The sequence below is a fragment of the Brevundimonas sp. FV1ye7S genome (assembly GCF_058680995.1).
In genome coordinates, this window is sequence record NZ_CM178726.1 from 1,402,615 (window position 1) to 1,844,261 (window position 441,647).

A 441,647-nucleotide genomic window follows, 5' to 3' on the forward strand; every position below is an offset into this window, starting at 1 on the left:
GTCAACGCGAATTTGAAGTGTCGAACCAGGTTATCGCCGTTCATATGTTGCGTCGCACAAAAATCTTGAATCGCCTTCGCACTTGCAGCATAACGGTCGCGGGCTCATCCGACGCCCCGATTTCGCCGTGCCTATTTCCCCCTCTTCCTTCCTCTGGAGACACGATCATGGCTGACAGCGCCGAAACCGTGAAGAAGACCGTCGAACAAACCGCCGCCAAGGCGAAGGCCCAGGCCGCCGAGTTCCAGGCCGCCGGCGCCAACGCCTTCCGTGAAGGCATCGAGAAGTCGGTGGCTTCGCTGGGCGAACTGAACGCTCACAGCAAGAAGAACCTCGACGCCATGGTCGAGTCGGCCACGGTGGCCCAGAAGGGCGCCGAAGCCCTGTCGCAACAGGCGCTCGGCTTCGCCAAGTCCGCCTGGGAAGACGGCGTCGCCGCCAGCAAGGAACTGTCGACCGCCCGTTCGGTGCAGGAGTTCTTCGAGCTTCAGACCAACTGGGCCAAGAAGTCCATGGAACGCTACATGTCTGAAATGACCCGGACGAACGAGATCGTCACCGCCACGGTCAAGGACAGCCTCAAGCCGATCAACGAGCGCGTCACCGCCTCGGTCGAGACCTTCCAGGCCGCCCGCTGATTTCGCGGCGATCCTGAACGGATTCGAAAGGCCCCGGGGTTCGCCCCGGGGTTTTTTCGTTCTGGGACCGTGGTTTGCGCTTCACGAAACCTGTGACTGGACGCCGCTTCAATTCAGGCCATCATTCCCTATCTGATAGAGAAGACGACTCCCCGATTACGGAACACGAATGCCCATACAAAGGCCCGGTGAAAACGGGGGAGGCGCAGGCGCCGCCACCGTCACCGAAACAAAGCCGAAGCTTCAGAAGCCCTCGCTCTATCGAGTGCTGATCCTGAACGACGATTATTCGCCGATGGAATTCGTCGTCTATGTGCTGGAGCGGTTCTTCCAGAAGAGCCGGGAAGAAGCCACCCGCATCATGCTGCATGTGCATCAGCATGGCGTGGGCGTTTGCGGCGTCTTCACCTACGAGGTCGCCGAGACCAAGGTCGCGCAGGTCATCGAGACCGCGCGCCGCCACCAGCACCCTCTGCAATGCACGATGGAAAAGGACTGAGAGGAGCCTCCCTATGCCTTCATTTTCCCGTCCTCTCGAAGAAACCCTGCATCGCGCAGTCGGCTACGCCAATGCGCGCAGGCACGAGTATGCGACGCTCGAGCACCTGCTGCTCGCGCTGATCGACGATCCCGACGCGACCGCGGTCATGAGCGCCTGCAATGTCGATCTGACCGCGCTCAAGGCCGCGCTGACGCTCTATGTCGATAATGATCTCGCCGCCCTCGCCACGTCCGACGGGGAGGAAGCCAAGCCCACCGCCGGTTTCCAGCGCGTGATCCAGCGCGCTGTGATTCACGTCCAGTCGTCCGGCCGCGAGGAAGTGTCCGGCGCAAACGTGCTGGTCGCCATCTTCTCCGAGCGCGAGAGCCACGCCGCCTATTTCCTGCAGGAGCAGGACATGACGCGGTACGACGCGGTCAACTTCATCGCCCACGGCATCGCCAAGAAGGCGGGCGCCAGCGAGACCCGTCCGGCCAAGGGCTCTTCACCCGAAGAGGCGGAGGACCAGTCGGCCGTCAAATCCGGCGGCGAGGCGCTGCAGGCCTATTGCGTCGACCTCAACGAGAAGTCGCGCCAGGGCAAGGTCGATCCGTTGATCGGTCGCCAGGCCGAGGTCGAACGCTCGATCCAGATCCTGTGCCGCCGCACCAAGAACAACCCGCTGCTGGTCGGCGACCCCGGCGTCGGCAAGACCGCCATCGCTGAAGGTCTTGCCCGCAAGATCGTCAATGGCGAGGTGCCCGACGTCCTGAAGGACGCCACCATCTACAGCCTCGACATGGGCGCCCTGCTGGCCGGCACCCGCTACCGCGGCGACTTCGAAGAGCGGCTGAAGCAGGTGGTCAAGGAGTTGGAAAGCCACGACAACGCCGTGCTCTTCATCGACGAAATCCATACGGTGATCGGCGCCGGCGCGACGTCGGGCGGGGCCATGGACGCCTCCAACCTGCTGAAGCCGGCCCTGGCCTCGGGTTCGCTGCGGTGCATGGGATCGACGACCTACAAGGAATATCGCCAGCACTTCGAGAAGGACCGCGCCCTGGTGCGTCGCTTCCAGAAGATCGACGTCAACGAGCCGACGGTCGAGGATACGGTGAAGATCCTGAAGGGTCTGAAAACCTATTACGAGCAGCACCACAAGGTCCGCTACACCGACAGCGCCATCCGCACCGCGGTGGATCTGTCGGCCCGCTACATGACCGACCGCAAACTGCCGGACAAGGCGATCGACGTGATCGATGAGGCCGGTGCGTCGCAGATGCTGGTGGTCGAATCCAAGCGCAAGAAGGTCATCGGTCAAAAGGAGATCGAGGCCGTCATCGCCAAGATGGCCCGGATCCCGGCCAAGTCGGTGTCCAAATCCGACACCGAAAGCCTGCGCGAACTGGAGGTCGATCTGAAACGGGCCGTCTTCGGTCAGGAACAGGCCATCGAACAGGTTTCGGCGGCGATGAAGCTGGCGCGGGCGGGTCTGCGCGATCCGAACAAGCCGATCGGCAGCTTCCTGTTCAGCGGTCCGACCGGCGTCGGCAAGACCGAGGTGGCCAAACAACTGGCTTCGACCCTGGGCATTGAGATGCAGCGCTTCGACATGTCGGAATACATGGAACGCCACACCGTCAGTCGCCTGATCGGGGCGCCTCCGGGCTATGTCGGCCATGACCAGGGCGGTCTGCTGACCGACGCCGTCGATCAGCATCCGCACTCCGTGGTGCTGCTGGACGAGATCGAGAAGGCGCACCCGGATGTCTACAACATCCTGCTGCAGGTGATGGACAACGGCATGCTGACCGATGCGGTCGGCAAGAAGGTCGATTTCAGGAACGTCATCCTGATCATGACCACCAACGCCGGGGCCGCCGACAACGCCCGCGCCTCCATCGGCTTCGGCCGGGGCAAGGTCGAGGGCGAGGACGACAAGGCCATCCAGCGCCTGTTCGCGCCGGAGTTCAGGAACCGCCTGGACGCCATCGTGGCCTTCAAGCCGCTGCAGGCAGACACGATCCGCTCGGTGGTGACCAAGTTCATCCTTCAGCTGGAAGCTCAGCTGGCGGACCGGAACATCACCATCGAACTGACCGACGAGGCGGCCGACTGGCTGGCCAAGAACGGCTTCGACGAACTGTATGGCGCGCGTCCGCTAGCGCGGGTCATCCAGGACTCGATCAAAAAGCCGCTGGCCGACGACATCCTGTTCGGGCGTCTGACGCGCGGCGGGCACGTCAAGGTCCAGCTGAAGGACGGCAAGATCGACTTCGACATCAAGAGCGCCGGCGGCGTGGCGGTGAAGTCGGAGGAAGAAGAGACGGCCTGATCGGGCCTGATCGACGACGAATGGGAGGCCCGGGCGGAGACGCCCGGGCCTTTTTTCATGCGCAGAGCGCACGGCGGCGGCATACTGGGCCGATGGGGCAGGTTGAACAGATTGAAGAGGCGGGGGCTTTGCTCGCCCAGGCGGAGGGGCGGCTGGCGGATGGGGATCTGCACGGCGCCTTTGCGGCCTACAAGGCGTGCCTGAAGGCGGCGCCCGATTTTGCGCCCGGGCTTGCGGGCATGGGTCTGTTCCTGGCCGAGCACGGCGATCCCGGAACAGCGGCCCAACTGTTGAGCCAGGCGATGGCGGAGGGGGATGCGGCGGTGCGGTTGCGGGTCGCTCCGGCGTTCGCGCGCCTGCTGGAAGGGCTAACGCCCAGCGCCTGGGATCCGGCGCTGGACCGCGATCTGCTCGTTTGTCTGAGCTCGCCCACCGTAGATCCGCAGACCCTGGCGCGCGTTACGGCGGAGACCCTGCTGTTGAAACAGGGGCGGTTCGACGGAACGTCGGCGATGCTGGCGGCCATGGGGCGCGACCCCTTGTGGCTGGCCTTCCTGTCGCGGTGCGTGAACGTCAGCGCCGCCATGGAGATGCGTCTCGACGCAGTGCGGACGGCGGTGGTCGAGGCGGCCGGCGCATTTGAATTTTCCATAGGAGATCTGGTCGCCGCCCTTGGGATCATCGGCTTCGCTTCCGAATATGTCGCACCGATACAGGCAACTGATGGCGCGGTCGCCCTGCTGTTCCGGTCGCCGACCCGGTCAGAGGCCACGGCCTTGGGCGAGGGTGAAATCCAGGCGCAATTGATCCGCCGCGCCATTGACGAACCCGCGCGGGAGCGCGCCCTGGCCCAGTCCGTGCGGGCTTTGACGCCCGACGGCGCCGACGCCGTGTCCGAAGCGGTCAAGGATCAGTACGAGGCGAACCCCTATCCGCGCTGGTCTGCGCCCCCCGCGCCCACGTCGCGAAGACTGTCCGACGCGATCGCAGCCCTGCCGAATCTTGATGGCAAGGCCTTCGCCGGTCGTGCGGAGACAGTGCTGGTCGCGGGGTGCGGCACAGGGTTCGAGCCCATCGACATGGCGCGGATGGACCCTTCGCTGGCGATCACCGCCATGGACCTGAGCCGCGCCAGCCTGGCCCACGGCATGCGGGTGGCGGAAGACCTCGGGCTGACGCGGGTTCAGTTCGTCCAGGGCGACATACTGGCCTTGGACCAGGTTCAGGCGCGGTTCGATGTCGTCACCAGCACGGGCGTAATCCACCATATTGCGCGGCCCGAGGACGGGCTGGCGCGGCTGGCGGGCGTCTTGCGGCCCGGTGGCGTGGTGCGGCTGGGGCTCTACAGCGAGCGGGCGCGGGCGGTGGTGCGGGCGGCGCATCAGCTGATCCGGGCGCGGGGCTGGACGCCGGTCGAGGCGGACATCCGGGCGTTTCGCACCCATGTTCTGGCTCTGCCGGATGGGGAGCCTTTGGCCGCGCTGAAGGAGAGTGCGGACTTCTACAGCCTCAGCGGCTGTCGCGACCTGGTCTTCCATGTGCAGGAGCATCGCTACACGCCGCCCCAGCTCGGCGAGTTGATCGAGGGAGCCGGGCTTCGACTGGTCGGGTTCGAGGCGTCGCCGGAGGCGAGGGCGGCGTTTGCAGCGGCGTTCGGCTCGGCCGATACGCTGGATCTCGGCCTATGGGACCGGCTGGAAGCGCGGCGGCCCGAGCTGTTCGCCGGCATGTACCACTTTTGGGCGCAGAAGCCGGCTTAGAGGCGGACGTCAGCCGTCCTTTTTGAAGGGCGACAGTTCCTCGGTCATCTCCAGCCTTTGCGCCTCAACGGCTGGACCTTCGCGCCGAAGATAGTCGGCCACCGGGCCGCGCAGCGCGGGGTCGGCGATGAAGTGGGCGGAATAGACCGGTGAGGGCAGATAGCCGCGCGCGATCTTGTGCTCGCCCTGTGCGCCGGCCTCGACGCGGGACAGGCCGCGCGCAATGGCGAACTCGATGGCCTGATAATAGCAGAGCTCGAAATGCAGGAAGGGCACGTCTTCCAGCGTGCCCCACTGGCGGCCGTACAGGGCGTCGCGGCCGATGAAGTTCAGGGCGCCGGCGATAGGCGTTCCATCGCGGAAGGCCATGACGAGGGCGATGCGGTCCGCCATCGTCTCACCGACCCGGGTGAAGAAGTCCCGCGTCAGATAGGGCCGGCCCCATTTGCGATCGCCCGTGTCCAGGTAGAAGGCGAAGAAGGCGTCCCAGTGGGCCTCGGTGATCTCGGCGCCGGTCAGGACGCGGATGTCCAGACCCGCCTGGGCGTCGCGGCGCTCGCGGCGGATGGTCTTGCGCCGGTTGGCCGACAGGGCGGCCAGGAAGTCGTCGAAGGTCCGATAGCCGTCGTTGCGCCAGATGAACTGGATGTCCTGGCGCGGTAGCAGGCCCGACTGAGCCATGTCCGTCCACTCGACCTCGGTCGGGAAGTTGACGTGCAGGGACGAGACCCCCATCCGCTCCACCAGGGTCAGGGCGCCCTGGAGCAGGGCCTGCCGCACCGTCGCGGCGTCTGTATCGGGGTGGTTGAGGAAACGCGGGCCGGTCGCCGGGGTGAAGGGCACGGCGCCCAGAAGCTTGGGATAGTAGCGCCCGCCGGCGCGCTCATAGGCGTCGGCCCAGCTGTGGTCGAAGACGTATTCGCCCTGGCTGTGGCCCTTCAGATAGAGGGGCATGACGCCGAGGACGGCGTTGTCCTCGTCACGCAGGGCCAGGTGGCGCGCCGCCCAGCCTTCCTGCGGGGCCGCGCTGCCGGAGGCCTCGCAGGCGTGCAGAAAGTCGTAGGAGACGAAGGGATCGCCGGTGTGACGCGCGCAGGCGTCCCAGGCCTCGCGGCCGATGTCGGCTATGGCGTCATGGACGGAGAGCTGGAAACTCACGCCCTGCCCCCAAAGTCCGTCATCCTCGGGCTTGTCCCGAGGATCCATAGACTCAGCCCATCGACGGTACGCACGCCGTAGACACCAGGAGTATGGATCCTAGGCACGAGGCCTAGGATGACGGGGAATGAGGTGGAGCTGACGGTCAACGGATCTCCACGATGGCGTCGACCTCGACCGCGAATCCGAGCGGCAACTTGTAGACGCCCACGGCCGAGCGGGCGTGGCGGCCGGCGTCGCCGAACACCTCGACCATCAGGTCCGAGCAGCCGTTGATGACGGCGGGAATGGCTTCGAAGTCCGGGCCAGCCTGAACGAAGCCGCCCAGTTTCACGATCCGCACCACCCGGTCCAGGTCGCCGTCGCAGGCGGCCTTGATCTGGGCCAGCAGGTTGATCCCGCACAGGCGGGCGGCGGCGTTGGCCTGGTCCGGCGTCACGTCCACGCCGACCGTGCCCTTGACCCCGCCCGAGGCGTCGTTCGACAGCTGGCCCGACACATGGACCACGGCGCCCGTCTGGACAAAGGGCACATAGTTGGCCACCGCCTTGGCGGGTTCCGGCAGGGTGATGCCGAGTTCGGCGATGCGGGCTTCGATGCTCATGGGGGCTCCTTGATCTGGTTGGCGGTTTAGCGCGGCGCAAGGGCGGCGTCACCGGTCGCGTGGCTTTAAAGCTTCGCCAACCGGGCCGTGTCATGGTGTGGCCCATGGATCTGCACCTGACTCCCGACGTCTCCGCCTTCCAGGCCGTTCTGGCGCGGCTGTCGCCCGAGGATCGGGCGCGCGTGGACGCGGCTCTGGAGCCGGCGGCGGTCAGAGCCGCCGAGGCTGCGCCCCACTGGGACTTCGAAATGCCGGCCAAGGCGGTGGACGGCCTGCTGGGGCCGAGCGTGTCGGACGACGTGCGACGCGGCCTGGTCGCGGCCTGGGCCCTGGGTCTGCCGGACCGGGTGAAGGCCATGGCCCTGCCGGCCGAGGTCCTGGCGCTCTACCCCTACTGGATCGACCAGCTCGCCGCCTTTCTGAGCAAGGCCGAGGGGGATTACGACTTCGATCACTGGTCCAAGGACGTGCGCTTTTCCCTGGCGCTCAGCGTGCCCGGCGCCAAGAGCCAGGTGATCGACCTCAGTTCGCCGGTCGGGCCGGGACAGATCATCAAACATGTGCGCGAGGGCTGGGGCTTCGGCCCGCTGTTCCGCTATCTGGCGGCGGGGGCGAAACGCGAGCCCTGGCTGGAGGTCCATACCGAGAGCCGCTGGCTGCGCGGCTTCAACGAGGACGGCTGGAACGAAGCCTGGGCCACGGCGGCGGAAATCTGCCGGACGCGGCCGGAGCTGGCGGGGATGATCGGCTCCAGTTGGTTCTATGATCCGCCCCTGACCGAGATCAGCCCGCGCCTGGCGCACCTGCGGCTCAACCCGCTGAAGGGCGGCGCCTTCATGGTTCACCAGGGGCCGGGCGAGATCCATACGGAGCGGGCGGGAACGGCCTCAGCGTCGCGCAAGGCCTTGATCGACAGCGGTGAATACACCGCGCGGTCGTGGCTGATGGTCTGGCCGAGGAAGGAGCTGATCGCCTGGGCGGACCACAGGAAGATGGAAGAGGCCGCTTCTCATCAAGCGTAGGCGCAAGTGACGGCGGTGGCTAATAGGCCGCCATCGCCCACGCCGCCGCGACCGGCTGTATGTCCAGACCGGCCGCCTTGGCCAGGCGGATCAGACGATCGATATCCTCAGGGCGGCAGCCGTAGGGGGTGGGGGCGTCGCTGACATCGTGGCCGTAGGCGATCAGCCAGCCCCTAGACGCCGCCGTGTCTGCGACCATCTGTTCCAGATCATAGCCGGGCAGGCGGCGGCTCTCCAGCCCGACGGCCTGCAACAGATTGCGGTCCACGCGGCCGGCGTTGATCCCGTCGCGCACGCCGCGCCCGCACAGGAAGCGGCGGTCGATCACCGGCTTGGCCCCGAGGGCGCAGTCGCCGAACGGATAGGCGAAGCTGAGCATCTGATAGTCGCCCAGCCGTTCCGACACCCAGGCGGCGTTGCGGGCCAGGCTGGCGTCCAGTTCGGCGGGCGACAGGGTCAGGGTCGAGACGTGTTCATAGGTATGGCAGCCGACCTCGTGCCCGGCCTCGTGCAGGGCCTGGAGGTGTTCGGTCTCGAACTGCGGCAGGTCCAGATTGCGACCGCCCGACAGGCCGCCGCAGACATAATAGGTGGCCTTGACGCCATGCTCGGCCAGGATCGGCCCGGCCTCGAGCCAGGCCGAGGCGGGGATGTCGTCGAACGACAGGCTGAGGACGCCGCGCGCGGGCTGGATCATCTCCGCGCGGACGTCGAGGTAACGGCCGGCGCGGCGGCGCATCTTGTCGATGAAGGCGTTCATCCCGCCCTTATGGCCGAAAGGGGCTTAAGGCCGGGTTTCAGACGACGACAGGCTGGGCCGTCAGGCCGCGCACGCCGAAGACGCGGCGATAGCGTTCGATCTCGGCCGGATCGCCGACGGCCTTTTCCGGGTTGTCCGACAGTTTGACCGCCGGCCGGCCGCCGGCCTCCGCCACCTTGCAGACCAGGGAGATGGGCTCCAGCTCGGGCGCGAAGGCCGGCGAACAGTCGCGGAAGTCATTGGTCAGATTGGTGCCCCAGCCGAAGCTGAGGCGGGCGCGGCCGTGGAAATGGGCGTGGGCGGCCTCGATGCCGTCGATGTCCATCCCGTCCGAGAAGATCAGCAGCTTCTCCTTCGGATCGCGGCCGTGGGCGCGCCACCAGTCGATCAGCCGTTCGCCCGCCGCGATGGGCGGCACCGAGTCGGGACGGAAGCCGGTCCAGTCGGCGACCCAGTCGGGCGCCTGGTCCAGAAAGGCCTCGGTGCCGAAGGCGTCGGGCAGGACGACCAGCAGATTGCCGCCGTAATGTCTGCGCCACTCGTCCAGCACCGCATAGGGGGTCCGGGCCAGGGCCGCGTCGTCGGGCGCCAGGGCGGCCAGGACCATCGGCAGTTCGTGGCCGTTCGTGCCGATGGCTTCCAGGTCGTTCTCCATGGCGTGAAGCACATTGGAGGTGCCGATGAAGGCCTGGCCCAGCCCCTCCTTGAGCGCCTGTATGCACCAGCGCTGCCACAGGAAACCGTGGCGACGGCGGGTGCCGAAGTCGGACAGGGCCAGATCGGGCAAGGCCCGCAACCGCTCGACCTTGGACCAGAGCCGGGTCTTGGCGCGGGAATAGAGGACATCCATCTCGAACCGGCCCAGCCGCCGCAGACCAACGCGGCAGCGCAGTTCGTTCAGGATCGCCAGGGCCGGAATCTCCCACAGCGTCACCTCGGCCCAGGCGCCCGCGAAGGTCAGGACATACTGGCCGTCCTGAACCGACAGGTCGTAGTCGGGCAGGCGATAGTCGGTCAGCCAGCCGATGAAGTCGGGCGAGAAGATCTGCTTCACGCCATAGAAGCTGTTGCCCGCCAGCCAGACCAGTTCCTTGTTGGTGAACCCCAGGGTGCGGGCGTGGTCCAGCTGTTCGCGCAGGGCGCCGATGTCGATCTCGTCGGCCAGGCGGACGGACCGGGTGCGGTTTATGACCTGGAAGACGACCGACGTGTCGCGATGCTCGCGCCAGATCATCTGCAGCATCAGCAGCTTGTAGAAGTCGGTGTCCAGCAGGCTGCGGACGATGGGGTCCAGGCGGAAGCCGTGGTCGTAGGCGCGTTTGGCGAGATCCATGCGGCTTCCTAGGGCTTCAACGCCCGCCCCGCCACCACGGCGTCCTTGCCGAATTTTTCGCGCAGGGCGTCGATGGCGCGTTCGGTTTTCAGGGCGCGGGTCTCGGGGGTCTGGAACAGGCCGGCGGGGGCGTCGTCGGCGTCCTGGATGTCGGCCATGCCGATGCCGATCAGCCGGTAGGGCGGACCCAGTTCCGGCTTCAGCAGGTCGCGGCCGGCGGCGAACAGGGCGCGGGCGGTCTGGATCGGGTCGGCCAGGCTGACGCGGCGGGTGATGATCTTGAAATCGCTGCGCCGCAGTTTCAGCACCAGAACGCGGCTGGCGACGCCGTCGCGCCGGGCCTTGGACGCCAGTTTCTCGCACAGGGGCCAGAGCTCGGCCTCCAGCGCCTCCTGAGAGCTCAGGTCTTCGTTGAAGGTCGTTTCGGCGCTCATGCCCTTGCGGTCGCGCTCGGGGTTCACGGCGCGGGCGTCGCGGGCGTGGGCCAGATCATGCAGGCGCAGGCCCGATTCGCCGTAGCGCTTGACCAGGTCGCGCAGGTCCGCCTTCGCCAGGTCGCCGATGGTGGCGAAGCCGTCGCTGCGCAGCGCCTTGCCGAACACCGGGCCGACGCCGGGCAGGGCGGTGACGGGGCGCGGCGCCAGAAGAGCCTGGGCGTTGGCGGCGCCGACGACGGAAAAGCCCCGCGGCTTGTCCATCTCCGACGCCATCTTCGCCAGGAAGCGGTTGGGGGCCAGGCCGATGGAGACCGTCAGGCCGGTTTCTTCCTCGATCTGTTTCTGGAAGCGAATCAGCTGGAAGGCGGGCGGACCGCCGTTCAGCCGCTCGGTCCCCGAAAGGTCCACCCAGGCCTCGTCCAGCGACAGGGGCTGGATCAGGGGCGTCAGCCGGCCCAGGGCGCCGAGGATGCGTTCCGATTCGAAGACATATTTGGCGAAGTTCGGCTTGATCACCACGGCCTCTGGACAGGCCTTCAGCGCCTTGAACATCGGCATGGCGCTGCCGACGCCGTACTGGCGCGCGACATAGCAGGCGGTGGACACCACGCCGCGCTTGCCCCCGCCGACGATGACCGGCTTGTCGCGCAGTTCTGGCCGATCGCGCTTCTCCACCGAGGCGTAGAAGGCGTCGCAGTCCATGTGGGCGATGGACAGCTGGTCCAGTTCCGGATCGGCGACGATGCGACGGGAGCCGCACGACGGGCAGCGTCGGTCCGGCGGTCCGGCGGGGTCGGCGCCGGTCCACAGGCAGTCGCGGCAGACGGCCTTCATGGCCACGCTTAAGGTCTCCGTAACCTTGGCTTCACCCCAACTTAAGACTGGGCGCCCACTATTCCACCGCACGAGGCGCCCCGTTGTGAGGGGCCCCGCAGGTCAGGTGATGATGTCCAAGAAAGTCCTCATCGTCGAGGATAACGAGCTGAACATGAAGCTTTTTCATGATCTGCTCGATTCCCAGGGCTACGAGACCCTGCAGACCCGTGAGGGACTGCAGGCTCTGGCTCTCGCGCGCGCGCATCATCCGGACCTGATCCTGATGGATATTCAGCTGCCTGAAATCTCCGGTCTCGAAGTCACCAAATGGCTGAAGGACGACGAGGAGCTGAACCATATCCCGGTGATCGCCGTTACGGCCTTCGCCATGAAGGGCGACGAGGAACGCATCCGCCAGGGCGGGTGCGAGGCCTATATCTCCAAGCCGATCTCCGTCATGCATTTCCTCGAAACCATCCGGCAGCATCTGGGATGAGCGCGCGGATTCTGGTGGTCGACGACGTGGACGTGAACGTCCGTCTGCTCGAGGCCAAGCTCACCATCGAATATTACGACGTCCTGACCTGCAACGACGGGGCGACCGCGCTGGATCTGGCGACGGAGCATCAGCCGGACATGATCCTGCTGGATGTGATGATGCCCGGCATGGACGGGTTCGAGACCTGTCGGCGGCTGAAGGCGCGGGCGGAGACGCGGCACATACCGGTGGTGCTGGTGACGGCGCTGGACGGACGCGAGGATCGAATCCGAGGGCTTGAGGCGGGGGCCGACGACTTCCTGACCAAGCCGATCGACGACGTGGTCCTGTTCGCGCGCGTCAAGTCGCTGACGCGGCTGAAGCAGGTGATGGACGAACTGCGCGAGCGCGAGGAAAGCAGCCGGCGCATGGGCGTGGACGGCGAGGGGGCCGCGCGGTTGCGCAGCGAGGGCGGCCGGGTCCTGATCATCGACGACGATGCGAGCCAGGCCCAGACGATCGCCGCCGAACTGGGACGCGAGCACCGCGTCTCCATAGAGTCCGATCCGGAGGCCGCCTTGGCGACCGCCAAGGGGCCGCTGGACCTGATCATCGTCAATGTCTCCGCCGAAAGCTTCGACGGGCTGCGGGTCGTGGCCCTGGCCAAGTCGGGCGATGCGCGTCGCGCTCCGATCCTGGCCATTGTCGAGCCGAAGGAACGGCCGCGCATGGTCAAGGCGCTGGAACTGGGCGCCACCGACATCCTGCCGCGCCCGATCGATCCCGAGGAGCTTTCGGCGCGTGCGCGAACCCAGATTCGCCGCAAACGCTACACCGATTTCCTGCGGCAGAAGCTGGACAGCAGCCTGGAGATGGCTGTCACCGACGCCCTGACCGGTCTGCATAACCGTCGCTACATGACCGGGCAGTTGCAGGCCCTGGTCGGGCGGGCCGCGCATGGGGGCGCGACGGTGGCGGTGCTGGTGCTGGACATCGACCACTTCAAATCCGTCAACGACGGCTTCGGTCATGACGCCGGCGACGAGGTTCTGGCCGAGTTCGCCGTGCGACTGGCCACCAATGTCCGCGCCGTGGACGTGCCGTGCCGGATGGGCGGCGAAGAATTCGTGGTGGTCATGCCGGGCGCCAGTCTGGAAGACGCGCGGATCGTTGCGGAACGGATTCGCCGGGACATCGCCTCCGCGCCCTTCCGGGTCATGGGCGGCAAGGAACTGCTGACCATCACCATCTCGATCGGGGTCGCCGCCACGACCGGCGCCGGCGATACGCCCGAAGCCCTGCTGAAACGCGCCGACGAAGGGGTGTACGAGGCCAAGGCGGGCGGTCGGAACAAGGTCATCGCCAAGGCGGCCTGACGTCGCTTGTCTCCGTTGTCAGACGATGTCGAGAAGAACGACAAGCAACTGAAAACGCCCGGCGGTTGACCCGCCGGGCGTTTCATTTTCAGTCTCAGATCAAGGCGCCCTCGGATCGTGCGAGGGTCGCCGGGCCTTAAGCCCTTACTTGATCTTGCCTTCCTTGAAGTCGACGTGCTTGCGCACGACCGGGTCGTACTTCTTGACGACCATTTTTTCGGTCATGGTGCGGGCGTTCTTCTTGGTGACGTAGAAGAAGCCGGTGTCGGCCGTGGAGTTCAGGCGGATCTTGATGGAAGCCGGTTTGGCCATCGGAATTACCTCTGCGACGGCGAAAGCCGCTTAAAATAAGAGGCGCGGAACATACTCAGCCGCGCCCCAAAGTCAACGGGCGCGATGCCACGTTGATGCGACGCGGCGCACATATAATGTCGTCGCATGAAAATCGCATCCTTCATCGCCGCCCTGGCTGTTGTTTCCGCGCCTTTCGCAGGCGCGGCGAACGCCTTTTCCACGCCGGAGCAGGACGCCTTCCTGGCGCGGCTCACCGCCCTGTGCGGCCAGAGATTCGAAGGACGGGTCGTCACGACCGACGCGGCCGACGCCGCCTTCGCCAGCCAACGGTTGATCATGCATGTCCGCGACTGTTCGGCGGACGAGGTCCGTATTCCCTTCGCCGTGGGCGAGGATCGGTCGCGGACCTGGGTGGTGACGAAGACGGCCGCCGGTCTGCGGTTGAAGCATGATCACCGGCACGAGGACGGCACGACCGACGTGCTGCACTGGTACGGCGGAGATACGGCGGAGGCGGGCACGGCCGAGCGGCAGGAATTCCCCGTCGACGCCGAGTCCATCGCCCTGTTCGACGCCAACGACGCGGCGGTCTCGACCACCAATGTCTGGGCGATGGAGGTCCATCCGGATCGGATGTTCGCCTATGAGCTGCGCCGGCCGAACCGGCATTTCCGCGTCGAGTTCGACCTGACGAAGCCGGTCGCCGAATAGGTCAGACGGCGCGCCAGGGCTGGAGCGGCCGCACGGTGGCGCAAGCCGGACCGCCGTCGCGGGCGCGGCCGGGCAGAACGGCTTCCAGCACGCGTCCGTCGCGCGCCAGGGCCAGAAGGTCGGCGGGGATGTCGTGGACGTCGATCTTGGCGCGACGGCTCCATTCGCCGTGCTGTCCGGCCGATGTGCCGATGGCGATATAGACGAAGCGTCGCGACGGTCCTTCGCGTCGCACGAAGGGGCCGGTCAGCCGCCCGTCGTCGGACAGGGTGACGGGGACGTCGAAACTGATCGGACCATCGTCGGCGACGCGGGGATCGACCGGCGCATTGGCCTTGTCCTGCAGGCCGTAGGCGACGCCTGGGACCGGGTCGGCTGTGGTCAGGCGCAGGGTGATGGCGTTGGGCATGGTCAGTCCCTGTGATCGACGACGTGGCGGCCACGCACCATGCGGACGAAGGGCAGGGAGCGGTCAGGATTGGCGCGGTCCTGGGCCAGGCGCTCGGCCAGTTCGCCCAGCACGAAGCGGGTGATGGCGGGCAGGTCCAGGGCGCGGGCGTCTTCCAGCGGCAGCCAGGCGATCTCGTCCAGTTCGCCCGATCCGGCGGTGGGTTCCGGCGTCATAAGCGCCTCGGACGGCGCCATGAAGAAACGGGCGTCGAACCGGCGTGTGCGGCCGGGCGGCGTGACGGCGCGGGCGATGTAGGACAGGACCGACAGGTCGGGCAGGGCGCCCGCCTGTCGATACTCGCGCCACGGCCCGGCTGTGTTGGCGGGCGGCGCGGGGCGGCCCAGGATCAAGCCGGTCTCCTCGAATGTCTCGCGCACCGCGGTCAGGGCCAGGGCGCGCGCGCGGCGGGCGGGAACCTCGGCCTCCAGCCTGCGGGCGACGTCGGACGTCAGATCGCCCGTTGCGGCGGCGGTGAAATCCGCCCGGTCGATCCGCCCGCCCGGAAACACCCACTTCGACGCCATGAAGACATGCCCTGGCGCCCGTCTTCCCATCAGCACCTCGGGCCGCGACCCGCCCCGCGTCAGGATCAGGGTCGCCGCGTCCTTGGGCCGCTGGGCGCCGCCGACACGCGGGGCGTCGGCGAGGTCTTGGGCGGCGTCGAAGGGGGTCACCTCCGCTTGCCCTTCCTGACGCCCTTCAGTCCGCCCGCCGGCTTGGAGCCGTTGCGAGGCTTGGGACCGCCCGGCCGTCCCTTTCCGCGCATGGGCGGGCCGTCGCCGCCGCGTCCGCGAATGCCGTAGCGGGGGGCGGGGGCGTTGGGGTCGCGGGGTTCCGGCTCGCTGAGCATTTCGAACACCAGGCCGCCGGTGACGGGGGTGGCCTCCATCAGCTTGACCTCGACCTTGCGACCCAGGGTAAACCGCTTGCCGGTGCGTTCGCCGACCAGGGCGTGGGCGCGGTCGTCATGGGCGAAATATTCGCTGCCCAGGGTCGAGACGGGCACCAGGCCGTCGGCGCCGGTCTCGTCCAGGCGGATGAACAGGCCGAACCGTGTCACGCCGGTGATCCGACCGGTGAAGGTCGCGCCGACCCGGTCTTCCAGGAAGGCGGCGATATAGCGGTCCATGGCGTCGCGTTCGGCGGCCATCGACCGGCGCTCGGTCATGGTCACGCCCTCGGCGATGGCGGGCAGTTCGGCGATCTCGCGATCCGTCAGCCCGTCCTTGCCGAAACCCAGCGCCCGGATCAGGCCGCGGTGGACGATCAGGTCGGAATAGCGCCGGATCGGCGAGGTGAAGTGGGCGTAGCGATCCAGGTTCAGGCCGAAGTGGCCGACGTTGTCGGGCGAATAGATGGCCTGCATCTGGGTGCGCAGAACCACCTCATTGACCACATCGGCGTATTCGCCGTCGCGCGTCTCGTCCAGCAGCTTGTTGAACCGCTTGGTCGTGCCCGGCTCGCCCTTGTTCCACGGCTTGCCGATGGTCGAGAGGAAGTCGGCCAGGTTGAAGATCTTCTCCTGGCTGGGGGCGTCGTGGACGCGGTAGATCAGGGGCGTCTTCTTCTGCTCCAGGGTCTCGGCGGCGCAGACGTTGGCCTGGATCATCATCTCTTCGATCAGCCGGTGCGCCTCCAGCGAGGCGCGTTTTTCGATCGAGGCGATGCCGCCATCAGGCGCCATGCGGATGCGGCGCTCGGCGGATTCGATCTGCAGCGGGCTGCGCTTCAGACGGCCCTTCAGCATGGCGTGGTAGGCGTTCCACAGCGGATAGAGGATGGCGTCCATGATCGGGCCGGTGGCGTCGTCGATCTGGCCGTCGATGGCGGCCTGGGCCTGTTCGTAGCTGAGCTTGGCGTGCGACCGCATCAGGCCGCGCACGAAGCGGTGGCCGGTCTTTCGGCCGTCCTTGTCGAACACCATCCGCACGGCCAGACAGGCGCGGTTCTCGCCCTCTTTCAGGCTGCACAGGCCGTTCGACAGCACCTCGGGCAGCATCGGTTCGACGCGGTCGGGGAAATAGGTCGAGTTGCCCTTGTCGCGGGCCTCGCGGTCTAGGTGGGTTCCAGGGCGGACATAGGCGGCGACGTCGGCGATGGCGACCCAGACGATCCAGCCGTTCGGGTTCTTCGGATCCTCATCGCGGGCGGCGTAGACGGCGTCGTCATGGTCACGCGCATCGGCGGGGTCGATGGTGATGAAGCGGACTTCGCGCAGGTCCTCGCGGCCCTTCAGCGTCGGCAGGGCCTGATCCTCGGCCTCACGCTCGACGGCCTCGGAGAAGCCGGTCGGGACGCCGTGGGCGTGGATGGCGATCAGGGAGGCGGCGCGGGGGTCGTCCTCCTTGCCGATGTGCTCGAGGATCTTGCCGCGCTTGGGCCCATAGCGCTGCTCGCCCTTTTCGATGGCGGCCAAGACCAGGTCGCCGTCGCGCAGATCACCCGACTGGGCCTGGGGCACCAGCAGCACGTCCTTGGAACGGCGGTCGACCGGCTCGACGCGGGTCTCGCGCGCCGACTTGCGGATGACGCCCAGGACGCGGTTGGTCCCCACGTCCAGCTTCTTGATCAGCCGGGCCTCCCAGCCGTCGCCGCCGCGCTGGAACTTGACCAGCAGGCGGTCGCCCAGTCCGGGCGCGGGGCCGGGCTTGCCCTTGTCGGGCATCAGTATGGCGCGCGGGGCGTCGGCGCCGGCCTCGACCAGACGGACGTACAGTTCGCCGTCGCCGTCGCGTTCGATCACATCGGCGACGCCGACAGGGGGCAGGGCGCCGGCTTCGGAGAAGCCCTTGCGGCCGCGCTTGCCCAGTTTTCCTTCTTCTTCGAGTTCGCGGATCATTTCGCGCAGGGCGCGGCGGTCGCCGCCCTTCAGGCCGAAGTGGCGCGCGATATCGGTTTTCTCGGCCGATCCGGCCTCGCGCAGGAAGGCGAGGAGGGTGTCTTTGTCGGGAAGGCCGGCGGGCGGCCTCTTGGTGGGTTTGGTCATTCAGTCTTTCAGTTCGACGGGGTGTCGGCTGGATTTATGCAGTCCAGGTTCAGCAGGCTCGCCGCCTGCGCCATGGGGTGATCGAGTGTGATAAGTTGTGCATTCAGCCGTCTCGCGACGGCGATGTGGATTGCGTCAGGCGTTCGGAGCTTCAGGTCAAAACGACGCACGAGGAGGCAGGCGTCTTCTATGTCGGCATCCAGTATCGCCGCGCGGGCGCCGAAGGTGTCGATCCAGTCGTCCAGACGCTGGAGCAGGACTGTCACCTCGGCCTCCGAACGGCGTCGCATCCGCACCAGTCCTGAAATCGCGGCCGAACATTCCGCAGCGCACAGGGTGCTGACGCTGATTGTCTGGTCATGGCGACGCATAAAGCGTTCGACGGACTCGGCCGATGGCTCGTTGAGCAGCAGGGCAAGCAGGGCGCTCGCGTCGAAATAGAAGCTCATACGCCTTCGTCGCGCATCTGACGGATCAGATCGACGGCGGAGATATCGAGCGGAGGCAGAGCTTGGCGGCGCGTTGCGAAGTCGTCGATCAGAGCCAGTCTCTGTGCGTGGGACATCGGCGTCCGTTCGGTCGGAAGAGAACGAATTTCAGCCACCGGTTTCCCGTGGCGGGTAATGATCACCTGCTCGCCCTCGATGGCCTTGTCGAGCAGCCGAGGCAGGGTATTCTTGGCTTCGGCGACGCTGTATGCGGCCATGATCGCTCTCCGACTGTGGCTATAAATATAGCCATTCTCCGTCTAGGCCGCCAGTCATGCCCCGGTGGCGCGGCTGGAACCGTAATGGCCGGTCAAATCTTGCGTGAGTTGACCGAGTGAATGTGGGGCTTCAGCTTCCACTGATCCTGAACCGGAGTCTTCGATGTCCCTTTCCGCCCCCGCCCTGAGCGCGACCGTGAAGTCGCCGCTGGATCTGATCGGCAAGACGCCGATGGTGGAGGTGACGAAGATCGACACTGGCCCGTGCCGTCTGCTGCTCAAGCTGGAGTCCCAGAACCCCGGCGGTTCGATCAAGGATCGGATCGCCGTCGAAATGCTGGACGCGGCCGAGAAGGAGGGCTGGCTTAAGGAAGGCGGCACCATCGTGGAAGCGACGGCAGGCAACACCGGTCTGGCCCTGACTCTGGTCGGTCGGGCGCGTGGATATAAGGTGCTGCTGGTCATCCCGGACAAGATGTCGAAGGAAAAGATCCAGCATCTGCGGGCCATGGGCGCCGATGTTCGCCTGACCCGTTCGGACGTGCCGCACGGGCATCCGGAATATTACACCGACATGGCCGAGCGCCTGTCGCAGGCCATTCCCGGCGCCTATTACGTCAACCAGTTCGCCAACCAGTCGAACGCCGACGCCCATGTGAAGACGACGGGGCCGGAGATCTGGGAGCAGACGGGCGGCGACATGGACGCCTTCGTCGCCGGCATCGGCTCGGGCGGCACCATCACCGGCGTGGCGCGCTATCTGAAGAGCGTCGGCTCCAAGGCTCAGATCGTCCTGGCCGATCCGGTCGGATCGACCCTGGCCGGCATCGTCAATGAGGGCGTGCCGGGGCCGGACGGCAGCTATACGGTCGAGGGCATCGGTCAGAACTTCGTGCCCGATACGGCGGACATGAGCCTGATCGATAAGGCCTATTCGATCCCGGACGCGGAGGCGATCGCCACGGCGCGCGAGCTTCTGCTGAAGGAAGGCATCCTGGCGGGGTCGTCCTCGGGGACGCTGATCGCCACGGCCCTGCGCTGGTGCCGCGAGCAGACCGAAGCCAAGACCTGCGTCACCTTCGTCTGCGACACTGGGGCCAAGTATCTGTCAAAGGTCTACAACGACGCCTGGCTGGCGGATCAGGGTCTGGGCGAGCGCGAGCTGCACGGCGACCTGTCGGACCTGATCAACCGCAAATACGAGAAGGGCGACGTGGTCGTGGCCGGTCCGGGCGACACCCTGGACACCGCCTTCAAGCGGATGAAGGGCGCCGACGTGTCCCAACTGCCGATCATCGAGGACGGCCGTCTGGTCGGCATTCTGGACGAGAGCGACCTGATCCACGTGATGAACACCGACGAGATCACCCGCAAGGAGCGGTTCGCCAAGCCGGTGGCCTCGGCCATGACGCGCGATCTGGACACGCTTCAGGTCAAGGAGCCGCTGGACGCCCTGATCCCTGTCTTCGACCGCGACCGGGTGGCCATCGTGCTGGACGGCGAAAAGTTCGTCGGCCTGATCACCCGCACCGACCTGATCAACCACCTCAGCCTGAACCGGTAAGAACCATGGCCGACACCAAGAACAGCCAGGGTTTCTCGACCCGCGCCATCCATGCCGGGCAGCATCCCGACCCGACGACGGGTGCAGTGATGACGCCGATCTACGCCACCTCGACCTATGCCCAGGAAAGCCCGGGCGTGAACAAGGGCTATGAGTATGCGCGGGGCAAGAACCCGACGCGGGAGGCGTTCGAGGCCTGTATCGCGGACCTGGAGGGCGGGACGCACGGGTTCGGCTTCGGCTCAGGCATGGCGGCGACCTCGACGGCGCTGGAGCTGCTGGACGCGGGCGATCATATCGTGACCGGCGACGACCTGTACGGCGGCTCGTGGCGGCTGTTCGAGCGGGTGCGTCGGCGGACCATGGGGCTGGACTTCGCCTATGTGGACCTGAGCGACATCGGCGCGGTCGAGGCGGCCATCACGCCCAAGACCAGGATGCTGTGGGTCGAGACCCCGACCAATCCGTTGATGAAGCTGGCCGACATCGCCGCCCTGTCGAAGGTGGCCAAGGCGCACGGCCTGCTGCTGATCGTGGACAACACCTTCGCCACGCCGTTTTGCCAGCAGCCGCTGAGCCTGGGAGCGGATGTGGTGATGCACTCGGCGACCAAATATCTGAACGGCCATTCGGACATCATCGGCGGGGTGCTGGTGACGGCGGATCCCGACCTGGCGACGCGGATCAAGTTCCTGCAGAACTCGGTCGGCGGGATCATGGGGCCGTTCGACGCCTTCCTGGCCAACCGGGGGCTGAAGACCCTGGCGCTGCGGATGAAGGCGCACTGCGAGAACGCCCTGACCGTGGCCCGTTGGCTGGAGACGCGCGCGGGCGTGGCCAAGGTCATCTATCCCGGCCTGATCGCCCATCCGCAGCACGAACTGGCCGCGCGCCAGATGCACGGGGGCTTCGGCGGCATGGTGACGGTGGTGCTGGAAGGCGACCTGGAGCGGACCAAGCGGGTGCTGGAACGGGTGCAGGTCTTTACGCTGGCGGAGTCGCTGGGCGGGGTCGAGAGCCTGGTGAACCACCCGGCGATCATGACCCACGCCAGCGTGCCCAAGGACATCCGCGAGAAGGGCGGCGTCACCGACAGCCTGATCCGGCTGTCGGTCGGGGTCGAGAACGTCGAGGACCTGATCGCGGATCTGGATCAGGCCCTGGGGTAATCCTAGGCGTCGCTCATGCTCAGGGCGACGAAGCTGCCTTCGAAGCGGCCTGCGGCCTGACCATCCTCGGTCAAGGTCGCCACGACTGTGACACGCGCCTTGCCGCGCCGATTGAACAGGGCGACGAAGCGCGTCCAGCCGGCCGGATCTGCCAACACGGCGGTGGACTGGAATGTCCCCGCGATGGCTCGGTCATAGTGGACGGTGTTGGACTGGATCATCAGTCGCGCCTTCAGCCCTTCGGCTGTCAGCCGGGTGTGCACGAGCGACCAGGCGGAGAGAATGGCCAAGGCTGAGGCGCTTCCACCAAACACCGTGTCGCGGTGATTGATATTGGGCGCGAGAGGCGCCTGAAGCGTCAGGGTGTCCGGTGTGATGGCCTCGACACTGACGTGCATCGCGCGGGAGAGCGGGATGTGGTCGTGGAGATAGGACTGGAGGGCGTCAGGCGTCATGGACGCCTTTTTAGCAACCTTGCAGCACGCCCAGCCAGCCTGGTGTCGTCGTCAGCCTCAGCTGGACGGCAGAGCCGTCTGGTGGCCGGTGACGGGGGGCAGCTTCTTCTTGGGGGCGGCGCGCTTGACCGGGGCCTTGGCGGCCTTGGGCAGGGCGGCGCGGCGCGCGACTTCGGCGTCGATGACCGGCAGGATGTCGCTGGCGGCCATGACCTGGGTCGAGGCGCCGTGTTCGACCAGACGGGCGGCGTTGGCGCGCAGGGTCACCAGATCGGCGTCGGTCATCGAGGGGATCATGTCGGCGAGCGGGGTCATGCGGGCGTCCTGTACGGAATAGGCGTCAGGGCCGGCGCGCGAGGCGCCAGCCCTTCAGCTGATTGAAGGCGATCTCGACCACGACCGGATCACCCAGCCCGGAGACGCCCTGAGGCGTACCGAGCGTGGGCAGGACCGTTACGACGTGGCCGTTGTCCAGGCGGACCTTGCGGCCGCCCAGCGGCAGGAGCTTGGTCATCTCGCCGTCGAAGGCGATGGTGTTCCGAAGCGTGTCCTACTCAGCCGCCGTAAGGCGACCGGCGGATTCCTTGCCGGAGCGCGAGTCGCGCTCGATCTCGTAGGAGATCTTCTGGCCTTCGTTCAGCGAGCCGACGCTCGAGGTTTCGACAGCCGAGGCGTGGACGAAGACGTCCTTGCCGCCGTCATCGGGAGCGATGAAGCCGTAGCCTTTGGTGGGGTTGTACCATTTAACAGTGCCGGTAGCCATTTGGAGACCTCCGTCTGGCGTTGACCGCAGGGAGGGATCCCTGGTCGGCCTGTCGGGTCTGAATGGGATCGGCGTTTGGACCTCGGTGCGTGATGCAAAGGGAGCAGCGGCGTTACGCAGAGAGATCGACCCTCCCCATATGGGCGGCCTTGGCCCGGGGCGCAAGGGCAGGGCGTCAGAAGGCGTAGGCGAGCCGGGCGACGAGGGCGTCCTCGTACTGCTCGTCCAACGCGGCGGCGTCGGTGTCGTAGTAGCGCAGGTCGAGGGCGAGGGCGTCGGTCAGGGCGTAGGTCACGCCCGCGTTCCAGCCCGTGTAGTCGGGGCCGCCGTCCTGTTCGCGTCGGCCGATGGCGGCCGAGCCGTCGAGGCGGGGCGAGAAGGTCCAGCCCAGTTCGGCCTCGACCCAGACGTAGGAACGGGTCGAGCCGGGGGCGTCGGGGGCGTACTGGACCAGCAGGGCCGCCTGGGCGGGACCGACGGCGCGGCTGACCTCGGCGCTCAGCTCCAGGCCGTCGGCGTCGTAGCCGGGATCGACATCGAGGCGACGCTTGTAGGCGAGGTTGAGGTCGAAGGCGTAGCCGAAGGCCTCGGGCCGGTAGCCGACGATCCAGTCAGTCTCGATGTTCGAGCCGCCCGCCTGGATGGTCTGGAAGCCGGGGGAGACATAGATCCGGCCGTCGTCGCTCTCCCAGGCGGCGTAGGCGGAGACATAGGCGTCGTTGCCCGACTTGGAGGCGGCCTTGGAGCGGTTGTCCGTCCCCGCCTCGACCTCGAAGCCCCAGACGCTGCGGCCGGGAGACGTCTGGGCCTGGGCGGAAACGACGGCGGTCAGGACCAGCAGGGAGCCCAGCAGGGCGGAGGGAACGAGCGAGGGGATTCGGATCATGCGGGCTCCAACGCGCGGGATGCGCGAAGGAGCCTTACAGGTTTGCGGTCCTGGCTGAAAACTGTTCCGTAGCCTGAGCGAACTCTTGTCGCAGGCGGCCGACCAGTTCGGCGGTCGGCAGGACGTCGTGGATGGCGCCCGCGCCCTGACCGGCGGACCAGACCGTCTTCCAGGCCTTGGCCTCGTCGCCCATGTCCAGCTTGTGCTCGGGCAGGTGTTTGGGGTCGATCCCGTTCTCGATCAGCGACTTGGACATGAAGTTGGCCGGGATGCCGGACACGGCCGGGGTGTGGACGATGTCGGTCGAGCCGCTGTCGATGATCATCTGCTTGTAGGCGTCGGCCGCCATGGCCTCGGTCGTGTTGATGAACCGGGTGCCCATATAGGCGAAGTCGGCGCCCAGCATCAGGGCCGCCGCCACGTCCTGACCGGTCGAAATCGCGCCGGACAGGATGATGGTCCCGTCGAAGAAGCTGCGCACCTCGTTGACCAGGGCGAAGGGGTTGATGATCCCGGCGTGGCCGCCCGCGCCGTTGGCGACCAGGATCAGGCCGTCGACGCCCGCCTCGGCCGCCTTGCGCGCATGGCGGATGTTGGCGATGTCGTGGAAGACCACGCCGCCGTAGCCGTGGACCGCATCCACCACGTCGCGCACGGCGCCCAGCGAGGTGATGATCAGCGGCACCTTCTCTTCGACCGACACCGTCATGTCGGCCATCAGCCGGGGATTGGTCGGGTGGACGATGTGGTTGACGCCAAAGGCGGCGGCCCCGGGCTTCAGCCGGCCCTTGATCTCGTGAATCCAGTCGCGATAGCCCTCGGCCGTGCGCTGGTTCAGCGACGGGAAGGTGCCGATGATCCCGGCGTTGCAGGCCTCGACCACCAGATCCGGGCCGGAGACCAGGAACATGGGCGCCGAGATGATCGGCAGGGTCAGGTCTTTTTGAAGCGAAGCGGGAATGGCCACGGGCGTCTCCTGGGTTTCGTTTCGCTACGCTTAGCGGGCTGTCGCGGGGGAAGGCAATCGGGGAGAATTCGGGCGACGGGATTTCAGACTCGCCGACGAAAAAACAGAGTCTGAATCGTATGAATCGTCTGAAATCGGCGGCGAAGCTGGACGGTGAAAACACAGTCCAATGAGTCCAATGAGTCCAATCTCGGCCCTTCCATCCGATGGGGGTGATTATAGCCGGGTTTCAAGGCGTGGTGGGTTGAGCAGGGTTTTTTGACGTCAGAGCGTTGAAAGGCTGAGAGAAAATCTGCGGAACTAGGGGCGCTGAACGTCACAAGCCTCGTGCGCGGCGCGCGCCCTCCACCACCGCGCGAAGCGGCGCGGCGGTCCCCCTCCCCCATGGGGGAGGATTTCGGCCGTCGGCTTCGTAGTCCTCCCCCGTCTGGGGGAGGGGGGCCGCGTCTTCGCGGTGGAGGGGGCCGGACGCGGATGGGGTCTGGAATGGGGCGGTTCGCCCGGGAGGATTTTCTTACGCGCCGCAAACGCCTAAATGCGCGGCATGACCCACTACACCGACAACCTCAGCCAGCTCGGCGCCCAGACCGCCGCCCCGACCAGCCCCGAGACGGCCGTGCTGGAGCGGGTGCCGAACCCGCATGCGGACACGCTGTATCTGGCCCGGTTCACGGCGCCCGAGTTCACCAGCCTGTGCCCGGTGACGGGCCAGCCGGACTTCGCCCATATCGTCATCGACTATGCGCCGGGCGACTGGTTGGTCGAGTCCAAGAGCCTGAAACTGTACCTGACCAGTTTCCGCAACCACGGCGCCTTCCACGAGGACTGCACCGTCGCCATCGGCCGGCGCCTGGCGGACCTGCTGGCGCCGAAATGGCTGCGGATCGGGGGGTACTGGTATCCGCGCGGCGGGATTCCGATCGACGTCTTCTGGCAGACGGGGGTGGCGCCCGAGGGGCTGTGGCTGCCGGATCAGGGCGTGCCAACGTATCGCGGGCGGGGGTGAATCAGAACTAGTTTCCTCTGTGAATGCGTATGGGCCCTATAATGTCGGCGTCTGTTATTGTTAGTATTTCGTGCTGAAGGCTCGCCGTCTCTCGCACCTGATTTCCTAACTCAACTAACTGGCCCAAGCACTTGTTGGCATATATTAGAGCGTCGCCGCTCTCTTTAACAAACTCATGGTAGTTTTGGATTCTTTCCTTTAGCTTGTCATGATCATCGAAATCCACCGGTTCCTGCCGTATGCGCAATCGACCATCGCTTGTAGTTAATGGGTAGTGGATTATTGGAACCGAGCCACCTTTGAGTTGGTGCATTCTAAGATGGAGGCTTTGAATTTCGTTAGTATTTGCTAAAGGTGCGACGTGGATTATTGAGTTCCGTATGTCGGTAAGATTTTTTATCCAGCCGCCATCAGAGCCATGATGATGAATGTAAGATAGTAGCGTGCCTTTGTGGCTGTAGTTTTTAGTTTTCTTTATTAAAGATCCGAGCGTTGTCACTTCGTTGTTATTATTATTGAGAATTAATTTCCATATAGATTCAGCGACTAGGTCTCTGAAGGCCGCCGCATCAGCCAGAAACGCGTGGATAGCTGCTTCGATGTGGGCTTGAAAGCCGTTGCTGAAGAGCGTGTCTTTTTCCGGCCGACGATATTGTCCGTCTATGTCGGTAAGTTTCGATGTCAATGCGCCTGTATACGCTTCGCTAATTTCTCTGATTCTAATGGCTAATAGTCGATGATAGGTCGCGAAACGACTTGAGATGTCGATGATGTCGGGCGTTCGTTGTGATTTGACGTTTTTGACATCGGACCATGCTCTTTCGCCCCAAAGCGTAGAAAATCCAGATGTCGGGGTGATCGGCTGGAAATCGGGGGGAAGGTTCAGGTCGTGCGAGGCGCCGGAGATAAAATCCGCGCCGATCACTTGAAGTCCGATTGACTCCAGCGCACCGAATACCTGTTCGTAAGGCTGATTTGGTATGGTCAGCATGGTGCGGTTAAAATCTACTCCCACGCGAATTTCCGGCTCTCCTACGTCAAAGGCGCGGTGACCACCTGAGAGATGGATTATCCGTAGCGAAGGTCGCCGGGCTGCGAGTGACTGTTGATCCATCTGAAATCACTTCACTAGTCTGCTGCTAAGCAAGGATTTGCCTACTGTGCTGCATTGCTATTCGTAGAGTTTGCGCGGTCATGCAACTATGAGTTTATCAAGCCGCCTACCGCTCGAGACCTGGGGTCGCCGTCTGATGACGCGGGCGGAGGCCTGGGCCGACCGGTCGCGCGCGCGCCGTTATGCCTACGAATTCCTCTGGTTCGGGCTGAAACAGGGGTGGGCCTGTCTGTTCGGGGGGCTGATGCTGGCGCTGATCGTCGGCACCTTCCTGTGGTGGCCGGATCAGGCCCCGATCTCGCGCTATGATTTTCTGGCGGTCGGGGCTGTGGTGATCCAGGCGGCCATGCTGGCGTTCAAGCTGGAGACTTGGGAAGAGGCGCGGGTGATCTTCCTGTTCCATGTGGCGGGGACGATCATGGAGCTGTTCAAGACCGCGCACGGGTCCTGGGTCTATCCGGAGGACAGTCTGCTGCGCATCGGCGCCGTGCCGCTGTTCTCGGGCTTCATGTATGCGGCGGTGGGCAGCTATATCGCGCGGGTGCAGCGGATCTTCCATATCCGGGTGCGGGCCTATCCGCCGCTGAGTCCTCCGATCTGCGCCGCCACGCGGCTTGTCGGAGGATGACGCCTATCACGGCAGGCGCGTGACCCTGGCGGCCATGTCCGGGCGGGGGCGTTCCAGGGCGGGTTCGGTCAGGGTTCCGATGTGGATGAAGCCGGCGACGGCTTCGCCCTCGGTCAGGCCGAACAGGGCCATAGCCTGGGGGTCGTAGCTGTACCAGTCGGTGATCCAGCTGGACGAATAGCCGAAGGCGCCGGTCGCGTGTTCCAGGTTCATGCAGACGGCGCCGGCCGACAGCTGTTGCTCCCAGACCGGCTTGGCGGCGGGGACGGGCGTCGAGACGACCAGGATGGTGAGGGGGGCGGCGGTCAGCTTGGCCAGGACCGCCTGGTCCTTGGCCGGCTTGTCGCGGGTCTCGGCCAGGACGGCCAGTTGTTCGGCGATCCGGGCGCGGCTGAGCGGGCCCAGGACCACGAACCGCCAGGGGAAGAGCTTGCCGTGATCGGGGGTGCGGGCGCCCAGGGTCAGGATCTGGTCCAGCTCGGCCTCGGTCGGGCCGGGGGCGGTCAGGGCCTGGGCCGGGGCGGAGCGGCGCGTGGCCAGCCGGTCGCGCAGGTCCTGCGAGGGGACCGGGGCGGGCAGGGGAGCGTTCAGGGGGATCAGGGGCAGCTCGGTCATGCGGTCTAGCTAGGCTTTCGTCCCCGCCTTCGCCATAGGTGAGCCATGAGCAATTCCGACGAACCGAAATGGGCCGAGGGACTGGTCAAGCCGCCGGCCTGGCGCAGCGACGGAACCGAGGTTCTGTTCGACAGCCCGTGGCTGAGCCTGACCCGGCATCCGGCGACGGCGCCGACGGGGCATGCGGCCGACTACGCCGTCGTGCGGTTCAAGAACGTCGGGACCGGCGTGTTGCCGGTGCATGACGACGGGACGGTGGTGCTGGTGGGGCAGCAGCGGTTCGCCCTGGCCAACTATTCCTGGGAAATGCCCGAGGGCGGGGCGCCCCTGGACGAGGATCCGTTCGACGGGGTCCGGCGCGAACTGGCCGAGGAGGCGGGGCTGGAGGCCGCGCACTGGGCGCCGGCCCTGACGGTCGAGATGTCCAACTCCATCACCGACGAGATCGGCAAGACCTGGATCGCCTGGGGCCTGAGCCCTGCGCCGGTCGCGCCGGACCCGACGGAGATCATCGCCGTGGTCCGCGTGCCCTTCCTGGATCTGCTCGACGAGATCGGGCGCGGGACGGTGCGCGACAGTCTGACGGTGGCGACGGCGTACAAGGCCTATCATATGGCGCAGAATGGAGCCCTGCCTCCGGCGCTGGCGCAGGCCATGCTGGGGCGGGTATGATGTCGCCGAAGGAGCCCGGCATGGCCAAGCTTGAAGTCGTTGCGGAAACCGACAGCGTGTGGCGCCAGCTGCGCGCCTCGGCCGAGGCCGCCGCGCGCGAGGAGCCCCAGCTGGGCTCGCAGATGAACGCGGTCATCCTGTCGCACGACGACCTGGCCGGCGCCCTCAGCTTCCAGATCGCGCGCAAACTGGCCGACGGAGAAATGAGCGCCATGTCGGTGCGCGAGGTCTGCCTGTCGGCCTTCGTCGCCGATCCGGCCATGGTCGCGGCGGCGGAAGCCGATCTGCAGGCGGTGGCGGAGCGCGACCCGGCGATCCGCAACCTGTTGCAGCCCTTCCTGTATTTCAAAGGCTTCCAGGCGCTGCAGGGCTGGCGCGTGGCCCATTGGCTGTGGGGACAGGGGCGCGAGACCCTGGCCTTCCACTTCCAGAGCCGGATCTCCGAACTGTTCCAGCTGGACATCCATCCGGCGGCGCGGCTGGGCAAGGGCCTGTTCCTGGACCACGGCACCGGCATCGTCATCGGCGAGACGGCGGTGGTCGGCGACGACGTGTCGATGCTGCACAATGTCACCCTGGGCGGCACGGGCGCCGAGCGCGGCGACCGCCATCCCAAGATCGGCAAGGGGGTGCTGCTGGGCGCCGGGGCCAAGGTGCTGGGCAATATCCTCGTCGGCGACTACGCCAAGGTGGCCTCGGGCTCGGTGGTGCTGAAGGATGTGCCGTCGGGCTGCACCGTGGCGGGGGTGCCGGCGCGGCTGGTCAACTGCCCCACCGGGGCCGAGCCGGCGCGGACCATGGACCATACGTTGGCGGACGTGGTGTACGACTTCGTGATCTGACGGGTTTCCCTCAACGCCCGACTTCTCTAGGGTCCGCCGCCAACCCAAGACCATGAGGCCCCCGTGAAAGACACCGACCTGAAGCGCATCGAGGCCCACCTCAAGCGCACCTTCAACACCGGCGGCATCATCGTGAAGGCCCGTCCCAAGCAGAACGACTCGGCCGAGGTCTATGTCGGCGACGAGTTCATCGGCATCGTCTTCGAGGACGAGGACGAGGAAGGCTCGTTCATGTTCGAAATGGCGATCCTGGCCGAAGACCTGCCTGAATAGTTTTCGTTCTACGTCGTGATCGTCCGGCCCAGACCGGGCGATCACGCACGACCGGCGGGCGGCGCCGCTAGAGCCAGCCCGCCGCTTTCAGCACGGGGCCATGGGTCCGGCTGACCGGGGCCGTCAGGTCGCCGACGAGGCGGATTTCGCCGACACCGCGCCGCCAGCGCACCTCTTGCACCGCATCGGCCGCCACCCACCATGAGCGGTGAACGCGCCATCCGTGCGCGCGTGACAATTCCTCCAGCGCATCGGCGAAACGCAGGGTGATCAACTCCGCCCCCGCATCGGTATGGACCCGTAGATAATGGTCGTGCGCCTCGATGGCGATCAGTCGGGCGCTGCGGCGTTTGGCCGACAGTCTGCGGCGGAAGACCGCCTCAGCCTCGGGCAGGGGCGGGACGACGAGGGTGCGGGTCTCGACCCGCGTGGGAAGCCGACGCCAGACGAGGGCGCGGACCGCCATGGCCGCCAGCATGATGGGCCAGACCTGCCAGAGCAGCGGCAGATAGATCGACCAGCGCTGCTCTGCGAACATCAGGTGCTGGGTCACGACGACGAACAGGGTCACCAGCGGGGTGGCGAGCGCCGAGGTGACGACAACCCGTCGCCATAGGACGGGCAGGCGCCGGCCCAGGCTCTCGTCCACGGCGACGGCGATCAGGCCGCCGCCCAGCATACAGGTCATCCAATAGGCATAGCGGGACGCGATGGGGGCATTGTCCGAGTCGAATGGGCCGAGGAAACCGAGCAACAGGCCCATAGCGGCGAGCAAGAGGGCATCGACGGCCCAGCGTCGCGCGGACTTCGCTCCGATGATGGTCTTCGCCCTGTGGCCCATGCCGTCCCGTTCGCGCACCCACGGCGCCGTTCGCGAAGTCGGGCCTAGCGAGCCGACGGCGGCGCGGCAATGGCGTTGGGCGAGAACCCAACCCTGATCGGAACACCCATGTCGCAATCCTGGCTCGCCGCCGCCCTGACCCTCGTCGTTTCCGCCGTCGCCGTTCCCGCTCTGGCCCAGGCGCCGGGGGCCGACGTCGATGAGCGCCCCGACCCGGCTGTGGTCTGTCATGTCGGCGTCTATCGGCTGGACGACGGCAGTTGGGTGGATGTCGCGCCGTTGGCGGAAAAGGGGCTGCGGTGGCGTCGGTTGGACGGATCGACGGCCAGGATGGTGGTGGGCGCCGACCGACGCTGGGTCAGCACCCTGGGATCAACCAGTCGCGTCGAAGGTCCGCAGCCGCAGCTCGGACTCTGCGACGAGGGGCGGATCGTCTTCGAGGGCCAGACCGGCCGACGCCTGGTCCAGGACGTGCGCGAGACAGCCTTCGTTGGCCAGGGCGGCACGCGGCTGAAAGGACGGTTGATCCTGCCGCCGGGCGACGGTGTGGTCCCCATCATGGTCGAGGTTCACGGATCGGAAGGCGCCAATGCGCTGGACTTCAACGCCTTCCAACGGTTCGCCCCGGCCTCGGGCGTCGGGGTCTTCGTCTACGCCAAGCGCGGCTCTGGCGGATCGGAGGGGCGCTATACTCAGGACTTCCATGTTCTGGCCGCGGACGCCGCCGCCGCCGTGGTCGAGGCCCGTCGGCTGGCCGGAGATCGGGCGGGCCGAGTCGGCCTGCATGGCGCAAGCCAGGGCGGCTGGATTGCGCCGCTGGCCGCCAGCCTGACGCCGGTGGACTTCGTCACCGTCGGCTTCGGCCTGGCCTATGGCGCGCTGGCGGAGGACAGCGACCAGGTGATGCTCGATCTGAAGGCCAAGGGGTGGGGCGCCGATGTGCTGGAACAGGCGCGCGAGATCACCGATGTGACCGGCGCCTTCATCGCCTCGCGCGGCGCGGTCGGATTCGACGGTCTGGAGGCCGTGCGCGCCAGGTATCGGGCCCAGCCCTGGTTCGCCGATATCAAGGGCGAGGTCACCGGCCTGTTGCTGAACACGCCGAACGACCAGATCGTCGCCATGGCCCCGGTGCTCGATGTCGGAACCTCCTGGGACTATGACCCGCTGCCGGTGCTGAGCCGCTTGGACGCGCCCATGCTGTGGATCCAGGCGGAAGACGACACCGGCGCCCCGCCTGAGGCTACGCGGCGGCGGCTGATCGACCTGGCGGCCCAGGGGCGGCCGGTCACCCTGCTGGAATACCCCGACACCGACCACGGCATCGTCAGGTTCGAGACGGCGGCGGACGGGCGGCGCGCCTCCATCGGCTATGCGCCCGGCTATTATCAGGCCGTGCTGGATTGGGCGCGGACGGGGCGGTTGGACGGCGCCTATGGCGACGGGCGTCTGCTGGCGACGCCCAGGCGGTGAAATCCGGTCCGCGGTCGCCCTGCGTCAACTTGCGCGGGGTGATCCTGAGAACGTTCTCAAAAATGGCTTGACGGTTCGTGGCGTCCCGTCCCTAATCCGCGTCGAAGGGCGGCGGATCGATCGCTCGGGAGCAGACGTACAGGATAAAGGGTCGGAATGTCGCCATTCCGCCGCGCCTGTCCGCCTGTCTTCCGATCTGTCAGACGCACGCCTCCTGGTTCATCCTGCGAGGAAATCCGATGCGCACGACTGTGTCCCTGATGGTTCTGGCCCTGGCCATGAGCGGCGGCGCCCCCGCCCTGGCCCAGACGGCCGCGGTTCCCGAGGCGGCGCGGGCCCATCCCGCCCTCTGGCCCCAGGCCGCGACCCCGGCCGCGATCAGCGATGCGCGCACCGAGGCCTTCGTCACCGAGCTGATGGCGAAGATGACGCTGGAGGAGAAGGTCGGGCAACTGATCCAGGCCGATATCGGCTCGATCACGCCGGATGACCTGAAGACCTATCCGCTGGGCTCGATCCTGGCCGGCGGCAGCTCCGGTCCGTGGGGCGACGACAAGGCGACGGCGCAGAAGTGGCTGGACTTGGCCCGCGCCTTCCGCGCCGCCAACGAGGCGCGCGGCGGCACGACCATCCCGCTGATCTACGGCATCGACGCGGTGCACGGGCATAACAACGTCCCCGGCGCGACCATCTTCCCGCACAATATCGGCCTGGGCGCCGCGCGTGACCCGGACCTGATCCGGCGGATCGGGGCGGCGACGGCGCTTGAGGTTGCGGTGACGGGGGCGGAGTGGACCTTCGGCCCGACCCTGGCCGTGCCGCGCGACGACCGCTGGGGCCGGTCCTATGAGGGATACGCCGAGGATCCGGAGGTCCAGCGGTCCTACGCCGGGCCGATGACCCTGGGGCTCCAGGGCGAGCTGCAGCCGGGGCGGCCGCTGGCGCCCGGCCATATCGCAGGATCGGCGAAACACTTCCTGGCCGACGGCGGCACCTTCGAGGGCGAGGACCAGGGCGACTTCCGGGGCACGGAGCAGGAGCTGATCGACGTCCACCTGGGCGGCTATGTCCAGGCGATCGACGCGGGCGTGCTGTCGATCATGGCCAGCTTCTCGGGCTGGAACGGCTACAAGCACTCGGGCAATCCGACCCTGCTGACCGACGTGCTGCGCGGGCCCCTGGGGTTCAAGGGCTTCGTGGTGTCCGACTGGAACGCCCACGGGCAACTGCCGGGCTGCACCAATGAGAGCTGCGCCCTGGCCGTCAACGCCGGCATCGACATGCTGATGGCGCCCGACAGCTGGAAGCCGCTGTACGCCTCGACCCTGGCCCAGGCCAGGTCGGGCGAGATCCCGGCGGCGCGGGTGGACGAAGCGGTGCGCCGCATCCTGGTCGCCAAGGTCAAGACCGGCCTGTTCGAACCGACGCGGCCGGTCGAGGGCCGGTTCGAGGAACTGGCCTCGCCGGCGCACCGCGCCCTGGCGCGCGAGGCGGTGCGCAAGTCGCTGGTGCTGCTGAAGAACGACGGCGTCCTGCCGGTCCGCGCCAATGCGCGGGTCCTGGTGGCGGGGACGGCGGCCGACGACATAGGCCAGGCCTCGGGCGGCTGGACCCTGAGCTGGCAGGGGACGGGCAATTCCAACGCCGACTTCCCCCAGGGGCAGTCGATCTGGGGCGGGATCGAAGAGGCCGTGAAGGCGGGGGGCGGGAGTGCGACCCTGAGCGCGGACGGGAGCTTCACCCAGAAGCCGGACGTGGCCATCGTCGTCTTCGGCGAGACCCCCTATGCCGAGTTCCAGGGCGACGTGGACAATCTGGATTACGTGCCCAGCGCGCCGCTGGAGACGCTGAAGCGTCTGAAGGCGGCGGGCATTCCAACCGTCTCGGTCTTCCTGTCCGGGCGGCCGATGTGGACCAATCCGGAGATCAATGCGTCGGACGCCTTCGTGGCCGCTTGGCTGCCGGGCACCGAGGGCGGCGGGGTCGCCGACCTGCTGGTGGGCGGCGCCGACGGCAAGCCGCGCAACGACTTCCACGGCAAGCTGTCCTTCAGCTGGCCCAAAGACGCCACGGGGACGCCGCTGAACCACGGCCAGCCCGGCTATGACCCGCAGTTCGCCTATGGCTACGGCCTCAGCTACGCCGCGCCGGCGACGGTGGGGATGCTGTCGGAGGAGAGCGGGGTCTCGGCCCAGGCGACCAATCTGGACCGCTATTTCGTCGACGGTCGGTTCGTCTCGCCCTGGAGCCTGCTGCTGAACGACGCGGGCGGCCAGACCCGCCCCGGCACGGCCAAGACGGCGTCCAGCCCGCGCAGCGGCGTGGCCTCGCGCCCAGTTGACGACCTGGCCCAGGAAAGCGGCCAGCAGTTCGTCTTCGCCGGAACCGGCGCCGCCAGCGTCGAAATCTGGGGCACGCCCGTCGATCTGACGCGTCAGGCCAATGGGGCCGTGGCCCTGGGCTTCCGCTACCGGGTGGACGCTGCGCCAAGCGCGCCTGTGGCCTTCAAGCTGGGCGGCGGAGCCATCGACCTGACCGGCCTGCTGCGCTCGGCCCCGGTGGGCCAGTGGCGCGAGGCCCGCATCCCCCTGACCTGTTTCCGCACCGACGGCGGGGATCTGTCGAAGGTCGAGGTTCCGTTCCACATGGCGACGTCGGGCAAGATGACGGTGTCAGTGTCGGAAATCCGGCTGGACGCCAGCCAGACGGAGACGCGCTGTCCGGGGTGAGCGGCTGTGAACTCCCTGAGCGGAAGCGTTAAGCTTCCGCTCAGGGTGGATATCGGTCTTTACAAAGCCCAGCGGTCGCATACGTCCAAAGCGAGGGCGGGAATATCGATCGGTTTGGTTGTGTCCACGGCTATGGTGGCCCCCACACCTATGGGCCGGTCATATTCGGCCAACATAGCCGGCGGCAGAGCGCGTAGGGGGTGAGCGCCAGCGTGATGGGTGGAAGTCGCAGCCCGTGCAGCAAACCTCCTGGCCGTTTCAGCCGGCCCGCAATCACAATGGATTTCCACAATGTCGGCTTTAAGGGACCGAAGTTTCCCCAATTCATAGTCGCTATGAGGACGGAAATTCGCCTCCAAAACTGCGAACGGCGTCCTCGTCGCCAGCGACCATAAAAGCTCCATGGCCGCGCTGCCCAATCGCCTGGAAGCGTCCAACGATCCGGCGTCGTCGCCCAGAACATCCACCAAGGTCTCCTTGATAAAATCCTTGGAGAACAGCGGATAGTGGAGATAAGCCGCGAGCGGGACCGCAAGGGTCGTTTTACCGGCGCCTGGCGCTCCAGACACGATCACCAACCTGCGCCTCATCGTTCCGTCTCGCGCTCTGCGCCGTCAACCTATCAAGCTACCGGCACGCAGCAAGCCGGAAGCGGCTCATGCTCACCTCCCGCTGCGCGTCAGGAGTCTAGCTGATCCGTCGCGTTTTCACCCAGCCTCGGTCGAACGGTGACCCGGGGTGTGGTCCGGAAAGCGGACAGGGTTCCACAGGCCTGTATTCGTCGAGGGGGCTGTCGGACCGCCTCCGCTCGCGACCGGAAGGTTTGCGTTCAGGCCGGCGTTTGCAGCGGGTCGAGCGGGAAGGCGACTTCGACGATGAGCCCGTCCGGCGCCCACTCTCGAGTCAGGGCGCCGCCCAGCTGACGGACCACTCTGGCCTTCAGGGAGGATCCGAAGCCTTCTCGGGTCGGCGGAACAACCGTCGGGCCGCCGGTTTCGCGCCACTGGAGCGTCACCTGACCCTCCTTCAGCGTCCAGGTCACAGAGACACGGCCGCCGCCATTGCTGCAGGCTCCGTATTTGTTGGCGTTGGTCGCCAGTTCGTGGAGCAGCATGCTGAGGGGCTGGACCTGGTGCGGCGAAAGACCGATCTCGGGGCCGTGGGTGTCCACGGTGTCCCTGGGGCAAAGGGCTTCCAGCTCTTCCCTCACCACATCCTCCAGCCGCCCGCCTTCCCAACGCCGACTGGCCAGGGAGGTCTGCGCGCGCGCGAGGGCGCCGATCCGCCCAGCGAGGACCTCCTTGTAGGTCGCGACATCGTCGGCGCGGGTCAGTCGCGTGAGCGACTGGACGATCGAGAGAACATTGCGCGCCCTGTGATCGACCTCGTTCATCAGCAGCTGGCGGGCCTCCTCGCTGCGCCTCTCCTCACTGATGTCGCGCGCTTCGATGACGGTGCCGATGACCTTCGCCTCGCTGTCGTAGATCGGGCTGGCCGTGAAGGCGACAGGGTAGAAGGAGCCGTCCTTATGAACAAAAACCTCCTCGCCCTGCGTCCCGGCCTGTTCCGGAAAGGCGCGGTCGATGGCGCACTCCGAGAGAGGGAAGGGCGAGCCGTCGGGATAGGTGTGATGAATCACGTCATGGAGGGGGCGTCCGGTCGTTTCCTCGAAAGCATAGCCCGTAAGTTTCTCCGCCGCCTTGTTCATGAATACACAGTGCTGTCGTTCATCCATGAGGAAGACGGCCATGGTCGTGTTGCTCAATATGACATCAAGTCGGGTGGCTGTTTCTCGCAGCGCGGCCTCAACACGTCGATAATCCGTCGTATCCTTGATGGCGGCATAGAAGACCGCGTCATCGCCGTCGTCAAAGAGTTGAAGCTTGACGGACACATTGTATGTGCTGCCGTCCTTGCGTTGGTGGAGGGTGTCGAAGTCAAGTCTGTCGACCTCGCCAGATTGGAGGGGTTTGATCAGTCTCAGGAAATCGGCACGACTGATATTCGGCTTCAGATCCCAAGGTGTCAGCCGTGAGAGTTCTTCGGAATTAAAGCCGAGATTGTCGCGGGCACCCCTGTTGACGAGTCGAAAGTAGAAGTCGGGCTCGCCGAATATATAGACTTCGCTCGCAGCTTCTTCGACGATGCGCCCAAGGCGCTCGCTGGTCACACCGATAGATTTATTCATGACCAAATCTGCTTCCGACAGGCGCATGACCGTAGATAGTCGCTCGACCCGTGGCAATGGGCTGATGCGACCAGCAATAGCCAAGCTTTCGTCTGAAGCCGGTGATCAGGAGGGAGTAGTAAACGCCTCGGCGAGAAACGACGCTTCCGAACAAAAACGACCCCGCCGCCTCACCCCGCGTCGGCGATGAAGGTCAGGGTGTGGGTGTAGCTGCGGTAGGGGGTGGGGCTGCCGGCGGGTGCGGCGGTGCGGTGGCGGACCTGGGTCATATAGGCGCCGGGGGTCGAGACGCGCAGGGTCAGGACCCCCGAGGCGTCGGTGGCGGTTTCGGCCTCGATCTTCCTGCTGTCGTACTGGCCGGCTTCGCGGAAGACGGTGACGGGGGCGTTGGCCAGGGGCTGGCCGTCGAACAGCAGGCGGAAGGTCGCGTCCTCGCCGGCGACGATCTCGTTCGGCTGGATCAGGGGCTGGAGTTCGAGGCCCTGGCCGGTCGGCTTCAGGGCCGCCTCGTCGGGGGCGCCGCGCACCACATAGACCTCGGCGACGGTGATGCTCTGGACATCGACCAGTTCGGCGCCGGGCGGGGGCGGCGTGTCTTCCTCGCCGACCATCTTCCAGCCGGAGGGGGTGTTGTACATCTTGGCCGCGCGGCCGGCGCGGGGACCGGACGACAGGCGATATAGGCCGTCCACCGGGGTCGGCGCCTCGAACACCGCCAGGTCGCGCAGATAGGTGACGGCGCTGATCGGCGTGTCGCCATTGGGGCCAACCACATGGAAGCTGTCGGAGCGCATGACCACCTCGGCGTTGAAGACATCCTCTGTGAAACTGGCTTCGACGGTCACATGGTCGCGTCGGCTTGCGTCGAACAGGTTCGGCCGCAGATAGGGGGAGTGGGCCTGGGCCGCCCCGGCGCTCCAGACCGCCAGAAGGGAGGCCAGAAGGCCGGCGTGGATGGTGGGTCGAGTCATGGGGCGTCCTCCGCTTTTGGGCGGGGACATTATTTATGTGCGAACGATTTGCAAGAGCAGTTAACGACGGGGAATGCCGTGTCGTAGTCAGGGTGTGAGGGGCGAGACGTTCAGGCTCAACCTGTAGTCCGAACCGCCGATCTCCACCCTGGCCTGTCCGGCGCGCCGGAAGATCATGGTCGGGGCCGACTTCAAATGATCGCCATGATCGATGTTGATGACGAGGCCGAGTTCGGATGCCGCGCCATCTTCTTTGACAACCGTCAGTTCGGCGTTCAGCAGGAAGGTCTCCTGGCCGTCGGATACCGATATCTCCGTCTGTCCGTCTTCCTGGATCAGGCTGCGGGCGGCGACCGTCTCGACGCCATCGCTGACCACGGAAACTTCCAAGGCGTATCGCGCCGTTGGCGGCGTCGCCGCATCGGCGGGCGCCGCGACGGTGCTGAGGATGGCGAGAAGCGTGGCGAGCATGACTGATTCCCCCGACTGATACCGGCGATATAGGATGGCGGCGTCACGTCGAAGTCAATGTTTACGCCACCTCGGCGAGCGCCTCTTCTGCGGCGACCCAGGCCACCTCGGCGGCGTCCAAGTCGGCTTGGGTCTTGGCGCGGGCGCGGGTCAGGCCTTCCAGGGCCTTGGGGTTGTTGACGGCGGCGTTGGCCATGTCGTCGTCGATGCGGGCGATCTCGGCGGTCAGGCGGGCCATGGTCTCTTCGGCCTTCTTGACTGCGTGACGCAGGGTCGAGGGCGAAGGGCCGGATTTGCGGTCGTTCTTCTTGCCCTTGTTGTTCTGGGCGGCGGGAGCGGCGGCGGCCTCTTCCTTCTTGATCTGGCTGGGCTTGGCGATGGCCTGTTTGGCGCGGTCCAGAACGAACCTGGCGTAGTCGTCCATGTCGCCGTCGAACGGCTTGACCGTGCCGTCGGCGGCCAGCCACAGCCGGTCGGCCACCATCTCCATCAGCGACCGGTCGTGGGTGATCAGGATGACGGCGCCGGAATAGTCGTTCAGGGCGTCCAGCAGGGCGCGGCGGCTGTCGATGTCCAGGTGGTTGGTCGGTTCGTCAAGGATCAGGACGTGGGGCGCATCCATGGCCACCATGTTCAGCAGCAGGCGGGCGCGCTCGCCGCCCGACAGGCTGTCGACCGTGGTCTCCTGCTTTTCATAGCCCAGGCCGAACTGGGCCAGTTTGGAGCGGCGGGCGCTTTCGGGGGCGTCCGGCATGGCGCGGCGGATGATCTCCAGCGGCGTGTCGGTGGGGTCCATCGCCTCGATCTGATGCTGGTGGAACCAGCCCACGCGCATCTTGCGGTCGCGGTGCAGTTCGCCCTCGGACACGTCCAGGGCGCCGGCGATCATCTTGGCGAAGGTGGACTTGCCGGCGCCGTTGACGCCCAGCAGACCGATACGGTCGTCCAGGTCCATCCGCAGGTTCAGATTGCGCAGGATCGGCTTGCCGACGTCATAGCCGACATTGGCCCGCTCCAGCCGGATCAGCGGCGGGGCCAGGGGGCGCGGCGGCGAGGGCAGGGTGAAGGGGGCGACGCGCTCCTCGATGGTGGTGGCCACGGGCTGCATCTTCTCCAGCCGCTTCATCCGCGACTGGGCCTGGGCGGCCTTGGAGGCCTTGGCCTTGAACCGGTCGACGAAGGCCTGGAGGTGGGCGCGTTCGGCGTCCTGCTTGGCCTTGGCCGACAGTTGCAGTCGGGCCTTCTCGGCGCGGGCCTTTTCGAAGGCGTCGTAGTTGCCGGTGTAGAGGGTCAGGGTGTGGTTCGCGAGGTGCAGGATATGGGTGCAGACCTCGTTCAGCATCTCGCGGTCGTGGGAGATGATCAGGGCCGTGTGCGGGTATTTCTTCAGCCGCGCCTCAAGCCACAGGGCGCCTTCCAGGTCGAGGTAGTTGGTCGGTTCGTCCAGCAGCAGCATGTCCGGCTCGGCGAACAGGGCGGCGGCCAGGGCGACGCGCATGCGCCAGCCGCCCGAGAACTCGGACATGGGCCGGGCCTGGTTCTCCTGGTCGAAACCCAGGCCGACCAGGATTTCGGCGGCGCGGGCAGGGGCTGCATCGGCGTCGATCTCGATCAGGCGGGCCCAGATCTCGCCCATCTCCTCGGGCGGCGCCGTTTCCAGTCGGCCCAGCAGGGTGTGGCGTTCGACGTCGGCCTCAAGGATGGTGTCGATGACGCTGACGGGGGTGGCCGGGTGTTCCTGATCGACCGAGCCGATGCGGGCGGTCTTCGGCAGGCTGATCTCGTCGCCGTTGGCGTTCAACTCGCCCAGGATCAGCTTGAACAGGGTGGACTTGCCGATGCCGTTGCGGCCCACCAGGCCGACCTTGGCGCCCGGCGGCAGGCTGACGGAGGCGTCCACGAGGAATTTGCGGCCCCAGGCGTTGAAGGTCAGGTCGGTGATCTGGAGCATGGGAGGCGCAATGGACTTTCTGACCGGTCATCTCTATATGACCAGTCATGACGTATGATCTTGTAAGCGGCGAGGTCGTCATAACGGCCACGGAGTTCAAGGCCAAGTGCCTGGACCTGCTGGATCGCGTGAACTCGGGCGAGATTCGCAGGGTTCGCATCACCAAACGCGGCAAGGAGGTGGCGGTGGTCGCCGGTTCCTCTGCGCCAGAGGATAGAGGCGACTTCATCGGCTGGCAGGCTGGAAGCGTCGATCTGCCGGACGATCTGGACATCGATGGTCCAATCTATGACCCCGAAGTGGATGGCGTCTGTGATCCGATGAGCGGTCTGCGTTGAGCTTGAAGCCGACAAGGGCCGTGGGGCGAGGGCTGGGGGCTCTGTCCAAGGCGGGGCAGTCCAAAGCGGCGATACTGTTGGACACCAACGCGATCATTCGGGCGCAACTGGATCGCGATTTGCGACCTGAGGCCCGTGCCGCGATACAGGCCGCGCAGGCCGAAGACGGAATCCTCGTGTCGGTGGTCTCCGCTTGGGAGATCGGTCTGCTGGCGCGAAATCGGCAAAGCCCGACGGGACGACTGTTTCAACCCGACGCCGCGACATGGTTCGACAATGTCCTGAGCGCGCCGGGCGTCTGGATGGCTCCGATGAACCACCAGATCGCGTTTGCCGCGTGGAACCTCCCGGAGCCGATCCACGGCGATCCAGCGGATCGACTGATGATCGCTATCGCTCGCGAACTTGACGTACCGTTGATCACCCGCGACCGCGCCATCCTCGACTACGCCGCCGCCGGTCACGTCCGCGCCATCGCCTGCTGATAAGACGGGCTTGGCGCGGGGGCGGGGCGTCGCTATAAGCCCGCGACCCTTAGTCTCCCTAACAAGAAGTCAACTCCCATGACCGAACGCACCTTCTCGATCATCAAGCCCGACGCGACCCGCCGCAATCTGACCGGCGCGATCAACGCCGTGATCGAAGGCGCCGGCCTGCGCATCGTGGCCCAGCGTCGCGTCAAGCTGTCGACCGACCAGGCCAAGAAGTTCTACGAAGTCCACGCCGAGCGTCCGTTCTACGGCGAGCTGGTCGAGCAGATGACCGCCGAGCCGGTGGTCGTCCAGGTGCTGGAAGGCGAGAACGCCGTCGCCGCCTATCGTGAAATCATGGGCGCCACCAACCCGGAACAGGCCGCCGAAGGCACGATCCGCAAGCTGTTCGCCCTGTCGATCGGCGAGAATTCGGTCCACGGTTCGGACAGCCAGGACAACGCCAAGATCGAGATCGCCCAGTTCTTCACCGACGACCAGATCGTCGGCTAAGGCGCTCAAGCCGCGAGGGACCGCGTCCCGAGCGTAGCGCGAAGAGACAAAGGCCCGCGTCCGGAACCGGACGCGGGCCTTTTCGTTGGGTCAGTCTCGTATCGTCCCCTCCCGGAGCAGACCCATGAAGACCATCCTGAAACTGACCCCCGTCATCGGCGCCGTGGCCCTGCTGGCCGCCTGTGGCCAGACCATGGAACAACGCGCCGCCACCGGCGCCCTGGGCGGCGCCGTCGCCGGGCAGGTGGTCGGCGGCAACACCGGCTCGACCGTCGCGGGCGCTGCGATCGGCGCCGTCGCCGGCGCGGCGACCACGCCGAAGTAAGAGCTTCGGCCCCGCGCTGAAAAGAGAAGGCCCGGAGCGATGCTCCGGGCCTTTTTCGTTCGGGCTGCGTGACCGCTTACCAGATGCGGGCGCGGGCCTCGGGGGCGATGTAGGCCTTCTGGTCCGGCGAGACGCCGAAGGCCGCGTACCAGGCGTCGATGTTGCGCGGCGAGGTGGCTGCGCGGACCGAGCCCGGCGAGTGCGGGTCCGTGGTCAGTTGCTCCTTCAGCGCCGCCTCGCGCGACTTCTCGCGCCAGACCTGGGCCCAACCCAGGAAGACGCGCTGGTCGCCGGACAGGCCGTCGATCACCGGAGCCGGCTGGCCGTTCAGCGACTTGTGGTAGGCGTCGAGCGCCAGCAGCAGGCCGCCCAGGTCGGCGATGTTCTCGCCCATGGTCAGATCGCCGTTGACGTGGACGCCGGGCAGGGGCTCCAGGCTATTGTAGATGTCGCCCAGAACCTTGGCGCGCGCCTCGAACCGGGCGGCGTCTTCCGGCGTCCACCAGTCGCGCAGCACGCCGTCGCCGTCGGACTTGCGGCCCTGGTCGTCGAAGCCGTGGGTGATCTCGTGGCCGATGACCGCGCCGATGCCGCCGTAGTTGACGGCCGGGTCCGCGTTCGGATCGAAGAAGGGCGCCTGCAGGATGGCCGCCGGGAAGACGATCTCGTTACGCGGCGGGTTGTAATAGGCGTTCACCGTCTGGGGCGTCATGCCCCATTCCAGCGGATCGACCGGCTTGCCGATCTTGCCGCGCTGATACGCCCACTCGAACGCCGAGGAGCGTTCGACATTGCCGTACAGGTCGCCGGCGGTCAGTTCGAGACCGTCATACGACCGCCACTTGTCGGGATAGCCGATCTTCACCCCGAACTTCGACATCTTGTAGAGGGCCTGTTCGCGGGTCGCCTCGCTCATCCAGTCCAGGGTCTTCAGCCGTTCGGTCATGGCGGCGCGGATGTTGTCGACCAGGGTCTCCATCTGGGCCTTGGACGAGGCGGGGAAGTGCAGGCGGACATATTCCTGGGCCAGGACCTCGCCCAACTGGCCGTCGACCAGGGCCACGCCGCGGTTCCAGCGCGGACGGTTCTCGGGCTGGCCGCGCAGGGTCTTGCCGCGGAACTCGAAGCGGGCGTCGACGAAGGCCTTGGACAGATAGGGGCTGGCCTGATCGACGATCTGGGTCGCCTCCCACGCCTTCAGGGTCTCGATCGGCGTCTCGGCGAAGACCTGGGCGATGCCCGGGAAGGCCGTGTTCTCCATCAGGATCAGGGTGTCGAGGTTCCCGACCTGGGCGCCGTCGAGGAAGGCGGTCCAGTCGAAGCCGGGGGCCAGGGTCGCCAGGTCGGCGACCTTGCTGGGGTTGTAGAGCTTGTCGATCTGGCGACGCTCGACCGTGGTCCAGTGTTTCTCGGCGACCTTGGTCTCGAAGGCCAGGATGTCGGCGGCGCTCTGGGCCGGATTGGTCCAGCCGATGGCGGTCAGGGTCTGGGTCAGATAGGCCAGATAGGCCTCGCGCTGGGCGGCGAAGTCCGGCTTCAGATAATAGTCGCGGTCGGGCAGGCCGAGGCCGCCCTGGGCCAGATAGGCCGAGTTGATGTTCGGGTTCTGCAGGTCCTCGAAGACCGCGACGCCGAACAGGGAGCCGCCGAAGCCGGAATGGCTGGCGCCCATCAGGCGGGCCATGGCGGCGTGGTCGGTAATCGCCTTCACGGCGGCGAGGTCGGCGGCCATGGGCGCGGCGCCCAGTTGTTCGACGCGCGCCTCGTCCATGAAGCTGGCGTAGAGGGCGCCGACCTTCTGGGCGTTGGCGTTGACCGGATTGGCGGCGCTGGTCTCGATGATCGACTTCAGCTGGGACTGGGCGTTCTCATAGAGGACGTCGAAGGGACCGAACCGGGCCTTGTCGGCGGGGATCTCGGTGGTGCGGAGATAGGTTCCGTTGGCGTATTCGTTGAAGTCGTCGCCCGGCTTGACGCTGGTGTCGCGGCCGGCGAGGTCAAAGCCCCAGGCGCCGAAGGGGGCGGGGGCGCCGTGCGCGCCGTGCGAGTGGTCCTGGGCCGAGGCGCCGCCGGTCAGGGCGACGACGATACAGGCCGAGCAGGCGGCCATAAGGCGAATACGATTCATGAAGGATAGGGTCCCGATTTTTGTCGGCCGCACCTTTGCGCCGGTGCGGCGGCCTGTCGCATGAAGTTTTCGTAATCCGGCGTGAGGCGGTTCCCGGTGGATGCGGTCAGCGGCTCACGCCTGAACCTCATCGCCTTCCCTGGAAGTCGTCCATCGAATGATAGACGCCCAGCCAGCGCCCGCCGATCAGGTCGAACCATCGTACCGGCAGAAGACCGCGGACCAAGGGCAAAAGGTTCACGATCCACGGCAGTCGCAGAACGATCCTGTCCGTCTTGATCGCCGCGACGATCCGATCGACGACCTTGTCGGGTCTGAGGATGGGGATGACGGGCGAACGCACGCCCTGGAACATGCCGGTGTCGATGTAATAGGGCATGACGGTCGTGACCTTCACGCCGGTCGCCTCTTGCTCCATTTCGATGCGCAGGGAATCGGACCAGCCGATCACGGCCCATTTGCTGGCGCAGTAGACCGACATTTTGGGGTTGGAAACCAGGCCGGCTGCGGAGGCGATGTTGACGATATGGCCGCCGCCGCGGGCGATCATGCCGGGCAGGACGGCGTGCGCCACATACATCGGCGCCAGCGCGTTCACATCCATGGTTCGCGCGATGTCGTCGGGGCTGTGGGCGACGAAGGGCCGACCGGTCACCACGCCGGCGTTGTTCACCAGCATGTCCACCTTGATCCCGGCCTCGTTCATCTCTTGAACCGTGGCGCGGATACGTTCGGGGTCGGCCAGATCGACCAGATAGGTCGACACGGCGACGCCGCCCCCGGCCAAGTCGTGGGCCAGTCGCTCCATGGCCTCCGCCTGGATATCCCAGAGAACCAGATGCGCGGCGCCCTCAGCGACGAACCTCCGCGCCATCAGCGCGCCGATCCCGGACGCCCCGCCGGTGATCAGAACCGTCTTGCCGCCAATCCTGCTCATGAGAGTCCATCCGTGTCCGCAGTATTCAAGAACTGGAGTATTTGCTCTCATTTGACAAGGCTGGTAGTTGACGAAGCCCTTCGCTCCGTCGTCGCCGAATGAGGCCGGGCGAAGTCCAAGTCACAGGGAGACTCATGGCCGCCAACCCGACGGATGCTCAGGACGGTCCCGGGCCCACCGGAAGCGGGCCAGTGCGGCGGCCGCCGGTCCAGGATCGCGGCCGTCGGCGGGTTGAGCAGATCCTCGACGCCGCCGCCGAAGTGATCGGCGAAATGGGCGTGGACAACGCCACGACCAATATGATCGCTGCGCGGGCCAGTACGTCGGTCGGGGTGCTGTATCGCTTCTTCCCCCACAAGCGCGCGATCATCGAGATGCTGGCGGTGCGCTATGTGCACGAGACGGAACAGATTCTGAGCCGTCAGGAGCAGGCGGGCATTGCGGTTTGGCCCCTGCGTCAGGCGGTCGAATGGGTCCTGCATGCGCTGACGGACTTTCATCAGGCCCATCCCGCCTATCAACACGTCTATCGGGCCGTGCGCGGCTCCAGCAGTCCCGAAAGCACCGCATTGCTCGATCACACCCGGGTCGTCGTCGATCGCTTGCTGGCGCTCCGCGCACGGCATGTCCTGCCTCAGGACCGCGAATGGCACGCCACCACAGTGGTCGAAGCGGCGCATGCCCTGGTGGTTCAGGCCTGCGCCCTGACGCCCGACAAACGCGTGCGGCTTATCGCGGAAACCGCCCTGATGCTGACCCGGTACCTGACGCCGGATTATGCGCCTTCGGACCGGGCCTGACGGCGCAGCATGGAGAGGTTCAGGCCCGCGCCAAACCCTTGCAGAAGCTCGCCAGCACCTGCGGATACAATCCATGTTCCGCCGTCTTCACCCGCTCGGCCAGGGCGGCGGGCGTGTCGTCGCCCAGGACCGGCACGCGGGCCTGGCCCAGGATCGGACCTTCGTCCACGCCTTCGGTGACCAGATGAACGGTGCAGCCGGCCTCGGCGTCACCGCCGGCAATGGCGCGGGCGTGGGTGTCGAGGCCGGGATAGAGGGGCAGGAGGCTGGGGTGGATGTTCAGCATCCGGCCGTTCCATGCGCGCACCAGCCACGGCGTCAGGATCCGCATATAGCCGGCCAGGGCGACCACCTCGACGCCGGCCGCGCGCAGGGCCTCGTCAACCGCCCGCTCATGGGCCTCGCGGTCCTTGCCGAACGGCTTGTGGGGGATGGAGACGGTCGCGACGCCCTTGGCCGAGGCGATGGCCAGACCGCCCGCGTCTTCGATGTTGGACAGGACCAGGGCGACCTCATAGCCGCTGTCAGCGGCCTGACCGGCGTCGATCAGGGCGGCCATGTTGGAGCCGGTCCCGGAGATCAGGACGGCGACGCGGACGGGAGAAACGGCTCGGGACGACATGGCCGCCCCCATGGCGGGGCGGGCGACGCTTGGCAAGGATCAAACGCGATCCGCTCTTGTTGTCCGCCGTGTTCGGACGTTACCGTGTAACGTCGCCGATCCGACGAGGGGTCCTGAGGGGCGGCGGGTACAGGGGATTATCGCATGAAGAGACTGATCTGCCTCGCGGCCATGGCTGCGATGCTGGGCGCGCCCGCAGCGTCCTTCGCTCAGGAGAGCGGTTCGAACAGCGGCGCCAGCGGCGGCGGCGCGATGCGCTCGGCGACCGACCGGTTCCGCAACGCCAACGCCGACGCCATCGAAAAGGACTGGGCGCGCGCGCCGGTCAAGGAGGCCGAGGTCACGACGGCCCATTCGGTCAACGCCCATGGCAAGACCCTGCGGTATCACGCGACGGCGGGGACGCTGACGATCCGCGACGACGCGGGCATGCCGACGGCCAGCCTGTTCTATACCGCCTATACGTTGGACGGTCAGCCGGTCGGGACGCGGCCGGTGACCTATCTGTACAACGGCGGGCCGGGCTCGCCGACGGTGTGGCTGCACATGGGCTCGTTCGGGCCGATGCGGGTCCAGACCGACGAGCCGACGGTGGTGCGGCCCGCGCCCTTCGCCTTTGGTCCCAACGATATGACCCTGCTGGACCAGACGGATCTGGTCTTCATCGACATGGTGGGGGCGGGCTTCTCGCGGCCGCTGGGCGAGACGGCGGGTTCGGCCTTCTGGGGCGTGGATCAGGACGCAGACGCCTTCGCCCGCGCCATCATGCGCTACACGACCAAGTTCAGCCGCTGGTCCAGCCCGAAATACATCATCGGCGAATCCTACGGCACCCTGCGCACCGGCGCCGTGGCCTTCCAGCTGGAAGACCGGGGCATGTCGCTGAACGGGGTGGTGCTGTTGTCGTCGATCATGAACTACGGCGTGCGTCAGCCGGGCTATCCGCAGAATTTCGTCACCCTGCTGCCGACCTATGCGGCGACGGCCTGGTATCACCGCAAGCTGGCCCATCCGGCGGCGACGGTGGAGGAACAGGTGCAGCGGGCGCGTGACTTCGCGCTTGGGCCCTACGCCTCGGCCCTGGCCAAGGGGCATATGATCTCGGACGCCGAGCGCGCCGACATCGTGCGTCAGATGAGCGAACTGACCGGCCTGTCGCCCAATTTCATCGACAACGCCAATCTGCGGGTCGAGCTGAGCAGCTTCCGCAAGGAGCTGTTGCGTGACCGGCGCCAGACCATCGGGCGACTGGACACCCGCTATCTGGGTCTGGACGACGACGCCTCAGGCGACTCGCCCGAGGACGATCCGTCCAGCTCGGCCGTGACGGGGGCCTATTTCGGCATTTTCCGCGACTATGTGGCCAATGAGCTGAAGTACGACACCGACGTCGAATACCGGATGTCGGCGCGGGGCCTGCCGGGCTTCAACTGGAACTGGAACCACCGTCCGCCGGTCGGCGGGCCGCAGACGACACCGAATACGGCGGTCGATCTGGCCACGGCGATGCGGCGCAATCCGTATCTGAAGGTGATGGCGCTGAACGGCTATTACGACGCCGCCACCCCCTTCTTCTCGACCGAGTTCGACCTGGCCCAGATGATGCTGGAGCCCAGCCTGAGGCCGAACCTGGAGTTCACCTATTATGAAGGCGGGCACATGATGTACCTGAGCCACGACGCCCTGGTGAAGCTGCACGCCGACCTGTCGCGTTTCTACAGCGAAACGGCGAACGGCGGGGCGCGCTGATACGCAAGAGGGCCGGAGGCGTCGCCGCCTCCGGCCCCTGTTTCATGCGAAACCGGCGCGTCGAAGGATCAGGCCGCTTCCAGCTGTCCGCAGACGAAGGCGACCTCGCCCGCGTTGAGCAGGGCGGCCAGCACCGGCTCGGCGTTTTCGGGCGAGACGATCAGGATGAAGCCGACGCCGCAGTTGAAGGTGCGGCGCATCTCGTGGTCGCTGATGCCGCCGATTTCGGCCAGCCACTGGAAGACGTGGGGCATGGGCCAGCTGTTCCAGTCGAATGAAGCCTTCAGCCCCTCGGCGATGCAGCGGGGCGGGTTCTCGATCAGGCCGCCGCCGGTGATGTGGGCCGCGCCCTTGATCAGGCCCGCCTTCATCAGGGGCAGGACCGGCTTCACATAGATGCGGGTCGGCTCCATCAGGGCCTGGGCCAGGGACCGGTCCTTGGCGAAGGGGGCGTCGTCGCCCCAGGCCAGGCCGGACTTCTCGACCACTTTGCGGACCAGCGAATAGCCGTTCGAGTGCGGACCGGTCGAGCCCAGGCCAATGATGATGTCGCCGGCCGCCTGGCGTTCCAGGTACGGCAGGGCGTGGCCGCGCTCGACCGCGCCCAGGCTGAAGCCGGCCAGGTCGTAGTCGCCGTCGGTGTACATGCCCGGCATTTCGGCGGTCTCGCCGCCGACCAGGGCGCAGCCGGCCTGGCGGCAGCCCTCGGCGATGCCGGCCACCACGCGGCGGGCGGCGTCGATTTCAAGCCGGCCGGTGGCGTAATAGTCGAGGAACAGCAGCGGCTCGGCGCCCTGGGCCAACAGGTCGTTGACGCACATGGCGACCAGGTCGATGCCGACCCCGTCATGCCGGCCGGTTTCGATGGCGATCTTCAGCTTGGTGCCGACGCCGTCGGTGGTGGTGACGATCAGCGGATCTTCAAATCCGGCGGCCTTCAGGTCGAACAGGGCGCCGAAACCCCCCAGCGACGGCTCCGAACCGGGGCGCGCCGTGGACTTGGCCAGGGGCTTGATGTGTTCGACCAGCATCTCGCCTGCGTCGATGTCCACGCCCGCATCGGCGTAGGTCAGGCCGTTTTCGAGAGGCTTTTGGGTGTCGCTCATGGTGTTCGGGCCTGGAATCGGGGCGGAAATGCAGCGCGGCTCTTGCCACAGGTGGGTTGCGGGGGGCTATAGCATCGGAATGACGCCGATCACCACCAATGAGGCGCTGGCCGATTTTTGCGCCCGCCTCGCCACCGCCCCGTTCATCACGGTCGACACCGAGTTCATGCGGGAAACGACCTACTGGCCCAGGCTGTGCCTGATCCAGGCCGCGTCCGCCGATCACGCCGGGATCATCGATCCTATGGCGGAAGGCCTGGACCTGGAGCCCTTCCTGGACCTGTTGCGCGATCCGAAGATCATCAAGGTCTTCCACGCCTGCCGCCAGGACGTCGAAATCTTCGTGCGTCTGGGCGCCATGCCCAGGCCGATGTTCGACACCCAGGTGGCGGCCATGGCGGCCGGGTTCGGCGAACAGGTCGCCTATGATTCGCTGGTGCGGCAGATGCTGCGCGTCGAACTGGACAAGGGCAGCCGCTTCACCGACTGGGCGCGACGCCCGCTGTCGGACAGCCAGCTGGTCTACGCCCTGGGCGACGTGACCCATCTGGCGGCCCTGTATCCCAAGCTGCGCGACCGGCTGAAGAAGGAAGGCCGGCTGGACTGGGTGATGTCGGAGATGGAGAGCCTGATCGATCCGGCCCTGTACGACACCAATCCCGAGAACGCCTGGAAGCGGCTGAAGCCCAAGAAATTCTCGGCCAAATACCTGGCGGCCTTCAAGGCCGTGGCCGTCTGGCGCGAGCGCGCCGCCCAGGAGCGCGACCAGCCGCGCGGCCGCATCCTGAAGGACGAGGGCATCGACGAGGTCGCGCAACAGACCCCCACCGATCCCGAGGCCTTCAACCGTCTGCGTTCGGTGCCCAAGGGCTTCGGCGGATCGCGCCTGGGCCTGGAGCTGGCAGAGGAGCTGAAGCGCGTCCTGGCCGATCCCGAATCCCATGCGCCCGAGATGGAGCGGCCGGCCCATCGCCAGCCTGCGCCGCCGTCGGTGGTGGAGCTGCTGAAGGTGCTGCTGAAGGCCAAGAGCGACAACGCCGGGGTGGCGTCCAAACTGATCGCCACCGTGTCCGATCTGGAAAAGATCGCCGTCACCGACGACGCCGATGTGGATGCGTTGAAGGGCTGGCGGCGCGAGATCTTCGGGGAGGACGCGCTGAAGCTGAAGCGGGGCGAGATCGCCCTGGTGCTGAGCGGATCGCGGGTCGAGGTCGTCGAGATCGAGGGCTAGGCGCCGGCCGGCGGCTCCCACAGTTCGATGGGATTGCCCTCGGGGTCGTGGATGCGGGCGAAGCGTCCGACCTCGGGGCTGGCGTCCCACTCGTCCTTGGTGACGACCTCTACGCCAGCGGCCTTCAGAGAGGCGAGCAGGGCGTCCAGGCCTTCGACGCGCAGGTTCAGCATCCAGCGTTTGTCCTGGGGAAAATAGTCGGTCGTTTCCTTGAACGGCGAAAAGACGGTCGGTCCCGCCTGCTGATCCCACAGGAACTGCCCCTCTGGCGCGCCGACGCCCAGGTGCTTCAGATACCAGGCCGAAAGCGCCTGCGGGTCCTGGGCGCGGAAGAAGAAGCCGCCGATTCCGGTTACGGGCATGAGTGTTCCTTTCGTTCGACGAAAGGCTGAACCCTGTTCGGTGATCTGTCTAGATTTTCAGACCCAGTCCCATCGCCTCGGCCAGGGCCTTGGCGCGCTTCTTCGTCTGTTCGCCCAGCAGCACGTCGGCGTAGCCTTCAGTGGCTGTCAGCTTCAGTTCGGCCTTGCCCACCGTGGCGGTGGCGTTGGCGAGCAGTTGCGACGACCGGCCCGACAGATCGCAGGCCAGGCGGATGGCCAGGCCCAGGGCGCGGGCGCGCTTGGCGGCGTCCTCGTTCAACAGGCGGCTGATGATGTCCGGCTGGGGCGTGGCCGGACCGCCGCCGTAGCGGGCGTTCATGGCGCAGGCGAGGAAGGCGCGCTCCGCATGGCTGACGCCCGCCACGGGCGCACGCAGAACCTGATCGAAGACCAGTTCCAGACGGTGGTCCGGATGCAGGCGTGCGCCCAGGTCCGACAGGCGGCAGGCGGCGGCGGACAGGACGCCGTCGCGCGCGGCGCCGAAGGCCGACGGCAGGGCCGAGACGACGTCTGAAATCCAGCCGTTCAGGGCGCCGGGCAGGGCGGGGTCGATCCCCTGCCGTCCGCCCAGGGCCGCGCACCCGGCCAGCAGCGGATCGGCCGCCTGGGTCGCCTCGTCCAGGGTTTCGAACAGCAGGCCTTCGCGCACCCCCCAGGCGGACATCTCGATCCGCTTCAGGTTCAGGTGCTTGATCAGACCTTCCAGCACCAGGCCGGCGTAGGGCAGGGTTTCGGCCCGCTTCTTGGACACGCTTGGCAGTTTCGCCAGGCTGGCGGCCGACTGTTGCGCGACCAGACGCGCGGTCTCCAGCGCCTCGTCCGCCGTGATCTCGTACTGGTGCACGACCTTCAGCGGATAGGATTTCAGCGCCATATGGACCTGGGCCAGGGTGCGCCAGGCGCCGCCGACGGCGTAGAGGCGGTCGGTCTGGAACTGGGCCGCGACGGGTTTCAGCCTCTGGTCGATGCGGGCCTTGATCCGGTCGACGTCGAATCCCTTGCCCTCGGCCAGGGCGAAGGGGCCCAGCGGCAGGGTCAGCCCCTGTTCGACGCTGCGCGCCGCGCCAGGGGCGCCGTCCAGACGAGTCAGCTCCAGACTGGCGCCGCCCATGTCGGCCGAGACGCCTTGCGCGTCGGGTGCGCCGGCCAGCACGCCCATGGCGGCGTACTTCGCCTCTTCCTCGCCGGACAGGACACGGATCTGCAAGCCCGTCTCGGCGGCGACGCGCTGGCAGAACTCAGGGCCGTCCCTGGCTTCGCGCACGGCCGCGGTGGCGGCGATCAGGGTGGCGTCGGGGCGAACCCCCTCCAGCACGGCGGCGAAACGGCGCAGGGCCGTCATGGCCATGACCACCCCCTCGGGCGACAGCTTGCCGGTGGTCGGCAGGTCGCGGCCCAGACCGGCCAGGACCTTTTCGTTGAACACGGTCCAGATCGCCCGACCTTCCAGCCGGTAGAGAACCAGACGGACCGAGTTGGACCCGATGTCGATGGCCGCGACGTCGCGGCGGGTAAGCGCCAGATCCGGCATCAGCGGCCGGGACGCTCGTAGCTGAGAACGGACGGCAGGGTCTTCACCTTGCGCCCACGGCCCGACAGGCTGGGATTGGTCATGAAATATTTGTGGGCCGAGAAGGGCCGCTCCGGATCGGCGGGGATGAGGCGGGTATAGCGCCCTTCGGCGTCCAGCACCCAGCTTTGTGCGTCGTCCTTCAGATTGGCGACCATGATCTGGTCCAGCACCTGGTCATGGACGGTGGCGTTGCGGATCGGGGTCATCAGCTCGACCCGGCGGTCCAGGTTGCGCGTCATCCAGTCGGCCGAGGAGATGAAGACCTTGGCCTTGTCGTGCGGCAGGTCCTTGCCGTTGGCGAAACAGACGATGCGGCTGTGCTCCAGGAAGCGGCCGACGATGGACTTGACGCGGATGTTCTCGGACAGGCCCGTGACGCCCGGCCGCAGGCAGCAGATGCCGCGCACGACCAGATCGATGCGCACGCCCCACTGGCTGGCCCGGTACAGGGCGTCGATGATCTCGGGATCGACGAGCGAGTTCAGCTTGACCCAGATGGCGGCTGGCTTGCCCATGGCGGCGGCCGACATTTCCTTGCCGATCAGTTCGATCAGGGTGGACTTCATGTTCAGCGGCGAGACCACCAGGGCCTCCAGCTCGTCCGGGGTGGCGTAGCCGGTGATGTAGTTGAACACCCGGCTGGCGTCGCGGCCCAGGACCGGGTCGCACGAGAACAGCGACAGGTCGGTGTAGATCTTGGCCGTGACCGGGTGATAGTTGCCGGTGCCGAAGTGGCAGTAGGTCCGCAGGGCCTCGCCCTCGCGGCGCACGACGACGCTGAGCTTGGCGTGGGTCTTGTATTCGACGAAGCCGAAGACGACGTGGACCCCGGCCCGCTCCATGGCCCGGGCCCAGCGCAGATTGGCCTCCTCGTCGAACCGGGCCTTCAGCTCGACCAGGGCGGTGACGTTCTTGCCGTTCTCGGCCGCCTCGATCAGGGCGGCGACGATGGGGCTGTCCTTGGAGGTGCGATACAGGGTCTGTTTGATGGCGATGACGTTCGGATCCCGCGCCGCCTGACGCAGGAACTGCACCACCACGTCGAAGCTTTCGAACGGGTGGTGGATCAGCATGTCCTTCTCGCGAATGGCGGCGAAGATGTCGCCGCCGTTGTCGCGGACCCGCTCGGGATAGCGCGGCTCATAGCCCTTGAACTTCAGGTCGGGGTGGCCGCCGGGGATCAGATCCGACAGCTGGGCCAGGCCCAGCATCCCGTCGACCAGCACCACGTCCTGGGGCGCCGCCTCCAGTTCGCCGACGATGAAGTCGCGCAGGTCGGTCGGCATCGAGGCCTCGATCTTGACGCGCACGACCGAGCCCAGGCGACGTTGCTTCAACGCCTCCTCGAACTCGAGCACCAGGTCCTCGGCCTCTTCCTCGATCTCGATATCGCTGTCGCGGATCAGGCGCAGAAGGCCCTTCTCCAGGATGTCACAGCCGGGGAACAGGTGGTCGATGAACAGCAGCAGCACGTTTTCAAGCGTGATGAACCGCTTGCGACCGGGCGCCGAGCGGCCGTCGGTCGGCAGTTCCCAGAAGCGCCGAACCTGGGTCGGCACGGGCACCAGGGCGTAGAAGGTCTTGGCCTCGCCCTTGCGTTTCAGCTTCAGCGCCAGGGAGAACCCGAGGTTGGGCAGGAAGGGGAAGGGATGGGCCGGGTCAATGGCCAGGGGCGTCAGGACGGCGAAGAGCTGGTTCAGGAACTCGGGCTCCAGCCGCTCCTTCTCGGTCTTGGTCAGACGGTTGCGGTCGACCACCTCGATGCCGACGGTCGCCAGTTCCTTCTTCAGCTGGCGCCAGCGCACCTGCTGTTCGGCCATCAGGTCGCCGGCCGAGATATTGATGCGCTCGAGCTGTTCGGCCGGGGTCAGGCCGTCGGCCGAAAGCACCCGCACCCGCTCGCGCAACTGGCCCTTCAGGCCGGCGACGCGGGTCATGAAGAACTCGTCGAGATTGTTGGCCGAGATCGACACGAACCGCAGGCGTTCCAGCAGCGGGTGGTTCGGATTGGCGGCCTCTTCCAGCACACGTTCGTTGAAGGCCAGCCAGGAGATTTCACGGTTGAAGAACCGCGTGGGCGAGGCGATCAGTTCCTCGTTCAGGGCAAGCTGGGGGGCGCGAGAAGCGGGGACTTCCTCGCCCAGGGTGGCGTCGTGGATCGCGGCGTCGGTCATGGCCCGGTTCTCGCGCGCGACTGTGACGGCCGCAAGCGGGCATCGACATTTTCATGGGCGGCCATTCGCCCCGGCCCTCAGTCGGTCTCGACCTCGACGGCGGCGCTCATTTTGTCCAGCACCTGCCGGGCCAGGGCTCGGGTGACGGGGCGGTGCAAGGCGTCCAGACGTTCGACCGCAGTCGCCGCAGTGTCGGCGGACCGGTCCAGCCGCCGCACCAGATAGGCGATCACCTCGTCGGTCGGTGCGATGCTGCGCTCGGCGAACCGGGCGCGCAGAATGGCGGACAGGACCCGGTCGTCCGGCGCCTCGACGGCGACGGTCCGGACCGCGTCCAGGCGTGAGCGCAGATCGGGCAGGGCGACGGACCAGTTCCGCGGGGCCGCGCGCGACACCAGCAGCAGGGCGCCGCCGCCCGTATGGGCCAGATTGATCAGGTGAAACAGGCTCTCGTCGTCCGCATCGCGCGCGCGATCCAGCAGGACCGGCCGCCCTTCCAGCTCCAGCGGATCGACCAGGGCCGCCTCGACGCCGTTCAGCGGCACGGCCCCGACCCGTTCGGCCCAGTCGGCGGCCAGCCGGCTCTTGCCCGAACCCGCCGGTCCGTAAAGGGCCAGGACCGAACCGGCGCCGTCCGGCCAGCGCGACAATACGCGGACGGCCTCGGCGTTGCTGTCCGACGACACAAAGGCCTCGCCCGCAAGCGGGCGTTCCAGCGGCAGACGCAGCTGTTCGGCGTTCGGTCGGATCATGGCGCTCTGCGCGGGCATGAGCCTGTCATAGCAGAGGCGGAGACGAACTGCGCAGGCGCATCCTGTTGGTACAGGGGAGCGAAGGCCCGCCCTGTGGACGGAATCAGGCGAATTCGGTAAGGGCGGGGTTGAACTTGCCTGCCTTGAACTCGGTGATCCTGTAGTCGGCCAGGCCGTGGACCTGGAAAGGATCGTCCTTCAGCAGGGTCTCGAGCTCCTCTTTCGTGCCCCCGCTGCGGACAACGAGTATGCCGCCGGTGCGCGGAACCATTGGACCGGCGGCGATGATCAGGCCGCTGGCGACATGGATGTCCAGCCATTCGCGATGCTCGACCGTCTTTGCCTCGATGGCTTCGATGGGCTGGGTATAGGTGATGGTGACGATGAACATGGGCAGCCTTGCGCGGTGACTGGAACCGCTATCGCGCGGCGCGGCGGGGTTTGCAACGGCTGAAACCTTGACTTTCGGGGGGGATAATGCGCCCTACGCCGCTTCGATTTCAGGCGCCTGAGGCGTCAGATTCCACCGCAGAATTCCAGACGGTCCATTCATGCACGCCTATCGCTCTCACACCTGCGGCGCCCTGCGCGCCTCCGACGCCGGTTCTGCCGTCCGCCTGTCCGGCTGGGTGCATCGGAAGCGCGACCACGGCGGCCTGCTGTTCATCGACCTGCGCGACCACTACGGCCTGACGCAGCTGGTGCTGCACCCGGAGACGCCGGGCTTCGCGGCGGTCGAACGTCTGCGCGCCGAAAGCGTGATCAAGATCGACGGTGAAGTCGTCGCGCGCGAGGCGGGGGTGGTGAACCCGAACCTGCCGACCGGCGAGGTCGAGGTCCGCGTCCTGGGCGTCGAGGTTCTGTCGGAAGCCGCCGAACTGCCGATGCCGGTCTTTGGCGATCAGGAGTATCCGGAAGACATCCGTCTGGCCAATCGCTTCCTCGACCTGCGTCGCGAGCGTCTGCACAGGAACATCGTGCTGCGCTCCAGGGTCATCTCTTCGATCCGCCAGCGCATGGTCGCCCAGGGCTTCCTGGAGTACCAGACGCCGATCCTGACCGCCTCGTCGCCGGAAGGCGCGCGCGACTTCCTGGTGCCGTCGCGTCTGCACCCCGGCAAGTTCTATGCGCTGCCGCAGGCGCCCCAGCAGTTCAAGCAGCTGCTGATGGTCTCGGGCTTCGACCGCTATTTCCAGATCGCCCCCTGCTTCCGTGACGAGGACCTGCGCGCCGACCGTTCGCTGGAATTCTACCAGCTCGACGTCGAGATGAGCTTCGTGACCCAGGAAGACGTCTTCGCCGCCATCGAGCCGCTGATGCACGGCGTGTTCGAGGAGTTCGGCGAGGGCAAGCCGGTGTCGCCCATCGACGGCGTCCATGTCTTCACCAACGATTTCGGCGAGACGTTCGAGCACAAGGGCTTCGAGCGCCTGACCTACGCCCAGTCGATGGCCTGGTATGGTTCGGACAAGCCGGACCTGCGCAACCCGATCAAGATGCAGGTCGTCTCCGACCACTTCCGCGACGGCGGCTTCGGCCTGTTCGCCAAGATCCTGGGCGCGGACGAGAAGAACGCTGTCTGGGCCATCCCGGCCCCGACCGGCGGATCGCGCGCCTTCTGCGACCGTATGAACTCGTGGGCGCAGGGCGAAGGCCAGCCGGGCCTGGGCTATATTTTCTGGTCGGAGGACCAGGGCGCCTGGGGCGGTCCCATCGCCAAGAACCTGGGTCAGGAGCCGACCGAGACCCTGATGAAGTCCCTGGGTCTGGGCCAGGGCGACGCCGCCTTCTTCGTCGCCGGCCTGCCGTCGGTCTTCGCCAAGTTCGCCGGGCTGGCCCGCACCCGCGTGGGAACAGAGCTGAAGCTGATCGACGAGAACCAGTTCAAATTCTGCTGGATCGTCGACTTCCCCATGTTCGAATGGTCGGAAGAAGAGAAGAAGGTCGATTTCAGCCACAACCCCTTCTCGATGCCGCAGGGCGGGCTGGAGGCCCTGGAGACCCAGGATCCGCTGACCATCCGCGCCTTCCAGTACGACATCGTCTGCAACGGCTATGAGCTGTGCTCGGGCGCGATCCGGAACCACAAGGCCGAGATCATGCTGAAGGCCTTCGAGATCGCCGGCTACGACGCCTCGGTGGTCGAGGAACAGTTCGGCGGCATGCTGAACGCCTTCCGCTACGGCGCCCCGCCGCACGGCGGCCTGGCGCCCGGCATAGACCGCATCGTCATGCTGCTGGCCGGCGAGACGGCCATCCGCGAGGTCATCGCCTTCCCGCTGAACCAGCAGGGCGAGGATCTGCTGATGAACGCGCCGACCGAGGCGGAGGAACGCCAGTTGAAGGACGTCCACATCCGCACGGCCGTGCCGATCAAGGTCTGATCGGCCACGCCTGATCGCCGAAACGAAGAAGGGGACGCTGCGGCGTCCCCTTTTTGCTGTTCAGTGTTCGGCGGACACGAAGTGGCGCACGGCCGGGGGAGCCGGCGGTGCAGGCGGGGTGCGGATCACCCGGATGGTTCCGCGACAGGCCTGGGGCGTCAGACGACCGGGCAGGCGGGTGGCGCCGTCGCCGCAGGCCTCGCTGACCTGATCCTGGGTCAGGTTGCGCGCGCCGGACAGGTCGGCGCCCCGGATGTCGGTGCGGCGCAGCGAGGCGTCGTTGAAGTCGGCGCGGGTGAAGGTCGCCCCTGTCAGACGGGCGCCGTCCAGGCTGGCGTCACGGAAGGAGGCGTTCGAGAAGTCGCCGCCGGACAGGTTGGAGGCGTTGATCTCGGCGTCGGAGAAGTTTGCGCCGATGGCGTGGACATTGGCCAGGGTGGCGCCGAACAGTTCGCTGTTCGAGAAATTCGCGCCCGCCAGGGTCGCGCCGTTGAAGTTCACGCCGTGCAGTTCGGCCCCCGACAGGTCGGCCCGCGACAGGTTGGCGCGCACGAAGGACGAGCCCTGGGCCTCGGCCCCCGTCAGGACGGCGCCGGTGAAATTGGTCGAGGTGAAGTTGGCCCCGACGATCTCGACCCCCGTCAGATTGGCGCGGCTGAAGTCGCTGCCGGTGAAGTTGGAGCCGACCATTTCCGCGCCGCGCAGATTGGCGCCGACCAGGGTGGCGTTCATGAAGCTGGCGCCGGTGAAGGTGGCGCCCGACAGGTTTCGGCCCGACAGTTCGCAGCGATTGCACGAACCGCCCAGGGACACCGACCGGGCCACGTCGCGATCCTGGACCGTCATCTCGATCCCGGCGAAGGCGGGGGTGGCGAGTATCAGGCCCGCCGCCGCGATCAGCGCGGATTTCAATCGGATGGGGGTTGGGCGGGCGATCTGTTTCACGCAGTCTGAATGCCCCGAAACACCGGCCATACCTACTTAAATCGAGGTAATTTCGTTAAATCCCGGCAAGACGGATGGCCGTCAGCAGGCGGGAATACGTAGGTTTCCGGACAGAATGGTCGAGCCGTCGCCGCAGGCGCGGTTCAGCTGACCCTGGGTCAATCCGGTGGCGCGCGACAGGTCGGCGCCGGACAGGTTGGTCCCGATCAGCTTTGCGCCCGAGAAGTTCGCGCCTTGCAGATAGGCGCCGACGAAACTGGCGTTGGTCAGGTCTGCTCCTGAGAAGTTGGAGCTGGAGAAGACCCCGCCGTAGGCCTCGACGTCGCGCATGTCGGCGTTGGAGAAACGGGTGCGGTTCATCACGCTGAGGCTGAGGTCCGCCTGGCGCAGGCGCGCGCCGGACAGGTTCAGGCCGCGCGCCTCAAGACCGGAGAAATCACCCTGGAACAGGTTGCAGCCGGCGCAGGATGCGCCGCGTTTCACGCTGGCGATCTGGCTGGCGTTCTGCGCCAGAACAGGGGTGGCGGCGGTCGCAAAGAAGGCGACGGCGATGGACAGGGCAGTCAGGCGGGACATGGGGTCGCTCCAGCGAAAACGTCGCGTGGCGGCACTCTAGAGCCCAGCCGTTAACTTAGCCCTGATCGCCGCCGTGAACCGCCCGGGCGTCTCCGCAGGTGTCGCAGACCCAGACGCCGCCGCGATTCTGCAGGCTGAAATCGCCGCAGGACGGGCAGGCGACGGCCTCGGTGTTGGCGACGACCTTCGGTTCAGGTTCGGCTTTCTTGCCGAAGGGCAGGACCACGAGATTGTCGGGCGCCGAACCGCGGGCGAAGCCCTTCGAGATGAAACGGGCGGCGGGGACGGCCTCTCCCCCCTCCGCCTTGCCGTGACCCAGACCGTCGGCGTTCAACTCATCGGGGCCGGCGTTGGCCAGTTCGTGGCGGTCCAGATAGGAGACGCCCAGCTCGCGGAAGATATAGTCCAGGATCGAGGTGGCCGAGCGGATCGAGTCATTGCCCGTGACCCGCCCCGCCGGCTCGAAACGGGTGAAGACGAAGGCGTCCACGAACTCGTCCAGCGGCACGCCGTACTGAAGCCCGATCGAGATGGCGATGGCGAAATTGTTCATCAGGCTTCGGAAGGCGGCGCCTTCCTTGTGCATGTCGATGAAGATCTCGCCCAGTTCGCCGTCGTCGTATTCGCCGGTGTGGATATAGACCTTGTGCCCGCCGACGGCCGCCTTCTGGATATAGCCCTTGCGGCGGTCGGGCAGTTTGCGGCGGGCGCGCTCGCGTTCGACCACCCGTTCGACGACGCGCTCCTGCGGGGCGGGCGTGGGAGCGGGGCGGGGCGTTTCGAGGCGTGGAGCCGCATCGGTTTTCGGCAGGGTCAGCAGGGGGCCTGGGGGCGGAGGCGCGCGACGCAGCCGCACCGCACGGCGACCCTCTGCGGCGGCCTGGGCCAGGCGGCGGGCGGCCTGGGCGGCGGTGGCGCGCCAGTCCAGAAGGTCCACGGCCGTGTCTGGCGCGTCGCTGAACGGTTCGACGGCGCGGCGCAGGTCGGCCTCGACGCCTGCCGGATCGGCCAGCAGGGCGGCGACGGCGGCGGGCGCCTCGGCCCAATCCGTCAGATCGCCATGGCCGAAGACCCAGCGCGCCGCCGCGAACTCGGCCTCTTCGGGCACGCCCAGCAGGTTCAGCAACGGGCCATCGCCGTCTTCCAGCCCCAGGACGTCGCGGATGAAGCCGGGGTCCAGCACCGGGGCGGTGAAGACGGCGTCGAAGCCGTCGGCCCCGGCCAGGGCCTGTTCGACGGCGGCCAGTTCGATGTCGGTGAAGCCGAAGGCGCGCAGGGCGGCGTGATCGACGCCCGGCGCCTCGACCAGGGTGCGACGGCCGAACAGCCGGCGCTCGGCCGCCTGGACGTCGCCGCCCGCGCGGGCCAGGGCGGCGGCCAGGGGCGCGGTCAGGCGACGGCCGATCTGGCCGTCGGCGGTCTGGAAGACGTCGATGACCGAAGGGGCGCCGAGGCCCAGTCGCAGCCGGGCCTCGGCGTCGTCCACGAACAGGCCGACGTTTGCATGACGCCGGGGCGCGCCGAGCTTGCCGATCCGCTTCAGGGCGACGGCGGCGAGAGGATCCGGATTGGACTTCAGGCGGGCGCGGCGGGCGCGGTCAGCGTCGGCGACCTGGCTCTTCAGGGCGTCCCATTCGGCGCAGGGGCCGCGCAACTGGGCCAGTTCCACCGAGGTCTGAGCCGCCACCACCGCTGTCAGGCCCGCCAGGGCCTCGGCCCGGGCGGCCAGGTCGCCGCCGGCCGGGATCAGGGCGGCCGAAAGGCCCTCCAGCCCCAGGGAAATGGCGACGCTCGCGGCCTGAAGATCCAAGGCCACGGTCCACAGACGCACCAGATCCGGCAGGCGGTCGAAGGTCCCGCCGTCCAGGGCGGCGACGGCGGACAGGTCCAGCAGGGCGCGACCGACCGCGCGCTCTGCCAGGGCCTCGGCGTCGCGGGGAGAGAAGATCGCGATCAGGCCGCCGTCCAGAGCCGATTCGGCGGCCAGCAGGGCCTCGGGCGCGCCGGCGGCGATCTGGGTGCGGTCGGCCAGGGCGATCAGGGGCGGGGTTTCGTGGAAGGGGCGCAGGGCCAGGGCCGGACGTTCGCCATCGACGGCGCGCAGGATGTCGGCGTCGGTGGCGCCGCGACGCCGCGCAGTGGCGGCGGCGCGACCCAGGGCGGGGTTGCGCGACGGGTCGGCGCAGTGGCCGTCCGGCCCCTCGCAGCGGTCCACGGCGTCGGCGACGGCGCAGAGCGCGTCGGCCAGGGCCTCGGCCGACTGCAGCGCCAGTCGGGCGGTCATGCGGTCGGCGCGGTGTTCGGCCAGATGCACCGGCGCGGCGGGATCGGACAGGTCGAGAATGTCGGCGGGGCCTGCGCCAGCCTCGGGCGCGCCCACAGGCGAGGCCAGGCCCAGTTGAATGGTGGCGGCCAGTTCGGCGGCGAAGACATAGGCCTCGGCCCGATCGGTGAAGACGCCCTCGGCCAGGCCCCGGCCGGCCAGGCGTTCGGCCCAGGCGTCGACGGCGCCGTTCAGCCAGCCGCCGGTCGGCGACAGGTCGGGGACCAGGGATTCGCTCCAGTCCAGCCAGGATTCGATCCGGGCGTCCGACCATGCGGCCGGCGCCGTGATCTCCTGGACTGTGGCGGCGCGCTCGACAGCGCGGGTCTCCATCGTGACCCGGCGGGCCAGATCCACGAAGCCGGATTGAAAGCGCATGGGCCGCATCTCCCGGTAAGCCTGCCACCAGATTACGGCGATCCATCAAGGCGCGCCACTATATGTAGTAGTTATCAACCGCTGAATCCACTTGATGGTCATTCAGCGCCTTTGGGGCGGACGCCGGCTCGATCCGGTGGTCATCAGGCGAGGCGCGGGCGCCGGCGGGCCAGAAATCGACACAAAGCGACATTGCGCCGCTTGCGGCCGACATTGCTCCTGTGTCATGTAACCGATTACATCAGGTTATCGACAGACCTTCGACAAGAAGGCTGGCGCGATGACGCTCAGAGGGAAACACTTGGATATCGCCGCCTCATCAGCCGTGAACGGACGTGCGCCCGCCGCCAAGGCCGCCACGATCCGCGACGTCGCCGAACGGGCCAAGGTGTCCGTGGCCTCGGTGTCGCGCGTGCTGAACGGGTCGGACGCCATCACCGAAACCACGCGCCAGCGGGTGCTGGATGCGGTCGCACATCTTCACTACGTCCCCCATGTCGGGGCGCGCAGCCTGTCCACCAGCCGGACGGACACCATCGGGGTCATCCTGCCGGACCTGTACGGCGAGTTCTTCTCCGAACTGATCCGCGGCATGGACCTAGCGGCGCGGGCGCACGGCAAGCACCTGATCGTCTCCAGCTCCCACGGCGACACCGAAGAGACCATGGCGGCGCTGCGGTCGATGCGGGGCCGGGTCGACGGCATGATCGTGCTGTCGCCCCATGTGCGGGCCGCCAATCTGGCCGCCGACGTGGCGGGCCGGACTCCGGTGCTGGTCATGAACGGCGGTCTGGACGAGGGCGGCCGGCCGGCGATCGCTGTGGACAACCACGGGGGCGCCGTGGCGGCGGTCGAACATCTGATCGCCACCGGTCGTCGCCGCATCGCCCATATCCGGGGCGCCGCCGGCAACCTGGAAGCCGATATCCGCGCCGAAGGCTACGCCAGCTCCCTGGTCGGCCAGGATCCGATCATCGTCGAGGGCGACTTTACCCAGGCCGCCGGGCATCGCGCCGCCACACAGTTGATGGCGCTGGACCAGCGCCCGGACGCGGTGTTCGCGGCCAATGACATGATGGCCCTGGGCGCCCTGCTGGCCTTCCAGGAGGCGGGCGTGCGCTGCCCCGAGGACGTGGCGGTGGTCGGCTTCGACGACGTGCCGCTGGCCGCCCTGGTCCGGCCGACCCTGACCACGCTCAGAGTGAATATTGCGGAAATGGGTCGCCGGGGCGTCGAACGCCTCATCGGCCTGGTCCAGGCCGGCGCGAACGCCGAGGCGGACACCGCTTGTGAAATCGTTCGGCCGGCCTTGGTCGTTCGTCAATCCACCGCGGCGGCCGCAACCGCCGGGTCAAACCCCGATCAGACAGCGGCGTCGCTGTCGTGAATCGAATATCAGGAGGGGACTTCAGGATGATCAAGTTCAATACGCGTAGCGCGGCCCTGGCCGCCGTATCCGCCTTCGCCATCACCGCAGGCTTCGCCGGCGCGGCGACGGCGCAGGTCGCGACCTCGACCATTCGAGGCAGCGTCACCGACGGCGCTCAGGCCGAGCCTGGCGTCACCGTCGTCGCGCGCGACGTCAACTCGGGCTTCACCAACCGTACCACGGCCAACGCCCAGGGCGGCTATACCCTTTCCGGCCTTCGTCCCGGCACCTATGAGGTGACGGTGACCACTGCGGACGGTGATACCGCCACCGACACCGTCTCCATCGGCGTCGGTCAGGTCGGCAACCTGGATCTGGTCGTCGCGGACGCGTCGGGTGCGACCAATGTGGGCGAGATCGTGGTGGTGGGCCGCCGTCTGGTGGAAGTCCGCACGCCGGAGAGCGCCACCAACGTCACGACGCAGCAACTTCAGACGCTGCCGCAGTTGAACCGCAACTTCCTGAACTTCACTGCCCTGGCCCCGGGCGTTCGGGTCGGGACAAACCAGAAGGAAAGCCAGATCACGGCTGGCGGTCAGCGGGCGGAAGCGGTCAACGCCTTCATCGACGGGGCCAGCCTGAAGTCCAACATCATCGCCGGCGGCATCGTCGGTCAGGATGACAGTCGCGGGAACCCCTTCCCGTTGGCGGCGGTCCAAGAATTCCGCGTCGTCAGCCAGAATTTCAAGGCTGAATACGAGCAGGCCTCCTCGGCGATCATCACAGCGGTGACCCGCTCGGGCACCAATGAATTCCATGGGGAAATCTTCGGCACCTACCGTGATCAAAGCATGGTCACCCAGGATGTGTTTGCCGAACGTCGAGGCGAAGAAAAGGCCGACCTGAACGTCAAACAATATGGCGCAGCCTTGGGCGGCCCGATCATTCAGGATCGCCTGCACTTCTTCGGCAGCTATGAGCACAAGGAAGAAAACGAGGCGGCCGTGGTGAACCTGGGTCGTCAGGATCCAAAGTATCAGGCACAGTTCGCTAACTACCTCGGCACCTTTGCGACGCCGTTCGAAGAAGATCTGTATTTCGGCAAGCTCAGCTTCCAGCCTGCGGAAGGTCATCTGATCGATCTGAGCGTCACCTATCGTGACGAAGGCGAAGTCGCCAGTGTCGGCGGGGCAAACTCCGTTGATCGCGCGACCGGTCTGCAGCAGACGACCAAGAGCGCCAACCTGCGTTATCAGTGGCAGGGGCAGGGCTTCCTGAACGAGGTCGCCATCGATTACAGGAATTACCACTACAACCCGACAGCGGCCAATTTCGACACGCCGGGGGCCAGCTATCGGGTATTCGATCGCGGCTATGATCCCTTCGGCGGGGATACCATCCTGAACATCGGTGGCGCCAACACCCGCCAGGACATCACGGACGAGTCGGTGACCTTCCGTAACGACCTGACCCTCAACGAGGTCGAGTTCAAGGGCTTCCACACCATCAAGATGGGCGTGAAGTTCTCGAGCCAAGACTATCACGTCGAGAAGGAGTTCGGCCGCAATCCCGAGTTCTTCTATGATGTGGACGGGATCGGCAGCGGCGACGCCTCGGTGCCCTATCGGGTTCAACTGGGTAATGCTTTCCCGACCGTCGACCTGACGAACAAGGTCTATGGCGTCTATATCCAGGACGACTGGCGGATCACCGACAAGCTGGAGCTGAACCTCGGCATCCGCTGGGACTATGAGGACAACGCCAGCAACCCGGACTATGTCACGCCTCAGTCCGCCGTGGACGGCCTGAACCAGTGGATCGCTTCCACCGACGGCGGCAAGCTGGCCGGCTATGCACCCAGCTGGTTCAACATTGGCGACTACATCTCGACCGGCGACAATCGCGATCCTTACGCCAAGGCCTTCCAGCCGCGGATCGGTTTCTCCTACGACGTCTTCGGCGATCGCGGCACCGTGATCTTCGGCGGCGCCGGGCGCTATTATGATCGGGTGAATTTCAACTTCGCCTTCGACGAGATCGCCAAGCCGTTCGACAACTCCAAGAACGCCTTCTTCACGACGACGCCCGGGGCGGTTCAGGACGGCAGTTCTGCCAATCCCTTCCTGTGGAACGCGTCCTACATGACGACGTCCGGTCTGGATGCGCTTCTGGCGACCATTCCCGCCAAGGGCGAAGCCTTCCTGTTGAAGAACGATTACGAGCCGCCGCGCACCGACCAGTTCAATCTGGGCGTCCGCCAGCGGGTCGGCGACTGGCAGACCGAGTTCACCCTGGCCTATGGCAAGACCGAAAACGAGTTCACCTGGCAGTATCTGAACCGCTGCCGCGAACCCAACTACGGCAACGACGGCGACGGCTTCGGCGACAACGGCGGTTGGTGCGGACCGGGCGGCAGCAATCCGTATCGCAGCTATCTGGTCTCGGACCACAACAAGGAACGCGAGTTCACGGCCCTCTACGTCAAGCTGGACAAGCCCTACACGCGTGATTCAGGCTGGGGTGTGAACATTGCCTATACCCTGTCTGACGCAAAGCAGAACGGCGGCAACGATAACTTCTGCTTCGACTGCTTCTCGGTAGAGGCTTCTCCGATGCGCAATTCGGCGAACAACGAGCGTCATCGGATCGTGGCCAACGGCATTCTGGACCTGCCGCTGGACTTCCAGCTCTCGGGCATCCTGACCCTGGGTTCGGGCACGCCGTTCGAAGTCTATGACGGCACGGGTTCGAACTTCTACTACCGACCCTACGGTGCTTATCCGGAGAAGGAGAACTTCTTCATCCCGAACGCCTTCGCCTATCGCAATCTGGATCTTCGTCTGACGAAGAAGATTGATATGGCAGGGGCCGGCGAGCTGCAGGTCTATGTTGATGCGATCAACGTGTTCAACTTCAAGAACTACAGCGGCTTCAACGGCGATGCTGGCACGCCCAACTTCGGCAACCCCAGCAGCGTGCAGTATCCGACGCGGTCGTTCCAGATCGGCGCCCGCTACGCCTTCTAACTCCCTCTGAGCCTGGGCCGCCTTCCGCTTGCGCGGGAGGCGGCCTTCTTCTTGATACAGACCCAGTGAGCGTGCCCATGAACCGCCGAAACTTCCTGATGCGAACCACGGCCGGGGCTGCGGCCCTGGCGGTCGGCGGCATGGTCGCAGGCCAGGCGGCGGCGCAGCAGGCGGTCACGGGCGCAGTCAACGGGATCGAACGCCGACCCCTGCGGCTGGACCGCGAGATCAACGAGCTTCAGGAACGCACCTTCCGCTGGTTCGAGAAGGTCACGGATCGGCGCACCGGCCTGACGCCCGATCGCTGGCCCACGCCGTCCTTCTGCTCCATCGCCGCGGTCGGTTTCGCCCTGACCTGCTGGCCCATCGGCGTCGAGCGCCGCTGGATGAGCCGGGACGAGGCGCGCGAACGCACCCTGACCACCGTCCGCTATTTCTACAGCCTGCCCCAGGGACCGGAGCCGACCGGCACGGCGGGGCACAAGGGCTTCTTCTATCATTTCCTCGATATGGAGACCGGGCTTCGCTACCGGACCAACGAGCTGTCGACCGTGGACACGGCCCTGCTGATCGCCGGCATGTTGTTCGCCGCCCGCTATTTCGACGGCGACCATCCGGACGAGGTCGAGATCCGCAGCCGGGTCCAGGCCCTGTACGAGCGGATCGAATGGGACTGGGCCGTCGTGCGCGACAACCGGATCACCATGGGCTGGCATCCGGAGAGCGGCTTCATCCCGTCCGACTGGCATGTCTATAACGAGGGGATGCTGCTGCTGCTGCTGGCCATCGGCAGCCCGACCCATCCGGTCTCGGTCAATGTCTGGCACGAATGGGCCGCCAGCTATGACCAGAGCTGGACCGACCGCTGGGGCAGCTGGCACCTGAATTTCGCGCCGATCTTCGGCCACCAGTACAGTCATATGTACGTCGACTTCCGCGGCATCCAGGACGCCTGGATGCGGGGCCAGTCGGCCCAGATGGGCGAGTATCTGGACTATTTCGAAAACAGCCGCCGCGCCGTCTACGCCCAGCAGAAATACGGCCACGACAATCCGGGCCAGTGGGCCGGCTATTCGTCCGAGACCTGGGGTCTGACGGCCTGCGACGGGCCGGGCGATTTCAAACAGACCATCAACGGGGTCGAGCGCGAGTTCTTCAGCTATTCGGCGCGCGGTCCAGGCGATCGGGACGACGGCACCATCGCCCCCACGGCGGCGGCCAGCTCCATCGCCTTCGCGCCCGAGATCGTCGTGCCCTGCATCAAGGCGATGAAGAGCCGGTTCGGCGCGGGGATCTATACCGAGTGGGGCTTCCTCGACAGCTTCAACCCGACCCTGACCCAGCGCGACGGGCCCTTGCAGCACGGCAAGATCATTGACGGGGTGGGCTGGGTCGCCGACGACTATCTGGGCATCGACCAGGGGCCCATCGTCGGCATGACCGAGAACCATCGCTCCGACTTCATCTGGCGCTACATGCGCGGCGAGCCGCACATCCGTAAGGCCCTGGAGACGGCGGGCTTCACCGGCGGCTGGCTGAACGCATGACCTCTGGCCCGCACAGGCGGGGCGCCCTGGCGCTGCTGGCGGGCGGGGCGGCGGCGGCCTGCACGCCGCGTCGCGAGGGCGAAACCGTGCTGCGCTTCTGGGCCATGGGCAATGAGGGCGGCACGGTGGGCCAGCTGATGCCCGAGTTCGAGCGCCGCAACCCCGGCGTCCGCGTCGCGGTCCAGCCCCTGCCTTGGACGGCGGCGCACGAGAAACTGCTGACCGCCTACGCCGGCGACTCCCTGCCGGACGTCAGCCAGATCGGCAACACCTGGGTGTCGGAACTGACCGCCATCGGCGCCCTGTCGCCGACTCCGCCGGCCGCCGCCGACCTGCTGACCGATCAGTTCGAGGCGGTGCTGGAGACCAACGAGGTGGCCGGCCGGGCCATGACCACGCCCTGGTACGTCGATACGCGTCTGTTGTTTTATCGCACCGACCTTCTGGCCCGCGCCGGCTTCGGCGCCCCGCCCCGGGACTGGGCCGAGTGGAAGCGGGCCATGCACGGGATCAAGCGCGCGGCGGGGGGCGCTGACTACGCCATCCTGCTGCCGTTGAACGAGTTCGAGCAGCTTCTGACCTTCGGCCTTCAGACCGAGGAGCCCTTGCTGCGGGACAGGAATACGCGCGGCAACTTCTCCAACCCCGGCTTCATCTCGGCCCTGGCCTTCTATCGCAGCCTGTTCGCCGAGGGCCTGGCGCCCCTGGCTTCGGCGGCGCAGATCTCCAACGTCTGGACCGAGTTCGCGCGCGGCTATTTCAGCTTCTACTTCTCCGGCCCGTGGAGCGTGGGCGATTTCCGCAGCCGCTTGCCGGCGTCGTTTCAGTCCAGCTGGGCCACGGCCGGCGTGCCGGGACCGAACGGCCTGGGCGCCTCGGCGCCGGGCGGGTCCAGCCTGGCGGTGTTCAAGTCCTCGCCGCATCAGGAGGCGGCCTGGGCCCTGGTCCGCTATCTGTCCGAGCCGGCCGTCCAGGCCCGGTTCAACACCATCGTCGGCGATCTGCCGGCGCGGAAAAGCGCCTGGGACATCGCCCAGGTGGAGCGCGACCCCATGCTGGCGCCCTTCCGGGCTCAGCTGGAACGCGCCAAGGCCGTGCCCAAGGTTCCGGAATGGGAACGGATCGTGACTGAGATGCAGATCGTCGCCGAACGGATGGTGCGCGGCGAATATACGCCCGAAACCGCTGCGGCCGAGATCGACCGCCGCGCCGACCGGCTGCTGGAGAAACGCCGCTGGATGATGGAGCAGGGCAGGGCCGTATGACCGTCGCCGATCCGACATTGGCCCGAGTGAAACCGTCGCGCGGACGCGGCGCGCGGGAACGGGCGGCCTGGGGCTTCGTCGCCCCGGCCATGATCGCCATCGGCCTGTTCTTCGCCCTTCCAGTGATCGCGGCCCTGCTGCTCAGCCTGACCGACTTCGACATCTACGCCCTGGCGAACCTCGACAATCTGCGCTTCGTCGGCCTGCAGAACTACGAGCGGCTGATGACCAATCCGCTGTTCTGGGGCGCGATGAAGAACACCCTGACCTTCGCGGTCCTGGGCGTGCCCCTGTCCATTGCGGCCTCGCTGGCGGCGGCGGTGATCCTGAACGCACGGGTGGTGAAGTGGCGGCCGATCTGGCGGGTCATGTTCTTCGCCCCCTATGTCACCACCCTGGTCGCCACCGCCGTGGTCTGGCGCTATCTGCTGCACACCCGCTACGGCGTCATCAACTGGGGGCTTGAGAGCATCGGTCTGCCGGCCGTCGACTGGCTGGGCCAGCCCTCGACCTCGATCCCCGCCATCCTGATGTTCGTGGTCTGGAAGATCTTCGGCTACAATATGCTGATCTTCCTGGCGGTGCTTCAGACCGTGCCGGACGATCTGTACGAGGCCGCCCGCATCGACGGCGCCGGGCCGTGGAAGCAGTTCCGCCATGTCACACTGCCGGCCATCGCGCCGACGATGTTGCTGGTCTCGATCATCTCGGTCGCCAGCTTCTTCCAGCTGTTCGCCGAACCCTATGTGATGACGCAAGGCGGCCCGGCCCAGAGCACGGTGACGGTGCTGTATTTCATGTACGAGGAAGGCTTCAAATGGTGGAACCTGGGCTCCGCCAGCGCGGTCGCCTTCGTCCTGTTCCTGTGCATCCTGGCCATCACCCTGGTGCAGCTGGCCGTGGCCAAACGGGTGGGGGCGTACCAGTGAAGATCCGATCCATCCTGCTCAACCTCGCCGTCGCCCTGATCGCCCTCATCGTCCTGTTTCCCTTGGTCTGGATGGCGTCGGTCAGCTTCATGCCGACCGGCGAGGCGGCCACCTTCCCGCCGCCCCTGGTCCCGTCGCGCTGGACGCTGGAGCACTATCAGGACCTGTTCCTGAACCAGGGCATGGGCCGCTATCTGTGGAATAGTTTCGCCCTGGCGACCCTGGCCACCATCCTGGCTCTCAGCTTCACCGTCCCGGCCGGCTACGCCTTCGCCAAGCTGAAGTTCACCGGGCGCGAGCGGCTGTTCCAGTTCCTGGTCGCCGCCCTGGTGGTGCCGGCCCAGATCGGCACCCTGCCGCTGTTCCTGATGCTGAAGGGGATGGGACTGGTGAACACCTATGCCGGGGCGCTGGTGCCCTGGCTGGCCTCGATCTTCGGCCTGTTCCTGGTGCGCCAGTATGCGCTGAGCATTCCCGACGAAATGCTGGAGGCGGCCCGCATCGACGGCGCGAACGAAGGCCAGATCTTCCGCCGCATCGTCCTGCCGACGCTGCAGCCGATCATCGTCACCCTGGGCCTGTTCGTCTTCCTGGGCAGCTGGAACGACTTCCTGTGGCCGCTGATCATCCTGACGGACCAGTCGAACTATACACTGCCGGTGGCGCTGGCCGCCCTGTCGCGCGAGCATGTGCAGGACATCGAACTGATGATGGCCGGCGCTGTCGTCACAGTCGCGCCCGTCCTGATCCTCTTCCTCGCCCTGCAACGCTACTACATCCGCGGCATGCTCGCGGGCAGCGTGAAGGGGTGATCCTTGTAGCCCTCTACTGCCGTCATCCTGGGCCTTGTGCCTAGGATCCATAGACTCCGTCGAGGACGGGACGCACGCCTTCGACACCGGGCGTATGGATCCTCGGGACAAGCCCGAGGATGACGGCAACAGAGGAAATTGGAGTAATCCGAATGCGTATCCTGACCTCTGCCCTCGCGCTCAGCGCCGCCCTCATGGCCGCCCCCGCCGTCGCGCAGGACACAGGCGTCCTCGACAGCATGGACGACGCGTCGCGGTGGCAGGCCAGCGCCTCCACCGACGTCCACGCCGCCGTCTCCGCCGTCGCCGGGCATGACGGCCGCGCCGTGCGGCTCGACTACGACTTCGACGGCAAGGCCGGCTATGCGGTGCTCAGCCGGCCCCTGCCGTTCGACCTGCCCGACAATTACGAGATCAGCTTCTGGGTGCGCGGCGCCGGGCCGGTCAACACCTTCGAGGTCAAGCTGACCGACGCCTCAGCCGAGAACGTCTGGTGGAAACAGACGGCCCGCTACGACTTCCCCGACGGCTGGACGAAGTTCGTGATCAAACGCCGCCAGGTGTCCAAGGCCTGGGGCCCCAGCCCGGAGACGGTGCTGCGCCGCGCCGAACGGGTCGAGTTCGTCGTGGTGGCGGCCGAGGGCGGCAAGGGCGCCGTCGAGATCGACCAACTGAGCCTGCGCGCCCTTCCGGTTGATCCCGCCGTGCCGCCCCAGCCGATCGCCGCCGACGGCCGGCCACAGACGACCGCCGCCAACGGTGTCGATCTGGACCCGAAGACGGCCTGGACCCCGCCGGTGGGCGAACTGTCGGCCCTGACCCTCGACCTGGGATACGAGCGCGAGTTCGGCGGCCTGACCCTGCGCTGGGGCGAGCGGGGGGCGGCGGCGGACTATCGGATTTCCGCCTCGACGGACGGACGGGACTGGCGCGAGCTGGCGACGGTCACGGGCGGGAACGGCGGCGTCGACTGGCTGCGCACGCCGGAGGCGACCGCCCGCTGGCTGCGGCTGGAGCCGCTGAAGCCGGTCCCCGCGTCGGACGTGGTCGGCTCGTCCGGCGCCGGTCAGCGGCTGGGCGCGGGGCAGGCGACCGCCTATGCGCTGAACGAGATCGAGGTCGAGCCCCTGGCCTTCGGCGAGGACGCCACGGCCTTCGTCGAGGCGGTGGCCAGGGAGAACCGGCGCGGCCTCTATCCACGCGGCTTTTTCGGGGAACAGCCCTACTGGACCCTGGTCGGCGTGGACGGCGGCGGCGAGAGCGGCCTGATCGGCGAGGACGGCGCCGTCGAACTGCGCCGCGCCGGCCCCAGCATCGAACCTTTCGTCGTCGACAACGGGCGGCTGATCACCTGGGCCGACGTCGATATCGACCAGGGCCTGAAGGACGGCGACCTGCCCATACCGTCCGTGACCTGGACCGCCCACGACTGGACGCTGAAGATCACCAGCTTCGCCGATGGTGCGCCCGACCAGGCGCGGCTGTGGGGCCGCTATGACCTGACCAACACCTCGAACCGGCCGCGTCGCCTGACCCTGGCCCTGACGGCGCGACCGTTCCAGGTGAATGGACCCGTGCAGTTCCTGGCCATTCCGGGCGGCGTGGCGCCCGTGGAGCGGATCGCCTGGGACGGCGCGAGCCTGACGCTGAACGACGACGTCCGGGTCCACGCCCTGACTGCGCCGGACGCCGTGGCGGCTTCGAGCTTCGATGCAGGGGCAGATCCTCAATCATTGATTCTACCGTCGGCGCGACGGCCCGCCGGCGAACCGGTCATGGTCTCCGACCCCACGGATCTGCCGGCCGGCGCCCTGCTGTATGAGGTGATGCTCCAGCCCGGCGAGACACGCACCTTCGGCTTCTTGTCGCCGCTGGCGGGCGAGACGCCGCAGGCCGGGCAGGGCGTCGCCGCGCTGGATCAGGCCGAGCAGGCGCTGGCTGCCGAATGGCGCGAGAAGCTGGACCGGGTTGACCTGACCCTGCCGCCCGCCGCCCAGCGGATCGAGGACGCGTTGAAGTCGTCGCTCGCCCATATGCTGATGTCGCGCCAGGGGCCGATCCTCCAGCCCGGCACCCGCAGCTACAACCGCTCCTGGATCCGCGACGGCGCCATGATGGCCGAGGGGCTGAACCGGCTGGGCATGGCCGAGCATTCGGCCGACTATCTGCGCTGGTACGCCCCCTATGTATTCGACAACGGCAAGGTCCCTTGCTGCGTCGATGCGCGGGGCGCCGATCCCGTGCCCGAGAACGACAGCCACGGCGAGTTCGTCTTCCTGGCCGCCGAGACATACCGCTACACCGGCGACGAGGCCCTGCTGCGCCAGGTCTGGCCCCAGGTTCAGAAGGCGATCGCCTACATGGACGAGCTGCGCGCCTCCACCCGCACGCCTGAGTTCCAGACCCCCGACCAGCGCCATCTGTACGGCCTGCTGCCGCCGACGATCAGCCACGAGGGCTATTCGGACAAGGCGGCCTATTCCTATTGGGACGATTTCTGGGGCCTCTTGGGCTACAAGGACGCGGTCTTCATCGCCCAGACCCTGGGCGACGCCGAGGCCGCCGCCCGCTACGCCGCCGCGCGGGATCAGTTCGCCGCCGACATTCGCGCCTCCATCGTCGCGACGGTCCAGTACCACGACATCGACTGGATCGCCGGCGCCGCCGACCGCGGCGATTTCGACGCCACCTCGACCACCATCGCCCTTTCGCCGGCGGGCGAGCAGGATAATCTTCCGCCGGAACTGCTGGCGCGAACCTTTGACCGTTATTGGCAAAACTTCCAGAACCGTCTGACCAATCGCACCGCGTGGAAGGACTACACCCCCTACGAATGGCGGCTGGTCGGCGCCTATGTTCGACTGGGCCAGAAGGACCGCGCCCTGGCGGTGCTGGACTTCCTGATGGCCGACCGCCGGCCCGAGGCCTGGAACGGCTGGGCCGAGGTGGTGGGACGCGACAAGCGCGAGCCCCGCTTCATCGGCGACATGCCGCACGCCTGGATCAGCTCCGACTATATCCGCTCGGCCCTCGACCTGTTCGCCTACGAACGGGACCGCGACCACGCCCTGGTGCTGGCGGCGGGCGTGCCGGAGGCCTGGCTGGATACGAAGGAGGGCGTGGGGGTGAAGGATCTGCGTACCGCCTATGGGGCGCTGACCTACGCCTATCGCAAACAGGGGGCGGCCTATGTGCTGACCCTTGGCCAGGGCGCGACGCCGCCGGGGGGCTATGTGCTGCAATGGCCGGCGGGCGCGGGGCGGCCCGAGTGGATCCGCATCGACGGGCGGGCCGCGCAATGGTCCGGCGACGAGCTGGCGATCCCCTTGGGCGCGCGGCGGGTGGAGATGCGCTGAGTATACACCTCCCTGCGCGCGAAGGCGCGCGGGGTGGACAGGCGGGAGCGTCAGCGGACGCCAGGAGGGGGCGACACGGTGTCAGAAGCTGGCGCGGTCATCACCGACTTCGGAGTCGCCCCCTCCTGATCGCTACGCGATCTGTCCTCCCCGTTCGCCTTCGCGAACGGGGAGGTGAGGTCAGTCTTCCGTCTTGGCCTTGGTTTTCTTCGCCGGCGCCTTCTTGGCGGCGGGCTTCTTCGCAGCCGCAGCCTTCTTGGGCGCAGTCGCCTTCTTGGCCGCCGGAGCCTTCTTCTTCGGCGCCGCGCCGGCCTTGGCGGCCAGCAGGGGCAGGGCGTCTTCAACCGTCAGGTCTTCGGGCGCCGTGCCCTTGGGCAGGGTGGCGTTGATCTTGCCCGACTTGACATAGGGGCCGAAGCGGCCGGCCATGACGTGGATCGGCTCGCCCGTCTCCGGGTGGGCGCCCAGGTCCTTCAGCGGGGCGGTGGCGGCGCCGCGACCGGGACGGCCGGCGCGCTTCTCGGCCAGCAGGGCGACGGCGCGGTTCAGGCCGACCTCGAACACCTCGTCGATGTCCGAGACGTTCGCATAGGTGCCGGCGTGCAGGACGAAGGGCCCGTAACGGCCCAGGCCCGCCGTGATCATCTTGCCGTCCTCGGGGTGAACCCCGACCTCGCGCGGCAGGGCCAAGAGGCGCAGCGCCTGGTCCAGCGTCAGCGATGCCGGCGACCAGCCCTTGGGCAGGGACGAGCGTTTGGGCTTGTCGCCCTCGGGCGGCGTGATTTCGACATAGGGGCCGAAACGCCCGATCTTCAGCTGCACCGGCTGGCCGGTCTCGGGATCCATGCCCAGTTCGCGATCGCCGCTTTCCGCCGATCCGTCTTCAGCCGAAGGGCTGGCGACAGGACGGGTGTATTTGCAGTCAGGGTACCGTTCGCAGCCGATGAAGGCGCCGAACCGGCTGGTCTTCAGGCTGAGCTGGCCCTGGTGGCACAGCGGGCATTCGCGCGGGTCGGACCCGTCTTCCTTGGCCGGGAAGATGTGGGCGCCCAGCGACTCGTTCAGCGCGTCCAGAATAGCCGTGGTGCGCAGTTCGCCGGCGGCCTGGGTCGCGGCGTGGAAGTCCGACCAGAACTCACGCAGCAGCACCTTCCAGTCCAGTTGACCAGCGGACACCTCGTCCAGACGCGTCTCCAGCGCGGCGGTGAAGTCGTATTCGACCCATTTCCGGAAGAATTGCTCCAGGAAGGCCGTGACCAGCCGCCCCTTGTCCTCGGGATAGAAGCGGTTCTTGTCGACGCGGACATATTCCCGGTCGCGCAGGGTCGACAGGGTTGAGGCGTAGGTCGACGGCCGGCCGATGCCCAGCTCTTCCAGCTTCTTGACCAGGGTGGCTTCCGAATAGCGCGGGGGCGGTTCGGTGAAATGCTGGTCGGTGCGAATGGCGTCGACCTTGGCCTTGGCGCCTTCCTTCAGCGCGGGCAGGCGGCTGGTGTCGTCGCCTTCATCATCCCCCTCTGCGCCCTTCTGCTTCTCGTCGCGGCCTTCCTCATAGACGGCCAGGAAGCCGTCGAAGGTCACCACCTGGCCGGTGGCGCGCAGGCCGGTCAGGCCGTCCGAGGTCTCGATATCGACCGTGGTGCGGTCCATCCGGGCCGCTTCCATCTGCGAGGCGACCATCCGCTTCCAGATCAGCTCGTACAGACGCTGAAGATCGGATTCGAGGCGCAGGCTGTCCGGATGACGGGCGATGTTGGTCGGCCGGATCGCTTCGTGCGCTTCCTGAGCATTCTTGGCCTTGGTCTTGTAATAGCGCGGCTCTTGCGGAACGAAGGCCGGGCCGAACTCCTTGCCGATGACCTCGCGCGCCTGGGCGATGCCCTCGGGCGTGGTCTGCACGCCGTCGGTCCGCATATAGGTGATCAGGCCGCCGGTCTCGTCGACGCCCTCATATAGTTTCTGCGCCGCCTGCATGGTGCGCTGGGCGCTGAAGCCCAGTTTGCGCGACGCCTCCTGTTGCAGGGTTGAGGTGGTGAAGGGCGGGGCCGGATTGCGGCGGACGGGCTTCTTCTCGACCGAGTTGATGGTGAAGTCGCCGGCGTCGATGGCCGCGCGCGCAGCGGCGGCGGTCGCCTCGTCCTTGATGTCCAGTCGCTGGACCCGCTTGCCGGCGTGCTTGACCAGACGGGCGGTGAAGGGCGGGCTGTCGGCGTTCAGGTCGGCCTCGATGGACCAGTATTCCTGCGCCTTGAACTTCTCGATCTCCATCTCGCGATCGACGACGATGCGCAGGGCGACGGATTGGACCCGCCCGGCCGAGCGCGCGCCCGGCAGCTTGCGCCACAGGACCGGCGACAGGGTGAAACCGACCAGATAGTCCAGCGCCCGGCGGGCCAGATAGGCGTTCACCAGCTCCATGTCGATCTGGCGCGGCGCGGCCATGGCGTCCAGGACGGCGGACTTGGTGATGGCGTTGAAGGTGACGCGTTCGACGTGCGTGTCCTTCAGCGCCTTCTTCTTGTTCAGCACCTCGAGCACGTGCCAGCTGATGGCTTCCCCTTCGCGGTCGGGGTCGGTCGCGAGGATGACGCGGTCGGCGCGCTTAGCGGCCTCGGCGATTTCGGACAGGCGTTTGGCTCCCTTGGCGTCGGCCTCCCAGTGCATGGAGAAGTCGTCGTCGGGCAGGACCGATCCATCCTTCGACGGCAGGTCGCGGACGTGGCCGTAGGACGCCAGAACCTCATAGCCGGAGCCGAGGTATTTATTGATGGTCTTGGCCTTTGCGGGGCTCTCGACGATAACGAGGTTCATGCGTGTTCGGTCTCGGGAAGGGGCGCGAACGTGGTTGGAGCGGAGCCATGTGTCAATGCACCGGCCGCCGGACGCCCGTAAACTTGCGGAATATCGGGTGACTATCACGGATCGAAGACGAATCCGGAAGAGACTTCACTATATGGACGCGAGACCGCCCGGCAGCAGCTCCGCACGGCCCGCCAGGCTCAGTTCCAGCAGGGCGGCGGCGACCTGGCCCATGGGGGCGTTCAGGGCGCGGGCGATCTCGTCGCGCGGCGTCGGGGTGGGGGACAGCAGGGCGGCGACCCGGTCCAGGAAGGCGTCGTCCACCTCGCCATAGTCCATGGGATCCGACGGCGGCGCGCGCAGGGTGCGCAGGGTGTTGAAGGCGCGCTCGATATCCTCGATCCCCTCGCAGAGGATGGCCCCCTGACGCAGCAGTTCGTTGGGGCCCTTGGCGCGCGGGTCCAGCGGCGAGCCCGGCACGGCGAAGACGTCGCGCCCCTGTTCCGCCGCCAGCCGGGCGGTGATCAGCGAGCCGGACCTGATCTCGGCCTCGACCACCACGACGCCGCGCGACAGGCCCGAGATGATGCGGTTGCGGCGGGGGAAGTCCCGCGCCTGGGCCCGCGCGCCGACGGGGCTTTCCGACACGACGCAGCCCTGGTCGATCAGCCGCGCGTAAAGATCGGCGTGTTCGGGCGGATAGACGTCGTCCACCCCGCCGCCCAGGACCGCGACGGTCCCTGTCGCCAGGGCGCCTTCATGGGCGGCGGCGTCGATGCCGCGCGCCATGCCCGAGACGACCACATGCCCCGCCTGGCCCAGTTGCAGCGCCAGGCCGCGCGCGATCCGCTGTCCGCCGGCCGAGGCGATGCGCGCGCCGACGATGGCGACGCAGGGCGCGTTCATCAGTTCGACCCGACCCCGGGTCCACAGGATCGGCGGGGGCGGATCCAGCGCCGCCAGCATCTCGGGATAGTCGGGATCGCCCAGCACCAGCAGGCGGGCGCCGACCCGCTCACCATCGGTCAGTTCGCGCTCGATCTTGGCGACGGGCGGGGGAATGGAGGCAGCACCGGAATTGCGGACCAGATCGGGCAGGACCTCTAGCACGCGAACGGCCGAGCCGTAGCGGCCCAGCAGCTGGGAAAAGGCGACGGGACCGATGCGGTCGGTGCGGGCGAGCCGCAGCCGGGCGAACCGTTCGTCCGCCGACAGGGTCACGCCTTCTTGGCCCCGATACGCGGTTCCTCGCCCTTCAGCAGCCGGGCGATGTTCTGGTGGTGGCGGACCCAGATCAGCACGGCGGCGAAGACGGTCAGGCACAGGATCGGCATGCCCACCGGCAGGCCGACGGCGGCCAGCGGCAGCAGGGCCAGCAGGGGCGCGGTCGCCGACGAGATCAGGGCCGCCAGCGACGAATAGCGGAAGACGAAGGCGCTGATCAGCCAGACCGCTCCGGCCATCAGCCCCAGCGGCCAGGCGGCGGCCAGCAGCAGGCCGTAGAAGGTCGCCACCCCCTTGCCGCCCTTGAACTTCAGCCAGACGGGAAACAGGTGGCCCAGGAAGGCCGCGCCGCCGGCGATGGCGCCCGCGACCTCGCTGTCGAACAGCGCCCGCGCGATCAACAGGGCGACGGCGCCCTTGCCGGCGTCCAGCAGCAGTGTGGCCAGGGCCAGGTCCTTGCGGCCCGTTCGCAGCACATTGGTCGCGCCGATATTGCCGGAGCCGATATTGCGCACGTCGCCGGCGCCGGCGGCGCGGGTGATCACGACGCCGAACGGAATCGAGCCGAGCAGATAGCCGCCCAGCGCGACCAGCGCCAAGGTCCCGATCGCGGGGCCTGCCAGATCCTGCACGTTGATTCTCTCCCCACGGAATGCTGTGGCAAAATGCGTCGGCGCGCCTTGCGGAGCAAGGGCGATCCGACCTCTTGACCCAATGATTGCCGCAGGGTCAGGTCCGCCCGCCCTGCCGGAGAGTCTGATGACCCGAATCCCCACCGCCGCCGCCCTGATTTTGTTGATTTCCACCTCGGCTTGCGTGGGCGCCGCGCCGGCGAGCCCGACCCCGACGGGGGCACCGGCCATGGCCGCCTATTTCGACTGTGTCCGCGACGGCGGCGTGGCCATCTCGGCGCACCGGGCGGTCTCGGCCATGGATCAGCCCGAGAATTCCAACGCCGCCATCCTGGCCACGGGCCGGGCCATTCCGGGCGCCATCCTCGAACTGGACGCGGTCCTGACCAAGGACGGCCATCTGGTCCTGATGCACGACGAGACCATGGATCGGACCACGACCGGCCAGGGCCGGGTCGCCGACCTGACCCTGGCCCAGGTCAAGGCCACGCGTCTGAAAGCCTCGAACGGAGCCCTGACCGAGGCCGCGCCCCCGACCCTGGCCGAGGCTCTGGACGCCGCCGGGCGCGTCGGCGCCATCGCCAGCCTGGACCTGAAGCCGGCGGACGGCGGAACCACGGTCGATCTGGCCCGCGCCGTGATCGATCAGGTGCGCCGCTCGGGCGCGCAGAACCGGGTCATTCTGATCACCTATAATGACGCCGACGCCCGCGCCGTGGCGGCCCTGGCGCCGGAGATGATGATCTCCGCCGGTCTGGACGGCGTCGAAAATCTGGACGGGTTGAACGCGTCGCAGATCCTGGCTTGGACCGGCACGCGCGAGGAGCGGCCCGCCCTGTGGTCGGCCCTGCGTCAGGCCGGCGTCGAGGTCCAGTTCGGCACCCTGGGCGCGGAGGGGCGCCGCCGCGACGACCGCTACGCAGCCGACGGCGACGTCTCGGAATATCGCGACCTGTATCGGCAGGGCGTGACCGTCATCGCCACCGACACGCCTCTGGCGGTCCAGTCGGTGCTGGGCGCCGAGGTCGCCAAGGCCGCGACCTGCCGCCGCCCGCGCTGACGCGACGATTTGCGCTCGATCAAGGAGCGGACGAACCGGCTAGGGCAGGAGGAGGATCAGGAGTTCAGCATGCGCGATGATCTGATGTTCGATGTGGCCGTGGTCGGGGCTGGACCCGCAGGCCTGGCCTTCACCCGGTCCCTGGCCGGGGCGGGGCTGACGATCGCCCTGATCGAGGGCCAGGATCAGGCCGCCCTGCGCGACCCGGCCTTCGACGGCCGCGAGATCGCCCTGACCCACAACTCGATCCGCCTGTTGAAGTCCCTCGACGCCTGGGACCGGATCCCGGCCGAGGATATATCGGACCTGCGCGAGGCGCGGGTGCTGGACGGCGGCTCGCCCTTCGCCCTGACCTTCGACGCCGGCGGCGCCGACCGGCTGGGCGTCCTGATCCCCAACCACCTGATCCGCCGCGCCCTGTTCGAGGTCGTGGAAGGCCAACCGGGCGTGACCCTGATGGCCGGACGGCGGGTGTCGAGCTGTACTGTCCAGGGCGCCGCCCCGCGCGGCCGGGTCGTGCTGGACGACGGGACGACGCTCCGGGCCAGGCTGATCGTGGCGGCGGATTCCCGCTTCTCCGGCGTGCGCGATCAACTGGGCGTCGGGGTCGAGATGAACCGGCTGGGCCGGTCGATGATGGTCTGCCGGATGCGCCACGATCAGGCGCACGGCCATGTCGCCACCGAATGGTTCGACCATCGCCAGACCGTCGCCCTGCTGCCGGTTGCGGATGTCGAGGAGCGGGTCTCCTCGGTCGTCCTGACCCTGGCCGCCCCCGCCATCGCCGACCTGATGCGCCTGTCGCCCGAGGCCTTTGCGGTCGAGATGGAGCGGCGACTGAAGGGCCGTCTGACCGGGCTGGAGCTGGTCGGAACCCGCCACGCCTATCCCCTGGCCACCACCTGGAGCCGCCGGTTCGCGGGCGAGGGTTTCGCCCTGATCGGCGACGCCGCCGTGGGCATGCACCCGGTCACCGCCCATGGCTTCAACCTGGGTCTGCGCGGACAGGATACGCTGGCCAAGGTGTTGAAGTCGGCGCGCGGCGGGGACATCGGGTCGGAACGCCTGCTGGCCCGCTATGAACGCGACCACCGCCTCGCCAGCTGGCCCCTGTACCAGGGCACCAACGCCCTGGTCCGCCTGTTCACCCAGGAGACGCCCCCGGCCCGTCTGGCGCGCGGCGCCGCCCTGCGCGCCGGCCAGGCGACGGCGCCGTTCAAACGGGTGGTGAAGCGGATGCTGACGGCGTGATCTGACTTTTCGTCATCCTCCGGCGCGACGCGACCGGGGGACCCAGCGGCGCGCGAGAGCGCGAACCTGTCGCGGACCAACTACTTCGACGCGGTGCGGCGGACGCATCGCCTTCGGCGCCGCTGGGTCCCCCGTTCTGCGCCGCGAAGAGGCGGCTTGCCGGAGGATGACGAAAGCAAGGTCAGAAGACTTTCCGGCCGCCCACCCAGGTCCCGATCACCTTGCCCTGCAGCCGTCGCCCGTCGAACGGCGAGTTCTTCGACTTGGACCGCAGCTTGTCCGCATCGACGATGATCGGCGCGCCGGGGTCGAACAGGACCAGGTCGGCCGGCGCGCCCTCGGCCAGCACCCCGGCGTCGAGGCCCAGCAGCGCCGCCGGTCCCTGGGTCAGGGGCCGCAGCACGTCCAGCAGGTCCAGCCCGTCCTCATGGTGCAGGGTCAGAGCGGCGGGCAGCAGGGTCTCCAGACCCACGGCGCCGGGCGCGGCCTCGGCGAAGGGACGGCGCTTGTCCTCTGCGGGGGCGGGGGCGTGGGCCGAGGTGATGACGTCGATCAGGCCCTCGCGCACCGCCTCGATCAGGGCCTGACGATCCGCCTCGGACCGCAGCGGCGGGTCCAGCCGGTAGAAGGTGCGATAGTCGCCGATATCCACCTCGTTGAAGCACAGGTGGTTGATCGAGACGCTGACGGCGACCTCCAGCCCCTTGGCGCGGGCCCGGGCCAGGGTCTCCAGCGCCCCTTCGGTCGAGATCTGATCGACCAGGAACCGGGCGCCGGTCTGTTCGACCAGGGCCAGGTCGCGCTCCAGCCCGATCCGCTCGGCGATGGCCGGGCTGCCGGACAGGCCCAGCCGCGTGGCCAGCTCGCCCGAGGCGGCCACGGCCCCCTCGGTCAGCCAGGGGTCGGACGGGCGGCAGGCGATCAGGGCGTTGAAGGCGGCGGCGTAGCTCATCACCCGCTGCAGGGTGCGGCTGTTGACGATGACCTTGTCGCCGTCGGTGAAATACAGGGCGCCGGCCTCGTCCATCAGACCGATCTCGGCCATCCGCTGGCCGTCCAGGGCCTTGGTCGCGGCGCCGGCCGCCCGCACATTGACCAGGTTCAGGGCCGCGCCGCGCCGCTGGATGAAGTCGACCATGGCCGGGTCATCGACGGCGGGATCGGTGTCGGGCTGAACCACGATCGTGGTCACGCCCCCGGCTGCGGCGGCAAGGCTGGCGGACTTCAGCGTCTCTTTCGGTTCAGCCCCCGGTTCGCCGGTCTTGACCCGGATGTCGATCAGGCCGGGGGCCAGGCAAAGGCCGTCGGCGTCGATCACCTGATCGGCATCGATCTGAGCCGCACCGTGAACGACGCGCACGATGCGGCCGTTCTCGATCAGGACGCCGCCAGGACCGTCATAGTCGCTGGCGGGGTCCAGCAGGCGGGCGTTGAGGATGGCGACGGTGGTCATCACTTATCCCCCCAGCGGGCCGACAGGGAGGCCAGTACGGCCATGCGGGCGGCGACGCCCATCTCGACCTGATCCTGGATCAGGGAGACGTCCAGGTCGTCGGCCACGTCGGAATCGATCTCGACGCCCCGGTTCATCGGCCCGGGGTGCATGACCCGGGCGCCCGGCTTGGCCCAGGCCAGCTTCTCGCGGTCCAGGCCCCAGAAGCGGAAATATTCGCGGGTCGAGGGCACCAGGGCGCCGGCCATCCGCTCCAGCTGCAGCCGCAGCATCATGACCACGTCGCAGCCTTGCAGCCCCTCGCGCATGTCGTGGAAGACCTCGCAGCCCCAACGGTCGGCGTCGCCGGGCACCAGGGTCGGCGGCCCGACCAGACGCACCCGCGCGCCCATCATCTGCAACATCGCCACGTTCGACCGCGCCACCCGGCTGTGGGTGATGTCGCCGCAGATGGCGACGGTCAGGCTGGTCACATCGCCGAAAGCCCGGCGCATCGACAGCAGGTCCAGCAGGGCCTGGGTCGGGTGTTCGTGGCGGCCGTCCCCGGCGTTGACGACGGCGCAGCCGACCTTCTGGCTCAGCAGCTCCGCCGCGCCCGAGGCCGAGTGGCGGATCACCAGAATGTCCGGCTTCATCGCATTCAGCGTCACCGCCGTATCGATCAGGGTCTCGCCCTTCTTCACCGACGAAGAGGCCACCGGCATGGTGACGACGTCTGCGCCCAGCCGCTTGGCGGCGATCTCGAACGAGGAGGAGGTGCGGGTCGAGTTCTCGAAGAACAGGTTCACCACCGTGCGGCCGTGCAGCAGGTCCAAGGCCTTGGACGACTGGCGATTGAAATCCACGAAGGCGTCGCCGAGGTCCAGCAGCTGCGGCGTGACGAAGGGGTTCAGATCCGAGGCGGCCAGAAAATGGGCCTTGGGGAACGGAACCAGCCGTTCGCGAATGGTCTGGTCGGTGACGTCGTGGGGCTGGGTCATCGAGACGCGCCTATAGGCGGGAGTCGGCGCAAACGCCAGTGTGGAGCGCCAGTCAGCGCCCAAATCAGGCGAAGTGGAACAGGGCCAGCAGCACCGGAATGACCACGGCGCTGCCGACGGTGGTCAGGGCGATGACCCCCGCGATCAGGGGCGCGTCCCCGCCCATCTGGCGCGCCAGTATGTAGGAGGCGGCCGATCCCGGCGCGGCCCCGCAGATCAGGGCGATCCCCTGGGCCAGATTGTCGCCGCCCAGCGCCCAGGCGATGAACCACATCAGCGGCGGCATGACCCCCAGCTTGACCAGGGTCACGGCGGCGATGGTTCCCTGGCGGCGCTTGACCTCGGCGAACGAAAGCCCCGCCCCGGCGACGATCAGGCCCAGAGGCAGGGCGGCCGCGCCCAGCAGGTCCATCGCGTCCGACAGGCCTGGGATCAGGGGGACGCGCAGCAGGTTCAGCGCCAGACCGATCAGACAGGCCAGCAGGATCGGATTGGCGATCATCGACCTGGCCAGGCCCAGGGCGGAGGGCTCGCGCCGCAACGACCCCCATTTGGCCAGCACCGCCACACAGGTGATGTTGGTCACCGGAATGATGAAGGCGATGGCGACCGCCGCCATGGCCGTGCCCTTCGAGCCATAGACCGACTGGATCACCGGCACGAAGACGAAACTGTTCCAGCGGATCACCCCCTGGAACACGCTGGTATAGGCCGGCCCGTCCAGCGGGATCAGCGGCCGCGCCGCGAACGTCGCCGCCGCCACGATCAGGGTCGCCCCCACCGCCGCCGCCCCCGCCACCGTCGCCCCGCCGCCCGACAGATCGGCATGCCAGATCGCCGGGATCAGGAAGCTCGGATAGAAGATGTTGATCGACAGTTTCTCGATCGGCCGCCACGCCTCATCGGGCAGGAAGCCGGATTTTCGCAGCCCATAGCCCAGGGCGATCATCAGAAAGACCGGCAGGACGCCGGCGATCAGCCCCGTCAAACCCAGGTCGCCTGATCCCGCACCCGATCCAGCGCGCCCTGCAAGATCCAGGCGGCGGCGGTGCGGTCCACGACCTGCGCCCGGCGCTTGCGGTTCAGGTCCAGGTCCTCGATCAGGAACCGCTCGACCGCGCTGGTGGACAGCCGCTCGTCCCAGAAGGCGATGTTGACCGGCCGCAGCCGCTCCAGATTGCGGGCGAAGGCGCGGCACGACTGGGCGCGCGGCCCCTCGGTTCCGTCCATATTGGCGGGCAGGCCGATCACCAGGGCCGAGACCTTGCGATGCGCCATCAGCTTGAACAGCTGCTCGGCCTCCAGCGTGAACTTGGACTTGCGGATCAGCTCCAGCGGCGAGGCGATCAGGCGCGTGGCGTCCGACACCGCCACCCCAATGGTCTTCTCGCCCAGATCCAGCCCCATCCACGGCGTGTCGGGCGGGCAGGCGGCGGGCAGGTCAAGGAGGTCGAGAACGGGCACGGCCTGCGGTTAGGACCGGCGCGCAGGGAAGTCAAAGGCGGAGGCTTATGGAAACAGCGTCAGGGCCGGCAGTCGCGGCTGTAGGCTTCGTCGTAAGGCTTGTCGAAACAGGCGATCAGGCCATCCAGGACGTCCAGATTCATGGGCCATTTCAACGTCAGACCGTACTTCTCTCCGAACGCGCGAGCCGATACTTCGAAGTCGGGCGGCGGCGGCGTGGCGGCCAAACGTGCTCGCGCGGCCTCCAGGCCGGCGCGATCACGGTTCAGAAAAGCGACGGTTCCCAGCGCATAGTCATGAAATCCGTCCGTCTGAAACGCCGGATTCACACCGGCCATCAGCAGGCGCACCGCAGGCCGAATCTGGCCAAGCGAGGCCCGCACCTGTCCCTCGTGCCAATAGTTGGTGTGAAGCTCGCTCTGGGTCAGGTCACCCCAGTGTGCTTCGCGATAAGCCGCCAACAGATCAGCCGCCGTCTCGCGACATTCCTTGAGCGCCGCCAGCGGTCGCCAGCCCCCATCCATGTCCTGATCGAACGCCTCCGGTGATAGGGCCAGCATGGCCTCCTTGTCGTAGGCGCAGGGATCGGGCGTCGGCGTGGACTGCAATATGACGGCGGCGATTGCGGCGAGCAGCATGACGTCATCCTTGGCGTGTGGGAGCTAAAGCAAAGATTGTGATTGCGGCGTCAATTGGACCGCAAGATTGGCGGTTGATGCACGTGAATGCGACATCCCGCTCGACTGGCCCCTCCGTATGGGAAGCGCGCCACAAGGCGGTCGAGATTTATTTGTGCACCACACCCTTCTGCGGCGACGCAAGGGTTTGCGGTCCGTTCCACCCCTTCGAACCATCGGCGTCTCGCCCAGGATTATAATGCCCTCCGAAATGCCGGAGGGGCGCGATGCAGTGGATTTTTGGCGGTTTGGCGGTTTGTCACCCTGTTTTTACGAACCCCCTTCCGGACATCGCCCGGCCTCCCGGTCGCCAGCGGGGCGATGTTCTTGTGAATCCCCGCCTGTGCCGCTAATCCGACCCCCTAGACCCCATTATCGACGTGCATTGGAGGGCCGCATGGCCATCGACGCTGCGACGGTGCGCAAGGTTGCGCATCTCGCCCGCATTAAGACCCCCGAGGATCGGCTGGAGCCGCTGGCCCAGGAGCTGAACGGCATCCTGCAGTGGATCGAACAGTTGAACGAGGTCGATGTCGACGGCGTCGAGCCCATGACCTCGAACGTCGCCCAGCCCCTGCGCCTGCGCGAAGACGTGGTCACCGACGGCGGCAAGATCGACGCCGTCCTGTCCAACGCCCCGAAGTCGGCCGACGGCTTCTTTGTCGTGCCCAAGGTGGTCGAATAGTCATGAGCGATCTGACCAAACTGACCCTGAAGGGCGCCGTCGACGGCCTGAAGGCCAAGGACTTTTCCTCGGCCGAGATCACCCGGGCCTTCCTGACCAAGATCGAGGCCGCCAACCCGACCCTGAACGCCTATGTCGAGGTGACGGCGGACAAGGCCATGGACATGGCCCGCACCTCCGACGCCCGCATCGCCTCGGGCGAGGGCGGGGCGCTGGAAGGCGCGCCGCTGGGCATCAAGGACCTGTTCTGCACCGAGGGGGTCCAGACCACGGCTGGCTCCAACATGCTGCGCGGCTTCGTCCCGCCGTATGAATCGACCGTCACCGCCAATCTGTGGCGCGACGGGGCGGTCATGCTGGGCAAGCTGAACATGGACGAGTTCGCCATGGGCTCGTCCAACGAGACCTCGGCCTTCGGTCCGGTCAAGAACCCGTGGAAGTCCACCGGCTCGAACGCCGATCTGACGCCGGGCGGGTCTTCGGGCGGTTCGGCCTCGGCCGTCGCCGCCGACCTGTGCCTGGCCGCGACCGCCTCCGACACCGGCGGCTCGATCCGCCAGCCCGCCGCCTTCACCGGCACGGTCGGGATCAAGCCCACCTATGGCCGCGCCAGCCGGTTCGGCATGGTGGCCTTCGCCTCATCGCTGGACCAGGCCGGCCCGATCACCAAGACGGTCGAGGATGCGGCCCTGCTGCTGCAATCCATGTGCTCGTTCGACGTCAAGGATTCGACCAGCCTTGACGTCCCGACCCCCGACTGGACCGCTTCGGTCGGCAAGTCGGTCAAGGGGCTGCGCATCGGCGTACCGCGCGAATATGTCGTGGACGGCATGCCCGCCGAGATCCAGGCCCTGTGGGACCAGGGCGTGGCCTGGCTGAAGGATGCGGGCTGTGAGATCGTCGAGATTAGCCTGCCGCACACGAAGTACGCCCTGCCGACCTATTATATCGTGGCGCCGGCCGAGGCCTCGTCCAACCTGGCCCGTTACGACGGGATGCGGTTCGGGCACCGGGCGGATCAGTTCAGCTCGCTGGACGACCTCTACGCCACCTCGCGCGCCGAGGGCTTCGGCAAGGAGGTCCAGCGTCGCCTGACCATCGGCGCCTATGTGCTGTCGGCCGGCTTCTACGACGCCTATTACGTCCGCGCCCTGAAGGTCCGTCGCCGCATCGCCGAGGACTTCGACAATGTCTGGGGCCAGGTCGACGCCATCCTGACCCCCTCGACGCCATCGGCCGCCTTCGCCATCGGCGACAAGCAGATCGACCCGCTGACCATGTATCTGAACGACGTCTTCACGGTCACGACCAACCTGGCCGGCCTGCCGGGCATCTCGGTCCCCGCCGGCGTCGATTCCGGCGGCCTCCCGCTGGGTCTCCAGGTCATCGGCAAGGCCCTGGATGAGGCGACGGTCTTCCAGGTCGGGGCCGCGCTGGAACGCGCCGCAGGCTTCACGGCCAAGCCGGGGCAGTGGTGGTGAACTGATCTTCCCCTCTCCCGGAGGGAGAGGGAGGGGCCCGCTCAACGCAGTTGAGTGGGAGGGTGAGGGACCGACCTCACCCGTCTCGCATGATCGCGGACCGCATCGGTGATCTGATGCGGCTCCCCCAGGGCCTGAGCATTGGTGAACCTGATGACGACCCACCCCAGCGCTTCGATGTCCAGTTGGCGATAATGGTCGTTCAGCACCACCTCGTCGCGCTCATGGACCCCGCCATCCAGTTCGATGACCAGCCTCAGCGCCTCGCAGGCGAAGTCCGCATAGTAGCGATCAATCGGATGCTGCCGACGGAACTTGAACCCGTCGCACCGCCCGCCGCGCAAGAGGGACCAGGTGCGTCGTTCCGCCAGACCGGAAGCCTGCCTGAGCGTCCGCGCCCGATTTGTTCGCTCTTGTCTCGTCATGGTTGCGGCCCAATCTCCTGAAAGGAGAAGGTGGCCGAAACGCTTGGGTGAGGGAAGATCATGCTATTGACGGCCGACGTCTGTCCCTCACCCTCCCACGCCTGCGGCGCGGGCCCCTCCCTCTCCCTCCGGGAGAGGTGAAAATCAGGCCGCCGGCAGCGCCTTCAGATCGGCGTCGATCGCCGCGATCTTCTCGTCGGTGATGTGGCCCTGGGAGTAGGGCGCGACCTGGCGCAGGCTCATGGCCTTGAACTGGCCATAGGCGGGATGCTTGTCCATGCCGGGCAGGTGTTTCTCCACCACGGCCTTGGTCGCGGGATCGGCCAGGAGGGCCTCGATCGGGCTTTCGATGGTCGGATGCTGGGCATGATGTTCGTCATGCGCGTGGTCAGAGGCGTGTTCGGGGGCCGGAGCCGGCGCGGTCTGGGCCGAGGCGGCGCCGACCAGAAGCAGGGACGCCGCAGCAGCGGCGAACAGGGTCTTGGACATGGGATTCTCCATTGAGGCGACCGATGTTGAGCGCGATTTCGCGACACCCTCAAGACAGTTGTCCCCGACCTTTACCTTATCGGCCTGTCCAACGATGATGAACGCATGGCTAAGCTGACCCGACCGTTCCGCCGTTTTGTCGTGATCATCTATTGGGTCGTGTTGCCCCTGTGCCTTGCGGCATTGGCGGTGTCTTTCGTGACAGTCAGTGAGGACGGACAGTATCAACCAGAATGGCGACTCGCTCTTGGAGCCGCCCTTATGGCTCTGCTTGTTGGCTGGCGCCTGAAGCTGAATAGCCGCGCTTTGGGCGCCGGGACCCGTTTCCCGTCGGCAGGACGAGTGATGACCGTTTTTGCCCCTCTGGGGGCGCTCGCGGCGCTCGGCTGGCTTCTTATTCTATTGGGCGTGGCGTGGGTGGGCCTCGGTATTTGGGTTCTATCTGACTTGAATAACGCCGATGCCCTGTTCCCGGTCGAGCCCGACACGTGGAGCGCCAAAGTGACGGCAGGAATGCTGATGATCTTTGGTCTTGTTGCAGTTTGCCTTGGCGCTGTACCCAACTGGTTTTTCTGGCGACTGTTTCGCCGGAGAGTGCCGGAATCGACTTCCCCGGAGGCCGTAGCCGACTTAGAAGTCCTGCATGACTGAGACCGCTACGAACTCGAAAACGATCAAGGGCCGCACCGGCGATTGGGAAATCGTCATGGGGCTGGAGATCCACGCCCAGGTGGCCTCCAAGGCCAAACTCTTCTCCGGCGCCGCCGTCGGCTTCGGCGCGGGGCCGAACGAACAGGTGTCCCTGGTGGACGCCGGCTTCCCCGGCATGCTGCCGACCCTGAACAAGCACTGCGTCGAACAGGCCGTTCGGACCGGCCTGGGCCTGCGCGCGCAGATCAACAAGCGCAGCCAGTTCGACCGCAAGAACTACTTCTACCCGGACCTGCCGACCGGCTATCAGATCAGCCAGCTCTATTATCCGATCGTCGGCGAAGGCGTGGTCGAGGTGGAGGCCGAGGACGGCAGCTTCTTCAACGTCGGCATCGAGCGGCTGCACCTGGAACAGGATGCGGGCAAGCTGATCCACGACCTGTCGCCGACCGAGAGCTATGTCGATCTGAACCGGGCCGGCACGGCCCTGATGGAGATCGTCTCGCGCCCCGACCTGCGCACGCCGGAAGAGGCGGTCGCCTATGTGAAGAAGATCCGGACCATCCTGATCTACCTGGGCACCTGCGACGGCGACATGGAGAAGGGCAATCTGCGCGCCGACGTGAACGTGTCCGTCTGCCGCGCCGGCAACTACGAGAAGTTCAAGGCCAGCGGCGATTTCAGCTTCCTCGGCACGCGCTGCGAGATCAAGAACGTCAACTCGTTCCGCTTCATCTCCCAGGCCATCCAGTACGAGGCGCGCCGCCAGATCGAGATCCTCGAGGACGGCGGTTCGATCACTCAGGAGACGCGCCTGTATGATCCGACGGCGGGCGAAACGCGCTCGATGCGGTCCAAGGAAGAGGCCCAGGACTATCGCTACTTCCCCGATCCGGACCTTCTGCCGCTGGACCTGGAAGAGGCCTGGATCGCCGAGATCAAGGCGTCCCTGCCTGAGCTGCCGGACGAGAAGCGCAAGCGGCTGATGAGCGAGTACGGCCTGTCCCAGTACGACGCCATCGTCCTGATCTCGGAACAGGCCAAGGCGGACTATTTCGAGGCCGCCGCGAAGGGGCGCGACGCCAAGCTGGTGTCCAACTGGGTCACCAACGAGGTCTCGGCGCGTCTGGCCGCCGACGGCAAGGACTTCAGCGAGAACCCGCTGCCGGCCGCCCATGTGGCCCAGCTGGTCGAGTTGATCGAGACGAACGTCATCTCGTCCAAGATCGCCAAGCAAGTTTTTGACCTAGTCTGGAACGGCGAGGGCTCGCCGGCCGAGGTGGTCGAGAAACACGGCCTGAAGCAGGTCACCGACACCGGCGCCATCGAGAAGGCTATCGACGACATCATCGCCGCCAATCCGGACAAGGCGGCCGCCGTCGCCGAGAAGCCCCAGGCCCTGGGCTGGTTCGTCGGTCAGGTCATGAAGGCGACGGGCGGCAAGGCCAATCCGGCCGCGGTCAACGACATCCTGAAGGCCAAGCTGGGTCTTTGATTTTTGGGGGCTGCGGCCCCCAAACCCCCGGCTGGTCGCTAACGCTCGCGGCGCGGCCGCTCTCTGCTTGAGCGACCCATTCTAGTCAGAAGGCCCGGAGAGCGATCTCCGGGCCTTCTTCGTCGAGACTACCAACGCCAGGCGTCGCGGATCACGTCGATGATGTAGCCGTCACGCTCGTCGATCAGATAGATCGTATTGTCGACCAGAACCCAGCGCGCGCCCTCAGGCGGATAGCCGAGACCATAGGTGCGCCAGTCGTCCAGTCGATAACGCCAGAAGGTGTCCGGCAGATAGTCGCCGGCCGACCAGTCGCGGCCCCAATAGGAGCGGGGCACGCTGTAGTAGCCCCAGCCCGGTGCGAAATAGAACCCCATGCGGACGCCGCTGTAGCCATGGAAGCGACGGTCGTTCCGCCACCAGTCGGACCGGTGGTTGCGATAGAAGTCGCGCCGCCACTGATCACTGCTGAAGCGACGGCGGAATTCGTCGTGCCGGTCGCGGTTCTGGTTCCAGCCCGAGCCGGGCCGGTTGGGCTGGCCGGGCCGCGTGTGACCATTGTCGGGCCGATCCGGCCGGTTCCAGCCGCCGTCCGGGCGATGGGGCCGCCCGCCACTGTCGCCCGGCCGATCCGGTCGGCCGCCGCTTGACGGGCGGTCAGGGCGAGATCCGCCGGTCTGGGGGCGGTCGGGGCGAGTCCAGCCGCCCTCGGGACGGTCGGGACGAGGCGGCCGACCGGGGTTGGCGCCTTCCGGGCGGCCGGGCCTGACGTCGGGACGATCCGGCCGTGCGCCGCCGTAATTCGGACGATCGGGCCTGTCGTCCCCTGTCTGCGGGCGGTCCGGACGCGCCGGCCGTGTCTCACCGAAACCGGGTCGCTCCGGACGGGGCCGCTCGGGACGCACAGGGGCTTCCGGCCGGGACTGCAAAGGACGGTTCGGCGCGGGACGCTCTCCCCGCGTGATCTGCGGCCTTTGGGGGCGGTCGGCGTCGCGTTGTTCGCGGCCAATCTGACGGTCCTGGGCCAGGGCCTGTATCGGTGCGGCCAGCGGGGCGCCCAGGGCGGCGACGGCGGTGAAAGCCATCAGGAGGCGTTTCATGGTCTTTTCATTCCTGCACGCTGGTTTTCCAGCGGCTTAAGGTGATGATCGCGCTTGGTCGATGAACCCCGGCTGAATGCCGTTCGGGGGACGCCCCAGACAAAAGCCCCGCGAGATTTCCTCGCGGGGCTTGTCGGCTCAACGGCTTGGCGTCCTCAATAGACGTTGGACAGGACGCTGGCGATGAGGCCCGTGGCGACCGCGACCATCAGAATGTCGCTGCCGGCGTGGACGTAGCGATAGCCGCGAGGCGGTTCGCGCAGACCATAGAAATACGGGTCGCGGACATAATAGGTCCGGTACTGCGACGGCAGATAGCCGCCCGTCCGCCAGCGATAGCCGTAATAACGGGGCTCGACCCGGTAATAGCCGTAGCTGGGCGCGTACCAGTATCCCGAGCGCGGGCCGTTGTAGCCCCGGAAGTCCGACCGGCCGCGCCACCAGTTGCGATTGTTGCGGTCCCAGCGGTCATCGCGGCGTTCGTGGCGGAAGTCGCGACGGTCGTCCCAACGGTCATGACGATAATCCTGCCGATTGTCGTAGCGGCCCTGACGCCAGTCACGACGGTCGTCGCGGCGTTCCGAGCGGTAGTCTCGCCGGTCGTCGCGGCGGTCCTGGCGATATTCCCGACGATCGTCGCGGCTCTGCGCCTCGGCCAGCAGGGGAACGGCCGTGGTGGACAGGGCGATAGCGACAACAGCGGCCTTGGTGAGGCGGTTCATCTGCGTGCTCCATTCTGGGCCGCCGACGGAAACGACGAACTGGCCCGTTAATGAGGTGAAGGTCGGGTTTCGCGCCTGAACGCGTCCTGAATGACCGTGTCAGGATCGAAATGCGGATTGTGGCTGCGTGTCGCGGCCCCCATGATGCGAGGCACGCCACAGGAAAGACCGCCGCAATGACCGCTCCGATCCTGCTCTGGTACTGGCCCACGCCGAATGGATGGAAGGTGTCCATCGCGCTGGAGGAGATGGGGCTGGCCTATGAGGTCAAGCCGGTGAACATCGGAACGGGTGAACAGTTCGAGCCTGGGTTCCAGGCCATCAGTCCGAACGGCCGCATGCCCGCCATCGTCGATCCGGAGGGGCCGGGCGGCCAACCGATCTCGATCTTCGAATCCGGCGCAATCCTGCAGTATCTCGGTGACAAATCCGACCGCTTCTATCCGACCGAGGCGCGAGCGCGCGTCGAGGTGAACCAGTGGCTGTTCTGGCAGGTCGGAGGCCTGGGGCCGATGGCGGGTCAGACCCACCATTTCCGCCAGTATGCGCCCGCGATGATCCGCGACCAGCGCCAGATCGCCTATGGGGTGCAGCGCTATACGAACGAGACGCACCGTCTGTATGGCGTCATGGATCGACGCCTGAAGGACCGCGACTATCTGGCGGGCGACTATTCCATCGCCGACATGGCCGCCTGGCCGTGGATATTGCCGACGCTGCAGGGGCAGACTCTGGCGGACTTTCCGCATCTGGCGGCCTGGATGGATCGGGTCGGGTCGAGGCCCGCGGTCAAGGCCGGGCGTGCTCTGCTGGAAGATCGGCGTGGAAACGCCGGCGCGGCGGGCAAGGACGCCGAGGCGGCGCGCAGGGTCCTGTTCGGTCAGCGGGCCGCCAAGACGTAAACAAGACCCTTCCAAATCGTATCGGAACGCTGAACGCTTTTGGCAGTATTCATTCCTGCTTTACTTAAAAGTTTGGCGGCGCTTTGCGCTGTTAACTTTAACTTCAAACCGGCGGTATTTGATGCGGTATCAGAGGCGGGCCCAGAACGGCGCCCGTTCAGGAGATACGGTAATGAACGCGCAAGAAATGGCGCACGACCTGCAGGCCGACGTGGAAGTCGTGTCCTTGCCGCTGCCGACCGTCGACATGTCGGGCGACGACCTGTTCAAGCTGGGCATGATGTATTCGGCCGGTTCGGGCGGTTGTCCGATGGACCGGGTCTCGGCCCACATGATCTTCAACCTGGCCGCCATGAAGGGTTCGATCGAGGCGCGCGTCTATCGCCGCGAGATGAGCCAGGAGATGGAGCGCGAAGAGATCGCCGAGGCCCAGAAGGCCGCCCGTCGCTATATCGACGCCGGCGTGGTGCGGCTGGCCGCCTGAGACTTCAGAAGGTGGCGTAGCCGTTGCCGTTCGATCCATTGATCGAATAGCTGAAGCCGATGGGCAGGGCGGCGCGCACCTGGGTGAAGAAGGCGGCGAGTTCGCCCAGGGTCGATCGCGGCACGAAAATGATGTCGCCCCGACGCAGGGCCACGACCTCGCCGCGACGCGGGCGCAGGTCGACCACCCGCATCATGCGCGATCCGCCGGGACCACGACGGATCAGGGCCGCGCGCTCGGGCTTGCCCGACGGCAGGAAGCCGCCCGCCTGGACCACGGCCTGATAGGCGTCCAGATCGCCGGTCATCTCGATCACGCCCGGGGTCCGCACCTCGCCGTCGATCCAGACGCGGATCGGCCCTGCCTGGCGCAACGTCACCTCCACGACCGGCCGCACCAGTTGCGAGGCGTAGGCCGAAGACACCTCCCGCTCCAACTCCGGCAAGGTCCGGTCCGCCGCCATGACCTGGCCGACCAGGGGCAGGGCGACCCGACCGTCGGGTCCGACCTTCAGGGTGCGGGTCAATTCAGATGCTGTGGGCAGGGCCACCTCGATCTCGTCCCCCGGATAGAGCAGATAGTCCGGCTCTTCGTCCGTCCAGTCGGCGAAAGGGATGTTGGGGAAGTCGCCGCGTCCCGCCGCTTCGACCCGCTGCACGTCGCCCCTCGGGCGCGGCATCCGGGCGGCGTTGCCGCCGCAGGCCGCCAGGGCGGCGCAGCCCGATCCGAGGGCCAGCAGGAATAGTCGGCGATCTGGCGTCATGGAATCGATCTGGTCCGACGAAAGGAGCGTTGGGTCGCAGACTCGCCGCTTATGGGTAACCGATGGTTAACGCCGGTGGGCGAAAGGTGGATTCGCAAGAGACTTTCCAGGATTCGGCCCGCCTATGCGCTCGACGGCATATGTCACGACCCGACCGCGCTACGGCGTGCTGGACGTCGTCGGCCTGCTGTTCCGCGAACTGCTGCTGATGATCATCGTCTTCCTGGTGATCTTCGCCCTGGGCGCCGCCGCCGCCTTCACCCTGAAGAAGAACTACACGGCCCAGGGCGCGGTCTTCGCCGGCGTGGGACAGGAATATGTCTATCAGCCCCGCGTCGGCACGGCCGAGCGGGGCCAGGCTCCGCAGGGCGACGAGGTCGCCAATTCCGAGGCCGCGATCCTGAGTTCGGGGCAGGTGCGCCAGCGCGTGGTCGAGGCGCTGGGGCCGGCGGCGATCCTGGGCAAGACGCCGACGGGGTCACGGGACCGGGCAGAGGCGGCGGCGCGCAAGCTGATCGGCGCGAGTCTGAGCGTCGGCACCGCGCCGGGCAGCGCGATCATCCGTCTGAGCTACGAGGCCGACGACCCGGAGCGTGCGGCGCGCGTGCTGAACACCGTGATCGAGCAATATCTGGCCTATCGCCGCGAGGTCTTCCAGGACAAGACCCCCGCCATCGCCACCCAGAGACTGGCGTTCGAAGGCGATTTGAGCGCGGCGGATCAGGCCTATGAGCAGTTCCTGACCAGCAACGACATCGGCGACTTCACCGCCGCCAAGACCACGCTGGCGGCCGTCTATCAGACGGTCTTCACCGACCGGTTATCGACCCAGAGCCAGCTGAACCAGACCAGCCAGAGGCTGAACACCCTGGTGGCGCAGCAGGCGGCGACCCCGGCGGAGGTGGCGCTTCAGCAGGACCTGAACATCTCGGCCCAGGATCAGGTGCTGCAACTGCGGACCGAGCGCGAGCAACTGCTGTCGCGCTATCAGCCGGACGCCCAGCCTGTGAGGGACATCGAGGCGCGGATCGCCCAGCTGCAGGCCTATGTGGGCACAGGTACGGCGGTGGGGGCCAAGGAGGTCCGCACCGGGCCGAACCCTGTCTGGACCGAGTTGGAGACCAACCGGATCAACACCCAGGCCGACCGCGACGCCCTTGCGGCGAGGCTCTCGGCGCTGGATCGTCAGTTAACGGACATTCGGTCGCGGCAGGCGCGGCTGACGGCGCTGGAGTCCGAAAACGCGACCCTGGCCGGCAATCGCGAAGTCCTGACCGCCAATATTCGCGAGTTCCAGCAGCGCGAGAGCCAGAGCCGGGCGGACAACGCCCTGGTCGCCGCCGGCGCCGACAATGTCACCGTGATCGAACGCGCCCAGCCCCCCTCGACCGGCAAGAGCCTGAAGGCGCCGGCCCTGGCGGCGGTCTTCCTGTTCGCCGCCTTCACCGCCCTGTGCATCGGCCTGCTGCGGATCTTCTCGCGGCGCGGCTTTGCAACGCCGGACTCGGTGCGGCGGACGCTGGATATGCCGGTCCTGGCCGTGGCTCCGGCGAAGGCGCACTAGCCTCATGCCCGTGTTAGGCTGAGCCGATGGAGCGCGTGGCGATTCGATGGTCGATCTGACGTCCGAAATGGCGGGCCTGTGGGCGGCGCTGGGTCCGGCGCCGGCGCACCGCGCCCGCGTGATCCAGTTCGCCGCCGCCACGACCGGAGAAGGCGTCTCGACCGTGGCGCGGGAGTTCGCGCGACTGGCCGCCGTCCGTGCGCGAAAGCCGGTCTGGCTGGTGGACGGGGACCTGGCCCAGCAGGGGCAGCTCGAAGCCATCGCCGCCGAACCGGACCGGTTCGGCCAACTGGGCAAGCCGGCCCAGGCCTCGCCCGACGGCTCCAGCTTCTTCGCCGTCACGCCGGCGCCGACGGGACGGGACGGCAAGCCGATCCCGCCCGCGCGCCTGCTGACTGCGCGACCCTGCCTGGGCGGCCGGTTGTGGATCACGCGCTTCCACATGGAGGCCCTGCGCTCTGGCCACCGGGTCGAGGCGATCGGCGAGGCCGGTTATTGGGACGCCCTGCGGCCGCATGCCGACACCATCGTCATCGACAGCCCGGCCGCCGACCGCAACGACATGGCGATCATCCTGGCGCCCTTCGTGGACATGACGGTTCTGGTGGTGGCGGCCGGCGGGGCGACCGCGAGCGGACCGGTGATCCTGCGCGACGAGATCGAGGCCGTCGGCGGCCGTATCGCCGGAGTGGTCATGAACCGCTCGACCTACAAGCCGCCCAGGTTCCTGAGCCGGCTGGCGGGCTGATGTCCCGGTGCCGACGTGAGACGCACCCAAGATCGTCGAGGCCTATCCGCGATTGAGATAGGCCTTGGCTTCGTCCGATAGATCGACGCGGACGGCAGGGGGGCGGCCAAACGTTTCGTTCACCGAGCGCGTCCAGGCGTTGACGGCGGCCTTGTCGGCCATGTTCATCTTGTGGAATGCGTCGCTTATCTCGATCAGCATGCTCAAAGCGGCGCTGGCCTTGCCTGTAGGATGGCCGTCCAGTCCCAATTCACCGCTCGCTTGTGCAGCTTCGATGCGGTCGGCCAGCTTGAGGCGCGCCTCCATGGTTGCTTGCCAATCTTCGGGCGATTGACCTTTGTAGGCGGCGAAGGCGATCTTATCGTCCTCGGACAGTGCTTTGTAAAAACCGAGCTGCAACTCGAATGTATCGGAGCTGCTGTGTGATTGAGATACGCGTGCAGACAGTTGCGAATGAAGCTGCATGCTTAGTTCGTTGCCGCGCTTTTGGAAGCTTGAAGCTGTAAAGCCTGCCGTGAAGTAATCTTGCGTGGCCTTGTTGCTCGACGGAATATCATAACGTCGCTGCTGGATGTCATCCATAATCGCAGCCTTTCGTCTCGAACTAACTGCGCCGGAGTCGTCGTTTAGTTCGTCGATGATCGCCTTGAGGCTCGGATCCACCGTGCCCTTGCCGGCCGATGCCTGGGGCCCAACCGTCACGCTAGAGATCAAAGTCATCGCTGTTTCCACCGTGGAAGGTTCACGAACAAGCAGGTTGGTCAGACTAAAACCCTAAGTTGATCCACTTTTGTTAAGACGACATGACCGAAGGCAATTGCGTGTCGCACCGAAAGAAAGCCGCCCACCGGTCGGCTTGCAGACGACGACTCGGTCGTCAGGCCCCCGTCCGCCGCACCATCGCCGCGCCGTAGAGTTTCGGTTCGAAGCAGCTGGTCCAGAAGACCTTTCCCAGGCCGCGCGACATCCGGTCCAGGGTTTCGGCGCGGGCGGGGCGGCGGAGCAGGGCGAGGGTCAGGGAGGCGAGACCCCAGACGGCGGCCTGGGCGGCGCCGATCAGCATCCAACGGGCGACGCCGGGCCAGTCGCCGCGGGCGGCGGCCATCTGGCTGGGGCTCTGGCCATAGGCGAAGGCGCGCATCAGGGCGTAGCTCAGGGTGGCGCGGTCGGGGGGCGCGAACTCGTCCACCCAGGCGTCGGCGGCCCAGCCGAACCGGCCGCCGCGCGCTTGCAGGGCGGTGAACAGGCGGTCGTCTTCGCCGCCGGTCTGGTCCATGGCGGAGTCGAAGGGGGCGGGGCCGGGCAGGGCCGTGGCGCGGACCATCAGACTGTTGCCGCAGCCGTGGATCTGGTCGGTCAGGCCGGTCTGGGTCGGGCCGTCGCGGCCGAAGAAGCGTTCCAGATAGGCGGTGGTCCATCCCGTGCCCTCGGGCACGCGGCCTCGGATCGGGCCGAACAGGACATCGGCGCCGGTCTGGGCCTGGGCCTGCAACAGGGCGGCCAGCCAGCCGGGGGAGGCGGCCTCGTCGTCGTCCAGAAAGGCGATCAGGGGGGCGTCGGTGGCGGCCAGGCCGACATTGCGGGCGGTGGCGACGCCGGGGACGGGGGCGTGGGCGTAGGTCAGGGGAACCGGCGCCTCGGCCCGCAGCCGCTCGACCACGGCCGAGGCCGAACCGTCGGGGTCATTGTCGGCGACGACCACGGCGGCGATCCGGTCCAGCGACCCGACCTGGGCGAAGACCGAACGCAGGGCCCGCTCCAGCATGGCGGGGCGACGCAGGGTGGGAATGACGACGGCGACATCCCGCATCAGATCGCGTCCGCATAGACGGCGGCGCGATACAGACGCAGGGCGAAGGCGCGGGTGCGGGTCGGCAACAGGGGCGACAGGGCGGCGCCCCGGGCCAGGCGACGGATCAGGGGCAGGGACGGCAGGCGTTTCAGGGCGCGGGCGGCCTTGTAGCTGGGGTAGGTCTGGACGATCTCGGGGTGCAGGGCGACCACGCGGGCGAAGTTGGCGGCGCCCTGGTCGAACTTGCGCGCCAGGTCCGGCACCGTGTCCAGGCCCATGTGGGTGGCCGGATTGTCGATGTGGACCACCGGGAACCGGCGGGCGACCCGCATGGCCCATTCGACATCCTCCCACCCCCAGCCGGTGAAGCCGGGGTCGAAGGATTCGACGGCGAAGACGTCGCGCCGGACCAGCAGGTTCGAGGTGTAGACGTATTTCTCGGGCGTCCTGGCGCGCTGGGCGGCGCGGACGCATTCGCTGGCGCCGGACAGGGCGCGGTGGACGGCGAAGCGGCGGTCGCGTGGCGCCTGTTTCAGCGAGAAACCGCCGAAGGCCACGGCCGGATCGTCGCGCGCGATCAGATCGACCCAGGTCTGGAGGAAGCGCGGGCTGTCCGGCTTCATGTCGCTGTCGAGGAACAGCCAGGCGCCGGCGCGGGCGGCGATGGTCAGCCGGTTGCGCCCCCGCGCCCGGCCTTCATTGGCGGACAGGGTGACGAGGCGGGCGGGCAGGGCCAGGACGTCCAGCGCCGCCTTTAGTCGGGCGGTCAGGGCGGCGTCGCCCGTGCCGTCGTCCAGCAGAATCAGCTCGACCCGGCCGGCCAGGGTGGGGCCTTCCGCATCCAGCCGGCGCAGCAGGGGCTCGGGGTCGTCGCGCAGGAAGGGGATCAGGACCGACAGTTCGGGCCGGGCGGCGGCCCAGCCGGGGTTGTCGTGGATATCGGCGCGGGAGCCGCTCATGCCGTCGCCCCTCGTTGGGCCTGGATCAGGCGGTTCAGTACGTCGCGCACCCCGGCGGCGTTGAGCGTCAGCGCCAGGGCCGCATAGACCAGTCCGCCCACGCTCGCGTCCAGCATCAGTTCGACAAAACCGCCCAGCGGCGGTAGCCGCCAGACCACCAGGGCCATGCCGGTCGAGGCCACGCCGCACCGGATCAGGGCTTCCCACGGAATGGGCAGGGCGATGGCGCGGCGGCTGATCAGCAGACAGGCGACCAGGCCTATGGCGAAGCTGAGGGCCGTGGCGACGGCGGCGCCCAGCACGCCCAACCGGGGGATCAGGATCAGGTTCAGCAGGATGTTGGCCAGGGCCGGAATGGCCATGGTTACCAGCAGCAGGCCGGTCTTCTTGCCCAAGGTGAAGCCGAAGCCGAAATAATAGGCGATCAGGCCCGACATGAAGGCCGAGGCCGCGATCCAGGGCGTGACCAGGGCGGCGGCGACGCGCAGGTCAGGGCCGATCATCAATTCGGCCAGGGGGCGGGCCACAAGGGCCAGGCCGACGGCGGCGGGCAGGCCGATCAGGATCAGGGTCGAACCCTGTTCCAGGGCCGTGTGACGCAGCGCCTCTCGGCCGCCGCGCTCCAGCGCCATGACCATGGCCGGGGCCCCGGCCGCGCCCAGCCAGATGAACATCACGTCCAGGGTGCGGTTCGCCAGGCTGTAGCTGGCGTGATAGGCGCCCACCGCCGCCGCATCCATGAAGCCGGCCAGCAGGAAACGGTCGGTCGAGGCCAGGACCAGGGCCAGGGTCAGCGACGCCGCGATCGGATAGCCGTAGGCGGCGTAGGCCTTCAGCCGCGCGCGATCCACGGTTCCGCCGGCCGACTGGCGCAGTTCGCCCGGCAGGATGAAGGGCAGGGCGAACAGCGGAGCGATCATCAGGCCCAGCATGGGCGAGGCCGCGCCGGCCCCGGCCAGGGCGAAACCGGCCCCGACCAGGAAGCCCAGGACGGCGACAAACATATCGACCGAGGCGGCCTTGGACACCTCGCCGGCGGCGCGGTAACGCTCCTGCGCCAGCTTGGCCAGGTTGCGGATCGGCGCCCCGGCCAGGCCGAAGCCGACCGCCAGCTTGAAGGCGGGGGTCAGGGGCAGAAGCCAGACCACGAGAGCCGCGACGGGCACGAAGACGGCGATGACGGCGAAGGAGGTGCGGTACAGGCTGGCGAAATGGGCCGCGAGGCCCTCCGGCGTGCGCTCGGCCGCCCAGAAGCGGGCCATGGACGCCTCCAGCCAGCTGAAGCTGACCGTATGCGCCAGGCTGGTGACGGAGAATGCCAGGGCGTAGTGGCCGAAATCCTCGGGGCTGAGCAGGCGGGTGAAGACGACGATGGTCAGGAAGCCGACCACGCCCTGAACGATCTGGGCCGGCAGATAGCCCCAGACGCCGCGCCAGAACATGCGCTTCTCGCTCACCGCACGGCCGCCCGGTCGCCCAGCAGGACGGGGATGGTGATCAGGATGATCCACAGGTCCAGCCAGAAGGACTGGCGCTGGATATAATCGATGTCCAGCTCGACGCGGCGGCGCACCTCGGCCTCGCTGTCCACCGGTCCGCGCGACCCGCAGACGGCGGCCCAGCCGGTCATGCCGGGCTTGATACGGTGACGGTGGGCGTATTCGGCGACCAGAAGCGCGGATTCGGTCTCGCCGGTCCTCATGCCGATGGCGTGAGGGCGCGGGCCGACCAGGGACATCTCGCCCCTCAGCACGTTGAACAGCTGGGGCAGTTCATCCAGGCTGGAGGCGCGGATGAAGCGGCCGACGCGGGTGACGCGGTCGTCGTCGGCGACGACTTGGCGGCTGGCGGTCGCATCGGCGTCGCAGTGACGCATAGAGCGGAATTTCCACACCACGATGGTCTCCTGGTTGAAGCCATGGCGACGCTGACGGAAGAAGACCGGGCCGGGGCTGTCCAGCCGTACGGCCAGGGCGATCACCGCCATGACCGGGGCGAAGGCGACCAGGGCCAGGGCGCCGATCACCACATCCTGCACTCGTTTGACGAAGGCGCGGCGGTCGGCGTCGGGAGCGGACCCGATCTCGGCCAGGGACGGACCGGCCAGACGATTCAGCGCCGCCTCACGACTGGCGTCGGAATCGAACAGGACGGTCAGGGGATTGGGCAGGGTCTCCAGACGGCGCGTCAGATCCCGCACCCGCGCGCCCGCATCGGCGTCGATCGCCAGAACGATCCGGTCGACATAGGGCAGCATCCGATGGGTCAGCAGGGCGTTGGCCCCGCCCAGCACCGGCACCCCGGCCAGACGGTCGGGCGAGCGGGCCAGGCGGTCGTCAAACACGCCCAGCACGTTCAGGTCGCGCCGTTCCAGCGCCCGCCGGATCAGGGCCTCGGCGTTCCGGGTCGCCCCGACGATGACGATATTGGGCGACAGCAGGCCCTGCCGTCGCCAACGCGCCGCCAGCACCCGCCATAAGCCGTGCAGGGCGACCAGACAGACCGTGGCCGCAAGACCCCAGGGTAAAACCGGCCCCAGGCCGTGCCCGTTCAGGCCCAGGCCGACCAGCAGCGCCGCCATGATCGCCAGGGCGACGATCCCGACGACCCCGACCAGATGGAGCAGGGGCGTCGGCTCCGGTCCGAATCGATACAGGCCCAGGCTGCGCAACAAGGCCAGGGCGACGACGACGCCGGTGGCCAGGGGCAGGACGGCGCCGACAGTCAGGGTCTTCACATCCAGAGACCCCAGCGACCACAGGGCCACAACGGCCAGACCGACCACAGCCAGAACGTCAGCGGCGCGGAAATAATAGGCGGCCAGCCGCACGGTCGAGCGCTGGCGCGCGTTGCGCCACACCTCCGGCCGGAACGGGCCCCGCTCGGCATGCGGCGCGAGGCTGGCGACGGCGCGGTCGTTCGCACTCGCTGCGGTCGGCGCGGCAAGGGGACGGGCGCAGTCGGGCATGTCGATCCGGAGTTTCCGCACGGCCGCCACCCTGCATGCGCCGCCTCTATGTCGCGTTAACAACAGGTCTTTGGTTCGAACCGGATTGCACGACGCATCATGCTCGGCTATCGAGCCCTTCGCTGGAGACGTGGCCGAGTGGCTGAAGGCAACGGTTTGCTAAATCGTCGTACCCTGTAAGGGGTACCGAGGGTTCGAATCCCTCCGTCTCCGCCATCTTCCTTTTCCAAGAAATCTGAAACTCGGCGGCGGTTGTGTCGGCGATGTCGTCGAACTTGCCGCTTCGAGAGCGGCGACCTAGGCTCATCAGGTGTCGCCGTAAGGCGGCGTCTCCGGAGCCTTCGCATGTCTGACGCCTCGCTGATCCTGTCCCGGCGCGATCTGGATTTCATTCTGTACGAATGGCTGGAGGTCGAGCGGCTGACGCAGCGGGCGCGGTTTGCGGATCATGACCGGGTGTCGTTCGACGGGGTGCTGGATACCTGCGCCCAGCTTGCGGCGGATATGTTCGCCCCGCACAATCGCAAGGCCGATCAGAACGAGCCGACGTTCGACGGCGAGCGGGTGACGATCATCCCGGAAGTCGCCCAGGCCCTGGCGGCGTTCCGCGAGGCCGGGCTGTTTTCGGCGTCCCAGGATTATGATCTGGGCGGGCTGCAACTGCCCAATGTGATCGAGCGCGCCGGCTTCGCCTGGTTCCAGGCCGCCAATGTGGGCACGGCCGCCTATCCGTTCCTGACGATTGGGGCGGCCAATCTGCTGAAGACCCACGGCACGGCCGAGCAGATCGACGCCTATGTGCGACCGATGCTGGAGGGGCGGTTCTTCGGCACCATGTGCCTGTCGGAGCCGCAGGCCGGCTCGTCGCTGGGCGACATCCGCACCCGCGCGGTTGCGCAGGCCGACGGCAGCTATCGGCTGTTCGGATCCAAGATGTGGATCTCGGGCGGGGATCACGACCTGTCGGAGACCATCGTCCATATGGTGCTGGCGCGGATGGAGGGGGCGCCGGCGGGGGTGAAGGGGATCTCGCTGTTCGTGGTTCCCAAACACCTGCTGGATGAGAGCGGCGCGCCGGGCGAGCGCAACGACGTCGTCCTGGCCGGGCTGAACCACAAGATGGGCTATCGCGGCACGACCAACACCCTGCTGAACTTCGGCGAAGGACGGCATGCGCCGGGCGGGCAGGGGGGCGCGGTCGGCTGGCTGGTCGGGGCGCCGAACCAGGGGCTGGCCGCCATGTTCCACATGATGAACGAGGCGCGGATCGGTGTTGGGGCGGGGGCGGCGGCGCTGGGATACACCGGCTATCTGCACGCCCTGGACTATGCGCGCGGCCGGCCGCAGGGACGGCCAGTTTCGGCCAAGGATCCCGCCAGTCCGCCCGTGTCGATTATCCAGCACGCGGACGTGCGCCGCATGCTGCTGGCGCAGAAGGCCTACGCCGAGGGCGCGCTGGGGCTGAACCTGTATTGCGCGCGGCTGACCGACGATCAGACGACGGCCGAGGACGCGGCCGAACGGGAGCGGGCCGGGCGGTTGCTGGACATGCTGACGCCCATCGCCAAGAGCTGGCCGTCGCAATGGTGCCTGGAGGGCAACAGCCTGGCGATCCAGGTGCTGGGCGGATACGGCTATACCCGCGACTATCCGGTCGAGCAGTTCTATCGCGACAATCGGCTGAACCCGATCCACGAGGGCACGCACGGCATCCAGGGGCTGGACCTGCTGGGCCGCAAGGCGATCATGGACGGCGGGGCCGGGCTGAAACTGCTGGGCGAGACGGTGATGGCCACCGTGGCGCGGGCGTCGGGCGATCCGGATCTGAACCCCTATGGCGAGGCCCTGGCCCAGGCCATGGGGCGGATCGGCGCGGCCACGGCCACGGTCTGGCAGGACGGCGACCCGGAGCGGGCCCTGGCCAACGCCTCGACCTATCTTGAGGCCGTGGGCCATGCGGTGCTGGCCTGGATCTGGCTGGAGCAGGCGCTGGCGGCGGCGGGCAAGACCGGCGACTTCTATGACGGCAAGCGTCAGGCCGCGCGCTATTTCTTCCGCTGGGAACTGCCCAAGATCGGGCCGATGCTGGACCTGCTGGTCAGCAAGGACGACACGACGCTGGCGATGCAGGACCGATGGTTCTGATCAGGCGGAGGGTTGAGCGTCAGTCGCGGATGAAGTGGGGCACGAAGCGCGAGGTGTTGCGGGTGATGCGCCCCTGATCCTCGCGCAGGCTGATGCCGGCCGGTTCTTCGCCGACGACCCAGGAGCCGACGATGACATAGTTGTCGTCGAAACGCGGCGGATTGTGCAGGGCCTGACGGATGTAGCGGCCCTCGCCGTAACCGCCGTCCACCACCTCGGCGGCGCTGAGGCCCTGATCGATCAGTTCGACATTGTCGCCTTCGCGCGAGAACAGGGGCTTGCGGACATAGGAGGTCCCCAGGGCCGTCGCCTTAGGGTCGCCCTCGAAATAGGATTCCAGCAGATTGGGGTGGCCGGGGTGGCGTTCCCACAGCAGGGGCAGGATGGCCTTGTTGGACAGGATGCTCTTCCACGCCGGCTCCAGCACCGTGACCTCTGCGGTCGGCAGGGGGGCGGCGTAGTCGTCGCGCAGCATCTGCTCCCACGGATAGAGTTTGAACATGGCCTGGATGATCCAGTTCTCGTGGTCCACGAACCGGCCCTCTTCGTTCAGGCCGATCTGATCGATAGCGACGAACTGGGGGTCAAGCCCGGCCTGGCGCGCGAGATCCTCGAGGAAGCGCACGGTCTGGCGATCCTCGACGAAGTCGGCGTCCGAGCTGAAGTGGAGAAAGCCGCCGTCCGGGAAGATGGCGCGAAACCGGTCGACCAGCTTCTCGTGCAGGCTGTTGAACTGGTCGGCGTCTGCGGGCAGGACGCCGGCGGCGATCTGGTCCTCCAGCCACAGCCATTGGAACACCGCCGTCTCATAGATGCTGGTCGGGGTGTCGGCGTTGTATTCGTAGAGCTTTGCCGGACCCGCGCCGTCATAGGCGAAGTCGAACCGGCCATAGAGGGACGGCTCCTGCCGTTTCCAGCTGTCGGCGACATAGTCCCGCATCGGCTCGGGAATATCGAGCTGTTCCATCAGGCGCTCCGACTGGACCGCCTCATTGACGAGGTCCAGGCAGAGGCCGTGCAGTTCGGCGGTCGGCGCCTCGATCCCGTCCTCGATCTCGGCCAGCGAGAAGGCGTAGGCCGCCGTCTCGTCCCAATAGGGTTTGCCGTCGGTATGGCGCCAGGTGAAGCCGAGTTCCTCGGCCTTGGCGTCCCAGTCGGTTCGGGGTTCGAGGCGCAGACGCTCCATGGTTCAGGCCGGGTCCTTGTCGGGGGTCGCCACGCCTGGAGTAGATTGGCCGATGCGCGGCGTGACCACGGTCACGTCCGGCTGGCTGAGGCGAGCCAGAACGTCGTCGGCCGAAGAATGACCGGGCAGGATGCCGGCCTCGCGCAGCTTGGCGTCCAGGTCGGCGCCGGTGCGGCGGTCTTCCAGGGCCTGGCTGGCGTTCAGTTTTTCTTCCTGGATCGCCTGGCGCTGCTTGATGCGTTGCAGGCTGTCGGCCGCCGAGCCGATGCGCGACTGGGCGCCGGCCGAGTTCAGGGCGACCGAGGTCTGGGCGCGCTGGACGGAGTCGTTGACCTTGACGATGTCGATCTCGCGACGAAGCGTCTCGATCTTCTGGTCGGTCGAGGCGATGGCCGTGCGCAGACGCGTCTCGGCCGTCTTCATGTCCTCGATCAGCGGGCCGCGGCTGGTGATCTCGACCTCCAGTTCGGCGATACGGCCGGCGACTTCGCGGGCCAGCTCGGTCTTGCCCTGTCCCAGGGCGGAGCGGGCCGAGCTTTCGTATTTGGCGATCTGGTCGCGGAAACTGGCCATTTCGTTTTCGGCCATGCGGCGGCGCGCCACCAGGCCGGCGAGGTCGTCTCTGGCCTTGCCTTGAGCATTGTCGGCGTCGCGGATTTCCTGGTCGAGGATCTTCAGGGCGTTGGCGTCGACGACGCCCTGGGCGGCGTCATGGGCCGAACCGCGGAACAGGGCGGAGAGTTTTCTGAGCATGGACATGGTCGGGGTCTCCGGATCAGGCGGCGTCGGCGCCGAAGGTTTCACGCAGTTCGGTGGCGTCGATCGCATTCTCGGCCAGGGTGCGCAGTTCGATGAGGATGGTCTGCAAGGTGGTCTTGCACGACAGTTCGCCCATCAGCTCATACACGTCTTCGCCGCCGACGTTGGTGATGGCGAAGTTGGACAGGGGCACCACGCGCTGGGCCTTCAGCAGGAATTCGTTGAAGGCGTGGCGGTCGGCCTGTTCGGCGACGGGCCACAGCAGGACCGAACAGACGATCTGGGCGCCGCCGACGCTGAGATAGACCGGCAGGTCGCCGTATTCGTGCATGGTCGCCAACAGGACGGGCTCGGCGCCCTCCAGCACGCGCAGGGTCATCTCGCCCTCGCGCAGCAAGGGGGATTCATCGAGCGCCGCCTTGATGGCGGGCACGGTCCAGGGGGTTTCGATCACGGCGTCCATGTGGTGGTCGTCTCCAGGGGGGATGGAATGAGAAGTGGGGCGGCGCGAGCGGCCGGCAAGGCTCTGAGCAGCAAGCCGGGGGCCGCGGGTGGAATCGGTGACGATGGCGCGGACGGCGGCCTTCACGTCGTCGCGAGCGGATTCAGGCACCCAGAGCTCCAGCTTGACCAGTCCCGCCTCGCGACGCGCCTGTCGCCACGCACGGATGCGGTCATTGGCGGCGGACGAGGGCGGGGCGGTTGCAGGCATGTTTCATGAAACGCGTAACATGAACGCTTGACTTCGCCTAGGGGTCTGCGATCAGTTGGCGCGGACCAAGGGGATGGCATGTTGCTGCCGAGGATGAAACTCGCGCTGATCTTCGACCGGGCGTTTCACGCCATGGCCGACATGCACTGGCGGGTGCTGACCGGTCTGATCCTGTTTCATGCGGTTTCGTCCTGGTTTCTGCTGGCCCTGGCGGGAGAGACCGAGCTTCATCCGCCTGCAACTTTCATCTACTGGTACGCGACGACTGCCTATACCGTAGGTTATGGGGACCTCAGCCCGCAAGGCGCAGCCGGACGGCTGATCACCGCGATCTGGATATTCCCCGGCGCCATCGCCGCCTTCACGACCGTGGTGGCCAAGGTTCTGGGCGCAATCGGCGATATCTGGCGCGTGCGCCGCGCCGGAAAGGGAGACTATTCCAAGATGACCGATACGATCATTCTCATCGGCTATCATCCGGCCCGAACGCCCAAGATGATCAGCGAACTGTGCGCTGAACTGAACACGACCCAGACCCTGGTCCTGATGACGCGCCAGGTCATCGCCGATCTGGATTCGCGGGTTCGGTACGTCCAGAGCGAGAGCCTGACCTCCGCCGAAGGATTGGCCCGCGCCGGCGCGGCCGGCGCAAGCCGGATCCTGGTGTACGCCGACAACGATTCCGATACCCTGACCGCGACTTTGGCTGCATCGGCCGCAGCGCCTGCGACGGCGCATATCGTCTGCTTCTTCGAGGACGCGGACAGCGCCCGCCTATTGGCCCAGCACTGTCCCCACGTCGAAATCGTGCTGTCGTCGGGGCCGGAGATGCTGGCCCGCTCGGCCCGCGACCCTGGCTCGAGCCAGGTGATCAGCGCCCTGACCAGCCAGTTGGACGAAAGCGCCACCCTGTTCAGCCTGAAATGGCAGGGCGGGGTTCGGTCAGTCGGCAATCTGACCCAGGGACTTCTGGACCACAACGCGACCCTTCTGGCGCTGCAGCCGCAGGGCGCCGATGCGCCGCGTTTCAACCCGCCGGCCGAAACGGACGTAGAGGCCGGCGACCGCTTGTTCTATGTTTCGTCCGTCCGGCTGGATCAGGCCAGCCTGGCGGGAAACGCGTAAAAGATGTTCAAGAAGCTCTTTGGATCATCGAACAAGGTCGAGCCGGCCTCCAAGCTGGCGACCGTGCGAAACATCACCGTGGGTCGGACGGTGTCGCTGGATCCGCTGGCCTGGCGCCGGTTGGGCGACGAGACCCATTTCGTGCTGGATCGGGACGTGCTGGACATCTCGGCCCAGGGCCTGGTCAGTCTGGACAGCGGCCAGTTCGTCCACCGCTTCTACACCGACGATCACGTCATGCTTCAGGCCATGAGCGACGACGAGGCGGGCGCCGAAAGCTATGATTTCAGCCTGTTCATCCCCTGGACCTCGGCCTATCCGCCCGGCGAGCGGGAACGCCGGATCTGGCGCGACCGTCTGTCGGCGCCGGTCTTTCACGGTGCGGCGGAGGAACTGCCGGACTATCCGCGCTTTTGGTTCGCCGAGAGCGACGCCGTTCAGCCGCCGGTCACTCTATGGGAGACCATCTGGGACGACCGGGCGGCGACCACGCCCTACGCGAGGATCTTTCAGACCTGCATGCTGTACGCGCGCGAGCTGGCGGACGGCCGCGAACTGATGATCGCCCTGGAGCAACAGCCCGAGGGCGGCGAGACCACCCACGAAATCATGATCGGCATTCCATTGGAAATGGCCGAGTTCCGCGCCTGACCGCGCGATCCGAAAGGGAAGACTGAATGTTCGACTGGTTCATTTTTCAGCAGGGCGCGATCGCCTTCCTGATCGCCTTCGCCGTCGCCGGCGCCTTCACCCTGGCCTTCAAGCTGGTTTACCAGTGGGTCACGCCCTATCACGAGCATACGCTGATCCGTGAGGGCAACACCGCCGCCGCCATTGCGCTGGGCGGGGCCCTGATCGGCTATGTCCTGCCCCTGGCCTCGGCCCTGTCGCACACCGTCAGCCTGATGGAGTTCGCGGCCTGGGCCCTGTTGGCCGGCGTGATCCAGATCGTGGTCTTCGTCGCCATCAGCCGCATGGCCTTCCGCAATCTGGTGGCCCGTATCGAGGCGGGCGAAATCGCCGCGGCCGTCTATCTGGCCTCCATCTCCATCTGCGTCGGGCTGCTGAACGCCGCCTGCATGACGTCGTGACCGCCATGACCGATCCCAAGGACCTGCCCAAGACGGAAACCATGCGCCGGCTGAAACGGTCGCGCATCCTGCATGTCAGCAGTCTGATGGCGACCGCCAGCTTCTCGCTGGCCGCCTGTAGTTCGCCTCAGGTCCGGGCGCCCGAGCCCGAGCCGGAACCCGCCCTGGCCTACGCCAGTCTGGACGAATGCCGCGCCGCCAACGACATCCCTGACGACCAGTGCGACGCCGCCCTGGCCAAGGCCCAGGAAGAAGCCGCCAAGACCGCGCCGCGCTATGCGACGCGCGAAGAATGCGAAGGCCAGTGGGGGCCGTCGCAATGCCAGCCCAACAATCAGGGCGGCAACGGCTCCTTCTTCACGCCTCTGCTGGCGGGGTTCGTGGTCGGCCAGTTGTTGAACGGCGGCGGTTATCGCGGCGGCGGCCCGCTGTATCGCGACCGCGAGAACCGCTACTCGAACGGCTACGGCGGCGGGTACACCTACCGCGACTATCGGACCGGTCGCACCGTCGCCAACGCCCGCGAACATGGCGATGTGGCGCGTCAGGCGCCGGCCCGGGTTCAGAGCCGCACGGCCGTCGTGTCGCGCGGCGGCTTCGGCGGCGGCGGCCGGAGTTACGGCGGCTAACCGTTTCAGGCGGAACAGTCAGGCTGACAGCGGCTCGTCAGGCGTCCTTCAGGGCGTCCGGCGGGCCGTTTTGCTGTCCGGAAGCGGCGAACGCGACAGCGCCGTGAAGTTTGAATGAAAAGGCCTGTCACACATTGAGGGGCTGCGAGGCCCGGTCGTTGAAGCGCCTAGAACTCACTGGGGGCTACCTGAAATGAAGAACCGAATCCTGGGCACCACGGCTTTCGCCCTGGTCGCCGCGTCGCCGTTCGCCGCCCTGGCGCAATCGGCCGATCAAGCCGTCGTCACCGCGCCGAGCGCGGCTGAAGCGACCGAGATCAACGAAATCATCGTCACCGGCTCGTATCGTCGCAGCCTCGAAGAGGCGGTGGACATCAAGCGCAAGACCGTCGGCTTCTCGGACTCGATCGTCGCCACCGACGTCGCCAACTTCCCCGAGCAGAACCTGGCCGAGGCGCTGCAGCGCATCCCCGGCGTGACCATCGAACGCAACAAGGGCCTGGGCCAGCGCGTCAACGTGCGCGGCCTGCCCAGCGAGTTCACCTTCGTCAGCATCAACGGCCTGGCGACCGCCTCGGGCAGCGGCGGCCGCGACGTCGAGTTCGACATCTTCGCTTCGGAAATCATCCAGCAGGTGACGGTCCAGAAGTCGCCGCGCGCCGCCGACGAAGAGGGCGGCATCGCCGGTTCGGTCAATATCTCGACCGCCCGCCCGTTCGACTACGCCGGCCGCCGGGTCGTCGGTTCTGTCGAGGGCGCCTATAATTCGATCTCGGAAAAGACCGATCCGAAACTGTCCTTCCTGGCCAGCGACACCTGGGGCGACCTCGGGGCCTTGGTGTCCTTCTCGACCGCGCGCCGGACCAACCGGACCGACTCTAACTCGGGCATCAACTTCCGCCCGATGACCCGTTTCCTCGCCAACTCGACGGGCGCCCGGGGCGCCCAGGCGATGGCTGTGCTGGCGCGCGACGCCGGCGTCGTCGTTCAGAACCGCGCCAATACGGCTGAGACGGACCGCATCATCTTCCAGGACAAGGTCGGCGACCGCGCCTATCTGAACACCCAGGACCAATGGGGCGGCGCCCTGTCGCTGCAATACCGTCCGTCATCGAACTTCAGCCTGGCTTTCGACGCCCTGATCGGCCGGTACGAAACCACCGAAGACGAATATGACGCGGCGGCCTATTCGGCCTCCAGCCGCTCGACGCTGGAAACCATCCACGAGTACGACAAGACCACCCTGGCTGACTCCGGCCTGATCGTGCTGCGCGACGTATCCTATACCCTTACCCAGCATGAGATGCTCAGCAAGGAGCGGATCAACGAGACGGACTATCGGCAGTTCGGGACGGAACTGAACTGGAGCGGCGACAGCTGGAAGCTGCATGCTCTGGCCGGCTATTCCGGCGCCGAGAAGACGCTGGACTACGCCAACCTGAAGCACACGGTCTATGCGCCGTCGCGGACGCGCTGGACGGCCCAGGGCGGTGAGACGATCAAGAGCGCCAACCCGGCGTCGATCGACATGTACAACTCGCCGTCCAGCTATCTGTTCGAAGGCTACGAGACGTCGCTGGAGCAGATCAGCGACGACAAATACGCCGCCCAGATCGACTTCACCAAAGACCTGAATCTGGACTTCTTCCCGGCCCTGACCAGCGTCCAGGTCGGCGCCCGCTATACCGACAAGTCGAAGGAGCGCCAGTACGGCTCCCTGAACATCCAGGGCACCGGCGCCGGCAAGGTCGACTACCTCGGACGCCCGATGTCGCAGAGCGAACTGACGGCGATCAGCGATCTGGTCCCCGGCGGCGCCTACAGCGTCCGTGACCTGTCCTGGAGCCAGGTGTCCAACGACTACGCCCGCCGCACCTTCCGCTACGACGGCTTCTACACGCCGTTCAACGTGGGCGACTATTACGAGGTGTCGGAAGAGGTCGTGTCGCTGTACGCCATGGCCGACCTGAACTTCGACCTGGGGCCCGTGCCGGTCGCCGTCAACGGCGGCGCTCGCTACGTCGACACCTCGATCACTTCGTCGGGGTACCACCAGATCCAGAACCCGAACGGTTCGACCGGCTATACGCCCGAGCCGGTGTCGAGCGACGGCAGCTATGACAAGGTTCTGCCCAGCCTCAACATCACGGCCGATCTGACGGACAGCCTGATCTTCCGCGCCGCAGCTTCGGAAACCCTGATCCGCCCGGCCCTGACCGATCTGGCCTACAAGCGCACGGCCAGCTGGAACTCGTTCCGCTTCACCGACGGCAACCCCAATCTGAAGCCGACCTACGCCAAGCAATGGGAAGTGGGCCTGGAACAGTATCTGGGTGACGGCGGTCTTCTGGCCGTGTCCTACTTCTGGAAAGAGATCGAGGGCGTCGTTCGCCAGGCCCTGACGGGCACGGTGCCGAACGTGACCAAGTACAACGCCAACGGCTCGATCGACGGCGTCTACACCTTCGACGTCTATCAGCCCATCAACGAGCCGGGTTCGTATGAAGTCAGCGGCGTCGAACTGGTGGCCGTCGTGCCGTTCGGCCAGTTCTATGCGCCGCTGGAAGGCTTCGGCATCAACGCCAACTACACGGTGCTGGACAGCTCGCTGACGTCCACGACAAAACTGGGCATCAGCATGCCGCCCGTCGGTCTGGCCGACAACACCTACAACTTCACCCTCTACTACGATAACTCGAAGTTCCAGGCGCGCGCGTCCTATAACTTCAAGGACAAGTACGTCGAAGGAATCGGCTACGAAATGTACCCGATCTGGCGCGAAGGCTATGGTCAGATCGACCTGTCGGCCAGCTACAATGTGACCGACAGCCTCCAGATCAACCTGGAGGGCATCAACGTCACCGACGAGGCGACCAAGGGCTATACGATGGATCCGTCCTTCCCCACCATGTACGAACTGTCGGGTCGCCGTATCAACCTTGGCCTGCGGATGGAGTTCTGATCCATTTCCGGAACGCCAAACCATGGTGAGGGCTGCGGACGGCCGACGTCGTCTGCAGAACTTCCAGCCGGCCGCTCATGCGGCCGGCTGAGGCGCCGGCTCGCTTCGGAGCCGTGACCATGGCAGCAGTTCAGACCATCACTTCTGATCCCCTAGAGGTTGGCCTGGCGCGACGTCCCCTCCGCAAGAGGGGACGTCTTTGCGCGTTTGGCCAGCGGGAAGACGGCGACCATGTCGGTTGACCGTCTTGTCGTCGAACTGCGCCGCGACCTGATCGGCTATCTCCAACGCAAGGGGCAGACGATCGAGGACGCCGAGGACGTGGTGCAGGAGGCCTTTGTTCGGTTTCATCGCGCCGGCCACGATCTTTCAGGCGCCGACGCCCGACCCCTGTTGTTCGTGATCGCCCGCAATCTGCAGACGGACCGCTGGAAATCGGCCGGCCGCAAGGGCGTGCGCGGAACCGACGACATCCACGCCCTGGACGCCGGCCCGCGGGCCGTGGCCAGCGACGCCCCCGCCGCGGACCAGCATCTGATCGGCCGGGAAAACCTGGCCGCCGCCGCCCGGATCATTCGCGCCCTGCCGCCGCGAACGCGCGACGCCTTCCTGCTCAACCGGTTCGAGGGGCAGACCTACAGCCAGATCGCCAAACGCCTGGGGGTTTCGGTCAGCATGGTCGAGAAACACATCGCCGAAGCCCTCCGTCAGCTGAAGATATCGCGAGAGGGTTGAGGTGTCGTACCCCTGTGTCGTTGTGAATATTGAAGGCGTCGGCGCCCTATCCCCCTGCCGCGTCCAGGAGCGTTTCGTTCGCGCATGATCCAGCGCCTGACATCCCTGTTTGATCGTCGGCCGCGAACCGCCGAAGACTGGCTGGCGCGCATGCGTCGGCCGACCGTCCCCGCGCGCGATCAGGCGGCCTTCCTCGATTGGTTGGAGAAAGACGACAACCTGCCAGCCTACGAGACCGCGAAGGCGCGTCTGGCGGGCCTCGCGCCTCTGGCCGGCGCCTTCGAGGGCGATCTGGCGCGGCTGCGGGCGCGCAAGCCCGCGAACACTGGCCGACGAATCCTGATCGGCGGTCTCGCGACCTCGGCCGTTGCGGCCATCGCCGTCCTGATGATCCTGCCCGGCCTGGGATCCCAGAGCGCCGACAAGGGGGCGGTGGTCTACGCCAGCGCGCCCGGCGAAATCACCGATCTCGCCTTGGAGGACGGCTCTCGCGTCACCCTGGACGCCGATTCGCAAATCCGGGTGCGGTTCGAGGATGACGTCCGGCGCGTCGTCCTGTTGCGGGGCGCGGCCTATTTCGATGTCGTCCACAATCCTGCCCGCCCGTTCCAGGTCGCTGTTGCGGATCGGAATGTCATCGTCACAGGCACGCGGTTCACCACCACCTTGCGGCGGAACCGGGCGGAGGTCTCCTTGCTGGAAGGGCGTGTCGCCATCGGCCGCCATGACGTCGGCAAGAGGCGTTCGCTTGATCACGCGGTGATGCTGGCGCCCGGCCAGAAGGCCGTCTTCACCCCCGGCCTGGACCGCGTCCATCTGAGCCGTCCGGACGTCGAGTCCGCCACGGCCTGGCGCGAACGGCGCTTGATCTTCCATGACGCCCCGCTGTCCGACGTGATCGCCGAGGCTGCCCGTTATGCCGACCGGCCGATGGTCATCGCCGATCCCGCCCTGGCGAAGACGAGGGTGACGGTGGTGTTGCCCTTGACCGGACAGGTCGGACTGATCGACCGCATGGACGATCTGTTGCCGATTTCCATTGAACGGACCTCGGACGGTCGCGCCCTGATACGAGCAGACTAGGTCAGTGCAGGCTGGGGCCATCGCAGAGCTGTCACGCGGTCGCGCTAAGGATCGACGCTGAACTTCGTCCCATTGTCCTAAGGCCTGCTCCGCTTGAAGCCGTTCGCACCATCGACGCCGCTCGGTGCGCGACGTGTCGTTGTCGCGGGGGCGGTTTTGTCTGTGCTGGTCAGCGGGGGATGGACCGGGCGCGCCCATGCGCAGGACGGGACACTGACGTTCGATATTCCGGCCCAGGACGCCCGCCGTGCGCTGGTGGATCTTTGCGTGGCGGCGGGATGTGAACTGGCTTTTGTCGCCTCGCCGGGCGAAGCGCGGCGCAGCCGTCCCGTTCGGGGGCGCATGACCTGGCGCGCGGCGGTGAGCCGGATGCTGGACGGCGCAGGCCTTCAATACCGCTTCATCGGCGCCCGTGGCGTTCGGGTCTGGGCGGCGCCCTCGGCGCCGGATCGGCCGCAGCCCGCAGCCCCGACCGAGCTGGAAGAGGTGACGGTGGTCGGCCGGCTGTCGGAACAGATCGAGGAATCCCTGCGCCGTAAGCGCCAGGCCGACGTCATCTCCGACAGCGCCTCTTCGACCCGGATCGGCGAATTGCCGGCCGCCAATCTGGCCGAGGCCCTTCAGCGCGTGCCTGGCGTCGCCATCGAGCGCGAGGTGGGGGAGGGACAGTTCGTCAGCGTCCGGGGCCTGGGCCCCCTGTTCCAGTCGGTGACCCTGAACGGCGCGCCGGTGGCCTTCAACGAGAACATCCGCAACTCGACCCAGAGCGGCCGCCAGTTCCGCTTTCGCGCCCTGTCGGCGGACCTGCTGGCCGGCGCGCAACTGACCAAGTCCGCGACGCCGGATCTGATCGAGGGCGGAATCGGCTCCAACATCAATATCGAGACGGTCGGGGGGCTGGATGGCGATCCGTTCCTGAGCCTGCGGGTCGGCGGCGCGGCCGAGGCGCGACTGCGGGACCCCCGTCTCGACCTGTCCGTGGCCGGGCGGCTGGTTTCGGACGACGGCGACTGGGGGCTGGTCGGCGGCCTGTCGCAAGAGGGACGTTCGGTTCTCTACGACCGTTTCCAGATTCAGCGCTATCTGCCGGTGGCCCTGGACGGTGAACAGGTCGTGGCGCCCAGCGACGTCCGCACGACCGTCGAACAGGAGGACCGCCTGCGCCGGAGCTTGTTCCTGGGGGGAGAATGGCGGGCGTCGCCGTCCGTCCATCTGCGGTTCGACAGCCTGGTCTCGACCTTTGACAACGCCATCCGCGAAGACCGGATCGTCTATGGCCTCGGCAAGCTGCTCGAGGCGGACGATGCACAGGCGACGATCACCGACGGGGTGGTTTCGGCCGGCGCCGTCCAGTCCGGCACGATCGACAACAACACCGAGTTCTCGGATCAGGCGCATCTGAACATCGTGGTCTCGGGAATGGCCCGGGTGATGCTGGGGGCGTGGAGGTTTCAGCCGCGGGTCAGCCTGTCGCGCGCACGATCGAAACTGGATACGCCGCTTGAACGCCTCTCTTTTCGCGCGCGCCTTTCGCCATCCTACAGCTTCGACGTGGGCGACGCCGTCTCCGTTCGAAAGGCGGCCCTGCTGCGGACCGACTTCGATCTTGACGACCCTTCCGCCCTGAAATGGAAAAAGCTGGGCGTGCGCGCCATCGAATCCGTCGATGACGACGCCACGGCCCTGATCGACATCGGCCGGGCTGCAGATGTCCGGATCGGCGGGCTGAGCCTGTTTGACTTTCGTTTCGGCGGCCAGGTCAGCGACCGGTCTCGCGACTATCAGCGCCGGGACCGCGAAGCCGTGCTTGGACCGGGAAAGACGCTGAGCCCGGACTTCTTCAGTTCGCGCATTCAGAACGGCGTCTTCGATCAGGTTATCGACGAACATCCAGGTTCTTGGGTCGTCGCGGACTTCGCACCCTTCCAGACCGCCTTCATCCTCCCGGGTGAAAGCGACAGCATCGCGGTCTCGCCGGGCGACCTGAAGCCCACCGGCGCCGACCTGCAGAACTCGTACAAGGTGGGCGAACGGGTCGGCGCCGTCTATGGGCGGATCGACTTTGAAGGCGAAGCGGGATCGGCGCCCTTCTTCGGCAATCTGGGCCTTCGCCTTGTGGCGACCCGGACGGCCGTGGACGGCGCGCTGCTGACGGCGGATGACAAGGGCGTGGCGGCGATCCGGGGCGTATCTCATACGGGGTCGGATATCCGTCTGCTTCCCAGCCTGAACATCGCCTTCGACCTTGATCAGGGGCGCCGGCTGCGGTTGGCGGCGTCGCGCACCATGACCCGGCCGTCCCTGGCCGATCTGCGGCTGGCGACGGCGCCGGCCAGTTCCCTGGTCTCGTCCATCTACGAGCGCGGACAGGCCGAGATCGACGATCCTTCGCCGGGTTCGCTGTTCGTCGGGGTGGGCGGCAACCCGGATCTCAGTCCCTACGTGTCGACCAATCTCGACGCCTCCTATGAATGGACCTTCCCTCAGGGCGCGCTCAGCGTCGCGGTCTTCCACAAGACCATCGACGACTTCATCGGACTGGTGGCCGCGCCGGAGATGCTGGTGTTCGAGACCCGGGCCGGTCCCCTGGTGCATGCTGAGGTGCTGATGTCGCGGCCGGCCAATCTGGGGCGGGCGGTCAGCCGGGGGCTGGAGGTCGGGCTCCATCGGCGGCTGCCTTCCGGATTCGGCCTTTGGGCCAGCGGGACCTGGACGGACGGCCAGGGGCCGGAGGGGTACAGCCTGGCGGGGGTGTCGCGCCTGGCCTATTCGATCAACCCCTTCTTCGAGCGGGGACCGGTCGCCATCGGCCTGTCCTGGTCCTGGCGGTCCGCCTTCCGATCCGAGGCGGACATGCAGGGGGGAGGGGTGTCGGACTTCACCGTGGCCGACGCCGGCTATCTGGACGCCCAGGCCTCTTTCGACATCGGATCGGGCGGGGAACTGGTGATCGCCGCCTCGAACCTGACCGACACGACCGACCTCGCCTATGAGCACGACACGCGACGCCTGCTGCAACTCGGCCGCGTCGGTCCCAGCGTCACCGCCAGCCTGCGCTGGTCGCTGTAACCCCACACCGCGCGGGGCCAGGCCCTTCCTGTTCCAAAACCAAGGAGTTCCCCATGTTCACCCTGATGGCCGCCCTGTTGGCCGGATCCGCCCTCAACGCCGTACAGCCGGCCTGTGATCTGAGTGCTTCGGACGTTCGGGCGGCGGGCGGCGACGCCTGTGCTGTGGCCTGGATGGATCGGCGTCTGGGGATGAACGATCTGACGGCCGTGGGGACCCATAACAGCTACAAGCTGCCGATCCCGGCCGCCGAACTGCAGGCCATGATCGCGGTCAACCCGGCCGCCGTGGCCCTGGACTATTCGCACCGGCCCCTGACCGAACAACTGGACGCCGGCGCGCGCCAGATCGAGATCGACGTGCTCAACGATCCGCAGGGCGGGCGCTACGCCCATCCCCTGTCCGCCCTGGGTCGGCCGGGGCAGGGCGCGCCGACCAGCGCCGCCTTCGCTGAAGCCATGGCCCGACCCGGCTTCAAGACCCTGCATATGCCGGACGTCGATTTCCGCAGCACCTGCCTGACTTTCGTGGCCTGTCTGACCGAAATCCGCGACTGGTCGCGCGCCCATCCCGATCACGCCCCGATCCTGATCATGCTGAACGCCAAGACGGGCGCGGCCTCCATGCCGGGCGGGGTGACGCCCCTGGATTTCGACGCCGCCGCCTGGGACGCCCTGGACGCCGAGGTCCGCTCGGTCTTCGACGCCGACCGGCTGATCACGCCGGACGGTGTCCAGGGCGATCATCCCACCCTGCGTGACGCGGTTCTGGCCGGCGGCTGGCCGACCTTGGGAGCCGCGCGAGGCAAGGTCTTCTTCGCCCTGGACGAAGGCCCGGAAAAGGTCGCCAGCTATCGTGGCGCGCGCCGCTCGCTGGAAGGCCGCGTCTTCTTCGTCAACACCGACGAGACCTCGCCGGCCGCCGCCTATCTGACGTTGAACGACCCCGTGGCCGAGCAGGCGCGGATCCAGGCCGCCGTTCGCGCCGGCTTCATCGTCCGCACCCGCGCCGATGCGGATACGGCCGAGGCCCGCTCCGGCGACGTCGCGCGCCGCAGCGCCGCCTTCGCCAGCGGGGCGCAATATGTGTCGACGGACTATCTGTGGGCTGATCCGCGCTTGCCGGGCTATGAGGTGCGGCTGACGGGGGCGGACGCCGCCGCCTGTAACCGGGTGCGGACCGAGACGCGCTGCGACGGTCTGGCGATTGAGCCGACCGGCGCCGCCGTCCCGCGCGGCTATCTGGCCAAGCCGGACCGGCCGGACCTGACCGCCGTCCTGGCGCCCCCGCCCGCGCCGGGTTCGCCACGCGACATCGCCAACCGGGGCGTCTTCCTGCAGACCCGCAGTCTGGAGGGCACGCCGCGCTGGGTGTTGGCGACCCACGACGTCACCGGGGACGCCTATGATCATTTCGCCGAGGCCTTGGGCGTGCGCCTGACGCGCGAAACCGCGCCGGTCCTGACGGCGTTGCTGGACCGGGCGGGCGACGACCGGTCTGTGGTCGGCGACGCCAAGACCCACTGGGCCACCAAACGCCCCTATATCGGCACGGACCAGCCGATCTGCGAAGCCAAGAGCGACCATCTGGCCGGCAATCCCGACTATCCGTCCGGTCACTCGGCCCATGGGGTGCATGTGGCGATGATCCTGGCCGAACTGGCGCCCCAGCGCGCCGACGCCCTCTATGCGCGCGGCCGCGAGTTCGCCGAGAGCCGCTACATCTGCGGATCCCACAGCTACAGCGCTGTCGAGGCCGGCATCCAGTCGGGCATGGTCATCTATGGCGCCGAACAACGCTCCGACGTCTTCCGCCGCGACCTGGAAGCCGCCCGGGCCGAGGTCCAGGCCGCGCTGGCGGCCCAATAAGGCAAAGGCGCTCCGTCGCGGCGTGATCGCGGCGGAGCCCTGCAGCCTTCAGGCTTAGGAACACGGGGGCGTGGCCCGATCCGAGCCCTGCTGATTCAATTCGAAAGGTTGATTTCGCCGGCCCCGTTTTGGGCGCCAAGGCGAATGGCGGAGGGTGTCCGCTTTGGTGCTAAAATAGTTGTACTATAACAATGAGATAATTATATTATCCAGCTCTACCCACGTATTTACCCACGCACGTTAGGTTATACTCGGCAGCTGGACCGGGCCTCAGCAGATTCGAATTGCGCCTGCAAATTCGCTGATTGGTCATGGCAACGAGACGGGTCTTAGAGTGGGCCAGTGACCCCTCCTGACTCAACGCGGCTGTTGGGCAGGTCTGCCTCCGGGCAATAACCTATGTCGTTGCAACACGACGACAACCAGCTTCCCAAGCTGAATGTCGAGGGTTCGATTCTCCCTTTCATCTGCTCAAATTCAATGACTTAGAGGGAGCTTTGCGCCGCGTTTTGTGGTTTTTGCAGTCGTTTTGAAGTTCAGACAGGTTCGTTCTCGAGAGTGAGGTGCTTTCTGTGACTGCAGTGACTTTAAGCTCAGGACTTAATGATCTTCTGGATCTATGAGGCCTGAGCCTAAATCGTTGCTTCCGTCGTCAGGGAAACTTGGTTGACCACGCCCTCTCTCTCGAACGTAACGGGGATGGTTTCACGGCATCCGCACGCCGCCACCTTGGCCATTGATTCTTGATCCGAAGGTATCGGCCTCGCTCCTCCGAGAGTGACGATCCGATCGCCGAGCCGCAGCCCGGCCTTCAGCGCTGGACCGTTCTCTGCGAGACCAACGACGAGACCCGGGTTTGTCTCGTCGGTTCGAAAATCGACGCCCAGCCCAATCCAGCTTTGACGGGCACCAGTATCGGCAGAAACGCGTACGCGTGAGTGTTGCCTTGCAAAGCTCCAGTCGCGTAGCCGCATTGCGTCGAGGCCGAGCAAGCCGCCCAATTGCAGCCGACGGATAGAGATCGGATTTCCACCCGTGCGCACCCGGAACAGCACATCCCTAAACTCCGCGTCGCCACAGCTGAGCGATGGCACGCGGATCGCGCGAACGCTCGGGCCGGCAGGAGTGAGATAGCGAAGAACGCACACGCCTCCTGCGGCGATTATGGCTTCCGCCACTGACGCATCAACCCAGGAAAGGTCAGCGCCGCTATCGATGAGGAGGGGGAAAGGGGCGCCGTCGGCGTGAAAGTTGCCGATGGGCACCGGCGCGCGGCGCATCTCGAGGGCCGTTCCATTGGTCAGCGATGCGCTGGGAAACACCTTGGCACGCGAAAACGCCAACGTGAACTGATCCAGTGTCGCCGCCCCAATAACGCAGTCGACACCGAGCTGTATCTCATCAGGGACGATGGCCCATCGTCCGGCAGGCGTCGGAAAGCTCGGTATAGTCAGGTTCACGGTCGAAGTCGTTTTGACCCGAACTTCCCCGCGAGAGGTGTTCAGACGAAGATCTCGGTCACCGACAACGCCTAGCCGGCGTGCAAGCGCTTCCGAAATGGAGGATATCCTGGCTCCGGTGTCGAAGGTCACCTTGACCGGTTGTCCCGCGACATTCGCGCCAGCCAAGAGCGCCCGCGCGCCATCCAGCTTCAGATCTGCGCCTTGTGTCTGAGCCGAGCTATTTGCGGCACATCCCCAAGCCAATCCCGCGACGAGAAACGATCGTCTGTCCATGAATATCCTTGAAGTCATACGGCCGGAGGGCGACCACCCTCCGGCCGCCGATCTTACTTGCTTTGGACGATGACGCTGCCGTCGTTGCCGTTGTACAGGCCGCCCCCATCTGCATACATCCCTGGCTCCTTTGCGCGCCCGACAAAAAGGGCGCTCAGTCTGGACATGCGCCGCACTTCTACCCTCGTCGCTACCCACGTTTCGGACTTGGATTGTGACGCGCGGTTGCGGACCTGTCCACACGACGGCGGATCTAGGTGTAAGAGTTTATTCGATTATTTGGACAGTCCTGCACCTGGGTGGACGTCCAGGAACAGGCGAATGGCGGAGAGGGTGGGATTCGAACCCACGGTACCCTTCCAGGCACGCCGCATTTCGAGTGCGGTACATTCGACCACTCTGCCACCTCTCCGCGGTGCATAGTCGCTTGGTCGAGCGAGCGGCTTCTCTAATGGCAGGCGCGCCGCATCGCAAGCGGTCTGTGAAAGAAATCGGACGCTATCTTTGCGCAGGCAGGGACAGGCCCGGCGCGGCGCCCGTCTGGGGGTCGACGCCCTTGAATCGAAACAGTTCGGCGGGGCGTCCCCCGGTGGCCGAGGACAGTTGTCCGGTGGGTTCGACCAGGCCTGTGCGTTCGACGCCGCGACGGAAATTCTGCTTGTGCAGCGTCAGGCCCGAGACGGCCTCGGCGGCGGCCTGGAGTTCCGACAGGGTGAAGAGGCCGGGCGTCAGGTCGAACAGGACCGGGCGGTATTTCAGCTTGCTGCGCAGCCGGCCGAGACCTGTCGCCAGGATGCGCCGGTGGTCCGATCCCATGGGCGCGCCGGGCAGCAGGGCCGAGGCCTCGGGCGGCGTCTGGCGCGCGTCGCGCCAGGCCTCGGCGACCAGTCGCGCCTCGTACAGGAGCTCATAGCGTTCCAGCACCCGTTCCTCGTTCCAACGGTGGTCGGGCGTCAGGGCGAACAGGGCGCGGGCGCGGGCCGTGCGGCGGTCGTCGGCGCCGGACCAACGGGCCAGTCCCTCGACCAGGGCGGCGTGCAGGGCGGGGTTGTCGGCGCGACGATCCTCCCACGGGAAGAAGTCGAATACGGCGTCCCAGTGCGCGTCGTGGGTCTGGCCCTGGGCGGCGTCCGGGGTCAGGGCCAGATAGCCGACCGAGACCTCGCGCCTCTGGTCTGGAGTGGGGGTGGCGCGGGGCGTGGCGCGACCGGCGTCGCCGAAGGTGTAGAGCTGTTCGACGAAGCCCAGGCGGAAGCCCGTCTGGTCGGTCACGAAGTCGCGCAGAGCCCGTTCGAACGTGCGGTCGCGCACGGGATCGAACGGGCCGAAGGGCAGGGCGCGGGCGCCGTCCTCGGCCTGGGTCGTCAGGACCACGGCCCGACGGTCCTTCAGCGCCATGACGACGACCGACAGGCCGATGCGCACGCCCTGGTCCGCCGGTCCCGCCATGCCTATTCCGTATGCCAGGCGTCGTCGGCGGGCAGGAGGCCGACCGCCTTGGCCAGGACCTGATAGCGTTCCAGATAACGGGCCTGGGCGATGGAGGCCGGCTGGGGTTCGATGACCAGGCTGTAGCCCGGCGGGGGCGAGCCGAAGATGCCCAGGGATTCCTTTTCGTTGAATCCGGCCAACTGCGTCGCCTCGAAAAAGGCGCAGGCCTTGTCGGCCTTCTTGATCAGGGTCTTGATGGTCTGCGGCGTCTTGGGCGGCAGGCCGTAGCGGACGTGAATGGCCGCCTCGAGCCGGGCCTCGAAATCCTTGTAGCCTTCGCCCAGGGCCGCCTTGAACGGCGAGATCATGTCGCCGATGACGTATTCCGAGGCGTCGTGCAGCAGGGCGGCCAGGCGCCATTTCGGGTCCAGGCCCGGCTTGATGTGGGCGGCGATCTCCTCGACCACGACACTGTGCTGGGCGACCGAGAAGGCGTGTTCGCCGATCGTCTGACCGTTCCAGCGCGCGACGCGAGCCAGGCCGTGGGCGATGTCCTCGATCTCGATGTCGAAGGGCGAGGGATCGAGCAGGTCCAGGCGTCGGCCCGACAGCATGCGCTGCCAGGCGCGGACTTCGGTCTTCTTCTTGGGGCGCTCGGCCAAATCGTCGATCCTGATGGCTTGTGGGCTGGTCAGGTGACGCAAAGCGGCGCGGGGATCAAGGCGGCAAGGGCGAATCGGATCGATCAGCGTCGCATCCAGCGTGGAAAACCGTCAGTTCCCGACGTTCAGAGCGACCAGATCCTTGGCGGATTCGAACACCCGGTCGTTGGTGGCCTTGGACCGCACAGTGGCGATGACCAGGGGGCCGCCGACCGGACCGCGCGCCACGAACCCCACCTGACGCCAGGCGCCGGCTTCGACATTGTCGTCGGCGAGCAGGAAGGTCATGCGGGTGGCGTCGCCGGGCGCCTGGGTGCGGACCTGGGTGGTTTCGCCGTTGGACTGGACGCTGACGTTGCTGGTCTCCGTCCGCACGCCCTGGCCGTCCTTGGACTGGATGTTGATGCCGGCGATACGGACGGAGGCGTTGTCGCCCTGGGTCTCTATGTGGATGCCGGGCAGGCTGACGGTGGCGTCTTCGCCTTTGGTCCTGATGTTGACGCCCGGCGCCTCGACCGAGGTCTTGTCTTCGCCCGTCTGACGCTCGCGGGCGTCGATCCGCACCGCCGCCTGCGGCATTTCATCGGACAGGCGGCGTTCGTAGTCCCGCAGCACCTGATCGGCCGAACGACCGTCCAGCTTGACCAGATAGAGAACCACCTCGGACCCGCGCGGCCCGCCATAGGTGCAGGATCCGCCGCCGGGGCTGGCCGATCCCTTGCGGGTCAGGACGTTCAGGGCGTCCGGGCATTGCAGGCCGTCCACCACCTTCAGCACGCCCAAGGGCGTGTCGTCCGGCGAGGTGGTCGTCGTGGTGGTGATGCGAACCGCGTTTTCGCCGTCGCACGCCGCCAGGCCGGCGCTCAGGCTTGCGGCCATTAGGCCGGCGGTCAGAAGACGATACGGGGCGGTAACGCTCATGTTTGCTATTGTGGGCGCTGGGCGGCGTCGATCCAGTGAAATCGCGGTAATGCCGATCAACCGCCCGATCAACCGCCTGGGCGGCCGCCGTCGCGCCGACCCAGGAAGGCCAGCCGTTCGAACAGGTGGATGTCCTGCTCGTTCTTCAACAGGGCGCCGTGCAGGGGCGGGATCAGCTTGTTCGGCGTCTTCTCCCTCAGGGTCTCGGCGTCGATATCCTCGACCAGCAGCAGCTTCAGCCAGTCCAGCAGTTCCGAGGTGGACGGCTTCTTCTTCAGACCCGGCGTGTCGCGGATCTCGTAGAAGGTCTTCAGGGCTTCAGCGACCAGGCGGGGCTTGATGCCGGGGAAGTGGACATCGACGATGGCCGACAGGGTCTCGGCGTCCGGGAAGCGGATGTAGTGGAAGAAGCAGCGGCGCAGGAAGGCGTCCGGCAGCTCCTTCTCGTTGTTTGAGGTGATGATCACGATGGGGCGGATTTCGGCCCGGATCGTCTCGTCGATCTCCTGGACATAGAATTCCATCCGGTCGAGCTCCTGCAGGAGGTCGTTGGGGAATTCGATGTCGGCCTTGTCGATCTCGTCGATCAGCAGCACGGGGCGGGCCGGGGCGGTGAAGGCCTCCCACAGCTTGCCCTTCTTCAGGTAGTTGCGGACGTCGTGAACCCGCTCATCGCCCAGCTGGCTGTCGCGCAGGCGGCTGACGGCGTCGTATTCATACAGGCCGTTGTGCGCCTTGGTCGTCGATTTGACGTGCCAGGTGATCAGGGGCGCGTCGAAGGCCTTGGCGATCTCGTAGGCCAGAACGGTCTTGCCCGTCCCGGGCTCGCCCTTGATCAGCAGAGGCCGTTCCAGCGCCACGGCGGCGTTGACCGCGACCTTGAGGTCAGCGGTGGCGATGTAGCGATCGGTGCCTTCGAACCGGCCCATGAAAAACCCGCTCCGTGAATGTCACGAAGCGGGTTAGCGGATCGGATCGGGTATGAACAGCGATCAGGTGATGTGTTTGGCTGACACCGGGTCGCTGGCGGGGAAGGTCTCTTCGACGCCTTCGTCAACCAGAGCCTCTTCGCGGCTTTCGGCCTCCTGCACCTTGTCCTTCAGCTGGTCCGTCTTGCCCTCCTCGGCGACGATGCGTTTCGCATAGGGAGTATCGGTGGATGCGTCGGCCTTGGCGTGGGGATTGTTCATGTCGTCTCCTTAAGGGATTGGCGGCTCAGGGGGCCGGATCAGGGGTTTGATCGGGCGCGTAGCCCAGTTGTTCGATGTCGTCGTCGTCGAGACGTTTGGATTCCCAGTGGGCGGCGCTGGCCTGGGCCCCGCGCTCGTTTTCCATCAGGCCGGAATAGACCAGCTCGACCTCATCGTCCGCGCGCAGATTGTTGCTGTCCGCGTCAGACTGGCTCAGGGTTTCGCCATCCACGCCCAGCAGGGCGTCGGCTTCGCGCGCGATCCCGTCGAGAGCGAGTTGATCGTCGATGTCGAGATCGTCCTCGTCGAACTCATCCTCGTCGGCGTCGCCGTCCGCCTGGGTGACGTCCAGCACCTGTTCGGCCTCGTCCAGCAGGATGTCGCCTTCGCCCTCGTCGTCGACATGGGTTTCGTCGAAGACCTCCGACTGCTCCTGGTCGTCCTGGTAATCGTTGTCCGGCATGTGCGCCTCCTCTGCGAAGAGGAAACGTCAGCCGTGGTTAGGTGTTCCAGCGTACGGGGGGACAAGAGATGGTTAACCCTCTCGCGTTAAGGTTCGACTCATCAGGTGCGGTCCAAGATTGACCGGTTCCGACCTATTGGGGAGTTCGGTCGTCCATGGCGTTGAAGCTGTCGTTGAAACCCGGCGAGCGGTTCGTGTTGAACGGCGCGGTGGTCCAGAACGGCGACCGTCGCGGGGTGCTGATTCTTCAGAACCGCGCCAGCGTGCTGCGCGAGAAGGACATCATGCAGGCGGAGGAGGTCACCACCCCCGCCCGCCGGATCTATTTCCCGATCATGATGATGTATCTGGAAGAGGCCTCTGCAGCGAAATTCTACGACGAATTGGCGCTGCGGATCTCCGAGTTCATGGGCGCGACCAAGAACCCCGCCATTCTCGCCGAATGCGTCTCCGCCTCGCGTCACGTTCTGGCGCGCGAATACTACAAGGCCCTGATGGCGGCCCGTAAGATTGTCGAATACGAAGAAAAGGTTCTGAATGTCGCTTCAAGCTTACAAAGCGGCGACGTCGCGGGCTGAGACGCCGCGCGACCTGGAGTACCGGCTCTTCGGCCAGGTCACGCGCGCGCTGGTGCATGCCTCGACGGTCGATGAACGGGATCTGGCCACGCGTATCGATGCGCTGGACTGGAACCGGCGTCTGTGGTCGACCCTGGCTTCGGACTGCGGCGATCCCGCCAATGTGCTGCCGGCGTCCCTGCGCGCGCAGATCATCTCCCTGAGCCTGTTCGTCAATCGCCACTCCTCCGCTGTCATGCGCGGCGAAGAGACGTTCCAGGACCTGATCGAGATCAACCGCATGATGATGCAGGGGCTGGCGCCGGGAGCGCAGCAGGCGGCCTGAACGCGCCCTTCTTCACGAAATCGCGAAGCCTGTTGCTGCAAGCTGTTGAACCGACCTACCTTTCAGATCCCTGTTGAACAGTCGAAAGGAGGTGATCCAGTGTCTCATTGTCATCAATCGCGTGCGGTGGCCGCGACCCTGGTCCTCGGAGAGGTCCGGGCCTGACCTTTTGGTTGGCGCTAAGGCCCGTCGGGCTGTTTTGGCGCTGTTCAGGCTGAGTGTTGCGGTCCGGCCGTTCGCGGTCAGACAATGAAGGGCCGTCGCGGCGACGCGGCGGCCCTTTTGTCTGGCTTCAGTGAAAGATCTGGGCGAGCCAGCCGGCCGCGTGGTGGGCGACTTCGAAGACCGTGCGCCAGATCAGGAACAGATACAGGGCGCAGCCGCCGGTCGCGAGTGCGCCCAGCAGGATGGCGATCCCGTCCCTCTGCATCATGCCCAGGGCGAAGAAGACCAGGGCGATGCCGGGCAGGGCGTCGCCGAACGGGATCGGCAGAGCCATGATCAGCGCCAGGATCACGCAGACCAGACCGGTGACCGTATCGGCCACCTCGCCGGTCAGGAACGGAAGACGGGGGCGCGTCAGGTTCTCGACGTAGCGGACGGTTTTCATGATCCGCGACACGCCGGCGCGATAGGCCGCACGACTGATCGATGTGCGAAGCGCCCAGCGTGGGAGCCAGATCGAATCGCGCTGAAAGGCCAGTTCCAACGACATCAGTATGATGGGCACCGCGAACACCGCCTTGCCGCCCGGCGGCCAAGGCAGCAGGGCCAGCATGGAGAGAATCAGGATCATGGCCCCGAAGCCGCGCTCGCCGAAAGCGGCGACCAGCTCCTCGAGCTTCAACTTGGGCTCGTCGCCTTCGCCAAGCTCCTCGATCACGTCCGAGAAGAGCCGCAGGTCGTCGTTCGAAGGCGGTTGGGCGGGCATCAGCGCGGCTCGGGAAAGGGGTTCGCGCCATGTAGGCGCACAGAGGTTTCACCGCCACTTACCGAACGGCAACAAAGCCGAATAATCGCGCCGCAGGCGATTATTTCTTCGCCGCGTGCTCGGGTTTGCCCTTGCGCTTGGTGTGGGCGAAGTCCTCGAGCTGTTTCTCGGTCATGGACTCCACCATCGATTTCGAAGCGCCCTTGAGTTCGGACTTGGGCGTGTCGCCGCGTTTGGCCGACAGGGCGGCACCGGCGGCTTTTTGCTGAGCTGCGGATTTTGCGGGCATGGGATTCTCCTTCCGCTCGGAAGAAGCCGTCAGCCGCCCAGCAGTTCCCGACCGATCAGGAAGCGCCGGATTTCGTTGGTGCCGGCGCCGATGTCATACAGCTTGGCGTCTCGGACCAGGCGTTCGACTGGCCATTCCTTGGTGTAGCCCGCGCCGCCCAGGGCCTGGACAGCTTCAAGCGTGACCTTCACCGCATTTTCGGAAGCCAGCAGAATGGCGCCCGCCGCATCGTAGCGGGTGGTCAGGCCGGCGTCGCAGGCGCGGGCGACCGAATAGACGTAGGCGCGAGCGCTGTTCAGGGCGACGTACATGTCCGCCACCTTGCCCTGCATCAGCTGGAATGATCCGATCGGTCGGCCGAACTGCTGGCGGTCGCGAACATAGGGCAGGACGATATCCAGGGCGGCCTGCATGATGCCCAGCGGGCCGGCGGCGAGGACCGCGCGCTCATAGTCCAGGCCGCTCATCAGAACGCCGGCGCCGCCCCCCACCGGTCCCATGATGTTCTCCTCGGGCACCTCGCAGTCCTCGAACACCAGTTCTGCGGTGTCCGAGCCGCGCATGCCCATCTTGTCCAGCTTCTTGGAGACGCTGAAGCCCTTCATGCCCTTCTCGATCAGGAAGGCGGTGCAGCCCTTTGATCCGGCGTCGGGATCGCTCTTGGCGTAAACGACCAGGGTGTCGGCGTGGGGGGCGTTGGTGATCCAGAACTTGGTTCCGTTCAGGACATAGCGGTCGCCCTTTCGGTCGGCCCGCGTCCGCATCGACATCACGTCCGAGCCGGATCCGGCCTCGGACATGGCGAGCGCGCCGACATGTTCACCGCTGATGAGTTTGGGCAGATATTTCCGCTTCTGCTCGGGCGTGCCCCAGCGCCGGATCTGGTTGACGCACAGGTTGGAGTGGGCGCCGTAGCTCAGGCCGATGGAGGCCGAGGCGCGGGACACCTCTTCCATCGCCACGACATGTTCCAGATAGCCCAGGCCCAGGCCGCCGTAGTCTTCTTCGACCGTGATCCCGTGCAGGCCCAGTTCGCCCATCTCGGGCCAGAGCTCGCGCCTGAAGGCGTTTGTCGCGTCGATCTCGGCCGCCAGGGGGGCCAAGCGATCTGCCGCCCAGCGGGCGGTCGTCTCGCGAATCGCGTCGGCGTTTTCGCCGAGGCTGAATTCCATGGATTGCGGCGCGAAGGGAATGCTCATGCGCAAAGGGGTAGCATCGCGCATCCTCTTTCGCAAAACAGTCTTAGGCGCGGTCGGCGCGGCCCCAGCGTTTGTAAAGATTGTAGCCCGACACCCCGACGCAGGCGAGGGCGATGACGGCCAGCACCCAGCCGATCAGGAGCGTTTCGTCGCTCGAACGGGAGGATTGCCGGAAGGCGGCCATGGCGGCGCCGAACGACAGCATGCCAATGCCGCCCATCACCAGAAAGGTCGCGGTTTCGCTCCAACCGGCCTGCTGAACGGTGGGTGCGACCGGAGCATAGTCGGCCTGGATCTCTTCATCGATCGCGGAATTCTCTTCCGCCCCGAACAGAGGCGTCTGGTCAGGATCGACCGCCTCGCGGCTCTCGGGCCATGCCTGGCGGGCGTTCGACGATTCCTGCGGCGAGACAGGATCAGCCGTCAGTTCAAGCGGGATCGGATCCTGCGGCGGCGCGGCGGCGGCGAACACCGGGACTTCGACCGCCTGCTCGGCGATCATTTCCGGCTGTTCAAACGTCTCAGGCGCGTCTTCTGAAGTCGCAGGTTCTATAGCCGGCTCAGGCGTTGAAACCTCCTCGCCGGCGACCGCTGTTTCGCCTGGCGAGGGGTCGGGCAGGGCCGCGGTCGGGGTGAACGAAGTCTCGACCGCACGGTCTTCCGTCGCCTCGACCTCGACGTCTTGCGCAGCGAGGTCATTGGCGGCGGCGGTCGCCTCCGGCTTCGCGTTCACGCGTCCCGCTCCAAAGCCGAGCAGCGGGCCGTGGGCGCGCACGGCGTAGGGGGCGTAGAAGGCGGCGACGCCGGCCGTCTTGTCGATCTGAGGTGCGGGCGGCGAAGGGCGCGGCTCCGGTTCTTTCGCCGGTTCGGCCTCTTCGGCGACGTCTGTCTCGATCAGGACGTCCGGGGTCGATTCCTCTTCGACCGGCGCGACTTCAAGCGCCGGAGGCGTCTCGTCGGCAGCGACGGGAGGCAGACCGTCCTGGTCTTCGCCCAGCAGAACCGCGACGGCCGCCGCTCTCGTTAGGGGCGCCGAGGGCAAGGCCGGGAAGGGCGCGACATCCGTGTTTTCGAACGTGCCCCCCTCAACCGGCGTCTCCGGTTCGACGGTGCGTTCCTCGAGGGTGGCGGCCACCGGCGGCAGGGGCGCGGCGAGAAGGTCGGCCAGCGAAACCGGCGCGTCAGGATTGGCGACGAACAGGGCGCGTTCGGCGGCGCGGCGGCGCGGCGGCGTGACGATCTCGGTGTCGTCCGACCAGCCGCCAAGGGCCTCGGCGGCTTCGTCAGGCGCGCCCGCGTTCAATCGGGCCAGGACGTCGGACGTCGTGAAACGATCCACCCCCACCGAGAAGGCGAAACTGGCGAGGGCGTCGAACTGATGCTGGTTCAGCGGCGCATGGACGGAGCCGATGGCGCGGACCACGGGGATCAGGTCGTACTGCAGCAGCAGTTCGGCGTCGCTCTCCGACACGCTCAGCCCTTCGCGGGCGGAACGGGTATGGCCATAGCCGATCATCCAGCGGCCGTCGGCGCGCTGAACGGCCCGGGGGCGGAAACCCTCGAAGCTCTTGATCAGAATGACCCCCTCGCGGGAAATCTTGGTCGGTTTCGGCGTGTCAGACACAGGTGTTGCCCCAAAGCGAGACGGCGGCGCGGCCCAGGGCCACGTCTCAGCAAACATGGGGCCAGGCTTCTACAGCAAAACCATGGTGGCCAGACCGAGGAAAATCAGGAAACCGAAGAAGTCGGTCGTGGCCGTCACGAACACCGCCGACGATACGGCGGGGTCGAACTTCAGCTTCGACAGGGTCAGCGGCGTCAGCACGCCGATACAGGCGGCCACCAGCAGGTTCAGGATCATGGCCGCCCCGATGACCAGACCGATCCGCCAGTCCTCGTCGCGGAACCAGAATCCCGCCGCGACCCCGATCAGGGGGGCCAGAACAAGCCCGTTGGCGACGCCGACCGCCAGCTCGCGCAGGAAGGTCCGCATGGCGTTGGCCGAGTTCAGTTCGCGGGTCGCCAGGGCGCGGACGGTGACGGTCAGGGCCTGGGTCCCGGCGTTGCCGCCGATGGCCGAGACGATGGGCATCAGCACGGCCAGGGCGACGATCTGCTGGATGGTGCCTTCGAACAGGCCGATGACGCTGGCCCCCAGGGCCGCCGTCGCCAGATTGATGGCCAGCCAGGGCACGCGGCCGCGCACGATCTCGGACACCGACGAGCCGCGATCCTCGTCGGCGACACCGGCCAGACGCAGGATGTCCTCGCGGTTCTCTTCCTGAATGATGTTGACGATGTCATCGACGGTGATCTGGCCCACCAGCCGCCCGGCCGCGTCCACGACCGGGGCAGAGATCAGGTGGTATTTCTCGAAGATATAGGCGACCTCTTCCTGGTCCTGATCGACGGCGATCTCGTTGATCGGCTCCATCAGGTCGGCCAGGGCCGCGCTGCGCGGGGCGCGCAACAGGCCGCTGATCGGCACGCCGCCGACGGGGCGGTTGAGCGGATCGACCACATAGATGTCGAAGAACAGCTCCGGCAGATCGTCGCCCTGTTTGCGGATGTGGTCGATGGTGTCGCCCACGCTCCAGAACTGGGGTGCGGCCATCACCTCGCGCTGCATCAGGCGGCCGGCGGACTCCTCATCATAGCCCAGGCTGCTCTCGATCGCGGCGCGGTCGACGTCCGGCATGGCCGCCAGAACGCGTTCGCGCTGGTCGTCCTCAAGGTCCTCGACCACGGCGGCGGCGTCGTCGGAATCCAGTTCCTGCAGGGCCTCGGCCAGGGTGCCGTGCGGCACCCGCTCCAGCACCTCTTCCCGAATCCCGTCATCCAGTTCGGGCAGGGTCTCGGCCAGCAGCTCCGGCGGCAGCCACAGCACCACGACGGCGCGGTGTTCCGAGGTCAGGAAGCCCATCAGGTCGGCGACGTCGGCGGGGTGCAGATCCTCCAGCAGGGACCGCAGCCGCATGCCGTCGCCGTCGTCGGCGGCGTCCACGACTTTTTCGACGAATTGAGGGGTGAGGACATAGTCCTCGTCCAGGGCGGCGTGGTCTTCGATATCAGGCGCTTCGGCTGGAGCGAAGGCGGAGTCCGTGGTGTTCACGTGGTCGCCTCCCTTGGTATGTCCAGCCGTAGTTAGCCGATGAATCGCCCTGTTTAGCCAGATGGTGCGGTCGAGAAGACTCGAACTTCCACGGGTTGCCCCACAGCGACCTCAACGCTGCGCGTCTACCAATTCCGCCACGACCGCTCGCATCGGAGCGGCGGCGAATAGACGAAGCCGCCGGAAAAGGAAAGGCTCTCTTTTCAGCCCTGTCGCGCTTTGTGCGTTTCAGCTTGTGGATACGTCAGGCGGAACCGGCCATGAAGTCGTAGAGGTCGGCTGATCGGGTCACGGTGATGGCGATCCGATCGTCGCGAATCTCGATCTCGCCGCGCGCGACCGGGTGATTGTTCGCCAGGATCCAGACCTCGTCGCCTTCGGAGGCGTCCAGCGGAATCACGGCGCCCCGACCCATGCGCAGCAATTGCGACATCGGCAGCACCATACGGCCCAGCACCACTGAGATTTCGACGTCGACGGCGTTGATCTGGGACACGGGCGCTCTCGTTCACTATGAGGTCGTCCCTTGCGGAAACGCCTCAAGCTGCACATTGAAGCCTTATGCTTGCCGAGCCGTTAAGTCCTGAACTTCAGAAGCTGCGTCGCGACGACGACCGCCCCGTCGAATGGGCGGTGGCGACCCGCCCTGTCGATTACGCCGCCGCCGAAGCCTTCATGGAGGCGCGTGTCGCCGCCATTGCGGCGGGGGAGGCGGGGGAGATGGTCTGGCTGCTGGAACATCCGCCCCTCTATACCGCCGGGGTGTCGGCGCGGGACGAGGACCTGCTCGACGCCGGCCGCTTCCCGGTTCACCGGACGGGGCGGGGCGGGCAGTTCACCTATCATGGGCCGGGCCAGCGGGTGGCCTATGTCATGCTGGACCTGAACCGGCGCGGGCGGGACGTGCGCGCCTTCGTCAGGGGGCTGGAGCAATGGCTCATCGGCGGCCTGGCCCAGTTCGGCGTGACGGCCGACGTGCGCGAAGGTCGGGTCGGGGTCTGGGTCGAGCGCAAGGGCGCGGGCTGGAGCCGTGAGGACAAGATCGCCGCCATCGGCGTCAAGGTGCGCAAATGGGTCAGCTTCCACGGCGTCAGCCTGAACGTGGAGCCGGATCTGGATCATTTCGGCGGCATCGTGCCCTGCGGCATTCAGGAGCACGGGGTCACCAGCCTGGTCGATCTGGGCGTTCTGGCCACCATGGACGAGGCGGACGCGGCGCTGAAGACCAGTTTTCACCGCCTGTTCGGCGCGACCGTCGAAACGGCTTCGCCGCTCTGACCCGCGCCGCTTCGCCGCAATCGGTATGACATTTGGGCGAAAGGACGGCGGCGGGGGTTGGCAAGCGTGGGAGGCATAAGGTTTAACGGCGGCGCCAAGCTTATCGTCCAAGCCCAGGAGCCTCCATGAACCGCCTGATCGCCGCCGCCTCGGCCGCCGTCGTGTCCCTGACACTGGCCGCCGGCGCCGCCTCCGCCCAGGATTTCCGCGCCCTTGCGCAGCAGGACCTGCAGACGGTCCATGACGTCCTGGCCGCCAACCACCCCGCCGCCGTCGTGCCCGGCGCGCCGGGCGAGGCCTTCCGGGCCTGGATCGACACCGGCCTGGCCGACGCCCAGAGCAAGGCGGGCCGCGTCAACAGCGGCGACAGCCACGCCTATCTGCTGCGCTATTACGCCAACGGTTTCCGAGATTCGAACATCGCGACCCGCCCCACCTACGAAGGTCTGGGTCCCTATTTCGCCATCGGTTGGCCGGGTCTGACGACGGCCTGGCGCAACGGCGAATATGTGGTCTCCTATGTGAAGCCCGGCGCACGCGGTCTTCCGCCGGTCGGCTCGGCTCTGGTGAAGTGCGGCGACAAGACTGCGGCGCAATTGGCTGACGAACGCCTGGACCGCTGGGAAGGCGATCTGACGACCGAGGCCGGCCGCGTTCGCACGGCCCCCTATCTGCTGTGGAACCGCAACAATCCGCTGACCAGCGGCGTGCCGTCGCTCTGCACCTTCAAGGTCGGCCGTCGGGAGCGTGAGTTCCAGATGCAGCCCCAACCCGTCGAGGCCGGAGCGCTGGAAACCGCCTATCGCGCGACCGTCTATATGCCCCCGGCCAATCCCCTGGCGATCGAGACCGTCAACGGCCGTCCCTGGGTCCACGTCCATAGTCTGGCCGACGAAGCGGGCTGGGACGCCTTCTATGCTGCGGTCGAAGGCCAGTTGGCCGCCCTCCGCGGGCCTCAGGGCTTTGTCATCGACCTGCGGGGCGCCAATGGCGCGTCGCTGAACGCCACGGGCCGGGGCTATGGCCTGGCCAACCGGATCTGGACGCCCGAGTTCACCGTCAGCCGCCAGCCCGAAGCCGGTTCCATCACCTATCGCGCCACCCCGGCCAACCGTCAGTGGTTCGTCGACACCCTGAACCGCATGCAGGCCGATCCGCGCTTCGTGCAGGAATCGGGCGCAGTCATCGAACAGACCCAGGCCATCGTCGCCGCCTTCGATTCGGCCCTGGCCGCCAATCAGGCGACCTTCACCCTGCCGGGCCGCCCGTCGGTTCCGGACGCCGGCACGGCCAATCCGGTCGCCGGTCCGGTGATCGTTCTGGTGGACGGCGGCTGCACCAGCGGCTGCCTGGACACGCTGGACCTGCTGACCCGTCTGCCGAACGTGCGCCTGGCCGGATCGGTGACGGCCGAGGACTCGATCTTCATCGAGCCCACCGTCCTGCGCCTGCCGTCCAACTATGCTGACCTCAGCTATGGCCACAAGGCCTGGATGACCCGCCAGCGCGGCAATGACATGCCCTTCACCCCGGCCCAGGGCCTGGCCTACACCGGCGATCCGACCGACGAGGCCGCTGTCCGCGCCTGGGTGGGAACTCTGTTCCAGTAAAATCGTCCGGATCGAACGGACTGCGGGGGCGGGCAGGGGTGGAACCTCGGCCCGCCCCTTCTTATTTGGAGGTCATGACCGATCTCGCCCCCCCGTCCGACCGCCTGCGCTCGCCCTCCGGCTATGACCTGACCCCGCCGGACGACGCCGAACGCGCCCGGCTGGAAGCCGACCTGAACCCCGAGGAGAAGCGCGTCCTGCTGTCGCACGGCACCGAGGCGCCCTTCTGCGGCACCCTGCTGGGCGAGAAGCGGGCGGGGGTCTTCTGCTGCCGTGAATGCGGCCTGCCCCTGTTCCGCAGCCGCACCAAGTTCGAGAGCGGCACCGGCTGGCCCAGCTTCACCGAGCCGGTCGATCCGGCCCATGTCCATGAAATCCGCGACACCAGCTACGGCATGGTCCGCATCGAGACCCAGTGCACCCGGTGCGGCAGCCACCAGGGCCACGTCTTCCCCGACGGCCCGCCGCCGACCGGCAACCGCTATTGCATCAACTCGGTGGCGCTGTCGTTCGTGGCCGAGGGCGAACCCCTGCCGGATCCGTTGCATCGCGGCGACGGCGACGCCTGACCTTGGCCGCATTCGCTGTGCTAGGATGATTTCGAACGGAGGCGGCGCATGCTGATCGCAGGACTCTTGGCGGGTATGGCTCTGACGATGCCGGGCGGCGATCCCGACGGCGTGGTCACCACCGCGCCATCCAACGCCCCGACCCTGGCCCAGGCCATGGCCGCCGCGCCCGAGGCCGCCGTCGCCGCCCCCACGGCCCAGGACGCCGCGCCCCACGGCCTGACCACCGAGCAGCAGATCCAGCACTGGATCGACAGCCGCACGCCCGGCGCCAGCTTCGACGAAGCCCCCGCGCCCGGCCCTCAGGACGACCGCCAGATGCACGGCATGGTCGAGGCCGGCATCGGCACGGGCGGCTATCGCAGCTATGGCGCGGCGGTGTCCATGCCGGTCGGCGAGAACGGCCGTCTGGACCTGGCCTATCGCGAGGGCCGCAACCAGCCCTGGGGCTATGGCTACGGCGGCGGATACGGCCAGCGCGGGCCGGGCTTCTATTCTCCCTACGGCGGCTGGTCCAGCCGTGGTTACGGAGCCGATTCCACCAGCAAGTCGCTGTCCCTGGGCTTCAGCTGGAGCAAGGACGAGGACGCTGAAGACCGCGATCCGTGGCGGCGGGGGCTGTAAGCATACGATTGAGACGTCTATCGCGTCGTCAAGTTTTAGGCTGAGCGCCGAGGTCGCAGTTCGACCCTTCCCAACTGTTCACCGGGACCGTTTTCGGTCGGAGTCGCCAAGGTCGGCTTTGCAGCCTGGAGCCGTAGTCCGTTCCCGATCCTCAGAACTTGCTCGGGTCGGGTTGGCTAACAGAGGTGACGGGAAGGCCCCGTGCTCGAATCGTCCGCGAGATCGTCTCTCGGCCCTGAGGGGACTCGGCTGAGGTCCCAGCCACCATCGGCGCGGAGAAAGAATCTACGATGATGGGCGACGGCGCATCGGTCGTAGCAGTGCTTTGCTGACCAGCCACCACCCGCATTGCAACCGGTCTGCCATCGTCGGAGCGCCGAGGATGGAAGAATAAACCGAACATTTCCATCTCCCGACTTCTGGCAAATGCTGAGATGGTGAGAGGAGTATTATCGTCAAGGTCGAAGGGAGGCAGCGTCCACTTTCTACCCTAAGGTGAAGTTCTCGACGTCCGTTCCTACACTTTTAGACCAACCCCTCCGTCGGATCGCCCGTCCTGCGAACGAACGCCCATCCCACTGTCGTCGCGGCGAAGAAGGCCAGGGCGATGCCCAGGAAGGTCCAGCCCGACATCACGACCGCCCAGCCGCAGAAGCCCAGTCCGCCCAGGGCGGCCAGGCGCGCGGGCCAGCGGTCGCTGAACCGGAACAGGGCGGCGCAACAGAGGCCGTAGACGATCAGGAACAGCACGGTGGTCGCGCCGATCAGCAGGCTGAACTGGCCGGCCAGGCGCGGCTGGGCGCTGATCAGGACCATCAGGGTCATTAGGCCGCCGTGGATCAGCGGATTGGCGGGCGGGGTCAGGGCCCCCCGGCCGAAGACGCGGGGCAGGAAGCCCTGGCGGGCCCCGGCGCGGGCGGTCTCGCCGGTCAGCATCATCCAGCCGCCCAGGGTGCCCAGGGTCTTGGCGATGGCGCAGACGGCGACGAAGCCCGCCGCGCCGCCGCCGATCACCCGTGCGGCGACATCGGCAAAGGGGCTGCTGGATTTCGCCAGCTCAGCCGCAGGAATCACCCCGAAGATCGCCGCGCTGACCGCGATATAGATGACCGCCGCCAGGCCGACCCCGGCGAAGGTGGCGCGGCCGACGTCGCGCTCGGGGTTCTTCAGGCGCTGGGCCACGACCCCGGCGCTCTCGAAGCCGAGGAAGGCCCAGAAGATCAGGGCCATCGAGGCGGGCACGCTGGCCGCCAGCCCCGCGCCGTCCGGCGACCAGGAGGCGGCGAAAATCTGGGGGTCGAAGGCCAGGGCGCCGGAGACGGCGGCTATGGCCAGGGGAATCAGGCCGATTCCCAGCGACAGACCGCCGAAACGCGCCACGGCGCGCGGTCCGGCCATATAGAGGAAGGTGGTCAGCCACAGCAGGGCGATATTGCAGATCGCGCTGGGCCAGCGTTCCGCCAGCACCGGGAAGAAATGCGCCAGATAACCCGTGGCGGCCACGGCGATGGCGACATTGCCCAGCCAGTTGCCGACCCAGTAGCCGATTGAGGCCTGATAGCCGAAGAACCGACCCAGTCCCTGTTCGGCATAGCCCGACAGGCCGTCGGCGGCGGGCAGCCTTCGCCCCAGGCCCGCAAAGACCCCGGCCAGCAGCAGGGCGCCGATTGCGGCCACGACCCAGCCGACCATGCTGGAACTGCCGACCGAGGCCAGGGAGGCGGGCAGCAGATAGACCCCCGAGCCGATCATGTTTCCGGTGACGAGCAGGGCGGCCAGCGCCCAGCCCAGCTTGCGCGGCTCCGTCTTCCGCGTGTCGGTCATGCCGGTCTTCTCCTGATCGCGCATAACAAAAAGGCCCGGCTTGCGCCGGGCCTTTTCAGTCTCAGATGGTGCCGCCGGGGGGAATCGAACCCACGACCTCAGCCTTACCAAGGATGCGCTCTACCACTGAGCTACGGCGGCCCCGACTGAGGAAGCGGCCGTATAGCCAAACCCTTCCGGGGAGGGAAGCGGCTTTTTGACGATCTGAAAGAAAGTTTGGACACGGCTCCTGATCACGGCATGATCCGGACATGACTCGTCCCCCGCCTGACGCCGACACGCCGCCCGCCGCCGCTGCGGCCTCGCCCCCCGAGATTTCGGCGCCGTCGGAGGTCGAACGGGCCAAGGCGGACCGGGCCATCCGCCTGGCTTCGGCCCTGCGCGCCAACCTGCGACGTCGCAAGGCGCCGGCCCGCACGCCCGCCCCGCCGAAAGACAGCAACTGAAAGTCATCGGCCCGCGCCCGTTCCGCCCTTTGGCAAGCGCGCGCCGGCTTGCTAGAGAACCCTCCCCCCGAGGCGTTTACTTCGGGCGCGCTTAAGGACGTCATGGACAGCATCGCCATTCAGGGCGGCGCCCAGCTTTTCGGGGATATTCCCGTCAGCGGCGCCAAGAATTCCGCCATCAAGCTGATGGCCGCCTCGATCCTGACGGATCAGCCCTTGCTGCTGACCAATATGCCGCGTCTGGCGGACACCCGCTTCCTAGGGCAACTGCTGCGCCAGTTCGGCATTGAAGTGACCGAGCGTGACGGCGCGGACGGGCAGGAGAGTCTGTTCCACGCCAAGGCCCTGACTTCGACCTTCGCCCCCTATGATCTGGTGCGGCAGATGCGGGCCTCGTTCAACGTGCTGGGGCCGCTGCTGGCCCGCACGGGCGAGGCCAAGGTGTCGCTGCCCGGCGGCTGCACCATCGGCGCGCGCCCGGTGGATCTGCACCTCCAGGCCCTGACCGCGCTCGGCGCCGAGATCGAGCTGGATGAAGGCTATGTCACCGCCAAGGCTCCGTCCGGTCTGAAGGGCGCGGAGATCGAGTTTCCCTTCGTCTCGGTCGGCGCCACCGAACACGCCCTGCTGGCCGCCGTGCTGGCCCAGGGCACGACCGTGCTGCGCCGCGCCGCGCGCGAGCCCGAGATCGGCGATCTGGCCCGCTGCCTGACCGCCATGGGGGCGAAGATCGAGGGGATCGACACCGACGTCCTGACCATTACCGGCGTCTCGTCGCTGAACGGCACGACCTGGTCGGTGATTCCCGACCGAATCGAAATGGGCTCCTACGCCGTCGCCGCCGCCATGGCGGGGGGCGAGGTGCGTCTGACCAAGGCGCGGGCCGAGTTGATCGGGGCCCTGACCGACAAGATGATCGAGGCGGGCGTCGACGTGTCGCCCACAGCCGACGGGGTGTTGATCAAGCGCGATCCGAAGGTGCGGTTGCAGGCGGTCGATATCGAGACCGCCATCTATCCCGGCTTCGCCACCGACCTGCAGGCCCAGTTCATGTCCCTCATGACCACGGCCGACGGCGTCAGCACCGTGCGCGAGACCATTTTCGAGAACCGGTTCATGCATGTGCCGGAACTGGCCCGGCTGGGAGCCGAGATCTCGGTTCACGCCGGCGAGGCCCAGGTCAAAGGGGTCGAGGGGCTGCACGGGGCCCAGGTGATGGCCACCGACCTGCGGGCCTCCATGTGCCTGGTCATCGCCGGCCTGGTCGCCGAGGGCGAGACGACGGTCGGCCGGGTTTATCATCTGGATCGCGGGTTCGAGCGTTTGGAGGAGAAGCTGGGCGCGTGCGGGGCGGATATCCGACGGATTAAAGGAACAGGTGATGAGCACTGAGATCGACGGCGTCGTCACGGAAGCCAAGGCGCCGGTCGAACCGCTGCGCCTGCTGGCCGAGGACGCCGACGATCTGCAGATCATCTCCGCCGCACTTCAGGACGCCATCCTGCGGCCGGTCGACATCGTCTGGGAAAAGGGCGCCCGCACCCTGACCATCGCCTTCAGCCGCTTCTGCTGGGAGTGCGGCGGGACGCGGGTGATGTGCGCCATGCAGTTCGGGGACGTGCTGGCGGTCAAGAGCCGGCGCCTGTCGCGCAGCCCCGACGCCTCGCTGGAACTGCTGGCCCTGGATTTCATGCCGACCGAGGCGCCGGGCGGGCGGGTGATCCTGATGTTCGCCGGCGGCGGCGATCTGAGGATCGACGTCGAATGCCTGGACGCCGTGGTGACCGACATCTCGGAGCGCTGGCCGGCGCGGATCGCCCCGACGCATCTGGATGCGGTCCCTCTGAACGCGCCTGAAAACGATGAAGGGAGCGCGGCATGAGCGGCGTCCACAAGCTGGTCTCGGTTGAGCTGGACACGGTCACGCTTCCCGCCGCCACCGCCGAGATCGAGCACGAACGCCGCGTCGCCATCTTCGACCTGGTCGAGAAGAACAGTTTCGAACCCGTCGGCGCGCCTGACGATGCAGAGGGGGGCGGGCGATATCGGCTGAAACTGTCGCTGCAGGACAACCGGTTGGTGTTCGACATCGACGGCGGAGGTTTCACCCGCACCTACGCCATCAGCCTGACGCCCCTGAAGGGGGTGCTGAGGGACTATCTCATGATCTGCGACAGCTATTACGAGGCCCTGCGCGGCTCGTCGGCCAGCCAGATCGAATCGGTCGACATGGGCCGGCGCGGTCTGCACAACGAGGGGGCCGAACAGCTGAAGACGCGGCTGGATGGCAAGATCATCGTCGATCACGAGACGGCGCGACGGCTGTTTACGCTCTTGTGCGCCCTCTACCGTCGCGGCTGACCTCGACTATCTCTGCATTTTCGGGCATTAGGCCCCTCCATTCCGCCCCTCGCGCCCGCCCGGCGTGGGGTCGAACGCATATTCAACGGGCGTGAGAGGCCGCATGGCTAAGGAAGAACTGCTCGAGTTTCCCGGCACCGTCAGCGAATTGCTGCCGAACGCCACCTTTCGCGTGACGCTCGAGAACGACCACGAGATCATCGCCCACACGGCGGGCAAGATGCGTAAGAACCGCATCCGCGTGCTGGCCGGCGACAAGGTTCTGGTGGAAATGACCCCCTACGACCTGACCAAGGGTCGCATCACCTATCGCTTCAAGTAAGGGACGGCTCGTATGAGCCGGCCTGAGCTGGTGCTGGCCTCGGCCAGCCCGCGCCGCATCGAACTGCTGGCGCAGGTCGGGATCACGCCCGACCATATCGATCCCGCCGACATCGACGAGACGCCGCTGAAGGGCGAGACGCCGCCGCGCCTCGCCGAACGTCTGGCCACGTCCAAGGCCCAGGTGGTCGCGGCGCGACGGCCCGACGCGGTGGTCATCGCCGCCGACACGGTGGTCGCCGTGGGACGACGTTTCCTGGAGAAGGCGGCGGACGAGGCTGAGGCGACGCGGTTCCTGAAGCTGCTGTCCGGCCGCAATCACCGGGTCTTCACCGGCGTGGCCGTCGTGCGCGACGGTAAGCTGTCGTCGCGGGTCAATGAGACCCGCGTCAGCTTCAAGCCCCTGTCGGACCACGAGATCGCCGCCTATGTCGCCACCGGCGACTGGCGCGGCAAGGCCGGGGGCTATGGCATCCAGGGCCCGGCCGGGGCCTTTGTTCAGCGAATCGTCGGCAGCCATCCCGCCGTCATGGGCCTGCCCCTCTATGAGGCGGTGCAGTTGCTGCATGGCGTCGGCTGGCGGGCATGAGCGGCGAGATCGAGGTCTTCCTCGACGAGGCGCCGGGCGAGACCCGCGGCGCCGTCCTGCGTGACGGCCGCTATACTCATCTGCTGATCCATCGTGACGGCGATCTGCCCCAGCATCGCCTGGGCGCACGGTCCGTCGGCCGGGTGACCGAGATCAATCCCGGCCTGCGCGGCGTCTTCGTCGATCTGGGCGCCGGCGCGCCGGCCTTTCTGCCCTTCCATCGCAATGAACGTCTGACCCAGGGCGAACGGCTGGAGGCGACGGTCGTCGCCGAGCCGCGCGCCGGCAAGGGCGCGGTCCTGCGCCGCCTTGGGCCGGGGGAGGGGGCGCCCCGCCTGCTGGAGGCCGCGCCCAGCATCGCCGCCCAGCTGCGGGACCTCGCCGGAGGCGGGGGCTTGACCACGGGCCTAGCCGCCATCGACGCGGTGACGGAGGCGGAGGAAGAGGCTCTGGCGTCCCGCCATGTCTTCAACTCCCACGGCGTCGACCTCGCCATCGAACGCACCCGCGCCCTGATCGCCGTCGACATTGATCATACGGCCGGGACGGGGCGTGATCCGAAACAGGCGCGGGCGGCGGCGAATCGCCTGGGGTTGAACCAGGCCGCGCGGCTGATCAGCCTGCGGAACTGGGGCGGGCTGATCGTCATAGACCTGGTCGGCGACGCGGAGGACGCGGCCGCCGGGGACAAGGCGGCCCGCGCGGCCTTCGCACACGAACCCCAGGCCGTGTTCGGCCCGATCAGCCGGTTCGGACTGTTGCAGATGTCGTTGCCCTGGCGGCGGACCCCTATAGAAGAGATCCTGTTCGAGGCCGGCCGCCGGCCATCGGTCCAGACCGAAGTCCTGGCCCTGGCCCGGGCGCTGCGCCGACGACTGTTGTCCGACACCCGGTCTGCGCGCGTCGTCGCGCGCTGTGCGCCGGACGAGGCCGCGCTTCTTGGCCCCCTGGCCGCCCGGATGGGGCCGCGCGCCTCGGTGCGGGCCGACGCCGATGTGCGGCGCGGGTGTGGACGTATCGAAGGACCTGATCGATGAGCACCTGCCCGATCTGCCGCAAGGCCGACGCCGATCCCAAGTACAAGCCGTTCTGCTCGCGCCGCTGCTCGGAAGTGGATCTGCAGCGCTGGTTCACGGGCGGCTACGCCATCCCGGCCGCCCTGGACGAGGGCGCCGAAGATGATGGCGAAAAGGACTGAAACGACGCTGGACAGGCGGAAACGGCTCGCCTATAGACCCGCCTCTCGCGACGCCGCGTCGGCGCCTGGATAGCTCAGCTGGTAGAGCAGCGGATTGAAAATCCGCGTGTCGGTGGTTCGAACCCGCCTCCAGGCACCATCTTTCGTCGGCGCGCCGACCTTCCCTGAAATGACCAAGCCTAAGCGTCTCGTTCCATGGAACGACGTCATCTGAAACGATGCTGATCGACTGCTTTGGGGGCGGATGATCTGAGAAACGCTCTCAGAGGAGTAAAAAACTCCTCCGGATTATGGCTTTCGAACAAGCTTGCGCTAATCGCGGCGAAATCATCACAAAAGTGTCGCTTTCCGGCCTGCTGGCGGTCGAAAGGAGCAAGACTTGCTCGAACTTCGCCCGGCGGGTGAAATCCGGCTGTTCTCCCTTGACGCTCCGGTAAGGGTTCGCCAAAGGGGGTAGGACGTCCTCCCACAAAGGCGTCAGACGGATTCTTAGGAGACGTGTTCTCCGGCGGTTCGAATACGGGGGCGGTGCGGGAAACCGGATGCGTCTCCATCAAAGAATTCAGCGCCTGGATGATCCCGATGGGACGCGGGGCGTTGAAGGAAACATTTTCAGGTTGGGGGGCGGCTCTTTGACACGGCCGCACCTTTGGTTCCACGAGTCAGACCAAGCAGGAACTGGCGAATTATGCTGAACAGCAAAAAGACGAACATCCTTCTCGCCATGGCCGGCGCCGCCGTGCTGATGGCGAGCTCGCCGGTCCTGGCCCAGGCCCCCGCCGAGCCGACCCCGGCCGCTGCACCCGCAGCAGCCCCGACGGCGATGGCTCCGGCCGCCGACGCGGCCAACCCGCAAACCATGAACGAGTCCGTCGGCGGCGGACACGGCGCCGGCATCACCCCGATCTCCATGTTCATGGAAGCGACCGTCATCGTTAAGGTCGTCATGATCGGCCTGCTGCTGGCCTCGATCCTGTCCTGGACCCTGCTGCTCATCAAACTGTTCGAGTTTGGCGCGCTGAACCGCAAGACCGACAACTTCCTCGAAAACTTCCGCGGCGCCCGCACCATCGCGGACATGCGCGCCGTCTCGACGCAAGAAGAGTTCGACGGCAACCCGCTGGCCGACATGGCCGCTGCGGCGACCGAAGAAGTCGAAATGTCGCGTCAGGCCGGTCTCTCGGTCACCGGCGATCACCTCGACTCGGCCCTGGGCCGCGCCCAGGCCGCCGTCGCCGCCGTTCAATCCGGTCTGGCCCTGCGCCTGTCGGGCGGCCAGCAGTTCCTGGCTTCGGTCGGCTCGATCGGTCCGTTCGTCGGTCTGTTCGGCACCGTTTACGGCATCATGAACTCCTTCATCGGCATCGCGGAATCCAACACGACCAACCTGGCCGTCGTTGCTCCGGGTATCGCCGAGGCCCTGCTGGCCACCGGTATCGGCCTGTTCGCCGCTATCCCGGCCGTTGTCTTCTATAACTACTTCAACACGCGCATCGCCGCCTACGGCACCCGCGCCGATGGCTTCGCCGCCGAGCTGCTGAACGGCATCTCGCGTCAGCTCGACAAGGGGGCGTAAGACGGATGGCCGCCAAGATTAAATCGGGCGGCGGCGGCAACAAGGTCGAGGCCAACAGCGATATCAACGTCACGCCTTTCGTTGACATCATGTTGGTCCTCCTCATCATCTTCATGGTCGCGGCTCCGCTCGCTTCCGTGTCGGTGCCGGTCGAGTTGCCAATCGCCGTCGCTAAGGCGGCTCCGAACCCGCCCAAGCCGGTCTATATTTCGATCCAGAACGACGGCGACGTCTTTGTGGGCGACTTCCCGACCAGCGTCGGCTCTCTGGGCGAAGATCTGCTGAAGCAGATCGGATCCCGGAACCCGGCCGATGAGCGGATCTTCATTCGGGGCGACCAAAACACCCGCTATGGTGATTTCATGCAGGTCATGAACGCTTTGCAGGATAACGGCTTCTACAGCGTTGCACTGGTCGGCGAAGACCAGGCGACGAGCTAGAGTGCGGAGATAGAATGACAGACGTCGCATATCATCGCAGTCGTTACGACGTACCCAAGAAGAAGGGCTTCATGGGGGTTTCCTACCCCGTCCTGATCGTCTGCCTTCTGATCGTCACCCTCCTGTTCGCCCTGCTGATCTTCTTCCTTCAGCAGTCGAAGTTCAAACTCAAGGAGTTCAACTACGTCGACGAGTCCGTCGAGGTCGAGTTGGTCGAGCCGGTTCCGCCGCCTCCGCCGCCTCCGCCCCCGCCGCCTCCGCCGACGGATACGCCGCCTCCGCCCAAGCTTCAGGTGCGGGTGCCGGCTCCGGTTCCGAACGTGACTCCTCCTCCGCCGGTGAACATCACGCCGACGAAGAAGGAAGACCGGGTCGAGTACACGGGTCCGCCCGTGAACATTCCTGGACCGCCGCCGCCTCCGGCTCCGCCGGCTCCGCCGCGTCCGTCCACGATCACGAACGTGCAGTGGTCGCGTCAGCCGCGTCCGACCGCCGACGACTTCCCGGCTCGCGCTTTGGAACGGGAAATCAGCGGATCGGCCACGGTCGAGTGCACCGCTCGGTCTAACGGCTCTCCGGCGAACTGCCGCGTGGTGTCGGAAGAGCCTGCGGGTATGGGCTTCGGTCGGGCTGCTGTCCGCGTGGTTCAGCGTGGACAACTGTCCCCGCGTACCGTCGATGGCGCGGCTCAGGACGCCACCTTCCGCGTCCGGGTGCCCTTCACCCTCGGGTAAGGCGCTGCGGCGAAGAAACAGACGCCTCGGAGAGCGATCTCCGGGGCGTTTTTCTTTTATGCCGCGCGGTGACGAAATCTGATGAAGCCGCTTGATCCCCTGCCGCAGTCCCGGTAGAGAACGCGCCTCGCGACGCGCGGGCCGCCTTAGCTCAGTTGGTTAGAGCGCCGGTTTGTGGAACCGGAGGTCCTCAGTTCAAGCCTGAGAGGCGGTACCATCGCGCAGCGCGGCCGGGCTTGCGGCCCGCCGCTGCAGTGACCATCTCCTGATTGTCGGCGTCTTTGAACGCTGATCCCCTACATCGACAGGAGAGCGCAGATGAAGACGCGCAAGTTGGGCCTGAACGGTCCCGAGGTTTCGGCCATAGGTCTGGGCTGCATGGGCATGAGCGCCTTCTACGGCGGCGCGGACGAGGGCCAGTCCATATCAGTCATCCACCGCGCCCTCGACCTGGGCGTCAGCCTGTTCGACACGGCCGAGATGTACGGCCCGCATACCAATGAGATGCTGGTCGGCAAGGCGCTGAAGGACCGGCGCGATCAGGCCTTTATCGCCACCAAGTTCGGCATCAACTACAACGCCGACCGCTCCAAGCTTCTGGTCGACGGCAGTCCGGCCAATGTCCGCCGCGCCATCGAGGGCAGTCTTCAGCGTCTCGGCGTCGATCACGTCGATCTGTACTACCTGCACCGGGTCGATCCCGACACGCCGATCGAGGAGACGGTCGGCGCCATGGCCGAACTCGTCAAGGAGGGCAAGGTCCGCTTCCTGGGCCTGTCCGAGGCCGCGCCGGACACCCTGCGCAAGGCCCATGCGACCCATCCGATCACCGCCCTGCAAACCGAATATTCGCTGTGGACGCGGGACCCGGAAGACGAACTGTTCGCGGTCGTGCGGGAACTGGGCATCGGCTTCGTGCCCTACAGCCCGTTAGGTCGGGGCTTCCTGTCCGGCGACATCAAGTCCATCGACGATCTGGAGGCGGACGACTTCCGCCGCACCAATCCGCGTTTCATGGGCGATAATTTCCAGAAGAACCTGGACCTGGTCGAGGCGGTGAAGGCCATCGCCGCCGACAAGGGCGTGACCGCCGCCCAACTGGCGCTGGCCTGGGTCCTGGCCCAGGGCGAGGATCTGGTTCCGATCCCCGGCACCCGCCGCATCGCCACTTTGGAACAGAACGCCGCCGCGACGGACATCGTCCTGACGCCGGAAGACCTGGCGCGCATTGATGCGGTCTTCCCCAAGGGCGCGGCCGTGGGCCACCGCTACGCTGAGGCGGCGCGGGCGGCCCTGAACCGCTAGGGGCGCAGGCCGCCCGAGGCCGATCCGTCAAGCCTGACGGCAGGCATGAAAAGGCCCGGCCGGAGCGATCCGGCCGGGCCTTCGTCTGTCTGGGTCGGGCCTACTGGATGCGCGTCCAGGTCTGGGTCTTGCACAGGGGGGCGACGACACAGCCGCGCAGGTTCAGGCTGTTGTCATTGGTCATGGTGATGGTGCCGCGATAGGTGCGGCCGTCGGCCGGGTTATAGACCGAGCCGTTGCGCCATTCGGTCGGGCCGCCGGTGAAGCCGGTCAGCATCGGCAGGTTCCGCAGGGTGCGGCTACGCAGGGCGGTGTCGCGATTATGCTCGTCCCGGACGTCGGCGTCCGCCCGGATATGGTTCGACGTCACCAGGGTTCCACACAGGGCCTGGCCGCAGCGGGCGATCCGCACCTGGCCGCCGTTGGTCGGGGTCTGCCACAGGCCGGTCGGATCCGCGGCCAGGGCGGGAGAGGCGAGCGCAGCCGCCAGGGCGGCGGCGGCCAACATAATCTTGGTCTTCATGGTCGTTCCCTTTTCTCGGGCCGGTTCGGCGGCCCGTTGATATGCAGGGTGATCCGGGTTTCGGTTCAAAACAAGGCTGAACTGATCCCCTATCGCCAATGAAAACCGGACCTTAGGGAAGCTTTCGCGGCGTTCAGCCGGGTCGCCTTGACCTTGTGGCGCGGCAAGCGTCTGATCTGGCGAAACAAGCCTTGGGAGACACCATGGGCGATCGGCCAGGAAACGATCACGGAAGCCTGATCAAACAGGCGCTCGACAACGGCGCCGAGCCGGCGCGTTCGGCCCTGGCCGCATCCTGGCGTCGGTCCATGTCGCTGTACGGCCTGGATCCCGAGGACGGCGGCCGTCCCCAGACCCTGACCGAGGCGCAACTGCATGAGGCGCGCCAGGCCATGGAGCCGATGACGCGGGCGGCGCAAGGGGTGCTGGATCGGCTGTTCCTGGCTGTCGGCGACACCGGCTGCTGCATCCTGCTGACCAATGCCGACGGGGTGCCGCTGGAGCGCCGGGGCGCGGCGGCGGATGACGACATCTTTCGCCGCTGGGGGCTGTGGCCCGGCGCCATATGGTCCGAGGCGGTCGAGGGCACCAACGGCATCGGCACGGCCCTGGCGGAACACCGGCCCCTGACCATCCATCGGGACCAGCATTTCCATACCCGCAACACGGCCCTGAGCTGCACCAGCCATCCGATCCACGATCATCTGGGACGCCTCGCCGGTCTGCTGGACGTCTCGTCCTGCCGGGCCGATGCGACCGCGGGCGTGCTGGGCCTGATCGCGGCGGCCGTGGCGGATGCGGCGCGGGCCATCGAGGCCCAGACCTTTCGTCAGGCCTTCTCCCAAGCGCGGATCGTCCTGGCCGGGGATCCGGTCGAGCGGAATACGGCGGCCCTGCTGGCGGTCGATCGGGACGACCTGGTGATCGGCGCCACCCGCGCGGCCCGCCTGGCCCTGTCCATCACCGACGAGCGGATCGCGGCCCAACTGGCGGCGTCCGAGGTCCTGGGGGCGGGCTGTGTCGAGACGGAGCTGCTGGAGGCCGAGCGCGGGGCGGTGCGTCGCGCCCTGGCGCGCAGCGGGGGCAATGTCTCGGCCGCCGCGCGGGCCCTGGGGATCAGCCGTGCGACCCTGCACCGCAAGCTGCACCGGCTGGGGCTTTCGCGCGAACCTCACTGAGCCGACTGTCGCAGGCGTGCGACAGGTTTGCGCTGCACCATGAACGGCCCGTCTGGCGGATCGGCCGGGGCAGGCAGAGCTTCCCGTCCCAACGACGTCGGCAATCGACGCCCGAGGGAACGTTAGGAGTGTTTCATGACCAAACCCGAATTCGCGCGCGCCGCGACCCCCAAGTTCAAGACGCGCTATGACAATTTCATCGGCGGCCAGTGGGTCCCGCCGGTCAACGGCCGCTATTTCGAGAACACCTCCCCGGTGAACGGCCGCGTCCTGTGCGAAGTCGCACGCTCGGACGCGGCCGACGTCGAACTGGCCCTGGACGCCGCCCATGCGGCCAAGGACGCCTGGGGCAAGACCAGCGTCGCTCAGCGCGCCGTCATCCTGAACAAGATCGCGGACCGGATCGAAGCCAATCTCCAGGCCGTGGCCGAGGCCGAGACCTGGGACAACGGCAAGCCGGTGCGCGAGACCCTGGCCGCCGACATTCCCCTTGCCATCGACCATTTCCGCTATTTCGCCGGCTGTATTCGCGCGCAGGAAGGCGGAATCTCGGAACTGGATCACGACACGGTCGCCTATCATTTCCATGAGCCGCTGGGCGTAGTCGGCCAGATCATCCCGTGGAACTTCCCCATTCTGATGGCGACCTGGAAGATCGCCCCGGCCCTGGCGGCGGGCAATTGCATCGTGATGAAGCCGGCGGAACAGACCCCGGCCTCGATCCTGCTGCTGATCGAACTGATCCAGGATCTGCTGCCGGCCGGCGTGCTGAACATCGTGTCGGGCACGGGCGCCGAGGTCGGCGAGCCCCTGGCCACCAACCCCCGCATCGCCAAGATCGCCTTCACCGGCTCGACCGCCGTGGGTCAGAAGATCATGGAGTATGCGACCAAGAACATCATTCCGGTGACGCTGGAGCTGGGCGGCAAGTCGCCGAACATCTTCTTCAAGGACGTGATGGACGCCGACGACGCCTTCCTGGACAAGGCGCTGGAAGGCTTCGCCATGTTCGCCCTGAACCAGGGCGAGGTCTGCACCTGCCCCAGCCGGGCCCTGATCCACGAAGACATCTATGAGGCCTTCATCGCCAAGGCCATCGCCCGGGTCGAGGCCATCGTCCAGGGCGACCCGCTGGACCCGGCCACCATGGTCGGCGCCCAGGCGTCGGAACAGCAGCTGAAGAAGATTCTCAGCTATCTGCAGATCGGCAAGGACGAGGGGGCCGAGGTGCTGACGGGCGGCGAGCAGTCGCTGCTGCCGGACGACCTGTCGGGCGGCTATTACGTCAAGCCGACCGTGTTCAAGGGCACCAACGACATGCGGGTCTTCCAGGAGGAGATCTTCGGTCCCGTCCTGGCCGTGACCACCTTCAAGACCTTCGAAGAGGCCATGGAGATCGCCAATGACACCGAATACGGCCTGGGCGCCGGGGTTTGGTCGCGCGACATGAACACCGCCTATCGCGCGGGTCGTACCATCCAGGCCGGTCGGGTCTGGACCAACTGCTATCATCAGTACCCGGCGCATGCGGCCTTTGGCGGCTACAAGAAGTCCGGCATCGGGCGAGAGAACCACCGGATGATGCTGGACCACTATCAGCAGACCAAGAACCTGCTGGTCAGCTACAGCCCCGACAAACTGGGCTTCTTCTGATCTGCATCAAGGATGGCCGGTTCCGGATCGGCCATTCTCCGATCGCTCTCTGATCCGTCTGTCCGGAGAGCTAACTCCCAGGCGGGCGGGCCGGTGTCCTGCTTCTGGTCCGCCCGTTCCCCCAAATCGATGAGGATGTTCCATGTCCAGAACCATGAAGGCCGCCGTCGTGCGCGCATTCGGCCAGCCGCTGACCATCGAAGAGGTGGCGGTCCCCGAGCCGGGTCCCGGCCAGATTCAGGTCAAGATCGAGGCCTCTGGCGTCTGTCACACCGATCTGCACGCCGCCGAGGGCGACTGGCCGGTCAAGCCGAACCCGCCCTTCATTCCGGGCCACGAGGGCGTCGGCTATGTCTCGGCTGTGGGGGCGGGGGTCACTCTGGTCAAGGAGGGCGACCGGGTCGGGGTGCCGTGGCTCTACTCGGCCTGCGGTCACTGCAAACACTGTCTGGGCGGCTGGGAGACCCTGTGCCACGACCAGCAGAACACCGGCTATTCGGTCAATGGCGGGTTTGCGGAATACGCCCTGGCCGACCCCAACTACGTCGGCCATCTGCCGGCCAATGTCAGCTTCACCGATATCGCCCCGATCCTGTGCGCCGGGGTCACGGTCTACAAGGGGCTGAAGATGACCGACACCAAGCCGGGCGACTGGGTGGTGATCTCGGGCATCGGCGGCCTGGGCCATGTGGCGGTCCAGTACGCCAAGGCCATGGGGCTGAACGTCGCCGCCGTGGATGTGGACGACGCCAAGCTGGACCTGGCGCGACGGCTGGGCGCGACCGTGACGGTCAACGCCAAGACGTCCAACGACCCCGCCGCCGACATCAAGGCCCAGACCGACGGCGGCGCCCAGGGCGTGCTGGTCACGGCCGTCTCGCCCAAGGCCTTCGAACAGGCGGTCAACATGACCTCGCGCGGCGCGACCGTGGCCCTGAACGGCCTGCCGCCCGGCGACTTCCCCCTGTCGATCTTCGACATGGTTCTGAACGGCACCACGGTGCGCGGCTCCATCGTCGGCACCCGTCTGGACCTTCAGGAGGCGCTTCAGTTCGCCGCCGACGAGAAGGTCAAGGCCACGGTCTCGGTCGAACCGCTGGAGAACATCAACAGCATCTTCCAGCGGATGCGCGACGGCCAGATCGAGGGCCGGATCGTCATGACGATCTGAGATAGGCGCGGTCCACTCCAAAAAATGGAGTCTATTTCGTCTATTTCGTCTAATTCCGACGTTCAGGGCCGGTGCGTCGGGGCTGTCCGATCGCGATGTCAAAGACCTGGGCGGGATCATAAGCCCGTCTGCGAACGTGATGGGTCGGCGGCGTGAATCAATTTCAAGCCGCTGATCCAGCGACGGTTTTCCTGCGGAATTAGGAGGGCTGGGCCGTCCCAGCCCTCGCATCAGGCGGGCGACCGCGCGGTTCGCCCCGCCTTCTTCGGCTTCACCCCCAGCAACAGGCCCAGCCATCCGATCCGGCGCGCGACCTCGTAGGCGAGGAGGCAGCCCAGGGCGGTGATGAGGATCAGCAGACCGGCCTCCACGCCCAGCGGAAGTTGGAGTGTGGCCAGATTATAGGCCGCCACGACCGTCACGGTCTGGTGGACGATATAGAAGGGGAAGACCCCTGCCGAGAGATAGCGCAGAGCCGGAGCGTCACGGTTCAGCCATCGTGCGCCGAAGCCCAGGATGGCGGCGATGAAGCCCGCCTGATCCAGCGCATAGGCGATCCGCATCGCCTGCCTGAGCGGCTCGGACGGATTGACGTCGCCGCGATAGACCCAGGCATAGGTCGCCCAGGCCGCCCAGCTGCACAGGGCGATGATCAGGGCGGGCCAGCGCAGCCGCATCAGGGTCTGACGCGCCTCCTCGGACCGGGCGATCAGATAGCCGAACAGGAAGGCGCCGAAGCTGAGCGCGTGGTTGTACCAGTCGTCGGTCAGGGCATGGGTGATCTCGAACCGGGGCGCCAGGAACCAGCGGATCAGGATCAGATACAGGACCGGCCAGACCACCAGCCCCCATCCCCGAAAGACCCGATCCCCCGCCGCCTGAAGGGCGCGCCGGACGGCCGGAAAGGCGATCATCGCCGCCAGCAACAGGCTGTAGGGCAGCAGATAGGCGATGAACCACAGGTGGTTCCACGTCGGCGTGGTCAGGCAGCCGTCGGCGTCGCACCAGTGGCCGGTCGAGGTGACGTACCGCACCCAGAAGTCCTTGAGCACCGGTCCATGCGCGGGGTCGGCTATGCCCAGGCCCTTGGCCGCTTCGAGGATTTCGTAATAGCTCTGGGGCGGCACAATGACGAACATGCCGAACAACAGCGGCGGCAAGAGGCGCAGGATGCGCGATCCGGCCAGCGCCCATCCGCTTTGGCCGCGCGCGGCGAACCCGTCCGCCAGAAACCGGGTCGCACAGCCCGAAACCAGGAACAGCAGGGTCAGCCGCCAGGGGTTCGTCAGCAGCATGATCGGCTCAAGCGCCTCGACCGGACGTGGGCTGTTCACATGGTAGTCCCAAGGCACGTAGAACATGCCGACGTGATAGAGGATCAGCAGCATGAAGGCGCCGACGCGAATCCAGTCCAGATCGTATCGTCGGCCCGTCATCGCGGACGGCGACACGAGCGGGGGCGTAACAGACATGCGAGAACTCCATGGCGAATGATGCAGGCCCCGTCCTCGCGGACCGACGGGCGGTTCAGCAATCGCCCGGGGCCGTGCGGGCGCCTGGCGGGGACGGCGCTGGGGTCGTCGGGACGAACGGCGCGCGTATCGTGACGAGCGGGTGGACGGCTATGGCGCGACGGCTGAACGGTCGTGACCTGTGGCGGTGCGCCCTGGCGGTCCTGGCCTTTTCGCTGATCAACACGCCGGTCAACATCCTGACGGCCCAGGCGGACAATCCGGATGTGGCCGCATGGATGCCCATGGTCTGGGAGGTGTCGAGCACCCTCGCCGTGATGGCGGTGATCTGGATCCCCTGGCTGGCCGCCAGTCTGGCGCCGCCGGACGAGGCGGCGGGCGAGGGATGGCGGCCCAAGGCGAGGTTCGCCGGGATTCATCTGGCGGCGCTTCTGACCTTTTCGGCCGTGCACGTCAGCGGTTTCGTGGCGCTGAGAAAGCTGGGCTACGCCGTCATGGGGGCGGGCGCCTATCAGTTCGGCGACCGGTTCGGCTATGAGCTGCGCAAGGACCTGGTGACCTATGTCCTGCTGGTCGGGGGCTTCGTGCTGATCGCCTATCTGCGGCGGCGGCGCGATGAACCGGTGCGGCCGGTCAGTTTCGACATCCGCGACGGCGCCCGCATCATCCGCGCGCCCCTGGGCGATATCCTGGCGGTCAGTTCGGCGGGGAACTATGTCGAGTTCCTGCTGGCGGACGGGCGGCGTCCGCTGATGCGCGCGACCCTGGCGGCGGTCGAGGCCGAACTGTCGCGGTTCGGCTTTGTGCGGGTCCATCGCTCGTGGCTGGTCAATGCAGAGCGCGTCACCGGCCTGCAACCCGACGGCTCCGGCGACTGGACCGTGGAACTGGGGGCGGTCAATGCGCCTCTGTCACGCCGCTATCCCGCCGCCCTGGCGACGCTGCGCGGCTAGCCGATCAGGGCCAGCAACCCGTCTTCGGTCAGGATATGGGCCGGTCGAGGTGACTTGCTCGCAGAAGGCGTAAGCATTGCGCAATCCAGACGCGCTATTATGGCGATATGAAAAGGGTGTTCTACGGTATTGTTCTGGTCGCATTGGGCTTGGCGGCAGGGTGCGCCACCCGAGCGCCTACGGGGGTAGGTGATCCCGTGAGCCTGCCTGAGCAGAGCGACTATCGTGTTGTTATGGAGGGGCGATCCTTTGTCATCGGTCCAATCCGTCGCACTATCGTAAGTCGTGGCGACTGGAAATTTGTCGAGGAAATCTCCAACGGCGAACGCCGCAGGACTCTCGAGAACGCAGATCGAAGCGTCGTCTGGTCAGCGCAATGGGACGCGCAGGGGGGGCACACGAGGATGTGGGCCAGCCACAATACGGCTTCAGCACCGACTGAGAAGCCAAGGATCGAACGAACGCCGGAAACGGTTCTCGGTCGGGACTGCCACTGGATCGACGGCAGGCCCGGCGTGCAGGATATTGGCCAGGCGCAATGCGTGACCGCCGATGGCCTGCTGTTGATTGAGGAAAATATTAGCCGGGGGCGGCTCTCGAGCGAATTACGGGCGGTCTTGATCACGGCAGGTCCCACACGCCTTGACGACTTGGCGCCGGGAGATGATCCGTTCGACCCTCGGACCTGGGGCTTCCCGATCCCCTGACGCCTATCCCCCGATCAGGGCCAGCCACTCGTCCTCGGTCAGGACCTGAACCCCGTGCTTCTCGGCGTCCTTCAGCTTGGAGCCGGCGCCGGGGCCGGCGACGAGGTAGTCGGTCTTTTTGGACACGGAGCCCGAGACCTTGGCGCCCAGGCTTTCGGCGCGGGCCTTGGCTTCGTCGCGGGTGAAGCGTTCCAGCGCGCCGGTGAAGACCACGGTCTTGCCCGCGACCGGGGTGTCGGACTTGGGCCGTTCGGCGTCGAGGATCTGGGTCAACTCGGCCTCCAGCGCGGCGACGACCTGAAGATTGTGCGGCTCGTGGAAGAAGTGGGCCAGGGCCAGGGCGGCGACGGGGCCGACGCCGGTCACGCCGGCGATCTGGTTCAGGATTTCGGACGGGCCTTCCTCGCGTGCGACGCGGGCCAGCTCGACCAGGCCGGACCAGTCGTCCGTCATCCCAGAGACTTGGATCGCCAGCGAACGGCGAGCGGGTGCGGCCATGCCGGGGAAGGCCTGGCTGATCTTCATGTCCATGGTCGCCTCGGGCCAGGGATCGGCGGCGGGGGGCGTCGCCTCGGCCATCAGGGTCAGGACTCGGGGCGATATGGCGTGGGCGGAGGCGAGGGCGGTCCAGGCGTCGGACGGCACGCCTGAGGCGGCCTGGAGGCAGGCGGCCTTCAGCGCGGGCCAGCTCTCGAAGGCGCGGGCCAGGACGATGGAGGTCTGTTCGCCGATGTCGCGTATGCCCAGGCCGAACAGGAACCGGTCCAGCGAGATGACGCGGCGGGCGTCAATGCCGACGACCAGGTTACGGATGCTGGTCTCGCCATAGCCGTCGTCGCGTTCCAGTTCCTTCAGCCGCGCTTCGTCGCGCGCCAGCCGGAAGATGTCGGCCGGCTCCTTGATCCAACCGCGCGCATTGAAGGCGACCAGCTGTTTCTCGCCCAGCCCCTCGATGTCGAAGGCGCGGCGGCCGACGAAATGCTTGAGCCGTTCGACGATCTGGGCGTCGCAGATCAGGCCGCCGGTGCAGCGGCGCTTGACCTCGTCGCCTTCGCGCACCGCCTCGGAGCCGCAGACCGGACATTTGTCGGGGAAGACATAGGGGACGGCGTCGGCGGGACGTTGGTCGGGGACCACGCCCAGGATCTGGGGGATGACGTCGCCGGCGCGTTGCAGGCGGACGGTGTCGCCGATGCGGACGTCCAGCCGTTCGATCTCGTCTTCATTGTGCAGGGTGGCGTTCCTGACCACGACGCCGCCGACCGTGACCGGATGCAGACGGGCGACCGGGGTCAGGGCGCCGGTGCGGCCGACCTGGATGTCGATGCCTTCCAGCACCGTCGTCGCCTGTTGCGCGGGGAATTTGTGGGCGATGGCCCAGCGGGGGCTGCGGGCGACGAAGCCCAGGCGGCGCTGCCAGTCGATACGGTCGACCTTGTAGACCACGCCGTCGATGTCATAGCCCAGGGTCGCGCGGTCGCGTTCCAGTTCGCGATAGACGGCGATCAGGCCCTCGGCGCCCTCGACGCGGCGCGAGCGGGCGTTGACGGGGAAACCCCAGGCCTTGAGCTTTTGCAGGGCCTCCCACTGGGTCTCGGCGAAGTCGCTGGAGTGTTCGCCCCAGGCGTAGGCGAAGAAGTTCAGCGGGCGTTTGCCCGTGATCCGGGCGTCCTTCTGGCGCAGGGAGCCGGCGGCGAAGTTTCGGGGGTTGGCGTAGGTGCGGCGGCCCTCGGCCTCGGCGGCGACGTTGAAGGCGGCGAAGGCAGCGTTGGGGGCGTAGACCTCGCCCCGGATCTCGATCCGGTCGGGCCAGTCGTCGCCGGCCAGGGTCTGTTTCACATCGGCGATGGTGTTCAGATTGGCGGTGACGTCCTCGCCGGTGCGCCCGTCGCCACGCGTGGCGCCGAGGGTCAGCCGGCCGTCCACATAGAGGAGGTTGGCGGACAGGCCGTCGATCTTGGGCTCGGCGACGAAGGCAATGGGTTCGTCGGAGGGCAGTTTCAGGAAACGGGCGATCCGGGCGACGAAGTCGCGCACCTCGCCCTGGTCGAAGGCGTTGTCCAGCGACAGCATGGGCACGCCGTGGCGGACCTCGGCGAACTGGCTGGAGACGGCGGCGCCGACCTTGTGCGACGGGGAGTCCGGGCGGATCAGGTCGGGGAAGGCGGTCTCAATCGCCAGGTTCCGGGCGCGCAGGGCGTCGTAGTCGGCGTCGGAAATCTCGGGCGTCGCCTCATTATAGAGGGCGTCGTGGCGGGCCATCTCGGCGGCCAGCCAGGCCAGTTCTTCCGCCGCTGTCTCGGCGGTCAGGTCTTCGATGGGCGGGAAGGGGGGAATCGCGCTGGACATGTCGTCGTCTCATTACCACGGGCTGACGCCGGGCGATCCGCACGCTAGGCTGAATCATCGTTTACGGAGTCGTCCATGCTGTCCGCCGCCGCCCGATCCCTTCTGCTCGGCGGATGCGCCGCCCTGGCCCTGAGCGGCTGTGTCGAGCCCATCAGCCCGCCGCCGCCCGCGCCGATGCCCGCCGCCGACTATGGCTCGCTGCTGGACGATGTGCGGATCCTGTCGGCCGACGACATGGAGGGACGGGGAACCGGCACGCCGGGCGGGGAGCGGGCGCGGGCCTATGTGGTGTCGCGACTAGAGGCGCTGGGCGTCGCGCCCGCGCCGTTCGGGCGGCTGCAGCCGTTCGAGGGGACGGGGCCGTCGCCGCAGGGGCCTGTCACCTATCGCGGGGTCAATGTGCTGGGCCTGATCCCCGGAACCCGGGTGGGCGACCGCTACATCGTAGTCAGCGCCCATTATGATCATGTCGGCATGCATGAGGGCCAGATTTACAACGGCGCCGACGACAACGCCTCGGGGGTCGCCACGATGCTGGAGCTGGCCAAACGGCTGAAGGCCCAGGCGCCGGAGCACAGTGTGCTGCTGGTCGCCTTCGACGGGGAGGAGCGGGGGCTGCTGGGCGCGCGCGAGTTCGTCAAGGCGCCCCCCGTGCCCCTGTCGTCCATCGCCCTGAATCTGAACTTCGACATGACGGCGCGGGCCGAGACCGACGGGCATCTGTGGGTCACGGGCACATACCAGCACCCGAACCTGCGCCCGATCCTGGAGCCCCTGCCGGCGGTCGGCCCGGTCAGTTTCGCCTTCGGCAAGGATACGCCGCAGGACGAGGGGGAGAACAATTGGGTCTCGGCGTCGGACCAGGGCGCCTTCCACGACAAGGGCGTGCCCTTCCTCTATATGGGCATCGACTATCACCCCGATTATCACCGCCCGACCGATGACTTCGAGCGGATCAGGCCCGAGGTCTTCACTGCGGCGACCGAACTGGCCATCGCCGGCTTCCGCGCCCTGGACCGGTCGCTGGATCGGTGATGCGGCGCCTTTTGGTTCCAGCCCTGGTCTGTCTGGCGGCGCTTGCGGCTTGTGAGCGGCGCGAGGCCGGCCCGGCGTCCACGGCGACGACGCCCGCCGTCACGGCGTCCTTCCGGCATCGGCTCGAAGGCGACATCTCGGGCGACTATCGGCCGGTGTCCGCACCGGCCCAGGGTTGGCGGGTCGAAAGCCTGTTCATTGGCCAGGCCTCGGCCCTGGAAGCGTGGGAAGCGGCGCAGAGGGGCGGCGCACCCTTGATCCTGACGCTGTCGGGGCCGGACGGCGCGGTGCAGATCACGCCGCGCGCCTATGACCTGACCGACGAGCGCCTGCATTTCGTCGGCGTCATGCCCGATGGGCGACAACTCGTTCTGGACGCCCGCATCGATCCCGGCGCACTGGCCACCGCACGCCGCAATCTGGGCGACCGCACCCCGGTGATCACCGGCGCCATGACGGTGAAGGGCCACAGGATTCCGTTCAACCTGGGCTGGTGGAACGGCGACTGATCGGGCGAAGCTCGGCGTCTGCGCCTCTGCAACCACCGACAGCAGACGTATTCGATGTGGCGTATTGATCGGAAGGCAGATCAATCGTCGCAAAACAGAGTCTATTTCTCCGCAAAACCTCCGCCGAACCTTCATGCCGAGGCGCATGCGCCGTCACACAGCATCCCTAATGACTGGAGCCGGGCAGGAGGGACGATCACGTCATCGCGGCCGGGCATGAGCTCGGTCGTCCCCTGTCATAGCTCTTTGACCAGACACGGTGGACTGACGATGACCGGCCTTCAGCTCAAGACCCTTCTCGTGACGGCGGCCAGCGCCCTCGCGCTCGCCGCCTGCGGCTCCGCCGAGGTGGCTTCGCCTGGTGAAGGCGATTTCGGCAACGGCGGCACGCCGACCACGCCGACGACCCCGACGACGCCGACGCCCGGCACCCCCGCCGCCGACTGCCCGACGGGTCTGTCGAACACCGGCACCATCGCCACGGTCCTCAACGGCACCCTGCGCGTCTGCCAGCTGCCGCAGTCTATCACTGGGAACCTGACCCTTTCGGTCCGCGCCGGCACCATCTACTCCATCAGCGGCGGCGTCCATGTCGGCGTTGATAGGGGCATCAATCTCGACCAAGGAACGCAAGGCATTCTGACCATTGAGCGGGGCGTGAAGATTTTCGCGGAAGGTGGCGGCGACTACCTCTTGGTAAACCGTGGTTCGCAGATCTTCGCTGAAGGCGAAGCAAAGGACCCAATCGTCTTCACCAGCCGGGCTGATTTGGAAGGCAAGACCAACAGTGAATCGCAAGGTCAGTGGGGCGGCATCGTCCTGGCTGGTCGTGCCCCTCAGGCTGGCTGCCAACTGACCGCCCCCGTCACCTGCGCCGGCCAGATCGAGGGCACCAACGCCTTCTTCGGCGGCAATACCGCAGCCGACAACTCTGGTCGCTTGCGCTATGTCCAGATTAAGTACTCTGGCTACGAAGTAGCGACGGGCAACGAGTTGCAATCGCTGACTTTGGCTGGCGTCGGCTCAGGCACGGTCCTGGAGTATATTCAGTCGTATAACAGCTCGGATGACGGCATCGAAATCTTCGGCGGCAACGCCAACCTGAAGCACATCGTCATCAACGGCGCCGACGATGACGGTCTGGACACAGACACCGGCTGGCGCGGTGGCGCCCAGTTCGGCATCGTCACCCAGCGCGCACAGAACACGACCAGTCGTTCGGCCGGATTTGAGTTTTCGTCCGCTCCCAAAACCACTGCCTATGCTTCGCGCTACCTGTCGGAACCCAAGATCGCCAACTGGACCCTGGTTGGTCGAACCACGACATCCGATGTTCACACCGTCATGCACTTCGACACGGGCACCAAGCCGACTCTGATGAATATCGTCGCTACAAACGTGGCGGGTTCGGCGTCGGGCTGCTTTGCAATCGACGATCAGGACACGGAAACGAGCTTCAACAGCGGCACGACGCCGTCGCTGCGCTCCATCTACATGTCCTGCGCGATCTCCTACCGCCCGGCCAGCGTGACGCGTTCGACGGCCGTGTTCACCAATGCCCGCAACACCAATGTGACGGCGGCGGGACCCTCGACCCTGACCGCGCCGGCCTCGGGCACCTCGATCACCAACCAGAACCTGGCCTTCATCAACGGCGCCAACGAAAACGCCGTGCCGGCGGTCGATCCGAAGACGACCTACGGCTTCTTCGACAGCGTGACCTACATCGGCGCCGTGCGGAACGCCCAGGACACCTGGTGGCAGGGCTGGACCTGCGGCCTGACGTCCGGCTCGACCTGCTGACGATGACAGCGCCGGCGGCGACCATGGGGTCGCCGCCGGTTCTTCGCGTTTCCTGACCCCTTCAAGGCGCAGACCATGAATAGACTTACTCTGACCCTGAGCGGGGTCCTTCTCGCCACCAGTGCGCTGATCGCGCCCGGCCTGGCGTTCGCCCAAACGGCCCCGACGACTTCCCCGACCGCGCAGACCCCGGCCGAACAGGTCGAGGAGCAGGCGACCGAAGTCGGCGAGATCGTCGTCCTGGGCCGTTATATTCCCGAACCCAACCGCGAGAGCTCCGAAGTCGCGGCCTTCCTGACGTCCGAGGACCTGGAGCGCACCGGCGACAGCAACGCCGCCGCCGCCCTGACCCGCGTGACCGGCCTGTCGATCGTCGAGGGCCGGTTCATCTACGTCCGCGGACTGGGTGAGCGTTATTCTTCGGCCTTGCTGAACGGTTCGCCCCTGCCCAGCCCCGAGCCGCTGCAGCGCGTCGTGCCCCTGGACCTGTTCCCCTCCAGCATCCTGGACGGCGTGACGGTTCAGAAGACCTATTCGCCCAACTTCCCCGGCGAGTTCGGCGGCGGCGTGATTGATCTGCACACCATCGACGCCCCGAACGAACCCTTCTTCAACATGAAGCTGTCGCTGGGCGGCAACACCGAATCCACCGGCAAGGAAAGCCTGATCTATTACGGGTCGCGCACCGACTTCACCGGCTTTGACGACGACACCCGCGAAGTGCCCGGCGCCATCGCCATCGCCTTCGACCAGGGCAAGCAGATCAACGGCGCCAACTTCACCGCCGACCAGCTCCAGACCATGGGCCAGTCGCTGGTGAACGCCCCGCTGCGCCTGCTGCAACGCGAAAAGACGCCGATCGACGGCGGTGTGGAACTGGCGGGCGGCTTCTCGCAGGACACGGGTCTCGGCACCCTGGGCCTGATCGCCGTCGCCGGTTACGACAACAGCTGGCGCGCCCGTCGCGGCGTCCAGGAAGAGGGCCAGTTTCAGGGCGACGCCCTGGAGGTCGCTTCTTCCTCTAACGTTGAATCCAACCAGAACGACATCCGTTTGAACTTCCTGGGGGGGCTGTCGCTCAAGACCGCAGATCATGAGGTGAAGTGGACCAACCTCTATGTTCGCAACACGACCAAGGAAGCGCGTTCAGCCGCTGGCCCGGACGCCGACGCAGGCGGCAGCATTATCCGTAACGACTATACCGAATGGTTCGTGCGCCAACTGTTCACCAGCCAGTTGGCCGGCGAGCATCAGTTCATGGACGGGGCTCTCGAAATCGACTGGCGCGCCGCATACGCCAAGACGTCGCGCGACGCACCCTATGAATCGCGCTTCCAGTACGGTGTGGACGAGAACGGTGATTATATCCACAACGTGCAAGGCAATCTGATCTCGTTCAGCGAATTGGACGACGACATCGTTTCGGGCGGCGTGGACGTGGCGTACACCCTGCCGCTGTCGTCGATCCGCGAAGCCGTCATCAGTGCTGGCGTAGCCTCGTTCGACAACAATCGCGAAGCGACACGCCACGACCTGCAGTTCGAAGCGGTCAACAGGTTGACCGACAGCCAGCGTCACTCCCGGATCGACTATCTGTTCTCGGACTACAACATCAATCCGAACACGCTGCAACTGCGCGAAGTTGGGCGCTCAGACGCCAGCGCCTATGACGCCGAATTGCAGGTCAATGCCGCTTACGCCATGGTCGATGCGGAGATCATCCCGCTGGTCCGCACCACGGTGGGCGTACGTTTCGAGGACGGTCAGCAGAGCGTTACGCCGCGTGACCTGTTCGGCGGAAGTTCGACTTATAAGGCCACCGAGATCGAGGAGCAGTATTGGCTGCCTTCGCTGACGGCGACCTGGAACTTCGCCGAGGATCAGCAACTGCGTTTCGGCGCGTCCAAGACGATCGGTCGTCCGCAGTTCCGCGAACTGGCGCCCCAGGCCTATACGGACCCGGAAAGCGACCGCATCTTCATCGGCAACCCCTATCTGGTGGACACCGAGCTGCTGAACCTGGACGCGCGGTACGAATGGTACTTCGCTCGCCAGCAGTTCATCACCGCCGGCGTCTTCTACAAGGACCTGGACAAGCCGGTTGAGTCCGTCATCGTCGACGTGGGCAACCAGCGGCAGCAGTCGTATCTGAACGCGCCCAAGGCGACCATCATGGGCGCCGAGGTCGAGGTGAAGAAGTATTTCGAGTACCCCGACCAGACCATGAGCTTCATCGCCAACAAGCGTTGGCTGGTGCAGGCCAACTACACCTACTCGGACTCCGAGGTTAAGGTGGGCGAGGGCGACACCGTCCTGACCCTGGGTGGTGCGGGCACGCCGGAACAGGCGTCCTTCTTCATTCAGGACGGCAGCCGTCTGCAAGGCCAGTCGGACCATGTCGCCAACCTGCAACTGGGTTGGGAAGACGATACGGCCCGCTCGCAGGCGACGATCATCGTCAACTATGTCAGCGACCGGATCACCGCCCGCGGCGCCGGCATCGGTTCGAGCCGCGAGCCTGACTTCATCCAGGAGCCGGGTGTCTTCCTGGACTTCGTCTATCGCAAGGACTTCACCGTCATGGCCCGCGACATGGGCTTCGCCCTGGAACTGCGGAACCTGCTGGGAACCGAGTTCGACGAATACCAGGAACTGGGCAACAAGATCCGGGTCAACAACTACGACCTGGGCCAGAGCGCCTCGGTCAGCCTGACCGCCCGCTTCTGATCTTTGGAACAAGTGACGCGTTGCGACCGGGGGGCCTTGGCCTTCCGGTCGTTTTCGTTACTGAATGATCCGTATAGATCGCATCTGTCACCAGATGTTCTTCGTGTCTTCACACTTCGGTGCGGCCCGCATACGGACGATTAGTCTAGATCGCGGGATGGCCGTCGGGGTCGGAACAGGCATGGCGTCGTGATCGCGGCTATCCGTAGTTTTAACGTCTCTTCGGTGGCCGACCGTATGCGTCGTCTGCCGCTGCGTCGCATCGTCGAGGTCGTGCTGATCCTGCTGCTGCTGGTTCAGACGGGGCGGCTTGTCTGGCTGTTCGCAGGGCCTCAACCGAAGCCCCAACCGGCCGGCGCCACGGCCCCGGCGGGGCCGGTGGACATGAGTATTCTGTCGCGTTTCGACGCCTTCTTCCGCACAGGCGGGCAGGGCGCCCTGGCCGGCGCCTCGGGCGCGGACGCCAGCCAGATGCGGCTGTTCGGCGTGCGCACGGGCGGCGCGGGCGGCGGATCGGCCATCATCGGTCTTGCGGACGGGCGTCAACTGTCTGTCGGCGTCGGCGAGGAGGTCGAGCCCGGCCTGGTCTTGCAGTCTGTCGGGTCGGATTTCGTCACCCTGGCGCGGGGCCAGTCCCTGAGCCGTCTGGAATTCGCCGACACGCCCGCCGGCGCCGCCGCGCCGCCCCCGCCGCCGTCGACGCCTCAGGTGGTGGCTCCGCCGGCCGCCGCGCCCGCCTCGTCTCAGGGCGCGGTTGTCGATCCCCAGCGGCTGATGGCCCAGGCCGCGCTGCAGCCCCGGATCCAAGGTCTGGGCGTCAACGGCTTCACCGTCTCGTCGGCCGGCAATGCGTCCGAGCTGCGCAGCGCGGGACTTCAGTCCGGCGACGTCATCCTGTCCGTCAATGGCGTGGCGCTGAACAGCCCTCAGGCCATCGGCGCCCTGCGCGGCCAACTGGCCAGCGCCCCGTCCGCCGACATCCAATATGAGCGCGCGGGCGAGACGCGCACCACCACCATAAGGACGCGTCCATGACCGCCTCTCTGCGCAATCGCCTGAAGCGTTCCGGCGTCGGCGCCCTCGCCGCCGTCCTGGCCCTGCAGGCCCCCCTGGCCGCCGCGCCCGTCCTGGCCCAGGAGGCGCGCCAGACCCTGAACGTCCAGGGCGCCGACATCCGCGCCTTCATTCAGGACGTGGCCCGCACCACCGGCCGCACCTTCATCGTCGATCCGGCCGTGACCGGGACGGTGACGGTGACCAGCGACCGGCCGCTGGGCCGCGCCCAGATGTTCGAGGTCTTCCTGTCCACCCTGCGGGCCAACGGCCTGGTCGTCACCCCGACCCAGTCGGGCGCCTATCGGATCAGCCCGGCCCAGGGCGCGGCCCAGGGGCCGTCGACGGTCGGGGCCGAGCGGTTCTCGACCGAGGTCTTCCAGCTGCGCAACATCGACGCGGCCTCGGCCGCCGAGACGATCCGGCCGCTGGTCGGGGCCCAGGGCCAGGTCCTGGCCAATCCCGGCGCCAACAGCGTGGTGGTGGCCGACTTTTCGGACAATCTGGCCCGTATCCGCTCCCTGATCGGCCGGATCGACGTGGACCGGTCCAGCTATGAGGTGGTGGCGCTGGAAAACGCCTCGGCGCGCGAGATCGCCGGGGTGTTGCAGCAGGTGATGGCGGCGCCGAGCGGCGGCGGGCAGGGGATGGTCACCGTCACGGCGGTGGAAAGCTCGAACTCCATCGTCCTGCGCGGCGACGGCCAGGCCCTGGCCCGCGTGCGCGGCCTGATCCACGATCTGGACGGCCGTTCGCGCGCCAGCCAGGACGTGAACGTCGTCTTCCTGGAACACGCCAACGCCGAGCAGCTTCTGCCGGTGCTGCAGCAGGTGGTGGGCCAGCCGGTCACAGCCTCGACGGGCGCGAGCCGGGGCTTGCGCACCGCCCCGACCGGATCGACGAACGGCGCGTCGAGCGGCCTGTCGCGCGCCGCCTCCAGCCTGGGCGGAGCGGACGCGGGCGGCGGCGCCATCGGGTCGTCCACTGTCACCGCCACTGGCCAGCGCGCCACCATCGCCCGCTTCCCCGGCGCCAACGCCCTGGTCATCGCCGGGCCGGCCGACATGCAGCGGACCCTGGCCGACGTCATCCGGCGGCTGGACGTGCGCCGCCAACAGGTGCTGATTGAGGCCATTGTGGTCGAGCTGAGCGACAACGCGGTGCGCGAGCTGGGCGTCCAGTGGCTGTACGGCGGCGAGAACGGCGTCGGTCTGACCAACTACACCGCCAACGCCACCCCGCTGGTGAACATGGCCGGCGGCGCCTATGCCGGGCAGCTGGACAAGGACGATCCGCTGCGGGAACAGCTGCAAACCCTGGCCCTGAACAGTCTGGTGGGCGCCAACGGCTTTATCGGCGGCGCCGGGGTCGAGGTCGGCGACGGCCTGTTCGGCTTCATCATCAATGCGGCCAAGACCGACAAGGGCTCCAACCTGCTCCAGACCCCGTCGATCATGACGCTGGACAACGAAGAAGCCACCTTCCTGGTCGGACAGGAGGTGCCGATCACGACCGGCCAGACCCTGCTGGACGGCAATTCCAACCCCTTCACCACGACCGACCGCAAGGACATCGGCGTGCGGCTGACGGTCAAGCCGCAGATCAACGCCGGCGGCTCCATCACCCTGACCCTACGCCAGGAGGTGTCGGCGATCAACGGCGGGCTGACCCGTGGCGCGACAGACCTGGTGCTGGACAAGCGCGAGCTGCAGACGACCCTGGTGGTCGATGACGGCGACATCGCGGTCGCTGGCGGCCTGCTGGACCAGAACGACATCATCTCGACCGACAAGATCCCCGGCCTGGGCGACCTGCCGGGCGTCGGCGCCCTGTTCCGGTCGAACAGCCGTCAGCGCGGGCGGACCAATCTGATGGTCTTCCTGCGTCCCACCATCGTCCGCACCCGCGAGGAGGCTCAAGGGGTGGCCGCCGATCGCTGGGGCTACATGCGCGACCAGCAGCAGGCGGTGCAGCCGGATCGCGAGCCCAGCCTGGACGCCCTGGTGCGGGACTATATGCGGACCCAGGCGCCGGCCGCCCCGGCGACGGGCCAGCCGATGGTGATCGCCCCGACTGGCGTGACCGCCCCCGTGGCCCCGGTCGAGGCCGCGCCCCTGCCGCCGACCGGGAACTGATCCCATGATCACCCTGGTCAGCCCCAGCCTGCCCTATGGATTCGCCAAACGACACGGCGTCCTGCTGCTGGACGCCGGCGAGGTGGCGCGGGTGGGCCTGCGCGAGGGCGCGGACCCGAAGGGGCTGATCGAGGCGCGAAGGGTGCTGGGCCGGCCCCTGGTCGTCGAGCCGCTGGCCCAGGCGGCCTTCGACCGCCAATTGTCCGAGGTCTATGCCGGCGATCATCTGGCGGCGACCGACGGCGACGATCTGGACATGCCGGCCGGACTGGACAGTCTGATCGACGACATCCCCGCGGCGGCCGATCTGCTGGACACAGCCGACGACGCGCCGGTGATCCGGCTGATCAACGGGATCATCGCCGAGGCGGTGCGGACGGGTGCGTCCGACATCCACCTGGAGACCTATGAGAGCGCGCTGCTGGTGCGGATGCGGATCGACGGGGTGCTGCGCGAGGCCCTGAGCCTGAACCCGCGCATCGCCCCGCTGCTGGTGTCGCGCATCAAGGTCATGGCGCGGCTCGACATCGCCGAGAAGCGCGTGCCGCAGGACGGGCGCATCCCCCTGGCCTTGGGCGGCAAGACGCTGGACGTGCGGGTCTCGACCCTGCCGTCGCGCGGCGGCGAGCGGGTGGTGATGCGGATTCTGGACAAGGATCAGGCGGGCCTGACCCTGGACCGTCTGGGCATGGCGCCCGACGCCCTGGCCGCCTTCCGCGCCGCCCTGGCCGAGCCGAACGGCATCATCCTGGTCACCGGGCCGACCGGCTCGGGAAAGACCACCAGCCTGTACGCCGGCCTGGCCCTGCTGAACGACCAGACGCGCAACATCCTGACGGTCGAGGATCCGGTCGAATACGCCATCGACGGCGTGGGCCAGACCCAGGTCAACACCAAGGTCGGCATGACCTTCGCGGCGGGTCTGCGCGCCATCCTGCGCCAGGACCCGGACGTGGTCATGGTGGGCGAAATCCGTGACGTGGAGACGGCGGGGGTCGCGGTCCAGGCCGCCCTGACCGGCCACCTTGTGCTGTCCACCGTCCACACCAATGACGCGGCGGGGGCGGTGACGCGGCTGCGCGACATGGGGGTGGAGCCCTTCCTGCTGGCCTCGACCCTGAGGCTGATCGTGGCCCAGCGGCTGGTGCGGCGCCTGTGCGACCATTGCCGCACGCCCGAGATCGCCGACAAGAAGACGGCGAAACTGGTCGGCGCCAAGGCGGGTGTGCAGGTCTGGCGCCCGCACGGCTGCGCCCATTGCGGCAATACCGGCTACGTCGGCCGGGTCGGCCTGTACGAGGTGCTGAAGATCGACGACCGCGTGCGGCGTCTGATTGCAGCCGAGGCGGACGAGGACGCCGTGGTCGCCGCCGCCTTCGCCGGGGGCGGAACCCTGACGGAACGCGCCCGCGCCCTGGTGCTGGACGGCGTGACCTCGGTCGAGGAGGCGGTCCGCGTCGCCCGGCAGGAGACCGCGACCGATCCGGCGGAGGCGGCCTGATGGCGGCCTTCGACTATGTGGCCGTCGATGCGGCGGGGCGGACGGTGTCCGGCGCCGTCACCGCTTCGGACGAGGCGGCGGCGCGCGGCTGGCTGACCAAGCGCCGGCTGATGCCGCTGGAGCTGACGCCGGCCCGGATCGCGCCGCGTGCCGAGCGGACGAGCGGCGCCGGCCGGGGCGACCGCCTGAACGCCAAGACCCTGGCCCTGACGACGCGCCAGCTGGCGACGCTGATTTCGGTCTCGCCGATCGAAGAGGCCCTGCGCACCCTGGCGCTTCAGGCCGATCGGCCGGTGGTGCGGCGGGTGCTGGAAGGCGTGCATGCAGGGGTCATGGAGGGGCGTCGCCTGTCCGACGCCATGGCCTTGCAGGGCCAGGCCTTTCCGCCCCTGTACCGGGCCATGGTCTCGGCCGGGGAACAGTCGGGCGCGCTTCAGCCGATCCTGGAACGTCTGGCCGACGGGCTGGAGCGGGACCAGCAGGTGCGCGGCAAGGTGATCACCGCCGTGGTCTATCCCAGCGTCCTGGCCGTGGTCGCCCTGGGCGTGATCGCCATTCTGATGACCTTCGTCGTGCCCAAGGTGGTCGATCAGTTCGAGAGCATGAACCAGACCCTGCCGCTGCTGACGCGGCTGGTGATCGGCGTGTCGGATCTGATGCGGAACTGGGGCTGGCTGTTCCTGCTGCTGCTGGCCGGGCTGATCGTCGCGGGCGTGGTCGCGCGACGCCGACCCGAAATCCGCCTGCGGATCGACCAGACGATGCTGAGGCTGCCGGTCATCGGCCGTCTGACGCGGGACCTGCATGGGGCCAGAATGGCGCGCACCCTGTCGACCATGATCGCCGCGGGCCTGCCGGTGCTGGAGGGCCTGACCATCACCGCCCGCACCGTGTCCAACATGGCCCTGCGTCAGGCGACGGAATCCATGGGCGAGGCGGTGCGCGAGGGCGGGGGCCTGTCGGCCGCCATGCGCCGCGCCGACGTCTTCCCTCCGCTGCTGGTCTATATGACCGCCTCGGGCGAGAGCAGCGGACGGCTGGAGCCGATGCTGGAACGGGCCGCCGACTATCTGGAACGTGAGTTCGCGACCTTCACCGCCGTGATGCTGAGCCTGCTGGAGCCGGCCATCATCGTGGTCATGGGCGGGGTCGTGGCGATGATCGTCCTGTCGATCCTGCTGCCCATACTTCAGATCAACACCCTGGCGATGGGGTGAGGAGAGTTTAGTGATGACGTCAGAAAATCAGAACAAGCGTAAGAAGCGTCAGGGTTTCACCCTGGTCGAACTGATGGTGGTCATCGTCATCATCGGCCTGCTGGCGACCGTGGTGGCGCTGAATGTCCTGCCCAGCCAGGACCGGGCCATGGTCGGCAAGGCCAAGGCGGACATCTCGGTTCTGGAGCAGGCGATCGAGACCTATCGCCTGGACAATCTGAACTTCCCCACCGACCAGCAGGGGCTCGAGGCCCTGGTGTCCGCGCCGGCCGGCCTGGCCCAGCCGGAACGCTATCGCCAGGGCGGCTATGTGCGTCGCCTGCCCGAAGATCCGTGGGGCAACCCCTACCGCTATCGTCGCCAGAGCGCGCACGGCCAGCAGTTCGACGTCTTCTCCCTGGGGGCGGACGGCAAGGAAGGGGGCGAGGGCAATGACGCGGACCTCGGCAACTGGCAGGGCTAGGCTTCAGCGTCGCCGTTCTGGATTCACCCTGGTCGAGCTGATGGTCACGGTGGCCGTCATCGGATTGGCGGCCGGGGCGGTCGCCCTGTCCTTGCCCGATCCCCGCCCCGCCGTGGGTCTGGAGGCGGAGCAGTTCGCCGCCCGGCTGTCGCGCGCCCGCGAGGAGGCGATCCTGACCAATCGGCCGGTGGCGGCGGATGCGGACACCGCCGGCTACGCCTTTTCCAGTTTCGACGGCGCCGTCTGGACGCCGCTGAACGGCGTCTTCATCGCCCGCACCTGGGGCGAGGGCGTCGCGGCGCCGGCGGATCCTGTACGCATCGTCTTCGATCCCACCGGCGTGGCCGACCCTGCCCGCGTCCGCCTGACCCGCGACAACCAGTCCCGCACCGTCACGGTCGACGGCGCGGGCGAGGTGTCGATCCATGATTGATTCCGCTCCAGCGGCGCGTGGTCGTCCGGCCGGCGGCAGGGCTCGACAGGTCCGCGCCGGGTTTACGCTGATCGAAATGCTGGTGGCCCTGGCGGTGTTCGCCCTGGCGGCCATGGCCCTGTTGAACCTGTCAGGCGAGAGCACCCGCTCCGCCGTGCGCGTCGAGGCGCGCACCCTGGGCGGTCTGGTGGCCGAGAATGTCGCGGCCGAGGCCATGATCGCGCCCAGCCTGCCGGTGGGCGAAGTCAGCGGCGAAACCCAGATGGCCGGCCGCGTCTGGCGCTGGCGTCGCGTCGTCACCGGGACCGAAGTCGCAGGCATGGGCCGGATTGACGTGCGGGTCTTCACCGACGAGGGCCAGGTGGCCGACCGCGTCCTGTTCCGGGCGGCCGGGGCATGAGGGCGCCGCGCACGAAGTCACGGGAGGGGCGGGCGGGGTTCACCCTGGTCGAGGTCCTGGTCTCGCTGGCCATCTTCGCCCTGCTGGCCGGGGCCGGCGCCCTGGTGCTGAGCCAGACCATCGACGCCAAATTCGCCATCCGCGCCGAGACCGACCGCATCGGCGATCTGCAACGGACGCGCGCCCTGCTGAAGGCCGATCTGGCCCAGGCGTCGCCGCGTCGCACGCGCGGCCCGACCGGCCGGCCCCTGCCGCGCGCCCTGATGGGGCAGGAGACGCCCGGCGATCCTATTCTGGTCCTGGTTCGCAACGGGTGGTCCAATCCGGGCGCGGCGCCGCGCCCGTCGCTGCAAAGGGTCGAATACCGGGTGGTCGAGGGGCGGCTGGAGCGGCGCGTCTCTCCCTATCTGGACGGCGCCCGCGCGGGGCCGCCCCAGGTGTTGTACCGCGGCGTCAAGGATGCGACCGTCACCTTCATCCAGAACGGGTCCGAGGCGCCGGCCTTCATCTCGACCAGCGACCGGCCGCTGCCGGACGCGGTGCGGATCGTCATGACCCTGGACGGTTTCGGCCGCCTGGATCAACTGTTCCTGGTCGCCGCCGCATGAGACGGCTGCGGGGATCGCGCGAGGGCATGGCCCTGTTGACCGTCCTGCTTCTGGTGGCGGTGATGGCGGTCGTGGCGGTCGCCATTCTGGACGATGTGCGCTTCTCGGTGCGCCGCACCACCAACGCCGAGACCCAGGCCCAGGCCCAGTGGTACGCCGCCGGCGCCGAAAGCCTGGCGCGGCGCCAGATCGCCGACCTGGTCAAGATCGATCCCGCCCGCACCCCGCTGGAGCCGCGCTGGAACGGCCGTGTGCTGGAGTTTCCGGTGGAGGAGGGCGCGATCCGCGCCGTCGTCACGGACGGCCAGGCCTGTTTCAACCTGAACAGCCTGGTCTTCGGCCAGAACGAGGACCTGTTTCCCCGCCCCGAAGCCACGACCCAGTTCGTCGCCCTGGGCGCCGCCCTCGGCTTGTCGCGCGCCCGGATGGCCGCTGCGGCCGCCGCCCTGACCGACTGGATGGACAATGACGCCGAGGCTTCACCCGGCGGGGCCGAGGATGCCCGTTACGCCGGCCTGTCCACGCCGTATCGCACCGGCGGCGTCATCCTGGCGGACGTCAGCGAGATGCGGGCGGTCGCCAATATGGACGACGCCCTGTATCGGCGGCTGCGCCCCTATGTCTGCGCCCTGCCGGCGACCACCCAGACGACGCTGAACATCAACACCCTGAGCCCGGCCGAGGCGCCCCTTCTGGTCATGCTGACGCGCGGCGCCCTGGGGCTTCAGGGCGCGCGCGCCGCCATCGCAGCCCGCCCGGCGCTGGGCTGGTCCAGCGTCGACGCCTTCTGGAGCCAGCCGGCGCTCAAGGGTTTCACGCCCGATGATGAGACGCGCGGGCAAGTCTCGCTGTCGACGCGCTATTTCGATCTTCGGGTCGATATCGACTATGGCGGCGCCCACGCCGTCCGCACCGCCCTGATTCACGCCGCGCCGGACGGCGGCGTGCGTACTGTCATTCGCCGCTGGACCCCTGAAGAATGAGCCAGACCCGTATCGTCATCATCCCCCCGGCGGCCTCGATGCCGGCGCCCTTCCTGACGTTCGACGCCGGGGGACGCGTGCTCCAACGCGGCTCCCTGTTGCTGGAAGACTCGGCCGCGACGCTCGATGTCCGCACGGTGGCGGTCGCTCCCGGCGCCGATGTCCTGGTGCGGTGGCTGGACCTGCCGGTCGGCGGGACGGCCCAGGTGCGGGCGGCGGCGCGCTGGGCGTTGAAGGACGATCTGGCCGGCGATCCCGAGCGTACGGTCGTGGCCCTGGGGCCGGCCGCGGGCGAGGGGCCGCGTCTGGTCGCCGCCGTGGGCGCGGGTCTGCTGGAGGCGTGGATCGACTATCTCGCCGCTCTGGGCGTGACCCCTGTCGCCATAGTGCCCGACTGTCTGATCCTGCCAGCGCCGGCCGACGACGCTCTGAGCGCCGCCGTCTTCGGGGCCGACATGGGGCTGCGCGGCGCGCATTTCGCGGCCACGGTCCAGTCCGATCTGGTCGAGGCGGTGGCGGGCGGGCGCCCCCTGATCCGCATGGACGATCCCGAGACGCTGGAGCGGCTGCTGGCGGCCGCAGCGGCGGCGCCGGCCGTCGATCTGTTGTCGGGCCTGGAGCGCAAACGCGAGGTTCGGGCGGGCGGCTGGCGGCTGGCGGCCGGTTTGGCGGCGGCTCTGGTGGTGTCGCCCCTGATCCTGACCCTCGCCGCCGGCGCGCGCGATCAGGTCGCCGCCGACCGGGCCGAGCGCCGGACCCTGGCCCTGATCACCGAAACCCTGCCCGACGCCGCCCGCGCCAGCGATCCGATGGAGGCGGCGCGTCGCCAGATCGCCGTGGCCCCGCCGCCGGGCGGCCTGGCCTCGGTCAGCGCCGCCCTGTTCGCCGCCGTGGAACAGGTCGAGGGCGCGGAACTGGACAGTCTGAGCGCCGATCCCGGCCAGGGGGTGCGCGCGACCGTCAGCTATCCGGCCTTTTCGGATATGGAGACCTTGAGGACCGCCCTGGCCGCCTCGGGCCTGTCCATGTCCGACGCCTCGACCGTCGAGGACGGCGGGCGGGTGGTCAGTGAAATCATCGTGGGAGGCGCCGCATGAACGGCCTGATGTCTCAAGCCGCCGCCTGGTGGGACGGCCGCACCCTGCGCGAGCAGCGGATGCTGACGGTGATGGGCCTGGCGATCGCCGCCGTTCTGGTCTGGCTGCTGATCGTTCGTCCTGCCTGGGCCTGGCGGGCCGATGCGGCCGAGGCGCGAGCCGTGGCCGAGGCCGATCTGGCCCTGGTTCAGACGGCGACGGGTCGTATGGTGCGGACCGACGCCGCCAGCAGCGACGTCGATGTCGCGGCGGTGGTCGCCGAGGTCGGTTCGATCACCGGGGTGACGCCGGTCATGGGCATGTCGCCGGACGGCGGCCTGGGCTTCAGCCTGACCAATGTCTCCAGCGCGGCGGCCTTCGGCTGGCTGGCGGCCCTGCATGACCGCAAGGTCGAGGCCACGACGCTGAACGTCGTCGAAAACGCCGATGCGACGATCAGCGTCGAGGGCGCGCTGGCGCCCTCGACCTGAAGCCGGATCAGGGCCGGGCGGCGCGCAGGGTCTGGAGTTCGCGCTGGGCCTGGATGAAATCCGCCTGGAAGTCAGGGTCGGCCTTCAGGCTGGCCACCAGGGCGGCGCCGACGATCCGGCCGGCCTCGACGTCGCTGGGGTAGTGGACGCCGCAGATCACCCGGCTGTCGCCATAGGCCAGGCCGCGCGCCAGGATCTCGTCAGCCTTGTCCGGCGCCATTTCCGACAGGACCAGGGCCCAGGCCCAGCCCAGGGCGGCGTGGCCTGACGGATAGGAGCCGCTGGCCGTCAGCCAGGGCTGGGGCGCGATACAGGTGGCCGCCGGTTCGGCGACGAAGGGCCGGGGGCGGCGGACGCCCTTCTTGACCGGGGTCTGGATCGTTTCCAGGTCGCCCAGCATCCGGCCCAGCAGACGGGTCAGGGTCGGCACGCGCTCGGGGTCGAAGGTCACGCCCAGGGCCGGGGCGAAGACACGCGGGGCCGAGGGGGTCTCGATCTCATTGTCCGCCTGGGCCATCGCCCAGCGCGCACTGCCCTCGAGAGCGCGGGTCGAGCGATAGGTCTCGATATCGGCCTGTTCACGCAGGGATCCGGCGGCGGGCGGCGGCGGCAGGAACCGGGCGGCGTTCGGCGCCGCGTCTGCGGACAGATAACCGTGGGGATGATCCTGGAACCCGGTCCAGAGCACTGGCGCCGTGTCAGGCGTCGCGGCGCAGCCGCTCAGGGCCAGACACAGGACCGCTAGGCCGCGACCGGCCGAGGAAAAAAGGGGCATTTAGACTACGCTTATCAGACTGTGGGGAAATCAGGCGGCGACGGCGCCGGGACGGCCGTCCTCGACCACCCAGCTGTTCAGGGTCGAGACCGCCGCATGGGGATCGCGCACGTCGGAGATGGCGCGATAACGGGTGTTCATCCGATCGCGGTCCATGTCGATGGACATATAGCCCCGCACCCGGCTGTCGAAGAATTTGATCTGCGGGTTGTTCGGCATGTTCGCCATCAGGGCGTCATAGGGCGGGCCGGACGACGAGATCGAGGTGCCGACGAATTCGGTCGCCACCGTCGCCGATGACGGATCGGCGCTGACCCGCTTGACGTCATTGGTCCAGAACGAGTGGTAGTCGCCGCTCAGCACCACCGGATTGCGGGGCTTCAGCGTCGCCAGGGCGTCGGTCATCCGGTCGCGGGCGACGGGATAGCCGTCCCAGGTGTCGGTCCAGTAGCGGGTCTCGGCGTCGCCGTTTCCGAACCTCAGCCCCGCCATCACCAGATCCTGGCCCAGGATGTTCCAGCGCGCCTGCGACCGGGCCAGGCCGTCGTACAGCCAGCGTTCCTGTTCGAAGCCCAGGAAGGTGCGGGCCGGGTCCAGCCGGTCGGGGCAGGCGGCGTCGGTGACCACCTGGCCCTTGCCGCCGTTGACGCCGTCGGCGCAGGCCTGTTTCGAGCGGTACTGCCGGCCGTCCAGCATGAAGAACTGGGCCAGCCGGCCATAGCGGACGCCGCGATAGATCGGCATCTGCAGCCGGGCGTCCAGCCGCGTGCGGCGAATGGGCATGGCCTCGTAGAAGGCCTTGTAGCCAGCGGCGCGGCGCAGCAGGAAATCATTGGGCATGACGCCGGGCGTCTTGGACCAGACGCCGGAATAGTCGTCCTGAATCTCGTGGTCGTCCCACACCGCCAGACAGGGGGCGACGGCGTGCAGCCGTTGCAGGTTCGCGTCCGTCCGGTGCAGGGCGTACCGGTTGCGATAACCCGCCAGGGTCGTCGCCTCTTCCAGTCCGTAGGGCCGCACCACATTGGCCGCCTGTGCGCCCGTGCGGGTGTATTCGTAGATATAGTCGCCCAGGAACAGGGTCAGGTCCGGCGCCTCGTCGGCCATATGGCCATAGGCGCTGAAATAGCCCGACTCCCAGTTCGAGCAGGAGGCGACGGCCAGACGTAGGCGGTCGACGTCGGCGTTCGGGGCGGGGGCGGTGCGGGTGCGGCCGACGGGGCTCTGCTGACCCTGGGCGGTGAACCTGTACCAATAGGGCCGGTCGGGGCGCAGACCATCGACCTCGATATGCAGGCTGTGGGCGTCGGTGCGATCCGCCACGGCCTCGCCCGAGGCGACGATGCGGTTGAAGGCCTCGTCCGCCGCCACGTCCCAACGCACGGCGACCGGGCCGCCCATGCCGCCCAGGCCGTCCGGCGCCACCGGATCGACCGCCAGCCGCGTCCACAGGACGAAACCATCGGGGGCCGGATCGCCGCTGGCGACGCCCAGCGGGAAGACATAGGCCCCGCCCGCCTGGGCCTGAGCCCGGCCGAACCGCAAGACCAGGGGCGCGGCGACGAAGCCGCCGAGCAGAAGGCGGCGGTTCATCGGGGGGGCGGACTTCAGCAGCATGGGGGGCTTTCCAACGGGAGCAACGGATCGGGCGGACCGGCCTGAAGCCGATCCGCCCTGTCCTGGTCTTAGAAGTCCATCGACAGACGGACGGCGACCGTGCGGCCCGGTTGCGGCGAAGTGGTCGGGCGTGCCGATCCGTTGAAGCCGTTGCGCGTCTCTTCGTAATAGGTGTTGAAGAGGTTGCGCACCGACAGGCCGACCCGCCAGTTGGCGTTCGCGGGGCCGCCGGTGAAGTTGGCGTTCCACAGCCAGTAGGCTGGAATGATCGACGACGAGCTCGTCGAATACAGATCATCGCGGTAGTTGTAGTTGGTCTCGGCGCGCAGATCCAAACCGGCCATCTGCCAGTCATAGGCGATGGAGCCGCCGTAGTTCATCTTCGGGAAAGGCAGTTTTTCGCCCGCGCGGTCCGTGTAGATGATCACGTCCCACGGGCCGTTGGTCGGGTTGGCCGCAGCCGTGGCCGTCGTGTCGACCGAGTTGTACTCGTCATACTCGCCGTGCTTGTAGCTGATGTTCTGGCTGATGCTGAGCCCGATGATCGGGGTCCACTCAAACTCCAGCTCGGCGCCGTAGATGTGCGACTTGGGCACGTTGTCGATCTTGCCGACCCGGCCGGAGACACGGTCGTACAGGACTGTCTGCACCTGCTGGTTCTTGTAATCGTAGTAGAAGGCCGCGCCGTTCAGCCTCATCGAATGACCGAAGAAGTCGGATTTGACGCCTGACTCATAGGCGATCAGTTCTTCGGGGGCGAAGGGGGTGGCGGAGGTGGCGTTGTAGGTGGTGAAACCGCCGGACTTCACGCCGCGCGCGACGTTCGCATAGAAGAGCGAATTGTCGCTGAGCGCGTACTCAAGCCCCAGCCGGCCGGTCACTTCGGACATGTCGGTGGAATAGGTGACGTCCGCGCCCGGCGTCGCGCTGAGGCGGTAGGTGCCGGGGCTGGTCAGGCTGCGCTCTTCGTATTCGTAACGCAGACCCAGGATCAGGTTCAGGCGATCCGTCGCCTGGAAGCTGTTGTTGGTGAAGACGCCGATCGATTCCACGTCCTGCTTGTAGGGCGTGTGGATGAGGGCGGTGATGCCACGAAACTCCGTATAGAAGCCGCCGTCGTTGCTTTCGTTCGAATAGTGAACGCCCGTCATCCACTTCAAACGGCCGTCATCGTTCGACGCGAGGCGCAGTTCCTGAGAGGCCGCCTTGATGTCGTTGTAGAAATAGACGTCGGACTCGCGCGCGCTGGTGCCGTCCCAGTCATTGTATTCCGAGCGGGTGAAGGACTGGTAGGCCGTGATCGAGGTCAGGTCCGCCCAGCCGAGGTCGGCGACGACCTTGGCGCTCAGGTCCAGGCCCTCATTGTCGCGGCCGGGCTTGTCGCCGACGCTGCGTCCGGAGATGGCGGCCAGTTGCGGCGACAGGGACCAGCCCGTGATCCGCCAGGCGGTGTCGGCCGGAATGGTGACCCCGCCCGCAGTCGTGTAGTCGCCCAAGAGGCGGAAGCCGAGGCCGTCGGACTTGTCGACCTGATAGGTGGCGCTGAGATCGACGGTGACGTCGTCGGTGGCGTCCCAGGTCAGGCGCCCACGCACTGCCGTCTTGTCGAGATCGCCCAGCTTCTGGCCGGTGTCGCGGTTGTACTGCCAGGCCCCGCCCTGTTCGGTGACGAAGGCCAGGCGGCCCAGCAGGCCCTCGGCGATCTGGCCCGAGGCGTAGCCGTCCAGCTTGTAGCGGTCGTAGGAGCCGTATTCAGCGGTGAAGCCGCCCGTGCGGTCAACGGTGGGAGCGTTGGTGATGATGTTGACGGCGCCGCCCGTGGTGTTGCTGCCGTAGAGCGTGCCTTGCGGGCCACGAAGGACTTCGAGGCGGGCGACGTCGAACAGCGCGCCTTGGGTGGTGATCGTATAAGGGTGCGCGACCTCATCCACATAGATGCCGACGGTAGAGGCGTTATTGCTGGAATATTCGCGTGCGCCGACGCCCCGGATACGGAACTGCGGCTGACCGCCGCCGAACTGGCTGTCCACTTCGAGGTTGGGGACTACGTTTTCGAGGTCGTTGACGACCGTGATGTTCTTTTCGTCCAGGTCCTGGCCGTTGACGACGCTTAGCGAGGCGCCGACGTCCTGGCTGGCCTGGGCCCGACGCTGGGCGGTGACGACGATGTCCTCGACCGTCGCCGACGGAGCCGAGGAAGACTGGGCGGCGGCGGGCAGGGCCGCGGCCAGGGCGAGTGCGGCGCTCGAGACGCCGAGGAGCAGACGATGCATTGCACGATCCATTGCGGGCGGCGCGCGCAGGCACCCCCTGCCGCACGGGCCGATCTGTTGATGATGCTGTCGAACAGCTGTTCGGTTCGGCGATTTGACGGGAGCGGCCCCTGGCGATGGGGAGGAAGGCTGGAGCCGCTGGCGTCCCGCAGAAAAACAACTGTTCGACAACGGTTCGGCATTAGGCGCGCCCTGCTAAGCTTTTATGACGCTTGTAGGAAGACTTTCTGTCAGGCAGCGCCCTGGCAACCAGAGGCTGGAAGTAACGCCCGTTCTATGGCTCTTGCTGCGCCACAAGCTGGGTCGCGGCGGTCTTGAGCGTTGCGCCCGACAGCGGAATCCCCGTCGCCGAGGCGACCAGGGCCTGGCCCTTGATCCAGAGCGCGAACCGGGTGGCGGCCAGTCGGGTCAGGTCGAAACGCGCCGGCCAGACCCCGGCGCTGTTGTAGAAGGTGCCGCCGCCCTCCGGTCCGCGCAGCACCATGGCGAGGTCCTGAAGCGGCGGATCGCGGCGGGCCTCCAGACAGATGCTGGCGATCAGGCGGGCGTATCGGGTGTAGAATCCCTCGGCCTGAGGATCGATCGAGACGGTTGGCGTCATGAGCCTTTCCCAGGTCTCGAGCGTGGCCGCGGAAGGGTCCATGTCGGGGCGCCGCCTCGCCAGATAATGGGGCAGGTCGCGGAACACGCTGTGCCACACCGCATCCACGACGAAGCGACGCATGTCCGGCCAATGATAGGCGATGGTGGATGTGGAGGTGCCGGCCACCAGGCTGACCGAGCGATTGGTCACACCGGCGACGCCGCCGGCCAGGATCTGGTCCGCCGCGATGTCGAGCAGTTTGAGCCGCATCGAATCGACCTCCAGTCCCGCAGCCGGCGCCTGGGGCAGAACCAGATGTTCGCGATACCAGAAGGTGGCCGGGGCGGGGCCGTCGTCTCGGCCCAGGGCTCGGTCGACCAGGGCGCCCAGGCCCTCGGCGCTGATGACCTCATAGTCGGTGCGGCCCAGAAGGGCGCCGGCGTAGAATTGTTCGGTGACGAGACAGGCGGTCAGGGGCGCCGCGAAATCGGCGGCGCCGGGGACGGTCGCCAGATAGGTCCGCCAGGCCGCCTCGCGCATCGCCTCCCAGCGTCGCATCAGGTCATGGCGCGCCTCGCCCAGGTCCGTGTCCAGCAGCAGGGCCTCCCAGACCCGAACAAAGCCGGCTTCGGCCGCGGCGCGGAGCCTCAGATAGCGCAGAACAAGGGCGAGCAGGGTGTCGCGGCTCGCCGGCAGACCAGCCACGGCGCCGAAGAAGCGCTGATGAAAAACGGCGTCCGCCTCCAGCGCATGTTCACCGACCGCCAGGACCAGGCCGGACTTGGCGCCGAACAGGTTGACGATGACGGTCGTGCTCTTGCCGACGGCCTGGGCCAGGTCGCGCAGGGTCAGTTTGCGGAAACCCTGAGCGATCACCAGGTCGATGGCCGCCTCGATGATCCGCTGCGCGTCGGTCGATCTGGGTGAGGCTTGTCGCTGAAGCATAGGCGTCAATGGTCTGGCGAAGCCGCGATGTCGAGACCCTATGGAGGTCGTCAGACCCTCAGCCCAGGGTCAAGGTCCGCAGGCGCAGAAGCCGGTCTCCGGCCGTGATGAACAGGCTCCGGCCGTCTTCGCCGAAGGTGCAGTTCGCCGCAGCCCCGCCGGTGTCGATACGGCCCAGGCTGCGCCCCTCGGGCGTCAGCACATGTACTCCGCCGGGACCTGTGGCGAACAGATGGCCCGCGCGATCGACGGCCATACCATCCGGCAGGCCAGGATTGGACGGCCCGACCTGATCTGAGAAGTCCATCAGCACGCGCGGCTTCATCGCCTGCCCGGTTCGGCTCAGATCATAGGCCAGCAATAACGGGCGTTCGGGATCGGAGACCGCCACATAGAGGGTCCGCTGATCCGGCGACAGGCCGATCCCGTTGGGGAAGCTGAGACTGTCGTCCAACAGGGTCACGACGCCGTCGGGGTCCAGCCGATAGACGCCGTTGTACGCCGTCTCCTTCAGCGGCGACCGGTCCATGTCCTTCAGTCCATAGGGCGGATCGGTGAAGAAGATCGCGCCGTTGGAGGCCTGGACCAGGTCGTTGGGCGAGCTGAAGCGGGCGTCGCCATAGCGGGTCGCCAGCAGGGTCTTGGCGCGGGTGGCCAGATCGACGCGCGCAATGGCGCGGGCGCCATGATCGGCCATCAGGATCGAACCGCGGGGGCCGGCGATCAGTCCGTTCGACCCTGGCTCTCGAAAGACAGACGCGTCCGGCCCGTCATAGCCCGACGGCTCCATGAAGACCGAGACGCCGTCCTTCTCGGACCAGCGATGAATCCGGTTCTCGGGCACGTCGCTGAACAGCAGATAGCCGCCGTCAGCGATCCATACCGGGCCTTCGGACCAGGTGAAGCCCGAGGCGAGTGTCTCCAGCCGGGCGTCCGGGGCGATCAGGTGGTCCAGCGCCGGATCGTGACGGATCACGCGGGCGGCGGAGGCGGGGGCGCGGGCCGTGGCGCAACCGGCGCCGACGAAGCTTCCCGCGAGGCTTCCAGCGAGAACGAGACGACGAGAGAGGGTCAGGGTGAAACTCCGGGACAAGGGGAAGGGTTGGTGTGGTTTCAGGGCGAGCCGGCGCGGCGCGCAGGCTTCATGATCATCGGGCTTGTTTCAATCTGAACGGCCGACGCGTTGCGGGCGGAGCGCAAGTACTGGAGCTTTTTCCTGTCACGACAAGCCATCATCCTGTCGCATCATCGAAGCGATGGCTGTCGGCGTCTTCCATATCGGCGGCAAACGTCGGCGAGGCCGTCAGGCGGCTTGACGACTCGGGTCGGACCAAGGCTAGCTTTCGCCATGGCAAAAGTCGCGATCAAGACGCCCCAAGGCGATAACCTCAATCCCGTAGACCTGCACGTGGGCCGGCGTGTCGCCGAACGCCGCCAGGCGTTGCGCTACAGTCAGGCTCAACTGGCCCAGGCGGCCGGGGTCACCTTCCAGCAGATCCAGAAGTACGAGCGCGGGAGCAATCGGATCGCCGCCTCGCGCCTGTGGGAGATTGCGGAATTCCTGAACGTGGATCTGAACTACTTCTTCGAGGGTCTGGGTCTGCCCGATGGACCCGAGGCGCGCATGGGCGGCGCACCCACGAAACAGACGGCCGAGATCGCCCGGCGGGCGCCCGAGCTGTCGGTGCGAAACCAGAAGCTCGTTCTGGACCTGATCCAGCAACTGGCCCGGGTTTCTGCAGAGACCGGCGCGGAAATCGATGTCTAGACTTCGGCTCGCTGTCCGTTGCGGACGGCGAGCCCTTTCGCGGATCGGACGCTAGGCGATGGGGCGACTGACGCGGCGCGAGATCGAATGCGTGCAACTGGCCGGCCTGAGACTGTCAAATCAGGAGATTGCAGACGTGCTGGGCATCACGCCCAGCACCGTGGCGAACTATCTGCAAAGCGCCAACGCCAAACTCGGCACCAGTCACCGGCGGGCGGCGGCCCAGGCGCTGGGCATTCAATACCCAGGCGCCGGAATGACCGATGCCGAACTGGCCGAGCGGCTGCCAGAACGACTGCGTCCGGCCGTCTCGCCGGGCGTGGGGAACCCGATCGATGACCGGCCCTGGGCGGCGCGCTTCTGGCGACCGCCTCCGGCGAACCGGTTCATCCGTCTGGGCGTCATCGTCGGCGCGACGGCGCTCTGGCTGCTCGTACTGGGCGGTCTGACGTCTTTGGTGATGACGATCTTCTCGACGCTCGACGCATGGCGGCCCTCTTAGCCGGGATCCTCGCCATGAATCACAAGACCGACTTCGCCAACTTAATCGCCAGACGACTTCAGACCGCTGAACAGGCGCTCGATCAGGCGCTTGCCGAAATCAGCCTTCTGACCCACGACATGACGCGCCACCGCGCCGGCGCCCGGTTCGCCGCCCAGGCGGGCCACCAGGCCCTGGTCGACGTCCAGGCGGCGGCCGGGGCGCTTGTCGAGGGGCGGTCCCGGCTCGTGGCCAGTCACGATCGACTGGCGCGCATCGCCCGCACGCTCGGCATAATCGTCACAGCCGGCGGACCGCTGGAGGGCAAGGATCAGCCCGCCGGCGGAGCGACGGCGCTGGCGCTGGACGCCTGATGCTCCAGGCGGGGCTGCTGATCATCAGTCTGGTCGCCCTGGCCGCCCCTGTCGTCTGGGGCGGTCGCGCCGACCGCTGGGCCGCCGTGCTTCTGATGGCGGACATGGTGCTCAGCCCATTGGCGCAGCATCTGATGCTCGGCGATGTCCGCTGGGGCGTCGCCCTGGTGGATCTCGCCTGCGCGATCGGCCTGATCGGCCTGGCGTTGCGGGCGGACCGCTGGTGGCTTCTGTTCGCCGCTGGTCTTCAGGTCGCCGTCGTCCTGACCCATTTCGCCGCCCTGGGCCCCGCCTTCATCTATAACTGGACGGCCGTCACGGTCAGGCTTGCGACCTGGATCGCCTTGCTGATCGTGCTTCTGGCCGGCGCCTATGAAGCTCATCTGGTGCGCCGGTATCGATTGCTGCCTGGCGCGCCGGCCTAACTCACTCTTGTTGATTTCGCCGTCGCCAGGGGCTGACGGCGAGGAGATTCCCCCATGGCCGAGAGCCACATGCCGACCTTCGCCGACCTGTTCGCCGAATGGGACATCCTTCGCCGGTTCGACGGCTTCCTGCCCGATGAATTTGCATCCTACGAAGCCTGCTGCGCGGCCGAGCGCGATTTTGAGATGCGGCTTGAGCGATGCGAGAGCCAGTTGCTCGCCTGCACGCCCACTTCCGAACGGGAAGCCGCCTGGCTGCTCGAGGTGATCAATACAGGCGAGGGGCTCACGCCCCAGACGTTCGCCACATTGAACCGCATCCAGGCTTGGATGGTGTCGCGCGGCATGACGGCGCACGCGGTTTGAAATCAGGCCAGGCGACGATCTCAAGGTTGACGCTCTGCAGACGTGGTCATCGCTCGCTGTCGGCTCGTCAAAGGCAGTAGGTCGTGACCACCGTCGGCAACAGCGTCCAGACCGCCGCGATCAGTCCCACCCAGGCTGTGGCGCGACTGACGAAGCGCACGAACGGCGAGGGCGAACTGAAGCGCGGGGCGTGAAGGGCCAGGATCAGACCCACCTGCAGCAGCACCGCCAGCCCATAGGCGCCCCCCATCAGCAGGCGCGGGACGGAGACCAGGCCGAAGACCGACCCGCCGATCCCGTGTCCGCAGATCAGCCCGTGCAGGCCGTACACCGCGCTGAAGCTGGCCAGCCAGACCAGGGGCGCGACCAGGATGCGCAGGATATCCCTCACGCCAGCAATCCCGGAAGATGGGCGACGACGAGGATCAGCGTCGAGGCGCCGGCCATGTAGTCGACCCAAAGGGCCACCACCGGGAATTCGGCCTGACGGCTGGGCGAGGTGAAGCCCCTGACGACGCGGGCGGTGAGGAAGGCGGCCATCAGGGCCGCCAGGACGGCGTGAAAAAGGGCGTAGGATCCGAGCACCAGGAGCGTCGCTCCATAGGCGTGGTCGCCGGGCGTCGGGGCCCGCAGGACCACCCCGCCCGCCGCCGCCGCAACCCCCAGGGCGGCGGCGAAGGTCAGGCCCAGCCAAGGCCGGGCGTCCTGGCCCTTTCGATTGGCCCGCGCGGCGCGTCGGATCGCCACCACGCCAAGCCCAGCCCCGATGAGGCCCAGCGCCAGCTCCGGCGCCGACGACGTCAACCAGGCGGGCGGCGGCCAGGACGGGGCGACCGTCCACAGGAAGGCGAAGCCGAACAGCAGCGAGCCGAAGAAGGTCGCATTGGCCGTCAGCAGGAGGACCGACCCCCACCAGCTGGGCGAACGGCTGACCTGGGTGGCGTTGGGCAGCATCAGGTCGCGACCGATCGACCGAGGGGGCAGATCGGTCGTGCGTCCCAGCGACCAGGCCCAGCGCCACGCCAGGATCGTCACCCCGACCACCGCCAGCGGAACCGTCCAGTAGAACTTCAGCAACAGGGAGACGAAGAACACCCCCGTCACGGCCGCCATCAGGATCGGCAGGCGGGTGTTGGTCGGGTAGATGATGTGAAAGTCCGGCTTGCCGGTCGCGACCTCGACCGTCAGGCTTTCGCGCCACCCCTGTTCGGGTTCCGAGAGATAGCCTTCACCGCGCGCAAGGCGGAGCGTCAGCCCGGGATCGTCGGCGAGCGGCTGACGGCTGTCGACATGGGGCAGGCTGGCGAAATTATACGCTGGCGGCGGCGTCATCATCGCCCACTCCAGGGTTCCGGCCTGCCAGGGGTCGCGACGGCTGCGTCGCGCGGTGAAGGCGTGGAGCACCAGATCGACGATCACCATGGCGATGCCGATGGCCAGCACGAAACTGCCGATCGACGAGATCAGGTTGACGGTCGTCCAGCCGTCCTCCGGCAGATAGGTCGAGATGCGCCGCCGCTGGCCCAGCAGACCGACCCAGTGCATGGCCAGGAAGGTGACATGGAAGCCGATGAAGACGAGGGCGAAGGCCAGCTCGCCCAGCCGGAAGAACCGCGCACGGCCGCTGACGTGGGGCATCCAGTAGTAGAGCCCGGCCAGGATCGGAAAGACGAAGCCGCCGAACAGGACGTAGTGAAGGTGGGCGGTGATGAAGGCGGTGTCGTGCGCCTGCCAGTCGAACGGAACCACAGCGACCATGACTCCGGTCAGCCCCCCGATCACGAAGGTGAAGAAGAAGCCAAGCAGGTGCAGCATCGGCATGCGCAGGCTGGGCCTGCCCTTCCACATGGTCCCGATCCAGGCGAACAGCTGAACGCCCGTCGGCACCGCGACCAGGGTCGAGGCCGCCGAGAAGAAGGCCAGCCCCATATGCGGGATGCCGGTCGTAAACATGTGGTGGACCCAGATGCCGAACGACAGGAAGGCCAGTCCCGTGGCCGAGGCCACGATCCAGCCATAGCCGAGCAGGGTCGTGCGACACATGACCGGCAGGATGGTCGAGATCACCCCCGCCGCCGGCAGGAAGATGATGTAGACCTCCGGGTGGCCGAACAGCCAGAACAGGTGCTGCCACAACAGGCTGTCGCCGCCGAACTCGGCCTGGAAGAAGGGCAGTCCGAACGCCCGTTCCAACTCCAGCAGGATCGAGCCCAGGATCAGCGGCGGAAAGCCGGTCAGGATCATCAGGGCGGTGACCAGGGCGTACCAGGCGAAGATCGGCATCTTGTCCAGCGACATGCCGGGCGCACGGTATTTCAGGATCGAGACGGTGATCTCGACCGCCGCCGCGATGGCCGAGATCTCGACGAAGGTGATGCCGATCAGCCAGAAATCGGTGTTGATCCCGGGCGAATAGATCGCCCCGGTCAGCGGCGGATACATGAACCACCCGCCGTCCGGCGCGATGCCCAGCACCATCGACACCAGCATCATCGTGCCGCCGAAGACATAGCACCAGAAGCCGTAGGCCGAGAGCCGGGGGAAGGCCAGGTCGCGCGTGCCCAGCATCTTGGGCAGCAGATACATGGCCAGTCCCTCGAAGGTCGGGATGGCGAACAGGAACATCATGATGGTCCCGTGCATGGTGAAGATCTGATTGTAGATCTCCGGCCCCGCGAAGGCCGAATGGGGCGTCGCCAGTTGAGCCCGGATCAGCATGGCGAGCACGCCGCCGACCAGGAAGAAGAAGAAGGACACGGCCAGGAACATCCGACCGACGTCGGTGTGGTTGACGGTCGAGAACAGGCCGCGCGCGCCCGGTTCGGACGACCAGATTTCGGTCAGGCGGCGGTGGCGCTGGAGCGTGTTCATGGCGTGCCGCTTCGGACGAAGCGCTCCCAGGAGGCGGGGTCGTGGGCGACCACGGTGAAGGCGAAATCGTCGTAGCCGACGCCGCTGAACTCGGCGCTTCGGCCCGCATAGACGCCGGGGACGTCGGCCTCGATGCGCAGGACATTCACATGGCCGGGAATGGCGTCGATCTTGCCGGCCAGGCGCGGCGCCCAGAAGCTGTGGATCACGTCCGTGGATGTGATCGCGACATCGACCGGCCGCCCGGCGGGAATGTGAAGCACATGGTCCGTTCTCCGCCCCGGCGCATCGGCGTAGCTGAACGCCCAGGCGGACCGGCGGGCCTCGGCGCCGACGCGGACGACATCCATCCCCTGCCTTGGAAGCAGTCGCTCGCCCGCCGCCAGCCCATAGGCGAGAAGGGCCAGCAGCACGATGACCGGGAAGGCGATGCCCAGCTTGATCACCCACAGCCGCTCGTGCCGCGTTTCGTCAACGGGGCCTCGCGTCCTGAACGCCAGCGCGACCAGGGTCATCACCAGGGCGAAGATGGCGACGGCCCCGCCCAGCATGACCCACCAGATCTGGGCGATGGTGCGAGCGGCGGGGCCGGCCGGATCGACGGTCGACAGGGCTCCCTCGCAACCCGCCAGCGCCAGCGCCGTTGTCAGAACCACCATGGGACGCGGCAGGGACGGGATATGACGGACAAGATCGAAGAGGAAGCCGAGGCCCTGATCGACCCGATTGCGGCCGCGCCTGGGTTTTCCGCGACCGAGTCGCGCGTCGCGGTGTTCGGTCACCCGATCCATGCGATGAGCGTCGCCTTCCCCGTGGCCCTGACCTTCTGCACACTGGGCGCGGACGCACTGTACTGGTGGACGGGCGACGGCTTCTGGGCGCGGGCCGCCCTGTGGTCCGCCGGCACGGGTTTTCTGTTCGGCATGTTGGCGGGCGTTTCCGGAACGGCCGAATTGCTGATGGTGTCGGGCATCCGGGCGCGGGCTCCGGCCTGGACCCATTTCATCATCGCGGTGACCTTGCTGGCGCTGCTCGGGGCGAACTGGGGGCATCGTCTCTATGGTTACGAGGCGGCCGTGTTGCCTTACGGCATCATGCTCTCGGCCCTGTGTGTCGGGGTGGTGGCGGTAACGGGCTGGCATGGCGGCAAACTCGTCTTCGACTATCGACTGGGCGTGTCGAACAAGAGCTGACCGCTCCGGGGTTGCGTCAGCCAGTCCGGCAGGACGACCCAGGCCAGCGTCGGCTTGGCCAACACCAGGGTGAGGATCATCAACATCGGCAAGAGAACCAGGGCGATCGGGATATAGGGCCGGGGCGGGGTGTGTTCGTCAGGGTCTTCGCCGATCCGCGCGAGGGTGTGGCCGATCCAGCCATGGGCCATCACCAGCATCGCGACGAACGCCAGTTTGGCGAACAGCCACGGCACATAGACCTCGCGCAGGAAGATCAGCCAGGTGCCGGCGATCACGGCGATGACGGCCGCCGGCGTGACGCACATCGTATAGGTCAGGTGCGAGGCGTTCCGGACGACGCGATAGTCTTCAATCGAGATGTTCGGGTCATGGCGCGTCAACATCAGCGGCAGGGCCAGCAGCCCTCCGCACCAGATCACCAGGGCCACGATATGGGCCGCCTTGAACAGCGGAACGGCGGGTATCAGCCAGTCGATCATGCGCGCGTCGCCTTCAGTCGCGACCAGCCCTGGCGCGCGATCCAGATGGTTGCGATCGCGTAGGGTATCCCCGCCGGCGCCCACATGATCAGCCCTCCCAGGGCCTGATCCTCCAGCGGGGTCATGCCCCAGGCCAGGGGCGCGAAGCTGTGCGCCGCGTAGAGGGACGTCGGGGCGAAGGTCAGCAGGGCGCCGAGCAGCCCCATCTGGGCGAAGGCGGCGATCACAAACCCGAGGCGATCCACGGGTGCGCCGTCCCCGGCCAGGACCGCCCGCCAGAACAGCACCGCGCTGCCGAGCAGCGAGATCTGCATCACCCAATAGACTGGGATATTGGTCAGGGCGGCGTCATAGGCTGCGGGAATGTGCCAGATCCAGAGGACGGTGGTCGAGACCACGAAAGGAATCACGATTCCCCCCGGCCGTCGCGCCGGGACCGCCAAGGCTAGAAGCGGCGCGGCGACGGCGATGAGCAGGACGTGATGCACGACCCGCGCCGAAAACAGGGCCGCCGACAGGGCGCAGAGCGGAGACACGAAGGCGATCGCCAACACCGCCACGCCGGCCAGTCCGGCCCGGTCGCGCCGCAGGCCCACGCCCAGCGCGAACAGCGCGGCGAGAAGAATCGGGTCCAGATTCCAGCTCGTGGCGAGTTCGCCGGGAAGCGGCGCAGGACCGCAGTAAGTGGCGTGCATTCAGGGCGTTTCCCTGCCGATTGATGAGTGTCGTGCGTCCGTGGCCCCGGCATGTCTTCGCGGCCGTCAGATACCTAAGCCGTATCGGACAAGGATGTTCCGACCTGAGTGTTTCGGCGCGATCGGTGTCTCGCCACCCTTCAGGGCTCGGCTATGGTCAAAGCCATACCGCGTGGTCGCCCGTGCCTTCCCGACTGAAACGCCGTGAAAGCGCACCCGTTCGATATCGGTCTGTGATCCGCTGCGCCCTCAAGGCGCCACCTGCAAAACTGCAGGGCCAAGTCGTGAAGAGATGGTGCCGGTTGCAGGAATCGAACCCGCGACATCCAGTTTACAAAACTGGCGCTCTACCAACTGAGCTAAACCGGCCCCGGTCTTGAGGACTGGCTGGCCTTATGCGGACGGATTCACGCCTGTGCAAGACGGATCCGCCACGCTCAGGCCAGTTCTGCGGCGATCCGGTCGGCCAGGGGCCTCAAGGCGGCGGCTTCGGCCATGGGCGCGTGGCCGTGTCCCTTCATCGGCCGGTCGGCCCAGCGGGGGATGATGTGGAAATGCAGGTGGAAGACGGTCTGGCCGCCGGCGTCGCCGTTGAACTGCATCACGGCGATCCCGTCGGGCTTCAGCGCCCTTTCGACCGCCACGGCCGTGCGTTGCAGGGCGGCCGTCAGCCGGGCCAGGATGTCCGGCTCGACCTCCAGCAGGTTCCGCGCCTGCGACTGTTTGGCGATGATCAGGACATGGCCTTCCGACTGGGGAAACACGTCCATGAAGGCCAGGACGTGGTCGTCCTCCCACACCTTCACCGAGGGGATCTCGCCGCGCAGGATCTTGGCGAAGATGTTGTCGGGGTCGTATTCGCCGTGAAGGCTCATGGCCGGTCTCCGTATCGTGTCGCAGTCTGGATCAGCGCCCTGATTAGCAGCCGGGGCGGGCGAGGGGGAGCCTTTGCCGGCATGCCGCGTTATGGTGACGCTTCCACATCATTGAGGACAACATGATCCGTTTCATCATCCAGGCCGTCGTCACCATGGCCGGCCTGTGGCTGTCGGCCCAGATCGTGCCGGGCGTCGACTTCACCAATAACGGCTCGCTGATCGCGGCGGCGATCATTCTGGGCCTGGTCAACGCGATCGTGCGGCCGATCATGGTGGTGCTGACCTTCCCGATCACGGTCGTCACCCTGGGTCTGTTCCTGCTGATCGTGAACGCGGCGATGATCGGCTTGACCGCCCTGTTCCTGAACGGCTTCGCCGTGGACGGCCTGTGGGCGGGAATCGGGGCGGCCATCGTCACCGGCGTGGTCAGCTGGATCGCTGGCGCCTTCATCGGCGGTGACGAAAAGCGCGGCTAAAGTCGGGAAAAGGCGCGACCTTCCGCGTCGAACAGATGGGCCTGGTCGGCGGGGACGTGCAGGGTCAGCGATTCGCCGACCCTGGCCGGAGCCCCGCCCGCCAGCTGGACCGTCAGGGTGTCCTGCGACGCCGGATGTTTCAGATGGGCCATGGTCGTCGCCCCCAGGGGCTCGACGAACAGGACCTCGGCGGTCAGCACGTCGCCCTCGGCCGACAGGCTCAGATGTTCGGGCCGGACGCCCAGGGTGATGCGGTCGCCGGCCTTGGCCGAGGCGGCGTCCACCGCCACGCGGATCGTCTCGCCTGCCGTCGTCCGCACCGTGGCCCCGGCGGCCGAGGCGGCGACCACCTCGCCCGCCAGCAGGTTCATGCGCGGACTACCGATGAAGCCGGCGACGAACAGATTGGCCGGGCGCTGGTACAGGTCCATCGGCGCCCCGACCTGTTCGATCCGGCCGCCGTTCAGCACCACGATCCGGTCGGCCAGGGTCATGGCCTCGACCTGGTCGTGGGTCACATAGATCATCGTCGTCTTCAGCTCGGCGTGCAGGCGCGCGAATTCGTAGCGCATACGAACCCGCAGGGCGGCGTCCAGGTTCGACAGCGGCTCGTCGAACAGGAAGACGTCGGGTTCGCGCACGATGGCGCGGCCGATGGCGACGCGCTGGCGCTGGCCGCCGGACATGGCCTTGGGTTTGCGGTCCAGATAGTCTGTGATGCTCAGGGCTTCGGCGGCGGCGCGCACGCGGCGATCGATCTCGGCCTTGTCCGTCTTGGCCAGTTTCAGCCCGAAGGCCATGTTTTCATAGGCCGTCATGTGCGGATACAGGGCGTAGGACTGAAACACCATGGCGATGCCCCGGTCGGACGGCGACAGGTCGTTGACCACGCGGTCGCCGATGGAGACTTCGCCCGTCGTCGCCTCTTCCAGCCCGGCGATGGTGCGCAACAGGGTGGACTTGCCGCAGCCGGACGGGCCGACGAAGACCACGAATTCGCCATCGGCGATCTCCAGATCGACGCCCTTCAGCACCTCGACGGCGCCGAACGCCTTCTTCACGTCGACCAGACGGACGTTCGCCATGTTTTTTCCCTGAACCGCTTCCATTTTTCTCTACCGTAACCGGTTACATCGCCGGATCAAAGGCTCGCGATATTCCAGAGCGTATGCAGAACCGCTAATTTTGCAAATTTGCAAAATTACTCTTTCGCAAAATACACGCCATCGCTAGAAGCCGCCGTCACGGTTTTGGGGAGCACAGACATGGCGCGGCGTAAAATCCTGATGGCGACGGCTTCGGTCGCCTGGCTGGCGGGCGTGTGTGCAGTTCAGGCGCAAGAGGGGCCGTCTCGCGTGGACGATATCGTCGTCACCGGATCGCGCATCGCCGGCGGCGACCGGATCGCGCCGGTCGAGACTTTGGAGCGGAACGTCATTGCGGCCGCCGGCGTCGCCGACGCTTCGCAACTGGTCCGCCTGATCACCGCCAACTCGGGCTCCGAGGCCCAGGTGGATCAGCTGAATCAGCCGCAGAGCTCGGGCACGGCCCAGTTCAATCTGCGCAATCTCGGCCTGGGTTCGACCCTGGTCCTGGTCGACGGCCAGCGCTGGACGACAAGCGCCGTGGTGGCGACCGACGGCTCGGCCTTCGTCGACATCAATTCGCTCGTTCCCATGATCGCCCTGCAGCGGGTCGAGGTGGCTAGGGACGGCGCCTCGGCCGTCTATGGCTCGGACGCCGTGGCCGGGGTGGTCAACTTCATCACCCGTCACAATGTGGCGGAGCCCGAGATCAGCGCCAAATACGCCGTGGCCGACGGATCGGAAGAGAGCGTGATCCAGGCCATCGGCGGTCTTGCGCTGCTGGGCGGCGACCTGACCCTGGCGGCCTCGCATTTCCACCGGTCGGCGCTCAGCACCGACGAGCGCGACTTCACCCAGGCGGACCGTTACGGCCGCGCGTCCTGGACCGCCGTGACCAGCTACGGTCAGCCGGGCTCCTATTACCGGCCCGGCACGGGGGCCTATGCGCCGGACCCGGCCTGCGACAATCCCGCCTTCGACGCCACCTATCGCAACAGCGCCGGCGACGCCTTCTGCCGCCTCGACTATTCCGACTTCTTCGACCTGACGCCGGAGGAGACGCGCACCCAGGCCTTCGCCGACTATCGCCGTCCGGTCGGGGACATGATCCTGTCGCTTCAGGCGGCCTGGTCGACCTCCGAAACCCGCGCCCGCCAGACGCCGTCGCTGCCCATCCTGGCCCAGTCCCTGACCGTGCCGGCCTCGCACCCCGACAATCCGTTCGGCGAGGACGTCCTGTTCCGGGGCCGGCTTCTGGGCGCAGAGGCCGGGGCTTCGACCGCCGTGTTCGAGTATGAGACCTGGCGCCTGGCCGCCGGTCTGGACGGTGACTTCGCCGGCGGCTGGACCTGGAGCCTGGCCGCGACCGCCAGCCGCCAGCATGTCGCCTATGACAAGCCGGACGTGATCGGCAGCGCGCTGCAGAACGCCCTGAACGGTCTGGGGGGCGCCGGCTGCGATGCGGCGACGGGGTGGCCGGGCGTCGGCGCCTGTCAGTATTTCAACCCCTTCGGCAGCGCCTATCTCGGGACCGGCACGGCCAACAGCGCCGAACTGATCGACAGCCTGACCGGCTCAACCGGTCTGCGCGGCGCGTCCAGCCTGACCACGGCCGACGCCTCGACCGGCGGCCAGGCCCTGGCCTGGGCCGGGGGGCGGGTCGATGTGGCCCTGGGCGCCCAGTATCGCCGCAGCGCCTTCCGTCATGACTGGAGCGATCTGGTCAACGCCGGCGAACTGCTGACCGCCGGGTTCTCGCCGGACTTCGAAGGCGACCAGCAAACCCTGGCCGGCTTCGCCGAGGCCCGAATCCACCTGGGCGACCGGATCGAGGCCCAACTGGCCGGGCGTTACGAATCCTATGACGGCGATCAGGGCCGGTTCAGCCCCAAGGCGGCGGTCCGCTGGGACGTGACCGACGCCCTGGCGCTGCGCGCCTCGTGGGGGCAGGGGTTCCGCGCCCCGTCCGTCTACGCCCAGTCCGGCGCCCAGGCCTCTCAGCCGTCGGTGTTCGATCGGGGGGCGTTCGTCTTCGTCAACACCCTGACCTCGGGCGACGCCGACCTGAAACCCGAAAAGTCCGAGAGCCTGACCTTCGGCGCCCTGTGGCGTCCGATCGAGGGGCTGGAACTGGGCCTGGACGCCTGGCGCTTCGACTATGCCGACCAGGTGGTCAAGGAATCGGCCCAGGCGATCATCGATCAGGCGGCGGCCGATACGGCGGCGGGCCGCACCGGCACGGACGCCCAGTCGCGCATCACCCGTTCGGCCGGCGGCGCCCTGACCTTCGTCCAGCTCTATTTCGTCAACGCCTCTTCCATCGAGACGCAGGGGATCGACCTGGCGGCGCGTTACGGTCGCGAGCTGTGGGGCGGGCGGGCCTCGGCCTCGGCGACCTGGACCTATGTGGACCGTTACGACATCCGGCTCAGCGACGGCGCGGCCCAGGTGTCGGGCGTGGGCTCGACCAATCTGAACAATATCGGCCGGTCCCTGCCGCGCAATCGCGGCGAATTCGCCCTGTCCTGGAGCGGCGGCGGTCACGCCCTGACCGGCCTGGTCCACTACACAGCCGGTTATCGTAACGACCGCAGCGGGATCAACGACACCACCATCGCCAGCCAGACCACCGTCGATCTGCTCTACACCCGCACGCTCGGCCTCGACCTCGACATGGCCCTGGGCGTGGTCAATCTGGCGGACAAGGCGCCGCCCCTGGCCCAGTACGCCTTCGGCTACGACCCGGTCGTCGCCGATCCGCGTGGACGGGTGTTCAGCCTGGGCCTGACGAAACGGTTCTGATCAGGGCGCGGGAGTCAGGCGGCCAGAGGATGCGCGGGGGGCAGGGCGGCGCTCATCGCCTCGATCAGCATATGGATGTCCAGCGGCTTGGCGACGAAGCCGTCCAGACCGGCCTCACGGCCTTGTTCCCGCACCGACGCGGAGACGTCGCCGGACAACAGGATCAGGGGCGTGCGCTGGCCGGGCGTCTCTTCGGCGCGAATCCGGCGGGCGGCCTCGAAGCCGTCGCAGAGCGGCATGCGCAGGTCCAGCAGCACCAGATCATAGGCGCCCTCCCGCCAGGCGGCCACGGCCTGGTCGCCGTTTTCGACCACCGTCAGCTCGACGCCCAGACTGGGCAGGATGGCGGACAGAACCTGGCGATTCACGGCGTTGTCGTCGGCCGCCAGGACGTGCAGGTCGGCCAGGCTTCTTGCGCTCTCGGGCTCGGTCGTGGCCGAACGCCCGCGTTGCAGCGGAAGCTCGAGGGTGAAGCAGGAGCCCTGACCGACCGTGCTGGTCACGGTGATGTCGCCCCCCATCATCCGCGCCAGCGAGCGTGAGATCGCCAGGCCCAGGCCGGTGCCGCCGTGCGTATGCGCGGTTTCGGCGCTGGCCTGCGCATAGGGTGAGAACAGGCGGCCCAGGGTGGCTTCATCCATGCCCATGCCGCTGTCACGCACGGCGATCCGAAGCAGGCCTGCGCTCGGGACGTCGACGGACAAGGCCACTTCGCCCTGATCGGTGAACTTCACGGCGTTCGAGATCAGATTGGCCAGGATCTGGCCGATCCGCACCTTGTCCCCGATCCAGTCGCCCGCCGCTTCGGGCGCGATGTCGATCCGCAGCGGCACGCCCTTCTTGCGCGCCGTCTCGCCGAAGGCGGTCTCCATGCGCGCGAGCAGACGCGTCAGGTCGAAATCGGCCTCCAGCAACTCCAGGCGTCCTGCCTCGATCTTCGACGCGTCCAGCAGATCATTGAGCAGGGCCGTCAGGGTTTCGCCCGATTCAAGCGCGACCTCGAGCCGTTCCTTCTGGGTCGCCGCCATCGGCTCGGCCGCCATGGCCTGCAACATGCCCAGCATGCCGTTCAGCGGCGTGCGGATCTCGTGGCTGACGACGGCCAGGGTTCGCGTCTTGGCCTTGGCGAAGGCCACGGCTTCGCGTTCACGTCGCGCCGAGGCGCGGACGGCCCAAAGACCCAGGCTCGCCCCGAACCCCAGCGCCGCCAGGCCGACACAGCCGACGACGATCCGTGCGGTTGTATAGGCGCGATCACGCGCCTTCTCGCGTTCCTGGGTCGCCAAGGCCTCCTCCGCACGAAGATCGTCCAGCAATCGGCGCACCTCGTCCATAGCGGCTCGACCTCGGTCCGCCAGGGCGGGATCGGCGATCTGGCTTTGGGGACGGGCCAGCTGAGGGCTTGCATAGACGGAACGCCAGCGGTCCAGCCCCTCACGCAGGGCGTCCAGTCTGGCGGTCTGCTGAGGATTGTCGCTCGACAGACGGTAGAGGGTCTGCAGTTCTTCGCTGAACTTCGCCTGGCCTGCAAAATAGGGTTCGAGCGCAGCCGGTTCGCCCCTGCTTTCGCCATATCCCCTGACGCCGGTTTCCTGGTCCAGGCTGGACGCCAGAAGATCGGCCGCCGCGGTTTCGACAACCCGGGTGTGGTTAACCGCACGGTCTGCGGCCTCTATGGTGGACAGGTTCCCGAACACCACGACGATCATGGCGGCCATCATCGCCGTCATCGTCGCCATCATGGAGACTGCGGACAGCGCCGCCCTGGTCCTCATCAAGGCCAGGACACGTTTTGAAGCGGCGCGGATCGACATGGGAAACCGTGTTCTGGCGGGGCGATGAGTATTGGGTCCCCGCTCATGAACAGCGGGTTTCCAGGCTTGTCAGGAGGACTATCTACAGGCACAGCGGCCGCCCCAAGGAAAAGGACCGCCCATGACCGTCGTCCTCTACGGCATTCCCAACTGCGACACCGTCAAGAAGGCCCGCGTCTGGCTGGACCAGCACGGCGTCGATTATGTCTTTCATGACTACAAGAAGGCGGGCGTCGACCCGGTCCAATTGGGCCAGTGGATCGACGAACACGGCTGGGAGACGGTATTGAACCGCGCCGGCACGACCTTCAGGAAACTGCCCGAGGCCGACCGGGCGGACATTGATCGGGACAAGGCCGTCGCCCTGATGACGGCCCAGCCCTCGATGATCAAGCGGCCGGTCCTGGATCTGGGGGACCGGCGCCTGGTCGGCTTCAAGCCCGAAGCCTACGCCGCCGTCTTCGAATAGGGGCGGGGGCCGTCAGTCTTCGACGTCGGTCGCCGGGCGGTCGTGTCCGTCGGCGCTTTCCGTCACCCAGCGGCCGTCGGCGGTTTCGTATTCGATGGCGGCGTTCTCGTCCGGCACCTTCTGTTCGCGCGCGGCCCGGACCGCAGCGGCCTTGGCGGCCTCGTGGGTGGCGAAGGTCTCGGAATAGGTGCCCCCGGACTGGTAGGCCCATCCGCCGTCGTGCTCGACGATGCGATAGGTGACGTGGGCCATGGGAATCTCCTTCAGGGGGTCAGGCCATGACGTTAGCCCGAACCCGTTGTCGCGTCATGGGCTTCGCGCCGCGACCTTACGAAGATTTCACGTCGGGCCGCGCATCCGTACGCGCATCCCACAGCCTCTTGTGATCAGAAGGCCGCCGCATCAGGCTGTCGCATCGGATCAAGAGAGAGTTCATCATGGGCGCTACACCCGTCTTCATCGTCTTCATCGTCTTCACCGCGATCGTCGCCGTGATTGTCGGGCCATCGTTCCTGAAAAATCGGGAGCGCCGCGAGATGCAACTGACGGTCAGGCACGCGGTCGATAAGGGCCAGACCCTTCCGCCCGAGTTGATCGACGCCATGACCAAGGACGTGCAGAAAGGGCTGCCGTCGCGCAGCAAGGACATCCGCAAGGGCGTGCTCAGCCTGGCGAGCGGCGTGGGCATCGCCGGATTTGCGTTCACGGTCGGCGGTTTCACCAGTCAATGGGGCGGAAATGGCGAGGGGCCTCTGCTGGGTCTGGCCTGCATCCCCGTCGCTATCGGCATCGCCTTCATCATCCTGGGCTTGTTCAACCCGAACAAAGACTGACGTCCGCCGGAAGGGGGAACGTCATGATCAAACCACTCAGAGATCTCCACGACGTCGAGCTGGCCGCCCAGGCGGCGGCCGGCGGACGGCGGGAGTATGGCGAACTGGTCCGTCGGCACGGGTCGGCGGTCCGGGGCCTGCTCCGCCGCATGGGCGCGGCGCCGTCCCTGGCCGACGACGTGGCCCAGGACGCCTTCCTGCTGGGCTTCCAGCGTTGCTCGGAGTTCCGGGGGCAGGGGACCTTCGCCGGCTGGATCAAGAAGATCGCCGCCCGCCTGTATCTGAAGCGCGTCGCGCGCGAGGCTCGCTATGTCGCGGAAGTCGAGGCGGACGAGGCCGACGTCGTGGTCGATCACGCCGGCTTTATGGACCTGGACGAGGCGATGAAGACGCTCAACGAAACCGAACGGGTCTGCGTCTCCCTGTGCCACGGCGCAGGAATGTCCCACCCCGAAATCGCGGCGGCCATGAATTTGCCGCTCGGCACGGTGAAGTCTCATGTCAAACGTGGTCTGGATAAACTCCGCGCCCGGCTTCAGCCGGCGCAGGCATCAGGCGGGAGGTCGACCCATGTCGGCTGATGAATTCGATCCGATGATCGAGCGGCTGTTCGCGCAGAGCCCGCGACTGGCCGACGAGGCCCTGTTTCTGGCGACCGTCCAGGCCAGTATGGAGAAACGGTCGCGCTGGCGCACCCTGGCCCTGACGGGGGCCGGCCTGGTCGGCGGCGTCCTGGCGGTGCGCGAGGGGGTGAATTTCAACTTCTCTGCGGACGGAGAGACGACTCTGACGCAGGGCGTGCGGACGGCGGCGGCGACGGCCCAGGGCGCGGCCCAATCTGGGCTGGAGGGCTTGGGCGTCGGATCGTTCGATCTGATGGACGGGTCGGGCATGATGGCCTTCTGGATCGTGGCTGGAGCCCTCGTCGCCGTGCTGGCGGCGGGCCTAGTGAAACTGTCTCAGGACGTGTGAGGGTGACTTGCGGGATCGCGGGGCTTATCTGACCCGACTTGAAGTCAGGAGCCTCTCGATGTCCGTTCACACCCAGGAGACGATCAAGCGCGTCTCCGTGCCTGATATCGCTGGCCGCAAGGGCGGCGAGCCCATCGTCTGCCTGACCGCCTATGACGCGCCGATGGCGGGCCTGCTGGATCCGCACTGCGATGTTTTGCTGGTCGGCGACAGCCTTGGCATGGCGGTGCATGGCCTGCTGAACACCGTCGGGGTGACGCTGGAGATGATGATCCTGCACGGCCAGGCGGTGGTGCGGGGCTCGCGCCGGGCCCTGGTCGTCGTCGACATGCCCTTCGGCTCGTATGAGGGCGGCAAGGAAGCCGCCTATGACAACTGCGTGCGCGTCATGAAGGAAACCGGCGCCCAGGCGGTCAAGCTGGAGACCAGCGTCGAACTGGCCGAGATCGTCGCCTTCCTGGTCAGGCGCGGCATCCCGGTCATGGGCCATGTCGGCCTGCGTCCCCAGGCGATTCTGGCCGAGGGCGGTTTCAAGGCCAAGGGCCGCACCGATTTCGAGCGGGACCGTGTCATGGCGGAAGCCCGGGCCACGGCCGAGGCCGGCGCCTTCTGCATCGTCATCGAGGGCGTGGCCGAATCGCTGGCGCGCGAGATCACCGAGAGCATCGACGTCCCCACCATCGGCATCGGCGCCTCGGCCGCCTGCGACGGCCAGGTTCTGGTGGTCAACGACATGCTGGGACTGTTCGACTGGACCCCGAAATTCGTGCGCAAATACGCGGATCTGCGCACCGAGATCGACCGTGCGGCGGCCGCTTTCGCCAATGATGTGAAAACCCGCCGTTTTCCTGCCGAAGTCGAGACCTACTTCTCGAAAAAGCTGGCTTCGCAGTAACGGGCTACGTTGCGGCGGCAAGGGCGAACCTCTAGGGTCCGCGCCGGTTTGCTTTTAGCGATTTTGGGGCGACGTTTCAGTGGTTGATGTCTTCGAGCAGGTCGAGGAGGAGCTTCGCTCCGACCGGTACAAGCGCCTGGCCCGCACCTGGCTGCCCGTCGTGGGCGTCATTCTTGTGGTCGCCCTGGTCGCCGCCCTGGGCTGGTGGGGCTGGGACAGCCTGAATTCGAGCAAGGCCGCCAAGGGCGCCGAGGCCTATGATCGCGGCATGGAGGCCCTGCGCGCCGAAAAGCCCGCCGAGGCCCGTCTCGCCTTCGAGGAGACGGTCAAGGAAGGCAACGACGCCTACAAGGTCCTGGCCCTGCAGCAGCAGGCCGGCCTGGCCGTGACCGCCGACAAGATCCCTGACGCCGTCCGCCTGTTCGACCAGGCCGCCAAGACCTCCAGCGATCCGATCCTGTCGGACCCGGCGGCGTTCAAGGCCGCCCTGCTGATCATGGACACCGCGCCCCTGGCCGACATCGAGGCTCGCCTGACGCCCCTGGCCGAAGACAAGCGCCCGCTGCACGCCTTCGCCCAGGAGGCCCTGGCCCTGGCCCGCCTGCAGCACGGCAAGACCAAGGAAGCCCGCGAGGCCTTCGTCCTGCTGCAACTGGGACAGGACGTGCCTGATGATGTTCGTCAGCGCGCCAACATTGCTGTCGCCACGATCGACGCCGGCACGGCGGGGGCGCTCAAGAGCATCGCCGATGCGGCCAAGAACGCGGCTCCGCCGGCCGCCGGCGCCGCCAATGCGCCCACTCCCATCGCCCCGGCCCAACAGTGACGACCCCCTACAGGACGCCCAAGATGAACCGAGTTCTGAAAGTCGCGCTGATCTGCGGCGTCGCCGCCACCATGGCCTCATGCGGCACGGTCAGCCGTAACCTGCCGTTCGGCCTGGGCAAGAAGGACGACGCCAAGGCGACCGCCTCGGCCGGCGAACGCATCTCGGTGCTCGAGTTCGAACAGCAGCTGGCGCCGTCGGCCGCCCTGTCCGGCCGCGACTACTTCCTGCCGGGACCCCAGGCCGCCACGGCCTGGACCCAGCCGGGCGGGACCTCGGAAAACCTGGTCGAACACGTCATCGCGGCCCCCAATTTCCAGATCGCCTGGAAGCGCAGCGTGGGCGAGGGCTCGGCCCGCGTCGGCAATGTCATGGCGCCCATCGTCGCCGCCGACGGCAAGATCTTCGTGCTGGACGGCGAATCGACCGTCTCGGCCGTCTCGGCCGACACCGGCGACATCCTGTGGAAGGTCAACGTCAAGGACGCCGAGCGTGACCGCAGCGGCGGCTTCGGCGGCGGCGTCGCCTTCGCCGGCGGCAAGGTCTTCGTCTCGTCCGGCTATCGCTCGGTGACGGCCTTGGACGCCGCGACCGGCGCCGTGGTCTGGACCCAGCAGGTCGATTCCCCGATCCACGGCGCCCCGACGGTCGTCGGCGCGCATGTCTTCGTCGTCGATGTGGACAGCCAGCTGTTCGCCTTCGACGTCAACAGCGGCGCCCAGGACTGGACCTATCGCGGCATCGCCGAGCCGGCGCGCGTCATGCGCGCCTCCAGCCCGGCCGTGACCGGAAACACCGTCATCGCGCCGTTCTCGTCGGGCCAGTTGGTCGCGCTCAGCGCCCTGAACGGCCAGCCGCTGTGGGAACAGACCCTGTCGCGCACCAGCCGCACCAGCGCCCTGTCGGAAGTCCGCGACGTCGCCGGCCGCCCCGTCATCAGCCGGGGCATGGTCTATGGCGTCAGCCATTCGGGCGTTCTTTCGGCCCTGGACCTGCGCTCGGGTCAGCCAAAGTGGCAGCTGCCGGTCACCGGCGTGAACGCCCCCCTTCCGGTCGGCGACGTGGTCTTCATCGTCTCCACCTCGGGCGAACTGATCACCGCCAATCGCGACACGGGCCAGATCTACTGGACCCGCGAACTGAACGAGGGGCGCAAGCGCAAGGTCGGCGGGTTCCTCAACTTCGGCCGTCGGACCATCTATCCCCAATGGTCGGGTCCGCTGCTGGCTTCCAACCGTCTGGTGATGGTCAACTCCTACGGCGAGGCCGTGGCCTTTGATCCCAAGACGGGCGTCGCCCAGACGACGCTGAAACTGGGCGCCCCCGCCTATATCGCCCCCGCCGCCTACAACGGCGCCCTGTACGTGCTGACCGACAACGGCCAGCTGATCTGCATTCGCTGACTCTTCAGCCCGAATTAAGCTAGAAAGCCGAAATGGCTCTGAAGGTCGCGATTGTCGGCCGCCCCAATGTGGGCAAATCGACACTGTTCAACCGCCTCGTCGGCAAGCGCCTCGCGCTTGTCGATGATCGCCCCGGCGTGACCCGCGACCGGCGCTACGCCGACGGCAATATCGGCGACATGGACCTGACGCTGATCGACACGGCGGGCTACGAGGACGTCACCGACGACAGCCTGGAAGCCCGGATGCGCGAGCAGACCGAGGCCGCGCTGGAAGACGCCGAACTGGTCATGTTCATGATGGACGCCCGCGAAGGCGTCACCTCGCTGGACCGGATCTTCGCCGAGCGCCTGCGCAAGGTGCACAAGCCGATCATCCTGCTGGCCAACAAGTCCGAGAGCCGCGAGAGCGGCGGCGGCGTCGGCGAGGCGCACGCCCTGGGCTTCGGCGAACCCGTCGCCATCTCGGCCGAGCACGGCGAGGGCATGGCCGACCTGTACAAGGCCATCCGCACGGCGTCCGAAGACATCTTCATCGAAGAGATCGACGAGCCGGACAAGCCGATCCGCATCGCCGTGATCGGTCGTCCCAACGCCGGCAAGTCCACCCTGATCAACCGTCTGATCGGCGACGACCGCCTGCTGACCGGACCGGAAGCGGGGATCACCCGCGACTCCATCTCGGTCGACTGGACGTTCGAGGGCAAGAACATCCGGCTGGTCGATACGGCCGGCATGCGTCGCAAGGCGCGCGTGCAGGAGAAGCTGGAGAAGCTGTCGGTCGCCGACACCATCCGCGCCATCACCTTCGCCGAAGTCGTCATCCTGATGATGGACAAGGACGACGCCTTCGACACCCAGGACCTGCAGCTGGCCGACCTGGTCGAGCGCGAAGGCCGCGCCCTGGTCTATGTCGCGTCCAAATGGGATCTGGAAGACGAGCCCCAGGCCCGCATGGCCAAGCTGAAGGGCATGGCCGAGGACAAGCTGCCGCAACTGAAGGGCTCGCCCTTCGTGGCCCTGTCCTCGCACTCGGGCCGGGGCGTCGAACGCCTGATGCCGGCCGTGCTCCAGGCCTATGACACCTGGTCGGTCAAGGTGAAGACCAAGGACCTGAACACCTGGCTGTCCATGGCCACCCAGCGGCACCCGCCCCCCGCCGTGGACGGCAAGCGGATCAAGCCGAAATACATCGCCCAGACCAAGGCCCGTCCGCCGACCTTCGTGCTGATGGCCAACCGCGCCGAGTCGATGCCCGAGCATTACAAGCGCTATCTGGTCAACTCGATCCGCGAGAGCTTCGACCTGCCGGGCACCCCGATCCGCCTGAACGTCAAGTCCAGCGGCGTGAACCCCTATGCCGAGGGCGGCGCCAAGTCCGGTCCCGAACGCTACAAGGGCGACGCCAAGACCGCGCCGCGCCGCATCAAGAAGGCCGAGAAGGAAGAGGCCCTGTCCAAGCTGCCCGGCAAGGCGCTGGAGCAGAAGAAGACCCGCAAGGCCCAGCCCAAGGTCCTGGGCGGCCTGAAGTCCAGCGCGTCCAAGAAGGCCGGCTCGTCGGTGGCGGTCCAGAAGGGCGCCCGCGGCGGCGCCCGCCAGGTCTCGCGCTCGGGCCGCATCCGCACCGGCCAAAAGGGCGGCGCCAAGAAGTGAGCCTGTGATGCAGGTCGCGCCCGTCCTCCCCGACCGGCCGACCTCGCGCTGGCTGATCCTGGACGGGCAGGGGCGGGTGCTGCTGTTCCGCTTCGTCTACGCCGACGGGCCGATCGCCGGCACGGCCTTCTGGGCTACGCCCGGCGGCGGCTGCGAACCGGGCGAGACCTATGCCGACGCCGCGCGTCGCGAACTGTTCGAGGAAACCGGCCTTATCGTCGCCGATCCCGGCCCCGAAGTCGCCCGCCGCGTCGTCGATTTCCGCCTGCCCGACGGCCGCCTGTCCCATGTGGACCAGCGCTTCTTCCTGCTGCGCACCGAACCCTTCGACCCCTCGCCGACCGGCTGGACCGAGGAGGAACGTCGCGTCCTGATCGAGCATCGCTGGTGGACGACGGCCCAGATCACGGCGTCGGAAGATACGATCTGGCCGGACGATCTGCCCGAAATCCTCTCTACGTTGTAATGCTCCGCCTACGCCGTTTCGCGAGCGATTTTCGCTTGCAATTAAACTTCTTGCCACGTCGTAAAAAGCAGCGCTTGGGTTTTTGCTCCACTGGAGCGCGTCATGACAACGACCCAAATTTTCGATCTTCAAGCGGTTCAAAAGGTGCGCAAGGGCGCCGTCCTGATCGCCCTGCTGGCGCTTGTCGGCCTGACCATGGTGTCACAGTCCGCTTCCGGTCTGGACAGCCCCATGCACGAAGGGATCGAGGCCGTGGGTCTGGCCGCCATCGTCTTCGCCATTGTCGGCCGCGCCTGGTGTTCGCTCTATATCGGCGGGCGCAAGAAGGCCGAGATCGTGTCGCGCGGCCCGTATTCGATCAGCCGCAATCCGCTCTACATCTTCAGCTTCTTCGGCGCCTTCGGCATCGGCGCCCAGAGCGGCAGCCTGACCCTGGCGGTGCTGTTCACCCTCGCGTCCCTGGCGGTCTTCTATCTGACCGTTCGCCGCGAAGAGGCCTGGCTGGGCGCGACCTTCGGCGCCGCCTACGCCGCCTACAAGGCCCGCACGCCGCGCTTCCTGCCCAACTTCGCCCTGTGGCGTGACGAGGCCGAACTGTCGATCCGCCCGTCCTTCTTCCTGACCACCATCCGCGACGGCCTGGTCTTCCTTCTGGCCATCCCCCTGTTCGAAGCCATCGACCTGGCCCAGGCTGAAGGTTGGCTGAAGGTGCTGGCGCACCTGCCCTAGGCGGCTCGGATCCCGGCCAAACCCTCGACCGCCAGGGTCTCGCGCATCCGCACCGCGTCCCGGCCGGGCGGCAGACCGAACTGGCGGGCGTATTCGCGGCTGAACTGGGACGGGCTGTCGTAGCCGACCGCGAAACCCGTCTCCGCCGCCCCGTCGCCGCCGCTCAGCAGGCGGGCGCGGGCCTGTTGCAGCCGCACCTGCTTTTGGAACTGCAACGGGCTCATGGTCGTCACCGTCCGGAAATGCCGGTGGAAGGTCGACAGGCTCATACCGGCCAGGTCCGACAGGGCCTCCAGCCGCATCGGCTCGGCGTAATGGACGCGGATCCAGTTGATGGCGCGGCTGACGCCTGACAGGCGGCTTTCGGCCGAGCCGATCTGGCGCACCGTGGCGGCGTGCCGGCTGTGCAGCAGCCGCCACACAAGTTCCCGCTCGATCATCGGCGTCATCACCGCGATCTCGTGCGGCCGCTCCAGCAGGCGCAACAGGCGCGCCATTGGTTCCAGCAGTTCGTCCTCCAACTGTGTCACATGGATGCCCGACGGCGGCGACGGGTCCGAGGCGGCGGGGGCGCCGATCTCCACCATCAGGCCGGCGATCGTCGTCGGGTTCAGGTCGAAGCTCAGGGCGCGGTACGGCGCTTCGATGATGCTGCCGCAGACCGGCAGTTCCGCCGACACCACCAGGCAGTCGCCGGCCCGATAGGAATAGACGGTCTCGCCGAGGATCGTCTGTTTGCCGCCGGACACCACCAGGTACAGCATGGGTTCATAGCCGACCGACACCATCCGCGTCGGCGCGTCGCTGCCATACAGGCGCAGGCCCGGCACGGCCGAGCGCGACAGGTCGGGCGGCGCATGGCGCGCGACGATGGCGCTCATTTCGGGCAAGAGGCTCATGTCCGCATCCAATGCCTGTCATCGCGCCCGCGCAAGCGGCGGAGCGCGCTTTGGCAGGATCGTGCAAGACTTCGCCTGGATCGCCCTAACGCCTGGAAGGCGAAGGCGCGTCTTCTCCGTCCCGTCAGACAGAGGAGACATCTCATGACCAACCCATCCCGGAAGACCTGGTTCGTCACCGGCGCCGCCCGCGGCCTGGGCGCCGCCATCGCCCGCGCTGCTCTGGACGCCGGCGACAGGGTCGTCGTCGCCGGCCGCAACCGCGACGCCCTGGTCGAGGCCTTCGGTCCCGACAGCGACACGGTCCTGTCCGTGACGCTCGACGTCACCGATCCCGCCGCCATCGCCGCCGCCGTCGAGGCGACGGTCGCCCGCTTCGGCCGCATCGACGTCCTGGTCAACAACGCCGGCTACGGCCACCTCGGCCTGTTCGAGGAGACCCGGCCCCAGGACGCCCGGACCCAGTTCGACACCAATGTCTTCGGCCTGTTCGACATGACCCGCGCCGTCCTGCCGGTCATGCGGGCCCAGCGGTCGGGCCATGTGTTCAACATCTCGTCGATCGGCGGCCTGCAGGGCGGCGAGAGCGGTTCGATCTATTGCGCGTCCAAGTTCGCCGTCGAAGGCTTCACCGAGTCGGTCGCCGCCGAGGTTAGGCCGTTCGGCGTCCGCATGACCATTGTCGAGCCGGGCTTCTTCCGCACCGACTTCCTCGATGCGACCTCGGTCCGTTTCGCCGACAGTCCCATCGCCGACTACGCCGAGGCCTCGGCCGCCCTTCGCGCCTTCTATGAAGGGCGCAACCAGAACCAGGCCGGCGATCCGGCCAAGCTGGGCCAGGCCCTGGTGACCCTGGCGAATGCGGAGAACCCGCCCCTCCGCTGGTCGGCGGGCATGGACGCCGTCGCCGTGGTGGAGGGCAAGGCCGCCGACCTTCTCAGCGAACTGAACGCCTGGCGCGACCTGTCGGCTTCGACGGACGGAAGCTTTGCCTTCCGCGCGGAACCGGGGCTGGACACCGCCTGGAGCTGATCAGACCAGCGCCTCCGTCGTCGGCGCGTCCCGCCAGTCGCGGAATCGCACCGTCAGCGGCGGCGTCAGGTCGCCGCGCGCCAGCTCGACTATCAGCGGGCCGATCTCGGACGGGTGGGGCAGGGTCTGCGGATCCTCGCCGGGGAAGGCCTGGGCGCGCAGGGCGGTGCGCATCCGGCCGGGATCGACGATGCTGACGCGGATCGGGGTGCTCTCCACCTCGTCCGCCCAGGCCTTGACCAGGGCCTCGGCCCCGGCCTTGGTCGCGGCGTACATGCCCCAGAAGGCGCGCGGCGAGGTGGCGACGCTGGAGGTGAGGTGGATGGCCCGCCCGGCGTCGGAGGCCCGCAGCAGCGGCTCCAGCGAGCGGATCATCCGATAGACGGCGGTGAAATTGACCTTCTCGACCTTGGCGAATTCACGCGGGTCGGCATGGGCCACCGGCGTCAAGCCCGACGGCCCCATGGTGGCGGCGGCGTTGACCCAGACGTCCAGCTTCTTGAACCGTTCGAATATGGCCCCGCCCAGTCGGTCGATTCCGCCGCCGTCGACCAGATCGAACGGAACCAGGGTCGCGTGCTGGCCGGTGGCGGAGAAGACGGCGTCGTCCAGTTCCTCAAGCCCGCCCTGCGTCCGCGCTGTAGCGACCACATGCGCGCCGGCCTTCGCCAGGGCCAGGGCGCTCTCATAGCCGATCCCGCGCGAGGCCCCGACGACGAGGGCGATACGGTCTTTGAGGGGCAGGTCTGACATAGCCCTGCTTAGCCCGCGTGGGCGGCGGTCGCCAAGCGGGATCAGGCAGAAGGCGACCACAGGCTGAAGCTGACGCCCTGATCGTCAACGACCACGACATTGCGTCCCGAGGGCATCCGGATGCGGCTTAGTTTCCGCCGGAGGCTGCCTGGGCGAGGCTGTATGACGCCGCAGCGGCGACCAAGATCATCAGCAACCCGACGCCCAGCCAAACCATAGACGGGACGCGAATGCGGCGCTTGCCGGGGAGTAGCTGCCCCGCGCCCAAGCCCGTCGTCAAACCAGCGAGGGTCCAAGGCGACAGGGCGGCTTGGTTTCCCGCCAGGATCAGGTTGAAGACGAAGAACACCCCGACAATCGCCAAAAGTCGGCCGCCAAATCTGATCAGGAAGAGCCTCCCCTCCTGCAACTGGCTATTTTGAACAGGGTTGTGCGCCATCAACCCAAGATATCAGGCGCTGACCAGCAGCGATAGTTGCCGCGCCGAAACCTCCCGGCCGCCTTCCTCGATCTCGCGATCCAGCAGGCGGGTGGGGTAGTCGCCGGTGAAATAGTGGTCGGTGTACTGGGGACGGGCGTTGTTGCGGCCCGTCTCGCCCATGGCGCGGTACAGGCCGTCGATGGACAGGAAGCCCAGCGAATCGACCTCCAGCAGTTCGCGCATCTCTTCCAGCGTCTTGTTGGCGGCCAGCAGCTGGGCGCGTTCCGGCATGTCGATGCCGTAAAAGTCGGGGAACAGGATCTGCGGGCTGGCCGAGCGCAGGTGGACTTCCTTGGCGCCGGCGGCGCGCACGGCGCGGACCAGCTTGACCGAGGTGGTGCCGCGCACGATGGAATCGTCGATCAGCACGACCCGCTTGCCTTCCAGCGCCGACTTGTTGGGGCTGTGCTTCATGCGCACGCCCTTCTGCCGGGCGCCCTGGCTGGGCTGGATGAAGGTGCGGCCCAGATAGTGGCTGCGGATGATGCCCATCTCGTAGGGAATGCCGCTCTCCTGGGCGTAGCCCAGGGCCGCCGGCACGCCGGAGTCGGGCACCGGCACCACGATGTCGGCCTCGACACCCCATTCGCGGGCCAGGCCCCGGCCCATCTCCTTGCGGACCTCATAGACCGAGCAGCCGTTCACGACCGAATCCGGGCGCGAGAAATAGACATATTCGAACAGGCAGGGACGGGCGGCGCGGGCCGGGAAGGGCTTGATCGATTCCAGGCCGTTCTCGTCGATGACCACGACCTCGCCGTGTTCGACGTCGCGCACGAAGGTGGCGCCCATCATGTCCAGGGCGCAGGTCTCGGACGCCAGCACCCAGGCCTCGCCGACCTGGCCCAGCACCAGCGGGCGGATGCCCAGCGGGTCGCGGGCGCCGATCATCTTGTGACGGGTCTGGGCGACCAGGGCGTAGCCGCCCTCGATCCGCGCCAGGGCGTCGATGAAGCGGTCAACGATCTTGGCCTTACGGCTGCGGGCGATCAGGTGAAGGATGACTTCCGAGTCCGACGTCGACTGGAAGATGGCGCCTTCGCTGACCAGCTGGCCGTGCAGGAATTTGAAGTTGGTCAGATTGCCGTTGTGGGCGATGGCGATGCCGCCCTGGTCCAGATCGGCGAACATCGGCTGGATGTTGCGCAGAAAGCTGCCGCCGGCGGTCGAATAGCGGGTGTGGCCCACGGCCGCGCGGCCGGGCATGCGGGTCATCAGGTCGGCGCCGCCGAAGGCCTCGCCCACCAGGCCCTGGTGGCGTTCGGTGTGGAAACGCTCATCCTTGACGCTGGCGATGCCGCAGGCTTCCTGGCCGCGATGCTGCAGGGCGTGAAGGCCCAGGGCGACGATGGCCGAGCCTTCGTCCTCGTCCGCCCCCCAGACGCCGCAGACGCCGCACTCCAGCCGCAGCTGGTCGTCCTCCGGCTCGCGCCAGTGCTCGCGGTGGACGACAGGATCGGCGATATGATGGCGCATCGTGGGGCTCCGATGACCGGGGGAAACTTAAGGGGCGGCTTCGCGCGGCGAGTTAGTCTCGGATTGCGTCCGAGGCAAGGCTTCGTCGTTCGAAAACCCTTTGCGCACGGATGAATCGACCACGGGCGTGATCGCATCGGCGCCCCGCCCGATGCCGGGCAGGATGATCTGGATGGCGCGGGCGCCTACGGCGCTGACCTTGTAGAGGGCCGCCTCGCTCAGCCAGCGCGGCGTCCGTTCGCCCGGCATGGCCGCGACGATGACCAGATGGACGGCCCCCAGCAGCACCAGGGCCCGGCCCGCGCCGACAAAGACGCCGATGAACCGGTCGATCCCGCCCAGCTGCGGATGCGCCTGCGCCCGCTTCGACAGGAAGGAGCCGAACAGCCGGACGCCGAAATAGACGATGAAGAAGGCGACCACCGCCGCCAGTACGGTCCCCGCCCAGTCAGGATTGACCAGGGCGCGCCCCAGGATCGCCGTCCACGGCAGGGTCACCAGCGCCACCAGCGCGGCCAGCAGGGCGCTGAGCAGGGTGATGATCTCGCGCACCCCGCCGCGCACCCAGCCGGCGGCGGCGGAGAACAGGATCACCACGATGGCGAAGACGTCGTAACCGGTCACTCAGGGGTCCAGCGGCTGTTGCGTGCGTCTAATAGCGGTTTTGCGAGATTCGTTCGACCACATCCGTCAATCGTGTCGCCGACGTCACCTTGACCCCCTTGGTCTTGCCGCCGTTCTGGGCCAGGGGCGGGCAGAGCACATGTTCAAAGCCCAGTTTCTGGGCCTCCCGAACCCGCGCCTCGGCCCGGCCAACGCTGCGGACCTCGCCCGACAGGCCGATCTCGCCGAACACGACGCAGCCCTGGGGCAGGGGCATGTCCAGGGCGGAGCTGATCAGGGCCGCCGCCGCCGCAAGGTCCGCCGCCGGTTCGTTGATCCTCAGGCCGCCGGCCACGTTCAGATAGACGTCCTTGTCCCCGAACCCCAGGCCGCACCGGGCCTCCAGCACCGCCAGCAGCATGGCCAGGCGACCGGAATCCCAGCCGACCACCGCCCGCCGCGGCGTGCCATAGGCGGACGGGGCCACCAGGGCCTGAATCTCGACCAGCACGGGCCGCGATCCCTCGATCCCCGCGAAGACCGCCGCGCCGGGCGCCCGGTCCTTGCTGTCGCCCAGGAACAGGGCCGACGGATTGGCGACTTCCCTCAGGCCGCTGTCGCCCATTTCGAACACCCCGATCTCGTCGGTGGCGCCGAACCGGTTCTTGCCGGCGCGCAGGATGCGGAACGGATAGCCGCGCTCGCCCTCGAAGGTCATGACGGCGTCGACCAGGTGTTCGACCACGCGCGGCCCCGCGACCTGGCCGTCCTTGGTGACATGCCCGACCAGAACCACCGCCACCCCTTGCGTCTTGGCCAGCCGCACCATCTCGCCGGCGCAGGCCCGGACCTGGGTGATCGAGCCCGGCCCGCTCTCATGGACGTCGGACCAAAGGGTCTGGATCGAATCGACGATGACGATGTCGAACTGTTCGCGCTTCAGCGTGCCCAGGATGTCGCGCAGCGCCGTCGCCGCCGCCAGACTGACCGGCGCCTGCTCCAGTCCCATCCGCTTGGCCCGCGCCCGGATCTGTTCGACCGCCTCCTCGCCCGAGATATAGGCGATGCGCGCGCCCCTCAGGGCGGCCTTGGCCGCCACCTCCAGCAACAGGGTCGACTTGCCCACCCCCGGATCGCCGCTCAGCAGGATGGCCGAACCGGGCACCACGCCGCCGCCGCAGACCCGGTCGAACTCGGCCACGCCCGTGGTGATGCGGGGCGGTTCGGGGGTGTCGGACTGAAGCGTCTCGAACTGCAGGCCGCGCCCGCGCGCCGAGGCCGCCGCCGACGGCTTGATCGCGCCCGGAGGCGCCGACCGGCTCTCTTCCGTCAGGGTGTTCCACTGGCCGCACGACGCGCACTGGCCCGACCATTTGCCGTGGACCGAGCCGCAGGACTGACAGACATAGAGGGCGGAATCGCGAGCCATGGGCATCCTTTAGCAGGCCGAAGGGCGGACGGACCGCCCAATCCGGCGGCCCTTTGCACCGTCGTCACGTCATTTCCGGTCGCAACCGCAACCTTTGCCGTAGTTCAGGGTTGAGATCGTGTCGCAAATGGCTTGCGTCGTCAGGTGACGTGACGTCAATATTCCGCTTCGCCCCCCCACTGTTTTACAGGCCCTTGTCCATGACCGAACCCTCCACCCCGTCGACGCAACCCGCCGTTGATCCGGCCCTGATCGCCCGGGTCAAGGGCATCATCCTGCAGCCGAAGACCGAATGGGCGCGCATCGACGGCGAGTTCGCCACGACCCGCAGTCTGTTCACCCGCTACGCCATGATCCTGGCCGCCATCGGCCCGATCTGCAGCCTGATCGGCGGCCAGCTTCTGCCCCTGTTCGGCACGCCCATGTCGATCCTCGGCGCGCTTCTGGTCGCGGTGGTCAGCTATGGGCTGTCCCTGGTCGCCGTCTATCTGCTGGGCCTGATCATCAACGCCCTGGCCCCCAGTTTCGGCGGGGCCAGCGATCCGGTCCAGGCGATGAAGGTGGCGGTCTATTCCTATACGGCCATGTGGCTGGTCGGGGTCTTCGGCCTGATCCCGATGCTGGGCGTCCTGGCCATCCTGGGCCTTTACAGCTTCTATCTGCTGTACCTGGGTCTGCCGATGCTGATGAAGGTCCCGGCGGACAAGGCTGTCGGCTATTTCATCGTTACGGTGATCCTGGGCCTGGTCATGACCTTCATCATCAACGCCATCGTCGGCATGATCGGCGCCAGTTTCGTGGTCGCCGGCGCCGGCATGGCGGCCATCACCGGCGGTTACTGACCGACATAGGCGCGGGGAACGCGGACGGTGACGGCGGTCAGCAATTCGTAGCTGATGGTCCCCGCCGCCTCCGCCGCCGCGTCCAGGGGGCGATTGGCTCCGAACAGTTCGACCCGGTCGCCGACCGCGACCTCCAGACCGGTCACATCGATCGTGCAGACGTCCATCGAGATCCGGCCCAGCAGCGGCCGGGTCTCGCCTGCGACCCAGACCGCGCCGCGCGGCCCATAGGCGCGCAGAACCCCGTCGGCATAACCCGCCGCTACGATGGCCGCCCGCATCGGTCGTTCGGCCACGAAACCACGCGAATAGCCGACGCTCTCGCCCGCCCGCACGTCGCGCACCAGCAGGACCTCCGCCGTCAGGGCGGCGACGGGGGCGATCCGCTCGTCCGGCCGCCCCTCAGGTCCCCCGCCGTACAGGCAGACGCCCGGCCGCACCGCGTCGAAGGCGAAATCCGGCCCCAGGAAACAGCCGCCCGAATTGGCGAAGGACCGTGTCACGCCCGGATAGCGTTCAACCACGCCCGCGAACCGGTCACGCTGGCGCCGGTTCATCGGCTGGTCCGGTTCGTCGCCGCAGGCCAGGTGGCTCATGACCAGGCTCAGCCCGTCAAAGGCCTCGGGCGCATCCTCCGGCCGGAAGCCCAGCCGGTTCAGGCCGGTGTCGATCTGAATGCCGCAGGCTCCGCCGCCGGCCTCGGCCCACGCCTTCATCTGCACCGGCTGGTTCAGCACGGGCCGCAGGTCCGCCGCCTTCAACAGCCCCGCCGCCTCGCCGTGACAGCCGTCCAGCACATAGAGGACGGGTTCCGGGCCCAGCGCCGTCCGCAGGGCTGCGCCTTCGCCGGCCCGCGCCACGAAAAAGGTCCGCGCCCCTTCCGCCATCAAACGTTTCGCGCAGGCCTCGGCCCCCAAGCCATAGGCGTCGGCCTTGACCACCGGATGCACCGGCACGCCGGTCACGGCCTCCAGGGTGTGGAAATTGCGGGCGAGCGCGTTCAGATCGACGGACAGCAGGGCGGGGGAGGGCATGGCGGCCCTTATTGGCGCAACTTCCCGACGATGGAAGGCCTGACCCGATCAATCCTCGTCGCTGAACGGCGGCGGCAGTCGCCCGGACTTGAAGATGATGGTCGGCTGTTCGTCGTAATCGCCCATCTCGGTGTCCGCCGAGACCGAAAAGGCCACAACGCCCAGCCGCAGGGGCGCCAGCCGCTCGGCCTTGCGCCGCGCCTCCTCGGCGTCCTTGCAGCCCACCTGCGGCTCGGCCTTCAGCCCCTTGCCGCGCCCCTGAACATAGGTCTGAAGAATATAGACGGTTTCGCTGGCCATCCGCACCCAAGGGGCCTGTTCGCGGCCCAGGTCAACCGCCGGCCTCTATTCGTAGCTGACTTCCTCATAGCCGTGCGCCAGGTTGCCGAACCGCACCGTCTCGGCGTCGAAGGCCAGTTTGACGATGCCGATGGGGCCGTGGCGTTGCTTGCCGATGACGACCTCGGCCTGGCCCTGCAGCCGGTCCATGTCCTGCTGCCATTGCAGGTGTTCCTCGGTGCCTTCGCGCGGCTCCGCCCGGCCCAGATAATAGCTCTCGCGATAGACGAACATCACGCAGTCGGCGTCCTGCTCGATCGAGCCGGATTCGCGCAGGTCGGACAGTTGCGGCCGCTTGTCCTCGCGCTGCTCCACCTGACGCGACAACTGCGACAGGGCGATGATCGGCACCGAAAGCTCCTTGGCCAGGGCCTTCAGGCCGCCGGTGATCTCCGACACCTCCTGCACCCGGTTCTTCTGCCCGCCGCTGTCGCCGGTCGTCACCAGTTGAAGATAGTCGACGATGATCAGATCCAGCCCGTGCTCCATCCGCTTCAGCCGCCGCGCCCGCGCCGCCAGCTTGGACATGGACAGGCCGCCGGTGGCGTCGATGTACAGGGGACTCTCGCCGATCTCGACCGCCGCGTCGCGCAGCTTGCCGAAGTCGGTGGCGTCGATCTCGCCTTTGCGCAGCTTGTCGGAGGACACGCCCGAGGCGTCGGCCAGGATCCGCATGGCCAGCTGTTCGGCGCTCATTTCCAGCGAATAGAAGGCCACCACCCCGCCATTGACCGTCTTGCGGCCCTCGGGCGTCGGCTCCCACTGATAGGCGCGGGCCACGTTGAAGGCCATGTTGGTCGCCAGGGCCGTCTTGCCCATCGACGGACGGCCGGCGAGGATCAGAAGGTCGGACGGGTGCAACCCGCCCAGTTTGCGGTCCAGGTCGTTCAGGCCCGTCGCCAGACCCGCCAGCTTGCCTTCGCGTTGATAGGCTTCGGCCGCCATCTGAACGGCGCCGGACAGGGCGTGGGAAAAGCTGACGAAACCGGACGACGGCTTGCCTGTCTCGGCCAGCGAATACAGGGTCTGTTCGGCCTGTTCGATCTGTTCGTCGGCGGGCGTCTCGGGATTGGGCGCCTCCTTGATGATCTCGCCGCCGATGCGGATCAGATCGCGGCGCAGGGCCGTGTCATAGACCACCCGCGCATAGTCCGGCGCATTGGCCGCCGGCGGCGCCCGGTCGACCAGATCGGCGAAATAGCGCAGGCCGCCGAACTCATGGAAGGCCGGGTCCTGCTTGAACCGCTCCATCAGGATGGTCGGCTCGGCCAGCATCCCCTGGCGGATATGATCCTCGATCGCCTCGAACAGCCGCTGGTGGAAGGGCTCGTAGAAATGCTGGCCGCGCAGACGGTCGCTCAGGCGTTCGAACACGCCGTTGTCGAACATCAGCGCGCCCAGCAGCGCCTGTTCCGCCTCCAGATTGTGGGGCATCGAGCTGACGCCGCTGGAGTCCATCGGCGAGGACGAGAAGGGCATGGGGGCGAACGCATTCATTGTCTTAACGCTCTAGCCCTGACACGCGCCTGCGTCAGTCGTGGACGTCGCTTCGACCGTGGACAGATCGTCCACCCTGTGGGCGAACGGGAATTCCTCAATCGGGGCGGATCATCCCTCCGGCGCTGAGCGCGGCGAAGGCGAGGGCCCAGAACGTCCATTTCAGCGCGACGGCCTGACCGATCGCGCGGGCCAGGGAGCCCTGTCGTTCCAGCAGATAGGCCGCCGTGACGATTCCCCACACCCAGGCCGAAACGGCCAGGCCTCTCCAGCCATTGTCCCAGTGAATGCCGATGACGTATCCGGCGAAACCGGCCGCCGCGCCGGGCCACTGGCGTTTCAGGAAATGCTGCGACACCTGAAGCGGCAGAATGGTGAAGACGGTCGCTTCGACGGTCATGACGACCAGCCCAAGCCCGGCCAGAACCCAGGGCGGATGCCGCCGGATCGTGGGCGCGACATGACCCGCGGCGGCCGGCAGCAGGAGCCCGAGAACGACCACGCCGACCGCGATCGCCACGGCGCCGCCGAGGAATATCGCCACCGACCGCAGAGCGTTCGGGCGCGATGTCGGGCGGGTCATGCGGGGCAGGGATATTTCTCGATCATCCATTCCCGCATGGCCTGGGTCACGCTGATGTTCCGTCGGCCCTGGGGAATGGTGTTGAACCGACCCAGGATTTCGTCCGGCGAGAAGCCGACCTTGTCCGGCATGCAGGTCGCGGGCGTGCGTCCCGCCGCAGTCGCCGCCGTCTGTTCGGCGCGCACCGTCCGCGCCGCGCCACGAAACTCGCCCATCAGCCGCCGGGTGTCGGATCGAAGCAGGGCGGTGGGATTTTGGGGAATGCCGGCGGCGGTGGCCAGGAACTCCTGCACCGACATGGCCTGCACCGCCCCCGCGACCAGCGACAGGGCCAAGGCCCCCGCGATGATTTTGGCCTTCATATCGATCCCCTCCGAACACGAAACGCCAGAATGATCGGCGATATGTGGCGCAACGGGGGCGTGAAAGTCGTGCTGTTCTGAAGCTTTGGTAATCTTCCTGCTCCGGACCGTTCTCCAAAGCAAAAAGGGCGCGTCCCTTGCGGAACGCGCCCCTGATGTTTCCGGCGATCCGGCCTCGAAAGGCCGGCGGGATCAGGCTTCGTCGCCGAAGCCTTCCTGTTGACCGGCGCCGCCTTCGATCAGTTCCTGGGCCGATTGCTCGGCGGCCTGGCGCTCATCGTCGAACTGGCTGCGGATCACGTCCTCGCCCTTGGCTTGACGCTCGGCTTCATCCATCGAACGGGCGATGTTGATCTTGACCGATGCGCGGACCTCGGCGTGCAGGCGAACAGGCACTTCGTGGACGCCCAGGTTCTTGATCGCCGTGTTCAGGACGATTTGCGAACGCTCGACCTTGCCGCCTTCGGCCTGGATGGCCTCGGCGACGTCGCGACCGGCGACCGAACCGTACAGGTGACCGGTTTCACCGGCCTGACGGATCATGATGTAGGTCTGGCCGTCGATCTTGTCGGCGACCTTCTGTGCATCGGCCTTGTTCTTCTCGTTGCGTTGCTCGATGGCGACGCGGTCGAGTTCGAACGCCTTCAGGTTGGCGGCGGTGGCCCGGCGGGCCTTGTCGCGCGGCAGAAGGAAGTTACGGGCGAAGCCGTCCTTGACGGACACGACGTCGCCGATGGCGCCGAGATTCTCGACGCGTTCCAGCAGAACGACCTTCATCTTACTTCACCACATACGGCAGGAGGGCCAGATAGCGGGCGCGCTTGATGGCCTTGGCCAGTTCGCGTTGCTTCTTCTGGGAGACGGCGGTGATGCGCGAAGGCACGATCTTGCCGCGTTCGGAGACGTAACGCTGCAGCAGCTTCACGTCCTTGTAGTCGATCTTCGGCGCATTGGCGCCCGAGAACGGGCAGACCTTGCGGCGACGATAGAAGGGGCGGCGGCCGGCGGCGCCGGAGCCAGCCGGGGCGCCCGGGGTCGGGGCGGTGGTGTCGGTCATGTTCCGGTTTCCTTATTCGGCGTCAGCGGCGGCGTCGTCGCGCGGGGTGCGCTCGCGCTCACGCTCGCGTTCACGCTCGCGGCGGGCCAGCAGCGGCGACAGTTCCAGGTCGAGTTCCTCGACGCGGACGGTCAGCCAGCGCAGCACGTCTTCGTTGATGCCCAGCTGACGCTCGACTTCGGCCATGGCGGCCGGAGGGGCGTCGACGGCCAGCAGCGAATAGTGAGCCTTGCGGTTCTTCTTCACGCGGTACGTCAGGTTGCGCAGACCCCAGTACTCGATCTTGGCGACGGAACCGCCACCTTGCACGATCAGGTCCTTGATGGTGTCGTTCAGCGCTTCGGCCTGCTGCGCCGAGATATCCTGGCGCGTCATGACCGTGTGCTCGTAAAGAGCCATGCGGTAGTCTCCCTTGTGGGCGTCGGCGTGGAAACGACCGGGTAAGTCGATCCCCACGATGGCTCCTGGCGCGGCGGCCGGACCGAACGTCCAACCCTTTGGTGTTCCACGACAGGACCGAAGCCCTGGAAAGGCGGGGCCTATAGGGGAAAAGGGGGCGATGCGCAACATTTCTCCCTCCCCCGCGGGGGGGGTGAGCCGCAGGCGAGACCGGGTGGGGAGGGCAGGGCGACCCATCACAGATCTGTCCCGATTCCGGCAGTGCGCCCCTGCCGGGCCGCCCCCGCCCCGTCGCTGCGCGACGCCCCTCCCCGGAGCGGGGAGGGAGAATTCCTTGTGACGTCCCGCCAGCCCGCCTAAACCAGCCTCATGCCGAAGCTGACGTCAGCGGTCGATCCGCAAAGCCCCAGATACAAGTCCCTGCACGCGCACAACAGCGCCCTGGTCGCCGAACTGCGCGACCATGTCTCCGAGGCCGCGCGCGGCGGGTCCGACAAGTCGCGCGAACGGCATGTGGCTCGAGGCAAGCTGCTGCCCCGCGACCGGGTCGAGCGTCTGCTGGACCCCGGCTCGCCCTTCCTGGAGGTCGGTCAGCTGGCCGCCCACGCCATGTACGACGGCGAGGCCCCCGGCGCCGGCCTGATCACCGGAATCGGCCGCGTCTCGGGCCGCGAGGTGATGATCGTCGCCAACGACCCGACGGTTAAAGGCGGCGCCTACTTCCCCATGACGGTGAAGAAGCATCTGCGCGCCCAGGAGATCGCCGAGCAGAACCGCCTGCCCTGCGTCTATCTGGTCGATTCCGGCGGGGCCAACCTGCCGCACCAGGCCGAGGTCTTCCCCGACCGCGACCATTTCGGCCGCATCTTCTTCAACCAGGCCCGGATGAGCGCCAAGGGCGTCGCCCAGATCGCCTGCGTCATGGGCCTGTCCACCGCCGGCGGCGCCTATGTGCCGGCCATGTCGGACGAGACGATCATCGTGCGCAACCAGGGCGCCATCTTCCTGGCCGGCCCGCCCCTGGTGAAGGCCGCCACCGGCGAGGTCATTTCGGCCGAGGAACTGGGCGGCGCCGAGACCCACGGCCGTCGCTCGGGCGTGGTCGACCATGTGGCCGAGAATGACGAACATGCGCTGGAGATCGTCCGTTCCATCGTCGCCAATCTGAACACGACCAAGTCCGTGGACATGGACGTGCGCGAACCTCGCGCGCCGGCCTTTGCGGCCGAAGAGTTGTACGGCCTGATCCCCGACGACGTGCGCGCCCCCTATGATGTGCGCGAGGTCATCGCCCGCCTGGTGGACGGGTCCGAGTTCGACGAGTTCAAGAGCCTGTACGGCTCGACCCTGGTCTGCGGCTTCGCCCGCATCTGGGGTTATCCGGTCGCCATCTTGGCCAACAACGGCGTCATCTTCTCCGAAAGCGCCCAGAAGGGCGCCCACTTCATTGAACTGGCCTGCAAGCGCAAGATTCCGCTGCTGTTCCTGCAGAACATCTCGGGCTTCATGGTCGGCGGCAAATATGAGGCCGGCGGCATCGCCAAGGACGGCGCCAAGCTGGTCACCGCCGTCGCTTCGGCCGAGGTGCCCAAGTTCACCGTCCTGATCGGCGGCAGTTTCGGGGCCGGAAACTACGGCATGTGCGGCCGCGCCTATTCTCCGCGCTTCCTCTTCACCTGGCCCAACAGCCGGATCGGCGTGATGGGCGGGGAACAGGCGGCGTCGGTGCTGGCCACCGTCCACCGCGACGCGGAGACCTGGTCGCCTGAGGACGCCGAAGCCTTCAAGGCCCCGATCCGTCAGAAATACGAGGACGAAGGCAATCCCTATTACGCCACCGCCCGCCTGTGGGACGACGGCGTCATCGACCCGGCCCAGACCCGCGACGTCCTGGGCCTGGCCATTTCCGCCAGCCTGAACGCCCCGATCCCGGAGACCACGTTCGGCCTGTTCCGGATGTAACCTATTCTTCCGCCCCCCGTTGCAACGCGGACCCTCAGTTTGGAGATGACCATGGCCGATCAACCCACCGACGCCGACCTCAACGCCCTGGACGTCACCGACGCCGAGGAAGCCGAGATCAACCGCATCGCCCATCCGCTGCTGGCCGACGCCGCGCCGGACGCCAATGACGACCTGGTGCGGATCGACGCCACCAGCGACGGGGTGGTCTTCATCACCCTGGACCGGCCCGAGAAGAAGAACGCCTTCGACGCCGCCACCATTGCCGCCCTGCACGAGGCGTTCGAGACCCTGCACGGCGCCGACCACGTCCGCCTGGTCTTCATCCGGGGCGCGGGCGGCACCTTCAGCGCCGGGGCCGATCTGAACTGGATGCGCGACGCCGCCGACTGGTCCGAGGCCGACAATCGCGACGACGCCCTGGGCCTGGCGCGAATGCTGAAGGCGCTGCACGACGTCCCCGCCCTGACGGTCGCCCTGGTCGAGGGCGCCGCCATGGGCGGCGGGGCCGGCATCGTCGCCGCCTGCGACATGGCCGTGGCGGTCGAGGGCGCGCGTTTCGCCTTCTCCGAGGTCAAGCTGGGCCTGATCCCCGCAACCATCGCCCCCTATGTCATCGAGGCCATCGGCGCGCGGCGCGCGCGTCAGCTGTTCCTGACCGGCAATAGTTTCGACGCCGACTACGCCGCCCACGCCGGCCTGATCGATCTGGTCCTGCCCGAGGGTTCGGTGGACGAGTTCATCGCCATGCTGACCGATAGCCTCAGCGGCAACGCCCCCGGCGCCATGGGCGAGGCCAAACGCCTGGTCAACGACATCGCCGGCCACAAGATCGACAGCGGCCTCTTGGACGACACCGCCAAACGCATCGCCCGCGCCCGCGTCTCCCCCGAGGGCCAGGAAGGCGTCCGCGCCTTCCTGGACAAGCGCAAACCCGACTGGGCGGTTTAGGGGCAGGGCAGGCCTCACAGGCCCCCTCCGTCTCGCCGGCTTCGCCGGCGATCCACCTCCCCCAAGGGGGGAGGAATGCGAGCACCGAAATCCTCCCCCCTTGGGGGAGGTGTCGCGGCGCAGAGCGCCGTGACGGAGGGGGCCCGAACGGCCCCAACTGTCACAATGACGCTGGTCTCACTCCAATGATTCCAACCGCTTGTCAGATTCTCGCCCCGACTTCCCCGCCAGGGCTTCCCCACCCCCTATAATCACGCCCGGTCTCGTCGCTTGGAGGGCTCGCTTGGCCTGCGACCTTGCGGCGGCGGGAGCGGATGGAACGGGAGCGGGGGTGCAATCCCTCCGCGCCGGCGGCGTCTCAAAACGTCGTCGGAGGGTCGAGGGGGATACTCGATCGCACTCGGGACGGTTCTTCGCAGGGACCGCCGACCCGTCGCAGGCTTATGGGGTTAGGCGATAAGACCGCCACCGCTCGGCGCCCCGAGCTTGCAGGCCAACCTTCCGCGCGGGGCGTCAAACCTTCGTCGAAACGGTACTCAAAACACAAAACTCCGGGCGAAGGCCCGGCGCCCCGCCCAGCCCTCCGCTTCCAAAGGGCCTCCAAACTCCGCCGAAGGGACGGAGCGCCTCCGTTCGTCTGCACGACGCTGCGGGAACGGGCTGAAAGCTTGTCCGTTGATGTCGCGCCGACGCCTTGATCCGGCCCGAAACACGGTGCGGTATGGTGTGGCTTGAAGCCTGTTCTCCTCGGATGATTATGCAGACCCGATCGATCGTGCTCGTCGCCGCCCTGGCCCTGTCGGCCTGCGGCAACCCCACCAATTCCAAGGCGCAGGAGGGCGAGTTCGCCCAGCCGACGCGCACCGCGCCCAGCGATGCGGCGGGGATGAAGTCCAGCTTCGCGCCGGTGGTGCGATCCGCCGCCCCGGCCGTGGTCAATATCTCGGCCCGCAGCGTGCAACGGGTCCAGGCCGATCCCTTCTTCCAGTTCTTCGGCGGCGGCATTCCCCAGGCGCGGGTGGCGGAATCGGTCGGGTCGGGCGTGATCGTCCGCTCGGACGGGATCGTCGTCACCAACAACCACGTCATCGACGGCGCCCAGCAGATCAAGGTCGTGCTGAACGACCGGCGCGAGTTTCCCGCCACCGTCATCCTGGCCGACGAGCGCAGCGACATCGCCGTGCTGCGGCTGGAGAACGTCAGCGACCGGCTGCCGGTCCTGGCCATCGACGATCAGGAAGAACAGCAGGTCGGCGATCTGGTCCTGGCCATCGGCAATCCGTTCGGCGTGGGCCAGACGGTGACCAACGGCATCATCTCGGCCCTGAACCGGACCGAGACCGGTATTTCCGACAGCGGCTCCTTCATCCAGACCGACGCGGCCATCAATCCCGGCAATTCGGGCGGGGCCCTGGTGGACATGGACGGCGACCTGATCGGCATCAACACCGCCATCTTCTCCCGCTCGGGCTCGTCCGCCGGGGTCGGGTTCGCCGTGCCCGCCGCCATGGTCAAGCGCGTGGTCGATTCGGCCCTGGGCGGCGCCAAGGCCGTGGTTCGTCCCTGGCTGGGCGTAAAGGGCGACACTGTCACCGGCGACATCGCCGGCAGCCTGGGCCTCAGCCGACCCCAGGGGCTGGTCGTCACCGACGTCTACGCCAACGGTCCCGCCGCCCGCGCCGGTATCCGCCAGGGCGATGTGATCACCGCCGTGGACGGTCAGGAGATCAACGACCAGAACGGGCTGAACTATCGCGTCGGCTCGCGCAATCCGAACGATCAGGTCCAGGTCGCCATCCTGCGCGACGGTCGGCCCCAGACACTGACCGCGCGGGTCCAGACCCTGCCCGGCGACGCCGACCCCCGCCAGGGCGTCGTGATCCAGTCCGGCCCCTTCGCCGGGGCCCAGGTCGTGGCCCTGAACCCGGCCCTGGCCGACCGCCTGGGCGGCGACCCGTTCGCCACGGGCGTCATTGTCACCGGCGTGTCGGGCCGGGGCTACGCCGCCCGCGCCGGCTTCCGCCAGAACGACCTGATCGTCAGCATCAACGGCCGCGCGATAGCTTCGGCGCGCGACGTCGAAGCCGCCGGTGCCGGTCGCGGCCCGTGGGAAATCGTGGTCAATCGCGGCGGGCGCCAGATTCGGGGCGTGTTGAGGTAAGGGGCTCGACAGTGTCTTCGACCACAGGCCCACACAAACGGGTGAAAAGCCTTTGGCGAACGCCTACATAGGTCGCACTCATGACCGACCTTTTCGAAGCCTCCGGCATCTTGCCGCCCGACGCCCCCCTGGCCGACCGTCTGCGTCCGCGCACGCTGGACGAGGTGGTGGGCCAGGATCATCTGCTGGGCGCCGGTGGGCCGATCCGGCGGATGATCGAGGCGGGGCGTCTGGGGTCGATGATCCTGTGGGGGCCGCCCGGCACCGGCAAGACCACCATCGCCCGGCTGCTGGCCCAGGCGGCGGGCTATGAATACCAGTCGATCAGCGCCGTCTTTTCCGGAGTCGCCGACCTGAAGAAGGCGTTCGAGGCGGCGCGGATGCGGCGGGCGGCGGGGCAGAGCACCCTGTTGTTCGTCGATGAGATCCACCGGTTCAACCGCGCCCAGCAGGACGGCTTCCTGCCCTTCGTCGAGGCCGGGGTCGTCACCCTGGTCGGGGCCACGACCGAGAACCCCAGTTTCGAACTGAATGGGGCGCTGCTGTCGCGGTCCCAGGTCTATGTGCTGAAACGGCTGGACGATGCGGCGCTGGATCAACTGTTGAGCCGCGCCGAGGCCCATATGGAAAGAGGCCTGCCGCTGTCACCGGAAGCGCGCCAGGCCATGCTGGCCCTCGCCGATGGCGACGGACGCTATCTGCTGACCATGTCGGAGGTGCTGTTCGACCTGCCCGCCGGCGAAACCCTGGACGTACAGGGGCTGGCCGGTGTGCTGCAGCGCCGCGCGCCCGCCTATGACAAGAGCCGGGAAGAGCATTACAACCTGATCTCCGCCCTGCATAAATCGGTGCGCGGGTCGGACCCGGACGCGGCCCTGTACTGGCTGGCGCGGATGCTGAACGGGGGCGAAGACCCGCTGTATCTGGCGCGGCGGATCGTGCGGATGGCGGTCGAGGACATCGGCGAGGCGGACCCGCTGTCGATCCTGGTCGCCAATGCGGCCAAGGACACTTACGACTTCCTGGGCAGTCCGGAGGGCGAACTGGCCCTGGCCCAGGCCGTGGTCCACCTGGCCACCGCGCCCAAGTCGGTCGGGGTGTACGAGGCTTTCAAGGCGGCCAAGAAGGCGGCCTATGAGACGGGATCGCTGACGCCCCCCGCCCATATCCGCAACGCCCCCACCAAGCTGATGAAGTCGCTGGGCTACGGCAAGGGCTACCAGTACGACCCGGACACGCCCGAGGGCTTCTCGGGCGCGAACTTCTTCCCCGACGAGATGGAACGCCGCACCTTCTACAAGCCCAAGGGCGAGGGGCATGAGGAGAAGGTCAAGGCGCGGCTGGAGCGCTGGGCCGAGATGCGGGCGCGGCTGGCGAAAGATGCGGCGGTGGACGGGGCGGGGGACTGACCTCTAGAAGCTCCCGATGACCACCCGCCAACCCGTCGCCCTGTCCGAGGATGAGATCGCCGCCGTCCGTTCGTGGGTGATCCACGAGGACGCCCATGTGATCGCCTTTTCCAAGCCGTCCGGCCTGTCCAGCCAGGGCGGGCGGATCCAGGCGCATACGCTCGACGATCTGCTTTGGGCGTTCGCCCGGTCCAACGGCAAGCGGCCGGAGCTGGTGCATCGGCTGGACCGCGACACCTCGGGCGTGATCCTGGCGGCCAAGACCAAGCCGGCGGCGGGCTTCCTGGGTAAGGCCCTGCAGATGCGGCGGTTTCGCAAACAGTATCTGGCCCTGCTGTCCGCCGCGCCGGACCCGGCGTCGGGGACCATTGAGGCCCCGCTGCGCCGCGAGGAGATCGGGCGCGAGTCCTATATGCGGGTCGTCGCCTTCGACGCGCCCGGCGCCCAGGGTTCGCAGAGCCGCTATCGGACCCTGGCCGCCAACGACCAGGGGGCGGTGGTCGAGCTGGAGCCGCTGACGGGGCGGATGCACCAGCTGCGGGTTCACATGGCCCATCTGGGCCGTCCGCTGATCGGGGATGTTCGCTATGGCGGAGCGTTGACGACAGAGGTTGGGCCGGCGCCGCGCCTGATGCTGCACGCCTTCAAGCTGAGTTTTCCTCATCCCGAGGGCGGAACGACGACGGTGGAGGCGCCGCCGCCGGCCGATTTCGCGGGTTTGCGTTCGGCCTTGGGCCTCTAGACGGAACGCTCCGGCTCAAGCAACGCTATCTCCGTCAAAGGGAGACAACGCCATGAAGCGCCTCGCCATTCTCAGCCTCGCCGCCTCGACCCTGGCCCTGGCCGCCTGCGCCAGCCTGGCCCCCTACGGCGCCCAGCGCGCGCCGGGCGGGCAGGGCTATTCGGAGCAGAGGATCGAATCCAACCGTTACCGTGTCACCTACAACGGCGTCGGGTCGCCGGGCGCTGTCGCCGACTATGCGCTGGTGCGGGCCGCCGATCTGACCACGGACCAGGGCTATGACTGGTTTGAAGTGACCCAGAGCTGGACCGACGGCCGTCCCGGCGGCGCGGGCGGCGTGCGGCCCAGCGTCTCCATCGGCGGCGGATCCAGCCGATACGGCGGCTATTCGGCCTCGGGCGTCGGGGTGGGCCTGGGCCTGAACTTCAGCGGCCCCAGCCCGACCTCGACCTCGCTGGAGATCATCATGGGGCGGGGCCCAAAGCCCGACCGTCCGAACGCCTATGACGCCCGATCGGTCCAGGCCTCCATCCCGCGCTGATCAGCGCCCCCGCGTCAGGGCGCGGTATTCGACCAGCCGTTCCTTGTCGCGCCGCACCTGGTCGCCGACGGTGTTGTCCACGTCCAGCGACGCGTAGCGGACCCAGCCCTCGGCCCCCAGCTTGTCCTGGATCGCCTGGGCAGGCGTCTGCCAGCGGAAATACGACAGCCAGGTCACGCCGCATGCCAGCAGGACGGCGATGATCTGAAGGATGCGGAAGCCGATCTCGTTGGCCGCCGGGGCGGGGAAGAAGATGAAGACGATCAGCCAGATCACCAGCACGGCGGGGGTGGTGATCCGCCCGAACCAGCGCATCCAGTAGCGTTCGCGCCGCACGCGCCACAGTTCCATCTGGATAAACTTCTCCAGATACTCCATCCGCGCCCCGATCCACATGACCAGCCGGGTCAGATAGAGGGCGCGCTGGCCCCAGGCCTTGCCGTCCATCTGGTAGGTGGTCTCGGCCTGGTCCGACAGGGCGCGGGCGTTGGTGAACAGATTCTGCAGTTCCCGCGTCCGCTGCACGATCTCGCGCGACAGCTCGTAGGAATCGTTCTCCAGCCGGAACCGGTACTGGATGAACAGAATGGTCGAGACGCCGAAGAAGATCCCGCCTGTGACGAGCATGGCCAGGAGGCCCAGGCCCAGACCGGCCGGTTGCCCGCCGGCCCAGTCCGCGAACAGGGTCGGTCCCATTTCGGCCAGGACGGCGAAGGCGATCAGGGCCAGCACCTGGGTCAGGCGCTTGACGCCGACATGGACGCACAGGGCGCTGAAGATGCGTCGGCCATAGGCGTGAACCCGACCGCGGATGTCGCGGTCCGCCGGGAACCGTTCCTCGATCTGGCGCGCGAACAGGACGTGGAAACGGTCCGGCTTCTTCTCGTTTTCCCAGAAGGGAAAGATATCGAGCGGCTGGTTGAAATAGAGGTCGATGTTGCCCGAGATCTTGGCGATCGAGGCGTCGTCGAGGGTGAAATAGTCGCTCTCCTGAATGGGGCGCAGCACGCCTTCGTCGGACACGGCCGGGGTGTCGGTAGGCGTCGGGTTCGGCGGCGCGGCGCGCGCCGTCTCGGGCGCATCGGCGGGGGCCAGATCGTGCGGCTGTTCGACCGACTGCGGTTCGGGTTCCGGGGAGGGCGGCGGCGACGTCATGGTCGGCGCGATCACCGGGCTCTGGCTGTCTTCCTGCGACATGACGTGGCTTCCCCCAACCCGCTGACGGTTCGTCTCGGATATCGCCGTTAACCCTGTCGCAGGGCAAGTGAAGTTTCAGTCAGACGGCCACGAACGCGCAGGATGCTTCGCTTTCGGCGAAGGCGGCGTATATAGCGCCGGATCATGACACGGTTTCTTCTCGTCGCCGCCGGGGGCGCGCTCGGTTCGATGGCGCGCTATGGCCTCGTCCTCCTGATGTCCCGGCTGACGCCCGGCGCCGGCTGGCCGCTGGCGACCTTTACGGCCAATGTGCTGGGCGGTCTGGCCATGGGGCTGCTGGTCGGCTGGCTGGCTTTCAGGGGCGACGCGCACCAGGAGACGATCCGCCTGTTCGCCGCCGTCGGCGTGCTGGGCGGGTTCACCACCTTCTCGACCTATTCGCTTGAGGCGGCGCTGATGCTGGAACGTCGCGACTACGGACTGGCTGCGGCCTATATCGTCGGTTCGGTGGTCTTGGCCGTCGTCGCCTTGTTTATCGGCATGGTGATCGCCCGCCGCGCCTTCGGAGCCGCCATTTGACCGACCAGCCGCCCATCGAGGACGCGCCCAAGCGCGAAGTCCTGACCATCTATGTCGCCGAGGACGAGGACGGCATCCGCCTGGACCGCTGGTTCCGGCGACGTTGGCCGCATCTGTCGAACATCCAGGTGCAGAAGATGGCCCGCAGCGGCCAGATCCGCGTGGACGGCGCCCGGATCAAGCCGGAAGGCCGCCTGACCGCCGGCGCCGCCGTGCGCGTGCCGCCGATCCCGGACGACACCTCGCGCCAGGCCGGGGATCTGCACACCCTGTCCGAACGCGACATCGCCTTCGCCAAGTCGCTGGTCCTCTATGAGGACGACATGGTCATCGCCATCAACAAGCCGCACGGCCTGGCGGTTCAGGGCGGCACCAAGACCAGCCGCCACGTCGACCGCCTACTGTCGGCCTGGGGGGAGGGGATGGATCGTCCGCGCCTGGTCCACCGCTTGGACCGCGACACCTCGGGCGTCCTCCTGTTGGGCAAGGGGCCGGAGGCGGCCAAGCGTCTGGCCGGCGCCTTCGCCCGTCGTCAGGCCAAGAAGACTTACTGGGCCATCGTGATCGGCAACCCGAAACCCTATTCGGGCCAGATCGACATGCCGTTGAAGAAGACCGGCATCAACGACTTCGAGATGATGCGCCCGGCCGAGCGCAAGGACCCCAAGGCCGAGCCGGCCGAGACGGCCTTCAGCACGATTTCCCGCGCCTCGCACCGCGCCTCATGGATGGCCCTGCGGCCCTTCACCGGCCGGACCCACCAACTGCGCGCCCATATGGCCGGGATCGGCCACCCGATCCTGGGCGATCCCAAATACGGGGATGAGAAATCCAGGGAGTTGTCCGGCCCGCTGAAGCTGCAACTCCACGCCCGCAGCATCGAGCTGGATCACCCGCGCGGCGGCCTGCTGAAGGTCACGGCGCCCCTGAGCCCCGAAATGAAAGCCGGCTTCGCCCACTTCGGCTTCTCCGAGGATGAGGCTGAGGACGATCCCTTCCTGGGCGTGAAGAGAATTCGATGAGCCATATTCCCCCGCTCGATCCCATGGTCGCCGCCCGCAAGGGGTTCCGCGAAACGCAGGAGACGGTGCGTCGCTTCTGGACCGCCGTGTCGGTCGGGCCGCACGCAGAAGGCGGCTGGGCCGTACTGCTGGACGGACGGACGCCCAAGACGCCGGCCAAGGCGCCGTTGGTGCTGCCGACCGAGGCCGCCGCCCGACTTATCGCCGAGGAATGGGCGGCGCAGGGTGAGATCGTCCAGCCGTCGACCATGCCCGCGACCCGACTGGCCTCAACCGCCATCGACCGCATCGGCCAGGCGCGTGAGCCGGTTGCGGAAGAGATCGCCGCCTACGCCGGGTCGGACGTGGTCTGCTACCTGGCCGAACATCCGACGCCGTTGGTCGAGCGCCAGCAGCGCGAGTGGCGGCCGTGGCGCGATTGGGCGGCGCGCGAGATGGGGGTGGCTCTGGAGCCAGTCGCGGGCATCGTGCATCGGCCCCAGTCGCCCGACGCCATCGCGCGGGTGAAGGCGCACGCGATGGCGATGGACGATTTTCGCCTGACGGGCCTTGCGACCGCCGTGCCGCTGCTCGGGTCGGCGGTGCTGGCCTTGGCCGTCGAGCAGGGCGCGCTGGCAGGCGGCGCGGCGTTTGAACTGTCGCGGATCGACGAACTGTTTCAGGAGGAGCAGTGGGGCGTGGACGCGGAAGCCGCGGAACGCACCGGGGCGCGTCGCGCCGAGGCTGAACTGCTGGACCGGTGGTTCAGGACGTTGGACTAGCCGTCGAGGCGGCGATGAGCGCGGCGCGCTCCTGATCGGTCAGGTGACGCCAGCGGCCCTCGGGCAGGTCGCCCAGCTCCAGCGGGCCGATGCGGATACGGTACAGGTCCACGACTTCCAGCCCGACCAGTTCGCACATGCGGCGGATCTGGCGATACTTGCCCTCCGTCAGGACGAAGCGCAGGCGCTGGGGCTCGATCTGGGTGACGCGGGCGGGCTTGAGCGGCTTGTCGTTCAGCACCAGGCCGTGGCGCAGGCGGCTGAGCTTGGCTTCGGTGATCACGCCGTCGACGACGACCAGATATTCCTTGTCCAGTTCGGACGCCGGCCCGATCACCGCCTTGGCCACGACGCCGTCCGACGACAGCAGCAGCAGGCCGCGGGAGTCTTCGTCCAGCCGGCCGATGGGGGGCAGGGAGGCGTCGCGGGCGGGGGTCTCGCCCTCGCCGATGCGGTTGGGGGTCTTCAGCAGGCGCACGGCGGGAATCTTGCCCGGATCCGGCTGGCCCGAAACGTAGCCGACCGGCTTGTGCAGAACCAGGGTCATGCCCGAGGCCAGGGCTTGCTGGGCCGTGTCGTTCAGCGTCAGGGTCTGGCCCGGCTCGATCTTGCGGCCGGCGTCGCTGATGGTCTCGCCGTCGATGGAGACCAGGCCTTCGGCGATCAGGCTCTCGGCTTCGCGGCGCGAACAGACGCCGGTCTGGCCCAGCCATTTGTTTACGCGGACGGGTTCGTCGCCGTCATAGGTGCGGGTGAAGGCCATCGGATTCCGTCGCTCAATCAATGCCGCTGTCTAGGGCCGGGCGCCGATGCGAGCAAGCGGGTCAAGGCCGTCAGGATCACTCTGCGCACATGCGGGGGTGTCCAAGGTTGATCCTGCCGGATTTTTCACTATATCAGGCGGCATTCCACAAACGATCCAGAGTGCGGGACGACCATGGTCGGACCCGTCGATTTTCGTTTTTCTGGTTCTTCGTGTCGATGGTTCGGCGGCCTTTGTCGCAGAATCTCGATGTTTATTGAAACCCTAGAAGGAGACGTCTTGTACGCTCAAAGCAAATCTTCCGCCGGACCCCGTCGCACTGGTTACAACCGTCCCGTTCCGACCCGGCTGCGCATGGGACTGGTGATGCGACGTGACATGGAATTCGGCGAACTGGGCGACGTCGAAGGGGCGCTGCGGGCTGAAGGCGTGGGCCTGGCGCCCATCTCGACCGGCGACGCCAGCCTGATCACCGGCGGCGTGACCGTTCTGGCGACGGCGACGGCGACCGACATCGTCGAGGGCCGTCTGAAAGGCCTGGTCGTGCCCGGCGGGTCGCAGGATGAGGCCGGTCTGGCCGCGGTGCGATCACTGATCGACCTGGCGCGCGCCCATGATCTGCTGGTCATCGCCTTCGCCGACGGCGTCGCCGTTGCGGCTGAAAGCTTCGGCGTGACGGTCGAGGCCCAGGGCGCCCTGTTCAAGGACGGCAAGACGACCTTGCTGAACGAGCGCGCCCAGCTGTCGGCCGCCATCGGCGCGCTCTGAAATCAGACGCTTCTGAACAGCAGGGTCAGGTTGTTCGACGGCATAGGAGCCCGGCGCGTGGCCGCAAGGCCATGCGACCGGGCCAGAGCCTCGACCGCGGCGCGGTCCCGTAGGCCCCATGCCGGGTTTCGCGCCTTCAGACTCTCGTCGAAGGCGGCGTTCGAGGCCGCCAGCGGAACCTCGGCCTCTCGATAGGGGCCATATAGAACCAGCAGACCGCCGGGGCGTCGCAGGACGCGACCGGCCAGATCCATCAGCCCCTCGGTCGCCGACCAGGGGCTGATGTGCGTCATGTTCGCACAATAGACGACGTCGAACCGATCTTGCGGCCAGGTCGCCGGATCGGCGGCGTCCACCGACAGGGGCGGGCGCAGGTTCGACGGGCCGGCGCGCCGCCAGGCCGAGAGGCTGTCGCGCGCCTGGGGGCTGGGATCGCTGGGCGTCCAATCCAGACCGGACAGGGCCGAGGCGAAGGCCAGGGCGTGGTCGCCCGATCCGGCCGCAATCTCTAGCACCCGCCCCCGCGCCGGCAGATGCGTCCGCAACACGTCCAGGATGAAGGCGGCGTTGCGCTGGGCCGCAGGCGACGACAGGGCGCCCGCAGGCAAGGCGTCGAGGTGATCCAGGGTCTGCATGGCTTTCTCTTAGACGTCCGGCACGGGGAAGGGGAAGAAAGCCAGGGTGCGGTTTTCCCCTGAGCGGGGCGCCAGCTTGCCGGAAAGTTAAGTGATCGTTTATGTCCGTCATCGACGTTAAGCGATTGGCAACCACGATGCGACGCGCAATTCATATCGGACTGTTCATCGGCACCGTGCTCGGCCTGTGCGCCTGCGCGTCGCAATATGACGCGAACGGACGCCCGGTTTCCGGCGCCTATGGCTCGGTCGAGGCCGGCCGGGCGGGCTGACACGCAAGGAAAGCGTGGCGCAAAGCGCCGCCGTGCTCTAGTGTCTTTGCGCGGACGCCGTCTGTTGCGCCGCGTTGGTCTCCAAAAACCCCTAGATGTTACTCATCGCTATTGTCGTCGTTCTGCTCCTGGTGGTGCTCAACGGCCTGTTCGCCATGACCGAGCTGGCGGTCGTTTCCTCCCGGAGATCCAAGCTTCAAAGCCGGGCGGAGAAGGGGGATCGCGGGGCGCGCAAGGCGCTGAAACTGGCCGAGGAACCGACCCAGTTCCTGTCGGCGGTCCAGGTCGGCATCACCCTGATCGGCATTCTGGCCGGCGCCTACGGCCAGGCGACCATCGCAGGCGAATTGGACCGGATCCTCGAGACCAGTTTCCCGGCGCTGGCCGCCTATACCGAAATCTTCTCCACGGCCCTGGTCGTGGTCTGCATCACCTATATCTCGCTGATCGTCGGCGAGCTGGTGCCCAAGCGTCTGGCCCTGATCTTCCCCGAGACCATCGCGGCCAAGATGGCGCCGCCGATCTCGACCCTCGCGATCGTGCTGAAACCCTTCGTGCTGCTGCTGACGGCCTCGACCTCGGGCATCCTTAAACTTCTCGGCGTCAAGGATCGCGATGGCTCGGACGTCACCCAGGAAGAGGTCGCGACCATCCTGGCTGAAGGGACCTCGGCCGGTCTGATCGAGCCCGAAGAACAGGTGATGATCGAGGAAATCCTGCGTCTGGGCGACCGCCCGGTCCGGGTGGCCATGACGCCGCGCCACGACGTCTTCTGGATCGCCCTGGACGATCCCGAATCGGTGCTGCGCGAGGAAATCCGCACCTGTCCCTATTCGCGCATCGTGGTGGCGCGCGAGAGCGACGTCGATAATCCCCTGGGCGTGGTCCACAAGAAGGACCTGCTGGACGCCTTGCTGACCGACGGACGTTTCGACATCGAACCCCTGGTGGCCGAACCGGCCTTCATCCCCCAGTCGACCTCGGTGCTGAAGGCGCTTGAGATCCTGAAAGGGTCCAAGGTCCACATGGCCTTCATTGTCGATGAGTTCGGCGCCTTCGAAGGCGTTGTCACTGCGACCGACATCCTGGAAATGATCGCCGGCGACTTCAATGAGGGTCACGACGAGGAACAGGCCTGGATCCATCAGCGCGCTGACGGCAGCTGGCTGGTCGACGGCCAGACGGACCTGGACGATCTGGCTGACACCCTGGGCGAGGACTTCGGCGAACACGACGGCTTCCACACGGTCGCCGGCCTGATTCTGCACCAGCTGTCGCGCGTGCCGGATGAGGGCGAGGTGGTGCAGGTCGGCCGATTCGAGGTCGAGGTCGTCGATATGGACGACCGCCGCATCGACAAGCTGATCTTCAAGGAACTGATCCAGGCCCAGGACGAGCGGGCCGCCATTGCGGCGCATCTGGAAGACTAGTCACAAGTGTCACATCGCCCTTGAAATGCGGGGCGGTGTCGGGCATACGCCCCCCTCTGGCGAACGCACGGACCCGAGGGTTCGCGCGATTGTCTAGGAGTTTAGCTCAGCTGGTAGAGCACCGGTCTCCAAAACCGGGGGTCGTGGGTTCGAGTCCCCCAACTCCTGCCAATCCCCCCTGTCGCTTCCGGATGGGACTTCCCATCTGGGGCGACAGGAACAATTGTGTGAAGAGCAACTGATGGCCAAGGCCAAATCTCCCGGCAAGCGGCCCCAGGCGGGCGCAAAGCCCCAGACTGCTGCGGCCGCCGCCGCCATCACCATCGATGCGCCCGCGCCCAAGAAGCCGCGCACCAGCCCCAGCGACTTCTACAAGCAGGTCATGGCTGAGGGCCGCAAGATCGTGTGGCCCAGCCGCAAGGAGACCTGGATCACTTCGGTGATGGTCTTCATCATGGTGGTCATCGCCGCGATCTTCTTCTGGGTGGTCGACACCGGTCTCGGTTTCGCCTTCCGCTACATCATCGCTCTCGGATCCTGAGAAAGACGCGCCCATGACCGATGCAGCGCCCGCAAAGCCCGCCAATCCCCGCCACAAGTGGTATATCGTCAACGCCTATTCGAACTTCGAAAAGAAGGTCGCCGAACAGGTGCGTGATCAGGCCAAGCAGCAGGGTCTGGAAGACGCCTTCTCCGAAATCCTGGTTCCGACCGAGGACGTCGTCGAGATCCGTCGTGGGCGCAAGGTGAACTCGGAACGCAAATTCTTCCCCGGCTATGTGCTGGTGAAGATGGAAATGACCGACCAAGCCTATCACCTGGTCAAGAACACGCCGAAGGTCACGGGCTTCCTGGGCGCCGCCGGCGGCACAAAGCCCCTGCCGGTCTCGGAACGTGAAGTTCAGAACATCATCGGCCAGGTGGAAGAGGGTGTCGAACGTCCGAAGCCCACAATCCGCTTCGACATCGGCGAGAAGGTCAAGGTCATCGACGGCCCGTTCGCCAGCTTCGACGGTTCGGTCGAGAGCGTGGACGAAGAACAGGCCCGCCTGCGCGTCGCCGTGTCCATCTTCGGCCGCGCCACGCCGGTCGAGCTGGAATACGCTCAGGTGGAGAAGGTCGCGGGCTGACGCTCAGGCACCTGTTGAGATTTGAAGCCGCGTCCGAAAGGGCGCGGCTTTTTTCGTTTCGCCTCCCCATGCGCGGAGGCGCCTGTCCTCCCCATTGGCCTTCGCCGACGGGGGAGGTGACGCCGCCCGTTTGCCTTTCCGTCCCCCCTCTGTTACACGCGCGCCTTCGCTCGGCGGGCCTCGGCTCGTGGAGCGTCAAATCCGTGGGAGGCAGCCATGCCGCACCACGGCTCACCGGCCCGCCGTTAAGTCGTCGGGTCATTCATAGGAGAGACCAATGGCCAAGAAGATTCTCGGCTATATCAAGCTGCAAGTGCCGGCCGGTTCGGCCACGCCTTCGCCCCCGATCGGCCCGGCTCTGGGTCAACGCGGCGTGAACATCATGGGCTTCTGCAAGGAGTTCAACGCGCGCACCGAGAAGGAAGCCAAGGGCACCCCGCTTCCGACCGTCATCACCGTCTATCAGGACAAGTCGTTCACCTTCATCACCAAGACGCCGCCGGCGACCTGGTACCTGAAGCAGGCCACGGGCCTGAAGTCGGGTTCGAAGCTGGTCGGCCGTGAAGTCGCCGGCAAGATCACGCAGGCGCAACTGCGCGAGATCGCCGAAAAGAAGATGAAGGATCTGAACGCCAACGACCTCGACGCGGCGGCCAAGATCATCGAAGGCTCCGCCCGCGCGATGGGCCTCGAAGTGGTGGAGGGCTAAACCATGGCCAAGCAAACCAAGGCTCAAAAGGCCCGCACCGGCGTCACCCAAGACCTGCTGCCGTTCACCGACGCCATCAAGCTGGCCAAGGAAAACGCCAAGTCGAAGTTCGACGAATCCCTTGAGATCGCCGTCAACCTGGGCGTCGATCCGCGTCACGCCGACCAACAGGTCCGTGGCGTTGTGAACCTGCCGTCGGGTACGGGCCGTGACGTTCGCGTCGCCGTCTTCGCCAAGGACGCCAAGGCCGCCGAAGCCACCGCAGCCGGCGCCGAACACGTCGGCGCCGAAGATCTGTACGAAAAGATCGCCGGCGGCTTCATGGAGTTCGACCGCGTGATCGCGTCGCCGGACATGATGGCCCTGGTCGGCCGTCTGGGTAAGGTGCTGGGCCCGCGCGGCCTGATGCCGAACCCGAAGGTCGGCACCGTGACCCCGAACGTCGCCCAGGCCGTCAAGGACGCCAAGGGCGGCGCCGTCGAGTTCCGCGTCGAGAAGGCGGGCATCGTCCACGCCGGCATCGGCAAGGTCTCCTTCACCCAGGACGCCCTGGAAGCCAACGTGAAGGCCATCGTGGACGCCCTGGTGCGTTCCAAGCCGGCCGGCGCCAAGGGCACCTATGTGAAGCGCATCAGCCTGTCTTCGACGATGGGCCCGGGCTTCAAGGTCGACCCGGCCTCGCTGGGCGCCTAAGCGCTCGACGTTCAAGAATGATGAAGGCCCCGGAGAGCGATCTCCGGGGCCTTTTTCTTGATCGGTGTCTGTCGCGTCAGTAGGCGGCGGTGAACCGGGCGTGGCTGTGTTTGTGCTGTTCCAGTTCGTCCACCATGGCGATGGCGTAATCCGCGAAGCTGATCTTGCTCTCGCCCTTGTCGTCGACGATCAACTGGTCCCCGCCGGTGCGGAAGACGCCCAGACGCGGCCCCTCCTCGATCAGGGCGGGCGGGGAGAAGAAGGTCCAGTTGATCTGGGTCTCGCCGCGCAGATCGTCCAGGAAGGCGACGCCGGGCAGGGCGTAGGGCTTGAACGCCTCGGGGAAGTCCGGGGTGTCGATCAGACGCACGCCCGGCGCGACCTCCAGACTGCCTGCGCCGCCCGTGACCAGCAGTCGGGGCACGCCGGCGGCCTTCAAGGCGGACAGCAGGGTTTCGGCCGTGACGTCATGATGCAGGGCGCTGATCACTGCGTCTGAGCCCTTGATGATCTCCGCCAGGGCGGCGGAGTCGGAGGCGTCGCCCGCGACCGGGGTGACGCCGGACAGGGCAGGGATGGCTTCGGGCTTGCGAGCGACGGCGACGACGGCATGACCGCGCGCGGCCAGTTCCTTGGTGATTTCCGAGCCGGCGCGACCGCTGGCGCCGAGGACTGCGACTTTCATGGATGATCTCCTGTGGTATACAACGGGTACCAGGTGTTATAAAGTGCAGCATGTCACAAGAAGGCACTTTATTCTCATCTGGTCACCCGGGGGAAACCCGTTCGCCCGACGTCTATTCGGCCGCTTGCCCGACGCGGCAACTGCTGGATCGGGTCGCCGACAAGTGGACGACGCTGGTTCTCACGCTGCTGCGGGACGAACCGATGCGGTTCAACGCCTTGCGTCGGCGTGTCGAGGGCGTGTCGCAGAAGATGCTGAGCCAGACTGTCCGCCAGCTTGAGCGGGACGGACTGGTCACCCGCACGGTGACGCCGACCGTGCCGGTCTCTGTCTCCTACGCCCTGACGCCGCTGGGCGGCACGCTGGTCGATGCGCTCCAGGCCATGATCGATTGGGCCGAGGACAATATGGCCGAGGTCAGCAAGGCTCAGGCCGCCTATGATGAAAGGCGGCTCGGCTGAACTTTCCGGACGCGGAGCGGTTGACGGAGCGACGTAAACCGCGTTTTGCAAGCCGCGCCGGACGGGGATAGAGAATGGCCAAAGCCGCGAAACGCACAGGCCGGTCGGAAACGCGTCAGGTCGCAGCCCTGCCGTGGCGACGCGGCGAGGCGGGTCTGGAAATCCTGATGATCACATCGCGCGAAACGCGGCGCTGGGTCATTCCCAAGGGCGGTCGTATGGCCGGAAAGACCGACGCCGAAGCGGCGGCTCAGGAAGCGCTGGAGGAGGCGGGCGTTCGTGGTCCCATAGACGACGCGACCATCGGTCATTTCCGCTATGCCAAGATCGTTCGCAGCGGTGATCTGAGACGCCATGTCGTCGCCGTCTATCCGATGGAGGTGGTGCTGCAACTGGGCGATTGGCCCGAGGCGCACCAGCGCGATCGGCGCTGGATGACGCCTGAGGCGGCGGCGGACAGCGTTCACGAAGCCGACCTCGCCCTACTGATCCGCGACTTCGCCGCCACGCCACCGAGCGATTGAGCAACCGAAAGGCGATTCCCTCTGGCCACCTGCACGCCGTGCTCGGATAAGAAGGGCAAGGGGGACGATATGCGTATCATTGGGCTTTTGACGGTTGCGGCTCTGTTCGGGCTGTTCGCGGTCGGACCTGTCGCAGCGCAGGATCGCGGCCTGGCTCAGCGGACGGCGCTGGCGGAGCGGGTTATCCGACTCTCGGCCGGGCCGAACTTCACCAAGGTCATGGAGGCGATGATCGCGGACCAACTGGCCAAGGCGGACACGGAGGGGCAGGGCGCCGAAGAGGCGGCTTGGCTGCGGAGTAATGCGCCGCGCATGCTGACCGCCATGGTCGATGACATGATGGCGGACATGGTCCCCCACTACGCGTCGACGTTCACAGTCGAAGAGCTGGAGGCCCAGATCGCCTTCTATGACAGTCCCGTAGGCCGCCAGGTCGCGACGAAAACTCTCCAGCTAAGCGCGGTGATGAACGAGATCACTATCGAACATCTGACGGCCTTCACCGAAGAGTTGATGACCAAATATTGCGCCCAATTCGACTGCGAGACGGGTGGCCAAACAGGCCGCAAGTCCGGGCGCCGGTAAGCCTCAGCCGTCCAGTTCGGGATAGCGACGGAATATGCCGTCCTCGTTGAACGGGATGCGGCGGTCGCTCTTTAGGTAGGCGCTGACACGGGGCAGAGCGGCGACCCTGTCGCGGACGGCGACAATATGCGGCGTGGTCTTGAGCACGGCTTCGGTCGCCTTGGGGAAGGCATAGCCTAGGCCCTCCACCACCTGGAACAAAGACAGATCGGCATAGGTGAGGTGGTCGCCGACCAGACAATCCGGGCCAGAGGGATTGGCTATGAGGACCTGTTCGGCCCAGCGGAGGAATTTCCCGATCCGCTGCTCCCGGAAGGCCTTCGACCGGCGGGCGGCCTCTGGCTTCTGGTCGTCGTAGTAGGCCATCAGATCGACCGGGTGGTGGGTGTCGTGCGCCTCGGCCACCAGGTCCGCCAGGGTCAGCTGGATCTGGTTCAGCCAGGCGCGGTCGCTGTCGCCGTTCGGGCTGAGCCCCAGTTGCGGACCCAGCCAGGCCAGGATGGCGGCCACCTGACCGACGGTGCGATCCCCCAGGCGCAGGAAGGGCGGGGCGAAGGAGGGCGTGGCTGCGGTCTCCATCAGCGTCATCATCGCCTTTCCATTGTCCTGGCGCGAGACATCGACATAGTCCGCGCCGGCGGCTTCGAGCGCCAGGCGGACGAACTCGCCTCGCCCCTGGATGGTGGGCCAGTAATAGAGTTCATAGGCCATGCGCTCGGCTCCTTGATTTCCTGTCGGGGGCCCTGTATGAGCGCCGCTTCCCGTCAGAGGTTCAATCCTTTGACGGTCCTGTCCGAGAACTTCGGGGCGTGGGGGTCACCCAGGCCATAACTGTCAGAGAGCCCTCTGACGCCGTGGGGAGATGGGGACGCGACCTAGCGCTGTCAGCCCGCATTCCGGGACGGACGCCGTCAGACGCATCCTTCGGACAATACGACCGGCCTGAACGCTTCGCAGCGATGCGCGGCGCTTTGGCCAATCCGTCGTCGGGAATAAGCCCGGCGGCGAATGCCAAGACTGGAGACCGCAATGGACCGCGCACAAAAGGCCGAGTCGATCGAGACGCTCAAGGGCGTGTTCGCCGACGCCGGCTCCGTGGTCGTGACCCACAACCTGGGTCTGACCGTTGCGGAAATGGAAGATCTGCGCGGCCGTCTTCGTAAAGAAGGCGGCGCGTTCAAGGTGGTCAAGAACCGCCTGGCGCTGAAGGCGCTCGAAGCCGAAGAAGGCAGCGACTACCACGGCCTGTTCAAGGGTCCCGTGGGCATCGCATACGCCGAGAACCCCGGTACGGCCGCCAAGGTCGCCACCGAGTTCGCCAAGGCCAATGATCGTTTCAAGATCATCGGCGGCTTCATGGGCGAAACCGTCGTCGACGTGAAGGGCGTGGAAGTTCTTTCCAAGCTCCCGACCCTCGACGAGGTCCGCAGCCAACTCATCGGCCTGCTCAATGCGCCCGCGACCAAGATCGCCGGCGTGCTGCAAGCACCCGCCGGTCAGCTGGCTCGCGTGTTCAACGCCTACGCCACCAAGGAAGCCGCGTAAGCGGCCCAGCCTTTCATCTCTGCATCACTCCCTAATCCCAATCCTCCGAAGGAAAACTGACAATGGCTGACCTCGCCAAGATCGTCGAAGACCTGTCCGCTCTGACCGTTCTCGAAGCTGCTGAACTGTCGAAGCTGCTTGAAGAAAAGTGGGGCGTCAGCGCCGCTGCTCCCGTCGCCATGGCCATGCCGGCCGGTGGCGGCGCTGCTCCGGCTGAAGCCGCCGAAGAGCAAACCGAGTTCACCGTCGTCCTGATCGACGGCGGCGACAAGAAGATCAACGTGATCAAGGAAGTCCGCGGCGTGCGTTCGGACCTGGGTCTGAAGGAAGCCAAGGACCTGGTCGAAGGCGCTCCGCAGAACGTCGTCGAGAACGTCTCCAAGCAAGCCGCCGACGAAGTCGCCAAGAAGCTGACGGAAGCCGGCGCCAAGGTCCAGATCAAGTAAGATCTGACTTTCGGCATTTGCTGAATATCGGAAAGGCCCGGCGGGAAACCGCCGGGTCTTTCTTTTTGGGGCCTATCGCGCTTCGCGCTGCTTGAGGCCCGTGGGCGGCGCTACGGCTGGGGCTTGGTCTGTATCAGTTCTGCGGGCGTGTCCGCGCGGCGAAGAAGGCCCACATGGCTTCGTTGTCGGCGACCCAACTATGGCCGCCATCGCGGGTGATGCGGCCGACGACCTCGGCGCCGGCTCGGCAGTCGGCGTAGCCTTCCTCATAGACCGAGGCCGAGACCCAAAGCGTCGGGCGTGTCGTGGCGCAGCCGTTCAACTGGGCCCAGCGCTGCTCGGCCGCGTGCATCGTATAGCTCCAGTAGGGGGCGCCGCCGCCCTGGATCGGGTTGGTCGTGTCGGCGTCGCCGGCGAAGGCGATGACCGGCATGGGGCGGGACGGCCGGCAGGTGGCGGGATCGGGCCGCTCAGGCGCGGCCTTGCGCGGATTGCCGGCGCGCAGGCCGACGACCGGCGCAATGGCGGCGAAGCGGTCGGCGGCCACGCAGCCCAGCCAGGACGTCATCCGACCGCCGCCCGACAGGCCCGTGGCGTAGACCCGGCTGTCGTCGACGCAGCCCTGTGACGCCAGTTCCTCGACCGTCTCCACCAGGAAGGCGACGTCGTCGGCGTCGTCCGGACCCGGCACGTCGCCTGTGATGGTCGGCACGCCGGGGACGTTCCAGACGAAGCCCCGGTCGACCGGGATGCCCGCGTCGGGCGCGGCGACGATGAAACCGTGGCGGTCGGCGGTCTCGGCCAGTTTGGAATCTCTCAGGATCGCCGCGCCTGTGCCGCCGCTGCCGTGCAGGACGAAGACCAGGGGCGCAGGCTTGGCGGGGTCGAAGCCGCGCGGAACATGGATCTGCACCGTGCGCAGGTCGGGACCGAGGGCGACGCTGCGGGTGGCGCCGGGTTCCCCGATCACGCAGTCAGCCTTGGCGACCGAGGTCAAACCCAATGCGGCCAGTCCGAACGCCATGGCTCCGAGCCAATGTCTCATGCTTCGTGTCTCCTTCTGAACTGCTCGCAGGGTGCAGCGATTCCCGAACTGCGACACACGGCCGACCGTCGCATTGGAGGGATCGGTCTGGCTTCCCATTTGTTAGGCCTGAAAAGGAGATCCCCCACATGAAGATCCTGACGGTTCTGACCTCGCACGACAAACTCGGCGACACCGGCAAGAAGACCGGCTTCTGGCTTGAGGAACTGGCTGCGCCCTATTATGCGATGAAGGATGCGGGCGCGGAGATCGTCCTGGCCTCGCCCAAGGGCGGTCAGCCGCCGCTGGACCCCAAGAGCGACGACGCCGACGCCCAGACCGAGGACACGCGCCGGTTCAAGGCCGACGCCGAGGCTCAGGCGGCTCTGGCTGCGACCGTGGAACTGGCGTCGGTGAAGGCCGAAGATTTCGACGCGGTCTTCTATCCGGGCGGTCACGGTCCGCTGTGGGATCTGGCGAATGACGCCGATTCTATCGCCCTGATCGAGGCCTTCGCCAAGGCGGACAAGCCGACCGCCTTCGTCTGCCATGCGCCGGGCGTGCTGAAGTCGGTTCATGGGCCGGACGGCAAGCCGCTGGTCGAAGGCCGCAAGGTGACGGGCTTCACCAATTCGGAAGAAGAGGCCGTGGGCCTGACGGACGTGGTGCCCTTCCTGGTCGAGAACGTCCTGAGCGCCAATGGCGGCGACTATTCCAAGGGGCCGGACTGGGGGTCGTATGTTGTGGTCGACGGCAAGCTGGTGACGGGGCAGAACCCGGGCTCGTCGCGTGAAGCGGCTGAGGCCCTGCTGGGGTTGTTGAAGGGGTGATGCTCACCTCTCCGCGCGCGAAGGCGCGTGGGGAGGACAGATCGCGGTAGCGATCAGGCGGGGGCGATTCAGACGGTGGTGATGACCAAGCCAGCGTCAGACACCGAATCGCGCCCTCCTGGCGTTCGCTGACGTTCCCGCCTGTCCTCCCCGTCGGCCTTCGCGGACGGGGAGGTGACCGCTCTAGCGCCGACGCGGAGCGAGGATGTCCGACAGGCGGTCCGGCGTGCCCTCGATCCGTTCCAGGCGCGGATAGCGCAGGCCGTCGTGGTAGTCGAAGGCGACGGTGCGGAAGCGGTCGCCGGACTTGATCAGCAGTTCGAGCGGGGCGTCGGTCCCCTTGGCGGCGGTGACGGCGTTGCGCAGCACCTCGGCCGAGCCGGCCTTGCCGTTGACGGCCACCAGGCTCCAGCCCGCGCCGATGCTCTGCTCGAAGGCGGGGCCGCTCCAGCGGACATTGGCGATCTTGTCGCCGGCCAGGGTGAAGCCCAGCGAATACTGGAAGTCATTGGCCCAGCCGGTGCTGACGGCCTTTTCATCGGCGGTGGGGGTGTCGGTATAGGTCAGGCGCCAGCCGCCGCGCTCGATCCCCGCCAGAGGGGCGCGGGCGTCGGGGCCGACGGCGTCGAGCCGGTCGCGCAGGAAGGTCGCCCAGTCGTGCGGATGGACGGCGTTGAGGGCGGCGACGACCTGGTCGAAGGTGTAGCCCTGGGGCGCCCAGGAGCCGTCGTCATGGCCGAAAAAGCCCTTGGCGAAGTCGTCGAGGGACTTGCGGCCGTTGGTCTCGGCCCGGATCAGGGTGTCGGCGTCCAGCCAGACCAGCAGGCTTTCCCGGTAATAGTCGCCCGTGCCGCGCATCCACGAGGGGTACTGGCCGGGGACGCGGTAGCCGAGGAGGTTGTGGTTGTTGGTGTCCTGCAGCGCGCGCCACTGACGGCCCGGCTGGTTGTCGTAGAAGGCGGCGACATTGGCCAGGGTAGCCAGGGCGACGGGCTTGGAATGAAGGCCGGCGCGGGCGGCCAGGACGTCCCCCCAGTATTCGGTCTGGCCCTCATAGACCCACAGCAGGGTGTTCTGGGTCGGGACGTTGTGGTTGGCGGTCAGTTCGTCCGCCGGGCGCATGAACTTGCCGTTCCACGAGTGGGTGTACTCGTGCGGCAGCAGGCCGCGGTCGCCGGCGCTCTTGGACCAGTCGGTGAAGAAGCCGGGGGCGCCTGTGTTCTCGGAGCTGCGGTGATGCTCAAGGCCGATGCCGCCCATCTGGTCGGTCAGGGCGAACAGGAACTCATAGTTGTCGAAGTGGCGGGCGCCGAACAGGCGGTCGGCCTGCTGGACCATGTTCTCGTAGAGCTTCAGCTGCTCGTCGGTGGCGGCGAGGCCCTTCTCCTCGTCGGCGAGGAGGTTCAGGTGAACCCTTGATCCAGACGGGGCGCCGGTCGGGTCGATGTCGACGCGACGGTAGTGGGCGCCGACGAACATCGGGCTGTCGATCAGGGTGTAGAGGTCGGTCGTCTCGAAGGTGGCGACGTCGCCTTCGCGGGACGCCGTGGTCAGGGCCGTGCCGTACTTCCAGCCAGAGGGCAGGGCGACGGAGGCGGCGACGGGGATCTGGCGGCTGTAGTAGCCGGCCGGATAGAGGATGGCCTTCTCCCATTGCAGATTGACCATGGCCGGGGTCATCAGGACGCGCCAGTTGGAGCTGTCCGGCTGGGTCAGCTGCTGGAAGGCGACGTCGATGCTGGTCACGCCCGCCGGGATGTCGAGGTGGAAGGCGTAGGGTTCGAGGGTGTCGCGCAGCCACTCGATCCGCTGGCCGTTCGCCGTGACCGTGAGGCCGGCCAGCAGCTGGATCGGGCCGGTGTCGGCGTGGTTGCCCGGCAGGTATTTCGGATAGAGCAGGGTCAGGGGACCGGGGCTGGCGACGGGTATGGTCTGGCTGACGCGGATGATGCGGCGGTCGAGGTCGGTGATGTCGGCCCGATACTGGATGACGCCAGGATAGGGGGTGTCGGCTGGGGCGGGGATGGACGGCTGAGACCGGGGCAGGGCCAGGGCGGCCTGGGTCGGGTCGGTGACCACCGGCGTGGACTGTAAGTCCTGGGCCAGGGCCGGGGCGGCGGCCATGAAGGCGGCGAGGCAGGCGGCGGCGGTCAGGCGGGTACGCGGCATCAGGTCATCCGAACACGAGGGCAGGCGTGCACCGTCGGGGAGCGGGGGAGAGGCGTCAAGGGACAGATGGTCACCTCTCCGCGCGCTAAGGCGCGTGGGGAGGACAGGTCGCGCTTGCGACCAGGCGGGGGCGACTCCGAAAGTGGGGATGACCCCAAGAGCGTCTCACACCGAGTCGCCCCCTCCTGGCGCTCGCTGACGCTCCCGCCTGTCCTCCCCATTTGCCTTCGCGAATGGGGAGGTGAGCCGGCGTCAGCGCTTGCGGGGCGTGAGGATGTCGTCCAGGCGGTCGGGGGTTCCCTCGATCCGTTCCAGGCGGGGGTAGCGCAGGCCGTCGTGGTAGGGCAGGGCGACGGTCTTGTACTGGTCGCCGTCCTTGACGATCAGGGTCACTGAGACGGCCGGATCCTTGGCGGCGGTGACGGCGGCGGCGATGCGGTCGGGGTTGGAGGCCTGGCCGTTGACGGCGACGATCTCCATGCCGGGCGCCAGGCCGGCGTCGAAGGCGGGGCTGCCCCACTGGACGCTGCCGATGGCGTTGTTCTCGCCGGTCTGGAAGCCCAGCGAATAGGTGAAGTCGTTGCGCTTGAACTCCCCGAACAGGGTCTTCTGATAGGCGGTCGGGGTCTCGCCATAGGCCAGGCGCCAGCCGCCGCGCGTCAGGCCGTCCAGAGGCGCATGGGCGTCCGGGCCGGTGGCGTCGAGGCGGGTGCGCAGGAAGGTCGCCCAGTCGTTGGCCACGACGCCGTTCAGGGCCGCCACCACGTCCTCGAAGGTATAGGGTGCGGGTTCGAAACTGCCGTCCTGGACGCCGTAGAAGGCCTTGGCGAAATCATCCAGCGACTTGCGGCCGTTCGTCTTCTCCCGGATCGTCGTGTCGACGTCGAGCCAGATCAGCTGGCCTTCCGAATAATAGTCCTCGTTCCGCTGCCAGGACAGCCAGCCCTTGGGCCGGCGCTGGCTGATGATCGGGTCGTTGGTCGTGTCCTGAAGCGCGCGCCACTGACGGCCGACGCGGGCGTCATAGGTCGCGGCCGTCAGGGCCAGGGACTCCATCGCCTGGTCCCTGGTCAGCAGGCCCGAGCGGGCGGCGATCACCTGCCCGTAATACTGGGTCTGGCCCTCATAGACCCACAGCAGGCTGTTCTGCATCGGGCTGTTGAAGTTCGGGACGTACTGGTCGGCGGGGCGACGCCATTTGCCGTCCCACGAGTGGTTCATCTCATGGCTGAGCAGGTCGCGGTCGCCCAGATGCGTGTCCCAGCCGGTGAAGAACTCCGGATCGACCGCATTCTCGGAACTGCGGTGATGCTCCAGACCAATGCCGCCCAGCTTGTCGCTCATGGAGATCAGGAAGTCGTAGTGGTCGAAGTGGCGGGCGCCGTACAGGCGGTCCATCTGGACCACGAGATTGCGCAGAATCTGGATCTGCTCGTCCGTGGCTTCCAGGCTCTTGGCCTCGTCTGCGACGATGTTGGCGCGGACCGGAGAGCGGCCGCCGGGATCGAGATCGATCTGGCGATAGTGGAGGCCGGCGAAGACCGGGCTGTCGATCAGGACTTCCAGGTTGACCGGCTTGAAGGTCTGGAGGTCGCCGTCCTTGGTCTGCGGCTCCAGCGCCGTGCCGAAACGCCAGCCCGTGGGGAACTTGACCGTCGGCTGGACCATGATGTTCCGCGACCAGTGACCGGCCGGATAGAGCAGCATCTTCTCCCACTGGATGTTCAGCATCTCGGGCGTCATCGTCACCCGGCCCTGATTGCCGGTGGTGGGCGACAGGTGCTGCATCCTGATCTTCAGCTCGGTCGCGCCGGCCGGAACGGTGATGTGGTAGGCGAAGGGGGACAGGGTGTCGCGCACCCATTCCACGCGCTGACCATTCGCCGTGATCTCGATCCCCGCCAACTGCACGATGGGCCCCACGGGGCCGTGGTTGCCCGGCAGCCATTCGGGGAAGAACAGGGTCATCGGCCCCGCCTGGGCCACCGGAATGGTCTCTGTGACGCCGAAGACGTGCTGGGCCAGGTTGGTGGCGTCGATATCCAGGGCGATCACGCCCGGATAGGCGACGTCCCGCGCCTCGGGGATCGGCGGCTGGGGCGCGGGCAGGGCGGGCGGATAGGTCGAAGCCTGCTGCGCCAGGGCGGCGGGCGCGGCCGAGACCAGCAGAAGGGCGAGGCCGGCGGCGCTCAGGCGGGATCGGATCATTGACGAGGTCTCATGCCGCTTGGGGAGGTTGCGACAGTCCGCCGCAGCGGCGGAGGCGTCAAGCCGGCGATGTCGGACTTTGGCGAAAACAGTCCGACGGGGGCGAGCCGGTGCAGGAATCGAGCCGGGGGTTCAGACCGACGCCGTCGTCGCCGGTCGCGCAAAAGGCTTAAGCGAGGTCCGGCGGCTTCCTGCCGTTGCCCGACTCCGCGCGGGCGGGTAGAGCGTTCGGCTTCTCCCGCCCAGCCGAAGTTCCAGACCATGCACGATATCCGAGCCATTCGCGAGAACCCCCAGGTTTACGTGGCCGGTTGGTCGTCGCGCGGGGTCGATCAGGCCGACGGGCTGGTGGCGGACATCCTGCGGCTGGACGCCGAACTGCGCCACGCCCAGACCACGGGCCAGGACGCCCTGGCCAAGCGCAACGCGGCCTCCAAACTGATCGGCGCCGCCATGGGCAGGAAGGACATGGCCGAGGCCGACCGGCTGAAGGCCGAGGTCGAGGCGCTGAAGGGCGATATCGCGGCGGCGGCCGAGATCGAGGCGCGCGTCGGCAAGGAACTGCGCGACCTGCTGGCGGGGTTGAAGAACCTGGCGGCCGAGGATGTGCCGGACGGCGAGGACGAGGCGGGCAATGTCGAGGTCTCGACCTGGGGCGAACCCCGTCGCACCGGCCCGGCCAAGGATCACGCCGACCTGGGCGAGGCCCTGGGCATGCTGGACTTCGAGGCTGCGGCCAGGATGTCGGGCGCCCGGTTCGCAGTGCTGAAGGGTCAGCTGGCGCGGCTGGAACGGGCCGTGGGCCAGTTCATGCTGGACCTGCAGACGGATCAGCACGGCTATCTGGAAGTGAACCCGCCGCTGCTGGTGCGGGATGATGCGATGTTCGGCACGGGGCAGTTGCCGAAGTTTGAGGAGGATTTGTTCAAAGCCGAATCGACGGACTGGGATGCCGTTAAGGCAGATGCCCGTGCAGTGGCGAAATCTCGTCAAGACGTTGATCGCGCGCGTTGGAACGAAATGGCGGATCGCTTGGCGGCAGAAACTTCCAGCGTCGATGAATTGATGGCTGCCCTAAAGGGTGGGCTTGGTGAATACTTGGCTGGAGTTGTTGAAGCTGAGCAGCCGGACTTCATTGCTCGAGTTCGAGAAGGTGAATTTGCCGACCGTCGCTACCTCATCCCCACCGCCGAAGTCTCCCTGACCAATCTCGTGCGCGAGACCATCCTGTCCGAGGACGACCTCGCCACGCCGATGCGGATGACGGCGCTGACGCCCTGTTTCCGCGCTGAGGCCGGGTCGGCGGGGCGGGATACGCGCGGGCTGATCCGCCAGCACCAGTTCTCCAAGGTCGAGATGGTGTCGATCGCGCGGCCGGAAGACTCCGACGCCGAGCACGAGCGGATGACGGCCTGCGCCGAGGCGGTGCTGAAGGCGCTGGAGCTGCCGTTCCGGCGGATGCTGCTGTGCAAGGGCGACATGGGCTTTTCGGCGCAGAAGACCTTCGACCTGGAGGTCTGGCTGCCCAGCCAGGGGACCTATCGCGAGATCAGCAGCTGCTCGAACTGCGGCGACTTCCAGGCGCGGCGCATGGATGCGCGGTTCAAGCGGGCCAATTCTTCAGGGGGGGGCGAGAAGAAGACCGAGTTCGTCCATACGCTGAACGGATCGGGGCTGGCGGTCGGGCGGACCCTGGTGGCGATCATGGAGAACTATCAGCAGGAGGACGGCCGGATCGCGGTGCCGACGGTGTTGCAGCCGTATATGGGAGGTTTGACCCATGTGGGCGCTTAATCCTCCCCCGTTGGGGGAGGGGGGCCGCGAAGCGGTGGAGGGGGCCTGCCGCCCCCGTGACGGTTCCGCCTTGCCCCCCTCTGGCGCGCTTCGCGCGCCTGTCTCCCCCCAAGGGGGGGAGATCGCATGAGAATCCTCCTGACAAACGACGACGGGATCGAGGCGGAAGGTCTTGAATCCCTTGAGCGGATCGCGCGGACGCTGAGCGACGACATCTGGGTGTGCGCGCCCGCCGTCGAACAGTCGGCCAAGGGGCGGGGCATCACCCTGAGCGAGCCGTTGCGGGTGCATAGGCTGGGCGAGAAACGGTTCGCGGTGACGGGGACGCCGACCGACTGCGTCGTGCTGGCGGTCAATGACCTGATGCCGGAGCGGCCGGATCTGGTGCTGTCGGGCGTGAACCGGGGGCACAATATCGGCGAGGACGTCAGCTATTCCGGCACGGTGGCGGGGGCGCTGCAAGGCATGGCCTTCGGCATCCGCTCCATCGCCCTGAGCCAGAGCCTGGAACGGTTCCACGACGAGGTGGTGGCCCACTGGGAAACGGCCGAGGCCTTTGCGCCGGCGATCATCAGCAAGCTGCTGGACCAGAAATGGGCCAATGGGGTGGTGATGAACCTGAACTTCCCCAACCTGCCGCCCGAACGGGTCGAGCAGATCGAGGTCACGACCCAGGGCTTCCGCGACGTGGGCGAGATGCACGCGGTGCGGCGCACCGACCTGCGCGGGCGCGACTATTACTGGATGAGCTTCCGCGGCGAGAAGCAGGAGCATGCCGATGGCACCGACCTGAGGGCCATCGAGGCGGGGCGGATCTCGGTCACGCCGCTGCACATCGACCTGACCCATATGGCCAGCGTCCATGACCTGAAGAAGGTGCTGGGCGGGGCGCCGCCGAAGAAGACGGAGCGCGCTGCGTGATGAGGCCGGCTGTCTCGCGCCCCCTCCACCACGACGCAAGGGCGTCGCGGTCCCCCTCCCCCAGGGGGGGAGGAAAATGAACCTGCACGACGACCGCGCCGGACGGCTGATCCTGTCGCTGCGCCAGCAGGGGGTGACGGACCCCCGCGTGCTGGCCGCGATGGAGAGCATCGACCGCGCGGTCTTCGTGCACGAGAAATTCCTGAACCAGGCCTGGGAGGACCAGGCCCTGCCCATCGACTGCGCCCAGACCATCAGCCAGCCCTATATCGTCGGCCTGATGACCCAGGCCCTGGACGTCCAGCCCCGCCACCGGGTGCTGGAGATCGGCACCGGCAGCGGCTACCAGTGCGCGGTGCTGAGCCGGCTGGCGCGCTATGTCTATTCGGTGGAGCGGTATCGCAGCCTGCTGGTCGAGGCGGAGGCGAAGCTGCGGACGCTGGAGATCGACAATGTCATCACCAAGCACGGCGACGGCGGCCTGGGCTGGATCGAACAGGCGCCCTTCGATCGCATCATGGTGACGGCGGCGTCGCCGGCCGAGCCGACCGAACTGTTGAAACAGTTGAAGCCGAACGGTGTTCTGGTCGCGCCCGTTGGCAGGACCTCGGTGCAGATGCTGCACCGCTATGTCGGTCAGGGCGACGGGTCGTTCCGGCGCGAGAGCCTGACGGAGGTGCGGTTCGTGCCCCTGGTCGAGGGGACGGCCAAGGAGGGGTAGGGGCGTGAGTGGTGAATCGTGAGTCGTGACTGAATGTCGCCCTCGATTCACCTCACGATTCACCTCTCACGAGTCACGCCGTCTCGCCGTTAACCTTCCCGCCCAACTTTGGCGATGATTGCGGGCTTGGCTTAAGCGGCGCGAGCGGGCACACCGGGCGGACAGTTTTAACCATCTAAGGAGCGGCCGGTGGCGGTGATATCGGGCTGGATCAGAGCGGTTGTAATCGCGGGGGCGTCGCTGAGCGCGGCGGCCTGTATGACCTATCCGTCCGAGCCGCAGTATTCGACGCGACCGACGGTGGGCGGGCAGGGCGCCTATCCCCCGCCGGCGCAGCAAGGTCCGTATGGTCAGCCGACCTCTCCGCAGGCTCAGCCTTATCCGCAGCCGCAAGCGACGGCGCCGGTCGGCCAGGTGGATGGGGGATATCTGCCGCCGCCGGTGACCGTGGCGCCTGCGCAGCCGACCTATGCTCCGCCTGCGCCCTCCTATCCGACCCCCTCGGGCGTGGTCACGCCGGGCGCCGCCTATGAGATCCAGCCGGGCGACACCATCTCGGGCGTCGGCCGGCGGTTCCAGACGCCGGTTCAGACCCTGATCGATCTGAACGGCCTGGGGCCGCGCGGCGCGATCACGACGGGCCAACGAATCATTCTTCCCGATGCGGCGGTCGATACAGGCCGCGACCCCTATGCGACCGGGCCTTCGCCGGCCGGAGTTCTGGTGCCGAACAGCGGCATGGCCCCGCCGCCGCCGCCGCCGCCTTCGGGCAACGCCGCGCTTCCGGCTCAAACCCGTCCGACGGCCCCGGCCGTCGGCGCGGCTCGCCCGCCGGTCAGCGCCGCGCCTTCCGCGACGCCCGTTGCGGGCGGTCCCATCGCCCTGTTGTGGCCGGTGCGCGGCGATATCCTGCGGCGGTTCGGCCCGGTCGGGATGGGCGAGCGCAACAACGGGATCAACATCGGCGCCTCGGCCGGCGCCTCGGTCGTGGCTTCGGCCGGCGGACGCGTAGCCTATGTCGGCGACGATCTGGTGGGGCAGGGGCTGACGGTGCTGGTGGTCCACAACGGCGGCTGGCGCACGGTTTACGGCCATCTGGGTTCGGCCACGGTCAAGGACGGCGACGACGTGCGTGCGGGCCAGCAGATCGGCACGGTCGGTCTGACGGCCGGCGACGGACGCCCGTCGATCCATTTCGAAACCCGCCAGATGCGCGGCGACGACCCGGTCGCGGTCGATCCCCTGACCGTATTGCCGCGCTGAACGTTTAGCCGCGTTGCAATCCGCGAGACGGAGCCCTAGGTTCCGCGCCTCGTTTTAATGGGGGCCGGCGAGGGCTGTCCCCCTTGTGTTCGGAGACTACCCATGGGCGCCCCAGCTGACGGCGGCATGATGGCCGTGATCATGCAGTTCCTGCCGATCGTCGCCATCTTCATCCTGTTCTACTTCCTGCTGATCCGTCCGCAGCAGAAGCGCGCCAAGGAACATGCGGCGGCCATCGGCGCCGTGAAGCGCGGCGACACCGTCGTGCTGTCCAGCGGCATGATCGGCAAGGTGACCCGTGTCGAAGAGGCCGAGGTCAATGTCGAGATCGCGCCCAGCGTCAATGTGCGCGTGGTCAAGACGATGATCGCCGAGGTGCGCAACCGCACCGCCATCGCCGCCAACGATTCCAAGGCCTGATACTTCGCGTATCGCTGAACCGAGACCGCCCTCATGATTCAGCTCTCGCGCTGGAAAGTCATCCTCGTCGTCGCCTCGGCGATCCTCGGCTGCCTGCTGGCCTTCCCCAACCTGCTGAGCTCGGCCCAGCGGGAGGCGCTGCCCGGCTGGCTGCCGAAGAACGCCCTGAACCTCGGGCTCGACCTGCAGGGCGGGTCGTATCTGCTGCTGGAAGTCGATGTGCCGGCGATGCGCGAAAAGCGCGTCACCAACCTGATCGAGGATGTGCGGGTCACGCTGAACGGCGAGGGAATCGCCACCAACGGCTTCCAGCGTGAAGCCGGCGGGGTGATCGTGACCCTGGCCAATCCGGGACAGCAGACGGCGGCGTTCGAGGCCCTGCGCCAGCTGGCCGGGGCCGCGGGGCCCTCGGGTCAGGTCGAGCGCACCGCGACGCGTGTGGGCGGCGACCGGATCCGCTTCGCCTACACGGACACGGCCCTGGCCGGCATGGGAGCGACGGCGGTGGACCAGTCGATCGAGGTGGTGCGCCGCCGGATCGACAGCCTGGGCACGCGTGAACCCTCCATCACCCGCCAGGGCGCCGACCGGATCGTGGTCCAGGCGCCGGGCGAGAGCGATCCTCGCAAGCTGGAGGAGGTCATCGGCCAGACGGCGCAGCTGACCTTCCAGATGGTTGATACCGAGAATTCGGTGACGGACGCCATGGCCGGACGGGTTCCGCCGGACGCCGAACTGCTTATGGACGAGCAGGGCACGCCCTATCTGGTCAAGAAACGCGTCCTGGTCTCGGGCGAGAACCTGACGAGAGCCTCGGTCGATGCTGACCAAAGCGGTCGGCCTGCTATCGGCTTCCGCTTCGATGGCGCGGGCGCCCGCCGGTTCGGCGAGGCGACGTCCGCCAACATCGGCAAGCCCTTCGCCATCATCCTGGACGGCAAGGTCATCTCGGCGCCGCGCATCAATAGCGCCATCACCAACGGGTCGGGCATCATCGAAGGCCAATTCTCAATCCAGGAAGCCGCGACGATGGTGAACCTGCTGAACGGGGGCGCCCTGCCGGCGCCACTAAACGTTGAGGAACGCCGGACCGTCACCGCCGAACTGGGCGCGGACGCCGTGTCGGCGGGCGCCCTGTCGACCGCGGTCGGATTCGCCATCATCGTGGTCTTCATGATTCTGGCTTACGGCTTCCTGTTCGGTGGCGTGTCGGTCATCGGCCTGGTGCTGAATGGGGTGCTGATCGTGGCGGCCATGTCGCTGACCCAGGCGACCCTGACCCTGCCGGGCATCGCCGGTCTGATCCTGACCTTCGCCGTGGCCGTGGACGCCAATGTGCTGATCTATGAGCGGATGCGCGACGAGGCCCGGTCGGGCCGCAGCGTGATCGCCAGCATGGACGCCGGCTTCTCCAAGGCCTGGGGCACGATCCTGGACGCCAATGTCACCACCCTGGTGGCGGCGGCGATCATGTTCGTCTTCGGCGCCGGTCCGGTGCGCGGCTTCGCCTGGACGCTGAGCATCGGCGTCTTCACCTCGGTGTTCTCGTCGGTTCTGGTGGCCCAGGTGCTGCTGGCCTACTGGCTCAAGACCGCCAAGCCCAAAAAACTGCCGATCGCGGAGTGATGGCGATGCGTGGATGGCCCTTCATCAAACTGCTGCCGCAGAAGACGAATTTCCATTTCGTCAAATACGCCCGGTTCGCCGCGGTGCTGTCGGTGGTTCTGTGCGTCGCCTCGATCGTGGCGTGCTTCGTTCCCGGCCTGAACATGGGCATCGACTTCCGGGGCGGCGCCTCGATGGAGGTGTCCAAACCGGCCGGTCAGGCTATCGAGCTGGACCGCGTGCGTGAGGCGGTCAACGGCCTGAACCTGGGCGACGTTCAGGTGCAGGGCATCGCCCGGCGCGACAGCAATGTGGATGACGGCTCGACCGCCATTCTGCGCTTCCAGGTGCCGGAAGGCCGCGACCAGACCCAGGTGGTCAACCAGGTCGAGACCGCAATCAGCCAGACCGTGGGCGAGGTCCAGTATTCGGGCGTCAGCGTCGTCGGCTCCAAGGTGTCGGGGGAGCTGTTCACCTCGGGCCTGCTGGCCCTGGGCGTCGCCATCGGCCTGATGTTTCTCTACATCTGGTTCCGGTTCGAGCCGCAGTTCGGCTTCGGCGCCGTGATCGGCCTGCTGCACGACGTGGTGCTGACCTTCGGGCTGATCGTACTGTTCCGGCTGGAGTTCAGCCTGAACATGGTCGCCGCCATCCTGACCGTCATCGGCTATTCGATGAACGACACCGTGGTGGTGTTCGACCGTCTTCGCGAGAACCTGCGCAAATACAAGACCATGCCATTGCGTGAGGTCATCGATCTGTCTCTGAACGAGACCCTGTCGCGGACCATCATCACCGGCGTGACCGCCGTCATGGTGCTGGCGGCCTTGGCGATCTTCGGCGGCGAGGCCCTGTTCGGCTTCTCGATCGCCCTGATGTTCGGCATCATCATCGGCACCTATTCGTCCATCTATGTCGGCGCGCCGATCATCCTGCTGTGGGGCGTCAAGCGCGGCGCCCTGGCCGACGACGCCAAGCCGATCAAACTGGGCATGGCCAGCCGGCCCTGATCATTGCATCCTCTCCCGGAAACGGGGGAGGGCGTGATGAGGCGAAGTTTCGTGCTGGCGGCGATGCTGCCGGCGTTTCTGGCGCTTGGCTTGGGCATGGGCGCCGAGGCCCAGACCCATGTTGGTAAGGACGCCTATCAGGGACTGCACTGGTCGGTCGCCGCACCCCAGGGCGCGTCCTGGATCCTGGTCTGTCGATTTCGCCCTGTGACGGTCTGGGTCAGTCCCTATGAGCGGGACCGCTGGATGAACATCATGACTCAGGAGGGCCGAGGCGGCGATCATGGCCGCCTGCCCGGCGACAACGGCCGCTGCACCCTGACCAAGACCGGCGGCGAGGGCTCGGTCGGGATCGCTCTGGTCAAGAACGGCGTGGCGACGTCGGCGGGCACGCGCGATCAGGCGAACCCGGCGAAGGTGACGGTGTTCTGAGCCGCGCCAAACCGGGCGTCAGCGGCAAGCAGCCTCGGCCTCGGCGGCGATCTGGTCGGCGATGGCCTCGTCTATCGGTCCGAGCAGAACCTCGGGACCCAGCGTATGGCCCCGACCAGGATGCGTGACGAACCGCGTCCGCTCGGGGGCAAGGACGCCGGACGCGGCCTGGCGCTGGCGATCCTCGCGAACCTGCGAGTCCAGGCTGCCGTAATGCAGGCTCATCGGGGCGTTCCAAGCGGCGAAACGGGTCGCGATAGGGCGGTCGTCCGTGAACCAGGACTTCCACCAGCCGTAGCTAAATGCGGGCGTCTGGGCATTGGGGTAGGGGACGTCGTCGGCCTGGGCCAGGGCGGCTGTCTTGCCCTGCTCGCACAAGGTCGTCTGCACCGTCCGAACCGAGGCGATCTCTTCGGCGCTCCAGGCGCCGTCGGGCTGAAGGAAGGGCTCCAGTCGACCGAAGACGCCGGAGGGCGTGGTCTGCCAAGTCTTGCGGACTTCGTCGTTGGTGACGACGCCGTCGCCATCCTCGTCCATCATCAGAAGCGAATCCGCATCCCGACCGGTGGATTGCCATTTGACGGCTGAGACCTTGCTTTCCAGCGGGGCACCCATGCCGATGATCAGGTCGGGTGCGGACTGCCGGCCGCCGTCCGCGACGCCGGCGACGTGAACTGCACCCTCGGAATGGGCGAAGATCACAATGCACTTGGCGTTCAGACCGGCGGGAGAGCGGGCCCAGGCCAAGACGGCTTCGGCGTCCAGGCTCAGGTTCCCGGCCGTAACGCCGGGAATGGCCAGGGCGTCCACGGCCGAGGCGGGCGGCGCGCTGAAGGTCACGCCGCGCCGGTCGTATCGAACTGCGGTCAGGCCACGCGCCGCGAACCTCTGACCGAGATCCTTGAAGACGGCGTCGCGCGGCGTGCCGGATCGGCCAAACCTCATGTCGCGGTCGAAAGCGCCGGTGCCCGCCACCAGGATGACGGCGCCGATAGGGACTGCGTCCGGCCGGTCGGTCACGCCTTGAAGAACATAACCGTCGGCGGATGCGACCGAGAAGGACTCGGGGGCGGGTTCCACCGAAGTCGCAAGGGCCAGCGCAGTAAAGAGTGCGAGCATGACGACTCCCCTGTTCAGACGGCCATCTGAACGGCAGGGCTGTCATCACGCAAGCGTCGACTGTGCCGCATGTCGGGCGGAGGCGAGGCCCCCGCCCGAAATCCTCAGCGCAGCGAGGCGGCGAAGCGCTGGATGCGGGTGCAGGCTTCTTCCAGCACGGCGTCGGAGGTGGCGTAGCTGATGCGGAAATAGGGCGACAGGCCGAAGGCCTCGCCCTGGACCACGGCGACGCCCTCGGCGTTCAGTAGTTCGGCGGCGAAGGTGCTGTCGCCGTCGATGACCACGCCCGATTCCGTCGTCTTGCCGATCAGGCCGGCGATGGACGGATAGACGTAGAAGGCGCCTTCCGGCACAGCGCAGGTGAGGCCGGTCGCCCGGTTCAGCATCGAGACGACCAGGTCGCGGCGCTTCTCGAAGGCGGCCTTGCGCTCGGGGATGAAGTCCTGGGTTCCGTTCAGGGCCTCGACCGCCGCCCACTGGCTGATGCTGGCTGGGTTGGACGTGGTCTGGCTGGCCACCTTGCGCATCAGGTCGATCAGCGCCTTCGGGCCGCCGGCGTAGCCGATGCGCCAGCCGGTCATGGCATAGGCCTTGGACACGCCGTTGACCGTCAGGGTGCGGTCGATCAAGTCCGGGGCGACCTGGGCGATGGTGGTGTAGTCGAAGTCGCCATAGACAAGGTGCTCGTACATGTCGTCGGTCAGCACCCAGACGTGCGGGTGGCGACGCAGGACGTCGGCCAGGGCCAGCAGCTCCGCCTGGGTGTAGGCGGCGCCGGTCGGGTTGGACGGGCTGTTCAGGATCAGCCACTTGGTGCGGGGCGTGATGGCGGCCTCCAGCACCTCGGGACGCAGTTTGAAGCCGTCCTTCTCCTCGCCGACCACGGTGACGGGCTCGCCGCCGGCCAGCAGCACCATGTCGGGGTAGGAGACCCAGTAGGGGGCGGGCACGATGACCTCATCGCCGGGGTTCAGGGTGGCGACCAGAGCGTTGAAGATGACCGGCTTGCCGCCCGGCGCGACGTGGATCTGCGACAGGTCGTAGGTCAGACCGTTCTCGCGGGCGAACTTGGCCACGATGGCCTTCTTCAGCTCGGGCATGCCGTCGGCGTCGGTGTATTTGGTCTCGCCGCGATGGATCGCGTCGATGGCGGCCTGTTTGATATTCTCCGGCGTGTCGAAGTCCGGCTCTCCGGCGCCGAGGCCGATCACGTCGCGACCCTCGGATTTAAGCTTCCGGGCCTGGGCGGTCACGGCGATGGTGGCCGAAGGCTTGACGCGGGCGAGGGCGGAAGATTGCAGGCTGGACATGGGTATCCCGTCGATCTTGGAAGGTTCGTGCCGGGGAAGGCGAGGTTCCTTACGCGCCGTCGCCGTTCGGGACAATCCGCCGACGCTCGCTAATCGCCGGACAGGATGATAAGCGGCGCACCTGATGCGCTGGATCATCGATTTCCTGTCGAACATGGAGGCGCGTCGCTGGCGCGCCGTGCTGGCGACGGCCCTTCTGCTGGGCGCCATGATCGCCCTGTTCGCCGTGGGCAAGAGCCAGTTGGGCCTGGACGCCGAGGTGAGGCTGGAGGCCTGGCTGGGCGGGTTCAGGCATGGGCCTTGGGGACTGCCGGCCGCCATCGTCGTCTTCACCGTCGCGGCCTTCTTCGGGGCGCCGCAGTTCATCCTGATCGCCGCCTGCGTCGTGGCGTTCGGGCCGTGGTTCGGGTTTCTGTACAGCTGGATCGCCACGGTCGCCTCGGCCGCCGTCACCTATTGGATGGGGCGCGGGCCGACAGCGCGCCTGCTTGAACGGCACGGGGGCAGGACGGTGGGGCGGCTGACCCGGTTCGTGGGTCAGAACGCCTTCTACGCCAGTTTCATGATCCGCAACGTGCCGTCGGCGCCCTTCATCGTCGTCAACATGGCGTTCGGCGCGGCGCGGGCGTCGTTTCCCGGCTTCCTGGCCGGTTGCGCGCTCGGAGTGCTGCCCAAGACGGCCCTGGTGGCCTTCTTCGGCGGATCCTTCATGACGGCGGTCAGCGGGGACGGGGTCTGGACCTCGGCCATACTGGCAGGCGTGGCCCTGGCCTGGCTGGCTCTGATGCTGGGTGTTCGCGAATGGGTGAAGCGGCGCGAAGTCGCTCGCGGCGACTGATCCGACAAGGGAGAGGCAGCATGTTTCACAGGCTGTTTCCCACCCTCATGACGCTAACGTGAACACCCCCAAGCGCGGCTGTTCCACAGGGTTGGGGGTGAACTTGGATACGGTGCGCTAAGGGGGTTGTATTCCCTGTTTCATACGGGCACACGGGCCAACGGTAGACGTGGCGAAGACGATCAGGAAGCTGTCCGACAAGGGGATGTCAGGGCAGCGGGGCGTCGCCAGGTCAACTGCGAAACTGACGCCCTCGGTCAAAGAACAACGGTATCGATTCCCATGAGCTTTTCCCTTTTCGGCGCGATCTCCAACGACATCGCGATGGACCTGGGCACCGCCAACACCCTGATCTATATGAAGGGTAAGGGCATCGTCCTGAACGAGCCTTCGGTCGTGGCCCTGCGTAATGTCGGCGGACGCAAGATCGTCCACGCCGTAGGCATTGAGGCCAAGCAGATGCTGGGCCGCACCCCGGGCCACATGGAAGCCATCCGCCCGATGCGTGACGGCGTCATCGCTGACTTCGAAGTCGCCGAAGAGATGATCAAGCACTTCATCCGCAAGGTGCATAACCGCAAGGGCTTTGTGAACCCGAAGATCATCGTCTGCGTGCCGTCGGGCGCCACGGCGGTCGAGCGTCGCGCCATCAACGACTCCTGCCTGAACGCCTCGGCCCGCCGCGTGGGCCTGATCGACGAGCCGATGGCCGCCGCGATCGGCGCAGGCCTGCCGATCCACGAACCGACCGGCTCGATGGTCGTCGACATCGGCGGCGGCACGACGGAAGTGGCCGTCCTGTCGTTGTCGGGCATCGTCTATTCGCGTTCGGTCCGCGTCGGCGGCGACAAGATGGACGACAGCATCATCAGCTACATGCGTCGCAACCATAATCTGCTGATCGGCGAGACGACCGCCGAGCGCATCAAGAAGGACATCGGCACCGCCCGTATCCCGGCCGACGGCGAAGGCCTGTCGATCGAGGTCAAGGGCCGCGACCTGATGCAGGGCGTGCCGCGCGAGGTCCGCATCTCGGAACGCCAGGCGGCCGAAGCCCTGGCCGAGCCGGTGACCCAGATCATTGAGGCTGTGAAGGTCGCGCTGGAGGCCACCCCGCCGGAACTGGCCGCCGACATCGCCGACAAGGGCATCATGCTGACGGGCGGCGGCGCCCTGCTGCGCGGCCTGGACATCGAGATTCGCGATCACACGGGCCTGCCGGTCTCGGTGGCAGACGATCCGCTGTCGTGCGTCGCCATCGGCTGCGGCCGCGTTCTGGAACATCCGCGCTGGATGAAGGGCGTGCTCGACTCGGCGCTCTGATCAATTCGTCGGCGGCCGGGTGCGAACCTGGCTGCAAATCCTTTCGGCCCTTCGCGATCAACGGTTCCATTCTGGCCCTGATTTTGCGATAGGCAGGCATGACGGCAGGGGCGCCTGCCGATTCCAACCCCTTATGTGGAAGGTCGCCCGTGGCGTTTCGCGACGGCCCTTTTGAAAACCTGAAGGTGCCGCTGGCCTGGACCGCCGCGGTGGTCGCAGTCGTGGCCATGGCGGGCGCGGCTATTCTTCTTGTCAGCGATCGCACGACGCCGGACGGCGGCTCCAGCTATGGCGGGGCGCGGGGGGCTGCGGCCTCTGTGACCGGGCCGGTCAGCGGCGTCTTCGCGGCGCCGGTGCGCTGGGTCGGCGCCGTCACCGATTACATCGGCGGGTATTTCTTTGCAGTGTCCGAGAACCGGCGGCTGAGGGCCGAGGTGGCCGAGTTGGAGCCCTGGCGCGACCAGGCCATCGCCTTGAAGAACGTCAACGCCCGTTATGAAGCCATGCTGGGACTGCGGACCGAGCCGGCCGTGCCCATGGTCACGGCGCGCGCCATTTCGGATGCCCGCGGCCCCTTCAATCGCGCGAAGCTGGTGGATGTCGGCGCGTCGAAAGGCGTGCGGATCGGCAATCCGGTCATTAATGAGCACGGTCTGATCGGCCGCGTCACCGGCGTCGCCGGCGGCGTCAGTCGCATGGTGCTGCTGACCGACGTCGCGTCCCGTACGCCGGTTCTGGTGGACCGCACCGACGCCCGCGCCCTGCTGACCGGCGACGGCAGCGACAACCCCCGGTTGGAGTTCGTGCGCGGGGCCGGTTCTGTGCAGGCGGGCGACCGGATCCTGAGTTCCGGCGATGGCGGCGGCCTGCCGCGCGGCATTCCCATCGGCGTGGCGGCCAAGGGGATCGACGGCAGCTGGCGCGTGAAACTGTTCAGTGATCGTGGCGCCATCGACTATGTCCGGGTTCTGCTGTTCCAGGACTTCGGCCAACTGATCGATCCGCATGCGCTCAATGCGCCGCCCCTGGCCGGCTTGACCACGGCGCCTCCGCCGAACGCTGAACAGGCGGGCGCCATAGGCGACGCGGCCGCACGCCGTCAGGCGGCCGCTGAGGCCCAAGCGGCACGGGCGCGCGCCGCCGCCGCCGTCGCCGCGACACCGCCTGCAACAACACCGGCGGCGCCCCAGGCGCGTCCCGTTCAAACTCGTCCGGCGCAACCTCGACCCGCCGCCGAGGCGCCGTCGGCGGCGATATCTCCACAACCAACGCCCGCACAGGCGACGGAGGGCGCGACGTGAGACGTCCGGTCGCGGTCCGCGTCGTCGGACCTCTGCAATGGATCGTCTATCCGGCCCTGGCGGCGATCGCCGCCACCATCATCTTCGCCACGCCTGTGCAACTGTTCGGCTTGATGCTGCCAGAGCCCGTGTTTCCGATGGTGCTGGCCTTCGCCTGGCCGCTGATCCGGCCGTCGATGACGGCGCCCGCAGTATTGTTCGGGCTTGGTCTGTTCCTGGACCTGTTCTGGAACGGACCTCTGGGCCTTTGGGCTCTGTGTCTGATGGGCGTCTATGTCGTGATCCTTTTGTCGCGCAATCTGCTGGCTGGGCATGAGGGGGTGATCCGCTTCGCCTGGTATATGGCCTGCACCCTGGCCGCCTTCCTGGTCGCCTATGTGATCGTGGCGGTGAGGGCGGGCAATCCGCCGGCGATCCTGGCCCTGATCGGCCAGATTCTGCCGACCCTGATCCTGTATCCGATCGCCGACTGGATGCTGGAACGGTTCGACGACGGGGATATCCGGTTCCGATGAGCGGCGAACCCTCCATCTTCTTCGCCGACGTCAACGAGCGCCAGGGCTCCTTCCTGCGCCGCACCTTCGTGTTCGGCGGGCTGACGGCCCTGGGGGTCACGGCCCTGGTGGGGCGGCTGGCCCAGCTTCAGGTCGTCCAGGCCCAGGAATATGCGACCCTGTCGTCGCAGAACCAGTTCAACTTCCGCATGGTCCCGCCGCCGCGCGGCCTGATCAAGGATCGCAACGGCGTGGTCATCGCCGGCAACCGGCCCAGTTTCCGGGTGCTGGTGGTCCGTGACGAGACCAAGGATCTGGACCAGACGCTGGACCTGCTGGGCCGGCTGCTGCCCGATACCCTGGAGCGCCGACGGGCCATCATCCGTGACGTCAACGCCTCGTCCAAGTTCAACCCGGTGCCGGTCAAGAGCGACCTGACCTGGGAAGAATTCGCCAAGGTCAACCAGTACGCCAACGAACTGCCCGGCGTCATGGCCGACATGAACGAGGCCCGCTACTATCCGTTCGGTGGCGCCTTCGCCCATGTGATCGGCTATGTCGCCAAGGTGAACGACCGCGACGTCAAGGCTATCCGGGACAAGGGAGAGACGGTCCCTCCGCTGCTGTTCAACCCCAGTTTCCGCATTGGCCGTCAGGGAGTCGAGAAGGCTCTGGACGAAGCCCTGCGCGGAGAGCCAGGCGGCAATCGCGTCGAGGTGGATGCACGCGGACGTGTGGTGGCCGAGGACGTCGGTGGGTCGCGTCCCGCTGTGCCCGGCAAGGAAGTCGTGTTGACCCTGGACGCCGACGTTCAGAACCGGGCGCTGGAGGTGTTCGGCGACGAGTCCGGCGCCTGCGTCGTGATGGACGTGCGCAACGGCGACATCCTGTGCATGATGTCGGCGCCCTCGTTCGACCCCAACCTGTTCGTCGGCGGCGTCCCGTCCAAGACCTACAGCGCATTGCGTGACTACGAACGCAAACCGTTGCTGGACAAGACGATCAACGGCACTTTCGCGCCCGGATCGACGTTTAAGCCGACAACGGCTCTGGCCTTGCTAGAGGCGGGTGTCGATCCAAGCCAGTCGGTCGTTTGCACCGGGGCGTTCCGTAACGGCAACCGTATCCAAAGGTGCTGGGGCCGTCACGGCGTGCAGAACATGCACGACGCCATCAAGAACTCCTGCGATGTCTATTTCTACACGATGTGCAATCGCGCGGGCGTGGATCGCATCCGACAGGCGGGCTTGGCGCTTGGGTTCGAACATCTGTTCGATATCGGCGTCGATAATCAGAAGAAGGGACTGTTGCCGTCCACTGAGTGGAAGGCGCGCACCTTCCCCAATGATCCGAAATGGCATCCCGGCGAGACAACCTCTGTGGCTATCGGCCAAGGGGCGATCACCGTCAACGCTCTGCAACTGGCCGTCATGACTTCGCGTCTGGCCAATGCTAAGAAGGCTTTGCAGCCTCGCCTGATCAAGTCGATCGGCGGGGTCGAACAGCCCAGCGGCGCCGCGGTGCCGGATTTGCCGTTCCAGCCCGAGCATGTCGAATATGTGCGTCAGGGCATGATCGCGGTGGCCAATGATCGGGGCGGCAGCGCCTATCGCCAAAGCCAGTTGGGTCTGGGTGATATCCAGATGGCGGGCAAGACTGGCACGGCCCAGGTTCGCAACTATGGGGCGGGCACGCGCAAGTCGAACATCTGGGCTTTGAAGGACCACAATCTGTTCGTGGCTTTCGCGCCGATCGACGAACCGCGCTATGCTGTGGCCATCATTATTGAACACGGCGGCAAGGGGGGAGCCACGGCTGCGGCTCCGCGCGCGCGCGAGGTGATGCGCACGGTCCTGCTGAAGGACCCGGACATGCGCGCCCGGATCGAGCGGCCCCTGCCGCCGGAACCCGTGGGTCCAGACATCGACGAAGGCCTGGTCGGGGCGGCGCCGGAGCCGGACATCGTCGTTTCCACCCCGGCCGACACCGCACCGTCCGACCCCGCGCGTTCGCCTTCGGGTCCACGCCCCTATCTGTCCGAGCCGCGCTGATGACCGCTTCCGCCCTGTCCCGTCCCGGCGAGCGCGAGCGCGTTTCGACCAAGATCAGCCAGATCGACTGGCGTCTGCTGGCCCTGATCTGCGTGGTGTCCGGCACCGGCGCATTGATGCTCTATTCCGTGGGCGGAGGGTCCTGGTCGCCGTGGGCGGCGAAACACCTGATCCGCTTCGGCATGTGCGTGGCCCTGATGCTGGCCCTGTCCATGGTCAATATCCGCTTCTGGTTCGGCCTGGCCTATCCGGTCTATGGGGTGGCCCTGCTGATGCTGGCCCTGATCGAGGTTCCGGGCCTGGGTTATACGGCCATGGGCGCGACCCGCTGGCTGAACCTCGGCGTGACGCGCATCCAGCCGTCGGAGATCATGAAGATCGGCGTCGTTCTGGCCCTGGCGCGCTGGTATCACGGCGCTTCGGCCAAGGAGGCCAGCTTCCACTGGAAGCTGATCTATCCAGTCGCCATCATCGGCCTGCCCTTCCTACTGGTGGCGCACCAGCCGGACCTGGGCTCGGCCATGCTGATCGGCCTGACCGGCGCGGCCATCATGTTCATGGCGGGGCTGAGCTGGAAGATCATCGCTGCTGTGGGCGCCGCCGCCGTGGCGCTGATCCCGCCCTATGTGATGTTCGGCATGCACGAGTATCAACGCCACAGGGTGCTGACCTTCCTGAACCCGGAGGCCGATCCGTCGGGCACGGGCTATCACATCATGCAGTCCAAGATCGCCCTGGGCTCCGGCGGCTTCCTGGGCAAGGGGTTCGGCCTGGGCAGCCAGAGCCAGCTGGAATTCCTGCCCGAAAAACACACTGATTTCATCTTCGCGGCGGTGTCCGAGGAGTTCGGTTTCGTCGGTTCCTTCACCATCCTGGCCTGTTATGCGGCGATCATCCTGATCTCGCTGCGGATCGCATCCCTGTCGCACAGCCATTTCGGCCGTCTGGCTGCGTCGGGGGTGACCGCGACCTTCGCCATGTATGTGCTGATCAACGGCGCGATGGTCATGGGGCTGGCGCCCGTCGTGGGGGTGCCGATGCCGCTGCTGTCCTATGGCGGCACGGTGATGCTGACGGTGATGATCGGTTTCGGCCTGGTGATGGCCACGCGCGTGCACCGTTACGCCGAACTGCCCAAGGGCCAAGGCCTGATCTGATGCGATTGCCCCCGTGGGAGCGGGGGACGGGCCGTCGCCCGCGCAGCGTCTCGCGGCGACGGATTTCCACCACCAGATCAACACCTCAATTCGGCGGGCCGAATCATGAGCGAAACGAAGCCGACCTCCCCGGAACTGGCCTCCCCGGAACTGGTCTGGGACGTCCGGGCGGAACTGGGCGAGGGGGCGGTATGGGACGCCGAGCGCAAGGCGGTGTGGTTCGTCGACATCAAGGGTCGAAAGCTGCATCGTTATACGTCCAGGAGCGGCGAGACCGCCTTGTGGGACACGCCGGACCAGACCGGCTTCGTCCTGCCGGCCGAGGACGGTTCGCAGGTCTACGGCGGCTGTGGCGGCCTGCATCGATTCGACCCGGAAACGGGCGTCGTCACCATGATCCAGCCGGTCGAGGCGGACCGGCCGCAGAACCGCGTCCGTCCGTGAGCGCCGAAGCCGTAGTCCGATTGCGCGCCGGAGACTGGCGCGCCTCCCTGACGCCGGGTCTGGGGGGCGCGATCCTAGACCTGAGCCTACATGGCCGATCGGTGTTGCGGCCAACGCCGAAGGGGGCGACCGACCTGCTGGAGACCGCCTGTTTCCCGCTGCTCCCCTACGCCAACCGGATCGCCGACGCGCGGTTCGTGTTCGAGGGGCGCGAGGTCAGGCTGACCGCGCTGGACCGGTTCGCCCCCCACGCCCATCACGGAGACGGCTGGCTGAAGCCCTGGGCGGTCGAGGCCGTCGACGATGCGAGCGCCGACCTGAGGCTGGACTGGTCGGACCAGGCTGCGGCCCAAGCAGGCGGCTGGCCTTGGCCGTGGCGGGCGCGTCAGGCGGTCAGGCTGACGGACCAGGGGCTGGAGATCAGCCTGTCGGTGACCAACACCGGCGATACGGTCATGCCCGCCGGCCTGGGCCTGCATCCCTATTTCTCCAGACATCCAGACACCCGGCTCAGGCTTTCGGCGACGGGGGTGTGGCTGACCGACGCGCGCGGAATTCCCGAACGGCTGGCGGCGCCGGATGCGGTGGCGGACTGGGGCGACGGCCTGGCCCTGGCCGAGGCCCCCTTTGTCGATCACGCCTACGCCGGCTGGACCGGCGAGGCCCTGCTGGACGGGGACGGGCACCGCATCGTGCTGAACGGCGGCGCGGGCGCGGACTGGGTCCAGGTCTATGCTCCCGTCGGGGCCGACTTCTTCTGTGTCGAGCCGGTGACGCACCGACCGGACATTCTGAACGGGACGCCGGGCGAGGCCGGCGGGCTGGCGCGACTGGCGCCAGGCGAACACCTGACCCTGGTCATGCGTCTGACGGCCGAAGCGATCTAGAGGCCGTTCCGCGCGCCGCCCGTTCCAGGCCGTCACGAAGGCGGCGGCGTTGCGACCGACCTGCTCGGGCGATTGGCCGGGCTTGAACACGGCAGGCCGAAGCCGGAGGTGCCATGCTTGAGCCCGCGATAGAATACCGCCGGATCGTCGACAGGTTCGGTCTGCCGCACGACAGCCGCTGACGGGCCGCCGTGGCGGCGACGCAGACGAAAAAGCCCCGGTCCCGCCTGGCGAGACCGGGGCTTTTCCGATCCGGCTGAAGCGTGTCAGGCCTTGGGGGCGGGGGTCTTGTCCGAGGAACTGCGGGCCAGTTCGCGGTTGAGCCACAGGGCGACCAGGGTGCAGATCGCGCCGGACAGCAGATAGGCGCCGGCGGCGATCAGGCCGAACTGGCTCGAGATCCACAGGGCGACCAGGGGGGCGAAGCCGGCGCCGAACAGCCAGGCCAGATCCGAGGTCAGGGCCGACGATGTATAGCGGTTGGCCAGGGAGAAGCTGGACGCCACCGGACCGGAGGCTTGACCGAACGACAGGCCCAGCAGGATGAAGCCGGAGATCATGAAGGTCAGCTCGCCGATCGCCCCGCCGTTCAGCAGCTGGGGGGCGAAGCCCGAGAAGGCGGCGATGCCGGCGGCGGTGACCGCCAGCAGGGCGCGTCGGCCATAGCGATCGGCCAAAACGCCCGAAGCGAGGATGGCCAGCAGCCCGAAAACGGCCCCGACCATTTCGATCAGCAGGAAGCGGACCGGCGTTTCCTGGGTGAACAGGAAGACCCAGGACAGGGGGAAGACGGTGACCATGTGGAACATGGCGAAGCTGGCCAGGGGGGCGAAGGCGCCGATGGCGATCCGGGGGCCTTCCGCCTTGATGGCGGTGTGGACCGGAGTGGGCTGCAGCTCGCGGGTCTCGAACAGCTTCTGGAAGCTGGGGGTCACGACGATGCGAAGGCGGGCGAACAGAGCCACGACGTTGATGGCGAAGGCCACGAAGAAGGGATAGCGCCAACCCCAGTCCAGGAAGTCGGCCGCCGACAGGGTGTTAAGGAAGAAGGCGAACAGGGCAGAGGCGACGATCAGGCCGATGGGCGCGCCCAGTTGGGGAATCATGGCGTACCAGCCGCGGCGATTCTCGGGGGCGTTGACCGCCAGAAGCGAAGCCAGGCCGTCCCAGGCGCCCCCCAGCGCGACGCCCTGACCGATGCGGAAGACAGCGAGCAGTACGGCGGCGGCGATGCCGATGGTTTCATAGCCGGGCAGGAAGGCCACCGCGACGGTCGAGGTGCCCAGCAGGAACAGCGCTATGGTAAGCTTGGCGCCGCGCCCGAACTTCTGGTCGATGGCGATGAACAGGGCCGTGCCGAAAGGGCGGGCCAGGAAGGCCAGGGCGAAGATCGCGAAGGACAGCAGCGTGCCGCCGATCGGCCCGGCGAACGGGAAGATCAGTTGCGGAAACACGACCACGGAAGCGATGGCGTAAACGAAGAAGTCAAAGAACTCCGACGTCCGGCCAATGATCACGCCGATGGCGATTTCGCCGGCGTCCACCTTGCCGTGATCGGAGTGGAGGGCTGCGGCGTCGCGTTCCAGCGACTCTGACGAAGGGGTCGTCGAGACGGACATGGGCTGGGATCGCTCCGTGAAATTTGAGATTTGGGCATGCGTCGGTAATGCCGCATTATGACCGGGCGCCCTTTGCGACGAAAGTCGCGATCTGAGGATAGGACAGATTGTCCAATGTCGTTTCTGATCGAAGCTGACTATCCGGCCCAGTTCGAACGCCAACCGTCGCGACTCCTCCCTGTTGTCCGATGTTTCCCGATTGGAGCCGCCTTGCGCCGTCTGCGCCTACTCCTGCTCGTGCCCATGGTGGCGCTTCTGTCGGCCTGTAATCTGGTCGTGCTGAAACCCGCCGGCGACATCGCCCAGCAGCAGGGCGACCTGCTGATGATCTCCACCCTGCTGATGCTGATCATCATCGTTCCGGTGATGGCGCTGACCGTATTCTTCGCCTGGAAATACCGGGCGTCGAACAAGGACGCGGAATACCAACCGGACTGGGACCACTCGACCCATCTGGAGGTCGTGATCTGGGCTGCGCCCCTGCTGATCATCATCTGCCTGGGCGCCCTGACCTGGGCCGGCACTCACCTTCTCGATCCTTACCGCCCGATCGACCGGATCAAGCCGGGGCAGGCGGTGGACGAAAGCGTTGAGCCGCTGCAGGTCAATGTGGTCGCGCTCGATTGGAAATGGCTGTTCATCTATCCGCAGTACGGCGTCGCCACCGTCAACGAACTGGCCGCGCCTGTGGATCGCCCCATCCGCTTCCACATCACCTCGTCCTCGGTGATGAACTCCTTCTATATTCCCGCCCTGGCCGGCCAGATCTACGCCATGCCGGGCATGGAGACGAAGCTGCACGCCGTCATCAACCGTCCGGGCGAGTATGAAGGCTTCTCGGCCAACTATTCCGGCGACGGTTTCTCGCACATGCGTTTCGCCTTCCACGGTATGGACCAGGCAGGCTTTGACGGCTGGATCGCCGGGGTTCGCCAGGGCGGTCAGGCGCTGGATCGCGACCGTTACCTCGAACTGGAAAAGCCCAGCGAGAAGGTGCCGGCGATGCGTTTCTCCACGGTCGACGGCGGCCTGTGGGACGCGATCCTCAACATGTGCGTCGAGCCGGGCAAGATGTGCATGGGCGAGATGATGGAAATCGACCGCAAGGGCGGCCTGACCATGGCCTCGGTGCGCAACACCATGCCGCTGGTCTATGACAAGTACGCCGGTCGCGGAAAGAACGCGGCCATCTTCGGCTCGAACGACAGCTATGTCATGACCATCTGCACGCCGCTGCAGGCCGAGGCCGAGGCCGAGGCTGCGGCCGCTGATCGCATCCGCCGGGCCGAACTTGACGCGGCCAGCGCCCCTGTCAGCCTGGCGCCTTTGTCGGGCCTGGGTTTGACCCAGGGCGTGCCGATGGCGTCGCTGACCACAGACAAACAATCGACGGGGGCGGTTTCGACCGACGTCCGTTCCTCCCCCAACGCCTGAGCGAACACAGTCGATGAACGCTGACACCCTAATTCCACTCATCTTCGGGCGGTTGACGCTCGAGGCTCTGCCATTGCACGAGCCGATCCTGGTCGTGACCATGATCGTGGTCCTGCTGGGCGGCGTCGCCCTGCTGGGGGCCCTGACCTATTTCAAGCTCTGGGGCTATCTCTGGAAGGAATGGTTCACGACCGTGGACCACAAGAAGATCGGGATCATGTACATGATCCTGGGTCTGATCATGTTCGTGCGCGGCTTCGCCGACGCCATCATGATGCGCCTGCAGCAGGCGATGGCGTTCGGCGGGTCCGAAGGCTATCTGAACGCACACCACTATGATCAGGTCTTCACCGCTCACGGGGTGATCATGATCTTCTTCGTGGCCATGCCGATGGTGACGGGGATCATGAACTATGTCGTGCCGCTGCAGATCGGCGCGCGCGACGTCTCCTTCCCCTTCCTCAACAATTTCAGCTTCTGGATGACGACGGCCGGCGCCATCATCGTCATGGCCTCGCTGTTCGTCGGCGAGTTCGCCCGCACGGGCTGGCTGGCCTATCCGCCGCTGTCCGGCATCGGCTACAGCCCCGGCGTCGGGGTGGACTATTACATATGGGCGCTGCAGATCGCGGGGGTGGGGACGACCCTGTCCGGGATCAACCTGATCGCCACCATTGTGAAGATGCGGGCGCCGGGCATGGGCATGATGAAGATGCCGATCTTCACCTGGACGTCGCTCTGCACCAACGTCCTGATCGTGGCGTCCTTCCCGGTCCTGACCGCCGTCCTGGCCTTGCTGACGCTGGACCGCTATGTCGGCACCAACTTCTTCACGAACGACTTCGGCGGCAACCCGATGATGTACGTGAACCTGATCTGGATCTGGGGCCACCCTGAGGTCTACATCCTGATCCTGCCGCTGTTCGGCGTCTTCTCGGAAGTCGCCTCGACCTTCTCGGGCAAGAAGCTGTTCGGCTACACCTCGATGGTCTACGCGACGGTCGTGATCACGATCCTGTCGTACCTGGTGTGGCTCCACCACTTCTTCACCATGGGTTCGGGCGCGTCGGTGAACTCCTTCTTCGGCATCACCACGATGATCATCTCGATCCCGACGGGGGCGAAGATCTTCAACTGGCTCTTCACCATGTATCGGGGCCGTATCCGTTTCGAACTGCCGATGATGTGGCTGGTCGCCTTCATGCTGACCTTCGTGATCGGCGGATTGACCGGCGTGCTTCTGGCCGTGCCGCCGGCCGACTTCGTGCTGCACAACTCGCTGTTCCTGGTCGCCCACTTCCACAACGTCATCATCGGCGGCGTGTTGTTCGGCCTGTTCGCCGCCATCAACTTCTGGTGGCCCAAGGCTTTCGGCTTCAGACTCAACAAGTTCTGGGGGCTGGTCAGCTTCTGGTGCTGGGTGCCGGGCTTCTGGCTGGCGTTCGCGCCCCTGTATGTCCTGGGTCTCATGGGCGTGACGCGCCGGATGCGGGTGTTCGACGACCCGTCCTTGCAGATCTGGTTCGTCATCGCCGCCATCGGCGCAGGCGTCATCGCCCTGGGCATCGCGGCCATGTTCATCCAGTTCGCGGTCTCCATCATCAATCGCGATAAGCTGCGTGACATCACGGGCGATCCGTGGGGCGGCCGCACCCTGGAATGGGCCACCTCTTCACCTCCGCCCGCCTACAACTTCGCCTCCACGCCGGTCATTCATGACTCCGACGCCTGGTGGGACATGAAGAAGAAGGGCTATCAGCGTCCGCTGTCCGGCTATCGCGCCATCCACATGCCCTCGAACACGGGCACGGGGGTCATCATCTCGGGCCTGTGCCTGGTGATGGGTCTGGCGCTGATCTGGTACATCTGGTGGCTGGCGGCCCTGACCTTCGTGGGCGTGCTGGCGGTCTCGATCGCCCACACCTTCAACTACAAGCGCGACTACTACATCCCTGAGGATGAGGTGCGCGAAACCGAAGAGGCGCGCACGCGCGCCCTGGCCGGAACGGAGGCCTGATCCATGAGCGCGACCGCGACTGAGATCGACCCGAACGTCTTCCATCTGGAAGAGGAGCCGCATCACGAGGAAGGCTCCAGCACCATGCTGGGCTTCTGGCTCTATCTGATGAGCGACTGCCTCATCTTTGCGATGCTGTTCGCCGTGTTCGGCGTCCTGGGCGGCAACTACGCCGCCGGGCCGGGACCCAAGGAGCTGTTCGACCTGGAACTGGTGGCGGTCAACACCGCCATGCTGCTGTTCTCGTCGATCACCTACGGCTTCGCCATGCTGGCGATGGACAAGAACAACAGGACCCAGACCCTGATCTGGCTGGCGATCACCGGCCTGTTCGGCCTGGCCTTCCTGGGAATCGAGCTCTACGAGTTCGCGCACCTGATCCATGAAGGCGCGACGCCGCAACGCAGCGCCTTCCTGTCTGCCTTCTTCACCCTGGTGGGCACCCACGGCCTGCACGTGACCTTCGGCATCATCTGGCTGGTGACGCTGATGGTTCAGGTCAGCTGGAAGGGCCTGATCCCCGCCAACAAGCGCCGCCTGATGTGCCTGTCGATGTTCTGGCACTTCCTCGACGTCATCTGGATCGGCGTCTTCACCTTCGTCTATCTGCTGGGCATGGTTCGATGAGCGCCGACAAGAACGACCACTCGCCCGAGTCCCACGAGGTGGACCACCTGGGCCACGAGGCGCACAATCACGGCTCCTTCAGGAGCTATATGATCGGTTTCGTGCTGTCGGTGATCCTGACGGCCATCCCGTTCGCCCTGGTGATGACCGGCGCCTTGCCGCCCCAGGCGACGGCCCTGATCGTCATGGCGTTCGCCGTGGTGCAGATCGTGGTCCACATGATCTACTTCCTGCACATGAACTCCAAGTCGGAGGGCGGCTGGACCATGCTGGCCCTGATCTTCACGATCATCGTGGTGGTCATCGCCCTGTCGGGTTCGCTGTGGGTGATGTACCACCTGAACACCAACATGATGCCCGCCACCCACGAAATGAGCCAGATGTCCTCCTGAGGACAGGCCCGGGAGATCGCCATCAAGGCCCAAGGCCCAATCGCGCCGCGTCTGTCGCCGACCCTGTTCTGGGCCGGCTTCGGCGCGGCGTTGCTGTTTGCGGGCTTCGTCGCCCTGGGCGGATGGCAGTTGCAGCGACTGGCGTGGAAGACCGACCTGATCGCCCAGGTCGAAGCGAGGGTGCACGCCGCGCCGCAACCCGCGCCGGAGCCGGACGCCTGGTCGACGGTGTCGAGAGAGACGGACCAGTATCGTCGCGTCACGGCGCGGGGCGTTTTTCGACATGACCGGGAGACCCTGGTTCAGGCCGTCACGGATTACGGCGCCGGATTCTGGGTCATGACGCCGCTGCAGACCGACGCCGGCGCCACAATCCTGATCAATCGGGGCTTCGTCACGCCACAGCGTCGTTTGCAAAAGGATCGACCGGGCGGGCAGGCGACGGGCGAACAACAGGTGACCGGCCTGTTGCGCATCACCGAACCCAGGGGCGGTTTTCTGCGCACGAATGACCCGGCGGGCGACCGCTGGTACTCTCGCGACATTGCGGCCATCGCTGCGGCCCGGGGGCTGTCGAATGTCGCGCCCTATTTCATAGACGCCGACGCGACGCCCAATCCCGACGGCTGGCCCAGGGGCGGTCTGACCATCGTGAAATTTCCCAATAGCCATCTCGTCTACGCCCTGACCTGGTTCGGCATGGCCCTGATGACCCTTGTCGGCTTCTGGCTCGTGGCCCGCGAAGTCCGGCGCCGTCGATCCGCGCAATGACCAAGACGCTTCAACGCCTGCTGGGCATCGGCGACTGGCGCGAGACGGCGGTGTCGCAGGAAACCGCGAACCGGCGAAATCTTCGCCTGCTGATCCAGTTGCGCTGGCTGGCCGTCGCCGGTCAGGTCGCCACCATACTGCTGGTCCATTTTGTCATGGGCATCCGCCTGCCGGTCTTCTGGCTGCTGATCGCACCCGCCGGCCTGGCCCTGGTCAATCTGGTCAGCGTCCCGCTGACGCAGCGCCGGGACGCCATCTCGGATCAGGAACTCATGCTGGCCCTGCTGGCCGATGTCGCGGCCCTGACGTGGCAGCTTTTCCTCACCGGCGGCGCGGCCAATCCGTTCGTGGCCCTCTATCTGCTGCAGGTCGTGCTCGGCGCGGTGCTCCTGGCCCCCGTCTACGCCTGGTCGCTGATCGGCGTCACCAGTCTGTGTTTCGCCGGCCTTGGCGTATTCAACCGGCCGCTGAACCTGCCGCCCGACAGCGAGGACGCTCTGTTGAGCCTCTATATGCAGGGCAGCCTGATCTGTTTCCTGCTGATGGCGGTGCTGCTGGTGCTGTTCATGACGCGGATCAACGACAATCTGCGCGCCCGCGACGCCTATGTCGCCGATGTGCGCCAGCAGGCGACGGAACAGGATCACATCGTGCGCATGGGCCTGCTGGCTTCGGGGGCGGCGCACGAACTGGGTACGCCCCTGGCGTCGCTGTCGGTCATATTGAGCGACTGGCGAAGGATGCCGATGCTGAAGGCCGACGCGGACCTGAAGCAGGACATGGACGTGATGCAGGCCGAGGTCGAACGCTGCAAGGCCATCGTCACTGGCATCCTGATGTCGGCGGGCGAGGCGAGAGGCCAGGCGCCGGTGCGCACGACCATGGGCCGGTTTCTGAACGAGGTGGTTCAGGGCTGGAGCGCCCGTGACGCCCGTGTCCGGGTCGAGGTCACGGCATGGACCGGACCCGATCCGAGCGTCATCGCCGACCCCGCCCTGCGTCAGGTCTTCGGCGTCCTGTTCGACAATGCGGTGGAGGCGGGGGCCCGCCGCATCTTCGTGTCCCCGGTCGTTCGCGACGGGCAGCTGGAATTTGCGATCCGCGACAATGGGCCCGGCTTTCCCGCCACGATTCTGGAGCGGCTGGGCAAACCCTATAATTCGACGAAGGATCGCCCCGGCGCGGGTTTGGGCTTGTTTCTTCTGGTGAATGTGATGCGTTCGCTGGGCGGCGCGGTTGAAGCGTCCAATCCCCCAGCTGGCGGCGGCGAGGTGCGGTTGATCCTCCCCATCGCCGCCCTGGCGCCGCAGGAGATGTCCGATGACTGATGAAACCCCGACCCTGTTGATCGTCGAGGACGACGAATCCTTTTCGCGCACCCTGCGCAAGTCCTTCGAACGGCGGGGGTATACGGTGGTCAGCGCGGACGGCCCCGATCAGATGGCCGAGGTGCTGAAAATTCACCGGCCGGGCTTCGCCGTGGTCGATCTCAAACTGGGCGGCGCGTCGGGCCTGGGGTGCGTCTCGACCCTTCGCGCCTTTGACGCCGACATGAACATCGTCGTCCTGACCGGCTTCGCCAGTATCGCCACGGCCGTGGAGGCGATCAAACTGGGCGCCCGTCACTATCTGGCCAAGCCGGCCAGCACCGATGACATCGAAGCCGCCTTCGGCAAGGCGTCGGGCGACGCGGCGACGCCCCTGACCAGCCGTCCCACCTCGATCAAGACCCTGGAATGGGAACGTATTCACGAGACCCTGGTGGAGACGGACTTCAACATCTCCGAAGCCGCCCGGCGTCTCGGCATGCACCGCCGCACCCTGGCCCGGAAACTTGAGAAGCGTCGCGTGACCTGAAAGGGGGCGGTCAGGGCGATCGCTCGGCAAATGGCCGGCCGAGTTGGGCGGATCATTTCGAAGATCGATGCTTACATGGGAAGGAGCCTTATGGCTGTTCCAACCTCAAAGATGGAATTGCTGACCGCCATTACGACCACGTTCGCAAAGCTGATGGCGGATTTGGCGGAAATTCCGCCGAACCGCGCACGTGAGGCCACGATGAAGGGGCATGCCGACGGAACCACCATGAGCCCGGCCGATCTGGTGGCCTATCTGGTCGGATGGAACGAGTTGGTTCTGAAATGGCTGGATCGTGACGACCGGGATGAACCGGTTGACTATCCCGAGGCCGGTTTCAAATGGAACCAACTCGGCCTGCTGGCGCAGAAATTCTACGCCGATTGCAACGCAATCGAATGGCCTGAATTGCTCGCCCGTCTGGAGGATGCGAAGACAGGACTGATGGTGACGATCACGGCCCGGTCAGATGAGGAACTGTATGGCGGCGCTTGGTACGGGAAATGGACCAAGGGACGTATGATTCAGTTTAATACCTCATCCGCTTACGCCAATGCCCGAGCCCGAATTCGGGCGTGGCAGAAGGCGCAAGACTGAAAACTCGGTCTTGTCGGCAGGCCTATCGACAAGCGCGGATCGACGGTGCGGAAAAGGGGCGGCGTGTGCGTAGCTATCGCGCACAACATCGCATCATAGCGTAAAATCGACAGGATGGCGGGCCACGCCCGACGATGATGAGCACTACGTCTACGCTATAGCCCTCTAACGCCGCCTTGGCATTGGATGTGACCTGCGCATTTAGTCGAATTTTATGCCGCAATTTTCTCGGAACCCGCCCTAAATGCCCATCGCGGATTTGGTCGCAAAAGCGACAATGATCAGCGCCAGAAGGACAAGGCCGAATATGACCGGCCTGGGCAATAATGGCGTGACTGCGGGCGCCGAGTTCGCCGTGGTGTGCCGAGATAGAATAAGCGAGGCGGTGGCGAGAACGACGCCCAGTCCTGTGCCGATCCATTCCAGCGCTGCCAGGAGCATCGACATCGGGTTGGACGGCACGGGAAAAATACGGCCGAGATCGAGCAGGTAGACGCCGACGAAGGCGAAACCCGCCAGCGCGGACCAGCCGCATCCTCTGCCCGCTTTCGTGACGGTATAGGCGAGTACAAGGCTACCCAAACCAAGCACCGTCAAAAACACGTTGAATGCGCCGAGCACAATGGATGGATAGGCACTGAAATCTCGCGTTTCAACGAATCCCCCGGGAACCATCAGCGCCAGATTCAGGGCGGATGCGACCAAGAGCGTTGCGATGACGAGGCGGGAACTTGGCATTGGACTATTCCTTGTACGATTTGGAGGCTTGCGCCGATGTGTCGCCGCCATCGCTTGGCGCGAGCATCGCTGTGAACATGCTGAACACACGGTGGTTGATGGCGCGCGCGTCCTGGGGGTGAAGTGTTTGCGCGTTCAGGGCGAACCAACGGTCGGCCTCCCGCGCGGCCGCGAAGGCCATCTCCGTCAGCAAGGCAAGCGGCAAGTCCGAGCGGATGGCGCCGATCTGTTGTCCAGTTTCGATCAGCCGCGCAAATTGGGTATGGAGAGCATCGAGCAGATCCGCGATGGCGGCCTGTGCCGCTGCTTCCCGATAGATGCCACGTCCCAACTCCGCCAAGCGGTCGTTCTGCTTGAGGACCGCCGTCACGTGGCCAAAGAGTGCGGCGGTCTGTTGCCAGTAATCGGCAACGGACCCTGGCTGAACCGGGCTCGCGTCAATCAAGCCCGCAAGTTCGGTGATGGCGCGTTCAATGACGGCGCGATAGAGTTCGCCCTTGTCCGCGAAGTAATAATAGGCCTGCCCCTTGCTGAGCGCGGCACGCGTTAGAATTCGGTTCATCGACGCGCCCTCGAACCCGAGCGCCCTGAATTCCTCTTCTGCTATATCGAGCCAGGCGGCGCGTTGCTGAGCGGGAAGTTGCCGCAGTCGCACACGTGCCTGAAGTCGCTGATCCATGGGACGATCCGTCATACCAACCGCGGTCGCTCAAGCATATTTAGACCGACGGTCTAAATATGTCCAGCCTACCAATAACGGGTCGGTCATTCGGGTGGAGGAGCGTGTCTGCTTACCGCGAATTTGGCCACAAAGGATCAGGCCAGGAAACTGGTCGGTCGCAACGAAATGAACGGCAATCGACGGCAATAGGGCCGCTGTAGCGCGCAATATCGCACGATGGCGTAGAATCGGCGGGGCTGGCGGAAGCGGTGGGATTCGAACCCACGGACGGCTCTCACCGTCGCTGGTTTTCAAGACCAGTGCCTTAAACCACTCGGCCACACTTCCTTGCCGCGCTGAGCGGAGGCGGACGCCATAGCAGGCGAACGGCGCATTAACCAAAGCGGAAATGTCTTCGGTCATCCTGTTTTTGAGGATCGAGGCGAGGTGCGACCGATGACGACCGGACAATGGATGCGCAGCGGCCTGATCCTGGGCCTGTTCTCGCTGCTGGCGGCCTGTTCGACCGTCGGCGGTAAAGGCGGCGCGAGCGGAATTCCTGTGGTCAAGGATCCGGCGCCGATCGTTTCGGGGACGATGCGGCCCTATCAGGTGCGCGGACGCTGGTACACGCCCAAGGAGCAGCCGGACTACGAGGAGGTCGGTATGGCCTCCTGGTACGGCGACGCCTTCAACGGACGGCCGACCTCCAGCGGCGAGCGGTTTGACATGCACCAGTTGACGGCGGCCCATAAGACCCTGCCGCTGCCGGGACTGGTTGAGGTCACCAATCTGGAGAACGGCCGCCGGCTGGTGGTGCGGGTCAATGATCGGGGGCCGTTCGTGGACAGCCGGATCATCGACCTGTCGCGCGAGGCGGCGCAGGAGTTGGGGATGTTGTCCCAGGGCGTCGGGCGGGTGCGGGTCCGGTACCTGGGGCGCGCGCCTCGCCAGGGCGGCGGGACGATCCTGCGCGCGGATGCGCCGACCCGGTCGACAGGGCCGACGCCGGCGCTCATTCCCGCGCCCCCTCAGGTGGCTGTCGCCGCGGAGGTCGCGAGCTTCTGGGTGCAGGCGGGGACTTTCTCGGACCAGGGCGAGGCGAGCCGAATCGCGGAGCATTTGAGCGGATGGGTGCGCGCCGACCGGAATGGAGGGCGGTATAATGTCGTGGTCGGTCCTTGGGAGAGCGCCGACGCGGCCGAGGCTGCGCGCCAATCCGTCATGGCGAAGGGTTATGTCGGCGCCCTGTTGATATCGGGCAGTTGATCGCGCGCACGGGCTTGCGTCCGGCGGGCCGCGCGCGCCATGAAGGCGCGTGACCCGTGGAAAATTCATAAGCTTCGAAGGCGGCGAGGGGGCCGGCAAGTCGACTCAGGTCGGGAGGCTGGTCGAGCGGCTGCAAAAGGTCTTGGGCGATCGCCAGGTGGTGCGGACGCGCGAGCCGGGCGGGTCGAAGGGGGCGGAGGTGATCCGCAACCTTGTCGTGGCCACCGACGCCGAGCCCTGGTCGGCCATGACCGAGACCCTGCTGATGTACGCCTCGCGTTCGGATCACCTGGAGCGAACCATCCGGCCGGCGCTGGAGGCCGGCGACTGGGTGGTGTGCGACCGGTTCGCCGATAGCAGCCGGGCCTATCAGGGCGCGGGTGGCGGGGTTGCCCCGAGCTTTATCGAGCAGATCGATGCGGGCGTGGTCGGGGACGATCAGCCGGACCTGACCCTGGTGTTCGATCTGCCGGTCGAGGTGGGGCTGGAGCGGGCGTTCGGGCGCGGCCTGTTCGAGACGCGGTTCGAGTCCAAGGGGCTGGAGTTCCATAAGCGACTGCGTGAGGGCTTCCTGCGGATCGTCGAGGCCCATCCTGAGCGGTGTTTGCTGATCGACGCCGTGGGATCGTTGGACGAGGTCGAGGCGCGGGTTTGGCGGGCGGTCCAGGACCGGTTGCTGTGAGCGACGATCATCCCCGCGACCGGTTCGACCTGGTCCCTGATGCGGCGGCGGAAGCGGCCTTTCTGGACGCTTGGGAGCGGGGGCGGCTGCACCATGCCTGGCTGTTGTGCGGGGTCGAGGGGACAGGCAAGGCGACCTTCGCCTATCGCGCGGCGCGTCGGCTGCTGGGGGCGGCGGCCGATCCGGGGCGCGGTCCGTTGGGCGCGCGGCGCGAGGATCCGGTCAGCCGGCTGATCTCGGCCCAGTCCCATCCCGACCTGCTGGTGCTGGAACGGCTGGTCGAGGGCGGAAAGACCAAGAAGTCGATCTCGGTCGACCAGTCGCGCGACCTGCCCGAGTTCTTCTCCAAGAGCCCGTCGCAGGCCCAGCACCGGGTGGCGATCATCGATGCGGCGGACGACCTGAACATCAATGCGGCCAACGCCTTGCTGAAGGTTCTGGAGGAGCCGCCCGAGCGGGGGGTGCTGTTCCTGGTGACCCACGCGCCGGGGCGGCTGCTGGCCACGATCCGGTCGCGCTGCCGGCGGCTGAGCTTCCCCATCTGGACGCCGGAGCGGCTGGAGACCCTGGTGCGGAACCGGACGGGAGCCGAGCCGGAGGAGGCCGAGCATGCGGCGGCCATGGCGGGCGGATCGCCGGGCGCGGCCCTGGCCCTGGCGTCGGGAGCGACCTTCGAGATGGATCAGTTGGCGCGGCGCTGGGTCGAGGGGGATGTGGACCGGGCCGAGGCCCTGGCCATCGCCGACAAGTTCCGGGGCGCGGAAGGCCAGGAGCGGTTCGAGACCCTGATGGACCGGCTGATCGCGGCGGTGCGGATGCGGGCCCTGAGCAGCCCGGCCGGCGCAGGCAACCGTTGGGCCGAGCTGTGGGAGCGGCTGCAGCCCTTGCCGGAGCGGGCGGCGGGGCTGAACCTGGACAAGGCCGATGTGCTGGCCGGAGCGCTGGCGGACTTAAGGCGGGTCCAGGCCCAGCAGGCGCGGATGGGCTGATGCTGATCGACAGTCATGTGAACCTGCATGCGCCCCAGTTCGACGAGGACCGGGACGCGGTGATCGCCCGGGCGCGCGAGGCCGGGGTCGGCCTGATGGTCGAGATCTCCGACAAGCTGACCACCTTTGAAGCGACCCATGGGATCGCCATGGCCAACCCCGACATCTGGTGCACGGTCGGGGTCCATCCGCACGAGGCCAAGGATGCGGCGGATCTGACGGCGGCGACCCTGATCGACCTGGCGCAGCGGCCCAAGGTGGTCGGGATCGGCGAGTGCGGGCTGGACTTCCACTATGACTTCAGCCCGCGCGAGATCCAGGCGGCGGTGTTCCGCCAGCATGTGGCGGCGGCGCGTGCGACGGGGCTGCCGCTGGTGATCCATACCCGCGAGGCGGATGAGGTCATGGGGGCGATCCTGAAGGAGGAGCACGCCGCCGGGCCGTTCAAGATGCTGATGCACTGCTACACCAGCGGGGCGGAACTGGCGGGAATCGCTGCGGAACTTGGGGCCTGGTTCTCGGTCTCGGGGATCGCCACCTTCAAGGCGGCCGAGGATGTGCGGGCGGTGATCCGGGACATGCCGGCCGAGCGTATAATCGTCGAGACCGACTGCCCCTATCTGGCGCCCATCCCGCATCGGGGGCGGCGCAACGAACCGGCCTATATCCGCCATGTGCTGGACAAGCTGGCCGAGATCCGGGGCTGGAGCGCTGAGGAGGCGGACCTGAGAACCACCGAGGCCTTCTTCGGCCTCTTTGACCGGATACCGAGATCGGCATGAGCTTCGAAGTCGTCATCCTGGGCAGCGGATCCTCGGGCGGGGTGCCGCGGGGCGACGGGGACTGGGGCGTGTGCGACCCGGCCGAGCCGAGGAACCGGCGGACGCGCTGCTCGATGCTGGCGCGGAAGACCGGGCCGGAGGGGACGACCAATGTGCTGATCGACACCTCGCCAGATCTGCGCGAACAGATGCTGGCCAGCGGGACCCGGCATGTGGACGCCGTCCTCTATACCCACGACCATGCGGACCAGACCCATGGGATTGACGACCTGCGGACCTTCGCCACGCGGGCGCGCAAGCGGATCCCGGCCTGGATGGACGAGGCGACCCTGACGTCCCTGTCGCACCGGTTCGACTATATCTTCGAGAGCAAGTTCGGCTATCCGCCGCTGCTGGACGCCCAGGTCATTCCACCGCACGGGACGGCCTGGTCGGTGGAGGGGCCGGGGGGCGCCATCCCGGTCGTGACCTTTGATCAGGAGCACGGCCCGATCCGGTCGGTCGGCTATCGGCTGGGCGACATGGCCTATTCCAGCGACGTGTCGGACCTGGACGAGGCGGCGATCCGTGCGGTGGCCGGGTGTCAGGTCTGGATCGTCGACGCCCTGCGCTACACCCCCCATCCGACCCATGCCCATCTGGACCGGACGCTGGAGTGGATTGCGGCGGCGGACGTCGAGCGGGCGGTGCTGACGAACCTGCATATCGACATGGATTACAAGGAACTGTCGGCGATTGTTCCGGCCAATGTCGAGGTCGGGTTCGACGGCTGGCGCTGCATAATCGGCTGAGTTTTGGCAGGCCTGTCGTAAAAACAGGGTGACAAACCGCCAAACCGCCAATGCGCCATGGGCGACCGCGGTGGCTTTATGATCGGCTGAGGCCGGTCGGTTTGGCGCGAAAACAAGGCGCCAAATGCGCTAAATGCGCCAGGAAGCATCTGCTGCGGCGTCGTGAGGGGCGGACGTCGCAGGCGGGTTGCGGCGCGCGCCCGATGTCAAAGACCGGACGACGAGGCTAGCACGGTTTGAGAGCGTGGTAGGTCAATGGCCGTTCGGGCGCGTTAGGGCATTGAAATGATTAGGTTCAGTTCGGGAGATTAGGAGGGGAGAGCTTCGTTTGCCGTCCTTGGTTCATCTATACGAACCTCTCTCCTCACATTTGCAGTCAGCAGGGCCGCGCTGGAAAGCGGACGTGCTGGACATCTGTTCGCGGTGGGAATCCGACGTGTTACTGACTGACATCGCCGTCGGCGGCCGAACGGACCTGTACGACGCTACTCTCTGAGCTTTGCAGAGCCCTTCGTTGCCCGCTCCACCACGGCCTTGCCGGCGTCTGTCTGAGCCAGCCCCTCCAGCATCGCTCCCAGGGCTTGGCCGCCCCGCGCGCTGAACACGTCGGTGATGCTATTCATACCCTGGGGCACGTCGCCGCCGGTCACGATCACCTTGATGTCGGCGGCGCTCAGGGCCTCAGCCTGGGCGACACCCACGGCCTGCCCGGCTTTGATCTGCTCCACGCGCACCAAGTAGGTCTGGTAGCCGTCGTTGCCGCCGATCTCCTTGGCGAGTTCGATCTGCGTCGAGACCGGCGCCAGAAGCAGGAGCCGCTCGGCTTCGGCGCGGCTCTGGCCCTGCGCCAGCAATCCTTCGGCGTCGAGCTTCTGCTGGGCCAGGGTTCCTTGCGCGACCAGCTCCAGCCGTTGACGTTCAGCCTCTGCGGCGATGACCTGCTGTCGGCGCTGCCCCTCCGCCCGGATGATCGTGACCTCGCGCTCCTGCGCGGCCTGAACTTCCGCGACCCCCTTGGCGATGTCGGCGGAGCGCGTATCGGCGACCAGCTTCACATCCATTTCACGTTCGGTGGTGTCCCTCTGGGCGACCAGAACTTGCTGCTCGGCGACCTGCTTGGCGATACCGACCTGCTTCTCCTGCTCGGCCGTCCGCATTCCGACTTGCTGCAGAGCATCCTGCTTGTTCACCTCGACGATGCGTTGGGCCTCGATCTCCTTGGTCTGGGCAAACTGGCTGTTCATCGCCACGGCCTCGCGGCTCTCGCGATCAATGCGGGATTTCTCCTTCGCCATGATGTTGGCGATGACCTGCGAGTTGGCGCTGTCGCGGATGTCCATGAACTCGATGTTTTTTACCGTCTCGACGCCCCACGCCTGAAGCTGATTGTCCACCTGGGCGGTAAAGGCCTCGGCCAGAGTTGATCGGGCTTCGAGGATGTCTTCGAGCTTGTGGGTGGCCAGCACATTCCGGACGGCGCCCTGAAGGATGCCGGAGAGCTGATGTTGCAGCTCGTCGAAATTGGCGACCTTTTCCGCCGCCGTGTCCGACTTTGCGATCCGCATGAACGCCTGCACGTCCACCCGGAACGGTAGGCGCCCGGTGTCGTAGGCTTCGTAGTCTTTCAGGTTCACGTCAAATATGGAGACCGGGAACTTGGTCACCAGGACGCCGATCCTGGGCAGGAAGGCCGGCCACTCGTAGTAGACGTTTCCAGCCGACTGACTGGCGCCGTAGCTGACGCGAGACCGCCCGCGCTGGACGATGTGAACTTCGTTGGTCGGGACCACCCGGCGCAGAACCAGCGCGATCAGGAATCCAATGACGAAGACGCCGAGCGCTACGCCGCCGGCGATGATGTAGATGTTCATGTGGTCCCCCGATACTGGCCGGACTATGTCCATAAAGGCCGTGGGGCGCAACTATTGCGAGAGGCTGTTCAGCCGCCGGCTAGGCGGGTGGCGGCGGCCGGCGCCCAAGGCTGGACATCGCGAATGGCAGGGGTGGCGGTCGGTTTGAGTCTTAGGCAGCATCACCGAAACCAGACTTTCGTGGGCGAGCCCCATGAGCGGGCTCCCTGGAGGTCGGCAAAGGGTGGAAGGCGGACGCTAAGGCACCATCGGACCCGGCCCCACACGCGAGGTCCTGCCGTCGTTCAATCCGTATGCCTCCATGAAGAGGAACGGCTGTTCATAAGAGACGCGAGGATCATCACCACAACCAACGTCGAACTGTCGTTGCAGCGCGGGATCGGTGACTGGCGAGAACGGTGCGTCGTTGTTTGTGATCTCGACGGTCGTGAGCGGGTCACCGTTGCCTCGGTGGAGCCTCTTGAACACGACCCTTGCCGTCCGGTCGTCACAACGAAGGTCTACCGCGCCTTCTTCATAGGCGGGCGTAGTCCAGTTGCTCTCGGGCACGCCATAGCGGAACACCTTGTAGGTAAAGAACCGCTGGCTGCCATCGTCCAGTTCCAGACCACGGCCCAAGGCCACCGCGACGTTCCGGTCAGCACTCACGACAATGACCCGGTTGTCTGACCCACAACACTGGGGACGGTCGGTCGTCACCGCCTGTCCCCCCGCCAACATCACAAGGGTCGCCGCCAGGGAGAATAGGGTCATCATGCCTCCGCTCACTCTGCGACCAGCATGTTAGGCGTCGCGTCTGAATGTCCGCAATGGGTCGGGAACCGTCTTAATGCTAGCGGCCGGAAAGCCGACTTTCGAGCGCACGCTGAATGTCGCGTTTGGGGCCGACAGTGAATGACCGATCTGGCGCATTGCGTAACTGTTGGACCGGCGAGCAAGGCGGTATGCCTTCCGCCTGATGCGGCATTCGGTGAAACTCGACTGGGGGGTAGAAGTCTGCTCCGCGCCCTCTGACGAGGTCCGGATTGTCACACGATCGTCGCGATGCGCGATCTTTCGTCTACGCCGTCCCCTCCGCCACCATCGACCGGGCGACGGCTTCGGCGACCTTGATGCCGTCGACGGCGGCCGACAGGATGCCGCCGGCATAGCCGGCGCCTTCGCCGGCAGGGAAGAGGCCGCGCACGTTCAGGCTCTGGAAGTCGGCGCCGCGGGTCATTCGGATCGGGGATGAACTCCGGGTTTCGACGCCCGTCAGAACCGCCTGGGCGTCGTCGTAGCGGGCGATCTTGCGACCGAAGACGGGCAGGGCCTCGCGCATGGCGGCGATCACATAATCGGGCATCAGGGGCGCCAGGTCGGTCGGGCGCACGCCCGGCTTATAGCTGGGGACGACCTCGCCCAGCGCGGTCGAGGCGCGGCCCGCCAGGAAGTCGCCGACCAGCTGGCCCGGCGCGAAATAGTCGCCGCCGCCGGCCGCATAGGCGCGGGTCTCCAGATCCCGTTGCAGTTCGATGCCCGCCAGCGGATGGTCGCTCCCGTAATCCTCGGGCGAGATGCCGACCACGAAGCCGGAGTTGGCGTTGCGCTCGTTGCGCGAATATTGGCTCATGCCGTTGGTTACGACGCGGCCGGGCTCGCTGGTGGCCGCGACTACGGTGCCGCCCGGGCACATGCAGAAGCTGTAGACGGTGCGGCCGTTCGAACAGTGGTGCGAAAGCGTATAGGCCGCCGCGCCCAGATCGGGGTGGCCGGCGCAGGGGCCGAACATGGCCCGGTCGATCCAGGATTGCGGATGCTCGATGCGGAAGCCAATCGAGAACGGCTTGGCCTCGATATGGACGCCGCGCTCGTAGAGAGTCTGGAAGGTGTCGCGCGACGAATGGCCGATGGCGAAGACCACGTGATCGGCCTCCAGCGTCTCGCCGGTGTGCAGGCGCACGCCCCGGATGGCGCCCTTGTCGAGATCGATGTCCGTGACCCGGTGCTCGAAGCGGTACTCGCCGCCCAGCTGTTCGATCTTCTCGCGCATGGCCTCGACCATGGTCACCAGGCGGAAGGTGCCGATGTGCGGATGGGCCTCGGTGAGGATTTCCTCCGGCGCACCGGCCGCGACGAATTCGGTCAACACCTTGCGGGCCAGGAAACGCGGATCCTTGATCTGGCTGTAGAGCTTGCCGTCGGAGAAGGTGCCCGCGCCGCCCTCGCCGAACTGCACATTGGATTCCGGGTCCAACTTGCTGCTCCGCCACAGGGCCCAGGTGTCCTTGGTCCGCTGCCGAACCACCTTGCCGCGGTCGAGGATGATCGGCCTGAACCCCATCTCGGCCAGGATCAGCCCGGCGAACAGGCCGCACGGCCCGGCCCCGATCACGACCGGCCGAAGGCGCTCGGTCTTGGGCGCAACCGCGACCGGGCGATAGGCGACGTCTGGCGTCGGCGCCACGTGCGCGTCGTCTGCAAGGCGGGCCAGCACCGCCGCTTCATCCTTCACCTCGACGTCGAGGATGTAGACTTTCAGAATCGCGGATTTCCTGCGGGCGTCGTGCGCCCGCTTCCATATCGACCAAGAGATAAGATCGTGCGGCGGCACGCCCAGGCGGGCGGCGATCGCGGCGGGCAAGGCCTCCGGCGGGTGGTCGAGGGGCAGTTTGAGTTCTGACAGGCGCAACATCCGGGGCGTTCTAGCCGGTCGCGACGCCAAAAGCATGAGGCAAGATCCAAAGGGCGGTGCTGGGAGACACGCCGCTGATGGAGGCGATCAGGGCCTGAAACGATAGGGCCCTGCGCCTCCACCCCAAGTCCGCCATGTGGAACATCAGCAGACGTGGCGGGACCCGTCTGATCACCGTCATCCTAGGCCTTGTGCCTAGGATCCATACGCTCGGTGTGTAGCGTCGGGCGCGGTCGGCGGATATGCGATCGTTCCTGGCGTCTGAGTCTATGGATCCTAGGCACAAGGCCTAGGATGACGGGTTGTTGGGTGTTGGGTGTTGGGTGTTGGGCGCGGGCGCGGCCGTCCCCTTCAATCCGCTCCCGACCTATGCCCCTTCCAGTCGAACAGCTCCTCCAGCACCTGCACGGCCTGGCCGCGCTCTGAGGTCAGGTCGGGGTCGCGGCCCAGGATCAGGCGGGCGTCGTCGGCGGCGGCCAGCATCAGGGCGCGGTGGCGGATCGGGTCGGCGAAGCGGTAGGCGGGGAAGCCGCTCTGTTTCAGGCCCAGGGGGTCGCCGCCGCCGCGCAGGCGGAAGTCCTCCTCGGCGATGACGAAGCCGTCCTCGGTGCGGCGCAGGGTTTCGAGGCGTTCTTTCGCGGTTTCACCCAGCGCCCTGTCCTGGCCGCCGTACAGCAGGATGCAGGAACTGGCCTTTGAGCCCCGGCCGACGCGGCCGCGCAGCTGGTGCAACTGGGCCAGGCCGAAGCGGTCGGCGTGTTCGATGACCATGATGGAGGCGTTGGGCACGTCCACCCCAACCTCGACCACGGTGGTGGCGACCAGCAGGGGGATGCGGCCGTCGGCGAAGTCGGCCATGACGGCTTCGCGCTCGGCGCCGGGCATCTGGCCGTGGGCGAGGCCGACCTCGACCCCCAGCAGGCGGCGCAGGTCGTCGGCGCGGTCGACGGCGGCGGCGAGGTCGATGGCCTCGGATTCGGCGACCAGGGGGCAGATCCAATAGGCCTGGGCGCCGGCGTCCAGCGCCGTCTTCAGCCGGGCGGCGACCTCGCCGATGCGGGCCAGGGGGACGACGGCGGTGGTGACGGGGGTGCGGCCGGGCGGCTTTTCCATCAGGCGGCTGACTTCCAGCTCGCCGTACTGGGTCAGTTCCAGGGTGCGGGGGATGGGGGTTGCCGACATGGTCAGCAGGTGGACGGCGCCGATGCGCGGATCGCCCTTGGCCTGAAGCCGCTGGCGCTCGCTGACGCCGAACCGGTGTTGTTCGTCGATGACGGCCAGGGCCAGGCGGTCGAAGCGGACGGCGTCCTGGAACAGGGCGTGGGTGCCGATGGCGACCTGGGCGTGACCGGAGGCCAGGGCGGCCAGTTTCTCGCGCCGCTGGCCGTTGGTGTCGCGGCCGGTGAGCAGGACGGAGGCGACGCCGGCCGATTCCAGCAGGGGGCCGAGTTTCTCGTAGTGCTGGCGGGCCAGGATTTCGGTCGGGGCCATCAGGGCGGACTGGAAGCCGCTGGAGGCCGCGTCGGCCAGGGCCAGGGCGGCGACGGCGGTCTTGCCGGAACCCACATCGCCCTGAAGCAGCCGGCCCATCTGTTTGCCGGAGGCCAGGTCGCGGCGGATTTCGGCGACGGCCTGGGCCTGGGCGTTGGTCAGGGTGAAGGGCAGGGCCTGGAGCAGGTGGTCGGAGGCGGCGCCGGGGGCGATGATGGCCGAGGGCTTGATCTCGCGGGCGCGGCGACGGCGGGCCAGGGCCAGCTGGTGGGCCAGGAATTCGTCATAGGCCAGGCGCTGGCGGGCGGGGGCCTCGGGCGTCAGGTCGGGCTCGCCCGCCGGGGCGTGCAGGGCGTCCAGCGCCGCGCGCCAGCCCAGCCAGTTCTGCTTCTTCAGCCAGGCGGGGTCCTGCCATTCCGGCAGGTCGGGGGCGGCGGGCAGGGCGGCCTGGACCAGTTTGCGCAGCTGGCGCGAGGTCAGGCCTTGCGTCGCCGGATAGACGGGTTCGGAGGCGGGGATGTCGGCGGCCTTGTCCAGGGTGACGATGTCCGGGTGGACGATCTGGACCTCGCCGTTGAAGCGTTCGACCTTGCCCGAGACCAGCCGGGTCTCGCCGCGCGGCAGCAGCCGGTCGATATGCTGGGGCGAGCCGCCGAACCAGACCAGGTGGACGAAGCCGGTCGGGTCGCTGGCGCGGACCTTCAGCGGGGCGCCGGGGCGGCTGGGGACGAACAGGCGGTCGATGACGATCTCGAAGATCCCGACCTCGCCGTCCACGGCGGTCGCCGCCTCCATGGGCCGGCGGACGATGACGCCCGAAGGGCTGAGGAAGGCCAGGTCGCGCACCAGCGGCCCCGCCACCTTCTGCACCAGGGGCAGGGCGCGGGGGCCCACGCCCTTCAGGCTGGAGACCTCGGCGAACAGGGGAAAGAGAATCTGCGGACGCATCGCCGGGAACATAGCGTGACCATGACGGGTGGCGAAGTCCGTTCAGGAAGGCTATCTGCGCTTCTTCCATTCCGGGTGCGCGATCGCTCGCCGCGCGGCGGCTCTCTGCTTGAGCGCACCTGGCATATTCAACGGGCAAGGATTCTTGTGACCGACATCGACGCGCATCCCCAAGACGACAGTGGCGACCAAGCGGCCCTGGCCCGCAAGCAGCGGCTGGGCCGTATCCAGTTCCGGTCCTGGCGGCGCGGTTTCCGCGAGGCCGACATGGTGCTGGGCCCCTTCTCGGACCAGGTGGCGCCGACCCTGACGGACGTCGAACTGGACCAGCTCGAGCTGCTGATCGACGAGGAGGACCAGTGGCTCTACGGCTGGATCATCGAACGTGACCCGACGCCGCCCGAGTTCGAGACGCCGGTGATGGCCAAGGTGCGGGCCTTCATGCGCGAGCATGTGGCGGCCGAGGTCGGCAAGGGCATCGGCTGATGGATCAACAGGTCACCGCGCAGCACCGCACCGACGCTGATCTGGGCGGGGCGCCCGAGGGGCTGGACGCCCTGGTCGTCGCCGAGCGGATCAAGGCCAGCGGCGGGGTCGGCGTCTTCGTGGCGCGCGATTATCAGCGGTCGGGCGGGTTTGTTCAGGCGTTCCGCTTCTTCTCGCAAGATATCGAAATTCTTGAATATCCGGCCTGGGACTGCCTGCCCTATGACCGGCTGAGCCCGACGGCGGGGATCGCCGCCCAGCGGATGGCGACCCTGACGCGCCTGGCCCAGCGCAAGACGGGGGACGCGCCGGTTCTGGTGGTCACGACCGTCGGCGCGGCCATGCAGAGGACGCCGCCCAGGTCGGTGACGACCCAGGCGGGGTTCGAGACGAAGGTCGGCCGCGATCTCGATATCCAGGCGCTGGAGCGGTATTTCGCCGCCAACGGCTATGTCCGGGCCTCGACCGTGTCGGAGCGGGGCGAGTTCGCGGTGCGGGGCGGGGTCGTCGATGTGTACCCACCGGGCTTCGAGGAGCCGGTGCGGCTGGACATGTTCGGGTCCGAGCTGGAATCGATCCGCACCTTCGATCCCGAGACCCAGAGGTCGACGGGCCAGATGACGGCGGTGTCGCTGGCGCCCGTGTCGGAGGCCCTGCTGGACGCGGATGCGATCTCGCGCTTCCGCACCGGCTATCTGAAGCTGTTCGGCGCGCCGGGCGACGACCCGCTGTATGCGACCATCAGCGAGGGCGCGCGGCGTCAGGGGATGGAGCAGTGGCTGCCGCTGTTCTACGAGACGCTGGATTCGCTGTTCGACTATCTGCCGGATCAGGCTCAGATCTTCCTAGATAATCAGGCCGAGAGCGCGCGGGCCGAGCGGTGGGACCTGATCGCCGACGCCTATGAGGGGCGGACGGAAGCGGCGAAAACCAAAGGGCATGCGGCGGGCAATCGCGCGCTGCCGCCGCGATCGCTGTATCTGGACGCCGGCGACTGGAACCAGGCCCTGGCGGGGCGGGCCGTGCGGCGGTTTACGCCCTTCTCGGGCGGCGGCGAGGACGCCGGCGGTCGGTTGGGCCGGACCTTTGCGGCCGAGCGGGCGCAGGACAGCGTCAACCTGTTCGAGGCGGTGGCGGCCCATGCGGCGGCGCTGAAGGCCGACGGCAAGCGGGTGTTGTTCGCCTCGTGGACCGAAGGCTCGTCGGAACGTCTGGCGACCATGCTGGCCGATCACGGCCTGGATCATATCGTCGCCGTGCGCGACTGGGCCGATGTTCAGGCGGCGCCCAAGGACCTGTATCTGCGCGGCGTCCTGCCGGTCGAACATGGCTTTGCGACGGACGAGGTAGCGGTCATTTCCGAGACCGACATCCTGGGCGACAGGCTGGCGCGGCCGCGCAAGAAGCGGCGGGCGTCGAACTTCCTGGCCGAGGCTTCGGCCCTGACGACCGGCGACCTGGTGGTCCACCTGGATCACGGCATCGGACGGTATGAGGGGCTGAAGACGCTGGAGATCCAGCAGGCGCCGCACGACTGCCTGGAGCTGTTGTACGCGGGTGAAAGCAAACTCTATCTGCCGGTTGAAAACATTGATCTTCTCACCCGGTACGGCACGGACGCCGACGGGGTGCAACTGGACAAGCTGGGCGGGGCCGGCTGGCAGGCGCGCAAGTCCAAGGCCAAGGAACGCCTGCGGGCCATGGCCGAGGGGCTTATTGCGCTCGCCGCCAAGCGGGCGCTGCGCGAGACGGACGCGGTCGTGCCGCCGCCGGGCCTGTTCGCCGAGTTCTGCGCCCGCTTCCCCTACGAGGAGACGGACGATCAGCTGAACGCCATCGGCGACGTGCTGGAGGATCTGGGCAAGGGCACGCCGATGGATCGCCTGATCTGCGGCGACGTCGGCTTCGGCAAGACCGAGGTGGCGCTGCGGGCCGCCTTCGTCGTGGCCATGACGGGGCAGCAGGTGGCCATTGTGGCGCCGACCACCCTGCTGGCGCGGCAACACTACAAGACCTTCACCGAACGGTTCGCCGGCTGGCCGGTCAAGGTGCGGCAGCTGTCGCGGATGGTGGGGTCCAAGGAGGCGGCGGAGACGCGGGCCGGCCTGAAGGACGGCTCGGTCGAGATCGTCGTCGGCACCCATGCGGTGCTGTCCGAACAGGTCGGCTTCCGCGACCTGGGCCTGGTCATCGTCGACGAGGAGCAGCATTTCGGGGTCAAGCACAAGGAGAAGCTGAAGTCGCTGCGCGCCGATGTTCACCTGCTGACGCTAACCGCCACGCCGATCCCGCGCACCCTGCAGATGGCGCTGTCGGGCATTCGCGAGATGTCGATCATCGCCACCCCGCCGGTCGATCGCCTGGCGGTGCGGACCTATGTGACGCCGTGGGATCCTGTGCTGGTGCGCGAGGCCCTGCTGCGCGAGAAATATCGCGGCGGCCAGGCCTATTATGTCGCGCCGCGCCTGAAGGACCTGCCGGCCATCGAGAAATTCCTGCGTGAGCAGGTGCCCGAGGTGAAGTTCGTCGTCGGCCACGGCCAGATGTCGGCGACCCAGCTCGAGGAGGTGATGAGCGCCTTCTACGAGGGGGAATACGACGTGCTGGTCTCGACCACCATCGTCGAGAGCGGGCTGGATATTCCGACCGCCAACACCCTGGTGGTGCACCGCGCCGACATGTTCGGCCTGGCGCAGCTGTATCAGATCCGGGGCCGTGTCGGCCGCTCCAAGGCGCGGGCCTTCGCCTATCTGACCACGGACGCGGTCAAGCCGATGACCCTGTCGGCCGAGCGGCGGTTGCAGGTCTTGCAGTCGCTGGACAATCTGGGCGCCGGCTTCCAGCTGGCTAGCCACGACCTGGACCAGCGCGGCGGCGGCAATCTGCTGGGCGACGAACAGTCGGGCCATATCCGCGAGGTCGGGGTCGAACTGTATCAGCAGATGCTGGAGGACGCGGTCGCCGAGCTGCGCGAGAAGGGCGAGGGGGCTACTGTGGATCGCGGCTGGTCGCCGTCGATCAACGTCGGCGCTTCCGTCCTGATTCCAGAGGAATATGTGCCGGACCTGAACGTCCGTCTCAGCCTGTATCGCCGATTGTCCGACGCCGAACAGGCCGAGGATCGCGAAGCCCTGGCCGCCGAACTGATCGACCGGTTCGGCCCCTTGCCGGACGAGGCGCAGCAACTGCTGAAGATCGTCGGCATCAAGTCGAACTGCCGCCGGGCCTGTATCGAGAAGATCGACATCGGGCCGCGCGGCGCGGTGTTGACCCTGCGCGACAACAGCTTCCCCAATCCCATTGGATTGGTCGGGCTGATCCAGAAGAACCAGGCCTTTTGGAAGATCCGGCCGGATCAGAAGATCGTCGTGACGGGCGACTGGCCGACGGCGGAGGACCGGCTGAAGGTGGCGGAGCGGATCACGGCCGATCTGGCGCGGGTGGCGGGGGCGTAGACCTCAGCGCGTCTTGTCGAACAGGTCGGCGGAGGCGCGTTCCAGCAGGGCGGCGGCGCTTTCGTTCGGCTGCATCTCGGCGGCGCCCACGTCGAATTCGGCGACGAAGGGGGAGCGGTCGGGACCGGCGTCGAAGGCGGTGCAGCCGATGACGGCGGCGATGCGCTCCGCCGCCAGGCGTGCGGCCTCGCCCCGGGTCGCCGGCAGGGCCAGGGCGAAGACTTCCTTGGCCAGGCGGGCGGGCGTGTCCTCGACCCGGACCAGCCGCGAGACCATGGCGCCGATCTGGGGCATGGCCCGATCCAGCCAGCCGCCCTGCCGCGCCCCGGCCACGGCCTCGTTCTCCTTCACGCGTAGCACGCAGACCGACAAGGGGCGGCGACGGGCGCGTGAGGCGTCGGCGACGCGCGCCAGATGGGCGGCGAACAATTCAGGCGTGAACAGGCCGGTCGAGGCGTCCATTTCCGCCAGCGCCCGGACCGAATCCAGAGCCTTGCGAATGGTCAGATGACGTCGGTGAGACCCCGCCAGGGCCAGAAGCCGCTCGGCCGTCTCATCCTCGGGCGTGTCGGCGGTGGCGACGTCGGCGAAGCCCCGATTGAACAGTTCGTCGAGACCGATCTCGCTGCCGTCCCGGAGATAGAGCATCAGGGGAATGTGGTAGAGGCGGGTGTTGCGCTTCATGCCCGAGGCGATCGACAGGGCCGGGGCGTGGTCCTTGGCGCCCCACAGGACGGCGGCGTCGAACGGGCTTTCGTGCAGATAGTCGAAAGCGGTGTAGGGGGTGGGCGCAGCGACGACCTCGACGCCGGAGGCGGTGAGGGCGTTGGACAGGGCCAGAAACCGGCGCTCGGCCACGCCGGCGGCCAGGACGCGCAGCGGCGACAGTTCGTCGCCCCCGCCCTCCAGATCAATGCCGCGAGCGGCGAAGGTTGCGCGGCGCAGATGGAATTCTTCTTCGGCTATCGCGGCGCGGGTCATCTGCTCCAGCCTCAGCGCCGCCTGGGCGGGGTGGGGCGGCAGCGTCACGGCCAGGTCCGCGTCCATGACGGAACCGCGCGGCGCGCCGACAACCATGATCGGCAGACTGCGCGGCTCGGCCGCAGATCGCAGCCGCGCCACGACGTCGTCGGTGAGCGAATCGAAATCGACCACGGCGGCGTCCAGGGGGAAGTCCTGCAAGACAGCCTCGGCCGACGTCAGGTCGCGAGCGGTGACGGTGGTCCAGCCGAGGGCGTCCAGCCCAACCACCAGCGGCCCGAGCCGACCGTCCTGGGCCGCCAGGATCAATACACGCGCATCGAAAGCCAAGTTGGTCGTCTCCCCCGGACGTCGCAGCGCCCATAGCCCCATGAAGGCCGCGGGACCATAGCGATGCGTCCCTTAACGAAGCAATGTCTTGGCGTGGGGCGACGGGGAAAAGAGGGGCTCGCGCGGATGGTGTTTTCCTTGCCGATGGAATGGTCTAGGTTTCGCCGCCTGTTCAACGGTTGTGGGAACCGGCTTGAGTGATCACCTGACCCGATCGGTACTGAAGGCGCCCGGATTCTGGGGCGGTCTTTCGGTGCGCGCCTTCACCCGCAGCTGGGGGCGTGACGTCATGCTCTACACCGGCGGCGTGTCATTCTTCGCCCTTCTGGCCGTGTTTCCCGCCATCGCCATCCTGATCGGTTTCTACAAGCTGGGTCTGTCGATCAATGAGGTCAGCGCCCAGGCCGCCGCCCTTTCGGACCTGTTGCCTCGGGCGGCCCAGACGATATTCCGCGATGAGATCGCCCGGTTGAGCAATGCTTCTGCGCGGACGATCTCGACCCAGAGCGCTTTTGCATTGTTCGTCGGCGCCTATGCTGCCCATCGTGGATTCAAGGCCTTGCTGGCGGGCCTTAATCTCATTCATGATGAAACCGAGCCGCACGGCTTCTTCAAGTTCAACCTTCTGGCCTTTTTCGTCGCCGTCTTCGCCTTCGCGCTTTTCACGGTCGTGTCAGGCGCTGTGGTGACGGCCCGAATCCTGGCCCATACGGCGTCGCCGATGACGGACCAGTTCGATGGCGGTTTGCTGCCGCTGGACGCCTTCCTGCCGGCGCTTGGCCTCGCGGTCGGCCTGACCCTTTTGTACCGCTACGCCATGAGCCACAGGTCGCCCGTCGCCTGGTTGCCGGCGATCACCGGCGGGCTGGTGGCGACCCTGATGTCGGTGATCTCGTCCTGGCTTTGCGCCATCTATGTGGAGCAGATCGCGCCCCTGGGGGCGACCTACGGGTCTGTGGGCGCGGTGGTGGTGCTGCTGATCTGGCTGTCGTGGAACGTCAACGCCATCTTCTACGGCGGCGCCTTCGCCACCGAGATGGAGATTGCGGCCAAGGCCGATGAAGCCGCCAAGGCTCAGACCCCGACGGTTCCCGCCGATGTGGTCGATCTGTCGGAGCGGCGGGCCAGCCGCCGGTCGCGCTCCTAACCCGCCTCGACCGTAAGGCGAATCACGCCGTCCGTCTCGTCCACGGCGATCAGGCGGCCGTTCTTCTGGGCCATCAGAAAGGGCACGTCGATCCGCGCCATCGGGTCGGTGGCCAGCAGGACGAAGCGCCGCCCCGGCGCAGCGCCCTCCATCGCCTTCATCAATCGAAGGCTGGGCGTCGGGCAGAGGTGGCCGCGCGCATCGACGACGGAGGCTTCAACCTCTTGGAGGTCGGTCACGACGCCAGGCGGTCGGCCAGCAGGGCCAGGGCGATCCGGACGCTGGCGAGACGGATCGCGTCGCGGCCGATGTCGCCGAATCGTTCCTGGCGATGGATCAGGCCGCCCGGTCCCTGAGCGGCGAAATGGACCAGTCCGACCGGCTTGTCGGCCGAGCCGCCGCCGGGGCCGGCGATCCCGGTGACGGCGACGCTGACGGCGGCGCGCGAATGGGCGACGGCGCCCTGGGCCATGGCCCGGGCGGTCGGTTCGGACACGGCGCCATGGGCGATCAGCGTGGCCTCGGGTACGCCCAGCATCTGCTGTTTGGCGTCGTTGCTGTAGGTGACGAAGCCCCGCTCCAGGGCGGCGGACGAGCCGGGAACGGCGGTCAGGGCGGCGGCGACCAGGCCGCCGGTGCAGCTTTCGGCGGTGGCCAGCATCAGCCCCCGCGCGGATGCGGTTGCGACGATCTGTTGCGCCAGGCGCTGAATGTCTTCGGGGAACATGATCTTTTCATAGGCCGCGAGTCCCGCTCTAACCAGAGCCATGACCAATGTCGCCGAGGCTCCTGTTCTCCCCCTCGACCGGCCCGCCCGCGCGACCGCGATCCTGTTCGCCGTCGCCGTCTTCACCTCGGCCTGTCTGGTCTTCGTGGTGCAGCCGATGGCGACCAAGCTGATCCTGCCGACCCTGGGAGGATCGCCGTCGGTGTGGAATGCGGCCATGGTCTTTTTTCAGACGGCGCTGCTGGCCGGCTATGGCTACGCCCATCTGCTGCAACGGATCGGATCGATGCGGCGACAGGTGGCGGTCCATCTGGGTCTGCTGCTGATCGCGGCCTTGTTCCTGCCGCTGCGGATCAGCGGCCTGCTGGGCGATCCTGATCCCTCGGCGCCGACCCTGTGGATGCTGGCGACCCTGACCCTGTCGCTCGGGGCGCCGTTCGCCGTGCTGTCGGCGACCGCCCCGCTGTTGCAAGCCTGGTATGCGCGGGCCAGCGCCGGGCGGGCGGGGCGCAGCGATCCCTATGTGCTCTACGCCGCCTCGAACCTGGGCAGTTTTCTGGCCCTGCTGGCCTATCCGGTCCTGATCGAGCCCCTGGTCAGTCTGTCGTCGCAGCGGTGGGGATGGACCCTCGGCTACGGTCTGTTCGTACTGATGGTCGTGGGGCTGGGCCTTGTCGTCTGGCGTCGGCGGGAAACTGTTGCGGCCGAGCCCGCCCCGCTGGCGGCCGGACCGCGCATCGCCTGGCGCGAGAAGGGCCTGCTGATTCTGCTGGCGGCGGCGCCCTCCAGTCTGATGCTGGGAGTGACGGCGCACCTGTCGACCGACGTGGCCTCTGCGCCCTTCCTGTGGGTCATTCCGCTGGCGCTCTATCTGCTGACCTTCGTCATCGCCTTCCAGGCGCGGCCGATCATCCCGTTGCGTCTGACCCTGGCGATCCAGGCGGGGACGCTGGCGGCCTGCGCCGCCCTGGCGGCGTTCCGGACGACGGAGTGGCTGTTCGTCTTCGGGGTCAATCTTACGGCCTTCTTCTTCACGGCCCTGATGTGCCACCAACGGATGGCCGAGCGTCGTCCGGCGCCGGGCCGGCTGACGGAATTCTATCTGCTGCTGTCGCTGGGGGGCGTGCTGGGCGGGGTGTTCAACGCCCTGATCGCGCCCGTCGTGTTCGACATGGTGTGGGAATATCCACTGGTCCTGGTGGCCGTAGGCCTGTTGCGGCCCTGGGGGCGGCGCGAGATGCGATCGTGGGAGATCATCTGTTGCGTCGTCGGCGTGCTGATCGCCGTGGCGGGGCCGCTGGGCCTGGCCCTGGTCCGCTATGCGCCTGACATCCGCGCTGTCGTGCCGGACCATGAGCTGGTGCGGATCGCCCAGGCGGTGCTGGGCGTGGCGGCCCTGTTCGCCTTCCTTTTGAGAGATCGGGCGGTGATGTTCACCGTGGTCATCGGGGCCATGGTCTGGTCCGGCTATCATGTGGCGCGCGGTTATGACTGGGTGCTGACCGAGCGGAGCTTCTTCGGGGTGATGCGGGTGGCCAGCACGCCGATCGAAGGCCTCAATGGACCGGTCCATGTGCTGATGCACGGCACCACCCTGCACGGCGCCCAGGCGCAGGCGGCGCGGTATCGCTGCATGCCGACCCTCTATTACGCCACCTCCACCCCCCTCGGTCAGGCGGCCCTTATGACCCAGGCTGAACGGCCGGGCGGGGCGGTCATCGGGATCGTGGGGCAGGGATCGGGCGCCATGGCCGCCTACAAGCGGGCCCAGGACCGAATGAGCTTCTTCGAGATCGATCCGATGGTGGATCGCCTGTCGCGCGACCCCCGCTGGTTCAGTTTCATCAATGGTTGCGCCGAAGGGCCGATTCGAACGGTTCTGGGGGATGCGCGGCTGACGATGGAGCGGGAGGAGCCGGCCAGTTATGATCTGCTGATCATCGACGCCTTTTCGTCGGATGCGGTGCCGACCCATTTGCTGACGGTCGAGGCCATCGCCGGCTATCTGCGGCTGCTGAAGCCCGAGGGGGTGGTGGTGTTGCACCTGTCGAACCGGAACCTGGAGATCACCCTGCCGGCCGAGGCGGCGGCGGCGGCCCTGAAGGCGCCGGCCCTGCATCAGGTCTATATCGAACGGCGGGACGCCGCCTCCATGTCTGAATCCTCGACCGAGGCGCTGATCGTCGGCAAGAGCGAGGCGGCCCTGGCGCCCTATCGCCAGGATCCGCGCTGGCGCACTCTGGAGGCGACCGGGGTGCGGCCGTGGACCGATGATTATGTCAATCTGTTCGGAGCCCTGGTCCGCCAGATGCAGTACGCGGTCCGGTAGTTCAGGCGGAAACGGGCGTCTCGACCGTCGCAACCGCCTGGGCGGCCAGGCCCTCGCCCCGGCCGGTGAAGCCCAGACCCTCGGTCGTGGTGGCCTTGACGCTGACGGCGTCCAGCGGGAGCGCCAAAAGGCCGGCGATCCGTTCGCGCATGGCCTGGCGGTGCGGCTTCACCTTGGGGCGTTCGCAGATCAGGGTCACGTCAACATTGACGATCCGACCGCCGCGCGCGGCGACAAGCTGGGCGGCGTGCAGCAGGAAGAGGTCGGAAGACGCGCCCTTCCACTTCGGATCGGTCGGCGGGAAGTGATCGCCGATGTCGCCCTCGGCGATGGCGCCGAGAAGCGCGTCGGTCAGGGCGTGCAGACCGGCGTCCGCGTCGGAATGGCCGATCAGGGTCTGGTCATGCGGCACCTCGATCCCGCAGAGCCAGACCGAACCGCCCGGACCCCAGCGGTGGACGTCATAGCCGGAGCCGATCCGGGTCTGGTAGCGGGTCTGTTGCGACAACAGGGCCTCGGCCATGGCGAAATCCTCGGGATAGGTCAGTTTCATCAGACGGGGATCGCCCTCGACCAGGGCGACGCGGCCGCCGTGGCCTTGGACGACCGCGGCTTCGTCGGTCGGGGCCTCGGTTCCGGTCCAGGCGGCGTAGGCGGCTTCTATCGTATCGCGCCGGAAGGCCTGAGGCGTCTGGGCCCGCCACAGGCCGTCGCGTTCGACCACGCCCGCCATCAGGCCGCCTGCGCCGCGCCGCAGGCTGTCGGCCACGGGCAGGGCGGGCAGGGCTCCGTCGGCATGGTCCAGGGCCGCGATAAGCCGGTCGATGACGGCGCGGTCCAGCAGAGGGCGGGCGGCGTCATGGATCAACACCGGTCGGTCGGGGCCGCAGGTGAGGGCCGCAAGACCGGCGCTGACCGACTCGGCCCGGACACCGCCGCCCGTCACGGTCCGCCAGTTTGACAGGCCGGCAAGGGTTTCGGCCGCGCGGTCTTCGGCGCCGGCAGCCACCACGACCACCAGCTCGTCGGCGCCGGCGTTCAGCAGCGCCTCAGCCGACCAGCGCAGCACGGGCTTGCCGCCCAGGGCGCGCCACTGTTTGTCGCCGCCGGCGCGCGAACCGGATCCGGCCGCAACGATGATGCCCGAGAAACTCATGCCGGCCTTCTAGAGCGCGCCGTCGCGGGACGAAACATCAATCCGCCGCCGTCAGGCTTGACGAGGGGGTGTTGGATGCTGCGAAAGGCGCGAATGGCCAAGACTTTACAGATCGGCGACGTGACCGTGCCCGGCCAGGTGCTGATGGCGCCCATGACGGGCGTGACCGACCTGCCGTTCCGTGTGCTCGCCTCGCGGCTGGGCGCCGCCTATGTGGCGACCGAGATGGTGGCGGCCAAGGAGCTGGCGCGCGAACGCCCCGACGTGGTGCGTCGCGCGGCGGTCGGCGCCGGCCTGCCGCTGACGGTGATCCAGTTGGTCGGGCGCGATCCGGGCCAGATGGCCGAGGGCGCGCGGATGGCGGAAAAGGCGGGCGCGGACATCGTCGATCTGAACTTCGGCTGTCCGGCCAAGGAGGTCACAGGCTCCGCCGCCGGCTCGGCCCTGATGCGGACCCCGGACCTGGCCTGTCGCATCATGGAGGCGGCGGTCCAGGCGACCAGCCGGCCGGTGACGGTGAAGATGCGGCTGGGCTGGGACGACGACAGCCGCAACGCGGCCGAACTGGCGAAGCGGGCTGAAGAGATCGGGGTCAGGGCGGTGACGGTCCACGGCCGCACGCGCAAGCAGTTCTATACCGGCGTGGCCGACTGGGCGGCGGTGGGCGAGGTCAAGGCGGCGGTCGGCATACCGGTCATCGTCAACGGCGACATCACCACGGCGGAAGCGGCCCGCGAGGCCCTTGCCCAATCGGGCGCCGACGGCCTGATGCTGGGGCGGGGCGTCTATGGACGGCCATGGCTGGCGGCCCACCTGGAGCGGGCGCTGATCGACGGGGTTTCGCTTGATGAGCCGGGGCCAGAGGCGCGACTTGGGATTGTCGTCGAGCATTTGCGGGCGTCGGTGGAATTCTACGGACTCCCGCTGGGGCTGCGTATGTTCCGCAAACACCTGGGCTGGTACATCGAGCAGGCGCCCTGGCCGGCTGATCCGCAACACCGCCGCGAGGCAAAGGCAATAATTTGCCGTCTGGATGAGCCTCTGGCCGTCGAGGCGGCGATGGCGGATCTTTGGCGCGAAATTTTGCCGAAGATGAACAAGTCGGATGTTGAAGATGAGCCACAGTTAGTGGACACTGCTGTGGCATGACGGATACGCCTTCACCTGCGGCCTCTTCAACCGACACCGTGTCGGTGGATGAGTCGTTCTGGGGGCGTTTCGACGCGGAACGGGCCCGGGCGGGGTTCGGGTTCGCCTATTTCATCGCGGTCGTCATAACAGCCGCGGCGGTTTGGCTGGTGGCGGCGGCGCCAGGTGCGACGTCCGGCACGGCGCGGGGATCGACCAGCCAGGCGGTGCTGTTCGTCCTGCTGGCCAATCTGGCGCTGATATCGGGTCTGGCCTTTATCGTCGGGCGACGGGTCCTGGCCCTGGCGCGCAGCACGGGCGACGCGGGGTCGCGGCTGCACCTGCGGTTCGTCGCCCTGTTCTCCATGGTGGCCGTCGTTCCGGCGGTGTTGATCGCCCTGGTGTTCGGCCTGCTGGTGACGCGGGGCGTCGACCAGTGGTTCAGCCAGAATGTACAGGCTTCGGTCGAGAACGGCGCCGTGGTCGGGCGCGCCTATATCCGGGATGTCGCCACGACGGTGGACGCGGATCTGGTGACGATTTCCGATCAGCTGGATAGCGCACGTGGCCTGTTCGACGACCGGATCCAGTTCAATGACGCCCTCGCCCAGGTCGGGGAGATTTTCGGCTATCCCGCCATCTACATCCTGAATGGCGACGGCCAGGTTCTGGCGCGCGCGGAACGGCCCGACGCGCCGCCTTATCTGGCGCCGCCCCGGACCTACCTGGAGGACGCGGCCCAGGGCGGAAAGCCGCCGACCGACGTGACGCAGAACCCCGACACGGTTCGATCCATCATCGCCCTGCCGGCCTATGGCGACGCCTATCTCTATCTGGTGCGGCCCCTGCAAGATGGGCTGGTTGCGCGGATGAACGCCTCCATTCAGTCGATCGAAGCCTATCGCGAGGCCCAGGAAAGCCGGTCGCGGATCCAGTCGGCCTTCATCCTCAGCTATCTGGAGACCGCGCTGCTGGTTCTGGTCGGCGCCGTATGGCTGGGCATGTCGGCGGCCAGCAGCATCTCCGCCCCGATCGGGCGTCTCGTGCAGGCGGCGGACCAGGTGGCGGGCGGCGATTTCAGCGCCCGAGTGGACAGCCAGGGCGCCCCGGCCGAAATCGCTTTGCTTTCCGACGCCTTCAATCGCATGACCGGTGATCTTCAGGCGCAACAGACCGCGTTGAAGGCGGCCAGCGACGACGCCCAGAACCGCAGCCGGTTCATCGAGACCGTGCTGTCGGGCGTCAGCGCAGGGGTTATCGGCCTAGACCGGCGTGGGCGGGTTTCGGCGATCAACGACAGCGCCCTGCAACTGCTGCACATCGAAGAAGACGAGGTTCTGGGCCACGAACTGGCGGCGCTTTCGCCCGAGTTGAGCGACCTGGTCGGCCGGGTCGAGGCCCATATCGAAGAAGACATCGACGTCAGTCGAGGCGGCGAGACCCAGAGACTGCGGGTCCGGATCGAGGGCGGGCAGGGCGGCGAGATGGTCCTGACCTTTGATGACATCACCCGGCTGGTCACTGCTCAACGCAACGCCGCCTGGCGCGACGTGGCCCGTCGTATCGCCCACGAGATCAAGAACCCGCTGACGCCGATCCAGCTGTCGGCCGAACGGCTGAAACGGAAGTATCGCGACAAGGTGGACGAGGTCGAGATCTTCGACCGCTGCACCGACACCATCATTCGCCAGGTCGGCGATATCGGCCGGATGGTGGACGAGTTCTCGTCCTTCGCTCGCATGCCGGCGCCACGCTTCGGCTCGGCCAATCCGGCGGAGATGCTGCGCGAGGCCGTGTTCGCCCAGCGGGTCGCCGCCGCTGACATCGTCGTGGATATGGACGAGCCCCTGCCCAAGGCCACGCTGCGTTGCGACGCCCGCATGGTGGGCCAGGCCCTGATCAATATTCTGAAGAACGCCGGCGAGTCCGTCGCCGCTCGGCGTCTGGCCGCCGGGGAAGACGCGGCGTCAGAGGCCGAGGGCATCATCGCCTCCCTGGTCGTTGAAAACGGCACGGCGACCTTCGTGGTCGAGGACGACGGGGTCGGTCTGCCGGCCAAGGACCGCGACCGTCTGACCGAACCCTATGTCACCACGCGCGAGAAGGGCACGGGCCTGGGCCTGGCCATCGTCAAACGCATTTGCGAGGACCATGGCGGCGAGCTGAAGCTGGCCGACGCCGAGACCCTGCGCGGCGCGCGGGTGTGCCTGATTTTTCCCCTGAAACCCCACGGCAAGACCGGCGACGTGACGGAGCGCAAGCTCCAGACCGTCGTCGCCGAATAAGCGAGGCAAGATGCGACCTACCGGTTCCGACATTCTGGTCGTCGATGACGAGGCGGACATCCGCGATCTGGTTTCGGGCCTGCTCGAGGACGAGGGGCACGCCGTGCGCGTGGCCGCCAACTCCGACGAGGCCCTGGCTGCGATCCGCGCGAGGAAGCCGTCGCTGGCGATCCTCGACATCTGGATGCAGGGCGGCGGTCTGGACGGGCTGGAGCTGCTGGAGGTGGTCAAGGAGATCGACCCCGACCTGCCTGTGGTGATGATCTCGGGCCACGGCAATATCGAGACGGCGGTGACGGCCCTGAAGCGCGGTGCCTATGACTTCATCGAAAAGCCGTTCAAGTCGGACCGACTGGTGGTCGTGGTCGAGCGGGCCATCGAGGCGGCGACGCTGAAGCGCGAGAACCGCCGTCTGCGGGCCCAGACGATGACCCCGTCGGGTCTGATCGGCCGGTCCCAGGCAGCCCAGGCGCTGCGCGGCACCATCGCCAAGGTGGCCCAGGCCAACAGCCGCGTCCTGATCGCCGGGCCGGCCGGATCGGGCAAGGAACTGGTCGCGCGCCAGATCCACGAGGCCAGCCCGCGCGCCCGGGCCGAGTTCGTCGCCATTTCGGCCGCCGGGATGACGCCGGAGCGCTTGGACGTCGAGCTGTTCGGGGAAGAGGGACAGGACGGCCGTCCGCGCAAGATCGGCGTGTTCGAACGCGCCCACAACGGCACCCTGTATCTGGATGAGATCAGCGACATGCCGCGTGAGAGCCAGAGCCGCATCCTGCGCGTCCTGGTCGATCAGCGGTTCCGTCGTGTGGGCGGCGAGCAGGATGTGCAGGTCGATGTGCGGGTCGTGACCTCCACCTCACGCGACCTGAAGATCGAGATCGCCGAGGGTCGGTTCCGCGAGGATCTGTTCCACCGTCTGAACGTGGTGCCGATCCGGGTGCCGGCCTTGTCGGAACGGCGCGAGGACATCACCGAACTGGTGGAATATTTCGTCGACACGATCAGCGCCTCGCAAGGCCTGCCGCGCCGCATCATCGGCGATGACGCCGTGGCGGTTCTGCAAGTCCATCCCTGGCCGGGCAATATTCGCCAGTTGCGCAACAATATCGAACGGCTGCTGATCCTGGCGACCGGCGATCCCAACGAGCCGATCACCGCCGACATGCTGCCGCAGGAGGTGGCGACGTCGAACGGAGGCTCCTCGAACCTGGGGGCCGAACGCACCATCGCCCTGCCGCTGCGCGAGGCGCGGGAAGTGTTCGAGCGGGAGTATCTGGCGGCCCAGATCATGCGGTTCGGCGGCAATATCTCGCGCACCGCCGCCTTCATCGGCATGGAACGCTCGGCCCTGCACCGTAAGTTGAAGTCGCTGGGGGTCTCGCCGGCCCGCGGTGGAGAAGAGGAAGATCCGGCCTGATGTCCCGCGTCGCCTATGTCAACGGAACCTACAGCCCGCATGGTCAGGCCGTGGTCCATATCGAGGATCGCGGCTTCCAGTTTGCCGACGGGGTCTATGAAGTCTGGTCGGTGTTCGACGGACGGCTGGCGGACTTCGACGGCCATATGACGCGCCTGCACCGCAGCCTGAACGAACTGCGCATCGACATTCCGATGTCGGTCGCGTCCCTGACGCGGGTGCTGCGCGAAACCGTCCGTCGCAATCGGGTGAGGAACGGCATCGTCTATCTACAGGTCACGCGCGGCACGGCGCGCCGCGATCACCCATTCCCCACGCCGGGCACGCCGCCGAGCGTCATCGTCACCGCCAAGTCGATCTCGCCGGCGCGCGGAGAGGCGCAGGCGCAGAAAGGGGTCGCCGTCCTGACCCAGCCCGACATCCGTTGGGGGCGGTGCGACATCAAGACGGTCGGGCTTCTGCCCAACATCCTGGCCAAACAGGCCGCGCGCGAGGCCGGCGCCTATGAGGCCTGGCTGGTGGACGATATGGGCCTGGTGACCGAGGGCTCCTCGACCAACGCCTGGATCGTGGATGAGCACGGCAAGCTGCGGACCCGCGACACCCAGGCCAACATCCTCAAAGGCTGCACCCGCACCAGCCTGATGGCGCTGATCAAGGAACATGGGGTCGAACTGGACGAGCGTCCGTTCAGCGTCGATGAGGCCAAACGGGCGCGGGAAGCCTTCTTCACCGCCGCCGGCGCCTTCGTCACTCCGGCGATCTCGATTGACGGAACGAAGATTGGCGACGGCAGGCCTGGTCCCATCACGCTGAAGCTGCGCCAGCTCTATCTTGATCAGGCGCGCCGAGACGCCTTCTGAGGAACGATAATGTTCAAGACCTTGTTCGGCCGCCGCGCCGCAGATTCGACGCCGCGTGATACGGATGCCGACTGGGAAGAGATCGGTCGCACAAATCCCTACTACGGCGTCCTGACGGATCAGCGCTTCAAATCAGACAATTTGACCGAAGAGGCCTTGGCGGACTTCTTTCGGACCGGTGTGGAAGGTGTCGAGTACGAGGCTAACCGGCTGAGGGCGCGCTATCCCGACTTCGCACCAAAATCCGCGCTTGATTTCGGCTGTGGCGTCGGCCGGCTGACGCGCGCCTTGGCTGTCGTTACAGGCGACACGTTTGGCGTCGATATCTCGGATTCAATGCTGGCTGAAGCGCGTCGCAATGTGCCCGCCGGGGCAACGTTCGGCCGTGATCTGCCCGACCGGGCCTTCGACTGGATCGTCTCACAGATCGTCTTTCAGCACATACCGCCAGAGCGCGGGTACCCTCTGCTGAAGGCCTTGATGGCGCGATTGGCGCCGGGCGGGTTCGTCACGCTTCAGTTCGCTCTCTATCGCGATCCGCGTCATGCGTCCGTTCCCGGGGGGCGCATCGTCATGGGCGAGGACTTCACCACGGTCTCCAATGTCAAAGCTCTGCGCAATCTGGCCAAGGGCGAGATGGTGATGTTCGATTACGATCTGACAGTAATCTCTGCGATCTTGTTCGCCGCAGGGGTGACGGACATTGAACTGTCCCATACGGACCATGGAGGCTTCCATGGGGCGTCCGTTCGCGGCCGTCGCACGGCTTGATCGCTCTTGAAGAGCAGCTGCATAGCGACCAACTAGAAAAACCGGTCCTCGACCGTTGCGGGTGTCGATAGGCGGCGTCTAAGGTCGCCTCCGGCCGCCATCCGGCCCCGACGCCGCTCCCTCGGCGACGAACAACCAAGAACAGGAAAAACCTGCCATGTCGCAAGACAAACGTCAGAACCTTCAGGACACCTTCCTCAACTCGGTCCGCAAGACCAAGACGCCGCTGACCATCTTTCTGGTCAACGGGGTCAAGCTGCAGGGCATCGTGACCTGGTTCGACAACTTCTGTGTGCTGCTGCGCCGCGACGGCCAGTCCCAGCTGGTGTACAAGCACGCCATCTCCACCATCATGCCGTCCGCGCCCGTGCAACTGTACGAGCCCGACGCCGAAGAAGACTGATTGACCAGCAAACTGATCGACCACGCCGTCCCGCTGATCCGGGCGGTCGTTATCCATCCCGACCGACGCTCAGACAGCCCTCGGCTGGCAAGCGAGCGCCTTGAGGAAGCCGTGGGCCTCGCCCGCGCGCTGGACCTTGACGTGCGCGCTGAAGAGATCGTGCGACTGCGTGGAACCACGCCTGCCACCCTGTTCGGAAGCGGCAAGGTCGAGGAACTGGCCGCCCTGGTCCGCGCGGCCGATGCCGAGGCGGTCATTATCGACGACGCCCTGACGCCGGTGCAGCAACGCAATCTGGAGAAGGCGTGGGAGGTGAAGGTCATCGACCGCACCGGCCTGATCCTGGAAATCTTCGGACGCCGCGCGCGCACCAAGGAAGGCCGGCTGCAGGTCGAATTGGCGCGGCTGGACTATGAGCGGTCGCGCCTGGTGCGGACCTGGACCCACCTGGAGCGTCAGCGGGGCGGCACCGGCTCGACTGGGGGGCCCGGCGAAACCCAGATCGAGCTGGACCGGCGCCTGATCGCCGACCGGATCGTGCGGCTGAAGGCCGAGCTGGAAGAGGTGCGCCGCACGCGCGGCCTGCACCGCAAACAACGCCAGAAGGTCCCGTTCCCGACCATCGCCCTGGTCGGCTATACCAACGCCGGCAAGTCGACCCTGTTCAACCGGCTGACGGGATCCGAGGTCTTCGCCAAGGACCTGTTGTTCGCCACCCTGGACACGACGCAGCGCACCATCCGCCTGCCGCAGGGCCGGCCCGCCATCGTGGCCGACACCGTCGGCTTCATCTCCGACCTGCCGCACGAACTGGTCGAGAGCTTCCGCGCCACCCTGGAAGAGGTGGGCGAGGCCGACCTGATCCTGCACGTCCGCGACATCGCCTCGGTCGACAGCGACGCCCAGGCCAAGGACGTCGAGACGGTGCTGAAACAGATCGAGACCCCCGAGGGCAAGACCCGACGCGTGCTCGAGGTCTGGAACAAGATCGACCTGCTGGACGAAGAGGCGCGCGAGGCCGTGCTGGGCCAGGCCGAGCGTCTGGCGAAGACGGGCGAGGCGGTCGCCGTTTCGGCCTGGACGGGCGAGGGAATCGAACCCCTGCGCCAGACCATCGCCGGCCTGATCGACGACGATCCTGAGACCCGGCTGACGCTGGCGCCCGAACAGGGCGAGGCCCTGGCCTGGCTGTATGAACACGGCCGGGTGGTCTTCCGCGACACGGATGACGCCGGCCGCACTCACGTCACGGTCAGGCTTCACCCTGCAGCCTTGGGGCGATTCGAGCGTCTGTATCCCGACCTGGCTGACTGACCTATGCATCTGATCGAGACCGTCCTGCTGCTGCTTCTGGCCGTCGTGGTGTCGGGCTCGGTCGCGCGGATCACGCGCATCGCCTTGCCTTTGGTGCAGATCGGCCTGGGGGCCGCCATCGTGCTGGCGACAGGCACGACGGTGGATCTGGAGCCGGACATCTTCTTCCTCCTGTTCCTGCCGCCCCTGCTGTTTCTGGACGGCTGGCGCATCCCCAAGGAGGCGCTGTTCCGCGACCGGGCGGTGATCCTGGAGCTGGCCCTGGGCCTGGTCCTGTTCACCGTCATCGGTCTGGGCTTCCTGATCTGGTGGATGATCCCGGAGATGCCGCTGGCGGTGGCTTTCGCCCTGGCCGCCATCCTGTCGCCGACCGACCCCATCGCGGTTCAGGCCATCGCCGCCCGGGCGCCGATTCCCAAACGGTTGATGCACATCCTGGAGGGCGAGTCGCTGTTGAACGACGCCACCGGCCTGACCTGTATGAGGATCGCGGTGGTTGCGGCCACGACCGGCGCCTTCTCGATCGGCAGCGCCATCGGATCCTTCGCCTGGCTGGCCCTGGTCGGCGTGGTGACAGGCGTTCTGGTCACCATGGCCATCAGTTACGCCAAGGGTTTCGTCAGTCGCCGCTGGGGCGAGGACGTCGGGGCGCAGATTTTGGTCAGCCTGTTGATCCCCTTCGCCGCCTATCTGGTCGCTGAAGAACTGCACGCCTCCGGCATCCTGGCGGCGGTGGCGGCGGGCGTGACCATGAGCTTCACCGAGCGGGGCGGCGGGATCGGAGGCCAGTCCCTGGCCATGACCCGAATTCGGCGCGGCGTAGTGTGGGACACGGTCCAGTTCGTCGCCAACGGCATCATCTTCGTCATCCTGGGCGAACAGATGCCGTCGATCCTGGCGCGGGCGGCCGAGGTGGTGCGGGGCACCAGTCGGCCGGAAGTCTGGTGGCTGGCCGTCTATGTGTTCACCATCGTCGCCGCACTGGCGGTCATGCGGTTCGTCTGGGTCTGGACCTCGCTGAAGCTGACCCTGTTCCGGCGGCGCCATCGCGGCCCGCCCGCCAAGGTGGGCTTGCGCCTGACCCTGGTGATGTCGCTGGCGGGCGTGCGCGGGGCCATCACCCTGGCGGGCATATTGACCCTGCCGTTCGTCCTGGGCGACGGATCGCCGATGCCGTCGCGCAACCTGGCCATCTTCCTGGCGGCGGGGGTGATCATTGTTTCTCTGCTGGTGGCGACCTTCGCCCTGCCGCGCCTGATGAAGGGGGTCGAACTGCCGCCCGAACCGTCGCAGGAACGAGAGGAGGACCGGGGGCGGGTCGCAGCTGCTTCTGCCGCCCTGCGCGCCGTCGAGGACGCCTCCCACGCCATGGCCGAGGGCAAGACCAACCCCGATCTCTATTCCGATGTCGCCAGCCGGATCATGGAAGTCTATCGCCGCCGCATCGAGACCCATACCCGCACCGACGAGGATGACGCGGTCGTGGCGCGCAAGATCGACGCTGTGGAACGCCGACTGTGGCTGGCCGGTCTGGCGGCCGAGCGAGAAGAACTGGGGCGGTTGGCGCGGGCGCGTCAACTGGACGAGGTCGCCGCGCGCAAGATGATCCGTGAAGTGGATCTACAGGAATTGCGGTATCTTTAGCGGTCAGCGATCCATGAACGCCGCGACAGCCGCGTAGCTTTCGGCGATGTGGTGTGCGCCGCGCGCGACCAGGCGTTCGGCGTGTCCGTCGCGGATATGGCCGCCCGCCGTCAGGCCGACCACCGTCATCCCGGCCGCGACGCCCGCTGTGACGCCCGCCTCGCTGTCTTCGATCACCAGGACGCGGGACGGATCGACGCTCATGCTGTCGGCGGCGTGCAGGAAGATGTCGGGGTGGGGTTTGCCGCGCTCGACCACCAGGCCGGTGAAGACGGCGCCGTCGAAATGATTGGTCAGGCCGAACAGGTCCAGGCCGACGCCGATCCAGTCGGGGCCGCTGGACGAGGCGATGCAGCGGGCCTCGGACCGGGCGGTGACGAAGTCGATCATGCCGGGGACGGGCTTCAGATGGATCGGTGCGCGGGCGCGGCAGGTGGCGAACCAGGTGGTGTGGAAGTCCTCGGGACATGGCCGGCCCAAGGCGGCCTCGACCGCCGGGCGGTTGTCGCGCCAGCGTTTGCCCGTATAGGCGGCGAGGACATCGTCCAGGCTGGTGGGCAGGCCGATGGCGGTCAGTTGCTCGGCCATGACGGTGCTGTTCAGCACCTCGCTGTCGGCGACGACGCCGTCATAGTCGAAGATGATCAGGTCGTAGGGCATGCGCGGGCTCAGGATGGGGAGCTGGCCTTCTCGGCGACCTTTGCGGCGTCCCAGAGGCGGTCCATCTCCTCCAGCGTCGATTGGTCGGGGGTGCGGCCGTCCTTGGCCAGTTCCGCCTCGATGAAGCCGAAGCGGCGCACGAACTTGGCGTTGGTGGCGCGCAGGGCGTCCTCGGGCTCGACGTCCAGCTTGCGGGCCAGGTTGGCCACGACGAACAATAGGTCGCCCAACTCCTCGCGCGCCTTGGCCATGTCGCCGGCCGCGATCTCGACGCGCAGTTCCGCAACCTCTTCGGCCAGCTTGTCGAACACTTCGTCGGTCGAGGGCCAGTCGAAGCCGACGCGACCGGCGCGCTTGGTCAGTTTGGCGGCGCGGGTCAGGGCGGGCAGGCCGACGGGGACGTCGTCGAGGACGCCGGGCTTCTTGCGGTCCTTGCGTTCGGCGGCCTTGATGGTTTCCCAGGCGACGGTCTGTTCTTTCGAGGTGCGCTGCGCTTCATCGCCAAAGACGTGGGGGTGGCGGCGTTCCAGCTTGTCGGCGATGGCCGTGACCACGTCGTCGAAGGCGAACAAGCCCTGTTCCTCGGCCATGCGGGCATGGAAGACGACCTGGAACAGCAGGTCGCCCAGCTCGCCTTTCAGCTCGTTCAGGTCGTTGCGCTCGATGGCGTCGGCGACCTCGTAGGCCTCCTCGATCGTATAGGGGGCGATGGTGGCGAAGGTCTGCTCCACGTCCCAGGGGCAGCCGCCGTCCGGGTCGCGCAGCCGTTCCATGACGCCGAGCAGGCGGTCGATGGGCCTCACGCTCGAGCCTCCGCGTCGCGGGCGTCGAGGGCCTGGCGGATCTCGTTGTGACGCGCCGCCGTCAGCGGATAGTTCTTCAGCACCCAGCTCGCCAGCACCAGCAGCACGCCGGGAACCAGGATGAACAGGATCTGGAGCGTAAGCAGGGCTGTCTCGCTGTTGCCGGCGAGGCCGGGGACGGCGCGGAAGCCGACCTGCTGGAGGATCAGATAGGGCACGAGGGCGACGACGTGGCCGATCTTGGTGGTGGCCGAGAGGATGGACAGCATCAGGCCGGTGCGGTCGACGCCGGTCTCGAACCTTTCCTGGTCTCCGGCGTCGGCCATCATGGCGCGGGTCAGGAACAGGCCGGCGGCGTAGGGCAGGCCGGCGATGAACATGACGACGGCGGTCAGGACGAAGTTTCCACCGGGGACCAGGGTGGCGCCGACATACAGAACGGCCGAGACGAGGCTGGCGATCGCCAGGCCGCGGTCCTTGCCGACGCGTGTCGCCAGCCAGGCCCAGAAGGGCGCGCCGCACAGGCCGGCGACGAAGTAGAACAGCATGAACAGGCCGGCCTCGGTGTGGTCGTAGCCGCGGATCTGGCCGAAGAAGAAGAACAGCAGCGAGCCGGTGATGCCCGGCGCTACGCCCAGCAGCAGGTCGGCGATCAGCAGTTTCTGCACGACGGGCGTCTTCAGCAGCGTCAGATAGGCGCTCAGGCTGCCGTGCGGCTGGTCGCCGGCGGTGACGGGCTCGGGCACGGCGACCATGGCCAGGCCGATGGTGACGGGCAAGGCGATGACGATGGCCCAGCCCATGATCCGCACCCCGTCGGCATAGGTCCCGATGCCGGTCTGGACCACCACGGTCGGCAGGACCAGGATCAGCACCACCCCGATGATGTTGAACACCTGCCACCAGCCGTAGACGCGGCTGCGCTGATCATACTGGGGCGCGAGGACGGCGGCCCAGCCCAGTTGGCCCAGGGTGCCGATGGAGAAGCCGAGGTAGAGGAACAGCAGCCAGCCGAACAGATAGATGGGCGGCGCGCCGGGCTGGACCACGACGAACATCATGAAGGCGGCCAGCATCAGCATCGGCGTCGAGATCGCCATCCAGGGGCGGTAGCGGCCGAACCGGGTCCTGGTCTTGTCCATGCCCCAGCCGATGAAGGGGTCGAAGACGATGTCGATCAGACGCACGGCCATGAAGACGGCCGCGACCACGCCCAGCTCGAGTCCGACGTAGGTGGCGTAGAATTCCGGCAGAGTGACGGGCAGGGCGACGCCGAAGGCCGCCAGCGGCAGGCAGGGGCCGGAGAAGGCGGCGAGCACGGCGTTGGAGCGACGGGGCGCGGCGGCGACGGTCATGCAGCGGGTCCGAGGACAGCCCGGATGAGTCGGGCCGGTTCACCATCGCAGCTTTACGGACGGACGCGGAGTCGGATTTGGGCGCTGCGGTCTCTCTGTGCTTGCTCCAGCGACCGGCTTGGGGCTTGCTGTTCGGCATGTGGCGAAACCTTATTGCCTGTCTGTCGGTCTGTTTCGTCCTGGCTGCGGCCGGCGGCGCGCGTGCGGCTGGGCCCTGTCACACCAACGCCGACGTCTGGGGCGGACAGGCCCTGGCCAACGCCGCCTCGGCTTACGCGATGGAATGGATCCCGTTCGGGGCGACCGAATGGGGGTGGCGGACCTATGTTCCCCTGATCCAGCGCGAACTGCACACGACTTGCGGTCCGGGCACGCCGATCTTCGCCTCGCAACTAGCGGGCTTCCAGCAGACCCATGGCCTAGCGCCGACCGGCCTGTTCGATGCGTCGACCTTTCAGGTCCTGCGGGGGCTGTGGCAGGAGCGTCGGCCGTTCGTCATGGCCCGCACCCGCCAGGAATGCCCCGACCCGCCGCCGATCAACCAATTGGGCTATCTGGTCGAATCCGAGGAACACGCCGACCGGCTGACGCGCCTGTTGCGACGCGACGTTCTGGACGCCTATCGCCGGATGGTCGCCGCCGCCCGCGCCGAGGTTCCCGAGGTCGCGGCCGATCCCGAACTGCTGCAGATCTTTTCCGGCTTCCGCGATCCAGAGGCGGACGCCGCGCGCTGCGCCCAGCAGGGCAATTGCGACGGCCTGCGGCGCGCCGTCTGTTCGCCGCATCGGACGGGGACGGCCGTCGATCTCTATGTCGGTCAGGCGCCGGGGCGGGGGGTCGATTCGACCGCGGCCGCCAGCCGCGAACATATGGCGCGGTCGGCGACCTATCGCTGGCTGGTCGCCAACGCCGGGCGGTTCGGGTTCGTACCCTATGTCTATGAGCCCTGGCATTGGGAGTATGTGCGGCCGTGGGATCCATCATTCGCGCCTTGACCGAAGGGGAGGCCGGCCTGGCGCGTGAGGCGTTCGGTTCGGCGCTTCGTCTGGATCGAATCCGGTTGATCGCCTGGCCCTTCGGGCGCGCCTTCGTCGCCGGCCGCTGGTTCGGGCGCGACTGGATCGTCTGGCCCAGACGGGCGTTTCAGACGGACTTCGGCCAGGCGTCGCAGCAGATTCAAGGCGTGCTGGTGCACGAACTGACCCATGTCTGGCAGGCGCAGCAGGGGGTGAATCTGCTGTTCGCCAAGCTGAAGGCGGGCGACAGCGCCGCCGCCTACGCCTATTCAGCCGATCCGGACTGCCGCTGGGATTCGCTGAATATCGAGCAGCAGGCCATGGTGATGGAGCATCGCTTTCACGGCCTGCGCGGCGGCGAAACGCCCGGGACCCGCGCATTCTATGATGCGGTTTGTCCCTTCGTGCGGTGAAACCCGCCCGAGGGCTTGCAAGGGCAGGATGGACACGCCAAGTTAGCAACGGTCGTTGTTGCGAATGACGGCCTGTCATTCAATGGAGCCTCCCCATGCCCAAGATTCTCGTCCTCTATCACTCCACCTACGGTCATATCGAAGCCATGGCCGAAGCCGTCGCCGAAGGCGCGCGCGAAGTCGAAGGCGCCGTCGTCGACATCAAGCGCGTGCCCGAACTGGTGCCGGACGAACTGGCCAAGGCGTCGGGCTACAAGCTGGATCAGGCGGCCCCCATCGCCAAGGTCGAGGATCTGGCGAACTATGACGCGATCATCATCGGCGCCGGCACCCGCTTCGGCACCGTCGCCTCGCAGATGCGCAACTTCCTCGATCAGACCGGCGGCCTGTGGTTCAACGGCGCCCTGGTGGGCAAGGTCGGCGGCGCCTTCACCTCGACCGCGACCCAGCACGGCGGCCAGGAAACCACCCTGATGGGCCTGATCCAGACCCTGATGCACCATGGGTTGATCGTTGTCGGCCTGCCCTATGCCTTCCAGGGCCAGATGAATATGGACGAGATCGTCGGCGGCAGCCCCTATGGCGCCACCACCCTGACCAAGGGCGACGGGTCGCGCATGCCCAGCCAGATCGACCTGGACGGCGCCCGCTTCCAGGGCAAGCACATCGCCGAGATCGCCAAGAAGCAGTTCGGCTGATCCGATGCGCCAGCCCGCCGTCTTCTTCGGCCACGGCTCGCCCATGAACGCGCTTGGCGGTCCCTTCGGGGCCGCCTGGCGCGGGTTGGGTGAAGACATCGGCAAGCCCAAGGGGGTGGTGATGATCTCCGCCCACTGGGAGACGCGCGGGCTGGGCGTTACGGCGCAGGAACGGCCCGAAACCATCCATGATTTCGGGAATTTTCCGCCTGAGCTTCACGCGTTTCAGTATCCCGCGCCCGGGTCGCCCGAACTGGCGGCCCGAGTGGCGGAGCTGACGGGCGCGGTCCAGACGCAACAATGGGGCCTGGATCACGGGACCTGGTCGGTGCTGTGCCATGTGTGGCCGGACGCCGACGTGCCGGTGGTGCAGCTGTCCTTGAATCGCGAACTGACGGCGCGCCAGCATTATGAACTGGCCAAGGCCCTGCGGCCGCTGCGGGACGAGGGAATCGTCATCGCCGGCTCGGGCGACTTCGTCCACAATCTGCGGACCTGGAAGCGCGATGCGGGGGCCGAGCCCTACGCCTGGGCGACCGGCTTCAATGAGGCGGTCAAACAGGCCTTTGTGGTCGGCGACCACGAAGCCCTGATCGACTGGGTCGGCCTGGCCGAGGACGCCCAGCTGAGCGTGCCGACTGACGAACACTACCTGCCGGTGCTCTATATCGCCGCCCAGCAGACGCCGGGCGAGCCGGTGTCCTTCTTCAACGACAGCATCGACGGCGGGTCGATTTCGATGACGGGGGTGCGGATCGGGTAGGGCGGTCAGGCCGCCTTTTCCGCCTCGACCATTTTCTGGATCGCGACATAGTCCGTCTTGCCGCTGCCCAGGACTGGAACCTCGGCGACCTTGACGATCTTCTTGGGCACGATCAGTTCGGGGGCCCCGTTCGAGCGGGCCCATTCGGCCAGGGGCGCGACCTCGGCCTCGGCGTGGTCAGTGACCAGGACCAGTTTTTCGCCCTTGCGGGTGTCGGGAATGGAGACGACGGCGTGGCGCTGGTCCGGCCAGACCGCGCCGGCGATGCCTTCGACCGCCGTCAGGGAGACCATTTCGCCGCCGATCTTGGCGAAGCGTTTGGCGCGGCCCTTGATGGTGACATAGCCCTCGGCGTCCACATCGACGATGTCGCCGGTGTCCAGCCAGCCGTCCTCGACCGGGGACCATTCCAGGGGCTCGGCCGAGGTGACGTAGCCGCTCATCACATTGGGGCCCCTCAGATACAGGCGGCCGCCGTCCGCGATGCCCTCCACCGGCTCCAGCTTCCAGTCGATGCCGGGCAGAATCTGGCCCACCGTGCCGGGGGCGTTGCGATCCGGGTGATTGACGGCGACGACCGGCGAGGCTTCGGTCGCGCCATAGCCCTCCAGCAGTTCGACGCCGCCGAATTTTGAGTTGAACAGGTTGCGGGTTTCCTGGCGCACCTTTTCGGCGCCGGCGACCACAAACTTCAGGGTGGCGAAGTCGTCCGCCTCGGCGACGCGGCCATACTGATTCAGGAAGGTGTCGGTCGCGAACAGGATCGAGGCCTTCACCTGGGGCAGCAGGTCGGTGATCTGTTTGGCGTGCAGCGGCGACGGATACTGGAAGGCCTTCAAGCCTTGAAGCAGCGGCAGGATGACCCCGCCGGTCAGCCCAAAACAGTGGAAGGTGGGCAGGGGATTGAACATCACCCATTCCGGCAGCAGGTCGATATGGGCCGCGACCTGACGGGCGTTGGCGACAAGGTTCCTCTGGCTCAGGACCACGCCCTTGGGCGTTCCGAAACTGCCCGAGGTGAACAGGACCACGCCGGGCGCGTCCGGGTCGGTCTTGACGCGGAACCGCTTGGGCGCAACGCCGGCGCTGAGGCCGTACAGCTTGTCGGCCAGGCCGATGGTCTTGCGCACGTCATCCAGCCAGACGACCTCGGCCACCGTCTTCAGCTCGACGATCAGGTCGTCCAGCTTGGCCTGATCGATGAAGCGTTTGGCGGTCAGGACCTTCTTGACGCCCGAGGCCTTGATCGCCGCCTTCAGATTTGTCTCGCCCGCGGTGAAGTTCAGCATGACCGGCACGCGGCCGTGGGCGTGCAGGCCGAAGAAGGTGACGACCACGCCCATGGACGAGGGCAGCAGGATGGCGACCCGCTCGCCCGGATCGGTCATGTTCGCGATCTTGCGCCCCAGGACGAAGGCGGCGCGGATCAGGCCGGTGTAGGTGAGGGGGTGGCGATCCTGGTCCTCCAGAATTTCCTTGTCCCCGAACCGGGCGCGCGCGTCGATCAGCGCGTCGATCAGCGTGGTGTCGTACAGCGAGGAATCCAGGGCCTGGCGCAAACGCGTCTCCTGCGGAGGGCGCGAGAGGCCCTCTCTGTTGTCGGGCGTCCGTCATTAATGACGCGACGGTGTCTTGAAAAGATAGGTTACGCGGCGTGAGTTCCCAAGCGCGCCATCATCTGTAACCGGCCGTGGCTTGCCATCGGGGCGCGGAAGGCCGAAATACCGGCCATGGTCACCCTGATCGACACCCTTCAGCGCAAGCCGTCGGAGCTGCGCCACCCCGAAAAACAGAACCGCCCGGAGTCGGTGGTTCTGAAAAAGCCCGACTGGCTGCGCGTCAAGGCGCCCGGCTCGGGCGAATACAACGCCACCAAGGACATTGTCCGCTCCAAAGGGCTGCATACGGTCTGTGAAGAGGCGGCCTGCCCGAACATCGGCGAGTGCTGGAGCCAGAAGCAGGCCACCCTGATGATCATGGGCGACACCTGCACGCGGGCCTGCGCCTTCTGCAACGTCAAGACGGGCCTGCCCCAGCCGCTGGACCCGGAGGAGCCGGGCAAGGTCGGGCTTGCGGTGTCGCAGATGGCCCTGAACCATGTGGTGATCACCTCGGTCGATCGCGACGACGTGGCGGACGGCGGCGCGGCCCATTTCGCCGAAGTGGTGCGCCAGATCCGCCTTCAGGCGCCGAAGACGACCATCGAGATCCTGACGCCCGACTTCCTGCGCAAGGACGGCGCCGCCGCAGTGATGATCGACGCCAAGCCCGACGTCTTCAACCACAACCTCGAGACCGTTCCGCGCCTGTATCTGAAGATCCGGCCCGGCGCTCGCTACTTCCATTCCCTGCGCCTGTTGCAGATGGTCAAGGAGCGCGACCCGGAACAGTTCACCAAGTCCGGCATCATGGTCGGCCTGGGCGAGACCAAGGAAGAGGTCATGCAGGTGATGGACGACATGCGGTCCGCCGGCGTCGACTTCATCACCATCGGCCAGTACCTGCAGCCGACGCGCAAACACGCCGCCATCGACCGGTTCGTCACGCCGGAAGAGTTCAAGGCCTATGAGGCGATCGCCCGGGCCAAGGGCTTCCTGATGGTGTCCTCGTCGCCGCTGACGCGCTCGTCGCACCACGCCGGCGACGACTTCGCCCGGCTGAAGGCCGCGCGTGAGGCGCAGCTGCGCCGCTAAGGTTCGAATGGCCGTCCACCGCGTAACGCGCATCCTTCCCTATGCGCCCGAACAGCTTGCCGATCTGGTCGCCGACGTGCGCGCCTATCCCGACTTCGTGCCCTGGGTCACGTCGATGCGGGTCTGGAACGAGCGGGCCGAAGGCGAGGGCGTCTCCGTGCTGGACGCCGAGGCCGGGGTCGGCTTCTCCTTCCTGAAGGAGCGGTTCTCCACCTGGGTCCGGCATGATCGCAATGCGCCCAAGGTCGAGGTCGGCCTGTTGCGCGGGCCGTTCAAACATCTGAAGAACCGGTGGGAGTTTTTCCCGCATCCCGACGGCGCGCGGCTGGAGTTCATGATCGACTTCGCCTTCAAGTCGCGGATGCTGGACCTGATGCTGTCGGCCAACTTCGACCGGGCGGTGGAAAAGCTGATCGGTTGTTTCGAGGGCGAGGCGAAGCGGAGGTACGGCGGCCGATGAGTTTCGATTTCGACGCGACCGTCGTGGGCGCCGGGGCCGTGGGCCTGGCCTGCGGTCGGGCGTTGTCGAAACGAGGGCTGACGGTGCTGGTGCTGGAGAAGGAAGGCCACATCGGCCAGGGCGTCTCGTCGCGCAATTCCGAGGTCATCCACGGCGGCCTCTATTATCCGTCGGGTTCGCTGAAGGCGCGGTTCTGCGTCGAGGGGCGGCGGGCGCTTTATGACTTCCTGGTCAGCCGCAAGATCGACCATCGGAAGTGCGGCAAGCTGGTCGTGGCCACGCAAGAGGCCGAAGTCCAGCGGATCGAGGCCATTTTCGAACAGGCGACGGCCAATGGGGTCGAGGGACTGGCGCATCTGACCGGCGCCCAGGCGCGGGCGCTGGAGCCAGAGCTGAACGCCCACGCCGCTATCCTGTCGCCCGAGAGCGGTCTGTTCGACAGCCACGGCTATATGCTGGCCCTGCAGGGCGAGATCGAGGACGCGGGCGGATCGGTCGTGGTGTCGGCCCCGTTCGAGGGCGCTGAATCGCGGCCGGGCGGCGGCTTCACGATCCGCGTGGGCGGGGAGGGGGCGATGGAGGTCTCCAGCCGCCTGCTGGTGACGGCGCCTGGCCTGTCGGCGCAGGCCGTCGCGGCGGCCGTCGAGGGCTATCCGGCTGGCGACATTCCCGCCGGCCATTTCGGCAAGGGCGTCTACTTCCGGCTGGTCGGCAAGGCGCCGTTCGACCGACTGATCTATCCGCCGCCGATTCCCGGCGCCCTGGGCACGCATTATCGCAAGGATCTGGGCGGGCAGGCCGTGTTCGGCCCCGACCTGGCCTATGTCGAGACCGAGGACTATTCGGTCGATCCGGCCAAGGCGCAGGTGTTCGCCGCCTATATCCGCCGCTTCTGGCCCGGCCTGCCCGACGGCGCCCTGACGCCCGACTACGCCGGGATCCGGCCGAAGCTGCATGGTCCGGGCGAACCGCAGCCGGACTTCCAACTGCACGGCGTCGAGCACCACGGGATCGAGGGGCTGATGGCCCTGTTCGGTATAGAAAGCCCCGGCCTGACCAGTTCGCTGGCGATAGGCGAGGCGGTGGCCAAGACCCTGACGAGCCCGTCGTGACCGAGCGCGAGAAGATGCTGGCGGGCCTGCCGTACAATCCGGGCGACCCGGACCTGCGCGACGGCCGCGCCCGCGCCGTGGGCCTGACCATCGCCATCAATACAGAGCCGGATCGCGACAAGCGCCGCGTCCTGGTCAATGAACTTGTGCGCGCGGCCGACGGCGGGGCGATCATCATGCCGGGCTTCTTCTGCGACTATGGCGTCAATATCCAGTTCGGAGCGAACGCCTTCGTCAACGCCAACAGCGTCTTTCTGGACTGCGCCGAAATTCGAATCGGCGACAATTTTCAGGCCGGCCCAGGGGTGCAGTTGTTGACGCCGGAACATCCGTTGGACGCCGTCGAGCGGCGAGGGCTGGAATCCGCTCGACCGATCACGATCGGCGACGATGTGTGGATCGGCGGCGGGGCGATCGTTCTGGCGGGCGTGACGATCGGCGATCGCGCCGTCGTCGGAGCAGGCAGCGTCGTGACCAGGGACGTGCCGCCCGACGTCGTCGTGGTCGGCAACCCGGCCAAGGTGGTCAAACACCTGACGCGGAACGCCGCGCAATGATCTCTCAACTCGTCACGCCGCGCCTGATTCTGCGACGGGCGAGGCCGGACGATGTCGATGATCTGCATCAGGTCTTTTCATCTCCGGAAGCGATGCGGTGGTGGTCGACCACGCCGCATGCGGCCAGGGAAAAGACGGCGGAGTGGCTGGAGAGCGTGATCGCCGCCGCCCCGGAAACCAGCGACGATTTCGTCATTGAGGCGCAAGGCCGAGTCATCGGCAAGGCGGGGTTCTGGCGGCTGCCAGAGATCGGCTACATCCTGCATCCCGACTATTGGGGGCGAGGGCTGGCGAAGGAGGCGCTGACCGCCGTGATCGATCATGTCATGGTCACGCGGGATATCGATGCGATCACCGCCGACGTGGACCCCTCCAATGCGGCGTCCATTCGCCTGCTGGGGCGTTTGGGCTTCGAACAGACGGGGGCCGCCAGCCGGACCTGGCAGGTTGGGGGCGTCTGGATGGACAGTCTTTACTTCGGGCTGGACCGTGATCGCTGGAAGTCGCTCAAGACGCCTTGAAATCGTCGTGCGGTTCATGCATAAGCCGCGCCTCGCGTGGCGGCTCGGCGTTCTTCTCACGAAGGACCGGGGCCGCCGCTATCGTTTTCGCGCTTGATCAGGCTTCGGCTCTGGGCGGCGCCCGACTTAGAAGATTGAGACGGACATGGCCGTTCCGAAGCGGAAAGTATCCCCCTCGCGTCGCAACATGCGCCGCGCCCACGACGCCCTGAGCTCGAATGTCTATGTCGAGGACAAGGACACCGGCGAGCTGAAGCGCCCCCACCATATCGACCTGAAGACCGGCACCTATCGCGGTCGCCAGGTCATCACGCCGAAGGAAGACTAGTCTTCCACGGCCCGGTTTCGACCGGACGAAGTTTATTACGGCGCGCGGTCACCCGCGCGCCGTTTTCGTGCGTTCTGTGCTGTGAAGCTTCTCAGAAGGACGCACGCCCATGATCCGTTTCGCCACCGTCAGCGCACTTGCGCTGCTCACACTCGCCGCCTGCGAACGCCGTGACGACCCCGTGGCCCAGCCGCCTTCCGCTGCGGCTCCTGCGCCGGCCGAAGCGCCGCCGCCGCCGCCGGCCAATGCTTCGACCCTGACGGCCGATGGTCTGGGGGCGGCGCGAATCGGCATGACGCGCGCCGAGCTGGTCCAGGTATGGGGCGAGGATTCCCAACCAAACGCCGTCGGCGGGGCCGATCCGGAGACCTGCGACGAGTTTCATCCGGTCGATGCGCCCAAGGATGTGCGCGTCATGATCCAGAACGGCGTGCTGACCCGTATCACCGCCGCGCGCGACGCGACGATCAAGACCGACCGCGGGTTCGGCGTCGGCGACACGGGCATGGCGATCAAACAGGCCTATGGCGGCGCCGTCTTCGCCCAATCGCACAAGTATCAGGCGGCGCCGGCGGAGGACCTGTTCGTCTGGTCGCGCGGCGGATCGACGACCTATGTGACCGATCCGGCCGCGCGCGGGATCCGCTACGAGGTCGGCTCCGACGGCAAGGTGATGATGATCCACGCCGGCGATCCGTCCATTCAACTGGTCGAGGGCTGTTCCTGATGACCAAGGGCGACGCAGGCATTGGCGATTCGCGGGGAGACGTCTAAACCCCTCGGACCTGTTTTCCGCCTGAGCCAAAGAGCCGAGCCATGACCGACATCGCCGACATCGTCGCCCGCCAGATCCTCGACAGCCGGGGCAATCCGACGGTGGAAGTCGACGTGATCCTGGATGACGGCTCATTCGGTCGCGCCTCTGTGCCGTCGGGCGCTTCGACCGGCGCTCACGAAGCCGTCGAACTGCGCGACGGCGACAAGGATCTGTGGGGCGGCAAGGGCGTGCAGAAGGCGGTCGACGCCGTCAACGGCGAGATCTTCGACGCCCTGTCCGGCATGGACGCCGAGGATCAACGCCGTATCGACGAGGCGATGATCAACCTGGACGGCACGCCCAACAAGGCCCGTCTGGGCGCCAACGCCATCCTGGGCGTGTCCCTGGCCGCGGCCAAGGCCAGCGCCATTTCGGCCGGCCTGCCGCTGCACCGCTATATCGGCGGCGTCTCGGCTCGCGTCCTGCCGACGCCGATGATGAACATCATCAACGGCGGCGCCCATGCCGACAATCCGATCGACATCCAGGAGTTCATGATCCTGCCGACCGGGGCTGAGACCTTCACCGACGCCCTGCGCATGGGCGCGGAGATCTTCCACGCCCTGAAGAAGCAGCTGAAGGACGCCGGCCATAACACCAACGTCGGCGACGAGGGCGGCTTCGCCCCGAACCTGGCCTCGGCCGAAGAAGCCCTGAGCTTCATCACCAAGGCGGGCCAGGCGGCCGGTTATCTGGCCGGCGAGGACTTCCACCTGGGTCTGGACGTCGCCTCGACCGAGTTCTTTAAGGACGGCAAATACGTCATGGCGGGCGAAGGCAAGACCGTCGACGCCGAGGGCATGGCCGCCTATCTGGTGGACCTGTGCGAGCGGTTCCCGATCGTCTCGATCGAGGACGCCATGGCCGAGGACGATTTCGACGGCTGGCGCCTGCTGACCGAGCGTCTGGGCGACCGGGTCCAACTGGTCGGCGACGACCTGTTCGTGACCAACCCCGCGCGTCTGGCCGCAGGCATCGGCGAGGGCCTGGCCAACTCCATCCTGATCAAGGTCAACCAGATCGGCACCCTGTCCGAGACCCTGGACGCCGTCGATATGGCCCACCGCGCCGGCTACACCGCCGTGATGAGCCACCGTTCGGGCGAGACCGAGGATTCGACCATCGCCGACCTGGCCGTCGCCACCAACTGCGGGCAGATCAAGACCGGCTCGCTGGCCCGCTCGGACCGGGTGGCGAAATACAATCAGCTGCTGCGCCTGGAAGAGATGCTGGGCGACCAGGCCGTCTATTTCGGCGACGGCATGCTGCTGCGCTAAACCTGTGAATTGTCGGCGAAGAATCAGCGTTCTTCGTCGACTTCCTTACGGTCAAGCTACATTTTGTTAGGCATTTTCGGGCACGGTTCCTGAACTGTGTTTTTCGCGCTCAGAAGGAGCGTCGGTCGTGCCCGAACGGATGAAACCTTACCGCCTGTCCCTCGCCCTGTTGTTGCTGCTCGCCTATCTGGGCGTTCAGGCTCTGACGGGCGAGCGGGGCCTGCTGAGCGGATCGTCGCGTGACGCCCTGATGGGGCGGCGTGAGAACCAGCTCGCCCATCTCACAGAACAGCGCCGCGACCTTGAGACGCGGGTGCGTTATCTCCGCACCGACAGCCTGTCGAAGGACTTGCTGGAGGAGCGCGCACGCGCCGTTCTCGGCTTTTCGGACCCGCGCGACTATGTGATCCGCGTTCCGGCGCAACCCGTTCAGGGATGAAAACCTTCGCCGCTTGAACTATTGTTACAGTCGAGCCCGCACCCCTTTGCGTTCCGGGAAGGAAGGCTGCTAAAGCCCCCTTCCGTAACGATAAGAAGGCGTCGCTTCCCGACGCCTAGCCGGGAGATGCCGGATGGCGAAAGCCCCAGCCAAAGCCGCTCAGACCACTGCGCCTGACAAGCTTTCAAACACGCCTTCGGCGTCCAAGGAGGACCTCCTCCGCTTTTACCGCGAGATGGTTCTCATCCGCCGCTTCGAGGAGCGTGCGGGCCAGCTGTACGGCATGGGTCTGATCGGGGGCTTCTGCCACCTGTATATCGGCCAGGAAGCCGTGGCCGTCGGCGTTCAGGAGAGCGTCAGACAGGGCCACGACAAGATCATCACGGGCTACCGCGACCACGGCCACATGCTGGCCGCCGGCATGGATCCCAAGGAAGTCATGGCCGAACTGACCGGCCGCATCGGCGGTTCGTCGCGCGGCAAGGGCGGTTCGATGCACATGTTCGACGTGCCGACCGGCTTCTACGGCGGTCACGGCATCGTCGGCGCCCAGGTGTCGCTGGGCACGGGCCTGGCCTTCGCCGGCAAGTACCGCGGCGATGATTCGGTGGCCTTCGTCTATTTCGGCGACGGCGCATCGAACCAGGGGCAGGTTTACGAGAGCTTCAACATGGCCCAGCTGTGGAAGCTGCCGGCCATCTACATCATCGAGAACAACCAGTACGCCATGGGCACGAGCATCGAGCGCTCGTCGTCCACGACCCAGCTTAGCCAGCGCGGCGCCAGCTTCGGCATTCCGGGCGAGCAGGTGGACGGCATGGATGTTCTGGCCGTCCGCGACGCGGTCAAGAAGGCCGTCGAGCGCGCCCGCGCCGGCGAGGGGCCCTACATCCTCGAGGTCAAGACCTACCGTTATCGCGGTCACTCGATGTCCGATCCGGCCAAATACCGGACCAAGGAAGAGGTGGACGAGGTCAAGAAGACCCGCGACCCGATCGACCACATCAAGACCCTGCTGGCCGCCGCCAATGCGACGGAAGACGAGCTGAAGGCCATCGATAACGAGATCAAGGCCATCGTCGCCGAGGCCGTTCAATTCGCCCAAGAGAGCCCGGAACCCGATCCGTCCGAGCTCTATACCGACGTCTACGTGGAGGCCTGATCCGTGACCGACATCCTCATGCCGGCGCTGTCCCCCACGATGGAAGAGGGCACGCTGACCAAATGGCACATCAAGGCAGGCGACACCGTGTCGGCCGGCCAGGTGATCGCCGAGATCGAAACCGACAAGGCCACGATGGAAGTCGAGGCCGTGGATGAAGGCGAAGTGCTGGAAATCCTGGTCGCCGAGGGCTCGGAGAACGTGAAGGTCAATACGCCGATCGCGCGTCTGGCCGGCGAAGACGGCGCGGCTGCGCCCGCGCCCAAGGCTGAGGCCCAGGCCGATGCGCCCAAGGCGACCGCCGAAGGCAAGACCGGCGATCCCGAGAAGGCGCCGGCCCAGACCTCGACCCCCAAGGTCGAACTGCGCGATCCGGAAATCCCGGCCGACGCCAAACTGGTCAAGACGACCATCCGCGACGCCCTGCGCGACGCCATGGCCGAAGAGATGCGCCGCGACGACAAGGTCTTCCTGATCGGCGAGGAAGTCGCCCAGTATCAGGGCGCCTACAAGGTCAGCCGCGAGCTGCTGCAGGAGTTCGGCGACCAGCGCGTCGTCGACACCCCGATCACCGAGCACGGCTTCGCCGGTCTGGGCGTCGGCGCGGCCATGGCAGGGCTGAAGCCCATCGTCGAGTTCATGACGTTCAACTTCGCCATGCAGGCGATCGACCACATCATCAACTCGGCCGCCAAGACCCTGTACATGTCGGGCGGTCAGATCCGCGCGCCCATCGTCTTCCGCGGCCCCAATGGCGCCGCCTCGCGCGTCGGCGCCCAGCACAGCCAGGACTATTCGGCCTGGTACGCCCAGGTGCCGGGCCTGAAGGTCGTCGCGCCCTATGACGCGGCCGACGCCAAGGGCCTGCTGAAGGCCGCGATCCGCGACCCGAACCCCGTCGTCTTCCTCGAGCATGAGATGATGTACGGGCTCGAGTTCGACGTGCCGGAGATCGAGGACTATGTCGTGCCGATCGGCAAGGCCAAGGTCCGTCGCGAAGGCAGGGACGTCACCATCACGGCGCACAGCCGCATGGTCGGCTTCGCCCTCCAGGCCGCCGAGAAGCTGGCCGAGGAAGGGATCGAGTGCGAGGTCGTGGACCTGCGCACCCTGCGTCCGCTGGATCACGAGACCATCGTCGAGAGCGTCAAGAAGACCAGCCGTCTGGTTTCGGCCGAAGAGGGCTGGGGTCCGATGGGCGTCGGCGCCGAGGTCGTGGCGCGGGTCATCGAACACGCCTTCGACTACCTGGACGCTCCGCCGCTGCGGGTGCACCAGGAAGACGTGCCGCTGCCCTACGCCGCCAATCTTGAAGCCCTGTCGCTGCCGGGCGTGGACAAGATCATCGCAGCCGTGAAGCAGGTGATGGCGTGACCGAGGCTTCGGAGTTCATGCTGACGACGCCGGAAAGTGTCGCGGCGGATCCCAAGGCTATCGAAGTGTTGCGCATGTGGTGGTCGAAGGAAGAACCGGTGATGTCGGTGAAGCCCGCCTTCAGCGATCCGATCCAGTTCGGGCGGCTGCTGGCCTATGCCGCGCGTCACATGGCCCACGGGTACGCCGTGCGTCACGATCACGATGAAACAGCGGCCTACAACCGCATCCTCGAAGGCATCAGCGAAGTGGTGAAGGCGGCGAACGTCCGCACCGTCGCTGAGCCGACCACGCATACCGGGGGGAACGCCTGATGACCGATATCCTGATGCCCGCCCTGTCTCCGACCATGGAAGAGGGCGTTCTGGCCAAGTGGCACGTCAAGGTGGGCGACGTCGTCTCCGCCGGGGACGTGATCGCCGAGATCGAAACCGACAAGGCCACGATGGAAGTCGAGGCCGTGGATGAGGGCGAGATCACCGACATCCTGGTCGCCGAAGGTACGGAAGGGGTGAAGGTCAACACTCCCATCGCCCGTCTGAAGGACGAGGGCGGGGCTGCAGCGCCCCAGAAATCTGAAAAGCCGGCCGCCAAGGCTGAGGAGGCCCCGAAGGCCGCACCGGCCGCAGTCGAGGCGCCCAAGGCGTCCGCACCGGTCGCGCCGGCTCCGGCCGCCCCGAAGTCGGAAAGAGGCGAACGCATCTTCTCGTCGCCTCTGGCGCGTCGCATCGCCGCCCAGAACGGCGTCGATCTGAAGTCGGTCAAGGGCACGGGCCCGCACGGCCGGATCGTCAGGCGCGACGTCGAAGCCGCCGGCAAGGGCGCGGCCCAACCCGCCGCCGCGACGACCGCCGCTGCCGCGACTTCGGGCATTGCGCCGCGTCAGGTGCAGTCGCTGGCCCAGATGGGAATACCGGACGGCAGCTACGACCTGATCCCGCTGGACGGGATGAAGAAGGCCGTGGCGCGTCGCATGGTCGACAGCATCCAGAACGTGCCGCACTTCCCACTGTTCATCGACTGCGAGATCGACCAGCTGATGGCGGTTCGCGCCAAGGTGAACAAGATGCTGGAGCCGCAGGGGATCAAGGTCTCGGTCAACGACTTCATCATCAAGGCTGCGGCCCTGGCGCTGAAGATGGTGCCGGAGGCGAACGCCTCCTACACCCCCGAAGGCATCGCCATGCACCACAACGCCGACGTCTCGATGGCGGTGGCGATCGACGGCGGCCTGATCACCCCGATCATTCGCAAGGCCGAGACCAAGGGGCTGGCCCAGATTGCGACCGAGTCCAAGGACCTGGCCAAGCGCGCCCGCGAACGCAAGCTGAAGCCCGAAGAGTTCCAGGGCGGCACCTTCTCGGTGTCCAACCTGGGCATGTTCGGCATCAAGCAGTTCACCTCGATCATCAATGAGCCCCAGGGCTGTATCATGAGCGTGGGCGCGGGCGAGCAGCGCGCGGTCGTCAAGAACGGACAGATCGTGCCGGCCACGGTCATGACCGTGACCCTGACCTGCGATCATCGCGTTGTGGACGGCGCGACCGGCGCCCGTTTCCTGCAGGCGTTCAAGCCGCTGATCGAAGATCCCGTCGCGATGCTGGCGTAAGGGGAGGGTGAGGTCATGACCTCGGTCTATGACTTCTCCGCCCGCGCCATCGACGGCACGGAGGTTTCGCTGGACCGTTTCCGCGGTCAGGCGCTGCTGATCGTCAATACGGCGTCCAAGTGCGGTTTCACCGGCCAGTATGACGGGCTGGAGAAGCTGCACCGGACGTTTGCCGACCGGCCGTTCGAGGTGCTGGGCTTTCCCTGCAACCAGTTCGGCGACCAGGAGCCGGGGCGGGCGGCGGAGATCGCCGCCTTCTGCGCCACCAGTTTCGACGTGACCTTCCCCCTGTTCGACAAGGTGGAGGTCAATGGGCCGAACCGGCATCCGCTGTACGCTTGGCTGACGCAGCAGAAGCGCGGCTTCCTCGGCTCGCAATCCATCAAGTGGAACTTCACCAAGTTCCTGACCGACCGCGAGGGCAGGGTGGTCGCCCGCTACGCCCCGCAAACAGAACCCGAGGCCATCAAGGCCGACATCGAGAAGTTGATCTGATCATGGCTGCTGAATTCGATCTCGTCGTCATCGGCTCGGGCCCCGGCGGTTACGTCGCGGCCATCCGCGCCAGCCAACTGGGCCAGAAGGTCGCCATCGTCGAGCGCGAGAATCTGGGCGGCATCTGCCTGAACTGGGGCTGTATCCCGACCAAGGCCCTGCTGAAGTCGGGCGAGAAGTTCGAGAGCCTGAGCCATCTGAAGGAATACGGCCTGTCGGCGTCCGGCGCGTCGTTTGACTTCGACGCCATCATCCAGCGCTCGCGCGGGGTCGCGGCGACGATGAACAAGGGCGTCGCCTTCCTGATGAAGAAGAACAAGATCGAGGTGATCGAGGGCTCGGCCAAGCTGGAGAAGGGCGCTGCGGCGCCCAAGGTCGTCATCGCCCTGAAGGCCGGCGGTTCGCGCACGGTCGAGGCCAAGGCGGTCATGCTGGCCGTCGGCGCGCGGGCGCGCGCCCTGCCGCAGATCGGCCTGGAGGCTGACGGCGACAAGATCTGGGCCTATCGCGACGCCCTGGCGCCGAAGAAACTGCCCAAGTCCTTCGTCGTCATCGGCTCGGGCGCCATCGGCATCGAGTTCGCCAGCTTCTATCGCGCCCTGGGCGCCGAGGTGACGGTCGTCGAGGCGGTCGAGCGCATCATGCCGGTCGAGGACGAGGAGGTCTCCAAGGCCGCCCAGAAGTCGTTCGAGAAGCGCGGCATCAAGTTCAAGCTCGGCGCCAAGGTGACCAAGGTCTCCAAGACCGGCGCCGGCGTGAAGGTGGACATCGAGGTCGGCGGCAAGGCCGAGTCGCTCGAGGCCGAGGTCTGTATCTCGGCCGTGGGCATCACCGCCAACACCGACGGCATCGGCCTGGAGGCGCTGGGCGTCGAACTGGACCGCGGCCACATCAAGACCGACAGCCACTGCCAGACCAACGTCAAGGGCCTGTTCGCCATCGGCGACTGCGCCGGCGCGCCCTGGCTGGCGCACAAGGCTAGCCACGAAGGCATCCACGCCGCCGAATATATCGCCGGCTACAAGACCCCGAACGTCCATTCGCCCATCGCCGGCTGCACCTACGCCCAGCCGCAGGTCGCCTCGGTCGGCGTCACCGAACAGGCCGCCCGCGCCGAGAAGCGCGAGGTCAAGATCGGTCGCTTCCCGTTCCGCGTGAACGGCAAGGCCGTGGCCGCCGGCGAGATCGACGGCTTCGTCAAGGTGATCTTCGACGCCAAGACCGGCGCCCTGATCGGCGCCCATATGATCGGCCACGAAGTCACCGAGATGATCCAGGGCTATGTCACCGCCATCACCATGGAGGCGACGGAAGAGGACATCCACGGCATCGTTTATCCGCACCCGACCATGTCGGAAGCCATGCACGAGGCGGCGCTGGACGCCTACGGGCGGACGATCCACCTCTGACAATGACCGAAGTCACCAAGATGTATTCGGAGATCGCTGTGGCGATCGCTAGCTGGAACAGCTTGGAATCGGATTTCATCGAGTTGTTGGGGGCTCTGTCTTCGGACCCGTACGCGATAGCGGTGATTTCGGTGCGTGTGGGCTCCGAGAGCGTATGCGAGTCTCTCCGATCGCTAGCGCGTGACCGGGTTGATGAGCCACTCGTTTCTCATGTCGATCAGGCCACAAAGGCATTCTCGATTCTTCGCGAGTATCGAAACCAGTTCGTGCACCGCGTGACCTGCGTCATTCCTGGCGATCCGCCACGTGCGTTCACCTACGCAAGACGCGCTAAGAATGGCCTTGAGATCGATCGAGGAGAACTGACCCTAGCTGACCTGAGCAGATGGCAGGAAGGCATGAAGGACCTCAGCCATTACGTCACGTGGATCTCATTGCAAGTGAAGTGGCACCGCAATGCGCTGGACGATCCACCTCGAGCATTTCGAGCAAAAGCATCTGAGGTCGATCTTATGGAACTGCCCATGTCGCTCAATCGGCCATGGATAGCTTGGGACGTTGAATAGCTGCGGATCATCCTCAGCGCTTCTTGCCCAGCTCCGCCGCGATGTCCTTGGTCATGCGGCCGACCTTGCGGTGGGCGGCGGTGATCTGGTCCCTGGTCACGCCCCAGCGCTTCATCCAGTATTCGACCGACTGGCGCTCCGACAGGTCGATGCGGTCCTTGTCGATGAAGCCGCGCTTGTCCTTTAGTCCCGCCATGGTCGGCTCCTGTTGAGGTTTTGACCGGTCCGGCCGCTTGGGCCTTCTTAGACCTGTCCGCCCCGACGAAACAGGCGGTTCAGGCGTCCGGCAGGACTCCCGTTTTGAAGAAGGCGTCCAGGCGGGCCTCCCACGGGGCGGTGTCCAGGCCCTGGGCGGCGATCCAGGCGTCGTCGAAATAGGTGGAGGCGTAGCGGTCGCCGTGGTCGCACAGGATGGACACGATCGAGCCGCACTCGCCCGCGCGCGCCATTTCCTGAACCAACTGAACACAGGCCCACAGGTTGGTGCCGGTCGATCCGCCGCAGGGGCGGCCGAGACGCCGGCTCAGCACGCGCGTGGCGGCGATGGAGGCGACGTCGGGCACGACGATCATCCGATCCACCAAGCTGGGGATGAAGGAGGGTTCGACCCGCGCCCGGCCGATGCCCTCGATCAGGGACGGACGGTCGAGGCTGGTCTGGACTGTCGCATCGGCCCAGTGACGGTGAAACACGGAGGCTTCCGGATCGGCCACGCAGATCCGGGTGTCGTGGCGGTTGAAGCGGGCGAACCGGCCGATGGTCGCCGAGGTTCCGCCGGTGCCCGCACCGCACACGATCCAGCGCGGTACGGGGCAGGGCTCGCGGCGCATCTGGGCGAAGATGGACTCGGCGATATTGTTGTTGCCGCGCCAGTCCGTCGCCCGCTCGGCATAGGTGAACTGGTCCATGTAGTGGCCGCCTAGTTCGTCGGCGAGCCGCTGGCTTTCCGAATAGGCCTGGCCCGGGACGTCCACGAAATGGCAGCGGCCGCCATAGAATTCGATGGCTGCGATCTTCTCCTGGGCGGTGGAGCGCGGCACCACGGCGATGAAGGGCAGGTTCAGCATCCGGGCGAAATAGGCTTCGGACACGGCGGTCGAGCCGCTGGACGCCTCGACAATGGTCATGCCCTCGCCGATCCAGCCGTTGCTGAGGGAATAGAGGAACAGCGACCGCGCCAGACGGTGCTTCAGGCTGCCGGTCGGGTGGCTGGATTCGTCCTTCAGATACAGGGCGATGTCCGACAGGGCCGGCATGTCCACCGGGATCAGATGGGTGTCGGCCGAGCGGTTGTAGTCCGCCTCGATCCGCCGCATCGCCCAGCTCAACCAGGCGCGATCGACGGTAGGACGGGCAGGGGCGGACATGGCGGACTCGGTCGAAGACAGGAAGGCGATGGCTTAGGCCAAAGCTTGGCCGGCGGCAAAGGCGGATGAAGCCCGCCCCTTTTAACCTGCCTTCTCCACGAAACTGTCGATGACCCGTTTCTCGCCGGCCTTTTCAAAATCGACCAGCAATTTGTTGCCCTCGATGACGCGGACGTGGCCGTAGCCGAACTTCTGGTGGAAGACGCGTTCGCCCTTTTTCCAGCCGGAGCCGGACTTGGGATCGGCGGTGGCGATCAGGCGGCCGTCGCCCTCGATCACGGCCTTGCGGGCGGGGATCTTGTTCGGCGTCTGAGCGGCGGTGAAAGTCTGGGCGCGTTTCCAGCCGGGGGAGGAATAGCCGCTGCCGAAGCTGGGCGCGTCGTCCCAGCGGCTCTTGGCCTCCTTCATGCCGGCGGAGGCGCCGTAGTAGCCGGTGTCGGACTGGGGATCGACGTGGGCGATCGGCAGTTCGTCGACGAAGCGGCTGGGCAGTTGCGAGGTCCAACGGCCGTAGACCAGGCGGTTGGCGGCGAAGGAGATGCGGGCGTCCTGTTTGGCGCGGGTGACGCCGACATAGGCCAGGCGGCGTTCCTCCTCGAGGCCCTTCTCGCCCTTTTCGTCGATGCTGCGCTGGCTGGGGAAGACGCCTTCCTCCCAGCCCGGCAGGAAGACCAGCGGGAACTCCAGCCCCTTGGCGCCGTGCAGGGTCATGATCTGGACCGCCCCGTCGCCGTTCGGATCGTCGCTGTTGGCGCGCTCCAGGTCCATGACCAGGGAGACGTGCTCCAGATAGGCCTGCAGCGTCTCAAACTGCTGCATCGACTGGGTCAGTTCCTTCAGGTTGTCCAATCGGGTCTGGCCGCTGGTCCGGTCGGCCTTCTGCATCTCGGTGTAGCCGCTCTCCTCCAGCACCGTCTCCATGACCTCCCAATGGGGCGTGGTCTCGGACAGGGCGCGCCAGCGGTCGAGGTCGCGCACGAAGTTGGACAGGGCGGTGCGGGTGCGGGCCTGAAGCTCGTCGGTGTTGATCAGGCCGCGAACGGCGGTCAGGGCCGACAGGTCGTGTTGGCGGGCCAGTTGCAGGATTTTCTGTACGCTGGTGTCGCCGATGCCGCGCTTGGGCACATTGACGATCCGCTCGAAGGCCAGATCGTCGTCCTCGGACTGGATCAGCCGCATATAGGCGTGGGCGTCGCGGATTTCGGCCCGTTCGAAGAAGCGGGGGCCGCCGATGACGGCATAGGGGATGGCCAGCATGACCAGCCGCTCTTCGAACGCCCGCATCTGGAACGAGGCGCGGACCAGGATGGCCATGTCCTTGTATTTCAGCCCCGGCTCGCCCGCGTGGGGACGGCGCGCGGTCTCGATCTCGTCGGCGATCAGACGGGCTTCGGCCTCGCCGTCCCAGACGCCGCGCACCCGCACCTTGTCGCCGCTGTCGTCCTCGGTCCACAGGGTCTTGCCCAGCCGGTCGCGATTGGCGGCGATCAGGCCCGAGGCGGCGCCGAGGATATGGCTGGTGGAGCGATAGTTGCGCTCCAGCTTGACGATCTTGGCGCCGGGGAAGTCGCGTTCGAAGCGCAGGATGTTGTCCACCTCGGCCCCGCGCCAGCCGTAGATCGACTGGTCGTCGTCGCCGACGCAGCAGACATTGCCGGTCGAGGCCGTCAGCAGCCGCAGCCACAGATACTGGGCGACGTTGGTGTCCTGATATTCGTCCACCAGAATGTAGCGGAAGCGGCGGCGATATTCGTCCGCCAGGTCCGCATGTTTGGACAGGATGGTGATGTTGTGCAGCAGCAGGTCGCCGAAGTCGCAGGCGTTCAGGCTGCGCAGGCGGGCCTGATAGGCGGCGTACAGGCCCTGGCCCTTGCCGTTGGCGAAATCCTCGCCCGGCGGCAGCTTCTCGGGCGTCCAGCCGCGGTTCTTCCAGTGGTCGATCAGGCCGGACAGCGACTTGGGCGTCCAGCGCTTGGTGTCGATATTGGCGGCTTCCAGCAGCTGTTTCAGCACCCTTTCCTGGTCGTCGGTGTCCAGGATGGTGAAGCTGGACTTCAGCCCGACCAGTTCGGCGTGACGGCGCAGGATCTGGGCGGCGATGGAGTGGAAGGTGCCCAGCCAGCGCAACCCTTCGGCCGAGGGACCGATCAGATGGGTGATCCGCTCGCGCATCTCGCGGGCGGCCTTGTTGGTGAAGGTGACGACCAGCAACTCCCACGGCCTGGCCCGGCCGGTCGCCAGGATGTGCGCCAGCCGCGTGGTCAGCACCCGCGTCTTGCCGGTGCCGGCGCCGGCCAGAACCAGGACCGGCCCCTCGGTCGCTTCCACCGCCTCGCGTTGTTCCGGATTCAGCCCTTCGAGATAGTCGCGCGGTCCCGCCCCGTCGGGCGCTCGGGCGCGGGCCAGGTCGGAGATGCGGGGGGCGGGAAGATCGGTCACAGGCTTTGAGACATCCGGCAGGCAGAATCAAAACCGGAACATAAGGGGACCGGAGGGCGATGTCAGGGCCGTCGCCCAAATGAAACCTTGGAACTGGCTTCGGCGCAGGCCGGTTCCTTGGATGATGGGACGAGACGACCAGAAGATCGAGGAGACGCCGGATCGCACCCCCAAGGCTGCGAAGGCGGGTTGGCGCGCCTTCGCCTTGGGCATGATCGGCATGTTCGCGCTCATCATCCTGTGGATCGTCATGGCCGAAGCGGCAGACGATCCCCACGGCGATGCGGCGTTGATCGAACGGCCGCAATCCGCCGAGGAGAGGACGCTGGAACGCCGCGAGGCGCGGGCCGACCGGCCTATTTCAGACCATAGGTGATGGTGGTCACGACCCGGACCTTCTTGTCGATCGAGGCGGCTTCGTCTCCGCCTGCGCCGTCGCGCGGCAGGATTTCGAAAGAGCCCTGGGTGGCCTGACGGATCGGACCAAGCGGGGTGCCGGAATCCTTGGCGAACTGTTCGGCCCCGGTTCGGGCCGCCGCCGTGCCCTCTGCGATCATCTGGGGCCGAACATCGTTCAGCTTGGTGAAGACATAGGAGGGACCCTGGAAGTCCTGCAACACCACGCCCTGCCGCACCAGATCGTTCAGGGCGCGGGTCGTCGTCTGAACCCGGGCGACGTCGTTCGTGCGGACGATGACCGTCTGGGCCAGGATGAAGCGCGGCCCGCCGTTCTGGGCGGCGTATTCGCGCGACCGGGTGTCGGCTACCTCCAGCCGGCCCAGATCGACGGCGTCGGCCGGATAACCCTGAGCCGTCAGGAACTGCCGCACCAGGGCCAGGTCGCCGTCGATGCGTGTCTGAACTTCAGACAGAACATCGCCCGATGCGGTGAAGCGCAGCGGCAGGACCGCCAGATCGGCCTTCACATTGCGTTCCGACAGGCCGCGAACCGTCACGGTCCGGTCCCCGGCCCGCGCATGGATCACGCCCTGACCGACCAGGGCGCCGGCGCCGATGAGCCCCAGGGCCAGAAGGCTCCCGATGACGGTGGCGGGAATGAGACGGCTATTGTCCATGGCGGCTTCCTTTTATGCTCAAGGTTTACGCTTTTACACCATGCTCCGCCACCCAGTTCAGCGCCAGCAGGCGGCAGGCTGAAGCCAGGGGACGGCGTCCCCGGCCGGCGTCGATGTCGGCCAGAAGCTGGGCCTTGCTGAGGCTGCGGGTCAGGGCGATCCGGTCCAGAACCGCCCAGAACTCGGGCTCCAGCGCGACCGAGGTGGCGTGGCCCGCCAGAACGACGGACCGTTTGGCCAGGCCGCTCACCGCGTGGACTTCAGCACGATCTCGGCGAAGGCCGGAGCGCCCTGGGTCAGGACCGCGTGACGGGTGTCGGTGACGAAGACCAGGGTGCCGGCGGCGTCGCGGATCTCGGCGCGCGCGGCATAGGCATGGCGCGGGTCGATCTGGGCCGTGGGGAGGCCCAGGCTGACGCGATAGGGCGGGGCGCCGGTCAGGGGCTCGCTGGCCTCGGCCAGGACCAGGGCCGGGGCGTCGGCCCGGCTGACGTCCTCGACCCGCACCGTCAGCACATGGCCGGGCGGCAGCATGATTCGCTCGCGGTACAGGGCGGTGACCGTCACGACGGTCGTGCCTGCGCTCATCTCCGGACCGGTCGGCGCGACCGCGCAGGCGGCCAGCACCAGACCGGCGGGCAGGATCAGGGGGGCGTAACGCATGGCGGTCTCCTCTAGAGGAAAATCAGTCTGTCATACTCGGGCGCAAGACGTGAGCGGCGCTTTCGCGACGTCGGTGATAAGCGGACTTCGCCCGCCGGAGCCAGTCCATGAGTCGCCCCATCACCATCCTCGCCATCGCCGTCTGCGCCCTGATCTGGGGCACGACCTGGTTCGCCATCACCCTGCAGCTGGGCGTGGTGGATCCGATCGTCTCCATCGTCTGGCGGTTCGGTCTGGCTGCAGTCGTTCTGTTCGCCTTCTGCGCCCTGACGCGGCGTCCGCTGCGCCTGACCCGCGCCCAGCATCTGGCCGCCGTGGGGCAGGGCGCCTTCGTCTTCGCCGTCAGCTACGGCTTCGTCTATGCGGCGGAGGAACGCGTGGCCTCGGCCGTCGTCGCCGTCATCTTCGCCGCCCTGGCCTTCGTGAACCTGATCCTGTTTCGGGTTCTGGAGCGCCAGAAGGCCGCCGCCGGCGCCTGGCAGGGGGCGATCCTGGGGGTGTGCGGGGTCGCCGTCCTGTCGTTCGGACAGTTGTCGGGGGCAGGCGTCTCCGCGGGCGTGGCGCCCGTTCTGGGCGTGGTCTTCGCCTTGATCGCCGTCCTCGCCTCGGCCTTCGGCAATTGGTTCGCCTGGCGCGGCCAACAGGCCGGCGCGCCGGTCATGGCCGCGACCGCCTGGGCCATGGCCTATGGCACGGCCATGGTGGCGGTCTATGGGTTCGCGACCGGCGTGGAATGGCGGATCGAGCCGACCCCGGCCTATATTCTGTCTCTGCTGCACCTGTCCCTGTTTGGATCGGTGATCGCCTTCGGGCTGTATTTCACCTTGGCGCGGCAACGCGGCTATGCCCTGGCCAGCTATATTTCGGCCCTGACCCCGCCGATCGCCGTCATCATGTCGGTCCTGTTCGAGGGCGCCCATGTCGGCGTGACCATGCTGATCGGCCTGATCCTGGTGCTGGGCGGCCAGGTCCTGTTGATCCGCGCGCCGAAGGCCTAGGGATCAGTCGTCCAGCTTCTGTCCATCGAGCTGCCGGGCGGCGCGCTCGCGCTCCTTGTCCGCAGACTGTTTCTGAGCCTTGGTGCGGCCATGGGCGGCGCGGTTGGCGGCGGCGCGGGTCTTGTCCTCGGCCTTGGTCCGCGCCTTTCGCGCCCGGTTCAGATTTATGATCTCGGCCATGTCTAGGGCTGCGGCGCGGCGGAAGTCGGCGTCTCCGGCTCCTTGGGCCTTAGGGCCTCGGGCACTTGATCCTCCGGGAGGACAGCGGGGGGAATGAAGACGGGACCCGACGCGGCCTGGTCGAGCCGGGTCCAGCCGTCCGCTGACCGGCCCCGCTCGCGGCCCAGGTTGAAGAGGGCGGTCATGGTCGGCTGGTCGAACTTCAGACTGGACGCCTCGACGTTGTCGGGTATGGCCGCCAGCGACATGGTCATGCCGTTGCGCTGGGCGAAAGCCGCTGTGGTCGCCAGATGGGTTCGCAGCGAGGCCTTGCTCATACTGTCGTAGCTTCGCATCAGAATGGCCGTCAGCCGGCCCGAGGTGACCCCGTCATTGCGACCGACCTGTCCATTGACGACGACGTACAGGCTGCCGACGCCCCGTTCTTCGCGCTTGCGGGTCCATAGGGTCAGGTTCTCCGGAATGGCGAGGAAAGGGGTGTTCACGCCGCCGTCGGCGTGCATCTCCATCACCACGGTTTGGTCCGGTTGCAGCCCCGCGATGAGGACCGGCGGGAAGACGCCGGGAATACTGGCCGAGGCCACCAGCACTTCCTTGAACAGGGCGCGAGAATTCTCGTCGTTCTGGCTGGCCAGCAGGCCCATGTCCCAGATGACGGTCTCCTCGCTGTCGAGGTTCGTCGTGGCCACCAGCAGGCGGCGGCCCTTGGCGTGTTCACGGGCGATGGCCTGCAACAGGTCCAGGGTGACGTTCTCGTCCACCAGCTTGCGCAGGGCGCCGGCGCTGAACAGGCTGGGGTAGAGGAAGATCGCCAGACTGCGCCAGCTCAACAGGCTGCTGGCGCCCCCTCCCGTATAGGCATAGCCCAGTTGCGGATCCCATTCGGACCCGGCGAAGGCGAAGGGCGCGGCGAGAGCGCCCGTGCTGACCCCCGTGACGATGTCGAAGACCGGACGGTCGCCCCGCTCGGTCCAGCCCACCAGAAGCCCGGCGCCATAGGCTCCGTTGGCGCCGCCGCCGGACAGGGCCAGGATCGAAAGGGGCCGCCCCGTCGACAGCCGCTCGCCCACTTCCTGGGAGAAAGCCGCCAGCCGGGCCGCGTCATTGGCGCGAATGCGCGGATCCCGCGCCGGTATCAGCGAGCCGTCCGCGATGCGCAGCGGTCCTGTCGGCCGGTCCAAGGTGCCGCATGACGCCACCGACAAGGCCATGACGACCGCCAGCAGACTCGAACAGATTCGTCTCATCCGATGCGTTCTCATTGAAAATCCCCGGCAGCGTTCATACCGCTGCGACGGGCCCCTTGTCATCACCGGGGGGTGCAAGGGCGGTCTCTAAGCACTGCGTTCTGACGAGCGGGTGACCGGTCCCCCTGAGCCAGGAGAGCCGGGTGAAAGCGAATTAACGAATGCCCCGCTGTCGCAGGCGGGGCGTTTTGGCTATCTGTACGGCCACGCCTGCCGGAGAGATGAAATGATCCGCCTGATCCTGAATATCCTGTGGTTCATTTTTGGCGGCTGGCTGTCGGGTCTGCTGTGGTTGCTGGGCGGTGCGATCCTGGCCCTGACCATCGTCGGCTTGCCGTGGAGTTTCGCGGCCTGGCGGATCGCCAGCTATTCCTTCTGGCCGTTCGGGCGGGAGATCGTCTGGCAGGACACCCATCCGGTGGCGGGCTGCTTGGGACTGGTGCTGAACGTCGTCTGGTTCGTCGTGGCCGGCTGGTACATCGCCCTCTCGCACCTGATCATCGCGGTGGCCGAGTTCGTATCCATCATCGGCATCCCCTTCGCCCTGAAGGACCTGGAGCTGGCCAAGCTGGCCCTGGCGCCGGTGGGACGAACGATCCGCGACAAGCCCTGAGCTCAATCGAGTTCCAGCAAGATGTCCAACATCATCTCGCGACGAGTAAGGAAGTTGCGAGTGACCTGATAATGGTCGGTATCCTCGTACTCGATCCGTTCGAGCCCATGGTCTGACGCCTGATAGATCCAGGCGTTGGGATAGCCGAGCAGGATGGGCGAATGGGTGGCGATGATCAGCTGCGACCGCGCCATCACCAGTTCGTGCAGACGCGAGAGGAAGGACAGTTGCCGGCTGGGCGACAGGGCGGCCTCCGGTTCGTCGAGAATGTAAAGGCCGTCGCCGATGAAGCGGTTATCGAACAGGGCGAAGAAGGACTCGCCGTGGGACTGCTCATGCAGTCGGCGGGCTCCGTATCGTTCGCCTCTGACCTCGGGATCCTCCAGATAGGAGGCGACCGTGAAGAAGCTCTCCGCCCTCAGGAAGAAGCCGTCCTGAACCCGCTGCGCCGATCGAACGGGCCGGACGAACCTGTGCAGCGGGGAATGGCTGTCGCGCGTGCCGAAGCGATGTTCGCGGCCGCCGCCTTCGGCATTGAACCCCCAGGCCACCGCCAGGGCCTCGATCAGCGTGGACTTTCCCGAGCCGTTCTCACCGACCAGAAAGGTCACGTTGGGATGGAAGGCCAGCCGGTCGAGCGTGCGCACGACCGGCAGGTTGAAAGGATAGACGGAAGCGTCCCAGCCGTCTCGGCGCTCGAAAACGGCCTCGATCCAGTAGGGACGCTCCAGCGCGGTCATCGCATCAGCCCGGCGAGATCATCTTCTCGGGACGGACCGCCTCGTCGAATTCGGCGTCGGTCAGATAGCCGCCGCCGACGGCTTCTTCGCGCAGGGTGGTGCCGTTCTTGTGCGCGGTCTTGGCGATCTTGGCGCAGAGGTCGTAGCCCAGCTTGCCGTTCAGGGCGGTGACCAGCATCAGCGAGTTGTTCAGGCCGCGCGCGATATTGTCTTCGCGGGCCTCGATGCCGACGACGCAGTTGTCGGTGAAGCTGATGGCCGCGTCGGCGACCAGGCGGACCGACTGCAGGAAGTTGTAGGCCATGACGGGGTTGTAGACGTTCAGCTCGAAATGCCCCTGCGAGCCGGCGAAGGTCAGGGCGGCGTTGTTGCCGAACACCTGGACGCAGACCTGGGTCAGGGCTTCGCACTGGGTCGGGTTGACCTTGCCGGGCATGATCGACGAGCCCGGCTCGTTCTCCGGCAGGGCCAGTTCGCCCAGGCCCGAACGCGGGCCGGAGCCCAGGAAGCGGATGTCGTTGGCGATCTTGAACAGCGAGGCGGCGACGGTGTTGATGGCGCCGTGGCTGAAGACCATGGCGTCATGGGCGGCCAGGGCCTCGAACTTGTTCGGCGCCGTGGTGAAGGCAAGCCCGGTGATCTCGGCGATCTGGGCCGCGACCTTTTCCGCGAAACCGATGGGGGCGTTCAGGCCGGTGCCGACGGCGGTGCCGCCCTGGGCCAGTTCCATCAGCTTGGGCAGGGTCTGTTCGATGCGTTCGATGCCGTTGGCGACCTGTTGGGCATAGCCGCCGAACTCCTGGCCCAGGGTCAGGGGGGTGGCGTCCTGGGTATGGGTGCGGCCGATCTTGATGATGTGGGCCCAGGCCTTGGCCTTGGCGTCCAGGGCGGCGTGAAGGTGCTTCAGCGCCGGGATCAGGTCGTTGACCACCTGTTCCGCGCAGGCCACGTGCATGGCGGTCGGATAGGTGTCGTTCGACGACTGGCTCATGTTGACGTGGTCGTTGGGGTGGACCGGCTTCTTGGAGCCCATCTCGCCGCCCAGGATTTCGATGGCGCGGTTCGAGATCACCTCGTTGGCGTTCATGTTCGACTGGGTGCCCGACCCCGTCTGCCAGACGACCAGGGGGAAGTGGTCGTTCAGCCTGCCTTCGATGACCTCATTAGCCGCCTTGATGATGGCGTCGGCCAGGGCCGGATCCAGCTTGCCCAGGTCGCGGTTGGTCTCGGCGGCGGCGCGCTTGACGATGCCCAGGGCGCGCACGACCGGCAGGGGCTGTTTCTCCCAGCCGATCTTGAAATTGCCCAGCGACCGCTGCGCCTGGGCCCCCCAGTAGCGGTCGGCGGCGACCTCGATGGGGCCGAAGGTGTCGGTTTCGATGCGGACGTTGCTCATGCGCGGATCTCGTCTCTCAGACGTGGCGGTTGGTTGCGCGGCGGTGTAGCACGAGAGCGGGACAGGGCAAGGCGAGGCCAGATGATGAGACCAAAGGCGATACTGGCGGCCGCGTTGTTGGCGCTGGCGAACTGCGCCAGTCTTCCTGCTGATCCGGCGCGTCCTCGGGTCGTCCTAGATACTACGGCGGGGCGGATCGTCTTGGCGCTCGACGCCGCTGCGGCGCCGATCAGCACCTGCAACTTCATCGGCTATGTCGTCTTCGGCGACTACGACAACGGGTCCTTCTTCCGCACGGTCTTCCGCGAGACCAATACGGCCAACCCCTATCCCATCGACGTCATTCAGGCGGCGACGCCCCGCGGCAGCGATGACGACTCCCGGCCTCCCATCGTGCTGGAGCGGACCCGCGACACCGGGCTGCGCCATCTTGCCGGGACTGTTTCCCTGGCGCGGGGTGCCCCGGACAGCGCGACTTCCAGCTTTTTCATCGTCACCCAGGACACGCCCAGTCTCGACTTCGGTGGCGGCCGCAATCCTGATTGTCAGGGGTTTGCAGCGTTCGGAAAAGTCGTCGAGGGGTTGGATGTCGCGCGCCGCATCCAGCGGATGCCGGCAGACGATGCGGAGCAACTGACTCCGCCGGTGACGATCCGTTCGGCGCGCTTGCTGGACGCCGCGCCGGCCGCTTGCACCCAATGACGAAAGGCTGGATCGGGACAGGCAAGGTCCGGGCGCGGGAAGACGGCGAGGCGGTCGAGATCGTCATCGACGGCCTGACCACCCAGGCCAAATACTACAAGCCGCTGGTCTATGAGTTCATGCGCAAGGAATGGGCGTCACGCCCGTCCTGGGGCGATCATGTCGTCGAGATCCACATGGAGCATGTGGGCGAGCCGCCGTGGATGGATCTGGACAACCTGGCCAAGGCACTGCTCGATTCCATCAAGGGCTATCTGTTCCACGACGACAGTCAGGTCGCCCGCCTGCTGGTCGAGCGACGCGAGGGCGAGAGGGAGCGGATCATGATCCGCTCCTATCCCCGTCGGGACTGAGCCGTCACTTTTTCCGGAACTGGTCCAGCGACACGACCTTGGGGCCGTCGGAGCCCGGCGTCGGATCCTCGGGCGGCGTCGCTTCTTCGACCGCCTCGACGATTTCGGGCTCGTCGAACTGAAGCAGGAACTGGACGCTGGGATCGTAGAATCGGGTCACGGCCGAATAGGGCATGGCCAGGGTGCGCGGCACGCCGCCGAACCGCAGCTTCACGGAGAACCGGTCGGCCTCGACCTGCAGGTCCTCGTACTGGTGTTGCAGCACCACCGTCATCTCGTCCGGGTATTTGGCCAGCATGTCCGGCGGGATGCTGACCCCGGCGGCGCGGGTCTTGAAGGTGATGTAGAAGTGGTGGGCGCCCGGCAGGCCTTCGGCCAGAACATGGTCGAGCGCAGAACGGATCACGCCGCGCAACGCCTCGTGCGCCAGCCGCTCATACTGCATCTCATCGACCGGAGGGGTCTGGTCGGTCATCGTCACCTCGCAATTCAGCGCGACTGATAGCGTCGCCGGTCCCGCCGCGAAAGATGCGAATAGGGTAAACGGACAGTATGTGCGGAAGAAACGCCGGGATTCTGTTGCCAGGCTCCCGACAGGCCCCGCCCAAGGATCTGAACCCCTAGGACTTAAGATTCGAAATCACCCGAACCGCATTACGCGGCGAGAGCGACTTCTCCAGCGAAGTTATCGTTCGCAGTTAGAAAATGGCCCGATACGGTGGGCCAGGACGAGCGAAAGCAATCCTCTTTACACGTCCGTCGATGCTAGTCGGCCCCATGCTGCCTCCGCCGATAACGCGGGGAGAAAGTTGGTGGAGCCGCCGGGAATCGCACCCGGGTCCGGTCCGCTTATTACAAGCGCGTTTATCGCTATAGTCCGGCCGAAACCGGACAGGTCCAATATAGGCGTTGCGCGGACGCTTTCCAAGCGCCGCGTGCGTTTCAAACCCGCGCCCAGCCCGGGGTCTGGTTCCTGAACCAGGTCAGCTGGCGTTTGGCGTAGTTTCGGGTCGCCTGTTTCAGGGCGTCGATCGCTTCATCCCGACCGATCTCTCCGGCCAGATACGCCGCCAATTCGCGCACCCCGACCGCCTTCATGGCGGGCAGGGCCGGGGACAGATTCCGCGCGGTCAGGGCGCGCACCTCGTCGAGCGCGCCGTTCTCCATCATCAGGTCCACACGCCGGTCGCAGTTGGCGTAGAGGTCCGCACGGTCCGGTTCGATGACCCGTCCCCTCCATGACCCCGGCGACAGCAGGGGGCGAGTGTCCGCCTTCCAGTCGCTCAAGGCGCGGCCGCTGGCCGAATGGACGCTCATGGCGCGGACCAGCCGTTGGCGGTCGCCCTGTTCGATGGAACGGGCGGCTTCGGCGTCGATTTCAGCGAGACGGGCGCGGAATGCGGCTTCGCCTTGCGCCATATAGTCCGCCTCGACCGCGTCACGGAGGCTCTGAGGCACAGGGGGGATCTCCGCCAGTCCGCGGGTCAGGGCAGTGAAATAGAGACCGGTGCCGCCGACCAGGATCGCCGGCCGCCCGTCGGCGCGTGCGATATCCAGCAGATTCAGGGCCGCACGGCTCCATTTGCCCACCGACCAGGCGTCCGCCGCATCGGCGACGCCATACAGCCAGTGATCGGCCTGGGCCTCGTCTTCAGGCGACGGGCGGGCGGTGAGGATGCGCAGGTCGGCGTAAAGCTGCTGGCTGTCGGCGTTGATGATCACGGCGCCGGTCTCGCGCGCCATTTTCAACGCCAGGGCTGACTTGCCCGAGGCGGTGGGGCCGGCGATCAGGGTGACTAATGGCGGCTGGGACAAATCGAGGCTCGCGGGCGACATCCATGGGCGATAGAACGCGCCCCTTGTCGCCTGCAAGTCTTCTGGAGACCGCCTTGGTCGAACGTTCCGCCGTCATCGCCGCCCTCGACGCCGTCATGGACCCGGTCTCCGGTCAGGGCCTGTTCGCCTCGGGCCTCGTGCAGGGACTGGTGGTCGCTGAGGACCGCGCCGGCTTCGCTCTTGAGGTGGATCGCAGCCTGGTCGCGACCTATGCGCCCGTTCGCGACGCGGCCGAGGCCGCGCTGAAGGTCCTTCCCGGCATGAACCGCGTGTCGGTGATCCTGACGGCCGAAGCCAAACCCGGACTCGCCAGGCCGGTGGCGCGCACCGCAGGCCTTTCGAAGGCCGCTGTGGATCAGGGGCGCGCCAAGGCGCCGGTCCCCACCGATCGTCCGGCCCATGTCCGTCGCGTCCTGGCCGTCGCCAGCGGCAAGGGCGGGGTGGGCAAGTCGACCGTGGCGGTGAACCTGGCCGCCGCCCTGGCCGCACGCGGCCTGTCGGTCGGGATCCTCGACGCCGACGTCTATGGGCCGTCGCTGCCCACCATGCTGGGCATCAGCGGCCAGCCCGCCTATGAGGACGGCGCCATCGTTCCGCACCAGGCGCACGGGCTGAAGGCCATGTCGGTCGGCCTGCTGACCAGGATGGACGACGCCATGATCTGGCGCGGCCCCATGGCCTCCCAGGCCATCACCCAGATGCTGACGCAGACACGGTGGGGCACGGCCGAGGCGCCGCTGGATGTCTTGGTCGTTGATCTGCCCCCCGGCACCGGCGACGTGCAACTGACCTTGATCCAGAAGACGCCGCTGGACGGCGCCGTCATCGTCTCGACGCCGCAGGAAGTGGCCCTGGCCGATGCGCGGCGGGCGCATACACTGTTCCAACGGGTCAATGTCCCGACGCTGGGCCTGATCGAGAACATGACCGGCCCGGTGTTCGGACAGGGCGGAGCCAAGCCGGAGGCGGACCGTCTGTCCATTCCCTTCCTGGGAGCCCTGCCGCTGGACGCCGCGCTGCGCGAGGGCGGTGATGCGGGTCTGCCCGTTGTGGCGGACAACCCGAGTGGTGAAATCGCTGTCCGGTTCGCCTCAATAGCCGATCAGGTGGCGGCCGCCCTGGAACTGTAGAAACTTCACGGCAGGGGGTTTTCAAACGCAACTGTATTCGCCACCTTCGGTCTTACCGATACCCAAGGAGATCCGATGAGCGTCGACGCCCTGTTTCGCCCCTTCACCATCAAGGGGCTGACCCTGCCCAACCGCATCGTCATGGCCCCCATGACGCGGTCCTTCTCTCCCAACGGCATCCCGACCTCTGATGTGGCCGGCTATTATCGTCGCAGGGCGGAAGGCAGGGTGGGGCTGATCGTCACCGAGGGCACGGTCGTGGAGCGGCCCGCCGCCCGTAATGACGCCAATGTTCCGGTCTTCCACGGCGACGCCCTGCCGCAATGGAAGGCGGTGGTGGACGAGGTGCACACCGCCGGCGGGCTGATCGCGCCGCAGATCTGGCATGTCGGATCGGCGCGGGGGCAGGGCGAGGCCTGGTCGCCGCTGGGCAAGGTGGACAGTCCGTCGGGCCTGACGGCGCCGGGCAAGGCCAAGTATGAGCCGATGACCGAAGAGGACGTCGCCGACACCATCGCCGCCTTCGGTCGTTCGGCGCGCGCGGCGCGGGAGTTGGGCTTCGACGCCGTCGAGATTCACGGCGCCCACGGCTATCTGATCGACCAGTTCTTCTGGGGCGGGGTCAATGTGCGCGAGGACCGCTGGGGCGGTCCAACCATCGCCGACCGCGCTCGGTTCGGAGCCGAGGTGGTCAAGGCGGTTCGCGAAGGCGTCGGCGACGACATCCCCGTCATCCTGCGCCTGTCGCAATGGAAGCAGCAGGACTTCGCCGCCCGGATCGCCGAGACGCCGGACCAGATGGTCGAATGGCTGACGCCCCTGTCGGACGCGGGTGTTGATGTCTTCCACTGCTCGCAACGCCGCTTCTGGGAGCCGGAGTTCGAGGGATCGGACCTGAACTTCGCCGGCTGGGCCAAGAAGCTGATGAACAAGCCGACCATCACCGTCGGCTCGGTCGGCCTGGACGGCGAGTTCATCGCGGCGTTCGGCGGCGAAGGATCGAAGCCCGCATCCCTGGACGGCCTGCTGCGCCGGCTGGAGAACGAGGAGTTCGATCTAGTGGCTGTCGGCCGCGCCCTTCTGGCCGATCCGCACTGGGTGCAGAAGATCCGCGACGGGCGCACCGACGAGCTGCGCAACTTCGAGCGCTCGGACCTGATGACCCTGTCGTGACGCGATTGGTCGAGTCGGTCCGTCTCTGCGGAGGTCAGGCCGGCTCGACGATCACGGCCGTGCCGTAGCACAGCACTTCGGTCACGCCGGGCATGATCTCGGTGGCGTCGTAGCGGACGGCCAGGATGGCGTTGGCGCCGTGTTCCTGGGCATGTTTGACCAGTTCGTCATAGGCTTCCTGACGCCCGGCCTCGGCCAGTTTCACATAGGCGCCGACACGTCCGCCCAGCATGGACTGGACCCCGCCTATGGCGTCGGAAATGGCGTTGCGGGACCGCACCGTCACGCCGCGCACCAGGCCGATATGGCGGGTGACGCGGAAACCGGGCAGATCGTTGGTGGTCGTGACGTACATGGACTTCTCCTAGCGACGTTCCAGCACACGGAAGGTGAAGGCGTGGTCATCCTTCTCGCCCGCCGTGTGGACTTCTGACGATACCTCGGTCCAGGCCGTTTCGTCGAACGGTGGAAAGACCGCGTCTCCTTCGGGGGCGGCGTCCACCTCGGTGATATAGAGGCGACGCGCGCGGGGCAGGACGGCGGCGAAAAGGGCGGTGCCGCCGATGACGCAGATCTCGTCCACGCCGTCCTCCTCGGCCGTCTCCCGCGCGATCTCGATCGCCTCATCCAGTGTGGCGCAGACCAGGGCGCCCTTGGACATGCCGTCGGCCTCGTAGGATTCGTCCTTGGTCAGCACCAGGTTCAGCCGGCCGGGCAGGGGTTTGAGCGGCAGGCTCTCCCAGGTCTTGCGCCCCATCAGACAGGGCTTGCCCACCGTGATGGCCTTGAACCGCTGCAGGTCCGAGCGCAGCCGCCAGGGCAGGTCGCCGTCACGGCCGATGACGCCGTTGCGCCCGCGGGCGACGACCAGGGAGATCAGGGGAATGCTCATGGCGTGTCTTCCGTCTGGGGTTCGAGCCATTTGAGCCATTTGCGCCGCATGGCCGTTTCCAGATCAACGCCTGCGCCCGCGCAATAGATCAGCAGCATGCCCAGAACATCGGCCGCCTCGTCGCCCAGGGCGTCAGCGTCGGGCGTTCCGCGCGCCCGTCCGGACAGACGCAGATGTTCGGCCGTCAGCTCTCCCAGCTCTTCCTGGAGCTTCAGCAGAGCCCAGTCGCGGTCGCGGTCGATCTGATGTTCGGCGGCGTAGATGTCGGAGATGCGCAGGACGTCGGCCTGCAAAGATCTGAGGTCCATCAGACGGCTACGGCCGCCTTGATGTGCGGCCAGGCTTCGTAAGCCTCAAGCGTGAAGTCCGACAGTTCGAAGGCGAACAGGTCGGTCTTGGGCGCGATGCGCATGACCGGCAGGGGCAGGGGCTCGCGCGTCAGCTGGAGTTCGGCCTGTTCCAGGTGGTTCAGATACAGGTGGGCGTCGCCGAAGGTGTGGACGAAGTCGCCGGGCTCAAGTCCGACCACCTGGGCCAGCATCATGGTGAGCAGGGCGTAGGAGGCGATGTTGAACGGCACGCCCAGGAAGACGTCGGCGCTGCGCTGGTACAGCTGGCAGCTCAGCTTGCCGTCTGCGACGAAGAACTGGAACAGGCAGTGGCAGGGCGGCAGGGCCATGTCGTCGACATCGGCCGGGTTCCACGCCGTGACGATGTGGCGGCGGCTGTTGGGGTTGGTCTTCAGGCCGTGAACCAATTTCTCGATCTGGTCGATGGACCGGCCGTCCGGCGCCGTCCACGACCGCCACTGCTTGCCGTAGACCGGCCCCAATTCACCCTCGGCGTCGGCCCATTCGTCCCAGATGCGGACGCCGTTGTCCTTGAGCCAGCCGATATTGGTCTCGCCGCGCAGGAACCACAGCAGTTCGACGATGATCGACCGCAGGTGCAGCTTCTTGGTCGTCAGGACGGGGAAGCCCTTCGACAGGTCGAACCGCATCTGGCGGCCGAAGACGCCCAGGGTGCCGGTGCCGGTGCGGTCGTCGCGGCGCACGCCATTGTCCAGAATGTCGCGCAGCAGGTTCAGATACTGCCGCTCCGGATGGTCGGCGGGCGCGGCCGCGCTGCGCGCCTGGAGGTCGGCTTGGATCATCTGAACGGTCATGACCTCAAACTGCCCCAGAATTCGATTCGTGACCGGGCAAATCGGTTGCGGCGGTCGGGCGTCCACAGGAATCGAATCGGTCGCTGGACGGCTTCAAACGTCGAACACCCTGCCGCCGAAACCTGAGAACCGTTATCAATGAAGGTTTTAGGTCGTTTTGTCCATGCTCAGGACATGGACAAGCTTCGGTGTCGGGCGCAAAGAAAAGACAGAGATCGCCATAAGCGAAAGAACGAATATCGTGTTCGACTATAAGGCCGCCTTTGAAAACTCGGTGGAGCAGGTGCGCAGCGAAGGACGGTATCGCGTCTTCGCCGACCTGAAGCGCGTTCGCGGGCAATTCCCGCAGGCTGTGCGCCGCCGCGAGGACGGGTCCGAGCAGGACGTCGTCATCTGGTGCTCGAACGACTATCTGGGCATGGGCCAGCACCCGGTCGTGCTGAAGGCCATGCAGGACGAGATCGACGCCGTGGGCGCGGGCGCCGGCGGCACGCGCAACATCTCCGGCACGACGCGCTCGGCGGTGGATCTGGAGGCCGAACTGGCCGACTGGCACCAGAAGGAGGCGGCGCTGCTGTTCACCTCGGGCTATGTCGGCAACGAGGCGACCCTGTCGACCCTGCAGAAGATCCTGCCCGGCCTCATCACCTTCTCCGACGCGCTGAACCACGCCTCGATGATCGCCGGCATCCGCCAGGGCGGCGGCGAACGGCACATCTTCAAGCATAACGACCTGGCCCATCTGGAGGCTCTGCTGGCCGCCGCTCCGGCCGGAGCGCCCAAGCTGGTCGCCTTCGAGAGCGTCTATTCGATGGACGGCGACATCGCCGACCTGGCCGGCACCATCGCCCTGGCCAGGAAATACGGCGCCATGACCTATCTGGACGAGGTCCATGCGGTCGGCCTGTATGGCGAAACCGGCGCCGGCGTGGCCGAGCGTGACGGCCTGCTGGACCAGATCGACATCATCGAATGCACCCTGGGCAAGGCCATCGGCGTCATGGGCGGCTATATCGCCGCCGACGCCGTGATCATCGACGCCGTGCGCAGCTGGGCCTCAGGCTTCATCTTCACCACCAGCCTGCCGCCCGCCCTGACGGCGGGGGCCCTGGCGTCAGTGCGGCACCTGAAGACCCATCCCGAACTGCGCGAACAGCATCAGGAACGGGCGGCGACGCTGAAGGCGCGGTTCGCCGCCGCCGGGATTCCGGTGATGGACTCGGAAAGCCATATCGTGCCGGTGCACGTCGGCGATCCGGTCCACTGCAAGATGATCTCGGACATGCTGCTGGACGAGTACGGCGTCTATGTTCAGCCGATCAACTATCCGACCGTGCCCAAGGGGACAGAGCGGCTGCGCTTTACGCCCTCGCCGAACCACACGGACGAGATGATGGACCATGTCGTCCAGGCCATGGACCGCCTGTTCGCCCACTGCAATGTGGCGCGCCGGTCGGTGGCGGCCTGAGACAGACGTGGCGGACGACGACGACCTCGGCGAGGTGATCGTCGAGACCGTGCGCAACGGCCCCTATATCAAATGCTCGGCCATCCATGTGGCCACCGGCCGCGAGGTCAGCGCCATGGGGCCGGTCAACGAGCCCAAGGCGGTCGAGCGGGTGGCGATCGCGAAGTTGAGGCGGGCGCTGGGGCTTTAGAAGGCTTGGGTGGGACACAAGATATTGTGGTTCGGCGCGCTGCGGCCTAGATAGGCGGCCTTCTCAGACGCGGGGATTCCGACGTGACCGCCTTCACCCATGACGCCTATTTCACCAAGACCCTGGCCGACGCCGATCCGGACGTCTTCAAGGCTATTCAGGGCGAGATGGGGCGGCAGAAGGAGCAGATCGAGCTGATCGCGTCGGAGAACATCGTCTCCCAGGCGGTGCTGGACGCGCAGGGCTCGGTTCTGACGAACAAATACGCCGAGGGCTATCCTGGTCGTCGCTATTACGGCGGCTGCGAATTCGTCGATGTGACCGAGGATCTGGCGCGCGAACGGGCCAAGAAACTGTTCGGCGCGGCCTTCGCCAATGTGCAGCCCCACTCGGGCGCCCAGGCCAACCAGGCGGTGTTCTTCACCCTGCTGCAGCCCGGAGACACATTCCTGGGTATGGACCTGGCCTGCGGCGGGCACCTGACGCACGGGTCGCCGGCGAACCAGTCGGGCAAGTGGTTCCGGCCCGTGACCTACAAGGTCCGCGAAGACACCCATCTGATCGACTATGACCATGTGGCGGAGATGGCGCAGAAGGAGAAGCCCAAGCTGATCCTGGCCGGCGCCAGCGCCTATAGCCGCCACATCGACTTCAAGCGGTTCCGCGAGATCGCCGACAGCGTCGGCGCCTATCTGATGGTGGACATGGCCCACTACGCCGGCCTGGTCGCCGGCGGCGCCTATCCCGATCCGATCCCGCACGCCCACGTCGTGACCACGACGACGCACAAGACCCTGCGCGGACCGCGCGGCGGCATGATCCTGTCCAACGACGTCGAGCTGGGCAAGAAGATCAACTCGGCCGTCTTCCCCGGCCTGCAGGGCGGGCCGCTGGAGCATGTGATCGCGGCCAAGGCCGTGGCCTTCGGCGAGGCGCTGCAGCCCGAGTTCAAACTGTACGCCCAGCAAGTGGTCAAGAACGCCCAGGCCCTGGCCGGCGTCCTGGTCGAGCGCGGCCTGGCCATCGTCTCGGGCGGCACCGACAGCCACCTGGCCCTGGTCGATCTGCGGCCCAAGGGCGTGACCGGCAAGGCGACCGAGCACGAGCTCGAGAAGGCGCTGATGACCTGCAACAAGAACGGCGTGCCGTTCGACACCGCCCCCTTCACCGTCACCTCGGGCGTTCGCCTGGGCACGCCGGCGGGCACGACGCGCGGCTTCGGCGAGGACGAGTTCAAGCAGATCGGCCACTGGATCGCCGACGTCGTCTCGTCGATGAACGGCGGCGATGAAGCCGATCCGGCCGTGGTCGCGGGCGTGGCGGCCCAGGTGCGGGAGCTGACCAACCGCTTCCCCATCTACCGATGATCTGACCGATGAAGTGCCCCTTCTGCGGTCATCAGGACACCCAGGTTAAGGACAGCCGGCCGTCGGACGACGGCTCGGCGATCCGACGCCGTCGATCCTGTCCGAACTGCAACGGGCGCTTCACCACCTTCGAACGGGTGCAACTGCGCGAACTGGTGATCCTGAAGCGCAACGGGCGGCGCACGCCGTTCGACCGCGACAAGCTGGAGCGGTCGCTGGGCGTGGCCCTGCGCAAACGGCCGGTCCAGCCCGAACAGGTCGAGCAGATGGTCAACCGGATCGTGCGCCAGCTGGAGAGCCTGGGCGAGACCGAAGTGCCGTCGAGTACGGTAGGCGACTTCATCATGAAGGCCCTCAAGGGCGTGGATGAGGTGGCCTATGTCCGCTACGCCTCGGTCTACAAGGACTTCCGCCATACCGGTGATTTCGCCAAATTCCTGGGCGCCGAAGGTTTTTCCGATGGGGGCTTCGACGAGCCCTCCGACAAGGCCTGATGCGCGTCACCCTGAAGCTGGCCACGTCGCTGGACGGGCGTATCGCCACGGCCACGGGCGAAAGCCGGTGGATCACCGGCGAGGCGGCGCGGCTGGAAGGGCATCGGCTGCGCGCCGGCCATGACGCCGTTCTGGTGGGCGTCGAGACGGTGCTGAAGGACGACCCCGAACTGACCGCGCGCCTGCCGGGGCGCAGCGTGGACCAGCCGCTGCGGGTGGTGCTGGACAGTCGGCTGCGCACGCCGGCGACGGCGAAACTGGCGGGCGAAAACACCCTGATCCTGACGACGGTCGAACCGAAGCCCGTCGGCGCAGCCCAGGTGCGGCGGGTCGAGGCCGACCACGAGGACGGGCGTCCGGCGATCCCGGCGGTGCTGAAGGCGCTGAAGGCGGCGGGCGTGGACTCGGTGCTGATCGAGGGCGGGGGGCAGGTCGCGGCCGCCTTCCTGAGGGCCAGGGCTGTGGACCGGCTGGAGTGGTTCCGGGCGCCGATCCTGCTGGGCGGGGAGGGGCGGCCCTGCGTGGCGGCCCTTGCTCTTGCAAAGCTGGCCGACGCCCCCAAGTTCCGTCGCCTGGGCGTCACGCCCGTCGGAGACGATCTGTGGGAGCGCTACGAGCGATCGTGACGCCGCCGCCGGGCGTTTTCGCCGGTCGATTTCAGACGATTCAGACTATTCAGACTGTGTTTTTTGGGTCCGGAAGGGACCGGAGCCGAAATGTTCACCGGAATCGTCACCGACATCGGGCGCGTTCGCGACGTCCGTGAGACGGAGCGGGATCGCCGCTATGAGATCCAGACCGCCTGGGACGTGTCCGGGATCGACCTGGGCGCCTCGATCAGCCACGCGGGCTGCTGCCTGACGGTGACGGAGAAGGGGACGGATTGGTTCGCGGTCGAGGTGTCGAACGAGACCCTGTCCAAGACGACCCTGGGCGCGTGGAAGGCCGGCGACGGCGTCAATCTGGAACGCGCCGCCAAACTGGGCGACGAGATGGGCGGCCATGTGGTCTCGGGCCATGTCGACGGCCTGGGCCGCGTCGTCTCGATCACGCCGGAGGGCGGGTCGCACCGGGTCGAGGTCGAGGCGCCGGCGCCGCTGCACCGCTATATCGCCGCCAAGGGCTCGATCACCGTGGACGGGGTGTCCCTGACGGTGAACAGCGTCGCGGGACAGGTGTTTTCGTTGAATATCATTCCGCATACGTGGGATGTGACGACCCTGGGCCGTCTGAAGGCGGGCGATCCGGTCAATCTCGAGATCGACATGCTGGCGCGATACCTCGCGCGGTGGCAGGAGACGGCGTGATGCAATTGGCCGCAAACATGAACGACAGCCCGATCAGTCCCATCGAGGACATTCTTGAGGACGCCCGCAACGGCCGTCCCTACATCCTGGTGGACGCCGAGGACCGCGAGAACGAGGGGGACATCATCATCCCCGCCCAGTTCGCGACCCCCGACCAGATCAATTTCATGATCCGCCAGGCCCGCGGGCTGGTGTGTTTGGCCCTGACGGCCGAGCGGGCCAATCAGCTGCGGCTGCCGCCGATGGCGGCCGACAATCGCGAGAGCATGAAGACCGCCTTCACCGTCTCGATTGAGGCCAAGGAGGGCGTGACCACGGGGATTTCGGCGGCCGACCGGTCGCGCACCATTCATGTGGCCACCGACGCGTCGAAGGGCATGGACGACATCGTCTCGCCCGGCCACATCTTCCCCCTGGTAGCGCGCGACGGCGGGGTTCTGGTCCGCGCCGGCCATACTGAGGCCGCCGTGGACATCAGCCGCATGGCGGGCCTGACGCCGGCCGGGGTGATCTGCGAGATCATCAAGGACGACGGCGAGATGGCGCGGATGCCCGATCTGGTCGCCTTCGCCCAACTGCACGGGCTGAAGATCGGCACTATCGCGGACCTGATCGCCTATCGCCGCCGCACCGAGCGGTTCGTCGAACGGGTCATGGATACGCCGTTCGAGAGCGTCCACGGCGGGCCGTTCCGCCTGATGCTGTACCGGAACACCATCGAGGGCGCGGAACACGTCGCCCTGGTCCACGGCAAGATCGACCCGTCCAAGCCGACCCTGGTGCGGATGCACCAGGTGGACTTCGCCTGCGACCTGCTGGGCCATGTCGAGACGCGCCAGGACTATGTGCCCAAGGCGCTGAAACAGATCACCGACCATGACGGTCCGGGCGTGGTCGTCTTCCTGCGCGATCCGTCGCTGACCTCGCTGGCGGAACGTCTGGCGGGCGTGGACAAGCCGGCGGCGGTGGACCGGTCGCTGCGAGCCTATGGCGTGGGCGCGCAGATCCTGCTGGACCTGGGCGTCAGAGACATGATCGTGATGAGTTCGACGCGGCCTGAACCGACGGCGCTTGAGGGCTATGGCCTGCGCATCGTCGGCTGGCGCGACATGGATGGAGAAGACAAGTCGTGACCGAGGCCCCCCGTATTCTGATCGTCGAGGCGCGCTTCTACGACGAATTGGCCGACGCCCTGCTGGAGGGCGCCAAGGAGACGTTGAAGGCGCGCGGCGCCGAGTTCGACGTCGTCACCGTGCCGGGCGCCCTGGAGATCCCGGCCGTCATCGCCATGGCCGAGGAGGCCGGACGGTTCCCGACCGCGCCCCGTTACGACGGCTATGTCGCCCTGGGCTGCGTGATCCGCGGCGAGACCTATCATTTCGAGATCGTCTCGGACCAGTCGGCGGCCGGCCTCATGGCCCTGGGCGTCAAGGGACTGCTGATCGGCAACGGCATCCTGACGACCGAGGACGAGGACCAGGCCTGGGCCCGGGCGCGGCTTTCCGAAGGGGATAAGGGGGGCGGGGCGGCCAAAGCCTGTCTCGAGCTCATTGCATTGAAGAAGCGGTTGCGGCTAGGCCTCGGCGCATGACTGAACCGAACAGCGTCAAAGCCGTCCTCGAACAACTGGCCGAGGCCGAGAAGCAGCGGGCCGAGCCTCATCTCAGCTCCAAACAACGCCGTGCGCGCACCGTGTCGCGTCTCGCCGCCGTCCAGGCCCTGTACCAGATGGAGCTGGCGGGCGAGGGCGTTGAGACGGTGATCACCGAATTCGCCAACTTCCGCTTCGATACGGATATCGAGGGCGAGGCCCTGGCCGAGGCCGACGAAGCCTATTTCGCCGACATCGTGCGGGGCGTGATCGAGAGCCAGCGCGACATCGACACGGCGATCAAGGCCCGCCTGGCGTCCAACTGGAAGCTGGAGCGGATCGACGCCACCCTGCGCGCCCTCCTGCGCTCGGGCGCCTGGGAGTTGATCAAACACCCGGAGACGCCGCGCGAGGTCGTGATCGACGAATATGTCGAACTGGCCAAGGCCTTCTTCGACGACTCCGAGGCGCGGTTCGTCAATGCGGCGCTGGACGGCGTGTCCAGAGACACGCGCAAATAATGCCGTCGCTCGACGTCGCGGGCGAGTTCGAGACGATCGAGAGGCTGCTGCGGCCCCTGGCCCATCCCGAATGGGGCCGGGGGCTGGCCGATGATGTGGCGGTGCTGCCCTCGCGGCCCGGCTATGACCTGGTTCTGACCAAGGACGCAATCGTCGAAGGGGTGCATTTCCTGCCCGACGATCCGCTGGACACGGTGGCCAAGAAGCTGCTGCGGGTGAACTTGTCGGACCTGGCCGCCAAGGGAGCCGAGCCTTTCGGCTATCTGCTGGCCTGCTGCTGGTCGGACCGCTGCGGCTGGCCCGAACGCGAGGCCTTTGCGGCCGGGCTGGCGCAGGATCAGGCCCTGTTCGGGGTGTTTCTGATGGGCGGCGACACGGTCAGGACGCCGGGGCCGGCGGTGTTCTCCCTGACAGCCCTTGGCTGGGTTCCGGCGGGTGGGGCGGTGTCGCGCGCGGGCGCCCAGGTGGGAGACCTGGTCTTCGTCACCGGAACCATCGGCGATGGCCTGCTGGGGCTTCAGGCGGCGCAAGCCAAGCTGAAGCTGGACGCCGAACGGCTTGCGCGCCTGATCGACCATTACCGGAGCCCCATGCCGAGACTGGACTTCGCGGAGGTCGTCCGGAACCTGGCGACGGCGGCGGCGGACGTGTCCGACGGTCTGGCGGCGGACCTGAACCATATCGCCAAGGCCAGCGGCGTCGGCATTGCCCTGAACCTCAGCGTCCTGCCCCTGTCCGCCGCCGCCCAGGCCTGGTTCGAGGACCGGGTCGATCCGCAGGCGGCGCTGGAGGACCTGGCGACCGGCGGCGACGACTACCAGATCGTCTTCACAGCGCATCCCCGCCATGAGGAGACCCTGCGTCGCGAGGCCGAACGCCGCCTGCTGCGCCTGACCCGGATCGGAGCGGTTACGGCGGGCGCGGGCGTTGCGGTCGACTATGGGGGACGGCGGATAGAGTTGGCGCGGCGCGGCTGGACCCATGGCTGAGCCGGCAACACAATCCTAACCGCGCACCGCTAGGGTGGCGGTCATGGATCGCAGAACCTTGATCACGTCTGGAACAGTCGCCCTGGCCGGCGTCGCCGCTACATCGGCCCGGGCCTCATCCAGCAAGACCCCCGCCGAGGCCCCGGCCTTGAGCATCCCCGGCGTCGGGCTGCCGGTGATCGCCGACGGTCGCCTTAGAAACTACGTCTTCGTCTCGCTGAAGCTGCATATCGGCGGGGGCAAGACGGTCGAGCAGATGCGGCCCAAGGAGGCGTTCTTCCGCGACGCCCTGGTCAAGGCGGCCCACCGCACCCCCTTCACTGTTGCGGGCGACTGGACGCGGCTGGACGAAAACCGGATGTCTGCGGCCCTTGTCGCGGCTGCGAACGCGATCTCTGGACGGGGCTCCGTCGCACGGGCCGAGATCATCGCCCAGAACCCGCGCCTGCGCGCGGGCATGACGCCGGGCGTCTGAAGGTCCGCAACCATGGTTGCGTCAACTTGACGCCCATGACACGCTCCCTCTGCAAATCCCAAGGGACGCACTGACGCGTCCGCCGCGCTCGGGGGGACCGGACGTCGGACAGAGGCGATAACGCCCGCCGTCGCAAGGATCCGTGCGCTTGTTGCAAGGGCATGGAAACGTCAATGACGAACTCACTTACGCTGGTCTTCGCGGCAGGCGTTCTGGCGGTGCTGTACGGCGCCGCCCAGACCGCCGTGCTGATGAGGGCGAGCACCGGCAATGACAAGATGCGAGAGATCGCCGCCGCCATTCAGGAAGGCGCCTCGGCCTATCTGAAGCGGCAATATCTGACGATCGGCATGGTCGGAGTCGTGATCCTGATCGCCGCCTATCTGCTGATCGGCGTCTATGCGGCGGTCGGCTTCGTGATCGGGGCCGTCCTGTCGGGCGCCGCCGGTTACGCCGGCATGCTGATTTCGGTGCGGGCCAATGTGCGCACGGCGCAGGCGGCGTCCGAGAGCCTGTCCAAGGGACTGAACCTGGCGTTCCGCTCGGGCGCCATCACCGGCATGTTCGTGGCGGGCGGCGCCCTGATCGGGGTGTCCGGCTACTTTATCGTGCTGACCCATCACCTGGGTCTGGGCTCGACCAGCCGCGAGGTGATCGACGGTCTGGTGGCCCTGGGCTTCGGCGCCTCGCTGATCTCGATCTTCGCGCGTCTGGGCGGCGGCATCTTCACCAAGGGCGCCGACGTGGGCGGCGACATGGTGGGCAAGGTCGAGGCCGGCATCCCCGAGGACGATCCCCGAAACGCCGCGACCATCGCCGACAATGTGGGCGACAATGTCGGCGACTGCGCCGGCATGGCGGCCGACCTGTTCGAGACCTATGCGGTGACGACGGTGGCGACCATGGTGCTGGCGGCCATCTTCTTCCGCGATCAGCCCTATGTGGGCGCCCTGATGGTGCTGCCGCTGGCGATCTGCGCAGTCTGTATCGTCACCTCGATCATCGGCAGCTTCTTCGTGCGGCTGGGCAAGAGCCACAACATCATGGGGGCGCTGTATCAGGGGCTGATCGTGACCGGCGTCCTGTCCATCGGCGCGGTCTGGTGGGTGATCAACCAGATGGTGACGGGGCCGATCGTGACCGGAAGCGGCCTGACGATCCAGCCGATGGCCCTGTTCTGGTCCGGCATGGTCGGGCTGGCGGTGACGGCGGCCATCGTGGTGGTGACGGAATACTACACGGGGTCGAAATTCCGGCCGGTGCAGTCGGTGGCCAACGCCTCGGTCTCGGGTCACGGGACCAATGTGATCCAGGGGCTGGCGGTCTCGCTGGAGGCCACGGCGCTTCCGGCCCTGACGATCATCGTCGGCATCGTGGCCAGCTTCCAGCTGGCGGGTCTGTTCGGCATCGCCATCGCCACCACCACCATGCTGGGCGTGGCGGGGATGATCGTGGCGCTGGACGCCTTCGGGCCGGTGACGGACAACGCCGGGGGGATCGCCGAAATGGCGGGCCTGCCCAGCGAGGTGCGGCGGTCCACCGATGCGCTCGATGCGGTGGGCAACACCACCAAGGCCGTGACCAAGGGCTACGCCATCGGTTCGGCCGGCCTGGGGGCCCTGGTGCTGTTCGCAGCCTATACGTCGGACCTGCAGTATTTCTCGGCCAATCCGGCGGACTATCCCTTCTTCGCCGACATGGGGCCGATCGCCTTCGACCTGACCAACCCCTATGTCGTCGTCGGCCTGCTGTTCGGGGGGCTGCTGCCCTTCCTGTTCGGCGGCATGTCGATGATGGCGGTCGGGCGCGCGGCGGAGGCCGTGGTGGCCGAGGTGCGACGGCAGTTCCGCGAGAACCCCGGCATCATGACCTATCAGGTCAAGCCGGAGTACGGCCGGGCGGTGGACATCCTGACCAAGGCGGCGATTCGCGAGATGATCGTGCCGTCGCTGTTGCCGGTGCTGTCGCCCATCGTCCTGTTCGTCGCGGTGCTGGCGATTTCGGACAAGGCCAACGCCTTCGCCTCGCTGGGCGCCATGCTGATGGGGGTGATCGTCACTGGCCTGTTCGTCGCCATCTCGATGACCTCGGGCGGCGGCGCCTGGGACAACGCCAAGAAGGTGATCGAGGAAGGCTTCACCGACAAGAACGGCGTGGTCCACGGCAAGGGCTCCGAAGCCCACAAGGCGGCCGTGACCGGCGATACGGTGGGGGATCCCTACAAGGACACCAGCGGCCCGGCGGTGAATCCGATGATCAAGATCACCAATATCGTGGCGCTGCTGCTGCTGGCGGTGCTGGCGAGCGGAAATATCGGCTAAGCTTGTACGAAGACGCCCCGGAGAGTGATCTCCGGGGCGTTTTTTCTTCGGCGATGCGTCGGACCCTAGTCCGGGCGGCGCTTAGTCTGGGCGGCGTTGGCCGGGGGTGTCGTCCTCGGTGCGCGGCAGCTGGCCGCGACCGACGTTGCCCAGCAACTGTTCGAGCACGGTCAGGGCGCGGCCGCGGGTCGGCGTCTCGGTCCGGTTCATCGCGATCTGCTCGCCGTCGGCCAGGCCCAGGGTGCGGACGGCGGCGACCTTGTCGCCGTTCGGCTCGAAGGTGACTTCGGTGATGGTGCGGCTGGCGACGACCGGGCGGTTGTAGGTGTATTTCTCGGTCGTCTGGCTGATGTAGTACCAGACCTGATCCGGTTCGAAGGTCGAGGTGGTCGACGGCGAACCGAGGCGGGCCAGGACGGTTTCCTTGGTGTCGGTCCCCGCGACGATGTCCTGGGGCTTGGCGTCGATGGCCTGGAAGCCGTTGGAGCCGATCATGGGCGCGCAGGCGGCGGACAGGCCAGCCAGGGAAACGGCGACGAAAAGCGGGACGAAACGAGACATGATCGGGCGCCTGCGAGAGAACAAGGTCTTTGACCTAGACGGACCTGCGTCCTAGTTCAACGGCGCGGCGGAAAAGGGGCCGTATAAAACCATGCTGAAATACCTGTTCAGACCCCGGCCCGGCGTCCGCATCGGCGACGCCCTGTACGCCCTGGCGGTGGAACAGGCGCGCCATCTCGGCTTTTACACGCGTCTGGGCGTGGCCGACCGGATCGACGCCCGCTTCGAGCTCTATACGCTGCACGTGCTGCTGCTGGTGCTGAGGCTGCGCGACGAGAACACCGAGGCCGGACGGGACGCAGCCCAGGCCCTGTTTGACGCCTATGTCTCGGCCCTGGACCATGCGCTGCGCGAAGAAGGCGTCGGCGACGTCTCGGTCGGCAAGAAGATGCGCAAGCTGGGCGAGGCCCTGTACGGGCGGATGAACGCCTATGAGACGCCGCTGCGCGACGACGACGCGACGGCGCTGGCCGAGGCCCTGGCGCGCAATGTCTATGCAGAGACCGGGGCGGAACGGGCGAATGATCTGGCGCGCTACGCCCTGGCGGCGCGGGCCGGCCTGGCCGCGCAGGAATTCAATGATGTGCTGGCGAAGCCGGCCTGGACGGATGTTTGAGACGATGAGCGTGAGCCTTCCCTACAGCGAGACGGTGCGGATCAACCAGATCGGCGCCGGACTGAGCCGGCGGCTGGAGCCGGACGCAGACACACGCAAGCGAATCGCTCGCGCCCTGGACCTGCAAGGTCTGGAAGATTTCACGATCGACGTGGAAGTGAAGCCGACCCCGTCGACCAGCGAATGGACGCTGAAGGGCCGGGTCAGCGCCCATGCGGTTCAGACCTGCGGCCTGACGCTGGAGCCGCTGCCCGTCGATGTGGATCGCCGATTCTCTATCCAGCTGGCCGAACGTGCGCCCACGGAGACCGACGAGATCGAGGTCACGCTGGACGAGGAGGACGCCGATCTGATCGAGGACGGCAAGATCGACCTGGGCCAGTACGCCGTCGAGCAACTTGCCCTGTCGTTGGATCCGTTCCCGCGCAAGCCAGGCGCGGAGTTTGTGCAACCGGAAGAACCGGCCGAAATCTCGCCCTTCGCCGCCCTGAAGGCGCTGAAGCCGCAGGACGGCCAAGGCTGAGGTTGACGTTAGGGCCGGGTGGTTGCATCCCCCGGCTTGGGCGCTATCGTCCAGCGCCCTATATCAAGCGTCGCGCGACAAGACGACGCGGCTATTCGAGGTCCATTTGCCAGCCCCAGTTACGATCTCGCTTGACGCCATGGGCGGCGATCACGGCCCATCCGTCGTTATTCCCGGCGTCCGCAGCTATATCCTCACCCATGGCGGGGAGGGGGTTCGCTTCCTGCTGCACGGTGACGAAGCCCAGATTCGGCCTGAGTTGGCGCGCGCCGACCTGTCGGACGCTGTCGCCGAGATCCGCCACACCGAAAAGGTCGTGGCCATGGACGAGAAGCCCGCCCAGGCCATGCGTCGGGGCAAGGGCTCCAGCCTGTGGAACGCCGTCGAGGCGGTGAAGACAGGCGAGGCCGGCGGCGTGGTCTCGGCCGGAAACACCGGCGCCCTGATGGCGATTTCCAAACTGATTCTGCGCATGTCGGCGCCGGGGCTGGAGCGGCCGGCCATCGTCGCCAGCTGGCCGAGCTTCAAGGGCCATACGGCGGTTCTGGACGTGGGCGCCAATATCGGCAGCGACGCCGAGCAGCTGGTCGAGTTCGCCATCATGGGCGAGGCCTTCCAGTCGGCGGTGCGCGGCATCGCCCGGCCGACCATCGGCCTGCTGAACGTCGGCTCTGAAGACATGAAGGGCAACGAACAGGTCAAGGAGGCGCACGCCATCCTGCGAGATGGGCCGTTCGACCTGAATTATCACGGCTTCGTCGAGGGCGACGACATCGCCAAGGGCACGGTGGACGTGGTGGTGACCGACGGCTTCACCGGCAATATCGCCCTGAAGACGGCCGAGGGCACGGCGCGCTATATCTCGGCCCTGCTGCGCGAGGCCCTGACCTCGAACCTGCAGTCCAAGCTGGGCGCCGCCATCGCCATGCCGGCGCTGAAGAAGATGCGCGAGAAGATCGATCCCAGCACCATCAACGGCGGCCCGCTGCTGGGGCTGAACGGGATCGTGGTGAAGAGCCACGGGGGCGCCGACGCCAAGGGATTCGGCAATGCGATCCGCATCGCGGTCGATCTGGCCCGCAGCGACTATATGACCAAGGTGGGCGCCAATCTGGGCAAGCTGGACGCCGTGTTCGACCATTCCAGCCCGCCCGCCGCCCCCGCCGGAGAACCCCTTCAGTGAGCGTCACCCGCAGCGCCGTGACCGGCGTCGGCTCCTATCTGCCGGAGCAGATCGTCACCAACGCCGACTTGGCCAAGTTCGTCGACACCTCCGACGAGTGGATTCAGGAGCGCACCGGCATCAAGCAGCGCCACAAGGCGCGCGACGACCAGCCGACCAGCGATCTGGCTGTCGAGGCCGCCAGGAAGGCCCTGGCCGACGCCGGCAAGACGGCGGCGGACGTCGATCTGATCATCGTGGCCACGACCACGCCGGACATGACCTTCCCGGCCGTCGCCTCGATCGTTCAGCACAAGCTGGGCGCCGGGGTGGGCGTGGCTTTTGACGTCCAGGCGGTCTGTTCAGGCTTCGTGTATGCGCTGAGCGTGGCCGACGGCTTCGTGGCGCGCGGCCTGTCCAAATGCGCCCTGGTGATCGGCGCCGAGGAAATGACGCGGCTGATGGACTGGACCGACCGGACTACCTGCGTCCTGTTCGGCGACGGCGCGGGGGCCGTGGTGCTGGAGCCGCGCGAAGGGCAGGGGACCTCGGCCGATCAGGGGATGCTGGGCTTCGCCCTGCGCGCCGACGGATCGAAGACCGATCTGCTCTACGTCGACGGCGGTCCGGCCACGACCGGGACCGTGGGCCATCTGCGGATGGCCGGGAATCAGGTGTTCCGTCATGCCGTGGTCAATATCGCCGAAGGCATCACCGCCGCCTGCGCCGCCGCCGGCATAGAGATCGCCGACGTCGACTGGTTCGTGCCGCATCAGGCCAATCAGCGGATCATCAAGGGCGTCGGCGACCGGCTGGGTCTGGACGAAACCAAGGTGATCTCGACCGTGGCCCTGCACGCCAACACCTCGGCCGCCTCGATCCCCCTGGCGCTGGACGCGGCGATCCAGGACGGACGGATCAAGAAGGGCGACATGGTCCTGCTGGAGGCCATGGGGGGCGGCCTGACCTGGGGCGCCTGCGCGCTGCGCCTCTAAGTCCGGCAGAGGCATTGATTTTTCGGAGACTTTGCGTCCCTATACGCCCAGCCTACCGCTACCAGACGGGGATATGATGTCAGGCCTACAGACCGTAACGCGCGCCGACCTTTGCGAAGCCGTGCATGAAGAAGTCGGTCTGTCCCGGCAGGAGTGTTCGGCCCTTGTCGAGCGCACCCTGGAACTGATCGTTGAATCCCTGGAACAGGGCGATACGGTCAAACTGTCGGGCTTCGGCGTGTTTCAGGTTCGCGAGAAGCGCGCCCGCATGGGGCGCAATCCCAAGACCGGTGAGCCGGCGGCGATCAATCCGCGCCGGGTCATCAGCTTCCGCGCCTCTCAGATCATGAAGAGCCGGGTTCACGACGCCGTCGTCGAGGCCTGAGTCCCTTGGCCAAGAGCCCAGACGCCTTCCGCACGATCTCCGAGGCGGCCGAGGAAGTCGGGGCGCCGCAGCATGTGCTGCGCTTCTGGGAAACCAAGTTCAGTTTCGTGGTTCCCGTGAAACGGGCCGGGGGGCGCCGGTTCTATCGACCGCAGGACATAGCGGTGCTGAAGGCCGTGCGGCGGCTGCTGCACGACGACGGCCTGACGATTCGCGGGGTTCAGCGCCTGCACAAGGAGCAGGGGCTGAAGAAGCTGGTCGGCGCAGAGGCGGCGGCCCTGATCGAGGATGGCGAGACGTTCGCCGCCATCGCGACGCCAGTCCCGGCGCGCCCCGTCTCGATGTCGCACGCCGGGCGCGCCGAACATGCGGATCTGCAGGGTGTTCTGGCCGATCTGGAGCAGGCGAAGGCGCGTCTGGACGCCGTGCTTTCGCGGTCGGTAGAAAAGTCGTTTTAGCGTTTGCGGTCAACGGTCGCCCCGTCTATAGGGAGCGCCTTCGGAGCGTGGCGCAGCCTGGTAGCGCACTTGACTGGGGGTCAAGGGGTCGCAGGTTCGAATCCTGTCGCTCCGACCATTTCCTCTAAGGAAACGGTTGGTTAGAGGGGCCGCTTTCGGGCGGCCCCTTTGCAATTCGGGTCGCTGTCGGGCCCGCCGTCCTTTTACCAACTGCGGTGAGCGGTCATCGCCTCCGCCCTGGCCCAAGCCTCGCGCCCCGCATCATTCCAGGCCGACCCCAGTCGGCGCAGCTGTCGACGTGAGCCGTTGTCGGGGCGGATGAAATTACAGGGTGTGAGCGCCCTTGCGTGCTGAGCCTCCTGCGAGATGCTATCAGGGTGAACGGCAGGGACATTGTCGCCGCAACCAACAGGGATTCCCTTGATTTGATCGGACAATATGGATGGTCGACGTCTCTGGCAGAGGCCTTCGAACCCCATGAGCGTGCAGGCCACACGCCGGGCCGCATCATTCTCCACCAGCGGGACGGTTACGTCGTCGCGACCGACAACGGCGAAATACGCGCCAAGGTTTCGGGGCGGCTACGTCATGAGGCGGGGGAAATCGGGCATCCGGCGGTCGGGGACTGGGTCGCCCTTTCGTTCGGCGCGCAGGAGCGCACGGCCACGATCTACGCCTTCCTGCCGCGCCGCACGGCCTTCGTCCGCAGGGCGGCCGACAGTATGCGGAAACTGCAGATCCTGGCCGCAAACGTCGATGTGGCCTTTATCGTCACCTCCCTGAACGGTGATCTCAACCTGCGCCGGATCCAGCGGTATCTGGCGGCGGCCTGGGAAAGCGGCGCCCGGCCTGTCGTGGTGCTGACGAAATCGGACCTGTGCGCCGATCCGGAGGGCCAGGCGGCCCGCGTCGCCGCCCTGGAGCCGGGCTGTCCTGTGTTGATGGTCTCGGCCCGCCAAGGCGTGGGCCTCGACGCCTTGCTCGCCCAGGTGGGGAGGGGGGAGACCTGCGTGCTGATCGGCTCGTCCGGCGTCGGCAAGTCGACCCTGGTCAACGCCTTCCTGAACGAAGACCGGATGGCGACGCAGGCCATCCGCGAGACCGACGATCAGGGGCGGCACACCACCAGCCACCGCCAGCTCATCCTGCTTCCCGGCGGCCGGTTGATGCTGGACACGCCCGGTATCCGCGAAGTCGGTCTGATCGACGCCGAAACGGGCGTGAGCGCCGTGTTCGAAGACATCGAGGGCCTGCTCCAGACGTGCCGGTTCACCAACTGCAGTCACGCCAACGAGCCGGGCTGCGCCGTGCAGGCCGCCGTGCAGAGCGGCGCGCTCGATCCCGCGCGGTGGGCGCATTACCAGAAGCTGACCCTCGAGGCGGCTGCGGCCGAGCACGAGCAGGAGCGGGCGGCGAAGGCGGTAGAGCGTCGCCGGCTGGGCGCGCTGCAGAAGGTGTACCGCGCCACCAAGAGGAACGACCGGGGCGGCGGCGACTGATCGTCCGTGATCGGTTCCAATCCTCCGCAAGACGGGTTCGGACGAATTATGGCCTTTCCCGCAGCCAATCAGGCTAGTCGAGAGATTCAAACCTGAAAGAGTTCAAAAATGCCCGCATACACCATCGTAACCACCAGTGCGGTCCAGGGCGGCGACACCGCCGAGGTCAACACGCTGACGGACGACTTCGCCAATGACAGCGAGGCGCTGGGCTATGCGCGTCGGATGGCCGACGAAATGATCGACATGGCCCATCAGCTCCTGCTGGATTTCGATTACAGCAATGTCGGCGTCTATGACGGCGATCTGATCGACGAGGACATCACGCCCGACCACGCATCCCTGATCGGCGTATGGGTGCTCGACGAAGACGGCTCCGCCTGCGTGACCGCAGAAGAATTCCGCGAGGGGGTGACCGAAGTCGAGCCTTCCTAATCGTCACGCAGCAGTCCGCCCCGGGGCTACCTGTGCAGGAACGTCATCCCGACGCTGGCGGCGGCCGGGAGGTCTGGCCCGGACGGGGGATCCGATCGGCTGTCGCCGCTCCAGCAAGCAGACCGAGGGTGCAGACGGCGCCATGACGGCTAGATCAGCCATGACTGGCGGCGTGAACCCCGCCGGGATTCGAAGAATGCAGTCGACAATCTCTTTTATATTTGCATTTCGAGTGCCATAAGTCTGGCCTTGAGCTAGGCTGACCAGGAGACGAGCCGATGACGGACCTCATCCAGATTCAGGTGGGCAGGAAGGCCCTTCGGACCGCGCGGATCGAAACCCTGGGCCTGCCCGTCCCGGCGGAGGGCGAGGTGCTGGTGGCGATCGATCGGTTCGCCCTGACGGCCAACAACATCAGCTATGCGGTCACCGGCGATGTCATTGGATACTGGGGCTTCTTTCCGGTGGACGCCGAGTGGGGGCTCGTGCCGGTCTGGGGCTATGGCACGGTGGTCGCTGCGAACGCCGCGGGGCTGGCGGTCGGGGAGCGTCTCTACGGTTTCTTCCCCATGGCCTCTCATGTGGTGCTGCAACCGGGCAAGGTCACGGAAGGATCCTTTGTGGATGTCGCCGCGCACCGACGCTCCCTGCCGGCCCTCTACAACCGCTACACCCGCGTCGCTGCGGACCCGCCGGAAATTGCGGCCATGGGAGACGAGCGGTGCCTGTTCTTTCCGCTCTTCGCTACCTCCTACATCCTGGCGGACTATCTGGAGGACAACGCCAATTTCGGCGCGACGCGGGTCTTGATCGGCAGCGCCTCGTCAAAGACGGCCCTTGGCCTGGCGTGGCTGTTGGCCAAGGCTGCGGACAAGACGCTGGAGGTGGTCGGTCTGACGTCTCCCGGCAACGCCGCCTTTACAGAATCGCTGGCCCTCTATGACCGGGTGGTGACGTACGACCAGATCGATGCGCTTGAGACCGGTGTCCCCACCGCCCTGGTGGACATGTCGGGATCAGGGGCGGTGATTGGCGCCGTCGATGATCATCTGGGCGAGGACGTCGTCCTCAGCACCATCGTCGGGGCGACCCACTGGGACGCCAGACGGCACAAGGGCGAAACCCGAGGCGCGACCCCGACCTTCTTCTTCGCTCCGGCCCAGTTCGGCAAGCGCGAGCAGGACTGGGGTCCCGGCGTCGTGATGCGCCGCGCCCAGGAGGCCAGCGCGCGGATCGCCGCCGACGCCCGCACCCTGTTGGACGTGCGTCATGACCGCGGCCCCGAGGCCGTGCGCGACGCCTGGGTGGAAATGGTGGAGGGGCGCACGCCGCCCAGTATCGGGGTGATGCTGAGCGTGGTCTGAGCCCTTCAGATTATCGATCCGTTGGTCGGCCCATACGGATCGGGATCAGCCTTCAATCTGCGCCATCAGGCGCTGGCGCGTGGATCAGGCCGCTGTCCAGATGAGGTGGCCTAGGGCGGCCGTTAAGCCCAGCATCAGGGCCAGCGCCAGCCGCGGTCCGGCGACAAGGCCGGATAATGGGCGGGCCGGAAAGGCCATGGCGTGGGTCAGCGCCGCCATCTTCAACTCGTGAGCCTGGAGGAAGCGGGGATTGGTGGCGAGAACCATCATGTCGCGGCGGCTGCGATACCGCATTAGGCCCGTTATGCTCCAGCCGGGGTCCTGCGGCACGTTCAGCGCGTCCACATAGCCCGAAATCTTGCGGTAGTTCAGCAGCGGCAGTCCGCCGTTGACGATCAGGGTGGGGGCGAAGACGGCGAAGTAGGCCTTCAACATCGACCGGCCGCTTCTCTCCTGTCCCGTCGTCGGATCGGCGACCTGACCCGGCCGAACCCGGATCAGATTGACCATGATGAACTCCCGGCCGTCATCCTCTTCGAGGAACCGGCGGATCTGATCCATGTCGTTCAGACCAGCGGGCCACAGGGCCTCCGCCCTCGCCATGAAATGGTCGATCTCATGGGGCTGGAGCGGCCCGCGCCAGTTGTCATACCAAAGGCGAAACCCGAGGTAGAGCCCCGCCGCAGCCGCCCAGATCATCCAAGGGTGAGCTTCCATCGCCGGTCTCAGTTCGACCAGGTGACATAGGTGTCGCCCGGCTGAATGCGCTCCTCGCCGGTACGGTCCACACCCACGGGCGCCTCTACCAGCGCCGGCCACATCGTCCGGCCCTGATGCGCATTGTGGGCCTCGAGTTCAGCGGTTAGAGCGGCCACGATATCCGGGCGGCGGGCTGAAAGGTCGTGCTGTTCGGTGGGGTCTGAAGCCAGGTCGAAGAGCCAGGTTCGCTTGGGTCGGTCCAGCACCTGAAGCTTCCAGTCGCCAGACCGCACGACGCGATACCCGCCGGATCTCCAGAACAGCGAGGTGTGCGGCCGTCCCGAGACCGCGCCGGTCAGGAAGGGCGAAAGATCGACTCCGTCCATCTTCCGGTCGGCGGGCAGGGCGGCCCCGGCGGCGGCGGCGGCGGTGGCGTAGATGTCGAAATGCGAGACAGGCGCGGTCAACTGGGCGCCGGCGGGTATCCGCTTTGGCCAGTGCATGAAATAGGGCACGCGGATGCCGCCTTCAAAGAAGGTCAGCTTCCACCCGCGGAAGGGCTTGTTGATCTGCGGCAGGCCCAGGTAGTTGGCCCCGCCATTATCGCTGGTGAAGACCACCAGGGTGTTCTCATCCAGTCCCTGCGCCTTCAGTTCGGCCATGATGCGTCCCACGCCCCGGTCCAAGGCCACGATCATCGCGGCATAGACGCGCTCGCGGTGATTGGTGATGTGGCTGAGGGCGTCGTAGTCGGACTTAAGCGCCTGAAGCGGCGTGTGCGGAGCATTGTAGGCCAGATACATGAAGAACGGCCGGTTGCGGTTGGCCCGGATCCCAGCCAGCGCCTGGTCGGTCAGATAGTCGGTCATATAGGCGTTGGGGTGGAACCGGTCCCCGCCGTTGTACTGGACGCTGTAGGGCAGATTCGCCCATAGGAATTTGTCTATGGGATCAAAGTCCTGACGGGAGTTCACAACGTTCGGATCATTGGCGGGCAAGAACATCTGGGCGCCTACGATGAATCCGAGGCTTTCATCGAAGCCCTGTTGTTCAGGGCGCATTCCATCGGTCTCCCCCAGATGCCATTTGCCCAGATGTATCGTGTGGTAACCCCGGCCCTGCATCAGTTCCGCCAGGGTGATTTCCGAAGCGGGCACCCCCATCTGTTCATAAGGCGGCGTGTCCTTCACCCGGTCGCGCCGGAAGACCGGTTGTGGCCCATCGCCGCGGGGCGCGAGCGTCGGAATCAACTGGGCCATCTGGATGGGAACCGCCGTGAACTCGAAGCCGAACCGGGTCGGATAGCGACCCGTCATCAGGGCGGCGCGGGATGGCGAACAGGTCGCATTGCCGGCATAGCCGGTGGCCAGGACTGCGCCGGTCTGCGCCAGTCCATCAATGTTTGGGGTGCGGACGGTTCCATTCCCGAGCCCGCCGTTCAGGCTGATGTCGTTGAACCCGAGATCGTCCGCCAGGATGACGATGACATTGGGGGGGCGATCAGATGGGGCCGCGGCCGGCGTGGCGGGCCCTGCGTCCCAGATAACCTCCCGGTTAGGCCCGACCTTTGGCCCACGCCAGCCCGCGATATGAAGGATCACATAGTCCTTGAGGGCCAGCCCGCCGAAGCCCAGCACGACCAGCCCCGCGAGCGCCCCCCCGATCCACAAACCACGCTTCATAGCCGCTCCTCACCAGGCTCTTTCAGCCTGCGCCCCAATATATTGTCATGAAAGATGCCAATATATTGGGGCGGCTGTAAAGCCCTGCGTAAACGCCGCCAGATCCCTCAGCTTCTCCGGTCGGTCGACGGACTTGCAAGCCTGACGATCGCGACCAAGCGCAGCAGGATGGTGTCGAACGTCTCGCCCGACGCCGCGACCGGCAACGGCTTCCACGCCTCGAGGACAAGAACGGCGCCCGTCGTGATCCTGGCTTGCAGGCCACGCACCCCTCGAAGCTTCAAGTCTGGATCTGCGTTCGGTTGCGTGTCTCGACGCGCTTGAATAATAATGCATCATGAGTGCAGATAGATTTCAACCTATATTCGCCCCTTCCGGAGAGAGGGTTATGCCGCAAATCATCACTGCCGACGGTCTTGCCCGACTGCGGAAAGGTCTGGGCATGACGGACGCGCCCTGGCAATGGCGGTTCGTCGAGGCGACGGGCAGACCTGCTCTTGCAGACGAAGGGTTCGTAGTAGGGATGAATCAGGGCGCGGAAAGGGGGCGATCAATCACAGCCTCGCTGATGCTGCAGTCGGCGGCTTAGCGCGTGGACGCCGGGGTTTTCGATTTCATCATCGTGGGGGCAGGTTCGGCGGGGTGTGTGCTGGCTGAACGCCTGTCGCGGGATCCGGCCCATTCGGTTTTACTGTTGGAAGCTGGCGGATCGGACAACAGTGCGCTGGTGCGCACCCCGATGCTGATGGGCCTGGCGATCCAGTCCCGGTCCTTCAACTGGCGTTATGAAACCGAGCCTCAGGCGGAGTTGAACGATCGCAGACTTTACTGGCCACGGGGTCGGACACTGGGCGGGTCGAGCGCGATCAACGCCATGCACTACATCCGCGGCGCGCCTGAGAATTACGACGAGTGGCGTGATGTTTATGGGTGTGAGGGCTGGGGCTGGGACCAGGCCCTGCCGGCCTTTCGCGAGGTTGAAGGCCAGTGCCGGGGGGCGGATCCCTGGCACGGGGCCGACGGTCCGCTCACGGTTCAGGACGTGCGTCCGCTGAACCGGCTGACGGAGGCGTTTTTCGAGGCCGGCGCCGGTCTGCAGTATCCGCGCAATCCGGATTTCAATGGCGTCGCCCAACTGGGATTCGGGCCTTATCAGGTGACCCAGCGCGGCCTGCGCCGCTGGAGCGCCGCTGACGCCTTTTTGAAGCCGGCGCTCGCGCGGCCGAACCTGACGCTGCGCACCGGGGCGCTGGTCCGCAGGGTCGAACTGGAAGGCGGCGTCGCCACGGGGGTGGAGGTCGATATCGCGGGCCGCCGCCAAACCCTCTCGGCGCGCGAGATCATCCTGTGCGGCGGCGCCGTCAATTCGCCCCAACTGCTGCAGTTGTCAGGCATTGGCGACGCCGCAGACCTGCGCGCGGCCGGCGTCACCCCCGAGGTGGATCTGCCTGGCGTAGGCCGTAATCTGCAAGATCACATCGATATCATCGGCCAGATCTCGACCCGAAGCGCCACGTCGATCGGGCTGTCGCTGCGGGCCATGCCGACCCTGATCGGCGGGTTGGCGGCCTGGATGGGCGGCCGTCCCGGGCCGATGTCGACCAACCCGATCCAGGGCGGGGCATTTGTCCGCTCGTCCCATGCGGGGGATCTGCCGGACATCCAGCTGGTGTTCACGCCCGGTCTGGCGGCGCCGCATGGTCGGGACCTGCCGTTAGGCCATGGGGCCACGCTTCACGCCTGTGTCCTGTATCCCGAGAGCCGGGGACAGATCCGGATCACCTCGCCCGACCCCGCCCTTCCTCCCGCCATCGATCCGGCCTATCTCACGGCAGGCCGCGACATCGAGGTGCTGACGGACGGACTGGAGATGATCCGGACCCTGTTGGGCTCCGCAGCCTTCGCGTTCGACCGGCGGGCCGAACTGCTGCCGGGGCCAGATCGGACCCAACGGTCGCAACTGATGGATGACGTGCGCGCCCGGGCGGAAACCCTCTACCATCCGGTCGGAACTTGCGCGATGGGGACGGGAGACCTGTCGGTGGTTGATCCGAAGTTGAAAGTCCGTGGCGTGCGAGGTCTGCGCGTTGTGGACGCCTCGGTCATGCCGCGTCTGGTCGGCGGGAACACCAATGCGCCGACCATCATGATCGCCACGTGCGCGGCGCGGATGATTCTGGAGACGAACTGATGCCCCATTCTCTCGAGACCGCCTCCGACATCGCCGTCATCGGCCCCTTGATCGCGGCGCAGAGGGCCGCCTTTGCGCGCCAACCGCGGCGGCCGCTCGCGGATCGCCGCGCCGATCTGATGGCGATCGAACGGCTGGTGCTGGACCACGAGGGGGATATCGCCGAGGCGATCGATGCGGACTTTGGCGGCCGTTCCCGCAATGAGACCCGGTTGGTCGAGATCGCCGTCACTGCTCAGGCCGCGCGACACGCCCGCGCCAGCCTTGCGCGCTGGATGGCGCCGCACGCCGTGCCGACGCCGCTTATGGCCGCGCCTGGGCGCTCTCGCATTCGACATGAGCCCAAGGGCGTCGTCGGTATTGTATCGCCCTGGAACTATCCGGTTCAGCTTACGCTCGTCCCGTTGGTCGCAGCGCTCGCGGCGGGGTGCCGCGCCCTCATCAAACCATCCGAGCTTACGCCGCGCACCTCGGCCTTGATGGCGCAGTTGCTGGCCGATCGTTTCCCGACCGATCAGGTGGCTGTAGTGACCGGCGACGCCGAGGTCGCTGCGGCCTTTTGCGCCGAGCGTTTCGACCACCTGTTCTACACAGGGTCCACTCGGGTCGGGCGTTCGGTCGCCGAGGCGGCCGCTCGTCATCTGTCCCCTGTGACCCTCGAACTCGGGGGCAAGTCGCCCGTCATCCTGGCCGCCGATGCGCCGCTCGAGCGGTTGGCCCACCCTCTGGCCTGGGGGCGGTTCCTGAACGCCGGGCAGACCTGCGTGGCGCCCGATTATGTCCTGGCGGTCGGGGACCGGTCCGAGGCCGTGGGGCGAGCGGTTATTCGTCAGGCCGAAATCTTCTATCCCGAGGTGGGCGCCAACGACGACTACACCGCCATCGTATCGGACCGCCATTACGCCCGTCTCAATGCGATGATCGAAGAGGCGCGAAGCCGAGGGGTTCATATACTGCAAGCCGGGCATGACGCTCAGGCGGCGGCGCGGACACGGCGAATCCCGCCCACGGTCCTGATCGACCCGCCGGCCGACCTTGCGATCATGCGCGAAGAGATATTCGGACCACTGTTGCCCATCGTGTCGACGGCCTCGATCGACGCCGCCTGCGCCCACGTGAACGCCGGGGAGAGACCGCTCGCCCTGTATGTCTTCAGCGACGACCCGCGCGTGGTGCGCCATGTGCTGGACGCCACTCATTCCGGCGGGGTTACGGTCAACGCCACCATGCTGCACCTCACCAACGAGAACCTGCCGTTCGGGGGCGTGGGGGAGAGCGGCTCTGGCGCCTACCATGGTCGGCGCGGCTTCGAGGAGTTCAGCCATGCCCGCAGCGTGTTCGAGGCGGGCCGCTGGCACGCCAGTCGGCTGGTCGCCCCCCCTTACGGCGCAGTTTTCCGCATGATCTCCAGGTTGGCCCTCAGGTCCTGAGACTGACGGCCCGAGACTGACGGCCCGAGACTGACGGTCAGACGAGGTCAGGGCAGGGTGCGGTAGCCCAGCACGAGCAGGCTCAGCATCAGGACCTCGACGATGATCAAGGTCAGCGCCGTCTTGCCGCTGTTGTCCAGAATGGCGCTGACCAGACGGCCGGCGATGATGGCCGCCAGCATGATGATCGGCGCAATCAGCACGTCCCCGCGATTGCGGACGGCGGCATACACGGCCGATCCGCCGATCAGCGCGAAGACGCCGAGAAAGTCGCCGCGCAACGTCGACAGCCCCAGGGGACCTACGGCTTCGAGGCCCAGTCGGGCCGCTGCACGAGCCGGAGTAAGCAGAAATCCGAGCGCCAGAGGCAGGACAAGGCCGCCGACGAGGAGCAGCACGATTCTAAGAGTTGTGATCAAGGCGGAACTCCTTCGTTGGGATCGATGACACCCGGAGCGATAAAAGAATCGTCTTTGGGCCGACGGCCGGTTCTCCCGAAAGACCATATTTCCTAAGGCTCGCAGCGGCAAAGCCTAATGAGAAAGGTCTGGCTTTATTTTGGCACTAATGGTGCTAATGTATTCCAAAGTCCGCCGTTCTGAACGAGACTGGACATCAACGAGACCCGCAAACGGGCGGGCGACCCAGGGGGGAAGACCATGAAGGTCACGACAAGGAAGGTCACTACACGACTAGGCGTATCGCTGCTGTCGCTTACAGCAGCCATGGCGGCGGGCGCTCCTGCCCTCGCGCAGGATCGACAGGAGGAACCGGACCAACCGGTCGTGCTGGACGAAGTCATCGTCCTGGCGACCAAACGCCCCGAGACTCTCTTCGACGTTCCTGTGGCCGTGACGGCCTATTCATCCGAACGGCTGCAGGCCGCTCAGGTCCGCGATGTCCGCGACCTGCAGATCGTCGCCCCGACCCTGGTGGTGAATTCCAGCGCCGGCTCTACACAGACCATTTTCACGATCAGAGGAAACGGCACTCCGGGGCAGAACACGGGTCTGGAGCAATCGGTCGGCGTCTTCATAGACGGCGTGTACCGTGGGCGTCCGGGCGCGGCCCTCGGAGACCTGTCCGACGTCAGCCAGATCGAGGTCTTGCGCGGGCCCCAGGGCACGCTGTTTGGCCGCAACACATCCGGAGGCGTTGTTAGCGTCCAGACCCAGCCCCCGGCGTTTATCCCCGGCGCGCAGCTGGAAAGCTCGTTTGGCGACTATGACTATCGCCAGGTGCACGCCACGGTCACGGGACCGGTCATCGGGGACGTGCTGGCGGGCCGCCTGTCGGTGAGTTCGCAGGAGCGAGACGGTTATATCGAGGACATCGGCACGGGCGACACCTACAATGATCGTTCGCGATGGGCCGTGAAGGGCCAGTTGCTGTGGGATATTTCGCCGGCTGCGACCCTTCGCCTGATCGTGGATCATTCGGAGACCGATGAGGTCTGCTGCGTCGCTGTACCGATCTTCTACGGGCCGACCGCCTCAGCGATGTCCGCGTTGGGCGGTGTTCTCCGTTCGGGCACGGCCGGGACCTATGGCGGCGTCGCCGGGGTGTTCGTGGACAACAGCGTCTATGATGTCGCTCTCAACCCCGCCACCCAGGCCGTCGACGATTCGTCGGAGGACGAAGGCGTCTCAGGCCAGTTGGACTGGAACCTCGGTTCCACCGATCTGACCGTCATCGCCGCGCGGCGCACCTACAAGACCCTGCCGACCATCGACGCCGACTACAGCAGTCTGGATCTGCTCAGCCAGACCAACGGCCAGGACATCACCGAAGGTTCACTGGAGGTGCGGCTCTCCTCCGCCGATCCCGACGCCCGGCTTGATTGGCTGGTCGGCGCCTTCCTGTTCAGTCAGGACATTTTTGCAGATCAGGACTTGCGGTACGGGACGCAGTTCCGCGCCTATCTCGAGGCCATTACGCCGCGGGTGACGGTGGCGCCGGGCGTGACTGTGCCCGTTCTGGCCCGCCTGGAGCAGGCGACGGGACGGCCAATCGGCACCTTCGGGGCCGCCGGCGTGGCCGTGAACGACGACTATGACTACGAAAGCCGCAGCGCCGCCCTCTTTGGTCAGGCGACCTGGAACGCCACCGAAAGGCTCTCGATCACCGGCGGTCTGCGGTATTCTCGAGAGGAAAAGAGCGCGGACTATCGAATTCAGTCGCTGGATCCCCTGTCCCAGATCCAGTTCGCGGGCCCCTTGGCGCCCTTTGCGGCGCTCAAAAGCTTGCAGTATTTCCCGGCGGTGAACCCCTTCTCCACCGACTTCAAGGACGATGACCTTTCGGGCACGGTTAGCGCGGCGTGGGAGGTGAACGACGGCGTCAACCTGTTCGCCCGCTACGCCCGTGGCTACAAGTCTGGCGGTTTCAATCTCAGCCGGACCGCAGCCCAGACCACCCCCGGCAATCCCGTAGCGGATCCCGACCGCGTGGTCTTCGACCCCGAGACTGTGGACGCCTGGGAAGCGGGGGCCAAGCTTCGATTCTGGAGTGGCCGCGCTCAGGTCAACGCCAATGTCTTCTATCAGACGTTGGAAAACTATCAGACCAATGGCTTCGACGGCACGGGCTTCCGGATCGTCAATGCGGGCGGGCTGGACAGCCGGGGTCTTGAGTGGGACTACCGGATCCAGTTGACGGACACCCTCGTGCTGGACGGCGGCGGCACTCTCCAAGACGCCGAGTACACGGACTTCGCCAACGCCACTCCCACCGCCGCGCAGATCGTAGCGGGACAAACGGTGCAGGATCTCAGCGGCCGGACGCCTAACTTTGTCTCGGACGTCCTGGTGTCGGGTGGACTCACCTGGTCGGCGCCGCTCAATGCGTCGCTCGGCCTGAAAGCCAACCTGAACTACCTGTATCGGTCAGACTATATGACGGCTCAGGACCTCGATCCCCTCTCGTTGCAGGAGGGCTATGTCCTGATGAACGCCAGCTTGGGCCTGGGGGCGCTGGATGGAGCGTGGGCGGGCGAGATCTGGGTTCGGAACCTGACCGACGAGCGGATCGCCAACATCGTCTTCGATACGCCATTCCAGACCGGCAGTCAGAGCGCTTACATGGAAGCGCCCCGAACCGTCGGCGTAACGCTGCGGCGCAAGTTCTGACCACGACGCACGTCAGGAGGCGGCTTTGAGACTGCGTGCGATCATCGGCCCAACGGTCGCTCAGTCCATCACCTCGACCCGTCGACGCGACGCGCGGCGGCGGCGGTTCGAGGCCGAGCGCATCCGCAGGGGGCGACCGCACGAGATCCTCTACTTTCATCAGGTGGACGATCCCTATTCGGCCCTGATGGTCCAGAAACTGCCGGAGGTGGCGGCCCGCTACGGGGTCAGGATTACGCCGTATCTGGTCCCGCCGCCGCCAGATTGGGCTGCTCCCGAGCGCACCAGGCTGGAATCGTTTTCGCGCAGAGATGCGGCCCTGATCGCGCCGGCCTGGGGCCTGGATTTCCATGCCGTTCGCCGGCCGTCCATGGTGGACGTTGATCGGGGACAGGCTGTTCTGCAGGCGGCGATTGCAGCGGGGCGGTTTTTCGAGGCGGCGTCGGGCGTCGCTCGCGCCATCTGGAGCGGCCAAGCTCTGGACCAGGCCGCCGCTGTCTTCGGCGTCGCGTCGGCGGCGGAAACCGAAGCGGCGCTGGCGGCGGGCGAGCGGTTGCGACATCGTCTTGGCCACTATCTCGGGGCGATGCTCTTCCATGCCGGAGAGTGGTACTGGGGACTGGATCGTCTGGGTGACCTTGAAGCCCGTCTACAGGGTCTGGGGCTCGGCGCCGGCGCGGGGGGCGAGCTGGTCGCCGAACGGCCGCGGGTTCGCCTGGGCGAGGTCGCCCGAACTCCCGACGCGCAGACGCCCGCGCTGGAGATGTTCCTGTCCTTCCGCAGCCCCTACACCTGGTTGGCCATCGACCGCACCCGCGCCTTGGCCCGTCACTATGGGGTGTCGCTGCGACTGCGCTTCGTCCTGCCCATGGTCATGCGCGGCCTGCCGGTCCCGGCCGCCAAACGGAACTATATCCTGCGCGACTGTATGCGGGAGGCCGAGCGGCTCGAGCTGCCCTTCGGTCGAGTGGCCGATCCGGTGGGCCGTCCTGTGGAGCGGGGGCTGGCGATCCTGCACGGGGCCGCAGATACCGGCCGCGCGCCGGACTTCGCATCCTCGTTTCTGCGCGGCGTGTTCGCCGAGGGCGTGGACGCCGGTTCGGACAGGGGGCTGCGCGGCTTGGTTGAACGCGCCGGTCTCGACTGGCGCGACGCGCAGGACTGGATCGCGGATGAAGGCTGGCGGTCGGTGGCCGAGGATAACCGCCGCGCCATGTTCGCCGAAGATCTCTGGGGCGTGCCTTCCTTCCGCTTCGGCGGATTGGCGACCTGGGGACAGGACCGTCTTTGGCTGGTCGAGGCCGCCATCGTCGCCTCGCTTGGTGGAACGCGTTCCAACGCCTCTCCCGTCACTCCCAGGATCCTAAAATGACCTTGCGGCGCATCGCCTTGGCTGTTGTCGTGCTTCTCGCCCTGGCGATCGGAGCTCTGACCGTGTTCCAGCGTCAGATCGGAGCCAGGATGCTGGAACGGATCGCCGATAGTCAGGTCGGCCGCGACACGGTGGCGACACTGCCGGATGGCGTCAATGTCGCGCTGTGCGGCACGGGGTCGCCCATGCCGGATCCGACGCGGGCTGGTCCTTGCAGCGCAGTCATCGTCGGCGGCAAGGTCTTCCTTGTCGACAGCGGCGAGGGGAGTGCGCGCAACCTGGCGCGTATGGGTATTCCTGCCGCCAGGATCGAAGCGATCTTCCTGACCCATTACCATTCGGACCATATAGATGGGCTTGCGCCCGTGCTGCTCCAGCGCTGGGTGGGGGGCAGCCATACGCAGCCCCCGCCGCTGTTCGGTCCCGAGGGCGTGGATTCGGTCGCCGCCGGGTTCAACGCGGCCTATGCGTTGGACGGCGGCTACCGGACCGCCCATCACGGGGCCGCTCTAGCGCCTCCGTCAGGGCATGGCGCGACGCCCCAGACCTTTCGAGCCGAAGCGGCGGCGGCCCCAAAGGGCCTTGTCGTCTATCGCGCCGACGGTCTGGTCGTGACCGCCTTCACCGTCAATCATGAACCGGTCGCGCCGGCCGTCGGCTACCGGTTCGACTATGCTGGCCGCAGCGTGGTCTTCAGCGGCGATACAACCGTCTCCTCGCATCTGAACACCGTGGCCGCAGGCGCGGACCTGCTGGTCCACGAGGCGCTGCAACCCGCCTTGCTGTCAGCCATCGACGAAAGACTGGACAACCGCGGCCTCGCCAATCTGGCCCAGATCATGCGCGACATCGTCGATTATCATTCCACCCCGGAACAGGCGGCGGACGCGGCAAGGGCGGCTGGCGTCGACGCCCTAGTCCTGAATCATCTCGTGCCGCCTCAGCCGCTCGACTACGGATACGCCGCCTTCCTCGGCGACGCGAAGAAACACTATGCGGGACCGATCACAGTGGGCGAGGACGGCATGCTGTTCAGCCTGCCGCGCGGAACCGACACGATCATACGCAGGCGGCTGTTCTAGCCGGCAGCCGGGTTCGACGCCGAGCGTGCGGCCTGTAGCAGCGCGCGCAGGGTATGCTCCATGACACGCCGCGCCTCGACTACCGTCAGGTGCTGGTCCCGGCGCAACCCGATCCACGTCGGCCAGGACGAGGCCGAGACCATGGATTGAAGGAATAGCGGGCGCTCGGCGTCCGGAGCCTCGGCTAGAGAGGCGGAGAAGATCGCGTTCAGATAGCTGCTGTGGGTGATGTCATCCTCGCTCAACATCCGGTCGATCACCGGGTTCTCGGCCCGCATGGCGCCGGCCACCGCGCGGGCGGGGGTCACATATTCCCACAGTCGCCCCAGTCGCTGGGCCACAGCCTTGACCCGCTCGGGCTCCGGCATCTGGCTGATGTCTGGTGAGCCAAACCGGGCGAATACCTCGTCGCGTTGCAGATGGGTGGCGGCGATAATCAGTTCATTGGTGTCGGAGAAATGCCGAAACACCGAGCGGCGCGACACATTGGCCCGGTCCGCGACGGCGTCCATCGTCGGCATCTGACGCGTCTCGCGCACCAGATCCAGCAGGGCCCGCGCAATGGCGAACCGACTACGCTCGCTGCGAACGCGTCGTCCGTCCACCGCGGGTGGGACGTCAGCGGAATCTGCCAAGGGGGGCTCCAAATATTGACATTCTGAATGCCACAACATTAGGCAGGCATCGTCACCAACTGCGCCATTCGGCGCAATCAGGCAAACTACCGAAGGAACCCGACATGACGCTAGACGAAATCACATCTCAGATCCGCGCACGGGTCGCCGGCAACGGCGGGGTCAAGGGCAAGATCGTGAAGTTCCAGTTCGGAGACGACGGGGCGATCAGAATCGACGCCACGGGCGAGGCAGTGACAGTCGACAACGACGACAGCGCGGCGGACTGCACCGTCAAAATCTCCAAGTCCGACTTCCTCGATATGGCGTCCGGAAAGCTGAATCCGACCGCCGGCTTCATGTCGGGCAAGATCAAGATCGACGGCGACATGGGATTGGCCATGCAATTGGGCGCCATCCTGAACTGATTGAACCCGAGGGCGATCCTTCAGGTTGATGGATCGCCCCAGATCTCCCGATTTTCGGCCCGCGCGAGGCGACGACGCGCCTTCAGGGTCAGCCAGGGCGTCAAACCGAGAGGCTCTAGATACTGCGCCACCGTCTGCGCGCCAGCCGGGGAAAGCCGATCGAACGCATCTGTTACGGCCTGAAGTTTAAAGACGCTGAACGGCCTGAGCGCTGTGGTCATCGGCGTACCCATTAGGTCGAACGCGACGACGCCGCTCGGGCGTCGCTCGCGCTCTGGAGGCTGCAACGGATCACCCGCTGCGATCTCGGGGTGTTCGGCCAGCCAGCCGTCGAGGCCCGCGACCTGGGCCGCCAGTTCTGCGCCATAGATGTCGCTCACGAGCTTGAGCACGGGCGCCAAGGTCGGGGGAACCGCGTCATCCGCGACATAGGTTTCAGCCATGCCGGGAAACTCCGGCATGTCGGCGTCCGCAGCGATCATTCGTTCGACCCAGCGCCACACGAAATAGGCGCGAGTCTTCATTTGATCTGCGGGGAAGGGATCGCGGGAAAGATGGGCGTGGAAGGCGGCGATAAGTCCGAAATCCCCAACACAGGGCGCGCCGCCAAGCAGATAGGGCACACATTGGAAATGCCGGTTAAGCGCGTCCAGCAGCGCTTCATATCCGGCTTCGATCACCGGCATTGTCTGAAGTGAAACGCCCAGCGCCGGCAAGTAGCTCTGCATTTTTTTCATCGCCCCGCCTGCGACGATCTCCGCGTCCGAAGAGTCTGCGCCCGGCGCGATGCCGGCTGCAAAGGCGATGCGCAGGAAGGCCAGGTTCTGGTCCGGGTAGTTCCAGCGGTAATGCATCGCCGTGCGGATCATGCCCTCGTCGCCGAACAATTCGAAAATGCGGGCGATCAGCGCATGGCGCGGCGTCGACGGATAGATCGACATCTTGCCCGGGAAAGCCTCTTCGACATGCTGGAGGATGTCGGCCGTATCCTGGATAATTTGTCCGTCCGGTGTTTCGAGAACCGGGATGATCAAGCGACCAATCGAGGGGGCTATTTCGCCTACGAACCGGGGGTGGCTGATCAGCCGTTCCTGAAAGGGGACCCGGCGTTTGCGCAAATGGGCGCGGGCCTTGCCCGAGAACATGGAGACGGGCATGGCGTAAAGAACATAGGGTTGGTTCATTCGGTTTCCGATCAGCGGGTAGGGCGACCCCAGCGGTCGCGAAGGCCGCCGGCCGGGCCGTCAGGCCTGGTTTCGGCGATGGGCGAAAACGAGGGAAGCAACAGGTCGGCCCCAAACGCGGTCGCCACACGGGCTGCCGTCGGGGCCGCTAGCGACGCGTGTTCGCGCTGCAGCCGCGACAGCCGTTCGGCTCGATAGGGGTTCGGCCTGTAACTGATTGTCGTGGACGGGCCGATGCGGTGAACCACCGTGCCGGCCTTGGCGGCGACAGCGGCTGCATTGGCCGCCATCTCCGGCAGGAACCGAGTCCTTACGAGGTCGAACAAAGGCGCCAGATCCTCGGGGATTGTCTTCAGCATCCGCGCATCCCCGCCCTCTGCGCCCCGCAGCGCCCACAGTCGCGTGACCCAGGCTGCGACGGCCGGAGCGCGCGTGCGCATGATCCGCCCCGGCGTGGGGTCGCAGTGGAAATGTCGAAACAATGGGCCGAACAGACCGATGTCGGCGCGTGTGGGCGCCGCCCCCAGCACCCAGTCGCGCCGCCGCAGTGCGGGCTCCAGCGCGTCCAGGAGGCGCAGGTAATCCGCTTCGATCTCCAGCCGGTTGCCGCGGTTCACGCCCTCCCCGTGCAGGTAGCGCATGCGTTGACGCGTCAGAATAAACTGCCGTTTCAGCGCCGTCGGTCCCGCCACATCGCGCAACATGCCTGATGCAAGCCGCCCGCTCAGCAGCCGGGCGTCGTCCGTGAAGGCCCATCGGTAGTAGAGAGCCGGCCGCCACAGATGTTCATCGCCGAAGGCCTCGATCAATCTTGCGATGAAGGCGCAGGCCGGGTCGCCGGGCGTCAGTGTCGGTGCAGGATATTCCACCTCCAACGCATCGATGATCCGGACAGTGTCCGTCATCCAGCGCCCATCGGGCATCTCCAGTTGGGGCATCTGACGCACGCCGGTGAAACGGGCCAGCCGATGGAAAGCGCCTGAGTCCATCTCTTCGAGTCGATAGGTCAGCCCCTTGGCCCGCAGATACCCTTCCAGCTTGCCGGTGAAATAGGAGATGTCCAGCCCGTGTACCGCAAGCATGAAGTTCTCTCCGACCAGATAGATTGACCCGCTGTCTTGCGGATATCATTATGGCATCATGGATGCCAATAGTGGCCGGCGAAACGGTTCAGGCGGAGGACAATGATGAACGAGGAAACGGTCGTGGGAGGCCTCTATCAACTGAAAGGGGCGATCGGCTCGCCCTATTCGATGAAGATGCGCGCGGTTCTCCGCTACCGACGCATTCCCTTCGTGTGGGAGGGCGGCATGGCCGGCTTCGTCGCTGCCCAGTCTATGAAGGCCAAGGTCGTTCCCGTTCTGGTCACCCCGGAAGGTGAGGCGTTCAATGACTCGACGGCGCTCATCGCCCTGTTGGAGGCCCGTTATCCCGCCGTCCGCAGCCTGGTCCCGACGGACGCCGCGCTGGGCTTCCTGTCTCTTCTGCTGGAGGATTTTGCGGACGAATGGCTGGCCAAGGCCATGTACGCCTATCGCTGGGCGCGACCCGTGGATCAGGCGCAGATGAGCCGCTGGCTGGCGTTCGACGCGCTCCGCGGGGAGGGGGCGATCCAGATCGAGGAACAGGCGCAGGCGTGGCGGGAGCGTCAGGTCTCGCGTCGGGATCTTGTGGGGGCCGGAGAGGCGGCGCAACCGGTCCTCGAAGCCTCGGCCGACCGGATCATGGCGGCCCTTGATCGTCAGGTTGTCGAGGTCGGCTATCTCTTTGGCCGCCGGCCCAGCGCCGCCGATTTCGCCTTCTATGGTCAGCTCAGCCAGCTCGCGACCGATCCGACGCCGCAGGGCTTGATGCGATCGCACTATCCTTGGCTTTACCGCTGGGTCCAAACGACCGAGGACCTCTCGGGAGAGCCAGAGGGGCCTTGGGACGTGACGCTGGACACGCCGTGCCTGCGTCTTCTGCTCACCGAATGCGCCACGCATTATCTGCCGTATTCCGCCGCCAACGCCGCCGCGGTGGCCTCAGGCGAGTCCATGTTTCAGTACAGGGCCGACGGCGACCTACTGACCCAGGCCGCGAATAAATACCAAGCCAAATGCCTGCTGGCGCTGGTGCAGGCCTTTGAGGCCCTGGAGGCCGGGGATCAGGCGCGCCTCGTTCCCCTGCTGGCGGAAACCGGGTGCCTGCCTTACCTCCTCAAGGCCGTCGATACGGAAGCTGCGGCATGACCGGTCACGATCCGGACGCCCGTCCGCCGCGCCGCATCGACCGCAGATCCCTGCTGATCGGCGCCGCGGGGGGCACAGCCGCTGCAACCGGCGGCGCCCTGGCCGTCGGCGCGGTCCGCGCGGCGATGGCTCCCTATGTCACGCCGTCCGCCGTCGCCGAGGGACAGCCGGCCAAGGTCCGTGAGTCCTTCCAAGACTCCAGACCGTCTTATGCGCGGCTTCCGACGGCCCCGGATGGGGCGCCCAATATCATCACCATCGTGCTGGACGATGTCGGGTTTGCGGATCTGGGCTGCTACGGCAGCGAGATCAGAACGCCGAACCTCGATGCCCTGGCCCAGATCGGCGTACGGTATTCCAACTTCCGCACCTGCGCCATGTGTTCGCCCACTCGCGCGGCCCTGCTCACCGGGTTGAATTCCCACTCGGCGGGTATGGGTTGGCTGGCGGACATCGACAGCGGCTATCCCGGTTATCGCGGCGATCTGACGCGCGAGGCCGCGACCCTGCCCGAGATTCTGCGCGACGCCGGATGGTCGACCTTCCTGTCCGGCAAATGGCATGTGAACAATTCGGCCAGCAATGGCCCATCTGGTCCGTTTCACAACTGGCCGACCTCGCGCGGATTCGAGGGAGCTTACTGGTTCCAGGGCCATTCGACGGACTATTTCAAGCCCGCCGAGCTCTACGACGGCGTCGCTCCCATCCCTCCGCCGGCGGTGGAGGACTACTACATATGCGATGACCTGACTGATCGGGCCATCCGCTACATCCGGACGCAGAAGGCGGTCTCGCCCGACAAGCCCTTCCACCTGCAATTGGCCTTTCCCGGAGCCCATTCGCCGCTCCAGGTCCGGGGGCGCGAACGGGACGTTTACAAGGGCCGCTACGACATCGGCTGGGACGCCGTCCGCGCCGCGCGGCTCGAGCGCCAGAAGGCGCTGGGGCTTTTGCCGCCGACGACCAGCCTGCCGCCCCTGTCGTTCGGAGCGCGTCCCTGGGCATCGCTAAGCGCCGTCGAGAAGCGGGTCTTCGCCCGCTACATGGAAGTCTATGCGGCCATGATCTCGAACATGGACGCCAATATAGGCAGGGTGATGCAGACCTTGCGCGAACTAGGCGAGGCGGAGAATACCCTGGTCCTCGTAATGTCGGACAATGGCGGCTCCGGCGAGGGAACCCCCGAAGGCTCGCCCAACGTCTTTGCTCCCGCCTTCGGGCGGCCGGTGCCGATCGAGAAGGCCGCCGAGCTCTATGACGTCATGGGCGAGGACGCGACATTCCCCCACTATCCCATGGCCTGGGCCTGCGTGTCGAACACGCCGTTTCGACTGTACAAGCAATATGCTCATCTGGGCGGTGTCGCCGATCCCCTGATCGTGTCCTGGCCGCAGCGGATCCGCGAAGGCGGTCAGATCCGGGACAAGTTCGTTCATGTCGTGGACGTCCTTCCGACCTTGCTTGAAGCGGCGGGGGTCACCCGGCCGGACACCTATCTGGGGTTGCCTCAGAAGCCGCTCGAAGGGGCCAGCTTCCTTCCGAACATCCTCTCCGCCGGCGCCGAAACTCGCACGGGACAATATTACGAGTTGGGTGGAAACCGCGCTTATGAGGATGGGCGTTGGCGGCTGACCTGCCGACATACCCGCGGCAAGGATCAGGACGAGGACGTCTGGGAGCTCTATGATCTGAGCGCGGACGTCAATGAGATGCGGGATCTGGCGTCCGCTCATCCGGAGATCGTGCAACGACTGAGGGCGGCCTGGCAGGCTGATGCGGAGAGGTACGGAGTCTTTCCGTTGGACGACCGCAACCTGATGCTCAAACTGGTTCAGGATCGCCAGCTGAAGGGCATTCGGCCCCGCTGGGAGTTTCACCCTCCGGTCGACCGGATCGCCTACGACGTGGCTCCACTGGTCTGTGGTCTTGATCACAAGATTACGGTCGACCTCGAATGGGAGCCAGGGCAGGACGGGGTGCTTGTCGCCTCCGGCTCGAAACACGCCGGCTATGTCCTGTATGTCGAGGACGGTCGGCTGACTTATGAGTACAGCCTCGTGCCCTGGGGCGAGCGGATCGTGGCCAATGCACCGCTTCGGCGCGGTCAGAATACGGTGCGCTATGTCCAGACCATGACCGGCCGGCCGTTTGACGGTCGAGGGGCCCTGTTCGTGAACGGTCGCAAGGTCGGAGAACGCACCTGGGAGCAGGCCTTGTTCGCGACCGGTTATGACGGTTTCACCATCGGCGCGGACTTGGGAAATCAGGTTTCGGCTCGCTACGGCGGCCCCAATCCGTTCGGCGGCCGCATCGCCCGTGTCCTGATCGAGGTCGACAACAAGCCGACCAATCCGGTGGAGACCCGACGCTTCCTCGACCGCATGGGGATGACGGTATGATCGCGGCGGCCGCGACGGCGGCTATGGCCGTCATCCCAGGCGGAAGCTATCACTTGGGATCGGACGACCATTATGCGGAGGAGCGGCCGGCGCGTCGTGTCGAGATGGCGAGCTTCGCCATCGATATCGGCCCCGTGACCAACGCCGCCTTCGCCGCCTTCGTCACCGCAACCGGCTGGGTGACGACGGCGGAACGGCTGCAGCCTGCGGGCTCTGCAGTCTTCACCATGACTTCCGGACCGGTCGATCTGGCCCGCCCCGACCAATGGTGGAGATTCGTGGAAGGCGCAGCCTGGCGTCGGCCCGAGGGGCCCGCCTCGTCCGTGGAAGGTCGTGACGATCATCCCGTGGTTCATGTCTCATTCGAGGACGCCCAGGCTTACGCGGCCTGGGCGGGCAAGCGGCTGCCGACCGAGGCGGAATGGGAGGCTGCGGCCCGAGGCGGGCTGGACGGAGCCGTCTATGCCTGGGGCGACGAGTTCGCCCCCAATGGCTCGGTCATGGCCAATGTCTGGCGCGGCGCCTTTCCGTGGTGGTCAGAACGCCCATCGCCCGGGACGTCCCCGGTCGGCGCCTATCGCGCCAACGGCTATGGCCTGTTCGACATGATCGGGAACGTCTGGGAATGGACCGCCGACCGATTTGACCGCCAGGCGATATGCGGCTGCTCCGCGACCGCCATCGGCGAGATCAGACAGGCCTTGAAGGGCGGTTCCTTCCTTTGCGCCGGCGAGTACTGCGCCCGCTACCGTCCGGCGGCGCGCATTGGCCTGCCGCGAGAAACCTCGACCGCCCACATCGGCTTTCGTTGCGCCCGCGACCTGCCTTCTGGCCCGGAGACCATTCCATGATCGATCTCTATACCGCCCCCACGCCGAATGGCTGGAAAGCCTCCGTGGCGCTGGAAGAACTGGGGCTGTCCTATGAGGTGCACGCCATCGATCTTTTGTCCGGCGCCCAATGCGCGCCCGACTATCTGGCCATTAATCCGAACGGTCGAATCCCGGCGATCGTGGACCGAGACGCCGGAGACTTCGCTGTTTTCGAGTCCGGGGCCATCCTGATGTACCTGGCCGAAAAGACCGGCCAACTGATGCCCGCCGATGCGAAGGGCCGCAGTCTGGTGATCCAGTGGCTGATGTTCCAGATGGGCGGGGTCGGTCCGATGATGGGCCAGGCCAATGTCTTTCATCGATATTTCCCCGAGAAGATCCAGGTCGTCATAGACCGCTATCAGGGTGAAAGCGGCCGGCTGTTCGGCGTGCTGGACGCCCGGCTGGCGGATCACGAATGGCTGGCTGGGGACTATTCCATCGCCGACATCGCCAACTGGTGCTGGGTGCGGACGCATAAGTGGTCGGGCGTGGACATCACACCCTATGCGCATCTGCAAAGGTGGGTCGCTGCGATCGCGGCTCGTCCGGCGGCCGACAAGGGCATAAAGACGCCGATCGACCTTGACGCCCTGATGGCGGCGACCCGTGACGGACGCGAGACCTTCGCCAAGGGAGGCCAGACCCTGGTGAACATGGGCAGGCCCGAGGCGTGACGTCGATGTGGGCCGCTATGCGTCGCGAAATCCGTTTTCTAACTGGCGGCCTGCGCACCCTTGCTCGGGTTTCCCGGCTCAAACTTGGGGCGCAGGTCAATGTCGCCGATGATCTGGAAGCCGCCGTCGACCGTCACGCCGAGCGGACGGCCGTGCTGTTCGAAGATGTGCGCTGGACCTATGCCGATCTTGACCAGAGGGCCAATCGCTATGCCGCCTGGGCCCTGGCGCAAGGAATCGCGCCGGGTGCGACGATCGCCTTGTTCATGGAAAATCGCCCCGACTATCTCGCTGTGTGGTTCGGCATGGCAAAGGTCGGTGTGGCGACGGCCCTGATCAACAGCCAGCTGATCGGCCAAGGATTGGCGCATTGCATCGACACGGCCGGCGTCGACCATGTCATCGTCGATGCACCCCTGGTCCAGGGCTGGCGTTCAGCCTTGCCGCATCTGAAGACCCAGGCAAAGGCGTGGCTGTCGGGCGGTGTCGCCGACGACTTCGCCCCTCTCGACGACCATCTCGCTCGCGCGTCGCCGGACCGTCCGGATCGGGCCGCGCGGGCCGGCTGCCGGGCCGAGGATCTGGTGCTGCTGATCTTCACGAGCGGCACGACGGGGTTGCCCAAGGCCGCCAGGATTACTCATCTGCGCACCCTCCTGACCATGCATTCCTTCGCCGCCGCCACAGGGGCGGGGGCGCGGGACGTGATCTACGCGCCTCTGCCGCTTTATCATACAGTCGGCGGCGTCTGCGCTCCGGGGATCGCCTTGACGACCGGCGGGGCGATCGTCTTGCGCCGACAGTTCTCGGTCACCGCCTTCTGGAGCGACTGTGTCCGGTATGACGCCACCCTGTTCCAGTATATCGGCGAGCTCTGCCGCTATCTGGTCAATGCGCCGCCCCATCCCGACGAGCGGCGTCACCGACTGCGACTGGCGGTCGGCAATGGTCTGCGGCCCGATGTGTGGGACCGTTTTCAAGCGCGCTTCTCCGTTCCTCGGATTCTGGAATTTTACGGCGCCACCGAGAGCAATCTGACCCTGTTCAACTTCGACGGGGGCCCCCACGCCGTCGGCCGGGCGCCCGCCTACATGAAATCCGCCGTCAACTTCGCCCTGATCCGCCACGATCCGGTCTCTGAACGTCCAGAACGGGCCGCCTCAGGCCGCTGCATAGCCTGTGTCGATGACGAAGTCGGCGAGGCCATCGCCCGGATCGATCCAGCGAAGGCCGCGATGCGGTTCGAGGGCTACTCCGATCATGGCGCGACCGAGAGCAAGGTGCTGCGCGACGTCTTCACGCCAGGAGACGCCTGGTTCCGATCCGGCGATCTGATGCGGCGCGACCGCCTCGGCTACGTCTATTTCGTCGATCGGATTGGCGATACGTTTCGCTGGAAGGGCGAGAATGTCTCCACCACCGAGGTGGCAGGCGTCCTGTCTTCCGCGCCCGGTGTGCTGGAGGCGAATGTCTATGGCGTCGAAGTGCCGGGCTGCAATGGGCGCGCCGGCATGGCGAGCCTGGTGGTGGATCAGACCGTGTTCGATCCTGATCAGACACGTCGCGTCGTCCAAGAGGCTCTGCCCGCCTATGCGCGCCCCCTGTTCCTGCGCCTGACCCCGGCCATGGAGACGACCGCCACCTTCAAACAGAAGAAGGCCGAGGCCGTTCGCGAAGGCTTTGATCCTCGTGTCGTCGCTGATCCCCTCTTGTTCGATGACCCCCGGGTCGGGGGATATGTCCCGCTCTGTGAGATCCGGTATGCAGAGGTCGTTTCCGGGGCGGTTCGTCTATGACCCGGCTGCTTCTTTCAGCCGGCGTGGCGGCGGCCGTGGCTCTGTTCGGCCTCGGAAGTTGCGCGCCGCCCGCCATCCGTTCCGCCGCCTGTCCAGCGACCCCGATGGCGGACGGTCCAGGGGCGCTGGTCCAGGTTCCGGCAGGCCGTTTCATGATGGGCGACGACGTCTATGCAGATGAGGGGCCGCCGCGGCCGGAGACGGTGGCGGCTTTCCGCATCGACGTCACAGAGGTCACCAACGCCCAATTCGCCCGGTTCGTGAAAGAGACGGGCTACGTCACCGTCGCTGAACGTCCGGTCGATCCCCGGCAGTATCCTGGTCTGCCGGCAGGCGCGCTGCAGCCGGGCTCAGCGGTCTTCCGTTTCGACGACGCCCGCTTCGATCCCCGCGACGCCTCGACCTGGTGGGTGTTTGTCCCCGGCGCCTCCTGGCGACATCCGGAAGGGCCGGGCAGCGACCTTCGCGGGCGAGATTTTCTGCCTGTCGTCCATATCGCCCTGGCTGACGCCCAAGCCTATGCGCGCTGGGCTGGAAGACGTCTGCCCACCGAGATCGAATGGGAATGGGCGGCTCGGTCCGCTGACCCCGATGTGACGAATTTCGATCGCCAGCCGACCCAGGCCAATACCTGGCAGGGTGTGTTCCCGGTTCTGGATCAAGGCCAGGACGGCTATAAGGGGCCTGCGCCGGTGGGTTGTTTCGCGGCCAACGGTCTCGGCGTCCACGACATGATCGGAAATGTCTGGGAGTGGACGGCCGACGCCTACAGGACGACGCGGCCCACGACCCCGGCGCCGGGCGACCCCGGGGCCGACCCCCGTCAGCCGGGGGTGCCCGTCGGCGTCATCAAGGGGGGAAGCTATCTATGCGCCTCCAACTATTGCATGCGGTATCGGCCAGGCGCGCGTCAGGCGCAGGATCTGACACTCGGCGCGTCCCACATCGGATTCCGCACCATCGCCCTAAAACCCGGTGAACCCGCCACGCCTTCACCCTGATTCGGTGGTGGGCCGCTGCGCGTGGCTTTTCATTGGGGGCACGATCGCCGCGTGGGGGGTGTGGAAGCGCTGGGCTGAGGCGATGAAGGCGTTGGCAATGAGTTGATTTTTACGGCGGTGAGCCACGAACTCGAGATGGCTAGCGCCAGCGCCGCGTAAAAATCCCACCTGAGAATCTCATCATTATGGCACGAGGAATCTCAGCATTCAGGGACCAACAACCCCAACGGCCGGAGTCTCAAGATTGAGGGACTCTGACAGCAACACAATCGAATATGTGTCTCCTTCGCATAATATATCTTAGGCGCATACTTGATACGACCAAAGTCTCCCTGACGCTTCCCGCGCGACGATGCCAACGTCCCTGCAATGCGCAGCGTATGCGGCGTGAAACGGTCGGAAAGACCTGATAGCTGGGAGGCTAACGCAAATGACGGACAGCGCCATTGGTGCGCCGGTCGATGATGAATATGTGGTCGGCAAGAACGACAAGCTGGTGATCCTGGCGTCGTCGGTCGGCACTGTCATCGAGTGGTATGATTTCTATCTGTACGGGTCGCTCGCCGCGATCATCACCGTGCAGTTCTTCTCCGGCGTGAATGAGACGACCGGCTATATCTTCGCCCTGATGGCCTTCGCCGCCGGTTTCGCGGTGCGGCCGTTCGGCGCGATCGTCTTCGGGCGCCTGGGCGATCTGTGGGGCCGCAAGAACACCTTCCTGGTCACCATGCTGCTGATGGGCCTCTCGACCTTCGTGGTCGGTCTTCTGCCCCCCTACGCCGCCATCGGCATCGCGGCGCCCATCATCCTGGTGCTGATGCGCCTGATCCAGGGCCTGGCCCTGGGCGGCGAGTACGGCGGCGCCGCCACCTATGTCGCCGAGCATGCGCCGCACGGCAAACGCGGCTTCTACACCTCCTTCATCCAGATCACGGCGACCGCCGGCCTGGTGCTCAGCCTGGTGGTCATCCTGGGCGTTCGCGTCGCTGTGGGTGAAGAAGCCTTTGCGGAATGGGGCTGGCGGATTCCGTTCCTGGTCTCGATCCTGCTGCTGGCCGTGTCGCTGTGGATCCGCCTGAAGCTGTCCGAGAGCCCTTCGTTCAAGCGAATGAAGGCCGAGGGCAAGGGCTCCAAGACCCCGCTGAAGGACTCGTTCGGCAAATGGCCCAATCTGAAGCTGGTGCTGATCGCCCTGCTGGGCCTGACCGCCGGCCAGGCCGTGATCTGGTACACGGGCCAGTTCTACGCCCTGTTCTTCCTGGAACGGGTGATGAAGCTGGACGCCACCCTGGTCTATGTGATGCTGACCATCGCCCTGGTGGCGGCCTCGCCCTTCTTCATCTTCTGGGGCTGGCTGTCGGACAAGGTGGGGCGCAAGCCGGTCATCCTGGCCGGGTGCCTGATCGCCGCCCTCACCTATTTCCCGCTGTTCAACGCCCTGACCCAGGCCGCCAATCCGCGCCTGGCCGCCGCCGCCGCCTCGGCGCCGGTCGTGGTCTATGCCGATCCGGCGGACTGCAACGTCCAGTTCGACCCCATCGGCAAGACGGTGTTCAACCAGTCCTGCGACGTGGCCAAGTCGCATCTGGCCAAGGCCGGCGTCACCTACACCAATGTCGCGGCGCCTGCCGGGACGGTGGCCGAGGTTCGCATCGGTGATCAGTCGGTCGTCCAGAGCTTCCGCGGCGACGCCATGACCCCGGCGGACTTCGCGGCTCAGAAGAAGACCTGGGACAAGGGCCTGAGCGAGGCCCTGACCGCCGCCGGCTATCCGGCCAAGGCGGACAGCGCCCTGGTCAACAAGCCGATGGTGGTGCTGATCCTGTTCATCCTCGGCTTCTATGTGACCATGGTCTACGGACCGATCGCGGCGGCCCTGGTCGAGATGTTCCCGACCAATATCCGCTACACCTCCATGTCCCTGCCCTATCATATCGGCAACGGCTGGTTCGGCGGCTTCCTGCCGACGACGGCCTTCGCCATCGTGGCGGCGACCGGAAACATCTACTCCGGCCTCTGGTATCCGATCATCGTGGCGCTGGCGACGGTCGTGCTGGGCTTCCTGCTGGTCAAGGAAGGCAAGGACGTCGATCTGAACGCCTGATCCTGCTTTCGGGCGTGATGAGGGGCGGGCTGTCTTCGGACAGCCCGCCCTTTCATTTGCCTGTCCGCCCTTGTGAAACTCACCCGGCCCGGTTCACATCCCGCTCATGTTCAGCCTGGTGATCCTCGGCCTCGTGGCCGGCTATATGGCGATCCTGTTCGCCGTCGCCTGGTGGCAGGAGCGGCCTGCGGCGCAGGCGCGGGGCCGCTCGCTCGCGCCCTGGGTCTACGCCCTGTCGCTGGCCATCTACTGCACGTCCTGGACCTATTATGGGGCGGTCGGCACCGCTGCCCGCGACGGGTGGGAGTATCTGCCCATCTATATCGGACCCGTGATCGGTCTGACCCTGCTCTTCCCCCTATGGCGACGCATAGCCGCCGCCGCCCGGCGCGAGAACGTGGGGTCGATGGCGGACTTCGTGGCGTCGCGCTACGGCAAGAGCCAGACCTTGGGCGCCGCAGTCACCATCGTGGCCATCCTGGGCTCCCTGCCCTATATCGCGCTGCAGCTGAAATCCCTGTCGATGGCCGGCGCCCTTCTGACGGCGGGCACGCCGGTGGCGGGGGGAGAACGGCTGACTGTTCTGGCGCTGGCCGGGGTTCTGGCGGGGTTCGCCATCCTGTTCGGCGCCCGACGCCCGGACCTGACCGAACATAATCGCGGTCTGATCCAGGCCATCGGTCTGGAATCCCTGGTCAAGCTGGGCGCCCTGTTGTTCGTGGCGATCTTCGCCCTGGTCCTGCTGATCCACGACGGATCGACCCCGCGTATCATCGAGGGGCTGGGCGCCCTCGCCTCGCCCCCCGAGATCACGCCGCGCTTCACGGCCATCACCCTGGTCTCGACCCTGGCCATCTTCTGCCTGCCGCGCCAGTTCCACGTCGCCTTCGTCGAGGGCGCCCAGCCGGCGGATGTGAAGAAGGCCCGCTGGATCTTTCCGATCTATCTTCTTCTGACCAGCCTGGCCGTCCTGCCCCTGGTCGCGGCGGGGGCCCTGTTCGCGCCGGCGGCGAACCCCGACCTTCTGGTGCTGGCCCTGCCGTTCGGGCGGGGTGAGTCCTGGTTGACGGCCATCGTGTTCGTCGGCGGCTTCTCTGCCGCCACGGCCATGGTGATCGTCGAGGCCGTGGCCCTGTCGGCCATGGTCTCCAACAGTCTGATCCTGCCCTTCCTGGCCCGCGACCGATGGCGGGTCAGAGGCGACTCGTCGGACATGGCCGGCACGATCCTGCAGGTGCGGCGCGGCGCCATCGTCGCCGTGCTTCTGCTGGCCTGGCTCTATTATCAGGCGACGGACCAGTCTCGCGGGCTGGCCGCCATGGGTCTGGTGTCCTTCGCCGCCATGGCCCAGTTGGCGCCGTCCCTGTTCGGGGCTGTGCTGTGGCGCGGCGGGCATGCCCATGGCGCTCTGGCGGGCATGAGCGTCGGGGTTTTCGTGTGGATCGTCATGCTGGCCCTGCCCCAGCTGGCGCCCGGCGCCCCCTGGCATCTGCATGTCATGATGGGGGTGAAGGATCCGCTGGCTCTGGGCGTCTTCGTCAGCCTGGGGCTGAACCTCGTCGCCTATGTCGGGGTGTCGCGCTTCGCCCAGCCGCGTCTGATTGATCGAGTGCAGGCGCGGGCCTTCGTGGATCGGCTGGGGCCGGACTGGCTGGAGTCGAAGCCGTCGCCGTCCGGCGCCTCGGTCGGCGACCTGCGCGCCCTGGTCGCGCGCTTCATCGGCGACGAGCGGGCCGAACGGGCCTTCGCCGCCTGGAGCGCGGAGACCGACATCCGGCTTCGCGACGCCGACCCGGCCGACGCCGCCCTCGCCCGCGCCGCCGAACGGATGCTGGCCGGCGCCATCGGCGCGGCCTCGGCGCGGCGGGTCATCGCCGCCGCCCTGGCCGGCGGCGGTCGTGCGCCAGAGGATGTCGTGCGGATGCTGGACGAGGCCTCCCAGGCCGTTCAGTTCAGCCGCGACCTGCTGCAGACCACCCTGGACAATATCGACCAGGGCGTGATTGTGGTGGACGAAGATCTACGTGTAACCGCTTGGAATCGCCGCTATGTCGAGATGTTCGGCCTGCCCGTCGGCTTCGTCCATGTCGGCCTGTCGATCGCCAGCATCTATCGGCTGAACGCCGAGCGCGGCGAGAGCCCGGACGATATCGAGGCCTGGGTGGAGCGCCGGCTGGAGGCCCTGAGCCGGCGTATCCCGCACGACCACGAACGGCGCCAGCCCGACGGCCGGGTCTTGCGGTCCTCCGGCGCCCCCATCCCCGGCGGCGGCTATGTCACCAGCTACACCGACATCACCGCCCTGCGCCGCGCCGCCCGTCAGTTGGAAGAGGCCAACGAACGTCTGGAAGCCCGCGTGGCCGACCGCACCGCCCGTCTGGACGAGGCCCGGCGCGTGGCGGAGGACGCGACGGCGTCCAAGACCCGTTTCCTGGCCGCCGCCAGCCATGACCTGCTGCAGCCCCTGCACGCCGCCCGCCTGTTCATCGCCGCCCTGAAGGAGGAGCCGGCGGTTTCCGGCCCCGGGGCCGAACCGACCAGCCGCACCCTGGCCGTCAACGCCGACCGCGCCATCGACAGCGCCCACCGCCTGCTGACCGCTCTGCTGAACCTGTCCAAGCTGGAGGCCGGCGGGGTCAAGGCGGCCGTGACCCGCCTGTCGCTGGACGGTCTGTTCGACGAACTGAGACGCGAATATGCGCCGGTGGCCGAGGCCAAGGGGCTGGTTCTGACCCTTGTGCCCAGTCGTCTGTGGGTCTCGTCCGACCGGGATCTGCTGCGGTCCATGCTGCAGAACCTGATCGCCAACGCCATCCGCTATACGGACGCCGGTCGGGTGCTGGTCGGGGCGAGGCGGAGCGGCGACGCCGTGCGCCTGCTGGTCTGCGACACCGGACGCGGCATCCCCGATGCGGAACAGGAGATGGTGTTCGGCGAGTTCGTGCGCCTGCCCGGCGCCCCGGTCGACGAGCCGGGCGCCGGACTGGGTCTGGCTATCGTGCGCCGTTTGTCCAGCCTGCTGGACCATCCGCTGGAGCTGAACTCCCGCTTCGGACGCGGCACCATCTTCCGCATCACCGTGCCACGCAGCCCGCCGGATCGGGTCGTCGAGACCGCGCCCACGCATGAGGTCCGCCTGCTCCTGGCCGGTCTGCGCGTCCTGTGCGTGGACAACGAGTCGGTGATCCTGGACGCGCTGAACGCCCTGCTGACCCGCTGGGGCGCGCGCCCCACCCTGGCGTCCGGGGTCGAGGCGGCCATGGCCGCGCAAGGGCCGTTCGACGCCGCCGTCGTCGATCTGCACCTGGGCGACGGGCCGGACGGATTCGCCGTCATCGACTGGCTGCGGCCGCGCGGGGTGCGCCGGATCGCCCTGGTCACGGCCGACACCCGGGACGGGCTGAACGAAAAGGCCGCCGCCGCCGGGGCCGTGCTGCTGCCCAAGCCGATCAAGCCAGCGACCCTGAAGGCCTTCCTGTCGAGCTAGGAGGGGTCCATCTGTTTGGCCAGGATCACCGCCTGGGTGCGGTTATGGACCCCCAGTTTGCGGAAGACGCTGGTCAGATGCGCCTTGATCGTGGCCTCCGACACGCCCAGGTCGAAGGCGATCTGCTTGTTCAGGCGGCCGGCCTTCAGGCCTTCGAGGATACGCAACTGCGACGGCGTCAGGCTGGCGACCCGCGCCGGCAGGTCGTCGTCCGCGACGTCCGGCGTCTCCGGCGCCCAGCCGTCCCCGGCCAGGATGGCGGCGATGGCCTCGACCATCTGCGGAAGACTTGCCGACTTGGGAATGAAGCCGGCGGCGCCCAGACCCAAGGCGTGGCGCACGACCGTGGCGTCTTCACTGGCCGACACCACGGCGACCGGCACGGTCGGATGTTCGGCGCGGATGGCGGCCAGACCGGCCATGCCCTCGCTGTCCGACAGTTTCAGGTCCAGCAGCAGCAGATCGACCCCCCCGATGTTCAGGGCGGTTCGGGCTTCGGCCAGACTGGCGCACTCGTCGATCCGCACCCCTGGCGCAGCCTTGTCGACGGCCGAACGCAGCGCGGCGCGAAACAGCGGGTGATCGTCGGCGACGACGATACGATCCATAAGGCGTCCTTCCCTTGCACGGCATGCTTGTCGGCCGCGTCCTCGACAGCATGGCGTGGTTCGACTTTGGTCGAAACTAGACCAATGGCTAATGGCCGCCTACGGTCCAAAAGGAAAGGTTCAACTCAGGACGCCCGCATCAGATGGGCGCGGGAGGAACCATGATGATCAAGTCCAGTCTTCTGGGCGGGGGCGTGGCCGCAGCCATGCTTCTCGCCCCCGGCGCCGCCTTCGCCCAAGACGCCCAGGCCGCGCTCGAAGCCCGTATCGCCCAGCTCGAAGCCGAGTTGAACAGCCTCAAGTCCGAAGTCGTCGCCGCCCGCACCCAGCAGGCCGCGCAACAGCAGGACATCATCCGCCTTGAGACCCGTCCGGCCCCGCCCGCGCCGGTCCAGCAGGCCGCCGCCCCGCCCAGCGACGGCTTCCGCATCGGCGACCACACGGTGAAATTCGGCGGTTTCGTCAAGGTGGACGCCTCGGCCTCGAACTATTCCGGCGGTGATCCGGCCAATGGCGACGCCCTGCGCGAATTCCACATTCCCGGCTCCATCCCCATCGGCGGCGCCGACGAGGACACCGCGACCGACTTCAACGCGCGCCAGACCCGCTTCTGGCTGACGACGGACGGTCTGGTCGGCGGCCACAAGGTCGGCACGCGGCTCGAGATGGACTTCCAGACCCTGCCCGGCACGGCGGACCAGCGCACCACCAGCCCGGCCAACCCGGCCCTGCGCCGCGCCTTCGTCACCATCGACAACTGGCTGATCGGCCAGGAGTGGACTAATTTCCAGAACACCGCCGTCCTGCCGGAATCCGCCGACTTCATCGGCGCGGCCGAGGGCACGGTCTTCGCCCGCCAGGTTCAGGTGCGATACACGCGCGGACCCTTCTCGATCTCGGTCGAGAACCCCGAAACGACCGTTACCCCGTTCAGCGGCGGAGCACGGATCATCGCCGACGACAGCAGTCTTCCGGACTTCACCGCCCGCTACGCCGTGGCGCGGCCGTGGGGGGATCTGCAGTTCGCCGGTCTGTTGCGTCAGCTGAAATATCAGAACCCGGCGACGGACATCGATTCCACCGCCACGGGCTGGGGCCTGTCCGCCTCGACCAAGATCAAGGTCGGGGCCAAGGATGACCTCCGACTGATGGTGACGGGCGGCGAAGGCATCGGCCGTTATGTGGGGCTGAACTTCTCCAACGACGCGGTGCTGGACGCCTCGGGCGAACTGGATGCGATCGGCGTCGTCGCCGGCTTCGCCGCCTATCGTCACGTCTGGGCGCCCGGCTGGCGCTCCAGCCTGATCTGGTCGGCCCAGAAGGTGGACAACGACACCAGCGTGACCGGTCTGGCCGTCAACCGGTCCGCCCAGAGCATCCACGCCAACTTGATCTGGTCGCCCGTTACGGCGTTTGATGTGGGGGCCGAGCTGATGTTCGCTGATCGCGAAATCGAATCCGGCGCGAGCGGCGACATGACCCGACTGATCCTGTTCGCCAAATACGGATTCTGAAAATGCTGGAGACGTCTCGCGTGCCCGATTCCGAACTCTACCCCGTTCCCGCTGACTTCGCCGCCCGTGCCCACATGGACCGGCAGGCCTATGAGGCGGCGCGGGTTGCGGCGCGCGAGACGCCCGAAGCCTTCTGGTCCGAGCAAGCCCAGCGCCTCGACTGGATCAAGGCGCCGACCAAGATCAAGGACGTCTCCTTCAAGAAGGAAGATTTCCGCATCCGCTGGTTCGAGGACGGCGTCCTGAACGTCGCCGCCAACTGCATCGACCGCCACCTGCCCCATCGCCAGGACGAGACGGCCATCATCTGGGAAGGCGACGATCCGGCGGACAGCCAGCACATCACCTATGGCCGGCTGCACGACGAAGTCTGCCGCATGGCCAATGTGCTGAAGGCGCATGGCGCCAGGAAGGGCGACCGGATCACCATCTATATGCCGATGATCCCCGAGGCCGCCTACGCCATGCTGGCCTGCGCCCGCATCGGGGCGGTCCATTCCGTGGTCTTCGGCGGCTTTTCACCCGACAGCCTGTGCGGCCGGATCGAAGACTGCGGCTCCACCCTGGTCATCACCGCCGACGAGGGCGTGCGGGGCGGCAAGATCGTGCCGCTGAAGGCCAATGTCGATGCGGCCCTGGAGAAGGTGAAGGTCGACACCGTCCTGGTGATCCGTCGCACCGGCGCCGACGTGCCGATGATCGAGGGCCGCGACGTGGACTACGCCGTCGAGGCCGCCAAGGCCGCGACCGAATGCCCGCCCGAGCCGATGAACGCGGAAGATCCGTTGTTTATCCTCTACACCTCAGGCTCCACTGGAAAGCCGAAAGGCGTTCTTCACACGACCGGCGGCTACCTGTTCTGGGCCGCCTGGACCCATGAGCTGACCTTCGACTATCGTCCTGGTGAGGTCTTCTGGTGCACCGCCGACGTGGGCTGGGTCACGGGCCACTCGTATCTGGTCTATGGGCCGCTGGCGAATGCGGCGACCACCCTGATGTTCGAAGGCGTGCCAAACTACCCCGACGCCAGCCGTTTCTGGCAGGTGGTGGACAAGCACAAGGTCGAGGCCTTCTACACCGCCCCCACGGCCCTGCGCGCCCTGATGCGCGAAGGCGACGCGCCCGTGAAGGCGACCTCGCGCAAGTCGCTGCGGGTGCTCGGCACGGTCGGCGAACCGATCAATCCCGAGGCCTGGCGCTGGTATCACGAGGTGGTCGGAGACGGCCGCTGCCCCGTCGTGGACACCTGGTGGCAGACCGAGACCGGCGGGCATCTGATCACCCCCCTGCCCGGCGCCACGGACCTGAAACCCGGTTCCGCCACCCTGCCCCTGCCCGGTGTCGAACTTGAGATCGTCGATGCGGAGGGCCAGGAACTGGTCGGCGCCGTCTCGGGCAATCTGTGCATCACCGACAGCTGGCCGGGCCAGATGCGCACCGTCTATGGCGACGACCAGCGCTTCTTCGACACCTATTTCTCGACCTACCCGGGCCGGTATTTCACCGGCGATGGCTGCCGCCGGGATCAGGACGGCTATTACTGGATCACCGGCCGGGTCGACGACGTCATCAATGTCTCGGGCCACCGGATGGGCACGGCCGAGATCGAGAGCGCCCTGGTGCTGCACGACGATGTCGCCGAGGCGGCCGTGGTCGGCTATCCCCACGACATCAAGGGCCAGGGCATCTACGCCTATGTCACCCTGAACAAGGGGGTCGAGGCGACCGAGGATCTGCGCAAGGCACTGGGGGCCCATGTCCGCCGCGAGATCGGGCCCATCGCCACGCCCGACGTGATCCAGTGGGCCCCCGGCCTGCCCAAGACCCGGTCGGGCAAGATCATGCGACGCATCCTGCGCAAGATCGCCGAGAACGAGATCGGGGCGCTGGGCGACACCTCGACCCTGGCCGATCCGTCGGTCGTCGAGGATCTGGTCCAGAACCGCGCGGGCTGAGCACGCCAGCCGGGCTTGTGCGCCGCCTCCAGTCTCGTCAAAACCGGACCAAGGGCCGGCCGTAGCGCCGAACGCCTCAGGCCTTGGGTGGAGACGACGAGATGACGATCCGATTTGACGGCCAGGTGGCCATTGTGACGGGCGCGGGCGGCGGTCTGGGGCGTGAACACGCCCTGGCCCTGGCGGCGCGCGGGGCCAAGATAGTGGTCAATGATCTGGGCGGCGCCCGCGACGGTTCGGGCGGTTCGGCCACCGCCGCCGAGGCCGTGGTCGCCGAGATCGAGGCGGCCGGCGGCGAGGCCATCGCCAACGCCGCCTCGGTGACCGACTTCGCCGCGGTTCAGGCCATGGTCGAGGCGGCCGTGGCGAAATGGGGTCGGGTCGATCTGCTGGTCAACAACGCCGGGGTGCTGCGGGACAAGAGTTTCGCCAAGATGGAGCTGGAGGATTTCCGCTTCGTCGTCGACGTCCATCTGATGGGAGCGGTCAACTGCACCAAGGCGGTGTGGGAGATCATGCGCGGCCAGAACTATGGCCGGATCGTCATGACCACCTCGTCGTCCGGCCTGTACGGCAATTTCGGCCAGTCGAACTATGGCGCGGCCAAGATGGCGCTGGTCGGACTGATGCAGACCCTGTCGATCGAGGGGGCCAAGAACGACATCCGCGTCAACTGCCTGGCGCCCACCGCCCATACCCGCATGACCGAAGACCTGGGCGCCGCCCTGCCCCTTGAGGCCCTGGGGCCGGAACTGGTCACGCCGGGCCTGCTGTATCTGCTGAGCCGGGACGCGCCCAGCCGCTGTATCCTGGCGGCGGGCGCCGGCGGGTTCGAGCGCGCCTATGTCACCCTGACCGAGGGCGTCCACATCACCGGCGAGGATGCGCCGGAACAGGTGGCGGCCCGGTTCGACGCCATCTCCGACCGTTCGAAAGAGATCGTGCCGGAGATGGGCGCCGCCCAGGGGATGATCGAACTGACCAAGGCCCAGAAGGCGCACACTTAGGCGCACGCCTCCTGAGCCGCATCAGCCGATCGCGCCGACGCAGCCTTCCGCCTCGCCGGGCGTCAGTTCCGCCTCGGTCAGGGCGATGGTCCAGCCGTGGTGGGTGTTCAGACCCCAGCGACGCGCGCCGCCGCCGTCGCCCGCATCCCCGCCGGCGGTGACGACGACGCGGCGCCCCCTGGGGAGCGCCGGCGGGTCGATCTTGCCCACGGCCAGAGACGTCGGCGTCTCTCCGCCGTAACCGTCGAAGACGCTCAGCATCGACCATTCCCGACGCAGACCCATCCACCAGGCGTCCTCGGTGTTGATGGCCAGGACGGCGACGCCGTGACCCTCGGCGGCGAAGGCCAGGGCCTTTTGCGGGTCGCGGACCATCTTGATGTCGGCGGCGGCGCCGAAACGCAGCCGGGCGCCGTCATAGGCGCGGGTCGGCTCGATGGGCGCCCAGACCTGGACCTGGAGCCGCCCCTGGCGCGCCAGGCCCCAGCCGATGATTTCGCGCCACAGGTGTTCGACGGCTTCGGCGTTCTCGGGCTGGGCCTTGGACAGCATGCGCGACAGAACGGTCTGTTCGCGGTCGGGGCGCAGCTTGGTGTGGGGGCCGGTGGGGGCGTCCTTGGCGCGGCCGACGGTGGCGGCGACGGCGAGGCGTTGTTCGAACAGGGCCAGGATCTGATCGTCGATGGCGTCGATCTCGGCGCGCAGGGCGGCCAGGGCCTGTTGTTCGGGGGTCAGTTCGACCACGTCAGGCCACACTTGCTGGACGTTGGAATTGGGCATGGGTTCGGGCTTTCGGCAAAGGGGGATTTCGATGTGCAGGGGCGGACAGCCGCTCTGGTCCAGAGCGGTCGCCGGCGAGACAGTCAGGGACGAAGAGCGCCCGACGCCTCAGCCGGCGTATCGAAAGCCGTAAAATCCGTAGCCGAAATAGAGGCCGGAAACCGCGCGCGAACGGTCGAAGGAAACAGAAAGAACGCGCTGGCGGGACATGGGTCCGGGTCCGGTTATGCGGATCGATTGCGATCCGTGCGGCCTTAAAGCACGCAAAGACCGTGCGCCGTCAAGCCCTTCAGACGCCCAGAAGGACGAAACGCGTCCGGTTGTCGCTGGAATCCTGAAGATCGTTGCGCAGGATCGACAGGCCGTAGACCTCGGCGGCGCCCATCGGGGCGATGGCGGCCTGGGTCGGATCGCCCGCCTCGGCGACGTCGCGAGCGGCGCCGGCGGTGTCGAAATGCTCGACCACGTTCAGCCTCAAGCCCTTCAGCGTCTGTTCGCACTGGGCCAGGGCGATGGGGTGGCTGAGCACCCGTTTCAGATCGGCGATCCGCGCCCCGTCCAAACCCATCAGGGCGTGACGGATCGGCCGCCAGGCCTCCGCCACCACGGGGAGACCGGATTCGCGCACCAGGGTCGCCGCCGGTTCGACCACGCCGATGGACGAGTTCTCGACCGGGATCAGGGCGCAGTCGCAGTCCCCGGTCTTCAGCGCTTCAATGGCCGCTGCAAAGGTCTCGAAGGGCACGGCCACGTCCCAAGGCCGCAGGGCCGTGCAGGCCTCGTGGCTGAACGCCCCCGGCGCGCCCTGGTAGGCGACCCGGCCGGGCTTGTCGTCTTGGTGCGCAGGCGTATCCATATTCGCTACGTCCGGGATCGTCCCCGAACGCCTTTCCTTGTCGTTGGCCGCTGATCAGACGGAACATCCTTGTCCGCGCCATGGCCGTATCCGAGCGTATCTGCGGCACCGCCCCTGTTCCGACAAGCCGAATATGGCGCCGGCCGGCTATCGAACCGGCTATGGGCGCGCTAGCCTTGCTGTTCCCGTTCCTGGAGGCTTCATGTCCGTCGTCTCTCGCTCCAGCCGTCGCGCCGTACTGACCGGCCTGGCGGGGACCGTCGCCGGCTGCGCCGCGACGCCGCCTGTCCCGCTCGCGGCCGCATTCGCCCCACGCCGGATCGCCCCGATCCTGATGGAGCCCGAACGAATCATCCGCATCACCGTCTGCACTCGCCCCTTCCGCCCCGCCGGCCCGCGTCTGGACGTTGAGACGGTCGGCGAGAGCAAGGTGGTTCACAACTACGGCCACGGCGGCAGCGGCTGGTCCCTGTCCTGGGGCTCCAGCGCCATAGCGGCGCGTAAGGCCATGGCCCTGGCCGGGGTTGTCGGCGGTCCGCCCGTCATCGCGGTGATCGGCAGCGGCGCCCTGGGTCTGACCTCGGCGCTCCAGCTTCAGCGGATGGGCGCGCGGGTGACCATCTACGCCCGAGAGCGCGCCGCCTTCACCCGGTCGATGCGCGCGACCGGCAGCTGGACGCCGGACAGCCGCATCGCCGACGCCGACCGCGTCTCGGCCGAATTTCCGGCCCTGTGGGAACAGATGGCGCGCGAGACCTATGCGACCCACCAGACCTATCTGGGCACGGAAGGCGATCCGGTCGTCTTCAGCGACCGCTATATCCTGTCGGGCGCAGCGGACCTGCCGCGTACGGCCGAACCGCCGCCGATCCGCACCGCGCCCGGCGTAAAGCCGATCCGCTTCGCCGAATACCGGCTGGACGGGCTGGCGCCGCGCTCCATCCCCCTCCCCGCCTCGGCCTCGCCCTTTCCGGTCGGGGAGACGCGGATGGTCAGCGCCATGCAGTTCAACGTCGCCGAACTGGCGCATCGGTTGGAGACCGAGTTTCTGAGCCAGGGCGGGCGGATCGAGACCCGCACCTTCAACACGCCGGCGGATCTGACGACCTTGTCCGAAAAGATCGTGATCAACTGCACCGGCTATGGCGCAAAAGCCCTGTTCGAGGACAAGGAGATGATCCCGGTGCGCGGTCAGATCGCCTGGCTCGCGCCCCAGCCCGAGGCGAACTACGGCCTGCATTTCCGGGGCGTGACCGTGCTGTCGAGACCGGACGGGATCGTGGTTCAGGCCACGCGCAACGACATGAACGGCGTCGGCGTCGACGACGAGACGCCGGACCGGACCGAGGCGAACGCGACCATCGGCCTCGTCGCCCCGCTGTTTTCGTCGATCAGGCGGCTTCCGAGCGGCTGATCCGGCCCGACTTCAACCGCTCGGCCACCAGGAAGGCCAGCTCCAGCGCCTGGTCGGCGTTCAGGCGCGGGTCGCAGTGGGTGTGATAGCGGTTGGACAGGTCGTCCTCGGTCACGGCCTGGGCGCCGCCGATGCATTCGGTGACGTTCTGGCCGGTCATCTCCAGGTGGACGCCGCCGGGGTGGACGCCCTCGGACTCAGCCACGTCGATGAAGGTCCGCACCTCGCCCAGGATCCGGTCGAACGGCCGGGTCTTGTAGCCGTTGCCGGCCTTCAGCGTGTTGCCGTGCATCGGGTCAATCGACCAGATGACCTTGCGGCCCGAGGCCTTCACTTCGCGCATCAGCTTGGGCAGGCGCTCGCCGACCTTGTCGTGACCGAAGCGGCCGATCAGGGTCAGGCGACCCGAGACATTGTCCGGGTTCAGGGCGTCAATCAAGGGCAACAGGTCGTCGGCCGTCATGGTCGGTCCGCACTTCACGCCGATGGGGTTCTTGATCCCCTTCATGAACTCGACATGGGCGCCGTCCAGCTGGCGCGTCCGCTCGCCGATCCACAGCATGTGGGCCGAGGTGTCGAACCATTCGCCCGAACCGCCGTCCAGCCGCGTCAGGGCGCTCTCGACGTTGAGCAACAGGGCCTCGTGGCTGGTGAAGACCTCGACCCGGCTCAGGTCCGGATGGCTCTCGGGCGTGACGCCGACCGCCTCCATGAAGGCCAGGGCCTCGGTGATCTTGTCGGCCAGTTCGCGATACTGGGCGCCCGCGGCGTTGTCGCCCGCGAAGCCCAGGGTCCAGCGATGGATGTTGTACAGATCGGCGTAACCGCCGCCGGCGAAGGCGCGCAGCAGGTTCAGGGTCGAGGCCGACTGGTTGTAGGCGCGGATCAACCGTTGCGGATCAGGCGCGCGCTCTTCCGGCGTGAAGCCCATGCCGTTGATGATGTCGCCGCGATAGCTGGGCAGTTCGACGCCGTCGATCTCTTCCAGCGGCGACGAGCGCGGCTTGGCGAACTGACCCGCGATCCGGCCGACCTTCACCACCGGCTTGCGTCCGGCGAAGGTCAGGACGACCGCCATCTGCAGGATCAGGCGGAAGGTGTCGCGGATATTGTCGGTCGAGAACTCCTTGAAGCTCTCGGCGCAGTCGCCGCCCTGGAGCAGGAAGGCCTCGCCCCGCTCGACCTGGGCCAGTTTCGACGTCAGGCGGCGCGCCTCGCCCGCGAAGACGAGCGGCGGCAGGGCGCGCAACTCGTCCTCGACGACGGCGAGGGCTTTGGGATCTGGATAGTCCGCCGGCATGTGCAGGGCGGTCTTGGTTCTCCAGCTTTCGGGGGTCCAGCGTGTCATCGGGCAAGAATAGGGCTTTGCGGCCGCTCAAACAACGAAAACACGAATGGATTTTGCCGTTGAGCCTCAGTCTTCGGCGGGCGGCGCCTTTTCCGCCGCATCCGCCGCCTTGCGTTCGGCCTTGGCGGCCGCCTTTTCAGCCGCCTTTATGGCCGCCGCGCGCTCACGTTCCTGCCGTTCGAAACTGTAGTTGGGCTTGCGGGCCATGGGCGTCCTCGTATGGTCGATAGTCTGGCCCCAAACTGACGGCCCGCCACGCGGGACGCAATCGCCAAATCGCTCCGTCCGCTGACGTGAGCCTACAGAAGGCGCTCCTTGCGGGCCAGAAACTTGGCCAGGCGGTGCAGCACGATCAGAATCTCGGCGAAGATTGTCATGCGGTCTGAACGCCTCTTGCGCCTTGATGTTCATCCGCCGATCCATAGGTCGCACCCTCCCGTCGATCTGCCCCGCGCCTTGGATGTCCGCGCCTGATGGACGTAGCGGGGCGTGAATTTTCGACGACATCGACCGGACGACTCTGGCGCCCGCCCTCGCCTCGCCCATCTGTGATCGGGGGCGAGTCGACAGACCAGAGGCGCGATATGAGGCCCTATGACCTGACCCTGGACGAGATGCTGGCCGACCCCATGGTGCGGCAGTTGATGGATCGCGACGGCGTGGCTGAAGCCCAGGTGCGGCGTCTGTCCGAGCATGTACGCCGGCGTCGCGGTCCGGGGCTTGGCCCGACGGCAGGCTCCGGCTTCGCCGTTCGTTACGACGTCGTCGCTCCGGAGCCACAGAACTTCGCCGACTGACCGGCCAGAACGCACGGTTCATGCCGGAGACGGCGCCCTCCGGCGCCGGATCAGATGTTTTTGGCGTAAAAACCGTGGAAACGGACGATCTTTCGGTATCGCAGCGTCGCCATTGATGGCATCGCTGACGCCCTCTTTTCCTGCCCCCCTGCGAAGTTCGACATGTCCGAAGAATTCTACCGCATGAAACGCCTGCCTCCGTATGTGATCGCGGAGACCAACGCCATGCGCGCCACCGCCCGCGCGGCCGGCGAGGACGTCATCGACCTGGGCATGGGCAATCCCGATCTGCCGCCGCCGCCGCACGTGATCGACAAGCTGTGCGAAGTGGCGCGCAAGCCCGACGCCCACGGCTATTCGGCGTCGCGCGGCATTCCCGGCCTGCGTCGCGCCCAGGCCAACTATTACGCCCGCCGTTTCGGCGTGGACCTGGATCCCGACGCCGAGGTGATCGTCACCATGGGCTCCAAGGAAGGCCTGGCCAGTCTGGCGACGGCCATCACCGAACCCGGCGACGTCGTGCTGGCGCCCAACCCCTCCTACCCGATCCACACCTTTGGCTTCATCATCGCCGGGGCGGCGATCCGCAGCGTGCCGACCACGCCGGACGAGCGCTATTTCGAAAGCCTCGAACGGGCCATGGCCTACACCGTGCCGCGCCCCAAGGTGCTGGTGATGAACTATCCGTCCAATCCGACGGCGGAAACGGTCGATCTGGCCTTCTATGAGCGGGTCGTCGCCTTCGCCAAGGCCAACGACCTGTGGATCATCAGCGACCTGGCCTATTCCGAGCTCTACTATGACGGCAAGCCGACCGTCTCGATCCTGCAGGTGCCGGGCGCCAAGGATGTGGCCGTCGAATTCACCTCGCTGAGCAAGACCTACAGCATGGCCGGCTGGCGGATCGGCTTTGCGGTGGGCAATCCCAAGCTGATCGCCGCCATGGCGCGGGTGAAGTCCTATCTCGACTATGGCGCCTATACGCCCATCCAGGCGGCGGCCGTCGCCGCCCTGAACGGGCCGCAGGACATCGTCGAGCAGAACCGCGCCCTGTATCATCGTCGCCGTGACGTGCTGGTCGACAGTTTCGGCCGGGCCGGCTGGGAGATCCCCAAGCCCGCCGCCTCGATGTTCGCCTGGGCGCCCCTGCCCCCGGCCCTGGCTCATCTGGGCAGTCTGGAGTTTTCCAAGCAACTGTTGACCCACGCCAAGGTCGCGGTCGCTGCGGGGGTCGGCTACGGCGAAAACGGCGAGGGTTTCGTCCGTATCGCCCTGGTCGAGAACGAGCAGCGCATCCGTCAGGCCGGGCGCAACATCAAGACCTATCTGAAGTCCATGGGCGTCAACGTGCCCCCCGGCCGGGACGTGCCCGACGTCTGATTCTCCCAATTGGTTTGGGAGCCGGCTACGGCCGGCTTCGGACTTCCCAGTCCAGGGTCCAGCGATTGGCGCCGGCCCGCTTCAGCTCGCTGACGGCGGCGGGCACCTGCCGGTCCAGCCCATCCAGCAGGGCCACGCCCTGGCTGACCGAGGCGACGGTGGCGTTGGTCTGCCAGAAGGGGCCGCCCAGGCCTCTCAGCGAGAAACGGATGTGGACGGTGTCATTGACCTGGGGCATCGGCGTTTCCATCGGCGGCTGCGCGCGGCGACGCGGCTATCGGGAACGGGCGGGAACGGAGAAGATGGTGGATGCGACAGGGATTGAACCTGTGACCCCCTCGGTGTGAACGAGGTGCTCTCCCGCTGAGCTACGCATCCATGCCTTGCGGAGGCGGCGACATAGCCCGGTCGCCCGCCCTGCGCAAGCGTCCGTTTCAGATTCCTGCGGCCCGGACCGCCTCAGGCGTCTCCGCCTCCGGATCGCCAGGCAGCCAGGCGACATGACCGTTGTAGATGTCCTCGTTCAGGATCCCCTCCTCCTTGGCCACCAGCACCGGGACCAGCATCTGGCCGGTGACGTTGGTCGCCGTGCGCATCATGTCGATGATCCGGTCGATGGCGACGATATAGCCGATGCCTTCCAGCGGCAGACCGGCGGTGGACAGGGTCAGGGTCAGCATGACGATGGAGGTCCCCGGCACCCCCGCCGTGCCCAATGAGCCCAGCACCGCCGTCAGACCGATCAGGATGTATTGGGTCAGGGTCAGGTCGATCTGGAAATACTGGGCGATGAAGATCGAGGCGATGGCCGGATAGATGGCCCCGCACCCGTCCATCTTCACATTGGCGCCCAGGGGCACGGCGAAGGCGGCATAGGCCTGGGGCACGCCCAGACGCTCGACCGTCTGGCGCAGGGTGATGGGCAAGGTGCCCAGCGAGGACGAGGTGGCGAACGCCGTCTGCTGGGCCGCGAAGGCGCCGCGGAAGAAGCTGGTGACTTTCAGCCCGTGCACTTTCAGCAGGCCTGAATAGACCACCAGGATATGGAACAGGCAGGCCGCATAGATGGCGACGATGAACTTCAGCAGCGGCAGCAGGGCCTCCCAGCCATAGCCGCCGACGACCGAGCCGATCAGGCCGAACACGCCGATAGGCGTCAGCTGGATCACCCAGCGGGTGATGCGGAAGATGACCGCGGCGCCTTCGTCCACCAGACGCCGCACCCCCTGGGCCCGGTCGCCCAGCGCCACCAGGGCCACCCCGACCAGGGCCGAGAAGAAGATGATCTGCAGCACCTTGCCCTCGGCCAGGGCCGCGAACGGATTGGTCGGCACCACGCCGATCAGTACTTCGAGCGGCGTCGGGATCACCCGGTCCTTGACCTCGCCCAGCGGCAGGTTGGACAGGCCCACGCCCGGATTGATGATATGGCCGAAGGCGAAACCGACCAGCACGGCCAGCAGCGAGGTGATGGCGAACCAGATGATGGTCCGCACCCCCAGCCGCACCGCCCCGGCCCCCTCCCCCAGTTTGGCGATGGAGCTGGCGATGGTGAACAGCACCAGGGGCGCCACCACCATCCGGATCAGGTTCAGATAGACGTCGCCGATGGGCTGCAGCCAGACCTCGGCCCGTTCGCGCAGGATCAGCCCCGCGACAACGCCCAGGGCCAAGCCGGCGAAGGTGCGTTGCCACAAGGGTATTCTGAAGAAACGAGCGAACATGGAGGCGCTTTCGACAAGGGGTGCGCCAAACTGGTCATCGCACCGGGTATCCGCAACCGCGCGAGTGCGGGTTCAGACCCCAGATTTACTGTCCGGCGCCCTCAGAATTTCAACGCTCTCATCACGTAGAAGTCGGACAGGACGCCGTCGATCGCCTCCTCGACGTCCTCGAAGGCGTCAATCAGGACGTCGCCGCCCAGGGTATCGACCGGAACCGGAGTATAGCCGAAGGTCGTCAGAATACAGGGCATGCCTGCGTCCCGCGCCGCCTCGGCGTCCGGCGCTGCGTCTCCGACCATGATGGCCCTCTCGGGGTCGCCGCCGCCCTTGACCACAGCCTCCTTCAGATGGGCGCCTGCGGGCTTTCGCGCGCTGACCCGATCCGGCCCGAGGATGGCGGCGAAATGCCGGGTCAGGCCCAGATTCTCGAGCAGAAGCTCTGACAGGTCCGACCGCTTGTTGGTCGCCACCACCAGGATCGCCCCGCGTTCGCTCAGCCGCTCCAGCGTCTCGACCACCCCCTCGAACGGCTGCGAACCGTCGGCGATGTGGGCGGTGTAATCGACCAGAAACCGCTCGAACAGCTCGTCCGATTGCGCCCGTTCGACCGATGCCCCGGCCGCCTCGAACCCATGAACCAGCAACGCCCGCGCGCCCGAACCGATCAGGGTCGAGGCGGCTTCCATCGGCACGGGCGGCAACCCTTCCTCGACCAGCAGCCGGTTCAGGGTTCCGGTCAGGTCCGGCGCGGAATCGACCAGGGTCCCGTCCAGGTCGAAGACAATGGTCCAGCCTTCCAGGTCGCGATCGGTCATCCACATCTCCCGCTGGCCCGCATGATGGGCTAGATCGCAGGACGACTAGACGCCGGAACGATTCATGACCAGCCAGACGCGCCCTCGCGCCGCCATCATTCTCGCCGCCGGCCAGGGCACCCGGATGAAATCGCCCCTGCCCAAGGTGCTGCATCCGGTGGGCGGTCGCGCCATGCTGGATCACGCCATCGACGCGGCCCAGGCCCTGGGCTGTCAGAAGATCGTCGTGGTGGTCGGCGCCCATTCGCCCGAGGTCCGCGCCCATGTCGTCAAACGCCTTGGCGAGGCGGCCATCGCCGTTCAGGACCCGCCCCTGGGCACCGGCCACGCCGTCCGCGCCGCCGAACAGGCCCTGGCCGGGTTCGACGGGGATGTGGTCGTCACCTATGGCGACGTCCCCTTGCTGAAGGCCGCCGACATCGAACCCGTGTTCAACCCCGAGGGCCTGACCGTCATCGGCTTCGAGGCGCGCGATCCGGGCGCCTATGGCCGGCTGATCCTCGACGGCGACGCCCTGGCCGCCATCACCGAGGCCAAGGAGGCCTCGCCCGAGGTCCTGGCGATCACGGCCTGCAACTCCGGCGTCATGGCCGCTCCGGCGGACCTGCTGTTCGCCCTCCTCGCCGATGTCCGCAACGACAACGCCAAGGGCGAATATTATCTGACCGACGTGGTCGAACTGGCCCGCAAGGCCGGCCGCCCGACCCGCGCCGTCTTCGCGGCCGAGGATTCCGTCATGGGCGTCAATTCCCAGGCCGAACTGGCCCAAGCCGAGGCCCTGTTCCAGAGCGTGCAGCGGGACGCCTTCCTGGCCGCCGGCGTCACCATGGCCGCGCCCGACACCGTCCACTTCGCCTGGGACACCCAGGTCGGCGGCGGAACCGTGATCGAGCCCTTCGTCGTCTTCGGTCCCGGCGCGGTGATTGAAGGCGGCGCCCGAATCCGCAGCTTCAGCCATATCGAGGGCGCGCGCGTGGCGTCCGGCGCAGAGGTCGGCCCCTACGCCCGCCTGCGGCCCGGCGCGGACCTGGCCGAGGGGGTCAAGATCGGCAATTTCGTCGAGGTGAAGAATGTGAAGATGGCTGCGGGGGCCAAGGCCAATCACCTAGCCTATCTGGGCGACGGCTCGGTCGGCGCGGCCGCCAACATCGGCGCCGGAACCATCTTCTGCAACTACGACGGCTTCAACAAGGCGCAGACCGAGGTCGGCGCCGGCGCCTTCGTCGGTTCGAACTCCAGCCTGGTCGCCCCGGTCGTCATCGGCGCCGGCGCCATCGTCGCCTCGGGCTCCGTGATCACCGAGGACGTGCCGGCCGACGCCCTCGCCTTCGGCCGCGCCCGTCAAACCCTCAAGCCGGACGCCGGCGCCGCCTTCCGCGAGAAGGCCAAAGCCAGGAAGGAAGCGGCGAAGGCCGCCAAGCTGAAATGAGCGATCTACAGAAGAAGAACGCCGGCGAGGCCGCTGCGGCCCATGTCGAGGCCGGCATGATCGTCGGCCTGGGCACCGGCTCGACCGCCGCCTGGTTCGTCAAGGCCCTGGCGGCGCGCGGCCTTTCTGGGCTGCGCTGCGTCCCGACCTCCGAGAAGACCGCCGATCTGGCGCGCGAACTGGGGCTGACCCTGTCGACGCTGGAAGACACGCCCCGCATCGACCTGACCGTCGACGGCGCCGACGAGGTCGGTCCCGGCCTGGCCCTGATCAAGGGCGGCGGCGCGGCCCTGCTGCGTGAGAAACTGGTCTGGGAAGCGTCCAGCCGCTGTATCGTCATCGCCGACGCCGCCAAGGTGGTGCCGGTCCTGGGCGCCTTCCCCCTGCCGATCGAGGTCGTCGCCTTCGGTCACAAGACCACGGCCAACCGCATCGCCGACGTCCTGATCGACCATGACATCAACTCGCCGGCCCGCGTGCGCCAGGCGGATCGCGGCCTGGTCCGCACCGACGGCGGCAATCTGATCTATGACGCCGGCTGCAAGGCCATCCATGATCCGGTCCGTCTGGCCGATGATCTGAAACTGATCACGGGCGTGGTCGAACACGGCCTGTTTCTGGACCTGGCCGACCTGGCGATCATCGGCACGGACAGCGGGGTCGAGACCCTGACGCCCTGATCTCCCTCCACCTAGCGACCTTGCTCCAGGGTGTCCCGGCGCCTAAGTCCCACGCCTCGCCCCCGGTGTGACCGGAACCGATTTCAGACGATTCAGACTATTCAGACGCTGTTTTTTGAGTCTGAACGGAGCACCCGATGGCCGACTACGACTACGACCTCTTCGTCATCGGCGCCGGCTCCGGCGGGGTTCGCGCCGCGCGCCTGACCGCCCTGGGCGGCAAGAAGGTCGCGGTGGCTGAGGAATACCGGGTCGGCGGCACCTGCGTGATCCGGGGCTGCGTGCCCAAGAAATTCATGGTCATGGCCTCCGAGGTCAGCCACGCGCTCGAGATCGCCGAGGGCTACGGCTGGTCCTTCGACAACGCCCGGTTCGACTGGCCGACCTTCCTGGAGGCCAAGGACGTCGAGATCGCCCGCCTGTCGGGCATCTACGCCGCCAACCTGGGCAAGGCCGGGGTGGAGCTGGTTCATGGGCGCGCCGTACTGAAAGACGCCCATACGGTCGAGATCGTCGGCAAGAATCAGACCTTCACCGCCGAGAAGATCCTGATCGCTACGGGCGGCCGCCCGTGGAAGCCGGAAAGCCTGGAGGGCATCGAACACGCCATCACCTCCGAAGAAGCCTTCCACCTGCCCGAACTGCCCAAACGCATCCTGATCGCAGGCGGCGGCTATATCGCGGTGGAGTTCGCGGGGATCTTCGCCGGCCTGGGCGTCGAGACCACCCTGATTTACCGGGGCCCCAACATCCTGCGCGGCTTCGACGACGATGTGCGCGCCCACCTGGCCGGCGAGATCGAGAAGCGCGGGATCAAGGTCGTCCTGGGCTGCCAGCACGAGAAGATCGAAAAGACCGCCACCGGCCTGGTCAACCACCTCGAGAACGGGATGAAGCTGGAGACCGACGTGGTCATGTTCGCCACAGGCCGCATCCCCCACGTCAAGGACCTCGGCCTGGAGGCGGCCGGCGTCGAACTGAACGACGAGGGCGCGATCAGGGTCGATCCCTATTCCAAGACGACAGCCGACAACATCTGGGCCATCGGCGACGTGACCGACCGGATGAACCTGACCCCCGTCGCCATCCGCGAGGCCGTCGCCTTCCACCAGACCGTCTATCGCGACAATCCCCAGCATTTCGACTACGAGGCCGTCGCCACCGCCGTCTTCAGCCAGCCGCCCGTGGGCATCGTCGGCCTGACGGAATCCGAGGCGCGTCGGTCGTGTTCCGCCGGGGTCGATGTCTATCTGACCCGTTTCCGGCCGATGAAATACGCCTTCACCGGATCAGAGGAGCGTGTCCTCATGAAGCTGGTGGTCGACGCCGAAAGCCAAAGGGTGGTCGGCGTCCACATCGTGGGGCCCGACAGCCCGGAAATGATCCAGCTCGCCGCCATCGCCGTGAAGGCCGGCCTGACCAAGGCCCAATGGGACGCCACCTGCGCGGTCCATCCGACCATGGCCGAGGAACTGGTCACGATGAGAGAGAAACAGTCGGGCGCGACCTCGGCGGGGTGACGGCGACGTCTTGTCTTCCGACCGAAGCCCTGACTAATATCTCTTTTTTACAGTGTCTTGCGGCGACTTGCTGACAATGTGCGGCCGCTCGCGGAACTGTTCGATCAGGTCCAGCCGCGCGTTCTCCGGAACCGGCGTGGCGCTGGGGCCGTCGTTGCGGAACAGCATCAGCTGAGTGTCGCCGCCCCCGGCCATCGGCCAGTCCGGCCGCCCCACCCCATTGGGGTCGCCGGACCGTGAGAAGGCGGTCCAGTAGCCCATCATCGCCGCCGAGGCCGCGACATCCGCCTCCCGGACCGGATAGGGCAGCAGCGGCAGGGTGCCGAACACATAGGGGCGCTCGATGGCGTGGGTCGCCCCGCCGTGCGGTTCGGGATTGTCCGGCGACGAGATGTCGAACCGGTATAGATAGGCCGGATGCCCCGCCGCCGCGTGCAGCCGCGCCAGCCGCCGCGCCGGCTCCGAGAAGACCGCGTCGGTGATGAAGCCCCGGTCGAAGCCCGCCTCCCCGCCATAGGCCGCCGTGATCGTGGCCCGCTCCAGCCAGGTCAGGTCGTCGTCGATCATGCCGTAGCCGTTGCGATCCGTCGGTTTCATCCACCAGAACTCGGCGCTGTTGGTCCCGATCACCATCGGCACAGGCGCCTGCCGCCCGGCTCGGAAGGCCGCTTCCACGGTCGAGGGCACGATCCGGCCGTCGATCAGGGACAGATCTCCGTTAGCGAAGACGGGCGCCGGGGTCAGCAGCAGCTCGACCGGCGCAGCGCGCAGATCGGCCGCAGTCAACAGGTTATGACCGTGGGCCCAGACCTCGCCCCGCTCACGCGCCGACGGCAGGTCGTAGGCGCCGCGCCGGTCCAGCGGGGTCTGCAACTCGCGCCCCAGGCCCGACTGCACGATGGCGCGGTCGAACAGGCCCCGCGCCGGCGGCGAAATCATCATCCGGGTGACGATGGCCCCGCCCGCCGACTCCCCGAAGATCGTCACATTGGCCGGGTCGCCGCCGAAGACCGCGATGTTCCCCCTGACCCACTGCAGGGCCGCGATGACGTCCATCAGGCCGTAGTTGCCCGCCGCCTCGTCCGCCGGTCGTTCCGCCGCCAGGGCCGGGTGATCGAAGAAGCCCAACCGCCCCAGCCGATAGTTCATCGAGACCACGACCATGCCCTGACGGGCCAGATGGGATCCGTCGTACAGGGCCGCCGTGCCCGATCCATTGACCAGGCCCCCGCCGTGGATCCACACCATGACCGGGGCCGGCGACGCGGCGACGTCGGTCGGCCGCCACACATTCAGGTTCAGGCAGTCCTCGCTCATCGGCAAGGGCCCCACGCCGGGATCGCCCTGCGGCGTGGCCTGGATGCAGATCGGCCCATAGGTCGAGGCGTCGCGCCGCCCTTCCCAGGTCGGGGCCGCGCCCGGCGGCCGCCAGCGCAGTTCCGCCACCGGCGGGGCGGCATAGGGAATGTTCTTGAACGCGGCGACCGTGTCGTCGGCCCGCCCGGCCAGCACGCCCTGAGCCAACTGGACGACCGGCTGTTCGGGAGGCGGCTGATCTGTCGGTTGAGCCATCATGAGGGAGAGGGTGGCCAAGGCGCCGGCAAATGTCATGTCCCGTCCTTAGCAAATTCTCCTGACACGCCAATGACGATCAGGTGAAAGGCGAATTCTGGGTACGGTAGCGAACTCTTTGCCTTCTCGCGCGTTCGGCACCGGTTGGGCTGGGGTGTAGATTGACAGTACAAGTGAAACCGGGCGCTTCCGTAGTCGATTTGGCGGCGGCCTTCGAGGCGTCGCCAAATCCTTATCTTCTGCTTACGCCGGATCTGCGCATCGCCGAGGTCAATCAGGCCTATGTCGAGGTCACAGGCGCTCGCCGCGAGGACGTCCTGGGCCGTCCCCTGTTCACGACCTTCGACGCCGGCCCCGGCGAAGATGCGCCCGAAAACGTGCGTCAGGTCCGGGCGTCCCTCGAAAAGGCGCGCGACACTCGCCAGCGTGATCACCTTGCCGTCGTGCGATACGCCATGCCGCGCAAATTGTCCGACGACCAGGAGGTGTTCGAGGAACGAATCTGGAGCGCGACCCATACGCCAATCCTGAACGGTGATGGCGAGGTCGTGCTGCTTCTTCAGCACACCATGGACATCACCGACCTGTCGCCGGCGATCCGGACAGATGAACCGACAACCGCCCTGGACGCCCTGATCGGTGGATCGGTCCTGCGGCGAGCCCAGTCGGTTCAGGAGGACAATCGTCGCCTGGAGAGCGAGCGCAACCGTCTGGTCGAGATGTTCATGCAGGCGCCGGGGTTCGTGGCCATCCTGACCGGACGCAACCACTGTTTCCAGATGCACAACGACGCCTACAGCCAGTTGATCGGCCATCGCGACATCGCGGGCAAGTCCATACGCTACGCCCTGCCGGAACTGGTCGGACAGGGCTATTACGAGTTTCTGGACACCGTCTTCGAAACGGGCGAGCCCTACGAAGGGCGAGAAAGCCTGGCGAAATTACAAAGGACTCCCGGCGGCCCGCTGGAAACCCTCTATCTCAACTTCATCTATCAGCCGATCCGTGACGAGGCGGGCGCCGTGGTCGGCATCTTCGTTCAGGGCCATGACGTCACAGCCAACGTCCTGGCGACCCAGCGCCAGAAGCTGATGATCGACGAGTTGAACCATCGGGTTAAGAACACCCTCGCCACGGTCCAGTCGATCGCCATCCAGACCGCGCGTTCCCACGTCGACCCCGCCACCTTCGCCGCAACCTTCCAGTCGCGGATACTGGCCCTGTCCCACACCCACGACCTGTTGACGCGAACCCATTGGGAAGGCGCGGATCTGCGGGCGATCCTGGAACACGAGACCGAAGCCTTCGGTCCCACCCGCATCAATCTCAACGGCCCGGCGACGGCGCTGCCCCCCGCCACAGCCCTGTCCCTGGGCATGATCTTCCATGAGCTTGCGACAAACGCCGCCAAATACGGAGCCCTTTCCACGCCCGATGGGCGTGTTCTGATCGACTGGAGTTTGGCCGATCAACGCGACCGAAAGCTGAAGCTTGTCTGGCGTGAAATAGGCGGTCCGAAAGTTACGCAACCGGACAGAAGAGGCTTCGGTAGCCGATTGATTGAACGAAACATTCGCCACGATCTGGCGGGGGAGATCGATCTAGTCTACGCCAGCGATGGATTGATTGCGGAACTGACGGTTCCACTCGACAGGACACCCGCCCCATGACCCAACCTCTAAACGGTCGCCGCATACTTGTGGTGGAAGACGAATCCCTGGTCGCCATGTTGCTCGAGACCATCCTCGAGGACATGGAGTGCATTCCCGTCGGCCCCGCGTCCAATATCGACGATGGTGAAGCCATGGCGCGCGACACTGTCGATCTCGACGCCGCCCTGCTGGACGTCAATGTCGCCGGCCGTCAGGTCTTCCCGGTCGCCGAGGCGCTGAAGGCGCGCGGCGTGCCCTTCGTCTTCTCCACCGGCTACGGCGAAGGTGGATTGCCGGAAGAGTGGCGCGGCGCCACCACCATTCAGAAACCCTTCACCGAGGCCGCCGTTCGAGACGCCCTGATGAAGGTCATGGGCGTCGCCCAGGTCTAGAGATCAGGCGGACCGTCGATCCTTGCAGGGTCGGCGCTTGTCCTGACGCCGTCTCTCCAGCGGCCGTGCAGCATGGGCTTGCCCAGCCAATAGGCCAGTTCTGCGGGGCGCTGGACATCCCAGGCCGCCAGGTCGGCGACCTTGCCGACCGCCAGGGTTCCGATCTGATCTTGCAGCCCCAGGGCCCATGCGGCTTCCCGCGTCGCGCCCGCCAGGGCTTCTTCCGGGGTCAGGCGAAACTGAACACAGGCCAGGTTCAGGGCGTCGGTCATGGACGCGACAGGAGAGGTGCCGGGATTGCAGTCGGTCGCGACGGCCATGCGAACGCCATGGGCGCGTAACAGACCGACCGGGGGCGCCTGGGTTTCGCGCAGCATCAGGAAGGCGCCGGGCAGCAGAACCGCCGTCACCCCCGCCCGCGCCATGGCTTTGATCCCATCTTCCGTCGCGTGCTCTATATGGTCGGCCGACAGGGCGCCGTAACGCGCCGCCAAGGCCGCGCCGCCCCCGTTCGACAACTGATCGGCGTGCAGCTTGAGCGGCAGGCCCAGGGTGCGGGCCTTGTCGAACAGGCGCGCCACCTCCTCGATCGAGAAGGCGATAGGCTCGCAATAGGCGTCCACGGCGTCCACCAGCCCCTCGGCCTGTGCGGCCGGCAGGATGTGATCGACGGCCAGATCGACATAGGCGGCGCGGTTCGCCCGATGCTCGGGCGGAACGGCGTGCAGACCCAGATAGGTGGTGCGCACGCGAACCCCGCCTTCCCGGCCGATGCGGCGGGCGACCCGCAACATCTTCAATTCGCTGTCCTGATCCAGTCCATAGCCCGACTTGATCTCGACCGTGGTTACGCCCGTGGCCTTGAGCCCTTGCAGCCGGTCCATGGCGGAGGCGTACAGTTCGTCCTCCGACGCCGCGCGCGTGGCCTTGACCGAAGCGACGATCCCGCCGCCGGCGCGGGCGATCTCCTCATAGGTGGCCCCGCCCAGCCTCTGTTCGAATTCGCCCGAGCGGTCGCCGCCGAAGACCAGATGCGTGTGACAGTCGATCAGTCCCGGCGTGAGCCAGCGTCCGCCCAGCCGCTCCGTCTCGACCGCCTCCACGGACGGCAAATCCGCGCGCGGTCCGATCCAGGCGATACGGCCGTCGGTGATGACCACGGCGGCGTCGCGGATGGCCCCATAGGCGGCCCCGCCCGGAACCATGGTGGCGGCGTGACAATCGATCAGCAGGCGGTCGGCCTTCATCGGCTCTGATCCTTGGTGTGGGCGGAAGAGAAAAGCGCGACCAGATCATAGCGATCCCCTGGGAACAGCTGACGAACCCGCGTCACGCCCTGGCCGTCGCGCCAGGTCCGCCTTTCGACAGACAGACAGGCCGCGCCGGGCTTGATCTGCAGCAGACGGGCGGTCACGGCGTCGGCCTCCATGGCGCCGATCCGGTTCTCCGCCTCGGTCCAGGGCTCATAGTCCAGAAGCCAGGTTCCAGGCGGAGTGGATTGAAAATCCACCCTTATCGCTTGGGGAGTCACGGCCAGAGCGATCAGTCGATGCTCCAGGGCCAGAGGGATCGCGTCGGCGCTATGCAGACAGGTCAAGGCCAGGAGCGGACCGCCGGCGGCGAGTTCGATTTCAGCACCGCCGTCCGGATCGCGTTCCATCTGGTCCAGCAGCCTGTAGCCATAGGCCTGGCCCCGCTCCATCACCTCGGCTCGCAGATCGGGGATGGCCAGGAAGGCGGCATGGGCCTTGGGCTGGGCGACGAAGCTGCCGGCGCGCCGCCGACGTCTGACCAGCCCCCTGCCCGCCAGTTCCGACAGGGCCTTGGAGACGGTGGCGCGCGAACAGCCGTATTGGGCGGTCAATTCGTGTTCGAAGGGAATGCGTGCGCCCGGCGACAGCTCGCCCGAGAGGATGCGGCCTTCGAGGTCCGCGTAGATTCGGCGGTGCAGCGGCTCAGGCGTCATCCCAGCACCGTGTTCAGGGCCTTGCGGTACCGTGCCTCGATGGCGTCGCGCGCCACATGCCGCCCGTCCCGCACCACCTGCCGCCCCGCCCGCCAGACCGAGGCGACGGCGCCCGCCGGCGCGCCGAAGATCCAGCTGTCCAGCAGGGCGTCGCCCGAACGGCCATGGAAGCCGGCGCCCTGCGTATCCAGGCAAACCAGATCGGCCGATCCGCCGATGACCAGGTCGTTCGCCGCGCCCCCGGCCTGGCGCCCGCCCCCCAGCACGCCTTCGAACAGGGCGCGTCCTGTCGAGCGATCCGCATCCGCCATGACCGAACGGCGCCTCAAGGCCAGCCGCTGGCTGTATTCCAGCATCCGCAGTTCCTCGGCCACGCCGATCTGCACATTGGAGTCGGTCCCCACGCCGAACCGCCCGCCCGCCCGCGCATAGGCGGCGGCCGGAAAGACGCCGTCGCCCAGATTGGCCTCTGTGATCGGGCACAGGCCGATGACGGCGCCCCGTTCGATCACGCCCCGCCACTCCGCCTCGGTCACATGGGTCGAGTGGATCAGGCACCAGCGTGGATCGACCGGGGCGTTGGCGAGCAGCCATTCCACCGGCCGGGCGCCGGACCAGGCCAGGCAGTCTTCGACCTCCCTGGTCTGTTCGGCCACATGGATATGGATGGGCCCATCGCCTGCCAGACCGGGCATGGCGGCCAGCTCAGCCGGGCTGACAGCCCGCAGGCTGTGCGGCGCGACCCCCACCACAGCGTCCGCCATATCGGCGGTCAGGCGGCGGCAACCGTCGGTCAACTCCGCGAAACCGTCCAGATCGGTGATGAACCGTCTCTGCCCCCGGGTCGGCGCCAGGCCGCCAAATCCGGCGTGGGCGTAGAAGACCGGCAGCAGGGTCAGGGCGATTCCGGTCGTCTGGGCCGCCGCGACAATCCGCGCCGCGATCTCTCCCCGGTCCGCATAGGCCGCGCCGGACGGGGCGTTGTGAAGATAGTGGAACTCGGCAACGCGGGTGAAACCGCCCTCGAGCATTTCGGCGAAGGCCAGGGCGGTGATGGCCTCGATCTCTTCCGGCCCGCCCCGATCAAGGAAGCGGTACATCAGGTCACGCCAGGTCCAGAAATCGTCATCGCCTTGCTGGCCCTGGGGACCACGCGCCTCGGTCAGACCGGCCATGGCGCGCTGGAAGGCGTGGCTGTGGACATTGACGACGCCCGGCAAGGCCACGCCGTCTCCTTCGTCCGCGGCTCCGCGGGATACGCCGGTCTCGAGGCTTGAAATCCGACCCTTCGCAATGCCGATCCGCACATCCCGCGCCCAGCCGTCCGGCAAGAGGGCGGCCTCGAACCAGAGGGTGCGATCCACAGGCTGCGACTCAAGGCTCACTGGACAGGTCCGTCTTGTTGCGATCAATATGTCTAGACATAGCACGACGGATGGATTTGGCGAGGGAGGCCGATATGACGCGTGACTGGCTGACCGTCCATGAAGGCTCGGGGCCGCTGGTGATCGGCTTGCCGCACACGGGGACCGAAATCCCGGACGTTCTGATGGCGCGGTTTCGATCCCCCTGGCTGGCGCGCAAGGACGCCGACTGGTGGGTGGATCGGCTCTATGATTTCGCCGTGGATCTGGGCGCAACCCTGGTGCGCACCGCAGTTTCTCGCAGCGTCATCGACGTGAACCGCGATCCATCCGGCGTGTCCCTGTATCCCGGCATGACCACCACGGGCCTCTGCCCGGTCGAGACCTTCGACGGCGAGCCCCTGTATCGGGCCGGCGAAGCGCCCGATGCGGCCGAGATCGCAGAGCGTCGCGCGACCTGGTTTGATCCCTATCATGCCCAGCTGAAGGCCCAGATCGACCGGCTGCGCGCCCGTGGCCCCGTCGTCCTCTATGACGCCCATTCGATCCGTTCTGTCGTCCCGCGGCTGTTCGCCGGCGAGTTGCCCCAGTTCAACATCGGCGACAACGACGGGACCACCTGCGCCCCAGAACTGACCCAGGCCGTCGAGGCCGCCTGCGCGATCAGCGGCTCCAGCCTGATCGTCAACGGCCGGTTCAAGGGCGGCTGGACCACGCGTCACTACGGCTGGCCCCACCTCGGCGTTCACGCTATCCAGATGGAACTGGCGGACCGGGGCTACATGGGCGACCCGGCGAGCCCTTTGTCCCCCGACAACTGGCCCAGTCCCTATGAGCCGGAGCGGGCCGAGCCGATGCGTCGAAACCTGCACCGCGTCCTCACCGCCTGTATCGCCTTCGCCGAGAGCCAGACATGAACCAGCCCAACGCTCGCATCGTCCGAAGCCCGCGCGGCCCGGAAAAGACGGCCAAGACCTGGGCGGCCGAGGCGGCCATGCGAATGTTGATGAACAATCTCGATCCCGAAGTGGCTGAGCGCCCTCAGGATCTTGTCGTCTATGGCGGCATCGGCAAGGCGGCGCGCGATTGGGCCGCCTTCGACAGGATCGTGGAGACGCTAAAGACGCTGGAGGCCGACGAGACGCTTCTGGTCCAGTCGGGCAAGCCGGTCGGTGTTTTCAGGACCCATGCCGACGCCCCGCGCGTCCTGATCGCCAACTCCAACCTCGTGCCCAAATGGGCGACCTGGGAGCATTTCTCGGAACTCGATCGCAAGGGCTTGATGATGTACGGCCAGATGACGGCCGGATCCTGGATCTACATCGGCACCCAGGGCATCGTCCAAGGCACGTATGAGACCTTCATGGAGGCGGGCCGCCAGCACTACGGCGGCGACTGGTCCGGAAAATGGATCCTGACGGCAGGCCTGGGCGGCATGGGCGGGGCCCAGACCTTGGCCGCGACCATGGCGGGGGCGTCCTGCCTGGCGGTGGAATGCCAGCAAAGCCGGATCGAGATGCGGCTGAAGACACGCTATCTTGATGTGGCGGCCCAGAGCCTGGACGAAGCCCTGGCCCTGATCGAAGACGCAAATCGGACTGGAAAACCCATATCTGTCGGCCTGTTGGGAAACGCCGCTGATATCTTGCCTGAAATGGTCAAACGCGGCGTGCGGCCGGATCTGGTGACGGACCAGACCAGCGCGCACGACCTGGTGAACGGCTATCTGCCGGCCGGTTGGACCGTCGCCGAGTGGGAAGACAAGCGGGTCAGCGAACCCGCCTCGGTCGCGGCGGCCGCCCGCCCCTCCATCGTGGCCCACGTCCGCGCCATGCTCGACTTTCAGTCGGCCGGGGTTCCTGTCGTCGATTATGGCAACAATATCCGTCAGGTCGCCTTTGACGAAGGGGTGACGAACGCCTTCGACTTTCCCGGCTTCGTCCCCGCCTATATCCGCCCCCTGTTCTGCCGCGGGATCGGACCGTTCCGATGGGCGGCCCTGACCGGTGATCCGGACGATATTCGCAAGACCGATGCGGCGATGAAGCGGCTGTTCCCGGACAACGCAGGTCTGCATCGCTGGCTCGACATGGCCGGCGAACGTATAGCCTTCCAAGGACTTCCGGCGAGAATCTGCTGGATTGGATTGGGAGACCGCCACCGGGCGGGCCTGATGTTCAACGACATGGTGGCGTCCGGAGAACTGTCGGGACCGATCGTGATCGGCCGGGACCATCTCGACTCCGGCTCGGTCGCCAGCCCGAACCGTGAGACCGAGGCCATGATGGACGGATCAGACGCGGTTTCGGACTGGCCCCTTCTCAACGCGCTTCTGAACACAGCCTCGGGCGCCAGCTGGGTCTCGCTGCACCACGGCGGCGGAGTCGGCATGGGTTATTCCCAGCATTCGGGCGTCGTGATCGTCGCCGACGGCACGCCGGAAGCGGCCCAGCGGCTGGAGCGGGTCTTGTGGAATGATCCGGCGACGGGCGTCATGCGCCATGCGGACGCCGGTTACGACATCGCCCGCGCCGCGGCCCGCGAACACGGCCTGAACCTCCCCAGCCTGAAGGCCTGACCTCCATGACGACCCTGACCCTCGGCCGTTCGCCCCTGACCCTGGCCCAGTTGCGCGGCGTCCTGGACGGCCCCGTGACGGTCGCTGTGGCGCCCGAGGCCTGGGCCGATGTGGACAGGGGCGCCGCGACCATCGCCGCCATCGTGGCCGAAGGGCGCACCGTCTATGGGGTCAACACCGGCTTCGGCCTGCTGGCCAACACCTCCATCGCGTCCGCCGATCTGGAGACCTTGCAGCGGAACCTTGTGCTCAGCCATGCGTGCGGGGTCGGTCCCTTGCTGCCGGACAGCGTGACGCGACTGCTGATGGTGCTGAAGATCGCCTCCCTGTCACGCGGCGCCTCGGGCGTTCGGCGCGAAACCCTCCAGGCCCTGATCGCGCTCGTCAACGCCGACATCCTGCCATGCATCCCGTCCAAGGGCTCGGTCGGGGCCTCGGGCGATCTGGCTCCTCTGGCCCATATGAGCTGCGTCCTGATCGGGGTCGGCGAGGCCCGGCACAAGGGTGAAACCCTGGAGGCCGAGGCCGCGCTTGAGCGGGCCGGGCTCAAGCCTCTGGTCCTGGGACCGAAGGAGGGGCTGGCGCTGCTGAACGGGACACAGTGTTCGACCGCCCTGGCCCTGGCGGGTCTGTTCGCAGCCGAGGCGGTCTTCGCCGCCGGCGTGGCGGCGGGGGCCCTGTCGGTCGACGCCTTGAAGGGATCGGACGCGCCGTTCGACGCCCGCATTCACGCCCTTCGGGGTCAACCCGGTCAGATCGCCGTGGCCGCACGGCTCAGGACCCTGATGGCGGGTTCGGCCATCCGCGACAGCCACCGCGACGACTGCGCCAAGGTGCAGGATCCCTATTCGCTGCGCTGCCAGCCTCAGGTCATGGGGGCGGTGCTGGACGTCCTGGCCACGGCGGCCGCCACGCTGGAACGTGAAGCCAACGCCGTGACCGACAATCCTCTGGTCTTCATTGAGGACGGGGATGTCATATCAGGTGGAAACTTCCACGCTGAACCTGTTGCTTTTGCTGCCGATCAGATCGCCATGGCCCTGTGCGAGATCGGCAATATCTCCGAACGCCGGACCGCCATCCTGGTCGATCCGAAGATGAGCGAACTGCCGGCCTTCCTGGTCAAGGAAAGCGGCCTGAACTCGGGCTTCATGATCGCCCAGGTCACGGCGGCGGCCTTGGTCGCCGAAAACCGGATGGTGGCCCATCCGTGCAGCGTGGACACGGTTCCCACCAGCGCCAATCAGGAAGACCATGTCTCGATGGCGACCCACGGCGCCAGGCGGCTGCTGGACATGGCCGAGAATACGGCGACCGTGGTCGGAATCGAGTTGCTGGCGGCGGCCCAGGGGCTGGAATTCCATCGCCCCCTGACCAGTTCGCCCCTGCTGGAACAGGTCGTCACCGTCGTGCGTGAAGCGGCCGCGCCCTACGCCAGCGACCATTATTTCGCGCCGGATATCGCCAGGGCCACCGACGGCGTGCGCGCGGGACGGTACCGCCTCTTCGCGCACGACCTGCTGCCGTCCGCATAGGTCGCTGACCTCTATTCGTCCAGCGGCTGAAGCGGCGCCCGGCGCAGGGCTGAAAGATTAGCGGAATTCGTGCAGAAGCAGACGGTTCTCAACTGGCGCATGACCAGTTGGAAGTGGGCAACCACCGCCTCCGTCGACACCATCGCCGCCGACAGGACGCCGGCGGCCTGACCCGCGATGTCGGCCCCAAGGCGGATCGCGCGCGCGACGTCCAGACCGTCGCGCACGCCGCCCGAACCGATCACGACCGCGTCTGGACAGGCCCGGCGCACATCAACGATGGCCCGCGCCGTCGGCATGCCCCAGTCGCCAAAGGCGGCGGCGTGGGCCCTGTCGGCGGGATCCGTCGCCCGCTCGCCCTCGATGAGCGCCCAGTTCGAACCGCCCGCGCCGGCGATATCCACGGCGGCGGCGCCCATGTCGATCAGACGGCGCGCGGTTCGGCCCGACAGGCCGGCTCCGGTCTCCTTGACCACCACAGGAACCTCGACCCTGCGGATCAGAGCCTCCAGTGCGGCGCCGACGCCCCACCAGTCGCGATCGCCTTCGGGCTGACAGGCTTCCTGAAGCGGGTTCAGATGGACGATCAGGGCGTTCGCCCCGATCATGTCAATCACCCGCCGCGCCTCGTCCAGACCGAACCCCCGCGTCAGTTGCGCCGCGCCGATATTGGCCAGGATGGGGGTGTCGGGCGCCCGGTGGCGCAGCCCCATGTCCAGGCCGCCGCTGGCCCCCTCTTCCAGAGCCGTGCGTTGGGACCCGACCGCCAGGGCGATTCCCAGGTGCTGGGCCGCCTCGGCCAGACGGGCGTTCACGGCCTCGGCCCGCGCCGGACCGCCGGTCATGGCGCTGATCAGCAGGGGCGCCTTCAATCGTCGCCCCAGGAAGTCGGCGCCCAGGTCGATCTTGTCGTGATCCAGATCCGGCAGGGCCTCATGCACGAACCGGATCGCGTCGAACCCGGCGTCGCGGGCGTGCCGACCACGCCCGGACAGCACCACGTCGAGGTGCTGATCCTTGCGGCCAAGGGCGCCGGGCGAAATGGCGTCGGTCATGGGGTTCGCCTAGGACCGGATCGTGGCCCGGATGGGGCGGTCAGGGCTGGCGTTCGACGGTCAGGGCATAGGCGCCCGTCTCATTCGGGCCCAACGACCGGGCTCGGACGACGAACCAGCCGTCTTCCGGCGCGGTCCAGTCCAGCTTGGCGTGGGTGTCCGAAAGACCGTCGTCGTCCGTGGCCAGGCTGGTGAAGTCCTCGCCGTCCTCGCCCAGGTCGATGAAGGCGTCGAAGGCGTTGGAGACCAGGGTGATCCGCAGTTTCTCGTCCTTCTTCGCCTGGAACCGATAGGCGTCGTAATAGGCGCCACCATCAATCAGGGCGTCGGAAAGGCTCAGTGTGCCGCGCGCCGTCGCGCCGACCAGAATACTGCCCGGCTTGGGCTCCGGGCCGCGATCGATCAACGCCAGCGAATAGAGCCCCTTCCCCTCGTTCGACAGCGGAGAGGCCCGCAGGATGTAGTCGCCGGACGACGGCAGGGTGAAGTTCAGACGCGAATCCGTGCCCTCGCCCAGCCCGTCGTCATCGCTCGACAGGGCGGAAAACTCGCCGTCGGCGGCGCTGATCTCGAGATAGGCGTCGAAATCGCCGGATCGCAGCACGGCCTGGACGCGCTGGCCTTCCTGGCCGGTGAAGACATAGGCGTCATAGTGTTTGCCCTCGTCGTTCTGGGGCTTTTCGGGCGTGATCTCGCCCTCCACGGTCTGACCAAAGGTGATCGCAGACGGCGCAGGGGGCGGGGCGACTTGGCTGATCTTGAGGGTGAAACGGCCTTCGCCGTCATCGCCCAGGGCGCGCGCCTCGATCACATAGTCGCCGGCTGTCTCCAACGTCCGGACGATACGAGAGTCAGTGCCGGAACCGGCGCCGTCGTCGTCCTGATCCAGGACCGAATTGTCCGACGCCTGGCGCAGGGTCAGATAGGTGTCGAAATCCTTCGACGACATCTCGATGGCGACGCGCTGGCCCGCCTCAGCCGCGAACCGATAGAATTCGGCGCGCTGGCCGTCGTCGTTCAGTCCCGTCTCATCGTTCAGATTCCCGTCAATGCTGTCGCCGACGGCGATGGGCTTGGCCGGCGGCGCAGGCGGCGCTTCCGACAGGCCCAGGGTGTAGGCGCCCTCCCCATCCCTGATGGCGGTGACGCGAATCAGATATTCCCCAGCCGTCGGGGCGGTAAAGACGAGGCGCGAGTTCAGTCCGTCGTCGGGTCCATCGTCGTTCTGAGCCAGTTCGGCGAAGTCGGCCCCGTTCATCCGGCCGACGCGAACCAGTGGATCGAAGGCCTCGGACTCCAGGGTGACGATCACCCTCTGACCTGCAGAGGCGCGGAAGCTGTAGGCGTCGTAACGGCCGCCGTCTTCCTGTTCCGGATCACGGTCCGTCAGCGTCCCGACTCGCTCATCACCGACGCGAAGGCCGACCGGACGCGGTGCGCGCGGGGGCGCGGGGCGTTCGCGCAGGGACAGGCTGTAGTCCCCGCCTTCCAGCCCGGCCAGGGTGCGGGCGCGCAGAACATAGGTCCCGCTGGTTTCCGGCGTGAAGCGCAGCCGGGCGTCCGTGCCTTCGCCCAGGCCGTCGTCATCTTCGGCCAGCGGTTCGTCGCCGCCTTCGGCATAGATGGCCAGATAGGCGTCGAAAGCGTCGGACCTCAGCACCGCCTCCAGCCTCTGCCCCGCACGCGCCTCGAATCGGTAGGCGTCATAACGATAGGCGTCGTCGCCGGTCGTGGCCGCGTCCGTCTCGGTCAATGCGCCATCCACCGCAGCCCCGATGCGCAGGCCCTGTACGTCCTGAGCCAAGGCGGGCGAGGCGGCCCAGACGAGGGCAAGGGCGCTGGCGGCGGCGACGAGGGACGAACGCTTCATCAAGAACACTCCGGAGTTTGTCGCGGATCATAGACGCCGAACCATGACGGCTGTAAATCGCCGCATCCTCATCCCCCCGGAGTCTTCCCCATGTCAGCCGAGCCCGCACGCGCGACCCTGATCGACGGCAAGGCCTTTTCGATCGACCTGGTGGACCGCGTCGCCGCCGCCGCCGCGCGTCTGGAAGCCAGCCAGGGCGTCAAGCCGGGCCTGGCCGTCGTCATCGTCGGCGAGGATCCCGCCAGCCAGATCTATGTTCGCAACAAGGGCGAGACGACCCTGCGCGCGGGCATGCGGTCCGACACGCACCGTCTGGACGAGACCACGACCCAGGACGAGCTTCTGGCCCTGATCGCCCGTCTGAACGCCGACGCCGGCATCCACGGCGTCCTGGTTCAGCTGCCCCTGCCGAAACACATCGATTCATCGGTCGTGCTGGACGCCATCGATCCCGACAAGGATGTGGACGGCTTCCACGTGGTCAACGCCGGACGCCTGGCGGTCGGCCTGCCGGGCCTGGTCCCCTGCACCCCCCTGGGCAGTCTGATGCTGCTGAAGGACCAGTTGGGCGATCTGACGGGCCTGAACGCAGTCATCGTCGGCCGGTCCAACATCGTCGGCAAGCCGATGGCGCAACTGCTGCTGGGCGAAAGCTGCACTGTCACCATCGCCCATTCCAGGACCCGCGACCTGCCTGCCCTCTGCCGCACCGCCGACATCCTGGTCGCCGCCGTCGGCCGGCCGGAGATGATCAAGGGCGACTGGATCAAGCCGGGCGCGACCGTGATCGACGTCGGCATCAACCGCGTTCCCTCGGCCGACCCGGTCAAGGCGGCGGAGGGAAAGACCCGCGTCGTCGGCGACGTCGCTTTCAAGGAAGCCGTCGAGATCGCCGGGCGCATCACCCCCGTCCCCGGCGGCGTCGGCCCCATGACCATCGCCTGCCTGCTGGCCAACACCTATTCGGCGGCCTGTCGCTCAATCGGCGTCGAACCGGAGCCATTGGACGCTTGAAGCGTTGCGGTCCTGAGGCGATAGTCGCCGCACCGGCGCAATCGCCGACAGGGGAAAATCCATGGCTCGCTTCAACGCTCGCGCTCTGGCTCTGACGACCGTTCTCGTCGCGGCGCCCGCCGTCACCGGCTGCGGCTACAACACTATTCCGACCAAGCAGGAACGGGCCGAGGCGGCCTGGGCCGACGTCCAGGCCCAGTACCAGCGTCGCGCCGACCTGGTGCCCAATCTGGTCGCCACCGTCCAGGGCGCGGCGATCCAGGAACGCACCACCCTGACGGACGTGATCAACGCCCGCGCCCGCGCCACCTCGGTCAATGTCTCGGCCGCCGACCTCAGCAATCCGCAGGCCTTCCAGCAATATCAGCAGGCTCAGGGCCAACTGTCCGGCGCCCTGTCGCGCCTGCTGGTCTCGGTCGAGGCCTATCCCCAGCTTCAGGCCAATCAGAATTTCCTGACCCTGCAGTCCCAGCTGGAAGGCACCGAAAACCGGATCACCATCGCGCGCCGCGACTACAATGAGGCCGTGCGCGACTACAACACCACCCTGCGCACCTTCCCGAACGTGATCTGGGCCAAGACGGTGCATAGCGGATCGCAACCGATGCAGTTGTTCACCGCCACGGCGGAGGCCCAGTCGGCGCCCCAGGTGAACTTCAACCTGAACGGCGCTCCGGCCGCCACGCCCGGCGGCGGCGCGGCGCCGGTCGCGCCGGGCTCGACCCCGCCCGCCCCGTGAGCCTTCGTCCCGTTCGGAAAGGACGTCCAGCGGGCGTCATGACGGCTCTGTTCAGTCTGATGGCCGTCCTGCTGTTCGCCTTGCCGGCGACGGCGCAGACGAAGCTCGACTTTCCGCCCCTGTCCGGACGCGTGGTCGATCAGGCTGATCTGCTGGATACGGCGACCGAACAGGCGCTGAGCGACAAGCTGGCCGCGTTGGAAGCCCGATCCAGCGACCAGTTGGTGGTGGTCACGGTCCGCAGCCTGCAGGATCAGGAGATCGAGGACTACGGCTATCAGCTGGGCCGGGCCTGGGGCATCGGACAGAAGGAGGGCGACAACGGCGCCCTGCTGATCGTCGCCCCGACCGAACGCAAGGTGCGGATCGAAGTCGGGTACGGGCTGGAGCCGATCCTGACCGACGCCTTCTCGTCCATGGTCATCCGCGACGACATCCTGCCGGCCTTCCGCGACGGCGACTATCAGACAGGCGTCGTCAGGGGCGGGGACGCCTTGATCACCCAGCTGGAGCTGGATCCGGCCGAGGCCCAGGCGCGGGCGGCGGCCGCGGCGACCGAACCAGAGGGCGCGGGCGGCGCGGTGATCCTGCCTGTTGTCCTCATCGGCTTGATCTTCATCATCTTTTTGGTCGGCGCGATCGGTTCGGGCGGACGCGGGCGTCGTCATCGTCGCGACGGCGTCACTCCCATACTGATCTGGGCGGCGTCGGAGGCTTTGAGAAACGCCGGTCGAGGGGGCGGCGGGGGCGGCTTCGGCGGCGGCGGCGGAGGATTTGGCGGCGGCGGCGGAAGTTTCGGCGGCGGCGGAGCTTCGGGAGGATGGTGATGCGGTTTACCGAAGACGACCGCGCGCGGGTCGCCGGCGCCATCGCCTCGGCCGAGCGCGGCACCTCGGGCGAGATATTCTGCGTCGTCTCGCGCGGGGTCTCGTCTTACGCGGATGTCAGCCTGGCCTGGGCGGCCGCCGCGGCCCTGCTGGCGCCGACTGCGCTCATCCCGCTGGGCTTCACTCTGTCCTGGCCGCTCGGCGACGGTTGGGAAGCCGCCCACGTCACGGCCCAGGCCGTCGGCGTCGGTCAAGCCCTGGCCTTCTACGCCCTGGTCCAGGCGGTGATCTTCGTCGCGGTCTTCCTGCTGACCCGCATCCCGCCGGTGCTCCGTTGGATCACGCCGCGCAGTCTGCGTCAGGCCCGTGTGCGCAAGGCGGCCCTGCAGCAGTTCCTGGCGCATGGCGTCCACGTCACGCGCGAGCGAACCGGGGTGCTGATCTTCGCCGCCCTGAAAGAACATCAGGTCGAACTGATCGCCGACGAACTGATCCACGAGAAGGTCGATGAAGGGGTGTGGGCCGACGCCGTCGCCGCCCTGACCCGTCAACTGAAGGCCGGCCGACCGGTCGCCGGCTTCGAGGCGGCCATCGACCAGTGCGGCCGGGTTCTGGCGGCCCATTTCCCGCCCCGCGCCGACAATCCCAATGAACTGCCGGATCATCTGGTCCTGCTTTGATCGTCGCACAGGGGTCGCAATCGGCGGCCAAAAGGCCTAGCCGTCCGCTGGATTCGGACACGTCCCTGGGAAATCATGCCCCGCCTTCTGACCTATAACGTCCATCGCTGCGTCGGGACGGACAAGCGTCTGGATGTCGATCGCATCGTCGCCGTGATCGGCGAGCACGAAGCCGACATCGTCTGCCTTCAGGAGCTGGACGTGGGCCGGGCCCGCACCGGCAAGGTGGATCAGGCCGAAGCCATCGCCGAAGGCCTGGCCATGACCTCGCGGTTCCATCCGGCCATGAGGGTCGAGGCCGAACTGTATGGCGACGCCATTCTGACGCCGCATCCGGACAAGCTGATCCGCGCCGACGCCCTGCCCACGGTGCGCGGCATCCCCGGCCTGGAGCCGCGCGGCGCCATCTGGTCCGAGATTCAGATCGACGGCGTCGGGGTCAATGTGCTGACCACCCATCTGGGCCTGGTCCCGCGTGAACAACGCCTGCAGGCGGCGGCCCTTGCGGGCGACGGCTGGTTGGCCGGCTGCACCGGCCCCACCCTGCTGGCAGGCGACTTCAACGCCACTTCCATCACCCGGCCCTACCAGACGCTGGCGCGCCGCTTGGGCGATTGTCAGCGCCTTTTGAACCTGAAGCCGTCGGTCAAGACCTTCCCCTCGGGCTTCCCCGCCATCCGTATCGACCATTGTTTCGTCAGCCCGGAGATCCGCATCACAGGGGTCAAGGCGGACTTCTCGCCCCTGGCTCGGGTCGCCTCGGATCACCTGCCGCTGATCATCGACTTCGAGATCGTCCAGCCGTCCCGCTAGGACGAGGCCCCTAGCCGGGGGCCTGGCCGCCTTCCGACGCGGGCCGCGTGCGGTGCGAACGGTTCAGCCTTTTCCAGGGCCGCCAGGCGTCGGTCGATGAGGTGGGGTCGCCCAGTTGCCATTCGGCGAAGATCCGCTGGATCCGCGTCGGCGGATCCGAACCCAAGGACTTGAGCCGGTCACTGCCGAAACTGCTGATGGCCGCGCCCGTCGACCCCAGCACCCCCTCCACAGCCGCAAAATCCTGAGCTGGGACGCCGATCCAGTGACCGATGGTGCGATGGCGATGATGGACGATGACCGCGCGGCCGGCCGCATCGGTCGGCTCGACCGCGACGTCGCATTCGGTGTCCAGCCCCATCGACCGGTTGTTCAGGTTGGACGATCCAATCCGCAACAGCCGATCATCGATGATCGACACCTTGGCGTGAACGATGATGCGGTCGCCCTCCGCCGTCAAAGGCGCGAAGGCGAAGAACCGATTGTATTTGTCGGCCTGTTCAAGCCGGTACAGCACCTCGGCGCGGGCCGTATCCATGGTCATGCTGTCGAACCAGCTGGGGCTCTTGCCGGTAGAGACGACAACCACTTCCGGACCGTCGACCTCGGCCAGGCGCTCGGCCAGGGCGGCGGCGATGATCGGCGAGGTGAAATACTGGTTCTCGAAATAGATCAGTCGTTTCGCTCGCCGGATCGCCTCCAGGTGCAAGGCCTCGTTTTCGCGCACCTCGTGGCGGCCGCTCCACTTGGGTTCGGTGCGGGCGACGCCGACCGGCGCCTCGGTCATCTGCACCGGCACGCCGTCAGGCCAGGGATCGCTCTCGACCTCGTCCGGCACGGTCCGTTCCCAGGTCGCCTTGAACCAGCGTTCGCGCGCCAGATCGCCCAGAGCGCGCGCGGCCGGCCCATCCATCACGCACATCACCTCATGGCGGGCCTTGCAGATCACGCCGTTCGGCAGGGCGCGACGCGGATCTCCGTCCAGATGTTCGACGGAATCCCAACGATCCGTCGAGATGTCGCCCCCGCCGCAGAAGGCGACGCGGTCGTCAATGACGATGACCTTCTGGTGGTGACAGGCCCCGATGGGGCCAGGCGCGTCCATGCGGAACTCGACCATCCGCTTGCGGAACCAGCGCTGGGCGCGGTGGGGATAGAAGCCCTGGGACGCGGCAATCAGCAAAGGCGACTTCCAGATCAGCAGCCGGACGTCCAGGTCCGGCTTGCGCTTCACCAGCATGCGCAACTGGTGGCCGATCTCATGCTGTCTTTCGCCGGGCCGGGTCTCCGGGTCCAGGTGGGTGCGGGGGTCGAACTGCCAACCCAGGACAACGATCGACCGTTCAGCTTTCTGGAGGGCGGAGGACAGCGCGTCGAAATAGGTTTCGTTCTCCATCAGGATGGAAAACCTGTGCGCGATCTCGCTGCGCCAGACGCCCGCTCCGGGGGTCAGCAGACTGCCGTCATAGCTGTCGCCGTCTTGGGTCATTCAGCCTGCCTGCCCGATTCGCATGACACCGCGATGCGGACGCCCTCCTCTTCTCCGTTTCATGCACGCCACGCCCGGTCAATCTTTACGCGGCGGGATTGTGACGTTCGCCAAACAGGCGCATAAAACAATCGGCCATGGGGGCTGTTGGAGACGCCGTCTATGCAGGCGCTGGTGGAACTGATCGCTGGCTTCATCGCATTGCTGGCGGCTGCCGTACTGTCGCAGTTCGGCGTCGACATCCATTCGTCCCAGCCTGCGGAACGCGAAGTCCATCGCAGCGCAGACTGCCGTCCGGACAAGTCCGCCGCCTTCAGCGCAGATACCAGGCGCGATTGCTGATCGCGAACAGTCCACGTCTGTTGAATCTGTACGGCTTGGACCTTGGGTTTTGACCCGCTAGGGTCGAATCGGCGCGTTCTCGCGCGCCACGCGCATGAATCGAGCTCGACGCCTGATGAAATCCCGTAACCGGCCGCCGCTTAAACTGACCAACGACGAGGCCGTCCCGCCCCTCGAGATGCCGGACACGCCTGCGTCTGACGTCGAGATCGAGGTCGAGGTCGGGCCGACGCCCGAGATTGAAGCCGAGCCGCATGCGGAGTTGGAGCCCCTGCCCGTAAGGCCGCCCGAACGGCCCATGTCCGAACGACGCCGCCGCCGTCTGGCGGAAGAGGCGCGCCAGGCCGAGGAACGCGCCGCCGCCGCTCTGAAACCCAAGCCGGAGCCCCTGCCCGAGGCCGAGCCTGCCCCGCCGCCTGCCGAATCCCTCGACGTCGTCCCGGCCGTGGCGCCGGAGATCGATCCGGAACCGACGTTTGAATCTTCCGCCGCTGTCGAGATGGCCGTGGCCGCAGGCAAGCCCCCGGCGCCGTTCGAGCTGTCGTCGCCTCAAACCCTGAGATCAAGCGTTTCCGCGCGTGCTGCAGCGACCGCGAGCGGCCGGACCGCCTATCTGATCGCCGTCCTGGCCTCGGCCCTGTGGATCGGCGGCGTCGCTTCATGGGCCGCGTATGAGTTCGGCTCCGGCGCGGCGGACCTGGATCCGTTGCGCTTCGCCATCTACGCCCTGATGGCGCTGGCGCCGGCCGGCCTCGCCATAATGTTGGCCCACGCCGTACGTCAGGGCGCCGGTCTGGCCGCCGAGACACGGCGCGCCCGCGATATGGCCGAGGCCCTGGTCGCGCCGACCGCACTGGCCGCCCAGCAGACCGGCCAGGTGCTGAATTCCCTGCGGACCGATATCGACCACGCAGCCCTCGCGGCCGAACGCGCCCGCAACGACATGGTCCTGTTGCGCCAAGCCCTGGCCGAGGAGACGGATCGCCTGAACGCGGCCGCCGAGAACGCCGCCCGCACGGCGCGTCGCCTGACCGAAAACCTCGCTCGCGAGCGTGATCAGATGCAGACCTTGGGCGTCCATCTCGACAGCCAGGCCACAGGCGTCATCGATGCGGTCGAGCGGCAGTCGCGAATGGTCGCCGACGCGTCCGACCTGGCCCAGGCCCAGCTCCGCGAGGCCGAGGCCGCCCTTGCGGCTCGCGCCGCCGATCTGGCCGCCGCGGCCGGCGAGGCCCAGGACGCCGCCCGCGTCGCCGCCGACGACCTGGCCCGCCAGACCATCCGGCTGGAAAACGCCGGCTCCGGCGTGGCCGAACAGATCCAGTCGGTCGAACAGGGGCTGAGCCAGCAGCGGGCCGCCCTGGTCACGGCCGCCTACGCCCTGCGCACCGATCAGGAAGACTTCTCCGCCCAGGTCGAGAGCCAGCGGGCCCAGTTCGTCGAAAATCTGTCGGCGACACGCACAGCCGCCGATGAAATGGGCCGGACGTCTCAGACCTCGATCGAAAGCCTGCGCGAAATCCTGGAAGCCGCCGGCGACCAGTTCCGCGCCCTGGTGGACATGTCCCAACGCGAGGCCGACGGTTTCGACGCCGCAACCAAGGTTTCGCTGGATCGGTTCGAGGCCCTGGCCGCCGACGCCCGCGACACCCTGATGGAGGAAACCCGCCGGGCGCTGGAACAGATGCGCGCCACGGCCGAAGATTCCCGCGCCGCCGCCGCCGACGCCGCCGAACAGGCGCGACTGCGCGCCGACCGGCTGGGCGAGGCCTTGTTCGAGGCGGCCCAAAAGGCCGATCAGGCCGCCGACGCCCGTATCGAGGACGCCCGTCGCATCGTCGGCGAGACCTCGGGCCTGGTGGACGAGGCCGGCGAGCGGATGGTCAAACGGCTGGAAAACCTGGTGGACCGCCTTAACTCCGCTCTGTCCGAGATCGACACCGCCGTCGCCGATGTGGACGAACGCGCCGCGCGTCTGCCGGAACAGGCGCGCGCCCGCGTCGACGCCGTCCGCGCCAGCGTGGAGGAAGGCCTGGCCTCCCTCGCCGCCGCCTCGCGCAAGGCCGCCGAAGACACGGAGGCCCTGGATGTCGGCTTCCAGGAACGGGTCCGCCGCAACTATGACATGCTGACCGAGGCCGTGCGCCTGATGGGGGTGGTCTCGGGCGACGCCCCGACCGGCCGGATTCGCGAGCTTCCGCCTGAGCCGGAACGCCATCGGCAGCCGCGAAGCGCCACGCCGACCGAGCCCTCGCCGGAAGACAGGGCGGCCGACAGAGGCTTCGGGCTTCGCAATCGTCTGCGTCTGGCCCCGACGGAAGCGCCGCGCGCTGCGCCTGCGCCGGACGCCGGCCTCGACTGGAACGATCTGGTGTCCGGCGGCCGCGACGATCCGCCTCTGGATCTGGACACGCCGACGGCCAGCCCTGCGGAAACCGCCGCCCTGTCGGACCGGGTCGCGGCCGCGATCCGCCGCATGGGCGTCGATCCCAATGCGCTCCTGCCCCGTTCACGCGTGGAAGAGGCGGCGCGTCTGCTGGGCGACGGCGACGCCGACGGCGCGCGTCGCATCGTGCGCCGTGTGGCGCCGGCCGCCGTCCGCAGCGTCTCGCGCCGTGTGCTCAGCGACCCCGAACTGCGCGCCGACGCCGAGCGTTATGTGGCCGTCTTCTCTCAGGACATATCCACCTACGCGCGCAGCGGCGACGCTCAGGCCGTGCAGAACCGCCTCGCCTCTGACGGGGGTCGCGCCTTCATGCTGTTGGACGCGGCCGTTGGAGACCTCGGTTGAGGCTTGACGGCGGACCCAAGTTCGAGCCACCTGCCTCGGTCACGAAAACGTCACGCGGTGGGCGGGGTTTAAGGTCGAAATGACGAACGAGACCGAAGGCCCCAACCGGCCTGACCGACGCCCCGGAATCGCGATCTGCACCTATGACGGCGATTCCGGCTGGGATCTGGTCGAGGATCTTTCCGGCGAAGCCTGGAGTCCCCCGGGGGCCCGCACGATCCGGGTGTCCATGGGCGATCCGGACGCCCTCGCCGACACCTTGGGCGCGGATCTGAAAGACGGCCGCTGCCGCGCCGTTCTCCTGGTCGGTCGCACGCACAAGGGCGCCGCCTTCCGCATCCAGATGCGGGCTGAAAACAGGGCCTTGGACCGAAAGGACCGTCTGTCTGTCACCGGTCCGGGCGTGGCCCGCACCACCGCTCCCGTCGCCGACATCCTGCGCGCCCTTCATGCCTCCGGCCTGCCCGCCGAGGCCTCGTCAGAGGCTGAGGACGATGCGGGCTCCTATCTGCTCTATCGCATCCTCGCCGACCTCGACGATGGACCGCACACCCCCGCCGTGGGCCTGTTGCGGACTCCCGCGTCCGCGGATGAGACGGCGGTGAAGAAGGCGGTCAAGGCCGCCGCCTCGATCATGGCCGGCCATATGGCCCTGTCGCCTCGAACCTAGCCCGAGCAACCAGCATCGGCTTCAAGGCCATGACGGCGATCAGGCCCAATCCGGCCAGGCCGGCCATCGCCAGATATCCGCCCGCGCCATAGGCGTCGTACAGCGGACCGCTCGCCAGGGTCGCCAGACCGATCAACACCCCCGCCGACAGGGTCGAACTCAGGGTCTGGGCCGCCGTCTGGCTGTCGCGTGGGGCCAGCCGTTCGATCAGTTCGATCCCGGCCAGATAGCTGGCCGCAAAACTGAGGGCGTGCAGCGCCTGGAGCGGCCACAGGATCCACAACGGGGGCGCCGCCGCCATCAGCCCCCAGCGCAGCACGGCCGCCGTCGCAGCGAGCGCCAGCAGCGGCCAGGCTCCAATCCCGCGCCGACGACGCCAGGGATCGACAATCCACATGAAGCCGATCTCGGCCGCCACGGCGAAGGCCCACAACAGCCCCGTCAGATGCGGTTCAATCCCCTGCCCCCGCCAGACAATCGCGGAGAAACCATAGTAGAAGGCGTGGGCCGCCTGCACCGCGCCTATGGCGACCAGGGCCGTCACCAAAACGGGATCTTTCAACAGTCGCCCCATGCCCCGAAACCGATCCCAGCCGGGGATCGGAGGGCCGTCATGCACCGGCTCGGCGGGCAGCACCCGCCAGGCCACGACCGCTATGCCCAGACAGGCCAGGATCACGCCGACGATGACCGCCTCGGGCCCCGTCGCCCGCAGGATGAAGCCCACGGCGATATTGGTCGCGACAAAGGCGGCGGAGCCGAAACCGCGCGGCACGGCGAAGCTGAATCCTTCACGACGGGCCAGCCTCAGGGTGAGAACGTCCGTCAGGGGGATGATCGCCGCCGCGCCTGTCGCGCCGATGAACCAGCAGACCGCCCAGGCTGCGAATCCTTCGGACAGACCCGCCGCTCCGTATCCCAGGCCGGCCAGGGCGGCGAGAAGGGCTATGGGCGTGCGGCGATAGCGGAAGCCGTCGGCCCAGACGGCCAGGGCAGGCCCCGTGATCAGCCGTCCCAGCATGGGGGCGGCCAGAAGGACGCCGATCTCCGCCCCGCTCAGTCCCTGGGCGCGCATCCAGAGGCCGGCGTATGGCAGGCTGACGCCCAATCCGCCGAACATCAGGACATATTGCAGCGCCGCGCGCGATCTGGATCCCAATTCCATCGCCCGCGCATAGCAGACTTCCCGGATTCGTCAGGCTAGGTTCCTTGCATGACACCGAGTCGCAATCTGATCGTCTTCGCCGCCCTGAACGGGGCTCTTGCCGTCGCCCTGGGCGCCTTTGCGGCCCATGGCGCCGGGCCGCAGGTCAAGACGCTGCTGTCCACCGGCGCCCATTATCAACTGGCCCACGCCGTCTTCGCCCTGGCCTGCACCCTGTGGACCGGCGGCGGTCGATGGGCGCGGATCGCCGGCTGGCTGGGCGCGGCGGGCGGACTTGTGTTCTCGCTCGCCCTGGCCTTCGTCGCCCTGCTCAGTCTGCCCGTCATGGGCGCCGTCGCTCCGATCGGCGGCCTGCTCATGATCGCCGGTTGGCTTTGCCTGGCCTTTGCGGCATTTCGTCCCTAACCCTCAGTACGGCCGCATACGGGCCCAATAGAAAGACCTCGCAAGCATGGCCTTCCCCACGCCCGTCGAGCCGCGTCGCGAACTCTACCCCGAGATCGAACCCTTCGCCTCAGGCTGGATGACCACCGACGGCGTCCACGAAATCTATTACGAGGAAAGCGGCAATCCGCAGGGCCGGCCGGTTCTGGTGCTGCACGGCGGACCCGGCGGCGCCGTCAATCCCGGCATGCGCCGCTATTTCGATCCGGCCCAGTATCGGATCATCATGTTCGATCAGCGCGGCTGCGGCCAATCCCGCCCCCACGCCTCGCTGGAAAACAACACCACCTGGACCCTGATCGAGGACATTGAGCGGCTGCGGGAACGGTGCGGCGTCGACAAATGGGTGGTGTTCGGCGGGTCCTGGGGCTCGACCCTGTCCATGGCCTACGCCATCACTCATCCTGAGCGCGTCCTGGCCCTGGTTCTGCGCGGCATCTTCCTGCTGACCAGGAAGGAGTTGCACTGGTTCTATCAGGACGGCGCCTCGATGATCTTCCCGGACGCCTGGGAAAGGTTCGTCGCCCCCATACCCGAAGCCGAACGCGGCGACCTGATGGGCGCCTATTACAAGCGGCTGATCGGTGACGACGTCGCCGACCGCGAACGTTGCGCGGTCGCCTGGTCTAGTTGGGAAGGCGAGACGGTCAGCGTCGAGGGCCCCAACGCCAGGCCGGACAAGTTCGCCGAACCCGAATTCGCGGTCGCCTTCGCCCGGATCGAGAACTGGTTCTTCACCAACGCGGGCTTCTTCCCCGAGGATGGCTGGATCGTGAAGAATGTGGACCGGATGCGCCACATCCCCTGCTGGATCGCCCAGGGCCGGTTCGATGTCGTCACCCCGATCGCCAGCGCCTGGTCCCTTCACCGAGCCTGGCCCGAGGCGAAGCTGGACATCGTCGCCGACGCCGGCCACGCCTCGTCGGAGCCGGGCATTGTCGACAGCCTGGTCCGCGCCACAGACTGGGCCGCCGGACTCTGATCTCAGAAACGGGCGAATGACGGCGCCGGGCAGGTTCGTCCCGCCCGGCGCCGTTCGTCGTCAGGCCGCGTCCACCAGCACGACCTCGGCGTCCGAGATCGCCCTGACGGTCACGACATCCTCCTGGGCGATCGCAGCGCCGTCGCGGGCGTTCAGGCGAACGCCATTGACTTCGATCTCGCCCTTGGCCGGAACCAGATAGGCGCGGCGGTTCGATCCCAGGGCGTAGTCGGCGCTGTCGCCGGCGTTCAGGGTCGCCGCCACGATCCGGGCGTCGGTGCGGATCGACAAGGCGTCCGCATCACCTGCAAAGCCCGAGGCCAGGACCACGAACTGGCCCGAACGTTCGCCTTTGGGGAAGGGTTTGGTGCCCCAGCTGGGCGCCTCGCCACGCTTGGTCGGCTCGATCCAGATCTGGAAGATCCGGGTCAGATCGGGCTCGGCGTTGTATTCCGAGTGACGGATGCCGGTGCCCGCGCTCATCACCTGGACGTCCCCGGCCACGGTGCGGCCCTTGTTGCCCAGGCTGTCCTCATGGGTGATGGCCCCGTCGCGGACATAGGTGATGATCTCCATATCGGCGTGCGGATGGGGCGGGAAACCGGTGCCGGCGGCGATTTCATCGTCGTTCCAGACCCGCAGATTGCCCCAGCTCATCCGCTTGGGATCATAATAGTTGGCGAAGGAGAAGTGATGCTTGGCGTTCAGCCAGCCATGGTTGGCGCCGCCCAGCGATTCAAACGGTCTACGCTCGATCATCGGTCTATCCTCAGGCCGGGCCGTCCCGGCGTCATTGACTTGACGCCAAGATAGATATCGACGACCGAACAGAAATAGAAACACCTGAAACTCATCGTTTCCAACGCAGAGGCCGCCATGTCCCGCCTGCCCGACCTCGAGGCCATGGCCATCTTCGCCAAGGTGGCGGAGGCCCAGTCCTTTTCCGGCGCGGCCGACGTAATGGGAATGTCCAAGGCGACCGTGTCCAAGGCGGTTACACGGCTGGAGCAGCAGCTGAAGACCACCCTGCTGCACCGGACCTCGCGCCGCTTCTCCCTGACCGACGCGGGTCGGACCCTGGCGGCGCGCGCGGGCCTGATGCTGGCCGAGGCCGAGGGGGCGGTGTCGGAGGCCCTGGACATGTCGGTAACGCCGCGCGGCCTCGTGCGGGTGGCCGCCCCCATGTCCTTTGGCATGGCCTATGTCGCCCCCGCCCTGCCCGAGTTTCTGGCCACCCATCCCGACGTCTCTGTCGACCTGCATCTGTCGGACGAGGTGATCGACCTGGTCGGCGGCGGATTCGATTGCGCCCTGCGCATCGCCACCCTGCCGGATTCCTCCCTGACGGCGCGTCGCCTGAGGCCTGTCGAGCGCCGGCTGGTGGCCTCGCCGGACTATCTGGCCCAGCGCGGCCGCCCGACCCATCCGCACGATCTGGAACGTCATGCCTGTCTCGGATACGCCTATATGCCCACCCCCGACGTCTGGCGGTTCATCAATGACGCGGGGGAGGAAGTGTCGGTCCGACCGCGCGGCCCGCTTCGGGCCAACAACTCAGACGCCTTGACCGCCTCGCTTTGCGCGGGCCTGGGAGTCTTCCCTCAGCCGGACTTCATCTACTGGAAGGACGTCGCCGACGGTCATCTGGACACGGTGATGAGCGACTGGCGACTGGCGCCCATCGCCCTGCACCTGGTCGCGCCGGGCGGCGGGCCGCGACCGGCGCGGGTCACGGCCCTGATGGACTATCTGGCCAGACGGTTCAGCGGCCCCCTGTGGCCCGGTGATACGGTCGGGCGCTGACGCCTCAGCCGCACTTCACCTGCTGGATCACGCCCGACGCCTCGTCATAGACGAAGTTCACCCGGTTCTCGCGATAGTCCATGGTCGCGGCGCAGGTGGTGCACAGCACCCTGAAGCTCTGCCCTTGCGGCGCGGCGGGCAGCGTCGAACGATTGCGCCCGACATAGGCCTGGTAATCCTCGACCCTGCAGGCCTTGAAGGCGGTCTCGCCGCCCGGCGCTGGGGGCGTTGCGGGCGTTTGGGCGCAGGCCGACAGCGCAAGTCCGGCGGCCATCAGGGAACTCAGGATGAAGGCGGTCTTCATGGTCGTCTCCGGGGTCCGTCACGGCCTAGCCGCAGCGGACCTGTTCGATGATGCCGGTGTCGGCGTTGTAGAAGATGTTCAGCCGATAGGCCGAATAGTCCTGGCTGACAGGACAGGTGGTGCAGGTGACGCGGCGGTTCACCACATCCACCGGCACGGGAATCTCGGTCCGGGACTTGCCGACCAGATACTGCATCTCGCCGGCCTTGCAGATGTCGGTCGTCTGGCCGGTCGGCATACGGCTGCCGACGGGCGGGTTCAGCTGGGCGCGTTCGACCGTGCGGGGCGCCGGCTGGTCGGCGACGGGCGTCGAACAGGCCGCCAGCAGACCCAGTCCCACGAACCCGGCGATCAGGCCGCCTTTTCCCAGCGCCCTTCGTCCGTCTGACGCCAATAGGCCAGATTGGCGCCCTGTTCTTTCAGCGTCTTCCAGCGTCCGCGCGCGTGTTGCAGCGCCGGCTCGTCCCGACCGTCGAAAATGATGAAGCATCGTTCAAACTCTTCCGTCACGCCCAGTTCTGCGTCGTCGACGATGAACAGCGCCTGAGCGCCGTTCAGGTTCTCTCCCGATTCGCTCAGCAGCACAGGCTGACGATCCGCATGGGGCTGATCCGCCCGACCGTGCGGCAGGAAGCTTTCTTCGTGGAAGGTCCATAGCCGCTCGTCCACGTCGTCCAGCCGATGGGCGTGGGACGACTTGATCAAGGCGCGCCAGCCCCGCTCGAGGGTCTTCTCGAGCAGGGTCGGCAGCACCTGGTCCAGCGTCGAACGCTCCAGGTGGTAGAACCAGATTTCGGGCTTGCCGCTCATCCGGCTCTACCGTCCGGAACTCAGGCTTCGTAGGCGTCGGCCACCATGCGATCCAGCGTGCGCACGGCGAAGCCGACGCCGCCTTCCGGCACGGTGGGGCTGGGGCTCTTGTTGGCCCAGGCGGTCGGGGCGATGTCCAGGTGCGCCCACGGCACGCCGTTGGTGAAGCGCTGCAGGAACAGGGCGGCGGTGATCGAGCCGCCGGCGCGGCCGTTGCCCGTGTTCTTCACATCGGCGATCTTCGAGTCGATGTGCTGTTCATAGATGTCGGGGATCGGCATCCGCCAGAAATTCTCGCCCACCTTCTTCGACGCCGCCAGGATCGGATCGGCGACCGCGTCCGAGTTGGAGAAGACGCCGGCGTAATCCAGGCCCAGGGCCACGATCATGGCGCCCGTCAGGGTGGCCAGGTCGATCATGAATTTCGGCTTGAAACGCTGCTGCGTGTACCAGAGGGCGTCGGCCAGGACGAGGCGGCCCTCGGCGTCGGTGTTGATCACCTCGACCGTCTGACCCGACATCGACACGACCACGTCGCCGGGGCGCTGGGCGTCGCCGTCCGGCATGTTCTCGACCAGACCCAGCACGCCGACGGCGTTGACCTTGGCCTTGCGGCCGGCCAGGGCGATCATGGTTCCGGTCACGGCGGCCGCGCCGCCCATGTCCCACTTCATATCTTCCATGCCGTCGGCCGGCTTGATCGAGATGCCGCCGGTGTCGAAGCAGACGCCCTTGCCGACGAAGGCGATCGGCTGGCCGCCGGCCTCGCCGCCGTTCCACTTCATGACCGCCAACTGGCTTTCGCGACGGCTGCCCTGGCCGACGCCCAGCAGGGTGCGCATGCCCAGCGTCTCCATCTCGGCCTCGCCGAGGATTTCGACCTCAAGACCCAGGCTTTCCAGCGCCTTGACCCGCTTGGCGAACTCGGCCGGGTACAGGACGTTGGCGGGCTCGGACACCAGGTCGCGGGCGAAGATCACGCCGTCGGCGACGGCCGACAGCGGCTCCAGCGCGGCCTCGGCGGCGCGCAGGTCCGACGTCACGACGCGGATCGCGGTGATCGACGGGATCTTGTCGGGCTTCTGGGTGGTCCGGTACTTGTCGAACCGATAGGCGGCCAGACGGGCGGCGAAGCCCACGCGGGCGGCCTGTTCCGGCGTCAGGCCCGAGGCGTCGATGGTCAGAACCTCGGCGCCCGACAGTTTCACCGCCGCATAGGCGGAGCCGCCGAAGGCCTCGACCGCCAGGTCGTCCAGCTTGTCCGCAGCCCCGGCGCCGACCAGCAGCACGCAATCGGCGTTCACGCCCGACGGCGCGGCGATGCTCAGCGTCTGTCCAGACTTGCCGACGAAGCGGCTCTTGGACATCGCCTTGGTCAGGGCGCCGTTGGTCTTGGCGTCCAGATCAGGGGCGGAACCGGCCAGGGCGCGATTATCATGAACCGGCACGGCCAGGATTTCAGCGGCGTCGACGGCGGCGACGAACTCGATCTTCATACAGCGACTCCAGCCAGGCCCCACCCGGCGTTACGATAGAAAAAGACAAACGGCGCGTCTGCTTGTCGCGGACGCGCCCTCCTGTGCTACTAGATGCGCCTCATTATCGCCGCCTGCAACCGGGCGAAGTCCATCCGCCCATGACCCTGATTCAAAGATACCTTTTCCGCCAGATCTCGCTGCCCGTGGTTGCGGCCTGCGCTTCCTTGGCTGGAATCGGAATTCTGAGCCAAAGCCTCGACCAACTGGAAGTCATTGTCGAACGCGGCCAGAGCGTGTGGGTCATGGTGAAACTGACCCTGCTGGCCTTGCCCCAGCTGCTGGCGGTCATCCTGCCGATCGGTCTGTTCGTCGGCGCCCTCATCGCCCTGACCCGAATGCAGCGCGAGCAGGAACTGACGGCGGCCTTCGCCGGCGGAATGACGCGATGGCAGGTGATCTCGCCCGCGGCGCGACTGGCGTTCCTCGTGCTGATTCTGAATCTCGTGATGACCCTGTTCGCCCAGCCGTGGGCCCAGCGTGAAGCCCGCAACCAGGCTTTCGCCATTCGCACGGACCTGGCGGCCCTGCTGGTCGAGGAGGGCCAGTTCGTCCAGGGACCGGACGGCTTGACCGTCTATGTCCAGCAGATCGAACAGAACGGCCTTCTGAAAAACCTGTTCGTCTACCTCGATGACGGCAAGTCGACCCAGAACTGGAGCGCCGCCGAGGCGCGTTTCGGTCGTGACGCCGCCAATGAGCCGGTTCTCACCATGATCGACGGTTCCTGGCAGAAATATTCGTCGCGCGGCGTGCTCGAGACCCTGTCCTTTGACAGATA

The 441,647-nt window shown here is 66.9% G+C and carries 433 protein-coding genes, 11 tRNA genes, 1 other RNA gene and 1 pseudogene (1 of these 446 running past the window's edge); 267 read left to right on the top strand and 179 right to left on the bottom strand.

The features are described 5' to 3' along the window. The first annotated feature begins 167 nt into the window (after positions 1–167). From ACW18C_RS06655 to ACW18C_RS06670, 4 genes are all read left to right on the top strand, one after another. Positions 168–638: a phasin family protein gene (locus tag ACW18C_RS06655; RefSeq protein ID WP_008261352.1), complete on the top strand. Its 471-nt coding sequence runs from the start codon at positions 168–170 to the stop codon at positions 636–638. Between the two features lie 169 nt (positions 639–807). After that, on the top strand, positions 808–1,137 hold the full coding sequence (gene clpS, locus ACW18C_RS06660; protein ID WP_035309618.1) for an ATP-dependent Clp protease adapter ClpS: 330 nt from the start codon (positions 808–810) through the stop codon (positions 1,135–1,137). Positions 1,138–1,150: 13 nt separating this feature from the next. After that, a complete protein-coding gene (gene clpA / locus ACW18C_RS06665; protein ID WP_008264041.1) occupies positions 1,151–3,454 on the top strand; it encodes an ATP-dependent Clp protease ATP-binding subunit ClpA in 2,304 nt (767 codons plus the stop codon). A 92-nt stretch (positions 3,455–3,546) separates the two neighbouring features. After that, positions 3,547–5,214 carry a class I SAM-dependent methyltransferase gene (locus ACW18C_RS06670; protein ID WP_492073595.1) on the top strand — a complete coding sequence of 556 codons (1,668 nt, stop codon included), beginning with the start codon at positions 3,547–3,549 and terminating at the stop codon, positions 5,212–5,214. Positions 5,215–5,223: 9 nt separating this feature from the next. Here the strand turns inward: ACW18C_RS06670 and ACW18C_RS06675 are convergent, their stop codons facing one another. Then, the gene (locus tag ACW18C_RS06675) at positions 5,224–6,372 is read right to left on the bottom strand and encodes a GNAT family N-acetyltransferase (protein ID WP_492073597.1); all 1,149 of its coding nucleotides are present in this window, start codon (positions 6,370–6,372) and stop codon (positions 5,224–5,226) included. Between the two features lie 145 nt (positions 6,373–6,517). Continuing rightward, a complete protein-coding gene (locus ACW18C_RS06680; RefSeq protein WP_492073599.1) occupies positions 6,518–6,976 on the bottom strand; it encodes a RidA family protein in 459 nt (152 codons plus the stop codon). Between the two features lie 104 nt (positions 6,977–7,080). Between ACW18C_RS06680 and ACW18C_RS06685 the strand changes: the two genes are divergently transcribed. Further along, a complete protein-coding gene (locus tag ACW18C_RS06685) occupies positions 7,081–7,998 on the top strand; it encodes a hypothetical protein (RefSeq protein ID WP_492073601.1) in 918 nt (305 codons plus the stop codon). 19 nt (positions 7,999–8,017) lie between these two features. On the opposite strand, the gene ACW18C_RS06690 is transcribed toward ACW18C_RS06685, so the two are convergent. From ACW18C_RS06690 to ACW18C_RS06700, 3 genes are read right to left on the bottom strand one after another with little or no spacing between them, the layout of a single operon-like run. After that, on the bottom strand, positions 8,018–8,758 hold the full coding sequence (locus ACW18C_RS06690; RefSeq protein ID WP_492073603.1) for a polysaccharide deacetylase family protein: 741 nt from the start codon (positions 8,756–8,758) through the stop codon (positions 8,018–8,020). A gap of 37 nt (positions 8,759–8,795) precedes the next feature. Continuing rightward, positions 8,796–10,091: a nicotinate phosphoribosyltransferase gene (locus ACW18C_RS06695; protein ID WP_492073604.1), complete on the bottom strand. Its 1,296-nt coding sequence runs from the start codon at positions 10,089–10,091 to the stop codon at positions 8,796–8,798. Between the two features lie 8 nt (positions 10,092–10,099). Then, positions 10,100–11,362, bottom strand: a complete 1,263-nt coding sequence (locus ACW18C_RS06700) for a DNA polymerase IV (RefSeq protein WP_426025427.1) — start codon at positions 11,360–11,362, stop codon at positions 10,100–10,102. 112 nt (positions 11,363–11,474) lie between these two features. Here ACW18C_RS06700 and ACW18C_RS06705 point away from each other — a divergent pair, with 112 nt between their 5' ends. Beyond that, entirely contained in the window at positions 11,475–11,840 is a 366-nt protein-coding gene (locus ACW18C_RS06705; protein WP_164952723.1) for a response regulator, read from the top strand. Next, positions 11,837–13,198: a PleD family two-component system response regulator gene (locus ACW18C_RS06710; RefSeq protein ID WP_035309686.1), complete on the top strand. Its 1,362-nt coding sequence runs from the start codon at positions 11,837–11,839 to the stop codon at positions 13,196–13,198. Before ACW18C_RS06705 ends, ACW18C_RS06710 begins: the two co-directional genes overlap by 4 nt. Positions 13,199–13,342: 144 nt before the next feature. Here ACW18C_RS06710 and rpmG read toward each other — a convergent pair whose 3' ends face one another. After that, positions 13,343–13,510: a 50S ribosomal protein L33 gene (gene rpmG, locus ACW18C_RS06715; protein ID WP_008262536.1), complete on the bottom strand. Its 168-nt coding sequence runs from the start codon at positions 13,508–13,510 to the stop codon at positions 13,343–13,345. A gap of 126 nt (positions 13,511–13,636) precedes the next feature. On the opposite strand from rpmG, the gene ACW18C_RS06720 reads away from it, so the two are divergent. Further along, complete coding sequence (locus ACW18C_RS06720) at positions 13,637–14,203, top strand: hypothetical protein (protein WP_492073605.1); 567 nt, start codon at positions 13,637–13,639, stop codon at positions 14,201–14,203. Position 14,204: 1 nt separating this feature from the next. Here ACW18C_RS06720 and ACW18C_RS06725 read toward each other — a convergent pair whose 3' ends face one another. The 5 genes from ACW18C_RS06725 to ACW18C_RS06745 are packed head-to-tail and all read right to left on the bottom strand — an operon-like array spanning position 14,205 to position 18,346. Next, on the bottom strand, positions 14,205–14,612 hold the full coding sequence (locus tag ACW18C_RS06725; RefSeq protein WP_492073606.1) for a DUF5990 family protein: 408 nt from the start codon (positions 14,610–14,612) through the stop codon (positions 14,205–14,207). Between the two features lie 2 nt (positions 14,613–14,614). Further along, positions 14,615–15,328 carry an NUDIX hydrolase gene (locus ACW18C_RS06730; RefSeq protein ID WP_492073608.1) on the bottom strand — a complete coding sequence of 238 codons (714 nt, stop codon included), beginning with the start codon at positions 15,326–15,328 and terminating at the stop codon, positions 14,615–14,617. Next, a complete protein-coding gene (rnr, locus tag ACW18C_RS06735) occupies positions 15,325–17,640 on the bottom strand; it encodes a ribonuclease R (RefSeq protein ID WP_492073610.1) in 2,316 nt (771 codons plus the stop codon). Before rnr ends, ACW18C_RS06730 begins: the two co-directional genes overlap by 4 nt. An 8-nt stretch (positions 17,641–17,648) precedes the next feature. Further along, positions 17,649–18,089 (bottom strand): type II toxin-antitoxin system VapC family toxin, encoded by a 441-nt coding sequence (locus ACW18C_RS06740; protein ID WP_492073611.1) that lies wholly within the window; start codon positions 18,087–18,089, stop codon positions 17,649–17,651. Then, positions 18,086–18,346 (bottom strand): type II toxin-antitoxin system Phd/YefM family antitoxin, encoded by a 261-nt coding sequence (locus ACW18C_RS06745; RefSeq protein WP_492073612.1) that lies wholly within the window; start codon positions 18,344–18,346, stop codon positions 18,086–18,088. Before ACW18C_RS06745 ends, ACW18C_RS06740 begins: the two co-directional genes overlap by 4 nt. Before the next feature lie 163 nt (positions 18,347–18,509). Here ACW18C_RS06745 and ACW18C_RS06750 point away from each other — a divergent pair, with 163 nt between their 5' ends. Continuing rightward, positions 18,510–19,910 (top strand): pyridoxal-phosphate dependent enzyme, encoded by a 1,401-nt coding sequence (locus ACW18C_RS06750; RefSeq protein ID WP_492073613.1) that lies wholly within the window; start codon positions 18,510–18,512, stop codon positions 19,908–19,910. Between the two features lie 5 nt (positions 19,911–19,915). After that, positions 19,916–21,079: a cystathionine gamma-synthase gene (locus tag ACW18C_RS06755; RefSeq protein WP_492073614.1), complete on the top strand. Its 1,164-nt coding sequence runs from the start codon at positions 19,916–19,918 to the stop codon at positions 21,077–21,079. Between the two features lie 2 nt (positions 21,080–21,081). On the opposite strand, the gene ACW18C_RS06760 is transcribed toward ACW18C_RS06755, so the two are convergent. The 6 genes from ACW18C_RS06760 to ACW18C_RS06785 all read right to left on the bottom strand — a co-directional run bounded on the left by ACW18C_RS06760 (position 21,082) and on the right by ACW18C_RS06785 (position 24,150). Continuing rightward, a complete protein-coding gene (locus ACW18C_RS06760) occupies positions 21,082–21,534 on the bottom strand; it encodes a YiiD C-terminal domain-containing protein (RefSeq protein ID WP_492073615.1) in 453 nt (150 codons plus the stop codon). Between the two features lie 57 nt (positions 21,535–21,591). Continuing rightward, positions 21,592–21,849, bottom strand: coding sequence for a hypothetical protein (locus ACW18C_RS06765; protein ID WP_008260096.1), 258 nt, complete (start codon positions 21,847–21,849; stop codon positions 21,592–21,594). A 25-nt stretch (positions 21,850–21,874) separates the two neighbouring features. Then, on the bottom strand, positions 21,875–22,048 hold the full coding sequence (locus ACW18C_RS06770) for a hypothetical protein (RefSeq protein WP_008262128.1): 174 nt from the start codon (positions 22,046–22,048) through the stop codon (positions 21,875–21,877). Positions 22,049–22,084: 36 nt separating this feature from the next. Continuing rightward, positions 22,085–22,297: a cold-shock protein gene (locus ACW18C_RS06775; protein ID WP_008260450.1), complete on the bottom strand. Its 213-nt coding sequence runs from the start codon at positions 22,295–22,297 to the stop codon at positions 22,085–22,087. Between the two features lie 175 nt (positions 22,298–22,472). Continuing rightward, on the bottom strand, positions 22,473–23,183 hold the full coding sequence (locus ACW18C_RS06780; RefSeq protein WP_492073617.1) for a TorF family putative porin: 711 nt from the start codon (positions 23,181–23,183) through the stop codon (positions 22,473–22,475). A 34-nt stretch (positions 23,184–23,217) separates the two neighbouring features. Further along, positions 23,218–24,150: an NAD(P)H-dependent flavin oxidoreductase gene (locus ACW18C_RS06785; protein WP_492073618.1), complete on the bottom strand. Its 933-nt coding sequence runs from the start codon at positions 24,148–24,150 to the stop codon at positions 23,218–23,220. Between the two features lie 544 nt (positions 24,151–24,694). On the opposite strand from ACW18C_RS06785, the gene queF reads away from it, so the two are divergent. Continuing rightward, complete coding sequence (queF, locus tag ACW18C_RS06790; protein ID WP_040349994.1) at positions 24,695–25,156, top strand: preQ(1) synthase; 462 nt, start codon at positions 24,695–24,697, stop codon at positions 25,154–25,156. Between the two features lie 7 nt (positions 25,157–25,163). On the opposite strand, the gene ACW18C_RS06795 is transcribed toward queF, so the two are convergent. Then, complete coding sequence (locus ACW18C_RS06795) at positions 25,164–26,270, bottom strand: hypothetical protein (protein WP_492073619.1); 1,107 nt, start codon at positions 26,268–26,270, stop codon at positions 25,164–25,166. Between the two features lie 88 nt (positions 26,271–26,358). Between ACW18C_RS06795 and ACW18C_RS06800 the strand changes: the two are divergent. Next, positions 26,359–26,853: pseudogene (locus ACW18C_RS06800) on the top strand (DUF817 family protein); the annotation flags it as partial. Between the two features lie 51 nt (positions 26,854–26,904). Here ACW18C_RS06800 and ACW18C_RS06805 read toward each other — a convergent pair. After that, positions 26,905–27,513 (bottom strand): nitroreductase family protein, encoded by a 609-nt coding sequence (locus tag ACW18C_RS06805; protein ID WP_492073621.1) that lies wholly within the window; start codon positions 27,511–27,513, stop codon positions 26,905–26,907. Between the two features lie 45 nt (positions 27,514–27,558). Between ACW18C_RS06805 and ACW18C_RS06810 the strand changes: the two genes are divergently transcribed. The 3 genes from ACW18C_RS06810 to ACW18C_RS06820 all read left to right on the top strand — a co-directional run bounded on the left by ACW18C_RS06810 (position 27,559) and on the right by ACW18C_RS06820 (position 29,300). Continuing rightward, positions 27,559–28,185, top strand: coding sequence for an NUDIX domain-containing protein (locus ACW18C_RS06810; protein WP_008263489.1), 627 nt, complete (start codon positions 27,559–27,561; stop codon positions 28,183–28,185). Positions 28,186–28,205: 20 nt separating this feature from the next. Next, positions 28,206–29,027: a serine O-acetyltransferase gene (gene cysE / locus ACW18C_RS06815; RefSeq protein ID WP_492073622.1), complete on the top strand. Its 822-nt coding sequence runs from the start codon at positions 28,206–28,208 to the stop codon at positions 29,025–29,027. A gap of 63 nt (positions 29,028–29,090) precedes the next feature. Next, a complete protein-coding gene (locus ACW18C_RS06820) occupies positions 29,091–29,300 on the top strand; it encodes a DUF3126 family protein (protein WP_008261149.1) in 210 nt (69 codons plus the stop codon). Between the two features lie 67 nt (positions 29,301–29,367). Here ACW18C_RS06820 and ACW18C_RS06825 read toward each other — a convergent pair whose 3' ends face one another. Then, positions 29,368–30,159, bottom strand: coding sequence for a LytTR family DNA-binding domain-containing protein (locus tag ACW18C_RS06825; RefSeq protein ID WP_492073624.1), 792 nt, complete (start codon positions 30,157–30,159; stop codon positions 29,368–29,370). Positions 30,160–30,249: 90 nt separating this feature from the next. Between ACW18C_RS06825 and ACW18C_RS06830 the strand changes: the two genes are divergently transcribed. Continuing rightward, the gene (locus ACW18C_RS06830) at positions 30,250–31,614 is read left to right on the top strand and encodes an alpha/beta hydrolase family protein (RefSeq protein WP_492073626.1); all 1,365 of its coding nucleotides are present in this window, start codon (positions 30,250–30,252) and stop codon (positions 31,612–31,614) included. A gap of 239 nt (positions 31,615–31,853) precedes the next feature. Then, positions 31,854–34,343: a glycoside hydrolase family 3 protein gene (locus ACW18C_RS06835; RefSeq protein ID WP_492073628.1), complete on the top strand. Its 2,490-nt coding sequence runs from the start codon at positions 31,854–31,856 to the stop codon at positions 34,341–34,343. 59 nt (positions 34,344–34,402) lie between these two features. Here the strand turns inward: ACW18C_RS06835 and ACW18C_RS06840 are convergent, their stop codons facing one another. The 5 genes from ACW18C_RS06840 to ACW18C_RS06860 form a co-directional block, all read right to left on the bottom strand. Further along, positions 34,403–34,918: a P-loop nucleotide/nucleoside kinase family protein gene (locus ACW18C_RS06840; RefSeq protein WP_492073981.1), complete on the bottom strand. Its 516-nt coding sequence runs from the start codon at positions 34,916–34,918 to the stop codon at positions 34,403–34,405. A 254-nt stretch (positions 34,919–35,172) separates the two neighbouring features. Continuing rightward, a complete protein-coding gene (locus ACW18C_RS06845; protein ID WP_492073629.1) occupies positions 35,173–36,558 on the bottom strand; it encodes a PAS domain S-box protein in 1,386 nt (461 codons plus the stop codon). Positions 36,559–36,701: 143 nt separating this feature from the next. Further along, positions 36,702–37,502, bottom strand: a complete 801-nt coding sequence (locus ACW18C_RS06850; RefSeq protein WP_492073631.1) for a DUF4198 domain-containing protein — start codon at positions 37,500–37,502, stop codon at positions 36,702–36,704. A gap of 87 nt (positions 37,503–37,589) precedes the next feature. Next, positions 37,590–37,973 (bottom strand): hypothetical protein, encoded by a 384-nt coding sequence (locus tag ACW18C_RS06855; protein ID WP_492073633.1) that lies wholly within the window; start codon positions 37,971–37,973, stop codon positions 37,590–37,592. A 61-nt stretch (positions 37,974–38,034) separates the two neighbouring features. After that, complete coding sequence (locus tag ACW18C_RS06860; protein WP_035307887.1) at positions 38,035–39,924, bottom strand: ABC-F family ATP-binding cassette domain-containing protein; 1,890 nt, start codon at positions 39,922–39,924, stop codon at positions 38,035–38,037. Between the two features lie 47 nt (positions 39,925–39,971). Between ACW18C_RS06860 and ACW18C_RS06865 the strand changes: the two genes are divergently transcribed. The 4 genes from ACW18C_RS06865 to ACW18C_RS06880 all read left to right on the top strand — a co-directional run bounded on the left by ACW18C_RS06865 (position 39,972) and on the right by ACW18C_RS06880 (position 41,570). Further along, entirely contained in the window at positions 39,972–40,262 is a 291-nt protein-coding gene (locus tag ACW18C_RS06865; protein ID WP_492073636.1) for a type II toxin-antitoxin system Phd/YefM family antitoxin, read from the top strand. A gap of 77 nt (positions 40,263–40,339) precedes the next feature. Continuing rightward, the gene (locus ACW18C_RS06870; RefSeq protein WP_008260634.1) at positions 40,340–40,747 is read left to right on the top strand and encodes a type II toxin-antitoxin system VapC family toxin; all 408 of its coding nucleotides are present in this window, start codon (positions 40,340–40,342) and stop codon (positions 40,745–40,747) included. A gap of 78 nt (positions 40,748–40,825) precedes the next feature. After that, positions 40,826–41,245, top strand: coding sequence for a nucleoside-diphosphate kinase (gene ndk / locus ACW18C_RS06875; RefSeq protein WP_008262562.1), 420 nt, complete (start codon positions 40,826–40,828; stop codon positions 41,243–41,245). A gap of 124 nt (positions 41,246–41,369) precedes the next feature. Beyond that, the gene (locus tag ACW18C_RS06880) at positions 41,370–41,570 is read left to right on the top strand and encodes a YMGG-like glycine zipper-containing protein (RefSeq protein WP_054766136.1); all 201 of its coding nucleotides are present in this window, start codon (positions 41,370–41,372) and stop codon (positions 41,568–41,570) included. 76 nt (positions 41,571–41,646) lie between these two features. On the opposite strand, the gene ACW18C_RS06885 is transcribed toward ACW18C_RS06880, so the two are convergent. Together ACW18C_RS06885 and ACW18C_RS06890 are read right to left on the bottom strand one after the other, a co-directional pair. After that, complete coding sequence (locus tag ACW18C_RS06885; RefSeq protein WP_492073638.1) at positions 41,647–43,698, bottom strand: M13 family metallopeptidase; 2,052 nt, start codon at positions 43,696–43,698, stop codon at positions 41,647–41,649. Positions 43,699–43,825: 127 nt separating this feature from the next. After that, positions 43,826–44,635 carry an SDR family oxidoreductase gene (locus tag ACW18C_RS06890; RefSeq protein WP_492073639.1) on the bottom strand — a complete coding sequence of 270 codons (810 nt, stop codon included), beginning with the start codon at positions 44,633–44,635 and terminating at the stop codon, positions 43,826–43,828. Between the two features lie 191 nt (positions 44,636–44,826). On the opposite strand from ACW18C_RS06890, the gene ACW18C_RS06895 reads away from it, so the two are divergent. Beyond that, complete coding sequence (locus tag ACW18C_RS06895; RefSeq protein WP_492073641.1) at positions 44,827–45,435, top strand: TetR/AcrR family transcriptional regulator; 609 nt, start codon at positions 44,827–44,829, stop codon at positions 45,433–45,435. Positions 45,436–45,454: 19 nt separating this feature from the next. On the opposite strand, the gene purN is transcribed toward ACW18C_RS06895, so the two are convergent. After that, positions 45,455–46,057 carry a phosphoribosylglycinamide formyltransferase gene (gene purN / locus ACW18C_RS06900; RefSeq protein ID WP_492073643.1) on the bottom strand — a complete coding sequence of 201 codons (603 nt, stop codon included), beginning with the start codon at positions 46,055–46,057 and terminating at the stop codon, positions 45,455–45,457. Positions 46,058–46,201: 144 nt separating this feature from the next. Here purN and ACW18C_RS06905 point away from each other — a divergent pair, with 144 nt between their 5' ends. Continuing rightward, positions 46,202–47,806: a S10 family peptidase gene (locus tag ACW18C_RS06905; RefSeq protein ID WP_426025185.1), complete on the top strand. Its 1,605-nt coding sequence runs from the start codon at positions 46,202–46,204 to the stop codon at positions 47,804–47,806. A gap of 68 nt (positions 47,807–47,874) precedes the next feature. On the opposite strand, the gene purM is transcribed toward ACW18C_RS06905, so the two are convergent. Beyond that, positions 47,875–48,912 carry a phosphoribosylformylglycinamidine cyclo-ligase gene (gene purM / locus ACW18C_RS06910; protein WP_492073645.1) on the bottom strand — a complete coding sequence of 346 codons (1,038 nt, stop codon included), beginning with the start codon at positions 48,910–48,912 and terminating at the stop codon, positions 47,875–47,877. A gap of 79 nt (positions 48,913–48,991) precedes the next feature. Here purM and rnd point away from each other — a divergent pair, with 79 nt between their 5' ends. Then, positions 48,992–50,143 carry a ribonuclease D gene (rnd, locus tag ACW18C_RS06915; protein ID WP_008262460.1) on the top strand — a complete coding sequence of 384 codons (1,152 nt, stop codon included), beginning with the start codon at positions 48,992–48,994 and terminating at the stop codon, positions 50,141–50,143. Here the strand turns inward: rnd and ACW18C_RS06920 are convergent. The 5 genes from ACW18C_RS06920 to ACW18C_RS06940 all read right to left on the bottom strand — a co-directional run bounded on the left by ACW18C_RS06920 (position 50,140) and on the right by ACW18C_RS06940 (position 55,416). Next, complete coding sequence (locus ACW18C_RS06920) at positions 50,140–50,505, bottom strand: VOC family protein (RefSeq protein WP_492073647.1); 366 nt, start codon at positions 50,503–50,505, stop codon at positions 50,140–50,142. The two genes, rnd and ACW18C_RS06920, sit on opposite strands and share 4 nt — an antisense overlap. A 49-nt stretch (positions 50,506–50,554) precedes the next feature. Beyond that, positions 50,555–52,057: a Ppx/GppA phosphatase family protein gene (locus ACW18C_RS06925; protein ID WP_492073648.1), complete on the bottom strand. Its 1,503-nt coding sequence runs from the start codon at positions 52,055–52,057 to the stop codon at positions 50,555–50,557. Further along, entirely contained in the window at positions 52,057–54,273 is a 2,217-nt protein-coding gene (locus tag ACW18C_RS06930; RefSeq protein ID WP_492073649.1) for an RNA degradosome polyphosphate kinase, read from the bottom strand. The genes ACW18C_RS06925 and ACW18C_RS06930 overlap by 1 nt, the downstream gene beginning before the upstream one ends. 77 nt (positions 54,274–54,350) lie before the next feature. Then, positions 54,351–55,043: a P-loop NTPase family protein gene (locus ACW18C_RS06935; protein ID WP_492073650.1), complete on the bottom strand. Its 693-nt coding sequence runs from the start codon at positions 55,041–55,043 to the stop codon at positions 54,351–54,353. Positions 55,044–55,128: 85 nt separating this feature from the next. Then, positions 55,129–55,416, bottom strand: a complete 288-nt coding sequence (locus ACW18C_RS06940) for a YciI family protein (RefSeq protein WP_154726267.1) — start codon at positions 55,414–55,416, stop codon at positions 55,129–55,131. A 160-nt stretch (positions 55,417–55,576) separates the two neighbouring features. Here ACW18C_RS06940 and aspS point away from each other — a divergent pair, with 160 nt between their 5' ends. Further along, positions 55,577–57,409 carry an aspartate--tRNA ligase gene (aspS, locus tag ACW18C_RS06945; RefSeq protein WP_492073652.1) on the top strand — a complete coding sequence of 611 codons (1,833 nt, stop codon included), beginning with the start codon at positions 55,577–55,579 and terminating at the stop codon, positions 57,407–57,409. A gap of 60 nt (positions 57,410–57,469) precedes the next feature. Here aspS and ACW18C_RS06950 read toward each other — a convergent pair whose 3' ends face one another. From ACW18C_RS06950 to ACW18C_RS06960, 3 genes are all read right to left on the bottom strand, one after another. Further along, complete coding sequence (locus tag ACW18C_RS06950) at positions 57,470–58,354, bottom strand: pentapeptide repeat-containing protein (RefSeq protein ID WP_492073653.1); 885 nt, start codon at positions 58,352–58,354, stop codon at positions 57,470–57,472. Between the two features lie 81 nt (positions 58,355–58,435). Further along, complete coding sequence (locus ACW18C_RS06955) at positions 58,436–58,930, bottom strand: pentapeptide repeat-containing protein (RefSeq protein ID WP_492073655.1); 495 nt, start codon at positions 58,928–58,930, stop codon at positions 58,436–58,438. A 55-nt stretch (positions 58,931–58,985) separates the two neighbouring features. After that, positions 58,986–61,631: a TSCPD domain-containing protein gene (locus ACW18C_RS06960; RefSeq protein WP_492073657.1), complete on the bottom strand. Its 2,646-nt coding sequence runs from the start codon at positions 61,629–61,631 to the stop codon at positions 58,986–58,988. A gap of 301 nt (positions 61,632–61,932) precedes the next feature. Between ACW18C_RS06960 and ACW18C_RS06965 the strand changes: the two genes are divergently transcribed. The 7 genes from ACW18C_RS06965 (at position 61,933) to ACW18C_RS06995 (ending at position 73,935) form a co-directional block, all read left to right on the top strand. Next, on the top strand, positions 61,933–63,018 hold the full coding sequence (locus ACW18C_RS06965) for a LacI family DNA-binding transcriptional regulator (protein WP_492073659.1): 1,086 nt from the start codon (positions 61,933–61,935) through the stop codon (positions 63,016–63,018). A gap of 26 nt (positions 63,019–63,044) precedes the next feature. Continuing rightward, the gene (locus ACW18C_RS06970; protein ID WP_492073661.1) at positions 63,045–66,026 is read left to right on the top strand and encodes a TonB-dependent receptor; all 2,982 of its coding nucleotides are present in this window, start codon (positions 63,045–63,047) and stop codon (positions 66,024–66,026) included. Between the two features lie 77 nt (positions 66,027–66,103). Beyond that, a complete protein-coding gene (locus tag ACW18C_RS06975) occupies positions 66,104–67,573 on the top strand; it encodes a glucoamylase family protein (RefSeq protein WP_492073663.1) in 1,470 nt (489 codons plus the stop codon). Next, positions 67,570–68,838 (top strand): sugar ABC transporter substrate-binding protein, encoded by a 1,269-nt coding sequence (locus tag ACW18C_RS06980; RefSeq protein ID WP_492073665.1) that lies wholly within the window; start codon positions 67,570–67,572, stop codon positions 68,836–68,838. Before ACW18C_RS06975 ends, ACW18C_RS06980 begins: the two co-directional genes overlap by 4 nt. Continuing rightward, positions 68,835–69,767 (top strand): carbohydrate ABC transporter permease, encoded by a 933-nt coding sequence (locus ACW18C_RS06985; protein WP_492073667.1) that lies wholly within the window; start codon positions 68,835–68,837, stop codon positions 69,765–69,767. The genes ACW18C_RS06980 and ACW18C_RS06985 overlap by 4 nt, the downstream gene beginning before the upstream one ends. After that, on the top strand, positions 69,764–70,579 hold the full coding sequence (locus tag ACW18C_RS06990) for a carbohydrate ABC transporter permease (RefSeq protein WP_476694196.1): 816 nt from the start codon (positions 69,764–69,766) through the stop codon (positions 70,577–70,579). The genes ACW18C_RS06985 and ACW18C_RS06990 overlap by 4 nt, the downstream gene beginning before the upstream one ends. Positions 70,580–70,731: 152 nt before the next feature. Beyond that, positions 70,732–73,935, top strand: a complete 3,204-nt coding sequence (locus ACW18C_RS06995) for a discoidin domain-containing protein (RefSeq protein ID WP_492073670.1) — start codon at positions 70,732–70,734, stop codon at positions 73,933–73,935. A gap of 180 nt (positions 73,936–74,115) precedes the next feature. Here the strand turns inward: ACW18C_RS06995 and topA are convergent, their stop codons facing one another. The 3 genes from topA to plsY form a co-directional block, all read right to left on the bottom strand. After that, complete coding sequence (gene topA / locus ACW18C_RS07000) at positions 74,116–76,746, bottom strand: type I DNA topoisomerase (protein ID WP_492073672.1); 2,631 nt, start codon at positions 76,744–76,746, stop codon at positions 74,116–74,118. Positions 76,747–76,884: 138 nt separating this feature from the next. Beyond that, positions 76,885–77,955: a DNA-processing protein DprA gene (dprA, locus tag ACW18C_RS07005; protein ID WP_492073674.1), complete on the bottom strand. Its 1,071-nt coding sequence runs from the start codon at positions 77,953–77,955 to the stop codon at positions 76,885–76,887. Next, positions 77,952–78,590: a glycerol-3-phosphate 1-O-acyltransferase PlsY gene (gene plsY / locus ACW18C_RS07010; RefSeq protein ID WP_035308749.1), complete on the bottom strand. Its 639-nt coding sequence runs from the start codon at positions 78,588–78,590 to the stop codon at positions 77,952–77,954. The genes dprA and plsY overlap by 4 nt, the downstream gene beginning before the upstream one ends. Before the next feature lie 127 nt (positions 78,591–78,717). Between plsY and ACW18C_RS07015 the strand changes: the two genes are divergently transcribed. Both ACW18C_RS07015 and ubiM read left to right on the top strand, forming a co-directional pair. Next, a complete protein-coding gene (locus ACW18C_RS07015) occupies positions 78,718–79,650 on the top strand; it encodes a glycerophosphodiester phosphodiesterase family protein (RefSeq protein ID WP_492073676.1) in 933 nt (310 codons plus the stop codon). A 69-nt stretch (positions 79,651–79,719) separates the two neighbouring features. Next, positions 79,720–80,901: a 5-demethoxyubiquinol-8 5-hydroxylase UbiM gene (gene ubiM, locus ACW18C_RS07020; RefSeq protein WP_492073678.1), complete on the top strand. Its 1,182-nt coding sequence runs from the start codon at positions 79,720–79,722 to the stop codon at positions 80,899–80,901. A 181-nt stretch (positions 80,902–81,082) separates the two neighbouring features. Here the strand turns inward: ubiM and pyrC are convergent, their stop codons facing one another. From pyrC to ACW18C_RS07045, 5 genes are all read right to left on the bottom strand, one after another. Continuing rightward, positions 81,083–82,354, bottom strand: a complete 1,272-nt coding sequence (gene pyrC, locus ACW18C_RS07025; RefSeq protein ID WP_492073679.1) for a dihydroorotase — start codon at positions 82,352–82,354, stop codon at positions 81,083–81,085. Beyond that, positions 82,354–83,334 (bottom strand): aspartate carbamoyltransferase catalytic subunit, encoded by a 981-nt coding sequence (locus ACW18C_RS07030; RefSeq protein ID WP_492073681.1) that lies wholly within the window; start codon positions 83,332–83,334, stop codon positions 82,354–82,356. Before ACW18C_RS07030 ends, pyrC begins: the two co-directional genes overlap by 1 nt. 64 nt (positions 83,335–83,398) lie before the next feature. Further along, the gene (locus tag ACW18C_RS07035; RefSeq protein WP_492073683.1) at positions 83,399–84,322 is read right to left on the bottom strand and encodes an AEC family transporter; all 924 of its coding nucleotides are present in this window, start codon (positions 84,320–84,322) and stop codon (positions 83,399–83,401) included. After that, positions 84,319–84,798, bottom strand: a complete 480-nt coding sequence (gene ruvX, locus ACW18C_RS07040; protein WP_183195670.1) for a Holliday junction resolvase RuvX — start codon at positions 84,796–84,798, stop codon at positions 84,319–84,321. The genes ACW18C_RS07035 and ruvX overlap by 4 nt, the downstream gene beginning before the upstream one ends. A 59-nt stretch (positions 84,799–84,857) precedes the next feature. Next, the gene (locus tag ACW18C_RS07045) at positions 84,858–85,436 is read right to left on the bottom strand and encodes a hypothetical protein (RefSeq protein ID WP_492073685.1); all 579 of its coding nucleotides are present in this window, start codon (positions 85,434–85,436) and stop codon (positions 84,858–84,860) included. A gap of 436 nt (positions 85,437–85,872) precedes the next feature. Here ACW18C_RS07045 and gatC point away from each other — a divergent pair, with 436 nt between their 5' ends. Further along, positions 85,873–86,160 (top strand): Asp-tRNA(Asn)/Glu-tRNA(Gln) amidotransferase subunit GatC, encoded by a 288-nt coding sequence (gatC, locus tag ACW18C_RS07050; RefSeq protein ID WP_008261275.1) that lies wholly within the window; start codon positions 85,873–85,875, stop codon positions 86,158–86,160. Between the two features lie 2 nt (positions 86,161–86,162). After that, positions 86,163–87,641 carry an Asp-tRNA(Asn)/Glu-tRNA(Gln) amidotransferase subunit GatA gene (gene gatA / locus ACW18C_RS07055; RefSeq protein ID WP_492073688.1) on the top strand — a complete coding sequence of 493 codons (1,479 nt, stop codon included), beginning with the start codon at positions 86,163–86,165 and terminating at the stop codon, positions 87,639–87,641. Positions 87,642–87,682: 41 nt separating this feature from the next. Here gatA and ACW18C_RS07060 read toward each other — a convergent pair whose 3' ends face one another. After that, on the bottom strand, positions 87,683–88,066 hold the full coding sequence (locus ACW18C_RS07060) for an endonuclease domain-containing protein (protein WP_492073690.1): 384 nt from the start codon (positions 88,064–88,066) through the stop codon (positions 87,683–87,685). A gap of 144 nt (positions 88,067–88,210) precedes the next feature. Beyond that, the gene (locus ACW18C_RS07065; protein ID WP_492073692.1) at positions 88,211–88,555 is read right to left on the bottom strand and encodes a hypothetical protein; all 345 of its coding nucleotides are present in this window, start codon (positions 88,553–88,555) and stop codon (positions 88,211–88,213) included. Positions 88,556–88,660: 105 nt separating this feature from the next. Between ACW18C_RS07065 and ACW18C_RS07070 the strand changes: the two genes are divergently transcribed. Then, complete coding sequence (locus tag ACW18C_RS07070; protein ID WP_492073695.1) at positions 88,661–89,206, top strand: hypothetical protein; 546 nt, start codon at positions 88,661–88,663, stop codon at positions 89,204–89,206. Then, positions 89,199–90,701 carry an Asp-tRNA(Asn)/Glu-tRNA(Gln) amidotransferase subunit GatB gene (gatB, locus tag ACW18C_RS07075; protein WP_492073697.1) on the top strand — a complete coding sequence of 501 codons (1,503 nt, stop codon included), beginning with the start codon at positions 89,199–89,201 and terminating at the stop codon, positions 90,699–90,701. Before ACW18C_RS07070 ends, gatB begins: the two co-directional genes overlap by 8 nt. A gap of 128 nt (positions 90,702–90,829) precedes the next feature. Here the strand turns inward: gatB and ACW18C_RS07080 are convergent, their stop codons facing one another. Both ACW18C_RS07080 and ACW18C_RS07085 read right to left on the bottom strand, forming a co-directional pair. Then, on the bottom strand, positions 90,830–91,801 hold the full coding sequence (locus tag ACW18C_RS07080) for an RcnB family protein (RefSeq protein ID WP_492073698.1): 972 nt from the start codon (positions 91,799–91,801) through the stop codon (positions 90,830–90,832). 155 nt (positions 91,802–91,956) lie between these two features. After that, on the bottom strand, positions 91,957–92,523 hold the full coding sequence (locus ACW18C_RS07085) for an RcnB family protein (RefSeq protein ID WP_492073700.1): 567 nt from the start codon (positions 92,521–92,523) through the stop codon (positions 91,957–91,959). Between the two features lie 176 nt (positions 92,524–92,699). Here ACW18C_RS07085 and ACW18C_RS07090 point away from each other — a divergent pair, with 176 nt between their 5' ends. Continuing rightward, the gene (locus tag ACW18C_RS07090; RefSeq protein ID WP_492073702.1) at positions 92,700–93,425 is read left to right on the top strand and encodes a glutathione S-transferase N-terminal domain-containing protein; all 726 of its coding nucleotides are present in this window, start codon (positions 92,700–92,702) and stop codon (positions 93,423–93,425) included. Positions 93,426–93,597: 172 nt separating this feature from the next. Further along, positions 93,598–93,909, top strand: a complete 312-nt coding sequence (locus ACW18C_RS07095) for a hypothetical protein (RefSeq protein WP_008262819.1) — start codon at positions 93,598–93,600, stop codon at positions 93,907–93,909. A gap of 4 nt (positions 93,910–93,913) precedes the next feature. Here ACW18C_RS07095 and ACW18C_RS07100 read toward each other — a convergent pair whose 3' ends face one another. After that, on the bottom strand, positions 93,914–94,672 hold the full coding sequence (locus ACW18C_RS07100; protein ID WP_154726219.1) for a polysaccharide biosynthesis/export family protein: 759 nt from the start codon (positions 94,670–94,672) through the stop codon (positions 93,914–93,916). Between the two features lie 124 nt (positions 94,673–94,796). Between ACW18C_RS07100 and ACW18C_RS07105 the strand changes: the two genes are divergently transcribed. After that, positions 94,797–96,236 carry a GumC family protein gene (locus tag ACW18C_RS07105; RefSeq protein WP_492073705.1) on the top strand — a complete coding sequence of 480 codons (1,440 nt, stop codon included), beginning with the start codon at positions 94,797–94,799 and terminating at the stop codon, positions 96,234–96,236. A gap of 46 nt (positions 96,237–96,282) precedes the next feature. Continuing rightward, positions 96,283–96,984, top strand: coding sequence for a P-loop NTPase family protein (locus ACW18C_RS07110; RefSeq protein WP_492073707.1), 702 nt, complete (start codon positions 96,283–96,285; stop codon positions 96,982–96,984). A 42-nt stretch (positions 96,985–97,026) separates the two neighbouring features. Here ACW18C_RS07110 and ACW18C_RS07115 read toward each other — a convergent pair whose 3' ends face one another. From ACW18C_RS07115 to ACW18C_RS07135, 5 genes are all read right to left on the bottom strand, one after another. Further along, positions 97,027–97,704 (bottom strand): hypothetical protein, encoded by a 678-nt coding sequence (locus ACW18C_RS07115; protein ID WP_492073709.1) that lies wholly within the window; start codon positions 97,702–97,704, stop codon positions 97,027–97,029. 157 nt (positions 97,705–97,861) lie between these two features. Further along, positions 97,862–98,794 carry a glycosyltransferase gene (locus tag ACW18C_RS07120; protein WP_492073711.1) on the bottom strand — a complete coding sequence of 311 codons (933 nt, stop codon included), beginning with the start codon at positions 98,792–98,794 and terminating at the stop codon, positions 97,862–97,864. Further along, positions 98,794–99,735: a glycosyltransferase family 2 protein gene (locus tag ACW18C_RS07125; protein WP_492073713.1), complete on the bottom strand. Its 942-nt coding sequence runs from the start codon at positions 99,733–99,735 to the stop codon at positions 98,794–98,796. Before ACW18C_RS07125 ends, ACW18C_RS07120 begins: the two co-directional genes overlap by 1 nt. Further along, positions 99,732–101,177, bottom strand: coding sequence for a lipopolysaccharide biosynthesis protein (locus ACW18C_RS07130; protein WP_492073983.1), 1,446 nt, complete (start codon positions 101,175–101,177; stop codon positions 99,732–99,734). The genes ACW18C_RS07125 and ACW18C_RS07130 overlap by 4 nt, the downstream gene beginning before the upstream one ends. Positions 101,178–101,188: 11 nt before the next feature. Further along, positions 101,189–102,703, bottom strand: coding sequence for an exopolysaccharide biosynthesis polyprenyl glycosylphosphotransferase (locus tag ACW18C_RS07135; protein ID WP_492073984.1), 1,515 nt, complete (start codon positions 102,701–102,703; stop codon positions 101,189–101,191). Between the two features lie 124 nt (positions 102,704–102,827). Between ACW18C_RS07135 and ACW18C_RS07140 the strand changes: the two genes are divergently transcribed. After that, a tRNA-Ser gene (locus tag ACW18C_RS07140) sits at positions 102,828–102,919 on the top strand. Positions 102,920–103,048: 129 nt separating this feature from the next. Further along, positions 103,049–104,848 (top strand): acyl-CoA dehydrogenase, encoded by a 1,800-nt coding sequence (locus ACW18C_RS07145; RefSeq protein WP_492073714.1) that lies wholly within the window; start codon positions 103,049–103,051, stop codon positions 104,846–104,848. Between the two features lie 19 nt (positions 104,849–104,867). Here ACW18C_RS07145 and ACW18C_RS07150 read toward each other — a convergent pair whose 3' ends face one another. Genes ACW18C_RS07150 through ACW18C_RS07160 form a run of 3 tightly spaced genes read right to left on the bottom strand, consistent with a single transcriptional unit; the run spans position 104,868 to position 107,505 of the window. Continuing rightward, entirely contained in the window at positions 104,868–106,034 is a 1,167-nt protein-coding gene (locus tag ACW18C_RS07150) for a glutathionylspermidine synthase family protein (RefSeq protein WP_492073716.1), read from the bottom strand. A gap of 3 nt (positions 106,035–106,037) precedes the next feature. Then, the gene (locus ACW18C_RS07155) at positions 106,038–106,793 is read right to left on the bottom strand and encodes a PspA/IM30 family protein (protein ID WP_492073718.1); all 756 of its coding nucleotides are present in this window, start codon (positions 106,791–106,793) and stop codon (positions 106,038–106,040) included. 16 nt (positions 106,794–106,809) lie between these two features. Then, positions 106,810–107,505 (bottom strand): YjfI family protein, encoded by a 696-nt coding sequence (locus tag ACW18C_RS07160; protein WP_492073720.1) that lies wholly within the window; start codon positions 107,503–107,505, stop codon positions 106,810–106,812. Positions 107,506–107,598: 93 nt separating this feature from the next. Here ACW18C_RS07160 and ACW18C_RS07165 point away from each other — a divergent pair, with 93 nt between their 5' ends. From ACW18C_RS07165 to ACW18C_RS07205, 9 genes are all read left to right on the top strand, one after another. Continuing rightward, positions 107,599–108,630, top strand: coding sequence for a potassium channel family protein (locus ACW18C_RS07165; protein WP_492073722.1), 1,032 nt, complete (start codon positions 107,599–107,601; stop codon positions 108,628–108,630). A 3-nt stretch (positions 108,631–108,633) separates the two neighbouring features. Next, entirely contained in the window at positions 108,634–109,281 is a 648-nt protein-coding gene (locus ACW18C_RS07170) for a YjfK family protein (protein ID WP_492073724.1), read from the top strand. Positions 109,282–109,307: 26 nt separating this feature from the next. Further along, positions 109,308–109,721 carry a DUF350 domain-containing protein gene (locus tag ACW18C_RS07175; protein WP_008261051.1) on the top strand — a complete coding sequence of 138 codons (414 nt, stop codon included), beginning with the start codon at positions 109,308–109,310 and terminating at the stop codon, positions 109,719–109,721. A gap of 5 nt (positions 109,722–109,726) precedes the next feature. Beyond that, positions 109,727–110,350 (top strand): DUF1190 domain-containing protein, encoded by a 624-nt coding sequence (locus ACW18C_RS07180; protein ID WP_230307696.1) that lies wholly within the window; start codon positions 109,727–109,729, stop codon positions 110,348–110,350. 193 nt (positions 110,351–110,543) lie between these two features. Continuing rightward, positions 110,544–113,312, top strand: a complete 2,769-nt coding sequence (locus tag ACW18C_RS07185; protein ID WP_492073727.1) for a TonB-dependent receptor — start codon at positions 110,544–110,546, stop codon at positions 113,310–113,312. A 231-nt stretch (positions 113,313–113,543) separates the two neighbouring features. Next, complete coding sequence (locus ACW18C_RS07190; RefSeq protein ID WP_492073729.1) at positions 113,544–114,047, top strand: RNA polymerase sigma factor; 504 nt, start codon at positions 113,544–113,546, stop codon at positions 114,045–114,047. A gap of 84 nt (positions 114,048–114,131) precedes the next feature. After that, on the top strand, positions 114,132–115,130 hold the full coding sequence (locus tag ACW18C_RS07195; protein ID WP_492073731.1) for a FecR family protein: 999 nt from the start codon (positions 114,132–114,134) through the stop codon (positions 115,128–115,130). 162 nt (positions 115,131–115,292) lie between these two features. Next, the gene (locus tag ACW18C_RS07200) at positions 115,293–118,199 is read left to right on the top strand and encodes a TonB-dependent receptor (RefSeq protein ID WP_492073986.1); all 2,907 of its coding nucleotides are present in this window, start codon (positions 115,293–115,295) and stop codon (positions 118,197–118,199) included. Between the two features lie 53 nt (positions 118,200–118,252). Then, entirely contained in the window at positions 118,253–120,067 is a 1,815-nt protein-coding gene (locus ACW18C_RS07205; protein ID WP_492073733.1) for a Ca2+-dependent phosphoinositide-specific phospholipase C, read from the top strand. Positions 120,068–120,699: 632 nt separating this feature from the next. Here the strand turns inward: ACW18C_RS07205 and ACW18C_RS07210 are convergent. The 8 genes from ACW18C_RS07210 to ACW18C_RS07245 form a co-directional block, all read right to left on the bottom strand. Then, positions 120,700–121,803 (bottom strand): aspartyl protease family protein, encoded by a 1,104-nt coding sequence (locus ACW18C_RS07210; RefSeq protein WP_492073735.1) that lies wholly within the window; start codon positions 121,801–121,803, stop codon positions 120,700–120,702. A 322-nt stretch (positions 121,804–122,125) separates the two neighbouring features. Then, positions 122,126–122,215 (bottom strand) — tRNA-Ser (locus tag ACW18C_RS07215). Positions 122,216–122,301: 86 nt separating this feature from the next. Continuing rightward, a complete protein-coding gene (locus tag ACW18C_RS07220; RefSeq protein ID WP_492073738.1) occupies positions 122,302–123,252 on the bottom strand; it encodes an NUDIX hydrolase in 951 nt (316 codons plus the stop codon). Between the two features lie 2 nt (positions 123,253–123,254). After that, positions 123,255–123,848: an HD family hydrolase gene (locus tag ACW18C_RS07225; RefSeq protein ID WP_292148061.1), complete on the bottom strand. Its 594-nt coding sequence runs from the start codon at positions 123,846–123,848 to the stop codon at positions 123,255–123,257. Between the two features lie 159 nt (positions 123,849–124,007). Further along, positions 124,008–124,817, bottom strand: a complete 810-nt coding sequence (locus ACW18C_RS07230; protein ID WP_008264116.1) for a hypothetical protein — start codon at positions 124,815–124,817, stop codon at positions 124,008–124,010. Positions 124,818–124,885: 68 nt separating this feature from the next. Continuing rightward, a complete protein-coding gene (locus ACW18C_RS07235) occupies positions 124,886–125,746 on the bottom strand; it encodes an AAA family ATPase (RefSeq protein ID WP_008261076.1) in 861 nt (286 codons plus the stop codon). Between the two features lie 63 nt (positions 125,747–125,809). Next, positions 125,810–126,007: a hypothetical protein gene (locus tag ACW18C_RS07240; RefSeq protein ID WP_492073740.1), complete on the bottom strand. Its 198-nt coding sequence runs from the start codon at positions 126,005–126,007 to the stop codon at positions 125,810–125,812. A gap of 25 nt (positions 126,008–126,032) precedes the next feature. Further along, a complete protein-coding gene (locus tag ACW18C_RS07245; RefSeq protein WP_008259506.1) occupies positions 126,033–126,470 on the bottom strand; it encodes a hypothetical protein in 438 nt (145 codons plus the stop codon). 155 nt (positions 126,471–126,625) lie between these two features. Here ACW18C_RS07245 and flbT point away from each other — a divergent pair, with 155 nt between their 5' ends. Next, entirely contained in the window at positions 126,626–127,048 is a 423-nt protein-coding gene (flbT, locus tag ACW18C_RS07250; RefSeq protein WP_035305521.1) for a flagellar biosynthesis repressor FlbT, read from the top strand. Then, on the top strand, positions 127,008–127,373 hold the full coding sequence (gene flaF, locus ACW18C_RS07255; protein WP_154725614.1) for a flagellar biosynthesis regulator FlaF: 366 nt from the start codon (positions 127,008–127,010) through the stop codon (positions 127,371–127,373). Before flbT ends, flaF begins: the two co-directional genes overlap by 41 nt. A 292-nt stretch (positions 127,374–127,665) precedes the next feature. Here flaF and ACW18C_RS07260 read toward each other — a convergent pair whose 3' ends face one another. The 7 genes from ACW18C_RS07260 to ACW18C_RS07290 all read right to left on the bottom strand — a co-directional run bounded on the left by ACW18C_RS07260 (position 127,666) and on the right by ACW18C_RS07290 (position 133,349). Beyond that, positions 127,666–128,304 (bottom strand): exopolysaccharide biosynthesis protein, encoded by a 639-nt coding sequence (locus tag ACW18C_RS07260; RefSeq protein ID WP_492073743.1) that lies wholly within the window; start codon positions 128,302–128,304, stop codon positions 127,666–127,668. A gap of 100 nt (positions 128,305–128,404) precedes the next feature. Continuing rightward, the gene (locus ACW18C_RS07265) at positions 128,405–128,593 is read right to left on the bottom strand and encodes a DUF3008 family protein (RefSeq protein WP_035305524.1); all 189 of its coding nucleotides are present in this window, start codon (positions 128,591–128,593) and stop codon (positions 128,405–128,407) included. Positions 128,594–128,622: 29 nt separating this feature from the next. Then, positions 128,623–129,792, bottom strand: a complete 1,170-nt coding sequence (locus ACW18C_RS07270; RefSeq protein ID WP_492073988.1) for an isovaleryl-CoA dehydrogenase — start codon at positions 129,790–129,792, stop codon at positions 128,623–128,625. 43 nt (positions 129,793–129,835) lie between these two features. After that, the gene (locus ACW18C_RS07275) at positions 129,836–131,416 is read right to left on the bottom strand and encodes a lysozyme (RefSeq protein WP_492073745.1); all 1,581 of its coding nucleotides are present in this window, start codon (positions 131,414–131,416) and stop codon (positions 129,836–129,838) included. A 69-nt stretch (positions 131,417–131,485) separates the two neighbouring features. Next, positions 131,486–132,904 carry a magnesium transporter gene (gene mgtE / locus ACW18C_RS07280; RefSeq protein WP_492073747.1) on the bottom strand — a complete coding sequence of 473 codons (1,419 nt, stop codon included), beginning with the start codon at positions 132,902–132,904 and terminating at the stop codon, positions 131,486–131,488. 62 nt (positions 132,905–132,966) lie between these two features. Beyond that, positions 132,967–133,051, bottom strand: a tRNA-Leu gene (locus tag ACW18C_RS07285). Between the two features lie 97 nt (positions 133,052–133,148). Beyond that, complete coding sequence (locus tag ACW18C_RS07290; RefSeq protein ID WP_230307546.1) at positions 133,149–133,349, bottom strand: FliM/FliN family flagellar motor switch protein; 201 nt, start codon at positions 133,347–133,349, stop codon at positions 133,149–133,151. 116 nt (positions 133,350–133,465) lie between these two features. Between ACW18C_RS07290 and lipB the strand changes: the two genes are divergently transcribed. The 4 genes from lipB to ACW18C_RS07310 all read left to right on the top strand — a co-directional run bounded on the left by lipB (position 133,466) and on the right by ACW18C_RS07310 (position 136,985). After that, positions 133,466–134,182 (top strand): lipoyl(octanoyl) transferase LipB, encoded by a 717-nt coding sequence (gene lipB, locus ACW18C_RS07295; RefSeq protein WP_492073749.1) that lies wholly within the window; start codon positions 133,466–133,468, stop codon positions 134,180–134,182. A gap of 125 nt (positions 134,183–134,307) precedes the next feature. After that, on the top strand, positions 134,308–135,792 hold the full coding sequence (locus tag ACW18C_RS07300; RefSeq protein WP_492073751.1) for a hypothetical protein: 1,485 nt from the start codon (positions 134,308–134,310) through the stop codon (positions 135,790–135,792). Between the two features lie 74 nt (positions 135,793–135,866). Next, positions 135,867–136,361 (top strand): peptide-methionine (R)-S-oxide reductase MsrB, encoded by a 495-nt coding sequence (gene msrB / locus ACW18C_RS07305; protein ID WP_492073753.1) that lies wholly within the window; start codon positions 135,867–135,869, stop codon positions 136,359–136,361. A 75-nt stretch (positions 136,362–136,436) separates the two neighbouring features. Continuing rightward, entirely contained in the window at positions 136,437–136,985 is a 549-nt protein-coding gene (locus tag ACW18C_RS07310) for a hypothetical protein (protein ID WP_492073755.1), read from the top strand. Between the two features lie 525 nt (positions 136,986–137,510). Here the strand turns inward: ACW18C_RS07310 and ACW18C_RS07315 are convergent. Both ACW18C_RS07315 and ACW18C_RS07320 read right to left on the bottom strand, forming a co-directional pair. Continuing rightward, positions 137,511–138,809, bottom strand: coding sequence for an amino acid permease (locus tag ACW18C_RS07315; protein ID WP_492073757.1), 1,299 nt, complete (start codon positions 138,807–138,809; stop codon positions 137,511–137,513). Positions 138,810–138,875: 66 nt separating this feature from the next. Beyond that, a tRNA-Thr gene (locus tag ACW18C_RS07320) sits at positions 138,876–138,950 on the bottom strand. 110 nt (positions 138,951–139,060) lie between these two features. On the opposite strand from ACW18C_RS07320, the gene ACW18C_RS07325 reads away from it, so the two are divergent. The 14 genes from ACW18C_RS07325 (at position 139,061) to ACW18C_RS07390 (ending at position 147,779) form a co-directional block, all read left to right on the top strand. Continuing rightward, a complete protein-coding gene (locus tag ACW18C_RS07325; RefSeq protein WP_008264028.1) occupies positions 139,061–139,255 on the top strand; it encodes a hypothetical protein in 195 nt (64 codons plus the stop codon). Positions 139,256–139,357: 102 nt separating this feature from the next. Next, a complete protein-coding gene (murA, locus tag ACW18C_RS07330) occupies positions 139,358–140,647 on the top strand; it encodes a UDP-N-acetylglucosamine 1-carboxyvinyltransferase (protein WP_492073760.1) in 1,290 nt (429 codons plus the stop codon). Next, positions 140,637–141,137: a DUF2948 family protein gene (locus tag ACW18C_RS07335; protein ID WP_040349425.1), complete on the top strand. Its 501-nt coding sequence runs from the start codon at positions 140,637–140,639 to the stop codon at positions 141,135–141,137. Before murA ends, ACW18C_RS07335 begins: the two co-directional genes overlap by 11 nt. Next, positions 141,134–141,616 (top strand): UPF0262 family protein, encoded by a 483-nt coding sequence (locus ACW18C_RS07340; protein WP_008260730.1) that lies wholly within the window; start codon positions 141,134–141,136, stop codon positions 141,614–141,616. The genes ACW18C_RS07335 and ACW18C_RS07340 overlap by 4 nt, the downstream gene beginning before the upstream one ends. 103 nt (positions 141,617–141,719) lie before the next feature. Next, positions 141,720–141,938, top strand: coding sequence for a translation initiation factor IF-1 (gene infA, locus ACW18C_RS07345; RefSeq protein WP_008261544.1), 219 nt, complete (start codon positions 141,720–141,722; stop codon positions 141,936–141,938). Positions 141,939–141,950: 12 nt separating this feature from the next. Further along, positions 141,951–142,526 (top strand): Maf family protein, encoded by a 576-nt coding sequence (locus ACW18C_RS07350; protein WP_008264047.1) that lies wholly within the window; start codon positions 141,951–141,953, stop codon positions 142,524–142,526. After that, complete coding sequence (locus ACW18C_RS07355; RefSeq protein ID WP_492073762.1) at positions 142,523–143,563, top strand: ribonuclease E/G; 1,041 nt, start codon at positions 142,523–142,525, stop codon at positions 143,561–143,563. Before ACW18C_RS07350 ends, ACW18C_RS07355 begins: the two co-directional genes overlap by 4 nt. Beyond that, positions 143,560–143,724, top strand: coding sequence for a DNA gyrase inhibitor YacG (locus ACW18C_RS07360; RefSeq protein WP_008259215.1), 165 nt, complete (start codon positions 143,560–143,562; stop codon positions 143,722–143,724). Before ACW18C_RS07355 ends, ACW18C_RS07360 begins: the two co-directional genes overlap by 4 nt. A gap of 63 nt (positions 143,725–143,787) precedes the next feature. Then, positions 143,788–143,863: transfer RNA gene (locus tag ACW18C_RS07365), tRNA-Phe, on the top strand. A 549-nt stretch (positions 143,864–144,412) separates the two neighbouring features. Further along, positions 144,413–145,300: a MotA/TolQ/ExbB proton channel family protein gene (locus ACW18C_RS07370; RefSeq protein ID WP_008258688.1), complete on the top strand. Its 888-nt coding sequence runs from the start codon at positions 144,413–144,415 to the stop codon at positions 145,298–145,300. A gap of 5 nt (positions 145,301–145,305) precedes the next feature. After that, positions 145,306–145,740 (top strand): biopolymer transporter ExbD, encoded by a 435-nt coding sequence (locus ACW18C_RS07375; RefSeq protein WP_008259452.1) that lies wholly within the window; start codon positions 145,306–145,308, stop codon positions 145,738–145,740. A gap of 14 nt (positions 145,741–145,754) precedes the next feature. Continuing rightward, positions 145,755–146,474: an energy transducer TonB gene (locus ACW18C_RS07380; protein WP_183195616.1), complete on the top strand. Its 720-nt coding sequence runs from the start codon at positions 145,755–145,757 to the stop codon at positions 146,472–146,474. 140 nt (positions 146,475–146,614) lie between these two features. Further along, positions 146,615–146,691 (top strand) — tRNA-His (locus ACW18C_RS07385). Positions 146,692–146,792: 101 nt separating this feature from the next. After that, positions 146,793–147,779: an aldo/keto reductase gene (locus ACW18C_RS07390; RefSeq protein WP_492073764.1), complete on the top strand. Its 987-nt coding sequence runs from the start codon at positions 146,793–146,795 to the stop codon at positions 147,777–147,779. Between the two features lie 100 nt (positions 147,780–147,879). Here the strand turns inward: ACW18C_RS07390 and ACW18C_RS07395 are convergent, their stop codons facing one another. Further along, positions 147,880–148,302, bottom strand: a complete 423-nt coding sequence (locus tag ACW18C_RS07395) for a DUF2147 domain-containing protein (protein ID WP_008259611.1) — start codon at positions 148,300–148,302, stop codon at positions 147,880–147,882. Positions 148,303–148,505: 203 nt separating this feature from the next. Here ACW18C_RS07395 and ACW18C_RS07400 point away from each other — a divergent pair, with 203 nt between their 5' ends. The 3 genes from ACW18C_RS07400 (at position 148,506) to adhP (ending at position 152,304) form a co-directional block, all read left to right on the top strand. Further along, positions 148,506–149,480: a GAF domain-containing protein gene (locus ACW18C_RS07400; protein ID WP_035310113.1), complete on the top strand. Its 975-nt coding sequence runs from the start codon at positions 148,506–148,508 to the stop codon at positions 149,478–149,480. Positions 149,481–149,615: 135 nt separating this feature from the next. After that, positions 149,616–151,133, top strand: coding sequence for an acetaldehyde dehydrogenase ExaC (gene exaC, locus ACW18C_RS07405; RefSeq protein WP_008261774.1), 1,518 nt, complete (start codon positions 149,616–149,618; stop codon positions 151,131–151,133). 142 nt (positions 151,134–151,275) lie between these two features. After that, on the top strand, positions 151,276–152,304 hold the full coding sequence (gene adhP, locus ACW18C_RS07410; RefSeq protein ID WP_492073766.1) for an alcohol dehydrogenase AdhP: 1,029 nt from the start codon (positions 151,276–151,278) through the stop codon (positions 152,302–152,304). A gap of 230 nt (positions 152,305–152,534) precedes the next feature. Here the strand turns inward: adhP and ACW18C_RS07415 are convergent, their stop codons facing one another. Next, positions 152,535–153,776 (bottom strand): acyltransferase family protein, encoded by a 1,242-nt coding sequence (locus ACW18C_RS07415; RefSeq protein ID WP_492073768.1) that lies wholly within the window; start codon positions 153,774–153,776, stop codon positions 152,535–152,537. 152 nt (positions 153,777–153,928) lie between these two features. Between ACW18C_RS07415 and ACW18C_RS07420 the strand changes: the two genes are divergently transcribed. Continuing rightward, positions 153,929–154,729 (top strand): LytTR family DNA-binding domain-containing protein, encoded by an 801-nt coding sequence (locus ACW18C_RS07420; protein WP_492073769.1) that lies wholly within the window; start codon positions 153,929–153,931, stop codon positions 154,727–154,729. A 197-nt stretch (positions 154,730–154,926) separates the two neighbouring features. Next, the gene (locus tag ACW18C_RS07425) at positions 154,927–155,436 is read left to right on the top strand and encodes a hypothetical protein (RefSeq protein ID WP_492073770.1); all 510 of its coding nucleotides are present in this window, start codon (positions 154,927–154,929) and stop codon (positions 155,434–155,436) included. A gap of 3 nt (positions 155,437–155,439) precedes the next feature. Here the strand turns inward: ACW18C_RS07425 and ligA are convergent, their stop codons facing one another. Beyond that, a complete protein-coding gene (ligA, locus tag ACW18C_RS07430) occupies positions 155,440–157,785 on the bottom strand; it encodes an NAD-dependent DNA ligase LigA (RefSeq protein WP_492073771.1) in 2,346 nt (781 codons plus the stop codon). Between the two features lie 75 nt (positions 157,786–157,860). On the opposite strand from ligA, the gene ACW18C_RS07435 reads away from it, so the two are divergent. From ACW18C_RS07435 to ACW18C_RS07505, 15 genes are all read left to right on the top strand, one after another. Further along, a complete protein-coding gene (locus tag ACW18C_RS07435; RefSeq protein ID WP_492073773.1) occupies positions 157,861–158,820 on the top strand; it encodes a M28 family peptidase in 960 nt (319 codons plus the stop codon). Further along, the gene (locus ACW18C_RS07440) at positions 158,820–159,329 is read left to right on the top strand and encodes a hypothetical protein (RefSeq protein ID WP_287927146.1); all 510 of its coding nucleotides are present in this window, start codon (positions 158,820–158,822) and stop codon (positions 159,327–159,329) included. Before ACW18C_RS07435 ends, ACW18C_RS07440 begins: the two co-directional genes overlap by 1 nt. A gap of 270 nt (positions 159,330–159,599) precedes the next feature. Then, a complete protein-coding gene (locus tag ACW18C_RS07445; protein WP_492073775.1) occupies positions 159,600–161,132 on the top strand; it encodes a beta-helix domain-containing protein in 1,533 nt (510 codons plus the stop codon). Between the two features lie 75 nt (positions 161,133–161,207). Next, positions 161,208–163,859, top strand: a complete 2,652-nt coding sequence (locus ACW18C_RS07450) for a TonB-dependent receptor domain-containing protein (protein ID WP_492073776.1) — start codon at positions 161,208–161,210, stop codon at positions 163,857–163,859. A 237-nt stretch (positions 163,860–164,096) separates the two neighbouring features. Beyond that, positions 164,097–164,894 carry a type II secretion system protein N gene (locus ACW18C_RS07455; protein WP_492073777.1) on the top strand — a complete coding sequence of 266 codons (798 nt, stop codon included), beginning with the start codon at positions 164,097–164,099 and terminating at the stop codon, positions 164,892–164,894. After that, positions 164,891–167,047 (top strand): type II secretion system secretin GspD, encoded by a 2,157-nt coding sequence (gene gspD, locus ACW18C_RS07460; protein ID WP_492073779.1) that lies wholly within the window; start codon positions 164,891–164,893, stop codon positions 167,045–167,047. Before ACW18C_RS07455 ends, gspD begins: the two co-directional genes overlap by 4 nt. A 4-nt stretch (positions 167,048–167,051) precedes the next feature. After that, positions 167,052–168,548 (top strand): type II secretion system ATPase GspE, encoded by a 1,497-nt coding sequence (gspE, locus tag ACW18C_RS07465; protein ID WP_492073781.1) that lies wholly within the window; start codon positions 167,052–167,054, stop codon positions 168,546–168,548. Beyond that, positions 168,548–169,765 carry a type II secretion system inner membrane protein GspF gene (gene gspF / locus ACW18C_RS07470; protein WP_492073783.1) on the top strand — a complete coding sequence of 406 codons (1,218 nt, stop codon included), beginning with the start codon at positions 168,548–168,550 and terminating at the stop codon, positions 169,763–169,765. The genes gspE and gspF overlap by 1 nt, the downstream gene beginning before the upstream one ends. 13 nt (positions 169,766–169,778) lie before the next feature. Then, the gene (gspG, locus tag ACW18C_RS07475) at positions 169,779–170,228 is read left to right on the top strand and encodes a type II secretion system major pseudopilin GspG (protein WP_008263479.1); all 450 of its coding nucleotides are present in this window, start codon (positions 169,779–169,781) and stop codon (positions 170,226–170,228) included. Then, the gene (locus ACW18C_RS07480; RefSeq protein ID WP_081836253.1) at positions 170,197–170,661 is read left to right on the top strand and encodes a GspH/FimT family pseudopilin; all 465 of its coding nucleotides are present in this window, start codon (positions 170,197–170,199) and stop codon (positions 170,659–170,661) included. Before gspG ends, ACW18C_RS07480 begins: the two co-directional genes overlap by 32 nt. Next, the gene (gene gspI / locus ACW18C_RS07485; RefSeq protein WP_492073785.1) at positions 170,654–171,061 is read left to right on the top strand and encodes a type II secretion system minor pseudopilin GspI; all 408 of its coding nucleotides are present in this window, start codon (positions 170,654–170,656) and stop codon (positions 171,059–171,061) included. The genes ACW18C_RS07480 and gspI overlap by 8 nt, the downstream gene beginning before the upstream one ends. Then, positions 171,058–171,669 carry a type II secretion system minor pseudopilin GspJ gene (gene gspJ, locus ACW18C_RS07490; RefSeq protein ID WP_372704637.1) on the top strand — a complete coding sequence of 204 codons (612 nt, stop codon included), beginning with the start codon at positions 171,058–171,060 and terminating at the stop codon, positions 171,667–171,669. The genes gspI and gspJ overlap by 4 nt, the downstream gene beginning before the upstream one ends. Before the next feature lie 26 nt (positions 171,670–171,695). Continuing rightward, positions 171,696–172,652: a type II secretion system minor pseudopilin GspK gene (gene gspK / locus ACW18C_RS07495; RefSeq protein ID WP_492073786.1), complete on the top strand. Its 957-nt coding sequence runs from the start codon at positions 171,696–171,698 to the stop codon at positions 172,650–172,652. Continuing rightward, on the top strand, positions 172,649–173,749 hold the full coding sequence (gene gspL, locus ACW18C_RS07500; protein WP_492073787.1) for a type II secretion system protein GspL: 1,101 nt from the start codon (positions 172,649–172,651) through the stop codon (positions 173,747–173,749). The genes gspK and gspL overlap by 4 nt, the downstream gene beginning before the upstream one ends. Continuing rightward, positions 173,746–174,219, top strand: coding sequence for a type II secretion system protein M (locus ACW18C_RS07505; RefSeq protein WP_426025286.1), 474 nt, complete (start codon positions 173,746–173,748; stop codon positions 174,217–174,219). Before gspL ends, ACW18C_RS07505 begins: the two co-directional genes overlap by 4 nt. A 7-nt stretch (positions 174,220–174,226) precedes the next feature. On the opposite strand, the gene ACW18C_RS07510 is transcribed toward ACW18C_RS07505, so the two are convergent. The 5 genes from ACW18C_RS07510 to ACW18C_RS07530 all read right to left on the bottom strand — a co-directional run bounded on the left by ACW18C_RS07510 (position 174,227) and on the right by ACW18C_RS07530 (position 181,505). After that, positions 174,227–174,994 carry an acid phosphatase gene (locus ACW18C_RS07510; RefSeq protein ID WP_492073789.1) on the bottom strand — a complete coding sequence of 256 codons (768 nt, stop codon included), beginning with the start codon at positions 174,992–174,994 and terminating at the stop codon, positions 174,227–174,229. A gap of 30 nt (positions 174,995–175,024) precedes the next feature. Further along, entirely contained in the window at positions 175,025–176,611 is a 1,587-nt protein-coding gene (locus ACW18C_RS07515) for an alkaline phosphatase D family protein (protein ID WP_492073791.1), read from the bottom strand. 68 nt (positions 176,612–176,679) lie between these two features. Beyond that, the gene (locus tag ACW18C_RS07520) at positions 176,680–178,884 is read right to left on the bottom strand and encodes a TonB-dependent receptor (RefSeq protein WP_492073793.1); all 2,205 of its coding nucleotides are present in this window, start codon (positions 178,882–178,884) and stop codon (positions 176,680–176,682) included. A gap of 274 nt (positions 178,885–179,158) precedes the next feature. Next, entirely contained in the window at positions 179,159–180,412 is a 1,254-nt protein-coding gene (locus ACW18C_RS07525) for a TetR/AcrR family transcriptional regulator (RefSeq protein WP_492073795.1), read from the bottom strand. Positions 180,413–180,470: 58 nt separating this feature from the next. Further along, positions 180,471–181,505, bottom strand: a complete 1,035-nt coding sequence (locus ACW18C_RS07530; RefSeq protein WP_492073796.1) for an SMP-30/gluconolactonase/LRE family protein — start codon at positions 181,503–181,505, stop codon at positions 180,471–180,473. Between the two features lie 255 nt (positions 181,506–181,760). Between ACW18C_RS07530 and ACW18C_RS07535 the strand changes: the two genes are divergently transcribed. The 5 genes from ACW18C_RS07535 to ACW18C_RS07555 are packed head-to-tail and all read left to right on the top strand — an operon-like array spanning position 181,761 to position 183,826. Further along, the gene (locus ACW18C_RS07535; RefSeq protein ID WP_008261975.1) at positions 181,761–182,180 is read left to right on the top strand and encodes a helix-turn-helix domain-containing protein; all 420 of its coding nucleotides are present in this window, start codon (positions 181,761–181,763) and stop codon (positions 182,178–182,180) included. Between the two features lie 58 nt (positions 182,181–182,238). Continuing rightward, the gene (locus tag ACW18C_RS07540; RefSeq protein WP_035306612.1) at positions 182,239–182,682 is read left to right on the top strand and encodes a response regulator transcription factor; all 444 of its coding nucleotides are present in this window, start codon (positions 182,239–182,241) and stop codon (positions 182,680–182,682) included. Positions 182,683–182,696: 14 nt separating this feature from the next. Next, positions 182,697–183,035, top strand: coding sequence for a hypothetical protein (locus ACW18C_RS07545; protein WP_008260189.1), 339 nt, complete (start codon positions 182,697–182,699; stop codon positions 183,033–183,035). Then, a complete protein-coding gene (locus tag ACW18C_RS07550) occupies positions 183,035–183,460 on the top strand; it encodes a hypothetical protein (RefSeq protein ID WP_492073798.1) in 426 nt (141 codons plus the stop codon). The genes ACW18C_RS07545 and ACW18C_RS07550 overlap by 1 nt, the downstream gene beginning before the upstream one ends. A gap of 54 nt (positions 183,461–183,514) precedes the next feature. Further along, positions 183,515–183,826: a hypothetical protein gene (locus ACW18C_RS07555; RefSeq protein WP_492073799.1), complete on the top strand. Its 312-nt coding sequence runs from the start codon at positions 183,515–183,517 to the stop codon at positions 183,824–183,826. Between the two features lie 67 nt (positions 183,827–183,893). On the opposite strand, the gene ACW18C_RS07560 is transcribed toward ACW18C_RS07555, so the two are convergent. The 3 genes from ACW18C_RS07560 to ACW18C_RS07570 are packed head-to-tail and all read right to left on the bottom strand — an operon-like array spanning position 183,894 to position 187,356. Then, on the bottom strand, positions 183,894–184,217 hold the full coding sequence (locus ACW18C_RS07560; RefSeq protein WP_492073801.1) for a hypothetical protein: 324 nt from the start codon (positions 184,215–184,217) through the stop codon (positions 183,894–183,896). Beyond that, positions 184,214–186,697: a cytochrome c oxidase subunit I gene (gene ctaD, locus ACW18C_RS07565; RefSeq protein ID WP_492073802.1), complete on the bottom strand. Its 2,484-nt coding sequence runs from the start codon at positions 186,695–186,697 to the stop codon at positions 184,214–184,216. The genes ACW18C_RS07560 and ctaD overlap by 4 nt, the downstream gene beginning before the upstream one ends. Further along, positions 186,694–187,356, bottom strand: a complete 663-nt coding sequence (locus ACW18C_RS07570) for a cytochrome c oxidase subunit II (RefSeq protein ID WP_492073803.1) — start codon at positions 187,354–187,356, stop codon at positions 186,694–186,696. The genes ctaD and ACW18C_RS07570 overlap by 4 nt, the downstream gene beginning before the upstream one ends. A gap of 21 nt (positions 187,357–187,377) precedes the next feature. Here ACW18C_RS07570 and ACW18C_RS07575 point away from each other — a divergent pair, with 21 nt between their 5' ends. Then, positions 187,378–187,890: a DUF2231 domain-containing protein gene (locus ACW18C_RS07575; protein WP_492073805.1), complete on the top strand. Its 513-nt coding sequence runs from the start codon at positions 187,378–187,380 to the stop codon at positions 187,888–187,890. Here ACW18C_RS07575 and ACW18C_RS07580 read toward each other — a convergent pair. The 4 genes from ACW18C_RS07580 to ACW18C_RS07595 all read right to left on the bottom strand — a co-directional run bounded on the left by ACW18C_RS07580 (position 187,860) and on the right by ACW18C_RS07595 (position 189,942). Next, positions 187,860–188,372: a CopD family protein gene (locus ACW18C_RS07580; RefSeq protein ID WP_492073807.1), complete on the bottom strand. Its 513-nt coding sequence runs from the start codon at positions 188,370–188,372 to the stop codon at positions 187,860–187,862. The genes ACW18C_RS07575 and ACW18C_RS07580 overlap by 31 nt on opposite strands. Continuing rightward, positions 188,369–189,067, bottom strand: a complete 699-nt coding sequence (locus ACW18C_RS07585; RefSeq protein WP_492073809.1) for a cytochrome c oxidase assembly protein — start codon at positions 189,065–189,067, stop codon at positions 188,369–188,371. The genes ACW18C_RS07580 and ACW18C_RS07585 overlap by 4 nt, the downstream gene beginning before the upstream one ends. Before the next feature lie 293 nt (positions 189,068–189,360). Continuing rightward, positions 189,361–189,436, bottom strand: a tRNA-Thr gene (locus ACW18C_RS07590). A gap of 68 nt (positions 189,437–189,504) precedes the next feature. Beyond that, complete coding sequence (locus ACW18C_RS07595) at positions 189,505–189,942, bottom strand: HIT family protein (protein WP_008263758.1); 438 nt, start codon at positions 189,940–189,942, stop codon at positions 189,505–189,507. 122 nt (positions 189,943–190,064) lie between these two features. Between ACW18C_RS07595 and ACW18C_RS07600 the strand changes: the two genes are divergently transcribed. Continuing rightward, positions 190,065–190,421, top strand: coding sequence for a phage holin family protein (locus ACW18C_RS07600; protein WP_008260563.1), 357 nt, complete (start codon positions 190,065–190,067; stop codon positions 190,419–190,421). On the opposite strand, the gene ACW18C_RS07605 is transcribed toward ACW18C_RS07600, so the two are convergent. Further along, entirely contained in the window at positions 190,418–191,506 is a 1,089-nt protein-coding gene (locus ACW18C_RS07605) for an ABC transporter ATP-binding protein (protein ID WP_492073812.1), read from the bottom strand. The genes ACW18C_RS07600 and ACW18C_RS07605 overlap by 4 nt on opposite strands. 180 nt (positions 191,507–191,686) lie before the next feature. Between ACW18C_RS07605 and ACW18C_RS07610 the strand changes: the two genes are divergently transcribed. Then, on the top strand, positions 191,687–194,308 hold the full coding sequence (locus tag ACW18C_RS07610; RefSeq protein ID WP_492073814.1) for a TonB-dependent receptor domain-containing protein: 2,622 nt from the start codon (positions 191,687–191,689) through the stop codon (positions 194,306–194,308). A gap of 14 nt (positions 194,309–194,322) precedes the next feature. On the opposite strand, the gene ACW18C_RS07615 is transcribed toward ACW18C_RS07610, so the two are convergent. After that, positions 194,323–196,029, bottom strand: a complete 1,707-nt coding sequence (locus ACW18C_RS07615) for an ATP-binding protein (RefSeq protein WP_492073816.1) — start codon at positions 196,027–196,029, stop codon at positions 194,323–194,325. On the opposite strand from ACW18C_RS07615, the gene ACW18C_RS07620 reads away from it, so the two are divergent. Together ACW18C_RS07620 and ACW18C_RS07625 are read left to right on the top strand one after the other, a co-directional pair. Continuing rightward, positions 196,016–196,150 (top strand): hypothetical protein, encoded by a 135-nt coding sequence (locus ACW18C_RS07620; protein ID WP_255343239.1) that lies wholly within the window; start codon positions 196,016–196,018, stop codon positions 196,148–196,150. The genes ACW18C_RS07615 and ACW18C_RS07620 overlap by 14 nt on opposite strands. Positions 196,151–196,243: 93 nt before the next feature. Continuing rightward, on the top strand, positions 196,244–196,591 hold the full coding sequence (locus tag ACW18C_RS07625) for an ArsC family reductase (protein WP_492073819.1): 348 nt from the start codon (positions 196,244–196,246) through the stop codon (positions 196,589–196,591). 12 nt (positions 196,592–196,603) lie between these two features. Here ACW18C_RS07625 and ACW18C_RS07630 read toward each other — a convergent pair whose 3' ends face one another. Beyond that, the gene (locus tag ACW18C_RS07630) at positions 196,604–196,843 is read right to left on the bottom strand and encodes a DUF2188 domain-containing protein (RefSeq protein WP_183195572.1); all 240 of its coding nucleotides are present in this window, start codon (positions 196,841–196,843) and stop codon (positions 196,604–196,606) included. 185 nt (positions 196,844–197,028) lie between these two features. On the opposite strand from ACW18C_RS07630, the gene ACW18C_RS07635 reads away from it, so the two are divergent. The 9 genes from ACW18C_RS07635 to ACW18C_RS07675 all read left to right on the top strand — a co-directional run bounded on the left by ACW18C_RS07635 (position 197,029) and on the right by ACW18C_RS07675 (position 204,367). After that, the gene (locus tag ACW18C_RS07635) at positions 197,029–197,424 is read left to right on the top strand and encodes a DUF6249 domain-containing protein (RefSeq protein WP_008264372.1); all 396 of its coding nucleotides are present in this window, start codon (positions 197,029–197,031) and stop codon (positions 197,422–197,424) included. A 23-nt stretch (positions 197,425–197,447) separates the two neighbouring features. Beyond that, positions 197,448–198,005: an RNA polymerase sigma factor gene (locus ACW18C_RS07640; protein WP_492073822.1), complete on the top strand. Its 558-nt coding sequence runs from the start codon at positions 197,448–197,450 to the stop codon at positions 198,003–198,005. Next, positions 197,995–198,396 carry a hypothetical protein gene (locus tag ACW18C_RS07645; RefSeq protein ID WP_292147561.1) on the top strand — a complete coding sequence of 134 codons (402 nt, stop codon included), beginning with the start codon at positions 197,995–197,997 and terminating at the stop codon, positions 198,394–198,396. The genes ACW18C_RS07640 and ACW18C_RS07645 overlap by 11 nt, the downstream gene beginning before the upstream one ends. Positions 198,397–198,454: 58 nt before the next feature. Continuing rightward, positions 198,455–199,291, top strand: a complete 837-nt coding sequence (panB, locus tag ACW18C_RS07650) for a 3-methyl-2-oxobutanoate hydroxymethyltransferase (protein WP_492073827.1) — start codon at positions 198,455–198,457, stop codon at positions 199,289–199,291. 79 nt (positions 199,292–199,370) lie between these two features. Continuing rightward, positions 199,371–200,117 (top strand): tetratricopeptide repeat protein, encoded by a 747-nt coding sequence (locus ACW18C_RS07655; RefSeq protein ID WP_154726146.1) that lies wholly within the window; start codon positions 199,371–199,373, stop codon positions 200,115–200,117. 23 nt (positions 200,118–200,140) lie between these two features. Next, positions 200,141–201,520 (top strand): PQQ-binding-like beta-propeller repeat protein, encoded by a 1,380-nt coding sequence (locus tag ACW18C_RS07660; protein WP_040349441.1) that lies wholly within the window; start codon positions 200,141–200,143, stop codon positions 201,518–201,520. 32 nt (positions 201,521–201,552) lie between these two features. After that, positions 201,553–203,172 carry a ribosome biogenesis GTPase Der gene (gene der, locus ACW18C_RS07665; protein ID WP_008259997.1) on the top strand — a complete coding sequence of 540 codons (1,620 nt, stop codon included), beginning with the start codon at positions 201,553–201,555 and terminating at the stop codon, positions 203,170–203,172. A gap of 7 nt (positions 203,173–203,179) precedes the next feature. Next, positions 203,180–203,638, top strand: a complete 459-nt coding sequence (locus ACW18C_RS07670; protein WP_154726147.1) for an NUDIX hydrolase — start codon at positions 203,180–203,182, stop codon at positions 203,636–203,638. 102 nt (positions 203,639–203,740) lie between these two features. Further along, positions 203,741–204,367 (top strand): methyltransferase family protein, encoded by a 627-nt coding sequence (locus ACW18C_RS07675; RefSeq protein ID WP_492073830.1) that lies wholly within the window; start codon positions 203,741–203,743, stop codon positions 204,365–204,367. Here the strand turns inward: ACW18C_RS07675 and ACW18C_RS07680 are convergent. Then, on the bottom strand, positions 204,364–205,266 hold the full coding sequence (locus tag ACW18C_RS07680) for an AraC family transcriptional regulator (protein WP_492073832.1): 903 nt from the start codon (positions 205,264–205,266) through the stop codon (positions 204,364–204,366). The two genes, ACW18C_RS07675 and ACW18C_RS07680, sit on opposite strands and share 4 nt — an antisense overlap. A 144-nt stretch (positions 205,267–205,410) precedes the next feature. Between ACW18C_RS07680 and ACW18C_RS07685 the strand changes: the two genes are divergently transcribed. Continuing rightward, the gene (locus ACW18C_RS07685; protein ID WP_492073834.1) at positions 205,411–206,298 is read left to right on the top strand and encodes an oxidoreductase; all 888 of its coding nucleotides are present in this window, start codon (positions 205,411–205,413) and stop codon (positions 206,296–206,298) included. On the opposite strand, the gene ACW18C_RS07690 is transcribed toward ACW18C_RS07685, so the two are convergent. The 5 genes from ACW18C_RS07690 to radA all read right to left on the bottom strand — a co-directional run bounded on the left by ACW18C_RS07690 (position 206,299) and on the right by radA (position 211,040). Continuing rightward, positions 206,299–207,051: an SDR family NAD(P)-dependent oxidoreductase gene (locus ACW18C_RS07690; protein ID WP_426025327.1), complete on the bottom strand. Its 753-nt coding sequence runs from the start codon at positions 207,049–207,051 to the stop codon at positions 206,299–206,301. 127 nt (positions 207,052–207,178) lie between these two features. Further along, complete coding sequence (locus tag ACW18C_RS07695) at positions 207,179–207,490, bottom strand: hypothetical protein (RefSeq protein WP_492073836.1); 312 nt, start codon at positions 207,488–207,490, stop codon at positions 207,179–207,181. 12 nt (positions 207,491–207,502) lie between these two features. Further along, positions 207,503–209,008: an amidophosphoribosyltransferase gene (gene purF, locus ACW18C_RS07700; protein ID WP_008260342.1), complete on the bottom strand. Its 1,506-nt coding sequence runs from the start codon at positions 209,006–209,008 to the stop codon at positions 207,503–207,505. A 27-nt stretch (positions 209,009–209,035) separates the two neighbouring features. After that, positions 209,036–209,632, bottom strand: a complete 597-nt coding sequence (locus ACW18C_RS07705; protein WP_008258948.1) for a CvpA family protein — start codon at positions 209,630–209,632, stop codon at positions 209,036–209,038. A 28-nt stretch (positions 209,633–209,660) separates the two neighbouring features. Further along, positions 209,661–211,040 (bottom strand): DNA repair protein RadA, encoded by a 1,380-nt coding sequence (radA, locus tag ACW18C_RS07710; RefSeq protein WP_492073838.1) that lies wholly within the window; start codon positions 211,038–211,040, stop codon positions 209,661–209,663. Positions 211,041–211,240: 200 nt separating this feature from the next. On the opposite strand from radA, the gene ACW18C_RS07715 reads away from it, so the two are divergent. Next, on the top strand, positions 211,241–211,882 hold the full coding sequence (locus ACW18C_RS07715; RefSeq protein WP_492073839.1) for a Yip1 family protein: 642 nt from the start codon (positions 211,241–211,243) through the stop codon (positions 211,880–211,882). Here the strand turns inward: ACW18C_RS07715 and alr are convergent. The 8 genes from alr to rpsF form a co-directional block, all read right to left on the bottom strand. Continuing rightward, positions 211,876–212,916, bottom strand: a complete 1,041-nt coding sequence (alr, locus tag ACW18C_RS07720; RefSeq protein ID WP_492073841.1) for an alanine racemase — start codon at positions 212,914–212,916, stop codon at positions 211,876–211,878. The genes ACW18C_RS07715 and alr overlap by 7 nt on opposite strands. Before the next feature lie 48 nt (positions 212,917–212,964). After that, on the bottom strand, positions 212,965–213,216 hold the full coding sequence (locus ACW18C_RS07725) for a hypothetical protein (protein ID WP_154726154.1): 252 nt from the start codon (positions 213,214–213,216) through the stop codon (positions 212,965–212,967). 45 nt (positions 213,217–213,261) lie between these two features. After that, positions 213,262–214,752 carry a replicative DNA helicase gene (locus ACW18C_RS07730; RefSeq protein ID WP_492073843.1) on the bottom strand — a complete coding sequence of 497 codons (1,491 nt, stop codon included), beginning with the start codon at positions 214,750–214,752 and terminating at the stop codon, positions 213,262–213,264. 97 nt (positions 214,753–214,849) lie between these two features. Beyond that, positions 214,850–215,335 carry a hypothetical protein gene (locus ACW18C_RS07735; RefSeq protein WP_492073844.1) on the bottom strand — a complete coding sequence of 162 codons (486 nt, stop codon included), beginning with the start codon at positions 215,333–215,335 and terminating at the stop codon, positions 214,850–214,852. Then, the gene (locus tag ACW18C_RS07740; RefSeq protein WP_492073846.1) at positions 215,332–215,697 is read right to left on the bottom strand and encodes a hypothetical protein; all 366 of its coding nucleotides are present in this window, start codon (positions 215,695–215,697) and stop codon (positions 215,332–215,334) included. The genes ACW18C_RS07735 and ACW18C_RS07740 overlap by 4 nt, the downstream gene beginning before the upstream one ends. A 192-nt stretch (positions 215,698–215,889) precedes the next feature. Next, positions 215,890–216,474 carry a 50S ribosomal protein L9 gene (gene rplI, locus ACW18C_RS07745; protein ID WP_008261897.1) on the bottom strand — a complete coding sequence of 195 codons (585 nt, stop codon included), beginning with the start codon at positions 216,472–216,474 and terminating at the stop codon, positions 215,890–215,892. A gap of 1 nt (position 216,475) precedes the next feature. Beyond that, a complete protein-coding gene (gene rpsR / locus ACW18C_RS07750) occupies positions 216,476–216,754 on the bottom strand; it encodes a 30S ribosomal protein S18 (protein WP_008259463.1) in 279 nt (92 codons plus the stop codon). 12 nt (positions 216,755–216,766) lie between these two features. Further along, positions 216,767–217,153: a 30S ribosomal protein S6 gene (gene rpsF, locus ACW18C_RS07755; RefSeq protein WP_040349448.1), complete on the bottom strand. Its 387-nt coding sequence runs from the start codon at positions 217,151–217,153 to the stop codon at positions 216,767–216,769. A gap of 369 nt (positions 217,154–217,522) precedes the next feature. On the opposite strand from rpsF, the gene ACW18C_RS07760 reads away from it, so the two are divergent. The 6 genes from ACW18C_RS07760 (at position 217,523) to ACW18C_RS07785 (ending at position 224,919) form a co-directional block, all read left to right on the top strand. Continuing rightward, entirely contained in the window at positions 217,523–219,115 is a 1,593-nt protein-coding gene (locus ACW18C_RS07760) for a carboxyl transferase domain-containing protein (RefSeq protein ID WP_492073848.1), read from the top strand. A 51-nt stretch (positions 219,116–219,166) separates the two neighbouring features. Beyond that, positions 219,167–220,066: an enoyl-CoA hydratase-related protein gene (locus ACW18C_RS07765; protein WP_035311168.1), complete on the top strand. Its 900-nt coding sequence runs from the start codon at positions 219,167–219,169 to the stop codon at positions 220,064–220,066. Positions 220,067–220,823: 757 nt separating this feature from the next. Further along, positions 220,824–222,227 (top strand): Do family serine endopeptidase, encoded by a 1,404-nt coding sequence (locus tag ACW18C_RS07770; protein WP_492073849.1) that lies wholly within the window; start codon positions 220,824–220,826, stop codon positions 222,225–222,227. Between the two features lie 80 nt (positions 222,228–222,307). After that, the gene (locus ACW18C_RS07775; protein WP_492073851.1) at positions 222,308–223,636 is read left to right on the top strand and encodes a replication-associated recombination protein A; all 1,329 of its coding nucleotides are present in this window, start codon (positions 222,308–222,310) and stop codon (positions 223,634–223,636) included. A gap of 16 nt (positions 223,637–223,652) precedes the next feature. Further along, a complete protein-coding gene (locus ACW18C_RS07780; RefSeq protein WP_492073852.1) occupies positions 223,653–224,378 on the top strand; it encodes an RluA family pseudouridine synthase in 726 nt (241 codons plus the stop codon). Between the two features lie 52 nt (positions 224,379–224,430). Next, positions 224,431–224,919 carry a CC0125/CC1285 family lipoprotein gene (locus ACW18C_RS07785; RefSeq protein ID WP_492073854.1) on the top strand — a complete coding sequence of 163 codons (489 nt, stop codon included), beginning with the start codon at positions 224,431–224,433 and terminating at the stop codon, positions 224,917–224,919. Here ACW18C_RS07785 and ACW18C_RS07790 read toward each other — a convergent pair whose 3' ends face one another. Beyond that, positions 224,920–226,116, bottom strand: a complete 1,197-nt coding sequence (locus tag ACW18C_RS07790) for a hypothetical protein (RefSeq protein WP_492073856.1) — start codon at positions 226,114–226,116, stop codon at positions 224,920–224,922. 144 nt (positions 226,117–226,260) lie between these two features. On the opposite strand from ACW18C_RS07790, the gene crcB reads away from it, so the two are divergent. Genes crcB through ACW18C_RS07805 form a run of 3 tightly spaced genes read left to right on the top strand, consistent with a single transcriptional unit; the run spans position 226,261 to position 228,439 of the window. Further along, positions 226,261–226,656, top strand: coding sequence for a fluoride efflux transporter CrcB (gene crcB, locus ACW18C_RS07795; protein ID WP_492073858.1), 396 nt, complete (start codon positions 226,261–226,263; stop codon positions 226,654–226,656). Beyond that, positions 226,653–227,678 (top strand): RluA family pseudouridine synthase, encoded by a 1,026-nt coding sequence (locus tag ACW18C_RS07800; RefSeq protein ID WP_154726448.1) that lies wholly within the window; start codon positions 226,653–226,655, stop codon positions 227,676–227,678. Before crcB ends, ACW18C_RS07800 begins: the two co-directional genes overlap by 4 nt. Continuing rightward, complete coding sequence (locus tag ACW18C_RS07805; protein WP_492073860.1) at positions 227,675–228,439, top strand: ATP12 family chaperone protein; 765 nt, start codon at positions 227,675–227,677, stop codon at positions 228,437–228,439. The genes ACW18C_RS07800 and ACW18C_RS07805 overlap by 4 nt, the downstream gene beginning before the upstream one ends. Here the strand turns inward: ACW18C_RS07805 and ACW18C_RS07810 are convergent. Next, positions 228,423–229,202: a pseudouridine synthase gene (locus ACW18C_RS07810; RefSeq protein ID WP_035308156.1), complete on the bottom strand. Its 780-nt coding sequence runs from the start codon at positions 229,200–229,202 to the stop codon at positions 228,423–228,425. The two genes, ACW18C_RS07805 and ACW18C_RS07810, sit on opposite strands and share 17 nt — an antisense overlap. Positions 229,203–229,568: 366 nt before the next feature. Between ACW18C_RS07810 and ACW18C_RS07815 the strand changes: the two genes are divergently transcribed. Then, a complete protein-coding gene (locus ACW18C_RS07815; protein WP_035308171.1) occupies positions 229,569–229,970 on the top strand; it encodes a hypothetical protein in 402 nt (133 codons plus the stop codon). Positions 229,971–229,972: 2 nt separating this feature from the next. Here ACW18C_RS07815 and ACW18C_RS07820 read toward each other — a convergent pair whose 3' ends face one another. Then, on the bottom strand, positions 229,973–230,605 hold the full coding sequence (locus ACW18C_RS07820; RefSeq protein ID WP_492073862.1) for a DUF938 domain-containing protein: 633 nt from the start codon (positions 230,603–230,605) through the stop codon (positions 229,973–229,975). A 101-nt stretch (positions 230,606–230,706) separates the two neighbouring features. Between ACW18C_RS07820 and ACW18C_RS07825 the strand changes: the two genes are divergently transcribed. The 7 genes from ACW18C_RS07825 (at position 230,707) to rplA (ending at position 234,839) form a co-directional block, all read left to right on the top strand. Next, on the top strand, positions 230,707–230,877 hold the full coding sequence (locus ACW18C_RS07825; RefSeq protein ID WP_492073863.1) for a hypothetical protein: 171 nt from the start codon (positions 230,707–230,709) through the stop codon (positions 230,875–230,877). A 95-nt stretch (positions 230,878–230,972) separates the two neighbouring features. Then, positions 230,973–232,307 (top strand): hemolysin family protein, encoded by a 1,335-nt coding sequence (locus ACW18C_RS07830; protein WP_196066388.1) that lies wholly within the window; start codon positions 230,973–230,975, stop codon positions 232,305–232,307. A gap of 95 nt (positions 232,308–232,402) precedes the next feature. Then, positions 232,403–232,478: transfer RNA gene (locus tag ACW18C_RS07835), tRNA-Trp, on the top strand. A gap of 70 nt (positions 232,479–232,548) precedes the next feature. Then, positions 232,549–232,848, top strand: a complete 300-nt coding sequence (secE, locus tag ACW18C_RS07840; protein WP_008264085.1) for a preprotein translocase subunit SecE — start codon at positions 232,549–232,551, stop codon at positions 232,846–232,848. 13 nt (positions 232,849–232,861) lie between these two features. Next, complete coding sequence (gene nusG, locus ACW18C_RS07845) at positions 232,862–233,437, top strand: transcription termination/antitermination protein NusG (RefSeq protein WP_008264196.1); 576 nt, start codon at positions 232,862–232,864, stop codon at positions 233,435–233,437. A gap of 277 nt (positions 233,438–233,714) precedes the next feature. Then, positions 233,715–234,146 carry a 50S ribosomal protein L11 gene (rplK, locus tag ACW18C_RS07850; protein ID WP_008259841.1) on the top strand — a complete coding sequence of 144 codons (432 nt, stop codon included), beginning with the start codon at positions 233,715–233,717 and terminating at the stop codon, positions 234,144–234,146. 3 nt (positions 234,147–234,149) lie between these two features. Then, a complete protein-coding gene (gene rplA / locus ACW18C_RS07855; RefSeq protein ID WP_008260414.1) occupies positions 234,150–234,839 on the top strand; it encodes a 50S ribosomal protein L1 in 690 nt (229 codons plus the stop codon). 76 nt (positions 234,840–234,915) lie between these two features. On the opposite strand, the gene ACW18C_RS07860 is transcribed toward rplA, so the two are convergent. Beyond that, positions 234,916–235,524 (bottom strand): NAD(P)-dependent oxidoreductase, encoded by a 609-nt coding sequence (locus tag ACW18C_RS07860; protein WP_492073867.1) that lies wholly within the window; start codon positions 235,522–235,524, stop codon positions 234,916–234,918. Between the two features lie 50 nt (positions 235,525–235,574). Here ACW18C_RS07860 and ACW18C_RS07865 point away from each other — a divergent pair, with 50 nt between their 5' ends. The 3 genes from ACW18C_RS07865 (at position 235,575) to ACW18C_RS07875 (ending at position 237,094) form a co-directional block, all read left to right on the top strand. Then, positions 235,575–235,985, top strand: a complete 411-nt coding sequence (locus tag ACW18C_RS07865) for a winged helix-turn-helix transcriptional regulator (RefSeq protein ID WP_492073868.1) — start codon at positions 235,575–235,577, stop codon at positions 235,983–235,985. A gap of 74 nt (positions 235,986–236,059) precedes the next feature. Next, positions 236,060–236,509 (top strand): NUDIX hydrolase, encoded by a 450-nt coding sequence (locus ACW18C_RS07870; RefSeq protein ID WP_154726453.1) that lies wholly within the window; start codon positions 236,060–236,062, stop codon positions 236,507–236,509. A gap of 69 nt (positions 236,510–236,578) precedes the next feature. Then, complete coding sequence (locus ACW18C_RS07875; RefSeq protein WP_035308148.1) at positions 236,579–237,094, top strand: DUF2059 domain-containing protein; 516 nt, start codon at positions 236,579–236,581, stop codon at positions 237,092–237,094. Positions 237,095–237,097: 3 nt separating this feature from the next. On the opposite strand, the gene ACW18C_RS07880 is transcribed toward ACW18C_RS07875, so the two are convergent. Next, entirely contained in the window at positions 237,098–237,805 is a 708-nt protein-coding gene (locus ACW18C_RS07880; protein WP_492073871.1) for a glutathione S-transferase, read from the bottom strand. Between the two features lie 318 nt (positions 237,806–238,123). On the opposite strand from ACW18C_RS07880, the gene rplJ reads away from it, so the two are divergent. Both rplJ and rplL read left to right on the top strand, forming a co-directional pair. Beyond that, positions 238,124–238,639: a 50S ribosomal protein L10 gene (gene rplJ, locus ACW18C_RS07885; RefSeq protein ID WP_008264370.1), complete on the top strand. Its 516-nt coding sequence runs from the start codon at positions 238,124–238,126 to the stop codon at positions 238,637–238,639. Positions 238,640–238,701: 62 nt separating this feature from the next. Beyond that, positions 238,702–239,085, top strand: a complete 384-nt coding sequence (gene rplL, locus ACW18C_RS07890; protein ID WP_008259470.1) for a 50S ribosomal protein L7/L12 — start codon at positions 238,702–238,704, stop codon at positions 239,083–239,085. A 133-nt stretch (positions 239,086–239,218) separates the two neighbouring features. On the opposite strand, the gene ACW18C_RS07895 is transcribed toward rplL, so the two are convergent. After that, positions 239,219–240,130 (bottom strand): CE1 family esterase, encoded by a 912-nt coding sequence (locus ACW18C_RS07895; protein ID WP_492073873.1) that lies wholly within the window; start codon positions 240,128–240,130, stop codon positions 239,219–239,221. A 128-nt stretch (positions 240,131–240,258) separates the two neighbouring features. Here ACW18C_RS07895 and ACW18C_RS07900 point away from each other — a divergent pair, with 128 nt between their 5' ends. Further along, entirely contained in the window at positions 240,259–240,939 is a 681-nt protein-coding gene (locus ACW18C_RS07900; protein ID WP_492073875.1) for a type 1 glutamine amidotransferase domain-containing protein, read from the top strand. 183 nt (positions 240,940–241,122) lie between these two features. Here the strand turns inward: ACW18C_RS07900 and ACW18C_RS07905 are convergent, their stop codons facing one another. Both ACW18C_RS07905 and ACW18C_RS07910 read right to left on the bottom strand, forming a co-directional pair. Continuing rightward, positions 241,123–243,108: a M61 family metallopeptidase gene (locus ACW18C_RS07905; protein ID WP_492073876.1), complete on the bottom strand. Its 1,986-nt coding sequence runs from the start codon at positions 243,106–243,108 to the stop codon at positions 241,123–241,125. Positions 243,109–243,360: 252 nt separating this feature from the next. Then, the gene (locus ACW18C_RS07910) at positions 243,361–245,316 is read right to left on the bottom strand and encodes a M61 family metallopeptidase (protein WP_492073877.1); all 1,956 of its coding nucleotides are present in this window, start codon (positions 245,314–245,316) and stop codon (positions 243,361–243,363) included. Between the two features lie 261 nt (positions 245,317–245,577). On the opposite strand from ACW18C_RS07910, the gene serS reads away from it, so the two are divergent. From serS to ACW18C_RS07950, 8 genes are all read left to right on the top strand, one after another. Continuing rightward, positions 245,578–247,110 (top strand): serine--tRNA ligase, encoded by a 1,533-nt coding sequence (gene serS, locus ACW18C_RS07915; RefSeq protein ID WP_492073879.1) that lies wholly within the window; start codon positions 245,578–245,580, stop codon positions 247,108–247,110. Positions 247,111–247,236: 126 nt separating this feature from the next. Then, on the top strand, positions 247,237–248,031 hold the full coding sequence (gene surE / locus ACW18C_RS07920) for a 5'/3'-nucleotidase SurE (RefSeq protein ID WP_492073880.1): 795 nt from the start codon (positions 247,237–247,239) through the stop codon (positions 248,029–248,031). A gap of 76 nt (positions 248,032–248,107) precedes the next feature. Beyond that, a complete protein-coding gene (locus tag ACW18C_RS07925; RefSeq protein WP_287927024.1) occupies positions 248,108–248,752 on the top strand; it encodes a protein-L-isoaspartate(D-aspartate) O-methyltransferase in 645 nt (214 codons plus the stop codon). 189 nt (positions 248,753–248,941) lie between these two features. Next, on the top strand, positions 248,942–250,015 hold the full coding sequence (locus ACW18C_RS07930) for a peptidoglycan DD-metalloendopeptidase family protein (RefSeq protein ID WP_492073882.1): 1,074 nt from the start codon (positions 248,942–248,944) through the stop codon (positions 250,013–250,015). 102 nt (positions 250,016–250,117) lie between these two features. Then, on the top strand, positions 250,118–250,435 hold the full coding sequence (yajC, locus tag ACW18C_RS07935; protein WP_008262385.1) for a preprotein translocase subunit YajC: 318 nt from the start codon (positions 250,118–250,120) through the stop codon (positions 250,433–250,435). A 33-nt stretch (positions 250,436–250,468) separates the two neighbouring features. Further along, the gene (gene secD / locus ACW18C_RS07940) at positions 250,469–252,061 is read left to right on the top strand and encodes a protein translocase subunit SecD (RefSeq protein ID WP_492073884.1); all 1,593 of its coding nucleotides are present in this window, start codon (positions 250,469–250,471) and stop codon (positions 252,059–252,061) included. After that, positions 252,061–253,050, top strand: a complete 990-nt coding sequence (gene secF, locus ACW18C_RS07945) for a protein translocase subunit SecF (protein WP_492073886.1) — start codon at positions 252,061–252,063, stop codon at positions 253,048–253,050. The genes secD and secF overlap by 1 nt, the downstream gene beginning before the upstream one ends. A 36-nt stretch (positions 253,051–253,086) precedes the next feature. Further along, entirely contained in the window at positions 253,087–253,482 is a 396-nt protein-coding gene (locus ACW18C_RS07950; protein WP_492073888.1) for a hypothetical protein, read from the top strand. Between the two features lie 18 nt (positions 253,483–253,500). Here the strand turns inward: ACW18C_RS07950 and ACW18C_RS07955 are convergent, their stop codons facing one another. Further along, the gene (locus ACW18C_RS07955) at positions 253,501–254,601 is read right to left on the bottom strand and encodes an alpha/beta hydrolase (RefSeq protein ID WP_492073890.1); all 1,101 of its coding nucleotides are present in this window, start codon (positions 254,599–254,601) and stop codon (positions 253,501–253,503) included. 104 nt (positions 254,602–254,705) lie between these two features. Further along, on the bottom strand, positions 254,706–255,911 hold the full coding sequence (locus ACW18C_RS07960) for a pyridoxal phosphate-dependent aminotransferase (RefSeq protein ID WP_492073892.1): 1,206 nt from the start codon (positions 255,909–255,911) through the stop codon (positions 254,706–254,708). 124 nt (positions 255,912–256,035) lie between these two features. On the opposite strand from ACW18C_RS07960, the gene ACW18C_RS07965 reads away from it, so the two are divergent. From ACW18C_RS07965 to ACW18C_RS08000, 8 genes are all read left to right on the top strand, one after another. Then, positions 256,036–256,749, top strand: coding sequence for a TVP38/TMEM64 family protein (locus ACW18C_RS07965; RefSeq protein ID WP_492073894.1), 714 nt, complete (start codon positions 256,036–256,038; stop codon positions 256,747–256,749). A gap of 282 nt (positions 256,750–257,031) precedes the next feature. Beyond that, positions 257,032–258,072: a rod shape-determining protein gene (locus ACW18C_RS07970; RefSeq protein ID WP_008260883.1), complete on the top strand. Its 1,041-nt coding sequence runs from the start codon at positions 257,032–257,034 to the stop codon at positions 258,070–258,072. 149 nt (positions 258,073–258,221) lie between these two features. Continuing rightward, entirely contained in the window at positions 258,222–259,373 is a 1,152-nt protein-coding gene (gene mreC, locus ACW18C_RS07975; protein ID WP_492073896.1) for a rod shape-determining protein MreC, read from the top strand. Then, complete coding sequence (locus tag ACW18C_RS07980) at positions 259,370–259,888, top strand: hypothetical protein (RefSeq protein ID WP_292148697.1); 519 nt, start codon at positions 259,370–259,372, stop codon at positions 259,886–259,888. Before mreC ends, ACW18C_RS07980 begins: the two co-directional genes overlap by 4 nt. Beyond that, positions 259,885–261,918 (top strand): penicillin-binding protein 2, encoded by a 2,034-nt coding sequence (gene mrdA / locus ACW18C_RS07985; RefSeq protein WP_372704571.1) that lies wholly within the window; start codon positions 259,885–259,887, stop codon positions 261,916–261,918. Before ACW18C_RS07980 ends, mrdA begins: the two co-directional genes overlap by 4 nt. Continuing rightward, positions 261,918–263,075, top strand: coding sequence for a rod shape-determining protein RodA (gene rodA / locus ACW18C_RS07990; protein WP_008259084.1), 1,158 nt, complete (start codon positions 261,918–261,920; stop codon positions 263,073–263,075). Before mrdA ends, rodA begins: the two co-directional genes overlap by 1 nt. Positions 263,076–263,180: 105 nt before the next feature. Further along, complete coding sequence (locus ACW18C_RS07995; protein WP_492073899.1) at positions 263,181–263,519, top strand: SMP-30/gluconolactonase/LRE family protein; 339 nt, start codon at positions 263,181–263,183, stop codon at positions 263,517–263,519. Next, entirely contained in the window at positions 263,516–264,406 is an 891-nt protein-coding gene (locus ACW18C_RS08000; protein WP_492073901.1) for an aldose 1-epimerase, read from the top strand. Before ACW18C_RS07995 ends, ACW18C_RS08000 begins: the two co-directional genes overlap by 4 nt. A 266-nt stretch (positions 264,407–264,672) precedes the next feature. Here ACW18C_RS08000 and ACW18C_RS08005 read toward each other — a convergent pair whose 3' ends face one another. After that, on the bottom strand, positions 264,673–266,025 hold the full coding sequence (locus tag ACW18C_RS08005) for an MFS transporter (RefSeq protein WP_008260602.1): 1,353 nt from the start codon (positions 266,023–266,025) through the stop codon (positions 264,673–264,675). A 210-nt stretch (positions 266,026–266,235) separates the two neighbouring features. Between ACW18C_RS08005 and cyoA the strand changes: the two genes are divergently transcribed. The 8 genes from cyoA to ACW18C_RS08045 all read left to right on the top strand — a co-directional run bounded on the left by cyoA (position 266,236) and on the right by ACW18C_RS08045 (position 273,720). Then, on the top strand, positions 266,236–267,459 hold the full coding sequence (cyoA, locus tag ACW18C_RS08010) for a ubiquinol oxidase subunit II (RefSeq protein ID WP_492073903.1): 1,224 nt from the start codon (positions 266,236–266,238) through the stop codon (positions 267,457–267,459). Between the two features lie 13 nt (positions 267,460–267,472). Continuing rightward, positions 267,473–269,476, top strand: a complete 2,004-nt coding sequence (gene cyoB / locus ACW18C_RS08015) for a cytochrome o ubiquinol oxidase subunit I (protein WP_040349468.1) — start codon at positions 267,473–267,475, stop codon at positions 269,474–269,476. Between the two features lie 3 nt (positions 269,477–269,479). Beyond that, the gene (cyoC, locus tag ACW18C_RS08020; RefSeq protein ID WP_292148705.1) at positions 269,480–270,103 is read left to right on the top strand and encodes a cytochrome o ubiquinol oxidase subunit III; all 624 of its coding nucleotides are present in this window, start codon (positions 269,480–269,482) and stop codon (positions 270,101–270,103) included. After that, the gene (gene cyoD, locus ACW18C_RS08025; RefSeq protein WP_035306277.1) at positions 270,100–270,495 is read left to right on the top strand and encodes a cytochrome o ubiquinol oxidase subunit IV; all 396 of its coding nucleotides are present in this window, start codon (positions 270,100–270,102) and stop codon (positions 270,493–270,495) included. Before cyoC ends, cyoD begins: the two co-directional genes overlap by 4 nt. A gap of 90 nt (positions 270,496–270,585) precedes the next feature. Then, positions 270,586–271,266, top strand: coding sequence for an SURF1 family protein (locus tag ACW18C_RS08030; protein WP_492073906.1), 681 nt, complete (start codon positions 270,586–270,588; stop codon positions 271,264–271,266). Beyond that, the gene (locus ACW18C_RS08035) at positions 271,263–272,594 is read left to right on the top strand and encodes an ATP-binding protein (RefSeq protein ID WP_492073908.1); all 1,332 of its coding nucleotides are present in this window, start codon (positions 271,263–271,265) and stop codon (positions 272,592–272,594) included. The genes ACW18C_RS08030 and ACW18C_RS08035 overlap by 4 nt, the downstream gene beginning before the upstream one ends. After that, positions 272,587–273,123, top strand: coding sequence for a response regulator transcription factor (locus tag ACW18C_RS08040; RefSeq protein WP_008264133.1), 537 nt, complete (start codon positions 272,587–272,589; stop codon positions 273,121–273,123). Before ACW18C_RS08035 ends, ACW18C_RS08040 begins: the two co-directional genes overlap by 8 nt. A gap of 90 nt (positions 273,124–273,213) precedes the next feature. Further along, positions 273,214–273,720 carry a ClbS/DfsB family four-helix bundle protein gene (locus tag ACW18C_RS08045; RefSeq protein ID WP_492073911.1) on the top strand — a complete coding sequence of 169 codons (507 nt, stop codon included), beginning with the start codon at positions 273,214–273,216 and terminating at the stop codon, positions 273,718–273,720. Between the two features lie 240 nt (positions 273,721–273,960). Here the strand turns inward: ACW18C_RS08045 and ACW18C_RS08050 are convergent, their stop codons facing one another. The 3 genes from ACW18C_RS08050 to ACW18C_RS08060 all read right to left on the bottom strand — a co-directional run bounded on the left by ACW18C_RS08050 (position 273,961) and on the right by ACW18C_RS08060 (position 275,467). Further along, complete coding sequence (locus ACW18C_RS08050; RefSeq protein ID WP_492073913.1) at positions 273,961–274,458, bottom strand: DUF8051 family protein; 498 nt, start codon at positions 274,456–274,458, stop codon at positions 273,961–273,963. 4 nt (positions 274,459–274,462) lie between these two features. Next, complete coding sequence (locus tag ACW18C_RS08055) at positions 274,463–275,137, bottom strand: TetR/AcrR family transcriptional regulator (RefSeq protein ID WP_492073915.1); 675 nt, start codon at positions 275,135–275,137, stop codon at positions 274,463–274,465. 240 nt (positions 275,138–275,377) lie between these two features. Next, positions 275,378–275,467, bottom strand: a tRNA-Ser gene (locus ACW18C_RS08060). A gap of 108 nt (positions 275,468–275,575) precedes the next feature. Here ACW18C_RS08060 and ACW18C_RS08065 point away from each other — a divergent pair. The 5 genes from ACW18C_RS08065 to ACW18C_RS08085 are packed head-to-tail and all read left to right on the top strand — an operon-like array spanning position 275,576 to position 279,632. Further along, positions 275,576–276,388 (top strand): septal ring lytic transglycosylase RlpA family protein, encoded by an 813-nt coding sequence (locus ACW18C_RS08065; RefSeq protein ID WP_492073917.1) that lies wholly within the window; start codon positions 275,576–275,578, stop codon positions 276,386–276,388. 49 nt (positions 276,389–276,437) lie between these two features. Further along, entirely contained in the window at positions 276,438–277,070 is a 633-nt protein-coding gene (gene tmk, locus ACW18C_RS08070; protein WP_492073919.1) for a dTMP kinase, read from the top strand. Further along, positions 277,067–278,059 carry a DNA polymerase III subunit delta' gene (locus ACW18C_RS08075; protein ID WP_492073920.1) on the top strand — a complete coding sequence of 331 codons (993 nt, stop codon included), beginning with the start codon at positions 277,067–277,069 and terminating at the stop codon, positions 278,057–278,059. The genes tmk and ACW18C_RS08075 overlap by 4 nt, the downstream gene beginning before the upstream one ends. After that, entirely contained in the window at positions 278,059–278,841 is a 783-nt protein-coding gene (locus ACW18C_RS08080) for a TatD family hydrolase (protein WP_492073921.1), read from the top strand. Before ACW18C_RS08075 ends, ACW18C_RS08080 begins: the two co-directional genes overlap by 1 nt. Next, the gene (locus tag ACW18C_RS08085; protein ID WP_492073923.1) at positions 278,838–279,632 is read left to right on the top strand and encodes an MBL fold metallo-hydrolase; all 795 of its coding nucleotides are present in this window, start codon (positions 278,838–278,840) and stop codon (positions 279,630–279,632) included. Before ACW18C_RS08080 ends, ACW18C_RS08085 begins: the two co-directional genes overlap by 4 nt. 485 nt (positions 279,633–280,117) lie before the next feature. Here ACW18C_RS08085 and ACW18C_RS08090 read toward each other — a convergent pair whose 3' ends face one another. From ACW18C_RS08090 to recG, 4 genes are all read right to left on the bottom strand, one after another. Further along, the gene (locus ACW18C_RS08090) at positions 280,118–281,503 is read right to left on the bottom strand and encodes an SPFH domain-containing protein (protein WP_492073924.1); all 1,386 of its coding nucleotides are present in this window, start codon (positions 281,501–281,503) and stop codon (positions 280,118–280,120) included. Between the two features lie 237 nt (positions 281,504–281,740). Next, positions 281,741–282,259 (bottom strand): hypothetical protein, encoded by a 519-nt coding sequence (locus ACW18C_RS08095; RefSeq protein ID WP_492073925.1) that lies wholly within the window; start codon positions 282,257–282,259, stop codon positions 281,741–281,743. A gap of 304 nt (positions 282,260–282,563) precedes the next feature. Continuing rightward, entirely contained in the window at positions 282,564–284,177 is a 1,614-nt protein-coding gene (locus ACW18C_RS08100; protein ID WP_492073927.1) for an NAD(P)/FAD-dependent oxidoreductase, read from the bottom strand. A 351-nt stretch (positions 284,178–284,528) separates the two neighbouring features. Next, entirely contained in the window at positions 284,529–286,616 is a 2,088-nt protein-coding gene (gene recG / locus ACW18C_RS08105; protein ID WP_492073928.1) for an ATP-dependent DNA helicase RecG, read from the bottom strand. 147 nt (positions 286,617–286,763) lie between these two features. Between recG and ACW18C_RS08110 the strand changes: the two genes are divergently transcribed. Together ACW18C_RS08110 and mfd are read left to right on the top strand one after the other, a co-directional pair. Beyond that, positions 286,764–287,102: an FAD assembly factor SdhE gene (locus ACW18C_RS08110; RefSeq protein WP_492073929.1), complete on the top strand. Its 339-nt coding sequence runs from the start codon at positions 286,764–286,766 to the stop codon at positions 287,100–287,102. Further along, positions 287,102–290,557, top strand: coding sequence for a transcription-repair coupling factor (gene mfd, locus ACW18C_RS08115; protein WP_492073931.1), 3,456 nt, complete (start codon positions 287,102–287,104; stop codon positions 290,555–290,557). Before ACW18C_RS08110 ends, mfd begins: the two co-directional genes overlap by 1 nt. 3 nt (positions 290,558–290,560) lie before the next feature. Here the strand turns inward: mfd and ACW18C_RS08120 are convergent, their stop codons facing one another. After that, complete coding sequence (locus ACW18C_RS08120; protein WP_492073932.1) at positions 290,561–291,868, bottom strand: diguanylate cyclase domain-containing protein; 1,308 nt, start codon at positions 291,866–291,868, stop codon at positions 290,561–290,563. Between the two features lie 289 nt (positions 291,869–292,157). Here ACW18C_RS08120 and ACW18C_RS08125 point away from each other — a divergent pair, with 289 nt between their 5' ends. After that, positions 292,158–293,015 (top strand): YihY/virulence factor BrkB family protein, encoded by an 858-nt coding sequence (locus tag ACW18C_RS08125; RefSeq protein ID WP_372704782.1) that lies wholly within the window; start codon positions 292,158–292,160, stop codon positions 293,013–293,015. On the opposite strand, the gene ACW18C_RS08130 is transcribed toward ACW18C_RS08125, so the two are convergent. Then, positions 293,012–293,254, bottom strand: a complete 243-nt coding sequence (locus ACW18C_RS08130) for a sulfurtransferase TusA family protein (protein ID WP_492073934.1) — start codon at positions 293,252–293,254, stop codon at positions 293,012–293,014. The two genes, ACW18C_RS08125 and ACW18C_RS08130, sit on opposite strands and share 4 nt — an antisense overlap. After that, positions 293,251–293,742 carry a CinA family protein gene (locus tag ACW18C_RS08135; RefSeq protein ID WP_492073936.1) on the bottom strand — a complete coding sequence of 164 codons (492 nt, stop codon included), beginning with the start codon at positions 293,740–293,742 and terminating at the stop codon, positions 293,251–293,253. The genes ACW18C_RS08130 and ACW18C_RS08135 overlap by 4 nt, the downstream gene beginning before the upstream one ends. Before the next feature lie 40 nt (positions 293,743–293,782). Between ACW18C_RS08135 and ACW18C_RS08140 the strand changes: the two genes are divergently transcribed. Further along, positions 293,783–296,071: a fused MFS/spermidine synthase gene (locus ACW18C_RS08140; RefSeq protein ID WP_492073937.1), complete on the top strand. Its 2,289-nt coding sequence runs from the start codon at positions 293,783–293,785 to the stop codon at positions 296,069–296,071. Between the two features lies 1 nt (position 296,072). On the opposite strand, the gene ACW18C_RS08145 is transcribed toward ACW18C_RS08140, so the two are convergent. Continuing rightward, positions 296,073–297,227 carry a bifunctional 2-C-methyl-D-erythritol 4-phosphate cytidylyltransferase/2-C-methyl-D-erythritol 2,4-cyclodiphosphate synthase gene (locus ACW18C_RS08145; protein ID WP_492073939.1) on the bottom strand — a complete coding sequence of 385 codons (1,155 nt, stop codon included), beginning with the start codon at positions 297,225–297,227 and terminating at the stop codon, positions 296,073–296,075. Between the two features lie 93 nt (positions 297,228–297,320). On the opposite strand from ACW18C_RS08145, the gene dusB reads away from it, so the two are divergent. From dusB to ACW18C_RS08185, 8 genes are all read left to right on the top strand, one after another. Further along, entirely contained in the window at positions 297,321–298,376 is a 1,056-nt protein-coding gene (gene dusB, locus ACW18C_RS08150; protein ID WP_492073941.1) for a tRNA dihydrouridine synthase DusB, read from the top strand. After that, the gene (locus ACW18C_RS08155) at positions 298,373–300,640 is read left to right on the top strand and encodes a sensor histidine kinase NtrY-like (RefSeq protein WP_426025375.1); all 2,268 of its coding nucleotides are present in this window, start codon (positions 298,373–298,375) and stop codon (positions 300,638–300,640) included. Before dusB ends, ACW18C_RS08155 begins: the two co-directional genes overlap by 4 nt. A gap of 10 nt (positions 300,641–300,650) precedes the next feature. Next, entirely contained in the window at positions 300,651–302,057 is a 1,407-nt protein-coding gene (gene ntrX / locus ACW18C_RS08160) for a nitrogen assimilation response regulator NtrX (protein ID WP_008261747.1), read from the top strand. Further along, positions 302,057–302,920 (top strand): D-amino-acid transaminase, encoded by an 864-nt coding sequence (locus tag ACW18C_RS08165; RefSeq protein WP_492073943.1) that lies wholly within the window; start codon positions 302,057–302,059, stop codon positions 302,918–302,920. Before ntrX ends, ACW18C_RS08165 begins: the two co-directional genes overlap by 1 nt. Positions 302,921–302,929: 9 nt before the next feature. After that, positions 302,930–303,691, top strand: a complete 762-nt coding sequence (locus ACW18C_RS08170) for a class I SAM-dependent methyltransferase (protein ID WP_492070440.1) — start codon at positions 302,930–302,932, stop codon at positions 303,689–303,691. 157 nt (positions 303,692–303,848) lie between these two features. Continuing rightward, the gene (gene hfq / locus ACW18C_RS08175) at positions 303,849–304,094 is read left to right on the top strand and encodes an RNA chaperone Hfq (protein ID WP_003164861.1); all 246 of its coding nucleotides are present in this window, start codon (positions 303,849–303,851) and stop codon (positions 304,092–304,094) included. Next, positions 304,095–305,408 carry a GTPase HflX gene (hflX, locus tag ACW18C_RS08180; protein ID WP_492070441.1) on the top strand — a complete coding sequence of 438 codons (1,314 nt, stop codon included), beginning with the start codon at positions 304,095–304,097 and terminating at the stop codon, positions 305,406–305,408. Between the two features lie 3 nt (positions 305,409–305,411). Next, positions 305,412–307,052, top strand: coding sequence for a Na+/H+ antiporter (locus ACW18C_RS08185; RefSeq protein WP_426025378.1), 1,641 nt, complete (start codon positions 305,412–305,414; stop codon positions 307,050–307,052). A 3-nt stretch (positions 307,053–307,055) separates the two neighbouring features. Here the strand turns inward: ACW18C_RS08185 and ACW18C_RS08190 are convergent, their stop codons facing one another. The 3 genes from ACW18C_RS08190 to ACW18C_RS08200 are packed head-to-tail and all read right to left on the bottom strand — an operon-like array spanning position 307,056 to position 309,870. Then, positions 307,056–307,712, bottom strand: coding sequence for an HAD family hydrolase (locus ACW18C_RS08190; protein ID WP_492070442.1), 657 nt, complete (start codon positions 307,710–307,712; stop codon positions 307,056–307,058). An 8-nt stretch (positions 307,713–307,720) separates the two neighbouring features. Beyond that, on the bottom strand, positions 307,721–308,485 hold the full coding sequence (mazG, locus tag ACW18C_RS08195; RefSeq protein ID WP_492073991.1) for a nucleoside triphosphate pyrophosphohydrolase: 765 nt from the start codon (positions 308,483–308,485) through the stop codon (positions 307,721–307,723). Between the two features lie 26 nt (positions 308,486–308,511). Further along, the gene (locus ACW18C_RS08200; protein ID WP_492070443.1) at positions 308,512–309,870 is read right to left on the bottom strand and encodes an MFS transporter; all 1,359 of its coding nucleotides are present in this window, start codon (positions 309,868–309,870) and stop codon (positions 308,512–308,514) included. Between the two features lie 137 nt (positions 309,871–310,007). Between ACW18C_RS08200 and ACW18C_RS08205 the strand changes: the two genes are divergently transcribed. The 4 genes from ACW18C_RS08205 to ygiD all read left to right on the top strand — a co-directional run bounded on the left by ACW18C_RS08205 (position 310,008) and on the right by ygiD (position 312,760). Continuing rightward, positions 310,008–310,865, top strand: coding sequence for a D-alanyl-D-alanine carboxypeptidase family protein (locus tag ACW18C_RS08205; protein WP_492070444.1), 858 nt, complete (start codon positions 310,008–310,010; stop codon positions 310,863–310,865). Further along, on the top strand, positions 310,841–311,299 hold the full coding sequence (locus ACW18C_RS08210) for a hypothetical protein (protein ID WP_492070445.1): 459 nt from the start codon (positions 310,841–310,843) through the stop codon (positions 311,297–311,299). The genes ACW18C_RS08205 and ACW18C_RS08210 overlap by 25 nt, the downstream gene beginning before the upstream one ends. A 95-nt stretch (positions 311,300–311,394) precedes the next feature. Beyond that, on the top strand, positions 311,395–311,997 hold the full coding sequence (gene wrbA / locus ACW18C_RS08215) for an NAD(P)H:quinone oxidoreductase (protein WP_492070446.1): 603 nt from the start codon (positions 311,395–311,397) through the stop codon (positions 311,995–311,997). A gap of 4 nt (positions 311,998–312,001) precedes the next feature. Continuing rightward, entirely contained in the window at positions 312,002–312,760 is a 759-nt protein-coding gene (gene ygiD / locus ACW18C_RS08220; RefSeq protein ID WP_492070447.1) for a 4,5-DOPA-extradiol-dioxygenase, read from the top strand. 5 nt (positions 312,761–312,765) lie between these two features. On the opposite strand, the gene ACW18C_RS08225 is transcribed toward ygiD, so the two are convergent. Continuing rightward, complete coding sequence (locus ACW18C_RS08225; protein ID WP_492070448.1) at positions 312,766–314,319, bottom strand: AMP-binding protein; 1,554 nt, start codon at positions 314,317–314,319, stop codon at positions 312,766–312,768. Positions 314,320–314,490: 171 nt separating this feature from the next. Between ACW18C_RS08225 and lipA the strand changes: the two genes are divergently transcribed. From lipA to ACW18C_RS08305, 16 genes are all read left to right on the top strand, one after another. Next, on the top strand, positions 314,491–315,453 hold the full coding sequence (lipA, locus tag ACW18C_RS08230; RefSeq protein WP_008262283.1) for a lipoyl synthase: 963 nt from the start codon (positions 314,491–314,493) through the stop codon (positions 315,451–315,453). Between the two features lie 7 nt (positions 315,454–315,460). Further along, a complete protein-coding gene (locus ACW18C_RS08235; protein ID WP_008260691.1) occupies positions 315,461–315,913 on the top strand; it encodes a type II toxin-antitoxin system RatA family toxin in 453 nt (150 codons plus the stop codon). Continuing rightward, a complete protein-coding gene (locus ACW18C_RS08240; RefSeq protein ID WP_492070449.1) occupies positions 315,910–317,025 on the top strand; it encodes an NAD(P)/FAD-dependent oxidoreductase in 1,116 nt (371 codons plus the stop codon). Before ACW18C_RS08235 ends, ACW18C_RS08240 begins: the two co-directional genes overlap by 4 nt. Beyond that, positions 317,022–317,582, top strand: coding sequence for a sugar O-acetyltransferase (locus ACW18C_RS08245; RefSeq protein WP_426025390.1), 561 nt, complete (start codon positions 317,022–317,024; stop codon positions 317,580–317,582). The genes ACW18C_RS08240 and ACW18C_RS08245 overlap by 4 nt, the downstream gene beginning before the upstream one ends. Further along, positions 317,579–318,103: a GNAT family N-acetyltransferase gene (locus tag ACW18C_RS08250; protein WP_492070450.1), complete on the top strand. Its 525-nt coding sequence runs from the start codon at positions 317,579–317,581 to the stop codon at positions 318,101–318,103. Before ACW18C_RS08245 ends, ACW18C_RS08250 begins: the two co-directional genes overlap by 4 nt. Positions 318,104–318,248: 145 nt before the next feature. Beyond that, positions 318,249–318,431 carry a 50S ribosomal protein L32 gene (gene rpmF, locus ACW18C_RS08255; protein WP_035305966.1) on the top strand — a complete coding sequence of 61 codons (183 nt, stop codon included), beginning with the start codon at positions 318,249–318,251 and terminating at the stop codon, positions 318,429–318,431. A gap of 109 nt (positions 318,432–318,540) precedes the next feature. Then, positions 318,541–319,158: a hypothetical protein gene (locus tag ACW18C_RS08260; RefSeq protein ID WP_492070451.1), complete on the top strand. Its 618-nt coding sequence runs from the start codon at positions 318,541–318,543 to the stop codon at positions 319,156–319,158. Positions 319,159–319,247: 89 nt separating this feature from the next. Beyond that, positions 319,248–320,525, top strand: a complete 1,278-nt coding sequence (eno, locus tag ACW18C_RS08265; RefSeq protein WP_492070452.1) for a phosphopyruvate hydratase — start codon at positions 319,248–319,250, stop codon at positions 320,523–320,525. Between the two features lie 139 nt (positions 320,526–320,664). Beyond that, entirely contained in the window at positions 320,665–320,964 is a 300-nt protein-coding gene (locus tag ACW18C_RS08270; protein ID WP_035305970.1) for an FtsB family cell division protein, read from the top strand. A gap of 133 nt (positions 320,965–321,097) precedes the next feature. Next, the gene (gene pdhA, locus ACW18C_RS08275) at positions 321,098–322,126 is read left to right on the top strand and encodes a pyruvate dehydrogenase (acetyl-transferring) E1 component subunit alpha (protein WP_008260859.1); all 1,029 of its coding nucleotides are present in this window, start codon (positions 321,098–321,100) and stop codon (positions 322,124–322,126) included. 3 nt (positions 322,127–322,129) lie between these two features. Further along, entirely contained in the window at positions 322,130–323,500 is a 1,371-nt protein-coding gene (locus ACW18C_RS08280; RefSeq protein WP_492070453.1) for a pyruvate dehydrogenase complex E1 component subunit beta, read from the top strand. Next, the gene (locus ACW18C_RS08285) at positions 323,497–323,814 is read left to right on the top strand and encodes a DUF5076 domain-containing protein (protein ID WP_492070454.1); all 318 of its coding nucleotides are present in this window, start codon (positions 323,497–323,499) and stop codon (positions 323,812–323,814) included. Before ACW18C_RS08280 ends, ACW18C_RS08285 begins: the two co-directional genes overlap by 4 nt. Further along, positions 323,814–325,109, top strand: coding sequence for a pyruvate dehydrogenase complex dihydrolipoamide acetyltransferase (locus ACW18C_RS08290; protein WP_492070455.1), 1,296 nt, complete (start codon positions 323,814–323,816; stop codon positions 325,107–325,109). Before ACW18C_RS08285 ends, ACW18C_RS08290 begins: the two co-directional genes overlap by 1 nt. 15 nt (positions 325,110–325,124) lie before the next feature. After that, entirely contained in the window at positions 325,125–325,604 is a 480-nt protein-coding gene (locus tag ACW18C_RS08295) for a glutathione peroxidase (RefSeq protein ID WP_492070456.1), read from the top strand. Positions 325,605–325,606: 2 nt separating this feature from the next. After that, entirely contained in the window at positions 325,607–327,013 is a 1,407-nt protein-coding gene (gene lpdA / locus ACW18C_RS08300) for a dihydrolipoyl dehydrogenase (protein WP_492070457.1), read from the top strand. A 2-nt stretch (positions 327,014–327,015) separates the two neighbouring features. Further along, complete coding sequence (locus ACW18C_RS08305; protein WP_492070458.1) at positions 327,016–327,579, top strand: hypothetical protein; 564 nt, start codon at positions 327,016–327,018, stop codon at positions 327,577–327,579. A 13-nt stretch (positions 327,580–327,592) separates the two neighbouring features. Here ACW18C_RS08305 and ACW18C_RS08310 read toward each other — a convergent pair whose 3' ends face one another. From ACW18C_RS08310 to ACW18C_RS08320, 3 genes are all read right to left on the bottom strand, one after another. After that, entirely contained in the window at positions 327,593–327,775 is a 183-nt protein-coding gene (locus ACW18C_RS08310; protein ID WP_008259491.1) for a DUF3606 domain-containing protein, read from the bottom strand. Positions 327,776–327,854: 79 nt separating this feature from the next. Next, positions 327,855–328,946 carry a PLP-dependent cysteine synthase family protein gene (locus tag ACW18C_RS08315; RefSeq protein ID WP_035305984.1) on the bottom strand — a complete coding sequence of 364 codons (1,092 nt, stop codon included), beginning with the start codon at positions 328,944–328,946 and terminating at the stop codon, positions 327,855–327,857. Positions 328,947–329,027: 81 nt separating this feature from the next. Further along, the gene (locus tag ACW18C_RS08320) at positions 329,028–331,385 is read right to left on the bottom strand and encodes an ATP-dependent helicase (RefSeq protein ID WP_492070459.1); all 2,358 of its coding nucleotides are present in this window, start codon (positions 331,383–331,385) and stop codon (positions 329,028–329,030) included. 121 nt (positions 331,386–331,506) lie between these two features. Here ACW18C_RS08320 and ACW18C_RS08325 point away from each other — a divergent pair, with 121 nt between their 5' ends. Then, complete coding sequence (locus ACW18C_RS08325; RefSeq protein ID WP_040349516.1) at positions 331,507–331,761, top strand: hypothetical protein; 255 nt, start codon at positions 331,507–331,509, stop codon at positions 331,759–331,761. Here ACW18C_RS08325 and ACW18C_RS08330 read toward each other — a convergent pair. The 3 genes from ACW18C_RS08330 to ACW18C_RS08340 are packed head-to-tail and all read right to left on the bottom strand — an operon-like array spanning position 331,742 to position 333,124. Beyond that, the gene (locus ACW18C_RS08330; RefSeq protein WP_492070460.1) at positions 331,742–332,461 is read right to left on the bottom strand and encodes an SIMPL domain-containing protein; all 720 of its coding nucleotides are present in this window, start codon (positions 332,459–332,461) and stop codon (positions 331,742–331,744) included. The two genes, ACW18C_RS08325 and ACW18C_RS08330, sit on opposite strands and share 20 nt — an antisense overlap. 25 nt (positions 332,462–332,486) lie before the next feature. Continuing rightward, on the bottom strand, positions 332,487–332,711 hold the full coding sequence (locus ACW18C_RS08335; protein ID WP_492070461.1) for a ribbon-helix-helix domain-containing protein: 225 nt from the start codon (positions 332,709–332,711) through the stop codon (positions 332,487–332,489). Then, entirely contained in the window at positions 332,708–333,124 is a 417-nt protein-coding gene (locus ACW18C_RS08340; protein WP_492070462.1) for a YbaY family lipoprotein, read from the bottom strand. Before ACW18C_RS08340 ends, ACW18C_RS08335 begins: the two co-directional genes overlap by 4 nt. 107 nt (positions 333,125–333,231) lie before the next feature. Between ACW18C_RS08340 and ACW18C_RS08345 the strand changes: the two genes are divergently transcribed. Then, positions 333,232–334,122, top strand: coding sequence for a DMT family transporter (locus ACW18C_RS08345; protein WP_492070463.1), 891 nt, complete (start codon positions 333,232–333,234; stop codon positions 334,120–334,122). Between the two features lie 3 nt (positions 334,123–334,125). Here the strand turns inward: ACW18C_RS08345 and ACW18C_RS08350 are convergent, their stop codons facing one another. Further along, a complete protein-coding gene (locus ACW18C_RS08350) occupies positions 334,126–334,302 on the bottom strand; it encodes a DUF4169 family protein (RefSeq protein ID WP_008264174.1) in 177 nt (58 codons plus the stop codon). Positions 334,303–334,304: 2 nt separating this feature from the next. Beyond that, a complete protein-coding gene (locus ACW18C_RS08355; RefSeq protein WP_008263692.1) occupies positions 334,305–335,549 on the bottom strand; it encodes a patatin-like phospholipase family protein in 1,245 nt (414 codons plus the stop codon). 226 nt (positions 335,550–335,775) lie between these two features. On the opposite strand from ACW18C_RS08355, the gene ACW18C_RS08360 reads away from it, so the two are divergent. Continuing rightward, positions 335,776–336,162 carry a YccF domain-containing protein gene (locus ACW18C_RS08360; protein ID WP_292147437.1) on the top strand — a complete coding sequence of 129 codons (387 nt, stop codon included), beginning with the start codon at positions 335,776–335,778 and terminating at the stop codon, positions 336,160–336,162. Positions 336,163–336,164: 2 nt separating this feature from the next. Here ACW18C_RS08360 and ACW18C_RS08365 read toward each other — a convergent pair whose 3' ends face one another. Next, complete coding sequence (locus tag ACW18C_RS08365; RefSeq protein WP_492070464.1) at positions 336,165–336,902, bottom strand: AAA family ATPase; 738 nt, start codon at positions 336,900–336,902, stop codon at positions 336,165–336,167. A 4-nt stretch (positions 336,903–336,906) separates the two neighbouring features. Continuing rightward, positions 336,907–338,298 carry a class II fumarate hydratase gene (gene fumC, locus ACW18C_RS08370; RefSeq protein ID WP_035306008.1) on the bottom strand — a complete coding sequence of 464 codons (1,392 nt, stop codon included), beginning with the start codon at positions 338,296–338,298 and terminating at the stop codon, positions 336,907–336,909. A gap of 201 nt (positions 338,299–338,499) precedes the next feature. Here fumC and ACW18C_RS08375 point away from each other — a divergent pair, with 201 nt between their 5' ends. Then, positions 338,500–339,000: a peptidylprolyl isomerase gene (locus ACW18C_RS08375; protein ID WP_492070465.1), complete on the top strand. Its 501-nt coding sequence runs from the start codon at positions 338,500–338,502 to the stop codon at positions 338,998–339,000. Further along, on the top strand, positions 338,997–339,353 hold the full coding sequence (locus ACW18C_RS08380) for a RusA family crossover junction endodeoxyribonuclease (protein WP_492070466.1): 357 nt from the start codon (positions 338,997–338,999) through the stop codon (positions 339,351–339,353). The genes ACW18C_RS08375 and ACW18C_RS08380 overlap by 4 nt, the downstream gene beginning before the upstream one ends. 4 nt (positions 339,354–339,357) lie before the next feature. Here the strand turns inward: ACW18C_RS08380 and ACW18C_RS08385 are convergent, their stop codons facing one another. The 3 genes from ACW18C_RS08385 to miaA form a co-directional block, all read right to left on the bottom strand. After that, the gene (locus tag ACW18C_RS08385; RefSeq protein ID WP_008262374.1) at positions 339,358–339,828 is read right to left on the bottom strand and encodes an SspB family protein; all 471 of its coding nucleotides are present in this window, start codon (positions 339,826–339,828) and stop codon (positions 339,358–339,360) included. A gap of 89 nt (positions 339,829–339,917) precedes the next feature. After that, positions 339,918–340,285: a transfer-messenger RNA gene (ssrA, locus tag ACW18C_RS08390) on the bottom strand. A gap of 10 nt (positions 340,286–340,295) precedes the next feature. Beyond that, on the bottom strand, positions 340,296–341,189 hold the full coding sequence (gene miaA, locus ACW18C_RS08395; RefSeq protein WP_492070467.1) for a tRNA (adenosine(37)-N6)-dimethylallyltransferase MiaA: 894 nt from the start codon (positions 341,187–341,189) through the stop codon (positions 340,296–340,298). A gap of 53 nt (positions 341,190–341,242) precedes the next feature. Here miaA and ACW18C_RS08400 point away from each other — a divergent pair, with 53 nt between their 5' ends. After that, positions 341,243–342,319: an Mrp/NBP35 family ATP-binding protein gene (locus ACW18C_RS08400; protein WP_492070468.1), complete on the top strand. Its 1,077-nt coding sequence runs from the start codon at positions 341,243–341,245 to the stop codon at positions 342,317–342,319. A gap of 75 nt (positions 342,320–342,394) precedes the next feature. After that, complete coding sequence (locus tag ACW18C_RS08405; RefSeq protein WP_492070469.1) at positions 342,395–343,492, top strand: NADH:flavin oxidoreductase; 1,098 nt, start codon at positions 342,395–342,397, stop codon at positions 343,490–343,492. A 34-nt stretch (positions 343,493–343,526) separates the two neighbouring features. Here the strand turns inward: ACW18C_RS08405 and ACW18C_RS08410 are convergent, their stop codons facing one another. The 4 genes from ACW18C_RS08410 to ACW18C_RS08425 are packed head-to-tail and all read right to left on the bottom strand — an operon-like array spanning position 343,527 to position 345,537. Next, positions 343,527–343,847, bottom strand: coding sequence for a YbjQ family protein (locus tag ACW18C_RS08410; protein ID WP_154725504.1), 321 nt, complete (start codon positions 343,845–343,847; stop codon positions 343,527–343,529). Between the two features lie 9 nt (positions 343,848–343,856). Further along, positions 343,857–344,384 (bottom strand): dihydrofolate reductase, encoded by a 528-nt coding sequence (locus ACW18C_RS08415; RefSeq protein ID WP_492070470.1) that lies wholly within the window; start codon positions 344,382–344,384, stop codon positions 343,857–343,859. Continuing rightward, positions 344,381–344,692 carry a nucleoside triphosphate pyrophosphohydrolase family protein gene (locus tag ACW18C_RS08420; RefSeq protein WP_426025407.1) on the bottom strand — a complete coding sequence of 104 codons (312 nt, stop codon included), beginning with the start codon at positions 344,690–344,692 and terminating at the stop codon, positions 344,381–344,383. The genes ACW18C_RS08415 and ACW18C_RS08420 overlap by 4 nt, the downstream gene beginning before the upstream one ends. Then, entirely contained in the window at positions 344,692–345,537 is an 846-nt protein-coding gene (locus ACW18C_RS08425) for a thymidylate synthase (RefSeq protein ID WP_492070471.1), read from the bottom strand. The genes ACW18C_RS08420 and ACW18C_RS08425 overlap by 1 nt, the downstream gene beginning before the upstream one ends. 253 nt (positions 345,538–345,790) lie before the next feature. Between ACW18C_RS08425 and hemA the strand changes: the two genes are divergently transcribed. The 12 genes from hemA to ACW18C_RS08485 all read left to right on the top strand — a co-directional run bounded on the left by hemA (position 345,791) and on the right by ACW18C_RS08485 (position 356,272). Next, the gene (gene hemA / locus ACW18C_RS08430; protein ID WP_292147444.1) at positions 345,791–347,017 is read left to right on the top strand and encodes a 5-aminolevulinate synthase; all 1,227 of its coding nucleotides are present in this window, start codon (positions 345,791–345,793) and stop codon (positions 347,015–347,017) included. A gap of 7 nt (positions 347,018–347,024) precedes the next feature. Next, a complete protein-coding gene (locus ACW18C_RS08435; protein ID WP_492070472.1) occupies positions 347,025–347,207 on the top strand; it encodes a DUF6898 family protein in 183 nt (60 codons plus the stop codon). A gap of 83 nt (positions 347,208–347,290) precedes the next feature. After that, the gene (glyA, locus tag ACW18C_RS08440) at positions 347,291–348,574 is read left to right on the top strand and encodes a serine hydroxymethyltransferase (RefSeq protein ID WP_292147446.1); all 1,284 of its coding nucleotides are present in this window, start codon (positions 347,291–347,293) and stop codon (positions 348,572–348,574) included. Positions 348,575–348,582: 8 nt separating this feature from the next. Then, positions 348,583–349,068: a transcriptional regulator NrdR gene (nrdR, locus tag ACW18C_RS08445; protein ID WP_492070473.1), complete on the top strand. Its 486-nt coding sequence runs from the start codon at positions 348,583–348,585 to the stop codon at positions 349,066–349,068. Beyond that, the gene (locus tag ACW18C_RS08450) at positions 349,068–349,694 is read left to right on the top strand and encodes a RibD family protein (RefSeq protein ID WP_492070474.1); all 627 of its coding nucleotides are present in this window, start codon (positions 349,068–349,070) and stop codon (positions 349,692–349,694) included. The genes nrdR and ACW18C_RS08450 overlap by 1 nt, the downstream gene beginning before the upstream one ends. A 90-nt stretch (positions 349,695–349,784) precedes the next feature. Next, a complete protein-coding gene (locus ACW18C_RS08455) occupies positions 349,785–350,375 on the top strand; it encodes a riboflavin synthase (protein ID WP_492070475.1) in 591 nt (196 codons plus the stop codon). Then, positions 350,375–351,508: a 3,4-dihydroxy-2-butanone-4-phosphate synthase gene (gene ribB, locus ACW18C_RS08460; RefSeq protein WP_492070476.1), complete on the top strand. Its 1,134-nt coding sequence runs from the start codon at positions 350,375–350,377 to the stop codon at positions 351,506–351,508. The genes ACW18C_RS08455 and ribB overlap by 1 nt, the downstream gene beginning before the upstream one ends. Beyond that, complete coding sequence (ribH, locus tag ACW18C_RS08465; protein ID WP_008263826.1) at positions 351,505–351,966, top strand: 6,7-dimethyl-8-ribityllumazine synthase; 462 nt, start codon at positions 351,505–351,507, stop codon at positions 351,964–351,966. The genes ribB and ribH overlap by 4 nt, the downstream gene beginning before the upstream one ends. After that, the gene (gene nusB, locus ACW18C_RS08470) at positions 351,963–352,487 is read left to right on the top strand and encodes a transcription antitermination factor NusB (protein WP_008258889.1); all 525 of its coding nucleotides are present in this window, start codon (positions 351,963–351,965) and stop codon (positions 352,485–352,487) included. The genes ribH and nusB overlap by 4 nt, the downstream gene beginning before the upstream one ends. Next, complete coding sequence (thiL, locus tag ACW18C_RS08475) at positions 352,487–353,476, top strand: thiamine-phosphate kinase (RefSeq protein ID WP_492070477.1); 990 nt, start codon at positions 352,487–352,489, stop codon at positions 353,474–353,476. The genes nusB and thiL overlap by 1 nt, the downstream gene beginning before the upstream one ends. Positions 353,477–353,519: 43 nt before the next feature. Then, positions 353,520–353,951 (top strand): hypothetical protein, encoded by a 432-nt coding sequence (locus ACW18C_RS08480; protein WP_154725498.1) that lies wholly within the window; start codon positions 353,520–353,522, stop codon positions 353,949–353,951. A gap of 173 nt (positions 353,952–354,124) precedes the next feature. Further along, positions 354,125–356,272: a sodium-translocating pyrophosphatase gene (locus ACW18C_RS08485; protein WP_492070478.1), complete on the top strand. Its 2,148-nt coding sequence runs from the start codon at positions 354,125–354,127 to the stop codon at positions 356,270–356,272. A gap of 81 nt (positions 356,273–356,353) precedes the next feature. On the opposite strand, the gene ACW18C_RS08490 is transcribed toward ACW18C_RS08485, so the two are convergent. After that, positions 356,354–356,833 (bottom strand): outer membrane protein assembly factor BamE, encoded by a 480-nt coding sequence (locus ACW18C_RS08490; RefSeq protein WP_008262615.1) that lies wholly within the window; start codon positions 356,831–356,833, stop codon positions 356,354–356,356. Positions 356,834–356,924: 91 nt separating this feature from the next. On the opposite strand from ACW18C_RS08490, the gene ACW18C_RS08495 reads away from it, so the two are divergent. The 10 genes from ACW18C_RS08495 to ACW18C_RS08540 all read left to right on the top strand — a co-directional run bounded on the left by ACW18C_RS08495 (position 356,925) and on the right by ACW18C_RS08540 (position 364,270). After that, positions 356,925–357,449 carry a ubiquinol-cytochrome C chaperone family protein gene (locus tag ACW18C_RS08495; protein WP_492070479.1) on the top strand — a complete coding sequence of 175 codons (525 nt, stop codon included), beginning with the start codon at positions 356,925–356,927 and terminating at the stop codon, positions 357,447–357,449. A gap of 4 nt (positions 357,450–357,453) precedes the next feature. Further along, positions 357,454–357,972: a YceD family protein gene (locus tag ACW18C_RS08500; RefSeq protein ID WP_035310147.1), complete on the top strand. Its 519-nt coding sequence runs from the start codon at positions 357,454–357,456 to the stop codon at positions 357,970–357,972. Positions 357,973–358,111: 139 nt separating this feature from the next. Next, entirely contained in the window at positions 358,112–359,155 is a 1,044-nt protein-coding gene (plsX, locus tag ACW18C_RS08505; RefSeq protein ID WP_492073993.1) for a phosphate acyltransferase PlsX, read from the top strand. Continuing rightward, positions 359,152–360,129 (top strand): beta-ketoacyl-ACP synthase III, encoded by a 978-nt coding sequence (locus tag ACW18C_RS08510; RefSeq protein ID WP_154726839.1) that lies wholly within the window; start codon positions 359,152–359,154, stop codon positions 360,127–360,129. Before plsX ends, ACW18C_RS08510 begins: the two co-directional genes overlap by 4 nt. Positions 360,130–360,205: 76 nt before the next feature. Further along, positions 360,206–360,514, top strand: coding sequence for an integration host factor subunit alpha (locus ACW18C_RS08515; RefSeq protein ID WP_035306862.1), 309 nt, complete (start codon positions 360,206–360,208; stop codon positions 360,512–360,514). A gap of 5 nt (positions 360,515–360,519) precedes the next feature. Next, entirely contained in the window at positions 360,520–360,972 is a 453-nt protein-coding gene (locus ACW18C_RS08520) for a MerR family transcriptional regulator (RefSeq protein WP_035306827.1), read from the top strand. Between the two features lie 41 nt (positions 360,973–361,013). Then, positions 361,014–361,090 (top strand) — tRNA-Pro (locus ACW18C_RS08525). Between the two features lie 307 nt (positions 361,091–361,397). Next, on the top strand, positions 361,398–362,471 hold the full coding sequence (rsgA, locus tag ACW18C_RS08530; RefSeq protein ID WP_492070480.1) for a ribosome small subunit-dependent GTPase A: 1,074 nt from the start codon (positions 361,398–361,400) through the stop codon (positions 362,469–362,471). A 108-nt stretch (positions 362,472–362,579) separates the two neighbouring features. Further along, positions 362,580–362,906: a hypothetical protein gene (locus ACW18C_RS08535; protein ID WP_492070481.1), complete on the top strand. Its 327-nt coding sequence runs from the start codon at positions 362,580–362,582 to the stop codon at positions 362,904–362,906. Positions 362,907–363,184: 278 nt separating this feature from the next. Continuing rightward, entirely contained in the window at positions 363,185–364,270 is a 1,086-nt protein-coding gene (locus tag ACW18C_RS08540) for a DUF2855 family protein (protein WP_492070482.1), read from the top strand. An 84-nt stretch (positions 364,271–364,354) separates the two neighbouring features. On the opposite strand, the gene ACW18C_RS08545 is transcribed toward ACW18C_RS08540, so the two are convergent. Together ACW18C_RS08545 and ACW18C_RS08550 are read right to left on the bottom strand one after the other, a co-directional pair. Then, the gene (locus ACW18C_RS08545) at positions 364,355–364,987 is read right to left on the bottom strand and encodes a hypothetical protein (RefSeq protein ID WP_492070483.1); all 633 of its coding nucleotides are present in this window, start codon (positions 364,985–364,987) and stop codon (positions 364,355–364,357) included. Between the two features lie 8 nt (positions 364,988–364,995). After that, entirely contained in the window at positions 364,996–366,651 is a 1,656-nt protein-coding gene (locus ACW18C_RS08550; RefSeq protein WP_492070484.1) for a sulfatase-like hydrolase/transferase, read from the bottom strand. A 592-nt stretch (positions 366,652–367,243) separates the two neighbouring features. Between ACW18C_RS08550 and ACW18C_RS08555 the strand changes: the two genes are divergently transcribed. Further along, complete coding sequence (locus ACW18C_RS08555) at positions 367,244–368,842, top strand: GMC family oxidoreductase (RefSeq protein ID WP_492070485.1); 1,599 nt, start codon at positions 367,244–367,246, stop codon at positions 368,840–368,842. Next, positions 368,842–370,272: a coniferyl aldehyde dehydrogenase gene (locus ACW18C_RS08560; RefSeq protein ID WP_492070486.1), complete on the top strand. Its 1,431-nt coding sequence runs from the start codon at positions 368,842–368,844 to the stop codon at positions 370,270–370,272. The genes ACW18C_RS08555 and ACW18C_RS08560 overlap by 1 nt, the downstream gene beginning before the upstream one ends. Positions 370,273–370,319: 47 nt before the next feature. Here the strand turns inward: ACW18C_RS08560 and ACW18C_RS08565 are convergent, their stop codons facing one another. Then, the gene (locus ACW18C_RS08565) at positions 370,320–370,691 is read right to left on the bottom strand and encodes a hypothetical protein (protein WP_292147360.1); all 372 of its coding nucleotides are present in this window, start codon (positions 370,689–370,691) and stop codon (positions 370,320–370,322) included. A 240-nt stretch (positions 370,692–370,931) separates the two neighbouring features. Between ACW18C_RS08565 and ACW18C_RS08570 the strand changes: the two genes are divergently transcribed. The 3 genes from ACW18C_RS08570 to ACW18C_RS08580 are packed head-to-tail and all read left to right on the top strand — an operon-like array spanning position 370,932 to position 375,854. Then, positions 370,932–373,400 (top strand): TonB-dependent receptor, encoded by a 2,469-nt coding sequence (locus ACW18C_RS08570; RefSeq protein WP_492070487.1) that lies wholly within the window; start codon positions 370,932–370,934, stop codon positions 373,398–373,400. A 25-nt stretch (positions 373,401–373,425) separates the two neighbouring features. Continuing rightward, positions 373,426–374,772, top strand: a complete 1,347-nt coding sequence (locus ACW18C_RS08575; protein WP_492070488.1) for a DsbA family protein — start codon at positions 373,426–373,428, stop codon at positions 374,770–374,772. Then, on the top strand, positions 374,769–375,854 hold the full coding sequence (locus ACW18C_RS08580) for an MBL fold metallo-hydrolase (RefSeq protein WP_492070489.1): 1,086 nt from the start codon (positions 374,769–374,771) through the stop codon (positions 375,852–375,854). The genes ACW18C_RS08575 and ACW18C_RS08580 overlap by 4 nt, the downstream gene beginning before the upstream one ends. On the opposite strand, the gene ACW18C_RS08585 is transcribed toward ACW18C_RS08580, so the two are convergent. Beyond that, the gene (locus ACW18C_RS08585; RefSeq protein WP_492070490.1) at positions 375,851–376,489 is read right to left on the bottom strand and encodes a TetR/AcrR family transcriptional regulator; all 639 of its coding nucleotides are present in this window, start codon (positions 376,487–376,489) and stop codon (positions 375,851–375,853) included. The two genes, ACW18C_RS08580 and ACW18C_RS08585, sit on opposite strands and share 4 nt — an antisense overlap. A gap of 104 nt (positions 376,490–376,593) precedes the next feature. Between ACW18C_RS08585 and ACW18C_RS08590 the strand changes: the two genes are divergently transcribed. Beyond that, positions 376,594–376,896, top strand: a complete 303-nt coding sequence (locus ACW18C_RS08590; protein ID WP_492070491.1) for an SCP2 sterol-binding domain-containing protein — start codon at positions 376,594–376,596, stop codon at positions 376,894–376,896. Between the two features lie 20 nt (positions 376,897–376,916). On the opposite strand, the gene ACW18C_RS08595 is transcribed toward ACW18C_RS08590, so the two are convergent. Further along, positions 376,917–378,080: a glutathione S-transferase family protein gene (locus tag ACW18C_RS08595; RefSeq protein ID WP_492070492.1), complete on the bottom strand. Its 1,164-nt coding sequence runs from the start codon at positions 378,078–378,080 to the stop codon at positions 376,917–376,919. A gap of 11 nt (positions 378,081–378,091) precedes the next feature. Further along, a complete protein-coding gene (locus ACW18C_RS08600; RefSeq protein WP_492070493.1) occupies positions 378,092–379,162 on the bottom strand; it encodes a glutathione S-transferase family protein in 1,071 nt (356 codons plus the stop codon). A gap of 102 nt (positions 379,163–379,264) precedes the next feature. On the opposite strand from ACW18C_RS08600, the gene ACW18C_RS08605 reads away from it, so the two are divergent. From ACW18C_RS08605 to ACW18C_RS08640, 8 genes are all read left to right on the top strand, one after another. Then, positions 379,265–380,311, top strand: a complete 1,047-nt coding sequence (locus ACW18C_RS08605; protein WP_492070494.1) for a glutathione S-transferase family protein — start codon at positions 379,265–379,267, stop codon at positions 380,309–380,311. Continuing rightward, complete coding sequence (locus ACW18C_RS08610) at positions 380,308–382,710, top strand: sulfatase-like hydrolase/transferase (protein ID WP_492070495.1); 2,403 nt, start codon at positions 380,308–380,310, stop codon at positions 382,708–382,710. Before ACW18C_RS08605 ends, ACW18C_RS08610 begins: the two co-directional genes overlap by 4 nt. Further along, the gene (locus ACW18C_RS08615; RefSeq protein ID WP_492070496.1) at positions 382,707–383,561 is read left to right on the top strand and encodes a formylglycine-generating enzyme family protein; all 855 of its coding nucleotides are present in this window, start codon (positions 382,707–382,709) and stop codon (positions 383,559–383,561) included. The genes ACW18C_RS08610 and ACW18C_RS08615 overlap by 4 nt, the downstream gene beginning before the upstream one ends. Then, positions 383,558–384,259 (top strand): glutathione S-transferase family protein, encoded by a 702-nt coding sequence (locus ACW18C_RS08620; protein WP_492070497.1) that lies wholly within the window; start codon positions 383,558–383,560, stop codon positions 384,257–384,259. Before ACW18C_RS08615 ends, ACW18C_RS08620 begins: the two co-directional genes overlap by 4 nt. Positions 384,260–384,276: 17 nt before the next feature. Continuing rightward, the gene (locus ACW18C_RS08625) at positions 384,277–386,055 is read left to right on the top strand and encodes a long-chain-acyl-CoA synthetase (RefSeq protein WP_492070498.1); all 1,779 of its coding nucleotides are present in this window, start codon (positions 384,277–384,279) and stop codon (positions 386,053–386,055) included. Beyond that, a complete protein-coding gene (locus ACW18C_RS08630; protein WP_492070499.1) occupies positions 386,052–387,056 on the top strand; it encodes a formylglycine-generating enzyme family protein in 1,005 nt (334 codons plus the stop codon). The genes ACW18C_RS08625 and ACW18C_RS08630 overlap by 4 nt, the downstream gene beginning before the upstream one ends. Before the next feature lie 430 nt (positions 387,057–387,486). Beyond that, the gene (locus ACW18C_RS08635) at positions 387,487–389,160 is read left to right on the top strand and encodes an MFS transporter (protein ID WP_008262186.1); all 1,674 of its coding nucleotides are present in this window, start codon (positions 387,487–387,489) and stop codon (positions 389,158–389,160) included. Between the two features lie 118 nt (positions 389,161–389,278). Then, the gene (locus ACW18C_RS08640) at positions 389,279–392,647 is read left to right on the top strand and encodes a hybrid sensor histidine kinase/response regulator (RefSeq protein ID WP_492070500.1); all 3,369 of its coding nucleotides are present in this window, start codon (positions 389,279–389,281) and stop codon (positions 392,645–392,647) included. Here ACW18C_RS08640 and ACW18C_RS08645 read toward each other — a convergent pair. Then, on the bottom strand, positions 392,644–393,255 hold the full coding sequence (locus ACW18C_RS08645) for a response regulator transcription factor (RefSeq protein ID WP_183195370.1): 612 nt from the start codon (positions 393,253–393,255) through the stop codon (positions 392,644–392,646). The genes ACW18C_RS08640 and ACW18C_RS08645 overlap by 4 nt on opposite strands. A 161-nt stretch (positions 393,256–393,416) precedes the next feature. Here ACW18C_RS08645 and ACW18C_RS08650 point away from each other — a divergent pair, with 161 nt between their 5' ends. The 3 genes from ACW18C_RS08650 to ACW18C_RS08660 all read left to right on the top strand — a co-directional run bounded on the left by ACW18C_RS08650 (position 393,417) and on the right by ACW18C_RS08660 (position 397,731). Beyond that, positions 393,417–394,769 carry a DcaP family trimeric outer membrane transporter gene (locus ACW18C_RS08650; protein WP_492070501.1) on the top strand — a complete coding sequence of 451 codons (1,353 nt, stop codon included), beginning with the start codon at positions 393,417–393,419 and terminating at the stop codon, positions 394,767–394,769. 2 nt (positions 394,770–394,771) lie between these two features. Next, positions 394,772–396,724: an acetate--CoA ligase gene (gene acs, locus ACW18C_RS08655; protein ID WP_492070502.1), complete on the top strand. Its 1,953-nt coding sequence runs from the start codon at positions 394,772–394,774 to the stop codon at positions 396,722–396,724. A 101-nt stretch (positions 396,725–396,825) separates the two neighbouring features. Further along, positions 396,826–397,731 (top strand): SDR family NAD(P)-dependent oxidoreductase, encoded by a 906-nt coding sequence (locus tag ACW18C_RS08660; RefSeq protein ID WP_492070503.1) that lies wholly within the window; start codon positions 396,826–396,828, stop codon positions 397,729–397,731. A gap of 21 nt (positions 397,732–397,752) precedes the next feature. Here the strand turns inward: ACW18C_RS08660 and ACW18C_RS08665 are convergent, their stop codons facing one another. Both ACW18C_RS08665 and ACW18C_RS08670 read right to left on the bottom strand, forming a co-directional pair. Then, positions 397,753–398,511 (bottom strand): chorismate mutase, encoded by a 759-nt coding sequence (locus ACW18C_RS08665; protein ID WP_008261594.1) that lies wholly within the window; start codon positions 398,509–398,511, stop codon positions 397,753–397,755. Positions 398,512–398,800: 289 nt separating this feature from the next. Continuing rightward, positions 398,801–399,367, bottom strand: a complete 567-nt coding sequence (locus ACW18C_RS08670) for a prephenate dehydratase domain-containing protein (protein WP_492070504.1) — start codon at positions 399,365–399,367, stop codon at positions 398,801–398,803. Positions 399,368–399,569: 202 nt separating this feature from the next. Between ACW18C_RS08670 and ACW18C_RS08675 the strand changes: the two genes are divergently transcribed. Then, the gene (locus ACW18C_RS08675) at positions 399,570–400,781 is read left to right on the top strand and encodes an FAD-dependent oxidoreductase (protein WP_492070505.1); all 1,212 of its coding nucleotides are present in this window, start codon (positions 399,570–399,572) and stop codon (positions 400,779–400,781) included. Here ACW18C_RS08675 and ACW18C_RS08680 read toward each other — a convergent pair. Beyond that, a complete protein-coding gene (locus ACW18C_RS08680; protein ID WP_492070506.1) occupies positions 400,759–402,129 on the bottom strand; it encodes a class II 3-deoxy-7-phosphoheptulonate synthase in 1,371 nt (456 codons plus the stop codon). The genes ACW18C_RS08675 and ACW18C_RS08680 overlap by 23 nt on opposite strands. Before the next feature lie 66 nt (positions 402,130–402,195). Then, positions 402,196–402,336, bottom strand: a complete 141-nt coding sequence (locus ACW18C_RS08685) for a hypothetical protein (protein WP_008261426.1) — start codon at positions 402,334–402,336, stop codon at positions 402,196–402,198. 377 nt (positions 402,337–402,713) lie between these two features. On the opposite strand from ACW18C_RS08685, the gene ACW18C_RS08690 reads away from it, so the two are divergent. Together ACW18C_RS08690 and ACW18C_RS08695 are read left to right on the top strand one after the other, a co-directional pair. Further along, complete coding sequence (locus ACW18C_RS08690; RefSeq protein ID WP_154726003.1) at positions 402,714–402,926, top strand: hypothetical protein; 213 nt, start codon at positions 402,714–402,716, stop codon at positions 402,924–402,926. A 162-nt stretch (positions 402,927–403,088) separates the two neighbouring features. Next, a complete protein-coding gene (locus tag ACW18C_RS08695) occupies positions 403,089–404,306 on the top strand; it encodes an LL-diaminopimelate aminotransferase (protein ID WP_008261139.1) in 1,218 nt (405 codons plus the stop codon). A gap of 25 nt (positions 404,307–404,331) precedes the next feature. On the opposite strand, the gene ACW18C_RS08700 is transcribed toward ACW18C_RS08695, so the two are convergent. From ACW18C_RS08700 to ACW18C_RS08715, 4 genes are all read right to left on the bottom strand, one after another. Continuing rightward, positions 404,332–404,544 carry a hypothetical protein gene (locus tag ACW18C_RS08700; protein ID WP_035306857.1) on the bottom strand — a complete coding sequence of 71 codons (213 nt, stop codon included), beginning with the start codon at positions 404,542–404,544 and terminating at the stop codon, positions 404,332–404,334. A gap of 65 nt (positions 404,545–404,609) precedes the next feature. Beyond that, positions 404,610–404,684, bottom strand: a tRNA-Val gene (locus ACW18C_RS08705). 56 nt (positions 404,685–404,740) lie between these two features. Continuing rightward, a complete protein-coding gene (locus ACW18C_RS08710) occupies positions 404,741–406,030 on the bottom strand; it encodes a dicarboxylate/amino acid:cation symporter (protein WP_492070507.1) in 1,290 nt (429 codons plus the stop codon). A 101-nt stretch (positions 406,031–406,131) separates the two neighbouring features. Further along, positions 406,132–406,851, bottom strand: a complete 720-nt coding sequence (locus ACW18C_RS08715; RefSeq protein WP_492070508.1) for an HAD-IA family hydrolase — start codon at positions 406,849–406,851, stop codon at positions 406,132–406,134. A gap of 58 nt (positions 406,852–406,909) precedes the next feature. Between ACW18C_RS08715 and glmU the strand changes: the two genes are divergently transcribed. From glmU to gor, 3 genes are all read left to right on the top strand, one after another. Further along, positions 406,910–408,274 carry a bifunctional UDP-N-acetylglucosamine diphosphorylase/glucosamine-1-phosphate N-acetyltransferase GlmU gene (gene glmU, locus ACW18C_RS08720; RefSeq protein WP_492070509.1) on the top strand — a complete coding sequence of 455 codons (1,365 nt, stop codon included), beginning with the start codon at positions 406,910–406,912 and terminating at the stop codon, positions 408,272–408,274. After that, on the top strand, positions 408,271–408,954 hold the full coding sequence (rpiA, locus tag ACW18C_RS08725; protein WP_426025917.1) for a ribose-5-phosphate isomerase RpiA: 684 nt from the start codon (positions 408,271–408,273) through the stop codon (positions 408,952–408,954). The genes glmU and rpiA overlap by 4 nt, the downstream gene beginning before the upstream one ends. Before the next feature lie 137 nt (positions 408,955–409,091). Further along, the gene (gene gor / locus ACW18C_RS08730; protein WP_492070510.1) at positions 409,092–410,474 is read left to right on the top strand and encodes a glutathione-disulfide reductase; all 1,383 of its coding nucleotides are present in this window, start codon (positions 409,092–409,094) and stop codon (positions 410,472–410,474) included. A 33-nt stretch (positions 410,475–410,507) separates the two neighbouring features. Here gor and ACW18C_RS08735 read toward each other — a convergent pair whose 3' ends face one another. Further along, complete coding sequence (locus ACW18C_RS08735) at positions 410,508–412,085, bottom strand: carboxylesterase/lipase family protein (RefSeq protein WP_492070511.1); 1,578 nt, start codon at positions 412,083–412,085, stop codon at positions 410,508–410,510. A 134-nt stretch (positions 412,086–412,219) separates the two neighbouring features. Here ACW18C_RS08735 and ACW18C_RS08740 point away from each other — a divergent pair, with 134 nt between their 5' ends. Continuing rightward, a complete protein-coding gene (locus ACW18C_RS08740; RefSeq protein WP_492070512.1) occupies positions 412,220–413,716 on the top strand; it encodes a sensor histidine kinase in 1,497 nt (498 codons plus the stop codon). After that, complete coding sequence (locus ACW18C_RS08745) at positions 413,713–414,090, top strand: response regulator (RefSeq protein ID WP_035308891.1); 378 nt, start codon at positions 413,713–413,715, stop codon at positions 414,088–414,090. Before ACW18C_RS08740 ends, ACW18C_RS08745 begins: the two co-directional genes overlap by 4 nt. Here ACW18C_RS08745 and hutI read toward each other — a convergent pair. Genes hutI through ACW18C_RS08760 form a run of 3 tightly spaced genes read right to left on the bottom strand, consistent with a single transcriptional unit; the run spans position 414,087 to position 417,441 of the window. Further along, a complete protein-coding gene (hutI, locus tag ACW18C_RS08750; RefSeq protein ID WP_492070513.1) occupies positions 414,087–415,337 on the bottom strand; it encodes an imidazolonepropionase in 1,251 nt (416 codons plus the stop codon). The two genes, ACW18C_RS08745 and hutI, sit on opposite strands and share 4 nt — an antisense overlap. Further along, positions 415,334–416,056 (bottom strand): histidine utilization transcriptional repressor HutC, encoded by a 723-nt coding sequence (gene hutC / locus ACW18C_RS08755; protein WP_492070514.1) that lies wholly within the window; start codon positions 416,054–416,056, stop codon positions 415,334–415,336. Before hutC ends, hutI begins: the two co-directional genes overlap by 4 nt. Continuing rightward, positions 416,053–417,441, bottom strand: coding sequence for a formimidoylglutamate deiminase (locus ACW18C_RS08760; protein WP_492070515.1), 1,389 nt, complete (start codon positions 417,439–417,441; stop codon positions 416,053–416,055). Before ACW18C_RS08760 ends, hutC begins: the two co-directional genes overlap by 4 nt. 74 nt (positions 417,442–417,515) lie before the next feature. Here ACW18C_RS08760 and hutG point away from each other — a divergent pair, with 74 nt between their 5' ends. The 3 genes from hutG to hutH are packed head-to-tail and all read left to right on the top strand — an operon-like array spanning position 417,516 to position 421,533. Further along, the gene (hutG, locus tag ACW18C_RS08765) at positions 417,516–418,337 is read left to right on the top strand and encodes an N-formylglutamate deformylase (RefSeq protein ID WP_492070516.1); all 822 of its coding nucleotides are present in this window, start codon (positions 417,516–417,518) and stop codon (positions 418,335–418,337) included. Then, positions 418,334–419,998: a urocanate hydratase gene (hutU, locus tag ACW18C_RS08770; RefSeq protein WP_492070517.1), complete on the top strand. Its 1,665-nt coding sequence runs from the start codon at positions 418,334–418,336 to the stop codon at positions 419,996–419,998. Before hutG ends, hutU begins: the two co-directional genes overlap by 4 nt. Before the next feature lie 5 nt (positions 419,999–420,003). Further along, positions 420,004–421,533 carry a histidine ammonia-lyase gene (gene hutH, locus ACW18C_RS08775; protein ID WP_492070518.1) on the top strand — a complete coding sequence of 510 codons (1,530 nt, stop codon included), beginning with the start codon at positions 420,004–420,006 and terminating at the stop codon, positions 421,531–421,533. 11 nt (positions 421,534–421,544) lie between these two features. Here the strand turns inward: hutH and fni are convergent, their stop codons facing one another. Further along, positions 421,545–422,588: a type 2 isopentenyl-diphosphate Delta-isomerase gene (fni, locus tag ACW18C_RS08780; protein ID WP_492070519.1), complete on the bottom strand. Its 1,044-nt coding sequence runs from the start codon at positions 422,586–422,588 to the stop codon at positions 421,545–421,547. A 40-nt stretch (positions 422,589–422,628) separates the two neighbouring features. Further along, positions 422,629–424,458, bottom strand: a complete 1,830-nt coding sequence (locus tag ACW18C_RS08785; RefSeq protein WP_492070520.1) for a PPC domain-containing protein — start codon at positions 424,456–424,458, stop codon at positions 422,629–422,631. A 90-nt stretch (positions 424,459–424,548) separates the two neighbouring features. On the opposite strand from ACW18C_RS08785, the gene ACW18C_RS08790 reads away from it, so the two are divergent. The 5 genes from ACW18C_RS08790 to ACW18C_RS08810 all read left to right on the top strand — a co-directional run bounded on the left by ACW18C_RS08790 (position 424,549) and on the right by ACW18C_RS08810 (position 428,531). Then, positions 424,549–425,472 carry a bifunctional methylenetetrahydrofolate dehydrogenase/methenyltetrahydrofolate cyclohydrolase gene (locus ACW18C_RS08790; RefSeq protein WP_492070521.1) on the top strand — a complete coding sequence of 308 codons (924 nt, stop codon included), beginning with the start codon at positions 424,549–424,551 and terminating at the stop codon, positions 425,470–425,472. A gap of 61 nt (positions 425,473–425,533) precedes the next feature. Beyond that, complete coding sequence (locus ACW18C_RS08795) at positions 425,534–426,211, top strand: LemA family protein (protein WP_154726525.1); 678 nt, start codon at positions 425,534–425,536, stop codon at positions 426,209–426,211. A gap of 38 nt (positions 426,212–426,249) precedes the next feature. Next, on the top strand, positions 426,250–427,038 hold the full coding sequence (locus tag ACW18C_RS08800) for a TPM domain-containing protein (protein WP_492070522.1): 789 nt from the start codon (positions 426,250–426,252) through the stop codon (positions 427,036–427,038). Next, positions 427,038–427,718, top strand: coding sequence for a TPM domain-containing protein (locus tag ACW18C_RS08805; RefSeq protein ID WP_492070523.1), 681 nt, complete (start codon positions 427,038–427,040; stop codon positions 427,716–427,718). Before ACW18C_RS08800 ends, ACW18C_RS08805 begins: the two co-directional genes overlap by 1 nt. Positions 427,719–427,793: 75 nt before the next feature. Next, entirely contained in the window at positions 427,794–428,531 is a 738-nt protein-coding gene (locus tag ACW18C_RS08810; protein WP_154725394.1) for an endonuclease/exonuclease/phosphatase family protein, read from the top strand. Between the two features lie 10 nt (positions 428,532–428,541). On the opposite strand, the gene ACW18C_RS08815 is transcribed toward ACW18C_RS08810, so the two are convergent. Next, a complete protein-coding gene (locus tag ACW18C_RS08815) occupies positions 428,542–430,020 on the bottom strand; it encodes a phospholipase D-like domain-containing protein (protein ID WP_492070524.1) in 1,479 nt (492 codons plus the stop codon). Positions 430,021–430,182: 162 nt separating this feature from the next. Here ACW18C_RS08815 and ACW18C_RS08820 point away from each other — a divergent pair, with 162 nt between their 5' ends. The 3 genes from ACW18C_RS08820 to ACW18C_RS08830 all read left to right on the top strand — a co-directional run bounded on the left by ACW18C_RS08820 (position 430,183) and on the right by ACW18C_RS08830 (position 433,823). Then, on the top strand, positions 430,183–430,362 hold the full coding sequence (locus tag ACW18C_RS08820; protein ID WP_008260729.1) for a hypothetical protein: 180 nt from the start codon (positions 430,183–430,185) through the stop codon (positions 430,360–430,362). Between the two features lie 115 nt (positions 430,363–430,477). Further along, complete coding sequence (locus ACW18C_RS08825) at positions 430,478–433,153, top strand: tipN (RefSeq protein ID WP_492070525.1); 2,676 nt, start codon at positions 430,478–430,480, stop codon at positions 433,151–433,153. A 79-nt stretch (positions 433,154–433,232) separates the two neighbouring features. After that, positions 433,233–433,823, top strand: a complete 591-nt coding sequence (locus tag ACW18C_RS08830) for a C15 family peptidase (RefSeq protein WP_492070526.1) — start codon at positions 433,233–433,235, stop codon at positions 433,821–433,823. Here ACW18C_RS08830 and ACW18C_RS08835 read toward each other — a convergent pair. Beyond that, a complete protein-coding gene (locus tag ACW18C_RS08835; RefSeq protein ID WP_292147709.1) occupies positions 433,786–434,988 on the bottom strand; it encodes an MFS transporter in 1,203 nt (400 codons plus the stop codon). The two genes, ACW18C_RS08830 and ACW18C_RS08835, sit on opposite strands and share 38 nt — an antisense overlap. A 48-nt stretch (positions 434,989–435,036) precedes the next feature. On the opposite strand from ACW18C_RS08835, the gene ACW18C_RS08840 reads away from it, so the two are divergent. Together ACW18C_RS08840 and pip are read left to right on the top strand one after the other, a co-directional pair. Beyond that, positions 435,037–435,393 (top strand): DUF423 domain-containing protein, encoded by a 357-nt coding sequence (locus tag ACW18C_RS08840; protein WP_492070527.1) that lies wholly within the window; start codon positions 435,037–435,039, stop codon positions 435,391–435,393. 46 nt (positions 435,394–435,439) lie between these two features. After that, positions 435,440–436,414 carry a prolyl aminopeptidase gene (pip, locus tag ACW18C_RS08845; protein ID WP_008260638.1) on the top strand — a complete coding sequence of 325 codons (975 nt, stop codon included), beginning with the start codon at positions 435,440–435,442 and terminating at the stop codon, positions 436,412–436,414. A gap of 60 nt (positions 436,415–436,474) precedes the next feature. Here pip and ACW18C_RS08850 read toward each other — a convergent pair whose 3' ends face one another. Next, entirely contained in the window at positions 436,475–437,173 is a 699-nt protein-coding gene (locus tag ACW18C_RS08850) for a pirin family protein (RefSeq protein WP_154725398.1), read from the bottom strand. Between the two features lie 117 nt (positions 437,174–437,290). On the opposite strand from ACW18C_RS08850, the gene ACW18C_RS08855 reads away from it, so the two are divergent. After that, positions 437,291–438,217: a LysR family transcriptional regulator gene (locus tag ACW18C_RS08855; protein ID WP_492070528.1), complete on the top strand. Its 927-nt coding sequence runs from the start codon at positions 437,291–437,293 to the stop codon at positions 438,215–438,217. Positions 438,218–438,221: 4 nt separating this feature from the next. Here the strand turns inward: ACW18C_RS08855 and ACW18C_RS08860 are convergent, their stop codons facing one another. Genes ACW18C_RS08860 through ACW18C_RS08875 form a run of 4 tightly spaced genes read right to left on the bottom strand, consistent with a single transcriptional unit; the run spans position 438,222 to position 440,827 of the window. Then, positions 438,222–438,521, bottom strand: a complete 300-nt coding sequence (locus ACW18C_RS08860; protein ID WP_008260357.1) for a hypothetical protein — start codon at positions 438,519–438,521, stop codon at positions 438,222–438,224. A 25-nt stretch (positions 438,522–438,546) separates the two neighbouring features. Then, positions 438,547–438,861, bottom strand: coding sequence for a hypothetical protein (locus tag ACW18C_RS08865; RefSeq protein WP_008259400.1), 315 nt, complete (start codon positions 438,859–438,861; stop codon positions 438,547–438,549). A gap of 11 nt (positions 438,862–438,872) precedes the next feature. Further along, on the bottom strand, positions 438,873–439,331 hold the full coding sequence (locus ACW18C_RS08870) for a DNA polymerase III subunit chi (protein WP_492070529.1): 459 nt from the start codon (positions 439,329–439,331) through the stop codon (positions 438,873–438,875). Positions 439,332–439,351: 20 nt separating this feature from the next. Continuing rightward, positions 439,352–440,827: a leucyl aminopeptidase gene (locus tag ACW18C_RS08875; protein WP_492070530.1), complete on the bottom strand. Its 1,476-nt coding sequence runs from the start codon at positions 440,825–440,827 to the stop codon at positions 439,352–439,354. Positions 440,828–441,033: 206 nt separating this feature from the next. On the opposite strand from ACW18C_RS08875, the gene ACW18C_RS08880 reads away from it, so the two are divergent. Next, on the top strand, positions 441,034–441,647 hold the 5' portion of the coding sequence (locus ACW18C_RS08880; protein WP_492070531.1) for an LptF/LptG family permease. Its footprint extends 457 nt past the window's final position; only the first 614 of its 1,071 coding nucleotides appear in the window; the start codon lies at positions 441,034–441,036; the stop codon falls past the right edge of the window.

What these genes read in the sequence shown, in the direction of transcription:
- ACW18C_RS08680 (WP_492070506.1), bottom strand. Translation starts at nt 402,129, where the DNA reads ATGACACGCTGGACCCCCGAAAGCTGGAGAACCAAGACCGCCCTGCAC.
- ACW18C_RS08035 (WP_492073908.1), top strand. Translation starts at nt 271,263, where the DNA reads ATGACCAAGACGCTTCAACGCCTGCTGGGCATCGGCGACTGGCGCGAG.
- ACW18C_RS07860 (WP_492073867.1), bottom strand. Translation starts at nt 235,524, where the DNA reads ATGAAAGTCGCAGTCCTCGGCGCCAGCGGTCGCGCCGGCTCGGAAATC.
- ACW18C_RS07725 (WP_154726154.1), bottom strand. Translation starts at nt 213,216, where the DNA reads ATGGCCAGCGAAACCGTCTATATTCTTCAGACCTATGTTCAGGGGCGC.
- ACW18C_RS07300 (WP_492073751.1), top strand. Translation starts at nt 134,308, where the DNA reads ATGAACCGCCTGATCGCCGCCGCCTCGGCCGCCGTCGTGTCCCTGACA.
- ACW18C_RS07220 (WP_492073738.1), bottom strand. Translation starts at nt 123,252, where the DNA reads ATGGCGGGACCGGCGGACCAGGGCGTGCGCATCGGCCTGTCGGTCGTC.
- ACW18C_RS08535 (WP_492070481.1), top strand. Translation starts at nt 362,580, where the DNA reads ATGCCCGCATACACCATCGTAACCACCAGTGCGGTCCAGGGCGGCGAC.
- ACW18C_RS07110 (WP_492073707.1), top strand. Translation starts at nt 96,283, where the DNA reads ATGGTCGATCTGACGTCCGAAATGGCGGGCCTGTGGGCGGCGCTGGGT.
- ACW18C_RS08410 (WP_154725504.1), bottom strand. Translation starts at nt 343,847, where the DNA reads ATGTACGTCACGACCACCAACGATCTGCCCGGTTTCCGCGTCACCCGC.
- gspL (WP_492073787.1), top strand. Translation starts at nt 172,649, where the DNA reads ATGAGCCAGACCCGTATCGTCATCATCCCCCCGGCGGCCTCGATGCCG.
- msrB (WP_492073753.1), top strand. Translation starts at nt 135,867, where the DNA reads ATGACCGATCTCGCCCCCCCGTCCGACCGCCTGCGCTCGCCCTCCGGC.
- rodA (WP_008259084.1), top strand. Translation starts at nt 261,918, where the DNA reads ATGACCGCTTCCGCCCTGTCCCGTCCCGGCGAGCGCGAGCGCGTTTCG.
- ACW18C_RS07525 (WP_492073795.1), bottom strand. Translation starts at nt 180,412, where the DNA reads ATGCTTCAGCGACAAGCCTCACCCAGATCGACCGACGCGCAGCGGATC.
- ACW18C_RS07130 (WP_492073983.1), bottom strand. Translation starts at nt 101,177, where the DNA reads ATGTTCTGGCGCGGCGTCTGGGGCTATCTGCCGGCCCAGATCGTTCAG.
- ACW18C_RS08250 (WP_492070450.1), top strand. Translation starts at nt 317,579, where the DNA reads ATGATCTCTCAACTCGTCACGCCGCGCCTGATTCTGCGACGGGCGAGG.
- ACW18C_RS08825 (WP_492070525.1), top strand. Translation starts at nt 430,478, where the DNA reads ATGAAATCCCGTAACCGGCCGCCGCTTAAACTGACCAACGACGAGGCC.
- ACW18C_RS08800 (WP_492070522.1), top strand. Translation starts at nt 426,250, where the DNA reads ATGACGGCTCTGTTCAGTCTGATGGCCGTCCTGCTGTTCGCCTTGCCG.
- ACW18C_RS07150 (WP_492073716.1), bottom strand. Translation starts at nt 106,034, where the DNA reads ATGGAGCGTCTGCGCCTCGAACCCCGAACCGACTGGGACGCCAAGGCC.
- ACW18C_RS08665 (WP_008261594.1), bottom strand. Translation starts at nt 398,511, where the DNA reads ATGCCCAATTCCAACGTCCAGCAAGTGTGGCCTGACGTGGTCGAACTG.
- ACW18C_RS07085 (WP_492073700.1), bottom strand. Translation starts at nt 92,523, where the DNA reads ATGAACCGCCTCACCAAGGCCGCTGTTGTCGCTATCGCCCTGTCCACC.
- ACW18C_RS08355 (WP_008263692.1), bottom strand. Translation starts at nt 335,549, where the DNA reads ATGAGACGAATCTGTTCGAGTCTGCTGGCGGTCGTCATGGCCTTGTCG.
- ACW18C_RS08615 (WP_492070496.1), top strand. Translation starts at nt 382,707, where the DNA reads ATGATCGCGGCGGCCGCGACGGCGGCTATGGCCGTCATCCCAGGCGGA.
- ACW18C_RS06780 (WP_492073617.1), bottom strand. Translation starts at nt 23,183, where the DNA reads ATGATCCGAATCCCCTCGCTCGTTCCCTCCGCCCTGCTGGGCTCCCTG.
- ACW18C_RS07070 (WP_492073695.1), top strand. Translation starts at nt 88,661, where the DNA reads ATGGCTAAGCTGACCCGACCGTTCCGCCGTTTTGTCGTGATCATCTAT.
- ACW18C_RS07450 (WP_492073776.1), top strand. Translation starts at nt 161,208, where the DNA reads ATGAATAGACTTACTCTGACCCTGAGCGGGGTCCTTCTCGCCACCAGT.
- ACW18C_RS07190 (WP_492073729.1), top strand. Translation starts at nt 113,544, where the DNA reads ATGTCGGTTGACCGTCTTGTCGTCGAACTGCGCCGCGACCTGATCGGC.
- ACW18C_RS06930 (WP_492073649.1), bottom strand. Translation starts at nt 54,273, where the DNA reads ATGACCGACGCCGCGATCCACGACGCCACCCTGGGCGAGGAAGTCCCC.
- surE (WP_492073880.1), top strand. Translation starts at nt 247,237, where the DNA reads ATGAGAATCCTCCTGACAAACGACGACGGGATCGAGGCGGAAGGTCTT.
- purF (WP_008260342.1), bottom strand. Translation starts at nt 209,008, where the DNA reads ATGCGCCATCATATCGCCGATCCTGTCGTCCACCGCGAGCACTGGCGC.
- ACW18C_RS07555 (WP_492073799.1), top strand. Translation starts at nt 183,515, where the DNA reads ATGGCCGAGAGCCACATGCCGACCTTCGCCGACCTGTTCGCCGAATGG.
- ACW18C_RS07540 (WP_035306612.1), top strand. Translation starts at nt 182,239, where the DNA reads ATGGGGCGACTGACGCGGCGCGAGATCGAATGCGTGCAACTGGCCGGC.
- ACW18C_RS08485 (WP_492070478.1), top strand. Translation starts at nt 354,125, where the DNA reads ATGACGAACTCACTTACGCTGGTCTTCGCGGCAGGCGTTCTGGCGGTG.
- ACW18C_RS07270 (WP_492073988.1), bottom strand. Translation starts at nt 129,792, where the DNA reads ATGAGCATTCCCTTCGCGCCGCAATCCATGGAATTCAGCCTCGGCGAA.
- ACW18C_RS06805 (WP_492073621.1), bottom strand. Translation starts at nt 27,513, where the DNA reads ATGACCGAGCTGCCCCTGATCCCCCTGAACGCTCCCCTGCCCGCCCCG.
- acs (WP_492070502.1), top strand. Translation starts at nt 394,772, where the DNA reads ATGCTGGAGACGTCTCGCGTGCCCGATTCCGAACTCTACCCCGTTCCC.
- ACW18C_RS06760 (WP_492073615.1), bottom strand. Translation starts at nt 21,534, where the DNA reads ATGACGCCTGACGCCCTCCAGTCCTATCTCCACGACCACATCCCGCTC.
- ACW18C_RS08315 (WP_035305984.1), bottom strand. Translation starts at nt 328,946, where the DNA reads ATGTCCGCCCCTGCCCGTCCTACCGTCGATCGCGCCTGGTTGAGCTGG.
- ACW18C_RS07955 (WP_492073890.1), bottom strand. Translation starts at nt 254,601, where the DNA reads ATGCTCGCACTCTTTACTGCGCTGGCCCTTGCGACTTCGGTGGAACCC.
- ACW18C_RS07550 (WP_492073798.1), top strand. Translation starts at nt 183,035, where the DNA reads ATGCTCCAGGCGGGGCTGCTGATCATCAGTCTGGTCGCCCTGGCCGCC.
- ACW18C_RS07670 (WP_154726147.1), top strand. Translation starts at nt 203,180, where the DNA reads ATGCAGGTCGCGCCCGTCCTCCCCGACCGGCCGACCTCGCGCTGGCTG.
- ACW18C_RS08490 (WP_008262615.1), bottom strand. Translation starts at nt 356,833, where the DNA reads ATGTCTCGTTTCGTCCCGCTTTTCGTCGCCGTTTCCCTGGCTGGCCTG.
- ACW18C_RS08330 (WP_492070460.1), bottom strand. Translation starts at nt 332,461, where the DNA reads ATGGACAATAGCCGTCTCATTCCCGCCACCGTCATCGGGAGCCTTCTG.
- ACW18C_RS07610 (WP_492073814.1), top strand. Translation starts at nt 191,687, where the DNA reads ATGGCGCGGCGTAAAATCCTGATGGCGACGGCTTCGGTCGCCTGGCTG.
- ACW18C_RS07680 (WP_492073832.1), bottom strand. Translation starts at nt 205,266, where the DNA reads ATGAGCCTCTTGCCCGAAATGAGCGCCATCGTCGCGCGCCATGCGCCG.
- ACW18C_RS08425 (WP_492070471.1), bottom strand. Translation starts at nt 345,537, where the DNA reads ATGATCCAAGCCGACCTCCAGGCGCGCAGCGCGGCCGCGCCCGCCGAC.
- ACW18C_RS08155 (WP_426025375.1), top strand. Translation starts at nt 298,373, where the DNA reads ATGACGGATACGCCTTCACCTGCGGCCTCTTCAACCGACACCGTGTCG.
- ACW18C_RS07440 (WP_287927146.1), top strand. Translation starts at nt 158,820, where the DNA reads ATGCGGCGCCTTTTGGTTCCAGCCCTGGTCTGTCTGGCGGCGCTTGCG.
- ACW18C_RS08340 (WP_492070462.1), bottom strand. Translation starts at nt 333,124, where the DNA reads ATGCGTTACGCCCCCCTGATCCTGCCCGCCGGTCTGGTGCTGGCCGCC.
- gspI (WP_492073785.1), top strand. Translation starts at nt 170,654, where the DNA reads ATGATTGATTCCGCTCCAGCGGCGCGTGGTCGTCCGGCCGGCGGCAGG.
- ACW18C_RS07635 (WP_008264372.1), top strand. Translation starts at nt 197,029, where the DNA reads ATGGGCGCTACACCCGTCTTCATCGTCTTCATCGTCTTCACCGCGATC.
- ACW18C_RS06725 (WP_492073606.1), bottom strand. Translation starts at nt 14,612, where the DNA reads ATGCCCAACGCCATCACCCTGCGCCTGACCACAGCCGACCCGGTCCCA.
- ACW18C_RS07095 (WP_008262819.1), top strand. Translation starts at nt 93,598, where the DNA reads ATGAACGCGCAAGAAATGGCGCACGACCTGCAGGCCGACGTGGAAGTC.
- exaC (WP_008261774.1), top strand. Translation starts at nt 149,616, where the DNA reads ATGACCAAACCCGAATTCGCGCGCGCCGCGACCCCCAAGTTCAAGACG.
- ACW18C_RS08005 (WP_008260602.1), bottom strand. Translation starts at nt 266,025, where the DNA reads ATGTCCGTCTCGACGACCCCTTCGTCAGAGTCGCTGGAACGCGACGCC.
- ACW18C_RS08790 (WP_492070521.1), top strand. Translation starts at nt 424,549, where the DNA reads ATGTCAGCCGAGCCCGCACGCGCGACCCTGATCGACGGCAAGGCCTTT.
- ACW18C_RS07115 (WP_492073709.1), bottom strand. Translation starts at nt 97,704, where the DNA reads ATGACTTTGATCTCTAGCGTGACGGTTGGGCCCCAGGCATCGGCCGGC.
- ACW18C_RS07310 (WP_492073755.1), top strand. Translation starts at nt 136,437, where the DNA reads ATGGCTCTGACGATGCCGGGCGGCGATCCCGACGGCGTGGTCACCACC.
- ACW18C_RS07015 (WP_492073676.1), top strand. Translation starts at nt 78,718, where the DNA reads ATGACCCGAATCCCCACCGCCGCCGCCCTGATTTTGTTGATTTCCACC.
- hutG (WP_492070516.1), top strand. Translation starts at nt 417,516, where the DNA reads ATGACGCGTGACTGGCTGACCGTCCATGAAGGCTCGGGGCCGCTGGTG.
- ACW18C_RS07970 (WP_008260883.1), top strand. Translation starts at nt 257,032, where the DNA reads ATGAGCTTTTCCCTTTTCGGCGCGATCTCCAACGACATCGCGATGGAC.
- secE (WP_008264085.1), top strand. Translation starts at nt 232,549, where the DNA reads ATGGCCAAGGCCAAATCTCCCGGCAAGCGGCCCCAGGCGGGCGCAAAG.
- rplJ (WP_008264370.1), top strand. Translation starts at nt 238,124, where the DNA reads ATGGACCGCGCACAAAAGGCCGAGTCGATCGAGACGCTCAAGGGCGTG.
- ACW18C_RS06985 (WP_492073667.1), top strand. Translation starts at nt 68,835, where the DNA reads ATGACCGTCGCCGATCCGACATTGGCCCGAGTGAAACCGTCGCGCGGA.
- ACW18C_RS07870 (WP_154726453.1), top strand. Translation starts at nt 236,060, where the DNA reads ATGGCCAAAGCCGCGAAACGCACAGGCCGGTCGGAAACGCGTCAGGTC.
- ACW18C_RS08580 (WP_492070489.1), top strand. Translation starts at nt 374,769, where the DNA reads ATGACCTTGCGGCGCATCGCCTTGGCTGTTGTCGTGCTTCTCGCCCTG.
- ACW18C_RS08190 (WP_492070442.1), bottom strand. Translation starts at nt 307,712, where the DNA reads ATGCCCTACGACCTGATCATCTTCGACTATGACGGCGTCGTCGCCGAC.
- ubiM (WP_492073678.1), top strand. Translation starts at nt 79,720, where the DNA reads ATGCGCGATGATCTGATGTTCGATGTGGCCGTGGTCGGGGCTGGACCC.
- ACW18C_RS06685 (WP_492073601.1), top strand. Translation starts at nt 7,081, where the DNA reads ATGGATCTGCACCTGACTCCCGACGTCTCCGCCTTCCAGGCCGTTCTG.
- ACW18C_RS08065 (WP_492073917.1), top strand. Translation starts at nt 275,576, where the DNA reads ATGACGACCGGACAATGGATGCGCAGCGGCCTGATCCTGGGCCTGTTC.
- gatC (WP_008261275.1), top strand. Translation starts at nt 85,873, where the DNA reads ATGGCCATCGACGCTGCGACGGTGCGCAAGGTTGCGCATCTCGCCCGC.
- ACW18C_RS06670 (WP_492073595.1), top strand. Translation starts at nt 3,547, where the DNA reads ATGGGGCAGGTTGAACAGATTGAAGAGGCGGGGGCTTTGCTCGCCCAG.
- ACW18C_RS07515 (WP_492073791.1), bottom strand. Translation starts at nt 176,611, where the DNA reads ATGCTGCTGAAGTCCGCCCCCCCGATGAACCGCCGCCTTCTGCTCGGC.
- ACW18C_RS06830 (WP_492073626.1), top strand. Translation starts at nt 30,250, where the DNA reads ATGTCGCAATCCTGGCTCGCCGCCGCCCTGACCCTCGTCGTTTCCGCC.
- hfq (WP_003164861.1), top strand. Translation starts at nt 303,849, where the DNA reads ATGTCGCAAGACAAACGTCAGAACCTTCAGGACACCTTCCTCAACTCG.
- gspG (WP_008263479.1), top strand. Translation starts at nt 169,779, where the DNA reads ATGACGTCAGAAAATCAGAACAAGCGTAAGAAGCGTCAGGGTTTCACC.
- eno (WP_492070452.1), top strand. Translation starts at nt 319,248, where the DNA reads ATGACCGACATCGCCGACATCGTCGCCCGCCAGATCCTCGACAGCCGG.
- ACW18C_RS08605 (WP_492070494.1), top strand. Translation starts at nt 379,265, where the DNA reads ATGATGAACGAGGAAACGGTCGTGGGAGGCCTCTATCAACTGAAAGGG.
- alr (WP_492073841.1), bottom strand. Translation starts at nt 212,916, where the DNA reads ATGCCCTCCCCCGCCCTGCTGTCCGTCGATCTGAACGCGCTCGCCCGC.
- ACW18C_RS08045 (WP_492073911.1), top strand. Translation starts at nt 273,214, where the DNA reads ATGGCTGTTCCAACCTCAAAGATGGAATTGCTGACCGCCATTACGACC.
- ACW18C_RS08415 (WP_492070470.1), bottom strand. Translation starts at nt 344,384, where the DNA reads ATGAGCATTCCCCTGATCTCCCTGGTCGTCGCCCGCGGGCGCAACGGC.
- ACW18C_RS08560 (WP_492070486.1), top strand. Translation starts at nt 368,842, where the DNA reads ATGCCCCATTCTCTCGAGACCGCCTCCGACATCGCCGTCATCGGCCCC.
- fni (WP_492070519.1), bottom strand. Translation starts at nt 422,588, where the DNA reads ATGACCGACGCCATTTCGCCCGGCGCCCTTGGCCGCAAGGATCAGCAC.
- ACW18C_RS08515 (WP_035306862.1), top strand. Translation starts at nt 360,206, where the DNA reads ATGTCAGGCCTACAGACCGTAACGCGCGCCGACCTTTGCGAAGCCGTG.
- mazG (WP_492073991.1), bottom strand. Translation starts at nt 308,485, where the DNA reads ATGGAACGGCTGCGCGACCCGGACGGCGGCTGCCCCTGGGACGTGGAG.
- ACW18C_RS08450 (WP_492070474.1), top strand. Translation starts at nt 349,068, where the DNA reads ATGCGCGTCACCCTGAAGCTGGCCACGTCGCTGGACGGGCGTATCGCC.
- ACW18C_RS06775 (WP_008260450.1), bottom strand. Translation starts at nt 22,297, where the DNA reads ATGGCTACCGGCACTGTTAAATGGTACAACCCCACCAAAGGCTACGGC.
- ACW18C_RS06860 (WP_035307887.1), bottom strand. Translation starts at nt 39,924, where the DNA reads ATGCTCCAGATCACCGACCTGACCTTCAACGCCTGGGGCCGCAAATTC.
- infA (WP_008261544.1), top strand. Translation starts at nt 141,720, where the DNA reads ATGGCTAAGGAAGAACTGCTCGAGTTTCCCGGCACCGTCAGCGAATTG.
- ACW18C_RS07785 (WP_492073854.1), top strand. Translation starts at nt 224,431, where the DNA reads ATGAAGCGCCTCGCCATTCTCAGCCTCGCCGCCTCGACCCTGGCCCTG.
- ACW18C_RS07350 (WP_008264047.1), top strand. Translation starts at nt 141,951, where the DNA reads ATGAGCCGGCCTGAGCTGGTGCTGGCCTCGGCCAGCCCGCGCCGCATC.
- ACW18C_RS07630 (WP_183195572.1), bottom strand. Translation starts at nt 196,843, where the DNA reads ATGGCCCACGTCACCTATCGCATCGTCGAGCACGACGGCGGATGGGCC.
- ACW18C_RS07120 (WP_492073711.1), bottom strand. Translation starts at nt 98,794, where the DNA reads ATGCGGGATGTCGCCGTCGTCATTCCCACCCTGCGTCGCCCCGCCATG.
- mrdA (WP_372704571.1), top strand. Translation starts at nt 259,885, where the DNA reads ATGAGCGGCGAACCCTCCATCTTCTTCGCCGACGTCAACGAGCGCCAG.
- ACW18C_RS07820 (WP_492073862.1), bottom strand. Translation starts at nt 230,605, where the DNA reads ATGCAGACCCTGGATCACCTCGACGCCTTGCCTGCGGGCGCCCTGTCG.
- ACW18C_RS07315 (WP_492073757.1), bottom strand. Translation starts at nt 138,809, where the DNA reads ATGACCGACACGCGGAAGACGGAGCCGCGCAAGCTGGGCTGGGCGCTG.
- ACW18C_RS06850 (WP_492073631.1), bottom strand. Translation starts at nt 37,502, where the DNA reads ATGACTCGACCCACCATCCACGCCGGCCTTCTGGCCTCCCTTCTGGCG.
- rplA (WP_008260414.1), top strand. Translation starts at nt 234,150, where the DNA reads ATGGCCAAGCAAACCAAGGCTCAAAAGGCCCGCACCGGCGTCACCCAA.
- ACW18C_RS07505 (WP_426025286.1), top strand. Translation starts at nt 173,746, where the DNA reads ATGAACGGCCTGATGTCTCAAGCCGCCGCCTGGTGGGACGGCCGCACC.
- ACW18C_RS07715 (WP_492073839.1), top strand. Translation starts at nt 211,241, where the DNA reads ATGACCGAACCCTCCACCCCGTCGACGCAACCCGCCGTTGATCCGGCC.
- cyoC (WP_292148705.1), top strand. Translation starts at nt 269,480, where the DNA reads ATGAGCGCGACCGCGACTGAGATCGACCCGAACGTCTTCCATCTGGAA.
- ACW18C_RS07965 (WP_492073894.1), top strand. Translation starts at nt 256,036, where the DNA reads ATGCGCTGGATCATCGATTTCCTGTCGAACATGGAGGCGCGTCGCTGG.
- ACW18C_RS07770 (WP_492073849.1), top strand. Translation starts at nt 220,824, where the DNA reads ATGCAGACCCGATCGATCGTGCTCGTCGCCGCCCTGGCCCTGTCGGCC.
- fumC (WP_035306008.1), bottom strand. Translation starts at nt 338,298, where the DNA reads ATGAGCAACGTCCGCATCGAAACCGACACCTTCGGCCCCATCGAGGTC.
- ACW18C_RS08820 (WP_008260729.1), top strand. Translation starts at nt 430,183, where the DNA reads ATGCAGGCGCTGGTGGAACTGATCGCTGGCTTCATCGCATTGCTGGCG.
- ACW18C_RS08140 (WP_492073937.1), top strand. Translation starts at nt 293,783, where the DNA reads ATGACCAATGTCGCCGAGGCTCCTGTTCTCCCCCTCGACCGGCCCGCC.
- gatA (WP_492073688.1), top strand. Translation starts at nt 86,163, where the DNA reads ATGAGCGATCTGACCAAACTGACCCTGAAGGGCGCCGTCGACGGCCTG.
- panB (WP_492073827.1), top strand. Translation starts at nt 198,455, where the DNA reads ATGTCCGTTCACACCCAGGAGACGATCAAGCGCGTCTCCGTGCCTGAT.
- rplL (WP_008259470.1), top strand. Translation starts at nt 238,702, where the DNA reads ATGGCTGACCTCGCCAAGATCGTCGAAGACCTGTCCGCTCTGACCGTT.
- ACW18C_RS06700 (WP_426025427.1), bottom strand. Translation starts at nt 11,362, where the DNA reads ATGAAGGCCGTCTGCCGCGACTGCCTGTGGACCGGCGCCGACCCCGCC.
- nrdR (WP_492070473.1), top strand. Translation starts at nt 348,583, where the DNA reads ATGAAGTGCCCCTTCTGCGGTCATCAGGACACCCAGGTTAAGGACAGC.
- ACW18C_RS08165 (WP_492073943.1), top strand. Translation starts at nt 302,057, where the DNA reads ATGTCCCGCGTCGCCTATGTCAACGGAACCTACAGCCCGCATGGTCAG.
- radA (WP_492073838.1), bottom strand. Translation starts at nt 211,040, where the DNA reads ATGGCTCGCGATTCCGCCCTCTATGTCTGTCAGTCCTGCGGCTCGGTC.
- ACW18C_RS08620 (WP_492070497.1), top strand. Translation starts at nt 383,558, where the DNA reads ATGATCGATCTCTATACCGCCCCCACGCCGAATGGCTGGAAAGCCTCC.
- ACW18C_RS08785 (WP_492070520.1), bottom strand. Translation starts at nt 424,458, where the DNA reads ATGAAGCGTTCGTCCCTCGTCGCCGCCGCCAGCGCCCTTGCCCTCGTC.
- ACW18C_RS08170 (WP_492070440.1), top strand. Translation starts at nt 302,930, where the DNA reads ATGTTCAAGACCTTGTTCGGCCGCCGCGCCGCAGATTCGACGCCGCGT.
- ACW18C_RS08710 (WP_492070507.1), bottom strand. Translation starts at nt 406,030, where the DNA reads ATGTTCGCTCGTTTCTTCAGAATACCCTTGTGGCAACGCACCTTCGCC.
- flbT (WP_035305521.1), top strand. Translation starts at nt 126,626, where the DNA reads ATGGCGTTGAAGCTGTCGTTGAAACCCGGCGAGCGGTTCGTGTTGAAC.
- ACW18C_RS07520 (WP_492073793.1), bottom strand. Translation starts at nt 178,884, where the DNA reads ATGCATCGTCTGCTCCTCGGCGTCTCGAGCGCCGCACTCGCCCTGGCC.
- ACW18C_RS08345 (WP_492070463.1), top strand. Translation starts at nt 333,232, where the DNA reads ATGAGTCGCCCCATCACCATCCTCGCCATCGCCGTCTGCGCCCTGATC.
- ACW18C_RS06655 (WP_008261352.1), top strand. Translation starts at nt 168, where the DNA reads ATGGCTGACAGCGCCGAAACCGTGAAGAAGACCGTCGAACAAACCGCC.
- ACW18C_RS08260 (WP_492070451.1), top strand. Translation starts at nt 318,541, where the DNA reads ATGATCCGTTTCGCCACCGTCAGCGCACTTGCGCTGCTCACACTCGCC.
- adhP (WP_492073766.1), top strand. Translation starts at nt 151,276, where the DNA reads ATGTCCAGAACCATGAAGGCCGCCGTCGTGCGCGCATTCGGCCAGCCG.
- rpmG (WP_008262536.1), bottom strand. Translation starts at nt 13,510, where the DNA reads ATGGCCAAACCGGCTTCCATCAAGATCCGCCTGAACTCCACGGCCGAC.
- ACW18C_RS07080 (WP_492073698.1), bottom strand. Translation starts at nt 91,801, where the DNA reads ATGAAACGCCTCCTGATGGCTTTCACCGCCGTCGCCGCCCTGGGCGCC.
- ACW18C_RS08270 (WP_035305970.1), top strand. Translation starts at nt 320,665, where the DNA reads ATGAAACCTTACCGCCTGTCCCTCGCCCTGTTGTTGCTGCTCGCCTAT.
- ACW18C_RS08240 (WP_492070449.1), top strand. Translation starts at nt 315,910, where the DNA reads ATGAGTTTCGATTTCGACGCGACCGTCGTGGGCGCCGGGGCCGTGGGC.
- ACW18C_RS07740 (WP_492073846.1), bottom strand. Translation starts at nt 215,697, where the DNA reads ATGAAGGCCAAAATCATCGCGGGGGCCTTGGCCCTGTCGCTGGTCGCG.
- ACW18C_RS08630 (WP_492070499.1), top strand. Translation starts at nt 386,052, where the DNA reads ATGACCCGGCTGCTTCTTTCAGCCGGCGTGGCGGCGGCCGTGGCTCTG.
- ACW18C_RS06940 (WP_154726267.1), bottom strand. Translation starts at nt 55,416, where the DNA reads ATGTTCATCGTCACCATCACCTATACCCAGCCCATCGAAGCCATCGAG.
- ACW18C_RS07175 (WP_008261051.1), top strand. Translation starts at nt 109,308, where the DNA reads ATGTTCGACTGGTTCATTTTTCAGCAGGGCGCGATCGCCTTCCTGATC.
- ACW18C_RS07780 (WP_492073852.1), top strand. Translation starts at nt 223,653, where the DNA reads ATGACCACCCGCCAACCCGTCGCCCTGTCCGAGGATGAGATCGCCGCC.
- ACW18C_RS08650 (WP_492070501.1), top strand. Translation starts at nt 393,417, where the DNA reads ATGATGATCAAGTCCAGTCTTCTGGGCGGGGGCGTGGCCGCAGCCATG.
- ACW18C_RS08310 (WP_008259491.1), bottom strand. Translation starts at nt 327,775, where the DNA reads ATGGCGGGACTAAAGGACAAGCGCGGCTTCATCGACAAGGACCGCATC.
- ACW18C_RS06680 (WP_492073599.1), bottom strand. Translation starts at nt 6,976, where the DNA reads ATGAGCATCGAAGCCCGCATCGCCGAACTCGGCATCACCCTGCCGGAA.
- ACW18C_RS08815 (WP_492070524.1), bottom strand. Translation starts at nt 430,020, where the DNA reads ATGACCCAAGACGGCGACAGCTATGACGGCAGTCTGCTGACCCCCGGA.
- ACW18C_RS07195 (WP_492073731.1), top strand. Translation starts at nt 114,132, where the DNA reads ATGATCCAGCGCCTGACATCCCTGTTTGATCGTCGGCCGCGAACCGCC.
- hutU (WP_492070517.1), top strand. Translation starts at nt 418,334, where the DNA reads ATGAACCAGCCCAACGCTCGCATCGTCCGAAGCCCGCGCGGCCCGGAA.
- ACW18C_RS08635 (WP_008262186.1), top strand. Translation starts at nt 387,487, where the DNA reads ATGACGGACAGCGCCATTGGTGCGCCGGTCGATGATGAATATGTGGTC.
- serS (WP_492073879.1), top strand. Translation starts at nt 245,578, where the DNA reads ATGCACGATATCCGAGCCATTCGCGAGAACCCCCAGGTTTACGTGGCC.
- ACW18C_RS07695 (WP_492073836.1), bottom strand. Translation starts at nt 207,490, where the DNA reads ATGGCGCACAACCCTGTTCAAAATAGCCAGTTGCAGGAGGGGAGGCTC.
- ACW18C_RS07910 (WP_492073877.1), bottom strand. Translation starts at nt 245,316, where the DNA reads ATGATCCGATCCCGCCTGAGCGCCGCCGGCCTCGCCCTTCTGCTGGTC.
- ACW18C_RS07775 (WP_492073851.1), top strand. Translation starts at nt 222,308, where the DNA reads ATGACCGACCTTTTCGAAGCCTCCGGCATCTTGCCGCCCGACGCCCCC.
- ACW18C_RS07045 (WP_492073685.1), bottom strand. Translation starts at nt 85,436, where the DNA reads ATGCTGCTCGCCGCAATCGCCGCCGTCATATTGCAGTCCACGCCGACG.
- ACW18C_RS08550 (WP_492070484.1), bottom strand. Translation starts at nt 366,651, where the DNA reads ATGAAGCGTGGTTTGTGGATCGGGGGGGCGCTCGCGGGGCTGGTCGTG.
- rpmF (WP_035305966.1), top strand. Translation starts at nt 318,249, where the DNA reads ATGGCCGTTCCGAAGCGGAAAGTATCCCCCTCGCGTCGCAACATGCGC.
- ACW18C_RS07895 (WP_492073873.1), bottom strand. Translation starts at nt 240,130, where the DNA reads ATGAGACATTGGCTCGGAGCCATGGCGTTCGGACTGGCCGCATTGGGT.
- ACW18C_RS07265 (WP_035305524.1), bottom strand. Translation starts at nt 128,593, where the DNA reads ATGCCCGCAAAATCCGCAGCTCAGCAAAAAGCCGCCGGTGCCGCCCTG.
- ACW18C_RS07950 (WP_492073888.1), top strand. Translation starts at nt 253,087, where the DNA reads ATGAGGCGAAGTTTCGTGCTGGCGGCGATGCTGCCGGCGTTTCTGGCG.
- ctaD (WP_492073802.1), bottom strand. Translation starts at nt 186,697, where the DNA reads ATGAACACGCTCCAGCGCCACCGCCGCCTGACCGAAATCTGGTCGTCC.
- glmU (WP_492070509.1), top strand. Translation starts at nt 406,910, where the DNA reads ATGACCAGCCAGACGCGCCCTCGCGCCGCCATCATTCTCGCCGCCGGC.
- aspS (WP_492073652.1), top strand. Translation starts at nt 55,577, where the DNA reads ATGCACGCCTATCGCTCTCACACCTGCGGCGCCCTGCGCGCCTCCGAC.
- ACW18C_RS06995 (WP_492073670.1), top strand. Translation starts at nt 70,732, where the DNA reads ATGCGTATCCTGACCTCTGCCCTCGCGCTCAGCGCCGCCCTCATGGCC.
- hutH (WP_492070518.1), top strand. Translation starts at nt 420,004, where the DNA reads ATGACGACCCTGACCCTCGGCCGTTCGCCCCTGACCCTGGCCCAGTTG.
- cyoD (WP_035306277.1), top strand. Translation starts at nt 270,100, where the DNA reads ATGAGCGCCGACAAGAACGACCACTCGCCCGAGTCCCACGAGGTGGAC.
- ACW18C_RS07510 (WP_492073789.1), bottom strand. Translation starts at nt 174,994, where the DNA reads ATGCCCCTTTTTTCCTCGGCCGGTCGCGGCCTAGCGGTCCTGTGTCTG.
- ACW18C_RS08055 (WP_492073915.1), bottom strand. Translation starts at nt 275,137, where the DNA reads ATGGATCAGCGACTTCAGGCACGTGTGCGACTGCGGCAACTTCCCGCT.
- plsX (WP_492073993.1), top strand. Translation starts at nt 358,112, where the DNA reads ATGGGCGGCGATCACGGCCCATCCGTCGTTATTCCCGGCGTCCGCAGC.
- ACW18C_RS08290 (WP_492070455.1), top strand. Translation starts at nt 323,814, where the DNA reads ATGACCGATATCCTGATGCCCGCCCTGTCTCCGACCATGGAAGAGGGC.
- ACW18C_RS07415 (WP_492073768.1), bottom strand. Translation starts at nt 153,776, where the DNA reads ATGTCTGTTACGCCCCCGCTCGTGTCGCCGTCCGCGATGACGGGCCGA.
- ACW18C_RS06750 (WP_492073613.1), top strand. Translation starts at nt 18,510, where the DNA reads ATGTCCCTTTCCGCCCCCGCCCTGAGCGCGACCGTGAAGTCGCCGCTG.
- ACW18C_RS08625 (WP_492070498.1), top strand. Translation starts at nt 384,277, where the DNA reads ATGCGTCGCGAAATCCGTTTTCTAACTGGCGGCCTGCGCACCCTTGCT.
- cyoB (WP_040349468.1), top strand. Translation starts at nt 267,473, where the DNA reads ATGAACGCTGACACCCTAATTCCACTCATCTTCGGGCGGTTGACGCTC.
- ACW18C_RS07370 (WP_008258688.1), top strand. Translation starts at nt 144,413, where the DNA reads ATGCTGAACAGCAAAAAGACGAACATCCTTCTCGCCATGGCCGGCGCC.
- ACW18C_RS07400 (WP_035310113.1), top strand. Translation starts at nt 148,506, where the DNA reads ATGGGCGATCGGCCAGGAAACGATCACGGAAGCCTGATCAAACAGGCG.
- gspE (WP_492073781.1), top strand. Translation starts at nt 167,052, where the DNA reads ATGATCACCCTGGTCAGCCCCAGCCTGCCCTATGGATTCGCCAAACGA.
- rnr (WP_492073610.1), bottom strand. Translation starts at nt 17,640, where the DNA reads ATGACCAAACCCACCAAGAGGCCGCCCGCCGGCCTTCCCGACAAAGAC.
- ACW18C_RS07160 (WP_492073720.1), bottom strand. Translation starts at nt 107,505, where the DNA reads ATGCCTGCAACCGCCCCGCCCTCGTCCGCCGCCAATGACCGCATCCGT.
- ACW18C_RS07585 (WP_492073809.1), bottom strand. Translation starts at nt 189,067, where the DNA reads ATGCACGCCACTTACTGCGGTCCTGCGCCGCTTCCCGGCGAACTCGCC.
- mfd (WP_492073931.1), top strand. Translation starts at nt 287,102, where the DNA reads ATGGATCAACAGGTCACCGCGCAGCACCGCACCGACGCTGATCTGGGC.
- ACW18C_RS07815 (WP_035308171.1), top strand. Translation starts at nt 229,569, where the DNA reads ATGCGACGTGACATGGAATTCGGCGAACTGGGCGACGTCGAAGGGGCG.
- ACW18C_RS07905 (WP_492073876.1), bottom strand. Translation starts at nt 243,108, where the DNA reads ATGCCGCGTACCCGCCTGACCGCCGCCGCCTGCCTCGCCGCCTTCATG.
- ACW18C_RS08715 (WP_492070508.1), bottom strand. Translation starts at nt 406,851, where the DNA reads ATGTGGATGACCGATCGCGACCTGGAAGGCTGGACCATTGTCTTCGAC.
- ACW18C_RS07825 (WP_492073863.1), top strand. Translation starts at nt 230,707, where the DNA reads ATGTCCGTCATCGACGTTAAGCGATTGGCAACCACGATGCGACGCGCA.
- ACW18C_RS07625 (WP_492073819.1), top strand. Translation starts at nt 196,244, where the DNA reads ATGACCGTCGTCCTCTACGGCATTCCCAACTGCGACACCGTCAAGAAG.
- ACW18C_RS07155 (WP_492073718.1), bottom strand. Translation starts at nt 106,793, where the DNA reads ATGTCCATGCTCAGAAAACTCTCCGCCCTGTTCCGCGGTTCGGCCCAT.
- ACW18C_RS06970 (WP_492073661.1), top strand. Translation starts at nt 63,045, where the DNA reads ATGATCAAGTTCAATACGCGTAGCGCGGCCCTGGCCGCCGTATCCGCC.
- flaF (WP_154725614.1), top strand. Translation starts at nt 127,008, where the DNA reads ATGTCGCTTCAAGCTTACAAAGCGGCGACGTCGCGGGCTGAGACGCCG.
- ACW18C_RS07390 (WP_492073764.1), top strand. Translation starts at nt 146,793, where the DNA reads ATGAAGACGCGCAAGTTGGGCCTGAACGGTCCCGAGGTTTCGGCCATA.
- ACW18C_RS07605 (WP_492073812.1), bottom strand. Translation starts at nt 191,506, where the DNA reads ATGGCGAACGTCCGTCTGGTCGACGTGAAGAAGGCGTTCGGCGCCGTC.
- ACW18C_RS06955 (WP_492073655.1), bottom strand. Translation starts at nt 58,930, where the DNA reads ATGTCCCGCCTGACTGCCCTGTCCATCGCCGTCGCCTTCTTTGCGACC.
- ACW18C_RS08325 (WP_040349516.1), top strand. Translation starts at nt 331,507, where the DNA reads ATGATGGGACGAGACGACCAGAAGATCGAGGAGACGCCGGATCGCACC.
- ACW18C_RS08420 (WP_426025407.1), bottom strand. Translation starts at nt 344,692, where the DNA reads ATGGACCTCAGATCTTTGCAGGCCGACGTCCTGCGCATCTCCGACATC.
- ACW18C_RS07180 (WP_230307696.1), top strand. Translation starts at nt 109,727, where the DNA reads ATGACCGATCCCAAGGACCTGCCCAAGACGGAAACCATGCGCCGGCTG.
- ACW18C_RS07240 (WP_492073740.1), bottom strand. Translation starts at nt 126,007, where the DNA reads ATGAACAATCCCCACGCCAAGGCCGACGCATCCACCGATACTCCCTAT.
- ACW18C_RS07230 (WP_008264116.1), bottom strand. Translation starts at nt 124,817, where the DNA reads ATGAGCGTTACCGCCCCGTATCGTCTTCTGACCGCCGGCCTAATGGCC.
- rpsF (WP_040349448.1), bottom strand. Translation starts at nt 217,153, where the DNA reads ATGGCTCTTTACGAGCACACGGTCATGACGCGCCAGGATATCTCGGCG.
- ACW18C_RS08040 (WP_008264133.1), top strand. Translation starts at nt 272,587, where the DNA reads ATGACTGATGAAACCCCGACCCTGTTGATCGTCGAGGACGACGAATCC.
- ACW18C_RS07995 (WP_492073899.1), top strand. Translation starts at nt 263,181, where the DNA reads ATGAGCGAAACGAAGCCGACCTCCCCGGAACTGGCCTCCCCGGAACTG.
- ACW18C_RS06920 (WP_492073647.1), bottom strand. Translation starts at nt 50,505, where the DNA reads ATGCCCGTAACCGGAATCGGCGGCTTCTTCTTCCGCGCCCAGGACCCG.
- ACW18C_RS06745 (WP_492073612.1), bottom strand. Translation starts at nt 18,346, where the DNA reads ATGGCCGCATACAGCGTCGCCGAAGCCAAGAATACCCTGCCTCGGCTG.
- ACW18C_RS08540 (WP_492070482.1), top strand. Translation starts at nt 363,185, where the DNA reads ATGACGGACCTCATCCAGATTCAGGTGGGCAGGAAGGCCCTTCGGACC.
- lipA (WP_008262283.1), top strand. Translation starts at nt 314,491, where the DNA reads ATGGTCACCCTGATCGACACCCTTCAGCGCAAGCCGTCGGAGCTGCGC.
- ACW18C_RS07395 (WP_008259611.1), bottom strand. Translation starts at nt 148,302, where the DNA reads ATGAAGACCAAGATTATGTTGGCCGCCGCCGCCCTGGCGGCTGCGCTC.
- ACW18C_RS08500 (WP_035310147.1), top strand. Translation starts at nt 357,454, where the DNA reads ATGAGCGTGAGCCTTCCCTACAGCGAGACGGTGCGGATCAACCAGATC.
- ACW18C_RS07865 (WP_492073868.1), top strand. Translation starts at nt 235,575, where the DNA reads ATGTCACAAGAAGGCACTTTATTCTCATCTGGTCACCCGGGGGAAACC.
- ACW18C_RS08135 (WP_492073936.1), bottom strand. Translation starts at nt 293,742, where the DNA reads ATGTTCCCCGAAGACATTCAGCGCCTGGCGCAACAGATCGTCGCAACC.
- ACW18C_RS08855 (WP_492070528.1), top strand. Translation starts at nt 437,291, where the DNA reads ATGTCCCGCCTGCCCGACCTCGAGGCCATGGCCATCTTCGCCAAGGTG.
- ACW18C_RS07205 (WP_492073733.1), top strand. Translation starts at nt 118,253, where the DNA reads ATGTTCACCCTGATGGCCGCCCTGTTGGCCGGATCCGCCCTCAACGCC.
- ACW18C_RS08050 (WP_492073913.1), bottom strand. Translation starts at nt 274,458, where the DNA reads ATGCCAAGTTCCCGCCTCGTCATCGCAACGCTCTTGGTCGCATCCGCC.
- ACW18C_RS06865 (WP_492073636.1), top strand. Translation starts at nt 39,972, where the DNA reads ATGACGTATGATCTTGTAAGCGGCGAGGTCGTCATAACGGCCACGGAG.
- ACW18C_RS08145 (WP_492073939.1), bottom strand. Translation starts at nt 297,227, where the DNA reads ATGAGTTTCTCGGGCATCATCGTTGCGGCCGGATCCGGTTCGCGCGCC.
- ACW18C_RS08090 (WP_492073924.1), bottom strand. Translation starts at nt 281,503, where the DNA reads ATGAACATCTACATCATCGCCGGCGGCGTAGCGCTCGGCGTCTTCGTC.
- der (WP_008259997.1), top strand. Translation starts at nt 201,553, where the DNA reads ATGGCTCTGAAGGTCGCGATTGTCGGCCGCCCCAATGTGGGCAAATCG.
- ACW18C_RS08495 (WP_492070479.1), top strand. Translation starts at nt 356,925, where the DNA reads ATGCTGAAATACCTGTTCAGACCCCGGCCCGGCGTCCGCATCGGCGAC.
- ACW18C_RS08690 (WP_154726003.1), top strand. Translation starts at nt 402,714, where the DNA reads ATGAGGCCCTATGACCTGACCCTGGACGAGATGCTGGCCGACCCCATG.
- ACW18C_RS06795 (WP_492073619.1), bottom strand. Translation starts at nt 26,270, where the DNA reads ATGGATCAACAGTCACTCGCAGCCCGGCGACCTTCGCTACGGATAATC.
- ACW18C_RS08675 (WP_492070505.1), top strand. Translation starts at nt 399,570, where the DNA reads ATGTCCGTCGTCTCTCGCTCCAGCCGTCGCGCCGTACTGACCGGCCTG.
- ACW18C_RS08305 (WP_492070458.1), top strand. Translation starts at nt 327,016, where the DNA reads ATGACCGAAGTCACCAAGATGTATTCGGAGATCGCTGTGGCGATCGCT.
- ACW18C_RS07760 (WP_492073848.1), top strand. Translation starts at nt 217,523, where the DNA reads ATGCCGAAGCTGACGTCAGCGGTCGATCCGCAAAGCCCCAGATACAAG.
- ACW18C_RS08350 (WP_008264174.1), bottom strand. Translation starts at nt 334,302, where the DNA reads ATGGCCGAGATCATAAATCTGAACCGGGCGCGAAAGGCGCGGACCAAG.
- ACW18C_RS07735 (WP_492073844.1), bottom strand. Translation starts at nt 215,335, where the DNA reads ATGACCCGCCCGACATCGCGCCCGAACGCTCTGCGGTCGGTGGCGATA.
- ACW18C_RS07545 (WP_008260189.1), top strand. Translation starts at nt 182,697, where the DNA reads ATGAATCACAAGACCGACTTCGCCAACTTAATCGCCAGACGACTTCAG.
- ACW18C_RS07170 (WP_492073724.1), top strand. Translation starts at nt 108,634, where the DNA reads ATGTTCAAGAAGCTCTTTGGATCATCGAACAAGGTCGAGCCGGCCTCC.
- ACW18C_RS07335 (WP_040349425.1), top strand. Translation starts at nt 140,637, where the DNA reads ATGAGCACTGAGATCGACGGCGTCGTCACGGAAGCCAAGGCGCCGGTC.
- hutC (WP_492070514.1), bottom strand. Translation starts at nt 416,056, where the DNA reads ATGACGCCTGAGCCGCTGCACCGCCGAATCTACGCGGACCTCGAAGGC.
- ACW18C_RS08080 (WP_492073921.1), top strand. Translation starts at nt 278,059, where the DNA reads ATGCTGATCGACAGTCATGTGAACCTGCATGCGCCCCAGTTCGACGAG.
- rpsR (WP_008259463.1), bottom strand. Translation starts at nt 216,754, where the DNA reads ATGACCGACACCACCGCCCCGACCCCGGGCGCCCCGGCTGGCTCCGGC.
- ACW18C_RS07830 (WP_196066388.1), top strand. Translation starts at nt 230,973, where the DNA reads ATGTTACTCATCGCTATTGTCGTCGTTCTGCTCCTGGTGGTGCTCAAC.
- murA (WP_492073760.1), top strand. Translation starts at nt 139,358, where the DNA reads ATGGACAGCATCGCCATTCAGGGCGGCGCCCAGCTTTTCGGGGATATT.
- ACW18C_RS08875 (WP_492070530.1), bottom strand. Translation starts at nt 440,827, where the DNA reads ATGAAGATCGAGTTCGTCGCCGCCGTCGACGCCGCTGAAATCCTGGCC.
- ygiD (WP_492070447.1), top strand. Translation starts at nt 312,002, where the DNA reads ATGCGCCAGCCCGCCGTCTTCTTCGGCCACGGCTCGCCCATGAACGCG.
- ACW18C_RS07245 (WP_008259506.1), bottom strand. Translation starts at nt 126,470, where the DNA reads ATGCCGGACAACGATTACCAGGACGACCAGGAGCAGTCGGAGGTCTTC.
- ACW18C_RS07660 (WP_040349441.1), top strand. Translation starts at nt 200,141, where the DNA reads ATGAACCGAGTTCTGAAAGTCGCGCTGATCTGCGGCGTCGCCGCCACC.
- ACW18C_RS07690 (WP_426025327.1), bottom strand. Translation starts at nt 207,051, where the DNA reads ATGTCAGACCTGCCCCTCAAAGACCGTATCGCCCTCGTCGTCGGGGCC.
- ACW18C_RS07145 (WP_492073714.1), top strand. Translation starts at nt 103,049, where the DNA reads ATGTCTGACGCCTCGCTGATCCTGTCCCGGCGCGATCTGGATTTCATT.
- gspD (WP_492073779.1), top strand. Translation starts at nt 164,891, where the DNA reads ATGACCGCCTCTCTGCGCAATCGCCTGAAGCGTTCCGGCGTCGGCGCC.
- ACW18C_RS08200 (WP_492070443.1), bottom strand. Translation starts at nt 309,870, where the DNA reads ATGACCGTCGCCGCCGCGCCCCGTCGCTCCAACGCCGTGCTCGCCGCC.
- ACW18C_RS08685 (WP_008261426.1), bottom strand. Translation starts at nt 402,336, where the DNA reads ATGGCCCGCAAGCCCAACTACAGTTTCGAACGGCAGGAACGTGAGCGC.
- ACW18C_RS06720 (WP_492073605.1), top strand. Translation starts at nt 13,637, where the DNA reads ATGAAAATCGCATCCTTCATCGCCGCCCTGGCTGTTGTTTCCGCGCCT.
- clpS (WP_035309618.1), top strand. Translation starts at nt 808, where the DNA reads ATGCCCATACAAAGGCCCGGTGAAAACGGGGGAGGCGCAGGCGCCGCC.
- ACW18C_RS07235 (WP_008261076.1), bottom strand. Translation starts at nt 125,746, where the DNA reads ATGGGCCGGTTCGAAGGCACCGATCGCTACATCGCCACCGCTGACCTC.
- ACW18C_RS07960 (WP_492073892.1), bottom strand. Translation starts at nt 255,911, where the DNA reads ATGTCCAGCCTGCAATCTTCCGCCCTCGCCCGCGTCAAGCCTTCGGCC.
- ACW18C_RS08610 (WP_492070495.1), top strand. Translation starts at nt 380,308, where the DNA reads ATGACCGGTCACGATCCGGACGCCCGTCCGCCGCGCCGCATCGACCGC.
- secD (WP_492073884.1), top strand. Translation starts at nt 250,469, where the DNA reads ATGATTCAGCTCTCGCGCTGGAAAGTCATCCTCGTCGTCGCCTCGGCG.
- ACW18C_RS06905 (WP_426025185.1), top strand. Translation starts at nt 46,202, where the DNA reads ATGAAGAGACTGATCTGCCTCGCGGCCATGGCTGCGATGCTGGGCGCG.
- ACW18C_RS08590 (WP_492070491.1), top strand. Translation starts at nt 376,594, where the DNA reads ATGACGCTAGACGAAATCACATCTCAGATCCGCGCACGGGTCGCCGGC.
- ACW18C_RS07125 (WP_492073713.1), bottom strand. Translation starts at nt 99,735, where the DNA reads ATGAGCGGCTCCCGCGCCGATATCCACGACAACCCCGGCTGGGCCGCC.
- ACW18C_RS08835 (WP_292147709.1), bottom strand. Translation starts at nt 434,988, where the DNA reads ATGGAATTGGGATCCAGATCGCGCGCGGCGCTGCAATATGTCCTGATG.
- ACW18C_RS07290 (WP_230307546.1), bottom strand. Translation starts at nt 133,349, where the DNA reads ATGGTGCTGCCGATGTCGCAATTGCTGCGCATGGGTCGGGGCGCCGTG.
- ACW18C_RS06880 (WP_054766136.1), top strand. Translation starts at nt 41,370, where the DNA reads ATGAAGACCATCCTGAAACTGACCCCCGTCATCGGCGCCGTGGCCCTG.
- hutI (WP_492070513.1), bottom strand. Translation starts at nt 415,337, where the DNA reads ATGAAGGCCGACCGCCTGCTGATCGATTGTCACGCCGCCACCATGGTT.
- ACW18C_RS06740 (WP_492073611.1), bottom strand. Translation starts at nt 18,089, where the DNA reads ATGAGCTTCTATTTCGACGCGAGCGCCCTGCTTGCCCTGCTGCTCAAC.
- ACW18C_RS07790 (WP_492073856.1), bottom strand. Translation starts at nt 226,116, where the DNA reads ATGTCGCAGGAAGACAGCCAGAGCCCGGTGATCGCGCCGACCATGACG.
- ACW18C_RS07165 (WP_492073722.1), top strand. Translation starts at nt 107,599, where the DNA reads ATGAAACTCGCGCTGATCTTCGACCGGGCGTTTCACGCCATGGCCGAC.
- ACW18C_RS07595 (WP_008263758.1), bottom strand. Translation starts at nt 189,942, where the DNA reads ATGAGCCTTCACGGCGAATACGACCCCGACAACATCTTCGCCAAGATC.
- ACW18C_RS06980 (WP_492073665.1), top strand. Translation starts at nt 67,570, where the DNA reads ATGACCTCTGGCCCGCACAGGCGGGGCGCCCTGGCGCTGCTGGCGGGC.
- pdhA (WP_008260859.1), top strand. Translation starts at nt 321,098, where the DNA reads ATGGCGAAAGCCCCAGCCAAAGCCGCTCAGACCACTGCGCCTGACAAG.
- ACW18C_RS08735 (WP_492070511.1), bottom strand. Translation starts at nt 412,085, where the DNA reads ATGACATTTGCCGGCGCCTTGGCCACCCTCTCCCTCATGATGGCTCAA.
- ACW18C_RS07060 (WP_492073690.1), bottom strand. Translation starts at nt 88,066, where the DNA reads ATGACGAGACAAGAGCGAACAAATCGGGCGCGGACGCTCAGGCAGGCT.
- dusB (WP_492073941.1), top strand. Translation starts at nt 297,321, where the DNA reads ATGGCCAAGACTTTACAGATCGGCGACGTGACCGTGCCCGGCCAGGTG.
- ACW18C_RS08360 (WP_292147437.1), top strand. Translation starts at nt 335,776, where the DNA reads ATGATCCGCCTGATCCTGAATATCCTGTGGTTCATTTTTGGCGGCTGG.
- ACW18C_RS08455 (WP_492070475.1), top strand. Translation starts at nt 349,785, where the DNA reads ATGTTCACCGGAATCGTCACCGACATCGGGCGCGTTCGCGACGTCCGT.
- lipB (WP_492073749.1), top strand. Translation starts at nt 133,466, where the DNA reads ATGCTTGCCGAGCCGTTAAGTCCTGAACTTCAGAAGCTGCGTCGCGAC.
- ACW18C_RS07615 (WP_492073816.1), bottom strand. Translation starts at nt 196,029, where the DNA reads ATGATGGCCGCCATGATCGTCGTGGTGTTCGGGAACCTGTCCACCATA.
- clpA (WP_008264041.1), top strand. Translation starts at nt 1,151, where the DNA reads ATGCCTTCATTTTCCCGTCCTCTCGAAGAAACCCTGCATCGCGCAGTC.
- queF (WP_040349994.1), top strand. Translation starts at nt 24,695, where the DNA reads ATGACCCACTACACCGACAACCTCAGCCAGCTCGGCGCCCAGACCGCC.
- ACW18C_RS07730 (WP_492073843.1), bottom strand. Translation starts at nt 214,752, where the DNA reads ATGAATGCGTTCGCCCCCATGCCCTTCTCGTCCTCGCCGATGGACTCC.
- ACW18C_RS07210 (WP_492073735.1), bottom strand. Translation starts at nt 121,803, where the DNA reads ATGGACAGACGATCGTTTCTCGTCGCGGGATTGGCTTGGGGATGTGCC.
- ACW18C_RS07875 (WP_035308148.1), top strand. Translation starts at nt 236,579, where the DNA reads ATGCGTATCATTGGGCTTTTGACGGTTGCGGCTCTGTTCGGGCTGTTC.
- ACW18C_RS08405 (WP_492070469.1), top strand. Translation starts at nt 342,395, where the DNA reads ATGAGCGTCGACGCCCTGTTTCGCCCCTTCACCATCAAGGGGCTGACC.
- ACW18C_RS07580 (WP_492073807.1), bottom strand. Translation starts at nt 188,372, where the DNA reads ATGATCGACTGGCTGATACCCGCCGTTCCGCTGTTCAAGGCGGCCCAT.
- ACW18C_RS06845 (WP_492073629.1), bottom strand. Translation starts at nt 36,558, where the DNA reads ATGCGCCTGTCGGAAGCAGATTTGGTCATGAATAAATCTATCGGTGTG.
- ACW18C_RS07880 (WP_492073871.1), bottom strand. Translation starts at nt 237,805, where the DNA reads ATGGCCTATGAACTCTATTACTGGCCCACCATCCAGGGGCGAGGCGAG.
- ACW18C_RS07100 (WP_154726219.1), bottom strand. Translation starts at nt 94,672, where the DNA reads ATGACGCCAGATCGCCGACTATTCCTGCTGGCCCTCGGATCGGGCTGC.
- ACW18C_RS08660 (WP_492070503.1), top strand. Translation starts at nt 396,826, where the DNA reads ATGACGATCCGATTTGACGGCCAGGTGGCCATTGTGACGGGCGCGGGC.
- ACW18C_RS08545 (WP_492070483.1), bottom strand. Translation starts at nt 364,987, where the DNA reads ATGGAAGCTCACCCTTGGATGATCTGGGCGGCTGCGGCGGGGCTCTAC.
- ACW18C_RS08570 (WP_492070487.1), top strand. Translation starts at nt 370,932, where the DNA reads ATGAAGGTCACGACAAGGAAGGTCACTACACGACTAGGCGTATCGCTG.
- ACW18C_RS08595 (WP_492070492.1), bottom strand. Translation starts at nt 378,080, where the DNA reads ATGAACCAACCCTATGTTCTTTACGCCATGCCCGTCTCCATGTTCTCG.
- ACW18C_RS07900 (WP_492073875.1), top strand. Translation starts at nt 240,259, where the DNA reads ATGAAGATCCTGACGGTTCTGACCTCGCACGACAAACTCGGCGACACC.
- ACW18C_RS07600 (WP_008260563.1), top strand. Translation starts at nt 190,065, where the DNA reads ATGATCCGTTTCATCATCCAGGCCGTCGTCACCATGGCCGGCCTGTGG.
- gspJ (WP_372704637.1), top strand. Translation starts at nt 171,058, where the DNA reads ATGAGGGCGCCGCGCACGAAGTCACGGGAGGGGCGGGCGGGGTTCACC.
- ACW18C_RS08185 (WP_426025378.1), top strand. Translation starts at nt 305,412, where the DNA reads ATGCATCTGATCGAGACCGTCCTGCTGCTGCTTCTGGCCGTCGTGGTG.
- ACW18C_RS06885 (WP_492073638.1), bottom strand. Translation starts at nt 43,698, where the DNA reads ATGAATCGTATTCGCCTTATGGCCGCCTGCTCGGCCTGTATCGTCGTC.
- ACW18C_RS08125 (WP_372704782.1), top strand. Translation starts at nt 292,158, where the DNA reads ATGCTCTACACCGGCGGCGTGTCATTCTTCGCCCTTCTGGCCGTGTTT.
- ndk (WP_008262562.1), top strand. Translation starts at nt 40,826, where the DNA reads ATGACCGAACGCACCTTCTCGATCATCAAGCCCGACGCGACCCGCCGC.
- ACW18C_RS07185 (WP_492073727.1), top strand. Translation starts at nt 110,544, where the DNA reads ATGAAGAACCGAATCCTGGGCACCACGGCTTTCGCCCTGGTCGCCGCG.
- ACW18C_RS07135 (WP_492073984.1), bottom strand. Translation starts at nt 102,703, where the DNA reads ATGCCCGACTGCGCCCGTCCCCTTGCCGCGCCGACCGCAGCGAGTGCG.
- ACW18C_RS06705 (WP_164952723.1), top strand. Translation starts at nt 11,475, where the DNA reads ATGTCCAAGAAAGTCCTCATCGTCGAGGATAACGAGCTGAACATGAAG.
- ACW18C_RS06925 (WP_492073648.1), bottom strand. Translation starts at nt 52,057, where the DNA reads ATGCCGGATCTGGCGCTTACCCGCCGCGACGTCGCGGCCATCGACATC.
- ACW18C_RS08840 (WP_492070527.1), top strand. Translation starts at nt 435,037, where the DNA reads ATGACACCGAGTCGCAATCTGATCGTCTTCGCCGCCCTGAACGGGGCT.
- ACW18C_RS07420 (WP_492073769.1), top strand. Translation starts at nt 153,929, where the DNA reads ATGGCGCGACGGCTGAACGGTCGTGACCTGTGGCGGTGCGCCCTGGCG.
- ACW18C_RS07765 (WP_035311168.1), top strand. Translation starts at nt 219,167, where the DNA reads ATGGCCGATCAACCCACCGACGCCGACCTCAACGCCCTGGACGTCACC.
- ACW18C_RS08805 (WP_492070523.1), top strand. Translation starts at nt 427,038, where the DNA reads ATGCGGTTTACCGAAGACGACCGCGCGCGGGTCGCCGGCGCCATCGCC.
- ACW18C_RS07620 (WP_255343239.1), top strand. Translation starts at nt 196,016, where the DNA reads ATGGCGGCCATCATCGCCGTCATCGTCGCCATCATGGAGACTGCGGAC.
- ACW18C_RS07445 (WP_492073775.1), top strand. Translation starts at nt 159,600, where the DNA reads ATGACCGGCCTTCAGCTCAAGACCCTTCTCGTGACGGCGGCCAGCGCC.
- pip (WP_008260638.1), top strand. Translation starts at nt 435,440, where the DNA reads ATGGCCTTCCCCACGCCCGTCGAGCCGCGTCGCGAACTCTACCCCGAG.
- ACW18C_RS08670 (WP_492070504.1), bottom strand. Translation starts at nt 399,367, where the DNA reads ATGGATACGCCTGCGCACCAAGACGACAAGCCCGGCCGGGTCGCCTAC.
- ACW18C_RS07225 (WP_292148061.1), bottom strand. Translation starts at nt 123,848, where the DNA reads ATGCTGTCGGGCCGACGCCTGGACCTGCTCGATCCCTCGCCCTTCGAC.
- ACW18C_RS06755 (WP_492073614.1), top strand. Translation starts at nt 19,916, where the DNA reads ATGGCCGACACCAAGAACAGCCAGGGTTTCTCGACCCGCGCCATCCAT.
- ACW18C_RS06695 (WP_492073604.1), bottom strand. Translation starts at nt 10,091, where the DNA reads ATGGATCTCGCCAAACGCGCCTACGACCACGGCTTCCGCCTGGACCCC.
- ACW18C_RS08205 (WP_492070444.1), top strand. Translation starts at nt 310,008, where the DNA reads ATGTGGCGAAACCTTATTGCCTGTCTGTCGGTCTGTTTCGTCCTGGCT.
- ACW18C_RS07480 (WP_081836253.1), top strand. Translation starts at nt 170,197, where the DNA reads ATGACGCGGACCTCGGCAACTGGCAGGGCTAGGCTTCAGCGTCGCCGT.
- gspF (WP_492073783.1), top strand. Translation starts at nt 168,548, where the DNA reads ATGGCGGCCTTCGACTATGTGGCCGTCGATGCGGCGGGGCGGACGGTG.
- recG (WP_492073928.1), bottom strand. Translation starts at nt 286,616, where the DNA reads ATGCGTCCGCAGATTCTCTTTCCCCTGTTCGCCGAGGTCTCCAGCCTG.
- ACW18C_RS08860 (WP_008260357.1), bottom strand. Translation starts at nt 438,521, where the DNA reads ATGAAGACCGCCTTCATCCTGAGTTCCCTGATGGCCGCCGGACTTGCG.
- ACW18C_RS07065 (WP_492073692.1), bottom strand. Translation starts at nt 88,555, where the DNA reads ATGTCCAAGACCCTGTTCGCCGCTGCTGCGGCGTCCCTGCTTCTGGTC.
- ACW18C_RS06770 (WP_008262128.1), bottom strand. Translation starts at nt 22,048, where the DNA reads ATGACCAAGCTCCTGCCGCTGGGCGGCCGCAAGGTCCGCCTGGACAAC.
- ACW18C_RS08645 (WP_183195370.1), bottom strand. Translation starts at nt 393,255, where the DNA reads ATGGATCGTATCGTCGTCGCCGACGATCACCCGCTGTTTCGCGCCGCG.
- rpiA (WP_426025917.1), top strand. Translation starts at nt 408,271, where the DNA reads ATGAGCGATCTACAGAAGAAGAACGCCGGCGAGGCCGCTGCGGCCCAT.
- nusG (WP_008264196.1), top strand. Translation starts at nt 232,862, where the DNA reads ATGACCGATGCAGCGCCCGCAAAGCCCGCCAATCCCCGCCACAAGTGG.
- ACW18C_RS07535 (WP_008261975.1), top strand. Translation starts at nt 181,761, where the DNA reads ATGGCAAAAGTCGCGATCAAGACGCCCCAAGGCGATAACCTCAATCCC.
- ACW18C_RS07030 (WP_492073681.1), bottom strand. Translation starts at nt 83,334, where the DNA reads ATGACCCAGCCCCACGACGTCACCGACCAGACCATTCGCGAACGGCTG.
- ACW18C_RS08850 (WP_154725398.1), bottom strand. Translation starts at nt 437,173, where the DNA reads ATGATCGAGCGTAGACCGTTTGAATCGCTGGGCGGCGCCAACCATGGC.
- ACW18C_RS06855 (WP_492073633.1), bottom strand. Translation starts at nt 37,973, where the DNA reads ATGCTCGCCACGCTTCTCGCCATCCTCAGCACCGTCGCGGCGCCCGCC.
- cysE (WP_492073622.1), top strand. Translation starts at nt 28,206, where the DNA reads ATGGCCAAGCTTGAAGTCGTTGCGGAAACCGACAGCGTGTGGCGCCAG.
- ACW18C_RS08295 (WP_492070456.1), top strand. Translation starts at nt 325,125, where the DNA reads ATGACCTCGGTCTATGACTTCTCCGCCCGCGCCATCGACGGCACGGAG.
- ACW18C_RS08695 (WP_008261139.1), top strand. Translation starts at nt 403,089, where the DNA reads ATGTCCGAAGAATTCTACCGCATGAAACGCCTGCCTCCGTATGTGATC.
- ribB (WP_492070476.1), top strand. Translation starts at nt 350,375, where the DNA reads ATGCAATTGGCCGCAAACATGAACGACAGCCCGATCAGTCCCATCGAG.
- ACW18C_RS08810 (WP_154725394.1), top strand. Translation starts at nt 427,794, where the DNA reads ATGCCCCGCCTTCTGACCTATAACGTCCATCGCTGCGTCGGGACGGAC.
- ACW18C_RS07325 (WP_008264028.1), top strand. Translation starts at nt 139,061, where the DNA reads ATGACTCGTCCCCCGCCTGACGCCGACACGCCGCCCGCCGCCGCTGCG.
- ACW18C_RS07360 (WP_008259215.1), top strand. Translation starts at nt 143,560, where the DNA reads ATGAGCACCTGCCCGATCTGCCGCAAGGCCGACGCCGATCCCAAGTAC.
- ACW18C_RS07375 (WP_008259452.1), top strand. Translation starts at nt 145,306, where the DNA reads ATGGCCGCCAAGATTAAATCGGGCGGCGGCGGCAACAAGGTCGAGGCC.
- lpdA (WP_492070457.1), top strand. Translation starts at nt 325,607, where the DNA reads ATGGCTGCTGAATTCGATCTCGTCGTCATCGGCTCGGGCCCCGGCGGT.
- ACW18C_RS07685 (WP_492073834.1), top strand. Translation starts at nt 205,411, where the DNA reads ATGACCAACCCATCCCGGAAGACCTGGTTCGTCACCGGCGCCGCCCGC.
- purM (WP_492073645.1), bottom strand. Translation starts at nt 48,912, where the DNA reads ATGAGCGACACCCAAAAGCCTCTCGAAAACGGCCTGACCTACGCCGAT.
- yajC (WP_008262385.1), top strand. Translation starts at nt 250,118, where the DNA reads ATGGGCGCCCCAGCTGACGGCGGCATGATGGCCGTGATCATGCAGTTC.
- ACW18C_RS07455 (WP_492073777.1), top strand. Translation starts at nt 164,097, where the DNA reads ATGCGTCGTCTGCCGCTGCGTCGCATCGTCGAGGTCGTGCTGATCCTG.
- ACW18C_RS08870 (WP_492070529.1), bottom strand. Translation starts at nt 439,331, where the DNA reads ATGAGCGGCAAGCCCGAAATCTGGTTCTACCACCTGGAGCGTTCGACG.
- ACW18C_RS08795 (WP_154726525.1), top strand. Translation starts at nt 425,534, where the DNA reads ATGGCTCGCTTCAACGCTCGCGCTCTGGCTCTGACGACCGTTCTCGTC.
- ACW18C_RS07105 (WP_492073705.1), top strand. Translation starts at nt 94,797, where the DNA reads ATGCGCTCGACGGCATATGTCACGACCCGACCGCGCTACGGCGTGCTG.
- gatB (WP_492073697.1), top strand. Translation starts at nt 89,199, where the DNA reads ATGACTGAGACCGCTACGAACTCGAAAACGATCAAGGGCCGCACCGGC.
- thiL (WP_492070477.1), top strand. Translation starts at nt 352,487, where the DNA reads ATGCCGTCGCTCGACGTCGCGGGCGAGTTCGAGACGATCGAGAGGCTG.
- secF (WP_492073886.1), top strand. Translation starts at nt 252,061, where the DNA reads ATGGCGATGCGTGGATGGCCCTTCATCAAACTGCTGCCGCAGAAGACG.
- ACW18C_RS08365 (WP_492070464.1), bottom strand. Translation starts at nt 336,902, where the DNA reads ATGACCGCGCTGGAGCGTCCCTACTGGATCGAGGCCGTTTTCGAGCGC.
- ACW18C_RS07340 (WP_008260730.1), top strand. Translation starts at nt 141,134, where the DNA reads ATGAGCGGCGTCCACAAGCTGGTCTCGGTTGAGCTGGACACGGTCACG.
- ACW18C_RS08700 (WP_035306857.1), bottom strand. Translation starts at nt 404,544, where the DNA reads ATGCCCCAGGTCAATGACACCGTCCACATCCGTTTCTCGCTGAGAGGC.
- ACW18C_RS06975 (WP_492073663.1), top strand. Translation starts at nt 66,104, where the DNA reads ATGAACCGCCGAAACTTCCTGATGCGAACCACGGCCGGGGCTGCGGCC.
- crcB (WP_492073858.1), top strand. Translation starts at nt 226,261, where the DNA reads ATGACACGGTTTCTTCTCGTCGCCGCCGGGGGCGCGCTCGGTTCGATG.
- ACW18C_RS07435 (WP_492073773.1), top strand. Translation starts at nt 157,861, where the DNA reads ATGCTGTCCGCCGCCGCCCGATCCCTTCTGCTCGGCGGATGCGCCGCC.
- ACW18C_RS07645 (WP_292147561.1), top strand. Translation starts at nt 197,995, where the DNA reads ATGTCGGCTGATGAATTCGATCCGATGATCGAGCGGCTGTTCGCGCAG.
- ACW18C_RS06890 (WP_492073639.1), bottom strand. Translation starts at nt 44,635, where the DNA reads ATGAGCAGGATTGGCGGCAAGACGGTTCTGATCACCGGCGGGGCGTCC.
- ACW18C_RS07640 (WP_492073822.1), top strand. Translation starts at nt 197,448, where the DNA reads ATGATCAAACCACTCAGAGATCTCCACGACGTCGAGCTGGCCGCCCAG.
- ACW18C_RS06810 (WP_008263489.1), top strand. Translation starts at nt 27,559, where the DNA reads ATGAGCAATTCCGACGAACCGAAATGGGCCGAGGGACTGGTCAAGCCG.
- ACW18C_RS07810 (WP_035308156.1), bottom strand. Translation starts at nt 229,202, where the DNA reads ATGGCCTTCACCCGCACCTATGACGGCGACGAACCCGTCCGCGTAAAC.
- ACW18C_RS07675 (WP_492073830.1), top strand. Translation starts at nt 203,741, where the DNA reads ATGACAACGACCCAAATTTTCGATCTTCAAGCGGTTCAAAAGGTGCGC.
- ACW18C_RS07575 (WP_492073805.1), top strand. Translation starts at nt 187,378, where the DNA reads ATGACGGACAAGATCGAAGAGGAAGCCGAGGCCCTGATCGACCCGATT.
- ligA (WP_492073771.1), bottom strand. Translation starts at nt 157,785, where the DNA reads ATGTCCAGCGCGATTCCCCCCTTCCCGCCCATCGAAGACCTGACCGCC.
- gspK (WP_492073786.1), top strand. Translation starts at nt 171,696, where the DNA reads ATGGCCCTGTTGACCGTCCTGCTTCTGGTGGCGGTGATGGCGGTCGTG.
- ACW18C_RS06690 (WP_492073603.1), bottom strand. Translation starts at nt 8,758, where the DNA reads ATGAACGCCTTCATCGACAAGATGCGCCGCCGCGCCGGCCGTTACCTC.
- purN (WP_492073643.1), bottom strand. Translation starts at nt 46,057, where the DNA reads ATGTCGTCCCGAGCCGTTTCTCCCGTCCGCGTCGCCGTCCTGATCTCC.
- ACW18C_RS08085 (WP_492073923.1), top strand. Translation starts at nt 278,838, where the DNA reads ATGAGCTTCGAAGTCGTCATCCTGGGCAGCGGATCCTCGGGCGGGGTG.
- rplI (WP_008261897.1), bottom strand. Translation starts at nt 216,474, where the DNA reads ATGAAGGTCGTTCTGCTGGAACGCGTCGAGAATCTCGGCGCCATCGGC.
- ACW18C_RS07805 (WP_492073860.1), top strand. Translation starts at nt 227,675, where the DNA reads ATGAGCCATATTCCCCCGCTCGATCCCATGGTCGCCGCCCGCAAGGGG.
- ACW18C_RS07925 (WP_287927024.1), top strand. Translation starts at nt 248,108, where the DNA reads ATGAACCTGCACGACGACCGCGCCGGACGGCTGATCCTGTCGCTGCGC.
- ACW18C_RS08385 (WP_008262374.1), bottom strand. Translation starts at nt 339,828, where the DNA reads ATGACCGACCAGACCCCTCCGGTCGATGAGATGCAGTATGAGCGGCTG.
- rnd (WP_008262460.1), top strand. Translation starts at nt 48,992, where the DNA reads ATGACGCCGATCACCACCAATGAGGCGCTGGCCGATTTTTGCGCCCGC.
- ACW18C_RS06765 (WP_008260096.1), bottom strand. Translation starts at nt 21,849, where the DNA reads ATGACCCCGCTCGCCGACATGATCCCCTCGATGACCGACGCCGATCTG.
- wrbA (WP_492070446.1), top strand. Translation starts at nt 311,395, where the DNA reads ATGCCCAAGATTCTCGTCCTCTATCACTCCACCTACGGTCATATCGAA.
- ACW18C_RS06935 (WP_492073650.1), bottom strand. Translation starts at nt 55,043, where the DNA reads ATGCCCGCGCAGAGCGCCATGATCCGACCGAACGCCGAACAGCTGCGT.
- nusB (WP_008258889.1), top strand. Translation starts at nt 351,963, where the DNA reads ATGACTGAACCGAACAGCGTCAAAGCCGTCCTCGAACAACTGGCCGAG.
- ACW18C_RS08600 (WP_492070493.1), bottom strand. Translation starts at nt 379,162, where the DNA reads ATGCTTGCGGTACACGGGCTGGACATCTCCTATTTCACCGGCAAGCTG.
- rplK (WP_008259841.1), top strand. Translation starts at nt 233,715, where the DNA reads ATGGCCAAGAAGATTCTCGGCTATATCAAGCTGCAAGTGCCGGCCGGT.
- ACW18C_RS06710 (WP_035309686.1), top strand. Translation starts at nt 11,837, where the DNA reads ATGAGCGCGCGGATTCTGGTGGTCGACGACGTGGACGTGAACGTCCGT.
- gor (WP_492070510.1), top strand. Translation starts at nt 409,092, where the DNA reads ATGGCCGACTACGACTACGACCTCTTCGTCATCGGCGCCGGCTCCGGC.
- pyrC (WP_492073679.1), bottom strand. Translation starts at nt 82,354, where the DNA reads ATGACCACCGTCGCCATCCTCAACGCCCGCCTGCTGGACCCCGCCAGC.
- topA (WP_492073672.1), bottom strand. Translation starts at nt 76,746, where the DNA reads ATGAACCTCGTTATCGTCGAGAGCCCCGCAAAGGCCAAGACCATCAAT.
- ACW18C_RS08830 (WP_492070526.1), top strand. Translation starts at nt 433,233, where the DNA reads ATGACGAACGAGACCGAAGGCCCCAACCGGCCTGACCGACGCCCCGGA.
- ACW18C_RS07570 (WP_492073803.1), bottom strand. Translation starts at nt 187,356, where the DNA reads ATGGTGGTTCTGACAACGGCGCTGGCGCTGGCGGGTTGCGAGGGAGCC.
- ntrX (WP_008261747.1), top strand. Translation starts at nt 300,651, where the DNA reads ATGCGACCTACCGGTTCCGACATTCTGGTCGTCGATGACGAGGCGGAC.
- ACW18C_RS07355 (WP_492073762.1), top strand. Translation starts at nt 142,523, where the DNA reads ATGAGCGGCGAGATCGAGGTCTTCCTCGACGAGGCGCCGGGCGAGACC.
- ACW18C_RS07090 (WP_492073702.1), top strand. Translation starts at nt 92,700, where the DNA reads ATGACCGCTCCGATCCTGCTCTGGTACTGGCCCACGCCGAATGGATGG.
- ACW18C_RS08480 (WP_154725498.1), top strand. Translation starts at nt 353,520, where the DNA reads ATGGATCGCAGAACCTTGATCACGTCTGGAACAGTCGCCCTGGCCGGC.
- miaA (WP_492070467.1), bottom strand. Translation starts at nt 341,189, where the DNA reads ATGTCGCCCGCGAGCCTCGATTTGTCCCAGCCGCCATTAGTCACCCTG.
- ACW18C_RS07380 (WP_183195616.1), top strand. Translation starts at nt 145,755, where the DNA reads ATGACAGACGTCGCATATCATCGCAGTCGTTACGACGTACCCAAGAAG.
- ACW18C_RS06960 (WP_492073657.1), bottom strand. Translation starts at nt 61,631, where the DNA reads ATGCGCTTTCAATCCGGCTTCGTGGATCTGGCCCGCCGGGTCACGATG.
- ACW18C_RS08095 (WP_492073925.1), bottom strand. Translation starts at nt 282,259, where the DNA reads ATGATGACCCTATTCTCCCTGGCGGCGACCCTTGTGATGTTGGCGGGG.
- ACW18C_RS08745 (WP_035308891.1), top strand. Translation starts at nt 413,713, where the DNA reads ATGACCCAACCTCTAAACGGTCGCCGCATACTTGTGGTGGAAGACGAA.
- ACW18C_RS08100 (WP_492073927.1), bottom strand. Translation starts at nt 284,177, where the DNA reads ATGTTGCGCCTGTCAGAACTCAAACTGCCCCTCGACCACCCGCCGGAG.
- ACW18C_RS06835 (WP_492073628.1), top strand. Translation starts at nt 31,854, where the DNA reads ATGCGCACGACTGTGTCCCTGATGGTTCTGGCCCTGGCCATGAGCGGC.
- ACW18C_RS08380 (WP_492070466.1), top strand. Translation starts at nt 338,997, where the DNA reads ATGACGAAAGGCTGGATCGGGACAGGCAAGGTCCGGGCGCGGGAAGAC.
- ACW18C_RS07260 (WP_492073743.1), bottom strand. Translation starts at nt 128,304, where the DNA reads ATGCCCGCCCAACCGCCTTCGAACGACGACCTGCGGCTCTTCTCGGAC.
- ACW18C_RS08235 (WP_008260691.1), top strand. Translation starts at nt 315,461, where the DNA reads ATGGCCGTCCACCGCGTAACGCGCATCCTTCCCTATGCGCCCGAACAG.